The organism is Gordonia alkanivorans (genome assembly GCF_004011905.1).
Classification (GTDB): Bacteria; Actinomycetota; Actinomycetes; order Mycobacteriales; family Mycobacteriaceae; genus Gordonia; species Gordonia alkanivorans.
On sequence record NZ_CP027114.1, the window covers coordinates 2,581,139 to 3,042,511 of the forward strand.

Here is a 461,373-nt window from a genome sequence, read left to right on the forward strand (position 1 = left end):
GGCACGCTGACGCCGTACGGCGCGAGGCGGAAGTGGCCGGCGCTCCGATCGAGCACCGCCCCGAACACGCTCGGCGAATCGGGACGCGGCACGCACATCCACTCGACGGAGCCGTTGCGGGCGATGAGGCAGTTGGTCTCGGTGTCGGACAGGAACGCGTAGTCGCCGATGGGGGGAAAGGCGCTCCGGTGCGCCGGGTTGGTCGGCGGCATCGGTGCCGGTCCCGGGACGCTGACTCGTGCGGCGTCGGTGCCGGCGCCCTGTGTGGGGGTCGCGGTCGGCAGGGACGTTACGGTGGAGTCATCTGCAACAGACATGGGATCTATCATTGCGACGGGCGCTGTCCGACGCCAGTCGGCCCGAACGGGGCCGGGCAGACAGATGAACCGAATCGGACGGACGAGGTGATGAGGTGACGGCGTTCTTCGCCTGGTGGGACGGCGTGGAGGAGTGGCTGACCGGCCTGTCCTTCGTTCCGCAGCTCTTGGTCACCGTCGCCGTGGTGATTCCGGTCGCGATCCTGCTCGCCTATGTTCTCAATCTCCTGGTCGACCTGGCGGCAACGCTGTTCGACCGCCGACGCTTCGCCGACGACGATGGGACCGGACTGTGAAACTGATGCGCTCGCCGGTCACCCTCGCGCTGCTGGCGTTGCTGGTCCTCGTCGTGATCGCCTGGCTCGTCACGATGTGAGAAGGCCGTCGGACCCCATCGGGGAACGACCTGACGGCGGTCAGCGCCCGGCGATCACCGTGCGACGCTGTGCGGCCGTGCGATAGAGGCCGCAGATCCCCTCGACGACGTCGGGGTGCGCGCCGAGCGGTCCGGCCACGAGCGTTTCGTCGGCCAGCGCGTCCAGAGCCGACTCGACCCGCTCGATCAGCAGACCGGCCGACAAGAAGTACGGACTGAGTGCGATGCGCTCGGCACCGACGGCACGGAGTCGACGGACTGCCGTGGCGACGGCGCGGTTGCCCGAACCGAGTTTGGTCGCGAAGACCACCTCGACCGGCCGATGCAGGGACGTGGAGAGTTCGATGGCCCGGCGCCGGACGTGACGGTCGGCGGATTCGTCGGAGGAACCGACCGCCGACAGGATCACGCCGTCGCGCTCGTGAAGCCCGGCTTCGAGCAGACGGTCGGCGAGTGCTGCGGTGAACGACCGGGTGCCGATGACGTCGGTCTGCTGCGCGAACGGCCGGTGCTCGGCGATGATCGCCGGCAGATCGATCTTGTGGTGATACCCGGCGGACAGCAGCAGCGGGACGACGACCGGATCGTCACCGGTCTCGCTCCCGGTCGCCAGGACTTCGCCGACGAGCGGCTCGTCGAGATCGAGGTAGGACAGGACCACCTCGACGCCCGGAAGCCTGACGGCGACGGCGTCGCGCACACGGCGCGCGGTCGCGCCGAAGCGCGGATCGCGACTGCCGTGTGCGACGAGGACGAGAACCGGACTCACACCAACTCTTTGAGGTGCAGCGGCGCGAGTGCGTCGCCCACCAGGCCGGCGGCGAGGGTGTTGCCACCCTGCGGGTCGATCAGCAGGAAGCTGCCCGACTCGCGGTTCACCTGGTAGTCGTCGGCCGGGATGGGCTCGGCGGTCTGTACCGAGATCCGCACGATCTGGTTGAGCTCCACCGATTCCGGGGCCTCCACGAGCGCCAGGTTCTGCTCGTCGAAGAGAGCGTCGAGCCCACCGACGATGGCCTGCGTCGTCTTGGTGCCGTGCTTGAGGAGCAGACGCGCACCGGGGCGCAGCTGCTTCTCGGCGAGCCAGCAGACGGTCGCGGTGAACTGCTGCACCGGCTCCGGGGCGTCGACCGCGGCGGCGATCAGGTCGCCGCGCGAGATGTCGACGTTGTCGGCGAGCAGGATCGTGACGCTGCGCCCGGTGTGCGCGGACTCCAGCGGACCGTCGGCGGTGTCGATCTGGCTGACGGTGGTTCGCTGACCCGACGGCAGGACGACGACCTCGTCACCCACCGATACCCGTCCGGCGGCGATCTGACCCGCGTAACCGCGGTAGTCGGGGTACTCCGCGGTGCGGGGGCGGATCACGTACTGCACCGGGAAGCGCAGGCCCACCGGGGCACGCTCGGTGAGGTTGGGGACCGTCTCGAGGTGCTCGATGAGGGTCGGGCCGTTGTAGAACGGGGTGTTCTCCGAGCGGTTCGCGATGTTGTCGCCGTGCAGCGCGGACACCGGGATGGCGGTGACCTGGTCGTCGGACCAGCCGAGCGAGCGGGTCAGTTCGGCGAACTCGGCGGAGATCTCGGCGAACACCGATGCCTGATCGTCGACGAGGTCGATCTTGTTGACCGCCAGCACCAGCTGCGGCACACCGAGAAGGGCCATCACCGCGGCGTGGCGGCGGGTCTGCGAGACGACGCCGTTGCGGGCGTCGACGAGCAGGATCACCAGCTGGGCGGTGGAGGCGCCGGACACGGTGTTACGCGTGTACTGCACGTGGCCCGGGGTGTCGGCGAGCACGAAAGAGCGTGCGGGCGTCGCGAAGTAGCGGTACGCCACGTCGATGGTGATGCCCTGCTCGCGCTCGGCGCGCAGGCCGTCGACGAGCAGCGACAGGTCGGGCCCTTCGAGCCCGCGGTCCACCGATGCTTTGGTCACTGCGTCGATCTGGTCGGCCAGAACGGATTTCGTGTCGTACAACAGGCGGCCGACGAGCGTCGACTTGCCGTCGTCCACACTGCCCGCAGTGGCGATGCGGAGAAGGTCGGGTGCATGTCTCATGTCAGAAATATCCTTCGCGCTTGCGGTCTTCCATGGCGGCCTCGGAGACCCGGTCGTCGCCACGGGTGGCGCCGCGCTCGGTCAGCCGCGACGCGGCCACCTCGTCGAGCACGGCCTCGTTGTCGGCGGCTTCGGAGAGCACCGCGCCGGTCGACGAGCCGTCGCCGACGGTGCGGTAGCGCACCGAGAGACGCTGCAGCTCTTCACCTTCGCGCGGTCCGCCCCAGACGCCGGGGGTCATCCACATGCCGTCCCGCAGGAAGACGTCACGTTCGTGGGCGTAGTAGATCGAGGGGAGCAGAACCTGCTCGCGGGCGATGTAGCGCCAGATGTCGAGCTCGGTCCAGTTCGACAGCGGGAACACACGCACGTGCTCACCCGGGGCGTGACGGCCGTTGTAGAGGTTCCACAGCTCGGGACGCTGACGCTTCGGGTCCCACTGGCCGAAGGCGTTGCGCAGCGAGAAGATCCGCTCCTTGGCGCGCGAGCGCTCCTCGTCGCGGCGACCGCCGCCGAAGACCGCGTCGAAGCGGTTCTCGGTGATGGCATCGAGCAGCGGGATGGTCTGCAGCGGGTTGCGGACGCCGTCGGGGCGCTCGGTGAGCCGGCCGTCGGCGAGGTAATCCTCGACCTTGGCGACGTGCAGGCGCAGGTTGTGACGGTCGACGACGTCGTCGCGGAACTCGAGGACCTCGGGCAGGTTGTGCCCGGTGTCGACGTGCAGCAGCGAGAACGGCAGCGGCGCAGGCCAGAACGCTTTCAGTGCGACGTGGAGGAGGACGGTCGAATCCTTGCCGCCGGAGAAGAGGATCACGGGGCGCTCGAATTCGCCTGCCACCTCACGGAAGACGTGGATGGCCTCGGATTCGAGGGCGTCGAGGGTGGTGAAGTCGTCGGCCTCGGCGGAGACGGTGGTATCGCGGATTGGTTCGGTGACGGTCATGCGTGGAGCCCACATTCTGTCTTGGCGCGACCGGCCCAGCGGCCACTGCGCGGATCGGATCCGGGTTCGGGTTTGGCGGTGCACGGTGCACAGCCGATGGAGGGGTAGCCTTCGTCGACCAACGGGTTGACGAGCACGCCGTTGGAGTCGATGTAGTCCTGCATCGTCTCGTCGGACCACGCTGCGATCGGGTTGATCTTGACCAGCCCGAAGCCCTCGTCGAACGAGATGAGCGGCGCGTTGGCCCGGGTCGGCGCCTCCACGCGGCGGATGCCGGTGATCCAGGCGTCGTAACCGGCAAGGCCCGCCTTGAGCGGCACCACCTTGCGCATCCGGCAGCATTCGCCGGGATCGCGCGCGAAGAGGTTGCGGCCCAACAGTTCATCCTGTTCGGCGACGGTGTGCTCGGGGTTGAGGTTGACCATCCGAACCCCATACACCTGTTCGACGGCGTCACGGGTGCCGATGGTCTCGGCGAAGTGATATCCCGTGTCGAGGAACAAGACCTTGACCGGCTCCCCGTCGAGCAGGTCGCGGTCGATGTTCTTCACCGCGAGATCGACGAGGGCGGCGTCCTGCATGTTCGACGCGACGACGAAGTTGGTGCCGAAGGTCTCCGCGGTCCACCGGATCAGTTCCTCCGGGGTGGCGTCGGGACCGAGGTCGGCCGCGCCCTTCGCCGCGATCGCCCGGAGTTCGTCTTCGCTGTGGCGGCGGCCGGTGGCCGGTGCCGGGGTGCTGATGGTCATCGGAGAGCCTCCTCGTCGGCGCGAACGGCCCACTGCGCGAACCGTTCACCCTCTTCGCGCTGGTCCACGAAGTTGCGGACCACGCGCTCGATGTAGTCGCCGAGCTCGGTGCCGAGCACCTTGTGCTGGCGCAGCTTGCGACCGAAACCGGAGTCCAGGCCGAGGCTGCCGCCCAGGTGGACCTGGAAGCCGTCGGTCTGGTTGCCGTCGGCGTCCTCGACGAGCTGTCCCTTGAACCCGATGTCGGCGATCTGCGACCGTCCGCAGGAGTTGGGGCAGCCGTTGATGTTCACGGTGATCGGCACGTCGAGCTTCGAGTTGATGTCGGCGAGCCGCTCGTCGAGTTCCGGCGCGAGAACCTGTGAACGCTTGCGGGTCTCGGTGAACGAGAGCTTGCAGAACTCGATACCGCTGCACGCCAGCAGGTTCCGGCGCCACTGCGTCGGCCGGCCGTGCAGGCCGAGCGGCTTGAGCTCGTCGATGAGCCACTCGACCTTGTCGTCGGGGACGTCGAGGACGATCAGCTTCTGGTACGGGGTGAAGCGCACGCGGTCGGAACCGACGGCGGCGACGGCCTCGGCGGTCTTGGTCAGGATCGTGCCCGACACGCGACCGGCGATGGGGGAGAAGCCGATCGCGTTGAGTCCGTTGCGCAGCTTCTGCACACCGATGTGGTCGATCGGGCGTTCGGGCTGCACCGGAGCCGGGCCGTCGATCAGCTTGCGGCCGAGGTACTCGTCCTCGAGGACCTGACGGAACTTCTCGATGCCCCAGTCCTTGATGAGGAACTTCAGGCGTGCCTTGGCGCGGAGGCGGCGATATCCGTAGTCGCGGAAGATCGAGACCACGGCCTCCCACACGTCGGGCACCTCGTCGAGCGGGACCCAGGCGCCGACGCGCTGGGCGAGCATCGGGTTGGTGGACAGGCCTCCGCCGACCCAGAGATCGAGGCCCGGGCCGTGTTCGGGGTGGACGACGCCGACGAAGGCGACATCGTTGATCTCGTGGACCACGTCCTGCTGGCCGGAGATCGCGGTCTTGAACTTGCGCGGCAGGTTCGAGTACTTCGGGTCGCCGATGTAGCGGCGGACGATCTCGTCGATGGCCGGGGTGGGGTCGAGGACCTCGTCGAAGGATTCACCGGCGAGCGGCGAACCCAGCACGACGCGGGGGCAGTCGCCGCAGGCCTCGGTGGTCTTGAGGCCGACGCCTTCGAGGCGCTCCCAGATCGTCGGGACGTCCTCGATGCGGATCCAGTGGTACTGGACGTTCTCGCGGTCGGAGAGGTCGGCGGTGTCGCGGGCGAACTCGGTGGAGAGTTCGCCGAGCGTGCGCAGCTGCGCGACGTTGAGTGCGCCGGCGTCGCAACGCACGCGCATCATGAAGTGCTTGTCTTCGAGGATGTCGATGTTCTCGTCGCCGGTCCAGGTGCCGTCGTAACCCTCGGCGCGCTGGGTGTAGAGGCCCCACCAGCGCATCCGACCGCGCAGGTCCTGCTTGTCGATCGAGTCGAAGCCCTGCTTGGAGTAGATGTTCTCGATGCGGGCGCGGACGTTGAGGGGGTTGTCGTCCTTCTTGACCTGCTCGTTGGGGTTCAGCGGCTCGCGGTAGCCGAGCTTCCACTGACCTTCGGCGCGGCGCTTGGCCGGGCGTGCCTTGCGTGCGGGACGAGCGCGCTTCTCGGTGCCGGCCTCTCCTGCAGCAGCGGGGTTGACGGCATCAGGCTGTGAGTCCGTGCTGGGGACAGCAGCAGGGGCGTCGGTTGTGGACGTCATGAAATCTCCTGTGCCGGCGCACAGGGCCGGCGTTCATTGCACGAAAAGTGGGCTGAAACGTGCCGGCATCCCTGGGATGCAGGGATCAATCGGGGCCGAGACGTCGCTAGATGCGACAGAAAGCGCTGTTGACGCGCTTGAGATCAATGTGGCGGCGCGCTGCGAGCCACACCCCTGGGAAAATCACGAGGTCCATAGTGCCACGATCTCCATCGCCTCGTCTACTTGGGGTTATTTTCCATCATGATGATGGAAACGCCTCTGCGCCGGCGCGACCGAAGGTCTCACCTCGAGTCGGTCGAGGAAACGCGTCGTGGTTGTTCCCGGCCTGAGCCGCGGCGTTGTCCGCCCCGGTCGATCCGGCGATTTCGGTGCTGACGTCGAGGTCGTCATGATGGAACGGTGAAGGTCGACATCGAAGCAGCCACCCCCGGGCTCACCGCGCAGCTCATCGACGGGGCGTGCCGAGACGTCGACCCCGACGTGCCGTTCGGCCTGTACCTGCACGTCCCGTTCTGCGCGACCCGCTGTGGCTACTGCGACTTCAACACCTACACCGCGGGGGAGCTCGGCTCGACGTCGTCGCCGGAGTCCTGGCAGGAGGCGGTCGCCGCGGAACTGGAGTCGGCGGCACGGCTGCTGGCGCCGACCCGGAAGGTGTCGACGATCTTCGTCGGCGGCGGTACGCCGTCTCTCCTCGGCGCCGACGGACTCACCCGGCTGCTCGACGCGGTGCGCGCCAACTTCGACCTCGCCCCCGACGCCGAGGTCACCACCGAGTCGAACCCGGAGTCGACGTCGCCGGCGTTCTTCGAGCAGCTGCGCGGGGCCGGGTTCACCCGCATCTCGCTCGGCATGCAGTCCGCCGCCCAGCACGTGCTCAAGGTCCTCGACCGGGTGCACACGCCGGGACGCGCGGTCGCCGCGGCGCAGGAGGCCCGGGCGGCCGGCTTCGACCACGTCAACCTCGACCTCATCTACGGCACCCCCGGCGAGACGGACGCCGACCTGCACACCACCCTCGACGCCGTGCTGTCCGCGGGCGTCGACCACGTGTCGGCGTACGCGCTGATCGTCGAGGACGGCACCGCGCTGGCGCGTCGAATCCGGCGCGGCGAGATGCCCGCACCCGACGACGACGTGCTCGCCGACCGCTACAAGATCCTCGATGATCGGTTGGGTGCCAACGGTTTCGGCTGGTACGAGGTGTCGAACTGGGCGCTCGACGACGCTGGTGCGTGCCGCCACAATCTCGCCTACTGGAACAGCTCGGACTGGTGGGGGATCGGCCCGGGCGCGCACTCGCACGTCAACGGGGTGCGCTGGTGGAACGTGAAGCATCCGGCGCGCTATGCGCAGACGCTCGGAGAAGGCGTGTTGCCCGCGGCGTCGTCGGAACAGCTCACCGCCGAGGACCGCCACATGGAGGCGGTCATGCTCACCACCCGACTCCGGACCGGACTGCCGAACGACCTTCTCGACGACGCCGAACGTGCGAACGCCGAAAAGCTCTGCGCCGACGGCCTGCTCGGCTCGACGGGTGATGCCTACGTCCTCACCGACGCCGGCCGGCTTCTCGCCGACGGTGTGATCCGCCGCGTGCTCTGGGGCTGAGCCGCGGTTTACCAGGGCCGCTCGGGGCGCGACGGGCTCGTCCAGCCGGTCGACCGGGCGCCTCGACGATGAGCCCCACCACCGCCAGGGGTTTCGGGCGCGCCACGCGGCGGACGGACCGGTTCGGGCGGGACGTCGACGATGCGGGGACGGGCCGGGATCTCGGCGGTGTCGTCGAGCTGCTCCTCGAGGGGGCGCGCACCCTCGGAGAGGTCGAGGGCGTCGAGATCGAGGGTGCGGGCGTGGATGATGTTGCGGTTCCGCAGCGCCGAGCGCACCGCGCGGTGGAGTCCGTCCTCCAGGTAGAGGTCGCCCTCCCAGCGGACGACGTGCGCGAAGAGGTCGCCGTAGAACGTCGAGTCCTCGCTGAGCAGCTTGTCCAGGGCCAGCACCTTGGTGAGCGTGATCAGCTGGTCGAGTCGCAGCTGTCGCGGTGGGATCTTGGCCCAGCCCCGCGTCGACAGCTTGTGGTCGGGATAGGGCCTGCCCTCCCGCACCCCCTTGAAGATCATGTGACTCCGCGCCGGTTTCGTAGTATGGACGTACCCAAGTATGGGACGTACCCAACTCTATGGCCCAACCCCATGGACCGGGACTCGGATCAGGAGGTGTACCGCGTGTCCACAACGGATGACCGTCGATTCGAGATCCTCCGCGCGATCGTGACCGACTACGTCGAATCGCAGGAGCCCATCGGATCGAAGGCACTCGTCGAACGGCATCAGCTCGGGGTGTCGAGTGCGACCGTCCGCAACGACATGGCGGTACTCGAGGCCGAGGGGTACATCACCCAGCCGCACACCAGCTCGGGTCGAGTCCCCACGGACAAGGGCTACCGGATGTTCGTGGACCGCATCAGCGAGATCAAGCCGCTCTCGTCGGCGGAACGTCGCGCCATCCTGTCGGTGCTCGACTCCGGCGTCGACCTCGACGACGTGCTGCGACGCTCGGTGAAGCTGCTGGCCCAGCTGACCCGCCAGGTGGCCGTCATCCAGTACCCGGTGCTGTCGGCGGCCCGTGTCCGGCATCTCGAGGTCGTCTCGCTCTCCCGGTCGCGGTTGCTGCTCGTCGTGATCGTCGACAACGGCCGTGTCGAACAGCGGATGGTCGCGCTGAACGAGGACCACGACGAAGAGGACATCAGTCGTCTGCGTGACATGTTCTCCGCGGCGCTGCACGGCAAACGGCTCGCCGAGGCGTCGGCGGCGGTGGCCGAGCTCGCCAACTCGGCACCCGACGACATCCGGGGTGCGGTCCTCAGCATCGCCACCGTTCTCGTCGAGACCCTCGTCGAACGCGGCGACGACCGGTTGGTGCTCGGCGGCACCTCCAACCTGGCGCGGTCGGCGAGCGACTTCACGCCGGTCGTCGGCGGCATGGACACCGTCCTCGAAGCGCTCGAGGAGCAGGTCGTCGTGCTCAAGATCCTCGCCACGACACAGGACATGGGCCAGGTCACAGTGCAGATCGGAGAGGAGACGCAGACCGAGAACCTGCGTGGGACCTCGGTGGTGTCCACAGGGTACGGTGCATCGGGAACCGTGTTCGGCGGCGTCGGTGTGCTCGGCCCCACACGGATGGACTATCCGGGAACCATCGCGTCGGTCGCAGCCGTTGCCAAATACATCGGTGAGGTGCTCGCCGAACGATGACCGCCGCCCCGGCGACGGACGTCAGGTGAGGGCCCCAACCGGTCGACGGCAGAATCGAGTGGTTCCACTGCGTACCGCGCGGACGTGCGTCCACACCGATGGCGCGCACCGCGTGGGCACCAACTGAGACCGAAGGATCACTACAACCGTGGCACGTGACTATTACGCAATCCTGGGTGTGGCGAAGGGTGCCAGTGACCAGGAGCTCAAGCGCGCCTACCGCAAGAAGGCACGCGAACTGCATCCCGACGTCAACCCGGGCATGGAGGACGAGTTCAAGGAGGTCAGCACCGCGTACGAGGTGCTGACCGATCCGGAGAAGCGCCGCATCGTCGACGCCGGTGGCGACCCCCTCGCGGGTGCGGGTGCCGGCGGGTTCGGCGGATTCGGCGGCGGGGGCGGCGGATTCGGCGACGTCTTCGAGGCCTTCTTCGGCAACGGCGGCGCCTTCGGCGGTGGCGGCGGTTTCGGGTCGGGACGCGGTCCCCGCTCGCGCGTCCAGCCGGGTGAGCCCGCGCTCGTCAACCTCAAGCTCGATCTCGCCGAGTGCGCCCAGGGCGTCAACAAGGAGATCACCGTCGACACCGCGATCCTGTGCGACGCGTGCACCGGGTCGGGAACCAACGGCGACAGCAAGCCGGTCGCCTGCGACACCTGCCACGGTGCCGGCGAGATCCAGTCGGTGCAGCGCTCGTTCCTCGGTCAGGTCATGACCGTCCGCGAGTGCCCGACCTGTCACGGCGTCGGCGAGGTCATTCCCGATCCCTGCCACAAGTGCGGCGGCGACGGTCGCGTGCGTTCGCGTCGCACCATGACCGTCCGCATCCCGGCCGGCATCGAGAGCGGCATGCGCGTCCGGCTCAGCGGCCAGGGCGAGGTCGGCCCCGGCGGCGGTCCGGCCGGCGACCTCTACGTCGAGGTCACCGAGCGGCCGCACGAGGTCTTCCTGCGCGACAAGGACGACCTGCACTGCACCCTGAAGGTCCCGATGGTCGACGCCGCGCTCGGTGCCGAGTTCGACGTCGAGACCATTCTCGGCGACCCCGTCACCGTGACGATCGCGCCGGGGACGCAGCCCGGCCAGGTGGTCAAGCTGCGCGGTCAGGGTATGCCGCACGTCAGCTCGGGTGTCCGCGGAAATCTGCACGTGCACCTCGACGTGGTCGTCCCGACCAAGCTCGACAGCGCCCAGACCGACGCGCTCAAGAAGCTCAAGAAGGTGGCGCAGGACGAGATCGAGGTGGTCAACACGTCGGCCGCGGCCGCCCCGGGCGGGCTCTTCTCACGACTGCGCAACGCGTTCGCAGGCAAGTGAGCCCACCGCTTTTCTGGGCGGGCTCCGTCCCTGCCCCGGGTGCCGACCTCATCCTCAGCGGGCCGGAGGGCCGGCATGCGGTGACGGTCGCGCGCCTCGGGGTGGGGGAGCGCATCCTCGTCGGCGACGGCGCGGGATCGGTGGCCGGATGCGAGATCCGGGAGATCACCGGCAAGGACACCCTCGTCGCGTCGGTGCGTGAGTTCTCCTTCCAGGCGCGTCCCGCCCCGCAGGTGACCCTTGTGCAGGCCTTGCCGAAGTCCGAACGGTCTGAGCTGGCCGTCGATCTCGCGACCGAGGCCGGCATCGACGTGATCGTGCCCTGGCAGGCGATGCGCTGTGTCGCACGGTGGACGGGCAAGGCGGACAAGGGCGTTGCCAAGTGGCGGGCCGCGGCGTCGGCTGCCGCCAAGCAGAGCCGCCGACCCTGGATTCCCGAGGTCACCGACCTCGCCACCACCATCGACGTCCGCGCGCGGTGCGCCGACGCGGTCGCCGCCGGCGGTGTGGTCGCCGTGCTGCATGAGGAGGCCGCGCGGCCCCTCGCCGAACTGCCGCTCGCCGATGCGAGCGAGATCGTGCTCGTCGTCGGTCCCGAAGGCGGACTCGACGACGCCGAGGTCGCCGACCTGACCGCGCTCGGTGCCCATTCGGTGGTGCTCGGCCCGGAGGTGCTGCGTACCTCGACGGCGGCCGCGGTCGCGCTGGGTGCGATCGGTGTGCTGACCGGACGGTGGTCGCGATGAGTACCGTCCGACGCTGCGCCGTACGACGCACCAAGATCGAATACGGCACCGAGCCTTCACAATTCGGCCACCTATACCTCCCGCGTGACGGCCTCGACCCCGCGACGCCGGCCCGGGTGGTCGTGCTCGTCCACGGCGGCTCGTGGTCGGTGGAGTACGGTTCGACGATCCAGACCGCGGTCGCCCGCACGATGGCCGAACGCGGTGCGGTCGTGTGGAACATCGAGTACCGCCGCGTCGGGGAACCGGGCGGCGGCTGGCCGAACACCGGGCGCGACGTGGTCGAGGCGATCCGGGCCCTCGACGGCTCGGTGCGCGATGCGCTGCAAGAACAGGACGTCGACCTCCGCGCGATCGATTTCTCCTCGGTCGGCGTCGTCGGGCACTCGGCCGGCGGACAGCTCGCGGTGTGGGCCGTCGGCAAGCTCGGCGCGCGTACCGCATCGACCACCGTCACCACCGTCGTCGCCCAGGCAGCGGTCCTCGACACCGTGTCCGCGGCGGACAAGCAGTCCGTGCGTGACCTGATGGGCCGGCCGTACAGTGAGTCACCTCGTCGCTACGAAGAAGCGTCGCCCATGCTTGCGCCGGTCTTCGACGCGCACGTGGTCGCGATCACCGGTGACGAGGACGACCTCGTCCCCGACGTCGTCAGCCGCCGCTACGTCGACGATGCGATCTCCCGCGGACAGTCGGCCGAACTGATCGTAGTACCCGGTGAAGGTCATGAGGCGTTCGTCGACCCGCGCACCGGTTGTGCGCGGCAGACGATCCGGGTGCTGGGGATCTAGGGATATGGCTTGCCGTCGGAGCGGGCATGGTCACTTGGCATGACCGACCAGTCCACACCGGTACCCGAATGGGCGAGGAATCGCGTCCACACCCGGCGGACGTATGTGGCCTTGGCCCTCTTCGGAGCCCTCGGACTGTTCTGGCTGTGGCACCTGGCGCGATCGCTGGCTGACAGTCGCTTTGTGGACGGGGCGTTCTATATGTGCGCGTCGGCGACTTGCGCTGCGGTGCTCTGGGCGTCTGTGCTCGTCTTGAAGAACCGTGCCCGGTCCATCGCGGCGCCAGGGACGGCTGATTCGGTTCCGGGTGGGGTTCGGTTCTCGACATCGCGTGGACTTCGCGTGGCCTACCGCATGGCTATGACTTTCATCGCCATCTCGTCCGGCTTGTTCGCCGTCGGTACCTGGCTTGGACAGTTCGACTTCTCGATGAGCTCTGGGCAGAAGTTGATCTTGCCCCTGGCCGCTGCCGCGGTTGCCAGCTACGCGGTTGGTGCGCTGACTTGGTTCGCGGCGGGGTTTCTGCGGTATCCCGGCGTTGAGGTTTCCCCAGATGGTCTGTCAACCAACGGGTTTCGGCTGAAACAGACGGTCACGTGGGATGATGTCGCGGACATCATTCCTCTTGCAGACGGGAAGAACCCGGAGATCGATGTTGTCCTGAAGGATCGTGCACGGGCCGGCGTCGACATTTTCTACCGGGGTCCATTTGCGCCGGCGTATCTGCAGGCTCAACGTTCTGTGCGCATCACCGCCGATCTCTTCGCCAGTGGAGCCCTACCCCTGCTGGACTTCCTGGACTACTACGCCTCCAGTCCCGACGATCGTGCCGAGCTGGCCGACGGTCGGGCTCTGCGTCGGTTGGCGTCGATGGGGCAACCGGCAGCGGACCGCTGAGACGGTCCCGAAATATTGCCTGCTGATCGGCTGTTGCATAGCGATACACTGACCACACAACTGCACGTTTCCTTCAGTGAATCCCCACTGTGGGGTGACGGACCCGTGCAGTCCACAACCGCAGACCCCAGGAGTGATTTCATACGTGAGTGACGACAACCCCGACCCGAGCGGGCAATCCAGCCGTACGCAGCCGCGCCGGTCTGGGGTCACATCCAACGTCGAAGTCTCTCCCGGAGTGGTGTTCGGGCTGCTCGGCGCCAGTGACGTCAACCTTCGGACGCTAGAGCAGCTGCTGCCCGCCGACATCCACGTGCGCGGCAACCAGGTGACGCTGACCGGCGAGCCCGCCGATGTCGCCGCCTCCGAGCGCGTCATCGCCGAACTCACCGACCTCGTCGGACGTGGCACCCCGCTCACCCCGGACCTCGTCCGGCACAGCGTGTCGATGCTCTCCGAAGGCAGCCAGGAGTCGCCCGCCGAGGTGCTGTCGCTGGACATCCTGTCGCGCCGCGGCAAGACGATCCGGCCCAAGACGCTGAACCAGAAGCACTACGTCGACGCCATCGACAACCACACCATCGTGTTCGGTCTGGGCCCGGCCGGCACCGGCAAGACCTACCTCGCGATGGCCAAGGCCGTGCAGGCGCTGCAGTCGAAGTCGGTCAACCGCATCATCCTCACGCGTCCCGCCGTCGAGGCCGGTGAACGTCTCGGCTTCCTGCCGGGCACCCTGAGCGAGAAGATCGACCCGTATCTGCGACCGCTCTACGACGCCTTGCACGACATGATGGACCCCGAGGCGATCCCGAAGCTCATGGCTGCCGGGGTCATCGAGGTCGCTCCGCTGGCCTACATGCGAGGCCGCACCCTCAACGACGCCTTCATCATCCTCGACGAGGCGCAGAACACGACGAGCGAGCAGATGAAGATGTTCCTGACGCGCCTGGGCTTCGGCTCCAAGGTGGTCGTCACCGGTGACGTGACCCAGGTGGACCTGCCGGGCGGCGCGAAGAGTGGCCTGATGGCGGCGACCGCGATCCTCGAGGGCATCGACGACATCCATTTCTCCCGTCTCACCAGCCAGGACGTGGTCCGGCACCGTCTGGTCGCCGATATCGTCGACGCCTACGGGCGCGCGGAGGAATCCCAGCGGGCCGGTGAACGCATCGACACCGCGATCGGCGGCAACCGCGCGGCGCGTCGTGCGGCTTCTCAAGGGCGTCGCTCATGAGCATCGAACTGGCCAACGAGTCCGGGGTCGAGGTCCCGGCCGAGCTGATCATCGACGCCGCGCGGTTCGCGGTGAACGCGATGGACGTGAACCCCGGCGCGCTGCTGTCGGTCCTCTGCGTCGACGAGGACACCATGGCCGACATGCACGTGCAGTGGATGGATCTGCCCGGACCCACCGATGTGATGAGCTTCCCGATGGACGAGCTCGTCCCGGGCGGCCGTCCCGACGCCACCGATCTCGGTCCGGCGATCCTCGGCGACATCGTGCTGTGTCCCGAGTTCGCCCGGAAGCAGGCTCGCGAAGCGCGGCGCTCCTTCGAGCACGAACTCGCAATGCTCACCATCCACGGCGTGCTCCATCTCCTCGGCTACGACCACGCCGAGCCCGAGGAAGAGCGCGAGATGTTCGGGCTGCAGAACGAGATCCTCGACGCCTTCTACGCCGACCGGCATCGTCGCGCGCAGGATCAGCGCCAGACCGACCGTGATTCGCGGCTGTTGTCCAACATCGGATTCACCGGAACCGAAGCGGGGTCCGGGGACGCGGCGACGACCGGACGGTCCGAGGAGGACTGAGCGTGCCCTCCGACTATTGGTTCATCGTGGCCGCAGTCGTACTGATCGGGCTCGGCGGTTTGTTCGCCGCTGTCGACACCGCGGTCTCGACTGTCTCCAACGCCCGCGTCGACGACATGGTCCGGGAAGGCCGGGCCGGCGCACGCCGCCTCGCGATCATCCTCGACTCCCGCGCCACCTACCTCGGGCTCGTGGTCCTGCTGCGCGTGGCCTGCGAGGCCGCGGCCGCCGCACTGATCGCCGTGTCGGCGACCCGATGGCTCGGCGTCGGTTGGGGTCTCGTCGTGGCGATCACCGCCATGACGGTCATCTCCTATGTCGCCATGGGCGTCGGGCCGCGCACCCTCGGCCGCCAGCACGCGTACACGATCGCGCTGTCGACGTCGTACCTGTTGTCGGCGCTGGGCATCCTGCTCAAGCCGGTGACCCGCCTGCTGATCCTCATCGGTAACGCCCTGACCCCGGGCCGCGGCTTCCGAAACGGCCCGTTCGCCACCGAGATCGAGCTGCGCGAGGTCGTCGACCTCGCCGAGGCGCGGGGTGTGGTGGCCGCCGACGAGCGCCGGATGATCCACTCGGTCTTCGATCTCGGCGACACCAGCGCACGCGAGGTCATGGTGCCGCGGCCGGAGATGGTCTGGATCGAGGCCGACAAGAACGTCCTGCAGGCCACCAATCTCGCGACACGGTCGGGGCATTCGCGTATCCCGGTCATCGGCGAGAACACCGACGACGTGCTGGGCATCGTCTACCTCAAGGACATGGTCCAGCGGACGGTCGCCACGCGGACCGACCCGACCACGCTGCGCGTCTCCGACATCATGCGCGACGCGGAGTTCATCCCGGATTCCAAGCCGCTCGACAAGGTTCTTGCCGACATGCAGCTCACGCGCAACCACATGGCGATCCTCGTCGACGAGTACGGCGGCATCGCCGGGCTGGTGACGATCGAGGACGTCCTCGAGGAGATCGTCGGCGAGATCACCGACGAATACGACACCGACGAACTCGCACCCGTCGAGGATCTCGGCGACGGATCGTACCGTGTGTCGGCGCGCCTTCCTGTCGAGGATCTCGGCGAGCTGTTCGACGTCGAGATCGAGGAGGAAGAGGTCGAGACGGTCGGCGGACTCGTCGCGCTCGAACTCGGCCGGGTCCCGCTGCCCGGGGCCCGGGTCAAGTCGCACGGCCTGCAGCTCGTGGCCGAGGGCGGTCCCAATCGCAAGGGACGCCAACGCATCATCACGGTCCTCGTCACGCGCGTCCCCGGGTCCGGTGCCGACGGCCAGGATTCGCAGCGCCACGAATCCTCCGGTGGTCGAGGGCATTCCGGCCGGCAGGGTCGCCATGACCGCACCGCGGCCCGCGAACACGAGGACGAGGCCCACCGCAACAACCACGAGCAACCGACAGCAAGGATGAATCAGTGACCGAGACCCTCGCCGACGAGGATCAGAAGCTCGTGGTGCTCGCACGCGGAGCACTCGCGCGTGCCGAGGCGCGTTCCGGAGCAGCCGTTCGTGACGGCGACGGCCGCACCTATGCGGGCGCCGAGGTCCGCACCAAGACCCTCACGCTCAGCGGCCTGCAGGTCGCGGTCGCCTCGGCGATCTCGAGTGGGGCCACCGCCTTCGAAGCGGCGGTGCTCGTCAACGGCGACGCCGACGATCCCGGTCTCGCGACCCTGCACGAACTGAGCCCGCAGGCCTACACGTACGTCACCGATGCCGCCGGCCGGCCGCAGCAGCGACTCGGCGGCGCCGATGTCTGAGTCCGCCCCCGAGTTCCGTTCCGGCTTCGTCTGTTTCGTCGGCCGCCCCAACACCGGCAAGTCGACGCTCACCAACGCGTTGGTGGGGGAGAAGATCGCGATCACCTCCAACCGGCCGCAGACCACACGCCACACCATCCGCGGCATCGTCAACCGGCCCGACGCGCAGCTCATCCTAGTCGACACCCCGGGACTGCACCGGCCGCGCACCCTGCTCGGCAAGCGGCTCAACGAGCTGGTCCGCGACACGTACTCCGAGGTCGACGTGATCGGCGTCTGCATCCCGGCCGACGAGGCGATCGGCCCCGGCGACCGCTGGATCATCTCGCAGGTCCGCGAGATGGCTCCGCGCACCACGCTTCTCGGCGTCGTCACCAAGATCGACCGGGTCGGCCCCGAACAGGTCGCCAAACAGCTCATGGCGCTCTCCGAACTCCTCGGCCCCGACGCCGAGGTGGTGCCCGTGTCGGCCAAGTCGGGCAAGCAACTCGACGTCCTGAGCGACCTGCTCGTCAGCCTCATGGAAGAGGGCCCGGCGTTCTATCCCGACGGTGAGCTCACCGACGAACCCGAGCAGGTCCTCATGGCCGAGTTCATCCGCGAGGCCGCGCTCGAGGGCGTCCACGACGAGCTGCCGCATTCGCTCGCCGTGGTGATCGAGGAGGTCATCGACCGCGAGGACCGGCGACCGGACCAGCCACCGATGGTCGACGTCCACGCGGTGCTCTTCGTCGAGCGGGACAGCCAGAAGGGCATCATCATCGGGCGCAAGGGAGCGCGCCTGAAAGAGGTCGGTACAGTTGCGCGCGCACAGATCGAGCGGTTGCTGGGGACCAAGGTCTACCTGGATCTGCACGTGAAGGTCGCGAAGGACTGGCAACGCGACCCCAAGCAGCTCCGCCGACTGGGCTTCTAGACGAGAAGATTGACGGCACCGTCCTCGCGGACAAGGGCCGCGGGGGAGGTACGTCGATGGGAACGCACGAGTCGCAGGAGACCGCCGACACAGTTCGCGGAGCGCACGAGGCGCCGGAGGTCGAGGAACCGACCGGACGGACCATCGCCGGGGTGCTCGGATCGCCCCGGTTCTGGCTCGCTCCGCTGATCCTCGTCGCGGTGCTGTTCTCGCTCATGGCCGCGTTGTACATGTCGGCCGTCGTCGACCCGCAGCGCCACCTCCACGACTTCCCGATCGCCCTCGTCAACGAGGACTCCGGCGGCGAGGTGACCGGCGCCGACGGCAAGGCCACCGAGCAGAACATCGGCGATCAGGTCGCCGACGGCATCATCTCCTCGGCCGCCGACAACGGTATCGTCGTCCGGCGCACCGATCGGTCGACCGCTCTCGGCGAACTGAACAGCGGCAAGGTGTACGGCGTCGTCATCATCGGTTCGAACTTCACCAATCGTGCAGTCGCGCTGGGACGTTCGACGGTGCTCCCGGCGCAGCCGACGCGCCCCGCCATCGACATCTTCATCAACCGCGGGTCCGGCGCCTTCGCGTCGTCGATCACCACGACCTTCGCCGAGCAGGTGACCACGCGGGTCAACGCCGAGGTCGGGCAGCAGCTGACCGCGCAGGTGCGCGATCAGCTCGACCGCAACGACGTCACGTTCACCGGTGCCGCTCAGCTCGCGCTGGCGAGTCCGGTCGCGGTCTCGGTGTCGGAGCCGACGCCGCTGCCGCAGGGCGCCGGAAACGGATTGTCGGCGTTCTACCTCACGCTGCTCCTGGTGCTGGCCGGCTTCACCGGCGCGATGATGGTGAGCATCGTCGTCGACGGCATGCTCGGTCAGACGCCCATCGAGTACGGCCCGTTCTACCAACTCCGCGAACGTCTCGCGATCAGCCGCTGGGCGACGCTCGCCGCCAAGTGGACCATCATGTTCCTCGTCTCGGTGGTGCTCTCGACCCTGTTCATCGCGGTGGGCTCGTGGGTGGGCACGTCACTGCCGAACGCCTTCGTGCTGTGGCTGATCTCGATCCTCGCGATCTTCGCGGTCGGGGTGAGCGCGAGCGCGATGATGGCCGTGTTCGGCAACGCCGGTCTGCTGTTCAACCTCGTCTTCTTCGTCGTGTTCGGCCTCCCGTCATCGGGCGGGACCCTGCCGCTGGAGGCGAGCCCGCGGTTCTTCGAGTGGATCGCCGCGATCGAGCCGATGCACGTCATCTACCTCGGTGTGCGCTCGGTGCTGTACTTCGACGCCGACCTGTCCGCCGGGCTCGCGCGGTCGGTCGTCCAGTGCTTCATCGGCCTGCTCCTCGGCGTGCTGCTGGGTCTGCTCGGCACCAAGTACTACGACCGCAAGGGTTGGTACCGCTACCCGGGTGGCATGACGCTCCCGCCGAAGCTCGACAAGATCGTCAACGCGGGCTGACCGGGTTCTCCGCCCCGCCCCCTTGCGCGGAAACCTGGCACGGTGGATGCATGGGTACGTCGGTGGAGATGTCGATCGCGGAGATGTCGGTCGCTTTGCACGACCTGCGGGACGAGCTCGACCGTGCGGAGGAGCTCGCGGGGCCGCTGATCTCCGCGGTGGCCGAACAGCATCGGCAGAGCGCGCGCAACCTCGTGCACTACGTCACGGTGCGACGGCGGGATCTGCGTCCGCTGCAGTCGTCGATGGCCGCCCACGGGTTGTCGAGTCTCGGCCGGATGGAATCGATCGTCTACTCCTGGATCGAGACGGTCATCGAGACCGTCGACGCCCTCGCCGCAGGCAGACGCAGACACCCGATCTGGGGTGATCTCTCCGACGGGGTACGGGTTCTCGGCGCCAACCGCGACCAGTTGTTGGGCAGCGTGCACCCGGGTGGGGCCGACGACGTGACCGCCGACCGGCCCGGCGACGAGCACGGTAGACGAGCCAGCCGGGTGATGGTCACGATGCCGACCCAGGCCGCCGACGACCCGGGTCTGGTGCGACGCATGGGCGAGGCCGGGATGGATGTGGCACGGGTGAACTGCGCCCACGACGGACCCGCCGAATGGGCGCGGATGATCGAGTCGGTGCGCGGACTCCCCGGGCGCGTGCGTGTCGCGATGGATCTGGCCGGGCCCAAACTCCGCACCGGTCCGCTCGAGCCGGGACCGAAGGTCGTGAAGGTGAAACCCGTCCGAGCCGACGACGGGACCGTCGAACGCCGATCACGGGTGCGGATGAGTACGACCCCGCCCGATCCCGATCACGCCCTGCCCGACGGCATCGACGCGATCATCCCGGTCGACGACCTCGGCGCGGTGTGCCAGGGCAACCGACTCCGGCTTCGCGACGCACGCGGTCGCCGTCGACGCCTGGACGTCGTCGCGGTGTCCGAGGCCGGGATCGACGCCGAATGCGATCGCACCGTCTACTACCGGACCGGGGCGTCGATCACGGGAAAACGGCTCCGCGGAAAGGCTCTCGTCGTCGGGGATTTGCCGGAGAAGCGCCAGCATCTGTTGATCCGCACCGGCGACGAGATCCGACTCCAGCGTGACCTCGCGCCCTCACCCGCGACCAGGGTCGGACCACATCGGATCGGATGCGAACTCGGGAACGCCTTCGACGATGTCGAACCGGGGCACCGGGTGCTGTTCGACGACGGGAAGATCGCCGGACGCGTACGCGAGAGGTTCGACGACGAGATCGTCGTCGACATCGAACGCGCCGGCCCGAAGGGCACCAAACTGCGAGCCGAGAAGGGCGTCAACCTCCCGGACACCACTCTCCACATCCCCGCGCTGACACCGGAGGACCGCGCTGCTCTCGAGTTCGTGGCGACGCACGCGGACATGGTCAACTTCTCGTTCGTCCGGTCGCCGGAGGATGTCGCCGACCTTATCGCCGAACTCGAGCGCCTCGACGCCCGGAACGTCGGGATCGTGCTCAAGGTCGAGACCCGCGCCGCTTTCGAATCGCTGCCGCAGATGCTCTTCGAGGCGATGCGATGGGATGCGGTCGGCGTGATGATCGCGCGAGGGGACCTCGCCGTGGAGGTCGGGTTCGGCCGGCTGGCCGAGGTGCAGGAGGAGATCCTGTGGCTCTGCGAGGCCGCGCACATTCCGGTCATCTGGGCCACGCAGGTTCTCGACGGCCTGGCGAAGAAGGGTGTTCCGTCTCGTGCTGAGGTCACCGACGCCGCGATGAGCCGCCGTGCTGAGGGGGTCATGTTGAACAAAGGTCCGTACATCGTCGAGGCCATCGAGGCGCTCACCTCGATCCTCGACCGGATGGGCGGCCACGTCGAGAAGAAACGGTCGCTGCTGCGTCCGCTCACCTCGTTCGACATCAGCCCGCGCTGACCCACTGCTGCTCGAGTAGACCCGAGCTTGCGAAGGGCGTATCGGAAGGGCATGTCGGGGTCGGCGGTGTCGGTGGACGGTGGGACAATCGGCGGGTGAGGTTCTACCGGGATGAGGCCGTCGTGCTCCGCCAGCACAAGCTGGGCGAAGCCGACCGCATCATCACCCTGCTGACCGCGGAGCACGGGCTCGTGCGCGCGGTCGCCAAGGGGGTGCGCCGGACACGGTCGAAGTTCGGCGCCCGTCTCGAACCCTTCGCCCACATCGACGTGCATCTGTACCCGGGGCGCAGCCTCGACGTCGTCACCCAGGTGCACAGCCTGCACGCCCTCACCGACGCGATCGTCGCCGACTACGGGCGCTACACGACGGCCTGCGCGGTCCTCGAGACCGCCGAGCGGCTGGCGGGTGAGGAACGCGCACCCACCCGCCAGCTGCACCGCCTCACGGTGGGTGCGTTGCAGGCGCTGGCCGAGGACCGTCGGCCGCGGGAACTGATCCTCGACGCCTACCTGCTGCGCGCCATGTACAGCGCCGGCTGGATGCCCGCGCTGGAGGAATGTGCGCGCTGCGCCAACCCCGGTCCGCACCGGGCCTTCCACGTCGCCGCCGGCGGGGCGGTGTGCCTACACTGCCGGCCACCCGGCTCGGCCACCCCGTCGCCCGGCGTGCTCGACCTCATGGACGCGCTGTTCCGCGGTCAGTGGGAACACGTGGAGGAGTCGTCGAACTCCCTGCGCCGCCAGGCCAGCGGCCTCACCGCCGCGCATCTGCAATGGCATCTCGAACGTCAGCTCCGAACCCTGCCGCTCATCGAACGCACGGCGCCTCATAGGCTGATGGAACCGGGTGTCGAACCAGTGGTGGACGACGGGGTGAGGAGAGTCGACGATGGCGTTGCGGCCGGGTAGTTCGTCGAAGGGACGCAAGCCGACGAGCCCACGTACGGAGGTTCGTGCCCCGGATCCCCATCCCAGCGGTGCTCGGCCCCCGGCCATTCCCGCCCAGTTCGTGCCCAAACACGTGGCTCTGGTGATGGACGGCAACGGGCGCTGGGCCACCGACCGCGGACTGCCGCGAACCGAAGGACACAAGCGCGGTGAGGCCGTCCTGATGGACACCGTCTGCGGCTGCATCGAATTGGGCGTCGGATGGCTGTCGGCCTACGCCTTCTCGACCGAGAACTGGTCGCGCAGCCCCGAAGAGGTGCGTTTTCTGATGGGCTTCAACCGCGACGTCATCCGCCGGCGCCGCGACGAGATGCACGAGATGGGCGTTCGTGTCCGCTGGGCGGGTCGCCGACCCCGACTGTGGCGCAGCGTCATCCGCGAACTCGAGATCGCCGAGGAACTGACCAAGGACAACACCGTGATGACGCTGACGATGTGCGTCAACTACGGTGGCCGCGCCGAGATCGCCGACGCCGCCCGTGAGATCGCCCGTCGCGCCGCACGTGGCGAGATCGATCCCGAGCGCATCACCGAGTCGACCTTCGCGCGTTACCTCGACGAGCCCGACATGCCCGACGTCGACCTGTTCCTGCGTCCGTCGGGTGAACAGCGCATCTCGAACTTCCTGCTGTGGCAGTCGGCCTACGCCGAGATGGTCTACCAGGAGAAGCTGTTCCCCGACTTCGACCGCCGCGACCTGTGGGACGCGTGCCTCGAGTACGCCTCCCGCGACCGTCGCTTCGGTGGGGTGAACCCGTCGTGACCGATGCCGCCGCACTGCTCGAACGTACCGCCGTCATCGTGGCCGAGCTCGGTCCCGTCGACCGACCCGACGCGGAATCGGTTGTGGTGCAGGTCGGTCCGACGCGTGCATCGATCCGGGTGCTGACGCTGTCGGACGGCCTCGACGTCCTCGCCGTGACCCAGATGGTGGCCATGGACCTGCCCAACACCCCGACCCTGCGCGACGACGTGGAGGCCTTCGGCGCTCAGTTGAGCTTCGGGAGTCTGCGTCGGTCCGATCCGGCCGGTGTCACGACAGACGTGTTGCAGTACTACACATTTCCAGCGGGCCGACTCGACGACCTGCCGCTGCTGACGGTCCTGCACATCGTACTCGCCGCCGGGGTCGACGCCGCCGAGCGACTGGTGGCGACGTAGCACTTCCGGACTGAGGTCGCTCCACGCTGCGTCAGTTGCGCTGGCACCCTTGGCAGTTCGCGCACAGGCCGAAGACCTCGACCGTGTGATTGATGTCGGTGAAGCCGTGTTCGGCGGCGATGGTCGCGGCCCACTTCTCGACCGGGTCGGCCTGCACCTCGACGGTGGTTCCGCAGTTGCGGCACACCAGGTGATGGTGGTGTCCCGACGAGCAGTGGCGGTACCGGGTTTCGCCGGACCCGTCCCACAGGACGTCGATCTGACCGGCCTGGCTCAGGGCCTGCAGGTTGCGATACACGGTGGTCAGGCCGATGGACTCGCCTCGGCCCTTGAGGATCTCGTGGAGTTCCTGGGCCGAGCAGAAGTCGTCGGTGCCGGCGAGGGCGTCGGCGATGGCCGCGCGCTGGCGCGTCGAACGGACTCCGGTGACCGGCTGCGGGCCGGATGCCTCGACGCCGGTCATTCGGACACCACCGACGGGCCGCGGTTGGTCTCGTTCGCGTGGACCAGTGCGTCGACGACGATGTGGGCGACGTGGTCGTCGAGCAGTTCGTAGGTGATCTCGCGACCGTTGCGATGGCCGCGGACGACGCCGGCGTCCTTGAGGACGCGAAGGTGCTGGCTGACGAGCGGCTGGCTCAGACCGAGGTGGCCGACGAGCTCGTGCACACATTGGACGCGCTCACGCAGAGAGAGCACGATCGCGACGCGGGTGGGGGAAGCGAGAGCCCGCAACAGGTCGGCGGCGGCTTCCCGTGCGGCGGCGTCGGAGTCGTCGGCCGGTCCGGACGCGCCGAACTGACCGGATCCCTTGATGGGTTCAGCCGACATGTCACTCCTCCCGGAACGCTCGCGTGACAACACTGCCGCCATTCTAACGGAAATGGTTTTCAATCAGTGACGGCGGAGTCAGCCTTCGGTCCGTTGCCGCCGTTCGACCGACGGAACGCCGTCGGGACCGTTCGTCGCGAGCGCGTAGGCGGCCACCGCGTGGGCGACTGCGGCGGCGTTGACGGCCAGCAGGTCAGTGTTGATGTTGTCGATCGTGTCGCGGGGGCTGTGATAGTTCGGATCGAAGGCCACCCCGGCCTCTCCGCCCCACATCTCGGCTTCCTTCTCGCTCTTCTTCCGCTCGGCCCCGGTTGCCACGCCGCCGGCCGGTATACCGACCGCGATGAACGGACCGTAGTCGGATCGACCGTCGAAATCGGCCGCGCCCAGCTGTATTCCCCGGTCGGCATAGAACTTCGCGAAGACGCGTTCGATGCCGTCGGAGCCGGCGGGACCCGCCGCGGCGCCGTTGCGTTCGGAGTCGTCGCCGTCGTAGGTGAAGTACCCGCCGTTGGGGGAGGCGAGCATGTCGAAGTTCAGATACAGCGCGAGGGCGCGTCGTCCGGCGGCGTCGAGACCGCCGACGTACTCGCTGGAGCCGACCAGACCGTCCTCCTCGCCGCCCCAGAACGCGAAGCGCATCCGGTGGGGGACCCGGGGTGACGACCCGAGGCGCAACGCCGTCTCGAGGACCGCCGAACTTCCGCTCGCGTTGTCGTTCATGCCTGGTCCTTCGACGACGCTGTCGAGGTGGGCGCCCGCCATCACGACGTCGTCGGGCGTCCCGGTGCGGGTCTCGGCGATGATGTTGCGGGTCGTGATCGGGGTGGTCTCCGCGTCGACCTCCAGCCGCAGTTGCTCGGCCTCGCGCACCTGGTCGGCGTCGTCGCGTGACACTGCGAGAACGGGTATGTCCGGCACGTCTTCGGTGCCGAGGGTCAACCCGAACGGCGGCCCGTCCTCGTTGTTCACGATGACGACTCCGACCGCTCCCGCCGACTGAGCGTGGCGGGCCTTGTCCGTGAAGGTGCAGTCACCACGGGTGATCACCGCGAAGGCCCCGCGCACGTCGGCCGGGAAGTCGGCGGGTGCGCACCCCGCAGCGGCGACGGTCACCGGTTTCGCGGTGACCGGCTCGCGGGTCCCGACCGAGTACTCGAGCACGTGTCCCTTCACGTCGCGGCCGTCGGCGGAGAACTTCACCGACTCGAGGTCGTAGCGCTTGTAGCTGAACTCCGGCGTCGTGACCTCGAACCCGGCGCCGCGCAGTAGTCCGGCTACGTAGTCGACCGAGGCGTCGTAGCCGGGGGTACCCGACGCGCGGGTACCGCCGTGGTTGTCCGCGATCTGCTGGAAGGCTCGGACGTGCCCCATGACGCGGTCGAGGGTGACCGCGTCGGCCAGACCGGCCGGGGTGACCTCGCCGATCGGCGGTTGGACGGCCGGCGTCGAGACGGGCGCCGAGGTGGCGCTGCGCACCGGGCTCTCGGTTCGGGCGTCGGTACAGCCGGCGAGAAGGGCCACCGTGGCCGCAGTCGCGACGACGGGCAGCAATCGAGCTCGAGGGATCACCCTGCCACTGTGACAGTTCCGGTGGGGCGGCATCGCCGGTGGAGGTGGACGGCCTACCGAACCGACTGGTTTCGTCGAACGCAGGTCCCGCTCGGTAGTCTGTAGGGGTTGCCGTGCGCACGCTGACCCCACCCGGTCGCACCGCGCACGAGCAGGACAGTACAAAAGCCGAATACCTCAACCCGTGGAGAGCAGTTAACCGTGGCCGCCCAGTCCAAAGTGGAATCCGTCGTCAACCTCGCCAAGCGCAGGGGTCTGGTCTACCAGTGCGGTGAGATCTACGGCGGCACCAAGTCGGCCTGGGATTACGGCCCGCTCGGCGTCGAACTCAAGGACAACATCAAGCGGCAGTGGTGGCGGAGCATGGTCATCAGCCGTGAGGACGTCGTCGGTCTCGACTCGTCGGTCATCCTGCCGCGCCAGGTCTGGGAGGCGTCGGGCCACGTCGAGGTGTTCACCGATCCGCTCGTCGAGTCGCTGCACACCCACAAGCGCTACCGCGCCGATCACCTGATCGAGGCCTACGAGGCCAAGCACGGCCACCCGCCGGAGAACGGCCTGGCCGACATCAACGACCCGGAGACCGGCCAGCCCGGCAACTGGACCGAGCCCAAGGCGTTCAGCGGTCTGATGAAGACCTTCCTCGGCCCCGTCGACGACGAAGAGGGGCTGCATTACCTCCGTCCGGAGACCGCGCAGGGCATCTTCGTGAACTTCAAGAACGTGATGACCACCGCGCGCAAGAAGCCGCCGTTCGGCATCGCGCAGATCGGCAAGAGTTTCCGCAACGAGATCACGCCGGGCAACTTCATCTTCCGCACGCGCGAGTTCGAGCAGATGGAGATGGAGTTCTTCGTCAAGCCGGGCGAAGACGAAGAGTGGCACCAGTACTGGATCGATCAGCGCTTCAACTGGTACACGAACCTGGGTATCGATCCGGAGAACCTGCGACTCTACGACCACCCCAAGGAGAAGCTGTCGCACTACTCCAAGCGGACCGTCGACGTCGAGTACAAGTTCGGTTTCGCCGGCAACCCGTGGGGCGAGCTCGAAGGCGTCGCGAACCGCACCGACTACGACCTCTCGACCCACAGCAAGCACTCCGGTGAGGACCTGTCGTTCTTCGACCAGGCCACCGGCGAGCGCTACACGCCGTACGTCATCGAGCCGGCAGCCGGTCTGACCCGTTCGCTGATGGCGTTCCTGTGCGACGCCTACACCGAGGAGGAGGTGCCGAACGCCAAGGGCGGCACCGACACCCGAACGGTGCTGCGCCTCGACCGTCGCCTCGCCCCGATCAAGGTCGCGGTCCTGCCGCTGTCGCGCAACGAGAAGCTGTCGCCGAAGGCGCGCGATCTCGCCGCCGAACTGCGCAAGCACTGGAACGTCGAGTTCGACGACGCGCAGGGAATCGGCAAGCGTTACCGCCGTCAGGACGAGATCGGCACGCCGTTCTGCGTGACCGTCGACTTCGACACCCTCGACGACCAGGCCGTGACCGTGCGTGAGCGCGACACCATGAGCCAGGAGCGCGTCGCCCTCGACAAGGTCGCCGAATATCTCGGCGGCAAGCTGCTCGGCGCCTGATCGCCCGCCGCCACACCCGGGTACCGGGTGTGGCGGAGCGGTCACGATTCCGCCTGACCTGCTGATGTCTGTCACACTTGATGGCGAGTTGTCGCGCGGAGGAGGGCATGGGGCCGTCATGTGCGCGACGAGAGAGTGAGTGGAGTCGTGTCTGTCAGCGGGAAAGTCGTTCATTACGACGCAAATCGGGGATTCGGGTTCTTGGCGCCGGAGTCGGGCGGTGCCGATGTGTTCCTCCACATCAACGACATCGACATCGACGAGAGCTCGCTGAAGCCGGGTGCCAAGGTGTCGTTCGACATCGAGGAGACCGATCGCGGTTCCAAGGCGATCAACGTCGCCGTGACCGAGGCGGCTCCGGCCGACGATTCGGCAGGTGCGCGTGCGCATCGTCGCGACGAGCACCACGGTCGTGGGGATCGCGGCGATCGGGGCCACCGTCGTGACGATCGTGACGACCGCGGCAGCCGACGCCCGCGCGGCGGCAGCGGTTCGCTCGATGCAGGCGCCTTCACCGAGGAGCTGACCGAGTTGCTCCTCGACGCCGACGACGACCTCACCGCACGCCAGATCGTGGCCATCCGCCAGCGGGTCACCGATTTCGCGGTCGGCCGGGGCTGGGTGCTTGACTAGCACCCAATCCGGTTCCGGCGCCGCCGGCCATGTCCTCCCGGCCGTGGCCCCCTACGGCGACGAGGCCGTCGAACGTTATGTCCCTGAGGGTGCCAAGGTCGCGAGTCTTCCGGGCACCCGAACGGATCATCGCAGCGATTTCGCGCGCGACCGTGCGCGCGTGCTGCACTCTGCCGCGTTGCGTCGGCTGGCCGACAAGACACAGGTCGTCGGACCACGCGAAGGCGACACCCCGCGTACCCGGCTGACCCATTCTCTCGAGGTGGGTCAGATCGGGCGGGGCATCGCCATCGGCCTGGGTGCCGAACCCGACCTCGTCGAACTCGCCGGCCTCGCCCACGACATCGGGCATCCGCCGTACGGGCACAACGGGGAACGGGCGCTCGACGAGGTGGCCGTCGACTGTGGCGGCTTCGAAGGCAACGCGCAGAACCTCCGCATCCTCACGCGGCTGGAACCGAAGCTGCTCGACGCCGACGGCGTCAGTGCGGGCCTCAATCTGACGCGCGCGTCGCTCGACGCGACGCTGAAATACCCGTGGACGCGGCGCAGTCCCGGAGGCAAGTTCGGCGCCTACGACGACGATGCCGCGACGCTCGCCTGGGTTCGCCGGGACGCCCCGGGGGCCCGTAAGTGCATCGAGGCGCAGATCATGGACTGGTCCGACGACGTCGCGTACTCCGTGCACGACCTCGAGGACGGAGTCATCGGCGGTCGTATCGACCTCCGAAGCCTCGGCGACCCGCAGGATCGTCGGGAGATGGCCGAGATCGGCGCCAAGGAATTCCCGGGCCTCGACCCGGAGGCACTCGTCGACGCGGCCCAGCGACTCTACGAGATGGACATCGTGCGGGCGGTCGGCGTCTTCGACGGCACGCTCGACTCCTACGTCGCCCTCAAGCGACTGACCAGCGAGCTGATCGGGCGTTTCGCATCGGCGGCCATCACCGGCACCCGGGCGGTGGTCGGAGACCGACCGGTCTCCCGCTACGACGCCGATCTCGAGGTGCCGCCGCTCATCGCCGCCGAGGTCCCGATGCTCAAGACCATGGCGTTGCGATTCATCTTCTCCAACGAACGCCACAAGGCGACCCAGCAACGGCAGCGGGAACGCATCCACCGTGTCGCCAATTGGTTCGTCGAGGCCGCTCCCGGAGGGCTCGACCCGATCTTCGTGCCCTGGTGGAACGCGGCGACCGACGACGCCGCCCGGATGCGGGTCATCGTCGACCAGATCGCGTCGATGACCGAGGGCCGCCTGGAACGCACCGACAAGCAGAACTCCGGAGCGCAAGCGCACCTGGGGTGAGGTCGGTCGCCGGGTGGTGTCGGCGTGTGTGAAGCGCCCGGTCATCCCCGCGTCGGGAGGTCACTACACTGGACGCGTGGCAGGCCGAATCCCCGATCGTGACATCACGGCGATCCGTGAGCAGACGAGGATCGAGGACATCGTCGGCGACTACGTCGCACTGCGCCGCGCCGGTGCCGACAGCCTCAAGGGACTGTGCCCGTTCCACGACGAGAAGTCGCCGTCGTTCCACGTCCGCCCCAACCACGGCCACTTCCACTGCTTCGGCTGCGGTGAGGGAGGCGATGTCTACAGCTTCTTGCAGAAGCAGGAGCACATCAGTTTCGTCGAGGCGGTCGAGCAACTCGCCGACCGGCTCGGCTACCAGATCAACTACGAGGGTGGCGGCACCGCGATCAAACGGGACCGTGGCACCCGCGCCCGGCTGGTCGCCGCCAATGCCGCCGCCGCGAAGTTCTACCAGGAGAAGCTACAGACCCCGGAGGCGCAGGCGGCGCGGGACTACTTGTCGGAGCGCGACTTCGACGCCGCGGCTGCGATCCGGTTCGGCTGCGGATACGCGCCCGCCGGCTGGGACACGATGACCAAGGCACTGCTGTCGCAGGGATTCGAGTTCAGCGAACTCGAGGCGGCCGGGCTGTCCAAGCAGGGACGCAAGGGTCCCATCGACCGATTCCATCGCCGACTGCTCTGGCCCATCCGCAATCTCGGCGGCGACATCATCGGCTTCGGTGCCCGCAAGCTCTACGACGACGACAACCTCGGCAAGTACATGAACACGCCGGAGACCATGCTGTACAAGAAGTCTCAGGTGTTGTTCGGTCTCGACCACGCGAAGAAGAGCATCGCCAAGGGGCATCAGGTCGTCGTGGTCGAGGGTTACACCGACGTCATGGCCATGCATCTCGCCGGTGTCACCACCGCCGTCGCCTCGTGTGGCACCGCCTTCGGTGAGGACCACCTCGCGCTGATCCGCCGTCTGATGATGGACGACTCGTACTTCCGCGGCGAGGTCATCTACACCTTCGACGGAGACGACGCCGGAAAGGCCGCCGCGCTCAAGGCTTTCGAGGGGGAACAGTCCATCTCGGGTCAGACCTTCGTGGCCATCGCGCCGGAGGGTATGGACCCGTGCGAGCTCCGGCAGGCCCGGGGTGACGCCGCGGTCCGCGACCTCATCGCGCGCCGGGTTCCGATGTTCGAGTTCGCCATCAAGACGCTGCTGACCGAACACGACCTGGACACCGCCGAGGGGCGCGTGCACGCCCTGCGTGACACGGTCCCGGTGGTCGCCCGCATCAAGGACATCGCGCTGCGCGACGAGTACGCCCGTCAGCTCGCCGGCTGGGTCGGCTGGGAGGAAGTGAGTCAGGTCCTCGGGCGGGTGCGGGAAGAGGGTGCGAGGATTCGGAAGGCGAAGGGCGGCGGTGATTCCGGGCGCGGTGGGCGGCGCGGTGGGCCCGCACGCAACCGGCCGGAGGCGGAGGCCGCGCCGACGTCCGCCCGTCCCCAGCCCAACGACCCGCGGCTGTGGCCCCAGCGCGAAGCTCTCAAGGCCGCGCTGCAATACCCGGCGATCGCCGGCACCGTCTTCGACTCGCTGCCCGTCGAATGCTTCGACGAACCCGCGTATGCCATTGTGCGACAGGCGATGATCAGTATCGGCGGTACGTCGTCGGGCCTGGGCGGGGCCGCCTGGGTCGACTCTGTGCGCAACGCCGTCGACGACCCGGTCATCGACCCGCTGGTCACCGAGCTCGCCGTCGAGTCGATGCCCGTCGACGAGGACAACATCGCCCGCTACATCACCAGCGTCCTCGCCCGGCTACAGGAGGTGTGGGTCGGTTCGCAGATCGCCGACATCAAGTCGCGTCTGCGCCGGATGGCCCCGAGTGACGACCCGGACGGTTACAACGCGGTCTTCGGTGATCTCGTGGCCCTGGAGGCCTACCGTCGTAGCCTTCTCGAACAGGCTCTCGACCCGACGGTCGACGTCGGCTGAGCCACTCGTCGCGATGAGTTCTCGTCGTTCACCCGGTCTGCACATCGACCACATCTGAACGGAGAACACCACATGGCGACGACGATCTACTCGGCAGCGGCATCGCTCGACGGCTTCATCGCCGGTCCCGGCGGCGACATGTCCTGGCTGACGCGATTCTTCGGCGAGGACGCCGGGGAGGGTGGTGACAGCACCGCGGCTCTGCGTCTCCGGGAGAGCACCGGCTCCCTGCTGGTGGGCAATCGGAGCTTCCGCGGCGACGACCCCAACAAGGGGACGGACCGCGAGGGTGCGTTCGAGGGTGAATTCTCGGGACCCACAGTGGTTCTCACGCACAACCCACCCGCGGAGCCGGAGGAGGGCGTCACCTTCGTCTCCGACCTGAACCGCGCCGTCGAGGAGGCCAAGCGCCTGGCGGGAGACGGGTACGTCACCGTCATCGGTGCCGACGTCGCGCGTCAGATGATCGACGCCGGACTGCTCGACGAGGTCCTGCTCTTCCACGTCCCGGTCTTCCTGGGCGACGGGGTCCGGGTCTTCGATCGACCCGGCGGCGGGGAGGTGCGCCTGACGCGTGTCCCCGGCGAGACCGAGTTCTGGTGCCGCGTCGAGAGGTGAGCGGGATCGGGTGACGGGCGGTGTGAGAGCCTGGATTCATGACGACGGTGTCGATCGGCGATCTCACGGTGAACTATGCGGAACAGGGGAGCGACGAAAGCTCTTCAACGCCAACTGTTCTGGTGCACGGACTGGGTGAGGACAGTCGAAGCTGGGCGCACACGCAGCGCGAGCTCGCCGATCTGCACACCTACGCCTATGACCTCCGCGGCTTCGGCTCGACGACGGTCGGCGAGGCTGACGGGACCCTGGACCAGCTCGGTCGGGATCTCGTCGGGTTCCTCGAGACGGTGACCGGACCCGCGATCGTGGTCGGGTTCTCCGCCGGCGGGACGATCGTGCTCTGGGCCGCTGCCGAGCGGCCGGACCTGGTGAGCCGGGCCATCGTCCTCGGTACGTCCTCGGTGGTGGGACGAGCCGCGGCCGAGTTCTACAAGCAGCGCGCCGATCAGGCCGCCGACACCTCGAGTGACGAGTTCCGCACCGCGATGCGCGACGACACCGTCGCCGGCCTGGTGTCCGCTCACGATCGCGTCGACGAGATCACGGCCGGGAGGCTCGAGGCGGTCGGGGACGGTGCCGGCTACGCGAACGCGGCCCGCGCGATGGCGGGAGTGCGCGAGCAGCCCCTGACGCCGAGGCTGTCCGAGATCCGGCAGCATGTCGACGTCATCGCCGCAGACCGAGACGCGCTGTGTCCGGAGAAAGCGGCGAAGATGATCGTCGACGGCCTGTCGGACGTGACCTATCGGGTGATCCCGGATTCCGGGCACCTGATGAACGTCGACAACCCGGACACCGTGACCGCGGCGCTGCGCGAGGCGATCGCCGGCGACTGATCGTCGTCTGGTGGTGGGGAGTGCGGGACTTGAACCCGCGACCAATCGATTATGAGTCGACGGCTCTAACCAACTGAGCTAACTCCCCGTGCGGGCACCCGGCCCGCGGGAGGAGATTACCGCACCGGGGATCGGGGACTGCAGCCAACTGCGGCGGAAAACGGTCGACAGTCGACGGCGCTACACTGGCCGGAATCGGACACGGCGCGACGGGAGAGTGTGCGGATGACGGTCGGGGAGGAGTCCCACGGTGGCGGCGAGCTGCCGGAGAGCCTTGTCGACGTGGCCGGCCGCCGCATCCGGGACGCCATCCTCAGTGGCGACCTGGCGCCGGGACAGAAGATCGTCGAGGAGACGCTGTGCGCCGACCTCGGGATCAGCCGGGCCCCTGTGCGTGAGGCGTTGAGGCTGCTCGCGCAGCAGGGGCTCGTCGAGCATCAGCCGCGTCGTGGGGTCCGGGTCGCGGAGTGGTCGCCTCGGGACATCCTGCAGCTGTTCGAGCTGCGTCAGGTGCTCGAGCGGTACGCCGTCGAGGCCGCCCTGCCGTTGACCGATCCGGAGTCGCAGCTCGCACCTCTTCGTGCGGCGATCGACGCGATGCGCCGTGCCACAGACGATCTCGCGCGCGACGACGCCCACCGTCGTTTTCACGCCGCGGTCGTCGGACTCGCCGGGAACCGGCAGCTCGACATCACCCTCGAGCCGATCCTGCTGAAGCTCCAGCTGCCGATGGCGGTCAACCTCCGGACCGAGACCGCCGACCACCACGGACCCGACGACGGGTTCAACCGGCACCAGGCGATCCTCGACGCGCTCGAACGCAACGACGCCACGGCGGCGATCAGCGCCCTGCATGATCACGGCCACCTCCACTATCTGGATTTGGTGTCGGCGACCGCAGAGCACAAACACCCTCACTGACCTGCTAACACAATCGGCACACGCACGTTCCGCAGATGTCATCATTCTGTCGACAATCGACGGTTTGACTCTTTCGAGCGGGCCCACCACAGGTCCCACGGTTGCCGAGATCCTCGACTCGCACCTGCACGGCAGCGGGTCTCCGTCCCGCACCGCGCGCGTTGTCCTCGACGCCATCGAGGCGCGGGGTGACGACGGAATCTGGCTGTCGACGGTGCCGCGCGACGAGGTTCTCGCCGCGGCCGCGGAACTCGAGAACCGACCCGGCGCGCGCGATCTACCGCTGTACGGGGTCCCGTTCGGCGTCAAGGACTCCATCGACGTGGCCGGCGTTCCGACGACGCTCTCGTGCCCCGGTTACGCCTACGTCCCTGACACCACCGCGCCCGTTGTGCAGCGTCTGCTCGACGCCGGAGCCCTCTGCATCGGCAAGACCAACCTCGATCAGTTCGCCACCGGCCTCAACGGCACACGAACCCCGTACACGATGCCGCGCGGGGTATACGGCAACGAGATGATCTCCGGCGGCTCGAGTTCCGGCTCGGCGCTCGCGGTAGCACTCGGCGAGGTGCCCTTCGCGGTCGCCACCGACACGGCCGGCTCGGGGCGCGTGCCCGCTGCACTCAACGGCATCATCGGATACAAGCCGTCGCGCGGACTGATCAGCACCGTGGGGCTGGTTCCGGCGTGCAAATCCCTGGACTGCATCACGGCGATGACCGCGACCGTCGACGACATGGACCGCGTCATCAGGGTGATGATGGGCCGCGACGACGCCGATCCGTGGTCGCGCGACCGGGGGCCCGGATTCGACGGGCCGACGATCACGATCGGTCTCCCGCCGGTGGAGGAGTTGGAGTTCTTCGGCGACGACGCCATGCGGGAGGCGCATCTGGCGTTCCGAAACCGGCTGGCGCATCTGGCGTTACCGGGCGGTGTCGAGATCGTCGACGTCTCCCTGGCGCCGTTCCTGGCAGCAGGGGAGCTCCTGTACTCGGGTCCGTGGGTCGCCGAGCGGCTCGTCGTGTTCGGGGACTTCCTCGCCGCGAAGCCCGACGAGATCCACCCGGTGGTCGGCGACATCCTCCGCAGCGGTGAGAAGTACACCGCCGTCGACGCTTTCGCCGCGCTGCAGAGGTTGCAGGAGCTGAAGGCCGAGGTCGGACGCATCTGGTTGGGGATCGACGTCCTCGTGGTGCCGACGATCGGGCGGACCTTCACCGTCGACGAGGTTCTGGCGCAGCCGATCGCGACCAACACCATGCTCGGCCACTACACGCATTTCGGAAACCTCCTCGACCTCACCGGGATCGCGGTTCCCCAGGGCGTGACCTCCGATGGGCGGCCGCACAGCGCGATGCTCCTCGGGGCCGCGCTCACCGACGACACCGTGCTCCACCTGGCGGCCGCACTGCTCGACGAGCCGCGTGACCGGTCCATGTCATCCAGCGCTGCCCGTACCCCGACCACGCTGCCAGCGTCCTGAAACCCGACAACCACCCGCCCGGGAGGCCACCCGATGTCCGAGACCGTCACCCTCGAGGCACTACCCGGTCCGATCGAACTCGATCTGGACCACACCGCACTGATCATCATCGACATGCAGCGAGACTTCCTGTTGCCGGGCGGTTTCGGTGAAGCACTCGGCAACGACGTCGCGCAGTTGCAGCGCGTCGTCGAACCCCTTGCGGCGCTGCTCGATGCGGCGCGGGCAGCCGGGATGCTCGTCGTCCACACCAGGGAAGGGCATCTGCCGGACCTGTCGGATTGTCCACCGGCCAAGCTCCACCGCGGTGCGCCGTCGAAGCGGATCGGCGACCCGGGTGCGTTCGGGCGCATCCTGATCCGCGGCGAGTACGGGCACGACATCGTCGACGAACTCGCGCCGCTCGACACCGAGGTTGTCATCGACAAGCCCGGCAAGGGTGCGTTCTATGCGACGGAACTGTCGAAGGTGCTGGCCGACAACCAGATCACCCAGTTGCTCGTGACCGGCGTGACCACCGAGGTGTGCGTCCACACCACCACGCGTGAGGCCAACGACCGCGGCTTCGAATGCGTCGTCGTATCCGATTGCGTCGGTTCGTATTTCCCCGAGTTCCAGCGTGTGGGTCTGGAGATGATCGCCGCGCAGGGCGGCATCTTCGGCTGGACCGCTCCCGGCGCCGCGATCATCCCGCTGCTGAAAGAGCGGGCGCCCGCGGAACCCGCCGTCTGACATCGACCACTCATCCAGTCGAGACATCGGCGTCTCGTTTTCCCCACCAACCCCCAGTAGTCCGGAGGAATTCATGAGCGCCACCACCGATCCAGCTCCGACCACCGACCCGCCGTCACCGACTCCGACGACGAAGGTCGCCTGGTGGACGCGCGGAGACACCAACGCCTTCTTCGGTCTCGGCTTCAACATCCTGGTCAACGTCCTCACGTTGACCGGCTTGATGATCGGCGTGATCGGCCTCAGTCCCGACAACGTCCTCGGCACGGTTCTGCCCGCGCTGGGCGTCGCCCTGATCCTCGGCAACCTGTACTACACGTTCCTGGCACGACGCCTCGTCGCGCGGGAGGGACGCGACGATGTGACGGCCCTGCCGTACGGGCCGAGCGTGCCGCACATGTTCATCGTGGTGTTCGTCGTGATGCTGCCGGTGTATCTGAACACCAAGGACGCCATCCAGGCCTGGCAGGCCGGTCTGGCGTGGGCGTTCATGATCGGCGTCATCGTGATGATCGGCGCGTTCGTCGGACCCTATGTACGCAAGCTGACGCCGCGTGCAGCGATGCTCGGCACCCTGGCCGGTATCTCGATCACCTTCATCTCGATGCGTCCGGCAGGGCAGATCTGGGAGGCCGCGTGGATCGGTCTGCCGGTGCTCGCGATCATCCTCATCGGCTTCTTCACCGATGTGAAGCTGCCGGGCAACGTGCCCGTCGGACTTGCCGCGCTGCTCGTCGGTACGGCGATCGGGTGGGCCGGCGGATTCATGTCGGTGCCGGACCTCACCGCGGCAGTCGAGGACATCGCGGTCGGCATCCCGGATCAGCGCTTCGACCTGCTGTTCAACGGTCTCGGTGATCTCGCGCCACTTCTTGGCACCGCGATCCCGCTGGGCGTCTACAACTTCACGGAGGCGATGAGCAACGTGGAGTCCGCTGCGGCGGCGGGGGACAACTACAACCTGCGCAGCGTGCTGCTCGCCGACGGTGCCGGGGCGTGCATCGGTGCGGCGTTCGGTTCGCCGTTCCCGCCGGCCGTGTACATCGGCCATCCCGGCTGGAAGGACGCCGGCGGCCGCGCGAGCTACTCGCTGGCCAGTGGCGTCGCGATCGGTGTGCTGTGTTTCCTCGGTCTGTTCGGGGTGCTGAACTACCTGCTGCCTGTGCCCGCGATCGTGCCGATCCTGCTCTTCATCGGTCTGCTGATCGGCGCGCAGGCGTTCCAGGCCGTGCCGCGTCTGCACGCGGTCGCGGTGGTCGCGGCGCTGCTGCCGAACCTCGCCGAGTGGGGGCGGGGACTCATCGACAACGCGTTGTCGGCAGCGGGTACGACCGTCGACGAGGTGGGCATGGAGGCGCTCAACGGTGCAGGCGTGATCTACGAGGGACTCAAGACGCTGGGCGAGGGCGCGGTCCTCGTCGGCCTCATCCTCGGCACGATCGTCACCTTCATCCTGGAGAAGAAGTTCCACTTCGCGGCCATCGCCGCGGCGGTGGGGGCGGTGCTGTCCTTCACCGGGCTCATCCACGCACCCGAGGTGTCGTGGGCGGCCGCGCCGGAGGTGTCGCTCGGCTACCTGTTCTTCGGCGTCGTGTGCCTGGCCTACTGGTTACTGCCCGGAGCGCGGACTCCGGTGGAGGTCGACGAATCCGACGTCGTGGCCGGTCACTGAGCTCGTAGGATCTGCGGCAGTTGGTTCCGGATATCGGAACCAACTGCCGCAGCTGTCTCCTCGTTGACCTGCCGTTTTGTTGTCCGGCGGCGGCATGCGCTAGAGTCTGTCCTCGGTTCAAGTGATGCGCTCACGGCGCTGAACGAGGACCAGAGCAATCCCCCATAGCTCAATTGGCAGAGCATTCGACTGTTAATCGAACGGTTACTGGTTCGAGTCCAGTTGGGGGAGCAGAGAAGTAGCAGGTCAGGCCCGGTTTCCGCCGGGCCTTTTCTGTTTCGTGCGGAATACGTGCGGAATCCGAGCGGGTCGCCGACATACAAGTCGGCCCCGCTCGGTGTTCGTAGCACCGTCGGGGCCTCGGACACACCGGAGGCAATTCCGATGCACCGTTCCCGCACTCTATCCCTCGTCGCCGGTGTGGCGACATTCCTCCTCGGGATCTACTTCGTCCCGATCGCTCTCATGGCCGCGTGCATCGAGCTGGGGTGGCACGCATGACCCCCATAACGCCCGAACCCGTCGAAACACTGATCCGTCACGCCTGGGACCTCTACGAGCAGGACTCCGAGTGCGACCACGCCGCCCACCTGCGTCAAGCTGTCTGGCAGCTCGAGGAAGCCGTCGACTACGGCCACGACGACGTCGAAGCACGTGCTCGCCGTGTCATCCAGGCGCTCTCCGTTGCGACCGGCGAAGAGGTCGGTGACATCCTGTCACCAACTCCATCCGTTGCCGCATGGTTGGAGTCAGACCAGTGAGCGCGTACAACGCCGGGGTGCGTGCCGCCCGCGAGGAACTCGCAGAACGCGCAGCCACGTCAGGCGATGACGAGCAGCACGTCGCCGAGCAGATGCTGGCGACAATGACGCTGCGAGACGACGACGATTTCGAACAGGGCTACCGCGACAAGCTCGCGGACGTCCTAAACCGGTGGTGCAAGCACTGTCGGCGGGTGTTCGACGTCCCCAACTATTGGCGGACGTGCCCCGAGTGTCTGCCCATCGAATACGCCGATGGGGAGGGATACACGATTCTTGACGACCACCGCATATTCGAGATGGTCGACGGCTACTTCATTCACACGCTCATCGGGTCCGAGGGCGGCGAACTGCTCTACGTCGTTGATGGCGATGACAAGAATGCACCCTGCAAAGGCCTTCCAGTCCCGGACCACGAACGCCTCGGCAAACTCCCCGCCAAGTACACGATCAAGGTGTTGCGCGCGAAGTGTGGCCGTATGACCCGCTCGGGCAAGCCATGCCGCAACGGACCGTGGTGCCGGGTCCACCGATCACCTTCTCAGGGGCATCCCTGACACCAGTTCCCGACTCCGGGAAGTGGCACCTCCCATCCAGCTCTGACGGTCAACCGCGGTGCTCATCACCGCGGTTGCCGGGTTCAACTCCCGGCAGGGCACCAAGTAGGAGCGGATTCCAAATCCGAACCCCGTCGTCCTTGCAGAGCCCGACGCAAACCAGCCTGCTCCCTGTAGCCCAGTCGTACGCCGGGGACGTACGCCACCGCTCGCGTCGTCGCGAAACACGAGCCGGTGCCATGACGACAACACCTGTCCATCGGACACGGTGCTAGCAGTCGTGGCCTGACGCGATAGGTAGGCAAGGCTCGTGGGTCGAACGGGATGGGGTACAGCTTCTGCCACCCTTGGGGTGTCCGTTGGCTGTGAACGAACTCCGCTCTCGAAGACACGGTTAAACGATGAACTCAAGTGGGGACCTGGACTGGCGTGACGCTAGTGGTTGCTACGCACCCGACTTGCGGAACCGGCCAGCGTCGAACGAGACCACCGTGTCGTCACCCTCCGACGCCGGCGCCGCCTTCTTCTTCGCGGAAGCCTCAGCCGCCCGCAACCGCAGAATCTCGGCCTTCACACGCTCCAGCTGACCGTTCATGTTCCCGCGCAGCTGGGGCATGTCCGTGAACGTCTCGGCCAGCAGCCGGTACCGAATCTCAGCCTCAGCCAGCTCATCACCCGCAGCCATCGCGTCGTTCAGCGTCTTGTACTTGGCCATCGCGGCCACCTTTCCGGATTAGTCCAGCAGGGGGGAGGGGTGGGCGACACACACAGAGGCCTATGGCCACGAGGGGCCGGTTTGTGCTGGTCAGGGGTCCCTGTCCCCTGGGGTTTGTGGGTGCGCAGCCGGGGCGCAGGTGCATCCTCGAGGCCCGAAATAGCCTCGTCGTGGGATGTCCTTGCCGTGTCTCATGTGTCGCGGTTTGACGCCTGCGGCTGCGCGGTTTGTGCGGGCTATTCGGGTGCGGTGACGGTGAATTTGCCGATGCGGTTGGGTTTGACGATGTTTGCTCCGAAGCGCCAGATGCAGCGGACGGCGATGCTGTCGGCGGCGAAATATGCGTGCTCACTGATGGACACTTCGACGTTGCCGACTGCGGAGACGACGGCGGTCTTGTCGATGACGAGGCCGCTTCCGCTTGGTGCTGCGGGGGTGACGAGGACGGGAAGGTCGAGGAGGAACTTCTGGGCGTCGGTCGCGCCGGTGCCGAGCAGGCTGGTGTTGTAGTCCGCGGCGGTCTTGAACTTGCGGAGTGATGCCCACGCGGTGGGTGACAGGACGATGTGCGAGGGCTCGGCGCCGTTGCTTGCGAGGTCCGCGAGGAGGTCGACGAGGCCGTCGAGGTCGTTGGCTACTGCTCCACCGTTGACGATGCCGGAGATGTTGAGCAGCCCGGCGGGTGGTGTGACGGCGGGGCTGGTCGGCGCGGCCTGTGCGATGTAGGCGGTGTTGCCGGCCTTGGTGACGGCTCGGGCGACGGACGCCGACAGCAGCTCGGATGCGTTGGGCTGGGCGAACTGTTCCCGGCTGAGCCGGATGATCTGTGCGACCTTGCCGGTGTGCACCAGGGCTTCACTCAGGCCGGGGTTGGCCTCGTCGATGGTGACACCTTCTGCGGTGAACGTGGCGGTGGCGTCGTCGACGTACTGGACGCGGACGGCGGGGGCGTCGCCTTCGATGGTGCCTGAGACGGTGGAGGTCTCGAGGATGAGCGCGTCGGGGACGGCGTCGGCCGGGGGAACGGCGGTGAGGTCGGGGCTCCAGGCTTTGGCGCTGGTGATTGTGGTTTCGACAGCCATTGTTGTTCCTTACGGGGTGTGGGAACGCGGCGAGCCGCGCACCTGTGAGTGGTTCTCGGTGCGCGGCTCGCGTCGATCCGTTGCCCGCGTGGGCGGTATGTCGTCGAACCTGGTGTCTCACCGCGGTTCTGGTGGTGATTGTACTACTTGTTGAAGGCGTCTTTCCACGCGTTGTGTGTTGATCGGTCTGCGCCGGTGCCTTCGCGGGGTACGACGGGTCCGCGCTTTTTGCGTTCTCCCGCACCGAGTTCGAGGCCGAGCTTCTCCTTGGCGGCGTGGGCGGCGGCTTTCACTTTGTCGGGGCTGACGAGTCCGGTGTCGTCGAGGAGGTCGGTGAGGTTGATGTCGGCTGCCCAGAGCGCGTCAGGCTTGTGGATCACGTCGGCGGCGAGGCGTTCGGCTTCGGTGCGTTGCAGTGTTTCGAGGAGGCCGGCGAGGCTGTCGCGTTCGGCTTCGGTCTCGCGTAGCTGGACCCGGTAGCGGGCTTCCCGCTTGCTCTGAGGCTCAGGTGATTCGACTTCCGGCTCAGTACCTTCAGTGGTCGGGGTGTCCGTCTCGGTGGCGGTGGAGTCCTCGGGTGCGACGGCGGGCTGTTCGGGTTCGCTTGTGTTGTCGTGCATTTCGGTACTCATGTGGGTCTCCTTCGTTTGATTCGATGGGTGTTGATTCGTAGGGGACGGCGGTGGCGGCGTACCAGAGCGGCGCCCGCCAGGCGGACACTCGGGGCCGCCGGGGCTAGCGATTCAGCATCCACTCGGGCGTGCAGTTCTCTGAGTAGTTGCCGATCCACTGGGGCGGGGCCGCGAGGTCGCCGTCGCGGCGGGATTGGTCCCGGCAGGTTCGTGTGTTCCAGGGCAATCCCGCCCGCTCCACCCGCTCCTTGCAGTCGCTGAGCCAGTCGACGTGGGCGTTGAGGATGTCGACGATTTCGGCGGCCATGTCGGCTGCGGCGGTGGCGTGTTCCACGGTTCCGTCCCACGGCCGGCCTGTGTACTTCTCGCAATGCTGGATCAGGTTGTCGAGGTGTTCGGGGTTCATTGTGGGTGTCCCTTTCCGAGGATTTCGAGGACGCGTGGGGTGAGTCCGGGGGTGTTTTCGGTGACGTCACCGGGAACTGTTTCCCCTGGTGGCCCTTCGCGGTTGGGTACACCCTGTACCTTGGGTACACCCGCGTTGACCTGCGGATATAGACCCTGTACCGGGGGTACACCCTGTACCTCGGCTAGTCGGAAACGCGAGCCGCGTTCGACCGGCGTTTCGAGGACCTGGCCGGACTCGACCAGCTCTGCGAGGGCAGCGCCTAGGTAATCGCGAAGGTCTGCCTTCAACCTCGATCGGATCTGATTCGCGGGGAGTTCGCCGTGACGTTCTAGCCATCGGATGACGGCGTCCTTGGTTCGTGTCAGCTTGCGTTCGGACACCACCTCGTCGCGCTCGGCGACAGCATGTGCTTTCGCTCGGTTCGATCGGCGAGCGGAGTCCTGGAGGGTGGCAGCGATACGTTCACGGGTGCGGTCGGACTCTCGCATGAGGACGCCAGCCAACTGCCAGTCCTCGTCGGTGACCGTGTGCATCCGCCCGTCGAGAACCATCAGTCCCGCCGCGACCTTGGCGCGTGTCAGTAGAGCGTGCCCATCGAGAGGATCGACGTCGGGATCGCCGTGCAACTTGGCGAGTTGGGTCGACTCCATTGCCTCGATGGCGGCGGCTGGCAGCTCAAGTACAGTGCGCCGATCGGAGGGCACCAGAGTTCGAGGCACAGTCCATCGTTCGGGTTCCGGAGGCCGAATCCGGGGTGCGTCTGGGTCGGCCGTTGGCACCCACAGAATCCGTTGCGCCGTACCCGCCGTATCTCCCAGGAGAGAGCCAGCACGTTCCGGCTGCACTCCGATGGTGAATACGGCTCGGTACCCGTGCGCGGGGACGATCACCCGCGTGTGTTTCTGCGCGTTCGCTGACCCGATTGACTCGCCGGAGATAGCTTGTCGGAAGACGGCCATGACCGTAGCGCCTGTACGGGCACCGAGTGCGGCCAAGCCGTCGACCTCAGATGCGGTGAAGATCGCCGCGCGAATATCCTGTGCGCCTTCGTCGTTGGCGGCGAAGGTGCGAGCCATGCCTTCGCCTGATCCGAGGGGCAGCTCGGGAATCAGGGGGAGGTTGGTCGCCTCGCGAGCCGCGGCCTCGGTGGCGCCCTTGCCGAATCCCGACGGACCAACTAGCGCAACGGCCAGATTCAGCGATGAGTGCCCGCCAATGACAGCAGGACCAACCACATTCGGATCGAGTGAGCCGACGGCCCGCGCAATGAGGCTCGACAGCATCGCGAGCGGTGGGACTCGTCGAGCACGGGCGAAGTCACGCACGTGAACCAGTACCGGACGCGCCTCCCAGAACTCTGTGGTGCTCATGCGTTCAGCCGCCCGATGTAGGCGCCGGATCGCAGTGCTTGGTCGCGGGCCCGGACTCGGCGGGCAACGTCTGACCAGTTCGCGGCCTGGGCCACCTCGATAGCGGTTTTTTTGGCGGCGCATCGGCGGTCGTCGAGGGCAGCGAGTTCGTCCTCGAGGACGGCGCGTGTTCCTGCGGTGAGGACGGCGATGAGTTTCGCCTGGTCGCCGTCTGCGAGCGCGCACCATGCGGGTGAGCCTGCGTCGGGGGTTGGCCCGCCGGCAGTTCCGACGAGCCGTTGCACGTACTCGCGGACTTCGGTGTAACGGTCACGCATCAGCGACCACCCGCTTACGGCAGTCGGGGCCAACGCCCAGGACGCGGGATCGCTTGGCAGTCAGAGGCTTTCCGCACACACGGCACACCACGGCGAGGACATAGTGGCCATCGCGCAACGCCGCCAACATGAGTCGGTCGGCAGGCTCCAAGTACGGATCGAGGCTGATAGAATCGACGTTGAGATTCCGCCCGCCTGCTGAACTCTCACGCTCGCCCTCGGTTGCCCGGCCGGGGGCGGCGGCATTTCCGGGGCTCATTCGATGTCACCGCCGATCTCATCGGCCTGGTGATCGGTGACGCCGAGATCTTCGAGTTCGGCGAACTGCGTGTAGTCGGGATTGCTCATGCTGCACCCCCGAACGGGGTCATGGAAGCGTCGATCTCGTTGAGATCGAGGCGGATCATTCTGGGGCCGTTACGGTAGCCGCGTAACCTGCCGTCGGCGATCATCTGCCGAACGGTGCGCGTGCTTACTCCGAGGTACTCGGCGGCTTCGTTCGGATTTGCCCATCGGCGCTGAGCCGAAGTCGATACAGAGGGTTTGGGTTTGGACACGTGGTACTCCAAAGGCAACGATATTTTCGGGGGACCCGTCATTACCGTTGACGTACACGTATCCGGAGAATGTGACTCTCCGAGCCGTCACTTACCGCTGACGTTCACGTAACTCCGACTGTAGCAAACTATTTCCGCGTGATGCCGCACAACAGCTATTGCGTGTCGCCGCCGACGAGTTTCGACAGCGCCTCGGCAATCTTCTTGTCGCGACCCTTCGCCGCGTGCTGGTACTTCATTGCCGCCGATACCGTCGAATGACCAAGGCGCTGTTGCAGTTCAGCGAGAGTGGCGCCCGTGAGGGCGGCCAGGACCGCGCCGGTATGTCGGAGGTCGTGGAACCGAAGGTCGTCGCGGCCAGCGGCCCGACGGGCTGGGTAGTACCAGCGGTACAGCGAGGTTGGGGTGAGGTAGCCGCCGTTGCCAGCCTCGAATAGCAGTGCGTCGCGGCCCCGGCCGACGTGTTGCTCGAGGTGCTCGGTCGCGAGGGGGATGAGGTGGGGTGGCATGTGCACGACACGGATACCGGCCTCGGACTTAGGGGTGGTCACGACGTACTGCCCATCGGCGCGACGGATGGCTGCTCTCGTGATCGAGACCGTGCCGTTTGCGAGGTCGATATCCTTGCGGCGCAACTCGATCAGTTCGCCGTAGCGGAGCGCGCACCAGGCGGCGAGCTGCACCATTAGCCGCAACCTCTCGGGCATGTTCTGGACGATCGTCATGAGTTCTTCGATGGTGGCCGGCGTGGTGCGTGACTTGCGTTGGGCTGACCCGGCGCCCTCGACGCGGCAGGGGTTCGCGTCGATGTATTCGGCACTGACAGCCGAACTCATGATCGTGCGCATCAGGCTGTAGGCGTGGGCTCGCATCGTGGCCTTGGTGGGCAGGAGGTGAGCGTGCCACTGGCGGACCATCGCCGGGGTGATGCCGTCGAGGGGGGAGTCCCCGAACTCGGGGATGAGGTGTCTGTCGAGTAGTTCGCGGTAGTGGTCGCGGGTGCGGGTCTTGAGCGGGCGGCCACGCACGGTGCGGGTCTCGAGCCATTCGTCGGCGTAGTCACCGAACATCGGGACGACGGGACGATCTGCTTCGAGTGGGTTCCAGAGGTCACGGTCGATCTCGCGGCGACGGTCGGCGAGCCACGCCTCGGCGTCGAGCTTGGTCTCGAATGTTGAGGGTGCTTTGTGGAGCGCGCCGTCGGGGCCGGTGTAGTTGGCTTGCCACCGTCCGCTTGGGAGCTTGCGGAGGCCGCCGAACGCGCGCCGAGAACGTTTACTGGCCATGCGGAACCCTCTCGGCGTGCAGAATACGTGCAGAATCAGCTTACAGAAACTTCCCCTTGCTTCCGCGAAGCTCACAAGTTACTGTCAGGCGTGTTGGCAGGTCACAGACGTGAAACCGCTGACCAACGGCCCGATCGAAACTTCGCTCCGTACACTGGTTCGAGTCCAGTTGGGGGAGCAGAACAAGAAGCCCGCCCCTGCGAAAGCAGGCGGCGGGCTTTTTCTGTGGGCTCTCTTGTAGTTTCATGCCGTCGGGTTCCGCACCGCGGTGCAGGTTGCAGGTTGGGTAACTGGTTCGGCTCGCAGTCCAGGTACCCAGTGCGCGATCAGACTAGTCTCAACGGTGTGGCAACGCGTGGGTTCTGGATTGGCGAGATCCGCGCTTCAGATGGTGTCGCTAGAAAGCTACGAACAAAGCACAACCTGTCAGTTGAGGAAGTCCGGGCGGCGTGTGTCCCGAACCAATACGACCGTGCGGGCTGGGAAGTTGACGAGGTGCACGGGGAGAGGCTGCTGGTGGAGACTCATGATGCGGTGGGGTGGATCAGGGTCATACTCCAGCCAATCGATGTCGAAGATGGGATCTGGCAACTACGGACTGCCTGGAGGAGGATGTGAACATGGAGCAGGTAGGCGACGAGTACGACGATGACTTCGAGATGACGGACGAGGAGTTCGACCGTCGGATGGAGGCTGCGGAACCTGTCCGGTTGGTGCCGGGTCCTCGTGAAGTCCGCATCGAGGCTAAATTCCTTGCATCAGGTTGGGGCGGAACGCCGTACCCGCACGCTACCCAAATTGCGGTGCATGAACCTCAATTGGAAGTGACACTGATTCCACAACGATGACGTACTGGCCGGGAACCTTCGCCTCGAAGCCGATCTTGTGAAAGAAGAAACCGGCTCTGGTTCCTGCGGTTGCCACTTCGGGGACGGGGAGCCTGCTAGAGCCGCTCTTTCCGTCAGGTGTGGTGATGGAGACTTCGACGAACTGCGGATTGTGAAGGTCTCCCTCCTCTGCCTGGATAAGCACAATCAGAAGGGTCTCGATTAGATAGCCCCCTGGCGGTTGCCAAAAATCTGTAAGGACGCCCCCGAGTACATATAGCTTGCCGTCAGCGACAGTAGCGGCCTCCGCCAACATCGCACCGGTAACGATCATTCCTCGAGCCTATGGCATATCGGTTGTCCCGGGGTCCATCGCTAGGCATTGTGCCGATAGAACTGCTGCTGCTGCTGCCGGCTCGTTCGCGCTGACCGCCTCAGGCACTCGTCCCGCGCCGCCCGTCGTACTCCGCCTGCGCGTCACGCACCGTCGGCATGTGGCCCTGCAGCAGATCGATCAACCCCTGCAGTTGGTCGGCGACCTGCCTGCCGAGGGGAGTCAGGTCGTATTCGACCTTCGGCGGGATCGCCTCCAGGACCGTCCGCACGATCATGCCGTCGCGTTCGAGGTTCTGAAGCGTCTGCGACAGCATTCGCTCGCTCACACCGTCAACGCGGCGTCGAAGGGCGCTGAATCGATAGTTGCTCTCGCGCAACGCGATCAGGACCAGCGTGCCCCAGCGGCCGGTGACCGTCTGCAGCGTCGACCTCGACGAGCAGTCGCGTGCGAAGACGTCGGCTTCGAGGGTCGGGTCGTGGTCGGACATGACCTCAGGTTAGCGAAGGTCACAGCGACCCGCTAACTGTTCGTATTGCACTTACGAAAAGTAAGTGCGTACAGTCGAGCCCAGTCACGACGAGAGGAAAGACAACATGACCACAGCAGTGACAGGCGCCACCGGACAGCTCGGCGGGCTGGCGATCGGCGAGCTGCTCGCGCGGGGAGTCCCGGCCGCGGACATCGTGGCGATCGTTCGGGACGAGTCGAAGGCTGCCGATCTGGCGTCGAAGGGCGTTCAGATCCGGGTTGCCTCCTATGACGATCCGGAGGCGCTGCGGCGCGCACTCGACGGTGTCGACAAGCTGCTCCTGATCTCGGGTTCGGAGGTCGGACGTCGAGTTCCGCAGCACACCAACGTGATCGAGGCGGCGGAAGCGGCCGGTGTCGGATTGATCGCGTACACGAGCCTCCTCAACGCCGCTACGAGCGGACTCGGGTTGGCGCCCGAACACGTGGCCACCGAGAAGCGACTCGGCGAGTCGTCGATCCCCGCGGTCTTCCTCCGCAACGGCTGGTACTGGGAGAACTACCTGCAGGCCATCAGCCAGGCGGTCTCGTCCGGCGCTTTGTTCGGTGCAGCGGGCGAGGGCAAGGTCGCCGGTGCCGCCCGCGCCGACTACGCGGCTGCGGCTGCCGCAGTCCTCACCTCCGATGCCGATCAGGGTGGCAAGGTCTACGAACTCGGCGGCGATGAGCGACTCACCTACGCCGACCTCGCGAAGGTCATCGGCGAGGTGGCCGGCAAGACCGTTGAGTATCGTGACCTGCCGGAGGCCGACTACGCGAAGGTGCTCGCCGACAACGGCATCCCGGAGCAGTTCGCCGCCGTGCTGGCGGGTTCCGATGCCGGCATCGCCCGCGGCGAACTCGACACCACCTCAGGCGACCTCCAGACGCTGATCGGCCGGTCGTCGACGCCGTTCGCCCAGATCGTGAAGGCCGCCATCGCCTGACGCTGCGCTGCACCGATGAGTCTCGCTGCGGTTTCGAGTCTGTCCTGGTTGGATTGCCCGACGACAACAGGAATGGATGCCATGGCTCAGCTACTCAGGGTGCAGAACTTCGCGGTCTCGCAGGACGGGATCGGTGCCGGTGAAAATCAGACCTTCGAGCGGCCGTTCGGCGACACCGTCGAACCCTGGGAGATGATGTCCTGGGCAGGGGCCACCGCGAGCTGGCCCAACCGCACCGATCCCGGTGGCACCCGCGGACTCGACGACTACTTCACGCGCGACTTCACACACAACATCGGTGCGGAGATCATGGGCCGCAACAAATTCGGGCACCAGCGAGGTCCGTGGGTCGACCATGAATGGCAGGGGTGGTGGGGCGACGAGCCGCCGTTCCACACCCCGGTCTTCGTCCTCACCCACCACCTCCGCCCGTCGTTCACGCTGGGTGAGACCACGTTCCACTTCCTCGACGCCACGCCGGCCGAGGCCGCGGAGAAGGCGAAGGCCGCGGCCGACGGCAAAGACGTTCGGATCGGCGGCGGCGTGAGCACCGTGCGGGAGTTCCTCGACGCCGATCTCATCGACACGCTGCACATCGCGGTCGCACCCGTCACCTACGGAAACGGACTGCGTCTGTGGAACTCGCCCGCCGAGTTGGAGGACCGTTTCGGGCACGAAGTGGTCCCGAGTCCGAGCGGGGTCACCCACCATTTGTTCTGGCGGAAGTAGTTTTTCGCCAACCCCCGGAATGTGCGCGTCGACCGGCGTAGTTGTAGGGGTCATGACGGAACTCGCCGACAAGGCCAAGGCACTGCTCGAACTCCACCGGCCCGGAGACCCGGTGATCCTGCCGACGGTATGGGACGCATGGTCGGCGAATCTGGCGGTGTCCGCGGGATTCACCGCACTCACCGTCGGTAGTCACCCGGTGTCGGACTCGATCGGCAAACCCGACAACGAGGGCATCACCTTCGGGGAACTCACGACGCGGATCAAACAGATCACCGCAGCGGTCGACGTCCCGATCTCCGTCGACATCGAATCCGGCTACGGCGAAGATCCCAAGACGCTGATCGACGGCCTCATCGACGCCGGTGCTGTCGGCCTCAACATCGAGGACACCGTCCACAGTGAGGGCGGGCGACTCCGCGAGGCGCAGGAGCACGCCGACTTCGTGGGCGCCCTGCGTGCGGCGTCGGACGCCACCGATGTCCACGTCGTCGTCAACGCCCGCACCGATCTGTTTCTCAAGCAGGTCGGCGACGAATCCGACCGCGTCGACCGCGCCATCGCGCGGATGAAGCTCTGCGCGGAGGCCGGTGCCGACGTGCTCTATCCCGTCGGTTTCCACGACGACGCCACCCAGAAGCGGCTCGCCGACGAACTTCCGCTGCCGGTCAACGCCATCGGGCACCCGACCAAGAACAACAAGGCGGCACTCGCCGCGCTCGGCGTCGGACGCGTGAGCTTCGGTCCGCTGTTCCAGATGGTGCTCGCCGAACGCGCCGCCGAGGTTCTCGCTCCCTGGAAGTAGGCACGACCGGCGCGAATCGGGCACGAACTGTCGGAGGCCCGGTTTACCGTCGGAATATGGCACTCACCAAGAGCGAACGAGAAGCGTTTCTGGCAGAACCACACGTCGCGGCCCTGTCCGTGGAAGCCGAACCCGAGAGGGCTCCGCTGACGGTGCCGATCTGGTACCACTACGAACCCGGCGGACGACCATGGCTGCTCACCGGCACCGAGTCGCGGAAGCTGAACCTCATCCGGGCGGCGGGGCGGTTCACCCTCATGGTCGACGAGGTGTCGCCGCGCCTCATGTACGTCTCGGTGTCCGGGAATGCCATCGACATGGTCGCCGGAACCCGGGACGACCTGCGCGAGATGGCATCTCGTTACCTTCCGCCGCAGGCCGTCGAACCGTACATCGAGATGGCCGAGAAGGAACACGGTCCGCAGACCAAGGTGTACCTCGACCCTCAGCAGTGGGTGTCGCTGGACCTCGGCAGCCTCGGCGATCTGCCGGCGGTATGACGCCGGACACAGCGCCCACAGCGGCATCGCTACATTGAACCCATGCCGAAGCCCCGTCAGACCTCCGACGCCCCCGACGCCACCACGGTGACGCCCGACGTCGAAGACGGCGTGACCCCGCTCGACGGCGACCACTTCCTGCAGGCCAACCGCACGAACCGGGAGAAGTACCGAGCCGAGGCGGAGGCCAAGGCGGCGAAAGCGGCCCGCAGGGCGGCCCGTCGCGGGGAGGCGAACGAGGCCGACGCCGCCGAGGGTGACGCCGGGGCCGAGGACAAGTCAGAGTCCGAGGAGACGGTCGCGGAGGAGTCCGCCGCGGACCGCACGCCCCGCAAGCTCGACCCGACCGCGGCGTCGGGGAACGGCAACCGCTTGACCGGCTGGGCGACCAGCCTGGGCAAGAGGGCCTGGGCGGTCGTCGCGCTGGTGGCGGTCGCCGTCGTCCTTGCGGCGTCGACCGCGGTGCTGGCTGTCGCCTACGTCGACGCCGATCGTCGGGCCGACCTTGCCGCGGGTGCGATCGACACGACGATCCTCGACACCGCACGCACGTACGCCGCCGAGATCACCACCTACAACTCGAGCGATTACCCCGACCTCGACCGTCGCATCCGTGAGATCTCGACTCCCGCGTTCACCCAGACCTACATCGAGTCCTCGCAGGACGCCCGAAAAGGCTCCACCGAAGCGGAGGCCGTGTCGACCGCGAAGGCCGACAACGCCGGAATCATGTCGCTCGACGACGGGAGGGCCGTCGTGCTCGTGACACTCGACCAGACCGTCAAGTCGCCGCAGACCGCGCAGGAGTTTCCCGAGGGATTCCCGTACCAGACGCGGGTCAAGGTGACCCTGGTGCAGCAGAACGGCCGCTGGCTGATGGACGACTTCGCGGTGTTGTAGGACCCTGTCCAGGTCAGGCGTTCGCGCCCAACAGGATTCGGGCCGACAGTGCCTCGATGCGTTCGGGGGAGGGTTTCGGCCGCAATCGCGACAGGTCGGTGACGACGTTGAGTGCGGCGTGCACCAGGAACCGTGCGTGGGTGATCGGCAGGTCTGCTCGTTCTCGGCTCATCCAGGTCGCCCACTCCTCGACGGTGATGCGTTGCTGATTGCGCAGCGCATTCCGGGCCTCGGGCGTCGCGTGTCCGATCTCGGTTTCGTAGACGCTGATCAGATCGGTTGAGCTGCAGGTCAATCGGACGTACCGGCGCACCATGCCGACGAGCGCCTCGTGGGGCGTCGTCGCGCCGGCCAGGGCGTCGGAGATGGCGGTCGTGACGCGGTCGGTCGCCCGCCAGAACGCGGCCTCGAGGATCGCCACCTTGCTCGGGAAGTGGCGGTACACCCCGGACGCCGGAAGGTTCGCGGCGTGGGCGATGTCCTCGATGGTGACGTCACGGAAGCCGCGGGCGGCGAACAGATTGATCGCCTCGGTCAGGATGACCTCGCGCTTTGCCGCCGGGGCGAGGCCGTGGCAGGTGGGGGCAGGAGGCTCCACCGGATCGGGGAGGTCGACCTCGAGCAGGTCGATCGCCGCATCGGCGATCAGGGGGGTGACCTCGCGGGCCGGCAGCGAGGAGCGGTGGGTCGTCGGGCTGGCCGCGACGCTGGTCATCGCGGCGACGATCAGATTGGCGTCGGCATCGCCGAGGTCTGGGCGCAGGCGTCGCGCAGCCGCGCGGACGCGCCGGTGCTGGTGCACCACGACGTCGCGGACGATGTCCAGGTCGGCCGGCTCGAGGTACCGGGACTCCCACCGGTACAGGCCACCGGTGCGGCGGTTCTCGAACGAGGCTGCGGTGATCGCCACGAGCAGGTCGCGCAGTTCGTCGTCGCCGTCGGCTTCTGCCGCATCCAGCGCCGACCGCAGCGACTGAGCCAGCACGGCGGTGGTCTCGGCGAACAACGCGTACTTGTTGGGGAAGTGCCGGTAGAGAGCGGGCGCGGAGATCCCGACCGCGTCGGCGATGTCGTCGAGCCGAACCGCGTGATAGCCGCCGTCGCTGAAGGCCTTCGCTGCCGCGTCGACGATGAGTCGCCTGCGGTCGGCCGGACGGCGTCGTCGGGCGCCCGGTGCACCTGGCTGGGACGTGTCGGAGGTCGACGTCCCCGGGCGCACGGTCATGGCGTCACACTTTAGCCGGATACGACGTTCACGAGCGATTTTCGAGCCTATAGGTCGAAAAGTCCAGAAAGGGGCGTTGATAGGCGCGTATAAGTTAACCAAGATTCTCGTGATCTGCGTCGCACTGTGGTAGTACTCTAGGCGTTGGCACAGATCCGATGATCTGTGTCTATCTGTCCGGTCACCAGTGGGGAGAACAGTGAGCGACGAGACCAGCCAGGCAATCGTGACCTCGGTCGACGACCGAGGAGTCGCGCGGCTGACGATTTCCCGCCCGGAGAAGATGAATGCTCTCGACACCGAGGCGAATTACGGCATCAAGGCTGCGATGGAGGAGTGGTCGAAGCGCGACGACGTCCGCGTCATCGTCATCGACGGTGCCGGCGGGAGCTTCAGCGCCGGAGCCGACGTGGTCTCCATCATCTCGCAGTCGACCGCGAACGGGTCGTCGGGGCTGGATCCCAACCAGGCCCGCGGGATCATCTCGGCCGGGTCGGAACTTGCACGCGCGGTGCGCTCGGCCCAGGTTCCGGTCATCGCCTCCGTCGACGGACCGGCAGCGGGCATCGGTGCCTCGCTGGCCCTCGCCGCCGACCTCATCTACACGACGAAGCGGTCGTACTTCCTGCTCGCCTTCATCAACATCGGCCTGATGCCCGACGGTGGCGCGTCGATGCTGTTCACCTCCGCGGTGGGTCGGGTTCGGGCCAACGAACTCGCACTCCTCGGCGAGAAGCTCCGCGCCCCTGAGGCTTTCGCGGCGGGACTGGTCAATGGCGTCTACGAAGACCGGCCCGGGCTCGACGAAGCGGTCGACAAGGTCGCCGCGAAACTGGCAGGCAAGAGCCGGTCCGCGCTGCGCCTGACGAAGTCGGCGCTCGACGCCCACACCATGTCCGGCTTCGAAGCCGCCATCGAGCGGGAACTCGAGGGGCAGACCGAACTGCTGCAGTCGCCGGAGTTCCAGGCGGCCATCGCCGCCTTCGCCGGCAAGAAGTGAGCTTCGGCCGACGCCGAACACCCACCACCAGAGACATTTTCACCACCACGTTCGACACGACGACAGACAACAAGGAGACCGATCGTATGACCGCGACCGTTGACACCGTCACCGACCTCGCCACCGAGCCGCTGCGTTCGCGCCGCAACCACTGGAACAACCAGATCAAGCGCCACGCCTTCATGAACCCCGAGGGCCCTGCCCTGAAATTCCAGGGCGAGGTCACCACCTGGAAGGAACTCGACGAGCGGACCCGTGCCTTCGCCGCCGCCCTGACCCGTCGCGGCGTCGAGTTCGGCGACCGCATCCTGGTGGTCCTGCTGAACCGCAGCGAATACGTCGAAGCGGTGTTGGGCGCCAACCTCATCGGCGCCATCCCGGTGCCGGTGAACATCCGCATGAGCCCTGCCGAGATCGCCTTCCTGGTCAACGACAGCGGCGCCAAGGTCATCGTCACCGAGACCCTGCTCGCGCCGCTGGCCGATGCCGTTGCTGCGTCGACCAACGCGATCGACCACATCATCGTCGTGGGTGGGTCGGACAAGGAGACTCACCTCGACTACGACGCCCTGGTCGCCGAGGACTCCTCCGATCTGCCGGAGATCGACGTTCCCGAAGAGACCGTGGCGCTGATCATGTACACCTCGGGCACCACTGGGAAGCCCAAGGGCGCCATGCTCACCCACACCAACATGCAGGCGCAGGCCGCCACCTGCATGCAGGCGCTGCAAACCAGATCCGACGACATCGGCTCGTGCGTCGCCCCGATGTTCCACATCGCCGGCCTCGGCGCGATGGCGCCGCTGTTCTACATGGGGGCGCTGTCGGTCATCCATCCGCTCGGAGCCTTCGACCCGAACGACATGCTCGACACCATCGAGAAGGAGGGCACCACCTCGATCTTCCTGGTGCCCGCGCAGTGGCAGGCCGTCTGCGCCGCGCAGCAGGCCAAGCCGCGGAACCTGAAGTTGCGCGTCATCAGCTGGGGCGCCGCCCCCGCGTCGGACACCGTGCTGCGCGCGATGAACGAGACCTTCCCCGACGCGCTGAACGTCGCCGTTTTCGGCCAGACCGAGATGTCGCCGATCACCTGCGTGCTCGAGGGCAAGGACGCGCTGAACAAGATCGGCTCCATCGGCAAGGTCGTGCCCGCGGTGACAGCGCGCATCATCGACCCGGAGGGTAACGACGTCAAGCAGGGCGAGGTCGGCGAGATCGTCTACCGCGGACCCAACATGATGAAGGGCTACTGGCAGAACGAGCAGGGCACCGCCGATGCGTTCGCCGGCGGCTGGTTCCACTCGGGCGACCTCGTGCGCGAGGACGAGGACGGCTTCCTCTACGTCGTCGACCGTGCCAAGGACATGATCATCTCGGGCGGCGAGAACATCTACTGCGCCGAGGTCGAGAACGCGCTGTTCGGTCACCCGAGCATCAGCGAGGCCGCGATCATCGGTCGTGCACACGAGAAGTGGGGCGAGGTTCCGGTCGCTGTCGTCGTCCTCGCCGAGGGTGTCACCGACCTGGCGCTGGCCGATCTCGAGCCGTACCTGAACGAGAACCTGGCCCGCTTCAAGCACCCCAAGGACCTCGTCATCGTCGACGAGTTGCCGCGCAACGCCGGCGGCAAGGTCGTCAAGCCGACCCTGCGGGCGAGCTACGGCTCCAAGGACGCCGGCCTGGCCGACTGAGTCTGTCGCGGTGTCCCGGCGCCGGATTCGGCGATCGGGCGGGTGCCGGTGGCGATGGAACACGGACTAGAACACGTTTCAATTTTGTGATTGAGTGACTACAGTCACAAGCGACGGCAACGTCGCTCGATGGACTTCCCGGGGCGAGATTGTTGCCGGGTTCGAACGGAGGAGACCAGTGAAGACAAAGGGCGCGCTGCTGCGCGAGCACAACAAGCCGTGGGCGATCGAGGAGATCGAGATCGGCGATCCCAAGGCGCACGAGATCAAGATCAAGATGGAAGCGGCGGGCATGTGCCACTCCGACCATCACCTGATGACCGGCGGCATCCCGATGGCCGGGTTCCCGATCCTGGGCGGCCACGAGGGTGCGGGCGTCGTCGCCGAGGTCGGCGAGGGCGTCACCGATTTCGAGGTCGGCGACCACGTTGTGCTGTCGTTCATCCCGTCGTGCGGCAAGTGTCCGTCGTGTCAGTCGGGCATGGCAAACCTGTGCGACTTCGGCGCCATGCTGCTGCAGGGTGAAGCGGTGTCGGACAACACCTTCCGTATCCAGACCGCCGCCGGCGAGAATGTCTACCCGATGACCCTGCTGGGCACCTTCGCCCCCTACATGGTGGTCCACGAGGCGTCGGCGGTGAAGATCGACAAGGACATCCCGTTCGAGGTCGCCGCACTGTGTGGCTGTGGCATCCCCACCGGCTACGGCTCGTCTACCCGCAGCGGTGACGTCCGTCCCGGCGAGGACGTGGCGATCGTCGGTGTCGGTGGCGTCGGCACGGCAGCCCTCCAGGGTGCCGTCATCTCGGGTGCCCGCAACGTGTTCGCCATCGATCCGGTGGAGTGGAAGCGTGAGCAGGCGCTGAAGTTCGGTGCCACCGCGGCATTCGCGTCGGTCGAAGAGGCCGCCATGGCCATCGCGGAGACCACCCACGGCAGCATGTGCCAGAAGGTGATCGTCACCGTCGGTGAGGTCCACGGCAAGGATGTCGACCTGTGGATGGGCATCACCGCCAAGGGCGGCACCTGTGTGCTGACCGGCATGGGCAACATGCTCGAGAGCGACGTGACGCTGAACCTGGCGATGCTCACCCTCCTGCAGAAGAACCTGCAGGGCTCCATCTTCGGTGGCGCCAACCCGAAGCTCGACATTCCGCAGCTGCTGTCGATGTACAAGATCGGCAAGCTCAACATCGCCGACATGATCACCCGCCAGTACCGCCTGGACCAGATCAACGAGGGCTACCAGGACATGCTGGACGGCCGCAACATCCGCGGTGTCATCCGCTACACCGAAGAGGATTGGTGAGCCCTGTGCCCACCGGCCGGCACGCGGGCACGGGTAACGTGACCGGATGTGTCGGTCCTTGAATCTCTGACGGAATGGCCCGTCGACCATGTGTCGGCGGCGATCATCACCCGCGACGGGGTCGCCGAGGAATTCGGCGACCCCGTTCGCGTCTACGAACTCGCCTCGGTCACCAAACTCCTGGTCGCCGAGGCGATTCTGGTGGCCGTCGAAGAGGGGGCCGTCGAACTCGACGATCCGGCCGGCCCGCCCGGGGCGACCATCCGGCATCTCCTGGCTCACGCATCCGGTCTCGCCTTCGACTCGCGGGACGTCGAGGCCGGGGTGGGGGAGAAGCGCATCTATTCGAGCGCGGGTTTCGAGATCCTGGCCGAGACGGTGGAACAGGCCGCGGGCATCGGCTTCTCGGACTACCTGGCCGACGCCGTCTGCGCACCGCTCGGCATGGAGTCCACGGAGCTGTACGGGCCCGCCGGGCACGGGGCGCGATCCAGCACCGCCGATCTGGCGCGTTTCGCCCAGGAGATGCTCGAGCCCCGGCTGCTGGCTCCCGAGACTCTCGCCGACGCGACGTCGGTGCAGTTCCCGGGACTCGACGGCTTCGTGCCGGGCTACGGCCGGCACCGCCCCAACGACTGGGGCCTCGGGTTCGAGATCCGATCTCAGAAGTCCCCGCACTGGACCGGGACGGGCAACTCCCCGCGGACCTTCGGACATTTCGGCCAGGCCGGCACCTTCCTCTGGGTCGACCCCGAGCTGCAGGCAGCGTGCGTCGTCCTCACCGACCGTGCCTTCGGGTCGTGGGCGAAACCGTTGTGGAGCGAGTTCAACGACCGGGTCGTCAGTGAACTTTCGTCACATAAATGAACCTTTCTCGCACGAGAAACTAGCGCAACACGCGCATCATGGGGCACAATGAATCCCACGAGTGTGATATCCGTCGGTCGCGAGGTGTGTTGGGGAAGACGTTCCTCGTCGACAACGGAGGTGAAAAGGTGCGCAATCTGAACCAGTTTGCGGACATGACAACAGGAGTGGTCTACATCCACTCGGCGCCGGTGGCGCTGTGCCCGCATGTGGAGTGGGCTCTGTCGTCGACCCTGAATGCGCGCGCGAACCTGAAATGGTCGGCACAGGACGCCGAACCGGGTATGCAGCGTGCAACTGTCGACTGGGCAGGGCCCGTCGGGACAGCGGCGCGTCTGGTGACCGCTCTGCGCGAGTGGTCGGCGCTGCGGTTCGAGGTCACCGAGAACCCGAGCGAGGGCGTGGACGGCGAGCGCTACAGCTATGTCCCGGGTCTGGGACTCTGGCGCGGATCGACCAGTGCCAACGGCGATGTCATCATCGGCGAGAACCAGCTGCGCTCGATGATCGAATCACAGCCCGACAGTGCCGGTCTGGCCGGCGAACTCGAAGCCGCTCTCGGCACGGCCTGGGACGACGCCCTCGAGCAGTACCGCCTGGGCGGTGCCGGGGCCGAGGTCACCTGGCTGCAGCAGCGGGTCGGCTAGTTCTCGGGTTCTGCTCGGGGAGTGAGGAGCGACACGCCCGGCAGGCGCGAGACGGGGTTTCGTCGTCGCGAGAAGTGGGAAACCTGGCGGGGCTGCGAGGGATACAGACTTCCCGGGGAGCGCGGTGATTCTGCCCCGCGAGCTCAGGGACACACGAGAAACGCCACCGGTGAGAACCGGTGGCGTTCTTCGTATGTCGGACCGCTGATCAGAGCGGGATGTTCTTGTGGCGGCCGCGTCGGGCGGGTGCCGTCGCGAGTGCCTCGGCGATGATGCTGCGCGTGCGCGCCGGGTCGATGATCTCGTCCACGACACCGATCGACTGGGCGCGACCCACACCGCCGGCGATGGCCTCGTGTTCGGCGGCCAGCCTGTCGTGGAGGGCCTCACGCTCGTCGTCGGGTGCGGCGGCCAGAGCCTTCTTGTGCAGGATGCCGACGGCGGCCTTGGCGCCCATGACGGCGACTTCGGAACCGGGCCAGGCGAATACCGCGGTGGCGCCGAGTGCGCGCGAGTTCATGGCGATGTAGGCGCCGCCGTAGATCTTCCGGGTCACCAGGGTGACGCGGGGGACCGAGCACTCGGCGAAGGCGTGAAGGAGTTTGGCGCCGCGTCGGACGACGCCGTTCCATTCCTGTCCGACGCCCGGCAGGTAGCCGGGGACATCGGTGAGGACGATGAGGGGGATGCCGAAGGCGTCGCAGAGACGGACGAACCGGGAGGCTTTCTCAGCGCTCTCCGAGTTCAGGCAACCGCCCATGCGCAGCGGGTTGTTGGCGATCACGCCGACACTGCGGCCGGACAACCGACCGAACCCGATGACGATGTTCGGGGCCCATTTGGCCTGCAGCTCTTCGAAACTGGAGATCTCGGTCTCGCCGTCGGCGGCGAGTGCCGTGTCGAGCAGCTTCTCGACGACCGGGTGGACGTCGTAGGCGCGGCGGGCGGATTCGGGCAGCAGGGCCTTGAGGTCGGTGTCGCCGGCGGCGGCCAGCTCACGGTTGAAGTGGCCCTGCCGGCTGAAGGTCGAGACGAGACGGCGTGCGCGCCAGAGGGCGTCGGGCTCGGAGTCGGCCACGATGTGGCAGACGCCGGACTTCTTGCCGTGGGTGGTGGGGCCGCCGAGCGACTCCATGTCGACGTCCTCACCGGTGACGCTGCGGACCACATCGGGTCCGGTGACGAAGACGCGACCGGCCGGAGCCATGATCACGATGTCGGTGAGTGCGGGCCCGTAGGCCGCGCCGCCGGCCGCGAAGCCGACGACCACGGAGATCTGCGGGATGTACCCGGAGGCGCGGACCATCGCCTCGAAGACCTGACCCACGGCGTGCAACGCCTCGACACCCTCGGCGAGGCGGGCGCCACCCGAGTGCCAGATGCCGATGACCGGCGCCTGCTCGGAGATGGCGGTGTCGATGGCGTTGACGATGTGAGCACACCCGACGACACCCATGGCACCACCCATGACGGTGCCATCGGTGCAGTAGGAGACCGTGCGAACTCCGTTGACCAGGCCGACGGCGGCCTGGACCCCGGACTTGTCGCGAGAATGCAGCAACGACATGGTGCCTTCGTCGAAGAAGTTCGTCAGCCGCAACAGCGGGTCGCGGGGATCGGCGGCTTCTTCGCGGCCGGCCATGGGAGCCAAGGTCGTCATCGCAGTCTCCTCCAAGGGTGTCGGGGCGTGGTTCGTCTCAGGCACTACCGAGATCGGCGGGAAGCCGACGCTCAGTAGCGACCGAAGGCGAGCGCCACGTTGTGCCCACCGAAACCGAACGAGTTGTTGATGGCGTAGTCGATCTGTCCGTAACGGGGTTCACCGTGGACGACGTCGATGTCGCACTCCGGATCCTGGTTCTCGAGGTTGAGGGTCGGCGGGATGACGCCTTCCTCGACGCTCTTGATGGTCAGGACCGACTCGAGCGCACCCACCGCACCGATCGAGTGTCCGAGAGCGGACTTCGGAGCGTAGATCGCGGCGTGCTGACCGATGGCGGCGGTGATGCCCGCGGCCTCGGCGGTGTCGCCGATCGGGGTCGACGTCGCATGCGCGTTGATATGGGTGATGTCGGACTTCTGGAGACCGGCGGTCTGCAGGGCCCGCGTCATCGCGCGGGCGTTGCCCTGACCGCTGGGGTCCGGGGCAACCAGGTGGAAGCCGTCGGAGGTGATGCCCGAACCGAGCAGACGTGCGTGGATGTGCGCACCGCGGGCCCGAGCGTGCTCCTCGCGTTCGAGGATGAGCATCGCGGCGCCTTCGCCGAAGACGAAGCCGTCGCGGTCCTTGTCGAACGGACGAGACGCGGCAGCGGGGTCCTCGTTGCGGGTGCTCATGGCACGCATCATCGAGAATGCCGCGATCGGCACCGCGTCGATGTGTCCCTCGACGCCACCGGTGACCACCATGTCGGCGTCACCCATGACGATGTGGCGCCATGCGTGTGCGATCGCCTCGGCACCCGACGAGCACGCCGAGACCGGGGTGATGACGCCTGCGCGCGCGCCGATGTTCAGGCCGACGACGGCGGCCGGACCGTTGGGCATGGCCATCGAGACGGCCAGCGGGGACACCTTGCGATAGTTGCCGGTGCTTTCCATGGCCTTGACGGCGTCGATCATGGCGTCGCCGCCACCCTGGCCGGTACCGATGACCACGGCGAGACGGTCGGGGTCGACCTCGGGTTCGCCGGCCTGGGTCCAGAGACGCTTGCTCAGCACGTGGGCGATGCGCTCGACGTAGGCCATCCGGCGAGATTCGACTCGCGTGACCTCTTCGGACGGATCCTTCAGCAGACGACCGCCGATGCGCACCGGCAGGTTGTACTTGGTGATGAATTCGTCGGTCAGCTCGCGGATGCCCGACTCACCCGCCAGCAGGTTTTTCCACGTCGAGTCGAGATCCTCGCCGAGCGAGGTGGTCGCCACCATGGAGGTGACGACCACGCTCGGGAAGTTCCCACCCAGCGTCGAGTAGTCGCGGAGGGAGGGGGAGCTCATCAGTTCTGGTCTGCCTCGACCTGGGCCTTGATGGCAGCCGCAGCCTCGGGGTTCTCGCTCTCGAGCTTCTGGATGTACGAGACGGCGTCGCCGACGGTGCGCAGACCGGCGAGGTCCTCATCGGGGATCTTCACGCCGTACTTGTCCTCGGTCTGGACAGCGATCTCGACCATGGACAGCGAATCGATGTCGAGGTCGTCGACGAACGACTTCTCGAGGGTCACCTCGGACGGCTCGATGCCGGTGACTTCCTCGATGATCTCGGCGATGCCGGCAATGAGTTGTTCCTGGGTGGCAGCCACTGTGTGGTTCCCTTTCGTGTTCGGGTGAATTGATTTCCGGGGCGCATGACGGACCGCATGGTCCGCGCGCTTGGACACGTCGGCGTCGGGCGCCGATCTTCCGGGGGTCGCGGACCAGCCGCGACCGCTATCCAAGTTCTGCGATCTTCGCGATGTCGCCGGGCTCCTTGAGAGCCAGCGATGGGGTGCCCTTCAGCTCACGCTTGGCGATCCCCACGAGCGTGCCCGCCGGCGGCAGTTCCACGACGGCGGTGGCCGAGTTGTCCCGCAGGTACGCCGAGCAGAGATCCCAGCGGACCGGCCTGGTGACCTGGCCTACCAGTTTTGTCAGTGCGTCGGCGCCATTCGTTACAGGCCGGCCGTCCGAGTTGGACAGCAGCGTGCGATTCGGATCGGCCGGGGTGATCTTCGCGGCCGCGGCGGCGACTGCGTCCTGCGCCGGGGCCATGAAGTGGGTGTGGAAGGCGCCGGCGACCGCGAGCTTGCGTATACGGGCCTTCTCCGGCGGGGAGGCGATGAGCTCGTCGATCTTCTCGACGGCACCGGCCGCCACGACCTGGCCGACCGCGTTGCGGTTGGCGGGGACGAGTTCGAGTTCCGCGAGGCGGGCGAGCACGGCGGCTTCGTCGCCACCGAGGACCGCGGCCATGGTGGTCGGCACCAGCGCGCAGGCCTTGGCCATCTCGGCGCCGCGGATCGCGGCGAGGGTGACGGCCTCGTCGGCGGAGATGACGCCGGTGATGGCAGCGGCGGCGAGCTCACCGACCGAGTGGCCGGCGACGACCGCGTCCGCGGGCAGTTCACCGTTCTTGCGGACCTCGTCGAAGGCGAGGAGGGCGGCAACGACGACGAGCGGCTGGGTCACCGCGGTGTCGGTGATCTCCTCCGCGGTGGCAGTGGTGCCGAGTCTTTCCAAGTCCAGTTGAGTGAGCTTGGACCACGTGGCGATCTGATCACGGGTGCCGGGCAGGTCGAGCCACGGCGTGAGCATGCCGGGTGTCTGGGATCCCTGGCCGGGAGCAAGCATCGATAGCACGTGACCAGAGAACACCCTTTCCTTGCTCGATGTGGGTGTGGAGAAGCATGAACCTTGTCGACGGGTTTTGTAGGGTTCCCACAAACTTGATCTCAGTGCCACCTGCTTCGTCATCAGGCTGAGATTCGTTACCTAAACGTGCTCTTAAGGCTCCTATCAGCATAGACCCCGAATCGGACATGTTACCGGTGTGACTCATGGGGTAGGAGAGTCCGATTTGTGCCTTAAGTGTGTCAGACGACCGACAGTCGTCGCGATCCGTAGTACATACGCGTCGCGTGGGTTCGTCGGATCGCGTCGTGTGATTTCCGCAATTTTCTTCAGTCTGTACCGGACGGTATTTGGATGTATGTACAGAACGCGCGCGCAGGATTCGACCGATCCGCCAGAGTCGAGGTAGGCCTCGAGTGTCGTGGTCAACGTGGAGCCCCCTGCGGTGAGCGGACGGACCACAGATTCGACCAGAGCGGCGACCGCCGACTCGTCACCGTTGAGGGCTCGTTCGGGGAGCAGTTCGAGGCTGTGGACCGGGCGCGGTGCGCTCGGCCAGCCCACCACCGCCGCGATCGCCGCCATGGCCTCCGCGGCGCTGGCGTGAGCGCTCCCGAGGTTCGGCATGGTCGGTCCGATCACCACCGGGCCGTCGGCGAAGTGGGAGAGAAGGGCCGAGACGAACTTCTCCGTCGGCCGGGCGGGGCCGCTGACGATGGCGACAAGCACCGAACCCTGGACCACCGAGAGTGCCGACCGGTCGAACTGCCGAGCCGTGTTGTGGATGGCCAGCGGCACCGACACGTTCTGTTCCGGCGGTGGCGTGCCGACGATGACCGTCGCCGGGGCGTCGGAATCCCAGTTCAGGGCGGCTGCGCGCGAGAGCAGCTGGGGGCCGGTGTCGCCGCGGACCACGGCATCGACGACCAGTGCCTCGAGCCGGGAGTCCCAGGCGCCGCGCGATTCCGCGGCCGATGCGTAGATCGCGGCCGCGGCGAAGCCGATCTCTCGGCCATAGCGCAGGACCGACTCGGTGAGCGCGCGGAGCTGGGCGTCGTTGCGGGCCAGCAGCGGCAGCCACTTCTCGAAGAACTCCATGGCCACACGGACCATCTCGACGGTCTGCAGCAACGTGATGCGCCGGGCGAGGTCCTGCGGCACCACCTGGAACGCCTGGACCGTGAACTTCACGTTGCCCTCGGGATCCTGGATCCACTCGACGAAGTTCACGACGGCGGTCTGCACGACCAGCTGCACACTCGCGCGCTGCGCGGCGTCGAGGTCGCCGAAGTAGGGCAGCTGGTCCTGCATGGAGTGGACCGCCTCGGTGGCGAGGCGGCCGCTGTACTGCTTGACCCGGCGGAGGAGCGTGTCGGGCAGCGCGTCGTGCACGGTGGCGGGGGCCGGCACATGGGCGCCCCGCTCACCGAACACGTCAGCCGGAGGTGTTGTGGGCTGATTCACTCGCGCGTCGGACACGATCTCAATCTAGTCCCCGGAAACCGCCGCGCCGGGATCGCTGGTCTCCCCGGGTGCGGCGGTCCGGTGCCGCACTACGCCACGCCGGGATCGCTGGTCTGCTCCGGAGCGGCCGCGACGTCGTCGATCTTGTACTTGTCCGCGGCCTGCTTGGCCACCGACATGTCGAGGTGGCCGTCGCGGGCGAGTGCGACCAGCACCGCGACCACGATCGACTCCGCGTCGACGTTGAAGAACCGTCGTGCCGCCGGCCGGGTGTCGGAGAAGCCGAACCCGTCGGTGCCCAGCGTCAGGTAGGTACCGGGCAGGTATGCACGGATCTGCTCCTGGACGCCGCGCATGTAGTCGCTGACGCCGACGAACGGTCCGGCCGCGTCGGCCATCAGTTCGGTCAGGTAGGCGGGCGCCGGCTCGGTGCCCGGATCGCGCAGCGCCGCGCGGTCGGCGCGGATGCCGTCGCGGGCCAGCTCGCTCCACGACGTCACCGAGTACACGTTGGCGCTGACGTTCCACTCCTCGGCGAGCAACTCGGAGGCACGCAGCGCGTCGGGCATGGTGATACCGGAGACCAGGATGTTGGCCGGGTACTCCTTGTTCTCCGGGGCCTTCCGGAACAGGTATCCGCCCTTGACGATGCCCTCGTGGTCGACGCTCTCGGGCTTCGCCGGCTGGCTGATCGGCTCGTTGTAGACGGTGATGTAGTAGAAGACGTTCTCCGGGTCCTCGCCGTACATGCGCGTGAGACCGTCGTCGACGATGTGGCCGAGTTCGTAGGCGAACGCCGGGTCGTAGGCGACGACCGCCGGGTTGGTCGCGGCGAGCAGCGGCGAGTGGCCGTCGGCATGCTGCAGACCCTCACCGGTGAGCGTCGTGCGGCCGGCGGTCGCGCCGATGACGAAACCGCGCGCCATCTGGTCGGCGGCCGCCCAGAAGCTGTCGCCGGTGCGCTGGAAGCCGAACATCGAATAGAAGATGTACAGCGGGATCATCGGCTCGTCGTGCGTCGCATACGACGTGCCGACGGCGGCGAAGCTGGCCGCCGAACCGGCCTCGTTGATGCCCTCGTGCAGGATCTGGCCCTCGGAGCTCTCCTTGTAGGCGAGCATCAGCTCGGCGTCGACCGAGGTGTAGAGCTGTCCGTTGCGGTTGTAGATCTTCAGGGTCGGGAACCACGAGTCCATACCGAAGGTACGGGCCTCGTCGGGGATGATCGGCACGATGCGCTTACCGATCTCCTTGTCGCGCAACAGATCCTTGAAGACGCGGACCAGTGCCATGGTGGTCGCGACCTGCTGCTTGCCGGAGCCCTTCGCGGTGGCCTTGAGCGCCGACGACGTGTCGGCCTTGAGGACCTTCGCGCCGGTCCGGCGGCTCGGCAGGAAGCCGCCGAGGGTCTTGCGGCGATCCAGCATGTACTGGAGCTCCGGAGAGTCCTTGCCGGGGTGGTAGTACGGCGGCAGGTACGGATCCTTCTCGAGCTGCTCGTCGCTGATCGGGATGCGCGTGCTGTCGCGGAAGGCCTTGAGGTCGTCGAGCGTCAGCTTCTTCATCTGGTGGGTCGCGTTGCGTCCCTCGAAGTGCTTGCCGAGCGTGTAGCCCTTGATCGTGTGCGCCAGGATGACAGTCGGCTGACCCTTGTGGGTCATCGCGGCGGCGTAGGCCGCGTGGATCTTGCGGTAGTCGTGACCGCCGCGCTTGAGGTTCCAGATCTCGGCGTCGGAGAGGTCCTTGACCAGTTCCTTGGTCCGCGGGTCGCGGTTGAAGAAGTGTTCGCGGACGAACGCGCCGTCGTTGGCCTTGTAGGTCTGGAAGTCGCCGTCGGGCGTCGTGTTCATCAGGTTGACCAGGGCGCCGTCGCGGTCGGCGTGGAGCAGCGCATCCCACTCGCGGCCCCAGACGACCTTGATGACGTTCCAGCCGGCGCCGCGGAAGAACGACTCCAGCTCCTGGATGATCTTGCCGTTGCCGCGCACCGGACCGTCGAGGCGCTGCAGGTTGCAGTTGATGACGAAGGTCAGGTTGTCGAGGCCCTCGGTGGCCGCGAAACTCGCGAACCCGCGCGATTCCGGTTCGTCCATCTCGCCGTCGCCGAGGAACGCCCACACGTGCTGGTCGGAGGTGTCCTTGATGCCGCGGTCGTGCAGGTAGTGGTTGAAGCGCGCCTGGTAGACCGCGTTCATCGGGCCGAGGCCCATGGAGACGGTCGGGAACTCCCAGAAGTCGGGCATCAGTCGCGGGTGCGGATACGACGGCAGACCGCCGCCCTCGCCGGCGTGGCTGTGCTCCTGACGGAAGCCGTCCATGCGGGCCTCGTCGATGCGGCCCTCGAGGTAGGCGCGGGCGTAGATGCCGGGGGAGGCGTGGCCCTGGATGAAGATCTGGTCGCCGCCACCGGAGTGGTTCTTGCCGCGGAAGAAGTGGTTGAAGCCGACCTCGTACAGCGACGCCGACGATGCGTACGTCGAGATGTGGCCGCCCACACCGACTCCCGGACGCTGGGCGCGATGCACCATGATCGCGGCGTTCCAGCGGATCATCTGGCGGAAGCGACGCTCGACCTCCTCGTCACCGGGGAACCACGGTTCGGCCTCGGTGGGGATGGTGTTCACGTAGTCGGTGGAGGTGAGCGCGGGGATCGACACCCGCTTCTCGCCGGCGCGCTCGAGCAGCCGCAGCATCAGGTAGCGGGCGCGGCCGGGGCCGGCGGCGTCGAGCAGGGCGTCGAACGAGTCGAGCCACTCGGTGGTCTCGTCGGGGTCGATGTCGGGCAGGTACGACGCGACTCCTTCGCGGATGACGCGAACCCGGTGTCCGCTTCGTCCGGCAGCGCGTCCGTTGGAGCCCGGGCCGGCGTGCTCGCTCGGAATCGTGTCCTGCGTCGCCTGGTCCATCTGGTCGGTCACGGTGATGCCTACTCCCTCTGACAGGCCGGACTCGGGGTGGTGGTCCGGCTGCATGGCGTATGACACCGCAACCCTTTGTTGTGCGGTGTCACCCCTCATCGTGCCCCATGTGAGGTGGCTTGGCACCGGGTGGATCTGTGTAGGCTGTCGCGATCGCGAAGGTGCTGTAGCGTCCTTGCAGCGTTACTGATGAGTAGGGGGAAAGCGATACTGGGCACAGGGGAGGCCAGGCCCGGCCGCACCGGACATCGGGGTGTCCGGGCGAGCGTGATCGTCGGCATGACATTCGGGGGAATCATGTTGTCGGCGTGTACGTCCACGGTCGGAGGTACGGGTGTTGCGGCACCCGGTGAGGTGGCGATCTACCGGTCGGAGGTGTCGGCGTCGGCGGCCGCGCAGGTGCGGACCGAGGGCGTCGAGCTCTGCCGGGAGTCGATGTCGTCGATGGTCGTGATGGTGCGCGGCTACAACACCTTCATCAAGCGGCTCAACACGACGCACTCGTATCCGGAGGTCGGGGACCTCGCCGACAAGGCGCGGGCGAGCCTGATCGCCGGTGCCGATCAGATCCGGCCGAAGATCACCGACACGTCGCCGCCGGAGATCGCGACCCCGGCGCGAACGTTCCTCGACACGACGGCGCGTCTAGAGAACGCGATCCGCAAGGAGCAGCGCACCGAACTCAACCCGGTGTCGGGACAATGGACACGCGACAAGGCGCGCCTCCTCGAGGTGTGCGGCCAGTACACGCCGGTGCCGGCGGCCTCGTCGGCGACGCCCCGTTCATCGGTCACCACCACTCCGGCGCCGACGAGCCCCGGTCGCTGAGCGGGCACGGGTGGTGTGGTCGGCGAAAAAGAAACGCCCGAAATCGAGTGACGTCGGTCGGCTTGCAATGTGAGGCTCTAGGCTGTTGCCTATGCTGACAAGCGAGTTGGCGTACACAGATGTCCATACCGGCGACGGAAAGAACGTCCCATCACCCTCAGGAGGTCACGCGCGGTGGTAGCCGCCACAGACGGTACGGGCAGCAACGCCCAAAAACTGGGCTTGAAGGCCGGCTTGGTCGTGCAGGAAGTCGGTTGGGACGAGGACACGGACGACGAGCTCCGGGCCGACATCGAGGACGCGATCGATGCCGAGATGGTCGATGAGGACGCCGACGACGTCGTCGACGTCGTCGTCCTCTGGTGGCGCGAAGGCGACGGAGACCTCGTCGACGCGCTGATGGACGCCATCGGACCGCTTGCCGAAGACGGATACGTGTGGGTGTTCTCGCCCAAGACCGGTAAACCGGGATACGTGGATCCGAGCGAGATCGCCGAGGCGGCCCCCACCGCGGGCCTGACCCAGACATCGGCGATCAGCCTGGGGGATTGGTCGGCAGCCCGACTCGTTCAGCCCAAGGCCCGCTCGGGCAAGAAAGCATGAGCGATGCTCTGCCCACCGCGCCGCTGAGCGTCGGTGACCAGGCACCTGATTTCGAACTCCGGGATCAGAACAACCAGCTCGTGTCCCTGAGCACGTTGCGCGCCGAGCGCAACGTGCTCGTGGTCTTCTTCCCGCTCGCGTTCACCGGCACCTGCCAGGGCGAACTGGGTTACATCCGCGACCAGCAGCCGCGCTTCGAGAACGACGACGTGACCACCGTGACCATCTCGGTGGGTCCGTCCCCGACGCACAAGGTCTGGTCGGCGGCGCAGGGCTTCCTGTTCCCACTGCTGTCGGACTTCTGGCCGCACGGTGACGTGGCGAAGGCCTACGGCGTGTTCAACTCCGACCGTGGCTACGCGAACCGCGGCACGTTCCTCGTCAACCGCGAGGGCGTCATCGTCTACGCCGACATGGTCGGACCGGGCGAGGTGCGGGAAAACGACGTCTGGGATCAAGCCCTCGGCGCTGCCGGCTGACTTATGGCTCCAAGTCGCGCGGGCGCGGGTTGAAGCCATGGATTGTGGTGCGCGCAAAGGGATTCGAACCCCTGACCGCTGGTGTGTAAGACCAGAGCTCTACCGCTGAGCTATACGCGCGTGGAGTGCCGAGAGCGTCACTCGCGACAATGAATCTAGCCGGTCGGGACCGATCGCCCAAACCGCGGGTTCGTGACCGGCGAACCTCACTTCGACTTGCAGACTTCGATCGACGTCTGCAGGTCGAGCCGAGGTTCGCCGGTCAGCGGCTCACGCGAAGATCGGCGGGAGCGCGAGGACCATGATCGCGCCCCAGATGACATGCGTGATCGCCGGCGCGAGGACACCGGCGGTGCTGCGACGCAGGATCGCGCAGACGGTACCGAGGACGGCGCCGGCGAAGCCGAGCATCACGTTGCCGCTGGCCATGGTGACCAGCACGTAGATGACCGTCGACACCAGGACCGGGTTGTGGGGGCGGGCCGCAGAGTAGACCGAGCCGCGGAAGAACAGCTCTTCCGCGAGGCCGTTGACCACGGTGATCAAGGTGACGATGGCGAGGCTGCCGTAGTCGGCGAAGGCGAGCACCTTGTTCGCGAGGTCGCTGACCCCGGGGATCATCCGGACGAGCAGGCCGCCGACGACGAAGGCCGCACCGACCGCGAGGCCGACGACGACGCCCAACCCCACCGCCCCGAGACGATCCGGCGGACGGGACGCCGTCGGGCTGTAGGCGCCGAGCCGCAGCTTGCCCGAGGTGAGCGCCCCGACGGTCCACACCGCCGCCAAGGCGACCGTCAGCGGATAGAACGCGGTGTCGCCCGGCTCCACGCGCAACGAGACGCCGAGCACGATGGCCCCGATGACGAGGAAGACACCGACGAGCCAGCGGCGTCGGACGTAGTGGGAACCGGGATCGGGATCACGATCCGCGGCTATGGAGTTGTAGAGGTCGCGCGCCAGTGCAGTCACCAGCAGTCGTCACCACCTAGGTCGGTCGTCATCGGACACGGGTCATTCACGGACGGGTCGGCAGAAGAGCTCCGGCGATCTTCGCCGACACCCGCAGCGTGCCACCGATCGTCCCACCGATGCTGCGTTTGACGCGCAGCCAGTCGCCGCCGGCCCACGCGGGGTCGGTGTCGGCGAGGTGGTGCAGGTCGTGCAGATCGCAGACCGACCGGGGATACGGCGATTCGACGGACGCGCGCACGGCGTCGCGCATCGGTGTCAGACCGCCCTCGGGCGGCGGCACCAGTTCGCGGATGCTGTGCTCCGATGCCGTCATCGAATGGTCCAGCGACGTCACCAGTTCCTCGGTGAGCGACGCCGGGACCGGCACGAACATGCCGCCGAGTCGTCCGGCGAGGCGGGTGCTGACCCCGAATACCGGGAGCCGCAACCGCGGGAAGCGGACCGCGGAGATGTACTCGTGCAGGATCGAGATGTAGCGGGCGTGGTCGGGTCCCGAGATGTCGTATTCACCTGGAGGGAGCGAGGATTCGCAGGCTGCGACCAGGTAGTGGATGGCGTCGCGGATCGAGATCGGGTCCATCTCGTTGGTGATCCAGGCAGGTTCGGGGATCACCGGTAAGCGGTCGGCCATGTAGCGGATGATCTCGAACGACGTCGAGCCGGCGCCGATGATGACCGCCGCACGAAGCCAGACCAGTTCCGGGCCGTCCTCGATGACGAGCCCCTCGGCGACGTCGGCGCGGCTCTGCAGGTGCGACGACAGCTTGGCGTCGCCCGGGACGAAGCCGCCGAGATAGATGATCCGGCCGACGCCGGCATCGCGTGCGGCCTCGGCGACGTTGCGTGCCGCGTCGCGATCACCGCTGGCGAAGTCCGCCTGCCCGATCGCGTGGACCAGGTAGTAGATCGCGTCGACGCGCCCGGCGTCGGTCATCGCCTTTTTGACCGAGATCGGGTCGTCGGCGTCCATGGCCACCTTGGTGACGTCCGACGACCAACCGAATCGGTCCAGCTTGCGGGTGTCCCTGGACGTGACCACGACCTCGTGACCCTGCCTCAGCAATGCGCATACGAGCCGGGATCCCACGTACCCGGTCGCCCCCGTGATGAGTAACCTCATGCCTCCGACCGTAGAGAAGAATCGACGATCCGGTCGGAACAGCAGGTCAGCGCGGTCAGGGCCGGGCGGACATCGCGCGTCGATAACGGTCGGCGACCTGGTCGTGATACTCCGCGACGGCGCCCAGCTCGACGCGCAGTTCGTCGGGTTCGATGACCGTGAAGTCAGCTCCGAAGGCGTGCATCCAGCGTGCGATCGACGTCAGTGAGGTGCTGTAGACGGTCACCTCACAACTGTTCTCGCCGCCGGATTCCAGGGCACCCCAATAGTGGTGGATCATCGGCGCGACCTCGTCGAGCGGCAGGTGGACGCGGACCCGCGCGGTCGCCTGCTGCTGCACGGCACCGAGTCCACGGGCGACGAAGGCTGCCGCGCCGCCCTCCGGCGGCTCGCGCGGGGTGAAGCGGGGACCGGTGGGGATCTTCGGGTCCATGCGGTCGACGCGGAAGGAACGCCAGGCGTCGCGGGCGAGATCGAAGCCGACGAGGTACCAGCGATTGCCGTTGCGCACCAGACGAAACGGCTCGACCTCGCGTCGGCTCTCCTCGCCGTCGTTGCGCCGGTAATCGAATCGCAGGCGCTCGTTGCGGTGGCAGGCCGTGGCGATGTCGGTGAGGCGCTCGGCGGGGACCGCGCTCGACGGCGCTTCCCGCGGGATGGCCTCGATCCGCAGTGCATCGAGGCGGTGCTGGAGCCGTGACGGCATGACCTGGCGCAGTTTCGCGAGCGCCCCGGCCGAGGCCTCGGCCATGTCGGCGACCGCGCCCGTCGTCACCGCGTCGAGTCCCAGCGCGACGGCGAGAACCTCTTGATCGTCGAGGAGCAGGGGCGGCATCTCCGCGCCGGCCCCGAGCCGATACCCGCCGCGCGCACCGACATTCGCGTCGACGGGGTAACCGAGCTCGCGGAGCTTGTCGATGTCGCGTCGCACCGTGCGGGTCGTGATGTCGAGGCGTTCCGCGAGCTCCTTGCCCGACCATTCCCGCCGCGTCTGCAGCAGCGACAGCAGGGCGAGCAACCGGGCCGAGGTTTCCAACATGAAGACATCCTGCCGCACGATGCGGACAGATTCGGTCCTCGTTTGGCAGAACGGGGGCGGCTTGTCGCGGTGCGTCAATGCGGCTGCCCCGCTCACCGACCCCGATAAGGTTGGTGCGGTCCGGATCCCGCCGGGCGCACGACCGCAAGGAGCATCCATGCCGACGACCATTCTGCCGCTCGCCGAGGTCACCGAAGGCCTGATCGCCCAGTGGGCCGCGATCGCCGACGTCGCCGCCGCACTCACCGACGAGCAGTGGTCGGCGGCATCGGTGCTGCCCGGATGGACCAACGCCGACATCGTCGCGCACATCATCGGCACCGAGAGCATGCTCGACGGCCGCGACGTGGAAGCCACCCGCACGGTGAGTGCACTCGACCACGTGCGCAACCCGATCGGCGAGCTCAACGAGAAGTGGGTCGACCACTACCGGCCGAAGCCGCGCGCCGAGGTGCTCGCCGCGCTCGACGAGATCATCACGGTTCGCACCGCGGCACTGCGGGCGATGACACAGGAGCAGTTCGACGCCCCGTCGATGACGCCGGCCGGCGCCGACACCTACGGACGCTTCATGCGCATCCGCATCTTCGACTGCTGGACGCACGAGATCGACCTGCGTGACGGCACCGACGGTTCCGCCGTCACCGACCCCGTCCCCGCGTCGTTGGCGCTGGACGAGATCGGCGCGTCACTGCCGTTCGTCGTCGGCAAGCGCGCCGACGCGCCCAAGGGCAGCAAGGTGCTCTTCGACATCACCGGGCTGACCGCGCGAACGGTTCGGATCGACGTCGGTGACCGCGCGTCTCTGGTGGAGGAGTTCGACGGCGGCGACGCGTCGGCCGATGTCCGTCTGCGCATCGACGCCGCGAACCTCGCCCGCTGCGCCGGTGGGCGTCGGGACGCCAGCCCGGACGCGGTGGAGATCGATGGCGACGCCGCGCTGGGGAACGCGATCCTGAACCGGATGAACTACGTGATCTGACCCTCAGCAAGGGGAGTGCGGGCTGAGTGTCGGGAAACGGTACTCAGGACGCACTCTGCGATTCGGCTACTCGCCGACCGTCGCCTTCTGGATCAGCAGGTTCTGGTTCGGCGGTCCTGACTGGGCGCCGGGTTTGGTCGGTGTGAAGCCGCCCGCGACGATCTTGTCCAGGACCGCCAGCCCGGACGCGTCCATGGTGCCGACGATCGAGTAGGTGAGCGGGAGGTCGGTGTCGTCGGCGAGCATGAAGAACGTCGTCGATCCGGTGGCGCCCTCGTCGTCGGGGAGATCGAGGATGCCGACGGTGCCGCGCGGGTAGGTGACCTGCGGGATGCCGTTGGTGTCCGTGCCGGCCGACGGTAGGCCCTCGGGGAGTTCGTCGGGGCTGGTCCAACCGGGGTTGGTGCCCTCCTTGCCGCCCGAAGACCCGCAGATCAGGTACTTCGCCGATGCGCGATGGCACTTGCTGCCGTCGTAGAACCCGGACTTGATCAGCGCGACCATCGCGCCGACGTTGCACGGTGCCTCGGCCCGGTTGAGGGTCATGGTGATGGTGCCCTGCGCGGCGATCGGGATCTGTGCGTCCACGGTGCCGGTGTTCGGCTGGGTCGACGCCGGTGCAGGTTGGGTGATGCCGCCGACGACCGTGCGCGTCGGGTAGTCGCACGCGACGGTGCCCGCGGGCATCGCCTGCGACGAGGTGCCCGGTTCCGGCGGATCGTCGCCACCGCCCGACAGCGCGACGAACATGCCGGTGACCGCGAGGGCGATCACCACCACGCCGACCCCGATGGCAATGGCGATGTTGCGGCCGGTCTTCGACTTGCGGGGAGGTGGGGTCGGGGTGCCGCCCCACTGGTTGGGTCCGGACAGCGACTGGGGTCCCGAGAACGACTGGGGTCCCGAGAACGACTGGGGACCGGAGTGCGACTGCGGCCCGGAGAACGACTGTGGCCCCGAAGGGGAAGGCCCCGAATGGAATTGGGGACCTGAGAATCCTTGCGGCCCGAAAGGTCCAGGGGGAGGACCATATCCACCGGCCGAACCTGGAGAGTGCTGCGGCCCGTGGACGTTGGGGCCCGAATTCAGACCGCGGACCATCGTCGGGTCGGATGCCATGGAGCCGCCCGGCGTCGGGTGGGCAGCCGGCGGTTGTGACTGCGGCGGACGCGGGGTGTGGGGCCGCGGGGTCGGGCCCGCGGGTGGAATGGGCTGGGGCACGACCGTCGGCGGGGCCTGCTCGGCCGGAGGTGTCTGCGGTCGGGTTGCCGACGCCGACGGACTGCCCGACAGCGCGTCGGAGGCCGCTTGGATGAGTTCGCGCGCGCTCGGAAAACGCTGCGCGGGGTCTTTGGCGAGACCGCGTGCGATCACCGGGTCGAGTGGGCCGCCTGTCTGAGGGGGTGGCTTGGTGATGTGCGCGGTCATGAGTCCCTGGTCGGTTTTCGCCGGGAACGGGGTCTGGCCGGTGACGCACTCGTAGAGCACGCAGGCGAGGGCGTAGTTGTCCGAACCCGGGCCTGCGGGTTCGTCGCCGAACCGCTCCGGCGCCATGTAGGCCAGCGTGCCGAGTGCGGTCCCCACCTGTGTCAGGCGACTGTCGGTGGCGCCCTGCGCGATACCGAAGTCCACGAGGTAGGCGAAGTCGTCGGCGTCGACGAGGATGTTGTCGGGTTTGATGTCGCGGTGGACGAGGCCGTCGCGGTGCGCGGCGTCGAGCGCTGCCGCGACCTGGCCCAGGATGCGAACCGCCCGGTCCGGCGCGAGGGGACCGGAGTCGAGCACCTTGCGGAGATCCTGACCGTCGACGAGGCGCATGTCGATGAACAGGACGCCGTCCTTCTCGCCCCAGTCGTGGATCGGGATGACGTGCGGATCGGACAGTTTCGCCGCGGTCTTCGACTCGCGCTCGAACCGTTCGCGGAAATCGTTGTCGTGGACCAGATGTGGCGGGAGAACCTTCAGGGCGACGCGTCGTTCCTTGCCGGTGTCGTAGGCCTCGTAGACCTCACCCATGCCGCCGCGACCGAGGAGTCTGTCGATGCGGTACGGGCCCAGCGTGGTGCCCGCTCTCGACGATGGATCGGTCACGTCATCCTCGGTTCTGCGATCGTCAGATCTCGGCCGGCGGTCGAAACCACCCTAACGACTGCCGGGCGTGTTCGTACATCGACCGGACGCGGGACCGGCGACGATCACGGCCGGTCCGCCGCGAGGTCGGAGTCGGCCAGGCCCGGGCCGCGCGCGAAGTCGCGGGCCTTGGCGCCGGAGAGGATCTGCGCAGGTAGCGGATCGCTGAGCAGAGTGCGCACCAGCGTCGCCGACGCGTCGAGCGGGGCGTCGCTGCCGACGATCACGATGTTGCCGGTGCGCCGACCTTTGAACATCGCGGCGTCGGCGATGAGCAGCAGATGGTCGAAGACCGATGCGACGGTGGCGGCCTCGGCGCGCGCGCCCGCCAGATCCCGGCTGTCGCCGCAGTTCGCGAGGTACAGCCCGCCCGGCACGAGCACGTCGTGGACGGCGGAGGTGAACTCACGGGTCGTCAGATGCGCGGGCGTACGGTCGCCGGCGAAGGCGTCGCGCACGATCACCTCGCGCGTGCCCGGCTGCAGTGAGGTGACGACCTCCCGTGCGTCGCCGACCCGGATCCGCAGCTTGGGGGCGCGGGGGAGATCGAACCACTCACGCACCAGGCGGGCCAGCTCGCCGTCGACCTCGACCGCCACCTGTCGGGCATCGGGGTACTGATGGTCGAGGTAACGGGCGAGCGCGCAGGCCGCTCCGCCGAGATGGAGGACGCGCAACCGGTCCGAGGCGGGATGGCGTTCGGCGATGACGGCCGCCATCTGGCGCAGGTACTCGAAGTCGAGCACGGTCGGGTCGTCGGGATCGATGTGCGAACTGTGCGCCCCGTTGACGGTCAGCAGCCAACCGCCGGCGATGGTGTCGCGCGCGAGTTCGGCGACACCGGTGTCGATGACGTGCCGACCCGGGGTCGGTTCCGCGGATGACCTGGCCACGGGTCGAGTCTGGCACGAGCGCAGTCGATACCATCGCGCGGTGCCCCTGACCCGTGAGCAGCGAAACCGACCCGCACGACGAGCCCTGTCGAACACAGCCGGACTCGTCGTCGGCTTCCTCCTCGACGAGGCCCTGGGGGACCCGTCGACGGGGCACCCGGTCGCGGGTTTCGGACGGCTCACATCTGTGCTCGAACACCGCATGTACCGCGATTCGCGGGCTGCCGGTGCCGGTCTGGTCGCGGTGGCCGCGGGCGGCGTCGTGGGCGCGGCAGTCGCGGCATCGGCCGGGCGTCGTGCGCCGGTATCGGTGGCGCTGACGGCTGCGTCGACCTGGATCGCGCTGGGCGGGACCTCGTTGTGCCGGGTGGGCGATGCGGTCGCCGACGCCCTCGAGTCCGACGACATCGACGCGGCGCGGGCCCTGATCCCGAGTCTGTGCGGCCGTGATCCGATGTCACTCGACGAGGCCGGGATCTGTCGGGCGGCGTTCGAATCGATCGCGGAGAACACCTCCGACGCGACCGTCGGGCCGTTGTTCTGGGGTGCGGTCGCGGGCGTTCCCGGAATCCTCGGGTACCGCGCGGTCAACACCCTCGACGCGATGGTCGGGTACCGCAACGAGCGCTATCGCGACTTCGGCTGGGCGGCCGCGCGACTCGACGACGTCGCCAACATCCTCCCGGCACGACTCGCAGGCGTATTGATCGTCCTGGTCTCCGGGGCACCCAGGCGTGCCGCCGAAGCGTGGCGTCGTGACAGCCATGCGCATCCCAGTCCGAACGCCGGGGTCGTCGAAGCTGCGTTCGCGGGAGCCCTGGGGGTGCAGCTCGGGGGTCGGACGGTGTACCCGCACGGCGTCGAACAACGGCCGACGCTGGGTTCCGGGCCGGCACCGAAGCCGGCCGATCTACGGGCCGCGGTCACGGTGTCGCGGCGGGTCCAACGGGCGACGGTGGCCGCGTGCGTGGCGGGTTGTCTGCTCCGGGTCGCGGTCAGCCGCCGTAGCGCCGGCTGAGCTTGTCCCGCACGTCGCCGTCCTGACTGCGGGGGTCGGGCGTCGCATCGCGGACGTCGCCGACCGTGTCTTCGGCAACGGGACCGTGACCGATGCGTCCGACGTTGTGGACCACCGTGGTGCCGCTCGCGGCGCGCAGTTCCTCGCGCATCTGCCGACGACGTTCGGCGCGGGAGGCAGCCGTACTCGGCTGTCCATCGGGTGCGGTGCCCGCGGGACGAGAAGCGGTCTCCGCGTCGGCGACGTCACCGGTCTCGGCGGTGGCCTCCGCCGCGGGAGCTGCCTTCGCGGCGGCGGCGCGTCGGCGTGACCGGATCTCGGCGATCAGGAAGTACAGCACGCCGAGCGGCGCCATGATCCCGAACGCGAGCCACTGCAACCCGTACGAGAGGTAGGGGCCGGTGTCGAGCTGGGGCAGCGGGATCTCACCCAGGGAGCCCGGCTGGTCCGGGGACAGCTGCAGGTAGAAGTCGTCCATCGGAGTGCCGGTCGCGGTCCCGACGAGACCCGGATTGATCGACGGGACCGTCAGCACACCGTTGTCGGCGCGGGAGCCACGGTCGGCGCTGACGCTCTCCGCCGCGCGGATTCTTCCTTCGATGGTCTGTTCACCGGCAGGCGGCGCCGGGATGTCGGGCACACCGCCCTCCACCGGGCGGACGAAACCGCGGTTGATCAGGAGCACGCGATCCGAACCGTCCACCGCGAACGGCGTCAGGACCACCACGGCCGGCCGTTCCTGGATGTTGCGCAGCCGCACCAGGGCCTGCTGGTCCTCCAGGTAGCGTCCGGTCACCTCGACGCCGCGCCACTCGGCCGACGGGTCGAGGGTCGACGAGGGCGCCACCTCGGCCAGCGGCACGGTCTCGAGAGAGGTCGCGGTACGGATCAGATCGTTGCGGCGTTCGGTGTCGGAGTTCTTCCCCAGCTGCCACGGCGCGAGCATGGTGAAGCAGGCCACGGCGAACGCCACGACGACGACGCCGAGGGCAATCCACCCGGGACGCAGGATCGTTCGCAGCACATGCACGATGCCCAGGTTACTCAGCACCTGTAGCGTGATCTAATGCGTGACTTCATCTGTCTGAACTGCGGCCAGCGGCTTTCCTTCGAGAACAGCCTGTGCCTGAACTGCCAGAGCCCACTCGGGTTCTGGCTCGAGTCCCGCTCCATTCAAGTCCTCGACGACAAGGGACGCGCCGAGGTCGACGGCGCCCTCCTCGAGCGATGCGTGAACACCAAGGTCGCGCAATGCAACTGGCTGGTGAAGTGGACCGGCAACCCGGAGCTCTGCCAATCGTGCGAGCTGACGCGCACACGTCCCGGCGACGACGATCCCGAGGCGCTGGTGGTGTTCGGCCAGGCCGAGACCGCGAAGCGGCGTCTCGTCCTCGAACTCACCGAGCTCGGGCTGCCGATCGAGAATCGTGACGAGAATCCCACCACGGGTCTTGCCTTCGACCTGCTCTCCAGCGCGCAACGGAACGTCATCACCGGACACGCCAGCGGCGTCATCACCCTCGACCTCGCCGAGGGCGACGATGTGCACCGCGAGCAGATGCGCGTCGAACTCGACGAGCCGTATCGGACGGTCCTCGGACACTTCCGGCACGAGATCGGTCACTACTACCAGCTGGTCCTGATCACCGACAACCGTCGTCCGCAGTTCGAGGAGCTGTTCGGCAACCCCGACGACGACTATCAGGCCGCGCTCGACCGGCACTACAAGGAGGGTGCGCCCGAGGGGTGGCGGAAGAACTACGTCTCCTCCTACGCCACGATGCACCCCGCCGAGGACTTCGCCGAGACCTTCGCGCACTACCTGCACATCCGGGACACCCTCGACACCGCCGCCGCGTTCGCGATGGCGCCGTCGGGTACGACGCTGGACAGCGTTCCGCCCGGCGACGTGGGATTCGACCGCATCATCGACGAGTGGCTCCCACTGACGTGGGCGCTCAACCAGATCAACCGGTCGATGGGCCACCCGGACCTCTACCCGTTCGTGCTCCCGGCGCCGGTGCTCGAGAAGATCCGCTTCGTGCACAACCTGGTGGCACCGGTCGGCTGAGGCCGGTCCGGTGGGCTGGGCGTGGTCGTCAGGCCACGCCCAGCTCAATACGCACCCAGTCGACCAGGCCGGGGACGGCGCTCTCGATCTGTTCGCGGGTGGCGACGAAGTCGTCGTTGCCGCCGTAGTAGGGGTCGAGTAGGGCGAGGTCGTCGGCGGGTGCCGACGGATCGAACGACCGCAGCAGTCGTGTCCGGTCGCCGAGCCGCTTGCGCTCGAGTTCCCGCACGTGACCGTCGTCCATCGCCAGGAAGAGATCCGCGTCGAAGTGTTCGGGACCGAGCAGCGCCGCCACGTGGGCGTCGGAGTAACCGTGGGCCAGCAACTCGGTGCGGGCACGGTTGTCGGCCGGTTCGCCGACGTGGAAGCCCGCGATCCCGCAACTGGTGACGCGCACCTTGCCGCCCAGTCCCGCGTCGTCCAGGGCGGTCCGGAAGATGTTCTGCGCCATCGGCGACCGGCAGATGTTGCCCGTGCACACGAAACAGATGTGTAGTTCTTCTGCCACTGGTGTCTACCTCAGCTCGACGTGCCGAACGCTCGGTGGTCCAGGGCGTCGGTCACATACCCAGGACGCCGCGCAATTCGGCTGTGGACTCAACCGCCCAGGCCGCGTCCTGTTCCTCCCCGTGCAGAGAATAACCCCATCTGACCAGGACCGCAGAGATCCCGAAGGCCGCGGCGCCGTGCACATCGTGGCTCCGATCGCCGATCATCACGACCGGCGCGGTGACGTGGCCGGTGTCGGCGTCGACGGGAAGTCCCAGTTCGGCGACCGCATGTGCGACGACGTCGGCCTTGTGGCGACGCGTGCCGTCATCGCTGGCACCGGCGATGTACTCGAAGTGGTCGGTGAGACCGAAGTGTTCGAGGATCCTGCGCGCGGTGGTCTGGTTCTTCGACGTCGCGACCGCCATCGTGCGCCCCGACGCGGAGAGATCGGCCAGGACGTCGGGCATCCCGTCGTAGACCGCGTTCTCCCGCCAGCCGATCTCGGTGTAGCGCTCGCGGTAGGCGCGCATGGCCTCTTCGGCGACCTCGGGAGCGAGTCCCAGTTGGTTGAGGGTGTCGATCATCGGCGGCCCGACGATGCCCGCGACGACCTGCGGATCGGGCTCGGGCGCGTCGACGGCGGCGAGGGCGTGCCGGAAGCTGTTGGCGATACCCGCGAAGCTGTCGGTGATCGTGCCGTCGAGGTCGAAGAGCAGCACGGTGTCGGGATGGCGGGGATCTGGCGGCGTCAACACGCGTCCATCGTGCACGTAAGGTCAACAGACATGACAGCTGGGTATGGCGTCGCATCTTCATCCGACCTGTCCGATCCGGATCGGCACGGCGACCGGGATGCGGCACCCGGGCTCGTGGACTTCGCCGTCAATGTCCGTGGCACGCCACCGCCTTTCGTCCTCGACGCCATCACGCGCGGTCTCGGTGACCTGGCCCGGTATCCCGGCCTCGACGACGAGCGGCGCGCGGTCGACGCCATCGCGGCCACCCACGGTCGCTCGCCCGGCGATGTGCTGCTGCTGTCCGGCGCGGCCGACGGCTTCGAGATGCTGCCGCGACTCGACGTGCGTCATGCCGCGCTCATCCAGCCGTCGTTCACCGAACCGGAGATCGCACTGCGTGCCGCGGGGGTGCCCATCACGCAGGTGACGCTCGACGAGCCGTGGCGGTTGTCCGGGGCGGAGGTGCCCGACACCGCCGACCTGGTGATCCTGGGCAACCCCACCAACCCGACGTCGGTGCTGCACCCGCGGGAGTCGATCGCGGCGTTGCGGCGTCCGGGACGCATCATCGTCGTCGACGAGGCCTTCGCCGATCTCACCCTCGGCGCGGACGGGGAACTCGAACCACAGTCGCTGGCATCGGCCGACTGGCCGGACCTCATCGTGATCCGCAGCGTGACAAAGACTTTCGGCCTGGCAGGGCTGCGCGCCGGATACCTGCTCGCCGCGCCGGAGATCCTCGCGCGGCTGCGGGCGGGGCGGCGGCCCTGGGCGCTGTCCACACCCGCGCTGACCGCGCTGACCGCGTGCCTCGGCGAGGCGGGCTTCCTTCACTGCGCGGAGCAGGCCCGCCGGGTCGCGGCCGAGCGCGCCGAGATGGTCGACGAACTGACCCGGATCGGGCTCGTCGTCGTGGCGGAACCGGCCGCACCATTCGTGCTCGTCGAGGTGCCGCGGGCCACGGAGGTCAAACGGCGTCTCGTCGACCACGGGTTCGCGGTGCGCAGTTGCGCCAACTTCGTCGGACTCGGCGACGACCATCTGCGGCTCGCGGTACGTCCGGTCGAGCAGGTCCGCGCGCTGACCGCGGCGATCGAGCAGGTACGAGAGGAGATGAGGGATGGGAACCGTGTCGACGTCTGAGGGGATCACCGTCGGAGACGTGGTCGACGCCGTCGAACGTGCGTATCCGCCGGCACTCGCCGAGTCCTGGGACGCCGTGGGGCTGGTGTGCGGCGACCGTGCCGAACCGGTGCGTCGGGTCCTGGCGTGCGTCGACGTGACCGACGCCGTCGTCGACGCGGCCGTCGCCGAGAAGGCGGACCTGGTGATCGCCCATCACCCGCTGCTGATGCGCGGGGTCACGTCGGTGGCCGCCGACACCCCCAAGGGCCGCATCGTGCACCGCCTGATCCGCAACGGCATCGCGCTGCTGTCGGCCCACACCAACGCCGACAGTGCACGACCGGGTGTCTCCGACGCACTCGCCGACCTGCTCGGCCTCGTCGACACCGTGCCCATCGAACCGAAATCCGCGGCGCCGCTCGACAAATGGGTGGTGATGGTGCCCGAGGGCAACGTCGAACAGGTCAGTGAGGCGATGTTCGCCGTCGGCGCCGGTGCGATCGGCGACTACCGAGACTGCTCGTGGACGGTCGTGGGCACCGGCCAGTTCGAGGCCCAGGAGGACGCGACGCCGACGATCGGCGAGATCGGCACCCGCACCCACGTCGACGAGGCGCGGGTGGAGATGGTCGCCGACCGGTCCATCCGCGGGTCGGTGCTCCGGGCGCTGCGCAACGCCCACCCGTACGAGGAACCGGCGTTCGACGTCTTCGAGCTCGCCGACCTCGGCAGCGGCCTGGGTCTGGGTCGGGTCGGTTCGCTGCCCGAGCCGATGACGCTGCGTGACTTCACCGCGGTCGTCGCCCGCGCACTGGGTGCGCCGTCGGGAATCCGGGCGGCCGGCGATCCGGATGCACCGGTGCGCACGGTCGCGGTCTGCGGTGGGGCGGGGGATTCGCTGCTCGGGCGCGTGCGCGGGCTCGGCGTCGACGTCTATGTGACCGGCGACCTCCGACACCATCCTGCCGACGAGAGTCTGCGCGACGGTGGGCCGGCCCTCGTCGACGCCGGACACTGGGCCACCGAGTTCCCCTGGTGCGCGCAGGTTGCGGAGCTGGTCCGCACGGACTGCGACGTGCCCGTGGTGGTGTACGACACGCCGACCGACCCGTTCGGATTGCACAGCTTCGGGTGACGCCCGGAGGGCCGCCTGACCAAAGGCCATCCGCCCGCCGGGACGCCGGGACCAGCCGCGTACGGTAGGGGGACTTCAGAACTTCAGAGAGAGGAGGCCGCAATGAAAGTCGACGCCGGAGTGCAGCGACTGTTGCTCGATCTCGCGGACTCCGATGCCGAGATCAACCGACTCGAGCATCGCCGCAAGAACTTGCCCGAGAACGCCGAGATCGCCGAGCAGGAGAAGGCGATCGACGCTGCCCGTGACGATCTGGTGCGCGCGGAGATCTCCGCCGAGGACCTGAGCCGCGAATACCGCCGCATCGAGTCCGAGGTGACCGGGATGGCCAACCGTGAGGCCAAGGACTCCAAGCAGCTCGCCGCCGGTGGGCTCGCGCCCAAGGCGCTGTCGGAGCTGCAGCACGAACTCGCGGGACTCGGACGCCGTCGTGCGGTCTTCGAGGACGAACTGCTGACGCTCATGGAGCAGCAGGAGGCCGTCGAGGCCGAGCGCGACCGCGCCGCCGCGACGATCTCGCATCTCGAGGAGAAGGTCGCCGACGCTCGGGTTCGCCGCGATGAGTCGCTCGCGACCATCGAAGAGGACATGACGCGCGCCCGCGAGAAGCGGGACACGCTCGCCGGGGAGATCGACGCCGACCTGCTGGCCGTCTACGACAAGCAGCGCGCCAACGGCCGTATCGGCGCGGGACTCCTGCGAGCACGACGCTGCGGTGCCTGCCGGATGGAGCTCGACCGGGGCACGATCGCGTCGATCAGCGCGGCGCTGTCCGACGAGGTCATCCGCTGCGAGGAATGCGGCGCGATCCTCGTGCGGACCGCCGAATCGGGGATCTGACAGCTGTGGGCGAGAGGTCGCCGTCCTGGCAGGGGCAGCGGAGTTCGCCGACCCGGTTCATCCTGCTGCGCCACGGCCAGACGGCGTTGTCGGTGGATCGTCGGTACTCCGGACGCGGTAACCCCGAGCTGACCGCGGAAGGTCTGCGCCAGGCCCGCGCGGCAGCCCAGCGGGTCGTCCGCGAGAAGCACATCTCCGCGATCGTGACCTCGCCGCTGAGCCGCGCCCGCGCCACCGCCGACGAGGTCGCCGCGGTGACCGGCGTCGACGTCGTCGAACATCCCGGACTCATCGAGAACGACTTCGGCGAGTGGGAGGGCCTGACGTTCGTCGAAGCTTCGGAACGGCATCCGGAGATCCACCGGGAATGGCTGTCGGACATCACCGTGCCCGCACCCGGTGGCGAGAGCTTCGCGCAGGTCGCCGAGCGGGTCGCGGAGACGAAAGACGATCTGCTGCAGCAGTATCCGGGGCAGACGGTCGTGCTCGTCTCGCACGTCACCCCGATCAAGCTGATGCTGCGTGAAGCGCTGGGCGTCGGGCCGGAGCTGTTGTTCCGCCTCCACCTCGACCTGGCGTCGGTCTCGATCGCCGAGTTCTTCCCCGACGGTGGTTCCGTCGTGCGTCTGGTCAACGACGCCGCGCACTGGCACTGACGGCCCTTGACGCCGTCGGATGATCGGCGGTCGCACGGCCTGCCGTACCCTGGGTTCCGCGAACGAGTCGGCCGGGCGGCCGCGGTGAGCGGAACGGGCGGAAGACCGTCACGCCGCGCACCGAGGAAAGTCCGGACTCCACAGAGCAGGGTGGTTGCTAACGGCAACCCGGGGTGACCCGCGGGACAGTGCCACAGAGAACAGACCGCCGGCCGCAAGGTCGGTAAGGGTGAAACGGTGCGGTAAGAGCGCACCAGCGGCGCGGGTGACCGCGTCGGCTCGGTAAACCCCACCCGGAGCAAGGCCGAAGCACGCACCTCACGGTGCGTGTGCGCGGGCGTTACGAGGGCTGCTCGCCCCAGCCCGCGGGTGGGCCGCTCGAGGTACCCGGCGACGGTGTGCCCAGATGGATGGTCGCCGCCCGCGACGGTCGAGAGACCTCGCGGGCACAGGATCCGGCTTACGCGCCGACTCGTTCGCCTCCGGGTATCGCGCTCCCGGATAGGTCGCGTTCACGCGCGCTAGGGTTCGAGACGTGACGCGCTTCCTCTTCGCCCCTGACATCGACTTCGCCGGTATCCGCGATCAGCTCGGGGTGGACGAGTCCTACGGCGACGACGCGCTCGCCGAGGCGCGCGACTCCGTCGACCGCTTCGCGGATGCGCGCGAGGACCACACCGGCGTCCCGTTCGTCACCATCGACCCGCCGACGTCGCGCGATCTCGACCAGGCCGTCCATCTCGCCGCCGACGGTGACGGGTTCATCGTCGACTACGCCATCGCCGACGTCGCGGCCCTGGTGATCCCCGAAGGCGCACTCGATCAGGAGAGCCGACGCCGCGGGTCCACCGTGTACTTCCCGGACGGCTCGGTACCGCTGCATCCGCGCGAACTGTCGGAGGGCAGCGGATCACTTCTGCCCGAACAAGTTCGGCCCTGCGTGCTCTGGACGATCCGGGTCTCGGGGGACGGGACGGTCGCCGATGTCCAGGTGCGGCGCTCGCGGATTCGGTCCGTCGCCCGCTTCGACTACGCGGGGGTCAGCGCCGACGCCGCGGCCGGCCGACTGCATCCGTCGATCGCGGCGTTGCCGGCGTTCGGTGAGCTGCGGCAGAGCGTCGCGATGGATCGCGGGGCCGTCGAACTCGATCTGCCGGACCAGCAGGTGTCCCGCACCGAGGCGGGCTGGCGGCTGGACCTCGAACCCCATACCCCGGCCGACATGTGGAACTCCCAGCTCTCGCTGCTCGCCGGGATGTGCGCGGGCACGATCATGGCCGAGGCGGGCATCGGACTGCTGCGGACGCTGCCGCCCGCCGATCCCGAAGCGGTCGAGGATCTGCGCGCCGCCGCGAAAGCGCTCGGCGTCGAATGGCCGGACGGCTTGGCGGTGGGTCGATTCCTGGCGGGCCTGCCCGGCGACCGGCCGAGCACGCTCGCCATCCAGTCGGCCGCGAGCGGTCTGATGCGGGGCGCCAACTATCTCGCGCTCGACGGTTCCGACGAGGCGCGTGCCATCCCGGATGACAAGAAGCAGCACGCCGCCATCGCCGGTCTCTACGCCCACGTCACCGCGCCGCTGCGCCGCCTCGGCGACCGGTTCGCGACCGAGGTGTGCCTCGCGGTCACCGCGGGCCGGGAGGTACCCGACTGGGTGATGCGCGCCCTGCCGACCCTGCCCAAGATCCTGCGCTCCGCCGACACCCTCGGCGCGACCGCCGACCGGGCCGGCATCGATCTCGCCGAGGCCGTCATCCTCGCCGACCGCGTCGGCGAACGCTTCGACGCAGTGGTGATGTCGGCGGCCACCGAACGCAAACCCGCACAGGTGTTCATCGCCGACCCGCCGGTCGTCGCGGGCTGCGAGGGTGACCTGCGTCCGGGGACCCGGCTCGAGGTCGAACTGGCGGCCGCGGACGAGGTCACGCGGACGGTGGGGTTCCGGCCCGCGTAGGGCGCTTTTCCCGCGGGAGCGTTTACCGCGCGCGTGACCGTTTCCCTCCCGCGGGTGCTAGCCAATAAGCGGGAAGTAATCAGCCCCGCGGGAGAAAAATGCTTGCGCGGGAGGTGATCTCACCAGGCCTTCGTGGCTCGTCGCTTGCGCTCCTCGCACCTCAGGCAGCGGGGGCGGGGCGGGTCAGAGGTCCTTGGCGGCCTTGCGGTACTCGGCGACGGCGCGGTAGGCATCGGCTTCGAGGCGGGCGTCGAGCCGACCGACGATGAACATGTCGGCGGCACCGAGCTTCCCGTCGGCGACGATGGTCGCGAGGTGGTCGCGGTTGATGCGGATGTCGTTGAAGTCGCCGAGGGCGGACTGGATCTTCTTGGCGACCGCGCCGACCTCGCGGTACTTCTTCTTGTTGAGCGGCTCCGTCGCATCGATGCTGTAGCGCAACCGCTTTGCGCGTTTGCGGATCTTGTGCAGTTGCTCCTGCCACTCGGCCGAGCCCTCGGTGAGGTCGGCGAGATCGGCCTGTGCCTTGCGGATGTGCTTGCGGCTCTTGGCGACCGCCTTGTCGACGACGACGGTCGCGGGGAGTTCGGCGTCGGGTCCGGGCGGGGGAGAGGCGATGAGGGCGTCGACGGAGTCGAGGAGGGCGAAGTAGCGCTTCGACGACATCGCGGCGTGCGCGGCGCGGATCGCCCGATCATGGGTCTGGGTCTCGGCGCCGGCGAGCGCGGCGAGCAGTTCCGCGGAGGCGTTCTCGCCGCGGAGCAGGGACTTGTCGAGTTCGAGCTGCACCTCGGAATCCCGTGCGTCACCGAGAATCCGGGCGAGGAGCTTGAGTTCGGCGCCGACGTGGGCGGTGCGCTCGGCGTCGAGCACCGTGGGGTAGCCGGACAGCACGCTGCGGAGTCGGCGGCAGGACACCCGCATCTGATGCACCGCGTCGTCGGCGTCCTCCCGCACGAGCGGGTCGTAGGCGATCAGGCTGTTGCGGTGCAGGGCGATGTCGGTGATGACGAGCTCGAGCGCGGTGGGGCGCTTCGACAGTCGGGGTTTGTGGACGGTCGGCGTCGAACCGATGGCACGAGCCAACTTCGAAGCACTCGACGCCGGTCGGGCGCCCCCGGCGCGCAGGACCTTGTCGGCGGCCTTGAGCAGCTTGGTGGTGCCGCCGGAGAGGAGTTCGAACTCCCACTCCGCCCACTGCTGGGAATGCCCGCCCGGCAGCAACGACTGCGCGGTCACCAGGTCCTCGGCGAGTTCGGCGAGCGGCTCGTCGTCGACGCCGAGCAGGCGCGTCACCGTGCGCGTGGTGGAGATGACGGCGACGGGGGTGAGCCTGCGGCAGCGGGTCAGTGCGAGGACCGGCGTCACCAGGGCCTCGGGGACGTCACCGTCGGCGGGCGCCTCGTCGAAGCCGATCTGGAGTTCGCGACGCGCGCCGGGGATGTCGGTGGGGCGCTTGAGATGCCAGCCCTGATCGGTGCCGCCGGTGCGGCGTCGCATGGTGATCCTGTTGCCGGCGAGATCGAGGTTCTCGGTGTCGAAATAGGTGGCGTCGAGCGAGAACGTCTCGGGTTCGGTCGCGGACACGACTCCGGGGAGCGCCCGCAGGTCCGGGGCCATGTGGCCGGGGTCCACGTCGAACTTGAGTTCCACCTCGACCTGCTCGGATGCGGCCACCTGATCCTCCTGACGCCGACGACACGGTGCAGCTGACTCGAGTCTAGTGACCCCGGGTCCGGCGACGCCTCATTCGGCGAAGCGGTCGGTCGCCTCCAGCAGGTGGTGCCGGATGCCGGTCTCGAAGGAGGCGTGCCCGGCGTCGTCGACGATGCGCAGATCGGCGGCCGGCCAGGCCCGATGGAGGTCCCAGGCGCTGCGCATCGGGCAGACGACGTCGTAGCGTCCCTGGACGATGACGCCGGGGATGTGCGCGATGGCGTCGATGTTGTCGAGCAGCTGGCCGTCGTCGAGGAAGCCGTGGTTGACGAAGTAGTGGTTCTCGATCGACGCGAAGGCGAGATCGAAGCGGTGCGCTTCGTCAGGATTCTGTCCCGACTCCTCCTCGGGACGGGGGAGCAGGTAGCTGGTGGCTTGTTCCCAGCCGGTCCACGCGCGGGCCGCGGCACGGGCGACGTCGCGGTCGTCGGAGGTCAGCAGCCGGTGGTAGGCGGCGACCAGGTCGCCGTCGCGCTCGTTCGCCGGGATCGGCTCGAGGTAGGTCTCCCACACGTCGGGGAAGATGTGCGACGCGCCGCCGTTGTAGTACCAGTCGATCTCGCAGCGACGCAGCAGGAAGATCCCGCGCAGCACCAGTTCGGTGACCCGGTCGGGATGCGCCTGCGCATAGGCGAGACCCAGCGTCGAACCCCAGGAGCCGCCGAAGACCTGCCAGCGGTCGATGCCGAGATGGGTTCGGAGCTTCTCCATGTCGGCGATGAGATGCGGCGTGGTGTTGACACTCAGGTCCGCGCCGTCGGCGATGTGCGGCCGGGACTGTCCGCAACCGCGCTGATCGAACAGCACGATCCGGTACTTCGCGGGATCGAAAAAGCGTCGCTGGGCCGGTGACGTGCCACCGCCGGGGCCGCCGTGGACGAAGACCACGGGCTTCCCGTCGGGATTTCCCGACGTCTCCCAGTAGATCTGCTGGCCGTCACCCACATCGAGGTGACCGGAATCGTAGGGCTCGATCTCCGGGTAGAAGTCACGCATGGTCACCGAGCCTAGGCGCAACCGGGATTCCGTAGAAGTTGTGGGGATATGGCGTCCACAACTTCTACGGATCGTCGGTCAGTAGCTGTGCTCGGGGCCGGGGAAGACGCCGCGACGGACCTGGTCGGCGTACTGCTCGGCGGCCGAACGCAATTCGGAGCCCACGTCGGCGAACCGCTTGACGAACTTCGCCGTCTTGCCGTGGGTGAGGCCGGCCATGTCCTGCCAGACGAGCACCTGGGCGTCGGTCTCGTTGCCGGCACCGATGCCGACGGTCGGGATCGTCAGCTTGCGGGTGATCTGACCGGCCAGCTCGGCGGGGACCATCTCCATGACGACCGAGAAGGCGCCGGCCTCCTGGACCGCGATGGCGTCGGCGATGAGCTGGTCGGCGCCGTCTCCACGACCCTGGACGCGGAAGCCGCCGAGGCCGTTGACGCTCTGCGGGGTGAACCCGATGTGCGCCATGACGGGGATACCGGCGGCGGTGAGAGCCGCGATCTGCGGGGCGACGCGCTCGCCACCCTCGAGCTTGACCGCGTGCGCGCCGGTCTCCTTGAAGATCCGGATGGCGTTCTCGAGGGCGTGCTGCGGCCCGATCTCGTAGCTGCCGAAGGGCATGTCGGCGACGACGAGGGCGTGCGGGGCGCCGCGCACGACGGCGCGGATCAGCGGGATCATCTCGTCGACGCTCACCGGGATGGTGGTGTCGTACCCGAGGACGACGTTGGCCGCCGAGTCACCGACGAGCAGCACCGGGATTCCGGCGGCGTCGAAGATGCGTGCGGTCGAGTAGTCGTAGGCGGTGAGCATCGACCACCTTTCGCCCTCGGACTTCATCTGGGCGAGGTGATGGACGCGGGTCACACGGCGCTTGGGAGCGTCGGTGGTGGAGGTGGATGCACCATAGACCGAGGATTCGGACATCGTTGTCTCTTTTCTGCCTCGAGTCCCGGCTGGCCCGGAGGGGCGCGGCGGGTACCCGGGTTGAACACGGACAAGCGCCATTGTGTCACCGCAGATATGTGATGTAACCGTCGCAGGATATGCAATTGATCACATCGAACTGGAGGTGGAGTCTGCCCGATGTGCGGAGGTTGTCGCGGTTCGGAAGCATCCTGGCTGTTCGGAGGCATCCCATCCCGGCTGTCTTGCGTCTCATATGATGGGATGGCCTCGGCAAACGCGCAGGACAGCGAGTTGGTGTTATGCGTGTAACACGGATTTAACAGCCGACTTCTAATGTCGGCGACCATGGATCGCCAAAAGGAATTCGTGCTGCGGACCCTCGAAGAGCGCGACATCCGTTTCGTCCGACTGTGGTTCACCGACGTACTCGGTTATCTGAAGTCCGTGGCGATCGCGCCGGCTGAACTCGAGGGTGCCTTCTCCGAGGGCATCGGCTTCGACGGCTCGGCCATCGAGGGCTTCTCCCGTGTGTCGGAGGCGGACACCGTCGCCAAGCCCGACCCGTCGACCTTCCAGATCCTGCCGTGGACCACCTCGGCCGGCCGTCACCACTCGGCCCGCATGTTCTGCGACATCGCGATGCCCGACGGCACCCCGAGCTGGGCCGACTCGCGCCACGTACTGCGTCGCCAGCTGAACAAGGCAGCCGACCTCGGCTTCAGCTGCTACGTGCACCCCGAGATCGAGTTCTTCCTCCTCAAGGACGCACCGCTCGACGGTTCGGTGCCGACACCGGCCGACTCCGGCGGCTACTTCGACCAGGCCGTCCACGACGCCGCACCCAACTTCCGCCGCCACGCCATCGAGGCCCTCGAGTCGATGGGCATCTCGGTCGAGTTCTCCCACCACGAGGGCGCCCCGGGCCAGCAGGAGATCGACCTCCGCTACGCCGACGCGCTGTCGATGGCCGACAACGTGATGACCTTCCGCTACCTCATCAAGGAGGTGGCCATCAACGAGGGCGTGTGGGCCACCTTCATGCCGAAGCCGTTCAGCGAGCATCCCGGTTCGGCGATGCACACGCACATGAGCCTGTTCGAGGGCGACATCAACGCGTTCCACAATCCCGACGACCCGATGCAGTTGTCGGCCACCGGTAAGAAGTTCATCGCCGGCATCCTGCACCACGCGTCGGAGATCAGTGCCGTCACCAACCAGTGGGTCAACAGCTACAAACGCCTCATCCACGGTGGCGAGGCCCCGACCGCCGCGACCTGGGGCGGTGCCAACCGGTCCGCACTCATCCGGTTGCCGCTGTACACGCCGAACAAGGCGTCGTCGCGACGCATCGAGGTGCGCAGCCCGGACTCGGCCTGCAACCCGTACCTGACCTTCGCGGTCCTGCTGGCCGCCGGCCTGAAGGGCATCGAGGAGGGTTACGAACTCCCCGACGAGGCCGAGGACGACGTCTGGGCCCTCACGCCGGCCGAGCGCCGCGCGATGGGGTACCAGGAACTGCCCGGCAGCCTGGCCGAAGCGCTCACCAAGATGGAGAACTCGGAGCTGGTCGCGGAAGCCCTCGGCGAGCACGTCTTCGACTACTTCCTGCGCAACAAGTGGGCCGAGTGGACGGGCTACCGCAGCATGGTCACCCCCTACGAGCTGAAGAACTACCTGCCGCTGTAAGGGCCCGGGCCCTGTCGTTCGGGACCGCGATGTCGTCTTCGGTGGTGAAGCCGCTATTTTTGTGAAGTGACACGACGACCGGGACGCAGCGCGGTACCCAGTGCAGGACGGTTGGGTCTGCTCGACACCACCGCGCCGCAGAATCTCGCCGAACTCGGCTGGAACACGCCCGAGTCCGTCGACGTGCTGTGGGCGTTGTCGCGGGCACCCGACGCCGACCTCGCGCTCCGCACGCTCGTCCGCCTGCGCGGGGTGGTCGAGGACGAGTGGTCGGAGATCGACGCGGCGCTGCGGACCAACCGATCGTTCCGAGGTCGCCTCTTCGGTGTCATCGGGTCTTCCGACGCCCTCGCCGATCATCTCATCGCCGAACCGGCGAGCTGGCGTCTGCTGGTCGCCGACGAGCTACCCGACCGTGCCGAGGTCGACCGCCGGATGCTCGAGTCCGTCGGCGCCGAGGCCGAGCCGGGCGAGGTCGAGAAGGGCAATCGTCTCTACCGCGCGAAGCTCACCGGACCCAAGTCCGTCGTCGCGCTCCGGCTCGCATACCGCAACCTGATCCTGCAGCTCGCCGCGCACGACGTCGCCTCCACGGTCGAGGACGAGCCGGTGATGTGGCTGCCGGAGGTCGGTGCCCAGCTGTCCGATCTCGCCGACGCCGCGCTCACCGCGGCACTGGCCGTGGCCATCGCCGAGGTGTGCGGCGACGATCCGATCCCGGTGCGGATCGCCGTCATCGCGATGGGCAAATGCGGTGCGCGCGAGCTGAACTACGTGAGCGACGTGGACGTCATCTTCGTCAGCGACCCCGCCGACGGCATCTCCTCGCGCATCGCCGGCGAGATGATGCGGGTCGGTTCGCTGGCGTTCTTCGAGGTCGACGCCGCGCTGCGCCCGGAGGGCAAGTCGGGCACGCTGACCCGCACGCTGGAATCCCATGTCGCGTACTACGAGCGGTGGGCCAAGACCTGGGAGTTCCAGGCGCTGCTGAAGTCTCGCGCGATGACCGGCGACATGGAACTGGCGAACGAGTACATCGCGGCGGTCAAGCCGATGGTGTGGAAGGCCGCCGAGCGTCCCGACTTCGTGCCCGAGGTACAGAAGATGCGACGCCGCGTCGAATCGCTGGTCCCGGAGGGGGAGCGCGAGCGCAATCTCAAACTCGGACAGGGAAGTTTGCGCGACGTCGAGTTCGCGGTGCAGCTGCTGCAGATGGTCCACGGCCGCGTCGACGAGGAACTCCGGGTGATGCCGACGGTCGACGCGCTCGCGGCACTGACCGCGGGCGGTTACGTCGGGCGCGACGACGGCGCCAATCTCAGTGCCTCGTACCAGTTCCTGCGACTGCTCGAACATAGGTTGCAGCTGCAGAAGTTGAAGCGGACCCACCTGCTCCCGAAGCCCGACGACACCGAGGGGCTGCGCTGGCTGGCACGGGCGGCCCACATCCGTCGCGAGGGTGAGCTCGACGCGACCGGCGTGCTGCGCGAACAGATCAAGCACCAGACCCTCCGCGTCCGACGGTTGCACCAGAAGTTGTTCTACCGTCCGCTGCTGGAGGCGGTCACCCGTTTCCGGCCCGACGAGTTGACCCTGAGCGACGAGTCTGCCGAGAGGCGTCTGGCCGCATTGGGTTACGCCATGCCCGACCGCGCGCTCAGTCACATCCGGGCGCTGTCGAACGCACCCGGGCGTCGCGGCCAGATCCAGCTGCTCATCCTGCCGCAGCTGCTCGAACACATCGGTGACACACCGGATCCCGACGCCGGTCTGCTCAACTACCGGCGGCTGTGCGAGGCGCTCGAGGACAAGGACTGGTTCCTGCGTCTGCTCCGCGACGACGGGGTGGTCGCCGAACGGCTGATGAAGGTGCTCGGCACCTCCGAGTTCATCGCGAACATGCTGATGCGCTCGCCCGAGGTGATCCACCAGTATTCCGACGGTCCCGACGGGCCGAAACTGTGCGCCATCCGGCCCGAGGACGTGGCCAAGGGGCTCATCGCCTCGACCGTGCGCCAAGAGGACATGAAACGTGCGGTCGCCGTGGCGCGTTCGCACCGTCGTGCCGAACTCGTCCGGGTCGCGTCGGCCGACGTGCTCGGTCTGATGGACGTGCCGACGGTGTGCAAGGCGCTGTCGAGCGTGTGGTCCGCGGTCCTCAATGCTGCACTCACCGTGGCGATCGACATCTCCGAACGCGATCGCGGGAAGCCCGCACCCGCACGTATCGCCGTGATCGGCATGGGCCGGCTCGGTGGCGGCGAACTCGGGTACGGCTCGGACGCCGACGTGCTGTTCGTGTGCCAGCCCAACCGCGACGCCGACGAATCCGAGGCCGTCCGGTGGTCGCAGACCATTGCCGAAACCGTCCGTTCGGCCCTCGGCAGCCCGAGCGCCGACCCGCCGCTCGAGGTCGACACCGGACTGCGTCCCGAGGGGCGCAACGGCCCGGTCGTGCGAACCCTGGCCGCCTACTCCGCGTACTACGCCCAGTGGGCGCAGCCGTGGGAGGTGCAGGCGCTGCTGCGCGCGCACCAGGTCGCCGGCGACGAGGCGCTGGGCATCGACTTCCTGCACATGATCGATCACGTGCGGTATCCGGCCGGGGGTGTCAGCAACGAGGCCGTCAAGGAGATCCGGCGCATCAAGGCCCGCGTCGACGCCGAACGACTGCCGCGTGGAGCCGATCCGGCGACCCACACGAAGCTGGGCCGTGGCGGTCTCGCCGACATCGAGTGGACCGTGCAGTTGCTGCAGCTGCGCTACGCCCACCGCTACCGCAGTCTCCACAACACCTCGACCCTCGAGTCGCTCGATGCGATCGGTGCCGCGGAGTTGTTGTCGGAGAACGATGTGGCGCTGCTCAAGAATGCGTGGATCACCGCGACCAAGGCGCGCAACGCCCTCGTGCTGGTGCGGGGCAAGCCCGTCGATCAGTTGCCGGGTCCGGGCAAACAGCTGCGTCAGATCGCGTTTGCGGCCGGCTGGCCCCAGGACCAGGCGTCGGAGTTCCTGGAGAATTACCTGCGGGTGACGCGCCGGGCGAAGGCCGTGGTGCTCAAGGTCTTCGGCGCGTAGTCGCGCTTCTGTTGTACGGGGGGACAGGTGAAGAGATTCCTGTGGGTGCCGGCGTACATCGTCGGCTGGGCGATGCTGGCCGGGGTGGTGCTGGCGGTGTGGCTGCACTTCTATCCCTCGCGCGGGAACGTTGCGCTGTATCTGACGAGCGGGGTGGCCTTCGCGCTCGTCCCGGCGCTGGTCGCCATCGCGATCTTCGCGGCGTTGCGCCGCTGGTTCATGCTGGCGATCGCGATCGTCGTATCCGGCGTGCTGGCCTACACCCAGATCCCGCTGGTCGTCCCGGCGAGCGCCCCGCAGGGCGAGGAGTTCACCGTCGTGTCCGCCAATCTGCTCTTCGGCGGCGGTGACATCGGTGCGCTGGAAAAGATCGTGGCCGAGGCCGATCCCGACATGCTTTCGCTGCAGGAGGTGACTCCCGAAGCGCTGCAACGGATTCGCGGCGGCAAGATCGCGCGTCTCCTGCCCAACGAGTTCGCCATCCCGTACTCGTACGCGGCGGGCACCGCGTTGTTCACCAGGGCGACCCTGTCGGATCGGTTCAACATCCCCGACACCATCCTCCACAACCTGCAGGTGCGCACCGACCTGCCCGGCGCACCCGGTACGCACGTGCTGGCCATTCACCCGGCCGCACCGCTGTGGGGGGAGAAGGACGGCTGGTTCCACGACATGGGCATCCTGGCCGACCACTTCGCGAAACTGCCCGCGGGGCGGGTGGTCGCCATCGGCGACTTCAACTCCACCTGGAACCACGCGACCTACCGCAAGCTGCTGACCAACGGGCTCGTCGACGGGACGGACGTGGCAGGCGCGGGCTTCCTGCCGACGTATCCGACGGACACGAGGCTCGGCAACCGTCCGCTCGTCGCCATCGATCGGGTCATCCTGCGCGGATTCGTGGCCACGTCGATGGACAGTCACTACCTGCCAGGTTCCGATCACCGGGCGCTGGTGGTATCACTGATTGCATCATGAGCGCCAGCATCTCCGGTCCCGACACCGCGGGCCCCAGCATTTCCCAACGGCTCCGCGAGGCGACCGCCGTCGCGCACCAGCAGGCCGAGACGGCTCCCTTCATCGACGACCTGATGTCGGGCCGCCTCGACAGCGGCGAGTACCAAAAACTGGCTGTGCAGCTGTACTTCGTCTACGAGGCCCTCGAAGCCGTCGGCGACGACCTGGCCGACGATCCGATCGCCGGAGCCGTGATCGACGACAAGCTGCGTCGGCTCCCGAGGCTCGGTGCCGATCTGGCGTCGTTCGGCGTCGACCCGAGTTCGTTCACCCCGCTGCCGGCCGTCGCCCGGTACGTCGAGGCCATCGAGGCCACGCGAGATGACCCGGCTCGCTATGTGGCACACCACTACACGCGATACCTGGGCGACCTGAGCGGGGGACTGGTCGTGGCCCATCGAATGCGCGAGCACTACGGTGTCGACGCTTCGGCGCTGAGTTTCTACACCTTCGACGAGATCGAGAAACTCAAGCGCTACAAGGATTCCTATCGCGCTCGGCTCGACGCCCTGCCGCTCGACGCCGCTGCCGTGGAACGGCTCGTCGACGAAGCGGTTGCCGCGTTCGGCCACAATCAGGCCGTCTTCGGCGACCTCGACTCGGCCAGCGCCGCCTGACAGCGGAAGTACCTGTTGGGGTTCAGTTCACCTGGAGCTTGACGGTGCGGTCCAGCACGACCTCGTGGAGGTCGTCGTTGCCCTTGACCAATTCGATGCGCAACTGATTGTTGTCGAGTCGGCTGGTGGTGCGAACCACGCGCGGGGTGCCCTCGAGGCTGATGCGGTCACCGGGGACAAGGTCTTCGACATACACATCTCTGGTCATGCGACCAAACTAAGGCCCTACCCTGTGGTACGGCAGAGCAAGAAGTCACATTTGTGCGACACATCACAAAACCCCTTGTTCAGACCCGCGCAATGAGACGTTCGATTCCGTCGAGTGTCACCGTGAGTTCGAGATCCGGTTCCGCGGAGAAGAAGTCGTCGGAGTTCTGCATCGCGGCGTCGTTCTGCATCGCGGCGTCGGCGAACGCCGCGGCGAGCAAATACGCAGACGCCATCGCAGACGACGAACGCCCCGTCCGCGAGAACGCGGACGGGGCGTCGTAACAGAGTGCTTGGATCAGCAGTCGTAGTACAGCGAGAACTCGTACGGGTGCGGACGGATCTGCACCGGCTCGATCTCGTTCTCACGCTTCAGCGCGATCCAGGTCTCGATGAGGTCCTCGGTGAACACGCCACCGGCGGTGAGGTACTCGTGATCCTCTTCGAGGCGGTCGATGACAGCGGCGAGCGAGGTCGGCGCCTGCGGGATCGACTTGGCCTCCTCCGGCGGGAGCTCGTAGAGGTCCTTGTCGACCGGCTCGTGCGGCTCGATCTTGTTCTTGATGCCGTCCAGGCCGGCCATCATCATCGCGGCGAACGCCAGGTACGGGTTGCCCGAGCTGTCCGGGCAACGGAACTCGAGGCGCTTGGCCTTCGGGTTGTTGCCGGTGATCGGGATACGCACACAGGCCGAACGGTTGCGCTGGCTGTAGACCAGGTTGATCGGGGCCTCGTAGCCCGGGACCAGACGCTTGTAGGAGTTGACCGTCGGGTTGGTGAACGCCAGCAGCGACGGGGCGTGGTGCAGGATGCCGCCGATGTAGTAGCGAGCCAGATCCGACAGGCCTGCGTAGCCGGCCTCGTCGTGGAACAGGGGCTTGCCGTCCTTCCACAGCGACTGGTGGGCGTGCATGCCCGAGCCGTTGTCACCGAAGAGCGGCTTCGGCATGAAGGTGACCGACTTGCCGTTCTGCCATGCGGTGTTCTTGATGATGTACTTGAACAGCTGCACGTCATCGGCCGCGTGGAGCAGCGTGTTGAACTTGTAGTTGATCTCCGCCTGACCTGCAGTGCCGACCTCGTGGTGGCCGCGCTCGAGCTCGAAGCCCGAGTTCTGCAGGTTGGTCGACATCTCGTCGCGCAGGTCGACGTAGTGGTCGTATGGAGCAACCGGGAAGTAGCCACCCTTGGGGCGGACCTTGTAGCCCAGGTTGGGGCTGCCGTCGGGATCGCTCGGCGAGGCGGTGTTCCACCAGCCCGACTCCGACTCGATCTCGTAGAAGGTGCCGTTCATCTCCGAGCCGAAGGACACCGAGTCGAAGATGTAGAACTCGGCCTCGGCGCCGAAGAAGCAGGTGTCGGCGATGCCGGTCGAGGCCAGGTAGTCCTCGGCCTTGCGCGCGACGTTACGCGGGTCGCGGCTGTAGGCCTCACGGGTGAACGGGTCGTGGACGAAGAAGCTGATGTTCATCGTCTTCGCCTTGCGGAAAGGATCGATCCGCGCGGTGGCCGGGTCGGGCAGCAGCATCATGTCCGACTCGTTGATCGACTGGAAGCCGCGCACCGACGAACCGTCGAATGCCAGACCGTCCTCGAACACGCTCTCGTCGAACGCCGAAGCGGGGATCGAGAAGTGCTGCATGACACCGGGCAGGTCGCAGAATCGGATGTCGACGTACTCGACACCTTCCTTCTTGATGCCCTCGAGTAGTTCTTCTTTACTGCTGTACACCGTGCGGTGACTCCTTCGTGATCGGGTGGTCAGTGGTACTGACACGCCACACACATCCGCCGCCGAGAAACAGCAGCGGATCTCAGCGGCAACCGTATGGAGGCGAAGTTGCCCAGGCGTCAAGTCCGTGTTTCCCCCGTGTTACACACCGGTGTTCTTGGCAACACACGGCTCATACCTCGGTGAACGCACTCGGCGGATCCCACCCTAGCCCGCTGCGGGCACCGGGGCGGGCGGTAGGGGTAACGGCCCCGACTACGATGGACCCAACGAACGCCGTGGTCGTCGACGGCGAGCCACGGTCGCGAGAGGAGTCATCACGATGGGACGAGTAACCGGTTCCTGGCTGTCGGGACCGCAGATCGGTCCCGGCGACGGCGTCGACAACGATTTCCGCGGTCAGGACCTCGGTCTGCCCGCGTCCGGACCCGGCTCGCTGGCCACCGGGTGGCCGCGCGTGGCAGGCCTGCTCGTCGACTGGCTGATCGCCGGTGGGCTCGCGATCCTGTTCGTCGGATTCGAGTCGTCGGTCCTGGGCACCACCCAGCTCGGCATCTGGTTCGTGATGGGAATCTTCGCGGTCTCGCTGTTCGGCTTCACCCCCGGCCAGTTCGTCGTCGGGATGCGCGTGGCCCGTGTCGACTTCGGGCCCGAGCGCAACGCCGCCGAAGCCGCCGGCAAGGAGAGCCCCGCGTCCGTCGGCATCGTGCGGGCCTTCTTCCGCCAGTTGCTGATGGTGTTCCTGGTGCCGGCCCTGATCAACGACTACAACGGCCGCGCCCTGCACGACCGCGCGACGGGCACGGCGATCGTCCGGACGCGCTGAGCGTTCGGTAAACCCACCACGAATCCGTAAAGCCACCGCCCGTGCGGGCGGTGGCTTTACGGAACAAGGGTGGGTTTGCGAATCAGCCGCGACGACGCGCGGTGCGCTGCATGCTCTTCATCTTCGCGTTGCCGGGCAGCGGGCCCTTGGGCATACCGGGACCGGGAGCCTTGCTGCTGAGCGCGGCGAGACGGCCCTCGAGGGTTTCCATGCGCTTGCGGTCGATGTTGCTGGGCAGCTTGTTGATGTGACGCTCGAGCTTGGACAGCGGGACCTGGCCGTCGTCGTTGCCGACCATGATCTCGTAGATCGGGGTGTCGCCGACGACGCGGGCGGCCTTCTTCTTCTCCTGGTTCAGCAGGGACTTCACGCGGGTCGGGGAGCCCTCACCGACGAGGATCACGCCCGGCTTGCCGATGACCCGGTGCACGGCGTCGAGGTGCGAGGTGCCCGAGACGGCCTGCGCGACGCGCCACTGGCCGCGCATGTTGCCCAGCGCCCATCCGGCGGCACCGGGCTGGCCCTCGGCCTTGGTGTAGACGTTCTTCTGCACACGACGGCCGAACAGGATGAACGCACCGAGCACACCCAGCACGAGGCCGAGCGGGATCAGCAGCCATGGCGAGCCCAGCAGGAAGCCGAGCGCGGTGAACACGGCGATGGACAGCACGATCACACCCACCATGTAGGGGATGAGTCGCTTGTCTTCCTTGCGCTGCATCTGGAACGCCTGCCACAACTGCTGGCGCCGTTCCTTCGATGCAGCCTTGCGGGCCTGCTTCTTAGCGGCCTTTGCTTCCTTGCTCACGGACTGCGCCTTTGCCATACGGCCAGTTTACGTCCGGTCGTCAGGTGACCTGCCGCATGGTCGGCAGGCGGGGTGCGGATGCGGTCAGCGCGCGAGGCGAGCCATCAGGCTGGACGCCTCCTGGCTGGCGGAACCCTCGGCAGCGAGGTGTGCCAGGGCGGGCGAGATCTCGCGGCCGTGATGGGCCATGGCCTGCGCGTACAGGCGGCCGGCGCGATAGGACGACCGCACCAGCGGTCCGGCCATGACTCCGGCGAAGCCGATCTCCTGGGCGAACTCGGAGTGGTCGACGAACTCCTCCGGCTTGACCCACCGCTCGACGGGATGGTGCCGCGGCGAGGGACGCAGGTACTGGGTGATCGTCAAGATGTCGCAACCGGCCTCGTGCAGGTCGATGATGGCCGACTGCACCTCTTCGGGGGTCTCGCCCATGCCGAGGATCAGGTTCGACTTCGTCACCAGGCCGAAATCGCGAGCGGCGGTGATGACCTCGAGGGAGCGCTCGTACCGGAACGCCGGACGGATGCGCTTGAAGATGCGGGGCACCGTCTCGAGGTTGTGGGCGAGCACCTCCGGCCGGGCATCGAAGACCTCGGCCAGCAGGTCGGGCTTGGCGTGGAAATCCGGGATCAGGTTCTCGACGCCGGTACCGGGGTTGAGGCGGTGGATGGCGCGGACGGTCTCGGCGTAGAGCCACGCACCCTCGTCGGGCAGGTCGTCGCGGGCGACTCCGGTGATCGTCGAGTAGCGCAGACCCATGGCCTGGACGCTCTCGGCGACGCGCCGCGGCTCGTCACGGTCGAGTGCGGCGGGCTTGCCGGTGTCGATCTGGCAGAAGTCGCAGCGTCGGGTGCACTGCTCGCCGCCGATGAGGAAGGTGGCCTCGCGGTCTTCCCAGCATTCGTAGATGTTGGGGCAGCCCGCCTCCTCGCAGACGGTGTGTAGGCCCTCGCGCTTGACGAGTCCCTTGAGTTCGGTGAACTCCGGGCCCATCGTCGCGCGGGTCTTGATCCAGCTGGGCTTGCGCTCGATCGGGGTCTGCGCGTTACGCACCTCCAGGCGCAGCAGTTTGCGGCCCTCGGGAGCGGGCGAAGCGGGAGCGGTGGTCTTCGGTGCGGTAGCCGAGGCCGGGGGTGTGGCGTCGGGGGCACCGGGTCCGGGGGTGAGGGGGGACGCGGTCACCGAACCGATCCTACGCTCGCCGTCGTGGGCCTCTCGGAGGCCGTCGGAGCGGCCTCCCGCGGGGTGTCCAGGGCGTCGAGCACGGCGGCCGCGACGGTGTCGAGCAGGGAGGCCACCGAGATCGGTTGTGCCAGTTCACGGGACAGCGAGGTGACGCCGGCGTCGGCGATCCCGCACGGCACGATGGCCTCGAAGGCCGACATGTCGGGGTCGATGTTGAGGGCGAACCCGTGCAGCGCGACGCCGCGCGCGACGCGGATGCCGATCTGGCCGAGCTTTCGTTCACCCGCGTCGTCGTCGATCCACACGCCCGAGCGTCCCTCGACGCGACCGGTGGTGACGCCGAGGTCCGCGCACACGGAGATGAGAGCACTTTCGAGGCGTCGCACGTACTCGACGACGTCGAGCGGTTCGGCGAGCTTCACGATCGGGTAGCCGACGAGCTGTCCCGGTCCGTGCCAGGTGATGCGGCCGCCGCGGTCGACGTCGATGACGGGTGCGCCGTTGGTGGGGCGATCGGCGTCCTCGGTGCGTTTGCCCGCGGTGTAGGTCGACGGGTGTTCGAGCAGGAGTAGGACGTCGTGGTCGAGCGTGCCGTCGGCGCGCTCGGTCGCGAGCCGGTGCTGCATGTCGTAGGCGTCGCGGTAGTCGACGGTGCCCAGGCGCCGGACCTCGACAGGTGCCGAGTCGGCGCGGACGGAACGATGGGTCATGATGCCGGCTTCGTCGCGTAGGTCAGGGCCTCGCGGATTTCGGGGTGGTTGAACGTGAATCCGTGGTCGGTGAGCACGCGGGGTTCAACGCGTTGACTGAACAGAATCATTTCCTCGGCCATCTCGCCGCCGACGCGGCGTGCCACGAACTCGGGCACCTGCATCACGGCGGGGCGGTGCACGGCCTTGCCGAGTGCCTTGCAGAACTCGCCGAAGGGCAGCGATCCGGGAGCACTCAGGTTGACCGGGCCGGCGATGTCGGGGGAGTCGAGGAGGAACTCGATCGCCCGCACCTCGTCGATGAGGCTGATCCAGGAGAAGTACTGCTTGCCGTTGCCGATCGGACCGCCGAGCCCGAGCTTGAACAGCGGGCGGAGCTTGCCGAGCAGACCGCCCTGCGAGCTGAGGACCGGCGCGGTCCGGAGCAGGACGACGCGGGTGTCGGGGCCGGCGTTGGTGGTCGCGGCCTTCTCCCAGTCGACGACCAGCTCGGCGAGGAAACCCTTACCGGGACCGTCGGTTTCGACCGCGGCCCGGGTTCCGGTGTCGCCGTAGAAGCCGGTGGCGCTGGCGCTGATGAAGGTCGGGATGCCGAGATCGCGCACGGCCTCGGCGAGCACCTCGGTCGGAGTGATGCGGGAGTCGCGCAGCTCCTGCTTGAATCGGCCGGTCCACCGGCCGTTACCGACGCCGACCCCGCCGAGCGAGACCACCGCATCGACGCCCTCGAGGCTCTCCGGCGGCATCCCGATGGTCTCGGGATCCCAGCTGAACTCGTCGTCGGCGAGCGCCTCGCGGCGGACCAGACGGATGACCGTGTGGCCCGCCGCGCGCAGCGAGTTGACCAGGGCGTTCCCGATGAGGCCCTGTGATCCTGCGACGGCTATACGCATCGAACGCCTCGACGTCGTCGGGTGCCTAGAGGCCCAGGTCCGCGGCGAACGAGGCCTCTTCGAGGCGCTTCTTCACGGTGGTGAGGAAGCGGCCCGCGTCGGCGCCGTCGATGAGGCGGTGATCGTAGGTCAGCGGCAGGTACGACATCGACCGCACCGCGATCGACTCCGAACCGTCCTCGTCGGTGATGACGACCGGACGCTTGACGATCGCACCGGTACCCAGCATCGCCGCCTGCGGCGGGACCAGGATCGGGGTGTCGAACAGGGCGCCCTGGCTACCGATGTTGGTGATGGTGAAGGTGCCGCCGGCGAGCTCGTCGGGCTTGAGGCCGTTGGAGCGTGCACGCGCGGCGATGTCGGCGATGGCGCGGGCGAGGCCGGCCACCGACAGGTCGTCGGCGTTGTGGATGACCGGCGACAGCAGACCCTGTGGGGTGTCGACGGCGATGCCGAGGTGCACCTTGTCGTAGTAGGTGATCTCCTTGGCGTCCTCGTCGATCGACGCGTTGACGTTCGGGTGCGCCTTCAGAGCCTCGACGACCGCCTTGGCGATGAACGGCAGGAAGGTCAGGTTGACACCCTCGGACGCCTTGAAGTTTTCCTTGGCCGCCTTGCGCAGGCTGACGATCTTGCTCATGTCGACCTCGAACACCTGCGTGAGCTGAGCGGACTGCTGCAGCGACTCGCGGGTCTTCTTGGCGGTGATCTGGCGGATCCGGTTGATCTTCTGGGTGGTCCCGCGCAACTCGGCGAGCTCCGGACGGATCTCCGGCGATGCCGACGACGACGAAGAAGATGCGGCGGCGGCCGGCTCTGCCTTCTGCTCCGGGGCGGCGGCCGGCTTCTCGGCGGCCTCGGCCGCGGCCAGCACGTCCTGCTTGCGGATGCGGCCACCGACGCCGGTGCCCTTGATCGAGTTCAGGTCGATGTTGTTCTCCGCGGCCAGCTTGCGCACCAGCGGGGTCACGTACGGCGTCGACTCGACGGTCGGCGGGTTCGACTTCGCCGGGGCCTCGGCCTTCGGCTCTTCCTTGGGCTCGGGCTCGGGCTCCGGTTCCGGCTCGGGCTCTTCCTTCGGTTCTTCCTTGGCCTCCGGCTCGGGCTCGGGCTCCGGCTCGGGCTCCGACTCCTTCTCGGCCGGCGCGGCCGAGGCGTCACCGATGACGGCCAGCTTGCCGCCGACCTCGACGACGTCGTCCTCCTGGGCGAGGATCTCGAGCAGGGTGCCGGCAACCGGCGAGGGGATCTCGGTGTCGACCTTGTCGGTGGAGACCTCGAGCAGCGGTTCGTCCGCGGCGACCTCGTCACCGACGGCCTTGAGCCAGTTGGTCACCGTGCCCTCGGTGACGGACTCGCCGAGCTCCGGCATGAGGACGTCGGTGCCCTCGGCCGAACCGGAACCGGTATCGGCGGTGGGCTTCTCGGCGGGTGCCTCTTCTTCGGTGGACGGCTCCTCGGCCGCCTCCTCGGGCTCGGGCTCCGGAGCGGCCTCGGTGGGCTCGTCGCCCCCGGCCGAATCGTCCGAGCCGGAATCGTCGGAACCGGAATCGTCGGCGTCGCCGATCAGTGCGAGTTCGCCACCGACCTCGACGACGTCGTCCTCCTGGGCGATGATCTTCGTCAGCACGCCCGACGTCGGGGCCGGGATCTCCGTGTCGACCTTGTCGGTCGACACCTCGAGCAAGGGCTCGTCGGCCTCAACGGTGTCGCCCTCCTCCTTCAGCCACCGGGTGACTGTCCCCTCGGTGACACTTTCACCAAGGGCGGGCATCTGGACGGAGAAGGCCATCGTTGTGAACTCCTGAACTCGACGTGGTGGTCTGTAGGGGGTGGCCCGTCGGTGTGTGCTCCGTGGGCACGGGGGTGGGAAGCGGTCAGGGGACCGCCGAGATGGGTGGCGGGTCAGCCACTCATCCCCGCGGATCACCCTACCCGTACGCCGCTCCGCCGACCGGATTCGGCTCGTACTCGCGGGTAACGATTCTCAACCGGCGACGGCATGACATCTCAGCCGTTGGTTGCGATGTCCTCGAGGACTGCCGCGATGGTGCGGACGGGTACGCCCGTGCCGCCCTTGGTGGTGTAGCCCCACGGTCCGCCGGTGTTGAACGCCGGTCCGGCGATGTCGATGTGGGCCCACTGCACGTCCTCCGGGACGAACTCCTTGAGGAAGATGCCCGCGGCGAGCATGCCGCCCCAGCGGTGCGGGGTGACGTTGGCGAGATCTGCGACCCGGGACTTGAGGTCCGCGCGCAGCTCGGCGGGCAGCGGCATCGCCCATGCGTTCTCGCCGACGTCGGCCGACCGGGCGGCGACGCGGTCGCGGAACTCGTCGGTGCCCATGACACCCGGGGTGCGGGTGCCGAGCGCGACCATCTGCGCGCCGGTCAGGGTCGCGGTGTCGATGAGGTAGTCGGGGTCGTCCTCGGCCGCGCGCACGATCGCGTCGGCGAGGATCAGCCGGCCCTCGGCGTCGGTGTTGAGGACCTCGACCGTCCGTCCGCCGTACTGGGTCAGCACGTCGCCGGGACGCTGGGCCGTCGACGACGGCATGTTCTCGGCCATCGGCACGGTCGCGGTGACCGAGACGTCGAGGTCGAGCCGGGCGGCCAGGATGGTCGCGGCGATGACCGCGGCTGCACCGCCCATGTCCGAGGTCATCTGGTCCATGTTCGCGGCCGGCTTGATGGAGATGCCGCCGGTGTCGAAGGTGATGCCCTTGCCGACGAGGGCGACCTTCTTGGTCGCCTTCTTGCCCGTGTGGGTCAGGCGCACCAGGCGGGGGAGACGTGAGGAGCCCTTGCCGACGCCGATGATGCCGCCGTAACCCTGGGCCTCGAGTTCCTTGTCGTCGAGGATCTCGACCTTCAGGCCGGCCTTCGAGCCGAGCGTGCGGGCGCGGGCCGCGAACTCCTCGGGGAACAGGTGGCTCGGCGGGGTGTTGACGAAGTCGCGGGCGATGGCGACGGAGTCCGCGACCGCGATCGCGCGGTCGAGGTCAGCCTTGGCCTCCTTGGACTTCGACTCCACCAGCAGTGTGATGTGTTGCGGCGGTGTCTTCTTCGGCTTCGACGACTCGGAGCGGAACTCGTCGAACCGGTACGCGCCGAGGAACAGGCCCTCGGCGGCGGCGGCGAGGTCGACCGACGAGAGGGTGGTCGCCACCGACTCGAGGCCGTCGAGTTCGCGGGCGACGATGCCGGCAGCCTGACGAACCTGGTCGGCGTCGTCGAGGTTGTCGGCGTCGCCGAGACCGACCGCGACGACGAGGTCGACGGGCAGCGCCTCGGGTGCCGCGAGGCGGGTGACCTCGCCGTGCTTACCAGTGGCGCCGAGGGCCGTCAGTGCGGCGGTGATCGTCGCGGCCTGGGCGTCGTCGAGCACGCCGTCGCCGATGGCGAGCGTCGGTTCGGCGGTGGATTCACCCTTGCCGTCGGCCTTCTCGTCGCCGTCCGGCGCACTGATCAGGCCGATGACCAGGGCGGTGTCGCCCTTGCCGATCGAGGTGGACAGGTCGAATTCGGGGCCGCGTACGCGGTCGACGGTGTCGTTCTTGCTCATCCGCTCAACTCTGCCACAGCGCGCCGGATGTCGACGGTGACCGCGGGACCGGCCCGCCCGGCGGGTGCGGCCCGATACCGTATGGGCCATGAGTGAACTCCTCGCCGGGCCCATCGCCGACCGTCACGCAGCACTCGGTGCGAGTTTCGCCGAGTTCGGCGGCTGGAACATGCCGGTTGCTTATGCGGGCACCGTCGCCGAGCACACCGCGGTCCGTGAGTCGGTGGCGATCTTCGACGTCAGCCACCTCGGCAAGGCGCTGGTGTCGGGTCCCGGCGCCGCCGCGTTCGTGAACTCGACCCTCACCAACGATCTCGGCAAGATCGGTCCCGGGAAGGCGCAGTACACGCTGTGCTGCAACGAATCCGGTGGTGTCGTCGACGACCTCATCACCTATCTGGTGAGCGATGACGAGGTGTTCCTGGTCCCCAACGCGGCGAACACCGCGGCCGTCGTCGCGCAGATGACGGCCGTGGCGCCGGAGGGGATCTCGATCACCGACCAGCACCGCGACTTCGCGGTCCTCGCCGTGCAGGGGCCGCGCTCGCCGGAGGTCCTCACCGGACTCGGCCTGCCCGCCGACATGGAGTACATGGCATTCGCCGATGCCGAGCTGTCCACCGCCGACGGCGACAAGCCGGTCCGCGTGTGCCGCACCGGATACACCGGCGAACGCGGTTACGAGATCCTGCCCCGCTGGGACGACGCCGGCGCCGTCTTCGACGTGCTGCTCGAGGCGATCACCGCGGCGGGTGGGAAGGCCGCCGGCCTGGGTGCCCGCGACACCCTGCGCACCGAGATGGGTTACGCCCTGCACGGTCACGAACTCAACTCGGAGATCACCCCGGTGGAGGCGCGGTCGAGCTGGGCGGTCGGCTGGGACAAGCCGTCGTTCTTCGGCCGCGACGCCCTGCTCGCCGAGAAGGAGGCGGGCCCGGCGCGTCGTCTCTACGGACTGAAGGCGACCGGCCGTGGTGTGCCGCGCGCCGACTGCGCGGTCAAGCTCGGGGACACCCGGATCGGGGTGTGCACCTCCGGGACGTTCTCGCCGACCCTCAAGCAGGGAATCGCGCTCGCGCTGCTGGATACCGCCTCGGGCGTCAAGAAGGGCGATCAGGTGGTCGTCGACGTGCGCGGACGGGATCTCGCCTGCGAGGTCGTCATCCCGCCGTTCGTGCCCTCGCACGTGTGACCGCGGTGTGCCGCAGGTCCATGGGCCCGCCTCGCACGCATCGGACGGGCGCGGAAATGCTTTTGCGGCCAGCGGTACCATGGGCCGCATGACCTTGGAGTTCAACCGTACCGAGCATCCCCATCCGGTGTCGGAGAACCGTCGGGCGGAGATTCTCACCGCCCCGGGATTCGGCCGCTACTTCACCGACAACATGGTGATGGTGGACTACGACGCGGACAAGGGTTGGCACAACGCGCAGGTACGGCCGTACGGACCGATCGCCCTCGATCCCTCGGCGATGGTGCTGCACTACGGTCAAGAGGTCTTCGAAGGTCTCAAGGCCTACCGTCAGCCCAACGGGTCGATCGCCGCCTTCCGCCCGGAGGCCAACGCGGAGCGGATGCAGCGCAGCGCCGAGCGTCTCGCCATGCCGGCGCTCCCGGTCGAGGACTTCATCGAGTCGCTCAAGGCGCTGCTCGACGCCGACAACGCGTGGGTTCCGCCGTCAGGCGGTGAGGAGGCGCTGTACCTGCGGCCCTTCATGTTCGCCTCGCAGGCGGGCCTCGGCGTCAATGCGCCGTCGTCGCAGTACATCTACTCCGTCATCGCCTCGCCGGCCGGCGCCTACTTCTCGGGCGGCATCAAGCCCGTCAGCGTGTGGCTGTCCACCGAGTACGTGCGCGCCGCGCCCGGTGGCACCGGCTTCGCCAAGTGCGGCGGCAACTACGCCGCGGCCTTCCTGGCGCAGCGTCAGGCCACCGAGCAGGGTTGCGACCAGGTCGTGTGGCTCGACGCCATCGAACGCCGCTACATCGAGGAGATGGGCGGCATGAACCTGTTCTTCGTGTTCGGCTCCGGCGCCGACGCCCGCCTCGTGACCCCGGAACTCTCGGGTTCGCTTCTCCCCGGCATCACCCGCTCGTCGCTGCTGACGCTGGCCACCGACGCCGGTTTCGCGGTCGAGGAGCGCAAGATCACCACCGAGGAGCTCCGCAAGGGTGTCGCCTCGGGAGACATCACCGAGGTCTTCGCCTGTGGCACCGCCGCGGTGATCACCCCGGTCGGTCACGTCAAGGGTGTGGGCGAGGACTACACGATCAACAACGGTCAGACCGGTGAGGTCACCCAGGCCCTCCGCGACACCCTCACGGGCATCCAGCGCGGCACCTTCGCCGATACCCACGGGTGGATGACGGAGCTGTACCGGGCCTGAGTCCGACCGCAGCACAGACGTTTCTGGCGCCACGATCCGCTGATCGTGGCGCCAGAACCATTCTGGGCGGCGATTCAGATGAGCAGGCCGACGAGGGCGAGGGCGACACCGAGTTCGATGGTCGCCCCCAGCACGTCGCCGTTGAGACCGCCCATGCGTCGCGCGCAGTGCCGCGTGAAGACCCACGCGAACACCACGACCGCGAGAACGACGACGAGCGCCTGTACCACCGCGGCGGCGTCGAATCCATTGTCGCGCAATCCGATCGGGACCGTGGCTACGGCGGCGAGAAGACCCCACACCGAGATCGACAACCGCTGCGTGCCGGCGACGAGGGCGCCGAAGCCGTTCGGATGAGCCGGGGAGATCGATCGCCGGGTACCGACCACAGCTCCCAGCCGTCCCAGGGCAATGGCGAAAGCGAGCTCGTACCAACGGGATTCGCTGACGAGGCCGGTCGACCCGGCGGCCTGTACGCCCAGTGTGAGCACCAGGGTCGCGACGCCGAACGGACCGACCGTGCCGCTGCGCATGACCTCGGCGATCCGCTCCGGCGGTCCGTAACAACCGAGTCCGTCGGCGGTGTCGGCCAGGCCGTCGAGATGCATTCCCCGCGTGAGCGCCGCGGTCAGGACGACGACGAGAGCGCCGATGAGTGCGGTGGGGAGGTCGGTGAACGACACCCCGAACGCGAGGGCCGCCGCTGCGGCACCCACCACGATGCCGACGACGGGGAGTGCGGACATCACCGCACCGCCCACCGCGCGATCCGGTGTCTCCTCCGCATCGGCCCCCGTACCGACGGGGAGGACGGTCATCCAGCTCAACGCGGTCCGGACCGCCCGCAGCGGCGACGTCATCGCGCGACCGGACATGTCGTGGGTGTCAGGACGACTCGGCGGCTTCGGGAACGGCCGCGTCGTCGCGGTCGGTCACCCCGGCCTCGGCGAAGGTCGCCATCGAGATGAGGATGTCGGCGGCCGACTGCACGACCGGCAGCGCCAGGACCGCGCCACTGCCCTCGCCGAGGCGCATCGACAGGTCGAGGACCGGTTCGAGATCGAGGTGATCGAGCGCGATCTGATGCGCGGGCTCCACCGAGCGGTGCCCGGCGATCCACCAGCGCATGGCGCCGGGTGCGAGTTCGTTGGCGACCATCGCGGCCGCGGTGATCACGACGCCGTCGAGGATGACGGGCGTGCGCCGGAGCGCGGCCTGCGCGAGGAAACCCGCGGTGGCCGTCAGGTCGGCGCCACCGACGGCGGCGAGGAGGGCGAGCGGGTCGTGCACGACCTTGCGGGCCCGGCGCATGCCGTCGCGGATCGCGGCGGTCTTCCGCATCCAGCCGTGGTCGTCGACACCTGTTCCGCGCCCGACGATCTCGACCGGCTCGCGTCGCGTGAGCGCACCGATCAGGACGGTTGCCGGGGTGGTGTTGCCGATGCCCATCTCGCCGGCGATCAGCAGGTCGCTGCCGGAGTCGATGAGCCGATCGGCGATCGCCCGGCCGGCGGCCAGCGCCGCGCGGGCCTCGGCGAGGGTGATCGAGTCGGTGGTGCGTAGATCCTCGCTGCTGCGGCGGACTTTGAACGTCGAGAGATGGGGAGATGTGTCGGCGTCGACGGACATGTCCACGACCATCACCGTGGCTCCGACACGAGCGGCCATCACGTTGACCGCGGCGCCACCCGAGGAGATGTTGGCGACCATCTGCGCGGTGACCTCGGGCGGGAACGCCGACACACCGCCGCGCGCGACGCCGTGATCGCCGGCGAAGACGGCGACGCTCGGCGAGGTGATCGGCGCGGGCGGGCACTGCCCCTGGCACGCGGAGATCCAGACCCCGATCTCCTCGAGGCGTCCCAGCGAACCCGGCGGCTTGGTCAGCGTCTTCTGGCGCTCGCGGGCCTCGAAGGCGACCGCCTCGCTCGGGGGCGTGATCGGTCCGAAGACCTCGGCGTCGGTGGGATCGGGGAGCTCGGCGGCGGTCGTGACGGGTGTGGGCTCGTCGACAGGTCCGGGCGTGACCGGGGCGGGAGTCGCCACCGGTGCCGTCGGGACCGGCGCGACGGCGGGTGCGGGTGCCGCGGAAACCGTTGCACCGGTGTGGTCTTCGGCAGACGGGTCGGCGGGCAGGTCGAGTACGCGGCCGGCGACCACGAGAGACACCCGGTCGCACGCCTGTGCCACCGCCGAGTTCAGAGTGCCCAGCAGGTCCTGGAACAACCGGCCCGCCGGCGTCGGGGGAACCAGCGAGAGCCCGACCTCGGAACTGATCAGCACCACGTCGGCGTTCATCGCCCGCAGCGAGTCGCAGAGTTCGGTGATGTCGGCGTCGAGGTCGATCCCCGAACCCGATTCCCAGCCGTCGACGGCGTCGATCCGCGCGGTGAGCCAGCTGCCGAGGTCGTCGACCAGGGCCGGGATGTCGGGTGCCGCGCGGAGGGCCTCGGCGAGGTCGGTGGTCTCGATTGTCGTGTAGCGGGCGTCCCGACGCTGCCTGTGCGTGTTGACCCGCGCCGTCCACTCGGCGTCGGACGTGGTCACCGGACCGGTGGCCAGGTACCGGATCTGCTGATGCGCGCGGAGCAGCGACTCGCCGTGGGCGGATTTACCCGAACGCACACCGCCCAGGACGAGTGTGCGCGTAGCGCGATCGGCCATCGATCAGACTTCGTCGCCGCGCGACACCGAGGGCTTGGGCGCACGCATCTTCCGGAGCTGCATCGCACGGGTGAACGCGTACCAGCCGAGCTTGAAACCGCCGTCCTGCGAGTCGGGATAGCGTTCGGCCACACGGCGATTCACCAGACGGCCCAGGATGAAGCCGTCGACGGCCATCAGGACGACGAAGGCGACGAGGATCAGGTTGGTGAGCGCGGCTGCCTGCGGAACCATGAACATCAGCACGATCAGCAGGATCGCGAACGGCATGAACAGGCCTGCGAAGTTGCGGCGCGCGTCGACGATGTCGCGGGTGTAACGACGGACCGGGCCCTTGTCGCGAGGCATGAGGTAGGCCTCGTCGCCCTCCATCATCCGCTCGCGCTGCTCGAGGCGCTTGGCGCGGCGCTCCGCGGCGAGCTGCTTCTTCTCGTCCTTGGAGAGCGTGTTCTTCAGTTCCTTCTTGCGCGCGCGGGCCTCGGACCGGGTGGTCGGCGGCGGCGCGACGGGCCCACGGCGCTTCTCGGCCTCACGACGCTTGGGGGTCGGGCGGCCCTTTCCGGGGGTGGTCTTGCTGCCCTTGGCCGGCGCGGAGTCCTCGGTGGCCGCGTCGTCGGCGGCGTACGTGGTCACCGTGCTCTCGCCGGATTCCTCCGACGTCTCGTCCTTCTTCCATGGCAGCTTCACGCCTACGAGGGTAGGTGATCGTGGTCGCGGTCGAAACGCGTGGTCGTCGCTTTTCGGTGGACCCTCGCGGGCGCCCGAATCGGTCACCCTGCCGGGTGGCCACGGCGCTCCTATACTTCGTGCTCATGACCCGGGACGGAAGTCGGCGTTTGCGCATCCTGATCGCGCCGGACTCCTTCGGCGACACCATGTCCGCCGTCGTGGCCGCGAACGCCATCTCCCGCGGCTGGGCGGCCGCCCGGCCCGACGACTCCCTCGTCCGCGCACCGCAATCCGACGGCGGTCCGGGGTTCGTCGACGTCCTGGCCTCGCGATTCGGCACCCTCGTCACCGAGGACGTGCACGGTCCGCTCGGCGCGGGCGTCACCGCGCGCTGGCTCTTCGACGCCGCGTCGTCGACCGCATACGTCGAATGCGCCCAGGCCTGCGGTCTTCATCAACTGGGCGGCCGGCCGACCCCGCGGACCGCGGTCGCCGCCACCACACACGGTGTCGGCGAACTCGTCGCGGCGGCCCTGGCGCGCGGCGCACGACGCCTCGTCGTCGGACTCGGCGGCAGCTCCACCACCGACGGCGGCGCGGGACTCGTCGACGCCCTCGGCGGCCCGGAAGCGGCGCGCGAGCGACTCACCGGGGTCGAGATCGTCGTGGCCTCGGATGTGGAGAATCCGCTGCTCGGTGCGCTGGGTGCGGCCACGGTGTTCGGGCCGCAGAAGGGCGCCGACCCCGAGACCGTCGAACTCCTCGAGAAGCGGCTCACCGAGTGGTCGGTCACACTGAACGAGCTCGCCGGACGGGACATCACCGCCGACGCCGGTGCGGGTGCCGCGGGCGGGCTCGGCGCCGCGCTTCTCGCCCTGGGCGGTGGTCGCGTGTCCGGGGCGACCGTCGTCGCCGACGCCACCGACCTGACCGACGACGTCGCGGCCGCCGACCTCGTCATCACCGGCGAGGGCAAGTTCGACGCCCAGACACTCCGCGGGAAGGTCGTATCGGCCCTGCACCACGCCGCGTCGACATCGGGCGCAGGGGGTGCCGGCGCGCGGACCCTGGTACTCGCGGGACAGGTCGCGCTGTCCCCGGCCGAGGTCGAGGAGGCCGGGATCGCGGGTGCGCACGCCATCGTCGACGTCGCCGGTTCGGTCGAGGTCGCGATGAGCGACGCCGAGAACCAGCTCGTGAAGCTTGCGGAGGCGGTTGCCGGCTCTTTCGCAAGGTGATTTTCTCCTGCCGGTCGGGCAGGCGACGAGCGTGCGACGAGCCGCATGGAAACCAGGTCCGAATAGGCGGGAATAGTCCTGGAAGGAGTACGGTTGTACGCACGGGCACAACCGGTCGACCTCCCGGCGAGCGGGGTGTTTCCCGATCATGCGCGGGCAGAGGGCTCCGCGACGTGATCGGACCACGTCACACCGGGACCACACCACTACAGGAGCATCAATGACCGTGCAGAACGAAACGAGCACTGCCACCGGCATCATCCTGAGCGACGCAGCCGCCGCCAAGGCCAAGGCACTGCTCGAGCAGGAAGGTCGCGACGACCTCGCGCTGCGCATCGCCGTGCAGCCGGGTGGATGCGCTGGTCTGCGCTACCAGCTCTTCTTCGACGATCGCACCCTCGACGGCGACATCACCTCGGACTTCGGCGGCGTCACGCTGGCCGTCGACCGCATGAGTGCTCCCTACGTCCAGGGCGCCACCATCGACTTCGTCGACACCATCGAGAAGCAGGGCTTCACCATCGACAACCCGAACGCCACCGGCAGCTGCGCCTGCGGTGACTCGTTCAACTGAGTCGAACACGTCTTCCGACACCGGCCGTATCCCGATTCGGGATGCGGCCGGTGTCGTGTGTCGGGGGAGTGGGTAGCGTGGACAGCTGTCCGACCAACCAACCGAAGGGCTGAGAACGCCAGTGGCAATCGTTGTATGCGGCTCCATCGCAACCGACCATCTGATGAAGTTCCCCGGAAAGTTCTCCGAGCAGCTGCTCGGCGATCACCTCGAGCACATCTCTCTCAGCTTCCTCGTGGAGGACCTCGTCGTCCGGCGCGGCGGCGTCGGGGGCAACATCTGCTACGCCATGGGCCAGCTCGGCGGTAACCCCGTGCTCGTCGGCGCGGTCGGCTCGGACTTCCACGACTACCGCAAGTGGCTCGAGTCCAACGGCGTCGACTGCCGTGGCGTCCGGGTCTCCGAGACCCATCACACCGCTCGCTTCATGTGCACCACCGACGAGACGATGGCGCAGCTCGCCACGTTCTACGCGGGCGCCATGAGTGAGAGTCGCGACATCTCGCTGGCCGACGTCATCGCCGAGACCGGGACGCCGGAACTCGTGCTGATCGGCGCCGACGACCCGGCGGGCATGCTCAGCCACACCGAGGCCTGCCGTGCCGCCGGTATCCCGTTCGCCGCCGATCCCAGCCAGCAGCTCGCCCGCCTCGACGGCGAACAGGCCCGGACGCTCATCGAAGGTGCCGACTACCTGTTCACCAACGAGTACGAGTGGGGCCTGCTGCGCCAGAAGACCGGCCTGTCCGAGACGCAGGTCGCCGAGATGGTCGGCGTGCGCGTCACCACCCTCGGCAAGGACGGCGTCGAGATCGTCGAGCGCGACGGTACGAGCATCCACGTCGGGGTGGTCCCGGAGACCGAGAAGGTCGACCCGACGGGCGTCGGCGACGGGTTCCGCGCCGGCTTCCTGTCCGCGCTGTCCAAGGGGCTCGGCTTCGAGCGCGCCGCTCAGGTCGGCTCGATGGTCGCCGTGCTGGTGCTCGAGACGGTGTCGACGCAGGACTGGTCCTGGGACATCGAGTCCGCACTCGCCCGTATCGAGGGTGCATACGGTGCCGAGGCCGCGGCGGAGATCAAAGCCGCCTTCTGAGAACCTCTTTCGGAACGGGTGGCGCGGGCTTCGGCCTGTGCCACCCGTTTTCGTCGTTTCCGCCGGCGGTGACCGGTCTGACATTGCCGTCGTGATCGACGGTGTGCCAACGTGGAGGCAGAGTCCGTTCTACTGGACTCCCGGACGAGGGGTGCTGTACCCGGTGTGCGACAAGACGGCCCGCAGGGAGGCTGTCATGTCATGGTTGATCCTGGTGCTGTCCGGTGTCTTCGAGGCCGTCTGGGCCACCGCGCTCGGCAAGTCCGAGGGATTCACCAAGCTCGCGCCGTCCGTGGTCTTCTTCGTGGCACTCGCCATCAGCATGGCCGGTCTGGCATACGCGATGCGCGACCTGCCGGTGGGTACCGCCTACGCGGTCTGGGTCGGCATCGGCGCGGTGCTGACCGTCGTCTACGCGATGTTGACCGGTGAGCAACCCGTTTCGCTGATTCAGGCGCTGTGCCTGGTGATGATCGTCGGTGGCGTGGTCGGCCTCAAACTGGCCCACTGACGCGTTCTCCGGGGCGCTTTTCGGCGAGGCGCGGTACTAGAGGCGGACCGGGTACGTGTGGTCGACGATGTCCGGCACGATCGTGCCCTCGACGAAGATCCCGTGCCAGATCATGAAGATCAGCACCGTCCACAGACGACGGCTGTTGTCCACCACGCCTTCCCGGTGCTCGTTGAGCATCGCGATGACCGCGTTCTTGTCGAAGATGTGGTCGGTCTGGCTCTTGACGATCGTGTCGTGGGCCCAGTCGTACATCTCGGTGCCGGCGAGCCAATGGCGGATCGGGACCGGGAAGCCGAGCTTCTTGCGGTGCAAGACGTGCGCCGGGACGATCTGCTCGAGCGCCTTGCGCAGGGCGTACTTGGTGGTGCCGTGCGCGATCTTCTCGTCGTGGGGGAGGCGCTCGGCGACCGCGAAGACCTCGGGGTCGAGGAACGGAACGCGGAGCTCGAGGGAGTTGGCCATCGTGATCTTGTCGGCCTTCACCAGGATGTCGCCGCGCAGCCACGTGAAGAGATCGAGGTGCTGCATGCGGGCCACCGGGTCCCAGCCCTCGCTCATCGCGTAGATCGGGGCGGTGACGTCGGTGTGGGTCCAATCGGGGCGGTAGTCGCGCAGCACCGCGCGGAGCCGCGCATCGTCGAAGCTGCGGGCGTTGCCGTAGTAGCGCTCCTCGAGGGTGAGCGAACCGCGGTGCAGCAGGCTCTTGCCGCGGGTGCCCTCCGGGATGCGGTCGGAGATCTTGCCGGCCGCCCGGCGCAGCGGGCGGGGGAGACGGTCGAACGCCGCGAGGGAGAGCGGTTCCTTGTAGATGGTGTAGCCGCCGAACAGTTCGTCGGCGCCCTCACCCGACAGCACGACCTTGACGTGCTTGCGTGCCTCGGCCGCGACGAAGTAGAGCGGGACCAGGGCGGGGTCGGCGACCGGGTCGTCGAGGTACCACACGATCGAGGGCAGCGCCTCGATGAACTCCGACGGTCCGACGACCTTCACCACGTGCTTCGCGCCGATCGCCTCCGCCGACTCGGCGGCGACGTCGACCTCCGAATAGCCCTCGCGCTCGAAGCCGGTGGTGAAGGTGATCAGGTCGGGGTTGTGGCGGATCGCCAGCGCGGCGATGGCCGTCGAGTCGATGCCGCCAGACAGGAACGAGCCGACGGTCACATCGGCACGCATGTGCTTGGCGACCGAGTCCGCCAGGACGTCGGCGATCTCGTCGTAGCGCTTCTGACGTGTGGCGTCGGTGAACGGCTTCACGCCGAACTGCGGCGTGAAGTAGCGGCGGATCGACAGCGGGCCGCCGGGGGAGGCGGTCGCGTGGCAACCCGACTCGAGCCGGCGGATCGACGCGTGAATGGTCTCGGGTTCGGGGACGTACTGCAGCACGGTGTAGTGCTCGACGGCCCGCGGGTCCAGGTCCTTCGACAGGCCCACGCGTTCGATGAGCTCGAGGAGTGACTTCTTCTCGCTGCCGAAGACGAGTCCGCCCGGACCCGACGCGACGAACAGCGGCTTGATGCCGAACGGATCACGCGCGAGGAACAGCGAGCGATTCTCGGTATCCCAGATGGCGAACGCGAACATGCCGCGGAGACGGCGCACGGCGTCGGGACCCCAGTGGTGAAAAGCTGCGACGATGGCTTCGCCGTCGCCCTCGGTGCGGAAGATCGCACCCTCGTCCTTGGTGAGCTCGGCGCGGATCTCCAGGTAGTTGTAGATCTCGCCGTTGAAGACCAGGGCGTACCGGTTCGGGTTCTCCGGCGGGCCCCAGCGCAGCGGCTGGTGGGAGTGCTCGATGTCGATGATCGACAGGCGGTTGAAGCCGAAGACGATGTTCTCGTCGTGCCAGGTGCCGGGCTCGTCGGGGCCGCGATGCCGCATGCAGTGCGAGGCCACCGCCACCGCGTCGACGACCTCGGCGGCCGTCCGGTCGGAAGTCAGAAGGCCGAGCAGACCACACACGTTGGCTTCTCCCCAATCTCGTCGCGAGCACAGGTCCCGACGGGCGTCGGGTCGCGTCCGAGTATGCCTGAGCCACCAGCGGGATTCCGACCTGGAGGGCTCGGACACGACCGGATCAAACCCCAATCACGAAAGCTTCTCCCGGTTGGTCTACGCTGCGTAGTACTAGGTGCAAGGCTCTCGTCGTGTGTCCACGGCGGGTACTTGCCCTTGCAGGTCATGTGGCATGCACTCACTGCGGCGCGAGGGCGCCGGTGAGCGAGCAGGAAGGCGTGAAATTGGCACACGGTGGACGGCCCCGAGCGCGGCGTGTCTCATCCGCGTCGCAGACGATGAAGCGACTGGGAATCGTCGTCGCTCTCGGACTCGGCGCACTGCTGATGTCGGGATGTGACGCCAATGAGGCGATGCGTTTCGGTTGGCCCGAGGGCGTCACGCCCCAGGGTAAGAAGATGGTCGATCTCTGGACCTGGTCCGTCATCGCCGCACTCGTGATGGGCATTCTGGTCTGGGCCCTGATCTTCTGGACGATCACGTTCCATCGTGCGAACGACGCCAAGAAGGGCGTCTTCCCGCGTCAGACGGCGTACAACGTCCCGTTGGAGCTCACCTATACGGCCATCCCGTTCGTCATCATCGCGGTGCTGTTCTACTTCACCGTGATCGTGCAGAACGACGTCGAGGGCAAGAACGACGACTCCAAGGTCGTGGTCGATGTCACGGCGTTCCAGTGGAACTGGAAGTTCGGTTACAACAAGGTCATCTTCAGCGACGGATCGACCTACGACGGCTTCGAGGCCGCGGGTAACCCGTTCCAGGTCCAGGAGCAGGCCGGCAAGGCCGTCGCCGAGCCCGAGGTCGAGGGTGAGCACGGTGGCGAGCTGCCCGGCCCCGCCGGCGGCCGTGACGACGACATCCGCGACTACCTGAAGTTCGACAAGATCGAGACCCTCGGATCGTCGACGGAGATCCCCGTCCTGGTGCTTCCGACCGGCAAGCGCATCGAGTTCAACATCGCCTCGGCCGACGTCGTCCACTCGTTCTGGGTACCGGAGTTCCTGTACAAGCGCGACGTGATGCCGTTCCCGAAGGAGAACTCGACCGACCCGATCTTCCAGATCGGCTCGATCGACCGGACCGGAGCATTCGTCGGTCGCTGCGCCGAGATGTGCGGCACCTACCACTCGATGATGAACTTCGAGGTCCGCGCGGTCTCTCCCGAGGACTTCGACAGCTACATCCGTTTCCGTCAGTCGAACCCCGAGGCCACCAACGCCGAGGCGCTCGCGTCGATCTGCCAGGCTCCGGAAGCCGTCACCACGGTTCCCTTCGACAGCCGCCGCAAGTCCGACGGTTCGGTGACCGCATCCGGCAACCCGGATGACCCGACCCTCGCCAACTGCACCAAGAAGGAGAGCTGACGATGAAGATCGAAGCCCGACTCTTCGAGATGTTGACAGCCTTCTTCGCGCTGACCGGTGTCGCGTACACCCTCTTCACCGCGTTCACCAGCAAGGGCATCGAGTGGGTCGGCGTCGTCGGCCTGTTCTTCGCAGCGGGCCTGACGCTCATCGCCGGCACGTTCTTCCGGTTCGTGTCGCGGCGCGTCGAGATCCGCCCCGAGGACTACGAAGATGCCGAGATCGAGGACGGCGCCGGCGAGCTGGGCTTCTTCAGCCCGCATTCCTGGTGGCCCATCCTGATCGCCCTCGGCGCCTCCACCTTCGCCGTCGGCTTCGCCTCCGGCAACTGGTGGCTCGCGATCTTCGCGGCCGTGGCGATCATGGGTGCTGCCGCCGGTCTCGTCTTCGAGTACCACGTCGGTCCCGAGAAGCACTGAGCGCTCGCAAGAACCAGTACAGACGACGCCCCACCTCCAGGGTGGGGCGTCGTCTTTTTGTCTGTGTCAGCGGCTTTGGGGGACCGTCGGATCATCGGCGCACGGGACGTACACCTTGAGTCTGCGGTAGTCCACACGAAAGTGGGCGTCGGTGAAGCTGTCCTCGACCTCACCGTCGTGGGACACGGCCACCGGGCCGCCGACGGCGGTGAACCGGAATTCGGGGACCTGCATCTCGTGGTACAGCCGGGAGCGCTCGAGACGGCCGGCAGCGAGAGATCCCAAGAGCCGCAGAGTCGCCCAGCGGTGACCGGTCTCCAGGATCCGGACGTCGAGCAGGCCGTCGTCGAGCCGTAGGCGCCGCGTGGGGAGGAATCCCGTGGGCTGGTAGATCGAGTTGCCGATCAGGAACAGGGAGACGTCGAGGATCCGTCCGTCGACCTCGATGCAGACGTGGGCGTCCTGGCGGATCACCCGGAAGATCGCGGTGGCGGTGGCGAGCGGACGGCTGATGCGATGCCGGAGACGCTCCCTGATTCGCACGAAATGCGGGTACGCGCCGATGCTCGCCGTGTTCAGGATCAGCCGGGAGTCGTTGAGCCACACCGCGTCGACCCGGGACACCGAACCGGTGGCGATGGCACCGACGGTGTCCTCGACCGTGCCACAACCGATGTCGCGCGCGAAGTGGTTGAAGGTACCGGCCGGGAACACCGCGAGCGGCAGGTCCGCGTCGATGGCCGCGCGCGCCGCACAGGCGGCCGTGCCGTCTCCGCCGGCGACGCCGAGGATCGACGCGTGCGCCGCGGCTTCGGCGAATACCGTTGCGACGTCGTCATCTTCGCCGAGCTCGACGATCTCGACCGCGGGAAGGGCGTCCCGGATGTCATCCAGAACCCGACGACCCCGTCCGTCCGACGAGGCAGGGTTCACGACCACGACGAGACCGGCGCCGTCCGGGCGCGGCTCCGCCTCGACGACCGTCGGGTCGGCGAGAGATATCGACGGGCGGGTGATCGGGGGTACGACCCGGGTTCCCAGTGTCGCGACCGTGGCACCGATTCCGAGCCCGACCACGACATCACCGGGGTAGTGGGCGCCGGTCGCGACGCGGGAGAGTCCGACGAGGCCGGCCAGCGCCGACAGCAGCAGACCTGCGGGCGGACTCTCGACAGCCACCCCCACCGCGAAGGCTGCGGCGCTGGCGGAGTGTCCGGAGGGAAACGAGCTCGACGTCGGTTGCCGACGTCCGCGACGAGGGACCGGAATGAGCCCCGGAGAAGGACGTGCACGGCGTCGAATCCGCTTGGCGCCCTGATTGGTCACGAGACTGGTGACGGCCAGCGAGGCCACTCCTCGGGCGGCTCCCCGCTGGAGTGACGGCCGGCCGGAGACGGCCAGACCGGCTGCGATCGCCATCCAGAGTTTCGAGTGGTCGGCAGCATGGGTCAGCACCGGCATCGTCTTGTCCAGCAGCGGGCTCGGCGACCGGGCGATCGTGTCGTAGATCTCGGCGTCGAGAGTGCCCATCCCGCGGGTGATCTGGGACAGGCCGGAACCACGATGTCGTAACCGGCGCATGGTGTCCACCGTGCCACATCCGCGCCGTGTCCGTCGGAGCCGACGGGCCCGGCATGGTGGGGGAGGGGAGCGGGACAAAACAGCGGGCCGCCGTGCACCTGATGGTGCGCGACGGCCCGCTGTCTCGTGTGGTTACTACTCGTCGAAGGGATTGCCACCCTTGGCCTGGAGATCGCGAAGAGCCTTGCGCTCCGCAGCCTCGAGCTCGTGCTCGACCTCGACGTGGCGCAACTGCTCCTCCGGCGGGTCGGCGGTCAGGATCGAACCCGTACCCGGGGCACCCGCGGAGCCGAGCTTGTTCATCCGCTTCGGCAGTGCGGCACCCTCGTAGGGGAGCGGGATCGGGTGACCGTGGCTGTCGACCGGGCCGAGCGGCTGGTGCAGCTCGATGTACTCACCCTGCGGCAGGCGCTTGATGATGCCGGTCTCGATGCCGTGTGCCAGGACCTCGCGGTCGCTGCGCTGCAGCGAGATCGCCCAGCGGTATGCGATGAAGTACACCAGCGGCGGCAGGATGATCAGACCGATTCGACCGATCCACGTCGTCGCGTTGAGCGAGATGTGGAACTTGAACGCGATGATGTCGTTCATGCACGCCAGCGTCAGCAGGATGTAGAACGAGAACGCCATCGCACCGATCGCGGTACGCACCGGGGTGTCACGCGGACGCTGCAGCAGGTTGTGGTGAGCGTCGTCGCCGGTGAGCCTCTTCTCGATCCACGGGTAGGCGAACATCAGACCGAACATGATGGTCATGATCAGGACGACCCAGTTCGACATCACCACGGTGTAGTTGCCGAGGTACAGCTCCCATGCCGGGAACAGACGGATCAAACCGTCGGTCCATTGCATGTAGATGTCCGGCTGCGAGCCTGCTGACACCTGTGCCGGGTTGTACGGGCCGATGTTCCAGACCGGGTTGATCTGGAATATGCCGGCCATGATGGCCAGCACACCGGTGACGAAGGCGAACATCGCGCCGGCCTTGGCCGCGAACACCGGCATGATCCGGACACCGACGACGTTCTTCTCGGTGCGGCCGGGGCCGGGGAACTGCGTGTGCTTCTGGTACCAGACGAGCGCCAGGTGAGCGCCGATCAGAGCCAGGATGATGCCCGGGAAGAGCAGGATGTGCAGCACGTACAGGCGCGGGATGATGATGTCGCCGGGGAAGTCCCCGCCGAACAGCGCCCAGTGAATCCAGGTACCGACGACCGGGATGCCGAGGACGATGCCGCTCATCGCGGCGCGGACGCCGGTGCCCGAGAGCAGGTCGTCGGGGAGCGAGTAGCCGAAGAAGCCCTCGAACATGGCCAGGATCAGCAGCAGGCAGCCGATGATCCAGTTGGCCTCACGCGGCCGGCGGAACGCACCGGTGAAGAAGATGCGCGCCATGTGGATGATGATCGACGCGGCGAACAGCAGTGCTGCCCAGTGGTGGATCTGGCGGACGAACAGGCCACCGCGAACCTCGAAGGAGAGGTCCAGGGTGGTCTCGTACGCCTTGGTCATCATGACGCCGTTGAGCGGCTGGTACGCGCCGTCGTAGACGACCTGCGTCATCGACGGATCGAAGAACAGCGAGAGATAGACACCCGAGATCAGCAGGATGATGAAGCTGTAGAGCGCGATCTCACCCAGCATGAACGACCAATGGGTGGGGAACACCTTGTTGATCTGGCGACGCATACCCGCGGCGAGGTGATACCGCGAGTCCACTTCCTCGGCTTGTGTGCCGAGACGGTCTGCGATGGTCATGACTTACGCTCCCAGAATGCCGGTCCGACGGGCTCGATGAAGTCGCCTGCCGCAACGAGGTAACCCTCGTTGTTCACCGTGATCGGCAGCTGTGCGAGAGCGCGGGCAGCCGGTCCGAAGATCGGCTTGGCGTACTCGAGCGCGTCGAACTGCGACTGGTGGCAGGGACACAGGATGCGATTGCTCCGCTGCTCGTACAGCGAGGCGGGGCAACCGAGGTGGCTGCAGACCTTGGTGAAGGCGAAGTAGTCACCGTAGTTGAAGCTCTCCTGACCCTGGCGCTTGATGGCGCGGGCCGCGTCCTCGGGACGCAGGCGGATGAGCATGACGGGGTTGCGGACCTCGTGCAGGCTCTCCATCAGCGCGTGACGGGAGTGCTCGGTCTCGCCGAACCCGTTGGAACGACGCCACGGGAAGACGGTCTCCATGCCGCCGGCGTCGAGATCCTCGGGACGGACCAGGGCGACCTGGTACGGATTGCCCGTGTCGCGACGCAGGTAGATCGTCTCGTTGGGGTCGGCCTTCGAGTTGTAGATCGGCGACCAGCCCGAGTGCCACAGGGGAGAGTTCTCCCGCTCGGCCCACGGGTTCTTGATGAAGCCACCGAGGAAGGCGACGAGACCGGTCAGCGCGAAGGCGCCCAGACCGAAACCGGCCGAACCGATGAGCATCTTGCGACGACCCAGGGTCGAGGTGGTGCCGGTGTCCTGCAGGAGTCCGACGATCGTCTTCTTGTCGATCTCGGCCGAACCGCCGTCGTGGCGGTCCTGGACGGAGATCTCCGACGGGATGAACTTCTTGGTGATCAGGATCATCGCGATGCCGATGGCGAGCACCGAGAGACCGAACGTCGCGCCGAGAAGCGGCGTGTTGAACGTGTACCACCAGTAGTTCGGGTCGTCCGGAAGGGCGAATTCCCAATGGTTGAACAGGAAGATGCCCAGGCAGGCGAGGGCGGAGATGCCGGCGATCGTGAACCAGATCGCGACCTGGCGCTCGGCGCGCTTCTCGACCTTCGTACCCGGCTCGGGGTACCGCTCGGCCCGATGGATGATCTCGACACCGTCGAGATTGGTACCGAGTTTGACGAGCTCCTCGGTGCTCATCTGCTCCAGTTCGTCCCTCGACGGGACGTCCTTGTCACTGCCGCTCATGCTCGAGATCCCATCCACATGGCGCCTGCGACGATGGCGATGACGCCGACAAACCACATCACCATGCCCTCGCTGACCGGCCCGAAGCCGCCCAGTCCGAGTCCGCCGCTGGGCTGGGCCTCGGTCACGTACTTGACGTAGGCGATGATGTCTTTCTTTTCCTCCGGATTCAGCTGCCGGTTCGAGAACTTGGGCATGTTCTGCGGGCCGGTCAGCATCGCGGTGTAGATCTGCGCCTCGTCGACTCCGTCGAGCACGGGTGCGTACTTACCCGAGGACAGGGCGCCGCCACGACCGGTGAAGTTGTGGCAGGACGCGCAGTTGAGGCGGAACAGCTCACTGCCTCGACCGATGCTGTCGCCGCGGAGTGAACTCGAGGCGACCTCGCCGTTGGCGTCACGCGGGACCTGCGGTCCGCCGCCCTCGGCCTGGATGAAGGCGCCGAGCTGGTCGATCTGTTCGGTGGTGAACTTGGCGGGCTTGCGCTGCGCCTGTGCCTCACCACGCGCGGCCGGCATACGGCCGGTCGACACCTGGAAGTACACGGCGGCATCGCCGACGCCGAGCAGTGCGGGACCACGATCGACGACACCTTGGAGGTTGGCGCCGTGACAGGTGATGCACGAGGTCTCGTAGAGCTTGCGGCCGTCGTTGATCATCGCGGCGTTGCTCTCGTCGGCCACCGCGACCTGGGGGTCGGGGGTGAGAACCGAGGCGAGCACACCGGCCATGACCAGACCGGCCAGCAGCACGATGGTACCGCTTGCGCGGCGACGGAGCTTGCGTCGGGCCTTGGCGCGGCGGGTGTCGGTGCCGCTGTCCGACGGTCGCGGTGGAGATGAACTCATCTGTGACTCTCTACTAAGCGGGACGGAGTGGAGATCTAGAGCGAGCTGCGCTCTGAGGTGGCGGATCGCGCGTCGCGCGGGGTCGACGGGGTCATCGGATGAAGTAGATCGTGACGAACAGTCCGATCCAGACGATGTCGACGAAGTGCCAGTAGTAGGAGACAACGATTGCGGCGGTTGCCTGCGCCGGGGTGAACTTCGAGAGCTTGGTGCGGATGAGCAGGTAGACGAAGGCGATCAGTCCGCCAATGACGTGGAGGCCGTGGAAGCCTGTCGTCATGTAGAAGACCGAGCCGTACGCATCCGAGGCCAGGGTCGTGCCGTGGCCGACGAGCACGGTGTACTCGTACGCCTGACCGAGGACGAAGATCGTGCCCATGATGAGGGTGATCACGTACCAGCGGCGGAGGCCGAAGACGTCACCGCGCTCAGCGGCGAAGACGCCCATCTGGCAGGTCACCGACGAGAGGATCAGCACCGTCGTCACCGGGATGGCGAGGGCGAGATTCAACTCGGTCGGTGGCGGCGGCCACCCGACGGCGGAGTTGGCCCGGGCGACGAAGTACATCGCGAAGAGGCCAGCGAAGAACATGAGCTCACTGGACAGCCAGACGATCGTGCCGACGCTGACCATGTTGGGCCGGTTCAGCGAGTGCACGCGCGAGGTTATCGCAGTCCCTGAGGTACCTACAGCGCTTGTCACATGTGAAGTATGACGGTTCGTAGTAAGCGGTGGCCACCCGGGTCGGATATTGGGTTCGCCTTTTTATTCCGCTGCAGGTCGGGGGCCATGTCATGTCGTCTCCGGCGTGTCCGCACACCCTCTCCGACGCTCTGTTCCCGTCCATGACGCGGTGGCTACGGTGAGTTCATGTCGAGTTCGGATTCCTCCGGTCCCCGCGACCTCAACGGGCGGGTCGTCGCCCGGGGTCGCCTGGCGCGCCTGCGATCCCGGCTGCGGGGCGGTGGCGGCACCGGCCCGCTCGGGCTCGCCGACGACGTGGTGGTCGTCGCCGGCTCGGACGACGACGCGATCGCCTCGTCGACGGCCCTCGACGCGTCGTCGTGGCGGGCCGAGGAAGAGGTCATCCTCCGCCACGATCTGGAGGTGCCCGCGGATCGGCTCGCCGACGCCGCCGCGGTGGCCGCTCTCGACGGGTACGAGGTGGTCGACGACGAGCGTTGGGGGCCGCGGCCGCAGACCGTCGACGATCGGCTCGAGGTTCTCGTCTTGGCGCGGGTCCAGTTGCTCGACGCCATGCATCTGTCCCAGGAACGGTCCCGGATGGCGAGTCTGGGCTCCCGCCACGGCGGAATCGCACGACGATGGTCCGTACTGCAGCGTCCGCCGGGCGGGGCGGGGCACTAGGCTCTCTGCCTGTGAGTACCGCACAGTCTGCCTTCACCTGGCCGCAGATCCTCGGCAAGATCACCGATCGCATCGACCTGTCCGCCGAAGAGGCGGGGTGGGCGATGAACGAGATCATGACCGACAGCGCCAGCGGCGCCCAGATCGCCGCCTTCGGTGTCGGCGTGAAGATGAAGGGCGCGGCGCCCGGCGAACTCGTCGGGCTGGCGCAGGCGATGCTCGACCATGCGACGCTCGTCGAGGTGAGCCGTCCGGCGGTCGACGTGGTCGGCACCGGCGGCGACCGGTCGCACACCGTCAACATCTCCACGATGACCTCGATCGTGATCGCGGCCGCCGGAGTCCCGGTCGTGAAGCACGGGAACCGCGCGGCGTCGTCGAAGAGCGGCGGTGCCGACGTACTCGAGGCGCTCGGGGTGGACATCACCCTGTCGGCCGACGCGGTCGCGCAGTGTGTGGAGGAACTGGGCATCGGGTTCTGCTTCGCGCCGGTGTTCCACCCGGCCTTCCGGTTCACGGGGCCGCCGCGCAAGGAGATCGGCATCCCGACCGTGTTCAACGTGCTCGGACCGCTGACGAATCCGGCCCGGCCCACCTCCGGCCTCATCGGCTGCGCCTTCGCCGACCTCGCCCCGGTTCTCGCCAGCGCGTTCGCCGATCGCGGCGGCTCGGCTCTGGTGGTGCGCGGCGACGACGGCCTCGACGAACTCACCACGACCACCACCTCGACGGTGTGGCAGGTCGTCGGCGGCCAGGTGTCCCAGCTCAGCATCGACCCGGCCGATCTCGGCATCGCTCGCGTGGAGCTGTCCGCGCTGCAGGGCGGCGATGCGGTCGCGAACGCTGCTATCGCGCGCGAATTGTTCTCGGGGACAACAGGTCCCGTACGCGACGCGGTGTTGCTGAACTCCGCCGGCGCGATCGTGGCGTTCGAACAGCAGGGCCCGATGACCTCGGTCGAGCTGACCGAGGCGCTCGGCGCCGCCAAGGATCGCGCCGCCGACGCCATCGACTCGGGTGCGGCGGCGGCGCTGCTCGACCGATGGGCCGCGCTCAGCACTCAGCTGGGGGCGGCCGCCCGCGGTTAGTTCTCGCCGATCGAGAAGCCACCCTCCACGTCCGAGCTGGAGTAGCTGCGGAACGCGATGTGGGTGGCGGACTTGAGCACTCCGGGCAGTCGGTTGATCTGCCCGGTCACCACGGATGCGATGTGCTCGTGATCGCGGACGCGGATCTTCGCGATGAGGTCGACGTCGCCCGCGCAGGAGTACACCTCTTCGACGCCGGCGATGTCGGCCACGGCCTGAGCGGTCTCCGGGATCTGGTGGATGTCGGCCTGGATGAGGACGATGGCAGTGATCATGGCGCAAGCCTAGTGGCCACGAGCTCGCGGATCGGCGAGTGCTGCGCCGCCCGTGGTGTCCGGTGCACAACGGCGCGGGCTACGGAGCGGGCGTCTCGCGCGGATTGTGACCAGCCGCGCCGGCGTTCGGCGCAACCCGCCGGGAGTGCCACGGGATCAGTGGTGGACACGATGCGGGCCCCGGGTTCGGTCATCCACCGATAGATCAGTGCGACCTCCTCGGCCGGGGCTCCGCGCAGCGGCCCGGGCTCGGGGATGACCGTCTCGGCGGCGGCGACGAGAGCGTCGACGACCGGCATGGGGGAGACGCCCCGCCGTGCACGCCCGGCCGCCGCGAGCCGTCCGTGACGGACGACGGCGAAATGCCAGCCGCGCTCCTCATCGGGACGGGCGACGACGATTTCGGCGATCGCGCACAGTGCGGCCAGCCGCTGACACCGCGCCAGGGCGTCGATGGTCAGCGCGAGCCGGTCGCGATGGCGGGCGGCGGTCTCGAACATCTGCGCCTCGGAGAGTTCGGCGAGGCGCGCGGTCAGCTCGTCGAGGAGGTCGTCGGTCTCCCCGCGCATCAGCCGGCGGGCCGCGGTCACGCGCGGCAGGTAATCCGGGACGGTCTGGGGTTGCGCCGCGGCGGCATGGCATCCCCCGGGCTGACGGACGCCATCGGGAGTGGGGCACCAGTGGTACCCGGTGGCGCCGAGGCGCTTGGTGCACGTGCGCAGTCCGGCGGCCGCGGCGATCACGTCGGCCACCGTCGCCGCGTTGTTGCGGTTGCCCACCGGACCGATGGATTCGTCGGTGGGCGTGCGGCTCACCTTGAGGCGCGGGAAGCGCTCCTCGGTGAGCGTCACCCACCATCCCTTGTGGGGCTGCGTCGAACGCCGGTTGTAGGCCGGCGCGTGGGCAGCGAGCAATCGCAGCTCGCGGACGGCCGCCTCGAGCGCGTGAGAACACTCGACGACGTCGACGCGCTCGGCCAGCAGGACCATCTCGGTGATGCGGCGTCGGGGATCGCTGCCGGAGAAATAGGAACGGACGCGGCGTCGGAGGTCCACCGCGGTGCCGACATAGAGGACCTCGTTCGACGGTCCGCGGAAGAGATAGACGCCCGGCCGCGCGGGCACACGGTCGGCCATCTGACGTTTGGCCCGCAGGCGCGGATCGGTGCGCGGCAGATAGGAGGTGAGTTCCCCGACCGTCGAGATGCCCTGATTCCCGACGCGCTCGAGGAGACGGTGGAAGACCTCGACGGTGGCGCGGGCGTCGTCCAGGGCCCGGTGGGTCGGACGGACCGAGACGTCGAAGAGTTCGGCGAGTGCGCTCAGCTTGACCGTGGGCGCCTCGTCGCGGGGCAGGATGCGACGGGCCATCGTCACGGTGCAGAGGCTGAGGCTGAACGGCCAGTCCAGGTGGAGCCGGAGGGCGTTCTGCCGCAGGAACCCCATGTCGAAGCGCGCGTTGTGGGCGACCAGGATCGCGCCGCGGGCGAACTCGAGGAACGAGGGCAGCACAGATTCGATCCGGGGGGCGTCGGTGACCATCGCCGTCGTGATCCCCGTGAGCGTGACGATCTGCGGAGGGATGGGCCGGCCGGGATCGACGAGGGTGGCGAACTCGCCGATCACCTCGCCGCCGCGGATCTTCACCGCGCCGATCTCGGTGATGCGGTCGCCTGCGGGATTCGAGCCGGTGGTCTCGAGGTCGACGACGACGAGCGTGGTGTCGAACAGAGCGCGATCGCTGAACTCGCTCGACATGGCGTCGCCGCCGGTGGCCTGGTCGGCGGCCTCGAGATCCGCGAAGGTCAGCTGTCCCGAGATCACCTGTCCTGCGGCTGCACCGCCACCATCCCTGCGCGTCACGAGGCGAACATTAGTTCGACGCACCGACACGGCGGATGTGACACCCCGATCGTTCGTTCCGTTTCGGTCCCGGGGCCGCGGCGCGGACGTACGCCGACGTCACCTGTTACTCGTGTGACGCATGTGTCGAACACTGTGCGAGCGAGTTTGTCGGTGGTGGTCCCTAGTCTCCATCTCGAAGTGAGAGATCGACGCCGACGGCGCCGAAATCGCCCGCCGTGACCCGCCCGATCCGGAGTTCAAACGCCTCCGGCGGCCAGATGAGATGGAGATCACACGATGCATGTCGACTGCGCAACCTGCCCGGCCCGCCCCGTCGCCTGTGACGGGTGCATGATGACCGTGCTTTTCGGTGGCCCGAACTGGGACGATGCACCCGTTGAAGGTGGAGCTTCGGTAACGGTGCAGGCCCTCGACGACGATGCGGAACTGGACCTCGCGATCGATGTGTTGCAGTCGGCTGCAATGGTCACCAGTGCCGCTGCACGATCTGCAAGAACCGATAAAACTGCACGTCAGAAGCCATTTCGCGTCATCTCGTCGACCGAACTCCGGGCGGGCTGAGAAGCGGTGGCGAACTGCGTGTCCGGTGCCTAGTGGACACAGCGCCGACGATTTCGTAACCTTTCTGAGACCTTTGCGGAGCGTCCCGCTTCAACAGAAGTGGTCCGCACAAGTCACCGCTCAATCGCCCTCACGGGCGAACCGGGGAACCACTTACTTCGGGCAGCGCGGCCAGGGATGTCGGTACTGACACGACCAGCTGAGACTGTCCCGATCGGGGTGAATCGCGTCAACGCGCAAACGTGTCCTTCTGGGATACGGCTGTGCCGAAAACGCGTAGGGCCACTCTTCCGGCCCGAACCCGACAGCTAACTCGGTCGGCGGTACAGGGAGAAACTGAAGGAGAACTCGCTTCGTGGCCAAACATCGTTTGGAACAGCCCAATCGTGGGAGCACGGTTGCCAAGAAGGCGGTGATCGCTGGATCGATCACGCTCGGTTCGCTCGCTGCCGCGGCCGGCCCTGCTCTTGCAGCCCCGGTCCACACCCCGCTCGGTACCTTCGAGATCCCGGCACTGCCCGGTGAGCAGAAGGCCCCGGAAGCGGCCCCGGCACCCAAGCCCGTCGCGAAGTCGCCGGCTGCCACGGTCGAGATCCCCAACGTCGGCCAGTTCACCATCCCGGGTATCGGTCAGAACCAGATCCCGCAGCAGTTCCGTCCGCATGGTGGCGCCCCCCTCGGGCAGCCTCAGCTGACCGCCGGCCAGAAGGCCGTCAAGGCTGCGGAGAGCAAGATCGGCTCGCCGTACTCGTACGGTTCGGCCGGCCCCAACGCCTTCGACTGTTCGGGTCTCGTCTACTGGTCCTACAAGCAGGCCGGCAAGAACATCCCCCGTGACAGCTACGGCCAGCTCGGTGGCGGGCGCGCGGTCTCCTACAGCGAGGCCAAGCCGGGCGACGTGATGATCTTCAACGGTGGCGGCCATGCCGGCATCTACGTCGGAAACGGACAGTTCGTCCACTCCTCGACCTACGGCACGCCCGTGAAGCGTGACGCGGTCAAGGAATGGCAGCTCACCGGTATCCGGCGGTACTGAGACCAACTGAACAAGAGCATCAGGAGAGGGCGGGTCGCGAGCTTTGTGCGATCCGCCCGATCCAGTCTCGGGGGCCATCGGGGGAACTTAGGGTGGTCCGCGGGGGAGGAACGAAGCGGTAGAGGAGTGACTGGACCGTGCTTTCCGGGGAGGGACTAGTGAACGCGATGCGTCTGCGCGCTCGATCGGGCCCGATGATGCTCGCCTTGTGTCTGCTGGCGGCGATCGTGACCGTCGTCCCGCTGACGACCGGCGGCGTCGGGCAGGCCCAGGCCGCGCCCGCGCGATCGGCGGATCAGCTTCTCGATCGATACAAACAGCTCGGCACCGAGGCCGAGAAGACCACCGAGGCGATGCACAACGCCAAGATCGAGTACGACAAGCAGCGCTCGATCGTTGCGCAGGCCAAGCGGGCCGCGGCCGACGCCCAGCGCAAACTCGACATCAGCCGTGAGCAGCTCGCCTCCTACCAGGCCAGGGTCGACGCCATCGTGCGCGCCAGCTACCAGGGCGCCCGCGTCAGCGGTCTCTACGCGGTGATGGTCAGCGACTCGCCCCAGGCGCTGCTCGACCAGATGTCGGGACTCGACATGATCTCGCGGCAGGCCGCTTCCGACCTGACCGCCATCAAGAAGGTCCGCGCCCGCACCGCGGCCGCCAAGAAGGACGCCGACCAGACCGCACTCGCGGCGTCGGAGGCCGTCTCGCGCGCCGAACGGGTCCGCGGAGACCTCCAGACCAAGCAGGCCGACCTGCAGATGCAGGCGATCCAGATCCGCGCGATCTACCAGTCGATGACCGGCAAGCAGCTCGCCGCCCTCCTCGGTCCGAAGTTCGACTTCGACCCGCGGATCGTCCCCAAGGGCACCGCCGCCGCACTCGTCGCGGTCCAAGCCGCGCTGACGCGCATCGGCGATCCCTACGTGTGGGGCGCGACCGGCCCGAGCTCGTTCGACTGCTCGGGTCTGATGGTGTGGGCCTACAAGCAGGCCGGCAAGACCCTCCCGCGGTCGAGTGAGGCGCAGTTGGCCGGCGGTCAGCCGGTGTCCCGCGAGGACCTCAAGGCCGGCGACCTGGTCATCTACTACCCGGACGCCCACCACGTCGGGATGTACGTCGGTGACGGATACGTCATCCACGCCTCGACCTTCGGTGTCCCGGTCAAGGTCGTCCCGCTCGACGAGGCCGGTCCGTTCAACTCCGGCCGTCGGTTCTAGACTCCACTGGTGGTTTCACTCCGCGGGCGTTGGCGCCCGACGCTCGCGTCCGCGGTCGTGCTGCTCATCGGTGTGACCACCGGATGCGGCGGCCAGGAGCCGTCCGCGGCCGACGGGTCGATCTCCCGTGGCAGCCCCTCGACGACGTCGACCCCGGCCAATCCCTACGAACAACAGCGTGCCGAGGGCGTGACGCGCCTGCTGGACGACCTCACCGCGACGATCACCTCCGGGGAGGTGCAGAAGATCGGGTCGCTGCTCGACGAGGCGGCGACCCCGGCGTTCGAGAATCGCTGGGTCACCGCGGCGGAGAACTTCCGTCCCCGGCAGTTTGTCCGCGGAGACTCCGACGGTCGGTTGCAGTTCGCCCGTTTCCGCTACCAGCTGGCCCCCACGGAGGAGGCCGAGGCACTGGTACCCGCCGAAGTCCAAGGCCTTCTCGACGCGAACGGTAGTTCGGACGCCTGGGTGGCGCCGGTGGAGCTGCGCTACGCCCTCGGTGGTGAACGCGCACCCGGTGTCGACGAACCCGAGGTCGTCGTGACGACCCAGTTCGTGGTCGCCCGCTACGGCGACGAGTGGAAGCTCGTCGGCGACACGGGGGCACTCGGCGGGGAGCCGACCCCGCCCCAGCTGTGGGAACTGCCCGGACTGTCTGTCTCCGACGCCGCCACCGCCGGCGGGACGTCGGTGATCGCCCGCTATCTCCGCACCAGCCCGGCTTCGGCGAACCTGCGCAAGCTGCTGCCCGACGCCGTCGACGCGGTGACCGCTTTCTGGGGAGAGTCCTGGGATCGGCGCGCCGTGCTCGTGACCACCTCCGACCAGGACGAGTTCGCCGCCCTGGTCGGGCAAGGCGGCGCGATAGGTGCGGCGGCCGCGGCGACCGTCTACAGCCGGGTGGATTTCCCTCGGCGCACCGCCATCGGCCAGCGCGTGGTCTTCACCCCGGCCGCCGATGATCTGGCCCCGCCGACGCTCGCCGTCGTGTTGCGTCACGAACTCACGCATGTTGCGGCCCGCGCGCAAACGGCTCTCGACGCCCCCCTCTGGATCACCGAGGGAGTGGCCGAATATGTCGGCCGCAAGGGCACATATCGCCGCCTCGCGGACGCTGCGCCCGACCTGACCGAGACGGTCCGGGCGGGAAACACTCCCACCGCGCTGCCGGACGATGCTGCCTTCGCGATGGACGGCCCGACCTCGCAGCTCGCCTACCAGAGCGCATGGTCGATGGCCGCGTACGTCGCCGATCGTTACGGGGAGGAGCGCCTGAAGCGGTTCTATCTCGGGGTCGCGGCGACCGCCGACCCGGCTCGCCAGGATGCGGCCATCCGGGCCGCGCTCGGTGTCAGCCGCTACGAGCTCATCACCGGATGGGGTAAATGGCTCGACGGGCAGGTCGGCTGATGGCGCGAACCCTGTTGATCACCAATGACTTTCCGCCCCGACCGGGCGGTATCCAGTCGTACCTGCAGAACCTGGTCGATCTCCTCCCGCCGGAGGACATCGTCGTCTATGCGCCGCGGTGGCGCGGCCGATCGCACATCGACTTCGACGCCGAGGCGCCCTACCGGGTGTACCGCCATCGCACGACGCTGATGTTGCCGACCCCGTTTGTCGCCCGGCGTGCAGCGGAGATCGTTCGGCGCGAGCAGATCTCGACGGTCTGGTTCGGGGCGGCCGCGCCGCTGGCCGTCCTCGCGCCCGCGATGCGGCGCGCTGGTGCACAGCGCATCCTCGCGAGCACCCATGGTCACGAAGTCGGCTGGTCGATGCTCCCCGTTGCGCGTCAGGTCCTGGGCCACATCGGTCGCCACACCGACGTCATCACCTTCGTCAGCCGGTACACCCGAGGTCGATTCGCGTCGGCCTTCGGTGCGCACGCGGCACTGGAATACCTGCCGCCCGGCGTCGACGTCGCGCGGTTCTCGCCCGATCCTGTTCTGCGGCAGAAGTTCCGGGACCGCCACGAACTGGGGGACCGGCCGACGATCCTGTGCCTGTCGCGCCTCGTGCCGCGCAAGGGACAGGACGTGCTGATCCGGGCGCTGCCGCTCATCCGTCGAACGATGCCCGACGCCGTCCTGGTGATCGTCGGCGGAGGGCCGTACGCGGAGAAGCTGCATGCACTGGCGACGCGGACCGGTGTCGAGGACCAGGTGATCTTCACGGGATCGGTTCCGGCCGAGGAACTCTCGGCGTACCACAACATCGCCGACGTCTTCGCGATGCCGTCCCGCACGCGCGGGGGAGGACTCGACGTCGAAGGACTCGGGATCGTCTACCTCGAGGCGTCGGCCACAGGCGTGCCGGTGGTCGCCGGCCTGTCCGGCGGCGCGCCGGAGACGGTCGTCGAGGGTGTCACCGGCACGACGGTCGACGGCACCGACGTCGACGCCGTCGCGATGGCGATCCTGTCGATCCTGGGCGACCGGGCCACTGCCGCCGAGATGGGTGCCGCGGGACGACGTTTCGTCGTCGACAACTGGCAGTGGAGTCAGATGGCCGCCCGGTTGCGCCAATTGCTCTGAGGCACTGAGCCCCTGGGCCTCTTGGCTGCTGAAATGCACCCCTGAAAAGCGCCCCCGGTTTCCGCCCCGCGTCGAGAACCGCCCCCGAAAAGCGCCCCCGGTTTCCGCGCGGCGTCGAGAACCGCCCCCGAAAAGTGCCCTCCACAGCACTGCCGGCATATCACTCGCGGTGCGGCGCTGGAGGGCGGAGATCAGGGGCGCTTCTCGGGCCGGGGCGGATTCGAGGGGCGGAAATCGGGGGCGCTTCTCGGGCCGGGGCGGATTCGAGGGGCGGAAATCGGGGGCGCTTCTCGGGCCGGGGCGGATTCGAGGGGCGCTTTTCAGCGGGCCGACGCCTGGCCAGGCCGGTCCGTCGCCGAATTACGCCTCGGTCGACACCTGTACGACGATCTTCCCGCGCACGTGCCCGGACTGGCTGCGCTCGTGGGCGGCGGAAGCGTCGGCCAGGTCGAAGACCTCGGCGATCTCCGGCTCGAGCTCGCCCGCGTCGCCGAGCCGGGCCAGAGCGGCGAGATCCGCGGAGTCGGGGCGGACCCAGACGTACTCGCCCCCGAACTCGTCACGCGCCCGAGCATCGGTGATGGAGGCGACGGTACCGCCGTCGCGCAGCACGCCCGGCACCGAGTCGAGTGCGTCACCACCGACATAGTCGAGGACGACGTCGACGCCGTCGGGAGCGAGCTCACGTACGCGTTCGGCCAGGCCATCGCCGTACGTGGTGGGCTCGGCGCCGAGGGCTCGGAGGTAGTCGTGATTGGCTCCCGAGGCGGTGCCGATCACCCGTGCGCCCAGAGACCGCGCGATCTGGACCGCGAACGATCCGACGCCGCCCGCGGCGGCATGAACCAGCACGGTGTGGCCCGACTGCACGCCGGCCCGTCGAATGGTCTGATACGCCGTCAGTCCGGCGAGCGGAACGGCCGCGGCCTCCTCGAACGTCCAGGCGGCCGGCTTGTGTGCGAGTGTCCGGACCGGTGCGGAGACGAGATCGGCGAACGCACCGCCGGCGACCTCGCCGCCGACGAGGTCCTTACGGACGTAACCGAACACCTCGTCGCCGACCTGGAACTCCGGTGTGTCCAGCCCGACCTGTTCGACGACGCCCGCCACATCCCAACCCGGAACCACCGGGAACACGGTGTCCAGGACCTCGGCGAGGTGCCCCTCCCGGATCTTCCAATCCACCGGGTTGACACTCGATGCGCGCACTCGGACCAGTACGGAGTCGGGACCGACCTTGGGGGTGGGGAGATCGGTGATCTCCAGGACATCAGGGCCGCCGAATCGGCTGTAGGTGATCGCTCGCATGGTGGCACCAACGGGTGCCCGGACGTATTGATTCCATGACCCGCCCGCGAGTGCCGGGAACCGATCGCGCCGACACCCGGCCCAGACGGCGGCGCCGGGACGCGACGCCGCGGCTCACCGCTGGTAGATCGCCTCGATGTCGACCGAGAACTTCTCGACGACCACGTTGCGCTTCACCTTCAGGGTCGGCGTCATCTCGCCGGTCTCCTCGGTGAAGTCCGACGGCAGGATGCGGAACTTCTTGATCCCCTCAGCGCTCGAGACGGTCTTGTTGGCCGAGTCGACGGCCGCCTGGACCTCGGCGAGGAGTTCGGCATCGTCGATGAGATCGGCGACGGTGGCGTCGGCGGGCTTGCCGTTGCGCTCCCTCCACGCCGGGAAGGCCTCCGGGTCGATGGTGATGAGCGCGGCCACGAACGGTTTCGCATCCCCGACGACCATCGCCTGCGAGATGAGGGCGTTGGCGCGGATGACGTCCTCGAGCCCGGCGGGGGAGACGTTCTTGCCGCCCGCGGTCACGATGAGTTCCTTCTTACGGCCGGTGATGGTGATGAAACCCTCGGCGTCGACGGTGCCGAGATCGCCGGTGTGGAACCAGCCGTCGACGATCGCGGAGGCCGTCGCCTCCGGGTTCTGCCAGTACTCGGAGAACACGACCCCGCCCTTGAGGAGGATCTCGCCGTCCTCGCCGACGCGGACGGCGTTGCCCGACAACGGCTTTCCGACGGTGCCGATCTTCCACGCCGACGGGGTGTTCACGCTGAACGCGGCCGTCGTCTCGGTGAGGCCGTAGCCCTCGAACACCGGGATGCCGACGCCGGAGAAGAAATGGCCCAAGCGCGCGCCGAGCGGGCCGCCGCCGGAGATCGCCATGCCGCACTCGCCGCCAAGGGCGGTGCGCAGCTTCTTGTAGACCAGTGCATCGAACACGGCGTGCTTGAGTTTGAGTGCCAGACCGATCTGGCCCTGTTCGCGCGCCTCGGAGTAGGAGATCGCGGTCTCCGCGGCGGCGTCGAAGATCTTGCCCTTGCCCCCATCGTGGGCCTTCTGACGCGCAGAGTTGTAGACCTTCTCGAACACTCGCGGCACGGAGAGGATCAGAGACGGTTTGAAAACCGCGAACTCGTCCACGAGGGTCTTGATGTCACTGGTGTGCCCGACCTCGAAGCCGGCCTCGATCGCGACGAGGGTTATCGCGCGGGCGAGCACGTGCGCGAGCGGCAGGAACATCAGCAGGCGCTTCTGGTCGAGCTTGATGAGGTCGTCGAGGAGGTCGCCGGCGAGGACGGCACGCACCTCGGAGAGCATGTTCGCGTGGGTCAGCTCGCATCCCTTGGGGCGGCCGGTGGTGCCCGAGGTGTAGATCAGGGTGGCCGGGTCGCCGGAGCCGAGGGTCGAACGGCGCTTGATGACCTCGTCGTCGTGGACCTCGGCACCGGCGGCGACGAGTTCGTCGAGCGCGCCGGGCGCGTCGGAGCGGTCGATTTGGAAGACCGTGACCGGCTCGGTGAGCGAGTCGATGGATTCGAAGGCGGCACGGTGGCCGTCGTCCTCGAGGATGATCGCGACGGCGCCGGAATCGCGCACGATCCACTCGATCTGGCTCGCCGAGGACGAGTCGTAGATCGGCACGGTGATCGCGCCGGCCGACCAGATGGCGAAGTCGAAGAGATTCCACTCGAGGCGGGTGCGGGAGAGGAGGGCGACGCGGTCGCCCGGGTTGACGCCGGAGGCGATCAGACCCTTGGCGATCGACGAGATGCGTGCTGCGGCATCGGCAGCGGTGATGGGCGTCCACTCGCCGCCCTGCTTCTGGCGGAACACGACGTGCTGAGGTGATCGCTGTGCCAGGTCGAAAATGATGTTCGTGCAGTTCTCGTCATCGGCGATCGAGAACTTCGCAGGCACGCTGTACTCACTCATCGCGGTTTCCCTCCAGTAGATGCCGTTGTGCCGATCGTATCCCTGCCGGGAAACGCGACGTCCACCCCACCGCCGTTCGGGTGCACTACCCTGCGCCCACACGAGTATGTGAAGCTAGTGGGCGTGACGAGCATCCAGGTGGCCGACGAGGTCTTCGTCGCCGCGGCACCACGCCTGGCCGCAGCCGTGGTCGGCGACCCCGCCAACTGGCGGCGATGGTGGCCAGACCTGCGTCTGGCGGTCACCGAAGACCGTGCGGAGCAAGGGGTCCGGTGGCGGGTCGACGGGCCGGTGGCCGGGACGATGGAGATCTGGAACGAAGCGGTCCTCGACGGCTTCATCCTCCATTACTTCCTCCACGCCGAACCGGCAGGCCCTCTGCCCGGTGAACGGGGAGACGACCCTCGCGCCCGCGCCGACGCGCTGGCGGAGGAGAACAAGCGCCGCCGCGTGGCGGGCAAGGACATGTCCTTCGACGTGAAGCGACTCCTCGAGGACGGTCGCCACGTCGGCGGGCCCGCGGTCGCGGCGCCGGCGGAGGCCGTGTGATGGCCGATCACACCGAACGCGACATCGTCATCGGCGCCGACGCCGAGGACATTCTCGCCGTCATCTCTGATTTCGAGCACTACCCGGACTGGGTCACCGCGGCGCGCGAGGTCGAGGTGCTGCGCACCGACGACGCCGGGCGTGCGCTCGAGGTGCGCTTCGTGCTCGACGCCGGTGTCCTGCAGGACACGTATGTGCTTGCCTACGAGTGGGATTCGGACGGGACCTCGGTCTCGTGGCGGCTGGTCTCCAGCGATCTGCAGAAGGACCAGCGCGGTCGCTACAGTCTGACCCAGCAGGTTCCGGGTTCGACCAAGGTCACCTATGAGCTCATGGTCGATCTGCAGGTACCGATGATCGGACAGCTGAAACGCCGTGCGGAGAAGGCGATCACCGAGGCCGCGCTGCACGACCTGAAGAAGAGGGTCGAAGGCTGATCGATCTCACCCCCATACATGTGGTGCTCGGTCCGGGAGGCTCCGGCGTCTCCGCTGTCGCCGCCGCGGCGGCCTCCCAGCGGCCCAGCGCTCCTCGGGATTCCCGTCATGCCGTCACCCGGCCGGAGCAGCACACGCTGCTCATCACCATCGACCGCTGGTCGCCGGTACACGACTGGGCCCGGGTCTACCGGCAGCCCGGTGAGCCGGTGGCGGTGTCGAAGTTCCTGCACCTGCTGACCCTCGACCGACTGGATCTGACCGAGCGCACCTGGTCGGCGTTCGTCGACCTCCTCGAGCACACCGCGGGCCGCAGCAAGGCCGTCCTGCCCGGGGTGGGGACCCTCGCCGGCATCGACGCCGCGGAGCTCACCTCGCTTCCGGGTATCGACGACTTCCTGCTGCTGCGGCGCATCCGCGACGAGGCGACGAGCGGTCGGTGGCAACGGATCATCGTCGACTGTTCGGGGTGTGGCGACCCGCTGCAGTTCCTGCGCGGGGGATCTGTCCTGAGTCAGGCGCTCAACCGTTTCTGGCCGCGGCACCGCCGCCTCGCGACGGCGTCCGAGCGGCCGGTGATGGCCCAGCTGACCGCCGCTGTCGACGCCATCGACCGCGACTGTGCCGATGTCGCAGAGCTGTTCGCCGACGCGCATGCGGTTGCCGTCCATCTGGTGCTCGGCTCCGACGACCGTGCCCGCCGCCTCGCGGATCACTATGTCGCCGGGGCCGACGTCATGGGACTGCCGCTGACGTCGGTCCAGGTGAACCGTGGCGTGGGTGCGGAGTCCCCCGAGGACCTCGCCGCACACGTCGAGGCGTTGCTCGACGGCCCCGACGGTTGCCGCGGCGTAAGGGTGGCCCTGGTGGACCGGTCCGCCGAGACGATCGATCGCATGGCCCGGCTGCGCAAGCTCGCGGTCCGGCTGCCCGATCCGCACGGCATCGCGCGCGGCTCGGCCGCGTCGGTCGTGGAGACCGTCGCCGGGACCGAGACCGCCTTCCGGTTGTCGTGGCCGCAACGCCTGCCCGAACCGGATTCGCTGGCCCTCGGGCGCAGCGGCGACGACCTGCTCGTGACGATCTCCGGCTTCCGCCATCCGGTGCGTCTGCCGTCGGTGTTGCGCCGGTGCACCGTCGTCGACGCGGCGTGGGAGGACGGGCGGTTGACCGTCGGCTTCGTCCCCGACCCCGCGGTCTGGCCGCGCCGGTAGTCGGCGTCGCACGGCCGCCGGGTAGGTTCGAAGACCGCCCGGCTTGTGGAGAACACAGACTCGTGGAGATCACACGGTCGGCGGCCACACGGTACGGTGCTGGGACGCCCGTCCACCCAGGGTGGCGGGAGCCAGCGGCATGAGGCCTCCGGGTACCAGCGGCGAGGGGAGAGAACGCGAATGGGCACGGACGAGGGGACGTCACGGGGTGACGGGCCCGGTCGTGACGACCGCGGTGCTGCGCAGGGCGATCCGGTCCGGGACCTCTTACTCGGGTTGGCCGGTCAGATCGACGCGCTGGCAGCTCTCTTCGCAGGTGGTCGGCAGGAAGCGACCGCCGCGGCCTCCGGGTATGCCGCCGCGTTCGGCACCGACGGACCCGTCGGTCATGCGCTGGCCGGTGCGTCGGGGGAGATCAGCACGCTGCTGAGTGAGATCGGTGACCTCGTCGCCCGGCTCCTCGCGGCGGTCATCACCGTCCTCGAGGCCATCGCCGAAGCATTGCGGTCAGCCCCCAGCATGGTCTCCGAACCCCGGCACTACGAGCCGATCGCGGTCCGGATCGGCACCTCCCGACGCTCCGACGCACACAGCGGACCCGACGAGGAGCAGTGATGGGTGAGCTGACGATCGGGATCGACATCGGCGGCACCAGCGTGCGGGCGTCGGTGGTCGACGACCGCGGCACGATGCTCGACACCCTGCGCGCCCAGACCCCGTCGACGGTCGAGGCCCTCGAACACTGTCTGGACCGTCTCGTCGGCGAGCTGACCTCGCGCTGGGACGCGAAGGCCGTCGGGCTCGCGATCGCCGGCTTCCTCACCACCGACCGCAGCATCGTCCGGTTCGCACCCCACCTGCCGTGGCGTGAGGCCCCCGTGGCCGAGGACATGACCCGACGCGTCGGCATCCCGGTGTTCGCCGAACACGACGCCAACGCGGCGGCCGTCGCGGAGGTGCGGTTCGGTGCCGCCGCCCGCGGGCACAACACCGTGGTGCTGGCCATCGGTACCGGTATCGGCGCCGGGTTCGTGATCGACGGCGAGATCTACCGCGGGAGCTACGGCGTCGCACCGGAACTCGGACATCTCACGATCGTCCCCGACGGGCGCGCCTGCGCCTGCGGCAAACGCGGTTGCTGGGAACGGTATTGCAGCGGAACGGCTCTGGTCGACACGGTGGTCGAACTGCTGGCCGACGGTGCGCCCGTGAACGGCGACTGGGGACGCAGCCAACTCGCCGCCGACGTGGCCGCCGACCCCGGTTCACTGACCGGACGCCGGGTCGCGGGTGCGGCCGCCGACGGCGACGCGGTGGCCCTGGCGGCCTTCGCCCGCTTCGCGACCTCCCTGGGGCAGGGGCTGGCGATGATCGCCGACATCTTCGACCCCGACCTGATCGTGCTGGCCGGTGGCGTCGGCGCGGCGTCGGGTCTGTTCCTCGACGAGGCCCGCGAACACTACGCGCGTCAGGTCACCGGTGCCGGCCACCGTCAGCTCGCCCGCATCCGCGGCACCCAGCTCGGCGAGACGGCCGGCGTCGTCGGCGCGGCCGAGGTTGCGCGCCAAGGACTTCGGGCTGCGACGAGTCAGTCTGCGCCGCCGTCGGCCGCCCGCTGACCAAACCGGAGAGGTCGGTACGGTCCGACGCAGGTATGGTCTTGATGTCGGGACCAAGGGGTGAGGGGTTCGGGCAGTGGGGGTCCGATGTCGACAGCGACGTCGGGTCGAGTTCGTGGCGCGGCGAGGAGAGTCTCATGTGGTACTGGGCGTTCAAGTACATCTTCCTGGGACCGATCCTCCGTGTCCTCGGTCGCCCGACCATCGAAGGGCATGAGAACATCCCGACCGACGGGCCCGCGATCCTCGCGAGCAACCACCTGGCGGTGATGGACAGCTTCTTCCTGCCGCTGATGGTCGACCGCCGCATCTACTTCCTCGCCAAGAGCGAATACTTCACCGGCACCGGACTCAAGGGTGCATTCCAGCGGTGGTTCTTCACCGCGGTCGGACAGATCCCCATCGACCGGTCGGGCGCTGCCGCCGCCGAGGGCGCCCTCACCGCAGCCCGCCGCCAGCTCGACAGCGGCAAGCTGATGGGCATGTACCCGGAGGGCACCCGCTCACCCGACGGCCGCCTGTACAAGGGCAAGACCGGGCTCGCACGTCTGGCCATGGACACCGGCGTGCCGGTCATCCCGGTCGCCATGATCGACACCCACAAGTTCAACCCGCCCGGGTCCGTCCTCCCGCGCCCCACCAAGGTGACCGTGCGCATCGGCAAGCCCCTCGACTTCTCCCGCTTCGAGGGCATGGAGGGCAACCGCTACATCGAGCGCGCCGTCACCGACGAGATCATGTACGAGCTCATGCAGCTCTCCGGCCAGCAGTACGTCGACGTCTACGCCGCGAGCCTCAAGAACAAGGCGCCGGCGGTCGAGTCGCCGGCCGCCGACGCTGCCTGAGCAGGGATACGGTTCGGCCCTGCGAGGCTCGCTGCGCTCGCACCTCAGGGAGCGAGGGGGGCGCTGCGCTCGCACCTCAGGGAGCGAGGGGCGCTCGCGCTGAGGGAACAACAGAGCGAGCCGGCTATCCCGCTTCGCCCACGCGCGCCTCGTCGAGGACGACGCACAGCTCGGGAATCCAGTCGCGATCGGCGGGGACGACGTCGTCGAGGTCGAGCCGGCGCAGTTCGTCGGCCGTGAACCACTGCATGTCAAGGTGTTCCAGCGCGACCGGGGTGCCGCCGCGGAGGTGTGCCCGGTAGGCGTGGAGGACGAGGCCGTTGGGCAGGGTCACCGGCTTCCCGACACCGTCGCCCGCCTCGACCTCGGCGCCGAGCTCTTCACGAATCTCCCGGGCGAGGGCGGCCGCGTGGGTCTCGCCCGATTCGACTCGGCCGCCGGGCAGTTCCCACTTGCCGGCGAGGTCGGCCGGATGGGCGCGCTGGGCGAGCAGCACCCGACCGCCGTCGACGATGGCCGCGGCCACCACGTCCTTCGGACGGTCGTCGGTCTCCGCGGCGCCGCGCGCGGAGCGGGTCGCGATCAACCAACCCATCGTGACGAACGTGGCGATCGTCCAGGCCGCGCCGAACACGGCCTCGACGGCGGCAGGCGGCACGGGGCCGTATTCGATGAGGACGCGCAGGATCCACGGGATGCCGAGGCCGGCGACCACGAGCCACAGACCGAGGATCGCGCGGGCACCGGGGCGTCGAGCGCCTGCACCGTGCACCAGCCAGATGCCCAGCGGAACGACCCAGACCCAGTGGTGGACCCAGGAGATGGGCGAGATCAGCAGTCCGAAGAACTGCACGACGAGCAGGACGCCGAGCGCGTCGGACACCGCGCGCCAGGTGAACACGACCACCACGGTGGCGACCAGGACGCCGAGGAACCAGATCCAGCCGGTACCGACGTCGAAGCCGACGAACCGCGACAGCGTCCCGCGCAGACTCTGGTTGATGACCGCCTCGACGGGGCCGATCCGTTCGGCGTCCCCGAAGAGGGTGCCGTAGTAGGTCCGGGTGACCTCCGGGAAGAGCAGCAGACAGCCGAGGACGGTGAAGACGAAGGCGAACGCCGCCGACAGCGCGCCCCACGGCTTGCGGACGACGAGGTACCAGAGGCCGCTGATCGCCGGGGTGAGCTTGATGCCGGCCATCAGACCGATCAGCGCTCCACCCGCGAGCACACCGCGTTCGCTCGGGGTCCCGTCGGCGCGGCGTGCCCAGGAGATCGCCAGCAGGGTGCCGAGCATGAGGAAGACGTTGATCTGGCCGTAGTCCAGGGTCACCCGGACCGGTTCGCACCAGATGGCCGGTGCGGTCCACAGCGCGGCGAGCGCGTGGACGTCGGTGGTGCGGCCGCAGAGTCGGAGCGAGAGGACCACGCACGCGTAGAGGGCCGCGAAGGTCGCGAGCTGCCAGCCGATCGCCACGACGTCCCACGGGATCAGCGACAGGGGATAGAGGACCACCGCGGCGAACGGCGGATAGGTGAAGGGGAGCGCGAAGTCCGTCTCACCGGAATAGGTGAACAAATAGAGCGACCCGTCGGCGAGACCCGCCGAACCGTCGCGGTAAACGTGCAGGTCCACGAAGTTCCTGCCGTTCACGGTCAGCGTGTCCCAGACGAGCCGCGCGATGATCGACGCCGCCAGGAGAGCGGTCGCCAGCACAGACCTGGAGCGCACGAATTACCAGGGTAGCCAGCAAAGGACGGCAATGGCGAAACGTGACTCGTCCGGGCGCGTATCCGCGCCCCATCTCGCCGCGCGTCGAGGCCGTCCGGGGCGGGTGTGAATACTGTCCCCATGCGGTTCTTCTACGACTCGGAGTTCATCGAGGACGGAAACACCATCGAGCTGGTCTCGATCGGGGTCGTCGGCGAGGACGGCCGTGAGTTCTACGCGGTGTCCACCGAGTTCGACCCCGGCCGCGCCGGTGACTGGGTCCGGGCCAACGTGCTGCCCAAGCTTCCTTCGCCGTCGTCGCCGGTCTGGAAGGACCGTCGCCGGATTCGCGAGGACCTCCTCGAGTTCCTCACCGCGGACGGGACCGACATCGAACTGTGGGCGTGGATCGGCGCCTACGACCACGTCGTCCTGTGCCAGATGTGGGGTCCGATGACCGCGCTGCCCCGTCCCATCCCGCGTTTCACCCGCGAACTCCGCCAGCACTGGGAGGCCGCCGGACGTCCCGCACTCCCGCCGGCACCGTCCGACGCCCACGACGCACTGAGCGACGCGCGGCACAACCTGCGCCGGTGGCAGGCGATCGAGAAGGCCCGTCTCGACTCGCGTGGCTGACCCGGCGTAAATCGCCGGGGAGTCTGCTTTACGCTGGACCAGTGGTGAACTGGACCGTAGACGTTCCTATCGACGAACTCCCCGAACTGCCGCCGCTGCCCGGTGGGCTCCAGGAGCGTTTCGACGACGCGATGAGCCGCCCCGCGCTGCAACAGCCGAGCTGGCCCGCCGAGGAAGCACGCAAGATCCGCACCGTCCTGGAGTCGGTGCCGCCGATCTGCATGCCCGCCGAGGTGCAGTCGCTGTCGGCGCAGCTGGCCGACGTGGCCGAGGGCCGCGCCTTCCTGCTGCAGGGCGGTGACTGCGCGGAGACCTTCGCCGACAACACCGAACCCCACATCAAGGCCAACATCCGCACGCTGCTGCAGATGGCCGTCGTCCTCACCTACGGCGCGAGTATGCCGGTGGTCAAGGTCGCGCGTATCGCCGGCCAGTACGCCAAGCCGCGGTCGTCGAACGTCGACGCCCTGGGCCTGCCGTCCTACCGCGGCGACATGGTCAACGGGTTCCCGGCCGACGAGGCCGTGCGCCAGCACGATCCGTCGCGTCTGGTGCGCGCCTATGCGAATGCGGCCGCGGCCATGAACCTGGTCCGGGCACTCACCCAGGCCGAGGCCGACCTGCACCGCGTCCACGACTGGAACCGCGAGTTCGTGCGGACCTCGCCCGCCGGCGCCCGCTACGAGGCACTGGCCTCGGAGATCGACCGCGGCCTGCGGTTCATGGACGCCTGTGGCGTCACCGACTCGAGCCTCCACTCCGCGTCGATCTTCGCCTCGCACGAGGCGCTCGTCCTCGACTACGAGCGCGCCATGCTGCGCCTCGCCGACGCCCCGAACAAGGACGCGCAGGAAAAGGTCCTCTACGACCTGTCCGCACACTTCCTGTGGATCGGTGAACGCACCCGCCAGCTCGACGGCGCGCACATCGCCTTCGCCGAACTGATCAACAACCCGATCGGTGTGAAGATCGGTCCGACGACGACGCCCGAGCAGGCCGTCGAATACGTCGAGCGTCTCGATCCGCACAACGTCCCCGGCCGCCTGACCCTCGTGGCCCGCATGGGCAACGGCAAGGTGCGCGAGGTGCTCCCGGCGATCGTCGCCGCCGTCGAGGCGACCGGACACAAGGTCATCTGGCAGTGCGACCCCATGCACGGCAACACCCACGAAGCGTCGACCGGCTTCAAGACGCGTCACTTCGACCGCATCGTCGACGAGGTGCAGGGCTTCTTCGAGGTCCACCGCGCGCTCGGCAGCCACCCCGGTGGCGTGCACGTCGAGCTGACCGGTGAGGACGTCACCGAATGTCTCGGTGGCGCACAGGAGATCTCGGATCTCGACCTCGCCGGCCGCTACGAGACCGCCTGCGACCCGCGCCTCAACACCCAGCAGTCGCTGGAGCTGGCATTCCTCGTCGCGGAGATGCTGCGCGGCTGAGGTTCAGCCGATCGTGAGATAGGTGCTGCCGACCCAGAACCCGGCAGCACCGAGGCCCACGGCGAGCAACAGCACCAGGAGAATCCACAGGAACGCGCCCAGTCGCCCGCCTCCGCTCAGGTCGGGTTCGAGCGGGTCCTGGTCGCGCGCGGCGACGACGCCTCGGCCCCGTGAATCCGCCCGGTTCTCGCGCCCACGCGCGGGCGCGGGCCGATCATCCGCGTCGCCGACCCCGGCGACCGGGCGGACCGGTGCCGCGGGGGAATCCGGCGACGACGATCCGGGCTCGTAGGGCCCCGGAGCCGACTGGACCCGGGTGTCGTGGCCGACCGCACCGGCTGCGTGGTAGCGCGACTTCATCTCTCGCTCACGGGACCGCTTCGGCGCGGGCACCGTGAAGGGCGGCAGGTCGAGGTCGTCGGCGACCGCGAGCAGCGCATGCTGCATCTCGAAACCGTCGGCGAAGCGGTCGGCCGGATTGCGTTCCGTCGCGCGCAGCACGATCTCGTCGAACTCCGCGGGGACGCCGGCGATCACGTCACCCGGGGCGGGGACGTCGTAGGTGAGTCGCTGGTAGGCCAGTGACAGCGGCGAGTCCCCGTGGAAAGGGGTTCGGCCGGTGAGCAATTCGAACATCATCACGCCCATGGAGTAGACGTCGCTACGGGCGTCGGCGTGGGTGGACTCGACCTGTTCGGGGGACAGGTAGGCGGCGGTGCCGAGGATGACGCTGGCCGAGGTGACCCCTGCCTCGGCGACGGCGCGTACGAGACCGAAGTCGGCGACCTTGACCTCGCCGGCGTCGGAGATCAGCACGTTCTCCGGCTTGACGTCGCGGTGAACGAGGCCCGCGGCATGCGCCGTCCCGAGGCCGCCGAGCACGGGTTCGGCGACGGCGACCACCGCATGCGGCGGCATCGGACCTCGTTCGCGGAGGAGCTCACGAAGGCTGCCGCCGTCGACGAGTTCCATGACCAGGAAGGCGATGCCGTTGTCGATGCCCTGGTCGTAGACCGCGACGAGACCCGGGTGTTTGAGGCCGGCGACCGCACGCGCCTCGAACTCGAAGCGGCGCAGGAACTGCGGGTCGCCCGAGTACCGGGAGTCCATCACCTTGACCGCGACCTCGCGTCCGAGCCGGAGGTCGACACCGAGGTAGACCGCCGACATTCCGCCCCGCGCGATGGGGGCGTCGATGCGATACCGGTCCTCGAGGACGGTCCCGAGCATCGGGTCGACGGAGGAGTTCACCCCGCTGAATCTACCTGCAGGACCAGACCGTCGGCGTCATCACCGCGTGTGACCCACCCCCGGGTGTCGGCGGTCGCGACACCGCGCGCGGAGATCGACGGTTTCATCGTGCCCGGATGTACCGCTACGCTTCTCCCCGTGGGTTCCATTCCGTTGTCGCCTGACACCCTGTCCGCTGATGTCGAGATGCTGTCGGTCGACGAGGTCGCCGACCGGCTCGCGGTGTCAACCAACCGGGTGCGCACACTCATCCGCGACCACAACCTGCTCGCCGTCTCCCGCGGTGGGCATCCGGTCATTCCGGCGGTGTTCTTCGACGACGAGGGCGTCGTCAAACACTTCTACGGTCTCGTCGGGGTCCTGCTCGACGGCGGTTTCACCCGCGACGAGGCGATGAACTGGTTGTTCACCGTGCACGAAGACCTCGACCTGTATCCGGCCGCGGCGCTGCACACCGACTCCGCCCGCGAGGTCATCCGCCGGGCGCAGGCTCAGGCTTTCTGACCTCGCCGGCCGCTGGTTCCTCCGGTGCGCCGGTCCGGTCCGCGCCCCACGCCCATCGGCCGAACCGGCCGAGCCGCAAGGGGTCCGGACGCAGCAGCGACCAGGCGGCGAGTCCCGCGAGCAGGAACGCCAGCGTGAGTTCGAAGGGCTTGTAGAAGACGATCGCGTCGTCCGGCTGGAACACGATGAGCATGAACGTCGACGCTCCGACCACGGTCGCGCGCGCCCACGGCGGGAGGGTGAACGCCACCGCGATCGCCAGCGCCCACGTGTAATACCAGGGGAGCGTGGACGGCTCGAGCAGGAGCACGGCCAGCATCGCCCACGCCATCCCGGCGACCGCATCCCTCTCGTTGCGCCGGTGACGCCACCACAGGGCGACGAGGGTGATCGCGAGGACCACGGACCCGATCGCGCGCGTGATCTCCAGCACCGGTTGCAGATTGAGTGCGACGAACGGTGCGGCGACCAGCGTGACGAGATGCGCGACGAAGGTCGGGATGGTGAACCAGTTGATGATCACGTCGGCCCAGCCCAGTCCTGTCAGCCAGCCCAATCCCAGGCCCACCAGCAGGGTCCAGAGTCCGAACACCGCAACCGAGATGCCGACGATCGCGGCGAAGACGCCGACGACGTCGCGGGCGGTCACCTGCCGGCGGGAGCGTATGTGGGACAGCCAGATCCAGAGCACGAACGGCACCGCGATCCCGGCGGTGATCTTGATCGACACGGCGAGCGCGAGGACCGCGGTGCCGGCGACGTGCCGTCCGCTGACGACCAGGACGACACCGGTGGTCAGCACGCCGGCCATCAGGAGTTCGACGTGGGGTCCCGCGACGAGATGGATGAGGACCATCGGATTGAACAGCGCCAGCCACAGTCCCGCCTGCGGCGAGGCGCCGAAATGGCGTGCGAGTCGCGGGATCGCCCACAGCGACAAGAACAGTCCGGGTAGGAGGACGAGTCGCACCGCGAGGATGCCCGCGACGACGTGGTCGCCGGTCACCTCGGTGACGACGCGCAGCAGACCCATGGTGAACGGCCCGTACGGCGCCGTGGTGGTGGCCCAGACCGTGGCCATGCTGTCGACGAGCGGGCCCGGATGGTGGGCCGGACCGTCGGCGTAGGGGTTGAACCCGGCACCGAACACCGCCCCCTGCGCGAGGTAGGCGTAGACGTCGCGGCTGTAGACCGGCACGGCCACGAGCAGCGGCGCCGCCCAGACGAGCAGCCATCGCTGCAGGGTCCGGACGGACGGGGAGTCCGCGGCCCCCCGGGCGGTCCGACGGCCGAGCCGGACCCAGGCGAACACCATGAGGAAGACGCCGAGCCAGAAGAAGGTACCGAAGAGGTTCTTGCCGTGACCGTAGGTGATCCAGCTGAGTCCCAGGTCGGCGAGTGTCGTCGTGTTGCGGGGCGGGTCGCCGACGCCGAAACTGCCCACGCACACCAGAATCGCGCCGATTGCGCCGGTGATCAGATCGCCGCGTGCGGTCCGGTCAGCGAGGTCCGGGCGAGTGGGCGTCGGAGTCGATGCCTTCACGCGGGAGTTCACGCCTCGCGATGCGCGGTCCGGTGGGCGACCGCGGTGAGTTCGCTGCGGATGTCGTCGCCGATGTCGGCGGTGTCCAGTGCGCCGAGGGCGGCGCCGAGGAGGTCGTCGATCTGGCCCTCCATCTCGGCGACCGCGCCGACGTCGACGAGAAGCGCTCGCGCGGAGCCGAGTTCGTCCTCGTCGAGCGGGCGACCGATGAAGTCCCGCAAGCGGTTCCCGAGGGCGGGGTCGGAGTCGTCGGCGCGTCGTAGGGCGGTGGCCAGGAGAGCCGTGCGCTTGCCCGAGACCAGGTCGTCACCCGACGGCTTGCCGGTCCGCTCGGGGTTGCCGAAGACGCCGAGCTGATCGTCGCGCAACTGGAAGGCGATACCGAGGTCGTGCCCGATCTTCCGCAGCGTCGCGACCAGAATCTCCGACGCCCCGGCGAGACGTGCCCCGAGCTCGAGCGGGCGGGCCACCGTATAGGCGGCGGTCTTGAACTCCATCACGCGATACGCGGCGGCTGCCGAGTCGTCGCCGCTGGCCTCGTTCACGATGTCGAGGAACTGGCCGCCGAGCACCTCGGTGCGCATCGCCGCCCAGGTGGCGCCGACGGCCGGCGGGAGAGCGCGGTACCGGGAGGTGTCCGAAACCCCCGGCCGATGATCGTGCACGAGGTCGTCGGCCCACGCGAGCGCGAGGTCTCCGGCCAGGATCGCCGCGGCCACCCCGTGGCCGGCGGCGTCGCCGGCCCAGGAGGCGGCGGCATGCCGCGACTGGAAGACACGGTGCAGCGTCGGGTGCCCGCGCCGGGTGTCGGACTGATCGATGATGTCGTCGTGGATCAGGGCGCACGCCTGCACGAGTTCGAGGGCCGCACCCACCCGCAGGGCGTCGCTGGCCTCACGGCCGACGCTCGACGCCGCGTCGGAGTCGGCGCGACCCGATTCGGTCATACCGCACCGCCATCCGGCGAAGGCGAAGACCGGCCGGATGCGCTTGCCGCCCTGCAGGACGAAGTCGCGGACCAGTTCGGCCGCGGTGCCGACCACCGGGGCGATCTCGGCCGCGGCGGGGACCGCGACGTCGAAGAAACTGCGCAATTCGGTCTCGACGGCCGCCGGGACCGCATCGAGCGAGGTCGGCGTGGGGGAGGCGGAGGTCACCCTGCCAGGCTATGCGAATCGCTATCTACACTGTTCGGGTGACCCCAACCGCTCCGGCACCCTCGATCGTCGAACGCCTGTCCGCCCCGCACCGTGGACCGGTGCCGTTCTCCGTCGAGTTCATGCCCCCGCGCGACGCCGAAGGCGAAGCCCGGCTGTGGCGCGCGGTGCGGATCTTCGAGCGGTTGTCCCCGGCCTTCGTGTCGATGACCTACGGTGCCGGCGGTTCGACGCGCGACCGCACGGTCCGCATCACCGGCGAGCTCGCCGCCCAGACCACCCTGCTGCCGGTGGCGCACCTGACCGCGGTCAACCACAGTATCGCCGAACTGCGCGCACTCGTCGGCGCGTACGCCGATCAGGGCATCGCGAACATCCTCGCGTTGCGCGGCGACCCGCCGGGCGATCCGCTCGGCGAGTGGATCGCCCATCCCGAGGGCGTCGAATACGCCGAGGAGCTGGTCCATCTCATCGACACCCTCGGCGACTTCCACGTCGGGGTGGCGTCGTTCCCGGAGGGCCATCACCGTGCCCCCGACCTCGAGCACGACACCCGCAACCTGGTGAACAAGCTCCGCGCGGGTGCCGAGTACTCGATCACCCAGATGTTCTTCGACGTCGAGGACTACCTGCGTCTGCGCGACCGGGTGCAGGCCGCCGACCCCGAGCAGGGTGCCAAGCCGATCATCCCGGGCATCATGCCGGTGACGTCGCTGGCCAGCATCAAGCGCATGGCCGAGCTGTCCGGTTCGGTGATCCCGCCGAAGGTGGTGGAGCGATTCACCAAGGCCGCGGGCGATGGTCCCGAGGAGGATCGTGCGACGGTTCGCGCCGTCGGCATCGACTTCGCCACCGAGACCGCGGAACGGCTCATCGCCGAGGGCGCACCGTGCCTGCACTTCTGCAGCCTCAACTTCGCCAAGGCGACTTCAGAGGTACTCGGCCGCCTCGGCGTGGACGTCGACGCCGCGCTCCACGTCCCCGCCTGACCCTGGAACCTGGCTGTTCGGGTCCTAACTCTTCTCGGGCGCTGTCGAGGCCTTCGGGTCAGCGGCCGCCGAGAGTCCCTCACCCGACAGGGTCGACGGTGCGGTGTTGGTGGCGACCGGTCGTCCCGGGCGCGGGCCGCGGTACCGCTTCGCATAGGCGAGCCGCGCGATGATCAGCACCGCGATGAGACACACGATGGCGACGAACCAGGACCAGCTGCTGACCGCGGCGGTCGCGGGATCCGGGTAGGTGGCATCGGCGGTGAAGTCCGACGGCTCGCCCGGAGCCGGGGTCCAGGTGACCGTCGACTCGCCGACCTGGTCGCCGTTGGTCGCCGTCACCGGCCCGCCGAAGGTGACCGTCAGCTGGACGAAGTCGCGACCCGGGATGAGTTCGGACAGGTCGGTGTCACCGCGGAAACGAACCACCTCGCCGCTGCGCTTGGCGGTGAGGTCCATCGTCAGCGAGGTGTCGCCGTAGGCGTCGGCGATGATGTCGCCGAGCTGGCCGAACTGGCCGGCGGTGAGATCGGAGAAACTCGCGCGGCTGCCCACGCGGGTGACCGCCTCCTCGCCGTTCCCGGCGTCCCCGCTGCGGTCATCGCGGTCGGCGGACCCCGATGGGGCAGCCGACTCCTCGGGTGTCTCCTTGTACTCGGTCACCGAGACCTGCCCCATCATCGACTCGGGGAGATCCAGCTGCGGAGCGCCACGGGGATTGTCCGGTGACGTCGCGACGATGACACTGCCCGAATACCGATCGCCCACCGTCGTCGAACGCTCCAGGCAGCCGGCCATCAGCGGCGACAGAAGGAGAGTCACGACCGCCACCGCCAGCGGCATCAGCCGGCGGGGTCGGGACTGACCGCGGGAGGACTTCGGTGCACCCTGCTCGGGAATCGACAATCGCACGCTGCTCATCGTGCCAGACACTCAGCTGAACAAACGTCTCCTACGCAGTGCGGCGTGCCCGGCGATGTAACCGCTCGCGCCCGTCACCCCGCCGCCCGGGTGGGTCGACGCCCCGGCCAGGAACAGTCCGTCGGCGCCGGGGACGCGATGGCCCGCCAGGTCGGGGGTCGGTCGCCACATGAACATCTGGTCGATCGACATCTCGACATGCATGATGTTGCCGCCGATCAGGCCCAGCTCGGACTCGAGATCCTCGGGGGTCTGGATGTACCGGTGTGCGATGGACTCCGCGAAACCCGGTGCATGACGGTCGACTTCGTCGCAGACCGCGGCCGCCGCCTGTGCCCCCAGCGTCGACCAGTCGCCCCCGGCGTCGCTTGCGCCCGCCGTTGATCGAGCACCGGCGAGCCGATAGGGGTGCCACTGTGCCCACAGGTTGATCGCGTGCCTGCCCTCCGGGGCGAGGGTGGGGTCGATCGCCGAGAAGCTCATCGCCACCACCGCGGGCCGCGGCGGTAGTGCACCGACCGCCGCAGCGGCGTGCGCACGGATCAGGTGCGCACGGTCGGTGACCAGCAGGCCGAGTGCCGAGTGGACGCCGTGGACGGGCAGGTCGTCGGGGAGGTCGCGGTAGACGGGCAGCGCGGTCGTGCCGAGACGCACCGCCATCCCGATCCCGCTGCCGACGACGATGTCGCGTCGCCAGCGGTCGATGGTCCCGGCGTCGAAACCGCCCGCCGCCAGCAGGTCCAGGGTCGCCAGCACGTGGCAGGCGTTGATCACGGTCGGTGTGCACCGACGCTCGCCGGATTCGGTCTGCACCCGCCAGTGGTCACCGCACCGGGTGATCGAGACGGCCGGGTCCCCGCACACGATCCGGCCGCCGTCGGCGCCGATGCGGTGGACGAGCGCATCGGTCAGCGCACCGCTGCCGCCGATCGCGCGGCCGGGCGGGATGAGATGCATCAGGGCGGCGAACCCGACCATCGGCGCGGTGCCGGGTGCGTTCATCGGCGGTCCCGACTGCGCACCGAACCAGGCGAGCCCGGCCTTGAGCTGTTCGGAGTCGAAGTATCGGTCGAGGAGCGAGTCGCCGGACGCCATGAGTTCGGCGGTGAGATTCAGCATCGCGCCGCTGCGGCGTCCGATCAGGCCGGTGCGTTCGGTGGTGGCCGTCGAACCGAGACCGGCGAACGCCCGCCCGAACTGTCCCATCGACGCGGGTCGGTAGAAGACGTCCATGACGGCCCGCGCGCGCGGCGTCCAGGTCTCGACGAACTGCCGGTATGCCGCGGCATCCTTTGCGCCGCAAGATCGTTCGATGGAGACGCACGTGGCGTCGAGATCGGTGCGGAAAACGATCGCCGGGGCCGTGTCGGTCGCCGGCACGAAGGCCCAGGGGTCGCAGTCGACGTACCGGAGTCCGTGCGAGGCGAGGTCGAGGTCGTCGAGAACGGGGGAGTGCCGGATCATCAGGTGCGCCGAGGAACCGCGATCGATGCGGTGCCCCGGGAAACGTTCGACGGTCGACACCGCCCCGCCGGGGATGTCGTCGCGTTCGAAGACCTCGACGTCGCGACCGGCCTTCGCGAGGTAGGCCGCGGCGATCAGGCCGTTGTGGCCGCCGCCGACGACCACCGCGTCGCGCCGCTCCCCGTGCCCGCTCATGCGTGTTCCGTGCCGTGCGCTGTCGTCTTTGTCTGTGCCATGCCCTCTATCTTCCGGATGGTGGGGGACCGGGGGGCGGCGGTTGCAGATTCAGCGGCAACGGACGGCCGAGGAACGCGAACGGACGGGGGTCGCCGGTGAAGGTGAAATGCCGGAGCACGTCCGTGAAGCCCATCCGCCGGTACAGCGACCACGCCCGGTTCTGTTCGGCGGGGATCTCCGGCGTAGACAGGAGGACATGACGTTCGGGCCGCTCGGCGAGGAGCCGTGCCAGCAGCAACTGTCCGATGCCGCGTCCCTGTGCGGTGGGATGAACGTGGAGCTCGGTCAGCTCGAAGTAGTCCCGGGCGATCATCTCGATGTCCGCGGGCGAGCGTCCGGTCTGCCGCAGCCCGAGCCGGAGCTGCTGATTCCACCACTGTCCGGTCGCGCCGGTGTAGCCGTACGCGATGCCGACCAGGACGTCGTCGGGACCCGTACCCACCGGCGGTCCGACCCGGCGACGGGACGTCGGCATCGACTGCGCCTCGTGCGGGGGCAGGGTGGCGACCGCGCCGATCGCGCGCCAGCCCGGCCGGGCGATGTGCTCGCGCCACAGGGACGCTCGATGCATCTCGGTCCCGCGGGGATATCCCATCGCGGTCACGTAGACGTCGAGAGCGGGCTCCAGCCACACGCGGGAGTCCTGACCACTGAGGTTCACCAGCCGGAGCGTCAACGTCGGGTCGCTTCCGGGTTCACCGAGCGGGCCCGCACCGCCCCGGCCATGCGTTCTCCGACCATCTGGCGTGACTGTCCTCTCGGTACGGCGGACTCCGCGGAATCGGGTCGCGGGACCCGGTGTTGAAGAAGGATGCGGGCGCGGACCCACGCCTTGAAGAGACGCGCGCCGCTAGCTATATTGAACGTGTCGAACGGGTGTTCGATGAATGTGCCTCCGCAAGCTGTTCGCGTTCATCCCGACGACATGACGGTCCGGTGGCGGACGAGGGAAGCGTCTGCCACCGGACACCGTCGCCAGCGAGTGAGGAGGATGCCATGCCCGGACGGCCCACATCCCGCCGGTCCGCCCCCGTCGACCCGGTGATGGTCGGACGTGCGCGCGACCTCCTCCAGCGCGCCCATCTCCTCCTCGACAACGCCGACGGCGTCTCCGACGACGCCGAGCGATTTCGGCAGTTCTATCTCGTCGCCCTCCGTGCGGCAGGCGCCGCGCTCGCGATCGGCGAGCCGGCCGGCCCCGCCCGTCGCAAGACGTCGAACGCCTGGACCCGCATCGGAGTTGTCGCTCCCGACCTCGCCCCGCTGGCCGCGCGCTTCGCCACGCTGTCGCCCGTCCGGATGAAGATCGAGTCGGGGATCATCCGAACACTCGACCCCGACAGTGTCGCCGGCATGCGACTCCTCGTCCTTGATTTCCTCCGCCGGGTCGAGACCTTGGTCATTGCTTACGAGCAAGGCAAATTCGGGACAGAGGAGCCCCAAATCGGGCGAACTGCGTGAGGCCGGACACACATTCGGCGTTCCGTTGTCGTTCCGGTATGTGCATCCGGACCAACAACAGCGAGTAATGGTGGTCGCGGCTGATTTCACCTCGTATCATGGGAGAATAAGGCGCAGACGCCTCACCGGTCGCGGTTGACCGTCGTCGGCGTCGCGGATCAGGGAGAAGGAGGGTCGGTGCCACTTTCGGAGCACGAGCAACGCATGCTCGAACAGATCGAGAGCGCTCTGTACGCGGAAGACCCCAAGTTTGCGTCCAGTGTCAAGCGTCGTCGGCTGGGTAAGTCGAGTGGCCGTCGTCGCCTACAGGCGGTGGCCATCTTCGTCGTCGGCCTCGTGATGCTCGTCGGCGGTCTCATCGTCAAGATCGACATCGGGGGATTCCCGATCGTCAGCCTCCTCGGCTTCCTGGTGATGTTCGGCGCCGGTCTCTTCGCCCTCTGGGGTGACGACCTCGCCGACTCCGCGACGTCCGCGCCGCGTGCCGGAGGCAAGAAGCAGTCCGGGTCGTCCGGCTCCAAGCGCAAGCTGTCGGAGCGGATGGAAGAACGATTCAACCGTCGGTTCGAGCAGGAGTAGATCCCCGGCCGGCCTGAAGGCCACGACTCATCCGGAGCCGCGCACCCAGTGGGTGCGCGGCTCTTTCGTATGTGCGATCCAGCGCGCTCCCGGCCGTGCGCCCCAGTCGCCCCACCGTCACCCACTCCCGGGCCCCACCTTCCCCCACCGGGGGTCCCCACTTTGCTCCACTTATGACGGAACTGCTGGTCGCACGGGTATCTGGCACCTCAGGAAACACGTCTGCCACACGCTCCGGGAGGTGTAGACGCGCGTTTGCGCACGGGACACGCACGAAGTTCCACACATTCTGCCCGCTTGAACTGGGGATTTGCTGAACGTGGGAGATCGTGTGGGCCTCTGGGGTGGAAAGTGGAGGAAAGTGGGGTACTGTGGCAGCACTGGGTGAGGCGATCCGGAGCGCGGAACCCAGGGGCAGGAGGTGTCGACATGTCTGTGCGATTCGTCGGCACCTACACGCCCAAATTGGACGACAAAGGGCGACTCACGTTGCCCGCGAAGTTCCGCGATGCACTGGCAGGAGGGGTAGTGGTCACCAAAGGCCAAGACCACAGCTTGTCGGTGTATCGGACCGAAGAGTTCGATGCGATCGCGGCGAGGATCGTCGAGGCGTCACGCAACGACCCTGACCTGCGTGCGTTTCAGAGGACCTTCTTCGCCGGTTCGGAAGAACAGCGACCGGACGGCCAGGGCAGGATCAGCCTGTCCTCCGACCATCGCATCTATGCGGGACTGTCCAAGGAGTGCGTGGTGTTCGGCAGCTTCGATCACCTCGAGATCTGGGATTCGGCCGCATGGGACGAGTACCAGACGCAGCACGAGGAGAACTTCTCGGCAGCCAACTCGGCCGCGTTGAACGCGGTCTTGTAGCCGAGAGGGGACGGGGCTGAGCGGTACTCGGGCTTCGGGTGGCACGAGGCCCCGATCCGGTCCGACCCTGGCGTACTTCCCCAACGCCAGGTACGGAATCGGATCGGGACCTCGCTCCATCCGGGGCGCGGCCCGACGGTGATCCGCCGTCCCGCCCGCGACATGACACTCCTCCGACAAGTCCTTCGCACCGAAACGCCGACTCTGCCGACCGACATGGCCGACACGCCGATGGGGGCCCTCCGTGGATGACACTGGTGACGACACTCGCCGCTCGGGCGAGTTCGGCCACATCCCGGTCATGGGCCGGCGGATCGTCGAATTGCTCACCCCGGCACTGGAATCAGAAGACCGGCGGGTGTTCCTGGATGCGACGCTCGGCGCCGGTGGGCACAGCGAACTCATCCTGAACACATTCCCCAACGTGCACCTCGTCGGCATCGACCGCGACGCCTCCGCCCTGGACATCGCGCGACGCAGGCTCGCGCCGCACGCGGACCGGATATCCCTGCACCAGGCCACCTTCCACGAGATCGCCGACGTCCTCGACGACGCCGGTGAGGAATCCATCGACGCCGCGCTGTTCGACCTCGGCGTCTCGTCGATGCAGCTCGACCAGGCCGGCCGGGGATTCGCCTACTCGGTCGACGCGCCCCTGGACATGCGGATGAACTCCGACGACCCCGTCACCGCGGCGGACGTCCTCAACACCTACGGTCACGGCGAGTTGGCCCGTGTGCTCTCCGAATACGGGGAGGAGCGCTTCGCCGGCAAGATCGCCTCGGCGGTCCTGCGTGAGCGCGAGAAAGAACCCTTCACGACGAGTGCGCGCCTCGTCGAACTGCTCTACGCCACCATCCCGGCGGCGACACGGCGTACCGGCGGCCACCCGGCCAAGCGAACATTCCAGGCCCTGCGTATCGAGGTCAACCACGAACTCGACGTCCTCCGTGAGGCGTTGCCGACCGCGCTGTCGGTGCTCACGGTCGGCGGTCGTGTCGCGGTGATGAGCTACCAGTCGCTCGAGGACCGGATCGTCAAGCGGGAGTTCGCAGCTCGTACGACCTCGACCTCCCCGCCCGGCCTGCCCGTCGAGTTGCCGGGCACCGCCGCGGAGTTCCGCCTCGTGACCCGTGGCGCCGAGCGTCCCGACGACGAGGAACTGTCCATCAATCCGCGATCGGCACCGGTGCGAGTCCGGGCGGTCGAACGAGTCGAGAAGAAGGGCTGATCATGACGATCCTGCACGACGCCCCTCGTCGTCCCGGCTCCGGCCGTTCCGACGACAAGCGTTCCGGCACAGCCCGTTCCGGAGCAACCCGCTCCGACGCCGGGCGGTCGGATGCCGAGCGTGACAGTCGGCGGTCGCGGCGTGCACGCATCGAATCCGAGCGCGCGACCCGTTCGCGGGCTGCCCAACGCGCGCTGGACCGGCGCCACAAGCGCATGGCCACCGGTGCGAGCGCACCGCGCGCGGCCCGCGGCGGGCTGTCGATGTCCGGTGTCTCGCTCCGGGAACGGTTGCAGCACACACCTTTCGTGGTCCCGGTCATCGCGCTGCTCGTCCTGGGCCTCGGTCTGAGCCTGTGGCTGTCGACCAAGTCGGCCCAGGACTCCTACAAGCTCGGCATCGAGCGGACGGAGAACCAGTCGCTCATCGACCAGCGCGACGCGCTCAAGCGGACCTACGAATCCGGCAACTCGGCGCCGGAACTGTCCCGTGAGGCAACCCGTCTGGGCATGATCCCGTCGGACAATCCGGCACGGATGATCGTCGACGACCCGCGCCGGCCCCGAATCGTCGGGAAACCCGCACCGGCATCGGGGAAGCCGATGGCCGACCTCAACCCCGAACTGAAACCCGACCCCACCGAGACCATCGACCCGCGCAAGGTGGACGATTCGATCGGCCTGGGCGGTGGCGCCGTCGGCGCCCCCAACCCGCCGGCCGAGCAGACCCCGGGCCAACAGGCCCCGGCCCCCTCGGCCCCGGGACAGTCCGCGCCGTCTCCGCAACCCGTTCCGGCTCAACCCGATCCGGCCCCCGGGCAGGGGGAGGGTTCGTCGGCGCCGACCGAGTCGGGGTCCACACCCCAGCCCTCGACCCCGGTCCCGGCGCCGAATGTCGTGCCCCGGACGTGAGGTGCCCGCGGGTCGTGGGGACTGTCACAGTGCGCCCACCGATCTGCAACCCGCCGACGCCAAATCCCTGTCACGACCTTGAAGCGGTGAACAATTGACGACCATGACACGTGCGACCTTCGAGCGACTCGGCCACGCGCCGTCTCGCCCGGGACGTCGCCCGGGCCAGGGATCCCGCGCGACCGCAGGCGGCCCGGGTGGCCGCGGACCGGGTAAGGGCGGCCCGCGGAACAGCGGGGGACTGCACAGCTTCGGTTTCCGGACCAAGGTGTTCGGTGTCGTCGTGCTGCTCGTGGTCCTCGCGGTCGCGGGGAGGATGATCGTCGTCCACACCATCCAGGCCGGGTCCATCTCGGCCGAGGCCGCCCAGCAGCGCGAGTACACCCAGGTCCTGACGGCCAAGCGTGGTTCCATCCTCGACCGCAACGGTCGCCCGCTGGCCTACACCGACGAAGCCCGGTCACTGACGTTCCTGCCCAAGGCGGTTCGCAAGTCGATCGACGAGGAGCACCGCAAGAACGACGAACTGCCCGGCGTCGACGAGCGGCTCAAGGAGATCGCCAAGGGTGTGTCGGTCGCACTCGGCGGCTCGATCAGCGAAGAAGACCTCCTCGAGAAGATCACCGGTGACGAACCCTTCGTGTACCTCGCCCGGGCGGTCAGCCCCGACGTCGCCAAACGCATCACCGAGGAGTTCCCCGAGGTCGGCGCCGACCCGGAGAGCATCCGGCTCTATCCCGGTGGTTCGCTGGCGGCCAACGTCATCGGCGACGTCAACTACGACGGCAACGGTCTCATCGGTCTGGAGGCCTCGCTCGACGCGATCCTGTCCGGTACCGACGGTTCCCGTACCTACGACCGCGGATCGGACGGCGCGATCATCCCGGGCAGCACCCGCAACGTGCACCCGGCGATCAACGGTTCCACCGTCCGCCTGACCCTCGACTCCGACACCCAGTGGTTCGTCCAGAGCCAGGTCATGAAGGCCAAACAGGCATCCGGCGCGCGGGGCGCCTCGGCCGTGGTACTCGACGCCAGGACCGGCGAGGTACTGGCGATGGCGAACGACGGCACCTTCAACGCCTCGCTCCCACTGTCGGATCAGCCGAAGGCCGAGCTCGGCAATCCGTCGGTCACCTCACCGTTCGAGCCCGGCTCGGTCAACAAGCTCGTCGCGGCGTCCGCCGCCATCGAATACGGCCTCACCCGGCCGGACACGGTCCACCGGGTGCCCGGCAGCATCCAGATGTCCGGCGTCACCGTCCGCGACGCCTGGGAGCACGGCGTCGAGCCGTACACGACCACCGGCATCTTCGGTAAGTCGTCGAACGTGGGCACGCTGATGCTCGCCAAGCGCATCGGCGAGGAACGCTTCGCCGACATGCTCAAGCGTTTCGGGCTCGGCCAGCGCACCGGCGTCGGACTCCCGGCCGAGAGTGCCGGCGAGGTGCCGGCACTGAGCCAGTGGTCGGGCGGTTCATTCGCCAACCTGCCCATCGGACAGGGTCTTTCGATGACGCTGCTGCAGATGACCGCGATGTACCAGGCGATCGCCAACGACGGTCTGCGTATCCCGCCGCGCATCCTCGCCGGCGAGGAGCGCGACGGCAGCACCCCGGAGGGACGCGCTCGTCCCGAACCGGTCCGCGTCGTCAGCGAGGAGACCGCCCGGACGGTCCGCGACATGTTCCGGTCGGTGGTGCAGGACGATCCGATGGGCGTGCAGATGGGTACCGGCACCAAGGCCGCCGTCAGCGGCTACCAGGTCTCCGGAAAGACGGGTACCGCCCAGCAGGTCGACCCGTCGTGTGGCTGCTACTCGAACTCGCGCTACAACATCACCTTCGCCGGGATCGCCCCGGCCGACGCGCCGCGCTACGTCATCGGGATCATGCTCGACAACCCACGTCGCAGCTCCGACGGCACCGGAGGCCAGTCCGCCGGACCGCTCTTCTCGACCATCGCGTCGTGGATGCTGCAGCGCGCCCAGGTCCCGCTGTCCCCGCCGACGCCGAGGTTGACCCTCACCGCGAACTGATCACGACCGGAGGGGTCGGCGCACCGCATCCCGGACGCCGATCCCGGGGTCGGTATCGTGAGTGCAATTCTGCGCCGAACACGAACCCAGGCCCCGGTAACCAGACCGCAGGTATCCAGACCACCAGCACCACCAGCACACCGACCGAGAACACCCGAGGAGGCGAACACATGACGTCTCGTGGTTCCTCGCACAAGGGATCGGCCGGCAGGCGCAAGGGGAGGAAGGTCGCCGGTCGTCCGCGCGAGATCGCGCCGACGTCCGTGACGGTCCTGTCGACGGCCACCGGCGCCCGGCTCGACCTCGTCGGCGGCGCCGATCGCGACACCAGCGTCCAGGGCGTGACCCTGCGTGCCCAGGACGTTCAGCCCGGCGATCTGTTCGCGGCCCTGCCCGGTGCGGCCACCCACGGTGCGCGGTTCGCCGACCAGGCGGTCGCCGCCGGGGCGACCGCGATCCTGACCGATCCGGCCGGCCGCGCCGAACTCAGCCGCGTCCTGCCGCCCGAGACCGCCGTCGCGGTCCTCATCCACCCCGCCCCGCGGACCGTGCTGGGCAGCGTCAGTGCCCGTGTCTACGGCAACCCTTCGCAGCGGCTGAAGCTGATCGGGATCACCGGCACGTCGGGCAAGACCACCACGTCGTATCTCGTCGAGGCCGCCCTGCTCGCCGCCGGGCACTCGGTGGGGCTCATCGGAACCGTCGAGACCCGCGTCAACGGCGTCGCGCAGCCGAGCTCGCTGACGACACCGGAGGCCCCGACCCTGCAGGCGCTGCTGGCGTCGATGCTCGAGGACGGCGTCGACGTCGTCGTCATGGAGGTGTCCAGCCACGCGCTGTCGCTGGGGCGCGTCGACGGCGCGCACGTCGCTATCGGTGCCTTCACGAACCTCTCGCAGGACCATCTGGACTTCCACCAGACGATGCGCGCCTACTTCGACGCCAAAGCGCAGCTGTTCGTGCCGTCGTCGCCGAACCACGCGGTACGCGCCGTGGTGTGCGTCGACGACGAGTGGGGGCAGCGGATGGCCGATCTCGCCCGCCGGCCCGGCGAGGCGGCGCACCTGCAGCCGGTGACGGTGTCGACCGGTCCGACGCCCGCACACTGGCACGCGGGACCGTCGGATCTCACCGGCGACGGCACCTCCCACACGCCGATCACCGAACCCGACGGCGACCACGTCCTCGTCATGCCTCTCCCGGGCCGCTACAACGTGGCCAACGGCCTGCTGGCGGTCGCCGTGGCCCATGCCGCGGGTGTGCCGATCTCCACCGCACTCGACGCGGTCGCGTCGGTGAGCGTGCCGGGACGTCTGCAGCGGGTCGATCGCGGACAGCCGTTCCTCGCGCTGGTCGACTACGCCCACAAACCCGGTGCCGTCGAGGCCGTGCTCGCGACCCTGCGCGGGCAGCTCGGTGAGGGACCCGGCCGCGTGGCCATCGTGGTCGGTGCCGGCGGCGACCGTGATGCCGGCAAGCGTCCGCTGATGGGGGAGGCCGCCGCACGCGGTGCCGAACTCGTCATCGTCACCGACGACAACCCGAGGTCGGAGGAACCGGCCGCCATCCGGTCCGAGGTTCTCGCCGGCGCCCGCGGCGTCGACGCCGCCGAACGCCCGGCAGGTGCCGAGCCGGTGCGCGAGGTCGGGGACCGCGCGGCCGCGATCGCCGAGGCCGTCGCGTGGGCACGGCCCGGCGACATCGTGCTGGTCGCGGGCAAGGGACATGAGGCCGGGCAGGAGATCAACGGCGTGAAGAATCCGTTCGACGACCGTGACGTCGTCGCACAAGCGCTGGAGTCGTCGACCCCACAGAGCGCATCCACCGATTCGGTGGCCGCGGAGGGTGATCGATGACCGGACCGTTCGTCACGGTGATCCGCGGGGATGCGCCGGTGACGGTCGACGACGCACGTCTGCTCATCCGCCGACTCGCCGAGCACGCCGGAGCGATGCGTGGCAGCGCCGCGGTGGATCGGCCGCGGACCTGGGCCATCATCGCCGAGGTCGCCACCCCCGAGGGGACGCCGGAGAACCAGCGTGTCGTCGAACACGATCTCCTCGGACGTCTGGCCGTCCGGTTGGCCGTCGACAAGACTCTCTGCGTGGGCGACTCCAGATCTGTCCACGCCCTGCACCAGGGCGCCGTCATGGAGGGGTCGTGGGGCGACGAGGCGCGCATCGTCGACTCGGTCGAAGCCGCCGCGGCACTCGTCGACACCGACCCGGACTGGCGGCCCGCCGCCGGCGATGTCATCCTCCTCGCGGCCGCGAGCGCCGAACTCGACTCGGTGGTCACGGCGTGGGGTGCGGGCTGCGGCTGGCAGATCCGCGAGGAGACGGACGCCGGTCCCGGCGACGAGGGGACCGAATCATGAGGGCGCGCGACGAGGCGCGTCGGCCGAGAACACCGAACAGAGTCGGAGACAAGAGCGTGGCGGGGAACGGACGAGCGAACACGAGGACAGCACGATGACCCAGATCCTCCTCGCGGGTGCGATCGCGATCGCGGTGTCGATCCTGCTGACCCCCGTGCTCATCAAGGTGTTCTCCCGTCAGGGATTCGGCCAGGAGATCCGGGTCGAGGGCCCCGAGAGCCACCAGACCAAGCGCGGCACACCGTCGATGGGCGGCGTCGCGATCCTCGCCGCACTGTGGGCGGGGTACTTCGGTTCGCACCTGGTCGGCCTGTTCACCGACGGCGGCAACGGACCCACCGCGTCGGGTCTGCTCGTGTTGGGCCTCGCGACGGCGCTCGGCATCGTCGGCTTCCTCGACGACATCATCAAGATCCGCAAGCACCGCAACCTGGGACTGAACAAGACCGCGAAGTCGATCGGGCAGTTCATCGCCGCGATCCTGTTCGGCATCCTGGTGCTGCAGTTCCGCAACGACTACGGCCTCACCCCGGCCAGCACCCACCTCAGCTATGTGCGCGACATCGACGCCATCGGCCTGGGCGCGGTGGTCTTCGTGGTGTTCTGCTGGCTGGTGGTCGCCGCCTGGTCCAACGCGGTGAACTTCACCGACGGACTCGACGGTCTGGCCGCCGGCTCGATGGCGATGGTCCTCGGGTCCTACGTCCTCGTGACGTTCTTCCAGTTCGTCAACGCCTGCGCCGGCGGTGCCAAGCCGCCCAGCGACATCCCGACCGGGTGCTACCAGGTCCGCGATCCCCTCGACCTCGCGATCATCGCGGTGGCCGGCGGCGGTGCCTGCCTCGGCTTCCTGTGGTGGAACGCCGCACCGGCGAAGATCTTCATGGGTGACACCGGCTCGCTGGCGCTCGGCGGCATGCTCGCCGGCCTGTCCATCACGACCCGTACCGAACTCCTCGCGGTCGTCATCGGCGCGTTGTTCGTCGCCGAGATCATGTCGGTGGTCATCCAGATCGCCTTCTTCCGGACCACCGGCCGCCGTGTGTTCCGGATGGCGCCCTTCCACCACCACTTCGAACTGGGCGGGTGGGCCGAGACGACGGTGATCATCAGGTTCTGGCTGCTCACGGCCATCGCCTGTGCGCTGGGACTGTCGCTCTTCTACGGCGAGTTCCTGGCCACCAATGGCTGATCCGCTCGCCGAGAGCCCCGCGTCTGCCGGCGATTCGCTGGGGTTGACCGGGGAGACCGTGGTGATCGGCGGTGCGGGCACCGCCGGGATGTCGGCGGCGCGGTATCTCATCACCCGCGACGTCCGCATCCTGCTCGCCGACGACCGGTTCGCTGCACGCGATGCCGACGCCGCCGGCCGGGAGGCGGCGATCGCCGCCGTCCCCGGGGTCGCGGACCTGATCGCGCAGGGCGCGGAGGCGGTCGCGATCTCCGATCTGCTCGCCGACCCGTCGTGGACCGGCGACACCGCGGTCGTGATCGTCTCGCCCGGATTCGCACCCACCCACGACCTCGTCGCGCAGGCCGCGGCGGGCGGTGTGCCGGTGTGGGGTGAGGTCGAGTTGGCCTGGCGGGTCGACGCCGCTGGTCTGCTCGGTGAGCCGCGCACCTGGCTGGTCGTCACCGGCACCAACGGCAAGACCACGACCACCTCGATGCTCGCCGACATCGTCGAGCGCTCCGGCCGTGCCGGCGCGGCCTGCGGCAACATCGGTCTGCCGGTCCTCGACGCCATGCGCGCGACGCCCCGCGTCGACGTGCTGTGCGCCGAGTTGTCGTCGTTCCAGCTGCACTGGGCGCCGTCGGTCACCCCGGCGGCCGGGGTGGTGCTCAACGTCGCCGAGGACCATCTCGACTGGCACGGCACCTTCGACGCCTATGCGCTGGCCAAGGCGGGTGCGCTGCGCGGCGACATCGCGGTCGTCGGCCTCGACGACGCGGTCGCGTCGGGTCTGCCGGGCGCGGGACGCCGGGTCGGCTTCACGCTGAACCCGCCGCAGGACGGTCAGCTCGGCGTCGAGAACGGGCAACTCGTCGACCGCGCCTTCGGTGCGGGTCGTCTGCTGTCCGCCGGCGTCGTGCATCCGGCCGGTCCGTCGGGTGTCTCCGACGCTCTCGCCGCCGCCGCACTCGCACTGTCGATCGGAGTCGAGCGCGACGCCGTCGAGGCCGCGCTCACCGATTTCCGGCCCGCCGCCCACCGCGGCGAGGTCGTGGCGACGCGCGACGGCATCCGCTTCGTCGATGACTCCAAGGCCACCAACCCGCATGCCGCCCAGGCCGCGGTCGCCGCGTACGACCGTGTGGTGCTGATAGCGGGCGGCCTGCTCAAGGGTGCGTCGATGGACGGGATGCTCACCGCGGTCGGCCATCGGCTCGCCGGAGTGGTCGCCATCGGCCGGGATCGGGAACTGGTCGTCGAAGCGATCGCGCGACACGCCCCAGAAGTCCCAACAGTCACAGTATTCACAGGGGACGATGGCACGGTGAACGTGCAACGCCAGGGTCAGACCGCACCCGTCCTCTCGTCGATCCCGAACTCGTCGACTCGAGCCTCGGGATCAGACCCCGCCGTCGCCGTGATGGACCGGGCGGTCGCCGAGGCGTGGGAGCTCGCCGCGGCGAGCGACCCGAAGCCCGACGCGGTGCTCCTCGCACCCGCCGCGGCGTCGCTGGACATGTTCGCCGGTTACGGCCGGCGCGGTGACGCGTTCGCGCACGCCGCACAGGACATCGCCGGCACCTCCACCTCGCGGTGAGTCGCGTGAGCAGCGACAAGACCGCGGCTGACGAGAGCGCGGTCGACGACGAGAACACGTTCGACGACTCGTTGGATGACGTGACGGACGAGCACTCGGACGAGAGCAGGGCGGCCACCGTACGGCGGAAGGCGTCGGAAGGTGCGGCCGCGCTGTCGAAGCCGGCCGCCGAGGTCTCCGCGGCGGCCTCGACCGCCGCGTCGGTGACGGCCTCGCTGCCGGCCCTGCTCGTCGAGGCCGTGCGCAACCTCCTGGCGCGGCCGCTGGCCTCTTACCAGCTGGTCCTCACGATGGCGTTCATGCTGACGGCCTTCGGTCTGGTCATGGTGCTGTCGGCGTCGTCGGTCGAGGGGTACTCGCAAGAGGGATCGGCGTACGGACTGTTCACGACCCAGGTCATCTTCGCCGGACTCGGCCTCATCGTCTTCTACCTGATGCTGCGGGTCCCCATCCGCCTGCTCCGGCGCTTCGCCGCGCCGTCGATGGCCATCGCCATCCTCCTGCTCGGACTGGTGCTCATCCCCGGCATCGGCACGCTCAGCCAGGGCGCGCGACGCTGGTTCGTCATCTCCGGTGTGTCGGTGCAACCCTCGGAGCTGGTCAAGGTGGCGCTCTGTATCTGGGGTGCGCACCTGCTGGCCTCGCGGCGTCGGGACAACGCCTCGATCAAAGAGCTCCTGATCCCGCTGGTCCCGGTCGCGATGCTGGTCTGCGTGCTGATCATCCTCGAGCCCAATCTCTCGACGACGATCACCATCGCGATCATCGTCGGCGCGATGCTCTGGTTCGCCGGGCTGCCGATCAAGGTGTTCTCGGCGTTCGCCGTCTCCGGTGTGGCCCTCGCGGTGATCCTCGCGCTCGCCGAGGGCTACCGCTCACAGCGCGTGATGAGCTTCCTCGGCGGCATCGACGACCCGCAGGGCGCCGGCTACCAGGCGCGCCAGGCGACCTACGCACTGGCCAACGGCGGCGTCTTCGGTGTGGGTCTCGGCCAGTCGAGCGCCAAGTGGAACTATCTGCCCAACGCGCACAACGACTTCATCTTCGCCATCATCGGCGAGGAACTCGGCCTCCTCGGCGGTCTGCTGGTGGTGTTCCTGTTCGTGCTGCTGGGCTACATCGGCTTCCGCATCGCGCACCGTTCCACCGACCCGTTCCTGCGCCTGATGACCGCGACCATCACCGTGCTGATCCTCGCGCAGGCGTTCATCAACATCGGCTACGTCATCGGCCTGCTACCGGTCACCGGTATCCAGCTGCCACTCATCTCGGCGGGCGGTACGTCGACGCTGACCGTGCTCGCGATGCTCGGGCTCCTCGCCAACGCCGCACGACACGAACCCGAGGCCGTCGCGGCCCTCACCACCGGGTCGCAGGGCCGACTGGCCCGGATCCTGCGGCTCCCGACGCCGGTGGCCTACCGGCAAACGCGGGCGGAGACCCTGCGCGATCGGCTCGACCGGCGTCGCTCGGCGGGCGAACGGTCCGGCGGCCGTACGGCCGTACGTGCCGGTGCTTCGGGACGGGCGGGAGCGTCCGGTCGGACAGGACCGTCGGGTCGTCGCGGACGACCGGCCGAGCCTGCGCCGAGCCGGGGCCGGTTCACCATGCCGTGGAAACGGGCGAAGGCCGCCGAACCTGCACCTGCGCGTGGTGCGTCCGCACGGCGTCCGGCAACGGCAGGTCGCACCCGACCTGCGCCGTCGACACGAGCAGGCGTCGACTACCGTGGCGGGTATCCCGGCGCCGGCAGTGCACGTCGCTCGGCGTCACCGGGATGGCGGGCGGGCGCGCATCAGCCGCGTACGCCGAGGTCCGCCGAGCCCGGGCGCGATCGGCCGACACACGGCCGCGCGGGACGCCGCTGACGGCTCCCGCGGCAGGCGATGCCCCGCGTGGGACAGACGTGCGGAGTGGCTGGAGATGGAGTGACAGAGCCGGTGAGTTCGGGTGCAGCACAATCTGATACGACCGGAGGCCCGGGCGGGCGGCCGTTGTCGGTGGTGGTCGCGGGCGGTGGTACCGCCGGACACATCGAACCCGCGCTCGCCGTGGCCGACGCGATCACCCGCATCGACCCGACGGCCCGCGTCACCGCACTCGGGACCAGCCGCGGCCTGGAGGTCGACCTGGTGCCCGAACGCGGATACGACCTTCGGCTGATCCCGCCGGTCCCGTTGCCGCGGAAACCCGGGATGGACCTCGCCAAGACTCCCGGCCGCCTGGTGTCCTCGGTCGCCGCGACCCGCAAGGTGCTCGCCGACGTGGATGCCGACGTCGTCATCGGCTTCGGCGGGTACGTGTCCGTGCCGGCCTACCTCGCCGCGCAGATGCACCTGCGCGGACGCAACCGCATCCCGATCGTCATCCACGAGGCGAATGCCTCGGCGGGCATCGCCAACAAGGTGGGCGCCCGCTTCGCCGACCGAATCCTGGCCGCCGTCGACGGTTCCGGCCTCGACGCGACCGTCGTCGGCATGCCGGTCCGCGGTGTCCTCACCGAGCTGGACCGGCCTGCTCTGCGGGCCAAGGCGCGACACTACTTCGGTCTCGACGAGGACGCCCCGACCCTGCTCGTCTTCGGTGGATCCCAAGGCGCGCAACGCATCAACGCCGCGGTTTCGGGTGCGGCCGAAGCCCTCGCAAAGGCGGGCATCGGTGTCCTGCACGCCTACGGGCCCAAGAACTCGATCGATCCGGTGATCGTCGAGGGCGCCCCGCCGTACCGCGGCGTCGGCTACCTCAAGCGGATGGATCTCGCCTACGCCGCGGCCGACCTGGTGATGTGCCGGTCCGGTGCGATGACCGTCGCCGAGGTGTCGGCCACCGGTCTGCCCGCCGTCTACGTCCCGCTGCCACACGGCAACGGCGAACAACGCCTCAACGCGCTACCGGTCGTCGAGGCCGGTGGCGGACTCATCGTCGAGGACTCGGCGGTCAGCGCGGAGTGGGTGGCACGCGAGGTGCCGGCCCTCCTGCAGGACGCGGAGCGACTGCAGAAGATGTCCGCGGCGGCCGCGGGCACGGGCCATCGTGACGCCGCGGCGGCCGTCGCCGACGCCGCTCTCGAACTCGCTCGCGGATTCCGCGCGGGCCGGGGCCCGGTCCGCAAGGCGTTTCGTTCCCGCCGATCGGCCGGCGAGCAGTGACAATTGGACGGGACCGGGTCGGACGGGACACGGCCGGCGAGACGACCGGAGAAGGCGTGGGAGGTGACGACATGAGCGAGGGGACGACCGTGGGAACCGGAGGACTGCCGCCGCAGCTGGCCCGCGTGCACATGGTCGGCATCGGCGGCGCCGGCATGTCCGGACTGGCGCGCATCCTGCTCGCCCGCGGCGGCCAGGTGTCCGGATCGGACGCGAAGAACAGCCGCGGCATCCTCGAACTCCGCACGCGTGGCGCCCGTGTCCAGGTGGGACACGATCCGTCGGCGCTCGACCAGATCCCGGGCGGCCCGTCGGTGGTGGTCACCACCCACGCCGCCATCCCCAAGACCAACCCCGAGCTGGTGGCCGCCCGCTCGCGGGGCATCCCGATCCTGCTGCGCCCGCGCGTGCTCGCCCAGCTCATGGAGGGCGACCGGACGATGCTGCTCGCCGGGACCCATGGCAAGACCTCGACCACCTCGATGGCCGTCGTCGCCCTTCAGCACGCCGGCAGCGATCCGTCGTTCGCGATCGGCGGCGAGCTCAACGAATCCGGCACCAACGCCCATCACGGCGGCGACCCGGTCTTCGTGGCCGAGGCCGACGAGAGCGACGGTTCGCTGCTCGAGTACACGCCCGACGTCGTCGCCGTCACCAACATCGACGCCGACCATCTCGACTTCTTCGGCTCGATCGAGGCCTACGTCGACGTGTTCGACAAGTTCACCGAACGCATCCGGACCGGCGGCACCCTCGTGGTCTGCCTCGACGATCCCGGATCGGCCGCACTCGCCGGACGCGTCCGCGGCGATCTCGCCGAGCGCGGGGTCGCGGTCCTCGGCTACGGCCGCGGCACCCATGCGGGCCTCGCGCCCGGCGTGCCCAACGTGGCGACCCTGCTGTCGTGGGAGCCGCGGGCCGCCGGGGGAGCGGCACGGGTCCGCTTCACCGCGCCGGTGACCGGTCCCGCCGACGAGACCGGCACGGTCGTCGAACGTGAACTCATCCTCCCGCTCCCGGGAGAGCACATGGCGCTCAACGCGATCGCCGCGGTGATCGGCGCCGTCCGCGTCAACGCCGCGCAGACCGCCGACGCCGCGGGTGCCCTCGACGGAATCCTCGCGGGCATCGGTGCGTTCGGCGGGGTCCATCGTCGCTTCGAGTTCCGCGGCCGCCGGGGCGGCGTCGAGGTCATCGACGACTACGCCCACCATCCGACCGAGGTGCGCTCGGTGCTGTCCGCGGCGCAGGCCATGATGGCCGCGCGGGCCGGCCCCGACGCGCCGCGCGGTCGCGTCATCGCGGTCTTCCAGCCCCACCTGTACTCGCGCACGGTCGAGTTCGCCGACGAGTTCGCCACCGCCCTCGACCTCGCCGACACCGTGGTCGTCGCCGACGTCTACGGCGCCCGCGAGGCACCGATACCGGGTGTCAGCGGCCGGACGATCGCCGACAAGCTGACCCGCCCGTCGGTGTTCGCGCCGGACCTGTCGCGGCTGGCCGGTCAGGTCGCCGGCCTGGCGCGACCCGGTGACCTCGTGTTGACCCTGGGTGCGGGCGACATCACCATGCAGGGTCCCGAGATCCTCGCCGCGCTCGGTGCGGACACCGGGACCGAGCGCACGACGCACGCGAACGGTGAGGGCCCCGGCGACGGGGGCCTCACGGGACGGGTCTCGTGATCCGCTGGCCGACCCGCCGCCGGTCCCGCCTGATCCTCGGCACCCTGATGGTCGTCGCCGCGGGGGTCGGGCTGGTCCTGATCGCCTATCTGACCCCGCTGATGTCGGTACGCAGCACCGACATCTTGGACAACGGCTCGGTCCCGGCCGACGAGATCCTCCGCGTCGCAGCCGTCCCCCAGGGGACACCGCTTCTCCAGGTGGACACCCGCGCCGTCGCGCAGCGGGTCGCCACCATCCCGTCCGTCGAATCCGTCCGCGTCCAGCGGTCCTACCCCTCGTCGCTGACCATCACCGTCGTCGAGCGGGTGCCGGTGGTGATCGTGACGAGCGGGGACGAGGTCCACGTCCTCGACCGGTCGGGGGTGTCCTTCCTGCACTACGTCCGCGCCCAGGGCGTGCCGCCGGAGGTGCTCAAGCTCCCGGTTCTCGAGACCCCGAACCCGGGCCCGGCCGACCCCACCACCCGGGAGGCGATCACCGCGGTCGCCGGACTGCCGGAATCGCTGGCGCGACAGGTCATCCGGGTGTCGGCGAACTCTCCGGTCGACATCGAGTTCCTCCTCACCGAGGACCGCCGGGTCATCTGGGGCGACAGCGATCGGGGAGCGGAGAAGGCGCGAACCCTCACGTATCTGCTGAGCCGGGACGCCAAGATGTACAACGTCTCGAGCCCTGAGTTCCCGGCCTACAAGTGATGGTGTCGGCCCGCGGCCGCCGGCACGGGCCGGGAACGACGCCAGATTCGTTGAAGATCTGAGAAATTCACCGAATTTCGGCGCGACTTCCCGACACGCCGGGCGCTGTTGTGGATACCGGGGCCCGGGATGCCTAGCGTCATCTCCACAACGAACTACTTGACATAACTCTAAATCTATGGTTCAGGTTTAGGGTTTTGTCAGCACTTAGCCGCTGACACATCAGCACCGGAACGCGCTGAGAGATCAGCAACGGAACATCGAGCACGACCCATTACGAGGAAGGCGAGCGCATGACGCCACCGCACAACTACCTGGCCGTCATCAAGGTCGTCGGCATCGGCGGCGGCGGCGTGAATGCCGTCAACCGCATGATCGAGCAGGGACTCAAGGGAGTCGAGTTCATCGCGATCAACACCGACGCGCAGGCCCTGCTGATGAGCGACGCCGACGTCAAGCTCGATGTCGGTCGCGACTCCACCCGTGGCCTGGGTGCCGGCGCCGACCCCGAGGTCGGCCGCCGTGCCGCCGAGGACGCCCGCGACGAGATCGAGGAGCTCCTCAAGGGTGCCGACATGGTCTTCGTGACCGCGGGCGAGGGTGGCGGCACCGGCACCGGTGGTGCACCGGTCGTCGCGCAGATCGCCCGGAAGCTCGGTGCTCTCACCGTCGGCGTGGTCACCCGCCCGTTCTCCTTCGAGGGCAAGCGTCGCGGCGGACAGGCCGAAGCGGGCATCACCGCGCTGCGGGAGTCCTGCGACACCCTCATCGTGATCCCGAACGACCGCCTGCTCCAGCTCGGCGACGCGCAGGTGAGCCTCATGGACGCGTTCCGCAGCGCCGACGAGGTCCTCCTCAACGGTGTCCAGGGGATCACCGACCTCATCACCACCCCTGGTCTGATCAACGTCGACTTCGCCGACGTCAAGGGCGTCATGAGCGACGCGGGCAGCGCACTCATGGGCATCGGCTCGTCCCGAGGTGAGGACCGTGCCAAGAAGGCGGCCGAGTCGGCGATCAACTCGCCGCTGCTCGAGGCGTCGATGGAAGGCGCTCGGGGCGTGCTGATCTCGATCGCCGGCGGCAGCGACCTCGGTCTCTTCGAGATCCACAACGCGGCCACCCAGGTCCAGGAGGCGGCCCACGAGGACGCCAACATCATCTTCGGCACCGTGATCGACGACAACCTCGGCGACGAGGTCCGAGTGACCGTCATCGCCGCCGGTTTCGACGGCGGCACCCCGAAGAAGCGGTCCGACGTGCCCGCTGCGGCCGCCGGCCGTTCGGCTGTCGGACAGGGACAAGCCGGCGCGGTCTCGGCGCCGCCGAAGAGCGATCCGCTCTTCGGTGACATCCCCAAGGGGTCGGGTGATCCCTTCGGTGGTGAGCGTGAGCCGGAGCCCCCGCGTCGCAACACCGTGCATCTCGACGACGACGACGTCGACGTGCCGTCCTTCATGAAGCGCTGACCCGCATGCGGGTGCGTCGTGTGGTCACCACGCGTGCCGGCGGCGTCTCGGTGGCACCGTATGACTCGTTCAATCTCGGTGACCATGTCGGAGACGACCCGGAAGCGGTGTCCGCCAACAGGAATCGTCTGGCCGAGCAGATCGGGTTGCCCGCGTCCTCGGTCGTCTGGATGGAACAGATCCACAGCCGCAACGTGACGGTCGTCGACGGTCCGGTCCCCGAACCGGTTCCGGCGACCGATGCTCTGGTGACGACCACACCGGGCCTCGCGCTCGCCGTGCTGTCGGCCGACTGCGTGCCGGTGCTCCTCAGCGACGACGAGGCCGGCGTGATCGCCGGTGTCCATGCCGGGCGCGTCGGGGCACGCATCGGCATCGTGCGCGAGACCCTGAAGGTGATGGTCGAACTCGGTGCGCGCATCGAGTCGATCGGAGCGTTTCTCGGCCCGGCGGCGTCCGGTGAGCAGTACGAGGTGCCCCCGGCGATGCAGGCCGACGTCGAGAAGCATCTGCCCGGGAGTGCGAGTCGCACGAAGAAGGGCACGACGGGCCTCGACCTCCGTTCCGGTCTGCGCCGCCAGCTCCTCGAGGCCGGGGTCGCCGGGGTCGCCGTCGACCCGCGCTGCACGATCTCGGACCTGAGTCTCTTCAGCCACCGGCGCGGCGCACCGACCGGCCGCCTGGCATCGGTGATCTGGATGGACGACGAGAGTGCGCCGGACGGCGAGTAGACCCCCGGTGCTCCACGCGGAGAATGATGGGGGACATGAGCGATTCTCTCGATGACGCACGCACCGCCGAGCTGTCCGAGCGACTCGAAGCCGTACGCGGGCGGCTCGACGCGGCCGTCGCGGCCGCGGGCCGACCCACCGGGGCGTGTGCGCTCCTGGTGGTGACGAAATACTTCCCGGCCGACGACGTCCGCCGGTTGCTGAACCTGGGCGTCCGATCGTTCGGCGAGTCCCGTGAGCCGGAGGCCGGACGCAAGGTCGCCGAGGTCCTCGCCGATTGGACACCCGAGGATTCCACCGACGTCCCGGTGTTCGACATGATCGGGACCGTCCAGTCGAAGAAGGCCCGTTCCATCGCGCGTTGGGCGCGTGCGGTGCACTCGGTGGATCGTCCGAAGGTGGTCGAGGCCCTGGGCCGGGCCGCGCGAGCCGCGCTCGACGAGGGGGAGCGGACCGCGCGTCTCGGGGTGCTGCTGCAGGTGAGTCTCGACGGGGACCCGCAGCGAGGCGGCGTCGTCGAGGCGGATCTTCCCGCACTCGCCGAGCAGGTGTCGAGCGAGGACTCTCTGCAGTTGCGCGGACTGATGGTCATCGCCCCACTCACCGGTGAGCGGAAGTACTGGATGGCCGAATCCGCTCGTATCCACAACGCTTTTCGCGATCGGTACGCCGACGCCGTCGAACTGTCGGCGGGTATGTCCGGTGACATGGAAGAGGCGGTTGCAGCCGGCTCGACATGTGTGCGTGTCGGAACCGCGATCATGGGCGATCGGCCGCTACTCTCTCAGTAATCACATTGGTAACAACAGAACCAAGTGGCACAACAAGCGCAAATATCTCAACAAGCACAGTGACATCAGATGCACCATCCGGCACGGCTGCACACCGGCGTCGCACGACAGAGAGGCCGACAATGACCACGATGCAGAAGTTCAAGGCTTATTTCGGCATGGTGCCGCCCAGCGAGTACGAGGACGACTACCTCGAGGACGGCTCCGCGCTGCGTGTCCCGTCGCGTGAGCGTGCCTACCGTGACGACTACTACGGTGACGGCTCCTACGACCCCGGTTACGAGCCCTCCCTGCGCGACCCCGGCTTCCGCGAGGCCGGCTACCGCGACGAGATGGCCTACGACGACCGTCATTTCGACGGCGGATACGAACTCGCCGGCGACTTCGCCCCCGAGTTCGCCTACGCCGGACCGCGTCCGACGCCCGAGGCCCCGATGCGTTCCGCTGCGCGCCTCGAACCGCTGCAGCGTTCGTCGAGTGCCGCCCTGCGTGCCGCCTCGTCGCGCCCGGCCGGCCCCGAGCACCGCGAGCTCGAGCGCGTCTTCGCCGACGGTCCGCTGCAGAAGATCACCACCTTGCGTCCCTCGGACTACAGCGAGGCCCGCACCATCGGTGAGCGTTTCCGCGACGGCAACCCGGTCATCATGGACCTCGTCGACATGACCAACGACGACGCCAAGCGCCTCGTCGACTTCGCCGCGGGCCTGGCCTTCGCTCTGCGCGGCTCCTTCGACAAGGTGGCCACCAAGGTCTTCCTGCTGTCGCCGGCCGACGTCGACGTGTCGCCCGAGGACCGCCGCAAGATCGCCGAGACCGGCTTCTACAACCACTCCTGATGCAGGTGGGCACCCTCGGTTCGCACCGGCCGGTGCTCTTCAGGCAATCTTGACGCGTGGCTGCGATTTTGTTGGGTGTCCTGTACTACATCCTGTTGGTCTTCTGGTTGCTTCTCCTCGGCCGGCTCGTCGTCGAGCTGGTGCGGACGTTCGCCCGCGAGTGGCGACCCACCGGGGTGGCGGTCGTGATCATCGAGACGGTATTCACTCTGACCGATCCGCCGATCAAGGCGCTGCGGCGGGTCCTGCCGCCGATCCCGCTCGGTCCGATCCGCCTGGATCTGTCGCTGATGATCGTCATGCTCGTCGTCATCATCGCCATGAACGTCGTGAACGGTCTCCGCGCCGACGCGGTCGCCGATTCGCTGGCCACCGCTCTGGTTCTCACCCGCTCCTGATCCGCCGACGCGTTGCGCACCGGGACCCCTGTGACCCGGGTACCTTGAGGTACGCAGATGGACTACCGTTGGTTGTCGTCTTCGGATGCCCTGCCCGTTCGGAGGAGTTTCGATCGGGCTGAGCATCCAACAGTGCGACCTACGGTTCGCATGTGACAGGATTGGACGCCAGTTACAGTTTTTGACTGGTATGAATAGTTAGTGACAACCTGTATTGGTCGAACGACTCACGTCGCGCGATCGGGGTTGGACGGCACGCCAACTGAACACAAGCTTCACCACAGACACGAGGGGAACCGACATGCGGCTGACTCCAGCTGATGTGCACAACGTCGCGTTCAGCAAACCGCCTATCGGTAAGCGCGGCTACAACGAGGATGAGGTCGATCAGTTCCTCGATTTCGTCGAGGCCGAGCTCGCCCGGCTGATCGAAGAGAACACCGACCTGAAGCAGCGCGTCGAGGAGCTCGAGGGTGAGCTCGCCGACGCCCGCTCGGGTGCCGGCGCCGCCCCCGCAGAGGAGCGGACCCAGATGTTCGCCAAGCCGCCGGTCCAGGAGCAGCCCGCTCCCGTCCAGCAGCCCGCCGCGCCTGTGGTCAACGACGACGCCAACGTCCGTGCCGCCCGCGTCCTCGCGCTCGCGCAGGACACCGCGGACCGCCTCACCGGCAGTGCCCGCGCCGACGCCGACGCGATGCTGGCCGACGCGCAGACCCGCGCCGACACGCTGGTCTCGGAGGCGCAGAGCAAGTCCGACGCCATGCTCGCCGACGCGCGCCAGCGTTCGGAGGCCATCCTGGCCGACGCCCAGACTCGCTCCGAGGCGCAGCTGCGCCAGGCACAGGAGCGCGCGGACGCGCTCCAGAGCGACGCCGAGCGCAAGCACAGCGAGATCATGGGCACGATCAACCAGCAGCGCGGCGTGCTCGAGGGACGGATCGAACAGCTCAAGACCTTCGAGCGTGAGTACCGCACCCGCCTGAAGACCTACCTCGAGTCGCAGCTCGAAGAGCTGCAGCAGCGCGGCAGCGCGGCACCGGTCGAGGGTGGTCGTCCCGACCAGTCGTTCTCGAACGATCCGGGCAGCGGCGGTTTCAGCAGCTACTCGCCGAGCTGACCTCCGCGCCGGACATGCACCCTAGGCTGGTGATGTGCTGACCTTGGCCCTGGGCGCGACCCTCGTCGGGTTCGTGCTGCTCATCCTCGGTCTCATCACCGGGACCGTGTGGCTCGCCGTCGCCTGCATCGTCATCTGTCTCCTCGGCCTGGCCTTCCTGCTCGTCGATGTGTTCTCGGGGCGCAACCGGGATTCCGGCCGATCGCTGGAAGACATGGTCCCCGGAGCCGGACGCGATGAGGACGACGACGATCGCGATGCCGACGAGCCCCGAACACGCCGGTACCCGACGGCGATGCCGTCTGCGCAGGTTTCCGATGCCGACGAAGAGACGGCCGCCTACGAGCGGCCCTCCTTTGAACCCGGTATGGCCGCACCGTCGGGACCGACGCCGTCTCGGCCGACGGTGCCCGAGAGCCGCCCGGCACCAGCGCGTCGCGAGGGCAACCTCGAGGACTACCTGCGGTCGGTCGGCGAGCCGGTCGGCCCGCCGAACGCCGGTCCGACACCCGCACCCGGTCAGGCGCCCCCAGGTCAGACACCGCCCGGTCGGGGTGCGCCGGGCAGACCGCCTCGCGAGCCGTACCAGGCGCCGGGTCCGCAGCAGACCGGCGGTCAGCCACCGCGGCCGAACCCGCCGAGGTCGCCGCAGTCCGGACCGTTCCAATCAGGTCAGTCCCAGCCGGGTCCGCGTCCTCCGCAGTACGGGAACCCGCCGTCGGATCCCCAGCCGCAGGGGGAGCAGTCCGAGTCCCCGGAACCGAGGCCGGGTCGGCGTCGTGCGCCGGATTTCGATCCGCTCGACCCGAACTGGCGTCCACCGCTCGACTGATCTCCCGTTCTCGACCCCGCACCGCCCGGACAGGCGATACCGATTCGCCTGTCCGGGCGGTGCGTCGTTACACTGGTTGACGCGTTGATCCGGCCATCACCGGGGAGCACCCGGAAGAACAGAGCACGACGCTCCCAGTAGAACCGGGCGGGCGTGGCCCGTCACAGCCACGGGACCGTACGGGGAGACCCGCGCGATCCGATGAGTGGCGCCGGAGTGCCGGCGCAAGCGGGGTGGTACCGCGCAGACCTGACGGTGTGCGTCCCCGTGCCGAGGAGAGACATCACCAGGCACGAGGAGACGAGCCGTGACCGACACGAACGAGACGGGCGCGAACGCGACCGGCCGTGTGTACCCCAAAGTCGACATGACGGGTGGGACGGGCCGCAGCGCCCCCGATTTCCCGTCCGTGGAGCAGCACGTCCTGGAGTACTGGGATGCCGACTCGACCTTCGCCGCGTCCATCGAGAACCGTGCCGATGCCGAGGAGTTCGTCTTCTACGACGGCCCGCCCTTCGCCAACGGCCTCCCGCACTACGGCCATCTCCTGACCGGCTACGTCAAGGATGTGGTCCCCCGGTACCAGACCATGCGTGGCAAGAAGGTCGATCGTCGATTCGGCTGGGACACACACGGTCTGCCCGCCGAACTCGAGGCCGAACGCCAGCTCGGGATCACCGACAAGTCGGAGATCGAGAAGATGGGCATGGAGAAGTTCAACGAGTACTGCCGTGACTCGGTTCTCCGTTACACCGGTGAGTGGCGCGACTACGTGACCCGCCAGGCGCGCTGGGTGGACTTCGACAACGACTACAAGACGCTCGACCTCGACTTCATGGAGTCGGTCATGTGGGCGTTCAAGGCCCTCTACGACAAGGGTCTGATCTACCAGGGCTACCGCGTGCTGCCCTACAGCTGGTACGAGCAGACGCCGCTGAGCAACCAGGAGTCCAAGCTCGACGACGCCTATCGCATGCGCCAGGACCCGGCGGTCACCGTGCGGATGCCGCTGTCGGTGACCGAGGGTCCGCTGGCCGCACTCGACGGTGTCAACGCGCTGATCTGGACCACCACGCCCTGGACCCTGCCGTCGAACCTCGCGATCGCGGTCAACCCCGAGGTCACCTACGTGCACGTCAAGGCCGCCGACGGGCAGCAGTACCTGCTGGCCGAGGCGCTGCTGGGTGCGTACGCCAAGGAGATCGCCGAACCCGAGGTGATCGGTACCCATCTGGGCAAGGACCTCGAGAACCTCTCCTACACACCGCCGTTCGACTTCTTCGTCGGACACCCGAACGCACACCGAGTGCTGCTCGGCGACTACGTCACCACCGAGAGCGGTACCGGCGTCGTCCACCTCGCACCGGCCTTCGGTGAAGAGGACATGGACCTCGCGACCGCCAACGGCATCGAGGTCGTCCAGCCGCTCGATCCGGGCGGCCGCTTCACCTCGCAGGTCCCGCCGTACGAGGGCCAGATGGTCTTCGACGCCAACCCGGTCATCATCAAGGACCTCAAGGCGGCGGGCCGCATCCTGCGCCACGAGACCATCGAGCACTCCTACCCGCATTCGTGGCGGTCGGGACAGCCGCTGATCTACATGGCGGTGCCGTCGTGGTTCGTCGCCGTCACCCAGTTCCGCGACCGCATGGTGGAGCTGAACAAGCAGATCACCTGGGTGCCCGAGCACATCCGCGACGGCCAGTTCGGCAAGTGGCTCGAGGGTGCGCGCGACTGGAACATCAGCCGCAACCGCTACTGGGGCGCGCCGATCCCGGTGTGGATCTCGGACAACCCGGAGTACCCGCGCATCGACGTCTACGGTTCGCTCGACGAGCTCGAGCGCGACTTCGGCGTGCGCCCGGACAACCTGCACCGGCCCCACATCGACGAGCTGACCCGCCCGAACCCGGACGACCCGACCGGGCAGTCGACCATGCGTCGTGTGCCCGAGGTCCTCGACTGCTGGTTCGAGTCCGGGTCGATGCCGTATGCCCAGGTGCACTACCCGTTCGAGAACCGCGACTGGTTCGACGGCGGCGACTCCGCGTCGGCGCCCGCGCACAACCCGGGCGATTTCATCGTCGAGTACAACGGTCAGACGCGCGGCTGGTTCTACACCATGCACGTGCTGGCGACCGCGCTCTTCGACCGTCCGGCGTTCAAAACCGTTGCTGCACACGGCATCGTGCTGGGTGACGACGGGCAGAAGATGTCCAAGTCCAAGCGCAACTACCCGGATGTCAACGAGGTCTTCGACCGCGACGGCTCCGATGCGATGCGCTGGTTCCTGATGGCCTCGCCGATCCTGCGCGGCGGCAACCTCGTCGTCACCGAGCGCGGCATCCGCGAGGGTGTCCGCCAGGCACTGCTGCCACTGTGGAACGCCTACAGCTTCCTGCAGTTGTACGCAGATCGTCCGGCGACGTGGCGGACCGACTCGCAGAACGTCCTGGATCGCTACATCCTGGCGAAGCTCGCGACCACCCGCGACACGATGACCGAGGCGCTCGACACCTACGACATCGCCGGTGCGTGCGACGCGTTCCGCGAGTTCGTCGAGTCGCTGACCAACTGGTACGTGCGCCGGTCGCGTGCACGGTTCTGGGCCGGTCAGGAAGAGGACACCGACGCCTTCGACACCCTGTACACGGTGCTCGAGGTGGCATCGCGGCTCGCGTCACCGCTGCTGCCGCTGGCGACCGAGGCCATCTGGCGCGGTCTCACCGGTGGCCGTTCGGTGCACCTGACCGACTGGCCGACCGCCGACGAGCTGCCGGCCGACGCCGACCTGGTCGCGGCCATGGACGAGGTGCAGGCGGTCTGCTCGGTCGCGTCGAGCGTGCGCAAGGCCAACAAGCTGCGCGTCCGCCTGCCGCTGCCCGGTCTGACCGTGGCCTCGCCGACCGCGGCCGCACTCGAGCCGTACGTCGACCTGGTCAAGGACGAGATGAACGTCAAGTCCGTCTCGCTGGCCACCGACGCCAGCGAGTACGGCCGCTACGAGATCGCGGTCAACGCACGCGCGGCGGGTCCGCGCCTGGGCAAGGACGTCCAGCGCGCGATCAAGGCCGTGAAGTCCGGCAATTGGTCGGTGGGTACCGGTGCCGACGGCGCCGAGGTCGTCATCGCCGACGGCATCGAGCTCCACGACGGCGAGTACAGCCGCAAGCTGGTGGCGGTCGAACCGGACTCCACCGCCGAGCTGCCCGGGGGCAAGGGCCTCGTCGTGCTCGACACCACGGTGACCCCCGAGCTCGAGGCCGAGGGCTGGGCCAAGGACCGCGTGCGCGAACTGCAGGATGCGCGCCGCAACCTCGACCTGGACGTCTCCGACCGCATCACGGTGCGCCTCGTCGTGCCGGCCGAGCGTCTCGAGTGGGCGCAGACGCACGCGGGCCTCGTCGCCGGTGAGGTCCTCGCCGTGGAGTTCGACGTCACGGCCGACGGTGCGCCGGGCGCCATCGAGCTCGGCGACGGCGTCACCGCCGACGTCGCGAAGGTCGGCTGACCAGCTACTTCGTAGTAGCTGTCACATTTCTGCCGCCGTCGGTGTCTCGAGGATGACCACCTCGAACACCGACGGAAGGCAGAACGATGAGCACCACCGACATCACGCAGGAAATCCAGACGGTCGCACGGACGCATGTGGTCGTGCTCGGCGCCGGCTACGCGGGGGCCATGGCGGCCAACCGGCTGCGGCGCAACCCCGCCGTGGACGTCACGGTCGTGAACCCGCAGCCGTTCTTCGTGCAGCGCATCCGGTTGCACCAGTTCATCGCACGGACCGGTGAGCCGCAGGTCGGATTCGACGACGTGCTCGGTGACGGCCTCGACGTCGTGGTCGACACCGCCACCCGGATCGACGCCGGCGCACGACGCGTACACCTCGCGTCGGGGACCCACCTCGACTACGACTACGTGATCTACGCGATCGGGAGCCGGCTCCACCTGCCGCCGATCCCGGGCGCCGCGGAACATGCGCTGTCGGCCTCGGATTGGGCTGCAGCACAACAACTCCGGGAACGCGTCGATGCCCTGGACGCCGGCGCGCCGGTGGTTGTCGTCGGCGGCGGCCTCACCGGGGTGGAGCTCGCCGGCGAACTCGCCGAACGCGGCTTCGCGGTGACGCTCGCCGGTGGCGGTGTCATCGCCCCGTCGGTGGGTGAGCGTGGCCACCGGGCCACCCTCCGGCAACTCGAACGACTCGGCGTCGACGTCCTGGAGGATGCGCAGGTCACCGGGGTCCACGCGTCGCGGGTGATCGTCGAGACCGGCGGGCGTGAGCTGGTGTTGCCCAGTGCGGCAACGGTGTTCGCCACCGGTTTCCAGGCCCCGGAGCTGGCTGCGGACAGTGGCCTGACCACTGACGGAATCGGCCGTCTGCAGACGGATGAGAGCCTGACGAGCGTCGACGACGCCCGGATCGTGGGCGCGGGAGATGCGGTCGCGGTCGAGGGCGTCAGACTCCGGATGAGCTGCCAGGCGGCTCAGCCGCTGGGTGCGCAGGCCGCCGAGTCCGTCCTCGCCCGGATCGCCGGTGACCGGCCGATCCCGGTCGACCAGGCTTTCGTCGCACAGTGCACGAGCATCGGTCGCCACGCGGCCACCCTCCAGTTCACCCGGCGGGACGACTCGCCCGCGCGAGCGGTGGTGACAGGTCGTCTCGCAGCTCTGGCCAAGGAGCTGGTGTGCCGCGGTACCGTGTGGAACATTCGACGCGAGGCCGCGCATCCCGGCGCATTCGGCTGGCTGCGCGGTCGCGAGGTGACCGCCGAGCGTGAACCGGTTCTGCAGTGACCGGCTCGCCGACGAGAGGCAGGGCCCCGGTGAGCAGCAGCGACTCCCAGACAAGCGAGAGCGACCGGCGGGCAGCGCGTTTCGCCGAGTTGCGGCCGCTGCTGTTCACCGTCGCCTACGAGATCGTCGGGACGGCGGCCGACGCCGACGACGTACTGCAGGACAGTTACCTGCGGTGGGCGGAGGTCGACGACACCGACATCGCGGACGCCAAGGCGTATCTCGCGAAGATCGTCACGCGCCAGGCACTCAACGTGCTGAGGTCACGGTCGCGGCGACGCGAGGAGTACGTCGGACCGTGGCTGCCCGAGCCGATCCTGACCGACGAACGCGACCTCGCCGACGACGTGGTGCTCGCGGAGTCGGTGTCCACGGCGATGCTGATCGTGCTGGAGTCGCTGAGCCCGGATGAGCGCGCGGTGTTCGTCCTCCGCGAGGTGTTCGGCTTCTCCTACAACGAGGTCGGCGACATGCTCGCCAAGCCGGCCGCCACGGTGCGCCAGATCGGGCACCGAGCCCGGAACCACGTCGAGGCGCGTCGCCCCCGGTTCGACCCGGTGGATTCCGAACGTGCGGTCGCGGTGGTGGACGCGTTCCTCTCGGCCGCGCAGTCCGGTGACGTCGAGAGGTTGCTGACGATGCTGGCACCCGAGGTCGAGTTCACCGCGGACAGCGACGGAAAGGTGACCGCGGTGCGTCACCCGATCCACGGCGCGCCGGCCGTGGCGCGTCTGCTGACCGGCTTCGCCCGGCTCGGGAAGGGCATGGACTACCGCCTTGAACCGGCGGTCTTCAACAACCAGTCGGGAGTGGCGATCTACATCGAGGGCGAGTTGGCGGGCACGTTCACCCTGCACATCGTCGACGGCGTCATCGAGCAGATCTACGCCATGCGCAACCCGGACAAGCTGGCCGGCGTGGAGGAGCGGCGGACTGTCGCGCGCTGAGCGCTCAGGCGAACAGGCTCGACAGCGTCAGCTCGATCTGCGACCGGAACAACTCGGCGGGGTGCGCGAAGGTGTCCTTGCCGTACTGGCCGAAGGCCTCCAGGCTGATCGCGCCGACGAGGGCTGCCCAGAGGGTCGTCGACGCGGCCAGCACGGCGTCGGGGGCGTCGATGCCGAACTCGTCGCGGATGGCGGCCATGTCGCCGGCGACCCCGGTTGTGGGTGTGGGCAGGTCGTCGCGGATCAGGCCCTCGGCGTGTGCGGCCGCGCACTCGCGCAGGAGCAGGGCCGGGATGCGCGTGCCCGGCACCATCGTCTCCTCGCCCGGTGCGGCATAACCGGGGACGGGGCTGCCGTAGAGGAGTGCCCAGCGGGCGGGGTCGTCGAGTGCCCAGTCCCGGGCGGCCTCCGCGGCGGCGAGCACGCGTTCGCGACGGCGGCTGGGCTCGATGGCCGAGACCGCCGCGTCGATCGCGTCGCCGACGTCGTTGTAGGCCTCCACGAGCAGCATGGTGAGCAGGTCGTCGCGACTGGGGACGTACCGGTAGACGGCCGATGACACGACGCCCATCTCTCGGGCGATCGCGCGCAGCGATAGTCCGGCTGCGCCGTGGGTGGCCAGGTGCTCGCGCCCGAGTCGGCGGATCTCGTCGGTCATCATCGCGCGGTTCTCCGCGCGGCTTCGTCCGGTCGCCATGGATCGATCCTTCCACATTTCGAGAGCAGTGCTCTTGATTTCTTGCGCTTCCGGGTGCACACTCAAAACCGAGAGCGGTGCTCTCGATAATTTTCCATCCGCCACGAAAGGGTCACGACCATGACCGGTACCACCCACTACCGCGCTCCCGAGGGGTTCGACAACGTCTTCAACCGCACCGTTCGCTGGCTCGCCGACCACGGCGTCAACCTCGCCGGCGCGCAGAACCTCACCGTTCCCGGCCGCCGGACCGGCAAGCTGCAGACCGTCCCCGTCAACGTCCTGCGATTCGACGGCGGGGACTACCTCGTCTCGCCGCGCGGCAACACCCAGTGGGCCCGGAACGCACGCGCCGCCGAGACCGTCGAACTCCGGCGCGGTCGTAGTCGGACCGTGGTGGCCCTCACCGAGGTCGACGCCGACCGGCGCCCGCCGATCATCGGCGAATACCTGCGCAAGTGGGGCTGGGAGGTCGGCCGCTTCCTGCCGGAAGGGCTCGACGCCAAGCCGTCCGACGCCGACCTCGCCGCACACGCCGGATCGATCCCGGTCTTCGCGATCACATCCGCCGACTAGCGGGTTTCGCCGGCACGTCTGCTCACTAGACTCGGACGGGTGGTGCGCCCCGATTCCGACTCGACGATCGCGGACGGATCATCCGTACCCGAACGGTGGGTGACCGGCGGAGGGTCGGGCGGGGCGCCGGCCGGTGCCGATTCCGAACGCGGCGCACGCTGGGTGATGCATCTCGACATGGACGCCTTCTTCGCCTCGGTCGAACAACTCACCCGTCCGACGCTGCGTGGTCGCCCGGTGCTCGTGGGCGGTTCCGGAGGTCGGGGAGTGGTGGCCGGAGCGAGCTACGAGGCCCGGGTGTTCGGTGCCAGGTCGGCGATGCCGATGCATCAGGCCCGACGCCTCATCGGCCCGACCGGCGTCGTGGTGCCCCCTCGCGGCGCGGTCTACGGCAAGGTCAGCAAGCGGGTGTTCCGGCTTGTGCGCGAAGCGGTTCCGGTGATCGAGACGCTCTCCTTCGACGAGGCGTTCGCAGAACCGGCCGAACTCGCCGGGGCCACCGTGGCGCAGGCGCGCGAGTTCGCCGAGCAGGTGCGCGCCCGCATCCGCACCGAGTGCGGGCTCGCCGCGTCGGTCGGCTTCGGCAGCGGCAAGCAGCTCGCCAAGATCGCCTCGGGAATGGCGAAACCCGATGGCGTGATGGTGATCCCGCCGTCGGGCGAGATCGAGTTCCTGCACGGACTGCCGGTGCGCAAGCTGTGGGGGATCGGCCCGGTCTCGGGTGATCGCCTCGCACGCCTGGGAATCGACACCATCGGAGACCTCGCGCGGATGTCGACCGTCGAGGTCGCCTCGGTGCTCGGCGCCACCGTCGGACCTGCACTGCACCGGCTCGCCCAGGGCGTCGACGACCGGCCGGTCGCCGAACGCGCCTCGGCCAAACAGATCAGCGCCGAGTCGACGTTCGCCGAGGACATCGTCGACCTCGACGAACTACGCAAGGCGATCCGCAAGGCCGCCACCGACGCACATCGTCGGCTGCTCAAGGACGGACGCGGCGCGCGCACGGTGGTGCTGAAGCTCAAACGCTCCGACATGTCGATCCTCACCCGGTCGGCGACCACCGCCGCGGCCACCACCGACTTCGACGACCTCGAGCGAACGGCCCAGCGTCTGGCCCTCGACCCGCGCACCGTCGGAGCGATACGTCTTGTGGGCGTGGGGTTCTCCGGTCTCAGTGCGGTGCAGCAGTACGCGCTGTTCGACGACCTGGACGCCTCGCCGGACGAGACGACCCACCACGACACCGCTTCCGCGGGTGGCGCATCGGGATCGTCATCGGAATCCGGCGGCATCGTGGAGGTGTCGGAGACCGTCCACGATCCCACCGCCGACACCGAGTCGCCCGAAGCCGTGCGCTTCGCCCCGGGCGGCAACCCGCTGAGCCGCGCGCCGTTCGCCCCGGGCGCCGACGTGACCCACCCCGAGTTCGGTCACGGCTGGGTGCAGGGGAGTGGGCACGGCGTCGTCACCGTCCGCTTCGAGACCCGCACCACCGGCCCCGGGCGCACCCGCACCTTCGGCGTCGACGATCCCGATCTACGGCCCGCCGACCCGCTCGACAGCCTCGAGTGGGACCTTGGCGCCGACGACGAGTGAACGTCGCGGGAGCGCCAGTGCCACATCACTTCCCGGATGCGGAGAAGAACTCGGCGATCGTCTCGGGACTCGCCTTGGCGGTGAGCAGTGCGATCAGTGCCATGCGGGCCTGCGGCGCACGCAGCCACGGCGACACGATCGCGCCGGCGCGATGCAGATCGACGGCGCCCCCGCCGCCGCCGTAGGTCGCCGACACCTCGCCGTAGGGCACCCGGCTCGTCACCACGACGGTCACGCCGTGGGTGACGGCGAGCGCGACCTCGGCGGTGATGTCCGGGTGGGTGTTCCCCGAGCCCGTCGCGGCGAGCACGATGCCCGCGGCGTTCTGCGCGACCGCCGCCGCTATCAGACCGGGGGACACCCCGGGATACAGCGCGAAGAGGTCGACCCGGGCGGTCCGGCCGAGCGGGATCTCGTCGGTCAGCACCGGACGCGGCAGATCGGTGCGCACCGAGTCGAAGGCGACAGCGTCGGACGTCGACACCTTGAACAGCCCGCGCGCCGGCAGGATGCGACCGCCGGCCGCCACCAGGACGCCGCGGCCCCGATTCTCGGGATCGCCGACCGCGGCCAGTGCGGCGGCCAGGTTGCGCGGACCGTCCGCATCGGGGCGGTCGGCCGGCAACTGGGCGCCGGTGAACACGACCGGCCGCGAGTCGACACAGTAGAGATCGGCGAGGAACGCCGTCTCCTCCATCGTGTCGGTGCCGTGGGTGACCACGACTCCGGCGACCTCCGGGTCGGCGAGGGCGTCGGCGATCCCCCGCACCACCGCGAGTTGGTCGGCCACGGTCATCGCCGAACTGTCCACCGACATCAGATCGACGGTGCGGACGGCTTCCATCCCGGCGTTCCCGGCCCCGGTGTTCGAGGCTGCTGACAGCAGGTCGTCGGCGCCGAGCGCGGGCACGGCACCGTCGGTCGTGGTCTGCGCGGCGATGGTGCCGCCGGTGGTGATCAGCACGGTCGTCGACGGACCGGGCGGGGGAGAAGCGGACATGGTCGTCAAGCCTCACGGCAGGCCGCCGAACCGTCAAGCCTCGAGCGGCGCGGCGTGGAACCGGGATCATCCGCCTGCGTTTGGCATAGTGGTGTGGGTTGTCGCCGGGCCCGACCCGGCAGACCCCATCGGCGAGTCATGGGAGAGCGCCACGGCGCGCCCACGTCCACAGACATAGTGAGGGAGATCGTTGAAGTATCGGAAGTTTCTTGGCGCGACCATGATCGCGGCCGCATTGATGACCGGTGTCGCAGCCTGCGGTGGCGACGACAGCGACGCACCGCCCGCCCCGACCCTGACCAGCACCGCGGATGCCGGTGCCGGTGCCGCCGGTGGTGACACCGAGTCCGAGATCACCAACGACAGCAAGCCGCCGTCGATCGCGGCTCTCAACGAGCTCGTGGACACCGCCGTCGACCCGAAGATCCCGAGCAAGGACAAGATCGTCCTCGTCGAGGGTTCGGAGAAGGACCCGGCCATCTTCGAGGAGCTGGTCAACGCCCGCGCGGAGAACTCCGACGTCGACTGGGTCCTGGTGAACCCGGTCATCAGCGCCGGCCCGAACAAGGCCCGCGTCAAGGTTCGCATCGAGACCGCCGGCAACCCGCCGACCAACGCCGAGTCGACCATCGTCTTCGACGACGGCCGCTGGAAGCTCTCCAACCAGACCGTGTGCAACCTGCTCGGCCTCTACCAGGTCAAGAGCGCGATGTGCACCCCGGCGAGCTAGCCGGACCGTTCGGCTGACCCCGGAGAACCGGGTTGTCCTCACCGCCAGGTGACGGACAACCCGGTTTTCTGTACCAGGGGACGCGACGGGTCGGCCCCGACGAGTTCCCGCGCACCGGTGTAGGTCAGCTGACCGCCGACCGGCAGGCCGCGTGACAGGTCGATCTCGACCGTCCCGCCGCCCTCGGAACTGAAGCGGCTGATGGTGAGGGTGTCGCTGCCGCCCGGGATGGCGAAGACGGAGTTCACCGGGGTCTCCTCGGCGGAGAACTGGATGGTGAGACGGTTGCCGTCCCACGCCGACAGACGCGCGTCGATCGTCTGCGTGACCGTCGCGGCGGCTGAGATGACACGTTCGGTGCGCCATCGCGCACCCACCGCGATCGGTTCGGTCGGCAGTGCGATGGAGGTGTTCAACGCCGTCACCAGGGACTGCTCGACTGCCAGGCGCGCTTCCTGGCCCGCCTGCTCGGGCGGGGCGAGACGCAACGCGACCGGCGCGAGTCCGGGCCCGGTGGTCAGGCCGGCCTTCGTGCCCGCCATCGCCGGCAGTTGTCCGTTGAGGGACGCGTCCGGAGACGTCACGGTGCCCAGTTCGAGTTCCAGCTCCGATTTCTCGGCGCACGAGAACCGGGCGGTCATCGGGGTCTCGACGGTCTCGGCGTCCGTCGACCCCGGTGAGGCGACGTCGGAGGTCGTCACGAGCGTCACCGTCTGAGCCGACGTGGTGTCGGGAGCGGGAGCGGCCACGCGACGCTCGCCCTCACCCGGGTCGACCAGGGTGACCGTGGCCCCCGCGATCGGCACCGGCGCCGCTCCGGCCGCACGGGAGGGCGATTCGTTCGCGCAACCGGCAGCCGTCGCCGAACTGGCGCCCGGGGCGTCGTCGGACTCCGACGAGCACCCCGCGACCAGCACGGATACCGCCGCGATGACGGCGCACGAGGACACAACGGACCGGAGGAGACGACGATGCGAGGACACGGGTAGCCAGCGTATTCGACCGGTCGTGGACAATGAGGCTGTGGATGACCAACCCCTGACGGATTCCGGCAACGCGGATCCGCACGGCGCCGATTCTCCGGACGCCGACCGCGATCGAGTCCGATCGGACGACGCAACCCCCGCACGACGCTTCTCCCAGATGACCGCAGCCGTTCTCGGCGTCGCGCTCGTCGTCATCGGGCTGGACCTGCTGACCAAGGTGATCGCCGTCGCGACGCTCGACCCGCAGCGCCCGATCAAGATCATCGGCGACGTCGTCACCCTCCGACTCGTGCGCAACAGCGGCGCCGCCTTCTCACTGGCCTCGGGATACACCTGGGTGCTGACGATCATCGCGCTGGTCGTCGTGGCCGTCATCGTCCGCTACAGCAGCAGGCTGAAGTCCTGGGGCTGGGCGATCGGTCTGGCTCTCGTGCTCGGCGGGGCGATCGGTAACCTGATCGACCGCATCTTCCGCGCCCCGGCACCGCTCCAGGGTCACGTCGTCGACTTCGTCTCGGTCGGCTGGTGGCCGGTGTTCAACGTGGCGGATTCCGCCGTGGTCTGCGGGGCGATCCTGCTGGTGGCTCTGTCGGCGCTGGGTTTCGACTATGACGGCAGCCGCACCGGGTGGGCGGCCCGCCGGAACAGGCACGACGACGACGGCGAAGACGGGGGCAGTACCCATGCGTGAATCACGTGTCGTGCCTGTACCCGACGGACTCGACGGCATGCGCGTCGACGCCGGGGTCTCCCGCATGCTGGGTCTGTCGCGGACGGTCGTGGCGACCCTCGCCGAGGAAGGCGACGTCATGGTCGACGGGGTCGTCGTCGGCAAGTCGCACAAGCTCGCCGCGGGGACCCTCCTGCACGTCACCTTGCCCGAGCCCGACGAGCCGCTGCGGGTCGAACCGACGCCGGTCGAGGACCTCGAGGTCATCTACCACGACTCCGACATCGTGGTCGTCGACAAGCCGGTCGGTGTGGCCGCGCACCCCTCGCTCGGTTGGAGCGGGCCCACCGTCATCGGCGCGCTGGCCGCCGCCGGCTTCCGGATCTCGACCTCCGGCGCCCATGAGCGCCAGGGGATCGTCCACCGGCTCGACGTCGGGACGTCCGGCGTCATGGTCGTCGCCGTGTCCGAACGCGCCTACACGTTGCTGAAGCGGGCATTCAAACAGCGGACCGTCCACAAGGGCTACCACGCCCTCGTCCAGGGGCACCTCGATCCGCCGTCGGGCACGATCGACGCGCCGATCGGCCGTCACCGCGGCAACGACTGGAAGTTCGCGGTGACCGCGAACGGCAAGCCGAGCATCACCCACTACGACACCCTCGAGATGTTCGCCGCGGCGTCGCTGATCGACGTCCACCTCGAAACCGGTCGGACACATCAGATCCGCGTCCACTTCTCGGCGCTGCACCATCCGTGCTGCGGTGACCCGACCTACGGTGCCGACCCGGTCCTGGCCAAGAAACTCGGTCTCGAACGGCAGTGGCTGCACGCTCGGACACTGCGCTTCGCCCACCCCGCGGACGGGCGCATGGTCGAGTTCAGCTCGGAGTATCCCGACGATCTCCAGCACGCGCTCGACGTGCTGCGCGACACCTGACCGACTTGCCGGATCCGTGCCGGTGGTGGCGGCATTCGTTCGGTCGTCAACCGGCGACATCACCGGGCAACTCGCCTAGATTGAGAGGGTGTTCGAGCCTGGAACGGTGATCGCCGGGTACCGCGTCGAGCGACTCCTCGGCAGCGGTGGAATGGGCGCTGTCTTCCTCGCGCGGCACCCCGAGCTCCCCAGGTACGACGCCCTGAAAGTCCTGAAGGACTCGGCGGGCCTGACCGACAACAACTTCCGTCGCCGGTTCCTCCGGGAAGCGGAGGTGGCGGCGACGCTGGACCACCCCAACATCGTCACCGTCTTCAACCGTGGCCGGGCGACGGTCCCCGTCGCGTCGAAATCCGGTCAGTCCGACCTGCTCTGGATCGCGATGCAGTACGTGCCGGGCACCGACTGTGCCCGCGAACTGCACAGCATCGGACGGTTCGCGCCGCCGCGGGTCGCCCACATCGTCTCGCAGGTCGCCCGCGGCATCGACCATGCCAACCGCCGTGGCCTCACCCATCGCGACGTCAAACCCGGCAACATCCTGCTCGCCGAGGTCGACGAGGACTCGCCGGTCGATGAGCAGCGGGTGCTGCTGACCGACTTCGGCGTCGCCAAGATCTCCGACGAGACCGAGGCGCTCACGTCGGTCGGCACCGTCCTCGCGACCCTGTCCTACGCCTCACCCGAACAGCTCATGGGGCGGACGCTCGACGGCCGCAGCGATCAGTACTCCCTGGCGGCCTCCACCTTCCATCTGCTCACCGGCTGGGTGCCGTTCGACGACCGCGACACCGGGGCGGTCATCGGCGCACACCTCAAGGAGCCGGTGCCGCGGGCGTCCGAGCTCGTACCCGGACTGCCGTCGGGGGTCGACGCGGTGATCTCGAGGGCCATGGCGAAGACGCCCGAGGAGCGGTTCGCGAACTGCCGCGAGTTCGCCGAGGCGCTGACGGCGAGTGTCCGGCCGGTGCAACCGTCGCCGGTACCCGACGCCGGAGCCGTCACCGTACGCGGACCCTCACCCCGGCCGGTCCTCCGGAACCATCCCGCCTCGACGCCGGCGGCCCGTCGACCGGGTCCGCCCACATCTCCGCCCCCGGGACGTCCGGTGTACCGCGGACCGTCACCGACCCCGCCCGGCGGGGAGGCAACTCGGCGGGCCGCACCGCGCCAGACCCCGGGACGCCCCGTCCCGGACAGGCGGCAAGAACGGCAGGCACCATCGCGTCCGGCGACCGGCGCGGACCCCGCCGTCTGGCAACACCCGCCGTCCGGCCCGCACCGCCAGACCAACGACCACCTCCGCGCCGCGGGGTCGGGTCCGATGGGCCGCCCCCCGAGCGGCCCACCGTTCCCGGGCGGGACCGTGTCCTCCGGTGGTCCCACTCGGTCGGGTTCGAACCGCCTGCCCCTGGTGCTGGCCGGGGTGGCAGCCGTGCTGCTGATCCTGATCGTCCTCGTGTTCGTCGTGGCCCTGTAGTTCGTCTGATGCTGCAGCCCGCGAGGTGGGCGTGCGCGAGGCGCACATGGTGTCACAGCCGCCCCATTCGTCACGGCCCGGAGTGCCTTCCGGTGGGTGTCGGTGCGCGCGCCTAAAGTAGACCCGGACTCGGCGACCGGCGTGCGCACGATCAGCGCGCGAAACGACCACGGACACAGCAACCAGCGAGCACAGCAACCAGCGAGCACAGAAGAGGCACAGTGACGGACTCGTTTGTTCACCTGCACAACCACACCGAGTACTCGATGCTCGACGGTGCGGCCAAGGTGTCACCGTTGTTCGCCGAGGCCAAACGGCTGGGCATGACCGCGATCGGCATGACCGACCACGGGAACATGTTCGGTGCCAGCGAGTTCTACAACACCGCGATCAAGAACGACATCAAGCCGATCATCGGTATCGAGGCCTACATCGCACCCGGTTCGCGGTTCGACACCAAACGTGTCCAGTGGGGTTCGCGCGAACAGAAGAGCGACGACGTCTCGGGTTCGGGTGCCTACACGCACATGACGATGGTCGCCGAGAACGCGACCGGTCTGCGGAACCTGTTCAAGCTGTCCTCGCTCGCCTCCATCGAGGGGCAGCTCGGCAAGTGGTCCCGTATGGACGCCGACCTGATCGCCGAATACGCCGAGGGCATCATCGCGACCACCGGCTGCCCGTCGGGTGAGGTGCAGACCCGTCTGCGCCTGGGTCACGACCGCGAAGCCCTCGAGGCCGCGGCGAAGTGGCAGGAGATCTTCGGCAAGGAGAACTTCTACCTCGAGCTGATGGAGCACGGCCTCGAGATCGAGCGCCGCGTGCGCGACGGTCTCCTCGACATCGGCCGCAAGCTCGGCATCAAGCCGATCGTCACCAACGACTGCCACTACGTCACCAAGGAGCATGCCGCCGCCCACGAGGCGCTGCTGTGCGTGCAGACCGGCAAGACTCTGTCCGACCCCACCCGCTTCAAGTTCGACGGCGACGGCTACTACCTGAAGTCGGCCGCGGAAATGCGCGAGCAGTGGGACTCGGTGGTCCCGGGCGCATGTGACAACACGCTCGAGATCGGCGAGCGCGTCCAGTCCTACAAAGAAGTCTTCACCCACCGCGACCGCATGCCGGTCTTCCCGGTGCCCGACGGCGAGACCCAGCAGACCTTCCTGCGCAAGGAGGTCGCGAAGGGTCTCCGGGAGCGTCGTTTCGCCGGTACCGAGGTGCCGCAGGAGTACCTCGATCGCGCCAACTACGAGCTCGACGTCATCATCCAGATGGGTTTCCCGGCCTACTTCCTGGTGGTCGGCGACCTGATCCGCCACGCCCTCGAGGTCGGCATCCGCGTCGGCCCGGGCCGTGGTTCGGCGGCCGGTTCGCTCGTCGCCTGGGCGCTGGGCATCACCAACATCGACCCCATCCCGCACGGACTGCTGTTCGAGCGATTCCTCAACCCCGAGCGTGTGTCGATGCCCGATATCGACATCGACTTCGACGACCGCCGTCGTGGCGAGATGGTCCGCTACGCGACCGAGCGGTGGGGCAGCGACAAGGTCGCCCAGGTCATCACCTTCGGAACCATCAAGACCAAGGCCGCCATCAAGGACTCCGCCCGAGTCCAGTTCGGCCAGCCGGGTTTCGCGATCGCCGACCGCATCACCAAGGCGTTGCCGCCGCCCATCATGGCCAAGGACATCCCGGTCTGGGGCATCACCAACCCCGAGCACGAGCGCTATGGCGAGGCCACCGAGGTCCGCACGCTCATCGAGACCGACCCGGATGTCAAGAAGATCTACGACACGGCACTCGGCCTCGAGGGCCTGATCCGCAACGCCGGTGTCCACGCCTGTGCCGTGATCATGTCGTCGGAGCCGCTGACCGACGCGATCCCGGTGTGGAAACGTGCGCAGGACGGCGCGATCATCACCGGCTGGGACTACCCGTCGTGCGAGGCCATCGGCCTGCTGAAGATGGACTTCCTGGGTCTGCGCAACCTCACCGTCATCGGTGACGCCCTGGAGAACATCAAGCTCAACCGCGGGATCGACCTGGACCTCGACTCGCTGCCGCTGGAGGACGAGAAGACCTACGAGCTGCTCGCCCGCGGCGACACGCTCGGCGTGTTCCAGCTCGACGGCGCGGCCATGCGCGAACTCCTGAAGATGATGCAGCCCACCGGGTTCGAGGACATCGTCGCCGTCCTGGCGCTGTACCGACCCGGTCCGATGGGTGTGAACGCCCACACCGACTACGCCAAGCGCAAGAACGGTCTCCAGGAGATCCGGCCGATCCACCCGGAGCTCGAGGAGCCGCTGAAGGAGATCCTCTCCGAGACCTACGGTCTGATCGTCTACCAAGAGCAGATCATGCAGATCGCGCAGAAGGTCGCCGGGTACTCGCTCGGACAAGCAGACCTGCTCCGTCGCGCGATGGGCAAGAAGAAGAAGGAGATCCTCGACGAGGCCTACGACGGCTTCGCGGAGGGTATGCGCAACAACGGCTTCTCGCAGGCGGCGATCACCGCCCTGTGGGACACGGTGTTGCCGTTCGCCGGCTACGCGTTCAACAAATCGCACGCCGCGGGCTACGGTCTCGTCTCCTTCTGGACCGCCTACCTGAAGGCGAACTATCCCGCCGAGTACATGGCCGGTCTGCTCACCTCGGTCGGCGACGACAAGGACAAGGCGGCGATCTACCTCGCCGACTGCCGCAAGCTCGGTATCACCGTCCTCCCGCCGGACGTCAACGAGTCGCAGCGCAACTTCGCGGCCGTCGGTGCCGACATCCGCTTCGGTCTCGCCGCCATCCGCAACGTCGGGTCGGGCGTCGTCGGGTCGATCATCAACGCGCGCGAGGAGAAGGGGAAGTTCACCAGCTTCTCCGACTACCTCGGCAAGATCGATGTCACCGCCTGCAACAAGAAGGTGACGGAATCGCTGATCAAGGCGGGCGCCTTCGACTCTCTCGGCCATCCGCGCAAGGGCTTGTTCCTCGTGCACGCCGAAGCCGTCGAATCGGTGATCGGCACCAAGAAGGCCGAGGCGATCGGACAGTTCGACCTCTTCGGCGATGCCGGCGGAGCCGACGACTCGATGGCCGAGGTCTTCGCCGTCAAGGTCCCCGAGGAGGAGTGGGACACCAAGCACAAGCTCGCGATCGAGCGGGAGATGCTGGGCCTCTACGTCTCCGGGCATCCGCTGGCCGGCGTCGAACACGCCATCGCCGCGCACACCGACACCTCGATCACGTCGCTGCTGGAAGGCAACATCTCCGACGGTGCGCAGATCACGATCGGCGGCATCATCTCGTCGGTGACGCGCCGGGTGAACAAGAAGGGCGAGCCGTGGGCCGCGGTCACCCTCGAAGACATGGTCGGTGGTGTCGAGGTCTACTTCTTCCCGCGCGCCTACGTCGCGTACGGGATGGACATCGTGGCCGACAACATCGTGCTGATCAAGGCCCGCGTGAACCTGCGCGAAGACAGCATGATGATCTCCGCCAACGACCTCGCCGTCCCCGACCTGGAGACCGCCGGCGCGACCAAGCCGGTCGCACTCACGCTGTCCGCCCGACTCTGCACCCCGGATCGGGTGCAGGCGCTCAAGCAGGTGCTGACCCGACATCCGGGTATGGCCGACGTGCACGTCACGCTGGTCAGCGACAAGCGGCAGACGCAGCTCAAGCTGACCGAGTCCCTGCGGGTCGCGCCGAGTTCCGCGCTGATGGGCGACCTGAAAGCACTGCTCGGACCCAGTTGTCTGGGCTGATTCCTGGGCGACCATCACCATGGTTTCGCCCCGCCGAACATTTCTCTTCGACAGGCGCTATACTCGACGGCACGTCCAGTCACGCCCAGCCGTCGAGGGGAGTGTTCGCAGATGACCACGATGATCGGCATCAACGCGCACCGTCCGGTTCGGCGTGCGCAGCGCACGGTCGAGGTCTTCGGCGTCGAGTGGCCGGCCCACAAGGCCCACGCGGTCCTCGCAGGTGTCGCCACCGCCGTCGTGACCCTGCTGATCTTCGGATCGTTGCAGGCCACTGCGTGGGTGACGGCGGTGGCGGTCCTCGCGGTGTGGTGGGGTGAGCGCTACCTGCCCGGGAACGCGGCGGTCGCGCCCCGATCGAACCCGCCCGGGATCTCGTAGATCCGTCCGTCGAATCCGGCCCGGTACAGACGTCCGGCCGCGAACCCGCGGTCGCCGCGACCGTAGGAGAGCACGCTCGACGTCGGCAGTCCGCTCGCCAGCACGCAGTAGCGTCCGGGCGAGGTGATCCGGACGATCTCACCGGTCGCGTTGAACGGCACAACGGGCCGGTCACGTGAATCGAGCGTCAGCCCATCGGGGGTCGACGGTGCACCCACGCCGAGCAGGCTCTGCACCACGCGCGGATTCGTCGTCGAGATCCGGCTGACACCCGTGTTCACGAAGGTGCGCGAGACGTAGAGCCAGCGGTCGTCGCGGCTCAGGACCGCGCCGTTGGCACTCGGCAGCGCGCCCCACGCGGCGCTCACCGCCCCGCCCGGTGAGACCCGTCCGATGAGATTGCCGAAGTCGTTGGTGGCGTACACGTTTCCGCTCGCGGCCACATCCATCCCGTTCGCGGCCGACAGCCCGGTCACCCACGGCCGAAACGCGCGGGTGTTGACATCCAGGCGCCCGATGGACGCGTGGCGTAGCGCGTCACCGACGAAGACGCGGGGATCGGCTCCGTAACCGACCAGCAGGGTTCCACCCGGAGTCCAGGCGAGCGCGCCCGCACCGCTACCGCCGGGAACTCGCGCGATCGGGACCGCAGGTGCACCAGGGCCGTTCAGCCGATACACGCGACCCGAGATGAGGTCGGTGGTGTAGAGGCGTCCGCCGGCGTCGACGGTGAGGCCTTCGAGCGCGGCGCCCGGAACGACGCCGACGAGTCGGGCGGGGGCGGCACCCGGACACGACGGCGCAGCCGAGGCGGGCGCCGGACCGATGGCGGTGGCCAGACCCAGCGCCATGGCCGCGGACGCCGCGCCGGCGGCGATCCGGGTGAGGCGAGAGGTACGCCGGGACCGGCGCGGAGATGGATGGCGAGATGTCATGACTGCTCCCTGTTCAGGTGGCGGGTCGTACGTGCCTTCTCCTCGCGCGGCCCTGCATACCGTCCGCGTGCGACGAGCGACGTCGCGAACATACCCACCTGCGGGGTGGGGCAACCCCGGAATGAGGCCGACCGCAGCGGCCGAGCACACCGACCTTGCCGAAATCGATGTACCCGGGCGCCTCGAACGATCTCGCGCAGTGAGACCATGGCAGTCGTGAGTACGCACCACGTCCCCGTTCACCAGCACGGTCCGGCACTGAGTCTCGACGCCATCGAGGCGGCGTCGGAGCGAATCGCCGACGCCGTGGCGCGTACCCCGCTCGAGGCCTGCCCGCGACTGTCGGGGTCGGGTGCCCAGATCTACCTCAAGCGCGAGGATCTGCAGACCGTACGCTCCTACAAGATCCGCGGCGCGTACAACGTGATGGCCCAACTCTCGGCCGAGGAGCTGTCCCGCGGTGTGGTGGCGGCCAGTGCCGGAAACCACGCCCAGGGCGTCGCTTTCGCGTGCAAGAGCATGAAGGTGCCCGGACGGATCTACGTCCCGACCACCACCCCGAAGCAGAAGCGCGACCGGATCGCATGGCACGGCGGCGATTTCGTTGAGCTGAAGGCGATCGGGGAGACCTACGACGCCGCGGCGGCGGCCGCGCAGGCCGATGTGATGAGCACCGGCTCCGCATGGATTCACGCCTTCGACGACCCGCGGACCGCGGCTGGGCAGGGAACCATCGCGCGCGAGATCGTCGAACAGCTGGGCCGCGTGCCCGACGTCGTCGTCGCGCCCGTCGGTGGCGGCGGTTGTCTGGCCGGCATGGCCACCTATCTGCGCGGACTCTCCGACGAGGTGACGATCATCGGCATCGAACCGACCGGCGCCGTGTCGTTGAGTGCGGCGCTGGTCAACGGCGGGCCGATCACCCTCGACGAGATCGACCCCTTCGTCGACGGCGCGGCCGTGAAGCGGATCGGCACCATCGGCCACCGGGTGATGTCCGAACTCGGCGCGAGCGTCAGTGATCACCCGATGCTCGCCGGCATCTCCGCGACCCCCGCTGCGCAGATCATCGACGACGGTCCGGTGTCTCCGACCCCCGGGACGGCGCACATCACGCACGTCGACGAGGGCGCCATCTGCTCGGCGATGCTGGAGCTGTACCAGAACGAGGGCATCATCGCCGAACCGGCCGGAGCACTGGCGGTCGCCGCATTGGACAAGCTGCGACTGCCCGACGACACGGTCGTCGTGTGTCTGGTGTCCGGCGGCAACAACGATGTCTCCCGCTACGGCGAGATCATCGAACGCTCACTGGTGCATCGGGGCCTGAAGCACTACTTCCTGGTCGACTTCCCGCAGGAGCCCGGCGCGCTGCGTCGCTTCCTCGACGAGGTCTTGGGACCCGACGACGACATCACCCTCTTCGAATACGTCAAGCGCAACAACCGCGAGACCGGTGCCGCACTGGTGGGTGTCGAGCTCGGCAGCCCCGACGGCCTCGGTGCCCTGATGGACCGGATGGCGCGCTCGCGCCTGCACTGTGAGCGCCTCGAGCCCGGTTCGCCGGCCTACGAGTATCTGACCTGATCTACCGCAGCCCGACGATCACGTTATGGCCGGGCGACACACCGTCGGCCGGTTGCTCCCAAGCCAGCCGGATGTCGAGCGGCCAGGGGAGTGACACGGGCGCGTCGCCGGGGACGCACACCACCGACCACTCGCCGCGGTGCATCGCGAACCAGCCTGCCGCCTCGTCGAATTCGGCGTCGACGGAGGAGAACGCCGGATCATGCAGGGCTGCTTCGGTTTTCCGGAGCGCGATCAGTGACCGGTAGAAGTCGAGCACGCGGGCGTGGTCGGGCCGGGCCGGCTCCGACCAGTCCAGCTTCGACCGCTCGAAGGTCTCCGGGTCCTGCGGGTCGGGCACATCGCCACTGTCCCAACCGTGCTCGGCGAACTCCGCCTTCCGGCCCTCCGCGGTCGCCCGGCCCAGTTCCGGTTCGGGGTGGGAGGTGAAGAACTGGAACGGCGTTGCGGCGGCCCACTCCTCGCCCATGAACAGCATCGGGGTGAACGGGGACAACAGGATCAGGGCGGCCTTGATCGCGAGCTGTCCGCCGTCCAGGTTGGCGCTCGGCCGGTCGCCGATCGCGCGATTGCCCACCTGATCGTGGGTGCACGTGTAGGCCAGCAGCGACGACGCGGGCACCCGATCGGTCGGGATCGGCCGGCCGTGGCAGCGCCGCCGGAACGACGAGTAGGTGCCGTCGTGGAAGAACCCGCCCGTCAGGACCTTTGCGAGACACTCGAAACTGCCGAAGTCGGCGTAGTAGCCCTGTCGTTCACCCGAGACGAGGGTGTGGACGGCGTGATGGATGTCGTCGTCCCACTGGGCGGCCAGCCCGAGACCGCCGGCCGACCGCGGCAGGAACAACCGCGGGTCGTTCAGATCGCTCTCCGCGATCAGCGACAGCGGACGCCCGAGTTCGGCCGACAGTGCATCCGTCGCGGCGGCCAGTTCCTCGAGGATGTGGACCGCACGATGGTCGGCGAGGGCGTGGACGGCGTCGAGTCGTAGTCCGTCGACGTGGAACTCGGTGAACCAGCGCAGTGCGGTGCCGGCGATGAACGCCCGTACCTCGTCGGAGTCGGGTCCGGACAGGTTGACCGACGATCCCCACGACGTCGTGCCTTCGCTGAGATAGGGCCCGAAGTCAGGCAGATAGTTGCCCGACGGGCCCAGATGGTTGTAGACGACGTCGAGGACGACGCCGAGCCCCTTGGCGTGGCACGCGTCCACGAACCGGGCGAGTGCCGCCGGGCCGCCGTAGGTTTCCTGCACGGCGTACCATCCGACTCCGTCGTAACCCCAGTTATGGGTGCCGTTGAAAGCGTTGACCGGCATCAGTTCGACGAGATCGACGCCGAGATCGACCAGGTGGTCGAGCCTTTCGATCGCGGAGTCGAGAGTGCCTGCCGGGGTGAAGGTCCCGAGGTGGAGTTCGTAGATCACCGCGCCGTGCACATCGCGGCCCGTCCAGCCGGCGTCGCTCCACGACGAGTCGTCGACGGTGAACAGCGCCGACATCTCGTGGACGCCTTCGGGTTGACGGACCGAGCGCGGATCGGGACGCACCGGTCCACCGTCGATCGAGAACCCGTAGCGGAGGTCCGGACCGGTTTCGATCGCGGAGTCCGCGGGGACCCGCCACCACCCTCCCGCGTCGGCGGACAACGGTACCGACCGTGAACGGGAGTCCGAACCTCCGGATCGTACGACGAGGTCCACCCTGTCCGCCTCTGGGGCCCACACTCGTATCTCGTTCACCGAGGTCGGCGGTTGAAACGGAGCTGCATTGGAACGAAGTGGGGGGTTCTGTTCCCGTTGGTCGGCCGACCAAGTTGTGGTGCTCTGGTCGGTCGCGGACATCGTCGGGGAGTTGCTCACATCATGCAAGGTATGTCGGGGTCACCGAAGTCGCACCGCGCGATACTGTGAGGCCGCACACACTCGAAGATGAGAGTGGGGTATATTACGGCGACGCTCATGCCCATGGGGGCACCTCGAGCAGATCAGCCTAGCGGTTCGGGAGTTTGAGACAACACCGACGCACGGCGACCTGACGGCCGGTGAACGGGTAAGCCGAGACGCAAGGGTAGGGATTGAGCACAGACGCAGTCACCTCGGATGACGAGGAGGTCGGTCGGAAGAGACCGGGTGCGGTTCGGTCGTGGTTCGACAAACATGTCGTCGCGTCCTTCGACACCTTCGGACGCCAGCTGGGCATGTTCGTCGAGGTGTTCCGTACGCTCTTCGTCGACCTCTTCAAGCGGCGTTTCCCATTCGGTGAGTTCATCCGACAGTGCGCCTTCATGGCGAGCACCTCGGTGTTCCCGACCCTGCTCGTCGCCATCCCGATCGGCGTCATCGTGTCGATCCAGGTGTCCAACATCGCCGGCCAGGTCGGCGCGACGTCGTTCTCCGGCGCGGCCACCGGCCTCGGCGTCATCCGTCAGGGTGCGCCCCTGGTCACCTCGCTGCTCCTCGCGGGCGCGGTCGGTTCGGCCATCGCGGCCGACCTCGGTTCCCGCACCATCCGCGACGAGATCGACGCCATGAAGGTGATGGGCGTCAACCCCATCGAGCGTCTGATCTCGCCGCGTCTGCTCGCCACGATGGTGGTCAGTTTCCTGCTCTGCGGCTTCGTCTGCTTCGTCGGCTTCATCACCGGTTACGTCTTCAACGTGTACTTCCAGGGCGGTACGCCAGGCAGTTACACGGGCACCTTTGCGTCCTTTGCGACGACCGCGGACCTGATGTTCGCGTTGGCCAAGGCCGTCATATTCGGCGCGATCGTGGCGATCGTCGCCTGCGATCGCGGCCTCTCGACAAAGGGTGGTCCCGCCGGCGTCGCCAACTCGGTGAACGCCGCGGTGGTCAACTCCGTCCTGCTCCTGTTCACCGTGAACGTGATCCTCACGCAGCTGTTCGCGATCCTCTTCCCGGCGAAGATGGTGTGAGATGACCGCGTCACGGTATGTGCCACCCGCGCTGAAACCCCTGGAGGCCGCCAAGGCCGTCTATCGCGGTCCGCGCGACGCCCTCGCGGCGATGGGGCATCTCATCACCTTCCTCGTCCGCTCGATCGGCGCGGTCCCGCTGGCCTTCCGGCACTACAGCAAAGAAGTCTGGCGCCTGCTCGCCGACGTCGCGTGGGGCAACGGCGCGATCGTCGTGGGCGGCGGCACGGTCGGCGTCATGGTGATCCTCGGGATCATGGGCGGTGCGACCGTCGGCATCGAGGGTTACACCGCGCTGAACCTGCTCGGCATGTCGCCGGTGACCGGTGGTCTGTCGGCGTTCGCGACGACGCGTGAGATCGCCCCGCTGCTCGCGGCGACGGCGTTCACCGCGCAATCGGGTTGCCGCTTCACGGCCCAGCTCGGTTCGATGCGCATCGCCGAGGAGATCGACGCCCTCGAGGCGATCGCCATCCGGCCGCTGCCGTACCTGGTCACCACCCGCATGCTGGCCGCGGTCATCGCGATCGTCCCGCTGTACTCGGTGTCGCTGGCCGCCAACTACCTTGCGTGCCAGTTCATGTTCATGCTCCAGAGCGGCCAGGGCGAGGGCACCTACCTCTACTACTTCAACCAGTTCATCGTGTCCTGGGACATGGTGTTCTCGTTCATCAAGGTGATCGTCTTCGTGCTGCTGACGACGTTCATCCAGTGCTACTACGGATACTTCGCCGCTGGGGGACCCGAAGGTGTGGGAATTGCTGCCGGACATGCCATCCGGCTCGCGATCATCGTGATCGTGTTCGCGAACCTGGTCATGACACTCGTGTTCTGGGGCACCTCGCCCGGAATCAAGATCTCGGGATGAGGGAGCGCCGGTGAACATCGCAACCGACGGGCGTAACCCCTCGCTGATGCAATTCGTGCTGCGCGGCATCGCCTTCCTGCTGGTGCTGCTGGTGATCTTCGTGCTGCTGTTCATGCGGTACCAGGGAACCTTCAGCAAAACGGTGGGTGTGACCGCCGACCTCGTCGACATCGGTGACGGTCTGACGTCGGGCGCCGACGTCCGGTACAACGGCCTCATCGTCGGCTCGGTGAAGTCCATCTCGGTCGGCGATTCCGGCGACCGGGTCGACGCCGCGAAGGTGATCAAGAAGGTCGAGATCGACATCGTGCCCGCGCAGGCCGAGGGCATCCCGGCGTCGGTGACCGCACGGACCGTGCCGTCGAACCTGTTCGGCGTCAACTCCGTCGAACTCGTCCGACCCGCCGAGCCGGGTACCGAACGACTGTCGTCGGGTGACTCCATCCCCGCCGACACGTCGCTCGAGACGATCAAGCTGCAGGACGCGCAGAACGAGTTGAATGCCATCCTCGACGCGGTGCCGCCGGAGGAACTCGCCCAGGTACTCGGCGTCGTCGCCGACGCCCTCAAGGGCGGCGGATCGGTGTTCGGCTCGTTCGTCGGCGTGCTGCGGACCTACTTCGACGCGATCAACGCACAGTTCCCGCCGGGTGCACCCCCGGGATTCGACAACTTCGACGCCGCGATCAGCGGTCTCGCGGAGTCCTCGCCGGAACTGCTCGACGCCCTGGGGCGCAGCGTGATCCCGGCGGTGACCATCGCCGAGAAGCAGCGTGACCTCGCGGCGCTGCTGTCCGGCAACCAGGGACTGCTCGACCAGCTACAGCTGATGTTCGCCCGCAACGGCAACGGCGGTCAGCGACTCGTCACCGACCTGAACCGCATGCTCGGCGCCACCGTGCTCGAACCGAACTCGTTGCCGCAGGCGGTCATCGCGCTGAACAACCTGGCGGCTCGGGTGCTCACGGTCTTCACCGGGACGAACGGACACGTCCAGCTCAACATCGGCGTCAGCTTCGGTGCCTTCGTCCGCTACACGCGTCAGAACTGTCCGGTGTACAACGGCGGCCCGTACGGCACGCTGCGCGGGCCGGGTTGCGTGGGGCCGGGAACCGGTACCGGACCGACGATGTCGGGTCCGCTGCGGATCTATCCGTCCGACGGCATGCGCAAGAACCGTCCGGTGGGCATGGTGACCACCGACGCCGACAACAAGACCCTCGGCGCAGTGCTGCGCCGGGCGCCGTCGGCCGCCGACACGATCATGCTCGGACCGCTGGTCCAGTCCATCGACGCACGTGACGCTGCCACTGATCAGGGAGGGGGACGATGAGCGCGGCCTCGGATTCGATCCGCAAACCGTTGATCGGCTTCACGATCTTCGGTCTCGTCGCGTTGCTCGTGACGTATGTGATCTTCTCGACCCTAGAACGATCGGTGTCGGGATCGACCAACAACTACACGACGTTCTTCACCGACGCCTCGGGACTCGCCGCCGGCGACGACGTCCGCATGGCGGGCGTCCGCGTCGGGCGCGTCGACAAGATCGAACTCGACAACGGGCGCGCCCGAGTCGAATTCGAGGTGCAGAACGACCAACAGGTCTACACCAACACGCGCGGTGCGATCCGCTATCAGAACCTCATCGGTCAGCGGTATCTCAATCTGACCCTGGTCGAGGGCCGCGACAGCAAGCCGCTGGCGCCCGGGTCGACGCTGGAGTTGCCGTCCGAGGACTCCTTCGACGTCACCAAGCTCCTCGCCGGATTCCAGCCGGTGTTCGAGACCCTCGACGCCGAGCAGGTCAACGCATTGTCGCAGGGTCTCCTCGAGGCTTTCCAGGGCAATTCGGTCTCGTTGAGCTACACCGTCGCCGAGGTGGGCCGGCTGGCCGAGGACACCGCCAACCGCGACATCGTGATCGGCGCGATCATCAACAACCTGAGCACCGTCATGCGTGACCTGTCCCGTCAGGGCGGTCAGCTCGGCACCGTGATCGAGTCGATGTCCGATCTGATCGCGAACCTCAACTCGAACTCGGCGGCGTTCGGCAGCGCGGTCTCCGACATCGGCCGCACGGCAGACGGTTTCGCCGACGTCCTGAGCCGCAGCCGGGGCAGCCTCGCCGCCGCCGCGACCAACGGGCGGATTGCCACCAGGACGCTCATCGAGAACGGCTCCAAGCTCGACCGGATGGCCGTCGACGCGCCGATCTTCCTCGGCCACTTCCCGCTGGTACTCGGAGAGGGTGCATACCTGAACATCTATGCCTGCGACCTCGACGTCGCGATCGGTGATGTCCTGCTGCCGCCGGGGATCTTCAACAAGATCGGTGGCACTAATCATTCGGTGGTGTGCCGATGAGCTGGTTCCGCAAGAAGTTCCGCAGCAACACCCGCGTCTGGTACGGCGTGATCGGGGCGGTCGTCATCGTCGCACTTCTGCTGGGCGTGACGGCGCTGGCCGGTGCGCATCTCGGGAAGAAGACGCTCACCGCCGACTTCGCCCAGGCCGGCGGAATCCGGCCGGGGGACAAGGTGCGCGTCGCCGGCATCGACGTCGGGGAGGTCACCGAAACCGAACTCGCCGGCCAGCACGTCGCGCTCACCATGAAGGTCGACACCGACGTCAAGGTGACGAAGAACGGCATGGCCGAGATCAAGATGTCGACGCTGCTCGGTCAGCGCTACGTCGATGTGTCGCTGGGCGATTCGCCCGAGGAAGCACCCGACGGCCACATCGAGCGGACCGCGGTGCCCTACGACCTGAACCGCACCATCGAAGCGGGTGCACCGATCCTGACCGGTATCGACGACCAGACCCTCTCGCAGAGCATCCGCACACTCAATCGTCAGCTCGCCGGTGTCCCCGCGATCACCGAGCCGACGTTCGAGGCCCTGACGCAGATGTCGGAGGTCATCACCAACCGCAAGGACCAGATCAATCAATTGATCGCCGACACCAAGACGATCACGAACATCGTCAACGACAACCAGGCGCAACTGGCGGTGATCGTCGGCCAGGGACGCGACCTGACCCAGAAGATCGTGGCCCGTGAGGAACTGGTGACACGCCTGCTCGACGGCATCGCCGAACTCACCGAACAGGCCAGTGCGGTGGCAGGGGAGAACGCCAACCAGTTCGCCCCGATCATGGCGAACCTCAACACCATCACGCAGGGGCTGGAGAAGAACCGCAACAACCTGCGCAAGCTACTGGAAATCCTCCCCGTGACGGCTCGTCTGACCAACAACGTCATCGGCGACGGCCCCTACGCGAACAGTTACCTGCCCTGGGGCATCTTCCCCGACAACTGGCTGTGCCTCGCCCGGGTGGTGGACGGATGCTGAATCCGCAGAAGCTGCGTCGTTCGACGCTCCTCGTGTGCATCTCCCTGCTCGGCATCGTGGGACTCTCGGGGTGTTCGATGATCCCGGGCAGCTGGAAGGCCGCCTTCGGGCAGGCGATCGAGGTCACCGCCTACTTCGACAACGTCGCCGGCCTCTACGTCAGCAACGACGTCGCGGTCCTCGGCATGCCGGTCGGTCAGGTGACCGCCGTTGAGCCGCAGGGCGACCGGGTCAAGGTCACCATGACCATCGACAACGATGTGCCGGTGCCTGCCGACGCGACGGCGGCCATCGTCAACACCTCCATCGTGACCACGCGCCACGTCGAGCTGACCCCGGCCTACGAGGGCGGACCCAAGCTCGAGGACGGCTCGGTGCTGAAGGAGACGAAGGCCCCGGTCTCGGTCGGTGAACTGTTCGACGCCATCGACGGTCTCGTCGTGGGCCTGAAGGGGGAGGGCCCGGGTCCGGGACCTCTCGCGGACATGATCGACATCACCTCGGGCATCGCCACGGGCAACGGCGAGGAAATCCGTGCCGCCCTTGATCAGCTCGGCCAGGCGTCGAACGTGATCTCGGGCAACAGTGACGCGCTCGTCGACATCATCGAGACCATCGAGGGACTCACCACCACGCTGGTGAAGAACTACCCGAAGATGACGGCCTTCTCGAAGTCGGTCAACGAGGTGTCCCAGCTGCTCGGCGCGCAGTCGCCCGGTCTCGTGGCGACCATGCGCAACCTGAACCAGAGCCTGCAGAACACGACGGCGTTCCTGCAGAACAACACCAACACGATCTCGGTCTCCTTCGACCGCCTCGCCGCGCTGACCGCCAACCTGAGCGACTACTCGCGGCAGGTTGTGGAGACCATCGACGTCGGTCCGCTGCTGTTCCAGAACCTGAGCAATTCGATCTCCGCCGAGCAGGGCGCCTGGCGTGCACAGGTGCTGCTCGACAAGTCGCTCCTCGACAACGAGTTGCTCGCCAAGTTCTGCGACGCGATCAACCTGCAGAAGGACGGCTGTCGCACCGGCAAGCTGAAGGACTTCGGTCCGGACATGGGCATCTACTCCGCGATGCTGGAGCTGACGAAATGAGAGCGGTGACAAGCGCTTCCCTTGGTCGCACGGTCGCTGAACCGACACGTGGCCGTTCCCGCATGCGACGCGGCGCGGTGACGGCGGTGCTGCTCAGCGCTCTGATGGGGCTCACCGGCTGTGGCCTGTTGCCCGGCCTCACCGTCGAGCAGATCCCGCTGCCGGCCCCCGGTGGCATCGGTGACTCCATCCGGCTGACGGCGAATTTCGACAACGCCCTGAATCTGCCGACACGCGCCAAGGTGAAGCTCAACGGCACCGACGTGGGGCAGGTCGACACCATTGTCGCCAAGGACTACTCGGCGATCGTCACCATGGACGTCAGCAAGAAGACCGAACTGCCCGTGGGCACGGGTGCCGAACTCCGGCAGGCGACTCCGCTGGGCGACGTGTTCGTGGCGTTGCTGCCGCCGCCCACTGCCACGAAGGGCTTCATGGTCGATGGAGACACCCTGACCGGTCCCACCTCCGCGGCGTCGACCGTCGAGGATCTGCTCATCAGCATGAGCGGCGTGGTCGACAGCGGATCGCTGAACTCGCTCACGGTCATCCTCACCGAACTGAGCGCGGCCGTCGCGACCAATCCGACGGACCTCAACGGTGCGATCCGCGGTCTGACGACCGGCATCCGCAAACTCAATCAGAGTTCGGCGCAGGTCGACAGGTCGCTGGAGAACACCCGAATCCTGACCGGTCAGCTGGCGGACGGCCGAGCACAGATCATGGCCTCGATCAACAAACTGGGCCCCGCGCTTCAGTCGCTGAACGGCCAGATCGGCTCCATCCTGACCTCGCTGGACAAGGCCCAGCAGGTGACCGCGGCAACCAACGACTTCCTGCGCACCGATCAGGACAACCTCGTGGAGATGCTCGGGCATCTGTCGACGGTGCTGGCCGGTCTGCGGCAGGCCGCCGGCCCGCTTGGGTCGCTGGCCGACAACCTGCACACGTTGACCCCCAAGTGGATCAAGTCCACGCCGGGTAGCGCGGCTGCGGTGTCGGCAAAGGTGTACTGGCTGAACCCGGGCGTCGGGTTCGACTCGGCGAGCAGGCTTCCCGAGCTCGAGGACGTCGATTCGGGCTCGGCAGCGCTCCAGCAGACGCTCACGCGGCTGCTCGCCCGACTCACCGGAACCAAGGGGTGCTGCGGATGAGCGGCGTATTCGGTTTCCTCCGCAAGCATTCCGTACTCGCCGGCAACATCGGGCTCGTCCTGGTCATGGTCGTCGGGCTCGGCTACCTGTCGCTCGGCACGTTGCGGTGGGAGCCGTTGGCGGGCAAGTACAAGCTGACCATCGAGTTCCCGATCTCCGGCGGCCTGCAGGAGACCTCGGGGGTCACCCTTCGCGGGGCGCGTATCGGCGAGGTCGACACCATTCGCGTGGAGCCGGATTCGGTGACGGTGAAGGTCTCGGTCGACGACCGGTACAAGATCAACCGCAACACCCAGGTCTCCGCGCTGGGGTTGTCGGCGGCCGGCGAGCAGTACGTCGACTTCCAACCGACCACCACCGACGGCCCGTACCTCGAAGACGGCGACGTGATCGAGGCCGGGCAGACCAAGGTCACCGTGCCGTTCTCCGATCTCCTCGAGTCCTCGCTGGAACTCATCCAGCAGATCGATCCGGCGCAACTGCGCTCGGCCGTGGACAACCTGAAGATCGCGCTGTACTCCGAGGACGGCTCCAACGATCTCGAGGTGCTGTTCGACTCGGGCGGAACGATCTTCGCCCGGCTCTACACCGCATTGCCCGAGACGACGAAGCTGATCCAGAATGCGGGCACCATCTTCAAGACGACCGCCGACATCCAGCCCGACTTCGGGACCACGGTGTCGGGGCTGAGCGACCTGATCAACGCCGCCGCGGCCTCCGACAAGGAGCTGCGCACGCTGCTCGACCGCGGCCCGTCGCAGATGACCAGCCTCGCCGGTTCGATCAACCAGCTGACCGACCCGGTGACCGACGTGATGAAGCAGTTCCTCGACATCGCCGAGCAGGGCGCGCTGCGTGCACCGGCCCTCGCGACGCTGATGCCATCGATCCGGGATGCGAGCATCAAGAGCCTCACCATGTTCCACGACGGCGCGTGGTGGACGTTCGGTTCGGTGTATCCGCGACCGAGCTGCAACTACCCGGTCACCCCGCGTCGGCCGACCCAAGTCCTCGAGCTGACCATCCCGACCAATCTGTACTGTGTGACCGAGGATCCGAACCAGCAGATCCGTGGTTCGGCCAACGCACCACGACCGCCGGGCGACGACACCGCAGGGCCCCCACCGGGTTACGACCCGAACGCCCGCACGGTGCCGCTCGACAAATGACGACCAGACAAGTTGCGTGACCTGTAGATGACAGACCCTGAGAAGCCAGATCACGAGAAGCACGTGTCCGACGAGGAGACCAGCACCGAGAAGGTCGGCACCGAGAAACCCGTTGCGGATGCCACTGCCACTCCGCGCGGAAAGTCGGCGCGTCGCAGCGGTTCCGGTCCTGTGGGGCCCGAGCCTGCGACCGCGCCCGAGCCGCAGCCCGCGACCGGTAAGGAGTTCTCGCTGACGGTCACCGCGAGCGGGATCAAGCGCGCACTCGGTGCGTTCCTGGTCATCGCCCTGATCGCGGCTGTCGGGTTCCTCGGCTGGCGGACGTACACCTTGCAGAGCGAGGCGACCGCCTTCGCCGACGCCAAGACCGCCTCGGCGGATTTCGTCACCAAGCTGGTGACGACCCTCAACGCCGACAATGCGGGCAACTCCAAGGAACTGCTCGGTCCGCTGTCGACCGGGGAGCTGCGCAAGCGTCTCGAGCAGGAGCGCGCCGACACCGAGCAGAATGTCGAGGCCCTCAAGATCGAGGTGTCCTCGAAGATCAGTGTCGTCGCGGTCGAGACGGTGGAGACCGACTCCGCCAAGACGGTCGTGATGGCCGAGGTGACCGGCCGAAGCGTCAAACTACCCACCGGCGGAACCAGTCTCATGGTGTTCCGGCTCGACCTGGACAAGGAGGACGGCAAGTGGCTGGTCTCCAAGGTCGACGGCCCGCCCGGTAGCCCCAGCGGTCAGATCGACCCGTCGCAGTCGTTGCCGGGTGCCGGCGGTGCTCCCGCGCCGCAGCCGAGTCCCGCGCCGGCCCCCAACCCGGGCGGCTAGCCCGAGAGCTCAGTCGCGGACGAGGATCGCCACCGGGTGGTCGGTCCTCGCCGCGGCGAGATCGACGGTGTCGGAATGGGTGACGCCGGTGCGGACATCACGCCAGCGAGTGCCGCGCGGCAACTCGATGACGGTGTCGGCCGCCGATTCGGGTTTGAGGCTGTGGGTGAACCGCGCGGCGATCACGACGATCTCGGGTGCGTCGTCGGAGCCGCGGCCGAAGGCGATGGCGTGATCGGAGGCCGGACCGTCGACCGGCAGGCGGTGGTACGTGCTCGATGCACCGAATGCCTCCGGGTGCCCGGCGCGGACACCGAGCGCGGTACGCACGAGTTCGGCCTTCGGATGTTCCAGGGACCGAGCGAAATCCACCGGCCGTCGGTTGTCCGGGTCGACGAGTGAGTCGTCCCACCATTCGGTGCCCTGATAGATGTCGGGGACGCCGGGTCCGAGGAGTGCGATCGCCTTGCGGGCGAGGGTCTCCTGCCGCCAGGCGGAGGAGGTCCGGGCGACCAGATCGCTGACCGCGGTCGCGATCGGATCGGTGGTCACCTGGTGGATCCAGCGCTCGATCGCCGTTTCGAAGTCCTCGTCGATCTCGGTCCACGTGGTGCGGAGTCCGGCCTCACGCGAGGCCTTGCGGGCGTACTCGACGAGGCGCGCACGCAACTCATCCGTGACCTCGCCATCGGCCGGCCAGACACCGAAGATGTTCTGCAGCAGGAAGTAGCACGTCAGGTTGTCCGGGATCTCGGTCCCCAGCCAGACGCGTTCGATGACCAGCGACCATCGTTCGGGCACCTGCGAGAGGAGTGCGATCCGGGCGCGGACGTCCTCGCCCCGCTTGGTGTCGTGCGTCGACGTCGCGGTCATCGCCAGCGGCCAGCGACGGGCGCGTTGGGCGTTGTGATCGTGGAATTCGTTGAGCGACACCGCCGGATTCGCCGGATCGCCGCCCACCTCCTGAGCCGACACCAACCGCGCGGTGCGGTAGAAGAGGCTGTCCTCGACGCTCTTCGCCGTCACCGCGCCACAGGTCTGCGCCAGGCGTGAGGTCGCGGCACCGGGACTCCGGGTGGCGCGCATGATGGCATCGAGTGCTCGTGTCAGCGAGGGGTTCGCGGCGGCGATCCGTACGGCGGTCGTTTCCAGGCGCGGCCGCAGGGACGGATAGTCGGCGCGGTACACCCCGAGGGCGGCGATGAGTTCGGCGCAGGCGTCGGCGATGGATTCGGAGTCGGCGGCCGGGTCGGAATGGGTGATCGTCCGGACGAGTCGTCGCAGTTCGGTGGGGAAGGACTCGCGCAGCGTCGTCAGCTTGCGCTGGTGCTCCACCGACGCGAACCACTGCGCGTCGCCGGTGTCGCCGGTGAGGTGCTCGTTGAGTTCGGTGAGTTGCACGACGCCAGACGGTGCGACGAACAGCCCGTCGATGATCCGCATCTGGTCGTAGCCGGTGGTGCCCTCGACGGGCAGCGTCGGTTCGAGGGGCTCGTCCGGGGCGAGGATCTTCTCGATGTAGATCAGCCGGTCGTCGCCGACGTCGTGGCGGAGATTGCGGAGGTACTGCTGGGGGTCCCAGAGTCCGTCCGGATGATCGACGCGCACGCCGTCGATGAGGTCCTCGGCGATGAGCTCCCGCAGCCACCCGTGGGTGGCGTCGTAGACCGCGGGGTCCTCCTGCCGGAGGCCGGCGAGTTCGTTGACGGTGAAGAACCGGCGGTACCCGATCAGCCCGCTGTTCCACGGCACGAGCTTGTAGTGCTGGCGCGCATGGACTTCCGCGGCGGTCCCGTCCGCGGTCCCGGGGGCGATCGGGAAGGCGTGGTCGTAGTACCGCAGGTTGCCCTGCTCGTCGATCTCGAGCGGACTCAGGTCGCCGTCGGCGGCGACGACCGGCAGCGCGATCTTCCCGTCGGCGCCGTTGTCGTCGCTGAGGTCGACGTCGAAGTACGAGGCGTATTGCGACCGGTGGCCGTGACGGAGCAGGTCGGCGAACCACGGGTTGGCGAGCGCATCCGCCACACCGGTGTGGTTGGGGACGATGTCGATGATGATGCCGAGCCCGCGATCGGTTGCCGCGCGGCGGAGTTCACGCAGACCGTCGATGCCCCCGAGGACATCGGACACGGCGGGCGGCGGAAGCCAGTCGTAGCCGTGGGTGGACCCGGCCGCGGCCGTGCCGATGGGGGACAGGTAGACGTGACTGACCCCCAGGTCGACGAGGTGATCCAGCGTCGCGGTGACATCGGCGAACCCGAAGTCGCCGTTGAGTTGGAACCTGTAGGTGGCCCGCGGTGTCGGTCGTGTGCTCATCGAGGCGGTGCCCAAGGTCAGGACGTCTTCCGCAGGACGAGCACGGACCGGCCGCCGACCGTCACCGAATCTCGGCAGGCGGCGGTCAGATCCGAGTCGCCGGTCGGATGGGTGGTGTCGAGTTCACCGACCCACTCGAGGCCGTATTGTTCCGGCGGTAGATGGAAGTCGATGGGTTCGTAGTGGGCGTTGAAGCAGATGAAGAACGAGTCGTCGACGACCCATTCACCCCGTTCGTCCTTCTCGCCGAGCCCCTTTCCGTTCAGGAACACCGCGAGACTCTTGCCGAAGCCGCTGTCCCAGTCCGCGGACGTCATCTCCACACCGGCGGGTGTGAGCCACGCGATGTCGAGGGACTGATCGCCCCACCGGATCGGCTTGCCGCCGAAGAAGCGTCGACGGCGGAACACCGGATGCGCGGTCCGCAGCGCGATGGCCTTGCGGGTGAACTCCAGCAGATCGGCGTTCTCCTCGGCGAGAGACCAGTCCACCCAGGACAATTCGGAGTCCTGGCAGTACACGTTGTTGTTGCCCTGCTGGGTGCGGCCGATCTCGTCACCGTGGGCCAGCATCGGCGTGCCCTGCGACAGGAAGAGCGTCGCCAGGATGTTGCGCTGTTGCCGGGCACGCAGGGCGTTGATCTCGGGATCGTCCGTCGGGCCCTCGACGCCACAGTTCCAGGATCGGTTGTGGCTCTCGCCGTCGCGGTTGTCCTCACCGTTGGCCATGTTGTGTTTCTCGTTGTACGACACCAGGTCGCGCAGCGTGAAGCCGTCGTGGGCGATGACGAAGTTGATGCTCGCGAGTGGCCGCCGGCCGGTCGCCGCGTAGAGGTCCGACGACCCGGTGAGCCGGGAGGCGAACTCGCCCAGCGTCGACGGCTCGCCGCGCCAGTAGTCGCGCACCGTGTCGCGGTACTTCCCGTTCCACTCGGTCCACAACGGCGGGAAGTTGCCGACCTGATAACCGCCCTCGCCGATGTCCCACGGCTCGGCGATCAGCTTGACCTGGCTCACGACCGGATCCTGTTGCACCAGATCGAAGAACGCCGAGAGGCGGTCGACGTCGTGGAGTTCGCGGGCCAGCGTGGAGGCGAGGTCGAAGCGGAATCCGTCGACGTGCATCTCCAGGATCCAGTAGCGCAGCGAGTCCATGATCAGCTGCAGCGTGTGCGGATGCCGGCCGTTGAGGCTGTTGCCGGTACCCGTGTAGTCCATGTACATCTCGGGCTCGCCGTCGACGAGGCGGTAGTAGGCCGCGTTGTCGATGCCGCGGAAGCAGACCGTCGGACCCAGGTGGTTGCCCTCGGCGGTGTGGTTGTAGACCACGTCGAGGATGACCTCGATGCCCGCGTTGTGGAATTCGCGGACCATCGCCTTGAACTCGGTGACCGCGCTGGCGGGTTGATCCGGGGTCGACGAGTACTCGATGTGCGGCGCGAGGAATCCGAAGGTGTTGTATCCCCAGTAGTTTCGCAACCCCTGGTCGCGGAGGGTGAAATCCTGCATGAACTGGTGGACCGGCATCAGTTCGATCGCGGTGACACCCAGCGACTTCAGGTGATCGATGATCACCGGATGGCAGAGGCCCGCGTAGGTGCCGCGTAGGTTCTCGGGCACGCCGGGATGGGTGGCGGTCATGCCCTTGACGTGGGCCTCGTAGATGACCGTCTGGTGGTAGGGGCGATTGGGCGAGCGGTCGTTCTGCCAGTCGAAATACGGGTTGATGACCACCGAGACCATCGTGTGCCCGAGCGAGTCGAGCCCGGGCATCGGGTGCTCGGGAGCGGGCGGGTTCTCCGGAAGAGGTTCGAGTTCAACCGTTTCCGCATCGTCGGTGGCCTCGGCGACCTCGCCGTCGGTGGCCTCGGGTGCGGCCTCGTCCTCTGCCGCGTCGACCTCCGAAGCGTCGGCGTCCGCCACAGGTTCCTCGGTGGGGTCCTCGGGCGGGCCCTCCGCGTCGTCGGGCGTCGGCAGGGGGTAGGAGAACAGTGAGGCGTCACCGTCGAAGTCGCCGTGGAAAGCCTTGCCGTACGGGTCGAGAAGCAGCTTGCTCGGGTCGCATCGCAGTCCGCGGGAGGGGTCGTAGGGGCCGTGCACGCGGAAGCCGTAGAACTGTCCCGGCACCACGTTCGGCAGGTAGCAGTGCCAGCAGTAGCCGTCGACCTCTTCGAGACGGATGCGACGTTCCTTGCCGTCCCGGTCGATGAGGCACAGCTCGACGGCTTCGGCGACCTCGGAGAACAGCGAGAAGTTGGTTCCCGCACCGTCGTAGGTCGCCCCGAGCGGGTACGGGGTGCCCGGCCACACCGGGATCGGTGCGGGTTCGGGTTCGACGAGTGCGTCGGCCTGGACCGGGTCGTCCGGCATGGGGAGCGGCGGGGTGTCGCTCGTACCCGGATCCGGTTGTTCACCCGCGGTTGGCGAAGCGGTACTGCCCACCTTCGGAGACGACGTCATGGGTTGACCCTAGTCGTGTTGTGTCAGGTGGTCATCTCGGAGAGCGAAACGTCCGCCCGGAGCGGCCGGTCCGCCCGGCGGCTTATACGCGACACCGGAAGGAATGTGAAAGACGCAGGTCACGGCACCTGCGGGCCGGTCCAGGGCAGTTGGGCCTCCATCTGCCGGCCGAGCTCGTCGGTGAGACTCCGGACAAACGTGGCCGAGAGGTGATGGGGGTCCTTGTAGACGGTGATGTTGCCGATGATCGCCGGGCAGAAGTCGTCGGTGCAGATGCCGTTCGACATGTCCAGCGGGTGGAAGTCGGGGCGGGTGGCGGCGAGCTCGAGCGCCGGGTCCTCGGGTGCGAGGACGGCGGCACGTCGCGAACCGCAGCTCTCCGCGTCGCCGCCGTCGGCGAGGCAGATGGGCGTGTCGATGGTGCCCTTGCCGTTCTTCGGCCACGGCGTGTCCCGCATGCCGAACACCGGGACGCCGGCACCGAGGAAGCGATCGAAGATCGGGGTGTAGTCCGGCGGCACCCAGTCGCCGGGTTGGTAGTCGCGCGGTCGCGTCGAGTTGGTGAACACCGCGTCGGGTTTGTCGGCGATGACCTGTTCGATGACACGCTGGCCCCAGTCGTAACACTCGGGGTAGGGGACGCCGCGCTGTTTGGGGACCTCGTTGGTCGACAGCGGACAACCCATCTTCAGGTAGGTCTTGACCTTGAACCCGTTGCGCTTGCCGAGGGTGTCGAGCGCGGAGATCCACATCTCCGCGTGCGAGCCGCCGGCCAGTGCGATCGTGCGGGTGGCGTTCGGGTCGCCGTACACACCGACATGGATCTCGTTGTCGGTGAAGTCGCTCATGTATCCGTCGGTGGAGGTCTCCGGGTAGTCCTGGATGACTTCCAGCGCCGACGGTTGGGGATCGAGGGCGGGGACCGGCCACCCGTCGAGCAGGGCACGCGCACCCGGGTACGACCGCGGGTCGAGGTTCTTGGTGTCGACGACGATGTTGTCGACGTGGTTCTCCCACACCTTGATGGCGACGCCGGCCACCACGCTGCCGAGCAGCAGGATCGCCGTCACCACCGACGTGTAGGACAGCCACCGCGACCGTCCCGCGCGGTTGCCCCGGGGGAGGGCCGCCCGGTCACCGCCGCGGAGCGGGTCCTCGATGTAGCGCTTGGTGAGCCAGGCGAGACCGATCGACACCCCGAGGATGCCGACTCCCTCGAGGAAGTTCGCGTGGTTCTTGTCCCGCCAGGTGAGGTAGAAGATCAGCAGGGGCCAGTGCCACAGGTACAGCGAGTAGGCGATGGTGCCCAGCCACACCGGCCAGGTACTCGCCAGCATGCGGTTGGCGGCCGGCATCCCGTCCGGGGCGGCATGCGAACCGCGCGGCGCCTTCTGCAATGCGGTCGCGCCCGCCCAGATGATGATCAGCGTCGCCCCGACCGGAACGAGTGCCATCGGGCCCGGGTACTCGGCGACGCCGTCGATCCAGAACCCGCAGCTGACGATCAGCGCGAGGGCCGCGACGGTGGCGACGTTGCGCAGCCAGTTGGGGACGCGGAGGCTCGGCAGCCAGATCGCCAGCAGCCCACCGGCCAGCGGCTCCCACAGCCGCGAGAGCGTGGAGTAGTAGTTGTACGGCTGGTTGATGGCCATGCCGCGATGTGCCCACCAGAACGATCCCAGCGCGACCACGAAGACCGCGGCGCCGACCAGGAATCTGATGACCCGCGGGTCGGCGAACGGGCGCGCGAAGTGTGCGAGCAGCTTGAGGACGCCGGCGAACGCCAGGGCGACGAGCAGGGTCAGCAGGAAGAACTGTCCCTGCATCGACATCGACCAGATGTGCTGCAGGGGACTGTTGGCCGAACTCGCGGCCAGGTAGTCCTGGGAGTTCAGAGCCAGGTACCAGTTCTGGTAGTAGAGGGCGCTGGCCACGACCTCGTTGCCGATGTTGGCCCAGCGGGTCTGCGGCAGGACCACGACGGTGAGCACCGTGACCGCGAGGAGCACGGTGATCAGTGCGGGCAGCAGTCGCTTCAGTAGTCGCTTCAGTCGCGGCCACGGATCGAGGGTGTCGCGGAAGGTGACGTTCGGCTTCTGCGCGTAGATCGCATGCCGGAGGAGCGAACCGAGGAAGAAGTATCCCGACAGGGTGAGGAAGACGTCGACGCCGCCGGAGACCTTCCCGAACCACACGTGGAAACAGGCCACGAGGGTGATCGCGATGCCGCGCAGTCCGTCGAGGTCGGTGCGGTAGGCAGGGGTCGTCGGCGTCGAGGGGGCCGACTCCGGCGCCACTACTCGAGTCGTCGATGCCACAGAGAAGTCTTTCGGGTCGGGAACGGTTTCGGCCGGGTAGCAATGTACCCGCAGAAGCTGTGAATTCCTGAGTCGTGACGGTCGCGACACCCGGTGGAGTTGGTCACGGGGCGCAGGAATGTCAGCGACGCGCTCGGGTGCGGGCCCCGTCGAGGATGATCGTCAGTCCGTCGACGAACTCGCCGGTGAAGTCGCGGCCCGACGGTTCGATGACGCCGAGGCGTTCCATCTGTGCGCGGGTCTGTTCCTCGATGGTCAGGCCGATGACGAGCTGACAGATCGCGACGCCGGCGGCCTCCGCGTCACGCAGCGAGAGCCCGCCGGAATGTCCGGCCGCGACGATGTCTGCGGCGATGGCCTTGGTGGACAGGCCGCTGGCCCAGCTCGACGACACGACCTCGGCGCTGTCGGGCACCTCCAGCAGGGCCGCGCGCATCCCGGTGGCGAGCAGCCGCAGCCGCTCGTCCCACCGCAGATCGGCGGCGGGGATCGTCACCGCGCCCAGGATGTCGTCGGCCAGAGCGGCCAGCAGGGTCTGTTTGTTGGGGAAATGCCAGTACAGGGCGTTGGGGCGAACCCCGAGCTCCGTGGCGAGCCGGCGCATCGACAGGTCGGCCAGGCTGTGCTCGCGCAGGATGTCGCGGGCGGCGCGGAGGACGTCGGTGCGGCTGTTGCTCACGCGGTCAGCGTAGTGACCCCGATCGGGCCGCCCGACGCGAGCCACCTGTACACCGTCCAGGCTCTCCCTGTACGGTGTTCAGGAATCCTGGACGGTGTCCAGGCGATCCGGGGAGAGCAGGAGGAGTGCGTCGTGGACCAGGCCGAGGTCAGCCGCGTCGACGCCGAGCACATCTGGCATCCCTACGGGGCACTGCCCGCAACGACCGAACCCCTGGTGGTCGCGTCGGCGTCGGGGGTTCACCTGGAGCTGGCCGACGGACGATCGGTGGTCGACGGCATGAGTTCGTGGTGGGCCGCGATCCACGGTTACCGGCACCCGCGCCTCGACGCCGCGGCCGCCGTCCAGATGGGGCGCATGTCGCATGTCATGTTCGGTGGCCTCACCCACGAACCCGCCGCGCGGCTCGCGCAACTCCTCGTCGAACTCACCCCCGAACCGTTGCAGAAGGTGTTCTTCTGCGATTCGGGATCGGTCTCGGTCGAGGTCGCGGCGAAGATGGCATTGCAGTACTGGCGGAGCCGCGGGGAGACGCAGCGCACCCGTCTGCTGACCTGGCGCGGTGGCTACCACGGGGACACCTTCACCCCGATGAGCGTCTGCGACCCCGACGGCGGCATGCACGCGATGTGGTCGGCGGTGCTCGCACGGCAGGTCTTCGTCGACGCACCTCCGGCCGACTTCCGACCGGAGTACGTGGCCACCCTGGAGGACGCGGTCCGCGAGCACCGCGACGAGCTCGCCGCCGTCATCGTCGAACCGGTCGTCCAGGGCGCCGGCGGTATGCGCTTCCACGACCCTGCATATCTGTCCGCCCTGCGCGACATCTGCGACCGTCACGGCGTCCTGCTGATCTTCGACGAGATCGCCACCGGCTTCGGCCGGACCGGAACCCTCTTCGCCGCCGACGCCGCGCGGGTCGCCCCCGACATCATGTGTGTCGGCAAGGCGCTCACCGGCGGATACATGACGCTCGCGGCGACACTCTGCACGTCCCATCTCGCCGAGGTCATCAGCGCGGGGGAGGCCGGCGGACTCGCCCACGGCCCGACGTTCATGGCCAACCCGCTCGCCTGCGCGGTGGCCGTCGCCGCGATCGAGCTGCTGCTGGAGACGCCCTGGGCCGAGCGCGTGGCGGAGATCGGTGCGGGCCTCGCCGAGGGGCTGGCGCCGTTGCGGGACCTCGACGGCATTGTCGACGTCCGCGTACACGGTGCGATCGGCGTCGTCGAACTCGACCGTCCCGTCGACATGCCGGCGGCCACCGCGGCCGCGATCGACGCCGGCGCGTGGCTGCGGCCCTTCCGCAACCTCGTCTACACGATGCCGCCGTTCATCTGCACGCCCGAGGACGTCGCGACGATCGTCCGCGGAATCTCCGCAGCCGTGCGTGCCACGCTCGGCGAAACATCCTCTGCATCTTCCGAACTCGTGGGGGCGCGATCATGACGATCACCTCGGGACAGCCGGTGGCCGGCCAGGATGTCACCTCGGGTGAGGTCGGACTCGCCTGGCTCGCCCGTGCCGCACGTGATCGTGCCGAGGCCGGCCTGCATCGCGAGCCGCATGTCCGACGAGCCGGTGCCGACGCCGTCAATCTCGGCTCGAACGACTACCTCGGACTGTCGACGCACCCCGACGTCATCGCCGGTGCGCAGGCCGCGGCCGCGCAGTGGGGTGGCGGGTCGACGGCGTCGAGGCTCGTCGTCGGCACCACCGCGGCCCATGTCGACCTCGAGAACGAACTGGCCGATTTCCTTGGTTTTCCTGCAGCACTAACCTTTTCGTCTGGCTATCTCGCCAACGTCGGTGCGGTGACCGCACTCGCCGGACGCGGCGATTTGATTGTCAGTGACACCGGGTCGCATGCGTCGCTGATCGACGGGTGCCGCCTGTCTCGGGCACGCGTGGTGGTCGTCGACCGCGGCGATCACGAGGCAGTACGGGCCGCGCTTGCCGCGCGCACCGAGGAACGTGCTCTCGTGGTCACCGACTCGGTGTACAGCATCGACGGTGAGCCGGCCCCGGTCGCCGACCTGTACGCCGCGGCCCGCGCGCACGGTGCGGTGCTGCTCGTCGATGAGGCCCACGCCGTCGGCGTTCGCGGTCCCGGTGGACGCGGGCTCGTTGCCGAACAGGGACTTTCCGGTGCGCCGGATCTGGTGGTCACCACGGTCTTGTCCAAGTCCTTCGGGGCGCAGGGTGGGGTGGTCCTCGGACCGGAGATCCTCCGGTCGCACCTGATCGACTGCGCGCGCCCGTTCATCTTCGACACCGGACTGAATCCGGCGGCGGTCGGCGCGGCTCGTGCCGCACTACGAGTACTGCGGGCCTACCCCGCGCTGCCGGACCGGTTGCGGGACAACGCTCGCCACCTGGCGCGCGCTTGCGGCGTCGACGAGCCTGCCGCCGCCGTCATCTCGATCATCGTCGGCGATCCGCAGCGAGCCGTCGACGCGGCCGCGGCCTGCCGTGATCGCGGAGTCCTAGTCGGGTGCTTCCGCCCGCCGTCGGTCCCGCCGGGCACATCCCGCCTGCGGATCACCGTCCGCGCCGACCTCGACGCCGCGACTCTCGACCACGTCGCCGAGGTCGTCGACGCCGCGCTACGTGAGGTGGGTGCCCGATGAACGCACAGCCATCTCCGGCCCGAGGTCGCGTCCTTGCCGTCACCGGTACCTCGACCGACGTCGGCAAGACGGTCGTCACCGCCGCCCTCGCCGCTGCGGGACGCATGGACACCGTCGCCATCTGCAAACCCGTCCAAACCGGCGTCGCCCCAACCGAACCCGGCGACCTCGCCGAAGTCGTGCGCCTGGCGGGGGACGTGAGTGCGGTCGAGTCCTATCGCTACCCCGAGCCGCTCGCACCGGACACCGCGGCGCGGCGTGCGGGTATGCCGCTCGCCGATCCGTCGGTGATCGTGCGCGCGGTCGACGACCTCGCGGCCACCCACGACCTCACCCTCGTCGAAGGGGCCGGTGGGGTCCTGGTGCGGCTGGGGGAGTCCGCGACGATCCTCGACATCGCCGCCGAGACCCTCGTGCCCGACACAGGCGACGGCGTCGTCATCGTCGTGGCTCCCGGCCTCGGTGCCCTCAACCACGCCGAGCTGACCGTGAATGCGGTGCGCGCACGGGGACTCCGGCCGGCGGGGCTCGTGATCGGCTGGTGGCCGGAGGAGCCCGACCTCGCCATGCGCTGCAACCGATCCGACCTGCCGCGGATCACCGGTGTCCCGGTGGTGGGTGTGCTGCCCGCCGGGGCTGCCTCCCTCGATCCCGCGGAGTTCCGTCGAACCGCCCCGACGTGGTTCGACCCCGACTGGCTGGCCGGATCACTCACCAGTCGTCGGGCCTCGTTCGCCCACACCCCGTAGCTCGATCCAGCCCGCCCGAACCGATTCCAGTACAAGGAGTTCAGCCCCGTGACACAGGCAACCGTCGACACCGCCCACGACGCACAGACGTCCGATGACATCCTCGCCATCGCCCGCGAACAGGTACTCGAGCGTGGTGAACCGCTCGACCGTGAGCAGGTCCTGGCCGTGCTGCGCCTGGACGACGATCGCCTGACCGAGCTGCTTCAGCTCGCCCACGACGTGCGCATGAAGTGGTGCGGTCCGGAGGTCGAGGTCGAGGGCATCATCTCGTTGAAGACCGGTGGCTGCCCGGAGGACTGTCACTTCTGCTCGCAGTCGGGACTTTTCGCCTCGCCGGTGCGCAGCGCCTGGATCGACATCCCGTCGCTGGTGGAGGCCGCCAAGCAGACCGCCAAGACCGGTGCGACCGAGTTCTGCATCGTCGCCGCCGTCCGTGGCCCCGACGAGCGTCTGCTGAGCCAGGTCGCCGCCGGCATCGAGGCGATCCGCAACGAGGTCGACATCCAGATCGCCTGCAGCCTCGGGATGCTCACCCAGGAGCAGGTCGACCAGCTCCGCGACATGGGTGTGCACCGCTACAACCACAACCTCGAGACCGCGCGCAGTCACTTCCCGAACGTCGTCACGACGCATACGTGGGAGGAGCGTTGGGACACGCTGCGCATGGTGCGCGAAGCGGGCATGGAGGTGTGCTGCGGCGGCATCCTCGGCATGGGGGAGAGCCTCGAGCAGCGCGCCGAGTTCGCCGCCGACCTGGCCGCACTCGAGCCCGACGAGGTGCCGCTGAACTTTCTCAACCCCCGCCCGGGTACGCCCTTCGGTGACCTCGAGGTGCTCCCGGCGTCCGAGGCACTGAAGTCGGTGGCCGCCTTCCGCCTCGCCCTGCCGCGCACCATCCTGCGCTTCGCCGGCGGTCGCGAGATCACCCTGGGCGACCTCGGGGCCAAGCAGGGCATCCTCGGCGGCATCAATGCCGTCATCGTCGGCAACTACCTGACGACGCTCGGCCGGCCTGCGGAGGACGACCTCGACCTCCTCAGCGATCTGTCGATGCCGATCAAGTCGCTCAACGACACGATCTGACCTCTCCGCCACTCCCGACCTTCCCAGACGATCGGTAGCGTGTTCTCTCATGATCGACACCGTCCCGGGGCCGCTCGCCGAACCGTGCAGGTTCGGCGTGTACACCGGCCTCGAACTGGAACTGCAGGCACCCGACGCCATCCCGCCGGCCGCGCGACTGGGGCTTGAACCGCCGCGTTTCTGCGGACAGTGCGGACGTCGCATGGTCGTGCAGGTCCGTCCCGACGGCTGGAGCGCACGATGCTCCCGCCACGGGACGGTCGACTCGGCCGAACTGGGTCGTCGGTGAGCGGTCCGGTGTCCGGACGGCGTCCCGCCCGGCCGGTCACGACCCTGCTCACCGTGACCGCGGTGGTGATCGTGCTCGGCGGGGTCGCCGGCGGGATCTGGGCGCTGGTTACGCCGCCGACCACCGGCGTCGTCCTGAAGGGTCTGACTCGCGACGGCATCTCGACCGATTTCGACGGTGTCGGTGCCTTCGCGCTGATCATGTTCACCTACGGCGGCATCGCCGCACTGGTCGCGTGGGCTGCGGCGCGGCCGTGGCGAGGCGTCACCGGTTTCCTGGTGCCGGCCGCCGGCACGGTGGCCGGCTCCGCGCTCGGCGCGCAGGTCGGAATGTGGCTGGCGGGCTTCCGGTTCGACGATGACCTCGCCGGACTTCCGCTGGAGTCGGTCTACCGCGTGGTGCCCGAACTCTGGCTCGACGGCGGTACACGCGCCGGACACAGCGCGCCCTGGACGCTGCTCATCTGCGCGCCGTTCGCGTGTGCGCTCGTCTACCTGGTCTGCGTCTTGTCCTCACGCACAGCAGATCTCGGCGTCGGGGATCTCGACGACGAGCACCCCGCCGACGATCCTCCCGGGTCGGCGGTGACATCGGCGGTCACATCGGCGGACGCAGCGTCGCGAACTCATCTGTGACGCGTAACTCGTTGTCGGCGAAGGCATAGAGCGCCGGCGGCCGCCCGCCGGACCGGCCCGTCTTGCCGACGGTACCGGTGGACACCACCACGGCGCGTCGGCTCAGGATGCGCAGCAGGTTGGTCGTATCCACCGGGTAACCGAGTGCGGCGCAATAGATCTCCGACAGCTCCGACATCGGGAACTGCTTCGGTGCCAGCGCGAAAGCGATGTTGGTGTAGGAGAGTTTGGCCGCCAGTCGATGCCGGGCGGTGTCGATGATCTCGGCGTGGTCGAAGGCCACCGGCGGCAACGCGTCGACGGCGAACCAGGCCGCCCCCTCGGGCAGGGTCACCGGGCTGTCCGAGCGGACGAGACCCATGTAGGTCGACGCGATCGTGCGGACTCCGGGAACGCGTGCCGGATCGGAGAAGACCGACAGTTGCTCGAGGTGAGCGATGTCGCGGACGTCCATCGTGTCGGCGACGAGGCGTCGCGCGACGACCGACAACGTCTCGTCGCCGGCGACATCGCCGCCCGGCAGTGACCAGCGGCCGGGTTCGGTGGCGGTGCGGGAGAGCAGGACGCAGAGCGCGGCGTGGACGTCGCAGCCGTCCGCGGAAGGCGGGGTGCGGACCTGGAAGACGACGCTGAGGACCTCGACCCGTAGACCGGTCGCGTTGTCCGACGCTTGTGAGCCGTCGGAACTGGAGGGATCGGACCCGGCGGCTGGCATGGCGTCGATTGTATGGCCCCCGACGCCGCGTGATCAGCGAACCTTCGACGTCAACACGCGTGCCGCGCCGTCGGTGACCGCGATGGTGTGTTCGCTGTGCGCACCGCGAGAGCCGTCGAACGATCGGATCGTCCAGCCGTCGGCGTCGAACTTGATGCGGTCGGTGCCGAGCGTGAACCAGGGTTCGAGCGCCAGTGTCAGCCCGGGCCGCAGTTTCATTCCGCGACCGGCCTTGCCGATGTTCGCCACATGCGGGTCCTCGTGCATGGTGCGCCCGAGGCCGTGGCCGCCGAACTCCGTGTTGACGCGGTATCCGTAGGACTTGGCGACGGTTCCGATCGCGGCGGAGATGTCGCCGAGCCGGGCGTCGGGGCGGGCGGCGTCGATGGCCGCCGCCAGGGCCTCCTCGGTCGCCCGGACGAGACGCTGATCCTCCGGGCGGGGTGTGCCGACGATGACGCTGCGGGCGGAATCGGCGACCCAGCCGTCGATCGAGACCGCGATGTCCATGGACAGCAGGTCGCCGTCGGCCAGGACGTAGTCGTGGGGGAGGCCGTGCAGGACCGCATCGTTCACCGACAGGCAGATGACGTTGCGGAAGGGGCCGTGGCCGAACGAGGGCGAGTAGTCCCAGTAGCAGGATTTCGCGCCGCGATCGGCGATGAGGTCGCGGGCGCGCTGCTCGAGGTCGAGGAGATTGACCCCGACGTCGGCCCGTTCCGCGAGGTCGGCGAGCAGGTCCGCGATGAACGCGCCGGTCACCGCCATGGCGTCGGCCTCGGACGGTGACTTCAGCTCGACCATTCCCATTTCCCCTTCGCTGACGATGGCGGTATAGAAATACCGGACTCTCGGTATATGTATACCGCATCGGCTAGGATCGTGGGCATGGTCCGCAACCCGTTGACGCCGGAACAGATCGACGCCGGCCGCCGTCTGGGCGCCCGGCTGCGCGAACTCCGTGGCGCCCGTCCTCTCGGTGAGGTGGCCGTCAGCGCGGGGATCTCCCCGGAGACGCTGCGCAAGATCGAGACGGGCCGCATGCCGACGCCCGCGTTCGCCACCATCGCCGCGCTCGCTCGGTCGCTGAACACCTCGCTCGACGACCTGGCGGCGGTGCATGACGACACCGTCCTCGACGCCGAGGTGGCGCGCGCCGGGTGACGCCGCGTCCGTCGGGCCTCACCTACGCGGAGGTCGGTGCGACGGCCGGAGAGCTGCCGGCGGGTTATCACCATCTGCGGCGATCGCGCGTGATCGGTGCGGGCGAGGGATGTTTCACCACCGCCGCAGACCGAATCCTGAACTGGGACATGCACCGTCGCGCCGGGATCGGCGTCGACGCCTCCACTCCTGCTGCCGAAGTCGGTGCCACGGTGTCGATGCGTCTGGGCGTGGGCCCCGTGCGGATCTCTGCCGCGTGTCGGGTCATCGAGGTGATCGATTCGGGGTCGATCGATTCGGGGGCTGAGCGCGGCTTCGCCTACGGGACCCTGCCCGGTCACCCGGAGATCGGGGAGGAGCGGTTCTGGGTTCAGCGACTCCCGGACGACTCCGTGGTCGCGCACATCGTCGCGTTCTCGAGACCGGGCCGCTGGTTCACGCGACTCGGTGGCCCGATCGGGCGGGTGGCGCAGTCGCGGATCGCCGAGCGGTACCTCGACGCCCTGATGTGCTCCTGACCGGTCGGCCTGCTCTGGCGCGAGGGACGACGGGAATGAACCGGGTGTGGTGAATGTTACGATGCATAGCGTTTTCGACCATGAGTCGAAAACCCTGCCTCGGACACACGGCCCGTGCTCCGGGGACACCGATGACCCGGTGGTCGTAGACGTCCGCCGGGACAGCCAGAGGAGTGGCAATGAGCATCACCAGTGATCGCCCGGCGGCCGTGACCGCGCCAGCTGTTTCGGGTTCAGCGCTCATGGATGCCGAATGGTTCGACGCACCGGGCGGCTACACCGGTGTCGAACCGACTCAGGAGTGGGCGGACGAGGTCCGACGCCTCGCGCGTGCCCGCAACGCGACCCTGCTCGCACACAACTACCAACTTCCCGCCATCCAGGACGTCGCCGACCACGTCGGTGACTCGCTGGCCCTGTCGCGAATCGCGGCGGAGGTCGACTCCGACGAGATCATCTTCTGCGGTGTCCACTTCATGGCGGAGACCGCCAAGATCCTCAGCCCCGAGAAGCGTGTCCTCATCCCGGACGAGCGCGCCGGCTGCTCGCTGGCCGACTCGATCACCGCCGACGAGTTGCGCGCCTGGAAGGCCGAGTTCCCCGATGCGCTCGTGGTGTCGTATGTGAACACCACGGCAGAGGTGAAGGGCCTGACCGACATCTGCTGCACCTCGTCGAACGCCGTCGACGTCGTCGCCTCGATCGATCCCGATCGCGATGTGCTGTTCCTCCCGGACCAGTTCCTCGGTGCGCACGTCAAGCGCGAGACCGGCCGCGACAACATCCACATCTGGGCGGGCGAGTGCCACGTGCACGCCGGCATCAACGGTGACGAACTGGCCGACCAGGCCGCGTCGCACCCCGATGCCGACCTGTTCATCCACCCCGAATGCGGTTGCGCCACTTCGGCTCTCTATCTGGCGGGCGAGGGTGCGGTGCCCGAGGATCGCGTGAAGATCCTCTCGACCGGCGGCATGCTCGACGCTGCCCGTGAGACCGGCGCCAAGCAGGTTCTCGTCGCCACCGAGATCGGCATGCTGCACCAGCTGCGCAAGGCCGCACCGGGCGTCGACTTCCAGGCCGTGAACGACCGCGCGTCGTGCCCCTACATGAAGATGATCACCCCGGCTGCGCTGCTGCGCTGCCTGCGTGAGGGTCGCGACGAGGTGTTCGTCGACACCGACGTCGCGGAGAAGGCTCGCAAGAGCGTCGAGCGGATGATCGCGATCGGTAACCCGGGGTCGGGCGAGTGACCGGAAGCTCTGCGGTGAGTGAGGGTTTCATCGGTCAGGCTTCGGTCGGCGGTGCACTGGATCTGGTCGTCGACGATGAGATCCGTGCGCTGATCCGAACCGCACTCGACGAGGATCTGCGGTACGGCCCCGACGTCACCACCACGTCGACGGTCCCCGCCGGCGCTGTCGTCGACGCCGCGATCGTCAGCCGTGCACATGGCGTGATCGCCGGTGTGCCGGTGGTGGTCGCGGTGTTCGACGAGGTCATCGGTCCGGGCAACTTCGAGGTGACCGACGCCGTCGCAGACGGCAGCGTCGTCGAACCCGGCGATGTCGTCCTGCGCGTCCACGCTCCGACGGCCGCACTCCTGACGGCCGAACGCACCGCGCTGAACCTGATCTGCCATCTGTCGGGGATCGCCACCGCGACCCGTGCATGGGTCGATGCGGTGGCCGGTACCCCCGCCCAGATCCGCGACTCCCGAAAGACGCTTCCCGGGTTGCGATTGCTGCAGAAGTATGCGGTGCGTGCAGGTGGGGGAGTCAACCACCGCATGGGCCTCGGCGACGCCGGCCTGATCAAGGACAACCACGTCGTGGCGGCCGGTTCGGTCGCGGCTGCGTTGGAGGCTGTCCGCGCGGCGGCGCCGGGTCTGCCCGTCGAGGTCGAGGTCGACTCGCTTGCCCAGCTCGACGAGGTGCTTCCCCTCGAGCCGCAGCTGGTACTGCTCGACAACTTCGAGCCGTGGGAAACCCAGATGGCCGTGCAGCGACGCAACACCCACTCGCCGCAGACCAAGCTGGAGAGCTCCGGTGGTCTGACGCTCGACGTTGCCGAGGACTACGCCCGCACGGGCGTCGACTACCTGGCCGTCGGTGCACTCACCCATTCGGTCACGGTGCTCGACCTCGGGCTGGACATCCCCGCGCCGTAGTCTGACGACGTCAGTCCGCGGCGTCATAGGCCTCACTGAGCCACCGGCGGACCTCCTCGTCCACCTCCGCGGCCCCACGCACCTCCAGGTGGTGCATCCACACGCGCGGTGAGGGGTGCGCGACTTCCTTGAAGCGGGCAGAGTCGATGCGGTGCGGAAGGGCGATCGACAACACCGCTGGTACTTCGGATCGCAGGTACAGGCCGGGACGCCACACGAAGGCGAAACCGGTCCGACGTCGAAAGTTGACTTGGCTCTTCGTAACTCGGACGGTGATGTCGTCTCCCAGTTCATGAATGGCGTCCTCGACCGCACGGTGGATCGACAGGCCCACCGGCGAGCCTGCAAAGAAGTCCTCGACCTTGTGCGGGGTGTCCATGGTCATTCTGGCTCCAGAATCGCACGGAATCCTCGACGACGGTCCACCACCTTCTTCACGACCGCGATTCTCACCGGTGCGGGTAGGCGGCGGCGAGGAGTATCGAGGCGAGGGTGGCTTCGGCGTCGGAGGCGTTGCGGAGGTCGATGATCTGGCGCAGGTGAAGGCGCGTTTCAGCGCCGGACTCCGGTTCGGGTCCGTGGATCTCGTTGCGTACCTGTTTGAGTTGTTCGGCGAATCGGCGGGGTATGTCGGGTCGGCGGTTGATGCGTTCGGGGTTGGGTGGTGCGCCGGGTTCGGCGTTCAACCGCCAGGCGCAGCGGCCTTCGTCGGGACCTTCACGGACCATGCGGGTGGTGTAGCCGCCGGGTTCATTGCTGACCATCCGATTGTGTTTCGGGCACGCCGGTGCGAGGTCGGTGATGTCGGTGAGTCCACCGAGACCCCAATCCAGTTGCGCGTGGTGCATTTCCACGTGCGCGGCGGATACGCCGCAGTCGGGGGTGGAACAGACCTCGCCGTCGGGTCGGGCGAAGGACACGAGGCGCTGTTCGCGGGTGGCCAACCTCTTGCCGCGTCCGAAGTAGAGCGGGATTGCGGTGGCGTCTTTGAACACCGCCAGCCAGGGTTGGGTGTCGGCGGCCAGGTTGACGAGGTCGGTGATCGGGATCAGGGTGCCGGTCGCGGTGGTGGCGAACCCGGCTTCGCGTCGTAGGTCGTTGACGTCGGCTTTGATGATCAGCTGGATGGGTAACCCGCGGTGGCTCTTACCCAGGAGTCCGTCGTCGAACACGGCTTTCAGGAGTGCGTTGAGGGCGTCGTGGTTGAGCTGGGCGGGGGTGCGGTCGTCGCGTGCGGCTGCGGCTTCGACCGCCTCGGGGTCGGCGTCCTCGATGGAACCGTGGGGGGAGTCGGGGTCGTCGGGGTTGTTCATGCCGGGTTTGGCCCAGACGGCGAGCAGCATGGTGATGCGGGCGAGGAGTTCGGGGGTGAGGTTGGCGGTCATCTTGGCGGTGCCGTCGGCGCGTTGCCGGTTGACCGACAGATTGCGGCGACGTTTGCGGTCGGTGTCGTCGGTCAGTGTGCCGTCTGGGTCGAGGTGGGCCAGTAGTCGTGCACCGAGGGCGGTGATGTCGGCGGGGGTGTGGTCGACGGCGATCTCGGCCATCTGTCGTTCGGCGGCGACTTTCACGTCGTGGTCGACGGCGTGTGGGATCTGGTCGAGGACGTCGAGTACTGCCCGGACGTGGGAGGTGCTGACCTTGCCGTCGGCCAATGCCTCTGCCAGAGCGGGGCGTTCGGGTTCGAGTGGTTCGCCGGTCGGGCTGAGGTGGGTGGCGGTCGCGTGGCGTTGTTTGGTGCGGCGCATGGGGTCGGCCATGCGTAGGCGGTGGGTCATGAACTGGGTGATGCTGCGGTGGCCGGTCTGGTGGGGTAGGTCGCGGTCGGCGATCTCGATGATCTGTCGGTCGCCGGCGAAAGTGAGTCGGGCGATGGCCTGTTCGGTTCCGGCGGCGACGTCGATGAGTTCGGCATCGGAGCACTGCGTCAGATCGACGGCCTGGAGTTCGGTGGTGATCCGGTGCAGTTCCTGCACGAGTTCGGAGGGGCGGGCCGACGGAGTGCCGTCGGTGGTCGAGATTTCGGTCAAGACGGTCACCCCCGATGCCGTGTTCGAATATACATTCGACTGTACCCGGAATCACGCTGCGGTGCAACGCTTGTCGAAATCAGGTAGGTGGCCGACGTTTGTCGGAGGTGTGTGCTATCGGGTCTCCCTCGGCGGGCCGGGTGTCGTCGAACCTCGCAACGAAAATCGGCTCTTACTATATACCGGTAGGGGGTATATAGTCGGTCGCATGAGTGCTACAGCGATCCATCCCGGGCACGACACGGGTACGCACGAAGGTCACCAGCACGCTGGTGGCGAACACGGCGGTCATGCCGACCACGTCGGCCGGTTCCGCCGACTGTTCTGGATCATGGTGGTACTGGCCATCCCGACGGTGGCGTTCAACGAGATGTTCGCCCACCTGATCGGATACTCGCTGCCTCACCCCGGGTGGGTCATGTGGATCTCGCCGGTACTGGGCACGGTCATCTACTTCTGGGGCGGCCGGCCGTTCCTCGCCGGTGCCGTCGGGGAGATCCGGTCCCGCCGGCCGGGGATGATGCTGCTCATCGGGCTGGCCATCACTGTCGCATTCGTGGCGTCGTGGGGCGCGAGTCTGGGGTTGTTGTCCGGTGAGCTGAACTTCTGGTGGGAGCTGGCGCTCCTTGTCGCGATCATGCTCCTGGGACATTGGGTCGAGATGCGTGCGCTGGCCCAGACGACATCGGCCATCGACTCGCTGGCGGCCTTGCTGCCCGATGAGGCGGAGAAGGTCGACGGCGCCGGAACGGTCACCGTCGCCGTCTCCGAGCTGGAGGTGGGCGACGTAGTACTGGTTCGGCCGGGTGCATCGATCCCGGCCGACGGTGACGTCGTCGACGGTACGGCGGATGTGGACGAGTCGATGATCACCGGTGAGTCGCGCCCGGTACGACGATCGGTCGGGGATCGCGTGATCGCCGGGACCGTCGCTACCGATTCCGCGGTTCGTGTCCGGGTCACCGCGATCGGTGATGACACCGCGCTGGCCGGGATCGAACGGCTCGTCGCCCGAGCGCAGGCGTCGACGTCGCGTGCCCAACGTCTTGCCGACCGCGCCGCCGGGTGGCTCTTCTGGTTTGCCCTCGCCGCGGCAGCTGTCACGGCAGTCGTCTGGACCTCGGTGGGAATGCCTGACTCCGCGGTGGTCCGGGTGATCACTGTCCTCGTCATCGCCTGCCCGCACGCTCTCGGTCTTGCCATCCCGTTGGTGGTTTCGATCGCGACGGAGCGCGCGGCGCGAGGGGGAGTGCTGATCTCCGACCGGCTCGCCCTCGAGACCATGCGGTCGGTCGACGCCGTCCTCTTCGACAAGACCGGGACGCTGACCCGTGGAGCTCCGACGGTCCGTTCCGTCGAACCAGCGGGCGGCCGCACGGCGGACGAGGTCCTGGTGCTGGCCGCGTCGGCCGAGGCGGACAGCGAGCATCCACTCGCCGTCGCAATAGTCGAGGCCGCCCGGGGGCGGGGACTGGAGGTGCCGGCGGCGCAGGACTTCACCTCCTCACCGGCGGTGGGTGTCTCGGCGAGAGTGGACGGAGTGCACATTGCGGTGGGCGGGCCGAGGTTGCTCGACAGCCAGGGTGTTGCAGAGCTGTCGATCGCGGGCACCTGGCGCGATGAGGGCGCGATCATCCTGCACGTCGTCGCCGACGGTGAGGTCGTCGGAGCGCTGGCGTTGACCGATGAGGTGCGACCGGAGTCGCGCGAAGCGATCGACGGCCTTCGGCGCCGTGGGGTCGAAGCGGTGATGGTCACCGGAGACGCGCGAGCGGTGGCCGAGGATGTGGCTCGCGAGCTGCGGATCGACCGCGTCTACGCAGGTGTCCGGCCAGAGGACAAGGCCGACAAGGTGGCCGAGCTGCAGCGCGAGGGTAAGCGGGTCGCGATGGTCGGTGACGGGGTGAATGATGCGCCGGCGCTCGCGCAGGCGGACGTCGGGATCGCCATCGGCGCCGGTACCGACGTCGCCATCGCCTCCGCGGGCGTGATCCTGGCGTCCTCGGACCCGCGGTCGGTGCTCTCGGTGATCGAGTTGTCGCGGGCGAGCTACCGGAAGATGGTGCAGAACCTGTGGTGGGCGGCCGGGTACAACCTGATCTCCGTTCCACTCGCGGCCGGTGTGTTGGCGCCGATCGGATTCGTGTTGCCGATGAGCGTCGGCGCGATCCTGATGTCGGTGTCGACGGTGGTCGTCGCGCTCAACGCCCAGTTACTCCGTCGGCTCGATCTGTCCCCCGATCGGCAAGCGTCACGGTGACTGCGATCGGGTGACCTGACGCCTGGTCTGCCCGAGGGCTCGGACCCGCTGTCTCCCGGCGGTTCCGGGCCGTCGCCGTGTCTGCGGAGGGCCTCTCAAGGTTCGTGATCGAGAACGGCTACGTCACGCTGGTGATCTCACTCACACAGGATCATTTGTCCAACATGGCCCTACCTGCGATGTTATCTGAAATACACTGCACCACAACATGTTTCAGTTTCCTATATGAAACAGGGTTCTACGGGTCTTGAAAGTATTCTCTGGGATTCTTTGAAATCGTCCCGTAATAGTGGAAGTTTCATATCTACTGCTAAGTAACAACAATGTGGAAAGGGGGGTCGAAAGACCCTCTCCGTCCGCACCTGTTGTTCCGTCTCCCCAACGATGTGAAGATTTGTGACATCCCCTCATGAAATACTCTTCCTCTGCGCGTAAGCGGCTCTTCAGGATTGACGGTGCGTGAAACAGGTTCTATCGACCACAAGATGTAGGTCGGATTTGCGGGTGTGAGCCGCGTGATGTGGGTGGGTCCTGTGGTGTGAAGATGAAAGCTCCTACACACTCATCCGAACACTCACAGGACCCATGACGCAGCGTAGCGCTATTGCCGACACGATTTGCCGCACCATCGAGTTGGGGGTGACGATCACCGATGCCGCCGTCGACGGCCAGGACCGTACCCACCTGTTCTGCCAGCTCCTGGACCCGAAGAACATGTGCCCGTCCTGCGGGCAGGCCGGGCAGTTGCGTGATCATGTCGACCGTGAGGTCGCCGATCTGCCGATCGTCGGGCATCCGACCCGGCTGCACCTGACGGTGCCCCGCTACACGTGCGGCAACGACGCCTGCGCGACGTCGGTGTTCCGGGCCGACCTGGGCGCGATCGTGGCCCCGCGTGCGCAGGTCACCCGCCGCACCACGACCTGGATCATGCGGTCGATGATCTGCGACAAGATGTCGGTCACCGCGGCGGCGGCCGCGGTGGGGTTGAGCTGGAACACCGTCAACACCCTGGCGTGTGAGGCGGCGAAGACGCTGGCCGCCGCACCCGCACGCCTGGCCGGCGTCCGCATATTAGGCGTGGATGAACACAAGTGGAAACATGTTCGCGGCCAGGGTGATCCGAGTTTCGTGACGGTACTGGTCGACCTGACCCCAATCGTGGACGGTACCGGTCCGGCCCGGTTGTTGGATATGGTCGCCGGGCGCTCCAAAGCCGCGTTGAAGGACTGGCTCGACGCGCGTGATCCGGCGTTCCGCGACCGTATCCGGGTGGTCACGATGGACGGGTTCACCGGCTACCGCACCGCCACCGCCGAATCCCTCGACAAGGCACGGGCAGTGATGGACCCCTTCCACGTCGTACACCTCGCCGCAGAGAAACTCACCCTGTGTCGTCAACGCGTGCAACAGGATACGTGCGGACATCGAGGCCGCAGCGGGGATCCGCTCTACGGCATCCGCCGCACCCTGCTGACCCGGATCGGGCTGCTCACCGACACACAGAAAACCCGCCTACGCACGGGCCTGGACGCCCGGGAGGAGCACGTGGCGGTGGCCATCACCTACGCGATCTATCAGGACCTGATCGACGCTTACGACAAGTCCAACAAGCGGGACGGGAAGATCGCGATGTACAAGCTGCTCAAACGTATCCATACCGGCCTACCCGCAGGTCTCGCCGAGGTGGCGCAACTCGGACGGTCGTTGTGGGTCCGACGTGCCGAGATCCTGGCCTACTTCGACACCGGCGCCTCCAACGGCCCGGTCGAAGCCATCAACGGGCGCCTCGAGCACCTCCGGGGTATCGCACTCGGGTTCCGCAACCTCAAGCACTACATCTTGCGGTCACTCATCCACTCCGGCCAACTCGCAGAAAGCCTGAATGCACTCTGAATTAGGAAGAGCCGCGTAAGCCCCGACACGCGTGCGACAGAACCGGCAAAGCGTCTCAGTTCGTCGGTTTTCGATCTGCTCGTCAATGGGCAATTGGTCTGGGTGGAATAGCGCTCACTGCGAGTGTCGCGGCAACCGCATTCGGAGGGGCTGGTGCCGGCGTCGCCGCTCCGCCTCCGACGGTTTCGACCTTCAATCTCTTCATTCCCGGGACCTGGGAAACGGATGCGGCCGCTGACCCGACCCACGCCACCGGAGCGCTGGCGGGGGTGGCCGACTCGATCTCGCGGACGCATGGCGACTCGGCGACCATCTACTTCCTGCCTTACATGGCGCGGGCCTTCGACAACGGGCGGACGTACGGGGACAGCAAGGCCACCGCGATCGCGAACGCGTCGAAGGTCCTCGCCGACCGGGCGGAAGCCGATCCCGATCTGAAGTTCACGATCAGTGGCTACAGCCAGGGTGCGGACGCGGCGGGAGATCTCGCCGCGGCGATCGGCAACGGCGACGGCCCGATCCCGGCGGACAAGGTGCTGGCAGTCGGCCTACTCGCCGACCCCGGTAACGGAACGGCTGGTCAGAAGACCGTCGGCCCGAAGCCGCGCGGCATCGGGATCGCCGACCCGCGACCCGAGGGGATGGGGAAGCTGTCCGGGAAGGTCACGAGCATCTGTGCACCCTCCGACCTCTACTGCTCCATCGACAAGCGGCGCCATCCCGTCCTGGGCAAGATCGGCACCGTCCTCAGTGAGGGGGCGGAGGAGGTGGCGGAAGCCGTCGAGACCGCCATCGACGTCGTCGGCGCGATCGCCAGGATCGACTATGCCGGTCTGGGTGCAGATATCGGTAACTACGCGAAGCTCGTCGTGGATGAAGTGGGTCGGAGTGCGATCGCATGGCTGGGCGTCTGGCTGGCGGACACCATCAACAAGGCCGGCTCGAAGGTGGAAGGTGACTCGGACTAGGCCGCTGCCGACGTGTGCCAATAGCTGTTGTCGAAATACCAATGACCATTGTCGTAAATTTCGGGACATTAACGATCTTGGTCGAATGTCCATTTGGATCTGTAGTTCAAACGGCCGACAGATACGACACGGATGTAATCAGAATTCTGGAACAAATGACCTAGAGGTGGTGAGTCACTTCACACGGCTAATCTCGAAAAACAGGTAACAAAAAATCCGAAACAATCTAAATTACTCGTGAGTAGCAATGAGCTACGCCCCCGCAGAATGATGGACGGAAGATGACCAACAACCAGACCCCCACCAGCGCCCCCCTGACCGACGAAGAGCGCAACCGCAAGAGCCGCAAGCGCAAGGCCATCCTCGCCTCCGGTGCAGTCCTCGGCGTTGGCGCTGTGGTCACCCTCGCCGCGTGGAACGACACCGTGTTCGGTTCCGGAACATTCGGTATCGGCGAGAGCGCTTGGAACGTGCAGGCCAGTACCGTGTCGGATACGGAGGGGTTCGCGGAGTATGCGGACAGCGCCGCCCCCGGCGTCATCTCGTTCCCAGTGGTCGCGGGTGTGAACCCGGTCAACCTGATGCCCGGGCAGACCACCAAGGGCAGCTTCTGGCTCAAAGAGACCAAGGGCAAGATGGACGCCGACATCACCATCCAGGCTCCTGCGAACGCGACCAACACTCTTGCCCAGGCGCTCTACGTGACCATCAAGGACGGGTCCACCACCCTGGTGAACAACCAGCAGCTGAGTAGCAGCGGCGTCGCAACGACATTCCGGGTCACCAAGAACACGGCCAAGAAGATCGACTTCGAGGTGACGTTGCCGGCCAGCGCCAATCCCAACAACATCCTCGACACGAGTGTCACCCCGCGCTGGGAGATGAGGGCACAGAGCGTCGACAACCCGTGAGTCGTCCTCGATCCGGCGGCAAAGCCTCCTTCCCATCCCCGGGCGCCGCCGGATCGAGGGTTCACGCGACCCGCAGAGTTGTGCTGCCTGCCAACCGAATCCGCACCCCTAGACCTCAGAGAGACGGCGCGATGACGACGACCTCGAGTCCCTGCACCGACCGACCCGACGCGAATGGGTCCGGCATTCGGGATTCGTGGACGGTGACCGCACCGATGAGGGTCGTGGCACCTGCCCCGCGGGTGGTCTGGACGTCGGCTCCGGCGGGCCACGTTCCGGCGTCGGAGGCCCCGACCCTGCCGATTCCGATCGTGCCGTCACCGCCGGTTGTGGACGCGGCCACTGCCGAACCGGCGCCCGTCGAATCGCACGTGGCGACGCCGGCGACGCGGTCGCTGGGCAGTCGGCTCGTCGACTGGGGGCTGAACATCCTCGCAGTGTTCGGCGTGTTGTGTATTGCGCTGACAGTCCTCGCCTTCGTGGGCAACTACACGATCATCATGTTCAAGACAGGTTCGATGGATCCCACCATCCCGCAAGGATCCATCGCTGTCGTGCACGAGATCCCTGCGACCGAGGTGAAGGTCGGAGATGTCATCACCGTCGACCGTGGGATCGGTCTGAAGCCGATCACTCATCGGGCGATCGCGGTGAAGCGACTCGGCGGCGGCGAGGCCCTCATCGAGATGCAGGGCGATGCCAATCCGAACCCCGACCCGGAGCCCTACCGCGTGAGCCAGGTGCGCAAAGTCGTCTGGCATGCACCGGGTCTCGCAAAGCAGATCGTCTGGTTGTCGAATCCCTACGTTCTGGGGGCCATCACCCTCGGTGCGGCACTCCTCGTCCTCTGGGCGTTCTGGCCGAAGTCGACGACCGGTCGCCGCCGGGACGAGCACAACGAACCCTCTCGTTCTTGAACCCAGTTCCTCCGCAACTCATAGAGATACACGGCAAGCATGAACCTCACCAAGCGCAGCAAGATCCTGATCGCCGTCATCGGCATGATTGCGGTACTCGGCGTGGTCGCGCAGGCGACCGGCGTGCTCGCGGCGTGGAATGACAAGGTCTGGGGGAGTTCCACATTCCGTCTCGCTCCGGCCACTGACGGGTACGCCCGGTCGATCACCGCGCACACAAAGAACCAGCGGTTGATCAGCGGTGACACATGGGACGCCACGACTGCCACGCATACGTTTGCCAACCCGGGGACCACGGTGACCCCCGGTGCAACCACCTTCACCTCCAGGTACAGCGGGAGTGGCTTCTTCGGTGTGGGCATGGTCGCTGCGCGAGGGCGGTCGGAGGCGACGCTGACCCGCACCGCCGGCAACATTTCGGCATCCGCGACCTCAACGGCGCGGGACCTGAGGGCGTCCCCCACGCCGAACTGGTTGAATCCGTTCAGCTCGACCGTGTCGGTCCTGGACACGAAGGAGAACATCTACACGGCTGCGGTCAACTGCACTTCATCGAACTACGGCGAAACGGTCACACCCACGGCCACAGCTCCGACCGGCGGTGACATCTATATCGGCATCGGCTCAAACAACAATTACGCAATGCCCCCGCCGAACGGGTCGAGGTCCTTCACCGACAACGCGGTGGGGTACCGGGTAGAGGGGACGTTCCGCAGCATCGTTGCCACTACCGCGAAGACCGCTCTGTCGACGCTGATCCTGGACCTCGATATCCAGAACCTCTTGTGGCCGCACTCGACCGTCTGGACCGTCAGTATCCAGTTCGTCCGCGCCGAATGTGGTATCGGGGTTGCGCTTCCGGATGCAGGATCTTCTGTCCAGGCTGCGGGCGCGGCACGGATGGCGGCACGCCTCGCGCCGTCCTCGGAGAGCGCCACGCCGTCGGAGTCCGCGGAGAGTTCGGCCGCCGAGAGCTCCGAGAGTTCGGAATCGGAGTCCTCGAGCTCCGAGAGTTCCGAGAACTCCGAGAGTTCCGAGTCCGAGAGCTCCTCGTCGGCAAGCTCTTCCGAGAGCGAAGCCGCCGAAACCCCGGCGCTGAAGCAAGGTCCGACGACCCCGACCGACGTCGACGTCGGGGAGCAGTTCCCGGTGATCGCCACCGATGGCACCGACCTCGGTACGGCGACGATCCAGAAGGTCGGGTCCACCGCTCCCTCGGACGGTGCACGGGCGACAGTTGCGGTGAAGATGGCGGTGACCACGTCGGACACCGGGGGTGACGGCCGGTTGTCATCGATCGCCTGGGATGACTTCGCCCCGATGGTCGGGGGAGTGCAACAGGCATCAGGGCAGGCGACAACCGAGGGAGCGCAATTGCCGGATCAGCTGGTACCGGGGCAGACCTACACCGGTTGGGTGGCGTTCACCGCGCCGAGCGCCGCCGGTAAGGCGATGTGGAAGCCCGCGGGCACAGCCGGATTCACGTTCGTCCTGCCGGACCCGGAGGTGCCGGTGACCTCGACGACGACGTCCGCACCCGCACCCGTCGCGAACGCGCCGGAGACCAGTGAACCGGAAGCGGCCCCGACCGACGACGCGCCCGCGGCCGAGGCGCCTGCAGTCGAGGCCGAGGACTCCGACCCGGTGCCCACTCCCGAGAAGAAGAGCCGGTCGCGATCGAGTTCGGACGAGTCCTCGGCGGACTCCTCCGCGGACGACGAGTAACCGGTCTCTCGTCGTCAGGAGTCCTGCGTCAACCCGGCGAGAATGCTTGCGAGATAGTCGTCTTCGGCCTCGTTGCCGGGCAGCTCGAGCGCGCGACGGTAGGCGGCCGCTGCGCCGTCGTGATCGTCGAGTTCCGCGAGTGTCAGTGCCCGCGCCACATGGAACGGGCGATACCGGTCGAGCGAGGGGTTCGACGCCAACCGGTTGAGCATCTCGATCCCGCGTGACGGTCCGAACGCCCGTCCGACGGAGACGGCCCGGCCGATCCGCACGACCGGGCCGGGATCGTGCGCTTCCAACAGGCGGTAGAGAACCGCGATCTGCGCCCAGTCGGTGTCATCGGCGGTCCGCGCCTCCGCATGAACCGCGGCGATCGCTGCCTGGATCGTGTAGGCACCCGCGTCACGTTGTGCAGCAGCGGATTCGGCGAGTGCGGTGCCCTCTCTCACCATTGCCGTGACCCAGAGGGTCCGGTCCTGGTCGGACAGTGGGATCGGCCGGCCGTCGGGGTCCACCCGTGCGGGCCGCCGAGATTCGGTGAGCAACAGCAGAGCGAGGAGCCCGGCGGTCTCGGCGCAGGGGAGCAGGACATACAGAGTCCGCGCCAGCGCGATGGCCTCGGCGGTGATGTCGTCGCGGATGTGTGAGCTACCCGTCGACCGTGCGTAACCCTCCGAATACACCAGGTACACAACACGTAGGACGCCCCCGAGGCGGTCCGGTAGGTCGTCGGCACGCGGCGGATGGAACGGCACGCCGAGTGCCTTGATCCGCTTCTTCGCGCGCACGAGTCGCTGCTGTGCGGTCGGAACCGGGATCAGGAGTGCGTGCGCGACCTCGGGTGTGGTCAGCCCGGCGACGAACCGCAACATGAGCGCGATCCGGTCCTCGATCCGCAGAACCGGGTGGGTACACGCGAAGTACATGCCGAGGCGTTCGTCGGGCAATGCCGGATGCGTGATGTCGGCGGGGTCGCCGAAGTCCGCCGGAACGGGCGCGCGGTCCGAATCGGTCTGCAGCTGCCCGAGTTTCCCGGCGAGGACGTTCTCCCGCCGCAGTTCGTCGAGCACCCGACGTTTCGCGGTCGTCGTGAGCCACGCCTCTGGTGACTCGGGGACACCTGTCTGCGGCCAGGTGACCAGGGCCTGCGCCAGAGCGTCCTGCAGGGCGTCCTCGGCGCGATCGAGATCACCGAATCGTCTGGTGAGGGTGGCGATGACACGAGTGCGGATGCCGCGATCGATCGTGGCAACCGCTCGACGGGCCACGAGAGGCGCGCCCGCCGAGCGGTCCGGTGTTCCGGTCACGGCTCAGTACGGCGCGAGCGGCCGGATCTCCACGTGCCCACCCGGTGCCGAACCGGGACTACGGCGAGCCCACTCGATCGCCTCGTCGATGTCGGCGACGTCGATGACGTAGACGCCGCCGACGAACTCGCGAACCTCCGCGAACGGACCCGACGACGCCACGACGCGCTCGCCCGTGCCATTCGTGTGCACGACGGCGCGTTCGTCCTCGAGAGCGAAAGAGCTGACCACGACGCCGGCTTCGGTGATCTCCTGGTCGAACGCGAAGAACTCCTCGGGCGTCGCTCCGCCTTCTTCGCCGCATGCCGGGTCGTCGACGTGTCCCATGAGCAGCAGTGCGTATTTCATCGTTCCTCCAGTCATCTGCCGCCGGACCGGAGTGGTCCGACACCATGGTGACGTACGGGCGGACGCGATATCGACAGCCGCCGGAACTTCTCGTCGGAAACGAAAAATGGGAGGCCCGAAATTCGGACCTCCCACTCATCGGGGTGGATGACGGGACTCGAACCCGCGACAGCCAGGATCACAACCTGGTGCTCTACCAACTGAACTACATCCACCATCGGCATCCGACACCCGGGCTTTCGCGCCTGGTCTCAGAGCCAAGAACACTCTAGCGGGTAGATGCCGCAGAACTCCAATCGATTATCTGACCTGCGTTTTCAGGCGGGCCCGAGATCCTTGACGATGTTCGCGAGCGCATCGACGTCGGGGCCGGGAGCCGGCACGAAGGCGGCTGCACGGTAATAACGGAGCTCGCGGATCGATTCACGGATGTCGGCGAGGGCACGATGGGCGAGGCCCTTGTCGGGCTGGCCGAAGTACACCTTCGGGAACCAGCGGCGGCACAGTTCCTTGATCGAACTGACGTCGACCATCCGATAGTGCAGGTAGGCGTCGAGTTCGGGCATGTCGCGGGCGATGAAGCCGCGGTCGGTGGCGATCGAGTTGCCGGCCAGCGGGACGGCACCGGGCGACGTCACGTGCTTGCGGATGTAGTCGAGCACCATCTTCTCGGCCTCGGCGAGGGTGACGGTGGACGCGCGTACCTCTTCGGTGAGACCGGAATCGGCATGCATCTTGGTCACGACGTCGGGCATCGACGCGAGAGCCGCGTCGTCGGCGTGGATGACGACGTCGACGCCGTCACCCAGGATGTTGAGGTCACCGTCGGTGACCAGGGCCGCGATCTCGATCAACTTGTCCGACTCGAGTCGGAGGCCGGTCATCTCGCAATCGATCCACACCAGTTTGTCCTGCACCCGACAACCTTAGCCAACCGTCACGACGAGCCCGCGTCAGACGGAGAACAGGGGCACCTCGCGGGCTATTGTGTCCCTCGTGACCGAAGCCCTCAGCCCTGCTCAGACCATCGCCGCCGGCTACGCCTTCACCTCCACCTCGCTCGAACTGGGGACGGTGTCGGTGGACGGTCAGGTCGACGCGACCGCCTCGGTGCGCATCCCGCTCGCGATGATGAATCGGCACGGCCTCGTCGCCGGTGCCACGGGCACCGGCAAGACCAAGACCCTGCAATTGCTGGCCGAACAGCTCTCCGCCAATGGTGTGCCGGTGGTGATGGCCGACATCAAGGGAGACCTGTCGGGGCTGAGCCGCGAGGGCGTCAGCAACGACAAGATCGTCGAACGCGCACAGCAGACCGGCGATTCCTGGCAGCCCGCCTCTCATCCTGTCGAGTTCGTCTCGCTCGGTGACACCGGCATCGGCGTGCCCATCCGCGCGACCATCACGTCCTTCGGCCCGATCCTTCTCTCCAAGGTGTTGGGCCTCAACGACACCCAGGAATCGACCCTCGGATTGATCTTCCACTGGGCGGACAAGAAGGGTCTGCCGCTGCTCGACCTGAAGGACCTACGGTCGGTGATCGCCTTCCTCACCGGCGACGAGGGCAAGGAAGAGCTCAAGAACATCGGCGGGGTCTCGCGCCAGACCGCGGGCGTGATCCTGCGTTCCCTGACCAATCTCGAGGCCGACGGCGGCGACACGTTCTTCGGTGAGCCCGAGGTCGAGCCCGCCGACCTCATCCGCCTCGCCGCCGACGGTCGCGGCATCATCACGCTCTTCGAGCTCGGCGCCCAGGCCGCCCGGCCTGCTCTGTTCTCCACTTTCCTGATGTGGATTCTGGCCGACCTCTTCGAGTTCCTGCCCGAGGTCGGCGATGTCGACAAGCCGAAGCTGGTCTTCATCTTCGACGAGTCGCATCTGCTGTTCGACGACGCGTCGAAGGCGTTCATCGACCAGGTCGTGCAGACGGTCAAGCTGATCCGCTCGAAGGGTGTGGGCGTCTTCTTCTGCTCGCAGCTGCCCACCGACATCCCCAACGAGGTGCTGTCGCAGCTCGGCGCCCGCATCCAGCATGCGTTGCGTGCCTTCACACCTGACGATCAGAAGGCGCTGAAGAAGACGGTCAAGACGTACCCGGTGTCGGAGATCTACGAGCTCGAGCAGGTCCTCACCTCGCTGGGCACCGGTGAGGCCGTGGTGACGGTGCTGTCGGAGAAGGGTGCGCCGACCCCGGTCGCCTGGACGGTCGTGCGTCCGCCGCGTTCGTCGATGGATGCCATCGGGGCGGAGGCGATCACCGCCGCCGCCGAGGCGAGTCCGCTGTATGCGAAGTACGGGCAGTCGATCGACCGCGAGTCGGCCTACGAGATGCTCGCCGCCAACATGCTGTCGCCCGGCGAATCCGCCGACGCGCCCGCACCGGCTCCGGTTCCCGTCCCGGCTCCGAAACGTAGTCCGGCACCGAAGCCCGTCCCCGAGGAGCCGGGCATCATCACCGAGGTGCTGACCAGCAAGCCGGTGCAGAGCTTCCTGCGGTCGGCGGCCAGCGCCGCGGGACGCGAGTTCAGTCGCGCGATCTTCGGTACGGGGCGGCGTCGGAAGCGGTGAGAAGTGTTCGGCGCCGGGCTACTCGGCGCTGAACTTTCGGTAGAACCCGCCGACGATCGGCGCGACGACGGCGCGCGGGGTGTACCCGCCGGCCACCGACATGGCCTTGGACAGGGTTCCGGGGACGACACGCATCTTGTTGTGCGCCAGGGCATCCAGACTCATCTCGGCGACCTTCGCGGATGAATGCCAGAGAAAGTCGGGGACGACCTTGTCCACGATCGACGCCTCGTCGGGCGACGGTGTGTGCGTGCGGACCGGGCCGGGAGCCAGAAGCGTGACGTGGACGCCCTGTGCCGAGACCTCACCGCGCAGCGATTCGCTGAACGTGTTGACGAAGGCCTTCGACGCGGCATAGGTGGCGTTGTTCGGGATCGGCATGTTGCCGGCTGCCGACCCCACCATGAGGATGCCGCCGGAACCGCGCTTCACCATCTGGGGGAGGACAGCGAGGGTGAGATCGTGAACGGCGTTGACGTTCAGCAGGACCTGGGACTTCTCGTAGTCGGCGTCGAGTTCGGCGACGGGGCCGAAGGTGGCGATGCCGGCGTTGTTACAGAGGATCGAGATCTCGCGTCCGGCGAACTCGGCGGCAAGGACCTCGACCTTGGTCGGGTCGGACAGGTCGACCGCGCGAACCTCGACCGCGACCCGATGGGCGGTCCGCAGTTCGCCGGCGAGCTCTTCGAGGAGCTCACCGCGACGGGCGACGAGGACGACCGAGTGGCCACGGGCGGCCAGCGCCCGGGCGAGCTCGCGACCGATACCGGAGGAGGCCCCGGTGACGACGGCGCGGGCGTTTTCTGAAGGCGGCGGTACCGGCATGGGAGCAATCGTAGCGGCCGCTGCGCCCCGGCCCGAGAAGAGCCGGAGCGCAGCGACAGTTGGGTCGAGAGGTCAGTCGATACCGGCGGCGACCTCGGTGCCCTGCCGGATCGCGCGCTTGGCGTCGAGTTCGCCCGCGTAGTCGGCGCCGCCGATCACGTGGGTGGTGACACCGGCGAGGGTCAGCGGATCGATGAGATCGCGCACCGATTCCTGGCCCGCGCAGATGACCACGTTGTCGACCTCGAGGACCCGGGTCTCCGTCACGTTGCCCTCGTCGTCGCGGAAGCTGAGGTGCAGACCCTGATCGTCGATCTTGTCGTAGGTCGCGCCACTGATCTGCTCGACGCCCTTCATCTTCATCGTGGCGCGGTGCACCCAGCCGGTCGTCTTGCCGAGCGACTTGCCCTGCTTACCGGACTTGCGCTGCACCATGTAGACCTGACGCACCGGCGGCAGGGGGCGGGGCTTGGTGACGAAACCGGGCTTCTCCGGATCGTCGGTGACGCCCCATTCCTGTTCCCATTCCTTCAGATTCAGCGTCGGCGACTCGTCGGTGGTGAGGAACTCGCTGATGTCGAAGCCGATACCTCCGGCACCGATGACGGCGACCCGCTTGCCGATCTCGCGATGACCGAGGACGGCGTCGGCGTACGACATCGCCATCGGGTGGTCGACGCCGGGGAAGCTCGGGATGCGCGGCACCACGCCGGTGGCGACGATGACGTCGTCGAACTTCTCGGCGATGAGCGTGTCGGCGTCGACCCGGGTGTTGAGTCGGACGTCGACGCCGAGGACCTCGAGCTTGCGGGTGAAGTAGCGGATCGTCTCGTTGAACTCCTCCTTGCCCGGGATGCGGGCGGCGATGGAGAACTGGCCGCCGATGGACTTGCCACCTTCGAACAGCGTCACCTTGTGGCCGCGTTCGGCGCTCGAGACGGCAGCCGACAGGCCGGCCGGCCCGGCACCGACGACGGCGACCCGCTTGGCCTTGCGCGTCGGGCTGAGGATCAGCGTGGTCTCACGTCCCGCACGCGGGTTCACCAGGCACGACACCTTCTTACCGACGAAGGCGTGGTCGAGGCAGGCCTGGTTGCAGCCGATGCAGGTGTTGATCTCGTCGGCGCGACCCTCGCGGGCCTTGTTGGCCAGGTGGGGATCGGCGAGGAACGGACGGGCCATCTGGATGGCGTCGACGCGGCCGTTGGTGAGGATCTCCTCGGCGAACTCCGCGGTGTTGATGCGGTTGGCGGCGATCAGCGGGATCGACACCTCGTCGCGGAGACGCTCGGTGAACTTCACGAAGGCGCCGCGGGGGACCGAGGTCACGATCGTGGGGACCTGGGCCTCATGCCAGCCGATGTCGGTGTTGATCGCATCGACGCCGTGCTCCTCGGCCTTGCGTGCCATCAGGGCGATCTCGTCCCAGGTCTGGCCCTTGCGGATCAGGTCGGCGACGGACTGACGCAGGATGATCGGGAAGTCGCGGGGAACCTGACGGCGGATCTCCTTGATGACCTCGACGAGGAAGCGCTGCCGGTTCTCGGTGTTGCCGCCCCACTTGTCGGTGCGGTCGTTGGTGTGCGGGCACAGGAACTGGTTGATCAGATACCCCTCGCCGCCCATGATCTCGATGGCGTCGTACCCGGCCTTGCGTGCCAGCTTCGCCGACTGGCCGAAGGTCTTGATGACGTGCCAGATGATCGGCTCGGTCATCCGCAGGTGCTTGAACGGATGGATCGGCGACGGATCCTTACCCGGCGCGACCTTGAACGGGGTGTACCCGTAACGGCCGGCGTGGATGAGCTGCATGGCGATCTTGCCGCCCTCGTCGTGCACGGCCTTGGTGACGCGCTGATGACGCTTCCAGTCGAGGGCGTTGGTCATCTTGCCGCCGGCGAAGGCGAGCAGGCCGGTGCGGCTGGTGCCGAAACCGCCCGTGATAATCAGTCCCGCACCGCCTTTCGCGCGCTCGGCGAAGTACGCGGCGAGCTTGTCGGTGTCCCAGAGGCGATCCTCGAGACCCGTGTGCATCGACCCCATCACCAGACGGTTCTCGATGGTCATGCCGCCGATCTGCAGCGGCGTGAACAGGTGCGGGTAATGCGGGTTGGGTTGTGCCGTGTGGGCTGACATGGCGCGACCTTTCATCTCGGTGTCGTGGTGACGCTGTGTGCGTGCAATGCTCTGTCTGGGTGGTGGTTCCGTGCCGTCACGGGTGTCGCTGGTTCATCCCGGCGAGTTCGCGTTCGAGTGCGGGAATGACCTCGTCGCACCACTCGATGTAGCCCTCCTCCTGCCGGATGCCGCCGCGCAGCACGAGGTACTGGTGGAGCTTGCGGCCGGTCAGGGTGTCGGGCTCGGGGTAGTAGTCCGCCTGGAATCCCTTGAACAACGTCAGTTGTGCGACGTGCTCGTCGCGGTGGGCCTTGAGCTCGCCGATGATGGCGGCGAGGTCGCCGAACTCGGCGGCGCGGAGTTTGACGCCGATGTCGCTGCGGAGTGACTGCCGTGGTGTGGGGCTCATCGCCCACTGCGCCAGCGCATCTCGGCCTGAGTCGGAGATGGTGTAGACCTTCTTGTCCGGGCGGCCGTCCTGGCTGATCGACTCGACACTCACCAGGCCGTCGTCGAGGAGCTTCTTGAGCGTCCGATAGATCTGCTGGTGGGTGGCCGACCAGAAGTAACCGATCGACCGGTCGAATTGCTGACCGATCTCGTAACCCGTGCCGGGTCGCTCCGCCAGCGACACCAGAATCGCATGTTCGAGCGCCATGTGAGCACGCTAACACCGCAACAGTGCACTATGCAACAAGGTGCTTATGAGTCTTGTTGCATATGCGCCGTGCAAGCACCGGGGTAAGGGGAGCGGGCAAGCCGTGAGTGCCGCAAACTGTTGCGCATGACTGAACCGGGGACGAGATCCCAGAACCTGCTGTCGTGGAAACTCACGACGAACACCGTGGTGGCACCGGAGGAACGGCTGACCTGGCCGCGGACTGTGAGCATCGGTTTGCAGCATGTGGTCGCGATGTTCGGCGCGACCTTCCTGGTGCCGGTCCTCACCGGGTTCCCGCCGTCGACGACCCTGCTGTTCTCGGGTATCGGCACCATCCTGTTCCTGCTGATCACCCGTAACCGTCTCCCCAGCTATCTGGGCTCGAGTTTCGCGATCATCGCGCCGGTGACGGCGGCGGTCGCCTCCGACGGGGCATCGTCGGCGCTCGGTGGCCTGGTCGCGGTCGGTGCGCTGCTCGTCATCATCGGTCTGATCAGTCATTTCGCCGGCGTGAAGTGGATCGAGACGCTGATGCCGCCGGTCGTGACCGGTGCGATCGTGGCACTGATCGGCCTGAACCTGGCCCCGGCCGCGAAGAACAACTTCGTCGCGGACCCCGTCCTCGCGACCATCGTTCTGGTCCTGCTCGTCGCCTCGGCGGTGCTGTTCCGCGGGCTGCTCGGTCGTCTGGCGATCTTCCTCAGCGTCGCGTTCGGCTATGTGCTGGCGCTCGTCCTCGACTGGATCGACTCCGACAACGACTACATCGACACCTCCGGTATCGCCGACGCCGCGTGGGTCGGCCTGCCCGACTTCCAGACCCCGACCTTCGATCTCGGTGTCCTGCCGCTGTTCCTTCCCGTCGTCCTGGTCCTCGTCGTCGAGAACATCGGTCACGTGAAGTCGGTCGCGATGATGACCGGCAGGGACTACGACGACACGATGGGCCGCGCGCTCGCCGCGGACGGTCTGGCGACGATGCTCGCCGGCAGCGGTGGCGGTTCGGCGACGACCACGTACGCCGAGAACATCGGCGTGATGTCGGCGACCAAGGTCTACTCGACCGCGGCCTACTGGGTGGCCGGTGCGGCCGCGATCCTGCTCGGCCTGTCGCCGAAGATCGGTGCGGTGATCGCCGCCATCCCGCCGGGCGTCCTCGGCGGTGTCACGACAGCCCTCTACGGCCTCGTCGGCATCATCGGCGTGCAGATCTGGGTCAGCAACAAGGTCGACTTCTCCAAGCCGATCAACCAGTTCACCGCCGCGATCCCGCTCATCATCGGCATCGCCGACTACACCTGGCAGATCGGCGATCTCGTGTTCGCCGGTATCTCGCTGGGCTCGGTTGCCGCCCTGGTCATCTACCACTCGATGCGGATCATCGGTGGCTGGCGCGGGACGGTGGTTCCCGACAAGTCCTGAACGGGTTGGTCGTCACCACGGGAGTTTCAGCGGGATGTCCGGGATCGGCCCCGGTAGGTCGATGTCTCCGTCGGCGCGGTCGTTGAACAGATACAGCCACCACAGCGGTGCGGGTGCGCCGAGCGGTGGTGGCGGGAGTTCGGGGACGTCGGGTTTGCGCGCGACGTACAGGTCGGGTTGCTGACCGGTGATGACCTTCACCATGTTCCGGAAGGCCGTCGAGTGCGGGTCGTTCCAGTAGCCGCCGTGGGTCTTGATCCCGCTGTCGTATGTGCGTTCGTCGATCTGGACCGTACCGGTGTCGAGACGCGTCACCCCGGGTGCGGAGTCGGGGTCGGAGCCATGCGGGTTCCCGGGTAGGGACTGCGCGTAGTGGATCGGGTCGCCGGGAAATGTCAGTGAATACCGTTCGACGCCGCCGGGGTGCGGTAGATCGTGCACCCCGGTGCCGGCCGACGACGCGTAGATGACGCGGTCCGGCGTCAGGCCCAGCTGCTCGGCGGTGCCGACCACCACCCCGCCATAGGAGTGGCCGATGTAGGTGGTGCTCGCGCCGGGTGCGTGGCGGGCGATCTCGGCGTCGAGTTCGGTTCCGAACAGCTCGAGCCGATGTGCCATGGCGTCGGCGAAGGACGGACTGGTGGCCGCGCGGAGATCCAAAGGCAGATCGCCGTCGAGGTAGAGGAACACCGGGCCGTTGGTCTGGTCGGCGAGCTGGGCTGCGGCGCGGCGGTTGTCGCCGCCGGCGGTGTCGAGGGTGGTCCCGGTGCCAGGGACGTACGTGGTGGCGTTCCGGGTGTCAGGACGCAGCGATCCGATCATCTCGACGACACGTCCCTGCCGTGTGTTCACGAAGGTGATGAACTGCCGTTCGCGCCCGGCATGCGGCGCCAACATGTCCCGCAACGTCCGGGCACGACGACCCTCGCTTCGGCCGGCCTGGATCTCGTCGACCAGGGCGTTGCGGATGTTGATCTCGTTGGCCTGGATGCGAAGGTCGAAGGGAACGCCCGGAAGGTTGCCCAGCACATGCGGATTCGCCTGGATGAGGCGTCGTGTGTCGTCGGGTGCCATCTGTTCGAGGATGTCGCGGACCTGGTCGGGAGTGAGTGACTCGAGCACTCGGACGGCAGCGTCGGCGTCCACGACCTGATCTCCGGGAAGCGTCACATCGGATTGTCCGTCGACCAGTGACGCGAGGTCGGTCGCGAGCCCGTCGAGTCGGGAGCCGTAGCGTTCGTCGAGACCGTCGACGGCGGCCAGACCGGACTCGATCGAGCCGCTGAACTCGGCGGCCGCCGTGACCCGGCCGGGATCGGGATGGGTGACCGTGCCGTCGTCGGCGACGCGAAAACCTGCGCCGGTTGCGGCGTCGACGAGACGCAACACGTGCTCGCGCGCATATGCGAGATCGGTCCCGGCGTCGGATGCTTCGTCGGCGACCATCTGCAGGGCGTTGCGGACCTCGCCGGCGTGGTCGTGCTCCTGCCGGATACGGTCGTGTGCGGCGGCACGGGTGCGTCCACGCCACGAGTCGGATGACTCGAATGCCGTCCGGGCGCGGTCGATTCCGGTGTCGAGAGATTCGGCCGCGGTCGATGCGGCCGATCCCGCGTCGGCGAAGGACTGCGGATTCCAGGCGCGCAGCGCCGAGATCGTGGGGCGCATCAGCGGCCCCGCAGTGCTTCGAACGTCGCGGCAGCTCGGGCGTCCGTCGAGGTCGTCGTCGCTTCGAAGGTGGCCAGGATCTCGCTCATCGCGATGAGGCGGTCGCCGATCGACTGGACGGCGCGACGGGCAGGTCCGGCGGTGTCGCGGAGTGCACGGGCCACCCGACTCGATGAGCCCCGGGCGTCGCCGAGGGTCGCGGTATCGATCGCGTGGATGGCGATGCCGTTGGCGCGCCACGATCTGACGACCGCCTCGATCTCGTCCGGCGAAATCCCGAAAACATCCTTCTCCGAGTCGTTTCTGCGATCAGATCGGGGAAACCACTGGGGGACGAGCGGAACGGGTGAGGGAATGGGGAACGGGAATGGCATGATCCTCCGTCACTCTTCGAGGACTGCGACCACCCGGAGAGGTGGTGCGATTCTTGGACGCGCCGCGCGCCTCGCCGGTTCCGAAAACCGCTTCTCCGCGACCACGCGCGGGGGCTACGTTGGGGGCACTCGACACAGGACATGGGAGCCGCCGATGCCGCAGCAGGCTTGGCGTACGAGGGCGGAACGGCCCGACGACGTCGCGTGTGTCCACGAGATCAATGCGGACGCCTTTCCCACGTCGGAGGAAGCCGAGCTGGTCGACGCGCTCCGCGCCGACCCGGCCTGGCTCGACGGGCTCTCCATCGTTTCCGTCGATGCCGACGATCGTCCGGTTGGTTTCGCGCTGCTGACACGCTGTCACGTCGACGATGCCCCCGCGTTGTGCCTCGCACCGTGTGCCGTGGCCACCTCATACCAGCGGACCGGGGCGGGTTCGGCCGCGATCATCGCCGCCCTCGACGCGGCGCGCGACATGGGGGAGAGCACCGTCGTCGTGCTGGGCCACCCCGACTACTACCCGCGCTTCGGTTTCCGACGAGCCGTCGACCATGGCATCCGGCTCAGCATCGAGGTGCCCGAAGAGGCGTTGATGGTACTCAGCCTCGACGGCACCGACGTCCCGTCCGGGACGGTGCGCTACGCGGCGCCGTTCGGCATCTGATGCTGACGGTGCGCCCTCCGGGATCTCACTCGAACTCAGTGGGCGCACACCGACCGGAGGTCGGCAGGGATGTGACGGTGCCCCCGGCAGGACTCGAACCTGCGACCTAGGGATTAGAAGGCCCTTGCTCTATCCACCTGAGCTACGGAGGCGTGCTCGGCGCAGTCGTGGCACGAGGACACGGGGCGTCGGGCACATGGAGTTTACGACATGCCCTCGAGCTCGCCGCGGATGTGCCCCAGACCACGGCGGTACCAGGTCGGAGGGTGTGGCGTCGGCCCCCGGACCTACAGTTGAGGAATGACCCGCTCGACGACGTCCGCCACGCCGGATCAGAATCGCGACGCGATGGCCGAACCGCGCGGCGTCGTCACCGCGGTCCTCTGGGCGTCGGGATGGCTCGCCGCGATCGTCGCCATCGCCGTCACCGCCATCTCCGCGTCCACCGCGCTCAAGCTGACCGGCGTCCCCGATCCCGGGCCGCTCACCACCTACGGCCTGCCGACCCTGACCGCGATCGGTGAGTTCGCGGCCGCGATCGCGCTGGGCTGCGCGGTGTTCGCCGCCTTCTTCGTGCCGCCGCAGTCCGACAACGTGCTCGACGTCGGCGGCTATCGCGCCATCCGGATCGCGGCGTCGTCGGCGCTGGTGTGGTCGGTGTGCGCGCTTCTGCTGATGCCGCTGTCGGCGTCGGAGGTCAGCGGATCACCGCTGTCGGAGGCGATCAAACCGGCCAACCTGATCAACGCATACGGTCAGGTCGCCGAGGTGCGCACCTGGTTCTGGACGGCGGTGTTCGCGCTGGTCGCCGCGATCATCGCGCGGACGATCCTCAAGTGGGGGCCGACCGTCGCGGTCATCGCGTTCACGATCTTCAGCCTGATGCCGTCGGCACTGGCCGGGCATTCGTCGTCGGGCGGCAACCACGACATCGCCACCAACAGCCTCATCCTGCACCTGATCGGCGCGACACTGTGGCTCGGCGGGCTCGCCGCGGTGGTCGTCTACGCGCTCGCGTCCGGGCGGTGGCGGGGACTGGCGGTCCGACGCTTCTCGCGCGTCGCGTTCTGGTGCATCATCGTCGTCGGCTTCAGCGGCGTGATCAACGCCGCCGTGCGCGTGCCCCTCGATCAGCTCTTCTCCGACACCTACGGGCGTCTCGTGATGGCGAAGGTGGCGGCACTCGTCGTCCTCGGCGCGCTCGGTGCGTGGCACCGGCGAGTGACCATCGCCCAGCTCGAGTCGGAGGAGCGGCCGTCGCTGTTCGTGCGATTCGGTCTTGTCGAGCTGGCCGTGTTCGCGGCGACCTTCGGTCTGGCGGTCGGCCTGAGCCGGACCCCGCCGCCGGCCCTCGACACCGCGAACGTCTCACCGGTCGAGAACGCCATCGGCTACGACATCGACGGTCCGCCGACCTTCGTCCGGTTCTTCACCGAGTGGCGATTCGACCTGATCTTCGGTCTCGCCGCCATCGTCCTGGCAGTGGTGTACATCCGCGGCGTCGTGCGACTGAAGCGACGCGGCGACGACTGGCCGATCGGCCGCACCTTCGCGTGGCTTCTCGGATGTCTGCTGCTGCTCCTGGCGACCTCGTCGGGTCTCGGCCGGTATGCACCGGCGATGTTCAGCGTCCACATGATCGCCCACATGCTGATGTCGATGATGATCCCGGTCCTGCTGGTCCTGGGTGGTCCGGTGACGCTGGCGCTGCGCGCCCTCCCGCCGGCGGGTCGCGGCAACCCTCCCGGACCCCGCGAGTGGATTCAGGCGGGTGTGCACTCGGGGCCGTCGCGCTTCCTGACGCACCCGCTGATCGCGGCCATCATGTTCGTCGGCAGCTTCTACATCCTCTACCTCGGCGGGCTGTACGAGTCGGTGGTCGAGTACCACGCGGCTCACCTGCTGATGAACCTGCACTTCCTGCTCAGCGGATACCTGTTCTACTGGCTCGTCATCGGCATCGACCCCGCACCGCGACAGGTCAAACCGGTCGCCAAACTCGGCATCGTCCTCGGGTCGCTGCCGTTCCACGCCTTCTTCGGCGTGGCACTGATGATGACCACGGCCGTCATCGCCGAGAACTACTACCGCGGACTCAATCTGCCGTGGACCTACAACCTGTTCGACGACCAGCGCGCCGGAGGCGGAATCGCCTGGGCGGCAGGCGAGATCCCGCTCGTCGTCATCATGCTGGCCCTGCTGGTCCAATGGCAGCGCAGCGACACCCGGCAGGCGAAGCGCTACGACCGCAACGCGGCCCGCGACCATGACGCCGAGCTCGAGAACTACAACGACATGCTCAAGGAGCTCAACAAACGCGGCTGAGCTCCAACAGGATTCAGCTCGATCCCGTCGAGACCGCGCAGACGGACTCACCGGCCTGGGCCAGGGCGGCGACGTGCAGCGGGTCGAAACCGGCGCCGGCGGCGGATCGAGCACTCGACACGGCCAGTTCCGGCGGGCAGCGCAGGGTCGTCACGACGTCGCGTGAGGCCGCGAGTTCGTCGACGATCGCCACGTTGAACTCGTTGATCGCCGCGCGGACCGGACCGAGATCCGGTGTCGCGGGCGGAGCTGTCGGCCCGGGCAACTCCCACAGGGCGAACAACCCTCGTTGGACCGTCTTGCTCGCCTCGATCTGATCCCGGAACACGTTGCGTACGTAGGCGGGGTCGAGGTCCCGGTCGAGAGCGAGCTGAGACACGGTGTCGAGGACGACCTGTTCACGCGCGGGATCGTCGATGGCGGCGCCCGATGCCCACTTCGACGCGGCCACCGCGTCGGCCAGCGCGAGGCGCCCGGCGACCGCGTCGGTCAAGCCCGACAAAGCAGGGGACGGCGCCGCCGCAGACAGAGGTGGCGTGGACAAGGGTGGCGCGACCAACGTCGAGGCCGCCATCAGACCCACCAGGAACCCTCGCAGTCGCATATCGCGATCCTATGGGCGGAACGCCAGAGGTACCGGCGATCTGTGGGTAAACCTCGGAGAGTTCTCCACAGCCCGATCAGGTCCCCGTCTCGGACGCACGCCGGGGGAGATGCTGATGCGGCCACACTTCCCGTGGCCGACACCAGTAGGAGACGACCATGTTTGAGACGTACACGACCGTCATCGGAACCGTTGTGTCCGAGCCCCGCCGACGCCAGACCACCACCGGCGAGGACGTGATCTCGTTCCGCGTGGCCTGCACCTCGCGCCGCATCGACAAGCGCAGCGGCGAATGGGTGGACGGACCGACGCTGTATCTGACGGTGAGCTGCTGGCGCCGACTCCTCGCCGGCGTCGGCCTCGCCATCGCGAAGGGGAGGCCCGTCATGGCGCACGGTCAGATCAAGACCAACGAGTACCCGACGGCCGACGGGTCGCGCCGCTCCGACCTCGAGATGACCGCCGTCGCCGTGGGACTCGACCTGAGTCGCTGCATCGTCACCTACCGCGGCACGCCGTCGTCGGAGCGAGACGTCGCGGCCGCACTTCCGGTCGCCGCCGCAGACAAGGCGGAAACCCAGACGGCCGCGTGAGGGTCACGCGGTCCGGTTGCGGACCAGCCGCCAAAGGTTGTGTCCGTCGGAGCGGCGGTAGGACAACTCGTCGAGGACCTTGACGGCGATGGCGAGTCCGCGTCCTCGTTCGGCGACATCGTCGGGCAGGCTCACGGTGTCGAGGTCGACGCGAGCCGGGTGGCCGTCATCGCGGTAGCGTGCCTCGATTCGGTCAGCGGTCACCTCGACCTCGAGTCGGAGCCGCACGGTGCTCCCGTCACGGGCGTGCTCGATGATGTTTGCGCCGATCTCGGCCAGGGCGAGTTCGAACTGGAGGGCGTCCATGTCGTCGACAGAGCAGTCGCGCAACAGATCCGCGAGCAACCCGTGGATGTGTTCGAGGGTGCCGTCGGACGTGACCTCCTCGAGAACACGCGTTCCCGTCCGCTCGGTCATGACGGTGACCCGGCGAATCTCATCCGACGGTCTCCGCGGCCGGGCCGAACGCGGAGTCCGCGGACTCGTGCACGCGCAGAACCCGATTGAGGTTGGTCAACTCCAGGACGGTGACGACCTGTTCGGTGGGAGCCGCGATCCGCAGATCTCCACCGGCCTGCCGCGCCACCTTCAGCCCGGAGACGAGCGCTCCGAGACCGGACGAGTCGATGAAGTCGGTCCCGGACAGGTCGACGACGATCCGGGGCGATCCGGCGCCGACGAGCTCGTGCAACTGATCGCGCAGCTTGGGGGCCGCGACCATGTTGAGCCGGCCGGCGGGGGTGATCGCCACGGCATCACCGTTCACGGCGCGGGTTGCGAAGGTCGTCATCATGGCCTTTCGTCTGTGGAGCTGTCGGCGGCGGAGTCGTTCGCGGTGGTACCGGCCGCAGTGGTCTCGTCGTGACCGCGGTAGCGGACCGCCATGATGACGACGCTGAGGATCACCAGATCGAACAGTACCCAGAACAGGTTGACGCCCACGCCCAGAACGGAGATCGCGCCCCGCCACAACTGCACGATGCCGATCACCGACGCCACGACGAGGAGGGCCATCGCGGCGAGTTGTGGACGGACGAGGTGCCACGGCAACGCGTCCTGGGACTGCTTCGTCTTCGGCGTGACCGCGAAGCCCAAGGGCCGGTTCAGGTAGACGTTGCGGAACGCCGTGGTGCAGGCCCGGATCTAGACCGGGAACAGCGCGAGACTGTACTGCTGCCCGCGCCAGGTCGGGGTGCCTCTGGCCACCACGAGGAACAGCACCTGGTTGATCACCAGGAACGGGATGAGGCGGAGGAAGAAGTCCCAGCTGTAGGCCTGGACGGGGAGAACTCCCAGTACGAGGTACACCACCGGGGCGGCGATGTAGGCGATCGCCGCGAAGCCGGCCAGGTAGCTCCACATCGTCGCCCAGTACATGAGTCGCTGGGCGACGGTCAGCCCCTTCTGGACCAGCGGGTTCTCTCGCAGCATCACCTGGATGGTGCCCTGAGCCCACCGAAGGCGTTGGGTGAGCATCGTTTTCAGGTCCTCGGGAGCCAGTCCGTAGGCGAGGTTCTCATGATGGTAGGCGGAGTTCCATCCCAGGGCATGCAGCCGCATACAGGTGGCCATGTCCTCGGTGACCGAGATCGTCGCGAGGGGCAACATCGGTTGCGCCTCATCGGATCTGCCGACGTCGACCGCCGCGACCAGCGCACGGATCGACTCGATGGCGCCGAGCGGGGACCACTCGCGATCGGCCAGAACCGCCAGTGCGTCGAAGTCGAGTGCCCCGGCGCCGGCTTCCCGCTCGCCGAACTCGGTGAGGGCCTCGATCGCCTCCAGATCAGCGCGCATCGCCTCGACATCGGCGTCGACCAGTCCGCGGGCGGCCTCGTCGACCCGCGCCTGGAATCGGTACGTGATGTCGGCCAGCGGTTCCCGGTTCTTCAGCTGCGTCCGCGCCTCCTTGACCGCGGCATCCACCCGGTCGAGTGCGGCGAGTGCCGGGGCGTTGTCGCGGACGCGACGCCTGGTTTTGCGGAGCACGGTCCGCGCGGTGCGCAGGGCACGGTCGACGCCATCCTCGACGGCGGTGACGTATTGCGTGATCCCGAGCTGCATCAACGCTTCCCGTCGCAGCACGGCGTTGGAGCCGCAGAAGAAGGCCGCGTTCCAACCGTCCTTTCCCTGCTGGATCGGCCCGTAGAAGAGGGGTGCCTGCGATCCGAGCGGGTCCGAGGGCGGCACATTGACGAAGTACTGCGGGGTCTGGACCAGGGCCATCTTCTCGTCGTGGAAGTAGCCGAGCGTGCGGTCGAGGATCTGAGGTTCGGGAACCTGGTCGGCGTCGAGGATCAGGATGAACTCGCCCTCGGTCTGCATCAGCGCGTTGTTGAGGTTGCCCGCCTTCGCATGTCGCGGTTTGTCCAGCCAGTTCGACGACCGGGTCAGGTAACCGACGCGGGCCGCGTGCGCGGCCTCGGCGAGTTCGGCGCGGTCACCGTCGTCGAGAATCCAGGTGGTGTGCGGGTAGGTGATGGCCCTGGCGGCGAGCGCGGTCTTCATCACGAGGTCGATCGGTTCGTTGTAGGTGGTGATGAAGACGTCGACCGTCGCGTCCGCGGGTGGCGGTGGAGGGTCGGGACGGTGCTGCAGTTTCCACATGGTGAGCCCGAACAGCAGCGAGTCGATGAGGCTGTAGGTCTCGGCGACGACCAGCGGTACGGCAATCCACCATGCCTCCCAGTTCACCGAGGCCAGCCAGCGCCACACGATGTAGTTGAGTCCGAGCACGGCGGCCACGACGATGAGCAGCCGCAACCACGGTGACGGGGCGGTCCGCGCGAGGGTGGACTCCTCGAGGCTCTCGCTCATCCGGCATCGTCCCGCCGGATCGCGACGAGCGTGACATCGTCGACCGGAGGAAGACTGGCCACCAGTTCCTCGACCTTCCTCCGCACCGCGGCGGGAGTGCTTGTGCCGGAGAGTATTCGGAGCAGTTCGAACGCGTCGCCGCCGGCAACGAGGTCGAGGAGACCGTCCGAGGCGATCACGAGCATGTCGCCGGGGCCGAGATCGACTGCGGCCGACCGCCAGGTGTCCTCCGGCAGGATGCCGATGGGGAGTCCGCCGCCGTGCAGGACGGTGCAGTGGCCGTCGGAGCGGCGTACGGTCGCCAGGCCGTGCCCACCGTCGACGTAGTCGATGTGACCGTCTCGGGTCCGCAGCCGCGCGTGGAAGAGCGTCGCGAAGGTCTCGGTGCCCGCGAAGTCCTCGGCGAGCTGCCCCGCCACCGTCTCGACCACCTCGCCGAGATCGTGTTCTGGGGTATCCACGCAGACAGCATCGAAAGCGCGTGAGGCAGCGCGCATCGCCGACCGCACGGTCGCGGTGAGGATCGCCGCTCCCAGACCTTTGCCCATGACGTCGGCGACGGTGAACACGAGTCCGTCGTTGCAGGGGTAGTGGTCGTAGAAGTCGCCGCCCACGGCGAACGCGGGGAGGCACATCGTCTCGATGGAGTAGCCGGGCACGATACCGAGCGGTGGGGGGAGCAACTGACGTTGCACCTTCGCGGCGCGTTCGAGATCGTCGGAGTTCTCGATCTCGCGTTGCGCCCAGGCCGCCAGCTCGCGGAACGCGGCCAACTGGTCGGCGGTCAGCTGCCGGGGCCGGGTGTCGTAGACGCAGAAGGTGCCCACCGGGTGACCGCCCGGACCGTACAACGGATACCCGGCGTAGAAACGGATTCCGCCCTCCCCGCTGATCTGGGGTATCTCGGCGAAGAACGGGATCGTCGAGACGTCCTCGATGACGAGCGCCGGGTCGGCAGGGCGCGTGTAGGCCCGCGCGACCGTCACCTGGCACACGGTCTGCTCGCGTGGCTGGTTCTGCAGTTCGATGCCGTCGACCGCCTTGAACCATTGCCGATCCCGATCGAGGAGAGACACCGTCGACATCGGTACACCGAACACCGCCTTGGCCATGCGGGTGATCTGCGCAAACCGGTCCTCGGGCTCGGAGTCGAGCAGGTTGAGCTGCTGCACCGACCGCAGACGCGCTTCTTCGACGTCGGGATCGATCCGCGCGTGTGTCTCGTCCACCGCGACCTGACCCGGACTGTCCGCCTCGACCCCCGTCACCGCTCGATTCCCTTCACCGCAATCCCACTTCCTCTAGTGCGCGTGCCATTGCCTGGCCCGCCTCCGGCGAGCTGGTCAGACCCCAGTCCGCTTCCTTGTCGTGGTCGAACCAGACGAAACCCGTGACCCCGTCGGCTTCGTCGAGGTAGTCGACGAGATCTGCGATCCAGTCGGCCTTCGAACCGCCGGCCTCGGCGCAACCGACCTCGGTGACGAGGATCGGTTTGTCGGGCGCGAGTTCGCGCAGCTGGTCGAGAGAGGGCCCGAAGAGGTCGTTCGGCGACGTCCATCGGTGGCCGGGTACCGAGCCCCAGTTGTAGCCGTCGACGCCGAGGACATCGACGTAGTCGGCGCCGGGGTACCAGCGGGACAGGGGAGCGTCGGAGATGGGCACATTCGGCGCCCACACCCACTTCACGTTCACCGCGTTCTTCGACGCGAAAAGGTCGTGGACGTGGCGCCACGCCGCGACGTACAGCTCGGGTGGCGTCCCACCCGCGGGACTCCACGGGTACCAGTCGCCGTTGGGTTCGTGGGCGAACCTCAGATAGACGGTCGAACCCCAGGCGACGAGCTCGTCGGCCCAGCGGTACAGGTAGTCGTCGTGCGTTCCGGCAACGATCGAGGACATCGAGAACGCGGCACGATCGTAGGTGCCGTCGCCGACATGCCGCCAGGGCTCCCAGGTGACGATCGGCTCGGCCCCTGCGCCGATCACCGCGTTCAGCGCCGCGATCGGTGGGATGGCGGTGAAGTCCTCGAAGAACATGTTGATGGTCGGAGAGACCCCGGTCAGCGCGGTGACGCCGGCGACCTCCGCGGGCTCGAGCGGGCCGCTCGGCGTCGTGATGCCGAACCGCAGACATGAGCCTGCCGGACCGTACAGCGGCGAGATGGTCGGAGGACACTGCCGGGGCTCGGCCGCACAGGCGCCGACGGCACCCATCGACGTGACGATCACGCCCACGACCACCGTCAGCACCGTCCACCTACCAACCGAGCGCATGACACTCCCATCGCTCACCCCGGCGCCGCACTTGTGCTCGCCCGGCGCCACAACTCACACACCCGTCGTCGGCCCACGCCGACGCGAACCATTCTCGCGACAAACCGTGCGTCGCGCCCGGCATCCGGCCAAATGCGCGGCCCGGTCCGGGCGGAGCGGGTCACCGGGCGACGGGCCCGCCGGGGCCGACCACTAGGCTGGGGCCTATGTATGCGCACCGACCGTGCGTGCGCCAGAGCATCTCCAATTGCTGACATCTACCCGCATCGAGCAGGTCCGAAGGAGTTTTCACGTGGCTGAGTTCATCTACACCATGAAGAAGGTGCGCAAGGCGCACGGCGACAAGGTCATCCTCGACGACGTCACCATGTCCTTCTACCCGGGCGCCAAGATCGGCGTCGTCGGTCCCAACGGTGCAGGTAAGTCGTCGATCCTGAAGATCATGGCGGGCCTCGATCAGCCGTCGAACGGTGAGGCCTTTCTCGACCCGGACGCCACCGTCGGCATCCTCCTCCAGGAGCCCCCGCTCAACGAGGAGAAGACGGTCAAGGAGAACGTCGAAGAGGGCATGGGCGAGATCAAGGTCAAGCTCGACCGCTTCAACGAGATCGCCGAACAGCTCGCCACCGACTACTCCGACGAGCTGATGGAAGAGATGGGCAAACTCCAGGAGGACCTGGACAACGCCGACGCCTGGGACCTCGACTCGCAGCTCGAGCAGGCCATGGACGCCCTGCGCTGCCCGCCCGCCGACTCGCCGGTCACCCACCTGTCCGGTGGTGAGCGACGCCGCGTCGCACTGTGCAAGTTGCTGTTGCAGAAGCCCGACCTGCTGCTCCTCGACGAGCCCACCAACCACCTCGACGCCGAGTCGGTGCTGTGGCTCGAGCAGTTCCTCGCCTCCTACCCGGGCGCCGTCCTTGCCGTGACCCACGACCGGTACTTCCTCGACCACGTCGCCGGCTGGATCTGTGAGGTCGACCGCGGCAAGCTGCACCCCTACGAGGGCAACTACTCCACCTACCTCGAGAAGAAGGCCGAGCGTCTCGAGGTCCAGGGCAAGAAGGACCAGAAGCTGCAGAAGCGCCTCAAGGAAGAGCTCGCCTGGGTCCGTTCGGGTTCCAAGGCCCGCCAGACCAAGAACAAGGCCCGCCTGGCCCGCTACGAGGAGATGGCCGCGGAGGCCGAGAAGACGCGGAAGCTCGACTTCGAGGAGATCCAGATCCCGACGCCGCCCCGTCTCGGCGATGTGGTGGTCGAGGTCTCCCACCTCGACAAGGGCTTCGAGGGCCGCGTCCTCATCAAGGACCTGTCCTTCACGCTGCCGCGCAACGGCATCGTCGGCGTCATCGGCCCCAACGGTGTCGGTAAGACCACGCTGTTCAAGACCATCGTCGGTCTCGAGGAGCCCGACTCGGGCACCGTCAAGGTCGGCGAGACGGTCAAGTTGAGCTACGTCGACCAGACGCGCGCCAACATCGACCCCAAGAAGAACGTGTGGGAGGTCGTCTCCGACGGACTCGACTTCATCGAGGTCGGGCAGAACGAGATGCCGTCGCGCGCCTACGTCAGCGCCTTCGGTTTCAAGGGCCCGGATCAGCAGAAGAAGGCCGAGGTGCTCTCCGGTGGTGAGCGCAACCGCCTGAACCTCGCACTGACCCTGAAAGAGGGCGGCAACCTGATCCTGCTCGACGAGCCGACCAACGACCTCGACGTCGAGACCCTGGGATCGCTGGAGAACGCGCTCGAGAACTTCCCCGGCTGTGCCGTGGTCATCAGCCACGACCGCTGGTTCCTGGACCGCACCTGTACCCACATCCTGGCGTGGGAGGGCAACGTCGAAGAAGGAAAGTGGTTCTGGTTCGAGGGCAACTTCGAGGCATATGAAGCGAACAAGATCGAGCGACTCGGCGCCGACGCGGCACGCCCGCACCGGGTGACCCACCGCAAACTCACCCGCGATTAATACCGGCCCGTCCGGCACGGGTGACTAGCATCGGCGATGTGACCTCACTCGTGCCGGACGCGGTGAACCACTACTTCAAGTCCCGGGCCGAAGGCTCCGGGGCGGACGGCGCCGCCGAGCAGGTGGTGCGTCACCTTGACGTCGCGACCCGGCGCGATCCCGGCCAGGCACTGGTCGACGTCGCCGTCGACGAGGGCGGCGCGGTCGAGATCGTCGTCGTCAACGACGACATGCCGATGCTCGTGGAGGCGGTGCTGGCGACCGTCGAGGCACACGACCTCTCCATCGACCGCATGGACCATCCGGTCATGCCGGTGCAACGCGACACCGACGGCCGGCTCGAGGCGATCGATGACGGGCCCGGCGCCGTCTGGGAGTCCTGGATCTTCGTCGGCGGGCTCGCCGGACATCCCGGCGTCGACCCGGATGTGCTCCGATCGGACCTCCTCGAGGTCGTGTTCCGGGTGGGCGACGTCGACCACGACGCCGCCCGGATGCGGTCGCGGATGACATCCTGTGCCGCCGACCTGTCGGTGGCACCGGTGCGCGAGTCCACCGGCATCCGCAACACCGACCGCTACGAGTACGCCAAACTCCTCGAATGGTTCGCCGGGAACCATTTCCACCCCCTCGGCTACACCCGGGTGGGCACCGACGGCGCCGGGGACGGCGACGAGCGGCTCGGTGTCTGGCGCACCGACTCCATCAACCGGGACTTCCCGTCGGTGACCACGCGGCCACTGCTCCCACGAGCGAGTCGGATCTTCGTCGCCACCGGCATCCAACGGTCGAATTTCCCTGTGCTGCTGCAGGTCCCGGCCTTCGATTCGCACGGCAACTACGACGGTGAGCACCGGTTCCTCGGCACGCTGACCTCTTCCGGTCTGCACCAGACAGTGCTCGACGTCCCGGTGTTGCGCACCAAGGTGCACGACGTGCTCGCGCGCGCCGGCGTCGACGAGGACTCCTTCGCCGGACAGTCCATGATCGAGCTGCTGCAGAACTATCCGGTGGTGGAGATGTTCGCCTCCACCACCGACGAGCTCGCCCGTCGTGTCACCGAGATGCTCGACGCGGTCGCGACCCGGTCGTTGCGCCTGTTCGTGCGTACCAGTCTCGACGGCAAGACCGCGGTCGCCCTCATCTACCTGCCCCGGGACCGCTACAACACCCAGAATCGACTCGCCCTCGAACGTGCCTTGATAGATGAATTGCAGGGCAGCGCACTGGAATACACGGCCCGTGTGAGTGAGATGCCGCTCGCGCTCCTGCAGGTGCTGGTGCGTATCGAGCCGGGCGCCGCATCCGAACTCGGATCGGTGGACACCGGATCGCCCGCGCACGCACGGATGCAGGCGGCGCTCGCGGCGGCGATCCGAGGATGGGACGAGCGTGTCCGGGAACTCGCCGCGAACCTCGGCGACCGCTCCGGATCGGTCTCGGGTGGACCGGAACTCCTTCTGCGGCAACTGCCCTCACTCTCCGACGACTACAAGGAACTCCGCGAACCCCAGGACGCCCTCGCGGATCTGATCCACGTCGTCTCCCTCGAGCCGGGCGCGTTGGCGGTGACACTCGACGCCACCGAGGAGCGCGGGCCGGGCGACCACCACCGCTGGCGGTTCACCCTCTACCTGTGCGGGGAGTCGGCGACCCTCACCGATGTCCTGCCGGTGCTGCACAGTCTCGGCCTCGATGTTCTCGAAGAACATCCGTACGAGATCCGGCGGTCCGACGACACCGTCTGCTGGGCCTACGAGTTCATCGTGCAGCTCGCCGCCGGGATGTCGGTGGACCTCGACAATGCCGACGACCTCGAAGAGCGCTTCACCGAGGCGTTCCGTCAGATCTGGCTCGCCGCAGCGGAAGTCGACGACTACAACGAGCTGATCATCCGTTGCGGACTGGACTGGCGGTCGGCGGCGATGCTGCGCGCGTACGGGCAGTACCTGAGGCAGTGCGGATTCTCCTACAGCACCGCCCATGTCGCGAATGTGCTGGGCCGTCATCTGCAGATCACGCGCGGGCTCGTCGAATTGTTCGTGACCTCCTTCGACCCGGCCGCCGCCGACCCCGAACGGCGCGAGCGGGTGAGTGGACAACTCCGCGCCGACATCGGCACGGTGCTGAGTCTCGACGCCGATCGCATCGTGTCGGCCTTCGCCGCGGTCATGGCCGCGACGTCTCGGACCAATTACTTCGTCACGACCGGTGAACGGGATCTCGAGCACCGTCCGGTCATCTCGTTCAAGCTCCGGCCTCGCGATATCCCGCAGACCCCCGAACCCCGTCCGTTGCACGAGATCTTCGTCTACTCGCCCCGTGTGGAGGGCGTCCATCTGAGGTTCGGCGCAGTGGCACGCGGCGGGCTGCGCTGGTCGGACCGCAAGGAGGATTTCCGCACCGAGATCCTCGGTCTGGTGAAGGCACAGGCCGTCAAGAACGCCGTCATCGTCCCCCTCGGCGCGAAGGGCGGCTTCGTCGTCAAGCGTCCGCCGGCGCCGACCGGGGACGCCGCAGCCGACCGGGATGCGCAGCGCGAGGAGGGTATCGCCTGCTACCGGCAGTTCATCTCCGGTCTGCTGGACATCACCGACAACATCGATCGCTCGACCGGGGAGGTCATCCCGGCGCGGGGTGTGGTCCGGCTCGACGAGGACGACACCTATCTGGTCGTGGCGGCCGACAAGGGCACCGCGGCGTTCTCCGACATCGCCAACGAGGTGTCACAGTCCTACGGCTTCTGGCTCGGTGACGCGTTCGCCTCGGGCGGCTCGGCCGGATACGACCACAAGGCCATGGGCATCACCGCGCGCGGTGCCTGGGAGTCGGTCAAACGGCATTTCCGGGAGATGGGCGTCGACACCCAGTCGCAGGACTTCACCGTCGTCGGGATCGGTGACATGAGCGGGGACGTGTTCGGCAACGGGATGCTGCTCAGCGAGCACATCCGGCTCGTCGCCGCCTTCGACCACCGGCACATCTTCGTCGACCCGGACCCCGTCGCCGACCGGTCCTACCTCGAACGCCGACGCCTGTTCGAGCTGCCGCGATCGTCGTGGGCCGACTACGACACCGATCTGATCGGCGAGGGCGGAGGGGTGTGGTCGCGGGACCGCAAGTCGATCCCCGTCAGCGCGGAGATGGCGGCAGCGCTCGGTATCGCGGAGGGCGTCGACGAACTCTCGCCGCCCGAACTGATCCGAGCTATCTTGCTCGCGCCCGTCGACCTGCTCTGGAACGGCGGCATCGGCACATACATCAAGGCGTCGACGGAGAACCACGGGGACGTCGGCGACAAGTCGAACGACGCGATCCGCGTCGACGGTGATCAGGTGCGTGCCAAGGTGATCGGGGAGGGCGGCAACCTCGGCGTCACCGAACGGGGACGGATCGAGTTCGATCTCGCGGGTGGCCGGATCAACACCGACGCACTCGACAACTCGGCCGGAGTCGACTGTTCCGACCACGAGGTCAACATCAAGATCCTGCTCGACTCCGCGGTGTCGGGCGGTGCGCTGGAGACCGACGACCGGGACCCGCTGCTCGAGTCGATGACCGATGACGTAGCCGATCTCGTTCTCGCCGACAACATCTCACAGAACTCCGAGTTGGGTTTCTGCCGCACCTTCGAACTCACGCGCGTGGAGGTCCACGCCCGGATGCTCGACCAGCTGTCACGCGAACGCGGCGTCGACCTCAAACTGGAAGCCCTCCCGCAGGCCCGCGAACTCCGCAAGCGGTTCGACGGTGAGCTGCAGCGCGGGCTGACCTCACCGGAGTTCGCGACCCTGATGGCGCACGTCAAACTCGAGGCGAAGTCGGACCTGCTGGCCAGTGACCTCCCCGACAACGACGTGTTCGCCGCACGCGTGGCCCGCTACTTCCCGGAGGCCCTGCGCGAGACGTACCGCGAACAGATCAACTCCCACCGGCTACGCCGCCAGATCGTCACGACGACCCTCGTCAACGACGTCATCGGTCACGCCGGGATGACGCATCTGTTCCGGTTGAGCGAGGGCACCGGGTGCACCACCGAAGAAGGTGTCCGCGCCTACGTCGTGTCCAACGAGATCTTCGGCATGAGCGACGTCTTCGAGAGCATCCGGCACGCACCGGCACCGGCCGAGGTCGTCGACGGAATGATGCTCTACGCCCGACGGCTGCTGTTCCGGGCGTCGCGGTGGCTGCTCGCGTTCCGTCCCCAGCCGCTCGCCATGGCCGCCGAGATCACCCGCTACTCCGATCGGGTCACCCGGCTGTCCGCGGCCGTCGACGGCTGGCTGGGGGAGAGCTCCGCGAAAGACATCTCCGACCGGGTACACGCGTACGTCGACGAGGGGGTCCCCGACGACCTCGCCCGGACGGTGGCCGTCAGCCTCCACCGGTTCTGCCTGCTCGACATCATCGACGCCGCCGAGATCTCCGATCGCGATCCCGAGGAGGTCGGCGACCTCTACTTCGCGGTGATGGAGCACTTCGGACTCGAGGAACTGCTGACGGCGGTGTCGAACCTGGACTACGGCGACCGCTGGCACGCGCTCGCCCGGCTGGCGCTGCGCGACGACATGCACGGCGCGCTACGGGCGCTCACCCTCAAGATCCTCGAGGTCAGCGAACCCGACGAGTCGAGCGACGAGAAGATCGCCGAATGGGAGTCCTCCCAGTCGAACCGGCTCAGCCGCGTGCGCAGCGTCCTCGGAGAGATCGAGGAGACCGGGACCCTCGACCTCGCGACGCTGTCGGTCGCCGCGCGACAGCTCCGCAGTGTCATCCGCTGAATCCCTTTCGGCCCCTGATCCGTTTCGGCCCCTGATCCGTTTCGGCCACGCCGACCCGATGCCCGGGCCTAGCCTGGGCACATGACGCGCACGGCACCGCGAATCTGCCCACTCTGCGAGGCAACCTGCGGGTTGTCCCTCGTCGTCGACACCCACGGCGGCCCGATCGAGGAACACGCCGAGGCGGACGGGCATTTGCGTGAACACGTGACCGGTGCCCGCGGCGACGCCGACGACGTGTTCAGCCACGGCTACATCTGTCCGAAGGGGGCGAGCTTCCCTCAGCTCGACAACGATCCCGACCGTCTCGAACGTCCACTGGTCACACGGGACGGACGGTTCGTCGAGGTCGGCTGGGACGAGGCGCTCGACGAAGCCGTCACCCGTCTGCGCGCGGTCATCGACACCCACGGCGGATCGTCGGTCGGTTTCTATCTCGGCAACCCGTCGGCGCACACCATCGCGGGCACCATGTACGCGCCGCTGCTCGCGCGTGCGATCGGAACCCGCAACGTGTTCAGCGCCGGCACCCTCGACCAGATGCCCAAGCAGGCGGCGTCGGGATACCTCTTCGGTCACGCCGGGACCTTTGCCGTCCCCGACCTCGACCGCACCGATCACCTGGTGATCGTCGGCGCGAATCCCGTTGTCTCCAACGGGAGCATGGCCACCGCCGCTAACTTCCCCGGCAAGCTGAACGCCCTCCGGCATCGCGGCGGGCGGCTCACGGTCATCGACCCGGCGCGTACCCGCACCGCCCGGCTCGCCGACACCCACCTCGCGCCACGGCCGGGAACCGATGCCGCGTTGCTGGCCGCCATCGTCACCTGCCTGTTCGACGAGGGACTGGTCGCCGACGACCTCGGCGGTATCGCGACCCACGTGCAGGGCGTCGACGAATTGCGCAGGGAGATAGGTGATCTCACGCCCGAGCGGGTGGCGCCGTACTGCGATGTCCCGGCCGAGGACATCCGCGGGCTCGCCCGTGCGATCGCGTCGGCACCGTCGGCGGCGGTCTACGGCCGTCTGGGTACCACCGTCGTCGAGTTCGGCACCCTCGGTAGCTGGCTCATCGACGTCGTGAACGTCCTCACCGGCAACCTCGATCGGCCGGGCGGAGTGATGTTCCCGACGGCGCCGACCGCCCCCGCACCGCGTCCGGCACGCCCGGGCCGGGGTTTCCGGACCGGCCGCTGGCGCAGCCGGGTGTCGGGACATCCGGAGGTCGCGGGGGAGTTGCCCGCCGTCGCGATGGCCGAAGAGTTCGAGACACCCGGCGAGGGGCAGTTGCGGGCACTGGTCACGGTCGCGGGCAACCCCGTCCTGTCGGCACCCAACGGCGGCCGCCTGGCCGCCGCACTCGACGCCGCCGACGTCGTCGTGTGCGTCGACCCGTATCTGAACGAGACCACCCGGCACGCCGATGTCATCCTGCCGCCCCCACGTCCGTCCCAGAGTCCGCACTTCGACGCGATCCTCAACAACCTCGCCGTGCGGGCGAACGCCCGCTATTCGCCGCGGGTGCTGCCGCTTCCCGACGGTCGGCCCGACGAGATCGACATCGTGTGTCGCCTGATCCTCGGTCTGTCCGGGGCGGGCATCGACGCCGATACGGGCCTGGTCGACGAGCAGGTCATCGCCGCGACCTTGTCCAAGGAGGTGACCGACCCGCATTCGTCTGTCGCCGGCCGGGACGTCGAGACGCTGGTGGCGATGCTGCCCGATGCGCCGGGCCATCAGCGCCGCCTGGACATGATGCTGCGTCTCGGCGCCTACGGTGACGGTTTCGGTGCGCGGGAGGGCCTCACGTTCGCCGATGTCCTGGCAGCCCCGCACGGCATCGACCTGGGTCCGATGTGCCCGCGTCTGCCCGGCGTGCTCCGTACCGCGTCGGGGAAGGTCGAGTTGGCGCCGGATCCGCTGATCGGGGACCTCGCCCGGCTGCGCGCCGCGGTCCACGCCGAACATGCGACAGGCGATCCGTCGCTCCTCCTCGTGGGGCGCCGGCACCTGCGGTCCAACAACAGCTGGATGCACAACCTGCCCGCACTCACCGGCGGCACCAATCGGTGCACCCTGCAGATGCACCCGGACGACGCCGCGCGGCTCGGCATCGACGGCGTCGCGACGATCCGCGGAGCGGGCGGGTCACTGACCGTCCCCGTGGAGATCACCTCCGACATCAAGCCGGGCGTCGCGTCGATGCCGCACGGCTGGGGTCACGACGACGCGGAGACCCGACTCTCCGTGGCGGCCGCCGAACCCGGGGTCAACGTGAACTTCCTCAACGACGGGACACGGATCGACCCGCTCTCGGGGACAGTCGTCCTCAACGGCCTGCGGGTCGTGGTCGGCCCCGCCTGAGCCCGTGCGGTCGTCGCCCGTCCGGAGCGCCGGGGCCCGTCGTGCGTAGGGTTGACTCCGCGACGCCCGGCGTCGTACCAGCAGATCCGGATCGACAGGGGATGGAACGCACGTGCTCAACGAGGACTCGGGGACCGCGACGGCCGACGGCTACGTGGTGAAGGTCCCGGTGCGATGGTCGGACATGGACGTCTATCAGCACATCAACCACGCCCGGATGGTCACGCTGCTCGAAGAGGCGCGCATCCCGTGGCTGTTCCTCGACGGCCGGCCCACCGCGCCGCTGCGGGACGGCTGCCTGGTGGCCGACCTGCACGTGAAATACCAGGCCCAGCTGCGGCACTCGGAGGGCCCGATCGAGGTCACCATGTACGTCCAGCGGCTGCGTGCCGTCGACTTCACCGTCGGGTACGAGGTCCGCGCGGCCGGGACGGATCCCGCGGCGAAACCGGCGGTCGTCGCCAGCACCCAGCTCGTCGCCTTCGACGTCGCCGGGCAGCGCATCGCACGACTCACCCCGGAGCAGAAGGACTACCTGAACTCCTTCCGCCGCGGCGACGAGACGTCGACGAAGCAGCGCTGATGGAACGATTCATCCAGATCGCGGAGTCCGATCGCTCCAACGCGTCGGCGTTTCTCGCCCATGCCCAGCGGCTCGACGACGCCGCGGTCGTGCGCGTCGTGGCGCGTCCCGACGGACTCGTCGCGCTCTGGACCCACACAGGGTTCGAGGTGCTCGCGACCCGCGCGGTCTCCGGACGGGTGGCGCCTGCCGACATCGTCTGCGACGCCGCGTCGCTGCACTCCGCGCTGGCCGCGTCTTCCGCAGGCGCACAGATCGATCCCGGGTTCTCCCTCGACTCTGCCTGGCGCGGTGCACTTCCCGCATCCGCCGGTTATCGCCACGTCGACGACGTGCCCGCGCGCAGCATCGTCGGCCTGGCGCGCAACGGTGCCCGCGTGGCGCGCGAGGAGGGAAGTGCTCACGGACCGGCCACCGGCGTGCTCGACCAGGACGTGCTGGAGGTCTCGACCGAGGACGGCGCGCTGCGCGCGGCCGTCACCATGCGGTCGCTCTTCGCCCTCACCGGAATGGGTTTCATCCGCGACCGCGACGGGCGCGCGGTCACCGAGAGCTCACCGGTCGAGGACATCGACGCTGCCGAACCCGTCCGGATCCGCTTGTCGGCGGCCTGGATTCGGGTCGACGCCCGGTACGGCTCGGTGTACCAGCGGCGTCACCGCGATCTGTCGGTGACGGTTCTCTAGACCAGCCAGGCGGCGGCGTCGGGCGGCAGCATGCCGTCGGCCAGCGGCGAGCTGATCAGCAGGAGTTCGCCCGGCGGCAGCGGAACCGGGACCTCGCCCGCGTTCAGCGCGCAGATCAAGAAGCCCTCCGACCGCCGGAATGCCAGGCAGCCCTCGGGTGCTTCGTACCAGTCGATCGAGTCACCGGCGAATTCCGGGCGGTCGTAACGCAATTCGATGGCCGCCCGGTACAGCGACAGCATCGAGCCCACGTCCTCGAGTTGCGCCTCGGCGGTCAGCGATCGCCACGACTCCGGCATCGGCAACCAGGTGTCGGCCGACGTGCTGAAACCGAACGGCGGCTCGGTGCCCTGCCAGGGCAGCGGAACCCGGCATCCGTCGCGGCCGCGTTCGGTGTGACCCGACCGCTCCCACACCGGATCCTGGAGGACCTCCTCGGGCAGGTCGTCGACGTTGGGCAGGCCGAGTTCGGAACCGTTGTAGAGAAAGATCGAACCAGGCAGGGCCATTTCGACGACGAGCATCGCCCGCGCACGGCGCGTCCCGCGTGCGAGGTCGAGATCACCGGTCGCGGGGTCGACGGGGGCGTACCGCGTCACCTCTCGTTCGACGTCATGGTTAGACAGCGTCCACGTGGGCGTCCCGGACACCGACAGGACCGCGTCGAGAGAGTTCTCGATGGCCTCCCGGATCGCCTCGGGTTCGAAGGGAGCCTTGGCGAGTCGGAAGTTGAAACCCAGATGCAGTTCGTCGGGGCGCAGGTACTCGGCGAACCTCTCGTTGTCGTTCACCCAGATCTCGCCGACGTTCGCGGCGCCCGGGTACTCGTCGAGGACCTTGCGGATCTTGCGGTGGATGTCGTGCACCGCATAGTTGTTGAACCGCGGATCGTCGTCGTCGTTGGAGAGCAGCGCGGTGTTGGTCAGGTCCATGTCGGGCAGGTCGGCGGGCTTGGCCATCCCGTGCGCGACGTCGATCCGGAAACCGTCGACGCCGCGATCCAGCCAGAACCGCAGTGTCTTCTCGAGATCGTCGAAGACCTCGGGGTTCTCCCAGTTCAGGTCGGGCTGCTCGGCGGCGAAGATGTGGAGGTACCACTGGCCGGGGCTGCCGTCGGCCTCGGTGACACGGGTCCACGACGGTCCGCCGAAGATGCTGTGCCAGTTGTTCGGTGGCTCGTCGCCGTTCTCGCCGCGCCCGTCCCGGAAGATGTACCGTTCGCGCTCCGGACTACCCGGGCCCGCGGCGAGAGCGGCCCGGAACCACTCGTGCTGATCGCTGGTGTGATTGGGGACGAGGTCCATCGTCACCCGGATGTCGCGTGCGTGGGCCTCGGCGATGAGGGCGTCGAAGGTGGCGAGATCGCCGAAGAGCGGGTCGATGTCGCGCGGATCGGCGACGTCGTAACCGTGGTCGGCCATCGGGGAGGTCATGATCGGGCTGAGCCAGATCGCGTCGATGCCCAGCAGTTCGAGATATCCGAGCTTGCCGATGACACCGGCGAGATCGCCGACGCCGTCGCCGTTCGCGTCGCAGAACGACCGCGGGTAGATCTGGTAGAAGACCGCGGACTTCCACCAGGTGGTGTCGGTCGGGTCCAGCTGCGGCACCACGACGGACGCCGGTTCGTCTCGTGCGGCGGCGGTTTCGGCGCCCGGATCGTATTCGGCGCCCGGATCGAGTTCGGCATCTGCCTCGGCCTCGATGGCCTCGTCGTCGAGGGCATCCGGATCGGTTGCCGCGGATTCGATCTCGGGGGTGTCTCCCGACAAGTCACTCACGTTGCCCTCGGTACCCGTGGTCTCCGGTACGTCGGTGTGTGCGCCGTCGGTCTGACCCCCGTCAGATGGCTCGGCGGGGACAACACCTGGTGTCTCATCGCTCACCGTGGTCATTCTGCCCTACCTGAGTTTTCGGCGAGAAATACTGGTCAATCGGCGAGTCGTGGGCGTGTCGAAACTGCGGGTGGCGAAAGGCGGAAGGTTTGCGCGGCTCTCAGATCGGCGAGTTCATCATCGACTGCGCGGCCATCTCCATGTAGTCGACGAGTGCCTGGCGGTGTGGCGGGTCCAGGGTCTCGTCGTCGATCGAGGCGATCGCGGTGTGCATGCAGCGCAGCCAGGCGTCGCGCTCGATCGGGCCGACGCGGTAGGGGTTGTGGCGCATGCGCAGTCTCGGATGGCCGCGCTCGTCGGAGTAGGTCCGCGGACCGCCCCAGTACTGCTCGAGGAACATCCGCAGCCGTCGCTCGGCGGGGCCGAGATCCTCCTCGGGGTACAGCGGGCGGAGCACCTCGTCCTTCGCCACCTCGGTGTAGAAGACCTCGGTGAGCCGTCGGAACGTCTCCGCGCCGCCGATCTCCTCGTAGAAGCTCCGCGGGGCCGGGTCGGGGGAGTTGCCGGATTCGCCAGTCACAGCCGCCATTGTCCCTACGACCGAGGGGCGCCTCAACGTCGCGTGCCGCCGGCGGGGCCCTGCCGAGGTGCCGTGCAGCGGGTTTTCCCTGCACGAGGTCGGCGTCCGTGGTGAACTTGTGCAGGTCAACCAGTTCGAGCAGGGCCGGCGGGAGGTCGAATGACGCACCGGTCACACCACCAGACGGGCGAGGTGACGAGACTGCACGGCGGTGCGGCCTCGCCGGCGGCCGGGTCGCGGTCGTGGACACGCCGCCGGGTGCTGCTGCTCAATGCCACCTACGAGCCGCTGAGCGCGGTCACCATCCGCCGCGCCGTCGTCCTGATCCTGCGTGGACGCGCCGACATGGTCCACGCCGACGAGTCCGGGGGAGCGTTCCACTCGGCCGCGACGGCGGTGCCGGTGCCGACGGTGATCCGGCTGCGGAACTACGTGCGGGTTCCGTACCGCGCGTCCGTGCCGATGACCCGGGCGGCGCTGATGCACCGCGACCGGTTCCGCTGCGGGTACTGCCGCAAGCCCGCCACCACCATCGACCACGTCGTGCCGCGCAGCCGGGGCGGGGCCCACAACTGGGAGAACTGCGTCGCCTGCTGCGCGTCGTGCAATCACCGCAAGGCCGACCGGCTGATCACCGAGTTGGGTTGGACGCTGCGGAACCGGCCGGTCGCCCCGAAAGGCCGGCACTGGGGGCTCATCGCCGCCGTCAAGGACATCGATCCGGCCTGGATGCAGTACATCGACGCGGGCGCCGCGTGAGGCGCCGGAAGGCGCCGCGAAATGTCCTTCGGAAGGCCGCTCGGCGACCGTCTACGACGCGCTGTAGGGGTCGCTGCACCGGTCGGTGTGATGTGGGCTAGATTGATCAACGATGACCTGTGCCGACAACCGGCCTGGTCCGGCGCGACCATCGAAAGGGTGACATGGACAGCCTGATCGTCCCCATCGGAGTGCCAGTCACGATCGTGACGGTGCTCTTTGTCGTGCTCTGCGTTGTCGCGATGGTGTTCTCCGGCGGGGTCAAGTACCCGGAGGTCAAGGAGTACACCCTCGATCAGCAATGGGAGCATGCTCCGCTTCTCTTCAGTGCCACCGACATCGAACCGATGGCACTTCCGCGGCACGCGGAACCCGGCGACGTTGATGGGAGCTCGGCAAGTGGCAAGTGGTGAGGTTTCGCACGCGAACGTGAGTGCAGAGGTCGCGGCCCGCTCGGCCGCCGAACTTCCGCTGGGCACCGTGATCACCAACAGCGGACGCATCTCGGCGGCCCGCTACCCTGGTGACGCCCCGACGACGCCGCCCTTCAGCAAGAAGGATCTGATCGCTCTCGACGACACCCTGAAGGCCGCGAGCGAGAAGGCTCTCGTGCGTTTCTCGGTCTACATCGGCGATCTCGACGGTGACCTCGACGCGAGCGCCCGTGCCGTCCTGGCGAAGGCTCCCGAGCCTGCCCACGGCACCCTGATCGCGGTGTCGCCGAACACGCGCGACGTCGTCATCGTCTCCGGCAGCGAGGTGTCGAGTCGTGTCAACGACCGTGTCGCCGCACTCGGTGTGACCGCTGCGGTCACCGGTTTCCGTCAGGGCAACCTGATCGACGGCCTCATCGCGTCGCTGCGCGTGATGGCGACCGCTGCCGCCGCAGGTTAGTCCCGCAGACCACGAAGAAGGCCGCCCCACCTGCCGGTGGGGCGGCCTCTTTCGTGTTCGCGGAAGGCCGGGCCTGCTCAGGACCGCGGGGCAGAGCCCTCGAGCACCTTCTCGTGTGCCCCGGTCCCGGCCGACTCGAGCTCGTCGTCGACCATGTTGGACTCGTCGAACGGAATGCGACCCGCCAGCACCTCGTCGACCTGGTGCTTGTCCACCGTCTTGGTCCAGGAACCGACCAGCAGCGTCGCCACCGCATTGCCGGAGAAGTTGGTGACCGCACGCGCCTCGGACATGAACCGGTCGATACCGACGATCACTCCCACACCCTCGAGCATGTCCGGCCGGTGCGCCTGGAGACCGGCGGCGAGGGTCGCCAGTCCGGCGCCGCTGACGCCGGCGGCGCCCTTCGACGCGATGATCATGAACGCGAGCAGACCGATCTGCTCGCCGACCGAGAGCGGGTCGCCCATCGCATCGGCGATGAAGATCGACGCCATCGTCAGGTAGATGGCGGTGCCGTCGAGGTTGAACGAGTACCCGGTCGGCACCACGACACCGACGGTCGTCTTCTCGACGCCGAGGTGTTCCATCTTGGCGATGAGCCGCGGCAGGGCCGACTCCGACGACGACGTCGCGAAGATCAGCAGGTACTCGCGGGCCAGATACCGCACGAGCCGGAATATCGAGACCCCGGCGATCGTCCGGAGCAGGACCCCGAGCACTCCGAACACGAAGACCAGGCAGGTGAGGTAGAAGGCGAGCATCAGGGTCAGAAGCTGTTGCACGGCAGCCCAACCGGTCTGGCCCACGACGTTCGCGATGGCGCCGAACGCGCCGATCGGCGCGACCCACAGGACCATGGTCAGCACCTTGAAGACCAGCTTCTGGAAGTAGGAGACCGCGGTCAGGATCGGCTCGCCGGTGCGTCCCATCGCCTGGATCGCGAAGCCGACCAGGAGTGCGACGAACAACGCCTGCAGCACACTGCCGTCGGTGAGGGCCGAGAGCATCGACTCCGGGATGATCCCCTGGATGAAGTCCATGGTTCCGCCCGACTCGTGCGCCTCCTTCGCGAGTTCCTCACCCTTGCCCGACATCGACGAGATGTTCAGCCCCTCGCCGGGCTGGATGAGGTTGCCGACGACCAGACCGATTGCCAGCGCGACCGTCGACATGATGAGGAAGTAGACGAACGCGAGACCGCCGACCTTGCCGACCGTCGCGGCCTTGCGGACCGATCCGATGCCCAGCACGATCGTGCAGAAGATGACCGGGGCGATCATCATCTTGATGAGGCTGACGAACATGGTGCCCAGGACACCGAGTTCCTTGCCGACCTCGGGTGCCACGAGACCGACGACCACGCCGGCGACCACCGCGATGATGACCGCGATGTACAGCCAGTGCGTGCGGTCGCGCTTGGCCCGTGGGGCCTCGACCGCCTCGTCACCGGCCTTGGGATCTGCGTTCATCGGCGGTTCTCTCCTCGTGTACCGGGAACATGGGTGGTCAGGATTGTGAACCGACGTGGTGATGACCGTCACGATTCTGTTCATTACGTTCACCGAGGCCGGGGGAATAGCCCGATATGGGGCTTTGCCGAGAACGAACGTCGGAAGACGAGGCTCGAAAGACAGATGAAAGGCCGAGCATGCGGTGGTATCCGCGGACGCTGGCCGGCCAGGTGGCGGCGCTCGCGCTGACCGTGGTGACGGTGGTGGTCGTGGCGGGCAGTGTGCTCGCGGCGATCGACGCCCGGGTCGACGGGGACCGGGCCGCCCGCGACGAGGTCACCGCGGTGGCGGTCAGCCTCGCGCAGGCGCCCTCGACGGTGTCCGCACTCACCTCGCCGGACCCGAGCGCGATTCTTCAGCCGGTCACCGACCGGATCCGGCGGGAGACGGGCATCGCCTTCATCACCGTGCTGGGTCCCGACCGGACGCGCTATACCCACACCGACCCGTACCTGATCGGGGCGCTCTATATCGGCAGCATCGATGCTGCGCTCCGTGGCGAGACGATCACCGAGACCTACACGGGCACCCTCGGTCCGTCCATCCGGACGATCACGCCGGTCCGGGGCCCCGACGGCCGGATCATCGGCATGGTGGCAGCCGGTATCACCCAGCGGTCCCTGACGTCGACCTGGCGCGGGGAGCTCCCTCGGATCGCCGTCACCGCCGTTGCGGCCCTGCTGACCGCGGCCGCCGGGGTCTGGTGGATCCGGCGACGACTGTTGCGGCAGACCGGCGGCCTGGCCCCGGGCGACCTGCGACTGATGTACGACCACCACGACGCGGTGCTCCACGCGATCCGCGAGGGACTGATCGTCGTCGAGGCCGGCCGGCCGGCCGGCGCTGGTCAATGCCGAGGCGCAACGTCTGCTGGGCATCGGAACAGACACGCCCGCAGGCGATCTGCCGGACTTCCTGACCCGCGGCGACGGGGTGTCCGACGAGTTGCACGCCGAGGGCGGACGGGTGCTGCTGGTCAGTCGGTCGCCGGTGTCCGGACGACGCGGCTCGTCGGTCGTCACGATCCGCGACCGGACCGAACTGGCCGAGGCGATGGGAGAGTTGGATTCGATGACCCGATTCGCCGAGGCGCTCCGCTCCCAGGCGCACGAGTCGGCGAACCGGCTCCACACCCTGGTCGCACTGGTGGAGATGGGGCGGTCGGAAGAGGCGGTCCGACTGGCGACCACCGAACTCGAACTGTCCCAACACCTCATCGACCGGATGACCCAGGCGGTCGCCGAACCGGCGCTGGTCGCGTTGCTCCTGGGTAAGAGTGCGCAGGCGGCCGAACGGGGAATCGCATTCTCGCTCACCGAGGATTCGCAGTTGAGTGACGACGCCACCCAGATCCTGTCACCGCGCGAGCTGATCACCGTCGTGGGGAACCTCGTCGACAACGCCCTCGATGCCTGCGATCCGGGCGACCCGTGGGTGGAGGTCGGGGTCGTCGGGGACCACGAGGCGCTCGAGATCGTCGTCGCCGACAGCGGACCCGGGATGGACGACGAACTGTTCGGCCGCGCGACTGCGCGCGGTTACTCCACCAAATCCGGTGGCGACGACGCCGGACGCGGACTGGGTCTGGCCCTCGTCGCGCAAGTGGTCTCCCGGCACCACGGGTCGTTGATCGCCCAGAACACCTACGGTTCGGTGGTCACTGTGCGCATCCGGGCGGTGTCGTCAGAGGCGGGGAGACCCGATGATCCGCGTACTGATCGTCGAGGACGAACCGGTGATCGCCGAGGCGCACCGCGACTACCTCGCGCGCATCGGCGGATTCGAGATCGTGGGCGCGGTCACCACCGCGCAGGAGGCGTTACGCGCCGCGCGGGCACACGGCGTCGACCTGGTGCTGCTCGACCTCGGTCTGCCCGACGCCCGCGGCACCGACCTCGCCTCCGCGCTCTCCGGGGTGCGCCCGGCCCCTGACGTCATCGCCATCACCGCGCAACGCGACCTGCCGACCGTGCGCGACGCGATGTCGCGCGGGGTGCTGCTCTACTTGCTCAAACCGTTCACGTTCGCGGCCTTCCGCGAGAAGATCGAGCAGTACCTGCGGTACCGGGAGGCGTTGACCGGCGAGGCGGAGGCGGTCAGCCAGCGCGACGTCGACCGAGCACTGGCCGAGTTGCGTTCCGGCGACTTCCGGCGGTCGGCGAAGAAGGGTTCCGCACCGCAGACCGAGGATGCGGTGTGCCGGGCCGTGCGGGACAGCGCCGACGGGCTCACCGCGTCGGAAGTCGCTCGCGCACTGGGATCTTCGCGGGTCACCGCATGGCGCTACCTGGAACGACTCGCCGACGACGGCGTCCTCGACCGCGACACCCAGTACGGTTCGGCGGGACGGCCACAGGTGCGGTATCGGTGGAGGCGGGCCCGTCGGTGACCGCCATCGGTACGCGGAGATGGCGCTGGTACTGGACAGACGGCGTAGACTGAAACTCATCGGGCTGCACGCCGAGGGAATCACCGTTGGCGGCCCCGGTCACTTCGGCCGCATCCAGACGGCGACCGAGTCAGGCGAATGCCATGATCACCACCACTCGAATTCTCGACTCGCTTCCGCGCAGCCGCCTCTTCGGGCACATACGCGACTATCACCGCGCCCGACCGGGTCACTCATCGAGGCCTCAGACCATCGTGAGCGGAATCCAAGAGCAGGATTCGCGCGATGTGCCGGGCGACCTCCTCGCCGAATGGGATGTCCAGTTCCATCCCGCGACCAGCGCCGAAACGAACGAAGCGAACGAAGTCGTCGGTGACGTCCTCGCTTGCCGGACCCTCCGGCGGGCCCGCCATTCACGGACCGAGGTTCTCGATGCCGACTCGCACCCGGTGATTCTGCTCGCCACAGATGTTCTCAAGGTCCGTGCCGGGGACGTCTGGGAAAAGGTGACGAGCACTGTCGAGGGTGGCGGAACCCTGTCAGATGTCCTGTTCGAAAACCAGAGACGGGAACCCTGATGTCCACACGCCTCGATCTGCCTCCCATTGCCCGCCGGCTCAACGAGCGACTTCTCGCGCGCTCCCGGGCCGGCCGAACCGATGACGACACCGCGGCCATGGTCGGTGACCTGCGTTCTCTGATCGTCGACGCGGTGACCGAGCTGGAGAATGACATGATCATCAGCAATAGCCGATCTCGCAGTGCCGCAACGCAATCGACTGATTCTGCGGTCCCCTCCGACTCGTCGGGAGCCGGAACAACCCGGCGGTCCCGGAACCGAGAAGAGAGCTGATGTCGTGACAGTCATCATCGGAGTCATCATCCTGGTCGCCGCGGTGATCGCGACGGCGGCCGGATTTCTCGCCAACAACGGCAGCGCGAACGGCCTCGCACCTGACAGCTTCGCCGTCTTCGGCTACCACGTGAGTAGCAGGGCATGAACGCGCCGACCACGCACCCGCCTCGTCAGTTGCGGTTGCGGCTCAAGCCGGCCGATTCGGTCCGGGGGTCGGTCGATGGCGCGTGGTGGCCGCGATCCCGGGACCTGGCAACGGAACTCCCGGATATCGCGCAAGCACTCGACACCCGGTTGCCGCGGCTCGAACGGGTGGGCTACCGGATCGCCGACTGGGATGCCGCGCCGGACCGGAAGATTGCGGTCGACGGCCGGTCGGTGCACTTGGAGGGCTTCACCACGTGGCCGCCCGGGGTCGTTCGATTCTCTTGTCCGAGTGGGACACTCACGCTTGCCGTACTCGGTCCTGACACTGACTCGGATGCAGCGCACGAGACGATGATGCGTGCCGCCGAGCGGACCAACACCCAGTCGGCGGAGACTCTCATCGCGTCGGCGGCCGCTGTCGACGGACACCGGACCGGTCACGCCCCACCGGCGTGGGACACCCACGAGAAGCCTGCACCGATCGGCTGATCGGGCGCAGACTCGAGGTGAGCCGATGGGGCGGAGCCGGTCGCTAGATCTCAGCCCTGCGCGTCGAACTCGCGTGCCCGCAGCGAACGTGCCACGCCGTCACGGCCTTCGGAGATCAGCCGCTTGAGGGCAGGCGGATGATCACCCGCGACGAACTCCTCGGCGAGGTCGAGGGCCTGTTGCGTCATCGCCCAGCTCGGGTAGAGGCCGATGACGACGGTCTGGGCGACCTCGCTCGAACGGCGTGCCCACACCTCGGGGATCGCCTCGAAGTACTTCTCGACGTAGGGCTCGAGCAGCTCGCCCTGGCCGGGACGCGCAAAGCCCTCGATCATGGTGCGGGTGTAGATGTTCGACAGCGAATCGTCGTCGATCGCCTGCGACCACGTGTCGGCCTTGGCCTCGGGGAGCGGTCGCGACGAACGTGCCGCGGCGGCCTGCCGGGTGCCGGTGGCGGTGTTGTCGCGCTGGGCCTCGGCGTCGATGGTCGGGGTCGAACCCGCGTCGGCATCTATCGCACCGGCGGTCGCCAACGCGCGCACCAGCTTCCAGCGCAGGTCGGTGTCGACGGCCAGGCCGCCCAGACCCTGCTCGGCCGGGTCCCCTCCATCGAGAAGTGCCCGTGCCACGTCGATCTGGTCGTCGTTGAGCTTGCCGGCCAGCCAGGTGTTGACGAAGGCGAGCTGGTGGTCGGAGCCCGCATCGGCGCCCCGGGCGAGTTCCAGCAGGCGCGCGCTGAACGCGGGCCGGCCGGTCGAGGACACCCAGGTGGGGTCGGCGTAGGACTCGATCGCGGTGGTCGCCTGCATCAGAACACGCTGCACCACACCGATCTCGGTCTCCGACGCGATCCCGCGCTGCACGAGTTCGACGAAGTCGCGGGCACGCATCTCGGCCTGACGGGTCATCTCCCAGGCCGCCGACCACACGAGGGTGCGCGGCATGGAGTCGGTGATGTCGCCGATGCGGGCGGTCGCGGTCGCCAGCGACTCGGGGTCGATGCGGATCGACGCGTAGGTGAGGTCACCGTCGTTGAGCAGCACCAGGTCTCCGCGGTGCACGCCGACGAGTCCGGGCACGTCGGTGCGCTCACCCTCGACGTCGAGTTCCACGCTGTGGGTCTGTTCGATGGCACCGGAACCGTTGTCGGCGTAGATGCCGACGCGGAGCCGGTGCACGCGGGTCTCGCCGGCGCCCGGCGCGGCGCCGTCCTGGACGATGGTGAACCGGGTGAACGCCCCGGACTCGTCGACCTCGAAGTCGGGTCGCATGACGTTGATGCCGGTGGTGCGCAGCCACTGGTCGCCCCAGTCCGACAGATCACGACCGGACGACTTCTCCAGTGCGCCCAGCAGATCGGAGAACGTCGCGTTGCCGAACTTGTGGGCGGCGAAGTAGTCGCGCAGACCCGCGAGGAAATCGTCCACACCGACATAGGCGACGAGTTGTTTGAGCACCGAGGCGCCCTTGGCGTAGGTGATGCCGTCGAAGTTGACCTCGACGGCGGCGATGTCGGGGATGTCCGCGGCGACCGGGTGGGTCGAGGGCAGCTGATCCTGCCGGTACGCCCAGGACTTCTCGACGTTGGCGAACGTCGTCCAGGCGTTGGTGTACTCGGTGGCCTCGGACTGGCAGAGAACCGAGGCGAAGGTGGCGAAGGACTCGTTGAGCCACAGGTCATCCCACCACTGCATGGTGACGAGGTCGCCGAACCACATGTGCGCCATCTCGTGCAGCACGGTCTCGGCGCGACGCTCATAGAGGTACTTGGTGACGCGCGACCGGAAGACATAGTCCTCCAGGAAGGTCACCGCGCCGGCGTTCTCCATCGCGCCCGCGTTGAACTCGGGCACGAACAGCTGGTCGTACTTACCGAAGGCGTAGGGGATGCCGAAGTTCTTGTGGTAGAAGGCAAATCCCTGCTTGGTCTCGGTGAAGAGCCGATCGGCGTCCATGTGCTCGGCCAGCGAGGCGCGGCAGTAGATGCCCAGGGGGATGTCGCCGTGGTCGTCGGAGTAGACGTCGGTCCACTCGGCGTACGGCCCGGCGATCAGCGCGACGAGGTAGGTGCTCATCGGCGCGGTCTCGCGGAAGCGATGGACACCCGGCTCGGCGGCGGCGGTCTCGACGTGTGCCGCGTTGGAGATGACCTTCCAGTCCTCCGGCGCCGTGACCGTGAGCGTGTAGGTGGCCTTGAGGTCGGGCTGGTCGAAGCAGGCGAACATGCGCTTGGCGTCGGCGGTTTCGAACTGCGAGTACAGGTACACCGATTCGTCGGACTGGTCGACGAAACGGTGCAGTCCCTCACCGGTGTTCGAATAGGCGCAGTCGGCCACCACGGTGAGGGTGTTCTCCGCTGCCAGCCCGGGCAGGGTGATGCCGACGGATTCGTCGAAGCCGGAGACGTCGAGGTCGACGCCGTTGAGCGTCGCCGAGTGCAGCGTCGGCGCGACGAGGTCGATGAAGGTCTCGGCGCCCTCGGTCGCGGTGAACGTGACCGTCGTGGTGGATCGGAACGTCTCGGTGCCTGAGGCGCCCTTCCCGGCGGTGCCGGGCGCACCGTTCCCGTCGGTGAGGTCGAGTTCGATCTGGTAGTTCGACACGTCGACGATCGCGGCGCGTTCGCGGGCCTGGTCTCTGGTGAGGTTCGGGGCAGTCACGCAGGCCAGCTTATCGAGAAGGGCGGTGCTCAGCCGTCCGACAGCAGATCGGCGGGCTGCAGGATCGCTGTCGCGAGGGCGGCGAGCGCTGCGGAGATCCCCGGTCGTGCGCGCAGTTCCGGCACTTGCACGATGTCGCCGGACACCCCGATGAACGCGCGGGTGAGACCTGCGGCGTCGCTCTCGGACAGCTCGGGCGACCGGGCGCGGATGGCGACGGCCCATTCGGCGATGTACGCGCGCTGGGCGGCACGCAGCGCATTCTGGTCGGCCTCGGGCAGGTAGACGAGGTCGCGGGTGAAGATGGGGATGATCCGTCCGTGCACACCGAGCGATTGCCGCACGTGCAGTGAGATGAGCACGTCGAGGGCGTCGCGGGGCTCGACGCCGTCGAGGGCGTGGGTCGTGAGGAAGAGAACGCCTTCGAGGGCGCGGACCAGGATCGCTCGCAAGACCTCGGTCTTGCCCGGGATCTGTTGGTAGAAGGTGGCGACCGAGATGTCGGCCGCCCGCGCGATGTCGTCGATCCGGACGTCGTGGAATCCCCGCTCGGCGAACAGGGCGGTGGCCGCGTCGAGGATGCGCTCGTGCCGATCGGCGGGGCGTCGGGTGGCCGGCGTCGGGGGTGAGGCATCGGGTCCGGGCGCGGGCAGCTGGCAGCCGACGATCGACCGGGCGACGGCCCGCTGGATCTGCATCACGTGCGCCGGCGGCATCGTCCCGCGGATCACCGAGGTGTTGGAGTACAGGCTCAGGACGGCGAATCCGAGCAGACGGGCGTCGACGGCCGGTAGGTCGGGTCTCACAGCGGCGACCTTGTCGGCGATGTAGTCGCCGAACTTCGTGAAATAGACCCGCATGTCGGCGAGCTGGGCGGGGTGCAGGTGCCGTTGCTCGCGGCGCCAGAGGATCGACACGTCGTGGTTGGTGGTCTGGTCGCCGAGACGATCGAGAAACCGCCACAGCTGGGCCTGCGGCGTCTCGCCGTATGCGTCGGCCTCGCGGACCAGATCGTCCACCAGATCGACCTGGGTCAGCAGCGCCTGTACGAGGATGTCGTGCTTTCCGGGGAAGTGGCGGTACACCGCGGGCCCGGTGAGACCTACCGCGGCACCGATCTGTTCGATGCTGACGTTGCGGTACCCGGCATCCTGGAAGAGGGTCGTCGCCGCCCGGACGATCTGCTCGGCCCGGAGGCCCCTGGGGTTCGCCCGCCCGCCCGCCGGACCGGGACCGGAGTCCGGATCGTGAGGCGTCGACGACATGGACGTTTCCTTCCCGAGAACGGTGGCGGATCCGCGCGGTGACCCTCTCAACGAACGGTAACCGGATCCGGCGCAGAATTTCGCCGCTCACATCACAAACCGGGAACAGCCAGGCCCGTGCCGATGTTGAGCACGGTTGACGGTGCCGCCGGTACGGTCGAGATCGATCACCACTTCTGAGAGGACGTCGACGATGTCAGATCAGGGCCAGTCCACCACCGATCGGGTCGACTTCTGGTTCGATCCGCTCTGCCCGTGGTGCTGGATCACCTCCCGGTGGATCCTCGAGGCCGAGAAGGTCCGGCCGATCGACGTGAACTTCCACATCATGAGCCTGGCCGTCCTCAACGAGGGCAAGGACATCCCCGACGAGTACCGCGAGGCACTGAAGAACGCGTGGCGGCCGGTCCGGGTGATCGCCGCCGCGGCCGCGGGGAAGGGCGACGAGATCCTCGCATCGCTCTACGCCGCGATGGGCACCCGCATCCACAACGAGGGGATCGAGGACTTCGACGAGGTCATCGCGGGCGCGCTCGCCGAACTCGGGCTCGACGCCTCGCTGGCGGAGGCTGCGGACTCCGAGGAGTTCGACGAGGCCATCCGCACGAGTCATCACGAGGGCATGGACAAGGTCGGCGACGACGTCGGTACCCCGACGATCCATGTGAACGGCGTCGCCTTCTTCGGCCCGGTGCTGTCGCGCATCCCGCGCGGCGAGGACGCCGGCAAGGTCTGGGACGGCGCGCTCGCACTCGCGTCCTACCCGCACTTCTACGAGCTCAAGCGCAGCCGCACCGAGGAACCCCAGTTCGACTGAACCACAGTCTGATTCGCCTCCCGCGAAGCCGCTGCGTCGAACCTCCGCTCAGAACCTGGGCGGGGGTTCGATGCCGTTCGGGAGCGAACCGGGCGGGACCGTCGCCGGGTGCGCCGGTGGTGGCACGGCCACGACGTTGCCGCTGCCGATGTCGCGCACGATCTGGCGCGGCCGCAGCAGCATCGCGCCGGCCCGGGTCCGGTTGCGGAGCGCGGCCGCGCGCCAGGTGAGGACCGGATGGGTCGAGACCGCGTTGACCAGATGCACGAAGAATCCGCGTTCGTGGGTGGCGCGGTCGGCGAACTGGTCGAAATCGACCGCGGACAGCATGTACTTCCCGGCGGCCAGGACACCGATCGCCCCCGGTGCGCCCACCGGTTTCGCGTAGTAGCCGTAGTTGTCGGCGCTGTACTCCTGTGCTCGCGAGAGGGCGCCGCCGAGCAGCGGGATGCTCGTCCCGAGGACCGTCGCCAACTGACGCCAGTACGACGTGTGACCGGCTGCGATGTGTCCGACCTCGTGGCCGATGATGAACTCCAGCGCCTCCGGGCTGCGGGCGGCACCGCCGACCTCGAACAGGTCGGAGTAGACCACGACGAATCGCCGGAACCCGTGGCCGGAGGCGAAGGCATTGATCTGCCCGTTGCCGAGTACGACGTAGGCGTCCGGCACGTACTCCAGACCGAAGCGCGCGGCGGCCGCGACCACCATCCGATGGCCCTCCGGGAACTGGGTGGGCGTCATCTGCACACCGTTCACCCGCGGCGTCGCATAGGTGAGACCGCGGATCACGAACAGCACCAACGGAAAGGCCAACGCGCCCAACAGAAGCTGGTTCACCATGCCGAGTGCGACGAGGATGATGATCGCCGCGTAGAGCACCGTCGTGGTCAGGATGACGAGGATCAGGACGGGGATCTCCCAGGGATGCAGTTGCGGACGCACGGCGAAGCGGGCCGCTCGCAGCCAGTGTCGTGACGGATCGGGAGCTGTTTCTGGGAGGGGATCGACGACCCCGGGCACGTTCGGGATCGGGTTCATCGACGCTCGGGGGATGGGCGCAGGCGTGTCCACGCCCTCAATCTATAGTGGCGCCATGCGTGTCTATCTCGGTGCCGACCATGCCGGATTCGAACTCAAGAACCAGATCGCCGACCATCTGAAGGCGAACGGCCACGAGGTGGTGGACTGCGGCGCCCACGTCTACGACGCCCTCGACGACTACCCGGCCTTCTGCATCGACGCCGCGGCTCGGACCGTGGCCGATCCCGGCAGCCTGGGCATCGTGCTCGGCGGTAGCGGCAACGGCGAGCAGATCGCGGCCAACAAGGTGCCCGGTGCCCGCTGCGCACTGGCCTGGAGCGTGGAGACCGCGCAGCTCGCCCGCCAGCACAACAACGCCCAGCTGATCGGCATCGGAGGGCGCATGCACTCGACCGAGGAAGCCCTCGCCATTGTCGACGCCTTCCTGGCCACTTCGTGGTCGGAGGAGCCGCGTCACCAGCGCCGCATCGACATCCTCGCCGAGTACGAGCGCACCGGCGTGGCTCCCGAGGTCCCGCAGCCGCCGGCCTGACCGGTGCCCGAGGGCCACACCCTGCACCGGCTCGCCCGCCGGCAGCAGCGACTCTTCGGAGGTCGCCGGGTCCGGGTGAGCAGCCCTCAGGGGCGATTCGCCGACGGCGCGGCCGCCGTGGACGGGATGACCTTCCACGCTGCGGAGGCGTGGGGCAAACACCTGCTGCACCGCTATCGCGACGGTCGGACCGAGCGGATGGTGCACATCCACCTCGGCCTCTACGGTGCCTTCACCGAGCTGACCGCACCGTTGCCCGAACCGGTCGGACAGGTTCGGCTGCGCATCGAGAGCGAGGAGACCGGTACCGATCTGCGCGGGCCGACGGCGTGTGAGCTCTACCACCCCGTCGACCTCGACGCGCTGATCGCCCGTCTGGGTCCCGACCCCCTCCGCCGCGACGCCGACCCGGAGCGCGCCTGGGCGGCGATCTCCCGGTCCTCGCGTCCGATCGGCGCGCTGCTGATGGACCAGAAGGTCATCGCGGGCATCGGGAACGTGTATCGCGCCGAGGTCCTCTTCCGTGCCGGAATCGACCCCATGCGGCCCGGAAAACGCCTTCTCCGAACCGAATTCGACGAGATGTGGCTCGACCTGGTGGCACTGATGAAGGTCGGTGTGCGCCACGGACGGATCCATGTGATCCGTCCCGAGGACGACCACGGGGCGCCGGCGTATGCCGCGAACCGTCCGCGGACCTATGTCTACCGCCGGGCGGGAGAACCGTGTCGGATCTGTGGCACCCCGGTCCTGCTCGCCGAACTCGAGGCCCGGAAGCTCTACTGGTGTCCGGTTTGCCAGGAGTGACGATCCCCTCAGTTGATGTATGGATAGGCGAACCTCAGTAACATCGCGGTAGTTCTGGATGCATGGCATCCGCGTCGCAATCTGTGGGGGTAAGCGTGTCGATCGCCGAGGAAGCCCGTGTCCATGCCGGTCTGATCTCGCGCGGGGAGGTGTCGCCGCTGAAGGACGTGCCGTTCCACGGTGCATCCGACGCGCCGATCACCCGACGCGTCCTCACCGGCGGTGATCTGTTCCCCGAGGCCGAGAAGCGCGTCGTCGCCCACGAGATGCGAGCCGTCTCGGCCGCGACCCGGGACTACTGCGAACCCCACGTGCACGACTGCCCCGAGATCAACATCCTGCTCTCGCTCGACCACCTGGTCTATGAGATCACCCTGGGCGACGAGTCGTACGTGGTGGAGGCGCCGGCGAGCATCTACATCCCGGCCGGCCTGACCCACAGCGCGAACGTGATCGAGGGGAGCGGGTTCTTCATCGCGATCATCGAAACCGCGGACTACGTCGCCAAGCCGCCGCCCGGCGCCACCTTCTGACGTCCGTTCGTCGCGAGCTCCCGCCGCCGATCTCAGCGAACCCACAGCGTCGTCTGACGTCCGCTCACATGTGCGGTCGTCACGATGGATGAGGTGTACAGCGACGAGCAGACCCTGCACGACGTCCTCGGCGACGCCGACCAGCCGGAGATCACTGTCCTCGTGGTCGGCGGAACCGGTGAGTCGTACCCGGGTGATGTCCGCACCGAGGTGACCGGACTCCTCGCGGGGGTGACCGACGAACTCGACGATCGATTCTCCAGTCGCTGGGTCGCCTATCCGGCCAGTTACGGCCCGGCGCCCCGTCCCGGTGGCATGAGCTTCGCCGACAGTGTGGCGATCGGCGCCCGGCGGTTGTCCGAACTGCTCGAGCGGACCACGGGGCCGGTGGCGCTGCTGGGATACTCGCAAGGGGCCGTGGTGATCCGGGCGGCGCTCGCCGAGCTGGGGACACGCCGTCATCACGTCGTCGGGCGAGTGATGGGCGTCGGACTCGTCGCGGACCCGCACCAGCCGCCGGGCGTCGTACCCGGTTGTGACGGATGGGGTGTCGCGGGTCCCGGTGAACAGCTACCGACGGGCCTGCCCGTGGTGTGGGTGGGCGCCCCCGACGACATGATCTGCAACGCGCGTGCCGATTCCCTCGTCCGCGACATCGCCGACCTGACACGGGCGATGACCTTCGCCGCGCTGGGGCGTTGGGGACGCAGCGCATTCGAGGTGCTGCGCCGCAACGCCTTCCAGAACGCCCGCCGCACCGCGGTGCGCCCGTCGCAGTGGCGGCGAGACGTCCACCGACTCGCATCGGCGTGGTGGGAGATCCGCTGCTACCTGCCGTCGATGATGCGGTTCCTCGGTGTCGCGTGGACGAATTCGCCGGGCGGACGCCACACCTCGTACCGGCACGAGCCGTACCGGCGCGGTTCCGTGACCGATCCCGCATCGACCGCATGCCAGGTGATCGCGGGCTGGTTGCAGGTGCAGGCGACGTTCACAACAGCCGCTGCTGATCCCGCGGACGACATCCGCGCTGCGTGACGAGTCACCGCTTCGACGACGAAGGCCGGTCACCGTGACGGTGACCGGCCTTCGAGGTCGGATGTCGCGGAGGTCAGTCGCCCTGGAACTGGCCGCCGATGGTGTTACGGACCACGATCGGGGTTCCGCGCGGGACGTTGTCGTAGACCCACTTGCCGAACTCGGTGGTGACGTTGATGCAGCCGTGGCTCACATTGCTGTTGCCCTGCTGCGCGACGGACCACGGTGCCGCATGGATGAAGATGCCGTCCCACGACATGCGGGTCGCGTACTCGACGTAGGTGCGGTAACCCTCGGCGGAGTCGACTGGCACACCGTACGTGGACGAGTCCATGTACATGTCGCGGTACTTCTCCTTGGTGTAGTAGACACCGTTCGGGGTCGGGTGCTTGTCCGAACCCATCGAGATCGGCATGGTCTTGACGACCTCGCCGTTCTTCCACCAGGTGATGGTGTGGGTGTTGTCGTCGGCCAGGGCGATGTACCCGGTCGGGGTCTTCACGTTCGGGATGGCCGGACCCGCGGGCTTCTCCGGGGTGGTGCTGCTCGACGGCGGCTCCGGGGCCTTCGGGGTGCTCGGTGCCGGCGGCGTCGGCAGGCCGGGGATCACGGGGATCTCGACCGGCGGCAGGCCCGGGATCACGGTGACGGGTGCAGCGTTCGCAACGCCGGGGAGGGCGAGAGCCATGGCCAGGACGCCGACGACGATCCCGCTGAGGCGTCGAGTGGAGCGTCGACGAGACCGCGAGGTCGGCACTTTGTTGGTCTGCACTAGTCGTACCTTCGGTTCGATGAATATCTCGCGCATTACATCTGAAAGCGCTAATCCATCGTTACACAACCGTTGTCTAGCGGCCAAGGAGTGCGGACGTCTCATCGGCGCCACGATCGCGAACGGTGGGTGCGAGCTGGCAAAAGCCGTGGTGAACGCATCGACCATAGCTCGTGTGACGGTAGTCACACTCGGATGACATACTGCGCCGATCATCTCATTGGCGTACATCATCGCCCCAGTTGTGGCGATGTCAACAGGATCGGTTGTCCCACTGGGGCGTCGGGGATCAGGCAGGTTGCGGGTGCTCCGTGCGCACGTGTCGCACGGGCTGCGCACATGCCTCGTCGCGACAGACGAGCATGACGTCGACGCGTTCGAGTCCCGTCTCGGATTCGGTGACGTCCCTGCGTATATAGAGCGGCGCGCCGCAGGTCTGACACTTTCGCTGGGTTTTCGTGTGTGAAGAGGGCATGCACCCACCCTACGCGAGTGTGTCGTGGGTCACAGCTGGGTTTCGGCTTCGCGAACTGCTCAAACATGGCTGCCGGGCGGAGGAACGTATATGTCGGCACCCGGGAAGGAGAGGGCGCGTGCACGAGAGTGCACGCAGGTCGGGAGACATTTCCGCGCGGAGGGGGGTGCTGACGTCTGCGAATGGAAGACCGAGAGCAATGAACCGACCCTTGACCACCTTGACGTTCGCTGTCGCCACCGCCACCGCCGGGCTTTTCGGTGGCGCGGCACTTGCGAGCGCCGACGCACCATGCACGATGCCCATCGCCAACGGGCAGACAGCTCCGTGTCCGCCACCCGTGATCAGTACTGGTCCTGGGGATGATATTCCCGCGCCCTATAGTGACGAACCCTCCGGTCTAGCGCCAGCGCCCCAGCCTCCGGTGGTTTACGTACCTCCGGAGTTGTACGGCGAGTTCGTTTATTGAGTGGTTCGGAGTGACGTTGCGGCCAGGCGCAAACGGTCGCCTGGCCATGGCCCATACTGGAAACCTGGGGCCTACATAGCGGTCAATGTTGCCCGTTTGGTGGCGATTGTCAGTAGAAACGGCCGAGCCCGTGTCTCCGTAATCTGAGGACGTGGGCTCGGCCGTTTTCGGTGGAGCGGGTGACGGGAATCGAACCCGCGTAGCTAGTTTGGAAGACTAGGGCTCTACCATTGAGCTACACCCGCGTGCGATGAGTGACTGTACATGGCGGCGCGCCGGATTTCGAAATCGGGATGGGTGGCGGTGCGTCCGGCACCCGTTGGTCGCGTCGCAACAGGCGCCACGTACTATCTTCTGTTGGCCCTGATGCGCGGTCGGCCGTGAGGCCTCCACCGCGTGCGCAGGACCGCGGGATGTGGCGCAGCTTGGTAGCGCATCCGCTTTGGGAGCGGAGGGTCGCAGGTTCAAATCCTGTCATCCCGACTTGTCGATGTGACCGTGTGGGTCACGGGGGCACACCACCCGAAACCGAACTTTCATCACCACCGCAGATATAAGGAGCAGTAGGCGTGAAGAGCACTGTCGAGCAACTCACCCCGACCCGAGTGAAGCTCAATGTCGAGGTCCCGTTCGAGGAGCTGTCCGCAGACTTCGACCGGGCATACCGGTCGTTGGCCCAGCAGATCCGGATCCCCGGCTTCCGTCCGGGCAAGGCGCCCGCCAAGCTGATCGAGGCCCGCGTCGGTCGCGACTCGGTCCTGGCGCAGGTCGTCAACGACGCCATCCCCGCCAAGTACTCGGAGGCCGTCGCCGAAACCGAGACCAAGGCCATCGGCCAGCCGGAGATCGATCTGTCGGAGCTGAAGTACGGCGAATCCGTCACCTTCACCGCCGAGGTCGACGTCCGCCCGGAGATCACCCTGCCCGACTACTCGACCCTCTCGGTCGAGGTCGACGCCATCGAGATCGACGAGGCCGCGGTCGACGAGCAGCTCGAGGGCCTGCGCGCCCGCTTCGGCACCCTCAAGGGTGTCGAGCGCGGCATCGAGAACGGCGACTTCGTGTCCATCGACCTCGAGGCCACCGTCGACGGCGAGCCCGTCGAGGAGGCCACCACTGAGGGCCTGTCCCACGAGGTCGGCTCCGGCCAGCTCATCGACGGACTCGACGATGCCCTCATCGGCCTGAAGGCCGGCGAGAGCAAGGAGTTCACCACCAAGCTCGTCGCCGGCGACCACGCCGGTGAAGAGGCACTGGTCAAGGTCACCGTGCAGTCGGTCAAGGAGCGCGAGCTCCCCGAGGTCGACGACGAGTTCGCCCAGATGGCCAGCGAGTTCGACACCGTCGAGGAGCTGCGTGCGAGCCTGGCCGAGCGCGTCGAGCAGTCGGCGAAGCTAGAGCAGGCCAACAAGATCCGCGACGCCGTGCTCGAGAAGCTGATCGAGACCGTCGAGGTCCCGTTGCCGGAGAAGGTCGTCGCCGAGGAGATCGAGGGTCAGCAGCACCAGATCATCCACGCTCTCGGTCACGACGACGAGCAGGTCGCGAAGTTCCTCGAGGTGCAGGGCAAGACCCGCGAGGAGTGGGACGCCGAGGCGCGCGAGGAGGCCGAGAAGTCGGTCAAGCAGCAGCTGCTCCTCGACGCGATCGCCGATCAGCAGGAGACCGAGGTCAGCCAGGACGAGCTGACCCAGCAGATCATCTTCACCGCGCAGCGCTACGGCATGCAGCCTCAGGAGTTCATCCAGCAGCTGACACAGGCCAATCAGGTGGGCGCGGTCTACGCCGACGTCCGTCGCGGCAAGTCGCTGGCCGGCATCGTCGGCGAGTTCACCGTCACCGACACCAAGGGCGCGACCGTCGACACCGCCGAGTTCTTCGGCGGCAACGACGAGGACGCCGAGTCGGACGAGGCGGCCGACGCCGACAACTGAGTCGACCCGGAACCTCACCACGCATCACCGATCGCCGGTCCCCGTTCGCGGGGGCCGGCGATCGGCGTCGGGTGCACCGTTCTGCATTCGCCGTTCACTGTGACGACCCGTTCTGCTCTCAGCGAATAGACGTGTCCTCGGGAGTGCCGGTGGGTGTGGATTGGTTAGTGTCGGTGAGGACGCCATCAGAGAAGAGAACATGTGCGACGCCCGAGACGGCGCGCACAGGTCATGACAACAAGGCAAAGGTAGGAACCCGTGAGTGAGCCGACCATCCACACACCCTCGATGAGTTCGGGTGTGGCTGGGTTGAACCTGACCGATTCGGTGTTCGAGCGTCTGCTGCGCGAACGCATCATCTTCCTGGGCACCCAGGTCGACGATGACATCGCCAACCGGCTGTGCGCACAGATCCTGCTGCTCGCCGCCGAGGACCCCACCAAGGACATCCACCTCTACATCAACTCGCCTGGTGGCTCGGTCACCGCGGGCATGGCCATCTTCGACACCATGCAACTCGCCGAGTGCGACGTCGCCACCTACGCGATGGGCATGGCGGCATCCATGGGCCAGTTCCTCCTCGCGGCCGGCACCAAGGGCAAGCGCCATGCCCTGCCGCACGCGCGGATCATGATGCACCAGCCGTCGGCGGGTATCGGCGGCACCGCGGCCGACATCGCCATCCAGGCCGAGCAGTTCGCGCTCACCAAGAAAGAGATGAACAAGCTCAACGCCGAGTTCAGCGGTCAGCCGCTCGAGAAGATCGAGGCCGATGCCGACCGCGACAAGTGGTTCACCGCAGAAGAGGCCAAGGAGTACGGCTTCGTCGACAAGGTGATCTCGCGTCCGGGTCAGTGACCCGGTCGATCGCGCGATCCAGCCACCCTCGAGCCACACCTACTCATTTGGAGCAACAGATGACCAACTCCCTTTCCCTGGACGGCATGCCCGCCGAGGTCGCCGCCGGTATCCCCGCGTCGGCGTTGGCGCTCAAGAACATCGAGGCGCGCTACATCCTGCCGTCGTTCATCGAGCACACCCCCAACGGTCAGCGCCAGTACGATCCGTACGCCAAGCTGTTCGAGGAGCGCATCGTCTTCGTCGGTACGCCGATCGACCAGGTCGTGTCCAACGATGTGATGGCGCAGCTGCTCGTCCTCGAATCGCAGGACCCGGATCGCGACATCACCATGTACATCAACTCGCCCGGCGGCAGCGTGCCCGACATGCTCGCCATCTACGACACGATGCAGTACGTCCACTGCGACATCGTGACCGTGTGCCTCGGCGAGGCGGCCTCGGCCGCGGCGATCCTGCTCGCCGGTGGAACCCCGGGTAAGCGTGCGGCCCTGCCGAACGCGACCGTGCTGATCCACCAGCCGCGCACCGGCGGTGCCTACCAGGGTCAGGTCTCCGACCTCGAGATCCAGGCCGCCGAGATCGAGCGCATCCGCGACCGGCTCGACGAGATCCTGTCCAATCACACCGGCCAGGACAAGGCGAAGATCCGCAAGGACACCGATCGCGACAACATCCTGACCGCTCACGCGGCCAAGGAATACGGAATCATCGACGAGGTCTTCGAATACCGCAAGAAGTCGATGAAGAAGTCCTAGCGACAACCCACAACCAGCACAGAAGTCGCGGGGATTTTCTGTCGCGACATTTGGCCTTATCGGTCGAAGTTCGAGCGGTGCGCGGGTACCGTCGGGTTACTGGGCATTCGGAGGTCGTCAGATCATCCGTGCCCGACTGCGCGCGACGCGACGGACCACGACGACAGTCCGGCAACGAGGAAGTAGGTACTACGCGAGATGGCACGAATCGGAGACGGTGGCGACCTGCTCAAGTGCTCTTTCTGCGGGAAGAGTCAGAAGCAGGTGAAGAAGCTCATCGCCGGCCCAGGCGTGTACATCTGCGATGAGTGCATCGACCTGTGCAACGAGATCATCGAGGAGGAGCTCGCCGAGAACGGCGACGTGAAACTCGACGAACTCCCGAAGCCCGCGGAGATCCGCGACTTCCTCGAGAAGTACGTCATCGGTCAGGACACGGCCAAGCGCACGCTCGCGGTGGCCGTCTACAACCACTACAAGCGCATCCAGGCGGGGGAGAAGAAGGACTCCCGCACGGGTGAGACCGTCGAACTGATGAAGTCGAACATCCTCATGCTCGGCCCGACCGGTTGTGGCAAGACGTACCTCGCGCAGACGCTGGCCAAGATGCTGAACGTGCCGTTCGCCATCGCCGACGCCACCGCCCTCACCGAGGCCGGCTACGTGGGTGAGGATGTCGAGAACATCCTGCTGAAGCTGATCCAGGCCGCCGACTACGACGTCAAGCGCGCCGAGACCGGCATCATCTACATCGACGAGGTCGACAAGATCGCCCGCAAGAGCGAGAACCCGTCGATCACTCGGGACGTGTCCGGTGAGGGCGTGCAGCAGGCGCTGCTGAAGATCCTCGAGGGCACTCAGGCATCGGTGCCGCCGCAGGGTGGTCGCAAGCACCCGCATCAGGAATTCATCCAGATCGACACCACCAACGTGCTGTTCATCGTGGCGGGTGCGTTCGCGGGTCTCGAGAAGATCGTGTCCGAGCGAATCGGCAAGCGCGGCTTGGGGTTCGGCAACGATGTGGCGAGCAAGGACGAGGTCGACACCACCGATCAGTTTGCCGACGTCATGCCGGAGGACCTGATCAAGTTCGGGCTGATCCCCGAGTTCATCGGCCGTCTGCCGGTCGTCGCCTCGGTCACCAACCTCGACAAGGACTCGCTGGTGAGCATCCTGTCGGAGCCGAAGAACGCACTGGTGAAGCAGTACACCCGCCTGTTCGATATGGACAACGTCGAACTCGAGTTCACCCAGGACGCCCTCGAGGCGGTCGCCGACCAGGCGATTCATCGCGGCACCGGTGCTCGTGGTCTGCGCGCCATCATGGAAGAGGTACTGCTGCCGGTCATGTACGACATCCCGAGCCGCGACGACGTCGAGAAGGTCGTCGTCACCGGTGAGACGGTGCGCGACAACGTGTTGCCGACCATCGTGCCGCGCAAGGCCTCCAACGACGAGCGCCGCGACAAGACCGCCTGACGCGATCTCTTCGTAGACGACGAGAATCCCCGCCCGGATCGCCGGGCGGGGATTCTGTTCTCTCGCCTGAGGTCCGGCGGGTCAGGCCGGTTCGAGCCGGATGACCACGGCCTTGGACACCGGGGTGTTGGATTCCTTCGCCACCGAGCCCAGCGGCACCAGCGGGTTGGTCTCCGGGTAATAGGCGGCCGCGTTGCCCTGCGGGGTGTCGTACGCGACGATCTCGAAGCCGCGCACGCGACGCACTTCGAGGCCGTTCTCGCCCTCGAACTCCGACACGATGTCCACGCGCTGGCCGTCGTGCAGTCCGAGTGCGGAGAGGTCCGCGGGACTGACCATGACCACATGCCGGTTGCCCTTGATCCCGCGGTAGCGGTCGTCGTGGCCGTAGACGGTGGTGTTGTACTGATCGTGGCTGCGCAGCGTCTGCAGGATGAGACGCCCCTCCGGGATGTGCACCCATTCGAGCGGATACGTCGCGAAGTTGGCCTTGCCGTTCGGGGTGTCGAAGGTCCGGTCGTCGCGGGGTGGATGCGGCAGGACGAAACCGTCGCTGCGCCGGACACGGATGTTGAAGTCCTCGAACCCCGGGATCACCCGTTCGATGCGATCGCGGATCGCGTCGTAGTTCCCCTTGAGTTCCTGCCACGGAACCGGATGATCGGCGCCGAGGGCGGCGGTGGCCAGGTCGCAGACGATGGCGACCTCGCTGCGCAGGTCGGCCGACACCGGCGGCAGCGAGCCCCGGGACAGGTGCACCACCGACATCGAGTCCTCGACCGAGACACGTTGGGCCACACCGTTGATGACGTCCCGGTCGGTCCGTCCGAGCGTCGGCAGGATGAGCGCCGCGCGACCGGTGACGGTATGCGATTCGTTGAGCTTGGTCGACACCTGCACGGTCAGGGCGCAGCGACGCAGCGCGTCTGCGGTGGCCTCGGTGTCGGGGGTGGCGGAGACGAAGTTGCCGCCCATCCCCATGAAGACCCGCACCTTGCCCGCGGCCATCGCGTTGATCGCCGCGACGGTGTCGTACCCGTGCTCGCGCGGGCTGACGATCCCGAACTCGGCATCCTGTGCGGCGAGGAAGGATTCGGGCATCTTCTCGAAGATGCCCATCGTGCGGTCGCCCTGGACGTTGGAATGGCCTCGCACCGGGCACAGTCCGGCCCCGACCTTGCCGATCATGCCGCGCAGCAACAGCACATTGGTGCCCTCGGCGATCGTCGCGACCGCGTGACGGTGCTGGGTGAGTCCCATCGCCCAGCACAGCACGATGCGCTGCGAGGTACGTACGGCGTCGGCGAGGTCGACGATCTGGGCTCTCGTCAGTCCCGTGATGGCGGCGACCTCGTCGATGTCGACGTCGTCGAGCAGGGCGAGGTAGTCCTCGGTGCCGGCGCACGACCCGGTGAGGAACTCGTGGTCGAAGACGGTGCCGGGGTTCGCCTGCTCGGCGTCGCGTAGCAGTCGGGCGACGCCCCGGAACAGGGCCATGTCCGAGCCGAGCCGGACCTGGAGGAAGTCGTCGGCGAGTTTGGTGCCCTCACCGATGACGCCGCCGATCTTCTGCGGGTCCTTGAACCGCATCAGGCCCGCCTCGGGCAGCGGGTTGATCGCGACGATCCGCGCCCCGTTGTTCTTGGCCTTCTCGAGGGTGGCCAGCATCCGTGGATGGTTGGTGCCGGGATTCTGGCCGGCGATGAGGATGAGGTCGGCGGCCTCGAGGTCGGGAACGGTCACCGACCCCTTGCCGATGCCGATGGACGTACCGAGCGCGGCGCCCGACGATTCGTGGCACATGTTCGAGCAGTCGGGGAGGTTGTTGGTCCCGAGGCTGCGTGCGAGCAGCTGGTAGACGAAGGCGGCCTCGTTGCTGGTCCGCCCGGAGGTGTAGAAGACGGCCTCGTCGGGGGAGGCCATCGCGGCGAACTCGTCGGCGATGATGCGGTTGGCGTCGTCCCAGCTCACCGGGCGGTAGTGGGTGTCGCCGGGGGCGAGATACATCGGATGCGCCAGCCGGCCCTGCTGCGAGAGCCAGTAGCCGCTGCGGGTGGCGAGGTCCTCGACGCTGTGGGCGGCGAAGAACTCGGGGGTCACCGAGCGCTTGGTGGCCTCCTCGGCGACGGCCTTCGCGCCGTTCTCGCAGAACTCGGCGTGTTTGCGGTGGCCGGGGGTCTCCGGCCAGGCGCAGCCGGGACAGTCGAATCCGTCGCGCTGGTTGAGTTTGACGAGCGTCTGCGCGGTCCGCACCGGGCCCATCTGCTCGAGTCCGCGCTTGAGCGCCACGGCCACCGCGGGTACGCCGGCGGCCCAGGTCTTCACATGCTTGCGGTGGACATCGGTGGGCTCGTCGACGCGGGGGCCACCATCGGGGGTATGGCTCATGATGTCCATCTTGCCTCGTCGAGGTGATGGATCACGCACACTGGGTGTTGTGACTCAAGACACGGGATCAGACGGTTCGAAACTGGCGGCGATCGTTCTGGCCGGCGGGCGTTCGCGGCGGATGGGCAGCGACAAGGCGGCACTGGACTGGGAGGGTGAGCCGATGCTCGCCCGCGTGGTGCGGGTCGTCGCGCAACGGTGCGATCCGGTGCTCGTCGTGGCCGGTGCGACGTCGGCGGCGTTCCGCGGCATCGACGACATCCGGGACCGCGCGGCACCCGGCATCGACCGGTCCAGGGTGCACTGGGTGACCGATGAGCAGGAAGGGGCCGGCCCGCTGGGCGGGCTGGTGGCAGGCCTGGCCAAGGCCGCGGCCGACGGCGCCGACCTCGCTTTCGTGTGCGCCACCGACATGCCGCTGATCGCGCCCGAGCTCATCGACGAACTCCGACTGGGGCTCACCGACTCCACTCAGGCGGTGATCGCGCGCGACGCGCAGCGCGACCACCCGATGGCCGGGATCTACCGGACCGACGCGGGACCGGTGATCGCCGATCTGGTGGCCGGTGGTGAGCGCCGGATGCTCGGTGCGGTCGAGGCACTCAACACTCACCGCGTGGGCGTGTCCGACCCCGAGTGGCTCGTGAACGTGAACGCGCCCGAGGACCTGCATCGTCTGCGTGTGACGACGGGCTGAGCGCAGTTGAACGCCGGCCGAGGAGTTCAGTCGCCGGTGGGCGTCCGCGGCGTTGCCGTGGCGTATCGGCTCGGCGAGCCGGTCGACGTGACCCGGCTCCTGCTGTTCCTCACGTCGCCGGAGGCGTCGTTCATCACGGGGGCGGAGTACGTCATCGACGGCGGACTCCTCCTCGGTCCGGCACTTCAGGCCGAGACCGCATGAACCCGTCCGCGAGTGAGGACCGGGGCGAGGTCACACCCGGCGGAAACATAGAATGGCGGCCGTGACATCACTCGACCCGACATCCGCGCCGCCCGAGAACGAGTTGCCGAAATCCTGGGACCCCGCCCAGCAAGAGGCGACGCTCTACCAGGGCTGGGTCGATGCCGGCTACTTCACCGCCGACGCGAAGAGTGACAAGCCCCCGTTCTCGATCGTGATCCCGCCGCCCAATGTCAACGGGTCGCTGCACATGGGTCACGCCTACGAGCACGTCCTCATGGACGCGTTGTCGCGTCGTCGCCGGATGCAGGGCTACGAGGTGCTGTGGCTGCCCGGCATGGACCATGCCGCGATCGCCATGCAGACGATGGTCGAGCGCAAGCTGGCCGCCGAGGGCAAGACCCGCGACGACCTCGGCCGCGAGGCCTTCATCGAGCGCGTCTGGGCCGAGAAGGCCGAGATCGGCGGCAACATCGGTGAACAGATGCGCCGGCTCGGCGACAGCGTCGACTGGTCGCGCGAGCGCTTCACGATGGACGAGGGTCTGTCGCGTGCGGTGCACACGGTCTTCAAGAAGATGTTCGACGACGGGTTGATCTATCAGGCGGAGCGCCTGGTCAACTGGTCGCCGGTCCTCAAGACGGCGGTCAGCGACATCGAGGTCAGCTACGCCGACGTCGAGGGCGAACTCGTCAGCTTCCGTTACGGCTCGCTCGACGACTCCGAACCCCACATCGTGGTCGCCACGACGCGTCTGGAGACCATGCTCGGCGACACCGCGATCGCCGTGCACCCCGACGACGAGCGGTACAGGCACCTGATCGGCACCGAACTGCCGCACCCGTTCCTCGACCGGAACATCCCGATCGTCGCCGACGACTACGTCGACCCCGAATTCGGCAGCGGCGCAGTCAAGATCACCCCGGCGCACGACCCCAACGACTTCGCGCTCGGCCAGCGGCACAACCTGCCGATGCCGACGATCATGGACGAATCGGCCCGGATCGCCGACACCGGAACGCAATTCGACGGAATGGACCGTTTCGAGGCGCGCGTCAAGGTCCGCGAGGCGCTCGCCGAGCAGGGCCGCATCGTCAAGGAGGTGCGCCCGTATCTGCACAGCGTCGGACACTCCGAGCGCACCGGTGAGCCGATCGAACCGCGCCTGTCGATGCAGTGGTGGGTCGACGTCTCGTCGCTGGCGAAGTCCGCCGGCGACGCCGTCCGAGACGGCTCGACCGTGATCCATCCGAAGTCGATGGAGCCGCGCTGGTTCGGTTGGGTCGACGACATGCACGACTGGTGCATCTCGCGGCAGCTGTGGTGGGGCCATCGCATCCCGATCTGGTACGGCCCCGACGGCGAGGTCGTCTGCGTCGGACCCGACGAGAAGGCGCCGGAGGGTTACGTCCAGGAGACCGACGTCCTCGACACCTGGTTCTCCTCGGGCCTGTGGCCGTTCTCCACGATGGGCTGGCCGGATGAGACCGACGATCTCGAGAAGTTCTATCCCACTTCGGTTCTCGTCACCGGATACGACATCCTGTTCTTCTGGGTGGCGCGGATGATGATGTTCGGCACCTACGTCGGCAAGGACCTGGGCCCGGGCCGCGAGATCCCGTTCCACAACCTGTTCCTCCACGGCTTGGTCCGCGACGAGCACGGCCGCAAGATGTCGAAGTCGAAGGGCAACGGCATCGACCCACTCGACTGGGTGGAGCGCTTCGGCGCGGACGCACTGCGCTTCACGCTGGCGCGCGGCGCCAACCCGGGTGCCGACATCTCGGTGGGCGAGGACCATGCCCAGTCGTCGCGGAACTTCGCGACCAAGCTGTACAACGCGACGAAGTTCGCGCTGATGAACGGCGCCAAGGTTGCCGAGCTGCCCGCCGCGGAGGCACTGACCGACGCCGACCGCTGGATTCTCCGGCGCCTCGGCGAGGTGCTCGCCGAGGTCGACGCCGGTTTCGAGTCCTACGAGTTCTCCAAGGCGTGCGAGTCGCTCTACCACTTCGCCTGGGACGAGGTGTGCGACTGGTACCTCGAGCTGGCCAAGGTCCAGTTCGCCGAGAACGACGAGAAGCGTTCGGAGACGACCTCCATCGTGCTCGGCGCGGTCCTCGAGCCGCTGCTGCGGGCGCTGTCGCCGGTGATGCCGTTCGTCACCGAGGTGCTCTGGAAGACGCTCACCGGGGGCGAGTCGCTGGTGATCGCCGAGTGGCCGACGCCGTCCGGGCAGGACTGGTCCGCCGATTCGGCGGCCCGTGTCGCCGACCTGCAGCGACTCATCACCGAGGTCCGCCGCTTCCGCAGCGACCAGGGACTCCGCCCCGGTCAGCGGGTGGCCGCACAGTTCGACGGACTGGGGGAGTCGGGCATCGAGCCGCTGCTGCCCTATGTGCAGTCGCTGGCACGTCTCGATCCCGCCGGGCCCGGCTTCGGGGCCACCGCGACCATCGAGGTCCGGCTGTCCGTCGCGACCGTCACCGTCGCGATCGACACGTCGGGAACCGTGGACGTCGAGGCCGAGCGGAAGCGTCTCACCAAGGACCTGGCGGTCGCCGAGAAGGAGCTGGCGACCACCTCGGCCAAGCTCGGCAACGAGCAGTTCCTGTCCAAGGCCCCCGACCACGTGGTCAGCAAGATCCGTGATCGCCAGCGGATCGCGACCGAAGAGGTCGGGCGTCTGAACGCGAAACTGGCGAGTCTGGCCGGCGGCGCGTGAGCGACGAGACCGGCTTCCCCGAAGAGGATCCCGCCGTCGTCGGCGAGGATCCGCTGGGATTGTCGGAACTGCTCGACTCGGAGGAGCGGGCGGCGGACGCCGAGACCGACCGCCCACCGCTGACCGTCCACGACAGCGCCGACGATCTCGCCGAACTCGCCGAGGTCGAGGCCGAACTCGACACCCGCTGGCCCGAGACCAGGATCGAACCGTCGCTGACACGTATCGCGGCGCTCATGGATCTGCTCGGCTCGCCGCAGCACAGTTATCCGGCGATCCACGTCGCGGGCACCAACGGCAAGACGTCGGTGACGCGGATGATCGATGCGCTGATGACCGCGCTGCACCGGCGGACCGGACGCATCACCAGCCCGCACCTCCAGCGCGTCACCGAGCGGATCTCGGTGGACGGCAAGCCGATTCGTGCCCGGACCTACATCGACACCTACCGCGAGCTCGAGCCGTACATCACGATGGTCGACGACAGCTCGACCGCGGCCGGCGGGCCGCGCATGAGCAAGTTCGAGGTGCTGACCGCGATGGCCTATGCGGTGTTCGCCGAGGCGCCGGTCGACGTCGCGGTGGTCGAGACCGGCATGGGCGGACGCTGGGACGCCACCAACGTCATCGACGGCATCGTCTCGGTCATCACGCCGATCGCCATGGACCACGCCGACTATCTCGGTGACACGCTCTCCGCCATCGCGGGGGAGAAGGCCGGCATCATCAAGCCCGGTGAGCCGGATGCCGTCGGTGCCGTCGACCCGGTCACGATCATCGCCGAGCAGAACCCCGAGGTCATGGAGGTGCTGCTGCGCGCGGCGGTCGATGCGGGCACGGTCGTGGCCCGTCAGGGTTCGGAGTTCGCGGTCCTCGGATCGGCCACCGCCGTCGGTGGCCAGATGCTCACGATTCAGGGGTTGGGCGGCGTCTACGACGAGGTGTTCCTCCCGCTGCACGGTGCGCATCAGGCCGCCAACGCGTCGCTGGCGCTCGCCGCGGTCGAGGCGTTCTTCGGTGCCGGTCAGGACCGTCAGCTCGACATCGACGCGATCCGGAGCGGATTCGCCACGGTCGGTAATCCCGGCCGCCTCGAGCGGCTCCGCAGCGCGCCGACGGTCTTCGCCGACGCCGCGCACAATCCGCACGGCGCGAACGCACTGGCCCAGGCGCTGGCCGAGGAGTTCGACTTCCGGCGCCTCATCGGCGTGGTCGGCGTGCTCGGTGACAAGGACGCACGGGGACTGCTCGAGGCGCTCGAGCCGGTGCTCGACACCGTCGTCGTCACCAACAACGGTTCGCCGCGTGCCCTCGACGCCGAGACGCTCGCGGAGTACGCGACCGAGGTGTTCGGCGAGGAACGGGTCGTCGTCCAGCCGTTCCTGCCCGACGCCGTCGAAGAAGCCATCGCCCTCGCGGAGGAAGCCGAGGGCCAACGAGTCTCGGGTGCGGGCGTCGTCATCACCGGCTCGGTCGTGACCGCCGGTGCCGCGCGCACCCTGTTCGGTAAGGAACCCTCATGACCCGGTACACCCCACCCGCCAACGACCCGTGGAAGGGCCTGCGCGGGGTGATGGCCGGGACGATGATCCTCGAGGTCATCGTCGTCATCCTGGCGTTCCCCATCGTCTGGCGTCTCGGCGGCGGTCTGACCTGGGTGTCCGGCGGATACCTGATCCTCCTCGTGCTCGCGATGATCGTGGCCGCCGGGATGCAGGGCCGCCCGTATGCGCTCAAACTCGACCTCGCCCTACAGGTGGCGGTGATCGCCGGTGGTGTCTTCCATTGGTCCATCGCCGCGGTCGGCGTGGTCTTCGGGTCGGTTTGGCTCTACATCGTCTACATCAAGCGGGATGTGGAGAAGCGCGTCGAAATGGGCATGCTCCCCGGTCAGGAACCGATCGACTGACCGGCCCCCACCTGGGTGGTCAACGCTGTCGGAGACCACGGTTTGGTGGTCGCAAGACCTGTGGCCGGACCGTTATCGGCGAAGCGGAGCGGACTGCGGGAGTTGCTGCAACAATGGCGCAAGCCGAGGGGGAGCGGACCGGTTCCCGCCCGGCTTCCTTTTCATCGCGACCCGCAATCGCAGCGCCATCCAACGTGAGGACGTACGTGCAGTTCCTGTTTTCCCGGACACCCGCCGGTATCGATCGCCCCCGCACCTCCGCCCGTCTCGGCCGCACGGCCGGAACGGCGCTGCTCGGGGCGGCCGCCTTCGCGCTGAGCGCTCCCGCCGTCGCGTCGGCGGAACCCGCGCCCCAGCAGACGCCCCCGGCGCTCGAGGCGTTCGCGGTGCCCGAGGCAGGCGCGCCGGTCCCCGTCTCGCAGGGTGAGTTCAGCTACGTCGCGACCCATGCCATCACCAAGCGCGCAGCGGGGATGAAGGCGCCTGAGGCCATCGCGACCATGCCGGTGCCCGCCCAGTACCGTCCGGCGAATCTCGCTCTGGCGCAACAGTTCGACCTCGCTCTCGCCGGTGCGCTCGCGTCACCCGGTGGGTGTCTGCAGATCGTCGTCGACCCGCAGGCGCGCTCCGGCAGCCTGTTCAACTACGGGTTCTTCCCGGTCGCCGGTGAGTACTGCTCCTGACCGTCGGAATCCTCCGGCCGGTCGATAAGGTGTCAGTCGTGACTGAACGCACTCTCGTACTCATCAAGCCGGACGGCGTCGAACGCTCGCTCGTCGGCGACATCATCAGCCGTATCGAGCGCAAGGGGCTCACCCTCGTCGCTCTCGAGCTCAAGACCGCAAGCGACGAGGTCGCCCGCGGCCACTACGCCGAACACGCGGACAAGCCCTTCTTCCCCTCGCTGCTGGAGTTCATCACCTCCGGTCCGCTGGTCGCCGCCGTCCTGGAGGGTCCGCGCGCCATCGCGGCCTTCCGCCAGATCGCCGGCGGCACCGATCCCGTGGAGAAGGCAGTGCCCGGCACCATCCGCGGCGACCTCGCCCTGAACACGCAGTACAACCTGGTCCACGGCTCGGACTCCCCGGAATCGGCCGAGCGTGAGATCGCCATCTGGTTCCCCGAACTCGCTGGCTGACCGGGGTCACCTCGGTTCGACTCGGTTCGACGCGCGTGTCAAACGCGCATACTTTGCGGTCATCCGACCCCCGTGTGGGATACTTGCAGGGTTATCGCCGACACACTTTGTCGACGATGGCCGGATGACGCGCCTTGGTTCGGCGCGTCGCGGTGCGGCAGTCTCGCACCGCGACGCCCACAACCACAGCTGACCCCGCCGAGGTTCGTACTGCTGCCAGCAGCCGAACACTCAGGCTTCGCCCTGTGCCCGGTGTCGTGGAAGGCGCCCGGGATGCGGTCATCGACACAGCAAGAGCGTTCTCTGCTGAACCGACACTCGGCTCAGCGTGATGACGCGCAGACCACACAACACCGGCCATACGTGGACCGGGACACAGAGCAGACCCTCGCGTGGCCGCGTCAGCCCGACGCGCCCGGGGGTTCGAGGAGACTGAGTGACCGACAACGGGTCACCGGCTGACGCGAACGCAGCGCCAGAACCGGTGGAAGAATTTCCCAGCAAACTTCGTGTGCACGCACTGGCCCGCTTCCTGGGGCTGACGAGTCGGCAGGTGCTTGCGCACCTGGCCAATCTCGGGGTGCAGACACGCAGCCCCCAATCGAGCGTCGACCGTGAGTTGGCGCAGGCCGTGGCCGAACGGGTGCGGGCGAACGTCGATGCGGACGAGCCTGGCGTGACGCCGGCCGCCGCCGAGGAGGTCGCCCCCGAGGCGGCAGCCGACGTAGCCGCGACGACGGCAGAACCGGTCGCCGAGGAACCGGCCGCCCAGGAGCCCGCCCCCGAGGCGGAGGCCCCGAAGGCCGACGAACCGCCGAGCCTGTTCTCGGCCGCCTCGACGCGATACGACGAGCCGGTTGCCACGCCCGCCGCCGAGTCCGACGCGTCCTACGGCACCCAGCCGTTGTTCCTGCAGCCGCAGGCCCCGGCCGACAAGCCGAAGGCAACCCGCGCGGCCAAGCAGGCGGAGAAGACCGAGCAGGTCGACAAGCCCGCGAAGGCCGACGACTCGGACAAGCCGGAGGTAGCGTCGTCCACCGACGCCGATTCCGGCGCGACGACTCAGGAAGCCAAGGCACCCGAGACGAAGGTTGCCGAGACGAAGATTGCCGAGACGAAGGCTCCCGAAGCGGAGACCGTCGACTCGGATGTCTCCGACGAGACCGGCGCGGAGAACACCGACAGCTCCGACTCCGAGAGCGGTGACAACTCCGACACCGACGACTCGGGATCGGGTCGTAGCCGTCGTCGGCGTCGCGGACGTCGTGGTCGCGGCCGCGGTCGCGGTGACCAGGGCGGTGACGGCGAGTCGGGCGATGCCTCGGACGACGACGACACCGACGACACCGACGACAAGGCCGAGGACACGACCCCCGACGTCGACTCCTCGACCGAGTCCGGCGAGACGACGACGGACGAGGCTGCAGACGATTCGAAGTCGGACGAGCCGACTTCTCGCCGCCGACGCCGTCGTCGGTCGGGGTCGGACACCTCGGAGGAGGCCGACCGCAAGGACTCTGCCTCCGACGACTCGTCGAAGGGCGAGTCGAAGGACGACGATTCCGATGACGACTCGGACGACAACGACGACGAGTCCGGTGACGATTCGGGTGAGGCGTCCTCGACCCGCCGCCGGCGTCGGCGTCGCCGCCGCAAGGGCGGGGGAGAGCCCGACGAGGGTTCGCCGGACGATCCGCCGAACACCGTCGTCCACGAGCGTGAACCCCGCAGCAAGCGGGCGCGCGACGAGGTGCAGGGCATCTCCGGTTCGACGCGACTCGAGGCCAAGCGTCAGCGCCGCCGCGACGGCCGCGACGCCGGTCGCCGGCGTCCGCCGATCCTGACCGAGTCGGAGTTCCTGGCCCGTCGTGAGGCCGTGGACCGCGTGATGGTGGTGCGCGAGCGCAGCGCCAACAGCAGCATCACCGACAGCGACGGCCACGACCATGCCGCGGTGGAGGACTACACCCAGGTCGCGGTCCTCGAGGACGGTGTCCTCGTCGAACACTTCGTCACCACGGCGACGTCGTCGTCGATGGTCGGCAACATCTACCTCGGCCGCGTCCAGAACGTGCTGCCCGGCATGGAGGCGGCCTTCGTCGACATCGGTCGCGGTCGCAACGGCGTGTTGTACGCCGGCGAGGTCAACTGGGACGCCGCCGGACTCGACGGCGGCTCGCGGAAGATCGAGCAGGCGCTCAAGCCCGGCGACCACGTGCTTGTACAGGTCAGCAAGGACCCGGTGGGACACAAGGGTGCCCGCCTGACCACGCAGATCTCGCTGGCCGGCCGGTACCTCGTCTACGTGCCCGGCGGGTCGTCGACCGGTATCAGCCGCAAGCTGCCCGACGTCGAGCGCAAGCGTCTCAAGCAGATCCTGTCGAAGCTGGTCCCCGAGGACGCCGGCGTGATCATCCGCACCGCCTCCGAGGGAGTGAGCGCCGAGGAGCTCGGTGCCGACATCGCCCGCCTCGAGGCGAAGTGGAAGTCGATCGAGGAGTCGGTCGAGAGCGTCAAGAAGTCCGGCTCCGGCGCGCCGAAGGCCCTCTACGAGGAGCCCGACCTGCTGGTCCGCGTGGTTCGCGACCTGTTCAACGAGGATTTCAAGAAGCTCGTCGTCGAGGGCGACAAGGCGTGGAACCTCGTCGAGGGCTACGTCAGCTCGGTTGCGCCCGACCTCATGGAGCGGGTGGAGAAGTTCAGCAAGCCGCATGCGGATGCCCCGGACTCGTTTGTGGTCCACCGCATCGACGAGCAGCTCGCGAAGGCGCTCGACCGCAAGGTGTGGCTGCCCTCGGGCGGCACGCTGATCATCGAGCACACCGAGGCGATGACGGTCGTTGACGTCAACACCGGCAAGTTCACCGGTTCGGGCGGAAACCTCGAGGAGACGGTCACCCGTAACAACCTCGAGGCGGCCGAGGAGATCGTGCGGCAGATGCGTCTGCGCGACATCGGCGGCATGATCATCGTCGACTTCATCGACATGGTCCTCGAGTCGAACCGGGACCTGGTGCTGCGTCGACTCACCGAGGCGCTGGCGCGGGACCGCACCCGTCACCAGGTGTCCGAGGTGACCTCGCTCGGCCTGGTCCAGATGACCCGCAAGCGTCTCGGAACCGGTCTGCTCGAAGCATTCTCGACCCCGTGCACCTCGTGTGGCGGGCGTGGACTCATCGTGCACGCGAATCCGGTCGAGGTGCGCGGCGACGATTCGGCGAAGTCGGACGGCGCGGGCTCCAAGCGTTCGCGCCGCGGCAAGAAGAAGTCGGAGGCCCCCGCCGAGGTGGCGGCGCCCAAGGCGGCTCCTCCGGCGATCCCGCCGCACAAGCCCGCCGCCGAGCACCCGTTGTTCCGGGCGATGGCCGCGAATCACCACGACGACGAACATCCCGAGGGCGAGCACCACGAGGGTGAGCACGTCGAGGTCGAGCAGGCTGTCGCGACTGCCGCCGAGACCCCGCCGGAGACGGAGCCAGCGCAGGCCCAGGAACCCACCAGGGCTGACGAACCCACCAAGGCCGACGAACCCACCAAGGTGGAAGAACCCGCCGAGGCTGCGGAACCGGCCGCGTCGACCGACGGCCAGGCGCCTGCGGCGAAGCGTCGCCGACGGGTGGTCCGGCGTCCGGCGCAGACGACGACCGCACCGGAGAACGTGGTGATGACGGCCGTGGACGCGGCTCCGGAAGCGCCCAAGACCACCTTCGGTCCCGTCTCCACGGGAGAGCCGGTGGTTGCGGTGCGTCGACGCCCACGGAAGCGGACGGCGGGCAGGCCCGCCGGACCGCCGCCGGCAGAAAGCTGAGGTCCGAGGTGAGGGACCGGCGGGGCGAGTTTGACCCGGCCGCCGCCGTTCCCGTAACCTTGGAAAGTCGCCTCCCGCGGAGGGTCTGCGCTGTTCTGCGTGCCACGTGCACCGGCAGCGGCGCGAATCCCGTGGCAGGCCCTCTGGTGTGATCTACAGCCACTCCCGGTCAGCTGACTGGGTCGACTGCGGCCCGCACCGGCATGCACACAACGAACGCCTTCGAGAGCGCCTCGGCGCTGGCGAAGGGCCCGACCAGACGAGTAAGAGGAAGAACTTCGATGGCAACGTACGCGATCGTCAAGACCGGCGGTAAGCAGTACAAGGTCGCTGAGGGCGACATTGTCAAGGTCGAGAAGATCGACGGAGAGATCGGCGCCACGGTGAGCCTGCCGGTCGCGCTTGTCGTCGACGGATCGAACCTGACCACCGACGCCGACAAGCTGGCCAAGATCTCGGTCACCGGCGAGGTCGTGGAGCACGTCAAGGGCCCCAAGATCCGCATTCACAAGTTCAAGAACAAGACCGGCTACCACAAGCGCCAGGGTCACCGTCAGAAGCTGACGGTCCTGAAGGTCACCGGCATCAAGTAGTTCGACAAGCTTCGCGAAGACCTCAGGAGGACTGACACATGGCACATAAGAAGGGCGCATCCAGCTCCCGCAACGGTCGCGATTCCAATGCCCAGCGACTCGGCGTGAAGCGCTTCGGTGGCCAGCAGGTGAGCGCAGGAGAGATCCTCGTTCGTCAGCGTGGCACCAAGTTCCACCCCGGCGTGAACGTCGGTCGCGGTGGCGACGACACCCTGTTCGCGCTCGCCGCGGGCGCGGTGGAGTTCGGCAGCAAGCGTGGCCGCAAGACGGTCAACATCGTCCCGGAAACCGCTCAGGTCTGACCCGAGCACTCCGGCACGACAAGCCTTTTCGCAGGGCGGGCAGGGTCATCACGTACCCGGCCCGCTCTGTTCTTTTTTGACGGAAGAAGGATTCGATGTCACGGTTCGTCGACCGCGTGACCATTCACGTCGCGGCGGGCAACGGTGGCCACGGTTGCGCCTCGGTTCACCGGGAGAAGTTCAAACCTCTCGGCGGCCCGGACGGCGGCAACGGCGGTAACGGCGGGTCGGTGCGACTCGTCGTCGACCCGCAGGTGCACACCCTGCTCGATTTCCACTTCCGTCCGCATGCCAAGGCGGGCAACGGCAAGCCCGGCGCCGGTGACAACCGCGACGGTGCCATGGGTGAGGACCTGGTCCTCAACGTGCCCGACGGTACGGTCGTCCTCGACGAGAACGGCACGATCCTCGCCGACCTCGTCGGCACCGGTACGACCTTCGAAGCCGCTCAGGGTGGCCGCGGTGGTCTCGGCAACGCCTCGCTCGCGTCGAAAGCCCGTAAGGCTCCCGGGTTCGCACTCCTGGGTGAGGAGGGCCAGCAGCGTTCGCTCGTCCTCGAGCTGAAGTCGGTGGCCGACGTCGGCCTCGTCGGCTTCCCGTCGGCGGGCAAGTCGTCGCTGGTGTCGGTGCTGTCGGCGGCCAAGCCGAAGATCGCCGACTACCCGTTCACCACGCTCGTGCCGAACCTCGGTGTGGTCCAGACCGCCGGTGACGTGTTCACCATCGCCGATGTGCCGGGTCTGATCCCGGGCGCCTCGACCGGTCGTGGTCTCGGCCTGGAGTTCCTGCGCCATCTCGAGCGGTGTGCTGTCCTCGCGCACGTCGTCGACTGCGCGACCCTCGAGCCCGGACGCGACCCGGTGTCCGACATCGACGCCCTCGAAGCCGAACTCGCCGCCTACAAGCCGGCACTCGACGCCGATCACGGTCTCGGTGACCTGGCCGAGCGGCCGCGTGTGGTGATCCTCAACAAGGTGGACGTCCCCGACGCCGCCGAACTCGCCGATCTCGTGGAACCCGAACTCGCCGAACGCGGTTGGCCCGTGTTCCGGATCTCGGCAGTGGCCCACGAGGGTCTGCGGGAACTGACCTTCGCGCTGGCGAAGATGGTCCGCGAGTACCGGGAAGCCCAGCCCGCCAAGACACCTCGCCGGGCGATCATCCGTCCGAAGGCCGTCGACGACACCGGTTTCACCATCGTCCGCGACCCCGAGATCGAGGGCGGCTTCATCGTCTACGGCACGCGGCCGGAGCGCTGGATCGCCCAGACGCAGTTCGACAACGACGAGGCCGTCGGTTACCTGGCCGATCGTCTCAACCGCCTCGGCGTCGAGGACGAACTGGTGAAGATGGGTGCCGAACCCGGCGCCCCGGTCACCATAGGTGCGGTCACCTTCGACTGGGAGCCGAGCACGCCGATGGGCGACGACGTCCCGGTCACCGGGCGTGGCACCGACATCCGACTCGACCGCAACGACCGTGTGGGTGCCGCCGAACGCAAGCAGGCCCGCCGGTTGCGGCGCGGACTGCCCGTCGAGGACGGAGAGCAGGACCAGTCGTGACCGCGAAGGTCGGCATCGAGGTGCGCGGCGTGCGGGAACAGATCGCGCACGCGCGCAGCGTGGTGGTGAAGATCGGCTCGTCGGCGCTGACCGACCTGGCCGAGGGACTCGACCGGGACCGGCTCGACGCCCTGGCGGACGCGCTCGAGGCGCGGATGCGCGCCGGCTCCGACGTCATCGTCGTGTCGTCGGGTGCGATCGGCGCGGGCATCGCCCCGCTCGGTCTCAAGAAGCGTCCGACCGACCTCGCCACCAAGCAGGCCGCGGCCAGCGTCGGACAGCTCGCCCTGGCGCACGCATGGGGTACTTCCTTCGCTCGGTACGGTCGCACCGTCGGGCAGGTCCTGCTGACCGCCGACGACATCTCGAACCGCTCGCATCACGCCAATGCCCAACGCACACTTGACCGTCTGCGGTCGCTCGGTGCGGTTGCCGTGGTCAACGAGAACGACACGGTCGCGACCAACGAGATCCGGTTCGGCGACAACGACCGGCTCGCCGCGCTCGTCGCCCACCTCAGCGGGGCGGACGCCCTGGTGCTCCTCTCCGACGTCGACGGCCTGTACGACGGCGACCCGCGCAAGGTCGGCGTGGACGGTCGGCGGGCGCGTCTGATCCCTGAGGTGAACGGGCCCGAGGACCTCGACGGCGTCATCGCCGGATCCGGGGGAACGCTCGGCACCGGCGGGATGGCCTCGAAGCTCGCCGCGGCCCGTCTGTCCGCGGACGCCGGTGTCCCGGTTCTGCTCGCCGCCGCGTCGTCCGCCGCGCAGGCGCTGGCCGATGCCTCGGTGGGCACGGTGTTCGCTGCCCGCGAGGAGCGGTTGTCCGCACGTCGCTTCTGGGTGCGTCACGCCGCCGACGCGCGGGGGAGGATCGTCCTCGACGACGGTGCGGTGGCAGCCGTATCCCGCAGGCGCCGTTCGCTTCTCGCAGCCGGCGTGGTCGGCGTCGAGGGCCGGTTCTTCGACGGCGACGTCGTCGAGCTGGTGGACCAGCGGGGCGTCGTGAAGGCGCGCGGGGTGGCATCCTATGACTTCGACGACATCACGTCGATGATCGGCCGTCAGACCGACGAACTCCCGCCCGAACTGCAGCGTCCCGTGGTGCACGCCGACGACCTCGTCGTCGTCTCGCGCTGAGCGTTGCCCGCTCGCGGACCTAGCGGTTCGCGAGCGCCGGTAGCACCACCCCGGCCCGGTGGTCGATCTTGAGCGATGCCAGCTCGTCGGCGCGGGTGTGGCCGCGATTGACGATGATCAACGGTTTGCCGGCGCGATGCGCCCTCCGAGCGAACCGAAGGCCCGACATGACCGTCAGCGACGATCCGACCACGAGTAGGGCATCCGCCTCGTCAACCGCCGAGAATGATTGCTCGACAAGAGGTTTGGGAACCGTCTCGCCGAAGTAGACGATGTCGGGTTTGAGGATGCCGCCGCAGTGCGGGCAGTCGATCATCCGGAAGTCCGTGGTGTCGGCGAGCATCGCGTCGGCGTCTGGCGCCACCTCGATGGCCCCACGCCCAGCCACGCGTTCGGCGAATCCGGTGTTGATCTCCTCGAGCTGTTGCGCGAGACGGTGCCGGGAGATCCGCCAGTCACACCGCAGGCAGCGCACGCGGCCGTAGCAGCCGTGCAGCTCCAGCACGCCCCTCGTCCCGGCCTTGGTGTGCAGCATGTCGACGTTCTGGGTGATCACCGCGGACACCCGGCCCTGGTCCTGCAGGCCGGTGAGTGCGAGGTGTGCCGGGTTGGGGAGGGCGGCGTCCATGTGGCGCCAGCCGACGTGGTTGCGTGCCCAGTAGTGCCGCCGGAACTCGGGGGAGGACAGGAACATCTCCAGGGTCATCGGCGTGCGCGGCGGCGACCCCGGGCTGCGGTAGTCGGGAATGCCCGAGTCGGTGGAGATGCCGGCGCCGGTCAGGACCGCGGTTCGGCGTCCGGCCAGGATGTCCGACGCGAGATCGATACGCTCGGCGACGTCGTCGTCGAGCGGTGTGTGGTCGGCCGGGGCGTGGCCGAGCTGAAGACGAGTGCGCACCCTGCCCAGGATAGGCGCGACTCAGACCGCGTCGACCTGGTCCAGCGCCGCGGTGGTCTGCGCGACAAACCATCGTTCCCACCGGTCGGGGGTCCACCCCCGATCTCCGACGAGGCGGAGCCAGGCGGTGCGCGAGGCGAGCATCCACATCGAGTCCACGTGCTCGTCGGCCGGCTCTTCTCCGAGGATCAGCGTGAGCGCCCAGCGCACCTCGGCCCAGCGGGTCTGTTCACGCTGGTCCCGCAGGATCGCCGCGTCGTCGTCGGTGACCGCGGCCTGGTCGAGAACGTGCTGGATGGCGGCCGACCGGAGGTGCGCGGCACTGAGCCAGCTCGCGGCAGCCCGGATGCGTGTGGCTCGATCGCCGTGTCCCATCGCCTGGTATTCAGTGGTCTCGCGGACCGGAACGGTCTCGTCGCGGCGCAGTGCCGAGACGATGCACGCGTCGAGCAGGTCGAGTTTGTCGGCGAACTGCCGGTAGACGGTGGGCCGTGTCAGCCCGGCGCGGGCCGCGACGGCGGCCATCGTCGTCGTCACCCAGCCTTCCTGGCAGAACATGGTGGTGGCGGTGTCGATGACCAGGGCGCGATTCTCGCGGGCGCGTGTCATTCGTAAAGCCGACGAGTAGGACCTGACCACGGGGATCAGTCTAGACATAATTCGAAATACACGGTGTAATGCCAATTATGGGTGACCCGCTCCGGGTGACCACCACGGGCGGGAGCGGCCATGACCGAATTCGATGTACCGACGCGTTTGGGGCGCATACGCGTTCGCGACGTCGGCGAGGGGCCGCCGGCGGTCCTGTGGCACAGCATGTTCGTCGATTCGGGTAGCTGGGATCGGATCGTTCCCGGGCTCGCGGGCCGACGACGGCTGTTCATCGTCGACGCCCCGTGGTGCGGTGCGAGCGAGAAGTCAGCCGCCGCCGCCGACATCGAGGCGTGTGCGGATGCCGCGCGGGAGATCATCGCGACGGTGGGGGATGTGTGCGGTGCCGAGGCCGTCGACTGGGTGGGCAACGCGTGGGGCGGTCACGTCGGCATGCATCTGGCCGCCGTCGAGCCGGAGCGGATCAACACACTGGTCGCGATGAGTGCGCCGACCCGTCCGATCGACCGGGCACTGCGGCGCCGGATCGGACTCCTGTTGCCGATGTACCGCGTCATCGGTGCGCGAGGCCCGGTGTGGTCGGCGATCTCGACCACGCTGTTCACCGACCGGACACGCAGCGACGATCCGGAGGCGATCGCGGTGTTGCGGCGCGGACTCCGGGCTTCCGGGCGGTCGATGATCCCGGCCATCCGCACAGCCATTCTGAACCGCGCGGACCTCACGTGGGCGGCTGCGCGGATCACCTGTCCGGTGCTGTTCGTGACGACCGACGACCGCGGCGAGTGGACACCCGAGGAGGCCCGCGAGGTCGCGGCCACCATGCTCGATGCCCGTGAGGTCACCATCCGGGAGGCCCGGGTGATCCCGGCTCTCGAGCAGCCGGGCCAGACCGTTGACGCGGTGCTGGACTTCTGGGCGCAGAAGGCAGAAGAATCGCCACTCCCGGCGACAACCGCTGATAGCTAGCGATTGTCACCGGAAGTGGCGATCCTGGTGGGTCTTCTCAGGGGGCCGATCAGGAGGCCGCGGTCTCCTCGATGGCATCCTCGGCATGCTTGCCGGTCGGCTGCGGGACGGCGACCAGGGGGTACACGCCGTTCTCGTCGTGGACCTCGGTGCCGACCACCGGGGGATTGAACACGCACAGCATGCGCATCTGCGTGTCGGCGGTGACCGTGTGGCGTTCGTGGCCGTCCAGCAGATACATCGTGCCGGGGGCCAGGGGATGGGTCTCACCGGTCTCCCGGTTGAGCAGGGTGCCGGTGCCCTCGACGAGCCAGACGGCCTCGATGTGGTTGGCGTAGTGGAACTCGTTGACGCTGCCGGCTTCGATGGTGGTCTCGTGGAACGAGAACCCCACACCGTCGCCGCCGAGGACGATTCGCTTGGAGCGCCAGTGGCCGTCGGCCACGTCACGCTCGGTTCCGGTGATCTCTTCGGTGGTTCGGACGATCATCCGATCACCTCCTTGACTGCGTCGGAAAGGATGGACAGGCCGCGGTCGAGGTCCTCGCGCGAGATGGTCAGCGGCGGGAGCAGCTTGACGACCTCGTCGGACGGACCCGACGTCTCGGCCAGCAAACCTGCGCCGAAGGCCAGCGCGCAGACCTTGCCTGCTGCCGTGTGGTCCTCGAACGCCAGGCCGCGGACCATGCCGCGACCGCGCGTCGAGATTCCCTCGTAGCGGTTGCAGAGGTCGGAGAAGACCTCGTGGATGCGCTCACCCTTTGCGTGGATGTCACGGCTCAGGGTGTCGTCGGACCAGTAGGCCTCGATGGCCTTGGCGGCGGTGACGAACGCGGGGTTGTTGCCGCGGAAGGTTCCGTTGTGCTCCCCGGGGGTCCAGACGTCGAGCTCCGGCTTGAACAGCGTCAGGGCGAACGGCAGACCGTAGCCGCTGATCGACTTCGACAGGGTGACGATGTCGGGCTTGATGCCGGCTTCCTCGAAGGAGAAGAACTCGCCGGTGCGGCCGCAACCCATCTGGACGTCGTCGACGATGAGCAGGATGTCGCGGCGCTCACACAGGTCGGCCAGGGCGCGCAGCCATTCGGCGCGTGCGACGTTGACGCCGCCCTCGCCCTGCACGGTCTCGACGATGACTGCGGCGGGGCGGTTGAGGCCACTGCCCGAGTCGTCGAGGACGCGCTCGAACCAGGCGAAGTCTTCCATGACGCCGCCGAAGTAGTTGTCGAACGGCATCGGGGTCGCATGGACCAGGGGGATGCCGGCGCCGGCACGCTTCATCGAGTTGCCGGTCACCGACAGCGAGCCCAGCGTCATGCCGTGGAAGGCGTTGGTGAAGCTGATGATCGACTCGCGCCCGGTCACCTTGCGGGCCAGCTTGAGTGCCGACTCGACGGCATTGGTGCCCGTCGGTCCGGGGAACTGGATCTTGTAGTCGAGTCCGCGGGGCTCGAGAATGTGCTTGGTGAACTTCTCGATGAAGTTGCCCTTGGCGACGGTGGCCATGTCCAGTCCATGGGTGATGCCGTCGGACTGGATGTACTCGATCAGAGCTTTCTTGAGCACGTCGTTGTTGTGGCCGTAGTTCAGCGAACCTGCGCCGGCGAAGAAGTCCAGGTACTCCCGACCGTTCTGGTCGGTGATGTAGGAGCCCTTGGCGGTGGTGAAGACCGCCGGCCAGTTGCGGCAGTAGCTGCGGACCTCGGACTCGTGCGTGGTGAACACAGAGTCGTCGAAAGTCTTGTCGAGAACAGGGGTGGTGTCGAGAAGTTGCATGACCTGCTTCCTTCTTCCTGGTATAACCGCGCTACAGCTATGTGAGCGCAGGAGTTCCGGTGCGGTTCGACGACCGCTTGTACCCAGAACTCGGAAATTTATGCCGGTTGTCGGCAACTTTTTCTGACTAGTGCCAACGACGTTGGGGCACTGCGTATTTCGATGGTGATCGGACTTACAACCCTCGACACGGGTGTGCCGGGATCACGCGCGAGCGCTCAGGGCTCGGGGATCTCCGGTTCGAGCATGTAGAGATCCTCGGGCTCGTGCGAGTCCGGAAAAGTGTTGGCGGCGAACAGGTCACGGCGCTCGAAACGGAGACCGCGGGCCTTCGCGACCGACTCGAACAGTCGCTGCGACGGGATGTTGTCGGGACTGATCGTGGTGTGCATCGCCACCATTCCGTGGCGGTTCGCACGATCGAACAGGTGATGCAGCATGGACGCGGCGACGCCGTGTCCACGCATCGAATCGTCCACGGCGACCTGCCACACCATGAGTGTGGAGGGGTCGCTCTGGCGGCGATATCCGGTGACGAAACCGACCGGACGGCCGTCTACTTCGGCGACGATCGAGGTGTCGGCGAAGTCGTGGCACCACAAGACGTAGGAGTACGAAGAGTTGACGTCGAGAACCTTTGAGTCCGAGGCGATTTCCCAGAGGCGGGTACCGTCGGCGACAGTCGGCATCCGATAGTCGACGGTGAGGACAGTTGTTGGGGCCGTTCCTGCTTGTGAAGGGCTCATAACGCTCTCGACGTTAACAACGGGTATCCGGGAAGTCACCCACCAGCGGAAATTGCCCCAACGAACCCCTACCTTCTACCTGATCAGACATGCAATGTGAAGTGAGTCACAAGAGTGTCACCCACGCGTCGATTCGGGGGTTCCCGGGGGAGCAGAATGGCCCCATGACGAGGATCATCGCCGGCGAGCTACGGGGTCGACGGCTCCGCGTTCCGGACGAGGGAACTCGTCCCACTTCCGACCGCGTGCGGGAGTCGGTCTTCAACATGCTCGACGCCCGATTCGATCTCGGCGGGCTCTGGGTCCTCGATCTGTACGCCGGGTCCGGGGCCCTCGGCATCGAGGCGGTCTCGCGTGGTGCGGCCGGCGCGACGTTCGTCGATTCCGCACGGAAGGCCGCCACCGTCATCGGCGCGAATGTGAAGGCCTGCGGGATCGCCTCGTCGGCCACCGTACTGACACGACCGGTGTCCGCCTACCTGTCCTCGCCGCCCGAGCGGAGATACGACCTCGTGTTCTCCGACCCGCCGTACGCGGTCGATGCGGCCGCACTGTCCGAGGATCTGACCAAGCTGGCCGCGTCCCGGCTCGCCGACGGCGCGCTGGTGGTGGTGGAGCGCTCGGCGCGCTCGACCGGTGACATCTGGCCCCGCGACTTCGAGGTCGTCGTCGACAAGAACTACGGCGACACCCGCGTCGAGGTCGGGGAGTTCATCGGCTCCTGACGCGCCTGATGTGTGGGGCCGGACGGTAAGTTCAGGCCATGACGACGGCAGTGTGTCCCGGTTCCTTCGATCCCTTCACCCTCGGCCACCGCTATGTGGTCGAACGCGCCGCGGCGTGTTTCGACGAGGTGGTCATCACCGTGGTGGTCAATCCGAACAAGCGAGGCATGTTCGGTGTCGACGAGCGGATCGCGCTCATCGAGGAGGACTGCGCGGATCTGCCCGGCGTGCGGGTCGATCGCTGGGAAGGCCTTCTCGTCGACTATCTGAAGCAGGAGTCGATCCACACCATCGTCAAGGGCCTGCGTTCGGCGGTCGACTTCGACTACGAGGTCCCGATGGCCCAGATGAACCGCGCACTCGCCGACGTCGAGACGGTCTTTCTGCTCACCGACCCCCGGTTCGCGCATGTGTCCAGCTCGCTCGTCAAAGAGGTGGCCAAGCTCGGCGGTGACGTCACGCCCTTCCTGTCGCCGCACATCCACAAGAACCTGACCGCGAAGCTCACCGGGGAGCGTTCCGTCTAGGACCCACCTGCGGGAATTGCGACACACCCCACGCGCTTCACTAATCACAGGCGCAACATTCGGCACAATAGTCACAGATTCACCAACTGTTGCAAACAGGCAAGCGCCGGATTGGGGTGGCTGTGTACCGGGTATTTGAGGCTCTCGACGAACTCGTGGCGATTGTCGAGGAGGCGCGGAGTGTGCCGATGACCGCGGGCTGTGTCGTGCCGCGCGGTGACGTGCTCGAACTCCTCGACGACATCAAGGACTCCATCCCGGGCGAACTCGACGACGCGCAGGACGTCCTCGATCAGCGCGACACCCTCATCGGCGATGCGCGCGAGCACGCCGAGACGACGGTGGCCAAGGCCGACTCCGAGTCCGAGGCCGTGCTGGCGCACGCCCGCGCCGAGGCCGACCGCATCCTGTCCGAGGCCAAGGCGCAGGCCGACCGCATGGTCGACGAGGCGAGCTCGCACTCGCACTCGCTCGTCGAGGACGCCACCGAGGAGGCGCGCCGGCTGCAGACCAGTGCCGCCCGCGAGTTCGAGGCCGTCACCGGTCGCGCCCGCGCCGAGGCGCAGCGCACCGTCGATGCGGCGAACAACACCTACGACAAGTCGGTGGCGGACGGCATCGCCGAGCAGCAGCGCCTGGTGTCGGAGACCGAGGTCGTCGGTGCGGCCAAGTCCGAGGCCGAACGCATCATCGACGCGGCCCACGCGGAGGCGGATCGCCTGCGCGGCGACTGCGACGTGTACGTGGACGAGAAGCTGGCCCAGTTCGAGGAGATCCTCACCGGCACACTGCGTTCGGTGAACCGTGGACGTCACCAGCTGCGCACCGGTGCGGGCATGCACGACTACGTCGAATACCCCCGCAGCGTCGACGAAGCGACCCGCAACTCCTACGACCGCGACCAGGGATCCCCGCTGGCGGTGTGACCTGCCCGACGGCCGATCCGGCGCATACCGTGGCGTCAGTCGATGATTCGCGATCGCGAGCGTATGGTGCAGTTTGTGTCTGATCATGCTGTGACATCAGAAGCGTCGCACGGTCCCGATTCGGCGTCGCGTCGCGATCCCTTCGTCCTCGACGTCCGGCCGCTGGGTCGGCGCCCGGGCACCATGTCCGAGGTGCACCGGACGGTCACGACCCCCGACAAGCTCGGGGTCGAGATGATCGGCATTCCCGCCGGCTCGGACGTCGACCTCGATCTCCGGCTCGAATCGGTGAGCGAGGGAATCCTGGTGACCGGCACCGCGTGCGGTGAGACGGAGGGGCAGTGCTCGCGCTGCCTCGAGCCGATCGACGGCACGGTGACGGTGTTCCTCACCGAACTGTTCGCCTACCCGGACAGTGTGACGGAGCAGACCACCGAGGAAGACGACGTGCACCGCATCGTCGACGACCGCATCGATCTCGAGCAGTCGATCATCGACGCCGTCGCTCTGGAACTGCCGATGTCGCCGCTGTGTTCGGAGGACTGCCCCGGGCTCTGCCAGGTGTGCGGCATCCGGCTGGCGGTGACCGAGCCGGGGCACGCGCACGAGCTGATCGATCCCCGCTGGGCCGGTCTCGCGAACAAGTTCTCCGAACTCGCAGAAGACGGGAACCCGGACGACCAGGAAAGTCGTGACTGAAAGCACACGTGAGGAGGGTCGGCGGGCGCTGCTCGCCGCACTCGACACCGACATCCCCGAAGACCTTCTGACGCTGGCGCTCACGCACCGCTCGTACGCCTACGAGCACGGCGGTCTGCCGACCAACGAGCGCCTCGAGTTCCTCGGTGACTCCGTCCTGGGCGTGGTGATCACCGAGCGCCTGTACCTGCATTTCCCCGACCGTCCCGAGGGTGAACTCGCGAAGATCCGTGCGAGCGTGGTCAACATGCACGCGCTCGCCGACGTGGCACGCGGTCTCGGCGACGAGGGTGGCCTGGGCAAGTACCTGTATCTCGGCCGTGGCGAGGAGATGACGGGCGGTCGAGACAAGGACTCGATCCTCGCCGACGGTCTCGAATCCCTGTTCGGCGCGGTGTTTCTCAGCCACGGCCTGGAGACCTCGCAGCGGATCATCCTGCGCCTCTTCGACGAACGCATCGAGAAGGCCGGACAGCTCGGCGCCGGTCTGGACTGGAAGACCTCGCTGCAGGAGCTGAGCTCCGAACGCGGCTATGGCCCACCGCAGTACCAGATCTCGTCCACCGGCCCGGATCACAACAAAGAGTTCACCGCGATCGCGATGATCGCGGGGGAGAACCTCGGCGAGGGCGTCGGACGCACCAAGAAAGAGGCCGAGCAGCAGGCGGCGGCCCACGCGTGGAAGGCGCTCACCGAACGCGCCGAAGCGTCGTCGTGACAACAGCGTCGTGACAACAACTCTTCATGCCTGAACTACCCGAGGTCGAGACCGTCCGCATGGGTCTCGAGAAGCATCTGACCGGACGGACCGTGACCGCGGTCGAGGTGCTGCATCCGCGTGCCGCCCGCCGCCACGTCGGCGGCGAGCCCGACCTGATCGGTCGCCTCGCGGGCAAACACGTTACCGGAGTGCGGCGTCGCGGCAAGTACATGTGGATCGACGTCGCCGACGACACCGACCGTGCCGCCCTCGTCGTGCATCTCGGCATGAGCGGGCAGATGCTCATCGCCCGCGACGGGGCGCCCGACCACACCCATCTCCGCATCCGCGCACACCTCGACGACGACAACGAACTGCGGTTCGTCGATCAGCGGACCTTCGGAGGTTGGCATCTCGACGACTATGCGGTCTCCGATGACGCGGCCGACATTCCGGTGTCGGTGGCGCACATCGCTCCCGACCCGTTCGATCCGGCCTTCGACGCGGCGGCCGTCGTGAACCGTATGCGCGCCAAGCACTCCGAGATCAAGCGCGTCCTGCTCGACCAGACCGTCATCTCCGGCGTCGGCAACATCTACGCCGACGAGGCACTGTGGCGGGCCCGACTTCACGGTGCGCGTGTCGCCGAGACGATCTCGCGCAAAAAGCTGCTCGAACTGATCGAGGCGGCCACTGCGGTGATGACCGAGGCGGTGGAGGTCGGGGGCACCTCCTTCGACGCGCTGTACGTCAACGTCAACGGCCAGTCGGGGTACTTCGAACGCTCCCTCAACGCCTACGGGCGTGAGGGGCAGCCGTGCCGGCGATGCGGGGCGATCATGCGCCGGGAATCTTTCATGAACCGCAGCTCTTACTTTTGCCCGAAGTGCCAGACTGCTCCACGGCGTCGCACACGTTGAGTCCGTAGTGCTCCCTGCGCTTACGTGCGGAGCGTGACCGCGGCGAAGCCGCTGTGCAGGCATCGACGAGTCCGGTGAAGGCTTCGAGCGTTCCGCGGAACGCTCGAAGAGCCTTGGCCAGCTGTTTTGTCGGTGGGCGCCGCTAAGTTGTTCGTATATCCGTTCGAACAGCTGGGGGCTTGGGGTGTCTGTTTCGGTGCTGCACGGTGAGAATGTGTCGTCGATGTTCGATGGCGCGGATCCGGCGTCCTTGTCCGATGACGTGTTGGAAAGCAGAGTGCTGGGTTATGCCGCGCAGATCACCGCGCTCACGGCCGAGTTCTTGTCTCTGGTGGCGGAATTGGATGAGCGGGAGTCGTGGCCGGGTGTGCATTCGCTCGCGCACTGGCTCTCGTGGAAGGCGGGTGTCTCTAAACGCACAGCGCAGGAGCAGGTACGGGTGGCGAAGGCTCTGACGGAGTTGCCGTTGATTCGGCAGGCGTTCGGTGCGGGGCGGTTGTCGTATTCGAAGGTGCGGGCGTTGACGCGGGTCGCGACCGCGTTGCGGGAGAAGGAACTGGTGAATCTGGCGTTGTCGTGTACGGCGTCGCAACTGGAGCGGGCGGTCCGTGCGATAGGACAGATCGACCGGGATCGTGGCATCGAGTCGGAGAATCGCCCACCGGTGGAGTCGACAGGCCGGTGGAAGTGGAATGCGGATGGCTCCTTGTCTGTGTCGCTGACGCTGTCTCCGCTAGACGGTGCCCGGCTTCTTGCCGGTGCGGTCCGGGCAGAGTACGAACGCACCCGGACCTGCGACGATGCGGATCTGTCCGCGGTGTCGAGCGTTCCGCGGAACGCTGCAAGCGAGTTGGAAACCGTGGATGGGGAACCGGACTCCGAGGTCAAACCGGCGAATCGTCGGGACCTGTGGCGAAATGTGCCGTCGAATCTGGCGCCGGCGTTGGTGGCCATGGCAGACATGGTGCACGAGGGGATCGCGATGCCTGATCTCGCACCGGGAGCCGAGATCCTGATACATACCGACGAGGGTGGGCAGCAGGCACACCTTGATGACGGGCCGGCACTGTCGGAGGCTGAGTTGGACGAGGCGCACTGCGGTGCTGCGGTTCGGAAGGCGTTGTCCAGCAGGGTTTCCGGAGCGCCGGGGAAGTTGGCGTTGCTGGGGTTGGGGCGTAAGTCGCGGACGCCGAACAAGGCACTCGTCAGGGCGTTGTTCGTGAGAGACCGGTGCTGTCAGATGCCCGGCTGTGAACGCACACGGCATCTGCACGCCCATCACGTGGTGTTCTGGTCGGCCGGTGGGGAGACCGAGTTGGACAATCTGATCTTGTTGTGTGGAAGCTGTCACCGTGCGTTGCATCGGGGTGAGTTCAGTATCACCGGGCATGGGTCGCAACGGTTTTCGTTCCACCGGCCGGGCGGTTCAGTGATCGACGTGAGTCCCGCGACACACGTGCCGGGGCAATGGTCGCCTGATGCGCGGGTGGCCGCGGATTCGACGGTGCCCGTGGGCGGCGGCAAGCTCGACCTCGGGTATGCGACCGAGGTGATCCACGCGGTGCGGGAATGGAAAGAACGCAACGCAAGCCGAGAGGCGGGAGCTGCCTGACGACGTCGGGCACGACCGGTTCGGGAATTCGTCCTGATCCACGGCTCTTACTATGGTCAGCGGTGCCAGCGCCGCCCCGCCGCCTGAGAGGACTCATCCCAGCATGACGATCGAACAGAACACAGCCACTCCGGCCCAGCCCGCGGAGCCCGCGCACACCGACCTCTGGGTCGAGCGCACCGGGACCCGGCTCTATACCGGCCGCAGCTCGCGCGGTGCCGAGGTGCTGATCGGCTCGCAGGATGTCGAGGGTGTCTTCACGCCGGGCGAGCTGCTGAAGATCGCGCTGGCGGCCTGCACGGGCATGTCGTCGGACCGTCCGCTGTCGCGCCGCCTCGGCGACGACTACGACGCCACGATCCGGGTCAGCGGTGACGCCGACCGTGAGAACGAGGTGTACCCGCGGATCTCCGAGATCCTCGAGGTCGACCTCTCCGAACTCGACCCCGACGCCGCGCAGCGCCTGCTCGTCGTCGTCGAGCGCGCCATCGACGCGGTGTGCACGGTCGGCCGCACCATCAAGGCCGGCGCCGAGGTCGACCTGAAGATCGAGACGGACTGACACCATGACCACCGACCGGGTCCGACTGTCGGCGTTCGTGCACGGCCACGTCCAGGGTGTGGGCTTCCGATGGTGGACGCGGTCGCGGGCCCTGGAGCTCGGTCTGGTCGGCTACGCGTCCAATCAGGCCGACGGACGGGTGCACGTCGTGGCCGAGGGGCCCCGCGACACAGTGGCGGCGTTGCTCGACGCGCTCCGGTCCGGAGAGACCCCGGGCCGGGTGGATCTGGTCGTCGACAGTCTCGAGTCGGCACGCGGAGACCTGACCGGCTTCCTCGAACGGTGAGCGCTGAACGGTGAGCGTTGCCCGAAACGCATCGCGATGGTGAGTACTCTGTACCGTCGTGCACCTCAAAAGCCTGACCCTGAAGGGCTTCAAGTCGTTCGCCTCGGCGACGACCCTGCGCTTCGAGCCGGGTATCACGTGCGTCGTCGGTCCCAACGGCTCGGGTAAGTCCAACGTCGTCGACGCCCTGACCTGGGTCATGGGCGAACAGGGCGCCAAGGCGCTGCGCGGCGGGAAGATGCAGGACGTGATCTTCGCCGGCACCTCCGGACGTCCGCCGCTGGGGCGTGCGGAGGTCACGCTGACCATCGACAACGCCGACGGTGCGCTGCCCATCGAATACTCCGAGGTCTCGATCACCCGCCGCATGTTCCGTGACGGCGCCGGCGAGTACGAGATCAACGGCAGCACCTGCCGCCTCATGGACGTGCAGGAACTGCTCTCCGACTCCGGTATCGGCCGCGAGATGCACGTCATCGTCGGCCAGGGCCGCCTGTCGGCGATCCTGGAGTCGCGTCCCGAGGACCGTCGCGCGTTCATCGAGGAGGCCGCCGGCGTCCTCAAACACCGCAAACGCAAGGAAAAAGCGGTCCGCAAGCTCGACGCGATGCAGGCCAACCTGGCGCGCCTCACCGACCTCACCGCCGAGCTACGGCGTCAGCTCAAGCCGCTCGGCCGACAGGCCGAGGTCGCCCGCCGGGCGCAGACCGTGCAGGCCGATCTCCGCGACGCCCGGCTGCGCCTCGCCGCCGACGACCTGGTGATCCGCCGAGCCGAGATGGCCGAACACGCCGCCGTCGAGGACGAGGTCCGGCGCCGCCAGGACGAGGTGGCCGAGCAACTCGACGAGGCCAACGCGCAGGTCGCCGAACACGAACAGCATCTCGCCGAGGTCACCCCGGCCGCCGCGGCGGCGAGCCGCGCCTGGTTCCGGCTGTCGGCGCTGGCCGAACGCGTCGACGCGACCCGCCGGGTCGCCGCCGAACGCAGCCGCTACCTCAGCGAGACCGCCACCGAGGCCACCGGACCCGATCCCGAGGAACTCGAGGAACAGGCCCTCGAAGCCGCCGAACTCGAGGCCGAACTGACCGAGGGCGTCGAGATCGCCGCCGAACAGCTCGAGACGGCACGCGAGGTGCTCCGCGAGCGCGAATCGATCGCCGAGGCCGCGGAAGCGGCACACCTGGCCGCCGTCCAGGCCATCGCCGACCGTCGGGAGGGTCTGGCCCGTCTGGAGGGCCAGGTCGACAACCTGCGGACGCGGTCGGAATCGGTCGACGCCGAGGCCGACCGCTTGACCGCTGCCATCGCCCACGCCACCGAGCGTGCGGAAAATGCTGCCTCACAACAAGATTCGGCGGCGAGCGAACTCGCGCAGCTGGAATCCTCCGAGCAGGCCCTCGACGAACACCACGAACGGTGCGTCGCCGCGCTGAACCTGTCCAACGAACGCGCCGCGACCCTGCAGGCCGAGCACCGCGAAGCCGAGCAGTCCATCGCCTCGCTGTCGGCGCGCGTGGAAGCCCTCGCCATGGGTCTCGAGCGCAACGACGGCGGTGCCTGGCTGCTCGACAACGCGCCCGACGGGTTACTCGGACCGATGTCGGAACTGCTCACCGTCGAGCCCGGTTTCGAGACCGCGATCGCCGGCGCCCTCGGCCCCGCGGTCGACGGCATCGTCACCGTTGACGGCATGGCGGCCATCCGTGCGCTCGAGGCACTCAAATCCGGCGACGGGGGACGGGCCGCGCTGATCTGCGGCGGCCTCACCGAATCCGTCCGATCACGAGACCTCGACCTTCCCGACGGTGCCCGGTGGGCGGCTTCGGCGGTGACCTGCGGGCCGGAGATCCGCAACGCGATCGACACCGTCCTCGCCGACACCGTCGTCGTCGACGATCCGGCCCAGGGACTCGAGATCGCCCGTCGCCACGGCGTGCGCGTGGTCACCCACGCCGGCGACCGCATCGGCCCCGCGTCGATCGAGGGTGGCTCGTCGCGTCGCCCGTCGACGCTCGAGGTGCAGTCGGCCATCGACGCCGCGACCGAGGAACTCGCCGCCACCCGCCGCCGCGTCGAAGAGCTGGAGGCGGCACTCGACGGTGCTCTCACCGAACAGCGCGAACGCCGCGAAGCGGCGGAGGAAGCGCTCGCCGCGCTGCACGAATCGGATTCCAGTGTCGGCGCCGCCTACGAGCAGATGGCCCGGCTCGGCCACGAGATCCGCACCGCCCGTGCGGAGGCCGATCGCTTCACGCGTCAACGCAACCTCTTGGAAAAGGGGCGCGCCGAGACCCTGGAATCCCTGCACGAACTCGAGGAACGGTTGCGGCTGGCCCGCGACGAGTCGGATTCCGGACCGGAGATGGCGGCCGACGACTCCGAGCGGTCCACGGCCGCGGCAGCGGTCGGGATCGCCCGCGGCACCGAGATGGAGGCCCGTCTGGCACTGCGCACCGCCGAGGAACGTCTCGCCTCGGTGCGTGGGAAGGCCGACTCGTTGCGTCGAGCCGCCCAGCGTGAGCGGGAAGCACGGGAACGGGCGCGTCGTCAGGACGAGATCCGCCGGCAGGCCGCGGGTGTCGCGGCGGCGGTCGAGCGGGCCGGTGCCCGGGTCGCCGAACGTCTCGCGGCGGCGGTCGCGTCGGCGCAGGCGGGTCGCGACGAACTCGAGGAGATCCGGATCGCGCGGTCGGCGACTCTCGACGAGCTGCGCGTGCGGGCCGGTGAACTGACCACCACGCTGAACTCGTTGCGCGACACCGTGCATCGCGACGAGGTGGCCCGCGCCCAGGTGGCACTGCGCATCGAGCAGCTCGAGGAGCAGATCCTCGAGACGTTCGCGATGTCACCCGACGACCTGATCGCCGAATACGGTCCCGACGTACCGATGCCGCCCTCGGCACTGGAGATGCAGGAGTACGAGGAGGCCAAGGCGCGTGGCGACCAGGTGGTGGCCCCGGCGCCGATGCCGTACGACCGCGCCACCCAGGAGGCGCGCGCGAAGAAGGCGCAGAAGGACCTCAACACCCTCGGCCGGGTCAACCCGCTCGCGCTCGAGGAGTTCGCGGCGCTGGAGGAGCGCTACAACTTCCTGTCCTCGCAGCTCGAGGACATCAAGGCCGCCCGCAAGGACCTGCTCGACGTCATCGAGGAGGTGGACGCCCGCATCCTGCAGGTGTTCACCGAGGCCTACGCCGATGTCGAGCGAGAGTTCGGCCAGGTCTTCCAGACGCTGTTCCCCGGCGGTGAGGGCCGCCTGGTGCTGACCGAGCCCAACGACATGCTCACCACCGGCATCGAGGTGGAGGCCCGGCCGCCGGGTAAGAAGGTGAAGAGGCTGTCGCTGCTGTCGGGCGGGGAGAAGTCCCTGACCGCGGTCGCGATGCTCGTGGCGATCTTCCGCGCCCGCCCGTCGCCGTTCTACGTCATGGACGAGGTCGAGGCGGCGCTCGACGACACCAACCTGCGCCGACTCATCAAGCTGTTCGAGCAGTTGCGGGAGAAATCGCAGCTGATCGTCATCACACATCAGAAGCCCACGATGCAGATCGCCGACGCCCTCTACGGCGTCAGCATGCGCGGGGACGGCATCACGACCGTCATCTCGCAGCGCATGCGCGGCGTGAACATGCCCGTGGCTCAACAGGAGGACACCAGCCAGTGAACACCGGAATCATCATCGGGATCGTCATCGCGGTGGTCGTCATCGCCGCGCTGATCGTGCTCGGACTGGTGCTGGCGCGTCGTCGTCGCATCTCGCTGTCCGACACCACGACGCAGCCGGAGATCGTCGACGGCACCACGCGTCAGGTCGACCGGTCCGGGGGATACCAGGCGGGGTCGGGCTTCAGTTTCAGTCGCGGCGACACAGCCCTGGCCGAACCGCCGGCGCGCAAGCCGGAACCGCAGCCCAAGACGGAGCCCCAGCCCAAGCCCGAGCCGCCCGTCCAGCCGGCCGGCGAGCGTACCGACGTCGACGGCCAGCCCACGGTCGGGGACGACGCCGCGGTCCCGCGTGACTCCCACCGCCGCGGGATCACCGAGGTGCCCCTCCCGGATGTGATCGAACCGGCCGAGGCGGAGCCGGAGACTGTCGAGCCGGAGACGACCGAGCCGGAGGCGAAGGTCGCAGAACCGGAAACCACCGAGCCGGAGGCGCCGGAGGCAGCCCAGGCCCCGGCGGTCGAGACTCCGGCGGTCGAGGAGCCGGTGGTCGAACCTCCAGTGACCACAGCGCCCGACGATGCGTCGGGTGCGGTGGCGGCACCGCCGCGCGAGGAGATCGCGCCGACTGCGGGGCGTCTGGGCAAGCTGCGCGGACGGCTGTCGCGGTCGCAGGGTGCGATCGGCAAGAGCGTGCTCGGTCTGCTCGGCGCGGGTGACCTCGACGAGGACAGCTGGGAGGAGATCGAGGACACCCTGCTGATGGCCGACCTCGGTACGGCCACCACCATGACCGTCGTCGAGAACCTCCGTACGGAACTGGCCGCCAACCCGGTGAAGAACGCGGGGGAGGCGCGGGCTCTCCTGAAACGGGTGCTCGTCGAGCAGCTCGATCCGACCCTGGACCGGTCGATCCGCGCGCTGCCGCATGCGGGGCGTCCGGCCGTCGTGCTGGTGGTCGGGGTCAACGGCACCGGAAAGACCACGACCACCGGCAAGCTGGCCCGTGTTCTCGTCGCCGACGGGCGTCGCGTACTGCTGGGGGCCGCCGACACCTTCCGTGCGGCCGCCGCCGATCAGCTGCAGACCTGGGGTGAGCGGGTCGGAGCGGAGATCGTGCGCGGCAAGGAGCAGGCCGATCCGGCCGCCGTGGCGTTCGACGCGGTCGACCGCGGGATCGCCACGGGTGTCGACGTCGTCATGATCGACACCGCGGGCCGACTGCACACCAAGACCGGCCTGATGGACGAGCTGGGCAAGGTCAAGCGAGTGGTGGAGAAGAAGGCGCCCGTCGACGAGGTGCTGCTCGTGCTCGACGCCACCGTCGGCCAGAACGGTCTGATGCAGGCGCGGGTGTTCGCCGAGGTCGTCGACATCACCGGCGTGGTGCTGACCAAGCTCGACGGCACGGCCAAGGGCGGCATCGTCTTCCATGTCCAGAAGGAGCTCGGGGTGCCGGTGAAACTGGTGGGTCTGGGCGAGGGCGCGGACGATCTGGCACCGTTCGAGCCGGAGGCGTTCGTCGACGCACTGCTGTGAAGTCGATTCACGATCGGCAAACCGGGGCGCAGTAGTGCCGGGATGAAACTGAGACAGGCCTCAGAGGCAACCTCGTATTTTACCTGAGCGAAATATAAATCGTTCATCGGGTTACGTGCCCGAAACGTCAAGGCACCACTGCCGAAACCGAGTGCCGACAAAGTCTTGGGAGGCGCCGAGCCGTCGGCGCATCCTGAGGAGGTTTTCACAGTGGTTTTGGCTCAGTTGCCAAACGAATCGTTTGGTCCGATCGACACGGGCAACACGGCATTCATGCTTGTGTCGGCCGCGCTTGTGTTGCTGATGACCCCAGGTCTCGCGTTCTTCTACGGGGGGTTGGCGCGCGGCAAGTCCGTCCTGAACATGATGATGATGTCGTTCGGTGCGTTGGCGTCGATCAGCGTCGTCTACGTCCTGTGGGGCTTCTCGATGTCGTTCAGCGACGGCATCACCGGTAAGAGCGATATTCTCGGTCTCTTCGCCAACCCGTTCGCGCTGTTCGGCTCAGATCAGCTCATGAGCACGATCGGCGAGGGAGACACCGAGCAGTACGTCACTGCCGGACTGTCGGTGCCCGCCGTCATCTTCATGGGATTCCAGCTGACCTTCGCGGTCATCACCGTCGCCCTCATCTCCGGTGCGCTCGCCGAGCGCGTCAAGTTCTCGACCTGGATGGTCTTCACCGTCATCTGGTCGACGATCGTCTACTTCCCGCTGTCCCACATGGTGTGGGGCGGACTCGTCGGTGGTGGCGGACTCCTCGGCGCCGGCGAGGACAGCATCGCGGCGAAACTGTTCGGAACCACCGACGGTGAGGCGAATGTCGCACCGATCGACTTCGCGGGTGGCACCGTCGTGCACATCAACGCCGGTATCGCGGCGCTGGTGCTGGTCCTCATCATCGGCAAGCGAGTCGGCTTCGGTCGCACCGCCTACCGCCCGCACAACATCCCGTTCGTGATGCTCGGCGCGGCACTCCTGTGGTTCGGCTGGTTCGGTTTCAACGTCGGGTCCGAGCTGGGTGCCGACCTTCTCGCCGGCCAGGTGTGGGTCAACACGACCGCAGCGACCGCCGCCGCGATCATCGGCTGGCTCGCAGTCGAACTCATCCGCGACAAGCACGCCACCAGCGTCGGCGCCGCGTCGGGCATCGTGGCCGGCCTGGTCGCGATCACCCCGGCCTGTGGTGCGCTGACCCCGGTCGGCTCGCTGATCCTGGGTGTCATCGCCGGTGCTCTGGCTGCCCTCGCCATCGGCATGAAGAACAAGTTCGGCTACGACGACTCGCTCGACGTCGTCGGCGTCCACCTGGTCGCCGGCCTGTGGGGCACCCTCGCCATCGGTCTCCTGGGCAAGGACGTCGGTCTCCTCTGGGGTGGCGATTACAAGCAGCTCGTGGTGCAGGCGGTCATCGCCTTCTTCGCGCTGGCCTTCACCGCTGTGCTCACCGCGATCATCGCCTTCGCCCTCAAGCCGCTCGGCTGGCGTGTCAGCGATGAGGACGAGAAGAGCGGCATCGACGAGGCAGAACACGCCGAGACTGCCTACGAGCTGGCATGACGCTCACGCCAAATCGCTACTACGCTGACACCCGTGGAGAGGGATAACAAATGAAGCTGATCACTGCAATCGTCAAGCCGTTCACGCTCGAGGACGTCAAAGCCGGCCTGGAGCAGGCGGGAATCCTGGGTATGACCGTCAGCGAGGTCCAGGGTTACGGACGCCAGAAGGGCCACACCGAGGTCTACCGCGGCGCCGAGTACTCGGTCGACTTCGTGCCGAAGGTCCGCGTCGAGGTCGTCGTCGACGACTCGGCCGTGGACAAGGTCGTCGACGTGATCGTCGAGGCCGCCCGTACCGGCAAGATCGGTGACGGCAAGGTGTGGGTCTCGCCGGTCGAGTCGGTGGTGCGCGTCCGCACCGGCGAGCGCGGCGGCGACGCTCTGTAAGTGAGCTCGTGCCCTTTCTGAACCCCAGCGCGGCCCCGCGTCCGACGACGAGTCGGGCGCGGGGCCGCACCGTTCAACCCCCGAGACCGAGGAGCCTCCCGTAGCCGCCACCGACCTGGCCAAGACCCGCCGGCAGCTCACCGAGTCGAGCCGGAACGGGAAACTCGACGCACCGGCGCTCCGCCAGGTGCTCGTCGACCTGCACGAGTTCTGGCTCACCAGCAAGGGCGCCGAGCTCGGCATCAAGTCCCACAGCGGATTCGCGATCGTCGCGGTCGGCGGTCTGGGACGCGGCGAACTGCTGCCGTACTCCGACCTCGACCTGATCCTGCTGCACGACGACATGCCCGTCGAGCGGGTGTCCGAGGTCGCCGACGGGCTCTGGTATCCGTTGTGGGACGCCAACATTCCCCTTGACCACAGCGTCCGGACCGTGCCGCAGGCGCTGCAGGTCGCAGGCGAGGACGTGACCGCCGCCCTCGGCCTGCTCGAGGCCCGCCACATCGCAGGCGACGAGGACCTGTCGAGCCTGCTGATCGGTGGCGTACGCCAGCAGTGGCGCAACGACATCCGTAATCGTTTCCCCGACGTGGTCGCCCATGCGCAGGATCGCTGGCGTCGTGCCGGCGACATCGCGCACCGCGCGGAACCCGACCTGAAGAACGGTCGAGGAGGGCTGCGCGACGTCCAGCTCCTCGGTGCCCTGGCGATCGCCCAGCTCACCGACGGAATGGCGAATCTGCGGCCGGATTCCCCCGGCGCCGGACCGCAGGTCGCGTACGAGCGTCTCCTCGACATCCGGACCGAGCTGCACCGCATAGCTGGTCGCCCGCGCGAGCAGGTCCGCGCCCAGGACGCCGACGAGATCGGTGCCGCGCTGCGGATCGGGGACCGGTTCGACCTGGCGCGCGTCATCAGCGACTCCGCCCGAACCATCAGCTATTCCATCGACGTCGGTCTGCGGACCGCGGGGAATGCTCTCCCGCGTCGCGGGCTGGCCAAGCTGCGCCGTTCACCGCTGCGTCGGCCGCTCGACGAGGGCGTGGTCGAGCACAACGGTGAGATCGTGTTGGCGCGCAACGCGATTCCGAGCAAGGACCCCGGACTCATCCTCCGGGTGGCCGCCGCGTCGGCGCGGACGGGTCTGCCGATCAGCGCATCGACCCTGAGCCGACTGGCCGACTACGCACCGGAACTGCGGGAGCCGTGGCCGGCCGAGGCGTTGAGCGACCTGCTGGTCCTGCTCAGCTCGGGTCACCACATGGTCGACCCGATCGAGGCGCTCGACCGCACCGGACTGTGGGGCAGACTGCTCCCGGAATGGGGTGCGGTTCGCGACCTCCCGCCGCGCGACGCGATCCACACCTGGACAGTCGACCGTCACCTCGTGGAGACGGCGGCATATGCGAGTTCGATGACGACGCGGGTCTCGCGGCCCGATCTCCTCGTTCTCGGCGCGCTCATCCACGACCTCGGGAAGGGGCGCGGCGCCGACCACAGCATCGTCGGCGCCGAGCTCGCCGTCCAGATCGGCAATCGCTTCGGCCTGTGGCCGCAGGATGTGACGATCCTGTCCGACATGGTGCGGCACCACCTGCTGCTGCCGCAGGTCGCGACGCGCCGCGACCTCGACGACCCGGCCACCGCCGAATTCGTCGCCACCACCCTGGGTCACAACCGGGTGCTGCTGGAACTCCTTGCGGCACTGGCCGAAGCGGATTCGCTGGCAACGGGTCCCGGCGTGTGGGGAGAATGGAAGGCCTCACTCATCGGCGAGCTCGTCCGGCGGTCCATGCGCCACATCGACGGCATCCCGCCCGCGGTGCCCGAGCCGCTCACCCCCGAGCAGTTGGCGATCGCCGCCGAGGGGGACTACGCGGTCCGGCTCGTCCGCGCCGACGGTCAGCACACCTACGACGTCACGATGGTGGCACCGGACCAGCCCGGTCTGCTGTCGAAGATGGCCGGGGTGCTCGCGCTCGGCGGTCTGCGCTCGCACAAGGCCTGCGCCCAGAGCGTCGACGGCAAGGCGATCAACTCCTTCATCGTCGTGCCGATGTTCGGCAGTCCGCCCGACGCGGGTCTGCTCCGCCAGCAGCTCATCGCCGCGGTGAACGGCAAGCTCGACGTCCTCGCGCGTCTCGACGCGCGCGAGCGGGATTCGCCGATACCCACGATCGCCACGGTCAGCACTCTCCCTGGGACGATGGTGAGCCTCGGGGCGAGTGCCGGCAGCACCGACCCCGACGTCGACGGCGCAGGTCATCCGAAGAACGCCGTGCCTGCGCTGTTCGCGGTCGCGCCGCCCCGGGTGACCTGGCTCGATGCCCCGGAGCCCGACGCCGCCGAGGGGGCGGTGGTGCTCGAGGTCCGGTCCGACGACCGGATCGGGTTGCTGAGCCGAGTGAGTTCGGTGCTGGAGACGTTCGGTGCCGACATCCGGTGGGCGAAGGTCTCGACCCTGGGTGCGACCGTCGTCGACATCTTCAGCCTGCGGTTGGCCCCGAATGCCGAAACCGCCGACACCGAGCAGTTGCGTGCGACGATCACCGACGCGATCATCGCGGTGTGCCCGCCGCCGCAGCCCAAGCGTGACGAGGAGGACGGCCCGCAGACGCCCGGCGGGACGGGACGGTCCGGAGTGCCGATCTCCTAAATGGAATGACCGGGGAACCACATGGAAGGATGGGACCCATGTTCGATTCCCTCTCCGACCGGTTGACCGGTGCCCTGAAGGACCTCCGCGGCAAGGGGCGGCTCTCCGATGCCGACATCGACCGCACCTGCCGCGAGATCCGGCTCGCCCTGCTCGAGGCCGACGTCTCGCTGCCGGTGGTGCGCGCCTTCATCGCGCGGATCAAGGAACGGGCGAAGGGTGCGGAGGTCTCCGCGGCGCTGAACCCGGCCCAGACGGTCGTCAAGATCGTCAACGAGGAACTCATCGGCATCCTCGGCGGCGAGACCCGCCGGGTGCGGTTCGCGAAGAACCCGCCCACGGTCATCATGTTGGCCGGTCTGCAGGGCGCCGGTAAGACGACCCTCGCCGGCAAGCTGGGCAACTGGCTCAAGCAGCAGGGACACACGCCGCTGCTGGTGGCCTGTGACCTCCAGCGTCCGGGCGCGGTCTCGCAGCTGCAGATCGTCGGCGAGCGTGCGGGCGTGCCGGTCTTCGCGCCGCACCCCGGCACGGGCGTCGGCGGCGAGGGAACACTCGGCGTCACCTCCGGCGACCCGGTCTCGGTCGCCCGAGCCGGTGTCGAGGAGGCGAAGGCCAAGCACTACGACGTCGTCGTCATCGACACCGCGGGCCGCCTCGGTATCGACGCCGAGCTTATGAAGCAGGCCTCCGACATCCGCGACGCCACCACGCCCGACGAAGTGCTGTTCGTCGTCGACGCGATGATCGGTCAGGACGCGGTCACCACCGCCGAGGCCTTCGCCGACGGCGTCGGTTTCACCGGTGTCGTGCTGACCAAACTCGACGGCGACGCCCGCGGCGGTGCCGCCCTGTCGGTACGCGAGGTCACCGGTCAGCCGATCATGTTCGCGTCCTCCGGCGAGAAGCTCGAGGACTTCGACGTTTTCCACCCCGACCGCATGGCCAGCCGGATCCTCGGCATGGGCGACGTGCTCAGCCTCATCGAGCAGGCCGAGCAGCACTGGGACGCCGAGCAGGCCGAGGCCGCCGCGGCCAAGATCACGCAGGGTGAGCTGACCCTCGAGGACTTCCTCGAACAGATGCTGATGATCCGCAAGATGGGGCCCATCGGCAACATCCTGGGCATGCTCCCCGGCGCGGGCCAGATGAAGGACGCGCTGTCGCAGGTCGACGACAAGCAGCTCGACCGGGTCCAGGCGATCATCCGCGGCATGACCCCCGCCGAGCGGGACAACCCGAAGATCATCAACGCCTCGCGCCGCCTGCGTATCGCCAACGGTTCGGGCGTGACCGTCAGTGAGGTCAACCAGCTCGTCGACCGCTTTTTCGAGGCCCGCAAGATGATGGCCCAGATGTCGGGGCGCATGGGCATGGGCGGGATGAACCGGAAGTCCAACCGCAAGGGCAAGAAGGGGAAGAAGGGCAAGGGACGCGGTCCCACGCCGCCGAAGGTGCGCGGTGGCTTCCCGGGGATGCCGGGTGGTATGCCCGCCGGCTTCCCGGACCTGTCCAACATGCCCGCCGGACTCGACCAGCTGCCGCCGGGCCTCGAGGGCATCGACGTCTCCCAGTTCCAGCCCAAGAAGAAGAAGTAGCCGATGGGTGGCACGGCGGTGGGTGACACGGCCCGCCACTACCGCGGCACCGATCCGCTCACCGGCGAACCGATCGAGTTCTGGGTGTCCGGTGAGACCATCAGCCACACGGCCATCGCCGATGCCGAGACCGCTGTCGACGGCGGCTGGATTCTGCCCGGTCTCGTCGACGCCCACAATCACGTCGGCATCGCACCCGGCCTCGGCGTCGACATCGAGCAGGCCCGCGGTTTCGCGTACGCCGACGCCCGGGCCGGGACGCTCCTGATCCGCGAGGTCGGCTCACCGCTCGACACCCACCCGCTCGACGATGATCCGGCGTGTCCGCGGTTCATCCGCTCCGGCAAGCACATCGCCCGGCCCAAGCGCTATCTGCGCGACTACGGAGTCGACCTCGACGACCCAGACGAGCTGGCCGCCGAGGTGGCACGCCAGGCGCGGGCCGGCGATGGCTGGGTGAAGATCGTGGGGGACTGGATCGACCGCGACGCCGGCGACCTCGCGCCGCTGTGGACGCGGGACCAGATCGAGGCCGCCGTCGCCGTCGCACACGAACACGGCGCCCGGATCACCGCGCACGTCTTCGGCACCGACGCCCTCGTCGACCTCATCGGAGCCGGTGTCGACTGCATCGAACACGGCACCGGGCTCACCGCCGATCTGATCGATCAGCTCGTCGAACGCTCGATCGCGTTGGTGCCCACCATGATCCAGGTGGAGAACTTCCCGGGCATCGCCGACGGCGCCGAGCGGTTCCCGACCTACGCCGCCCACATGCGCCGGTTGCACGCCGACGCGCCGAAGGTGTTCGAATCCGCCCGCGAGGCCGGGGTCGCGATCTTCGCCGGGACCGACGCCGGCGGGTTCGTCGAGCACGGGCGCATCGTCGACGAGATCGAGGCGCTCTCGAAGGTCGGTCTGGGCAACGCCGGGGCGATCGCAGCAGCGTCCGTGCAACCTCGACAGTGGCTCGGCGCCGACCTCCTGGCCGACGGCGACCGCGCCGATTTCGTGGTCTACGGCGAGAACCCTTGCGATGACCTGGGGGTCCTGCGTCATCCGCAGGCAGTGGTGTCGTCGGGCCGAAACATTCTGTGAGCAACGCCACAAGGTGACTGCTGGTTGCGTTTACCTACTGCCGCGTAAGGTAGCAACCGCGTTGCACAGGTTCGTAAGGGGCGAACCGATCAGCTCAGTGCAGACCCCGCCGAAACCGGGGGTGAAAACGGGGTTTCGGTGAGGGTCGCGCAAGCCTGGGGGCCGAATTCATCGGTAGGCAAGTGGCGTTGGCGACGTACGGCATGTGGTTGTTCTCGCGGGGTGGACAACCACATGCCGGATTTCTTTCCGGAGCCTCTGGTCTGGCAGAATGGCTCGACGGTTCGTCGGATGCGGTCACGGCCGCCCGACGGTCACACCGAAACAGACGCAAAACCGGGTCCACCATTCCGGGTGGGTCGCAGAATTGCGCAGTGACCACACGAAAGTAGAAGAAGACATGGCTGTCAAGATCAAGCTCACGCGGCTCGGCAAGATCCGCAACCCGCAGTACCGCATCGTCGTCGCCGACGCTCGGACCCGCCGCAACGGCCGGGTGATCGAGACCATCGGCAAGTACCACCCGAAGGAAGAGCCCTCGCTGATCGAGGTCGACTCCGAGCGCGCCCAGTACTGGCTGGGTGTCGGCGCACAGCCGACCGAGCCTGTGGCCGCGATCCTCAAGGTCACCGGTGACTGGCAGAAGTTCAAGGGCCTGCCGGGCGCCGAGGGCACCCTGAAGACCGCCGAGGCGAAGCCGTCCAAGCTCGACGTGTTCAACGCTGCGCTCGCCGCCGCCGAGAACGAGCCGGTCGCCGCGGCCACCACCCCGAAGAAGAAGGCCGCCAAGAAGGACGAGGCCCCGGCAGAGGAAGCTGCCGCCGAGGCTCCTGCCGCCGAGGGTGACGCGTGAGCGCTGTGGTCGCCGACGCGGTCGAGCATCTCGTCCGCGGAATCGTCTCGAACCCTGACGACGTCCGGGTCGACCTCGTCACCGGTCGTCGCGGCCGGCTCGTCGAGGTCCACGTGAGCCCCGACGATCTGGGTAAGGTCATCGGCCGCAACGGTCGGACGGCCACCGCCCTGCGCACCCTCGTCTCCGGTATCGGCGGACGCGGCATGCGCGTCGACATCGTCGACACCGACCGCTGACGGCCGACTCGCAGGACGAACGCATCGTGGATCTCGTCGTCGGACGCGTCGTGAAGTCGCACGGCATTCGTGGCGAACTCGTCGTCGACGTCCGTACCGACGAACCCGAACTGCGTTTCGCTCGCGGCTCGGTGCTGCGCGGCCGACTGCCGCGCGGTGGCGGAGAACGTGGATTCACCGTGACAGCCGCCCGGGAACACTCCGGGCGGCTGTTGGTGTCTCTCGAGGGCGTCGCCGGACGCGATGCGGCCGACGCCCTGCGCGGCACCCTGTTTCTCATCGACTCCTCGGAGGTCGAACCGTCCGACGATCCGGACGAGTTCTACGACCATGAACTCGAAGGCGTCCCCGTGCAGCTCACCGACGGAACCGAGGTGGGCGTCGTCGAATCGGTGCTGCACATGCCGGGCGGCGAACTGTTGTCGGTGCGCACCCCCGACAGACGTGAGGTCCTCATCCCGTTCGTGCGGCAGATCGTCCCGACGGTGACCCGCGAACTCATCGTGATCGACCCGCCCGAGGGTCTCCTCGATCCGGACTCGGCCGACGGCGCGCAGTGATGCGCCTCGACATCGTCTCGATCTTCCCCGAATATCTCGATCCGCTCCGGGTTGCATTGCTGGGCAAGGCAATCGACGCCGGCCGCATCAGCGTCGACGTCCACGACCTGCGCGACTGGACACACGATGTGCACCGCAGCGTCGACGACTCGCCGTACGGCGGCGGACCCGGCATGGTCATGAAGCCCGAGGTGTGGGGGCCGTGTCTCGACGACGTGTGCCCCGACGGCGCGCTTCTCGTCGTCCCGACCCCGGCCGGTGTGCCGTTCACCCAGGCGACCGCTCAGCGGTGGAGCGCCGAGAGACATCTCGTCTTCGCCTGCGGCCGCTATGAGGGCATCGACCAGCGTGTCTTCGACGACGCGGCGCGCCGGGTGCGTGTCGAAGAGGTGTCTCTCGGCGACTTCGTCCTCATCGGCGGCGAGGTCGCGGTCATGGCGATGATCGAGGCGACGGTCCGGCTGATCGACGGTGTCCTCGGGAATCCTCGCTCGCACCAAGAGGATTCGTTCTCCGACGGGCTCCTCGAAGGGCCAAGCTACACGCGCCCGGTGAGCTGGCGCGGGCTCGACGTCCCGCCGGTGCTGCTCAGCGGCGATCATGCGAAGGTCGCGCGGTGGCGGCACGAGCAGGCTCTCGAACGGACCCGTGCCCGCCGGCCGGATCTTCTCGCCGAGCCTGTGAATCCCCACGATGGCCCCGAGTCCGATCCCCGCTAGGATTCGGCACAACTCGAGCGCACGGGGGAGGGCAGATGCAGGGCTATGAGGCCATGGTCGCCGAACTCGACCGTCAACGTGCCGAACTCGCGCAGACCCGTGCCGCGCTGTCGGCGTTGACCTCCCGTGCGATCAGTCGCGACCGGCTCGTCGCCGTCACCGTCAATGCACGCGGCCTCGCCGTCGACATCTCGATCGATCCCACCGCGTTGCGTCGCTACCGTGCGGATCAGCTCTCCGAACTCCTCACCACCCTCATCGCCGAAGCCGATCATGCGCTGAGTACCCGGCGCAGTGAACTTCTCGCTGCCGCAACGGGTTCCGGAGTGGACTACGCCGACGCCCGTCTCGACACCGCCCGGACCACCCGATGACGGCCGGAGGGCGCCGGAACCGGATCGCCGCGGACGTGGGCACCGCGGCGGATCTGTCCGCGCGCCTGGCCAACGCCGAGGCGCGGCTGGGTACGGTGCACTCCGAACTCGTCGAACTGCTCGCCGACATCGACACCGCGGTCGGGGTCGGGGAGGGGGCGATGGCCTTCCGCCGGGGTTTCGGTCCCGCGAGCATCGAGTCGAGTGACCTGCTGCGGACCGCGGTCGCGCGCCTCGCCGAACATCGGCGGGCGCTGACCTCCGGCGTCGAGTCACTCGCCGCCGCCGATGCCGACGCCGCAGCCGCCTTCGAACCCGGTGACCCGCGGTGAACTCTGCGCCCCGACAGATCGCGGACGAACTCGCACCGGGTGTGTGGCCGGGCGCGGACCCGATGTCGCTCCGTGAGGCCGCACGACGGGCACGCGCCCTCGCCGAATCCGTGGAACGGGTGACCGACGTGGTCGTCTCGGCCACCGCCGCGTACTCATCGCCGGCCGCCGGCGGCGCGGCCGTCGAGGGGGAGTTCGGCGACGCCGTCGTCGACGGGCTGGCCGAGGTCACCGGCGCCGGACCACAGTCCCTGCCCCACGTCGCCGAACGGCTTCGCGCCATGGCCGCGTCATTGGACACCTATGCCGATGTCGTCGTGGAGACCGAGCAGCAGCTGACGACGATCGCCCTCGTCGCCGACCGTGACCGGCATCGTGCGGAGGTCTTCGCCGAGGTCGGGGACGATTCGTGGCGGGTGAGTGCGGCAAGCGCCGGACGTCTGGCCCTGACGGCTGCCGGCGACGACTACACCCAACGGTCCGAGGAGGCCGGACAATCCGCCGGCGGAACCCCGCCCGCGGCGACCAGCGGGATGATGCCGTTCGCCCCGATGGGTGCGATGGGCGGTGCCGGAGCGATGGCCGCGGGCCTGGGTGCCGCAGTGGGCGCCGCCGCGTCGGGCGCCGACCGGGACACCGCCGGGGGAGACCTCACCTGGTTGCGCCGCCGCGCCGACGCCCTGCAGTCGACGGTGCCGCCGACCATCGCGGGCTGGTTCCGGACCGCGGTCGGCGTCGGCGTCGGAGCCCGTGGGCGCCGCGTGGTCGTCGTCGGGACCAACGATCCGCAGCCATACCAACGCGCGGGGCTCGAACTAGCCGACGACGAGGCGCTGACCGCGAACGGGCGCGCACCCGAACTCGCGATCGTCGAACACATGACGAGCTCGGGGATCACGTGCACGGCGATCGCCGCAGCCACCCCGATGGACTCGGCCACCGTGTCGGCGCTGCGGGCCGCCGACGTGGTCGCGATGGCGCCCGGTTCACAGCGCTGACCGGCGATTTCGTCCGACCGGGGTGTCTCTGGCACAATAGTCGGGTTGCCTGTCCCGTGTGACGGGCACCGACGACTCGGAGTATGAACCGGTCCGAAGCCGCAAGGCCCGCCAGGTTCCTCTGCTCAACGTTCACGCCAGAATAGGACCCAACCAATGAACACGCTCGACTTCCTCGACAAGCAGTCCCTTCGCGACGATGTCCCGGAGTTCGGCCCCGGCGACACCCTCGACGTCCACGTCAAGGTCATCGAGGGCAGCAAGGAACGCGTCCAGGTGTTCAAGGGTGTCGTGATCCGTCGCCAGGGTGGCGGCGTCCGCGAGACCTTCACCGTCCGCAAGGTGTCCTTCGGCGTCGGCGTTGAGCGCACCTTCCCGGTGCACAGCCCGAACATCGCCAAGATCGACGTCCTCACCCGCGGTGACGTCCGTCGCGCCAAGCTCTACTACCTGCGTGATCTGCGCGGCAAGGCCGCAAAGATCAAGGAAAAGCGCTGACGCGTCTACCCTGACGAGGTGGCCGACACACAGCGACCCAGCGACGATCGCGACCTTGACACCGAAGGCAACGACGGTGAGAAGCGTCCCTGGCGGTTGAAGTCCGATCCGGACGAGGCCGAGGACGGCAATCGCAAGTCGGGTTCCGGCTCGTTCTTGCGCGAGGTCGCGATCATCGTGGGGTGCGTCCTGCTCCTCACCTGGCTGCTGCAGACCTTCATCGGCCGGCAGTACGTCATCCCGTCGGAGTCGATGGAGTCGACTCTGATCGGTTGCGACGGGTGCACCAATGATCGCATCGTCATCGACAAGTTGGTCTACCGCTTCGGTGACCCCGAGCCCGGTGACGTCGTCGTCTTCAAGGGACCGTCGGAATCATGGAACGGTGCCTGGGTGTCCCCGCGCTCGACCAACCCGGTCATGCACAAGATGCAGGATGCGCTGTCGTGGTTCGGTTTCGCACCGCCCGACGAGAACAATCTGGTCAAGCGCGTGATCGCGACCGGCGGGCAGACCATCGAGTGCCGCAACGACGAGGGTGTCGGCGTGAAGGTCGACGGCAAGCCGTTGCGCGAGCCGTACATCAACATGGAGCTGCAGCGCGAGACCCTGGCGGCCTTCGGGCCCGCTTCCGGGGTCAGCGACGAGCTGCCGCCGTGCCTCGGCCCCGACTTCGGTCCGATCAAGGTGCCCGAGGGCAACGTGTGGGTGATGGGCGACAACCGCCTCAACTCGCAGGACTCGCGGTACCACGTCGACGACCAGTACCAGGGCACCGTTCCGGTCAGCGACATTCGCGGCAAGGTCCGGACCATCATCTATCCCTTCTCGCGGATCGGTGGTGTCGGGTCGATCAATCCTCAGCAATGACCGTGTGGGGATTGCAGACACCATGAGCCGCTGGCCACCGCGTTCGCCCGTCCGTCGGGCAGCCGGACTGCGGACCTTCGAGTTCGCGCTCCACCGGCAGGGCCTCGGCCCGGTCGCGGGGGTCGACGAGGCCGGTCGCGGTGCGTGCGCCGGGCCGCTGGTGGTCGCGGCATGCGTGCTGAAACCGACGCAGCTGGCCTCCCTCGCCGACCTCGACGACTCCAAGCGGCTCACCGAGAAGACCCGTGAGACGCTGTACCAGTCGGTGACCCGGTACGCGCACGCCTGGAGCGCGGTGATCATCGACGCCGCCGAGATCGACCGGATCGGCATCCATGTCGCGAACATCGAGGGGATGCGCCGAGCGGTCGCCGCACTCGACGTGACTCCCGGATACGTGCTGTCCGACGGATTCGTGGTCCCCGGTCTGACCGCGCCGTCACTCCCCGTGATCGGCGGTGACGGGGCCGCGGCCTGCATCGCGGCCGCGAGCATCATCGCGAAGGTGACGCGGGATCGGATCATGGTCGCGATGGACGCCGACCTGCCCGGCTATGATTTCGCGATCCACAAGGGATACAGCACTGCTCTTCACATGTCCCGCATCGATGCGGCGGGACCGTCACCACAACACCGCATGTCGTACCGGAACGTCGCGGCACGAGTGGTCTCCAGCGCAAACGACGACAGAGATAGGCTTACAGGATGAGTGCTGAGGATCTCGAGAAGTACGAAACCGAGATGGAACTCTCTCTGTACCGCGAGTACAAGGACATTGTCGGCCAGTTCACCTATGTGGTGGAGACCGAGCGGCGCTTCTACCTTGCCAACGCGGTCGAGATGATTCCCCGCAACACCGACGGCGAGGTGTACTTCGAGCTTCGGATGAGTGACGCCTGGGTCTGGGACATGTACCGGCCGGCGCGTTTCGTCAAGCAGGTTCGGGTGATCACCTTCAAGGACGTCAACATCGAAGAGCTCGAGAAGCCGGAGCTGCGGCTTCCCGACGAGCCCTGAACTCTCATGGGGTGATCCGGCCACCCTGTGCGTGGTGGGGTGGTTCTCCACAGATTCGGCCGCGGCGGGTGTGTTCCCGCCGCGGCCGAGTCGTGTTCGGGGAACCTTCAGCGCATGAGCAATCGCCGCGCGCACGTGGGCAAGCTGGGGGAGGACATCGCCGCCGAGTTCGTCGGCTCACTCGGTTGGGTTGTGCTGGAGCGCAACTGGCGCAACCGGTATGGCGAGCTCGACCTGATCGCCGTCGACCCGCAAGACCGGGCCGGTCCCACGCTGGTGGTCGTCGAGGTGAAGACGCGTGCCAGCCGCACCTTCGACGACGCCGTGATGGCCGTGACCCCGGACAAGCTCGCCCGGATGCGCCGGCTCGCCCGGACCTGGCTCACGGGGCAGGAACGACGATGGCATCAGATCCGGTTCGACGTCATCAGCGTGCAATTGGATGGCTTCACTCCCGACGACGCCGCGGCGGTGCGTGTGAGGCACCACCGCGGAGTCCACGAGTGAGTCTTCGAAGCGTGGGCTACAACTTGCCGAGGTCGGAGCGGATCAGCATGACGTTGTAGTCGCTCCAGCGGGAGGCGTTGAAGTACAACTCTTTTCCCGTGCCCGTCAGTGCCGGCGAGCTCGGCAACATCATCGGTCCGTAGACCACCGGGTTGCCGGGGGCCACGATGTTGCGCGGCGAGCTCCATGGGCCTTCCGGATGGTCCGCGGTGCGGAGCCGGATCCCGTTGTCCCCGTCGAGCATGAGGTATTTGTTCAGGGAGGGGCTCCACGCCACGGACAGTTCGCTGACCGGCTGGCGGACGACGACCCCTTCGGTGTCATGGATCTTGCTGATGTCGTCAACCCATCCGATCCGCTCGCCCGACCAATACTCGTAGTTGTCCAGGTTGCGGATGTCGCCGGGTTCGAACCGCGCCAGGAATGCGGCGCCGAAACGGCCGTTGGGCGTACCGAACTGGTAGACGTACTTCGCTTCGTTGGCGGTGTCGGGGCGTCCGCGCATGTACGCGTTCTGCTGGAACTTTCCGTTGTTGACGTCGATCGCGCGGAGGTTGCCGGGGAGGGCGAGGTCGATCGGCGCGTTGATGAGGATGGTGTCAGGGTCGCTGTTCCACGTCTGACCGTTGTCGTCGGAGTAGGCGATACCCGAGTAGTTGGTGATCCAGTTGCCTGCCGAGCCCCAGGACCGCACCGACATGTAGTTGATGTACTGCCGGAATCCGTTGCCGTGGGGGAGCGAGATGGCCGCGGTGGGGATCGTGGTGACCTCGATGTTCGCGATGCCCAGCGAGGGGATGAGTTCCTCGGCGTAGTTCGCTCGACCCCTGATCACGGTGCCCGAGTTCACGTCGCCGGCGACGCCGTCGGGGATGGTGATCTTCCCGTCGGTGAAGTCGTCGTCGTTCGTGCGCAGCAGGACGTTGTGCCGCCATTCCTGACCGGCGACACTGCAATTGCCGAAGGTGTCGCCGAACGCCATCAACGTCTGCCCCCGGCCGTTGTCCCAGGCGATGCCGAGGTCGGTGCCGCTGATGCCGAAGCGGTCGTAGGTGTCGTTGTTGCTGCGCGGCCCGGTGACCCAGCTGAGAACCTTCGAGATGTTCCCGTTGTAGACGGGGAGCGGGCCCTGCGGCCCACGCTCGGGGCTGGTGGAACTTCCGGACGAACCCGAGGAACCGAACAAGCCGGACCCCGCACCGGGGTTGCCGCACGGTGCGGCCTCGGCGACGCCGGTACCGGCGGTCAGGACGATCGCGGAGGTACCGAGTGCGAAAGCTCCCGCCAGCGCCAGTCGGACACCCTTGGTGAAACGGCTGGGCACTAAGACCTCCGTGTGACAGGTGTTGCTGAAGTTGTGGACGTGACTATTGTTACTAGAGTTGTGTCACAGAAGGCCCCGAGATGGGTCACGATCCGGTGTCAGCGGATGAGGTGCCGCTTCTCCGACTCGGTGCGCGACTGCCAGCCGACGCGTTCGAGTTCTGGAATGTCGTTCTTCTGTTCGGGATATCCGACGCAGAGGTAGGCCACGAGCTTCCAGGTGGACGGGACCGCGAGGGCGGCGGCCACCTCGTCGGGCTCGAGGATGGACACCCACCCGATGCCGACGCCACGGGCCCGAGCCGCCAGCCACATCGTGGTGATTGCTGTGACGACGGAGTACTCGAGTGTCTCCGGCACGGTCTGGCGACCCAAGCCGTGGCCCTGGTCGGCATCGGGCTCGCAGAACACGGCCAGGTGGACCGGAGCGTCGTCGAGGCCGGCGAGTTTGAGTGACGAGTACAGCTGTCCGCGTTCGCCGGTGTACCCGTCGAGCGCTTCGGCGTTGCAGCGGACGAAGCTGTCGCGCACGGCCTCCCGCGCCGACCTGGTCTGCACCTCGACCCACCGCCAGGGCTGACTGTTGCCGACGGACGGTGAGAGCTCTGCCGCTTCGAGGATCTCGGGGAGGAGATGCGGTTCGAGCCGTTCGCGACTGAACCGGCGGACGTCGCGTCGCCAGCGGAAGAGTCGGTCGAGGTCGTCGACGAACGCGTCGTCGAAAGTTCCGTCACTCATCGGTTGTCGAGCCTAGCGAGGGCGATCGATCAGAACGGCGCCGGTCCGTCGATTTGCTCGCGGCGTTCGCGTTCGCGCCGGTTACGGGCACGTTCGGCTCGCCGCCGGGCGTGCTTCGCGGCGGTTCGGTTGTTCGGTGGCGGGGTGTCGTCACCGGTGATGACCCGCGGGGTGGGTGGGGCCTGGGCGGGTTGCTCGAAGCGGATGCGGCGCAGGTTGGGGAAGAGGTCTTCCAGGGTTTCGGCGTCACCGCGGATGCGGTATCCCTCGGGGGTGATGAACTCGGTGACCAGGCGGCCGTCTTCGTCGCGGTACTGGACGTCGATCCAGTCGCCGAAGGTCTTGTGCAGGTGCCCGTACCGGCATTTGGCGTTCAGGTTCTCACTGGAAGTCAGTCCGCCGCGCGTCGGGCATTGACGGTCGAACTCGGCGACGTGGTCGAGGTCGCAGTCGAAGGACGACCGCTCACAACCCGGTTCGGTGCAGTAACCGTCGCGGATGCGGACGAAGTCGGCGCAGGCGATGGTAGGACGATAGGGATCAGACGGTTGGGAGCCCGGGTATACGACGATCTCCGCCGAGGCCGTGCGCTTCCCGGCGGGGTCTGTCGCAGTATCGGTGACTGGTGAATCGACTCGTGGGCGTTCGTGTTCGGTGGCGACACGTGTCGGTGCGGTACGGACCGGAGTCACCGATTTGATCGTCGCGTCGGGCCGGTTGGCGAGATCACGGACGTGTTCGTCGGAGATGACGCCGTGGCCGTCGATCCAGCCGATCCCGGGTGCGCCGTTCAGGGTCGCAGGATCGGTGACGGCATGGATGACGATCTCGCTGCGCACCGACGCGACAGCCGCCCCGGGTTCGGGCACCTCGGCCGCGCAGTCCTCACGATCGCAGCAGCACTCGAACGGTGTGCTGGTCAGGAGGGCGAACGTCGCGTCGGAGGTGCGTTGCCCGACGGTGCGGCCGTCGTGTTCGCACACCGAGTCCGCGAGTGCGCGGACGGCTTTGGCGGCGATGCGGGTGTTTTCCGCGGACATGACCGCGGAGAACACGCCGGTGCCGTCGTCGAGGATGTCGATCCACATGCCCCGGTTGTCGAGGGCTTCTTTGCGGCGTTCGCGTACCAGGTCGGGGTCGTGGCGGAACACCAGGCGGTCGACCATGTCTCGCAGGCGTGCGCGGCTCCACGCGCCCTTCTTGGTGCGGAGGTTGGCGGCGATGTCGGCGTCGAGGATCGGGATGATCGACGAGTCGGCGGGGATGAGTGCGGTGCGGGATGCGATCACCTGCAGCTGCCAACGGGTCGTGATGCCATCGCGCAGGGTGTCGAGTACCTCGGGCAGGTTCTCGTGCAGGGTGATGGTTTCGTCGATGAGGATCTCGGCTTGGCGTCGTGTCAAAGACAACTGGCGCGACACCCGCTGGACGCACTCGGCCTCACCGGTGACGACGATCCCGCCGTCGAAGGTGTTGCCGGTGGTTATGCAGCGTTCGGCGATCGCGTGGACCGTCCGATAGCGGATCCAGTGTTCGTGTGATTCGCGGCATTGGGACGCTTTGAGTTCGTCCATGAGGGAGTACATGTCGGCGTCGTAGGGGTGGGCAGGGTCGATCCCGGCGAAAACCTCGCCAGTTGGATCGTTACGTTGCCCCGACACTCTGCCCCCAGAAGTGTTGCAGTGCCGGCCCGGTCGGGCGGCTCACCTGCTGATAACCAATGTAAACCCGGCCACCGACAAGATTCGATTCTGATCCACAGCCGTCGGTCAAGTCCCAGGTAGTGGTGTAACTCGTTTCTGATCCTTCGTCGGGCTTTCAGGCAGGCAGTTCGATCAGCGGGTCGGTAGTGGCCTCCGGTGTTGTGGTGGTGTCGGTGGTCAGGGTCAGTCGACATCGGGTGAGGACCTCGAGGCCGAGGTATCGGCGGCCTTCGGCCCACTCGTCGGTCTGCTCGGCCAGGACCGCGCCGATGAGTCGGATGATGGCGTCACGGTTGGGGAAGATACCCACAACGTCAGTGCGGCGGCGGATCTCGCGGTTGAGTCGTTCGGTGGGGTTGTTAGACCAGATCTGTCGCCACACGTCATCGGGGAAGCCTGTGAAGGCCAACAGGTCCTCTCGAGCGTCACCGAGATGGTCAGCAACCTTGGGGAGTCTGCCTTCGGTGTATTCCAGGAGTCGGTCGAACTGCTCGTGCACCGCGGTGGCGGTGGGCTGGTCATACACGCTGTGCAGCATCGCTTTGACCGCCGGCCACATGGACTTGGGGCACACCGCCATCAGGTTGGCCGCGTAGTGGGTACGGCACCGTTGCCACACGGCGCCGGGCAGGTTCGCCGCGATCGCCTCGACCAGTCCGGCATGGGCATCAGAGGTCACCAGACGCACCCCGCCCAGCCCGCGGGCGACCAGATCGGCGAAGAAGGTGTTCCAGGAGGCTTTGGTTTCGCTGGTCGCTACTTGCATGCCCAACACCTCGCGGTGGCCATCGCCGTTGACACCGGTGGCCAGCAGGACAACGGCTTTGACGACCTGCTTGTTCTCGCGGACTTTGATCGTCAGGGCATCTGCGGTGACGAAGGTGAACGGCCCGACCTCGTCGAGGCGACGATGGCGGAATGCTGTGACCTGTTCGTCGAGGTCGGTGGCCATGCGTGAGACCTGTGACTTCGACAGTGAGTCGATGCCGAGTGTCTTGACCAGTTTGTCCATCCGGCGGGTCGAGACTCCGGCCAGGTAGCAGTCGGCCACGACGGTGATCAGTGCTGACTCAGCCCGCTTGCGGCGTTCGAGGAGCCACTCGGGAAAGTAGCTGCCCGAACGTAGCTTCGGAATGGCGACGTCGACGGTGCCGACGCGGGTATCCAGTGGCCGGTGGCGGTAGCCGTTGCGGCGGTTGGTGCGCTCTGATGTGTGTTGGTTCCATTCGGCTCCGCAGACCGCGTCGGCATCGGCCGATAGCAGCGCGTTGATCATGGTTTGCAGCAGCTCACGCATCAGATCTGGTGACGCGTCTGCGAGGGCTTGGCCAAGAAGGCCTGCAGGGTCGACAATGTGGGGTGCGGTCATCGCGATGACTCCTCGAGGATTCTGTGGAAGGTTGACTCGAAGGACACGCGGTGGCCGCTCTGCATCCGTTAACGACACGACGTCGATAACGAACTCGGCCACCGAGTTACACCACTCTATGGGGCACTACTCAGCCGTCTCCTCGTTACGGAGTTGTGCATCAACGGTATTCACCGAGCCGGAGTCGGAGAAAACCGCTCGACTCGGAGGTATGCAGGCGCGACAATTGCCCGATGTCCGAGTACGAGAAGGTCACACGCTTCGAGGTCATCGATCACACGACCGGTGGTCGCGGTCGCGTCTACAGCAGGCATGACGTCTCGATCGAACTGAGCTATCAGGACGACGGCCGGACGCTCAAGGTCTTCGTCGACGATCCCAAGTCATAGTCCGGGGCGATGGACAACCCGTCTTCCTTCCACAGATAGCGCGTCGGGGAGTCGCTACGCCGTTTCAATCCGCGATTCCCGAAGAGACTGACTCGCATGTTGGGGCAAACACAGTCGGTGGGGCTCAATGCCTTTGCGGCGCGGGTCGTTGACGTGCAGGCGAGCGTCGGGTCGGGGTTACCGGGTTTCGCGGTGACCGGTAACCCGGACCCGTCGGTGCGTGAGGCGCGCGACCGGGTGCGGGCGGCGGTCAAGAACTCGGGGTTCAAATTCCCCGACCTGAAGGTGACGGTGGCGTTGTCGCCGGCGGACATGCCGAAGGTCGGTTCGGGTTTCGATCTGTCCATGGCAGTCGCGATTCTTGCTGCGACAGAACAGGTGTCGTCGGAGAAGCTGACGTCGACGATCTTCCTCGGTGAGCTCGGGCTCGACGGGAACGTCCGGCCGATCCGGGGAGTACTGCCCGCGGTGATCGCCGCCCGTCAGGCGGGTTATCGACGTGCGGTGGTGCCGATCGAGACCGTGGCCGAGGCGACGCTGGTCGAGGGGGTGGACGTCGGGGGAGCGTCGAGTCTCAAGGAGGTGGCCGCCTGGCTCGCCGGTGACCTCGTACTGGACAACTTTCAGCGGACGCCGCCCACGAAGCCGCCGCCGATACCGGACATGGCCGACGTGGTGGGTCAGCACGAGGCGCGGCATGCACTCGAGATCGCAGCGGCAGGAGCACATCACGTTCTCATGACCGGGTCGCCCGGCATCGGGAAGACCATGCTCGCACGTCGGCTCCCGGGCATACTGCCACCGCTGGGCATCGAGGACTCGCTAGAAGTGACGGCGATCCACTCGCTGGTCGGGGAGTTGTCGCCGGGACGCCCGCTGATCACCGAGCCGCCGTTCGTCGCGCCGCACCACAGTTCCTCGACGACGGCGCTGCTCGGCGGCGGAACCGGATTCGCCCGGCCGGGCGCGGTCTCCAAGGCACACCGGGGCGTCTTGTTCCTCGACGAATGCGCCGAGATGAGCGCGAAAGTCCTCGAATCCCTGCGGGAACCCCTGGAAGACGGCGAGGTGCGGGTGCCGCGGCGGGACGGCGTCGCGTCGTACCCGGCGCGGTTCCAGCTCATCCTCGCCGCGAATCCGTGCCCATGCGCACCCGCGCACGATGTCGACTGTGTATGCACCGCAGTCGTGCGACGCCGGTACCTCGGCAAGCTGTCGGGGCCGCTGCTCGACCGTGTCGACATCCGCGTCCGCATGGATCCGCCGGGCAACGCCGCGCTGATGAGCGGGACGGGGGAGTCGAGTGCCGAGGTCCGTGCCCGGGTCACCGCGGCGCGTGCGGCAGCGGTCGAGCGATGGTCCGAGTTCGGCTGGCGAACCAACGCCGAGGTGCCGGGAGCCGCACTCCGGCAGAAGTTCCGGCTCCCGCCCGATGTTCTCCGGCCCATCGAATTGTTTCTCCGCGACGGGCGCGTGACGGCCCGTGGCGCCGACCGCGCGCTGCGACTGGCCTGGACCCTGAGCGATCTACGCGGCACTGATCAACCCGTCGAAGATGATGTCGCGCAAGCACTTCTGTACCGAGACCGAGGAGCAACGTGGTGAGTGGCAAGTACCCGGCGGAGATGACGGCATGGGCGTACCTGGCGCGCGTGGCCGAGCCGCCGTGTGCGGACGTGATCGCGCTGGTGGATCAGGTCGGTCCGGTGGACGCAGCATCGGCGATCCGCAACCGGGCTGTCCCGGACGGTCACGAACCGGTCCTGGCCGCGACGGCAGCCCGACACGAATCCGACCGTGCGACCGAGGATCTCGACGCGGCCGCCGCGATCGGTGCACGGCTGGTCACCAGATCCGATCCGGAGTGGCCGGCCTGGGCGCTCCTCGCCCTCGGCCAGGCCGACACCGCCGCACGCGGCGGCGAGCCACTGGCGCTCTGGGTGCGTGGCCCCGCCCGGCTCGACGACCTCGCCACCGCATCGGTCGCGCTCATCGGGTCCCGCGCGGCGTCGCCGTACGGCGGGCACGTCACGCAGATGTTGGCATCGGGGCTCTCGGGCGAGGGCTTCGCGGTGATCTCCGGTGGCGCCTTCGGCATAGACGGGGTGGCGCACCGCGCCGTCGTCGCGGCCGGTGGGGTGACCGCGGCCGTGATGGCCTGTGGTATCGACCGCGACTATCCGGCTGCGCACTCCGCGCTGTTGGCGGAGATCGCCCGGACCGGCGCGATCATCAGCGAGTACCCGCCGGGCACGACCGCCGCCAAACATCGCTTTCTCACCCGTAACCGGCTGGTCGCGTCACTGTCGGGTGCGACCGTCGTCGTAGAGGCCGGCAGACGTTCGGGCGCGGCGAACACGGCCGCCTGGGCGCGGAAACTCGGCCGACCGCTGGGTGCGGTGCCCGGGCCGGTGACGTCGGCGACGTCGGTCGGGTGTCATCGGATGATCGCCGACGGACTGGCGGTGCTGGTCTCCGACGTCGCGTCGGCGGTGAACCTCGTCCGGCCCGACGGCGGGGGAGACATCGGTCGGGGGAGGGCGAAACCGACCGACGGGCTCAGCGCCGAGCAGTTGCGCGTGCACGACGCGATTCCGGGTAGGGGTGGCGTGGGTATTCAGGAGATCGCCTTCGCGGCGGGGCTCGAGGTGCCGGCCGTCCGGGCGGCGTTGGCACGGCTGGACATCGACGGGCTGGTGGAAAACGTCGGCGGTCAGTGGCGACTGGCCACCGGGTGACTCACTTGCGCGTCAGGATGTCGAGGAAGATACGCAGATCGTCGGCCGTTGCCTCGCCGAGCCGTCCGTGAGCGTGCACGAAGCCGATACCTGCGTAGAGCAGCGTGGTGGCGCGGGCGTGGGCCTCGGCCTCGTCGAAGCCGAGTTCCCGCATCGCCTGATGGGAGATCTGGAAGATCTGTCCGTCGAGCTCGGCGATCGAGTCGGCGATCGACCCGTCGGTCTCTGCCCACCGGCGCATCGCGGCTTCCATCCGCCAGCGCCGGGGATCGGAGATGAGCCCTGCCATACCCTCTATCCGCTCGACCGGAGGGAGCTCCTCGAGGTTCGCGAGCCGGGTGACGGCCGCGGCCTGGACCTTCCGGCAGTGGTCGGCGAGCTCGGACTTCATCGTCGCGATGTCGGTGAAGTGCCAGTAGAAGCTGCCCTTGGTGACCCCGAGCCGGGAGCTGAGCCGCGAGATCTTCAGCCCGCCGATGCCGTCCTCGAGCAGGACCTCCACGGCCGCGTCGAGCCAGTCGTCGGCCCCGAGACGCGATCCGCGGACGGGAGCGCTGTCTTCTACGGGCTGGGGTTCCACTGGTTGGTCCGGCATGGAATCGCCTCTGGTCGGGGTCTCGCGACGTCTGATCTCAAGAATTGCGAACTCTCGGATCACATCGCTTGATCGTGAGAAAACCTTACAAAGGGCCACCAGTGCCTTCCCCGGACGAGCCCGCAGCGGCTCTTAGGCTCACCTAAGTTGAAGGCGTAAGGTGAACGCGACAAGGAGGTCCCATGGCCAAGCGTGTGAACACGATGACGGTGCTCCGTCGCGAGCAGATCAGCCCGCACTTCGTCCGCCTGTACCTCGGTGGCGAGGGTTTCGACGACTTCCAGGCGGCGGTCGGTACATCCGGTGACCCCGACACGGACATGTACGTGAAGTTCATCTTCGCGCCGGAGGGCGTGACCTACCCGGAGCCGTTCGACCTCCAGGAAGTCCGGACGACACTCCCGCCCGAACAGCAACCGGTCCTGCGCACCTACACGGTTCGCCGCGTCGACCCGCAGGCTCGTGAGATCCTCGTCGACTTCGTCGTCCACGGCGACGAGGGCATCGCCGGCCCGTGGGCAGCATCGGTGGAGCCGGGCGAGACCGTTCGGTTCATCGGCCCGGGCAGCGGATACCGGCCCAAGTCCGACGCCGCGTGGCATCTCCTCGCGGCCGACGAGGCCGGACTGCCCGCCGTGGCCGCGGCACTCGAGGCGCTGCCCGCCGACGCGATCGCCAAGGTGTTCATCGAGGTCGCCGGACCCGAGGACGAACTCGACCTCATCGCACCCCCGGGTGCGGAGATCGTCTGGGTCCACCGCGGTGGAGCGGCCGGCGAGGTCGACGACTCGGTCGCCGGCGACAACGCGCCCCTCATCGCCGCCGTCCGCAACGCGGAATGGCTCGACGGCGAACCCCACGTCTTCATCCACGGTGAGGCGCAGGCCGTCATGCACAACCTGCGCAGCTACATTCGCAAGGAACGCAAGGTCAGTCCGGCCAACGCCTCGATCTCCGGGTACTGGCGCCGCGGCCGCACGGAAGAGGGCTTCCGGACATGGAAGGCCGAACTGCGCGCCGCCGAGGAAGGAGCGCCGGCCGGCCGGCAGCCGAGTACGTAGGCATCGATCCGGCCACGGCACCGCGTGTGGGGTTGCACCCGCTCCAGTCGCGCGCTGTGCTGACGGGCATGCTCGACGACTTCGCCGATCACCTGCGCCTGGAGAAGGGTCGCAGTGAACACACCATCCGCGCCTATGTCGGTGGTGCACGTGCGCTGCTGTCGTTCGCGGGTGCCCGGGGAATCGCTGCGGCCGACATCGACCTCGCCCTCCTGCGTGCCTGGCTGGCCGAACTGACGCGGCGCGGCGCCGCCCGCACGACGATCGCGCGGCAGGTCTCCGCGGCGAAGACCTTCTGCGCGTGGGCGGTTCGCGAGGGCATCATGGCCGCCGACCCCTCACAGCGACTCAAGGCCCCGAAGGCCCATCGCACACTGCCGGCCGTCCTCGCGCCCGGCCAGGCCGACGCCGCGATCGGTGCGACCGCACAGGATCGTGACCCCGACGACCCGATCTCACTCCGGGACAGGTTGATCCTGGAGTTGTTGTACGCCAGCGGGATTCGCGTCGGCGAACTGTGCGGGCTGGACATCGACGACATCGACACGGGGCGTCGAATCCTGCGCGTGATCGGCAAGGGCGACAAGGAACGGTCCGTGCCCTACGGCGAACCCGCGGCCAAGGCCATCGACGACTGGTTGCGACAGGGGCGTCCCGCACTGGCCACCGACACCTCGGGAGCTGCACTGCTACTGGGAGCACGTGGCGGCCGGCTCGACCAGCGGATGGCACGGTCGGTGGTGTCCGGCGCGGTCCAGGCCGCCGGAGGCCCGGCGATGGGGCCGCACGGCCTCCGGCACAGCGCCGCGACCCATCTCCTCGAAGGTGGCGCCGACCTACGGGTCGTACAGGAACTGCTCGGACACTCCTCGCTGGCGACGACGCAGATCTACACCCATGTGAGCGTCGAACGCCTCCGCGCAGTGCACCGTCAGGCGCATCCCCGGGCCTGATCAGGGTTCTCCGGCGTTCAGCGGTTTGAGCCGCACCCGCACGGCCCCGAGCAGACCCAGGGGATTCAGGTACTCGGCGTCGCGCCCCACCCCGCGTCGAGCGCCCCAGTGCAGGCACGTGAGCGTCGGACATCCGGGATGCCCAGCGACGAGTGTGCCGATCGTGTCGCCCCGGGACACGGGGTCGCCCTCGCCGACGGTGGCCTCGACGGGCTCATAGGTGGTGATCAGCCCGTCCGGATGCTGCACCGAGACCACCGGCCGACCCGCCACCCGGCCGGCGAACCGCACACGACCGGCACCCGCCGTGGATACCGCGACACCGGGTACGGCCGCCAGGTCGACGCCCCGGTGCCCCGGCTGCCACCGTTTCTCCGGCGCATCGAAGCCGGTCACGACGGTGGGACGGGGCGGCAGCGGCGCTGAATAGGGACGAGGCGCGGCGGTAACCTGGGGCGGCGTCGAGTACAGCACGACCAGGAACAAGGACGCCGCCAACGCGGTGCGGGAACCCGAGGTCTGCATTCCTGTTGGACGCACCGGAACGCGATCCGGATCCGTCGCCGGGCAGGGGACCGGAGCGTTTTGGTTTTCGCTGGTCGACGCGCGTAAACTCTGGTCCGCACCTCATCGGTTGTTGATGGGGTGACTTCGCGCGCCTGCGACAACACGCCGAATGTGCAGTCCCGACCCGGTCATCGACCGAAATCGGGTGACATCCGCCGGCAGGCGCCAGGGTCGACACCAACCCGGTGCCGACAGACAACTGCGACAAAAGGAAATCTCATGGCTGTCGTGACCATGAAGCAGCTGCTTGACAGCGGCGCACACTTCGGGCACCAGACCCGCCGTTGGAACCCGAAGATGAAGCGATTCATCTTCACCGACCGCAACGGCATCTACATCATCGATCTGCAGCAGACGCTGACCTACATCGACAAGGCCTACGAGTTCGTCAAGGAGACCGTCGCCCACGGCGGCACCATCCTCTTCGTCGGCACCAAGAAGCAGGCTCAGGAGTCCATCGCCGCTGAGGCCACCCGCGTCGGGATGCCTTACGTCAACCAGCGTTGGCTCGGCGGCATGCTCACCAACTTCAACACCGTGCACAAGCGTCTCCAGCGCATGAAGGAGCTGGAGACCATGGAGCAGACCGGTGGCTTCGAGGGTCGCACCAAGAAGGAGATCTTGATGCTGACCCGCGAGAAGAACAAGCTCGAGCGCACGCTCGGCGGTATCCGCGACATGGCCAAGGTTCCCTCGGCCGTGTGGGTCGTCGACACCAACAAGGAGCACATCGCCGTCGGTGAGGCTCGCAAGCTGAACATCCCGGTCATCGCGATCCTGGACACCAACTGCGACCCCGACCTCGTCGACTACCCGATCCCGGGCAACGACGACGCCATCCGTTCGGCTGCTCTGCTGACCCGCGTCGTGGCCTCGGCCGTCGCCGAGGGCCTGCAGGCCCGCGCCGGTGCTGCCGGTGGCGACGCCAAGCCGGAGGCAGCCGCAGGCGAGCCGCTCGCCGAGTGGGAGCAGGAACTGCTGACCCAGGCCGCCGCTCCGGCCGGTGGCGAAGCAGCCACCGACGCGCCGGCTGCCCAGTAACACCTGCCGCAGCAATTCGGTCCCACCACACTCTTTCGAAGGAGGCTCGCCAACGATGGCGAACTACACCGCAGCCGACGTGAAGCGACTTCGCGACCTCACCGGTTCTGGAATGCTGGACTGCAAGAACGCGCTGGCCAACAACGACGGTGATTTCGACAAGGCCGTCGAGGAGCTGCGCATCAAGGGCGCCAAGGACGTGGGCAAGCGCGCTGAGCGCTCCACCGCCGAGGGCCTGGTCGCCGCCAAGGGCGGTGCGCTGATCGAGATCAACTCCGAGACCGACTTCGTCGCCAAGAACGACGAGTTCCAGAAGCTCGCCGATGACATCGTCACCGCCGCCGCCGAGGCCAAGACCAACGATGTCGAGGAGCTGAAGAAGGCTGCTCTCGGCAGCGGCACGGTCGACGAGGCCATCGCCGCGCTCTCGGCCAAGATCGGCGAGAAGCTCGAGCTCCGTCGCGTCGTCTTCTACGACGGCCCGGTCGCCGTGTACCTGCACAAGCGTGCTTCGGACCTCCCGCCCGCCGTCGGCGTGCTGGTGTCCTACACCGGTGAGGGCGAGGGTGCCGAAGAGGCCGCTCGCGGCGCCGCCATGCAGGTCGCAGCTCTCAAGGCCAAGTACGCCACTCGCGAAGAGGTCCCCGCGGACGTCGTCGAGAACGAGCGTCGTATCGCCGAGCAGACCGCCAAGGAGGAGGGCAAGCCGGAGCAGGCTCTGCCCAAGATCGTGGAGGGTCGGGTCAACGGCTTCTACAAGGACGTCGTGCTGCTCGACCAGCCGTCGGTCCAGGATTCGAAGAAGACCGTCAAGGCGCTGCTCGACGAGGCCGGTGTGACCGTCAACGGCTTCACCCGCTTCGAGGTCGGACAGGCCTGATCGCCTCCGGGGTCTCCCCGGACGACGACTCGACCGCCCCGTCTCCCATCGTGGAGGCGGGGCGGTTGTCGTTGCGCCGCAACACGAATGTCAGACCGCCGACGCCGATGGCGAGTGCGGCCAGCACCCACAGCGTCGTGCGGAACGCGTCCAGGAAGGTGCGCGCGGTGACGGCCCGCGCCGCCTCCTGCGTGTAAGGCTGCGCGTCGGCGGCGATCGCCGCGACGGCGCTGTTCGCCGGGGTGTCCGCGCATCCCGGGACCGGTCGCTCCGGATGCGGTGAGGTGAGCTGTTGCGACGCACACCAGGCGAACCGGTCGGCGACGGTCGGCCGGAACATCGGGTCGACCGGCGAATCCTCCAGGGCGACGGCGAGTTCGGCGCGTACCGCGGGCACACTGGTGTCGGTCTGCCCGGCCACCTGGCCGAAGAAGAACATCGTCACCAGCGCCAGGCCGATCGACGCCCCTATCTGCTGCACGGTGGGGATCGTGCCGCTGGCCGACCCGACCGTTTCCGGCGAGGTGTCGGAGAGGATGACCGCCTGAAGGGGTGCGACGAACAATCCCGTGCCCACCCCGCCGAGTACCAGGGGAGCCAGGATCGCGCCCACCGGAAGGATTTCCGACGCCGGGTCGAGGGTCATCGCGATCCATGCGAACGCCACCCCGACGGTGACCACACCGCCGAGCAGCACCCGGGGCGCGCCCATCCGGGCGACGGCCCACGGCGACGCGACCGACCCCACGGCTGCCCCGCCGGCGAACGGCAATGCGAGAAGTCCGGTGTCCAGTGCCGAGTACCCGAGACCGAACTGCGCGGAAATCGACACGGTGAAGAAGAATCCCGCGAAGACACTGAAGAACAACAGCGACATGGCGAGCCCGGCCGTGAACCGGCGCGAGGAGAAGAGCGTCATGCGTAGCAACGGCGTCCCGCCCTGTGCGGTAAGGCGTTTCTGCTGCCAGACGAAGGCCGCCGACAGGACGACGGCGGCGCCGAGCATGATCCACAGCGGTGCCGGCCACTGTTGTTCCCGGCCCACGGCCAGCGGGTACAGCAGCAGGAACAGCGCGGAGGCCGAGAGCATCATCCCGACGATGTCCGGCCGGTCCGGATCAGGGTCGAGGGCAGCGGGGAGTCGACGCCACGCCAGCACGCAGGCGAGTATGCCGAGCGGGAGGTTGACGAAGAAGATGGTGCGCCAACCCCATCCGGCGACGTCGGCGTGCACCAGCAGTCCGCCGACGACGGGACCGAGGATCGCGGCGAGTCCGGCGACCGCGCCGTAGATCCCGAAGACCAGGCCGTCGCGCTCCCTGGAGAACAGGGCGGCGATCAGGGCCAGCGTCTGGGCCGACATCAGCGCAGCACTGACTCCCTGCGCACCGCGGAACACGATGAGCATCACCGGATCCGTTGCGAGACCGCACAACATCGAGGTGGCGGTGAACGCGACCATCGCGATCACGAACAGACGTCGACGCCCATACCGGCCGCCGAGAGTGGCCGCGGTGAGCAGGGTGCACGCGAACGACAAGGTGTACACCGTCAGCACGAGGAGCTGCTGTGAGGTCGATGCACCGAGGTCGACAGTGAGATCGGGCAGCGCGATGTTGACGATGGTCGTGTCCAGCATCTGCATGAACACGCCCAGCAGGCACCCGGCGAGGGCGAGCCACGCCGGGCCCACCGTCACGATGTGAGTGCGGGCAACGACGGTCGGTAGTCACCCTGGTCGGCCACCGCGCTGATGACCTCGACGAAGCGTTCGACGTAGCGCTGCACCGACTCCCGGGCGATGTCGGTGTTCGGGTAGAGGAACGTGATCGAGGTGGTGGTGGGGAACCGGTTGACCCACATGTAGACCTCCTCGCTGCTCCCGCGGTTGCCGAAGAGGCAACCGTTCCCGGCCTCGAAGATCTCCACGCCCGGCAACTTGCGCACGTCGACGTAGGAGATCATCGGCACCGACCAGCCCGGCTTGACGCTGATCCCGTCCGCGGGTTCGGCGAGTTCCAGTACCCGGTGGAAAGAGATGTCGGTCAGCTCTTTTCCGGCGGCGTAGCTCTGCGCGGCCAGCGGTGCGAGGCTGCGGAACGTCGTCGTGTCGTCGACCGTCAACGAAACCGGGATGAGGCTGGTGAACCAGCCCACCGAGTTCATCTCCTCGGCACCGGACCGGGTGCTCTTCGGCGTCATGCCGAAATAGTCGTTCTTGCCGGTGAATTCGGCGTAGACCAGTGCGGCGGTGGCCATGATCCCGGCGATCACGTTGGAACCGAGTTCACGGCAGACGTCCTCGAAGCGCTGGGCGGCGGCCTCGTCGAACACCGTCGCGTTCATGAGCGCACTCCTCGTGTACCCCTCGGTGTCCGTGCCGAGGGGGAGCGGGAAGCTCGGCAGTCGGCCCTCGTTGGCCCGGACCAGGTCGATCCACCGTTCGACGTGGGGTGAGTGACGGGTGAGCTGCCGCGAGATGGCGCGCTCACGTGCGCAGTAGTCGATATAGCTTCCGACGGGCGGTAGTTCGGCGCCGGCGTCGAAGGCGGCGTTCATGTAGAGCGTCATGAGCTCCAGGCAGGTGGATGCCTGGGAGATGCCGTCGGTGTTGAGGTGGTCGACGGCCGCATAGATCGTGAAGCCGCCCTCCCATTCGATCGCACCGAAGGTGAAGCAGTCCCAGTTGAACGGTCCCGAGGTCTCTTCCTGTACGAGCGTACAAAGACGCTCGGCGTCGAGATCGCCGTGATCGACAGGCACCATCTCGATGTCCTCGGTCGGCACGAGGTGACGAAGCACCGAACCGTCGTCCTCCATGGAGAACCACGAACGGAAGCTGTCGTGACGCCGGACGAACTGGTTGACCGCAGTGGTCATCGCATCGACGTCCAGCGGGGCGTTGACGTCGAACGCCATGAGGCACAACCGGGCGAACCGGAACCCCGCAGATTCGTTGCGCCACGCAACCTTCAGGTATTCCTCTTGCTGATGCGAGGCGGGGACGGGGTGGACGGGCGCGTGGCCGGCAGCGGTAACCGAGGCGAGCGAGGCCACCCAACTCGTCAGGTGACCGGGGCGAGGCTCCCACTCCTCGATCAGTCCGAACTTAATCATGGTGTGACCACCTCTTTGCTGAAGGGGATTTTCTTACGGGCGAACCAATTTGGTTACGCGCGTTGTCATTCGGTTGACTTACATGTTTGGACGATCGCACGGACGGTACCCGAGATTGGGGTCGCCGGAACAGGCTTCCGGCGAAAGTGTCGCTTATGCGTGAGAATGCCCGGATTCCTGGACATTTGACCACAGTGGACACCGTTGAGATTGTCCGGCAGACTGCCTCCGCATCGATGTGATGCGGCTCGCATCGGCGGTTGTGCTGCAGGAAAGCGGAGTGGATGAAGAAACAGGGTCTCACGGTGGGTCTCGTCGCGCTGTCGGTGCTGGCGATGGTGGTCGGTTTGTCGGGTCATGCTGCGGCGGAACCGAATCCGGCGTCGATCGTCGCCGAACGCGTGCAGCCTGCGGGCGAGATCGACCTGGCGGTGCGATCGACGGCCATGCGAACGACGATGACAGTGAAAGTGCTTCCTGCCAAGGGGGATCGACCCGCTCCCACCCTGTACCTGCTGAACGGCGCCGCCGGTGGTGACGGCGGTAGCAGCTGGTTCGACCGCACCGACATCCGGACGTACTTCGCCGATCAGCACGTCAACGTGGTCGTCCCCATGGGCGGCGCCGCGAGCTACTTCACCGATTGGCAACGGCCGGATCCCGTCCTCGGGGTGCAAAAATGGGCCACGTTTCTCACCAAAGAGCTGCCCGCCGTGATCGACCGTCGTCTCGACGCCAACGGCCGCAACGCGGTCGCCGGGATCTCGATGGCCGGCACCTCGGTGTTCCAGCTCTCGCTGCACGCGCCCGAACTGTACGAGGCGCTCGGTTCGTTCAGCGGGTGCGCGCAGACGAGCGATCCGCTGGGTCAGGCCGTGGTGCGCATGGTCGTGGAGGGGCGCGGCCACGGCAACACCCTCAACATGTGGGGGCCGCCGACGAGTCCGGCGTGGCGCGCCAACGATCCCTTCGTGCATGCGGAGTCGTTCCGCGGCAAGTCGATCTACGTGTCCAACGGTTCCGGTGCGCCGGGGCGTTACGACACGATCGACGGGCCGGGCATCGACGGCAACGGTTCCAAGCTCTTCGACCAGCTCGCCGTGGGCGCGGTGATCGAGACCGCCACGGCGGAGTGCACCCGCAATCTGCAGCGCCGGATGCGGGAGCTCGGGGTGCCGGCGACCTTCCATCTGTACGAGGGCGGCACCCACTCATGGCCGTACTGGCAGGACGAACTGCACCGCGCCTGGCCCCAGTTCCGCGCGGCACTCGCCGGGTGACCCCCGACGACCTCGTCGTCTTCGTCGATGCCGACGTCGTCGACCCTGAACCGGAGGATGTCTCCCGGATGCTCGGCCCGCTGCTCACCACCCCGGGCCTGCAGCTGGTCAAGGGGTACCGCCGGGATCCGGCCGGTGGCGGTCGTGTCACGGAGTTGCTGGTGCGGCCCCTGGTCGCGTCGCTGTGTCCCGAGCTGGCGGGGATCATCCAACCGATCGGCGGTGACCTCGCCGGGACACGCGACCTGCTGACGTCGATCCCGTTCGCGCCCGGCCACGGCGTCGACATCGGCATCCTCCTCGACACCGTCGCGGAGTTCGGGACAGATGCCGTCGGTCAGGTCGATCTGGGCGTCCGGGAATCGCGGAGTCGCCCGCTGGTGGAGCTCGGCCCGGTGGCGCGCCAGATCGTCGCCACCCTGCTCGAACGGCTCGGGATCGAGGACTCGCAGGCCCCCCTGGCACAGTTTCTGCCCGACGGCGACGGGTATCGGTGTGTGCGGACGTTTCCGATGCCGGCCCGGGCCGAGGAGTACGCGTGTCGCGAGTCGCATTCGGTGAGGACGTAACATAGTCCACCGAACCGACGAGTGAGGAAGCGAATGAGCGAAGCGCCCGATCCCACCCCATCCGATCTCAAGAAGGCCGAGCGTTCCGGATTCAAACGAGTCCTGTTGAAGCTGGGCGGTGAGATGTTCGGCGGGGGAGAGGTCGGTCTGGACCCGGACGTCGTGGCGACCGTGGCCGATCAGATCGCCGACGTCGTGAACTCCGGCGTCCAGGTGGCCGTCGTCATCGGCGGCGGCAACTTCTTCCGCGGGGCCGAACTGCAGCAGCGCGGCCTCGACCGCAGCCGCTCGGATTACATGGGCATGCTCGGCACCGTGATGAATTGCCTTGCTCTGCAAGACTTCCTGGAGAAGCGCGGCATCAGCACCCGCGTGCAGACCGCCATCACCATGGGCCAGGTCGCCGAGCCGTACCTGCCGCTGCGCGCCCAGCGCCACCTCGAGAAGGGGCGCGTGGTCATCTTCGGCGCCGGCATGGGCATGCCGTACTTCTCCACCGACACCACCGCGGCCCAGCGTGCGCTGGAGATCAAGGCGGAGGTGGTCCTCATGGCCAAGGCCGTCGACGGTGTCTACGACGCCGACCCGCGGACCGATCCGAACGCCAGGCTATTCACCGAGATCACCCACCGCGAGGTCCTCGACAAGGAACTCAAGGTCGCCGACGCGACCGCCTTCAGTCTGTGTATGGACAACAAGATGCCGATCTTGGTGTTCAATTTGCTCCAACAGGGCAACATCGCCAGGGCGGTGGCCGGTGACCGGATCGGCACGCTGGTCAGCACCTAGCAGCCCGCGACCCCACGAGAACACGGCCCGCACGAGAACCGGCCTGCCAGGCCCTACGGAACGGAACAAGGACGAAGATGATCGACGACGCGCTGCTCGACGCCGAGGAGAAGATGGAGAAGGCGGTCAACGTCGCCAAGGAGGACATGGGCTCCATCCGCACCGGACGTGCGAACCCGGCCATGTTCAACAGGATCAACATCGAGTACTACGGCTCCATGACCCCGGTGACGCAGGTCGCGTCGATCAACACGCCCGAGCCGCGCCTGGTCGTCATCAAGCCGTACGAGGCGTCGACGCTCCGTGACATCGAGACCGCGATCCGCAACTCCGATCTCGGCGTGAACCCGACCAACGACGGCACGATCATCCGCGTCGCCATCCCGCAGCTCACCGAGGAGCGTCGCCGCGACCTGGTGAAGCAGGCCAAGGGCAAGGGTGAGGACGCGAAGGTCGCCATCCGCAACGTGCGCCGCAAGGCCGCCGACGAGCTCAAGCGCATCCAGAAGGACGGCGAGGCGGGCGAGGACGAGGTCACCCGTGCCGAGAAGGAACTCGACAAGACCACGGCCACGTATGTGCATCAGATCGACGAATTGGTGAAGCACAAAGAAGACGAATTGCTCGAGGTGTGAGCGAGAAGGCATCCGACCCCGAGAACAAGATCGGCCCCGAGAAGAAGTCACGGGCAGGTCGTGACCTGCCGGCCGCCATCGCGGTCGGAGGCACTCTCGGCGTCAGCATCATCCTGATCCTGCTGTTCGCGCCGATGCTCTGGTACGTCCTCGTCGCGGTCGCCTTCGCGATCGCGACCTGGGAGGTCACCAAGCGGCTGCAGACCGCGGGGTACAACGTCGCGTTCTGGCCGCTGCTCATCGGCGGTCAGGCCATCATCTGGGTCAGCTGGCCGTACGGGCCCACCGGCGTGCTGGTCGCGTTCGTCGCGACCGTGCTGGTGTCGATGGTGTGGAAACTGCTCGCCCAGGGCATCTCGAACGCACCGGAGAACTACCTCAAGGACCTCGCCCTCACGGTGTTCGTGCTGGCCTGGCTACCGCTCCTGGCGTCTTTCGGCGTCCACCTCGTCACGCAGGAGGACGGCGCCGCCCGGGTCGCGACCCTCATGGTGGTCGTCGTCTGCTCCGACGTCGGCGGATACGCCGCCGGTGTCATGTTCGGCAGACACCCGATGGCACCGGCGATCAGCCCCAAGAAGTCCTGGGAGGGTCTCGTCGGTTCGCTGCTCGTCGGCACGATCGGCGCGGTCGGCTGCATCACGTTCCTGATCGGCAGCCACTGGTGGATCGGTCTGATCCTCGGACCCGTGCTGGTCGTGTGCGCAACGCTCGGTGACCTGGTGGAGTCGCAGGTCAAGCGTGATCTCGGCATCAAGGACATGGGCACGCTGCTGCCGGGCCACGGCGGCATCATGGATCGCCTCGACAGCCTGCTGCCCTCGGCGTTCGTGGTGTGGGCGGTGCTGACGGCTCTGCTGTAGGGAGCCCGACCTACCCGGCGGCCCTCTTCAGCGCCCGACGCAGCTGCAACATGCGCAGACCGCCGATGATGGCGACGATCAACGCACCCGCGATCGCGGCGATCAGCAGGCTCACCCCGAGCGGGAGGTTGACCTCCCAAAAGATCAGCTCGATCCGCTGACTCTCCAGGTTCTGCACGATGAACACCAGCAGCAGGACCAGGATGATCGCGCCGATGACGACGCCGAACCAGGTCGCGCGGGTGCGGGTGTGCTCGACGTCGGCGACGGTCTGGCGCAGACGGTCGCGCTCGGCCAGCACGGCGTCGTGATCATCCGCGGCCGGTACCGGGGTCACGGGTGCGGGCTCGGGGACGGGCACGGCGTCATGAGCGGGGTGGGGCTCGCCCTGCGAACCCCACTGGGGGACCGGATTCCCGGTTCGTCGGCGATCGGGTGTGGTCATGGGTTCATCATGACATGCGACAATGGCCCGATGACCTCATTACCGCTGGTGTTCGACGCGCCCAAACGTGGGCTGCCGCCGACACACTTCGCCGACCTCGACGCCGCCGGCCGCGTCGCGGCGCTGGCCGAATTGGGTCTCCCGAAGTTCCGGGCCGATCAGCTGGCCCGGCAGTACTACGCGCGCCTCAACGGCGACGTCGAGGAGATGACCGATCTGCCCGCGGCCTCCCGCGACGCCGTGCGAGAAAAGCTCTTCCCGCAGCTCCTCACGCCGGTGCGGCACATCTCGTGCGACGACGACTCGACCCGCAAAACCCTGTGGCGCCTGCACGACGGCACTCTCCTCGAGAGCGTGCTGATGCGCTACACCGAGCGCAACACGCTGTGCATCTCCAGTCAGGCCGGCTGCGGCATGGCCTGCCCGTTCTGCGCCACCGGACAGGGTGGCCTCGACCGCAACCTGTCGACCGCCGAGATCGTCGACCAGGTGCGGGCCGCGGCGCGTGCCCTGCGCGACGGAGAACTCGGCGAGCCGGGACGCCTGTCGAACGTCGTGTTCATGGGCATGGGCGAGCCGCTCGCGAACTACAAGCGCGTCGTCAGTGCCGTCCGCCAGATCACCTCGCCGGCACCCGACGGGCTCGGGATCTCGGCGCGATCGGTGACCGTCTCGACCGTCGGTCTCGCCCCGTCGATCCGGCGTCTCGCCGATGAGGGCCTCGCGGTCACGCTCGCGGTGTCCCTGCACACCCCCGACGACGAACTGCGCGACACCCTCGTGCCGGTCAACAACCGTTGGTCGGTGGCCGAGGTGCTGGAGGCCGCGCGCTACTACGCCGACACCACCGGACGCCGCGTCTCCATCGAGTACGCGCTGATCCGCGACGTCAACGACCAGCCCTGGCGGGCCGACATGCTGGGACAGAAGCTGCACAAGGCGCTCGGCTCCCTCGTGCACGTGAACCTCATCCCGCTCAACCCCACACCGGGCTCGGAGTGGGATGCCAGTCCCAAGCCGGTGGAACGGGAGTTCGTGCGCCGCGTCCGCGAACAGGGCGTGTCCTGCACGGTGCGCGACACCCGCGGGCAGGAGATCGCCGCGGCCTGCGGCCAGCTCGCCGCCGAAGAGCGCTAGCCCGCAGGAGGCTGTAAACACGAAAAACGCTGAACGGCAAAGCCGTTCAGCGTTTTTCGAATGTCTGGGTCAGGGGTGCGTCAGGACCACTTGCCGCGGTTCATCCACCAGCCGCGCACCACGAAGTACAGGACTCCGACCGCGAAGGCGATGAGCCAGAGGTCCTCGACGTGGCCGGTGTGGTTGCCGATCATCATGAGCAGCAGGAAGGCCGCGAAGAAGATGGCGGCACCGTAGAAGGTCTTCGTCGCCGATCCGAACCAGCCGAAACGAGCCGACGGTGCATCGGCGGGCTCACGACGCCAGCCGGTGTCGATGACGTCGGCGTGTCCGCCAGTGTGCTCCACATCGGTGCTTGCCACAGCCACTCCTCACAGCGCGGGTCGTCAGAGGTCTGACGAACGGTAGTAGTTCTCGATCAGCATAGCGGCACGGTGATCTCGCCGACCGAGCCCGGTGGGTGATTCGGTGACAGAATGCGGCACATGTCTTCGTCCGAGTTCCGCGCCGGCCCGGGTGCGGGCCGTTCCCTGGCCGACTACCGCGCCGAGGCCTATCCCCGCGACATGGTCGGATACGGTGCCACGCCACCGAATCCGCAGTGGCCCGGCGACGCGAAGATCGCCGTCCAGTTCGTTCTCAACTACGAGGAGGGCGGCGAGAACAACGTGCTCGAGAACGACCGCGGCAGTGAGACCTTCCTGTCGGAGATGGTCGGCGCCCAGCCTTTCCCGAACCGGCACATGAGCATGGAGAGCATGTACGAGTACGGCTCGCGGGCCGGGGTGTGGCGGGTCCTGCGCGCCTTCGACCGCCGCGGGTTGCCGCTGACGATCTTCGCGGTCTCCCAGGCGATGGCCCGTAACCCCGAGGTGGCGGCGGCCTTCGTCGATCGCGGCCACGAGATCGCGTGCCACGGCTACCGGTGGCTCAACTATCAGCTGATCGACCCCGAGGTCGAACGTGATCACATGCGCGCAGGCATCGAACTGCTCACCGAGATCACCGGTGAACGCCCACGCGGCTGGTACACCGGCCGGGACTCACCCAACACGCGGCGCCTCGTCGTCGAACAGGGCGGATTCACCTACGACTCCGACAGTTACGCCGACGATCTGCCGTATTGGGTGAAGGTCCCGCGCGGCGACGAACTCGTCGATCACCTGGTCGTGCCCTACACCCTCGACACCAACGACATGCGGTTCTCCTCGCCCGGCGGCTTTCCGTCGGGGGAGCAGTTCTTCGCGCATCTGCGCGATGCCTTCGACGTGCTCTACCGCGAGGGCGTCGAGGGTGCGCCGAAGATGCTGTCCGTCGGACTGCACTGCCGGCTCGTGGGCCGGCCGGCACGGCTGGCGGCTCTCGAGCGGTTCCTCGACCACATCCAGTCCCACGACGACGTGTGGATCACCCGCCGGATCGACATCGCCGAACACTGGCGGAAGGTGCACCCGGCCGGCTGACACAATGGACAACGTGCCCACACGTGTCTTGATCCTCGGTTCGACCGGCTCCATCGGCGTTCAGGCGCTCGAGGTGATCGCCGAACATCCCGACCGCTTCGAGGTCGCCGGTCTCGGCGCGGGTGGCGGGAACCTCGACCGGCTGGCCGATCAGGCCGCGGCCTTCGGGGTCCCCGCATCTCGGCTGGCCGTCGCCGACGAGGCTCGCGCCGCCGAGCTCGCCGAACGACTCGGAGCGCCGGTTCTCGGTGGCACCGAAGCCATGTGCGACCTGATCGATGCGGTCGCCGCCGACGGCGGAACCGATGTGGTGCTGAACGCCGTGGTCGGTTCGATCGGCCTGGCGCCCTCGCTCGCCGCGCTGCGGACGGGTGCGCGTCTCGCGCTCGCGAACAAGGAGTCCCTCGTCGCCGGCGGGTCGCTCGTCCTCGATGCGGCGGCTCCCGACCAGATCGTCCCCGTCGACTCCGAGCATTCGGCCATTGCCCAGTGTCTGCGCGCCGGAACCGCCGCCGAGGTGGACCGCTTGGTCCTCACCGCGTCGGGCGGACCGTTCCGCGGCTGGTCGGCCGAACAGCTCCACAACGTCACCCCCGAGCAGGCCGGGCGCCATCCCACCTGGTCGATGGGCCCGATGATCACCCTCAACTCGGCGACCCTGGTCAACAAGGCCCTCGAGGTCATCGAGGCGCACCTGCTCTTCGACGTCGACTACGACCACATCGACGTCACCGTCCATCCGCAGTCGATCGTGCACTCGATGGTGACCTTCGTCGACGGCGCGACCGTCGCCAAGGCGTCGCCGCCGTCGATGAAGCTGCCCATCGCGCTGGCACTGGGCTGGCCGGATCGTGTCCCCGGATCGTCGACCGCGTGCGACTTCTCCACCGCCTCGGCGTGGACGTTCGAGCCCGTCGACGACAAGGTCTTCCCGGCGATCGAGCTCGCCCGGGAGGCGGGACGGGGTGGCGGGAGTCTCACCGCGGTGTACAACGCCGCGAACGAGGCGGCCGCCGCGGGCTTCTTCGCAGGTACGATCCGTTTTCCGCGGATCGTCGAGATCATCGGTGAGGTGCTCGGCGAGGCGGATCAGTGGCGAGTCGAGCCAGGTACTGTGGAGGAGGTCTTCGCCGCCGATCGGTGGGCCCGGGAGCGCGCCGCACAGCTGGTCGCCGCCTCGTCGTGATCGGTGCGCATCGTGATCTGGATGGAGTGAGTACGTGAGTTTCGCGATCGGTGTCACGCTCTTCGCGGTGGCGCTGTTGCTGTCGGTCGCCTGGCATGAGTGCGGTCACATGTGGGCCGCACAGGCAACCGGCATGAAGGTCCGTCGCTACTTCGTTGGCTTCGGGCCGACGATCTGGTCGACGCGCCGCGGCGAGACCGAGTACGGACTCAAGGCGATCCCGCTCGGCGGCTTCTGCGACATCGCGGGCATGACCCCGCACGAGGAGCTCACCGCCGACGAGCAGGACCGGGCGATGTACAAGCAGAAGGCCTGGAAACGCCTCGTCGTGCTGTTCGCCGGTCCCGCGCAGAACTTCATCCTCGGCTTCGTCCTGATCATCATCGTCGGCCTCACCTTCGGGCTGCCCGATCTCAGCCCGCCGCCGACCCCGGCGAAGGTCGCCGAGACCCAGTGCGTGTCGTCGACGATCACCATCGCCGACGGCGAGCAGACCAACTCGCCCTGCACCGGCGGCGGACCTGCGGCCGCCGCGGGTCTGCGCCCGGGCGACGAGATCGTGGCCATCAACGGGACACCCGTCGGCAAGGCCGCGGACCTGACCCCGGTCATCCGTGAGTCCACGGGCCCGGTGGTCCTCACCGTCGACCGCGCCGGTGAACGCCTCGACCTGACGATGACGCCCGAGCCGGTCACCGTCACCGCCAAGCGCGCCGACGGCACCACCGAGAGCGTGTCCTACAACATGGTCGGCATCGCCTACGACGCCCCGCCGGCGATCAAGGACTTCAGCGGCCTCGACGTGATCCCGGGTGCTTTCGTCTTCACCGGCGACCTGATCAAGGAGACCTGGAACGCGCTCCTGTCGCTGCCCACCAAGATCGGTGCACTGTGGACCGCGGTGACCGGTGGCGAGCGCGCGCTCGACACCCCGGTCAGCGTCTACGGTGCCTCGGTGCTCGGCGGCCAGGCGGTCGAACGCGGCCTGTGGGACATGTTCTGGATGCTGCTGATCAGCATCAACTTCTTCCTCGGCCTGTTCAACCTGGTCCCGCTGCTGCCGCTGGACGGCGGACACATGGCGATCGTCGGCTATGAGAAGGGCCGCGACACCGTCCGTCGCTGGTTCGGCCGGGCCCCCGGCGCGGCAGTCGACTACTACAAGCTGCTCCCGATCACCTACGCCGCGGTGGTGGTGATGGCCGGCTTCATGGTGCTCACCCTCACCGCCGACATCGTCAACCCGATCAATCCGTGGTGACCTCCCACAACGAATTCCCACCAGACACCCGACACACCCACACCCGAATCCCAGAGGTGAATGCGATGAACGCCCCGACTCCTGCCAACGCCGTGCCGATCGGGCTCGGCATGCCGGCCGGACCCCCGCCGGTGCTGGCCCCGCGCCGCAAGACCCGGCAGCTGTTCGTCGGCTCGGTCGGCGTCGGCAGTGACCACCCCATCTCGGTGCAGTCGATGACGACCACCAAGACCCACGACATCAACGCGACCCTGCAGCAGATCGCGGAACTCACCGCGTCGGGCTGCGACATCGTGCGCGTGGCCTGCCCGCGACCCGAGGACGCCGAGGCGCTGCCGATCATCGCGAAGAAGTCCAAGATCCCGGTCATCGCCGACATCCACTTCCAGCCGAAGTACATCTTCGCCGCGATCGACGCGGGGTGTGCGGCGGTGCGCGTGAACCCGGGCAACATCAAGGAATTCGACGGCCGCGTGAAAGAGGTCGCGAAAGCCGCCGGGGACGCGGGCATCCCGATCCGCATCGGCGTGAACGCGGGCTCCCTGGACAAGCGCATCCTGCAGAAGTACGGCAAGGCGACGCCCGAGGCGCTCGTCGAGTCGGCGCTGTGGGAGGCGGGTCTGTTCGAGGAGCACGGCTTCGGGGACATCAAGATCTCGGTCAAGCACAACGACCCGGTGATCATGGTCGAGGCCTACCGCCAGCTGGCCGCCCAGTGCGACTACCCGCTGCATCTCGGCGTCACCGAGGCCGGTCCGGCGTTCCAGGGCACCATCAAGTCGGCCGTGGCCTTCGGTGCACTGCTGAGCGAGGGCATCGGCGACACCATCCGCGTGTCGCTGTCGGCGCCGCCGGCCGAGGAGATCAAGGTCGGCGACCAGATCCTGCAGTCGCTCAACCTGCGTCCCCGCAAGCTCGAGATCGTGTCGTGCCCGTCGTGTGGCCGTGCCCAGGTCGACGTCTACAAGCTGGCCGACGAGGTGACCGCCGGCCTCGAGGGCATGGAGGTCCCGCTGCGTGTCGCCGTCATGGGCTGCGTGGTCAACGGACCGGGTGAGGCCCGCGAGGCCGACCTCGGCGTCGCCTCCGGAAACGGCAAGGGTCAGATCTTCGTCAAGGGCGAGGTCATCAAGACCGTGCCGGAGGCGCAGATCGTGGAGACATTGATCGAAGAAGCGCTGCGGATTGCCGAGGAATCAGGGGAAACTGGAGACGGCACGCACGTCGGCCCGCCGGTGGTCACCGTCTCCTAGGGTCCGCGACCCGAACCGAACGGGCGCTGTCGCGAGTCCCCATGGGGAAGTGAGGAGCGGTGGTGCTGAAGCTACTGGGCGACAAACCGCTCGGCGCGCGTGACTCGGCGGCCGTCGAACGCGTCCTCATGTCCGACCCGGTGGCGATGTGCATGGTCGCCGCGAGGTTCGAAACCCACGGCATCAACCCGCGCCTGCTCGGCGGTGAACTCTGGACCGCGCACGATCCGTCGACGTCGCTGTGCTTCTCCGGCGCCAACCTGATCCCGCTGATCGGGTCCGCCGACGACCTCGACTACTTCTCCGATCGCGCGGTCGCCGCACCCCGCGCCTGCTCGTCGATCGTCGGCCGCGCCGACCTGGTGTTGCCGATGTGGCAGCAGATCGAGCCCGTTTGGGGTCCGGCGCGAGAGGTGCGTCCGGTCCAGCCGCTGCTGGTCCTGTCCGGGAATCCGGCGGTCCCGTCGGATCCGGCCGTGCGGCTGGTGACCCTCGACGATCTCGACGCCTACATGCCGGCCGCGGTCGACATGTTCATCGGTGAGGTCGGCGTCGACCCGACGGCCGGCGACGGCGGACGTTCGTATCGCAGACGGCTGGCGTCGCTGATCTCGGCGCAACGTGTCTTCGCGCGTTTCGACGGTCCCGATGTCGTGTTCAAGGCGGAGATCGGGTCGCTGTCCCGGCGCGTCGGCCAGATCCAGGGTGTGTGGGTGTCGCCGGACCGACGCGGTGAGGGTCTGGGCCTGGGTGGCACCGCGGCCGTCGCCGAGGCGGTCGCCGCCCACGGACGACTTCCGAGCCTGTACGTCAACAGCTTCAACGAGACCGCCCGTGCGGTGTACGACCGTATCGGGTTCACCGAGGTCGGTACCTTCGCGACCGTCCTCGTCGACTGAACGGATCTCCGGGCGACGTCACACCGTGGCCTCCCGCGTGGCTTCCCGGGATCGGCCCGTCGCGGCCCTAGACTCGACCGCGATGTGGCGCACGCGAACTCGATGGACCCCGGCGGTGATCGTCGCGGTCTGTGCTGTCGTGATCACCGCGACCGCCGCCTGCTCGTCCGCGGAGGACGACGGCCCGCGCCGGGCCGCAGAACGATTCCTCGAGGCGTACTCGCAACAGGAACTCGACGCCGCGGCCGCCCTCACCGACGTGCCGCAGACCTCCCGCTCGGCGATGGAGTCGGCGTGGTCGGGACTCGCCGCGGAAGAGCTCGAGGCGAAAGCCGGCCGGGTCCGCGTCACCGGTGACACCGCCGAGGTGCAGGTCGACTACACCTGGGCGCTGCCGCGCGGTCGTGACTGGTCGTACGACGCGACGCTGCGCCTGGGCCGATCCGACTCCGGCTGGGCGGTGCGCTGGGCGTCGACCGCGGTCCATCCGAAACTCGGCGCCGACCAACGACTCTCGCTGCAGATCATCGAGGCGCCCCGGGCGACGGTGAACGAGGCCGACGGTTCGGAGGTCATGGTCAACGGCACTGTCGTCGGCGTGAACTTCGACCCGGAGAAGGCCACCGAACTGGGGGCCTCGGTCGCGTCCTCGGTCACGAGCGCGGTCGCCGTGCTGCGTCGGTTCAACCGCGACCTCGACGAGCAGCTGATCACCGAACAGGTCACCTCGAACGGTCAGCAGTATCCACTGGCCCGCCTCACCCACGCCCAGTTCGACCGGCTGCGCGACCAGCTCGCGATCCCCGGCGTCGTCACCAACGAACAGGCCGAGCTGGTCCCCAAGGACCCGAAGTTCGCGCCGGCGCTGCTGACCGAGGTCAAGAAGGTCGTCGACGGCGAGGTCGCCGGACGTGCCGGCTGGCGGGTGGTCTCGGTGAACCCCAACGGACTCGACGCCGACGTGCTGGCCGACCACGACGCCGACCCGTCGCCCGCCGTGTCGCTCAGCCTGTCGCGGACCGTGCAGAACGCCGCTCAGCGAGCGGTCAACGCCGCCAACAGGTTCCAGGTCGCGATGGTCGTCGTGCAGCCGTCCACCGGCCGAATCCTCGCCGTCGCACAGAACCCCAACGCCGACCGGCAGGGTCCGATCGCGACGACCGGCCTGTACCCGCCCGGTTCGACCTTCAAGATGGTCACCGCGGCTGCCGCCATCAACCGCAAGATGGCCGGACCCGACACCACCGTCGGCTGCCCGGGGGAGATCCAGATCGGTCCGCGCCTGATCCCGAACTACAACGGCTTCTCGCTCGGCACGGTGTCGATGCTGCAGGCGTTCGCCGCGTCCTGCAACACCACGTTCGCCAAGCTCGCCAGCCAGATGGGTCCGTCGGACCTCGCCCACGCCGCCGCGGCGATGGGGATCGGTCAGCGGTACTCGATCGCCGGCGTCGACGCGGTGTCCGGGTCGGTGCCCATCGAGAACGAACTGGTCGCACGCAGCGAGGACGGCTTCGGCCAGGGCAAGGTGCTGGTGTCACCCCTCGGCCTGGCGCTCGTCGCCGCAACCGTCGCCAACGGTTCCAAAGCCCCGGTGCCGCAACTGATCCTGGACAAGCCCACCGAAATCGAGGGGCCGACCCCGACGATGCCGCCGGAGGTCTACCAGCAACTGCGGCCGATGATGCGCGCGGTCATCACCAGCGGTACCGCGTCGGTCATCGACGGTCGTGGAGCGGTGTTCGGCAAGACCGGTGAGGCCGAATTCGCCGGCGGATCACACGCCTGGTTCGCCGGCTACCGCGGCGACATCGCCTTCGCGACGCTCGTCGTCCGCGGTGGCGACTCGAACAACGCGGTCGCCGTCACCCGCGACTTCTTCGACGGGCTGGGCCCGGGGTACGCGATCCGTACGCCCTAGCTGCGTTCGGGCAGGATCACCCGGCGCCCGCCGTGGTCGATGACCTCGACCGGATGGTCGTAGGTGCGGCTCAGCAGTTCGGCCGTCATCACCTCGTCGGTGGAACCGATGGCGAGCAGCTCACCGTGTTTCATCACCGCGATGCGGTCGGCGTAAGCCGCGGCGAGGGTCAGGTCGTGCACGACGAGCAGCACGGCGTTTCCGGCATCGCGGTGGATGCGCAGGATCTCGAGGACCTGTTCCTGGTGGTGGATGTCGAGGGCGGCGGTCGGCTCGTCGAGCATCATCACGGGGGTGTCCTGGGCCAGCGCCCGCGCCAGCGACACCCGCGCCTGCTGTCCGCCGGACAGCTGGGCGAAGGGGCGGTCGACGATGTCGGAGAGTTCGCACAGGTCGACGGCGTCGGCGATGACCGCGGGGGAGTCGGCGGCCCGCGGGGTCCGCAACCAGGGATAGCGGCCCATGGCGACGACCTCGGCAACGGTGAACGGGGTGTCCACGCGGTTCTGCTGGGTGACCACGCTGCGGTGTCGTGCGAGCTCGCGGAGCGAGGTGGTCGACACGTCCCGTCCGTCGATGGTCACGCGACCGCTCTTCGGGGGACGCGTGCCCGACAACACCGACAGCAGCGTCGATTTGCCGCATCCGTTTGGGCCGACCAGCGCGACGAGTTCGCCGGCATGGACCTCCAGGGACACACCGCGGACGACCTCACGGCCGCCGAGCTCGACCCGGACGCTCTCGGCGGCGATGCCCGGCGTACCCGGGGGTTGCACGACGGCGGTCACCAGCCCGCTCCCGCACGACGGCTGCGGCGCAGCAGAATGAAGAAGACCGGCCCGCCGATCAGTGCGGTGAACATGCCGAGGGGGAGGTCGGCGTCGCCGAGTATCGTGCGGGCCGCGAGGTCGGCGCCGGTGATGACCAGCGCCCCACCGATCACGCTGGTGGGCAGCAGGATCGAGTGTTTGGGGCCGACGATGAGTCGCATCACGTGCGGGACCACGAGGCCGACGAAGGCGATGATCCCGGCGAAGGCGACGGCCGCGGCGGTGAGGATCGCGGTCAGCACGATCGCCTGACGTCGAACCGATTCCACGTTGACGCCGAGCGACGCCGCCTGGATCTCACCGAGGGCGAGCAAGTCGAGTTTGTGGACCAGCAGTACGCAGGCGGCGACGCCCACGACCACGAGTGGCGCCACCACCCAGATCTCGCTCCAGGTGCGTCCGGCCAGCGAACCGAGCTGCCAGAAGATGATCTGCTCGCGGGCGGCGGTGGAGGCGACGAAGGTCAGGAAGGCGATGACGCCCGCGGCGAACGCGTTCACCGCGATACCGGTCAGCACCAGCATGATCGCCGACGACGATCCGTCGCGCAGCGAGAGCAGGTAGACCGCGGCGGCGGTGACGAGTCCGAAGAGGAAGGCCGCGCCGGCCAGCGCCCAGTTCCCGGCGGCCCCACCGGCTCCCGCCGATCCACCCGCGAGGACGATCACCAGGCAGGCGCCGATGGCCGACCCGGAGGACACCCCGATGATGCTCGGCTCGGCGAGCGGATTGGCGAGGACGCCCTGCAGCAGGCACCCCGCGGCGCCGAGTGCGGCACCGACGAACAGTCCGAGCACGATGCGCGGGAACCGGACGTTCCAGAGCGCCCCTTCGCCGTTGGGATGTGAGGGCAGCGGCCCGATCTCGAGGTGGAAGTGGTGCGCGATGCTGCCGAGCACCTCCAACGGTGGGATCTCCACCTGACCGATCCCGGCGGAGACGATCGCGAGCGTCGCGGTCGCGAGAAGCATCACGGCGACGACGACGGTGTTGCGCATCCGGTGCGAGCGGGCGGCGACTGGTGCCGCGGCGTCGGTCCTGGTCTCGGCGGTCGGGATGCTCACGTGTAGATCGCCTTCGCCAGCGCCGAGAGGACGAGTCCGACATCGGGGCCGAAGGCCAGGATCTTGCTCTCGTCCATCTGCACGACGCGGCGGTTGCGGCCCGCCTCGGTGTCGGCGATCCCGGGAAGCGTCAGCACCCCGTCGGGTCCGCCGACGGTGTCGGCGCCCTGGGTCATGACGATGAGGACGTCGGGGTCGGCGGTGATCATCGACTCGGCGGTGACGGCGGTGAACGCACCGGTGAGCCGGGCCGCCTCACCGGCGTCCCGGCCGCCGAGTTCGGCGATCAGATCGTCGGCGCCCGAACCGGGACCGGCGAGGAGCAGGAGATTGCGGCCGCGGATGTAGAGGAAGGCCATCGTCGGGTCGCCGGAGGGGTCGGGGACGAGATCGCGGGCCGCCTCGATCTGCGCATCGGTGCGGTCGACGAGCTTCTCACCCGCCTCGGGAACGCCGAGTGCCTTGGCGACCGACCGCATCAACGTGTCGTTGGACGCGAGGTCGCGAGTGGCGGGGAACACCACGACGGTGACCCCGGAGTCGCGGATCTGGTCCACCGCGGTCACCGGTACCGTCGACTCGCTGACCAGCAGGACCGTCGGTGCAAGGGCCAGAACGGATTCGGCGTTGAGGATGTGCCCGCGGTTCGTCACCACCGGGAGTCCGATCGCGGACGGGAAGGCCGTCGAGGTGTCGCGGCCGACGACCCGCGAGCCCATGCCGAGAGCGAAGACGATGCTGCCGAGGGTGCCGCTGACGTCGACGGCGATGATCCGGCTGGTGTCGGTCACCGTCACCGGTCCGTAGCGAACGGAATCGACGGTGACCGGCAGTGCCGATCTCGGATCGTCGGCGACGGGTGTCACGTCGTTTCCGTCGAGGGCGGCCGTCTGCGGCCCGTTGCGAAGGTGCGCACCGGGGGAGTGCCGGTCCTGTTCGATCGGGGTGACGAAGCACGCCGAGACGGTCACCATGGTGAGGACCACCACCAGCAAGGCCCGCACCGATCTGATCGACGCGCCCACCGTCACCACCTTCGAATCGGTTTCCGACGCCCAGTTGCGTGGAAGTCTTAGGGCGAGCTTAGTTGTCGCGAGCTTGCCGTCCGCGCGCCGGTCCTCCTCGGACGGGCGGATAAAGTGGTTCGCATGCCAGTTCGCAGTGTCCTGACCCCCGGTACCCCGACGCCGATCCGGACCGTGCCCGACTCCATCGAGCGGCCGGAATACGTGTGGAAACCCACCGTGAACGAGGGCCACGAACCCTGGGTGCAGACGCCGGAGACCATCGAGAAGATGCGCCTCGCCGGCAAGATCGCCGCGAATGCGCTCGCCGAGGCCGGCAAGGCCGTCGCACCCGGCGTGACGACCGATGAACTGGACCGGATCGCGCACGAGTACATGGTCGACCACGGCGCCTACCCGTCGACGCTGGGCTACAAGGACTTCCCCAAGTCCTGCTGCACCTCGCTCAACGAGGTGATCTGTCACGGCATCCCGGACTCGACCGTCATCGCCGACGGCGACATCGTCAACATCGATGTCACCGCCTACATCGACGGCGTGCACGGCGACACCAACGCGACCTTCCTCGCCGGGGACGTCGAGCAGGAGGTCGTGGATCTCGTCGAGCGCACCCGTACCGCCACCGAGCGGGCGATCAAGGCGGTCAAGCCGGGACGCGAACTCAACGTCGTCGGTCGCGTCATCGAGGCGTACGCGAATCGCTTCGGCTACAGCGTCGTCCGCGACTTCACCGGGCACGGCATCGGCGAGACCTTCCACAACGGGCTCGTGGTGCTGCACTACGACGAGCCCAACGTCGACACCGTCCTCGAACCCGGCATGGTGTTCACCATCGAGCCGATGATCAACCTCGGCGGCCTCGCCTGGGAGATGTGGGACGACGGCTGGACCGTGGTGACCGCCGACCGGAAGTGGACCGCGCAGTTCGAACACACCCTCGTGGTCACCGAGGACGGCGCAGAGATCCTGACCCTGCCGGACGCCTGATCGGCATTCCCCTGACTAGGCCGGGAAGCGCACGGGCTGCGGCTCGTTGCTGGTCGTCGTGGTCCCGTTGCCGAGCTGTCCCTTGCCGTTGAGTCCCCAGCAGTACATCTCGGCGCCCGCGACCGCGCACACGTTGGCCGAGCCGGTGGTCACCTGGGTGACGCCCGACAGCCCGTTGATCCGGCTCGGTGCGTGGTCGGGGAGCGTGCTCCGCGAACCCCAGCAGTAGGCGGAACCACTCGCCGCGGCGCAGGCGGCGTAACCCGCGGTGGAGACCTGTGTCGCGCCCCGCACATCGATCGGGGTCGGTCGCTGTCGGCTGACCTCGGTGCCGTCGCCGAGTTGACCGGAACCGTTCTCGCCCCAGCAGAACACGGTCCCCGAGCCGCCGGAACCGTTCGCCACCGCGCACGTCGAATAGAGGCTCGTGCTGATCGAGGAGGGGGAGTCCAGGTCGAGCCTGGTCGGGGTGGGCCGGTTGGTGGTGGTGCCATCGCCGACCTGCCCGTCGGCGTTGTTGCCCCAGCAGTAGGCGGAGCCCGCGGCGATGGCACAGGTCGTCGTGTGCGAGGTCGAGACCGCTGTGACATCGGACAGACCCGAGACCCGCGTCGGTGTGGGGATGGTGGGGTCGGTGCCCGCACCGGTCTGCCCGTTGAGATTGTTACCCCAGCAGTAGAGGTCGCCGGAGCTGACCGCGCAGGTGGTGAGGCCGACGGCCACCGCGCTCACGTCGGTCAGGCCGGACACCTTGGTCGGCAGCGTGACGTTCTGGCCGGTCGGCCCGGCACCCTGGCCCCAGCAGTAGAGGTCGCCCGAGGCGATCGCGCAGGTTCTACCGAGGCCGCCCATGCCGACCGCCGACACGTCCTCGAGACCGGACACCTTCTCCGGGCGCGCCCGGTCCGTCGTCGAACCGTCGCCGAGGGTGCCGTACAGGTTTCCGCCCCAGCAGAACAGCTCGCCGCCACGCACCGCGCAGGTGCTGTCGCCGCTCGAGGCGATGGACTCGAAGTCGCCCGAACCCGTTGTGGCACTGGTCGATCCGGCGGACGAACGCGAAGGCGTCGAGGTCCCTGAGGTCGTGGTCGCCGGGGCGTCGTCGGAGCCGACCAGGACGATCGCGGTGATCACGAGCGCCAGGACGAGGACGAAGACACCGGCGCCGACGCCGACGAGGAGTCCGGTGCGCTTCTCGGACGGTGCCGGGGTGAAGCCGCCGGCGAAGACCGGGGCCGGGGTGTGTGGCCGGTGCGGGTGGTAGCCCGGTGGCGGGAGCGGGGGGCGCTGCCGGGTAGGCGGGTGTTGCCGAGCCGGAGGGTGATGGCCGACGCGTGGCGGAAACGCCGGGGCCGGCGTGGTAGGCGCCGCACGACGCGGGCCCGCGGCCGCCGCCTGCTCGAGTGCCCGCGCGAAGTCCGTGCACGAGGCGAACCGGTCGCCGGGCTGCTTGGCCAGCGCCCGGGCGAAGACCGGATCGAGATGCGCCAGAGCCGGATCGTGGTCCGACGGCCGGGGCACGGGGGAGTTCACGTGACCCGAGATGAGTGCCATCGGCGTCGTGCCCGGGAACGGCTGACGGCCGGTGAGCAGCTGGAAGACGGTGCAGGCCAGGGCGTACTGGTCCGAGGCGGGGATCGCGGCCTCGCCGGTGAGCAGCTCGGGGGCGGCGTAGGCCAGGGTGCCGACGAACAGGTTGGTCGCGGTCATCTTGTTGCCGTCGACCAGTCGGGCGATACCGAAGTCGAGAACCGTGACGCGGGTGATGCGGCCGTCCGGTCCGCGGGCGACGACGATGTTCGCCGGCTTGATGTCGCGGTGGATGACCCGCTGACCATGCGCGTAGTCGAGAGCGTCGGCGACGCGACCGGCGATGGTGACGACCTCGTCGACGGGCATCGGGCCGGCGCCGGTGAGGTCTTTGCCGTCGAGGTAGGTCATCGAGAACCACGGGCTGCCGTGCTCGACGCCGTGGGTGAAGACGGTGACGATGCCCGGGTGATCGAGGGCCGCCGCTGTCCGGGCCTCGTTGCGGAACCGCTCGTGGAAGCTGGGGTCCGCAGGATTCGGCGAGATGATCTTCAGGGCCTCGCGACGGCCCAGTGTCGGGTGTTCGACGAGCCAGACCTGGCCCATCCCGCCGCGCCCGAGCAGGGAGACCACGCGATACCCGGCGAACACCGATCCGGGTTCCACGATCTCCACGCCCGACGACCCCCCTGTCCCGACCTGCTCGCACAGGCCCTCCCGACCACGCCCTCGCAGGCGTTGCCGTCACTGTAACCAGCCGGAGCGGCCGGCGAGGCAAGTGGTGCGTCGTGTGAACGACCCCACCACTACGCTGTCGTGGTGGCCGATCTCGGTGGTGCGTTGCTCGTGGGCGGGACCAGTAGTGACGCCGGTAAGAGTCTCCTCGTCGCAGGTCTCTGTCGTGCTCTCGCGCGCGACGGCGTCCGGGTCGCGCCGTTCAAGGCGCAGAACATGTCCAACAACTCGGTGGTGACGCTCGACGGCGGTGAGATCGGCCGCGCCCAGGCCCTGCAGGCCTTCGCCTGCGGGCTCGAACCCTCGACGCGGTTCAATCCTGTTCTGCTGAAACCCGGCAGCGACCGGCGCTCCCATGTCGTGCTGCGAGGGCGCCCGGCCGGGGACGTCGGTGCCCGGGACTACATGGCCTGGCGGTCCCGGCTGAGGGAGGTCGTCACCGAGGAGCTCGCCGCGCTCCGCCGCGACTTCGACGTCGTGCTCTGTGAGGGAGCGGGTTCGGTCGCCGAGATCAACCTCCGCCGCAACGACATCGCCAACATGGGGCTCGCGCAGGCCGCACGGCTCCCGGTGCTGCTGGTCACCGACATCGACCGCGGTGGCTCGTTGGCCTCGCTGTTCGGCACCACCGCGATCCTCGAACCCGCAGACCAGGCGCTGATCGCGGGCTACGTCGTCAACAAGTTCCGGGGCGACCCGAGCATCCTCGAACCCGGGCTCCGGCAGGTCGAGGAGATCACCGGCCGCCCGACCCTCGGTGTCCTGCCGTTCGCCGACGACCTGTGGCTCGACGCCGAGGACTCCCTGGCGGCGCCCGTCGGCCGGCGGGTCGGACCGCCGCTGAACCCGGCCGGTCCGGGCGCGCGGCTCCGCGTCGCCGCGATCCGGTTGCCCCGCATCTCCAACTCCACCGACGTCGAGGCGCTCGCCTGCGAACCGGGCGTCGACGTGACCTGGGTCGACGACCCGGGCAGTGTCGCCGCCGCCGACCTGGTGGTGATCCCGGGAACCCGTGCCACGGTCTCCGACCTCGCCTGGATGCGCGACCGCGGGATCGCCGACGCGGTCACCGCCCGCGCGGCCCGGGGCGCCCCGGTCGTCGCCATCTGCGGGGGTTTCCAGATGCTGGCCCGCACCATCGACGACGCGATCGAATCCGGTCGTGGCCGCGTCGACGGCCTCGGTGTGTTCGATCTCGACATCTCCTTCGCCACCGACAAGACGTTGCGTCAGGTCAGCGGCACCAGCCGCGGTGGAGAGGTGATCAGCGGTTACGAGATCCACCACGGGCGGGTCGTCGGGTCGCGGGAGGACACCTGGATCGTGGACGACGCCGCGGGTCCCGAAGGTGCGGTGCGAGGCGCGATCCGTGGGACGCACTGGCACGGACTGCTGGCCAACGACGCCTTTCGGCGTCGGCTGCTCACCGAGGTGGCCGCCGAGGCCGGTGTGCCGGACTTCCGGGTCGCGGGCGACACCGAGGTGGAGGCGATCCGGCGGCGACAGGTCGACACGATGGCCGACCTGGTCAGCGAGCATCTCGACATGGACGCGGTGATGCATCTCATCGAGGACGGTCCGCCCGTGTCGGCGCCCGTCATCCGCCATCACCTGGACCCCGACACCGGTTCGGCGCAGACGCTATCGTGGCCCAATGACTGAAGATCAGCGTCAGGTGACCGTCAACGGCCTCACCTTCGACGTCCGGATCGGGGGACCGGAACGGGGCCCGTGGGTCCTGCTGCTTCACGGATTCCCGGTGGACGGATCCTGCTACGACGCGGTGCTCCCGCGACTCCACGAATCGGGCCTGCGGACGTTGGTCCTGAACCAGCGCGGCTACAGCCCCGGCGCACGACCCGAGGCCGTCGAGGACTATCACCTCAGCCACCTGGTGTCGGATGTGATCGCCGTGCTCGACGAACTGAAGGTCGGGTACGCGATCCTCGTCGGGCACGACTGGGGCGGCATCGTCGCGTGGCATCTCGCGGGCAAGTACCCCGACCGGTTCACCGGTCTGGTGGTCGCCAGCACCGGCCACCCGTCGGCGATGCGGGATGCACTCGCGGCGAGCGATCAGCGCGAACGATCGTCCTACATCCTCGATTTCGTCGCCGACGGCGCCGAGGAGACACTCCTCGCCGACGACGGCGCCAAGCTGCGCGCGGCCGGGGTCACCGCCGAGGAGCTCGCCCCGCTGCGCGAACCGGGCGCCCTGCGGGCTGCAGTGAACTGGTACCGGGCCAACTTCGTCGGCGACATCAAGGGCACCATGGCGTGCCCGCCGGTGGAGATCCCGACGACGCTCGTCTGGAGCGACGCCGACGCCGCGCTCGGCCGTGAGCAGGCGCAGGGCAGCGGCCGGTACGCCTACTCCGACTTCCGGTTCTGCGAACTGGCCGGCGTCGACCACTGGATTCCGCAGAACGCTCCCGCCGAACTGGCCAGCGAGATCGCCCTGCGGTCGACGGTGTTCTAGATCGCCACTAGATCTCCAGACCCAACAGCGCGTTCTCGAGCACCTCGGGCATCGCCGGGTGGATCCAGTACTGCCCCTTGGCGACCTCGAGGGCGGTCTGGCCGAACGACATCGCCTGGATGACCGGCTGGATGACGGTCGGGGCCTGCGGGCCGATGATGTGCGTGCCGAGGATCTTGCCGGTGCCGCGTTCGGCGATCACCTTGCAGAAACCGGTGGTGTCCTCCATCGCCCAGCCGTAGGCGACGTCACCGTAGGCCTGGACCTTGACCGTGATGTCGTATCCGGCGTCGCGGGCCTCGTCTTCGGTCAGCCCCACCGAGGCGATCTGCGGGTGTGTGAAGACGGCCGCCGGGACGAACCGGTGGTCGAACTCGACGAGATCGTCTGCATCCCAGCCCTTCAGCAGGTTGGCCTGCACCACCCGCTCCTCGTGGTTGGCGACGTGCTTGAGCTGGTACGGCGAGCTGACGTCACCGAGCGCCCACACCCCGCGCGCGTCGGTCCGGCCGTGGATGTCGCAGCGCACCCGGCCCTCCTCGTCGAGTTCGATGCCGACCGAGGAGAGGTTGAGGCGGTCGCCGTTGGGCTTCCGGCCGGTGGCGACGAGCAGGACGTCGGCCTCCAGGTGCGTCCCGTCGTCGAACTGCAGGCGGACACCGCCGTCGGGCAGGTCCTCCGCACCGGTGATGCCGGTGTCGAGGTGGACGTCCCACTTCTCCTTGGCCACCTCGGTGAAACGGTTCGAGATGTCGGCATCCTGCTTGCGTAACAGCGCGGGGCCGCGGGCGATGATCGACACCCGGGAGCCGAGAGCGCCGAAGACGTGCGCGAATTCAGCTGCGATGTAACCGCTTCCGACGATGACGAGTCGCTCGGGCAGTTCCGGCAGACGCATCACGTCGTTGTTGGTGTAGTACGTCACGCCGGAATCGGCGATGACCGGTGGGATGACCGCGCGCGAGCCGGCGGCCAGGACGACCTCACGGGCGAGAACCGTTTCGCCGTCGGCGGTGACGAGACGGTAGAGGCTGTCCTCGTCCCGGCCGTCGAACTCGACATGGGAGCTGTAGACGGTGATGTTCTCGCACCGGTCGACGCGATACTCCTTGCCGCCCTCGGAGATCGGGTCGATCCGCCCGAAGACGCGCTCGACGATGCCGGGCCAGTCCACCGAGTCGACCTTGGCGTGGACCCCGAGACGCGCGCCCTGCGTGGCGATCTCGGCGACCTCCGCCGCGTAGACGAACATCTTGGTCGGGATGCAGCCGACGTTGAGGCAGGTGCCGCCGTACACGCCTTCCTCGAAGATGGCGATCGTCGTGTCGGCATAGCGCTCGTCGGGGATGGAGTTGCCGCTGCCGGAGCCGATGATGGCCAGGTCGACGACCTGCGTGGCGGTCATAGGGTGCTCTCTTTTCTGCTGGTTTCCGAGGATTCGGTCGCGGGCCGGATGGTGCGTGCGAGCCAGTCGTCGACCTCGCGATACGCGTGCTCACGGGCATGCGGCACGGAGAGGAACACGTCGTGGCGGGCGTCGGGGATGGGGACGGTCGACACGCGCCCGCCGAGACACCCGCTCCAGCGGGCGATCTGGCGGACGTCGAGGACGGCGTCGGCGCGATCGGTCGACGCCGAGTAGGTCTTCGCGAAATGGGTCTTGTCCGAACGCAACACGAGCGCCGGCGTGCCGACGTCGATGCCGCGGTGCAGACGTCGTTGCGCGCTCCGGACCGCGTTCAGGAACCCGAAGGTGACCGGGAAACCGCCCATCGGTTTGAGGGCGAGGTCGTAACTCCACTCGCCGTGCGCACTCTCGTGAAGACTCTCGCCGTAGGCCGAGGAGAGTTCCTGCGGGATCACGCGGGTGGGTTGCACCGCGGCCACCGCCTTGATCAGCATCGTCACCGGCAGCGTCCGCAGGACGGCGTCGCCCTGGAGATCCAGCCACGGCGAGTTGAGCAGCAGGCCGTCGACGAGCCCGTGCCGGGCCGGGTCCTGCTCGCGCAGCCGGTCGAGCCACAGCGCGGTGATCAGGCCACCCGTCGAATGCCCGGCGATGATCGTGCGGGTGTCCGCACCCACCTCCTCGGCGATCAGCTCGAGCGCGAGGCCGAGTTCCTCGTCGTATCGAGCGAGGTCCGTCGTGAAGTGGGCGGTGTGGTGGCTCTCCCGCGACCGTCCGCACTTACGCAGGTCGATCGCGTAGAACGCGTAGCCGCGGGCGGTGAAGAAATCGGCCAGCGGCTCGTGGAAGAAGTAGTCGGTGAAGCCGTGGACATAGAGCACCGCGCCGGCCACGGGCCGCGGACCGGCGATCCGCGCACCCGCCTCGGCGCGGCGGATCAGGGTCGCGGTGACGGGTGATTCCCCGTCCGGATCGTCGCCCAGCGGGATGGTGCGGAGTTGGTAGTGGTCCAGGAAGCGGTCGGGTTGCCAGCCGGTGCCTGCGGATACGCTCACAGCAGCCAGCTTAGTGACCCGTCTGCTCGGGCAGGGGACGCCGCGGAAGTGTCACGGATGCCACAGTTGAGCAGGTCGATTCTGTGACAGGACGTGCCATGCTGGACAATGGCCGATGTAGAGATCGTTGATCAGGTTGAAGTGGAGTCCAGGTGTCGAAAACGGTGATCAAGACCGACGTGGCGTTGGTGGGTGCAGGCATCATGAGTGCCACCCTGGGAGCGCTGCTCCGTCAGCTGCAGCCCGATTGGTCGATCAGCCTGTTCGAACGGCTCGACGCCGCTGCGGCGGAGAGCAGCGACCCGTGGAACAACGCGGGCACCGGGCACTCGGCGCTGTGTGAGCTCAACTACACGCCCAAGACCGCCGACGGCGACGTCGACATCACCAAGGCGCTCAACATCAACGAGCAGTTCCAGGTGTCGCGTCAGTTCTGGGCACATGCGGTCGACAAGGGCATCCTCGGCGATCCCTCGGAGTTCATCAACCCGATCCCGCACGTCGCCTTCACCCACGGCGACGCCGGCGTGAAGTACCTGCGCAAGCGCTACGACAACCTCGCAGGACAGACCCTGTTCGAGGGCATGGAGTTCATCGACGATCCCGCCGAGTTCACCAAGCGTCTCCCGCTGATGTCGGCCGGTCGCGACTTCTCCGACCCGGTCGCGCTGAACTGGTTCGACCAGGGCACCGACGTAGACTTCGGCGCGCTGACCCAGCAGCTGCTCAACTATGTCGCGCAGGGCGCCGACATCTACTTCGGTCACTCGGTGACCAACCTGTCCAAGCAGTCCGACGGCAGCTGGATCGTCAAGGTCCGCAACGGCCGCACCGGCGACGTCCTGAAAGTCCATGCGAAGTTCGTCTTCGTCGGCGCCGGCGGCGGTGCGCTGCACCTGCTGCAGAAGTCGGGCATCAAGGAGGCCAAGGGCTTCGGTGGCTTCCCGGTCTCGGGCGAGTTCTTCCGCTGCACCAACCCCGACCTCATCGGTGAGCACCAGGCCAAGGTCTACGGCCAGGCCGCCGTCGGCGCACCGCCGATGTCGGTGCCGCACCTCGACACCCGTGTGATCAACCACAAGCCGGGCCTGCTGTTCGGCCCGTACGCCGGCTGGTCGCCCAAGTTCCTCAAGTCGGGAAAGATCACCGACCTGCCCGCCTCGATCAAGCCCGGCAACCTGCTGCCGATGGTCTCGATCGCGCCGCAGGAGTTCGGCCTGCTCAAGTACCTCATCAGCGAGCTCGCCGCGAACAAGGCCGACCGCGTCAACACGCTGTCGGAGTTCGTGCCGCGTGCGCTCGGAGCCGACTGGGAGCTCATCACCGCAGGTCAGCGCGTCCAGGTCATCCGCAAGACCGGCGTCGGCGGCAAGCTCGAGTTCGGTACGGCCGTGGTGACCTCCGAGGACGGCACCATGTCCGGCCTGCTCGGTGCGTCCCCGGGTGCCTCGACCGCGGTTCCGGCGATGCTCTCGGTGCTCGAGAAGTGCTTCCCGGCCGAATACGCCGGCTGGTCGCCGAAGCTCACCGAGATCATCCCGTCGTTCGGTCAGACGCTCAACGACAACCGTGACCTGTACCGACAGGTGTGGGATTGGACCAACAAGTCCCTGCGGCTGACCGGTCGCGATGCGAGCACCGTCCAGACCGGCGCGCTCGCCCCCGCCACCGCAGGGTGATCCCGGGCGGTCATCTGTGCTAACCACGACACATGAGTCCTGAACCGCAGCACGACCGGCGCCCGCAGGTACACCGCAGTACGTCTGCCGAGATCGACGCGGCCACGCTGTACCGGCTCCTGCGGCTCCGGGTCGATGTGTTCGTCGTGGAGCAGGCCTGTCCGTACCCGGAGATCGACGGCCGTGACCTCGAGCCGACGACGCGTCAGTTCTGGATCACCGAGAGCGGCGAACCCGACGACGACGCCGTGCTGGCGACCCTGCGACTCCTCGAAGAGCCGCCGGGGCCGGACGGTGGGACCGTCTACCGGATCGGGCGTGCCTGCACGGCACGGGCGCATCGCGGCCATGGGCTGGTCGCCCGGCTCCTGACGGTTGCGCTCGACGAGGTCGGGGACCGACCCTGCCGGATCGAGGCGCAGGCCTACCTCACCGAGATGTACGGCAAGTTCGGTTTCGTCGCCGAGGGCGACGAGTACCTCGAAGATGGGATCCCGCACGTGTCGATGCTCCGATCCGGTCCGCGATGACCGACGTCCCGGAACCGGCCCCGGTCCGCTATCCGTTCAGCGCGGTCGTCGGACAGGAACAGCTCAAGCTGGCCCTGGTTCTCTCCGCCATCTCGCCGAGCATCGGCGGCGTCCTGATCCGCGGTGAGAAGGGCACGGCGAAGTCCACCATCGTGCGCGGGCTCGGTCCGTTGATCGGCGGCGACGATGGCTCCGGGCGTGTCGTCGAACTGCCGATCGGTGCGACCGAGGACCGCGTGATCGGTTCCCTCGACCTCACCTCCGTACTGCGCGACGGTCGTGCGGAGTTCACCCCCGGGCTGCTCGCCCGCGCCCATCGGGGCGTCCTCTACATCGACGAGGTCAACCTGCTCGCCGACCATCTCGTCGACGTCCTGCTCGATGCCGCCGCGAGTGGACGCGTCACCATCGAGCGTGACGGTGTATCCCACACGCAGGCAGCGAATTTCGTGCTCGTCGGCACCATGAATCCGGAGGAGGGGGAGCTGCGCCCGCAGCTGCTCGACCGCTTCGGGCTGGCGGTCGACGTCGCCGCGGGCAAGGATCTCGACGAACGTGTCGAGGTCATCCGGCGGCGGATGGCGTTCGACGCCGACCCGGACGGGTTCGCGGCCGAGTACCTCGAAACCGAACATGAACTGGCACAACGGATTCATGCGGCCCGGGAAGCGGTGAGCGGAGTCGAGATCCCGACGCGCGAACTGCGCCGCATCGCCGGCATCTGCGCCCACCTCGACGTCGACGGACTCCGCGGCGACATCGTCGTCGCGCGCACCGCCGCCGCACACGCGGCTTGGCGCGGGGCTCCGACGGTGGACGAGGAGGACGTGCGGGCCGCCGTCGAACTCGCCCTGCCGCACCGCAGGCGCCGCAACCCCTTCGACGAGTCCGGTCTCTCGAACGACCAGCTCGACGACGCCATGTCGGCCGGCCAGGACGCCGCCGGCCCCGGCTCTCCCGACTCCCCGGACGACGATCCGACACCGCCGGAGGGTGGACCGGGCGGCGGTGCCCCGGAGCCGGGGGAGTCCTCGGATTCCGCTGCGGCGCCGGAAAACGCCGACGCACCGGAAGATTCGCAGTCTGGGTCGCAGTCGGCCCCCGGACCGGCGTTCGGTGCGGCCCCGACGCCGACCGGACATCGGGTTCGCGCGCTCCGCGTGACCGGGGTCGGGGACGGAGACCCCGGCCGCCGGTCGAAAGCGCGGAGCCGGCGCGGGCACACGACCCACGCCGTCGACTTCGCCGACGGCCGGCCGGTGCACCTGTTCGCCACCGTCCTCGCCGCGGCGGGCCGGGCACCGCAGTCGTCGGTCCGGATCGCCGCGCCCGACCTTCGCGCCGCCGAGCGCATCGGCCAGGAATCCAATCTCGTCGTCTTCGTGGTGGATCTGAGCGGATCGATGACCGCCCGCCGTCGGCTCACCGCGGTCGCGGAACTGTGCGTCGAGATGCTGCGGGATTCCTACACGCGTCGTGATCGGGTCGCGGTGGTCGTCGCACGCGGCGGTACCGCCACGCTGGCAGTGCCGCCCACCAAGTCGGTGGACATCGCGGTGCGCCGCCTCGCCGAGATCCGTACCGGTGGCCGGACGCCACTGGCCGAGGGGCTGACCCTGGCCGGCGACGTCGTCGAACGCTGTCGCCGCACCGAACCGAATCGTCGGCCGCTCGTCGTCGTCCTCACCGACGGTCGCGCCACCTCCGGCCGGGATGCCCCGGCACGGGCGCGGCTCGCGGCGTCGGCGATCCGGCGCCGGGGGATCGAGTCGGTGGTCGTCGACTGCGAGCAGGGGATGGTGCGGCTCGGCCTCGCCGCCGACCTCGCCTCCCACCTCGGCGCCGAGTTGCTGACCATGGACGAGCTGTCCGCGACCGCGCTGACCCGCGGTGCGGCCTGATACCGGTTACTGAAGGAGACATCCAGTGCCCCAAGGGGTTCCCGCCTCGGTTCCCGACGACGGCCTGACCACCCGCCAGCGCCGGAACCAGCCCGTGCTGGCCGTCCACACCGGCGACGGCAAGGGGAAATCCACCGCTGCCTTCGGCATGGCCATGCGCGCGTGGAACGCCGGTCTGCGGGTCGCGGTCTTCCAGTTCGTGAAGAGCGCCAAGTGGAAGGTCGGGGAGGAGTCGGCGTTGCTGGCTCTCGGCCAGTGCCACATCGACACCGGCGCCGGCGGTCCGGTGGAGTGGCACAAGATGGGCCAGGGATGGTCGTGGTTGCGGGCCAACACCGAGCACGCCGACGACCATGCCGCCGCGGCGCGCGCCGGCTGGGCCGAGATCGCTCGTCGGCTCGACGCCGGCGAACACGACTTCTACGTGCTCGACGAGTTCACCTACCCGCTCGACTGGGGCTGGGTCGAGACCGACGAGGTCATCGAGACGCTCGCCCGGCGCCCCGGACGTCAGCACGTCGTCATCACCGGCCGTCGCGCACCGCAGGCGCTCGTCGACGCCGCCGATCTCGTGACCGAGATGCGCAAGATCGCTCATCCGATGGATGCCGGCCGCAAGGGCCAGAAGGGCATCGAGTGGTGACCATGTCCCGTGCGACACCGGCGGTCGTGATCGCTGCCCCGTCCTCGGGCAGCGGTAAGACGACGGTGACGACAGGACTCATCGGCGCGTTGCGCGCGGCCGGTCACCGGGTCGCCCCGTTCAAGGTCGGTCCCGACTACATCGACCCTGGCTACCACGCCGTCGCCGCCGGGCGCCCGGGCCGCAACCTGGACCCGAACCTGGTGGGCGAGGACCTGATCGCACCACTGTTCGCCCACGGTTCGGCCGGCGCCGACATCGCCGTCGTCGAGGGTGTGATGGGGCTGTTCGACGGCCGCATCACCAGCGACGACCCCGACGCCGCCGGCACCGACGCGCTCGGTATCGGTTCGACCGCACACGTCGCGTCGATCATCGGTGCACCCGTGGTGCTGGTCGTCGACGCAGGTGGGCACAGTCAGTCACTCGCCGCGGTGCTGCACGGGTTCCTGTCCTACGACTCGTCGGTCCACATCGCCGGCGTCATCCTCAACCGGGTCGGCTCGCCGCGGCACGAGATGGTGCTGCGCCAGGCGTGCGCCCGCGTCGGCGTCCCGGTCTTCGGCGTGCTGCGTCGCGACCCGTCGCTGACCGTGCCGTCCCGACACCTCGGACTCATCCCCGCTGCCGAGCGCAGCGCCGACGCGGTCGCTGCCGTCGCGTCGATGACCGCTCACCTCCGCGACGCACTCGACCTGCCGGCGATCGTGGCCGCGGCTCGGCAGCGTCGGATCCCCGACGTCGCGCAATGGTCGCCGGCCGAGGCCCTCGCTCCCTTTCTCGACGGCACACCCGCCTCGGCTACGCGGCCCGTCGTCGCGGTCGCCGGCGGAGCGGCGTTCACCTTCGGCTACGCCGAACACGCCGAGATGCTGCAGGCCGCGGGCGCCGAGGTCGTCGCGTTCGACCCGCTGTGCGACCGGCTTCCGCCGGACACCGCCTGCGTCGTGATCGGCGGCGGCTTCCCGGAGGAACACGCCGAGGAACTCGGCGCCAACCACGAACTGCGGGCCGACCTGCGTGCACACGCGGCCGCGGGCCTGCCGATCCACGCCGAATGCGCCGGTCTGGTCTACCTGGCCGACCGCCTCGACGACCGCCCGATGAGCGGAGTCCTCGACATCACCGGCAGCTTCGGACCGAAGCTGACTCTCGGCTACCGCGACGCCGTCGCCGTCGGCGACTCGGTGCTGTTCCGCGCCGGCGAGCGCGTCACCGGGCACGAATTCCACCGCAGCACCGTGCAAGTCGGGGACACGACGTCGCCCGCGTGGGCGTGGCGCGACGTCGAGGGGCGGCCAGCCATCGACGGCGTCGTCACCGATGCGGTCCACGCGTCGTATCTGCACCTGCACCCGGCGGCCATCCCGGAGGCGCTGTACCGCTTCGTGTCCCGAGTAGGCTCCTCGTCGTGGACGATGCCGACAAACTCCTCGACGCGGGCTCGCCCATGACGGCACGCCGACTCCGCGAGACCCTCGACGCCCTGGCGACCCACGGCGCGGACGACCCCGAACTGTTGCGCCAGCTGCTCGAGGCCGTGCTCGTGGTCGGTCAGGGCGTCGAACTCGACCGTGCCCTGCAGCGCATCGTCGAGGTGGCCGCCGGTCTGGTGGACGCGCAGTACGGCGCGCTGGGGGTCCGCGGTCCCGACGGCGGACTGAGCGAGTTCGTCCACATCGGGATCACCGAGGCGCAGCGGTCGACGATGGGTCACCTGCCGGTCGGCCGTGGCGTGCTGGGGCTGCTGATCGACGACCCGCGGCTGCACCGCATCCACGACCTCGGGTCGCATCCGACCTCGGTCGGGTTCCCGCCCAACCACCCGCCGATGCGTACCTTCCTCGGTGCTCCGATCCTGGTGCGCGGGGAGGTCTTCGGCAGTATCTACCTCACCGAGAAGCGTTCGGCCGACGACTTCTCCGAGGTCGACGAGACGGTGGTCGCGGTGCTCGCGGTGGCCGCCGGTATCGCCATCGACAACGCCGGACTCTTCGAACGGGCCCGCACCCGACACCAGTGGATGCAGGTGCTGGCGCGGCGCGGGTCGGAGCCGCTCGCCGGTATCGCCCTGTCGGACACCATGTCCCGGATGTGTGTCGACGTCGCCGACCTGGTGGGTGCGGTCGACGTCTTCCTCCTCACCGAACTCGACGGCAAGGTGGAGCTGCGCGGTCACACGGGAGAGCCGATCGACATCGACAGCTTCACCGCACCGCATGCGAACGCGATCACCGTCCTGCGCGCCGGAACCATCGCGCCGTCGCTGGTGCGTCGGGGCGCCCGCTGGACGACCGTGCAGCCGCTGCAGCGGGCCTCGGGCGCCTTCGGCTGGATGATCATCACCCACCGCAACCGCCCGTACTGGGATTCCGAGGAGATCGCCGGACTGGCCGGCGTCGCCGAAATCGCCTCATTGGCCGTCGTCTACGCCGAGCAGCAGCAGATCGCCCGCGACCTCGAGGTGCTCGAGGACCGCCACCGCATCGCGCGCGACCTGCACGACCACGTGATCCAGCGACTGTTCGCCGTGGGCATGTCGGTGCAGACGCTTCTGGCCGGGTCGACCGATCCCGCCGCCGCCAGCGCGCGGCTCGAACAGATCATGACCGACCTCGATCGCACGATCGCGCAGATCCGGACGTCGATCTTCGACCTGCAGACGGTCACCGCCGGTGCCGACGGGTCGACCCTGCGGCGCCGCGTCCTCGACATCGTTTCCGAACTGTCCGGGCACGCGTCGATCTCGCCGAGCGTCCAGTTCGACGGCCCCGTGGACACCGTGGTGCCGGACACGCTGGGACCCCATATCGACGCGGTGCTGCGCGAAGGGCTGAGCAACGCGCTGCGGCACGCGCAGGCCGAACACATCGCCGTCGCGGTCCGTGCCGACGACGTGCTGACGGTCGAGATCACCGACGACGGGGTCGGTATCGGCACCGACGTCACCTATCGCGGGCTGGAGAACCTGACCCGCCGCGCCGAGGAATGCGACGGGACGTTCAGTGTCGTGACCCGCCCGCGCGGCAACCGCGAGGAGGGCGGGACGACGCTGACCTGGTCGGTACCCCTGACCGGCTAGTTCCTGCCGTCACGCAGCTTGGTCGCCATCACCGCGACCTGGGTGCGGCGCTGCATGTCCAGCTTGCCGAGGATGCGGGACACGTAGTTCTTGATCGTCTTCTCCGCCAAGAACATCCGCTCGGCGATCTGGCGGTTCGTCAGACCCTCGCCGATGAGGTTGAACACCTCGCGTTCCTGATGGGTCAGCTCGGCCAGCGGGTCCTTCTCCTCCTGCCTGCCGTCGCGCAGCTTCGCCAGCAGGGCGGCGGTCGACCGGTCGTCGAGCAGCGAACCACCCTGTCCGACGGTGCGGACCGCGGCCACGAGGTTGTGGCCGAGGATCTGCTTGAGCACGAAGCCCGACGCTCCGGCGAGCACCGCGGCGAGCAGGGCGTCGTCGTCGGCGTAACTCGTCAGCATCAGGCACTTCACGTCCGGCTCGGCGGCACGGACATCGCGGCAGAGTTCGACACCGTTGCCGTCGGGCAACCGGACGTCGAGCACGGCGACGTCGGGCTTGGTCGCGAGGATGCCGACGAGGGCCTCACCGACCGATGCCGCCTCACCGACGACCTCGATGTCGTCTGCGGTGCCGAGGAGGTCGCGGAGTCCGCGTCGGACGAGTTCGTGGTCGTCGACGAGGTAGACGCGAACCGGTGTGGGGGTCGAATCGTCAGCCATGATCTGAACGTACCGGACCTTCTCAGCTGCGAGAACTCACAACCGGGCGTTGTGTCGGCCGCGACCGGGTCCCGGCCATATTCGCGACGTCTGCCCCCATCGAAGCGGGACTTTCTCCCCACGAGCAACACCCGCCCCGACGCGCACAGTGGTTGTCGACGGATTCTCGATCCGCCTGTCCCACCCGACCTTCGGACCAGGAGAGCACGTGACCACCCTCATCGGACCCCCGGTACTGACCAACAGCGGGATGACCGGATCGGACCTGCTGCGCGAACTGCTACCCGTGTGCGAGACCGAGGTGGAGCGTCACATGCGGATGACCAAGGACTGGCATCCGCACGATTACGTGCCGTGGGACTCCGGCCGCAACTTCGCGATGCTCGGCGGCGTCGACTGGGACCCGGAACAGTCGCAGCTGTCGGAGACCGCCAAGGCCGCGATGATCACCAACCTGCTCACCGAGGACAACCTGCCGTCGTACCACCGGGTCATCGCCCAGAACTTCAGTCTCGACGACGCGTGGGGCTGGTGGGTCGGCCGGTGGACCGCCGAGGAGAACCGCCACTCGGTGGTCATGCGCGACTACCTCGTCGTCACCCGCGGTGTAGACCCGGTCGAGCTCGAAGAGATCCGCATGGCCCACATGACGTCGGGCTTCAACCCGCTGCCCGAGGACGACGGACAGCGCGACCACAGCTTCGACATGCTCTATGCCGTCGCCTATGTCAGCTTCCAGGAACTCGCCACCCGCGTCTCGCACCGCAACACCGGAAAGGCCTGCGGCGACCCGATCGCCGACCGCATGCTGCAGCGCGTGGCGGCCGACGAGAACCTGCACATGCTCTTCTACCGCAACATCGTCGCCGGCGCCCTCGACCTGGTGCCCGACCAGACGATGGCCGCGATCTACGCGATCGTCTCCAACTTCCAGATGCCCGGCGCCACCATGCCGAACTTCCGGCGCAACGCGGTGCTCATCGCCAAGGGAGGCATCTACGACCTGCCGCAGCACATGTCCGAGGTGGTCATGCCGGTGCTGCGTAAGTGGCGCATCTTCGAACGCGAGGACTTCGGTCCGCTCGGTGAGCACTACCGCGAACAGCTCGCCGCCTTCCTCGAGGACATGAACGTCAAGGTCGAGAAGTTCGAGGCCTCGCGCGAGCGTGCCCTGCAGCGCGAGCGGGCCCGGGGTCGCGCATGACGATCACACAGCCGGCGCGGGTGGACTGCGATCGCGGTTTCGCCACGGCGATCTCGATGGCCGAGGCGGCCGCCGACCGGAACCCGGCGTGGTGGAACGAGATCCGCATGAGCGCCGACGACGCGCTCGACGCCTCCTACTGCAGTTCCAAGCTGCTCGGGGCGCTGTTGCAGTCGGCCGCGCACCGGCTCGGTGTGCCGGCCGCCGACGTCTGGGCCCACATCCGCCGTACCGGGGAACTGCCGCTCTAGACCGGGCCGGCGGGCAGCTGTAGATCACACCGGCGGGCGCCGGGGACGTGGCGGCCACCCGGTAGTGTTCCGTCACATGTCTGGTCACTACCTCGTGGGCCTCGATCTCGCGGGCCGCAGGGTGGTCGTCGTCGGCGGCGGTTCCGTCGCACAGCGGCGGCTGCCGAACCTCATCGCGGCCGGAGCCGACGTCCACGTCATCGCCATCGACCCGACGCCGGCCGTCGAATCGTTCCAGGGCATCACCGTGACCCGCCGCGCGTACGCCGACGGCGACCTCGAAGGTGCCTGGTACGTCATGGCCTGCACCGACGATCCGACGGTCAACGCGGCGGTCGTCGCCGAGGCCGAGCGCCGCCACACCTTCTGCGTGCGCGCCGACGACGCACAGTACGGAACCGCGGTCACCCCGGCGTCCGCCCGGCACCGCGACGTCCAGTTCGGCGTCCTCGCCGGTGGCGACCACAAGCTGTCGGCCGCGTTGCGCGCCGCGATCAGCCGCGCCTTGGCCGAGGGCTCGCTGACCGTCGACGACGTCGAGCCGCACGCCCCGGGTGTCGCGCTGGTCGGCGGCGGTCCCGGAGATCCCGACCTCATCACCGTGCGGGGTCAGCGACTGCTCGCCGAGGCCGACGTCGTCGTCGCCGACCGTCTCGCGCCGGCCGAACTGCTCGAATCACTCGGCCCGCAGGTCGAGATCATCGACGCCGCCAAGGTTCCCTACGGCCGCGCGATGAAGCAGGAGGCCATCAACGACGTCCTCGTGGCGCGCGCCAAGGAGGGCAAGTTCGTCGTCCGGCTCAAGGGCGGCGACCCCTATGTCTACGGTCGCGGCTTCGAGGAGCTGCAGGCCTGCGTCGCCGCCGGTGTACCGGTCACCGTGGTGCCGGGCATCAGCAGCTCGATCGCCGCACCCGCGTCGGCCGGCATCCCGGTGACCCACCGCGGCGTCACCCACGAGGTGGTCATCGCCTCCGGTCACGTCCCGCCAGGGCACCCCGACTCGCTGATCGACTGGTCGGCGATGGGCAAGCTGCGCGGCACGCTCGTGCTGATGATGGCCGTCGAACGCGTCGACGTCTTCGCCGATGCCCTCCTCGAGGGCGGCCGGCCCGCCGACACCCCGGTCGCCATGATCGAGAACGGATCGCTGCCGACACAGCGACTGCTGCGGACCGATCTCGCGCATGCCGCCGAGGTCGCCGAGGCCGAGGGGTTGCGACCGCCGGCCATCGTCGTCATCGGCCAGGTGGCCGCGTTCACCGAAGGCGCCTGAGCCGCACGATCCGGGACACCGAACCAACAGGGATTGGCACATCGGCGCGCTCGGCCGGTACCGTCGTGCCTTATGTCGAATCCCGGATCCGTGCACGCTGGAACTGTGGACACCTCCCAGTTCCGTCCGGTCTTCGGACTGCCGATCCTGGTGCTGTCCGGAATGCAGCTGCTCATGGTGCTCGACGGCACCGTCGCGGCGCTGGCCCTCCCACGGATTCGCGACGCCCTCAGCCTCTCCGAGTCGAGCGCCAACTGGGTCATCTCAAGCTACGTCCTGGCCTTCGGCGGACTGATGCTGCTCGGTGGCCGCCTCGGCGACACCTTCGGCCGCAAGCGGATGTTCATCGTCGGCGTCGTGGCCTTCACCTTGACCTCACTCCTGTGCGGTCTCGCGTGGAACGAGGGGAGCCTGATCGTCGGCCGAGCGCTGCAGGGGGCGTCGGCCGCGATCGCCGCCCCGACCGCGATGGCCCTGGTCGCGACCACGTTCGCGCCGGGCAAACCCCGCAGCCAGGCCTTCGCCATCTATGCGGCGATGACCGGCGTCGGCTCGGTCGCCGGCCTGATCCTGGGCGGCGTGCTGACCGAGGTGTCGTGGCGACTCGTATTCCTCATCAACGTGCCCATCGGCCTGGTCGTCGTGATCGGGGCGATCATCGCGCTGCGCGAATCGCAGGGTGAGCGTCTGCCGCTCGACGTCCCCGGCGCGGTGCTCGGCACCCTCGGCTGCACCCTGCTGGTGCTCGGCGTCAACGAGGGTCCCAACGGTTGGGGTTCGCCCGTCGTCATCGGCTCGTTCGTGCTCGGCGTGCTGGCGCTCATCGCCTTCGTGGTGGTCGAGCGCCGCGCCGCCAACCCGATCCTGCCGTTCTCGCTGTTCGACAACACCTCCCGCGTCGCGGCGCTCGGGGCGATCCTGTTCGCCAGCATGATCATGATGTGCATGGCGGTCTTCATCTCGCTGTACCTGCAGGGAATCCTGAAGTACTCGCCGATCCAGAGCGGTCTCGCCGTCGTGCCCTTCGCCTTCGGACTCGGCATCGCCGCGGCGATCGCGTCGAAGCTCGCGCTGATGATCCAGCCGCGCTGGCTGGTCTTGGTCGGCGGCGCGGTCATCCTCGCCGGCTGCTTCTACGCCTCGTCGATCGCCACTGACGCCCCCGATTACTTCCCGGGGATCTTCCTGCCGGTCATCGTGATCGGCTTCGGCGTGGGCCTCGCCGTCATCCCGCTGACCCTGTCGGTGGTGGCCGGAGTCGGACCCAACGAGATCGGTCCGCTGACCGCGCTCGCGCAGGTCGCGCAGAACCTCGGCGGTGCGGTCGGCCTCGTCGTCGTCGGTGCGATGGTGACGTCGCGGGCGCTGTCCAAGGGCGGTACCACCGCACCCGTCGAGACGATGAACCCGGCACAGCTGGCCGCGCAGGCAGAGGGCTACGGCCTCGCGTTCGCGGCCTGCGCCGGCATCGCGGTCATCGCTGCGATCGTCGTGCTGTTCATGCGGTTCACCCCGGAACAGGTCGCCGAGGGGCAGGCCGCCCAGGAAGCAGCCGACGCGGGCGTCGAGTGATCAGTCGGTGATGACGACGATCTGGTCGGGTGCGGCGATCTCGACGCGCTGACCGGCGTCGGACAGGACCGCGGCCAGACCGTCGATGTCGCGCACGTTGCGTCGTGTGCGCACCAGTTCGCGCGCCATCAGGCCCTTGTAGTGCTTGTTGAAGTGACTCACGACCTTGCGTGAGCCGTCGGGCTGTTCGGTCATCACCGTCGCGGTGACCGCACCCTTGACCGGACCGAGATGCTGGTACACCCCCGAGCGCAGGTCCACCACGAAGTCCTCCACCGCGTCGAGCGCGGGGGACAGCTCCGGCTTCCAGATCGACGCCAGCGTCGGCATGCCGGGCAGCTTCGATCCACCCGACAGCCGGTAGGCGGGAATCGCGTCGGCGGCACGCACCACACCGAACAGGGCCGAGCCGATGGCCAGTCGTTCGGCGGCCTTGGTCTTGCCAGCCTTGGTGAGCGAGGCGTGGTCGAGGGCGTCGTAGAGGACGCCGGTGTAGCGCTCGATGGCCGGCCGGGTGGGGGAGAGCCACAGGTCGGCGTTGCGGTCCACCTCGGAGAGTTGGGTGGCGCCCAGGCCGAGTGCCTTGCGGCTGGCGTCGAGGTCGCCTGCGAGGTCGACGATGGCCTCGCCGATCCGTTTGCGGACAGGATTCAGCTCGGGAAACGACAGGCTGTCGAGATCGAGGGGAGCCCCGTGCCCACCGTCGGATTTGGTCTCGGAGGGAGGGAGGATGACGAGCACCGGAACACCATAACTAAGCTGGTTTGTCGTGATCACACGCATGTCGACCCTGTTCCTGCGGACCCTGCGCGACGACCCGGCCGATGCCGAGGTGCCCAGCCACAAGTTGCTGGTGAGAGCGGGCTACGTCCGCCGCGTCGCGCCCGGCGTCTACTCCTGGCTCCCGCTGGGTCTGCGCGTGCTCAAGGCCATCGAGAAGGTGGTGCGCGAGGAGATGAACGCGATCGGCGGCCAGGAGATCCTGCTGCCGGCGCTGCTGCCGCGCGAACCGTACGAGGCCACCAACCGCTGGACCGAGTACGGCGACGCCCTGTTCCGCCTCAAGGACCGCAAGGGTGCCGACATGCTCCTCGGACCCACGCACGAGGAGCTCTTCGCCACCCTGGTCAAGGGCGAGTACTCGTCCTACAAGGACATGCCGGTCATCCTGTACCAGATCCAGACCAAGTACCGCGACGAGGAGCGTCCGCGCGCGGGCATCCTCCGCGGCCGCGAGTTCGTGATGAAGGACGCCTACTCCTTCGACCTCGACGACGACGGCCTCAAGAAGGCCTACAACCTGCACCGCGAGGCCTACCAGAAGATCTTCGAGCGCCTGCAGATCAAGTACGTCATCGTCTCCGCCACCTCGGGCGCGATGGGTGGCAGCGCCTCCGAGGAGTTCTTGGCCGAGTCCGAGGTCGGCGAGGACACCTTCGTGCGATGCCTGGAGTCGGGTTACGCGGCCAACGTCGAGGCGGTCGTCACGCATGCGCCCGACCCGAAGCCGATCGACGGCCTGCCCGAGGCGGTCGTGCGCGACACCCCGGGTACCGAGACCATCGCGAGCCTGGTCGAGTGGGCCAATGCGAACCTCGACGGCGAGTACACCGCCGCCGACACCCTCAAGAACGTGATGGTGAAACTTCATGCGCCGGGCAAGGATCCCGAGATCGTCGGCGTCGGTGTGCCCGGCGACCGCGAGGTGGACCTCAAGCGTCTCGAGGCCTCCGTCTCGCCGGCCGAGGTCGAACTGCTCACCGACGCGGACTTCGCCGCCAACCCGTTCCTGGTGAAGGGGTACATCGGTCCGAAGGCCTTGCAGGCCAACGGTGTCCGCTACCTCGTCGACCCCCGCGTGGTCGACGGGACCTCGTGGATCACCGGAGCCGACGAACCCGGCCGCCACACATTCGGGCTGGTCGCCGGCCGTGACTTCACCCCGGACGGCACGATCGAGGCCGCCGAGGTGCGCGACGGCGACCCGTCGCCGGACGGTGCGGGAAAGCTGGTGAGCGCCAAGGGGATCGAGATCGGACACATCTTCCAGCTCGGGCAGAAGTACACCGACGCCTTCGAGGTCGACGTGCTCGGTGAGAACGGCAAGCCGGTCCGGTTGACCCAGGGCTCCTACGGAGTCGGTGTGTCACGTCTGGTGGCGGTCATCGCCGAACAGTCGCACGACGACAAGGGGCTGCGCTGGCCGAAGACCGTGGCGCCGTTCGCGGTTCACCTGGTCATCGCCAACAAGGACGAGGCCGCGATCGCCGGTGCCGAGCAGCTCGCCGCTGACCTCGACGCCGCCGGACTCGAGGTGCTCCTCGACGACCGCAAGGCCTCGCCCGGCGTGAAGTTCAAGGACGCCGAGCTCCTCGGCATGCCGACGGTCGTGGTCGTCGGACGCGGTTATGCCAACGGCACCATCGAGATCCGCGACCGGTTCACCGGGGAGGCCGCCGAGGTGGCCGTCGACGGCGCAGTGGACGCGGTCGTCGCCGCGGCGCGCGGCTGAGACTCAGCCCCTGCTCTTGATCAACCCGAGACAGGAGACCCCGGGAACGCGACCGTGACCGGGGTTTCCTGTAGCAGTGCACGCCACGTGGCGGCGCGGACCGCAGAATCCGACAGACCGTCGACGCCGATCCGGCGACCCGGCTCGTCGTCGGCCTGCTCGAGCAACGCCCGGTATGCGGTGGTGCAGTCGACCTCTGCCGCGAGGGCTGCCCGAGCGGCGGTCTCGGGGTCGGTGACCTCCACCGGAAGCGTGTAACCGGCCGCGGCCAGCGGCGGTGTGCCACCGGCGGCGGTGATGGCCCGGTCGATCTCGTCCCGGCGGGCGCGGTGCTCGGCGGCGTAGTCGCCGACCATGCGTCGGCGCGCGGCCGCGACGAATGCGGTGATCACCCCGTAGGTGAAGATCGCGGCGTTCTCGGCGTCGGCGGCGACGACGAGCGGATCGCCGGTGTCGGCCGCCGGGGAGGGGACGGGGCTGGTCATGCCAGTTGCACCTCTCGCATCGAGGTCACGGCGGCCGCGACCGATCCGGCCAGACCGGCCGGGTATCCGGACAGGGAGATCGCCACATCGCGCGCCTCGCCGGAGGACTGCTCGAGTCCGGCGCGCAGGCCCACCAGGGTCGGCGGTCCGCCCGGTGCGGGTGCCGCTGAGGGGGCCGGTTCGTCGATGGTGGCCGCGACGCCCTGGTCCAGCCGGATGATCTCCTCACGCAGCGCCCGTGCGTGCTCGGCGCGTTGGTCTGCGACAACGGCGAGGGCAGCGGCATATCGCGGCTCGGCGCCGGCGAGTGATCGGGCACTCTTCTCGTCGCCGAGAGCACTGCGCACGAGCGGTACCAGCCGCTCGGCGGTCCTGGCCTCCTCCGACGGTCCGGTGCTGCAGCCCGACACGCCGACGGCACCCAGGCCGGCCACCGCGACCCCTGCCACGAGTCCTCCGCGCAGCACGGTGCGCCGATCCAATGTGGTCACGCGACACATGATGCCAGCCGCGAAACGAAGGTGGTCGGGGCATGCCTCCGGATCCACTAGGATGTGTCGGAGCAACTTCGTGCGAGACCCTGCACGGCCCGACAACTGAAGACGAGGGGAGTGGCATGCCGATCAGCCCGCCGCAGGTGAGTGAACTCGTCGAAAAGCTTGTCGTAGAGCAAGGTTTCGACCTCGAAGACGTCATCGTCCACCGACGCGACGGCCAGGACGAACTGACGATCGTCGTCGATCGCGACGGCGGCAGCGATCTCGACGTTCTCGCCGATCTGTCCAACCGGATCTCCGAGGTCCTCGACGCGGCACCGGAACTCGCCGACGAGGACCCCTATGTCCTCGAGGTGACCTCGCCCGGCGTCGATCGTCCCCTGACCCTCCCGCGGCACTGGCGTCGCAACACCGGACGCCGCGTCGCCGTCGACGTCGCCCCGGTCGAGGGGAGCGAGGAGCGGACCCTCACCGGCCGCATCGGCAAGCTCGACGAGACCAGCGTCGAGATCGTGATGAACCACCGCGGACGGATCGCGGTCGAGACGATCCCGCTCGAGGCCGTGACGAGAGCGGTCGTGCAGGTCGACTTCTCGCAGCCGAGCATCGCCGAACTCGAACTCTGCGGCCTCGACGCCGACGAGATCGAGCGCCGCCGGACGCGCGACCGCACGCAACTGAACAACTGAACAGCAGTGACAAGTGAACAGCGGCGACAAGTGAATAGGAGCAAGACCCCATGAACATCGACATCGGCGCACTGCGCATGATTGAGGCCGACAAGGGCATCTCGATCGAGACGGTCATCACCGCCATCGAGACCGCCCTGCTGACCGCCTACCGTCACACCGACGGCTTCGCGCCGCATGCGCGTGTCGACATCAACCGCAAGTCCGGTGCAGTCCGCGTGATGGCACAGGAACTCGACCAGAACGGTGACGTCGTCCACGAGTGGGACGACACCCCCGAGGGCTTCGGCCGGATCGCGGCCACCACCGCACGCCAGGTCATCCTGCAGCGCCTCCGCGACGCCGAGAACGAGAAGAACTTCGGCGACCTGGTGGCACACGAGGGCGAGATCGTCGGCGGCGTGGTGCAGCAGGACTCCCGCGCCAACGCCCGCGGCATGGTCGTGGTGCAGATCGGCAGCGATGCCAACAGCACCGAGGGCGTCATCCCGCCCGCCGAGCAGGTACCCGGCGAGGTCTACACCCACGGCGACCGCATCAAGTGCTACGTCGTCGGCGTCAGCCGCGGCCCCCGCGGACCGCAGATCACGCTGTCGCGTACCCACCCGAACCTGGTCCGCAAGCTGTTCTCGCTCGAGGTGCCCGAGATCGAGGACGGTTCGGTGGAGATCGTCGCGGTCGCCCGCGAGGCCGGCCACCGGTCCAAGATCGCCGTGCACACCGGTGTCGCCGGGCTCAACGCCAAGGGCGCGTGCATCGGCCCGATGGGTCAGCGTGTGCGCAACGTCATGAGCGAACTGGCCGGCGAGAAGATCGACATCATCGACTTCGATTCCGATCCCGGTGTGTTCGTCGGGAATGCTCTGTCCCCGGCGAAGGTTGTATCGGTCACCGTGGTCGACGAGGCCGCGAAGGCGGCGCGGGTCGTCGTGCCGGACTATCAGCTCTCCCTCGCCATCGGCAAGGAAGGGCAGAACGCCCGTCTGGCCGCCCGGCTGACCGGTTGGCGGATCGACATCCGCTCCGACGCAGCCCCCGCGGTCGAGGGGGGACCCGAGTGACATGAGTGGCAGCCGATTGTTCGCAACCCGCCCGGTCGCGCTAGACTGATCGATGGTTCAGCGATCCGCCCCCCGCACGTCAACCAATCACAGGCCGGTACGGATGTGTATCGGTTGCCGGCAACGGGCAGAGGCCACCGAGTTGGTTCGTGTCGTCGCGCAGCAGCGTGACGACGCCCCAGTGCTCGTGGCCGATCCCGCGAAGACCATGCCGGGACGTGGCGCTTGGTTGCATGCGAGGGCGGAGTGCATCTCCGTCGCGACGCGACGCAGGGCCTTCGCCGCGGCACTCCGGACCCCCGGTCTGACCGCGGACCCGGACGATCTCGCCGAACAGCTCGGCGTGATCACCCACTAAAGATGGCTCCTCGGAGCCGGAACAGGTTGCAGAAGACATGAGCACACCGTGAAGTCCCCACGATGAGCATGTACCGGACATAAATCGAGGCCGTAGCGGGTTAGCCGCTTGGCCTCCAGCAAAGGAGAGCAGTGGCAGGCAAAGCCCGCGTGCACGAACTGGCCAAAGAGCTCGGTGTGACGAGCAAGCAGGTGCTCGAGCGCCTGAAGGAACAGGGCGAGTTCGTCAAATCGGCGTCGTCGACGGTAGAGGCCCCAGTGGCCCGTCGACTGCGTGAATCATTCCCCGGCAAGGACGGGGGAGCCAAGGACGGCGGATCGTCGTCGGCACCCGCTCCTCGCCAGTCGGCCAAGCCCGGACCCAAGCCGTCCGGCGCGCCGAAGCCCGGTGCCGCCCCGGCAGCGCCGGCCGAGCGTCCCGCCCCGGGACCCCAGACCAGCGCACCCAAGCCGGGCGGCCCCAAGCCGGGTGGCCCGAAGCCGGGTCCCGCCCCGGTCGAGACACCCGCACCGGCGGCGGCCGAGCGTCCGAGCACGGCCCCGACCCCCGGCGCACCCAAGCCCGCGGCACCGGCACCTGCGGCAGCTCAGGCGCCCGCCGCCTCGGCAGCACCCACGCCGCCGACCAAGGCGCCGGGTCCTCGTCCCGGCCCCAAGCCCGGCCCGCGTGCTCCGCGTGTCGGCAACAACCCGTACTCGTCGGCCCCGGCTCCCGCGCCGCGCCCGGCGGCTCGTCCCGGCCCCGGCCAGGGCGGTCCGCGTCCCGGTGGCGGCCGTCCCGGACCTGCCGGTCAGGGTGGCCCCCGCCCCGGTGGCGGTCGGCCCGCTCCCGGTCAGGGCGGTCCGCGTCCCAACCCGGGCAACATGCCCCCTCGTCCCAGCCCCGGCGCGATGCCCTCGCGTGCGGCACGTCCTGACGCCCGACCGGGTGGTCGCGGCGGCGGTGCCGGTGGTGGCCGTGGCGGAGGCGGCGGCGGTTACCGCGGCGGACCCGGCGGTGGCGGCGGCGCTCCCGGCGCACCCGCCGGTGGTGGCTTCCGCGGTCGTCCCGGTGGCGGCGGCGGTCGTGGCCGCGGCGGTGCAGCCGGTGCGTTCGGTCGTCCCGGTGGCGCTCCCCGCAAGGGTCGCAAGTCGAAGCGGGCAAAACGCGCCGAGTACGAGAGCATGCAAGCTCCGTCCGTCGGTGGCGTCCGTCTGCCGCGCGGCAACGGCGAGACAATCCGTCTCGCCCGTGGTGCCTCGCTGTCCGACTTCGCCGACAAGATCGACGCCAACCCGGCATCGCTGGTCCAGGCGCTGTTCAACCTCGGCGAGATGGTGACGGCGACCGAGTCGGTCAACGACGAGACGCTCGAGCTGCTCGGCTCGGAGATGAACTACCGTGTCCAGGTCGTCAGCCCGGAGGACGAGGACCGCGAGCTGCTCGACAGCTTCGACCTCACCTACGGCGAGGACGAGGGCGGCGAGGACGACCTCGCACAGCGTCCGCCGGTGGTCACCGTCATGGGCCACGTCGATCACGGTAAGACCCGATTGCTCGACACGATCCGTAAGGCCAACGTCCGCGAGGGCGAGGCCGGCGGCATCACGCAGCACATCGGTGCCTACCAGGTGAACACCCACCTCAACGGTGAGGATCGCCTGATCACCTTCATCGACACCCCGGGTCACGAGGCGTTCACCGCCATGCGTGCCCGCGGTGCGAAGGCCACCGACATCGCGATCCTCGTGGTCGCGGCCGACGACGGTGTCATGCCGCAGACGGTGGAGGCGGTCAACCACGCCCAGGCGGCAGATGTGCCGATCGTGGTCGCGGTGAACAAGATCGACAAGGAAGGCGCCGATCCGCAGAAGATCCGCGGACAGCTGACCGAATACGGTCTGGTGCCCGAGGAGTACGGCGGCGACGCCATGTTCGTCGACATCTCGGCCAAGCAGGGCGAGAACATCGACGCACTGCTCGAAGCCGTGCTGCTCACCGCGGACGCATCGCTCGACCTGCGTGCCAACCCGGACATGGACGCCCAGGGTGTCGCCATCGAGGCGCACCTCGACCGCGGCCGTGGCCCGGTGGCGACCGTGCTGGTACAGCGCGGCACGCTCCGCGTCGGCGACTCGATCGTCGCCGGTGACGCCTACGGTCGTGTCCGTCGCATGGTCGACGAGCACGGCGAGGACGTCCCCGAGGCGCTGCCGTCGCGACCGGTCCAGGTCATCGGTTTCACCTCGGTCCCCGGCGCAGGCGACAACCTGCTCGTGGTCGAGGAGGACCGCATCGCCCGGCAGATCGCCGACCGCCGCAATGCGCGCAAGCGCAACGCGCTGGCCGCGCGCAGCCGCAAGCGGATCAGCCTGGAAGACCTGGATTCGGCTCTCAAGGAGACCAGCCAGCTCAACCTCATCCTCAAGGGTGACAACTCGGGCACGGTCGAAGCCCTCGAAGAGGCCCTGCTGGGCATCGAGATGGGCGACGAGGTGTCGCTGCGCATCATCGACCGCGGTGTCGGTGGCGTCACCGAGACCAACGTCAACCTGGCGGCGGCCTCGGATGCGATCATCATCGGCTTCAACGTCCGTGCGGAGGGCAAGGCCACCGAGCTGGCCAACCGCGAGGGCGTCGACATCCGGTACTACTCGGTGATCTACCAGGCCATCGACGAGATCGAGAGCGCGCTCAAGGGCATGCTCAAGCCGATCTACGAAGAGGTGGAGCTCGGCCGCGCCGAGATCCGCGCCATCTTCAAGTCGTCGAAGATCGGCAACATCGCCGGTTGCCTCGTCCAGTCGGGCATCATGCGCCGCAACGCCAAGGCGCGCCTGCTGCGTGACAACGTCGTGGTCGCCGAGAACCTCACCGTGTCGTCGCTCAAGCGCGAGAAGGACGATGCCACCGAGGTTCGCGAAGGCTACGAATGTGGTCTCACGCTGACCTACTCGGACATCAAGGTGGACGACGTGATCGAGACCTACGAGCTGCGGGAGAAGCCGCGCGACTGATGCGCGTCAGCTTCTGAGCTCTCTCGACCCACGTCCGTGCGCGTCGGCCCGACACCGGGCCGGCGCGCACGGCACCGCTCACGGAAGGACTCCCGATGGCTGATCCAGCACGGGCACAACGTCTGGCCAAGCGGATCTCGACGATCGTCGCGTCGGCGATCGCCACCGAGATCAAGGACCCGCGCCTGGCCTACGTGACGGTCACCGACACCCGCGTGACCAACGATCTGCACGACGCGACCGTCTACTACACGGTGATGGGCGAATCCATCGACGCCGACCCCGACTACGAGGCGGCGGCCGCGGGACTGGCCAAGGCGACCGGCGTGCTCCGGTCCAAGGTCGGCGCCGGCACCGGCGTCCGCTTCACCCCGACCCTGCGCTTCATGCTCGACACGGTTCCAGACGCGGCCCGTCAGATGGAGGAGCTCGTCGCGCGCGCCCGCGCCAACGACGAGCTCGTCGCGCGGCGGGCGGCCGAGGCATCACCGGCCGGTGACGCCGATCCCTACCGCTCGGCAGACGACGCCGGCGACGACGAGTGAACGCTTCGGCGAGTGCGGCGATCGCCGCAGAGCTGGCGTCCGCGTCGGCGGTGACCATCTGCTGTCACATCCGACCGGATGCGGACACCATCGGCAGCGGTCTCGCACTGGGACTGGCCCTCGACCGGCGCGGCGTCGACGTCGAGGTGTCCTATCCCGGTTCCGAGCAGCTGCCGGCCTCCCTCGGCGGGTTGCCCGGCAGCAAACTCCTGTGTTCCCCGAACCAGGTGGTCGGGCACCCACTGGTGGTGTCGGTCGACGCCGCGAACCTCGAGCGCCTCGACTCGCTGGGCGAGGTCTTCACCGCGGCCGACACGTCGATCACCATCGACCATCATGCGTCGAATCCCGGTTTCGGTGACCTCGACCTGATCGATCCCGCTGCCGACTGCACGTCGGTCCTGGTGCTCGACGTACTCGACGAGCTCGGGGTCGAACTCGACGCCGACATCGCCACCTGCATCTACGCCGGGCTGACCACCGACACCGGTTCCTTCCGCTGGGCCCGGCCGCAGTCCTTCCGGATCGCGGCGCGCCTGCTGGAGACCGGCGTCGACGCACGCCGGTGGAGCCGCATCCTCTTCGACTCCCACCCGTTCGAGTGGTTCGCCATGATGTCCGGCGTCCTCGCCTCGGCGAAGCTGGTCCCGTCGGCGTGCAACGGCGAGGGACTCGTCTACGCGATCGTCGACCAGAAGGCCCTCGCCGGCATGAGCTGGGAGGAGTCCGAGAGCGTCGTCGACACCATCCGGACCGCCCGCGACGCCGAGGTGGCGGCGGTGTTCAAGGAGAGCGAACCGCAGGTGTGGACGGTGTCGCTGCGGTCCAAGGAGGTCGTCGACCTCGTCCCGATCGCCCGCGCCCATGGAGGCGGCGGGCATCGTCAGGCCTCCGGCTACAGCGACACCGGCACCGCCGATGAGGTGGTCGCGAGGTTGCTGGAGTCGCTCTGAGCGACACCCGCGACGAGGCCGCGACATCTGACGAGACAGGTGTCGCCCGTATCGCGACGCTGACCGTCTCGGCGCTCGCGGTCCTCATCGCTCCACCCCTCTACCTGCTCCTCGACCTCGCGGTCGTCGGCCGCCTCGGTGGCGAGCAGCTCGCCGCGCTCGGTGTCGGCACGCTGGTGCTCTCGATCGTCAGCACCCAGCTCACCTTCCTGTCGTACGGCACGACGGCCCGCTCGGCGCGCAGGTTCGGTGCGGGTGACCGTGCCGGCGCGGTGCGCGAGGGCGTGCAGGCCAGCTGGATCGCGGTCGCCGTCGGCGTGGTGATCGTGGCGGTCTCCTATCCGCTCGCGCCGATGGTCATGCGGCTCCTCGTCGGGGCGTCGTCGCCGGAGTCGGCCGCGGTGGCCGCCGATGCCGCGCACTGGATGCGCATCGCGATGTTCGGGGTGCCGCTGATCCTGCTGTCGATGGCCGGCAACGGCTGGATGCGCGGTGTGCAGGAGACGCGCCGGCCCGTGGTCTACGTGGTGATCGGGCTGTCCCTCGCGGCCGTTCTCGTGGTCGGCCTCGTGCACGGCATCGGGCCATTTCCGCGGCTCGGCCTCCCGGGCAGCGCCGTCGCGAACGTGATCGGCCAAGGCGTCACGGGCGTGCTGTTCGCGGTGCGGGTGATCCGCGAGGCGGGCTCGTCACCGGAATCGAAGGGGTTCCGCCCCGACCGGACGATCATCGTCGCGCAGCTGGCGATGGCACGCGATCTCATCGTGCGCAGCCTGTCGTTCCAGATCTGCTTCGTCTCGGCCGCCGCGGTGGCCGCCCGATTCGGCGTCGCGCAGGTCGCGGCGCATCAGCTCGTACTGCAGCTCTGGGAGTTCATGGCGCTGTTCCTCGACTCGGTGGCGATCGCCGCGCAGGCGCTCGTCGGCGCCGCGCTCGGGGGCGGCCGCCTCAAGGTCGCCGACACCGTGGCGCGCCGCGTGACCGGGGTGTCGGTGGTCGCCGCGACCGCGATGGCCGCGGTCTTCGCGGCCGGCGCGACGCTCATCCCGCGCGTCTTCACCTCCGACGACGCCGTGCTCGACGCCATCGGTGTGCCGTGGTGGTTCTTCGTCGGCATGCTGCCGATCGCCGGCGTGGTCTTCGCCCTCGACGGCGTGCTGCTCGGCAGCGGCGATGCCGCCTTCCTCCGCACTGCGACCCTGACCGGCGCGCTCGTCGGGTTCCTGCCGCTGATCTGGCTGTCGCTGATCTTCGACTGGGGACTGGCCGGGGTGTGGTCGGGCCTGGTGGTCTTCATGGTCGTCCGCCTCGCGACCGTCGTGTGGCGCATCCGCTCCGGCCGCTGGCGGCAGACGGGAGCCGTACCCGCCTGACCCTCAGCGCTCGTCCCGGTTGTCGCCGGGGGTTCCGTCGCCGCGGGGCCGTCGGATCTGCGTCGTCCGGAAGCTCGGGTCGTCGGGTCGCCGTTGCGGCTGGGCGAGCGGGGGCGGCGGTGGCCGGTACCGCTCGGTCTCCCGCAGATCCGTCTGGCCGGCCTGCGTCCGGTAGAGCTGGGTGGTCCGGAAGCTCTCCACGTTCGGCGTGGTCGACGGCGTGCTCGTCGCGGGCGATCGGCGGGTGGCGAGGCCGATCGCGTCGCACGCCCACAGGACGAGGACGGCCGCGACGCCGAACATGGTCTCGAACGCGATCACGCCGATCCAGTAATGCAGGGGCAGGGCGACCTCGGTGGCCGTGAGGTCGACGCCGAAATCCGGTTGGTGATAGTAGGTGGCCCAGGTCCCCAGGGCGACCAGCCCGGCGGCCGGGAGCAGACCCACCCAGGTCATGGCCGTCTGTCGCCGGGCGATCGACCACACGAGGATCAGGCCGGTGAGCAGCATCGCGGTCGCGGCCATCGAGGCGAGCCGGAACACCTCCGACGACCAGTCCTGGGTGACCGAGAGATCGAGGTAGAACGGGAGCAGCGCGAGTCGCTCCAACCCGACGAACAGCAACCCGAGCAGTACTGCAACGGTGACCCGCCATCCCGACCGCGCCCACGCCGCGGTGATCACCACGAAGATCACCAGGACGCCCGCGCTCAGGCCGTACTGCGTCCACCGCTCGGTGGTGTCGCCGACGGCGAATGCCGTCACCTGCGCGACGAGGTAGGCGAGCAGGATCAGGGAGCTCACGACGACCTGGACCCACCAGGGTCCGCGACTGCCCGGGAGGCGTGATCCGCTCGGGGCGACGGGTGCGCCGTACACCGCTCGATCGTCCCACGCCGACCCGCCCCGGGCACGGTGGAATCACGACCTCTGGCACGATGGATCCTCGTGGCAACTTTGTGGGCGATCAGCGATCTGCACGTCGCCCATCGGGGCAACGAGCACATCATCGACGAGATCCGGCCGACGTCGTCGGCGGACTGGCTCATCGTGGCCGGTGACGTCGCCGAACGCACCGACGACATCGTCGACACCCTGCGCCGCCTCCGGACCCGTTTCCACACGGTTATCTGGGTCCCGGGCAACCACGAGTTGTACACCACGGCCAAGGACCCGCTGCAGGTGTTCGGTGTGGCCCGCTACGACTATCTCGTGCAGGCGTGCCGCGACATCGGCGTGGTGACCCCCGAGGACATCTACCCGCTGTTCGACCCGGGCGACGGCAGCGATCCGGTCCGCGTCGTCCCGATGTTCCTGCTGTACGACTACACGTTCCGGCCGGAGGGCACCGCCAATAAACTCACCGCGCTGGCGCTCGCGCGCGAGCGCAACGTGGTGGCCACGGATGAGTTCCTGCTCTCGCCCGAGCCGTTCCCGACCCGCGACGCCTGGGGTCGTGCGCGGATCGAGATCACGCGTCGCCGGCTGCAGGCCCTCGACCCGTCGGAGAAGACGGTCCTGATCAACCACTGGCCGTTGCGCCGCGAACCGTGTGATGCGCTCATCTACCCGGAGTTCGCACTGTGGTGCGGCAGCGAGCTGACCGCGCACTGGCACACCGAGTTCAACGCCGCGTGCTGTGTCTACGGGCACCTGCACATCCCGCGCACCACCTGGTACGACGGCATCCGGTTCGAGGAGGTGTCGGTCGGCTATCCCCGCGAGTGGAAGCGGCGCGGCCTGCCGAACCCGTTGATGCGCAACATCGTGCCGGGTGACGGCCTCGGCGAGTCCGACCTCCCCGAGCACGGGGTGCGGTTCGACCTGCCGCCCGACTACGCCGAGCGTGCCGCGGAATTCCGGGCACGGGTGGAGCAGAGGCAGGCAGAGCGCCGGACGCGACAGGCGGAACGGCAAGAACGAAAGGGCGAGCAGTGATCGAACAACTCCTCCCATCCGGGGTCGCCTCGGCGGAGGCGTTCGACGATCCGCCCGGACTGATCGCGATGCCCGCCGAGCAGGCGCTCATCGGCAAGGCCGTGGAGAAGCGTCGCCGCGAGTTCACCACCGTCCGGCACTGTGCCCGGCAGGCGCTGGGTCAGCTGGGTTACGACCCGGTGCCGATCCTCAAGGGCGACAAGGGCGCCCCCATCTGGCCCGCGGGCATCGTCGGCAGCCTGACCCACTGCGACGGATACCGCGCCGCGATCGTCGCCCACGCGATGGGGGTTCGATCCCTCGGCATGGACGCCGAACCGCACGACGCGCTGCCCGACGGCGTCCTCGAGCACACCAGCCTGCCCGCCGAGCGAGAGGTCCTCGCGACCCGGCCGGCCGGACTGCACTGGGACCGCCTGCTGTTCTGCGCCAAGGAGGCCACCTACAAGGCCTGGTTCCCGATCACCAAGCGGTGGCTGGGATTCGAGGACGCCCTCATCACCTTCGAACAGACCGCGGATACGTCCGGGACGTTCGTCTCGCGCATCCTGATCGACCCGGCCGCCTCCGACGGCGGTGCTCCGGTGATCGAGTTCCACGGCCGCTGGCTCGTCGAACGGGGCATCATCACCACGACGATCGCGATGGTCTGACATGGCCGACGCAACCATCGAGAAGGCCGGCCTGCTCATCGTCGACAAGCAGGCCGGGATCACCAGCCACGACGTCGTGTCGCGGTGCCGCAAGATCTTCGACACCCGCCGGGTCGGCCACGCCGGCACCCTGGACCCGATGGCCACCGGCGTTCTGGTCGTCGGGATCGAGAGGGCGACAAAGCTTCTCGGCCTGCTGTCGTTGACCACCAAGTCCTACACGGCGACCATCCGGCTGGGCGCCTCGACCACCACCGACGACCGCGAGGGGGAGATCCTCACCACCGCGGACGCCTCCGGTGTGACCGACGACGAGATCGCCTCGGGCGTCGCCGATCTCACCGGCGACATCCAGCAGGTCCCGGCGAAGGTGTCGGCGATCAAGGTCGACGGCCGGCGAGCGCACGCCCTGGTCCGCACCGCCGCCGACTTCGACCTCGAAGCCCGCCCGGTCACCGTGTCGCGATTCGACGTGCTCGCCACCCGACGCGACGGTGACACCGACAACGGCACCCCGGGCGTGGTGGATCTCGATGTCGCGGTGGACTGTTCGTCGGGTACCTACATCCGGTCCCTGGCCCGTGACCTCGGCGCCGCACTGGGGGTCGGGGGACACCTCACCGCACTCCGACGCACCGCGGTCGGACCCTTCACCCTTGAACACGCCCGCACGCTCGACGAGGTCCGCGAGGACGGCCGCGTCAGCCTCGACATCGACGAGGCCGTGAAGCTGTCCTTCCCGCGCCGCGACATCAGCGACGACGAGGCCGAATCCATCAGCCAGGGACGGTGGCTCGAGCCGATCGGCATGAAGGGCGTCTACGTGGTCGTCGACCCGCACGAGCAGGCCATCGCGCTGATCCAGGAGAAGGGCAAGCGGGCGAGTTCGGTGATGGTGGTACGACCCGCGACCCTGCGTTAGCGCGGGACGACGAAGATCGCGCGGGCGGCGATGTCGCCCAGGTCGATCGGCGCCGCGTCGTCGAGGGACACCGAGATGGTGCCGGCGAACGGCCGCTTCTCGGCGACGGTCACCACGCGGTCGAGGGCCACGCCCACCTCGTCGAAGTAGCGCAGCATCTCCGGATCGGTGTCGGAGATGCGTGCGATGCATCCCGACGCCCCGACCTCGAGGTCGGCGAGCAGCGCCGCGGCGGGAGTGGGGATCGAACCGTCGAGTGCGGGGATCGGGTCGCCGTGCGGATCCCGGTCGGGGAAGCCGAGTTTGGCGTCGAGCCGGGCCATCAGGCGGTCGGACACCGCGTGCTCGAGGATCTCGGCCTCGTCGTGCACCTCGTCCCAGCGGTAGCCGAGTTCACGGACGAGGAAGGTCTCGATGAGACGGTGGCGCCGCACCATGAGGATCGCGGCCTCGCGGCCGTGATCGGTGAGTGTCACCGCGCCGTAGGGCTCGTGGGAGACCAGACCCTGGTCGGCGAGCTTGCGGATGGCCTCCGACGCGGTGGACGGGGACACTCCGAGGGACTGGGCCAGCAGCTTGGTGGTGACCTTGACGTCCTCCCACTCCTGGCTGGTCCAGATGACCTTCAGATAGTCCTGGGTGACCTGTGACAGCTCGGTCACCGGACGGTCTGATCGCCATGGCATGGATCGAGCTTAGCGTCCCCTTGTCGCCTCGCCGACACCTCGTCGTCGGCATCGTGTCCGCTCGTAGGCGTGTGGCGGTGGTGGTTTGGAACTGGTGCTCCCCGTAGGCTGGTCGCGTGTTGCGATGGCGAGGTCTTGATGACATCCCCGCGGACTGGGGACGGTGCGTGGTCACCATCGGTGTCTTCGACGGTGTGCACCGTGGGCATGCCGAACTGATCCATGCCGCCACGAAGGCGGCGAAGGAACACGGGGTGCCCTCCGTGCTGATGACCTTCGACCCGCATCCGTCGGAGGTCGTGCGGCCGGGATCCCATCCGCCGCAACTGACCACGCTGACGCGACGGGCAGAACTGGCCGAGGAGCTCGGGATCGACGTCTTCTGCGTCATGCCGTTCACCCCGGAGCTCGCGGCCCGCTCGCCCAAGGACTTCGCCCACGACATCCTCGTGGAGACACTGCATGCCGCCGACGTGGTGGTGGGGGACAACTTCACCTTCGGACGCAAGGCCGCCGGCGATGTCGCGAAACTGACCGAGCTCGGCGCCAAGTTCGGCTTCGAGGTGCAGGCCATCTCGCTGTTCGGCGAACACGCGGTGACCTACTCGTCGACCTACATCCGGTCCTGCGTCGCCGCCGGCGACATGGACCGCGCCGCCGAGGCCCTGGGCCGCCCGCATCGGGTGGAGGGCGTCGTCGTCCGCGGTGACGGTCGCGGACGCGATCTCGGCTATCCGACCGCCAACGTCGCGCCGCCGATGTACGCCGCGATCCCGGCCGACGGCGTGTACGCGGCCTGGTTCACGATCCTCGGCGTCGGCCCGGCCGTCGGTGAGGTCGTCCCGGGGGAGCGCTATCAGGCCGCGGTGTCGGTGGGCACCAACCCGACCTTCTCCGGACGCACCCGCACGGTCGAGGCCTTCGTCCTCGACAAGAACGCCGACCTCTACGGCCAGCACGTCGCCGTCGACTTCGTCCACCGCATCCGCGGCATGGTCCAGTTCGACGGGATCGACGCCCTCATCGACGAGATGGGGAACGACGTCGCCAAGACCAGGGAGATCCTGGCGGCGGCCGAGACATCGTGAGCGCTCTCGGCAGGAGTCCCGCTCAGACGTCGGCGATCGCCGCGGCCCTCGCGTCGGTCGTGCTCGGCCTGGTGGTCGTGGCCGCGACGTTCATGCAATGGGTGGACCTCGCCGCGGTGGGACTCGCACCGCTCAACCCGAACGGTTTCGGCGTCCACGACGGGCGCTACGCGCAGACGCTCGGAACCCAGCTGACGCTCGGGTGGTTCACCGTCACCCTCGGTCTGCTGATCATCGTCGGTGGTCTCGCCGCCCTCTACGGCCTCGTGCGCCGGGTGGGTGCACCCCACCCGGGTTTCGCCACGGTCGCCGGGGCAGGTGTCGGCGTCGTCGTCATGGCCGGGGCGGTACCCGTGCGGCCCCTCGGGCTGACGCTGCCGCTGGGGCAGATCGGGGCGACATCGGCGGCCGCCGACGTCGGTGAACCGACCGTCGGCTTGTTCCTGATGCTCGCCGCGGCCCTGACCTCCGTTGTTCTCGGACTGATCGGCGTCTCGCTGACCGGGCGAGGCGCCGAGCGTCAACCGGCCCGACGCCTGCTCGCCATCGCGATCGTCGTCGGTGCGGTCATCGGCGTGGTCGCCGTCGCCCTGGTGTGGTGGTGGCTCGGCCGTGACGCGGCCATCAGCATCCATGGACTCGGGCCGGTCCCGCACGGATTTGGGGCGGGACCACTCCGGCAGGTAGCCTGATCAGTCGGTGTTGCTGCAGTCCGCGGTGGCGCACCAGATGTATCTGAGACGCGGCACTGAGAAACAGGAGTATCTCCATGGCTTTGACTGTCGAGCAGAAGAAGGAAATCCTCAGCGAGTACGGTCTGCACGAGACCGACACCGGTTCGCCCGAGGCCCAGGTCGCTCTGCTGACCAAGCGCATCGTCGACCTCACCGAGCACCTCAAGCAGCACAAGCACGACCACCACAGCCGCCGCGGTCTGCTGCTGCTCGTCGGCCGTCGTCGTCGCCTGCTGAAGTACGTCGCCAAGGTCGACATCAACCGCTACCGTTCGCTCATCGAGCGCCTCGGCCTGCGTCGCTGATCGCGGACCGCGACAACAGACTCACCACCGGCCATCTCCCGAACGGGAGGTGGCCGGTTTGTCATATTGAGGTATTGACAGGGCGCGGTGATAGGCTGACAACGGATCGTTGCCGTGAACTGATGGCAGTGCGTGACGACGAGCCAGATCGGTCCTCGGTAGTGGCCGCCGGAACAATGGTTCCGGCCGCTTCGATCGAAGGCCGTCTGAGCACTCAACCGGGCGCGAAACGTCGCGCCATTCACCCGCTGCCGTATTTTCTCGGCGCGTTCTGGGTCGGTCCGATCCGCGCGTGCGACGAGCTCCACAGCACGACTGCACCGGCATTCGGTGCACGCTGCGCACCTCGCGATGACCACCCTCAACCGCACAAGCGGCCATCTCTGCGTGGCCGCGCATCACGACGGCCGCTAACGGCAGCCGCTACGAAGGGATTCCACCCCACATGACAGATGTGAACACCACCGAAGAATTCACCGACGAGTACGACGACGCCATCACCGAGGCCACCGCGATCATCGACAACGGGAGCTTCGGCACCCGCACGATCCGCTTCGAGACCGGACGCCTCGCCCTGCAGGCCGCCGGCTCGGTGACCGCGTACCTCGACGACGAGAACATGCTGCTCTCGACCACCACCGCGTCGAAGCACCCGAAGGAGCACTTCGACTTCTTCCCGCTGACCGTGGACGTCGAGGAGCGGATGTACGCCGCCGGCCGCATCCCCGGATCGTTCTTCCGTCGTGAGGGCCGTCCGTCGACCGACGCGATCCTCACCTGCCGTCTGATCGACCGCCCGCTGCGCCCGTCCTTCGTCGACGGCCTCCGCAACGAGATCCAGGTCGTCGTGACCGTGCTGTCGCTCGACCCGAACGACCTCTACGACGTCGTGGCCATCAACGCCGCGTCGGCGTCGACCCAGCTCGCGGGTCTGCCGTTCTCCGGCCCGGTGGGCGGCGTGCGTGTCGCGCTCATCCCGACCGAGGAGAACAAGGCCGGCCAGTGGGTGGCGTTCCCGACCGTCGAACAGCTCGAGGGCGCCGTGTTCGACATGGTCGTCGCGGGCCGTATCGTCAGCGGTGAAGGCGATTCCGCCGACGTCGCGATCATGATGGTCGAGGCCGAGGCCACCGACAACGTCATCGACCTGATCGCCGGCGGTGCCCAGGCGCCGACCGAGGCGATCGTCGCCGAGGGCCTCGAAGCCGCCAAGCCGTTCATCGCCCGCCTCTGCGAGGCACAGAAGTCGCTGGCCGCAGCCGCTGCCAAGGACACCGGGGAGTTCCCGCTGTACCCGCCGTACCAGGACGACGTCTACGAGGCCGTCGCCGCCGCCGCGACCGAGCGCCTCTCGGAGATCCTCACGATCCCCGGCAAGCAGGAGCGCGACGACAAGACCGACGAGCTCAAGGCCGACATCCTCGCCCAGCTCGGCGAGCAGTTCGAGGGTCGTGAGAAGGAGATCGGCGGCGCCTACCGTTCGCTGACCAAGAAGCTGGTGCGCCAGCGCATCCTGACCGACCACTTCCGCATCGACGGTCGTGGCATCACCGACATCCGCGCACTCTCCGCCGAGGTCGGCGTGATCCCGCGCGCCCACGGCAGTGCGCTGTTCGAGCGTGGCGAGACCCAGATCATGGGCATCACCACACTCGACATGGTGAAGATGGCGCAGCAGATCGACTCGCTCGGACCCGAGACGTCCAAGCGGTACATGCACCACTACAACTTCCCGCCGTACTCGACCGGTGAGACCGGCCGCGTCGGTTCGCCCAAGCGTCGCGAAATCGGGCACGGAGCGCTCGCCGAGCGTGCCCTCATGCCGGTGCTCCCGAGCGTCGAGGACTTCCCGTACGCGATCCGTCAGGTCTCGGAGGCCCTGGGCTCCAACGGTTCCACCTCGATGGGTTCGGTCTGCGCCTCGACCATGTCGCTGCTCAACGCCGGTGTGCCGCTGCGCGCCCCGGTCGCCGGCATCGCCATGGGCCTGGTCTCCGACACCGTCGACGGCGAGACCCGCTATGTCGCACTGACCGACATCCTCGGCGCCGAGGATGCCTTCGGCGACATGGACTTCAAGGTCGCGGGCACGAAGGACTTCGTGACCGCTCTGCAGCTCGACACCAAGCTCGACGGCATCCCGTCGCCGGTGCTCGCGGGTGCGCTCAGCCAGGCCAAGGACGCCCGGCTGACCATCCTCGACGTCATGGCCGAGGCCATCGACGAGCCCGACGAGATGAGCCCGTTCGCACCGCGGATCACCACCATCAAGATCCCGATGGACAAGATCGGCGAGCTGATCGGCCCCAAGGGCAAGACGATCAACGGCATCACCGAGGAGACCGGCGCCAACATCTCCATCGAGGACGACGGCACCGTGTTCGTCGGCGCCTCCGATGGCGTGAAGGCACAGGCTGCGATCGACCGCATCAACGCGATCGCCAACCCGCAGCTGCCCAAGGTCGGCGAGCGCTTCCTCGGCACCGTCGTCAAGACCACCGCGTTCGGTGCGTTCGTGTCGCTGCTGCCGGGTCGCGACGGCCTGGTGCACATCTCGAAGCTCGGTAAGGGCAAGCGCGTCAACAAGGTCGAGGACGTCGTGAACGTGGGCTCCAAGCTCCGCGTGGAGATCGCCGACATCGACGAGCGCGGCAAGATCAGCCTCGTCCCGGTCGACGAAGAGGCCGACAAGGCAGAGGCCGCAGCCGCCGAAGCGGCCACCGCCGACGCCTGAGCCGTTCTGAACTGAGGTACCCCATCGGGCCCGCCGTCCATCCGGACGACGGGCCCGATGTTCGTCCTCTTCGGCCTAAGATCTTCAGAGATGAACGGTCCGCCTGACCAGCTGACGGTCGCGCACCGCCGCGACGCCGCGCGCACACCCGCGTCGCGCACCGTGGCCGACCTGCTGCGAACCGCGCCGGTGATCGGACGGGCCGACATGACCGTGCGTCAGGCCGCGACGCTGATGACCGAGCGCGACCAGGACTACGTCGTGATCCCGCAGCCCGGCCACGGTCTCGGGCTGCTCACCGACGCCGACATCCGGGCGCGCGTCGTCGCCGCCGGACGAAGCCTCGACACCCCGGTGGGGGAGGTCGTCGACGGTCCGGCGTTCGTCGTCGACGCCCGGACGTCGGCGATCGACGCCCTCACCGAGCTCGTCGACCGCGACCTCACGGTGATCCCGGTACGCGACGCCGACGGCACCGTCCTCGGCGTTGTCGGCGCGAATGATTTCGTCGCCGACCCGGCCGGTTCGAGCATGCCGCTGCGCGAACAGATCTCACGGTCGCAGACGGTGGAGGAACTACAGGGACACGCGCAACGCATCCCGCAACTGGTCGCCGATCTCGTGCGGCGCGATCGACCGGCACACGAGATCACCCAGGTCGCCTCCCTCATCGTCGACGCCGTCGTGCTGCGGGGGCTGCGGCTGGTCGTCGACTCCCGTCCCGACGTCGATCCCGCCGCGTACACCTGGTTGTCGCTCGGCAGCAATGCGCGTCGGGAGCCGGTGCTGAGTTCGGATGTCGACTCCGCGGTCGTGTTCGACGACTCGCTGGGAGGGTCCGAGCTCGACGGCTACCGTGGGGCTTTCGCGGAGCTCGACGACCTGTTGCGCGGTGCCGGCCTGACCGTGGACACCAAGGGCGCCGTCGCGTCGAAGCCGTTGTTCTCGCGGACCCGCAGCCAGTGGCAGACGGCGGCACGCGGGTGGATCGACACGCCGCTGGAAGACAAGGGGATGATCTTCACGTCGCTGATCCTCGACGGCCGGCCGCTGGCCGGGCCGCGTCGTGGTTCGGCGGCACCGACGCCGGGAGTCGAGATGATCGGCGCCCTGCGCGCCGACCCGCGCACCATGCGGTTGCTGCTCGAGGAGTCGTTGTCGACCAAGGCGCGACTGCGCTCGATGCGCGACGTCCTGACCCGGCGCCCGGGGGCGTTCGACGTCAAGGCCAATGCGCTGACGCCGCTGATCAACATCGCCCGCTGGGTGGCGTTGAGCGTCGAATCCACCGAGGTGAACACACGCGCGCGTCTCCAGGCGGCGTCGGGCAGCGCCTTGCTCACCGACGACGATGCGACGACGCTGACGGAGGTGTTCGACGTCCTGCAACGGGTGCGGTTGCGGTATCAGGTCGCGCAGTTCGATCGCGGCGAGACACCGACGGACGTGCTGGAGATGGGGCGGCTGTCGCCGCTGGACCGGAGCCTGGTGGCGCAGGCGGTGCGAGAGATCGCCGGTGTCCAGCGCAGAATGGCGGGTATGAGCCACTACCAGGTGAACTGAGATGCCATGTGCCTGATCCTCTTCGCGTGGAACGCACATCCCGAGCATCGGCTGATCGTCGCGGCCAACCGCGACGAGTACCACCGGCGGCGCACGTATGCGCTGTCCCGGTGGGATGACCTGCCGATCATCGCCGGACGCGACGCCCTCGCCGGCGGCACCTGGATGGGTGTGTCCGCCGACGTCCCCGGCCGGGTCGCGATGGTGACGAATGTGCGGGTCGGTCCGCCCGAACGCGCCGGGGTCCGCTCGCGCGGGCAGTTGCCGGTGGACTTCCTTGACGGCGACGAGGACCCGAAGGTGTTCGCCGATCGCGTCGTGGAACAGGCCGCCGACTACGACCCGGTGAACCTGCTCATCGGTGATGCCACGGATCTGTGGTGGGTGACGAATCGACCGGCTCCGCACGCCGAGCGGGTGGCCGACGGCGTGCACGGCGTGTCCAACGGTGCGCTCGACAACGACTGGCCGAAGGTCGCCGACGGCACTGCTGCACTCCGTGACCTGATCTCCGCCGGCGCCTCCGACGACGACTACTTCGCGATGCTGGCCGACCAGGACCGCCCCGACCCGGTGCGGCTGCCCGACACCGGCGTCGGAGCCGAGTTCGAGGCGGCCCTGTCGTCGAAGTTCATCAACATCCCGGGATACGGGACGCGGGCGTCGACCCTGCTGCGCATCGGTCACGACGGCCACGGCGCGATCGTCGAACGCCGCTACGGGTACCGCGGGAAGCGGCGGGGAACCACCCGCATCGCCTTCTGAACGCGGGTGGCCGCGCTGATCAGTTGTGTGCGAACGGCATCGCCGCGACGGGGAGACCGAGCGCCTCGCCGACCTCGGCGGTGAACAGCTCGCCGCGATGGGTGCTCAGACCCGATGCCAGTGCCGGATCGGTGTCGCAGGCCTTCTTCCAGCCCTGATCCGCCAGGCGCAGCACGTAGGGGAGGGTCGCCCCGGTGAGCGCGTGCGTGGATGTGCGGGCGACGGTGCCGGGCATGTTGGCCACGCAGTAGAAGGTGGTGTCGTGCACGGTGAAGGTGGGGTCGGCGTGGGTCGTGGGATGCGAATCCTCGAAGCAACCGCCCTGGTCGATCGCGATGTCGACGAGAACCGCACCCGACTTCATCTGCGCGACAAGGCTGTTGGGCACCAGGACCGGCGCCTTGGCGCCCGGGACGAGGACGGCGCCGATGACCAGGTCGGCCTTCTTGACCGCGTCGTCGAGCGCGAGCTTGGTGCTGTAGCGGGTGTGGACGCGGCCGGCGAACCGGGCGTCGATCGCGCGGAGCTTGGCGATGTCGAGGTCGAAGACGGTGACCTGGGCGCCCATGCCGACGGCGATCGTTGCCGCGTTGATGCCGCTGACCCCGCCGCCGATGACGACGACCTCGGCCGGCTCGGTGCCGGGGACGCCGCCCATGAGGACGCCGCGGCCACCCTCGGACTTCATCAGGTGATAGGCGCCGACCTGAGGTGCGAGCCGTCCGGCGACCTCACTCATCGGCGCGAGAAGGGGGAGCGCGCCGTCTGCGGTGCGGACCATCTCGTAGGCGATGGACGTGGTGCCGGAGGCGAGTAGCGCATCGGTGCACTCCTTGCCGGCGGCCAGGTGGAGGTAGGTGAAGATCGTCTGGCCCGCGCGCATGAGGTCGAACTCGGCGGCGATCGGTTCCTTGACCTTGAGCAGCAGATCGGCCTGGTCCCAGACCTCGGCGGCGGTGCCGAGGATCTGCGCGCCGGCGGCCTTGTAGTCGTTGTCGGTGATGGCCGACCCCTCACCGGCTCCCGCCTGGACGATGACGTCGTGGCCGCGGTGGTGCAGCTCGGCGACGCCCGCCGGGGTGACGGCGACGCGGTACTCGTGGTTCTTGATCTCGGTGGGGACGCCGACGCGCATCATGCTCCCTCTCTTGTCGAAGTTTGTGCAGAGAACCTGTCCTCAGGGTGAAGGAACTTCAGAAGTGACACAATGTGCGTGAAGAAGATTCTTGGCCAGCCGAATCTGACGAAGATGTTTCTATCGAGGAGGGTTCGATGCCTGCCGCACCGAAGGATGTTCAGCCCGGAGAGCTCGACGCGACGGACCGTGAACTGCTGAAGCTCCTGCAGTCCGACGCGCGCATGCCCAACAGTGAGCTGGCACAACGCGTGGGGATCGCTGCGTCGACGTGTCACGGCCGCATGCGCAGGCTCGTCGAACTCGGTGTCATCCGTGGTTTCTTCGCCGACGTCGATCCCGCCGCCGTCGGTCGCCCGCTGCGCGCGATGGTGGCGGTCAGTCTCCAGTCCGATGCGCGTGGGCAGATCCGGCGCTTCGTCGGCGAGATCGCCGCCTACGACGAGGTGATCGACGTGTTCTTCCTCGCCGGCGCCGACGACTACATGCTCCACGTGGCCACGGCCGACACCGAGACGCTGCGCCAGTTCGTCGAGCGGCTCAACAGCCGTCGCGAGGTCGCGGGCACCACCACGTCGCTGGTCTTCGAGCATCGCCGCGGCGATGCGCCGATCTATTGAGAATGTCCTCGCCACTAGACTGAGACCCGTTGGCACGTCGAGATCGAAGAGGGTGGACATGAGCGGTATCACGGTGGGCGTCCTGGGCAGTCAGGGCAAGGTCGGGCAGGCGATCGTCACGGCGGTCGAGAAGGCCGACGACCTCACCTACACCGTGGGCGTGGACAAGGGAGACTCGCTGGAGTTCTTCTCCGACACCGACACCCAGGTCGTCGTCGACTTCACCCACCCCGACGTCGTGATGGACAACCTCAAGTACCTCATCGCCAACGGGATTCACGCCGTCGTCGGTACCACCGGTTTCACCGAGGAACGCCTCGAGACCGTCCGCGGCTGGCTCGCCGAGAACCCGAAGGTCGGCGTGCTGATCGCCCCGAACTTCGCGATCGGCGCCGTCCTGTCGATGCGTTTCGCCGCGCAGGCCGCCAAGTACTACGACTCGGTCGAGGTCGTCGAACTGCACCACCCGCAGAAGGCCGACGCCCCGTCGGGCACCGCTTACCGAACCGCCGAACTGATCGGCCGCGCACGTGCTGAGGCGGGCGTCGGACCGAGCCCCGATGCGACCACCTCCGAACTCGACGGTGCACGAGGGGCCGTGGTCGACGGTGTGCACGTCCATTCGGTGCGCCTGGCCGGCCTCGTCGCCCACCAGGAAGTGCTACTGGGGACCGAGGGCGAGACGCTCACCATCCGCCACGACTCGCTCGACCGGTCGTCGTTCGCGCCCGGTGTGCTCCTCGGGGTGCGCAGCATCGCGGACCGTCCGGGTCTGACCATCGGACTCGAAGAACTGATGGACCTCTGATCACCATGGTCGATGACGGCACTCACGACGACGGCACCCACACCGGCGACACCGAGGGCGGCGCGCCGCAGCTGGGGCCGAAGAAGAAGGACGCGCGACCGATCATCTGGATGATCGGGTTCCTCGTCGTCGCGCTGATCGTCTACTTCGTGCTGCTCGGCTGGCGCGGGTTCCAGCTGATCGCCGCGGGGACCGCAGCGGGAATCGGTCTGGGGCTCGGCGTCATCGCCCTGCCGCTGATCGGCGCCTGGCTCATCTACGCGACACTCCGCGCGGGCCTGGAACACCAGAAACTCGCCGCGATCATGGCCGAGGAGGGTCGCGAGCTCGACATCTCGAACCTTCCGCACCGCGCCTCCGGCCGCATGGAACGCGGCGCCGCCGACGAGCTGTTCGCCCAGGTCAAGGCCGAGTGGGAGGCCGATCCGAACGACTGGCGGAACACATACCGCATCGCCCGCGCCTACGACTACGCCGGCGACCGCCCCCGAGCCCGCGCGATGATGAAACGCGCGGTCGCGCAGTTTCACGGCCGCGAGCAGTAGGGACCCGGGAGGGCCAGATGGTTCTGCTCGAGGGTGCGAACGCGGCTGATAGGTTGCTGGCGTTCGCGGGGAGGTCGTGATGTCCGACGATGCCAAGCGACTCCTGATCGTTCACCACACGCCGTCGCCCCACTGCCAGGAGATGTTCGAGGCCGTCATCTCCGGTGCGACGGACCCGGAGATAGAAGGCGTCGAGGTGGTCCGTCGAGCCGCGCTGGCGGTGACCGCGAGCGACTTCCTGGAGGCCGACGGTTACATCCTCGGCACCCCCGCCAACCTCGGATACATCAGTGGCGCACTGAAACACGCCTTCGACGTCAGCTACTACCAGATCCTCGACTCGACGCAGGGTCGCCCGTTCGGTGCGTACTTCCACGGCAACCAGGGAACCGAGGGCGCGGAGAAGGCCCTCACCTCCATCACCACCGGCCTCGGCTGGGTGAAATCCGCTGAGTACGTGGTGGTTTCGGAGAAGCCGACCAAAGTCGACCGCGAAGCGTGCTGGGAGTTGGGCGCGACGGTTGCGGCGCAGCTCATGGGCTAGTGTCCTCGGCCGCGTCCCCTGGGCCGGCGGCTTCGTTCCTTTTCGCCTCGATCAACCCCCGTCGTCCATTGGCGCCGTGTGTTCCGCGGAACACTTGCGAGTCTGTGACCTGCAGAATTGTCGGTGCCCGGCGATAGCTTGTTCGTATACCTGTTCGAACTGGCTGGGGGGTCGGGATGTCTGTTACCGCGTTACGTGCCGAGGGTGTGTCGTCGATGTTCGATGGCGCGGATCCGAAGTCGTTGTCGGACGAGGTGCTCGAGGTTCGGGTGCTCGGTTACGCCGCACAGATCACAGCGTTGACGGCAGATTTTCTTGATTTGGTGGCGGAGTTGGATGAGCGGGAGTCGTGGCGGGGGCCGGGGATTCACTCACTGGCGCACTGGCTTTCCTGGAAGGCGGGGATTGCGCCGCGGACGGCGCACGAACAGGTGCGGGTCGCGAAGGCATTGCGCGAGCTCCCGCTGATCCGGCAGCACTTCAGCGAAGGTCGGCTGACGTATTCCAAGGTGCGAGCGTTGACGCGGGTGGCCACGCCGATGCGGGAGCCGGAGTTGGTGAATCTGGCGTTGTCGTGCACGGCGTCGCAGCTGGAGAAGGCGGTGCGGGCGATGCGGCAGATCGACCGGGGCTACAGCGATGGTGGGGAGTTGACGCCGCCGGCGGAGTCGTCGGCTCGGTGGAAGTGGAATGCGGATGGATCGTTGTCGGTGTCGATGACACTGACGCCTCTTGATGGGGCGCGGTTTCTGGCGGGGACGGTGCGGGCGGAGTATGAACGCACCCGCACGATGGGCGATCCGGACCTGCCGAGTGTTCCGCGGAACACTCCCGGCGAACTGGAAACCGAATCCGGGGAGACGGATTCGGAGGTGAAGCCGGCGAATCGTCGGGATCTGTGGCGAAACGTACCGTCAAATATTGCTGCGGCGGTGGTGGCGATGGCCGATGCGGTGCATGAGGGAATCGCGATGCCCGACCTCGCTCCCGGGGCCGAGATCTTGATCCATGTCGGAGATGGGGCGGAGCATGCGCACCTGGATGACGGTCCGGCGCTCTCGGAGGCCGAGGTCGAGGAAGCGACGTGTGGTGCGTCGTTGCGGGAAGCGTTGTCCCGCCGGGTGGCGGGGAGTCCGGGGAAGCGGGCGTTGTTGGGGTTGGGGCGCAAGCAGCGGGCTCCGTCCAAGGCGATGATTCGGGCGTTGTTCCTGCGGGATCGGTGTTGTCAGACGCCGGGATGTGGGCGGACGCGGCATCTGCATGCGCATCATGTGGTGTTCTGGTCGGCCGGTGGGGAGACCGAGTTGGACAACCTGATTCTGTTGTGCGGCTCGTGTCATCGAGCATTGCATCGGGGCGAGTTTGCGATCAAGGGACTTGGGCAGCAACGGTTTTCGTTCCATATGTCCGATGGTTCGGTGATTCGGGCGAGTCCACCGACAGGCGCGTCCGGACAATGGCGACCGGACGGACGGATTGCCGCGGGTGCGACGGTGCCGATCGGTGGCGGGAAGCTCGATCTCGGGTACGCCACCGAGGTGATCTACGCGGTGTGGGAATGGAAGGAGCGCCAGGCGACGGCCAATCCTGCGGCTGCTTGATTCCGGCCGGCCCGCCCAGGGTGCAGAGCGTTCCGCGGAACGCTCGTGACGCCGATTGTCCGGTGCGCTGTTAAGCTCTCTCCCGGAGTGCCGGGAAGTCTGGTCGGCTGCGTGTTTGTCGTTGGTCGTGATCCGCGGTCGGCGGCGACGCGTACGTTGCCGCACCACTGAGGACGACCATGCACTCACTTCAGCACCCTGAACCGAAACCACGCCTGTTCGCGCGAGGCTCCTGGCCGGAGACCTCCCGCATCACCGACATCCTCCGCAAGGAAACCGTCGGCGGGATGCTCCTCCTCGTTGCCACCGTGGCGGCGTTGGCGTGGGCGAACTCCCCATGGTCGGCGGCGTACTTCGATCTCGCCGATGTTCGAGTCGGTACCGACGCCCTCGGCCTGCACCTCGACCTCACCCTCGCCACCTGGGCGGCCGACGGCCTCCTCGCGATCTTCTTCTTCATCGTCGGCCTGGAGTTGAAGCGAGAATTCGTCGCCGGCGACCTGCGTGACCCCGCCCGGGCCGCGCTGCCGGTGGTCGCCGCCATCGGGGGCATGGCGGTACCGGCCGTCATCTTCGTCGCATTCACCGCACGAGCCGGCGACGGCGCAGTACAGGGGTGGGCCATCCCGACGGCCACCGACATCGCCTTCGCGGTCGCGGTGCTGGCGGTGATCTCCACACATCTGCCCGCGGCGCTGCGTACCTTCCTCCTGACCCTGGCAGTGGTCGACGACCTGCTCGCGATCACCGTCATCGCGGTGTTCTACAGCGACACGATCAACGGCTCGGCTCTGGCGCTCGCGCTCCTGCCACTCGCGGCGTTCGCGATCTGTGTACAGCGGGGGATACGCGCCTGGTGGATCCTGCTTCCGCTCGCGGTGCTGACATGGGCGTTCGTCCACGAGTCAGGAGTGCACGCAACCGTCGCGGGGGTGTTGCTCGGGTTCACCGTCCCGGTCCTGCACCGGATATCCGACGACTCGGCCAAGCCAGGTCTCGCCGAACAGTTCGAGCACCGGATCAGGCCCCTCTCAGCAGGTTTCGCGGTCCCGGTGTTCGCCTTCTTCGCCGCAGGCGTCGCCATCGGCGGGCTCGACGGTCTCCGCGACGCCCTCGGCGATCCCATCGCGCTCGGCATCGTCTTCGGGCTCGTCATCGGCAAGGTGGTGGGGATCGTCGGCACCAGCGCCCTGCTGGCCACCTTCACCCGCGCATCGCTCGACGCCGACGTGCGGTGGATCGACGTGGTCGGCGTCGCGATGCTGGCCGGAATCGGATTCACGGTGTCGCTACTCATCGGTGACCTCGCCTACGAATCGGGCACCGAACGCGACGAGCTGGTGAAGATCGGGGTCCTGGCCGGCTCCCTCATCTCCGCGTCGGCGGCCGCGGTTCTCCTTCGCCTACGAAATCGTCACTACCGCGCAGTCGCTCGCGAAGAGTCGCGTGACGACGACCACGACGGAATACCCGACGTCTACCAGCGAGAGCAGTGACATGCAGCAGACCGGACTCGGCGTGATCAACGTTCCCGAACGCGCACAGAATCCAGTACGTGCGATCGGTATACGCGTCGCCATCGCCGTCGGCGTCATCTCGATCGCGACGGCGGTGGTCTACGTCGACCGGGATGCCTACAGCCACGCACTGGATGCTCCACTCACACTCCTGGACTGTCTGTACTACGTCACCGTGTCGCTCTCGACCACAGGTTACGGCGACATCGCTCCCATGACCCCGGGAGCTCGAGTCGTCAACGTTCTCGTGGTCACGCCGCTGCGCGTCCTGTTCCTGGTGGTGCTGATCGGGACGACTCTCGAGGTGCTGACCGAACGGTCTCGTCGGGCGTGGCGGATTCAACGGTGGCGGCACAACCTGCGCGACCATCACGTGATCGTCGGCTTCGGCACCAAAGGTCGAAGTGCGGCCCGCGCGCTCATCGACGCCGGCGTGGACACCGCGAGTCTCGTGGTGGTCGACAGCGACCCGAATGCGCTCGACGCCGCGGAATCGCTCAACCTGGTGGCTGTTCGTGGAGACGCCACACGGAGTGAGGTCCTCAAGCTGGCCGAGGCCGGCGCGGCCCGTGCCATCCTCATCGCTGTTCACAGCGACGCGACAGCCGTCCTGATCACCCTTACCGCCCGCCAGCTCAGTCCCGGGGCCAACATCGCGGGTGTGGTCCGCGACGCGCAGAACGTGTCGCTGCTGCGCCGATCGGGTGCCGACACCGTCGTCGTCTCCGCGGCGACCGCGGGGCGCCTCATGGGAATCGCGACTCGGACACCACATGTCGTCGAGGTGGTGGATGACCTGTTGACTCCGGGAACACGGCTGTCGATGGTCGACAGGCCCGAGGACCGTTGACCGCGGCAATGTTCCGCGGAACACCTACCTGGGGGTCAGCTTGATGATCGGCAGTTCTCGATCGGTCTTCTCCTGATACCCGGCGAACCGCTCGTTCTTGCTGATCTGATTCCAGGCCTGGGCGCGTTCGTCGCCGTGGAGCTGCTGGGCGCGGACCTCGACGGTCTTGCCGCCCACCTCGATCCGGGCCTTCTCGGGGTTCGCTTTCAAATTGTGGTACCAACCGGGGTTGTTCACGGCTCCGTTCGCCGACGCCACGATCAGCCAGCTGCCGTCGGGGCCCGGGAACCAGGCGAGCGGGGTGGCCCGCTCCTGACCGCTCTTGCGGCCGACGGTCGTCAGCACGAGCGCATTCATCCCGCCGAACTGTCCCTTGCGGCGGATCATCGGCGCGACGACCTTGTTCACGATGCGCATGAAGGGGCCCTTCGGCACCCGGCCGCCGCGCGTACCCGCCGAGGTCTCGAAACTCATCGTCGAACTCTCCTTCGCCAGATGGTCTCAGTGTGCGCCTCCCGAGTGTTCCGCGGAACACTTCGGACCTGCCAGATCGGGCTCCGCACTACTCGACGTCGGCGAGGAGCCTGCTCACCTCGTACTGCCGCACCAGGAACGCCTTCTCGTCGAGCTTCTTGCGGCGCATCCAGGAGGTGACCTCGGAATTGCACTTGCTGGCATTGCACGAACCGCAGCACGGGACGACGTTGGTCACGGTGTAGCGGCCGCCCCGCGAGATCGCCAGCATGCAGTCGCGCTGGAGGGCGACGCCGTCCGCGCCGCAGTACGCGCACCCACCCCAGGCCTCCTGGAGTGCGAGCCACTGGGTGTCGGTGAGGTCGTTGTCGCGGGAGGCGACGCGCTTGCGACGCCGCTTGGCATAGCGGTTGGCGCGGGTGGTGCTGCGAGTGGCCACGGGAGGAGGATACCCCCGACGCCACATGCGTCACTGCAGTCACAGCAGGTGGTTGCCGCGTGTCGTGCGGGCGGCGACGTGTCGGGGGCTTTGCCTAGACTGACACCCGTGAGTACGGCCATCCGCGACATCTCATCGACCGGGACGATCCCCACTCCTTACGAGGACCTGCTGCGCCTCGTGCTCGAGACGGGCACCCCGAAGGCGGACCGCACCGGCACGGGCACAAGAAGTCTCTTCGGGCATCAGCTGCGCTACGACCTCGCCGAGGGCTTTCCGCTGATCACCACCAAGAAGGTGCACCTCAAGTCGATCATCTACGAGCTCCTCTGGTTTCTGCGCGGCGACTCCAACGTCCGCTGGCTCCAGGAGCGCGGCGTGACGATCTGGGACGAGTGGGCCGACACGAACGGTGAGCTCGGACCGGTGTACGGCGTCCAGTGGCGCAGCTGGCCGACTCCGTCAGGGGAGCAGATCGACCAGATCTCCGCAGCTCTCGAGATGCTCAAGACCAATCCGGATTCACGACGCAACATCGTGTCGGCGTGGAACGTGGGGGAGATCCCGCAGATGGCGCTGCCGCCCTGCCACGCGTTCTTCCAGTTCTACGTCGCCGACGGCAAGCTCTCCTGCCAGCTCTACCAGCGCTCGGCCGACCTGTTCCTCGGCGTGCCGTTCAACATCGCGTCGTACGCGCTGCTGACCCACATGATGGCGCAGCAGGCGGGCCTCGAGGTCGGCGAGTTCGTGTGGACCGGCGGCGACTGCCACATCTACGACAACCACCTCGACCAGGTGAACCTGCAGCTCTCGCGCGAATCCTACCCGTATCCGAAACTCGAGCTACGCAAGCGGGATTCGATCTTCGACTACGAGTACGACGACATCGAGATCGTCGGCTACCAGTCGCATCCCGGGATCAAGGCGCCGGTGGCGGTGTGACCCGCCGAGTCCGGCTCGTCTGGGCGCAGGGCCGCGAGGTCACCGGTGAAGGGGCCGCGATCGGACGGGACAACACCATCCCCTGGCGCGTCCCCGAGGACATGGCCCGGTTCAAGGAGAAGACCCTCGGCAACCCGGTCGTCATGGGCCGCAAGACGTGGGATTCCCTGCCACCGAAGTTCCGGCCGTTGCCGGGCCGCACCAACATCGTGGTGACACGCAATCCGGACTGGTCCGCCGACGGTGCGGTGGTGGCCCGATCCGTCGAGGAGGCGTTGGCTCTCGCCGACGGCGACACCGTCGGTGTCATCGGCGGTGGCGAGATCTATCGGGCGGCAATGCAGTTCGCGACCGAACTCTGCCTCACCGAGATCGACGTCGACGTCCCCGGAGCCGACGCGTTCGCGCCGGAGATCGGGCCGGAATGGACGGTGGCCGACAAGGGGGAGTGGCGGACCTCGACCACCGGTACGCCCTACCGCTTCATCGACTACACCCGCTGATGGCGCCGGAACGGCTGTCTCCGGCTCAGGCGCGTCGAACCGCGCTGGCGGCACAGGGTTTCGCCGATCGCGCACCGTCGGGCACCCCGACCATGGCTCACCTCAAGCGCGTCGTCGGCCGGACGGGTCTGCTCCAGATGGACTCGGTCAACATCGTCGCGCGGGCGCACTTCATGCCGCTGTACAGCCGGCTCGGTCCCTATGACCCCGACCTCCTCCATCGCGCCGCGTGGCAGCCGACGAGGGGCCGACGGCTCCTCGTCGAGTACTGGGCTCACGAGGCCGCACTCATCCCGGTCGAGGACTGGCCGCTGTTCCGTTGGCGCATGGACGAATTCGCCGACGGGCGGTACCGACACACGCGTGAGGTCATGCGCCGCAACAAAAGTCTCGCCGCGGACGTCCGCAGCGTGATCGAGGAGACCGGTGCCGCGATGCCGCGGACCATCGAGGAGAAGCTCGGCATCGAACGCGAGCCGGGCACGGCGGGGAGCTGGTGGCAGCGCGGCGAGGTCAAGCACCTGTGCGAGGCGATGTTTGCCGCAGGCGACCTGTCGGCGGTGCGGAACGGCAACTTCATGCGCCACTACGACCTCACCGAACGGGTCGTGGGCGCCGACATCGCCGCGCAGCGTCCGGATCGCGCGCAGGCACACCGGGATCTTCTCGCCCGGGCCGCGCGTTCACTCGGCGTCGCGACCGTCGCCGACCTCGCCGACTACTACCGCATCAAACCTGCCGACGCCCGGCCGGCCGTTGCCGGCCTGGTGGATTCGGGTGTGCTGCACGAGGTCTCGGTGGACGGATGGCGCGACCCCGCCTATCTCGCCGACGGTGCGCCGATGCCGCGACGCATCGACACCTCGGCGATCCTCTCGCCGTTCGACCCGCTCGTGTTCTTCCGGCCGCGAGCCGAGCGCCTCTTCGACTTCCACTACCGCATCGAGATCTACGTCCCCGAGCACAAACGCATCCACGGTTATTACGTGCTGCCCTATCTGCTGGGCACCGACATCGCCGCACGCGTCGACCTCAAGGCCGACCGCAGGTCCCGAACCCTGTTGGTACTCGGTGCCTTCTGTGAGTCCGGGCACGATCGCGGCACCGTCGCCGAACGATTGGCCGCCGACCTGCGGACTTTCGCGCGGTGGCTCGACCTCGACGACGTGTCGGTCGGCACGAAGGGTGACCTCGCGCGCGATCTCCGAGTCGTGATGGGATGCTGAGCACCGGGAGAACGCGAACCAGCGGAACAAACATCCGGGGACCAGAAGGAGAGTAGCGACGATGACCGTGTCGTATGAAGGCAACGACTACCGCTTGGTGATGTTCGACCTCGACGACACACTTGCCCCCTCGAAGAGCCCGCTCGATGACCAGATGGTGGACCTGCTCCATCGGATGCTCGACGTGAGCCTCGGGTGCATCATCTCCGGCGGCAACTTCACCCAGTTCGAGAAGCAGGTCCTCGCGCGCCTCGGCACCTTCGACTCCGTCGGCAACCTCCATCTGATGCCCACCTGCGGCACCCAGTACGTCCGTTGGGCGGGCAGCGAGTGGGAGACCGTCTACGCCGAGTACCTGACCGACGATGAGAAGAAGCGCACGCTCGACGTCCTCGAGACCGGTGCCAAGGCGCTCGGCATCTGGGAGAGCGAGACCTGGGGCGAGATCCTGGAGGACCGCGGCAGCCAGATCACCTTCAGTGCGCTCGGGCAGAAGGCCCCGGTCGACGCCAAGGCCGCCTGGGACCCGGATGGCGCGAAGAAGGAGTCGCTGCGCGCCTACGCTGCCGAACGTCTGCCCGACCTCGAGGTCCGCAGTGGCGGTTCGACGTCGGTCGACGTCACCAAGAAGGGCATCGACAAGGCGTACGGCGCGCTCAAGCTGATGGACATCCTCGGCCTGACCACTTCCGACATCCTGTTCTTCGGCGACCGCCTCGACGAGGGTGGCAACGACTACCCGGTCAAGGCACTCGGCATCACCTCGATCGCCGTGCACGGCTGGCCCGACACCCACGCCAAGCTGTCGGCGATCCTGGATCAGAGCTAGACCGCGGGTCGCCCGACCGGCTGGACCCGCTGCGTTCCGCTGCGCACCCGGAAGGACTTGGCGTAATACTGCCCCGAACGCGGGTTGGTCTTGTCGTTGAGGAAATACCAGTCCATCTGGGTGGCGGACGGCGTGACGGTCAGCACCGAGTATCCATGCGAGTCCAACTCGCAGTAGCGGATGTGGTGATTGGCGGCCCCGAACGCGGCCGCGATCGTCGGACCGGCGGTGTTCTCCGGCACGTTGAACATCTCGTCGATGTTGGTCGACGTCACCGATGTCCCGACCAGTTCTGTCGCGATGGTTCCGGCGCCGGGATAGTTCGCGACGTCGACGGGGATGTCACAGGCCCACGACGAGTGGATGTCGCCGGTGATGAACACGACGTTGTCGACGCCGTTGCTCGTGATCGAGTCGAGCAGACGCCGGCGGTCGGCGGCGTAGCCGTCCCACTGATCGGCGTTGTAGGGGATGCCTTCCCGCGGAACGCCGAGCAGCTCGGTGACCGCGCCGGTGGTCTGCGGGTCGAGCGGCGGGATCAGCACCGGCGTGATCATCACCGGGTTGCCGACGATCCGCCACCGGGTCTCCGACGACGCGAGTCCGTTGGTCAGCCACGACATCTGGGCGCGGCCCATCATCGTGCGGGCGGGATCGTCGATGCGTGACGACACCGCGTCGACCTGGAGGTCGCGGTAGGAACGCAGATCCAGCATCGACAGCTCGAGCAGCTTTCCGAACCTGAGTCGGCGGTACAGATGTCGGCCCTGCGGGTCGACGCCCGGTCGGATCGGCATCCACTCGGAGTAGGCGCGCAGGGCCGCGCTGCGGCGCACGATCCACGAGCCCTCGCCGGGCTGATGGTTCTCCGCGCCGTCCCGCCAGCTGTCGTTCGACGACTCGTGGTCGTCCCAGATGCAGATGAACGGCGTCGACCGGTGCAGTGCGGTGAGGTCGGGATCGGTCTTGTACTGCCCGTGGCGGGTTCGGTAGTCGCGCAGTGTGCGGATCTCGTGGCGCGGGTCGTGGATGCGGACCGCGCCGGTCTTCCCGGTGTACCGGCCGGTTTGGTACTCGTAGTAGTAATCGCCCAGGTGCACCACGGCGTCGAGGTCCGGCTGGTTGTTCAGATGCCGGTAGGCCGAGAAGTACCCGGCCTCCCAGTTGGCGCAGGACACGACGCCGAAGCGGACCCGCGCGACGTCGGCCCCGGTCGCGGGAGCGGTGCGGGTGTGGCCGACCGGCGAGGCGGCCCCGGCGGCCGGTCCGGACGTCACGGTGAACCGGTAGTGGTAGGTCGTCCGCGGACTCAGCCCGGTGGCGTCGACCTTGACGGTGAAGTCCTTCTCGGCCGACGTCTGCTCGACCCCGGAACCGACGATCGCACCGAAACCCGCGTCCCGAGCGATCTCCCAGCGGACCGAACATGGTTGTCCCACACCGGAACCCGGTGTCGATGCGGGGGACTGGGTGATGCGGGTCCACAGGATGACCGCGTCGGGCAGCGGGTCGCCGGAGGCCACGCCGTGAGCGAAGACGTTTCGCGGGGCGGCTTGCGCCGAGCCGGATTCGGCGACGGCGGGCAAGGTGAGGGCGGCGCCGGTGACGACCGCACCGGTTCGCAGGAAAGTCCGTCGGGTGGACTCATGCCGAGTGGACACATAGGGACCTTACCCACCGTGGACCGCGACTTCAGGCCGAATCCACGCCCCGTGGAGCGGTGGGGGACAATCGGGGCACACAAACGTCGAACGGAGGGGACTGCGTGTCCGAGTTGGTGCCACTGAAGGTGCAGATGGTCGCCATGACCCAGTTCACCCCGCCCGAGGACGTGCCGTGGAGCACGGATGCCGAGGGCGGCGAGGCGCTCGTCGAGTTCGCGGGCCGCGCCTGCTACCAGAGCTGGGACAAGCCCAACCCGCGTACCGCCACCAACGCCGGCTACCTCCGACACATCCTCGAGGTCGGGCACCTGTCGCTGCTCGAGCACGCCTCGGTGACCTTCTACATCTCCGGCATCTCGCGCTCGTGCACCCACGAGCTGATCCGCCACCGGCACTTCTCCTATTCGCAGCTGTCGCAGCGGTTCGTGCCCGAACACGACTCCAACGTCGTGGCGCCGCCGGCGATCGTCGGCGACGAGCACCTCGAGGAGCTCTTCACCGCCGCCACCGACGCGAGTCGCGAGGCCTACACCGAACTCCTCGATGCGCTGGAGGCGAAGTTCGCCGACGTGCCGAACGCGATCCTGCGCCGCAAGCAGGCACGTCAGGCGGCACGATCGGTGCTGCCGAACGCCACCGAGACCAAGATCGTCGTGACCGGCAACTACCGGGCGTGGCGGCACTTCGTCGGCATGCGCGCCACCGAGCACGCCGACGTCGAGATCCGGCAGCTCGCCGTCGAATGTTTGAGGCAGTTGATGCAGGTGGCGCCCACGGTTTTCGGCGATTTCGAGATCGGCACGCTCGCCGACGGCACCGAGGTCGCGACCTCACCGTTCGTGCTGGAAGGGTGAGACCCGTCACGGATACGGAGGCGGTAGCCTTTAGCACCATGAACGCAGTCCAGGAACCGCTGCACGAGCATCCCTTCGGGACGAACGTGGTGGCGATGGTGACCCCCTTCCGTCCCGACGGAAGTCTCGATCTGGACAAGGCCGCCGTCCTGGCCGACCACCTCGTGTCGAAGGGTTGCGACGGGCTTGTCGTGTCGGGCACCACCGGCGAATCGCCGACCACCACCGTGCCCGAGAAGCTCGACCTGCTGCGCGTCGTGCTGGACGCCGTGGGCGACCGCGCCCGGATCACCCAGGGTGCCGGTAGCTACGACACCGCCGAGAGCGTGCGGTTCGCCATCGAATCGGAGAAGATCGGCGCCCACGGTCTGCTCGTGGTGACCCCGTACTACTCCAAGCCTCCCCAGGCCGGCCTCCTCGCGCACTTCCGGACCGTCGCCGACGCCACCGCACTTCCCGTGCTGCTCTACGACATCCCGCCGCGCTCGGTCGTGCCCATCGCCAACGAGACGATGCTGGCGCTGGCCGAACACCCGAACATCCGCGGCGTCAAGGACGCCAAGGGCGACCTGCACTCGGCCGCCGGCCTCATCGCCACCACCAAGCTCGAATACCTGTCGGGCGAGGACGCACTCAACCTGCCGTGGCTGTCGATCGGTGCCACCGGTTTCGTCAGCGTGATCGGGCACCTCGTTCCGGATCGCCTGCGCGAGATGCAGATCGCGGTGGAGAAGGGGGATCTCGCCACGGCGCGGACCCTCAACACGTCGATGCTTCCGCTCGTCAACGCCATGGGACGCCTCGGAGGTGTCACGATGGTGAAGGCGGCGCTGCGCATTCTCGGACTCGAGGTGGGCGATCCGCGCCTGCCCCAGGTGCCGGCCTCCGGGCCTCAGATCGAGGAGCTGATCGTGGATCTACGTGCGGCAGGTGTTCTCGCCTGATGTCCGACAACACCGGCACTGACACCAACGGTCCCGAAGCACGGACCACGCGCCCCCGACGCCGTGCCGCCTCCCGTAAGGCCGGACCGCCGAGTACGCCGCCGGTGGAAGCGGTCCCGGTCGACACGGTTCCGGCCACCACCGCGCCCGACGCGGGCCCGGCTCGCCAGGCCCCCGCGAAGGCCGAGACCGCACCCAGGCATTCCGCCAAGCAGAAGTCCGGTTCGTCGTCCGGTGGCCGGCGCGGCCGGCACGAACGCGGCGGCGACTCTCGCGGTCGCCGCAACGAGCAGGCGACCCCGGCGCCGGTCGATCGCCTCGGCACCCCGCGCCGCCTGCCCAAGGGTGGACTGCGGATCGTCGCGCTCGGCGGTATCGGCGAGATCGGCCGCAACATGACCGTCTTCGAGTACGACGGACGTCTGCTGATCGTCGACTGCGGTGTGCTGTTCCCCGAGGACCAGCAGCCCGGCGTCGACCTGATCCTGCCGGACTTCCGCTACATCGAAGACCGCATGGACGACGTCGACGCGGTGATCCTCACCCACGGCCACGAGGACCACATCGGCGCGATCCCGTTCCTGCTGCGGCTGCGCAGCGACATCCCCGTCGTCGGCTCGAAATTCACGCTCGCCCTCGTCGAGGCCAAGTGCCGGGAACACCGCCTGCGGCCCCAGCTCGTCGAGGTCACCGAGGGGGAGCGGACCGACCACGGCCCGTTCGAGTGCGAGTACTTCGCCGTCAACCACTCGATCCCAGACGCCCTCGCGGTCGCGATCCGCACCCCCGCGGGTCTCGCGCTGCACACCGGAGACATCAAGCTCGACCAGCTGCCCCTCGACGGTCGGCTCACCGACCTCGCCGGCTTCAGCCGCCTCGGCGACGAGGGCGTGGACCTGTTCCTCGTCGACTCGACCAATGCCGAGGTCCCCGGCTTCGTCACCCCCGAACGCGAGATCGGCGGCGTGCTCGACCAGGTCATCGGCAAGGCCAGGCAGCGTGTCATCGTCGCGTCCTTCGCCAGCCACGTGCACCGCATCCAGCAGATCATCGACGTCGCGCACACCCACAATCGGCGCGTCTGCTTCGTCGGCCGGTCGATGGTGCGCAACATGCAGATCGCGCAGGACCTGAACTACCTGTCGGTGCCGGACGGTGTCGTCGTCGACCTCGACACCGCCGCGACGCTTCCCGACCACCGCATCGTGCTGATCTCCACCGGTTCGCAGGGCGAGCCGTTGTCGGCGCTGTCGCGGATGGCGCGCGGCGAGCACCGCCAGATCAACATCCGCGCCGACGACCTCGTCGTGCTGGCGTCGTCGCTGATCCCGGGCAACGAGAACTCGGTCTTCGCCGTGGTCAACGGTCTGGCCAAGCGCGGTGCCACCGTGATCACGCAGCAGAGCGCGAAGGTGCACGTGTCCGGCCACGCCTCGGCCGGCGAGTTGCTCTACCTGTACAACGCGGTGCGCCCGTCGAACGTGATGCCGGTGCACGGCGAATGGCGTCATCTGCGCGCGAACGCCGCACTCGCGGTCGCGACCGGCGTGCCGGAGGACCGCGTCGTGCTGGCCGAGGACGGTGTGGTGGTCGACCTCGTCGACGGCCGCGCCGACATCGTCGGCCGCGTCCCGGTCGGACACGTCTACGTCGACGGACTGTCCGTCGGCGACGTCGGCGAGTCGACCCTGTCCGAGCGTCTCGTGCTCGGCGAGGGCGGCTTCATCGCGATCACCGTCGCCATCGATGCCACGACGGGTCGCGCGGTCAGCTCGCCGGAGGTCTCCGGCAGAGGCTTCTCCGACGACCCGGACGCGCTCAAGTCGGCCGCCGACCTGGTCAACCAGGTCCTCGACTCGCTGGCTGCCGAGGGCGTCAACGACGCGCATCGCATCGCGCAGGGAATCCGGCGCGCCGTGGGCCGCTGGGTCTCCGACGTCTACCGTCGCCGGCCGATGATCGTGCCGACGGTGCTCGCCGTGGGCGCCGACTAGTTCTCGCTACTGTGGGCTGGGTGACCGGTGCACAGGAGGAACGAGCGGCTCTCGTCGAGACCATGAAGAAAGTGGGCCCGGACGCGCCCACCCTCTGTGAAGGTTGGACCACCCGCGATCTGTTGGCTCATCTCGTCGTCCGCGAACGACGCCCCGACACCGGGCCGGGCATCCTGATCCCGGCCTTCGCCGGCTACACCGAGAAGGTGAGGACCAAGGCCGCCCGGCGGGACTTCGACGAACTACTCGACGAACTCGCATCCGGGCCGCCGGTCTACTCACCGTTCAAACTCGTCGACCGGTTCGCCAATCTCGCCGAGATGTTCGTCCACCACGAGGACGTGCTGCGTGGGGGAGCGGACCCGGCGGGGCGCTGGACGCCGCGAATGCTGTCGCCCGAACTCGAGGCCGAGCTGCGCGGTCCGGCCACGTCGATGGCGAAGATGACCCTCAAGAAGATCCCCGCGCGCGTCACCCTGCGCACGACCGCCGGCGAGGACCTCGTCACCGTCGGCTCCGGGAAAGAAGTCGTGGTCACGGGATCGATCGGCGAACTCGTCCTGTTCGCGTTCGGACGCGCCCCCGTCGCAGTCACCTTCGACGGCGATCCGAGCGCGATCGCCGCGGTTCGTGACAGTTCTCACGGCCTGTAGGGCGTGTCCCGATGCGGGCGGGTAACAACTTCGACACGTCGCCGTTATCAGTGTTGCCCGTGTGACTGAAGTGAACAGAGCCGACTAGTCTGTCGGTATGGCTTCGAAGGCAAGCACGGGTACGCGCACGTCCGCGTCGAAGGCATCCGGCACACGGTCGGGTGGCACGAGCACCGGACGGTCGACCGGGTCGGCGGCACGTTCCGGCGCGAGCCGGTCAGGCAAGAGCACTGCGAACAGCCGCGGGGCGAGCAAGTCGTCGACCCGTGCCGGTTCCGCACGGTCCGGTGCGGGCAAGTCCGGGTCCTCGCGCACGTCGAGCCGATCCACGAGCACCGGGTCCCGCAGCCGGCAGTCCGCCACCGCGACACCGCGTCGCCGGAACACCTCCGCGTCGGCCGAATCGGTCGATCTGCACCGCCGTTCGGTGGCCGCCGCCGGCGCCTCCGCGGTCGGGAAGGGGATCGGCGCAGGCTGGTCGCTGTTCGCCCGCGGTGTCGGCAGCGCGGCTCGCGTGGGTTCGGGCGTCGGCCGTGGGCCGCGGACCGAGTCGCGACCGTTCGACGACGATGATCTCGAGCTGAATGCCGTCGACGCCGACTACGACGACGAGATCGACGCCGATGGTGCGCCCGGTCCGCGTGGACCGGCTCCGCGCGGTCAGGGACACAGTCATCGCCGCGACGGTGTTGCTCTGGGACTGCTCGCGCTGGGTCTGTTGTTCGCGGCCAGTGTCTGGTTCGGGGCCGCCGGACCCGTCGGCGCATTCATCGAGGCGCTGATCCGCGCGATCGTCGGCTCGGCGGCGGTCGTGGTGCCGGTGGCGCTCGTCGTGGTCGCGATCATGCTGATGCGACGCCCCGCGGCACCCGAACGACGTGGCCGCTATCTCGGCGGCGGGTCCCTCGTCGTGCTGCCGCTGCTGGGCATCATGCATCTCATCGCCGGTGCACCGCTGGATCTGCCGGGCCGATCGTCGGCGGCGGGTTTCGTCGGTTTCGCCATCGGCACGCCGCTCACCACGGGCGTCACCGCCTGGGTGTCCGTCCCGATCCTGTTGCTGTGCATGGCCTTCGGCGTCCTGATCCTCAGTGGACGCACGGTGCGTGAGGTCGTCGACGCCGCCGCCGGATATCTCGGACTGGGTGTGCCCGGTGCCGACGACGCGCCGTGGGAGAGCGACCTCGACTGGGACGAGGACGCGGAGAACTACGAGGAGCCCGACTTCGGCGATCCCGCGGCGGACGACGCCGACGATGACGCCTTCGGCTCCCGCGCGACATGTCGCTCGTACTCGTCGAACCCGTACGACAACTACCCGCCCGACGAGACCCCGTCGCGGCCGGTGAGCCGATCGCGCCGCAAGCCGGCCAAGGTCGCCGAGGAGCCGATCGAGGAAGCGGTCACCGAGAACTTCGCCGACGCCTACACCGAGCCGTTCGGCGACAACGCCGCCGACGAGCAGATGACCGAGGTCATCGAGCCACCGGCCCGCCCGGCCACTGCGCGTCGTACGACGCCGGCCGCGCGTCCGGCGCCCAAGCCGGCACCCGCACCGGAGCCGGAACCAGAGCTCGACGACGAGGCGTTCGCACCCTCGGAACCGGCAGCCGAGGGTGACTACATCCTGCCGCCCCCGCACCTGCTGCTCGAGGGCGATCCGCCGAAGGCCGGCACCAGCGCCAACGACGAGATGATCGACCGGATGACCGGCGTGCTCGAACAGTTCAAGATCGACGCGGCCGTCACCGGCTACACCCGCGGACCGACGGTCACCCGTTACGAGGTCGAGCTCGGACCGGGCGTGAAGGTCGAGAAGATCACCGCGCTCCAGCGCAACATCGCCTACGCCGCGGCGACCGACAACGTCCGTCTGCTCGCGCCGATCCCGGGCAAGTCCGCGGTCGGTATCGAGGTGCCCAACGCCGACCGCGAGATGGTTCGCCTGGCCGACGTCCTCAGCGCGCCGTCGACCCGCAAGGACAAGCATCCGCTCGTCATCGGTCTCGGCAAGGACATCGAGGGTGACTTCGTCAGCGCGAACCTGGCGAAGATGCCGCACCTGCTCGTCGCCGGTTCGACCGGCTCGGGTAAGTCGAGCTTCGTCAACTCGATGCTGGTGTCGCTGCTCAGCCGTGCCACCCCCGAGCAGGTCCGGATGATCCTCATCGACCCGAAGATGGTGGAGCTCACCCCGTACGAGGGCATCCCACACCTGATCACCCCCATCATCACGCAGCCCAAGAAGGCTGCCGCCGCCCTCGCGTGGCTGGTGGAGGAGATGGAACAGCGCTACCAGGACATGAAGGCCTCGCGGGTTCGCCACATCGACGACTTCAACACGAAGGTGCGTTCCGGCGAGATCACCACCCCGCTCGGCAGCGAGCGGGTGTACAAGCCGTACCCGTACATCCTCGCGATCGTCGACGAGCTGGCCGACCTGATGATGACCGCACCGCGCGACGTCGAAGAGGCGATCGTGCGCATCACCCAGAAGGCGCGCGCGGCCGGCATCCACCTGGTGCTCGCGACCCAGCGTCCGTCGGTCGACGTGGTCACCGGTCTGATCAAGACCAACGTGCCGTCTCGCCTCGCCTTCGCCACGTCGTCGCTGACCGACTCGCGAGTCATCCTCGACCAGCCCGGCGCCGAGAAACTCATCGGCATGGGCGACGGACTGTTCCTGCCGATGGGCGCCAACAAGCCCATCCGCATGCAGGGCGCCTACATCTCCGACGAGGAGATCGCGGCCGTCGTCGACTTCGCCAAGGAGCAGGCCGAGCCCGAGTACACCGAGGGCGTCACCGCGGCCAAGGCCGGCGAGAAGAAGGACATCGACAGCGACATCGGCAACGACCTCGACGACCTGCTGCAGGCGATCGAACTCGTCGTCTCCAGCCAGTTCGGTTCGACGTCGATGCTGCAGCGCAAGCTACGCGTCGGCTTCGCCAAGGCCGGCCGTCTGATGGATCTCATGGAAACCCGCGGCGTCGTCGGACCGAGTGAGGGCTCCAAGGCGCGCGAGGTGCTCGTGAAGCCCGACGACCTCGCCGGGGTCATCGCCTCCATCACCGGCGGCGGGGACGACGAGTCGGCCGAGGGCTGAGGAGCGTCTGAACAGGGATTTCCGCGGCCGCCTACCGGTATCCGGTAGGCTGGCCGCCAGATCCATGAGGGGAGTATCCCCGACGCGGCGTCTCCGTCAGTACGGTGCCGATCCGCGGTGATGCCGATCATCACCGCCTCGGTGACCCGGAGCGTCGGCCCCCGATTCCCGGGTGGGAGAGACCTCTGGCTCGTCAGCTGATGCTGCCTGCTGGAGGACTACAGTGGACGTTTCCTTATCCCTATGGCTGATCACCGTTGCGGTGATCCTCGGATTGTTCGTGTTCGACTTCTTCTCACACGTGCGCGTGCCCCATGCGCCGTCACTCAAGGAGTCGGGAACCTGGTCGGCGGTCTACATCTCGCTCGCCATTGCCTTCGGTGCCTTCGTCTGGTGGAAATGGGGCGGAACGTTCGGCGGCGAGTACTTCGCCGGGTACGTCACCGAGAAGGCGCTCTCGGTGGACAACCTGTTCGTCTTCGTCATCATCATGGCGAAGTTCGCGGTGCCGCCGGAGTACCAACAGAAGGTGCTGCTGCTCGGCATCGTGATGGCGCTCGGCATGCGCGCCGTCTTCATCGCCGTCGGTGCGGCCGCCATCAACGCCTACAGCTGGGTGTTCTACCTGTTCGGGGCCTTCCTGATCTTCACCGCGGTCAAGCTGCTCCGCGAGAGCGACGACCCCGTCGAACACGAGGAGCAGCGGGAGACCCGGCTCGAACGCTTCGTCAAGCGGTTCCTGCGCACGCATGACTCCTACGACCGCGACAAGCTCTTCACCCGCGTCAACGGCAAGCGGCTCGCGACGCCGATGCTGATGGTGCTCATCGTCATCGGCTTCACCGACTTGCTGTTCGCCCTCGACTCGATCCCGGCGATCTACGGCCTGACCTCCGAGCCGTACCTGGTGTTCACCGCCAACGCCTTCGCGCTGATGGGCCTGCGCCAGCTGTACTTCCTGCTCGGCGGACTGCTCGACCGGCTCGTGTACCTCTCGATCGGCCTGTCGATCATCCTGGCGTTCATCGGCACCAAACTGGTCCTGCACGCCCTGCACGAGAACACGCTGTCCTTCGTCAACGGTGGCGAGCACGTGAGCGTCCCGGAGATCTCGACGCCGCTGTCGCTGTCGGTGATCCTGGGTGTCCTCGTCGTCACCACCGTCGCGAGTCTGGTGAAGAGCAGGTCAGGGGCTGACAAGGATCAGGCGGAGACCTGACGCGACTCGTCAGAACGGTCCGAAGACCTGGTTCCACTCGTCGATCCGCACGGCGTCGACGGCCTCGTGAGCCTGGAACGGGTCGTTGGCGAGGAAGGCCTCGGCGGCCTCGAGGTCGGCCGCGCTGATGATGATCAGCGCGCCCGACCCGTCCGGGTACGGCCCGGCGAGGAGCACGTTGCCCGCCTTGTTCTCCTCGCCGAGCCACTCCCGATGCAGCGGACGGTGCTGGTCGCGGAGTGCGGCCTTGGCCGGACGGTAGGTGTACTGGACGGCGAAAAAGGGCATCTGCTCACTCCTGGGAGATGGTGGCCAGCATCCTGGTGTTCCCCAGGGTGTTGGGTTTGACGTAACTCAGGTCCAGGAACTCGGCGACACCGGTGTCGTAGGAGCGGCACATCTCCTCGAACACCTCACGCGTGACCGGGGTGCCCTGGATCTCGCTGAACCCGTGCTTGGCGAAGAAGCTCGTCTCGAAGGTCAGCACGAAGACGCGGGACAGTTCGAGTTCGCGGGCGATCTCCATCAACCGGCCGACGATCTTGTGACCGATCCCGCGACCGGAGAACGTGGGGTCGACCGCGACCGTGCGGACCTCACCGAGATCGGCCCACAGCACGTGAAGGGCCCCGCAGCCCACGACCTCCCCGTCGAGTTCGCCGACCCAGAACTCCTGCACCGACTCGTACAGGGTGACGAGGTTCTTCTCCAGGAGGATCTTGCCCGCGTACTCGTCGATCAGTTCCTTGATGCGCGGCACGTCCGAGGCACGCGCGCGTCGCACCACGACATCGCCAGTAGTCGATTCGGGCGCAACGGGATCCGCCGTGGATTCGGGTTCGGCGGGCTCCGGGGAGACGGGGGACATGGGACATCACCTTAGTCCTGTACGGACATGCGCATCGGCCCGGTTTACCTTCTGCGCGGCGTGGGCCGATACCCTGTGAGCGTGCGTATGAGAATTCCCGTGTATCGCGGAACCCGTCCGCGCCCGGGGGTGTGCTCATGACCGATCGCATTCGGCGGGCCGTCGACGAAAAAGGTATCGCGAATGTGGGCCGCGGGCCGGATCACATCACCGATCCGGTCGACCCGGTCCCGGTGGTCAACATCGCGAACGCACTCACCGTCTTCCGGATCCTCCTGGTCCCGGTGTTCCTGACGGCCCTGTTCATGGAGTCCGGTGAATCCACGCTGTGGCGCACGGTGGCCACGGTCGTCTTTGCGGTCGCGGCCCTCACCGATCGGTACGACGGGCGCATCGCCCGGCAGCGCGGCCTGATCACCGACTTCGGCAAGATGGCCGACCCGATCGCCGACAAGGCCCTCATCGGCGGTGCGCTCGTCGGGCTCTCGATCCTCGGCATCCTGCCCTGGTGGGTCACCGCGGTCATCATCGCGCGCGAACTGTGGGTCACGGCGCTGCGCTTCTGGGTGCTGCGCCACAAGGTGATCCCCGCCAGCCGCGGCGGGAAACTCAAAACCCTGCTGCAGGCGGTCGCGATCGGTCTGTACCTCGCGCCGCTCGGCGGGGGATGGCAGATCGCCGCCGGGATCCTGATGGGTCTCGCGGTGGTCGTGACCATCTACACCGGGCTCGACTACACCTGGCAGGCGATCAAGGTCCGCTCCGGCGGGTCCGGCACCGGCACCCCCGATCCGGGGTCGGCGCCGCAGGCGCGACGGGCCGTCGGAGGAACCGGCGCGGGCCGCTGAGTTCGACTACTGTCGGGGGAACCGCGGCCGGGGAACGATCCGGCCGCGTGAGGCGTTGGCTGAGGAGTGAACAGGGAGAGGAGACTCGATGGCGATGCTCTTACGTGAGGCGCTCGGCGACAGCCTTCGTCGGGTCCGCACGCAGCAAGGTCGGACCCTTCGTGAGGTGTCCACCGGTGCACGCGTGAGTCTCGGTTACCTCTCCGAGGTCGAGCGCGGTCAGAAGGAGGCCTCGAGCGAACTGCTCGCGGCCATCTGCGACGCACTCGACGTGGAGATCGCCGACCTCCTCCTCGACGTCGGGCACGCGATGCGTCCCGCCGAGACGGTGGCCCCCGAGGTCGCCGAGGCCGGTCTCACCGCGACCAAGGTGGTCATCCCCGCGCCTGCCGGACGCCGCGACGCGACCGCGCTGGCCGCGGCCTGAACGCGCAGCCACTAGATTGGTCTGCACAGTCCTCAAACCCTTGAATGGAGTGACGTAGAGCATGGCGAACCCGTTCGTGAAGTTGTGGCGCTACCTGACGGCACTCGGTAACGCGAAGATCGACGAACACGCCGACCCGAAGGTCCAGATCCAGCAGGCGATCGAAGATGCTCAGCGTCAGCATCAGGCGTTGTCGCAGCAGGCCGCCTCGGTCATCGGCAACCAGCGACAGCTCGAGATGAAGCTGAACCGGCAGCTCGAGGACATCGAACGCCTGCAGGCCAACACCCGTCAGGCGCTGACGCTCGCCGATCAGGCCGCGGCCGCCGGGGACACCCACAAGGCCACCGAGTACACGAACGCCGCCGAGGCGTTCGCGGCCCAGCTGGTGACCGCTGAGCAGAGCGTCGAGGACCTCAAGTCGCTGCACGATCAGTCGCTTCAGGCTGCCGACCAGGCCAAGAAGGCCGTCGAGCGCAATGCGATGATCCTCCAGCAGAAGCTCGCCGAGCGCTCCAAGCTGCTCAGCCAGCTCGAGCAGGCGAAGATGCAGGAGCAGGTCAGCGCGTCGCTCAACCAGATGAGCGAGCTGTCGGTGCCCGGCAACACCCCGAGCCTCGACCAGGTGCGAGACAAGATCGAGCGCCGCTACGCCAATGCCCTCGGCTCGGCCGAACTGGCGAAGAACTCGGTCCAGGGCCGGATGCAGGAGGTCGAGCAGGCCGGCATCCAGATGGCCGGTCACTCCCGCCTCGAGCAGATCCGCGCCAGCATGCGCGGCGACGCCCTGCCGTCCGCCGGAGCGACCGCACCGCCGCTGCAGAAGGGGCAGCCGGCGACGCAGGCCACCCCGCCGACCACCGAGCCGCCCGCGCAGAACTGATCCGCGGCGCGTGCATGTCGCACTTGTCGCGGGTTCTGATGCAGGACATGCCTTTCCGGCCTTCGCCCTCGCCGAGCGGTTCGTCGAGGCGGGGCACCGGGCGACGGTCTACACCGGACTGAACTGGGCGGATGCCGCGCGTCGTCGTGGCATCGACATCGCCGAACTCCCGGGTCTCGCGGCCACGGATGTCGACGACGACGCCGACGCCGGGGACAAACTCGGCGCCCGTGCGGCGCGGATGGCGCAGCTGCTGGCACCCGTGCTGTCCGAGTCCGGCGCCGAACTCGTCGTCTCCGATGTCATCACCGTGTGCGGGGGATGGGCGGCGCAGCTGAACGGCCTGCCATGGATCGAGCTCTCGCCACATCCGCTGTACCTGCCGTCCCGCGGACTACCGCCGATCGGTTCGGGTCTCGCCCCGGGAACCGGGTTTCGTGGTCGCGTCCGGGATGCGCTGATGCGTGCCGCGACCGCGACCTCCATCCGCAAGGGCGAACGGCAGCGTGCCGCTGCGCGGGCGTCGATCGGTCTGCCCGCCGCCGACGAAGGCCCGAGTGCGCGATTCGTGGCCACCCTGCCCGGCCTCGAGGTGGCACGGCCCGACTGGCCCGCCGACACCCATCTGATCGGCCCACTACTGTGGGAACCCACCGACGACCTCTTCGACCGCCCCGCCGGTGACGAGCCGCTGGTGGTACTCGCGCCGTCCACGGCCGAGACCGGCGCCGCCGACATGGTCGGTGTGGTGCTCGAGGCGCTGTCCGAGCCGGTTCTCGGACGGCGTGTCCGGGTGGTGGTCTCCGGGCTGCATCGGCCGACGGCCGAGGACCTGGCCCGCTTCGGCGGCGGCGTACCCGCCCCGATCACCGCGGGACTGGGACGGCAGGACGAGGTGCTGGCCCATGCCCGGGTACTCATCTGCGGCTCCGGGCACGGCATCCTCGCCAAGGCGATGACCGCCGGGGTGCCGGTGGTCGCGGTACCGGGCGGCGGCGATCAGTGGGAGCTGGCGAACCGTCTCCAGCGCGCGGGTGCCGGCCGGTGGGTCCGCCCGCTCACCGTCGTCGCCGTCGCCGACGCCGTCCGCGCGGTCCTCGACGATCCCGCACACGCCCGCTGCGCCGAGCGGATCGGGGAGAGCGGCACCGACACCGTCGACCCGGTGGTGGTGGCCGAACGTAGGGTGGGGCTGTGCGCCTGACCGAGTTCAACGAACTGATGACCACCGAATTCGGTGTGACACGGGCGGATTCGATCCTCGTCGACCATGTGCTCACCGAGTTCGCCGGCCGCACCGGCGCCCAGGCGATCGACGACGGGATCGACCCCCGCGATGTCTGGGTGGCGATCTGCCGCGACTTCGACGTGCCGCGACAGCGGTGGTGACACGCCCCGCGTGTCGCACTTGCCATCGAACACCTGTTCGTTCATCCTGGTGATCAGACGGAACCGTACGGACCGCCGCCGCGTCTGAAGTATCGGGACCGAGGAGAAGAATGGGTCGCCGGGAGCGCCGCCAAGACTTGTCGGACCCACGCGATACCTTTCAGACATGAACGCCCGGACCGCACCGACCACCCGCCGGAAATCCGGCTCACAACCGAGGAGAACTCCGATGGCATCTGCGCCTCAAGACCGTGAGAAGGCCCTCGATCTGGCCCTCGCCCAGATCGACAAGAACTTCGGCAAGGGTTCGGTCATGCGTCTCGGTGAGGAGACTCGTCAGCCGATCGAGGTCATCCCGACCGGCTCGATCGCACTCGACGTCGCCCTCGGTATCGGTGGTCTGCCCCGCGGCCGCGTCGTCGAGATCTACGGTCCGGAATCCTCGGGTAAGACCACGGTGGCGCTGCACGCCGTCGCGAATGCCCAGGCCCAGGGCGGCATCGCCGCCTTCATCGACGCCGAGCACGCTCTCGACCCCGACTACGCCGCCAAGCTCGGTGTCGACACCGACGCGCTGCTGGTGTCCCAGCCCGACACCGGTGAGCAGGCTCTCGAGATCGCCGACATGCTGATCCGTTCGGGCGCTCTGGACATCCTGGTCATCGACTCGGTGGCCGCACTGGTGCCCAAGGCCGAGATCGAGGGCGAGATGGGCGACAGCCACGTCGGCCTGCAGGCCCGCCTGATGAGCCAGGCGCTGCGCAAGATGACCGGTGCGCTCAGCCAGTCCAAGACCACCGCGATCTTCATCAACCAGCTGCGTGAGAAGATCGGCGTCATGTTCGGTACGCCCGAGACCACCACGGGCGGTAAGGCTCTCAAGTTCTACTCGTCGGTGCGCCTCGACGTCCGGCGCATCGAGACCCTCAAGGACGGGACCGATGCCGTCGGTAACCGCACCCGCGTGAAGGTCGTCAAGAACAAGGTCGCGCCGCCGTTCAAGCAGGCCGAGTTCGACATCCTCTACGGTCACGGCATCAGCAAGGAGGGCTCGCTGATCGACATGGGTGTCGCCGAGGGCTTCATCCGCAAGTCCGGCTCGTGGTTCACCTACGAGGGCGATCAGCTCGGCCAGGGCAAGGAGAACGCCCGCAAGTTCCTGCTCGAGAACCTCGACATCCGCGACGAAATCGAGAAGAAGATCAAGGAGAAGCTCGGCGTCGGCGCCACCGTCGACGCCGACGACGTCGCCCCGGCGCCAGTCGAATTCTGATCGGTCCCGCCTGATCCGATATGAACGAGGCATCAAGCCCCGAACGGACGGACCCCGAGCGGACGCAGAAAAAGGGACCCAGTGCATGGGACTCCGCACTGCGGCTGCTCGGGGTCCGTGCGCGTTCACGGCACGAGATGCGGGAGAGGTTGACCCGCAAGGGATTCGACGCCGACACCGTCGACGAGGTGATGGCACGGCTCGACAAGCACCAGCTGCTCGACGACACCGATTTCGCCGCGGAGTGGGTGCGTTCCCGACACCTGAACTCGGGTAAGGGACGTGTGGCGCTCCGTCACGAACTGCGCACCAAGGGGATCTCGGAGTCGATCATCGCCGAGACCCTGGCCGACATCGATCCCGATGACGAACGCGGGGTCGCGGCGGGACTCGTCGAGCGAAAACTGACGCCGTCGGTCGTCGAACGCGTCGTCGCCGATCGTGCCGAGCGCGAGAAGACGCTGCGCCGGCTGGTCGCATTCCTTGTGCGGCGCGGTTATTCGCAGTCGCTGGCCTTCGACGTGGTGGGGGAGGCGCTCGGCGCGTTGGACGACGCCTGACGCCTCCCCGTCACGGGATCACTCGGATCAGAGCAGGTTCTCCGACGCGGCCTGCTCGGTCTTCTCCGGGTCCGCGGGCTCGGTCGCCCGACGCCCCTGACGCAGCCGTCGTTCGACGTAGGTCGCCAGGTTCGACAGCCCGAAGTTGATGAGGATCATGATGATCGCCACCACGATCAGCGCCGGGATGTAGTTGCCGTAGCGCGAGGCCGACAGCAGACCGCTGCGCACGACCTCCGAGTAGCCGATGATGTATCCGAGCGCGCTGTCCTTCAGGGCCACCACCATCTGCGAGATCAGTGCCGGCATCATCGCGGTGATCGCCTGGGGGAGCAGCACGATCCTCATCATCTGGCTCTTCCGCAGACCCAGCGCCATCGACGCCTCGGTCTGGCCCTTCGGCAGCGAGTTGATGCCCGAGCGCAGGATCTCGGCCATCACCGACCCGTTGTAGAGCGTGAGGCCGGTGACCACGGCGGCGAACGCCAGCATCGACGACGGGAAGATGCCGTAGATGGCGAACAAGAACCAGGTGAACACCATCAGGATCAGCACCGGGATCGCGCGGAACACCTCGACGAACACGCCTGAGATGGCACGCACCCAGAGATGATCCGACAGCCGGCCGATGCCGAGGACGGCACCGAGGATCAGCGACAGCACGATCGAGACGGCGGCCGCCGCGAGCGTGCGCCACAGGCCGGGCAGGATGTAGCCGGTCCAGGTGGACCAGGTGACGAACGGGCTCCACTTCTCGCCGGTGAACTGCTCGTTGGCAGCGAGCACGGTGATCACGTAGATCGCGATCGCCGCGAGGATCGCGATGAACAGGATCGCTGTCAGGCGGTTCCGGGTTCGTGCGCGTGGGCCGGGGGCGTCGTACAGGACAGTCGATTCGGCGCTCATCGTTTCACCGCCAGTCGCTTGGCGAGGTAGCCGAAGACGGCTCCCTCGGTGAGGGTGATGATCATGAAGCCCACGGCGATGACGCCGAAGATCACGAACAGCTGGTCGGAGAAGGTCTCGATCTCGGTCTTCATGAGGGCCGCGGCCTCGGCGACGCCGATGACCGAGGCGACCGTGGTGTTCTTCGTCAGCGCGATCAGCACGCTGCCCATCGGGCCGATGACCGCTCGGATGGCCTGCGGCAGCACGATGATCCCGAACACCTGGGTGAAGGGCATGCCCAGCGACCGCGCTGCCTCCGCCTGCCCGAGGGGCACGGTGTTGAAGCCGGAGCGCTGCGTCTCACAGACGAACGTCGACGTGTAGAGGACGAACGCGAGCACCGCGAGCCAGAAATTGTTGGACTTGATCGTCGGCGCGAAGGTCAGCCCCAGGTTCTGGTACAGGCCGATCGCGCAGAACAGCACGACGAGCGTCAACGGGGTGTTGCGGACGACGTTGACGTAGACCCCGGCGAAGGCGCGCATCACCGGGACGGGGGACACCCGCATCGCGGCGAGGATCGTGCCCCAGACCAGCGAGCCGATCGCCGAATAGAAGGTCAACTGGATGGTCACCCAGAAGGCGGGCCACAGCTGGGGGCCCATGCTCTCCCACAGAGAGGCGTCATTCATCGATTACTCCTCTCACTCGAGTCCGGGCGGGCACGGCGTGGACGGTGAATCGAGGAACTCGAGGTCACCGGGGTCCGGCAGGTAGGGGAACTTGGAACCGGGACGGTCCGCGCGGGCGATGATCTCGTCCACGTACTCGTTGCCGAGTGCTTCGCGGAGGTCGGCGTTCCAGGGCGACTCGATGCCCTCGGCCGGGGTCAGCATGGTGTCGAGGGCCTTGTTGATCGCCTCGACCGCGGCGGTGTCGCCGAGTGCGACACCCACGCCGTAGCGTTCGGTCGAGAACGGGCTGCCCGCCGTCTTCAGCGCGTCCTTGACGCACGCGTCCTTGAGGTACGTCATCTCGACGAGCTTGAACTCGTCCTTCCAGAAGTTGGAGTAGCCGGCGAGGATCGCCTCGTCGGTCGTCAGCGCGTCGACCTTGCCGCGGCGGAGCGCCTCGACGCAGGCCGAGTAGGAGTCGTACTCCTGCAGCTGCACGGTCGGCAGCTGCGCCTTCACGTTCTGCGCCGACGTCGAGCCGGTGACCGAACAGAGCTTCTTTCCGTTGTCGAGGTCGGCCAGCTCGGAGATCGAGTTGTCGTCGTCACGCACCATCAGGCCCTGGTAGGTCTGCAGGTAGGGGCCGCCGAACGACACCTTCTTGGAACGGCTGGCGTTGATCGAGTAGGTGGCGGCGATCAGGTCGACCTCGCCGTTGTCGATCATCGCCTCGCGGCGGGCCGACGGCGTCTCGCGCCAGGTGATCTCCGGGTGATCGACGCCGAGGTCGTCCGCGATGGAGTTGACCACGTAGGTGGCGACCGACGCGTCGAAGCCGGTGACGTTGCCGTCCGGCTCGTACAGGCCGAGGCCGGGCTGGTCGAACTTGACGCCCAGGACGACCGCTCCGTCACGGATCGAGCTGAGCAGGTTGCGGGGTTCGGTGCTGCCGCAGCCCGACAGGAGTCCGGCCAGCAGTGCCCCGATCACGACGACCAGTCCGGCGCCACGCCATCGGGACACCTGCGGGCGTACTCGGTGTGTTTCCTGACTCATCCGCATCTCAGTGCCCCAGGATCTTGCCGAGGAAATCGCGTGCTCGGTCGGTCTTGGGGTCGGTGAAGAAGGTGTCGGGTTCGGCGTCCTCGATGATCGCGCCGTCGGCCATGAAGATCACCCGGTCGGCGGCCTTGCGGGCGAAGCCCATCTCGTGGGTGACCACGAGCATCGTCATGCCCTCTTTGGCCAGGGCGACCATGACGTCGAGGACCTCGTTGACCATCTCGGGGTCGAGCGCCGAGGTCGGCTCGTCGAACAACATGACCTTCGGATCCATGGCGAGGGAGCGGGCGATGGCGACGCGCTGTTGCTGGCCGCCGGACAGCTGGGCGGGGTACTTGTCCTTCTGGCTGGCGATGCCGACCCGCTCGAGCAGTTCCAGCGCCCGCTTGCCGGCGTCGGCCTTGGACTTCTTGCGCACCTTCGTCGGTGCGAGGGTGACGTTCTCGAGGATCGTCTTGTGGGAGAACAGATTGAAGGACTGGAACACCATGCCGACGTCGGCGCGGAGTCGAGCGAGGTCCTTGCCCTCGGCGGGCAGGAGCTGACCCTCGACCCGGATCTCACCCTCGTCGATCGGTTCGAGGCGGTTGATCGTCCGGCAGAGAGTGGACTTGCCCGATCCGGACGGACCGAGGACCACGACCACCTGTCCGGCGGGAACCTCGAGGTCGATGTCCTTGAGGACGTGCAGCGAACCGAAGTGCTTCTGCACCCCGCGCATCGCGATCATCGGCTGGGACCCGGGGTCCGCGGACTTGCTCGGCGAAACGGTCATTGGAGAACCCTAACCAAATTCGTGCCGAGGAGCGGTACCGGTCACGCAACGTCGGCGATTTGCGTCGGCACCGTACCCTGGTAGGAGTGAGTATCGAGTTGTCGGATCGGCCTGACCAGGCTGCATCAGCCCCAGGCCCCCTCGGCGATCAAGCACCCCGCAGCTACCAGGTTCGAACCTACGGCTGCCAGATGAACGTCCACGACTCCGAACGCATCTCCGGGCTCCTCGAGGACGCGGGTTATGTGCGTGCCGGCGAGGACGACGACGCCGATCTGGTGGTGTTCAACACGTGTGCCATCCGCGAGAACGCCGACAACAAGCTCTACGGCAACCTGTCGCACCTGGCCCCGGTGAAATCCCAGCGGCCCGGCATGCAGATCGCCGTCGGCGGTTGCCTCGCGCAGAAGGACAAGGACACCGTCATCGCCAAGGCGCCGTGGGTCGACGTCGTGTTCGGCACCCACAACATCGGCTCGCTGCCGGCGCTGCTCGACCGTGCCCGTCACAACGAGGAGGCGCAGGTCGAGATCCTCGACTCCCTGGAGCGCTTCCCGTCGACGCTGCCCGCCAAGCGCGACTCGGCCTACTCCGGTTGGGTGTCGGTGTCGGTGGGCTGCAACAACACTTGCACCTTCTGCATCGTGCCGTCGCTGCGCGGCAAGGAGGTCGACCGCCGACCCGGTGACGTGCTCGCCGAGGTCCGGGCACTCGTCGACCAGGGTGTCGTCGAGGTGACGCTGCTCGGTCAGAACGTCAACGCCTATGGCATGTCCTTCGCCGATCCGGACCAGCCGCGCAACCGCGGCGCCTTCGCCGAACTGCTGCGTGCCTGCGGCGACATCGAAGGACTCGAACGGGTCCGGTTCACCTCGCCGCATCCCGCCGAGTTCACCGACGACGTCATCGAGGCAATGGCCGAGACCCCCAACGTGTGCCCGCAGCTGCACATGCCGCTGCAGTCCGGCTCCGACCGCATCCTGAAGGCGATGCGACGCAGCTACCGCCAGACCAGGTTCCTCGGCATCCTCGACAAGGTCCGCGCGGCGATGCCTCATGCGGCGATCACCACCGACATCATCGTCGGGTTCCCGGGGGAGACCGAGGAGGACTTCCAGGCGACCCTCGACGTCGTGGAACGCGCCCGGTTCTCCAGCGCCTTCACCTTCCAGTACTCGCCGCGCCCGGGAACCCCGGCCGCGACGATGCCCGACCAGGTGCCCGCCGACGTCGTCGGTGAGCGCTACCAGCGACTCATCGCGCTGCAGGAACGAATCTGCCTGTCCGAGAACGAATCCCTGACCGGCACCGAGGTGGAACTGCTCGTCGTCGCCGACGAGGGACGCAAGTCCGCCGAGACCCGGCGGATGACCGGTCGCGCGCGGGACGGACGCCTGGTGCACTTCGCGCCCGGCGACACCGCGGGCATCCGACCCGGCGACGTGATCCACACCGTGGTCACCGCGGCCGCGCCGCACCACCTGATCGCCGACGCCGGGGTGCTCTCGCACCGCCGCACGCGCGCCGGCGACGCCCACGAGCAGAGCCGCACGCCCACGACCGCCCCCGTCGGAGTCGGCCTCGGCCTGCCGACGATTGGTCCCCCCGTACCCACCCCCGCCACCGCCGCTGCACCCGCGTCCGCCGGATGCGGCTCCTGCGGCTAGAGCGCGCGCCACACCAGACCCACTCGTGAGAAGAGGCGATGACATGTCCGAGAACCCGGACCGCACACCCGGCGCTTCCGACCGGGACGCGTTGAAGGAATACGAACAGGACCTGAGGAAGGCCGAGCGCAAGGTCGCCGGTGAGATCGACCCCGGCGCACGCGCGGTGGTCGTGGCCATCGCCGTATTGCTGGCCATGGTGTCGCTGGTCCTGCCGCACACCGGCTCGGTCACCGGCCTCGAGGTGCTGTCCTTCGCGCCGGAGGCCGCAGCCGAACGAGTCACCATCGTGTCGAAGATCTTCGTCTACCTGGTGGCGATCTTCGGCATCGTGGTCTCGATGCTCGCGCTGCTGACCCGCCGGTGGATTCTGGCGTGGATCGCCTTGTGCGGCTGTGCGATCGCCTGCGTGGCCGGAATGCTCGCCTGGTGGTCGCGCAACACCCCCGGCGTCGGTGGCGTGGAGCCTCCGTCGGGTGTGGGCATCGGACTGGTCCTCGGCTGGATCTCGGTCTTCGTCCTGACCTTCCACTGGTCACGCGTGGTGTGGGCGCGCTCGTCCTACCAACTGGCGATGGAGGCCGAGCGTCGCCGCCAGGCTGCCGAGCAGGAAGCCTATGCCTCGGCGCTCTACCACAAGGACCCCGAACAGCCGAAGTAGTCGGCGGCCCGGGGTCCTCGGGTCGTTGTAGCGGGTTCGCTCAGCGGTCGGTGACGGCGCTGTGGGCGGCCTCGGCCCACTCGCGCCACTGCGCGGCCTGCTCGCGCAGCGACGCCGCCTCACGGTCCTTGCCCTTCTCCACAGCCTTGCGGGCCTGCTCCTCGAACTGCGCGGCGCGGTCGGCGAACTGGGCGGCACGCGCCTGGGCCTCCGGGTCGGTGCGCTGCCACTGGGCGTCCTCGGCGTCGCGGATGCGCTTCTCGATCGCTCGTGCGCGTCCCTCCAGCGAGTGCATCTGATCGCGCGGGACCTTGCCGATCTCGTCCCACTTGTCGCGGAACGCCCGGAACTCACGACGCGCCGCGTCGAGGTCGGCGGCCGGGTCGATGGCCTTCTCGGCGGCCTCGAGCAGCGCGATCTTGGCGGTCGCGTTGGCCGCGAACTCGGCGTCGCGTTCGGAGGTCGCGGCGTTGCGGGCGTTGAAGAAGACGTCCTGAGCGGCCTTGAACCGCTGCCAGAGTGCCTCGTCGGTGTCGCGGGGCGCGCGGCCGGCGGCCTTCCACTCACCCAGGAGTTCGCGGAACCTGGCCGAGGTGGGACCCCAGTCGGTCGACGAGGACAGTTCCTCGGCGCGGGCGATCAGCGCTTCCTTGCGTTCCTTGGCCCCGGCGCGCTCGCGGTCGAGCTCGGCGAAGTGGGCACCACGGCGGCGGTTGAAGGCATCGCGTGCCTTCGCGTAGCGCTTCCACAGGGCGTCATCGGTCTTGCGATCGATACCCTTGATGGTCTTCCACTCGTCGAGGATCTCGCGGAGTCGATCGCCGGCACCCTTCCAGTTGGTGGCCTCGGCGCCGATCTGTTCGGCCTCGGTGGCAAGGGTCTCCTTGCGGGCGATGGCGGTGGCGCGGGTCTTCTCACGCTCGGCGCGCAGCGACTCGGCGACCTCGTCGGCGGAACCGACGATGGCCTCCAGTCGACGCTGTAGCGCGGCGACATCGCCGATGACGTGGGCGTCGGGCAGGTCGTCGAGCAGGTGCTTGGCGGCTGCCTGGGCCTTGCGCGGGTCACCGGACCGTGCACTGAGACGTTCCTCGAGGATCTCGACCTCGGTGGCGAGGTCGTCGAAGCGGCGCGCGAAGTGGGCCAGACCCTCTTCGACGGTGCCGGCCTGCCACTGGCCGATCTCGCGCTCGCCGTCGGCGGTCTTGAGCCACACCACACCGGAGGAGTCGATGCGACCGTACCGGTGCGGGTCGCCGGCACTGATGTGCGTGATGACGGGTTCGTGCGGACCGGGTCGTGGGCCCGGCTTGGGACGCGGACCGGGTTTGGGGCCGGGCGTCGGGACCGGAGTGCTCGTCTGCGGCGCCTCGGTGGCCGTGGAGGGATCGGTCGGGTGGGTCATCTGCACATGTCCTGCCGCTCAGTGGTGCCGCGCGTCACGGCTGCCGGTCGCTGGGTCGGTTGTCGCGGGGCATCGTAACGCCCCGTCGACAGCCGACAGTACGGATCCATTCAAGCAGTTCAGGCGCGTGAATGTGGCGTGCGCGGCGAGTTGTCGGAATCCGTGTCGGGGTTCGGGCGTCGGTCGCGATGTCTGGTTCGACTAGCGTCGTGGTGTGCTTGCGGCCGTCGTCTTCGTACCGAGTGCCCCGTTGCTGGTACCCGAATTGGCCGGTCCGTCGGCGTTCGACACCGAACCCGTGCGATCGGCGGTGCGGGATGCCCTTGCCGACGCGGCGTCGACCGGGATCGATCGCTGGGTCGTGGTCGGCGCCTCCGACGACCCGGTGACCGGACCGGTGGAGGAGTCGGGGTCGGGCGGTTTCGCCCGGTACGGGGTCGACGTCCGGGTGAGCGTGAGCGATCGGACCGGTCGTCGGATGAGTCTGTCCGCCCTGATCGGAGCCTGGCTGCGTGAGTGGGCGGCGCTGGGACCGACGAGCATGTCGATCGTCGGCCGGGCGACGACGCCAGCCGAGTGCGCGGTCATCGGTGCGGATCTCGGCGCACGGCTGAGGAAGTCGCCGGAGCGGATCGGACTCCTGGTCGTCGGCGACGGCTCGACCGCGCTGACCCCCAAGGCGCCGGGCGGTGGCCGACGGGATTCCGCGGTTGCCCTCAACGACTCGATCGTCGCGGCGATCGCCGCCGCCGACACCGCTGCCCTCCTGGACCTCGACGACGCGCCCTGCGACACGGAGGGAGTCGGCGGCCGGGTCGCATGGCAGGTCGCCGCCGCCGCGGTCGACCACTCCGGTTCCGGCGTCGTCGCGAAGACGAGGTACGCCGAAGCCCCGTTCGGGGTCGGCTACGTCGTCGGCACGTGGACCGTCACCGGTGACCGTTCATGAGCGACCACCCGGCCCTGCGGCCGATCATGGTCGTCGGCCCGACCGCGTGCGGGAAGTCCGACCTCGCCCTCGACCTGGCCGAGCGGCTGGGCGGGGAGATCGTCAACATCGACGCGATGCAGCAGTACCGCGGCATGGACATCGGCACGGCCAAGGTCCCGGTCGCCGAACGCCGCGGCATCCCGCACCACCAGATCGACGTCCTCGACGTGACCGAGGTGGCCACCGTCGCCCGGTACCAGCAGGCCGCGGCCGCCGACGTGGAGCGACTCCTCGCCGCAGGTCGCGTCCCGGTCATCGTCGGCGGTTCGATGATGTACGTCCAGGGGCTGCTCGACAACTGGCAGTTCCCGGCGACCGACCCCGAGGTCCGCGGCCGGTACGAGGAGATGCTCGCCGAACGCGGCGTCGCCGAGATGCACCGGCTGCTGGCGTCGGTCGACCCCGCCGCGGCCGCAACGATTCTCGACACCGACGGCCGGCGCATCGTCCGCGCACTGGAGGTCGTAGAACTGACCGGGCAACCGTTCGCGGCGTCGCAGCCGACGATCGGCGAACCCCGGTGGGGGACCGTGATCCTCGCGCTCGACCGGGAGACCGCCGAACTCGACGACCGGATCGCGCGTCGTACCCGGCTGATGTTCGAGACCGGGCTGGCCGACGAGGTCGAGACCCTGTGCGCCGGCGGACTGCGGGAGGGGCGCACGGCCTCGCAGGCGATCGGCTACAAGCAGGTGCTCGCCGCCCTCGACGGTGAGTACGACATGGCCCAGGCCGAGGAACTCACCTTCATCGGCACCCGCCGGTACGTGCGCAGGCAGCGGTCGTGGTTCCGCCGCGATCACCGCGCCGTCTGGCTCGACGCCGCCGCCCCCGACCTCGCCGACCGCGCCCTCGCCGCCGCCGCTGTCTGAAGTCACCGGCGCCGGACGCTCTGCGCGAGAAGTAGTCTGGTGCGCGTGAGTTCTCATCAGACGGGTCTGCGCTTCGTCAAGGGCCACGGCACCCAGAACGACTTCGTCGTGCTCGCCGATCCGGCCGCCGAGCTGTCGCTCGACGCCGAGATGGTCGCGGCACTGTGCGACCGGCAGCGGGGCATCGGTGCCGACGGTCTGCTGCGCGTGGCGCGCACGGGTGCGCTCGTCGAACGCGGCGTCCTCGATGCACTGCCGGACGGCGTCGCGGCCGACGATTGGTTCATGGACTACCGCAACGGCGACGGCTCGATCGCCGAGATGTGCGGCAACGGCGTCCGGGTCTTCGCCCACTTCGTCCGCGCGACCGGACTCACCGACACCGACACCTTCACCGTGGGCTCGCGTGCCGGAGCCCGGCCCGTGACCATCCACTCCTTCGACGACGTGCACGCCGAGGTCACCGTGGAGACGGGTGTCGCCCGCCTCGACGGCACCTCGGTCGTGCGCATCGGCGACGACATCTATCCGGGTGTCAAGGTCGACGTCGGGAACCCGCACCTGGCGTGCGTGGTCGCCGACCTCACCGCCGACGGCCTCGCGGCTGTCGACTTCACCGCCGGCGTGGTCATCGAGGCCGACGGCTTCCCGAACGGGGCCAACGTCGAGCTGCTCACCCCGCCGGTCGAGGACGTCGACGGACGTCTGTACGCGCGGATGCGGGTCTTCGAACGCGGCGTCGGAGAGACGCGTAGCTGCGGAACGGGCCTGGTCGCGGCCACGCGCGCCGCCCTCGACGCGCGCGGCCAGGACACCGGCGAGCTGCGCATCGGCATCCCGGGCGGCGAGGTCACCGTGACGATCCGGACCGACGGCTCGACCCTGCGTGGCCCGTCGATGCTGGTCGCCGACGGCGTCCTGCGACCGGGCTGGGACCGCTGAGCCGATAATCACGTGCTCGGCGGGGGCGGGGCGTGAGACCATGGACCCCGTATGACCGAATCATCAGCACAGATCCTGTCCGACGCGGACCTCGACGATCGCCCCGGTGACCCCCACCGCGACGACGATCCGACCGTCGGCGAACTCCAACTCTCCGAGCGTGCGTCACTCCAGCGCGTCGCCGGGCTCTCCACCGAACTCACCGACGTCACCGAGGTCGAGTACCGGCAGCTCCGCCTCGAGAAGGTGGTCCTCGTCGGTGTCTGGACCGAGGGCAGCGCCGCGTCGGCCGAGGCCAACATGGCCGAGCTCGCCGCCCTGGCGGAGACCGCCGGTTCGCAGGTGCTCGACGCGTTGATACAGCGCCGTTCGAAGCCGGACTCGGCGACCTACATCGGTAGCGGCAAGGCCGAGGAACTCCGCGAGATCGTCCTGGCGACCGGGGCCGACACCGTCATCTGCGACGGTGAGCTCACGCCCGCCCAGCTGACCGCGCTGGAGAAGGTCGTCAAGGTCAAGGTCATCGACCGGACCGCCCTGATCCTCGACATCTTCGCCCAGCACGCCACGTCCCGAGAGGGCAAGGCGCAGGTCTCGCTGGCGCAGATGGAATACATGCTGCCGCGCCTGCGTGGTTGGGGTGAGTCGATGTCCCGGCAGGCCGGTGGCCGTGCCGGCAGCAACGGCGGTGTGGGTCTGCGTGGGCCCGGTGAGACCAAGATCGAGACCGACCGCCGGCGCATCCGTGAGCGGATGGCCAAGCTGCGCCGCGAGATCCGCGACATGAAGAAGGCGCGCACCACCAAGCGTGCGGCGCGCAACCGTTCGGCCATCCCGTCGATCACCGTCGCCGGCTACACCAACGCCGGCAAGTCGAGCCTGGTCAACGCGATGACCGGCGCCGGTGTGCTCGTCCAGGACGCGCTGTTCGCGACCCTCGACCCGACGACGCGCCGGGCCACCCTCGACGACGGGCGGGCCGTGGTCTTCACCGACACGGTCGGTTTCGTCCGCCACCTGCCGACCCAGCTCGTCGAGGCGTTCCGGTCGACGCTGGAGGAGGTCGTCGACGCCGATCTGCTCCTGCACGTGGTCGACGGATCGGATCCGTTCCCGATGGAACAGATCTCGGCGGTACGTCAGGTCATCAGCGAGGTCGTCGCCGAGGAGAAGGCGGAGGCGCCGCCGGAACTGCTGGTGATCAACAAGATCGACGCGATCGACGGTAACCGGCTCACCGAGCTGCGCGGCGCGGTCGGCGCCGACGCGGTGTTCGTCTCGGCACGCACCGGCGAGGGACTGCCCGAACTGTTCGACCGGGTCCGCGAGTTCGTGGGCCGCGAAGACGTCGAGCTCACCATCGAGGTGCCGTTCTCCCGCGGCGACATCGTCTCCCGGATCCACAGCGAGGGCGAGGTCCTCACCTCCGAGCACACCGAGTCGGGTACCACCATGAAGGTCCGCGTCCCGGCCGCTTTCGCGGGCGAGATCGCGGACCTCGAGGTCTAGCTGTCAGTCGGCATCCAGGTCGGTTTCGACGAGGGTGACGATCTTGTCGAGCGCCGCCTGGTCCTCGGCGGTCACCACGACCCGGGTGCCCTTCTCGGCGCCGAGCGTCATGATCATCAGCGCGGAACCGGCGTCGACCGGGTCGCCGCCCTCGAGTCCGAGGGTCACGGTGCTGCCGGTGTCGGCGACGGCCTCGGCGATGATCGTGGCCGGCCGGGCGTGCAGGCCGACGGCCGATCCGACGGTGACGGTGGTGCTGGGCATGGTGCCTCCTGTGTTGGCGATTGCTTGTCGGTTGGTGGTTGTGCGTGGCGATGTGGTCGCGCGTCGGGGTCTGGACTTCAGGCTGCCACGGCCTCGAGATCGGCCGCGGCGATCTCGCGGGTCCGGCCGAACTGCTTCGCCGCGATCACCACGACCGCGCTCAGGACGGTGCCGGCGAGCAGGGCCACGAGGAACAGCACCCAGCTGTTCATGGCGAAGAAGACGAAGATGCCGCCGTGCGGGGCGCGGAGCTCGACACCGAATGCCATGATCAGTGCGCCGGACAGGGCGCCGCCGGCCATCATCGACGGGATGACTCGGAACGGGTCGGCCGCGGCGAACGGGATGGCGCCCTCGGAGATGAACGACGCCCCGAGAAGCCATGCGGCCTTGCCGTTCTCGCGTTCGGGTTCGGTGAACAGGCCGGGACGCAACACCGTTGCGAGCGCCAGGGAGAGCGGCGGGACCATGCCGGCACACATGACGGCGGCCATGATCTGGAACTGTGCGGGACCGGCGGTCGCGGCATCGGCGATACCGGCGGTGGCGAACAGGTAGGCGGTCTTGTTGACCGGGCCGCCGAGGTCGAAGCACATCATCAGACCGAGCACGATGCCCAGGACGACGGCCGATCCGCCGGACATGCTCTCGAGTCCGGAGTTCATCTGCTCGGTCAGCCAGGCGAGCGGCTTGCCGAGAACCAGGTAGAGCAGACCGCCGACGATCAGGCTGCCGAACAACGGGATGACCACGACGGGCATCAGTCCACGGGCCCACTGCGGCACGGGGAGTCGCGAGATCCACAGGCACGCGGCACCGGCGATGAGGCCGCCGATGAGTGCGCCGATGAAGCTCGCGCCGACTGCGAGGGACACGATGCCCGCGACGAAACCGGGTGCGATGCCGGGACGATCGGCGATCGCAAAGGAGATGTACCCGGCCAGGACCGGGACGGCGAGTCCCATCACCCCCGACCCGATCGCGAAACTGACCGCGCCGAGGTACTGGAGGAGACCCCCGGAGGGGAGATCCCAGAGGCTGTTGTTCAGGGCGATGAAGGCGGCGTCGTTGAGGGAACCGCCGGCATCGAGCGTGCTGTTGGCGATCTCGTAGCCCGCGAGCAGGAAGCCCAGCGCGATGAGCAGACCGCCCGCCGCGACGAACGGGATCATGTAGCTGACACCGGTCATGAGTGCCTGACGGGTGCGCCCGGCCAGTCCGACGCCGGATGAACCCGCCTCGGCGGACTCGGTGCCGCCGTCGTCGGTCACGCGAGCCGCATCCGGATTCCGTCCGGCCGCAACGGCTTCGGCGATCATCGTGTCGGGTTCGTTGATGGCGCGCTTGACGCCCGAGGCGATCACCGGCTTGCCGTGGAAGCGGCCCTTGCCCTTGACCCCGATGTCGGTGGCGAAGATGACGGCGTCGGCGGACGCGATGACCTCGGGATCGAACGGTGTGGTGGCCGAGGAGCCCTGCGTCTCCACCGCGAAGTCGACCCCGGCCCGTTCGGCAGCGTACTTCAGTGCGTCCGCGGCCATGTAGGTGTGCGCGATCCCGGTGGGGCAGGCGGTGATCGCGAGGATGCGCGGCCGGTTCTCGGAGACCGTCTCGCTGCGCTTCTCGGTGGCGGCCGGGGTCTCCCTCGCCGCCGGGGCTGCCGGGGGAGTGGCGGCCTTCCCGGCGTCGGGATCGATGGCCGCGGTGACCAGTTCGATGACGCGGTCGTCGGTCTCGGCCTCGCGGAGGCTCGCCACGAAGTCGGGGCGGACGAGCGAGCGCGCCAGGGAACTCAGCAGTTTCATGTGCGCGGCCGCACCGCCCTCGGGGGCGGCGATGAGGAAGACGAGATCCGCCGGACCGTCGGCTGCGCCGAAGTCGACCTTGCGGGACAGGCGCGCCATGGCGAGGCTCGCCGACGTCACCGATGCGGTGCGGGCGTGCGGGATCGCGATGCCACCGGGTAGTCCGGTGGCGGACTTGGCCTCTCGCTCGAGTGCCGCCCGGGCCAGGTCGGCGGGATCGGTGGTCCGTCCGGCCGCGGCCAGAGCATCGGCGAGAGTGGTGATGACGGCGGCGGGGTCGGCGCCGGCGTCGACGTCGAGACTCACCGTCTGCGCGGTGATGATCTGCTCGGTCATGGGATGTCCTTCGGCAATGTGGGTCGGGGGTTTGTGGGGGTCCTGTGGGCGCGGGATCGGCTTCATCTCATCGGCCGGCCCCGGAGAGTTCCGTGATCGTGACCCCGGACAGGTCGAGATGATCGGGAGTGGGGGAGGCAGTGCCGGC

At 68.1% G+C, this 461,373-nt stretch carries 430 protein-coding genes, 7 tRNA genes, 1 other RNA gene, 2 pseudogenes and 2 riboswitches (2 of these 442 only partly in view); of the genes and pseudogenes, 289 read left to right on the forward strand and 151 right to left on the reverse strand.

All coding sequences use genetic code 11. The annotated features are described in order from the left end of the window. Positions 1 to 317, reverse strand: partial view of a glycoside hydrolase family 15 protein gene (locus C5O27_RS11645; protein WP_035751304.1) — the 5' portion only. The gene continues 1,711 nt to the left of window position 1, outside the view; only the first 317 of its 2,028 coding nucleotides appear in the window; it begins with the start codon at positions 315 to 317; its stop codon lies off the left edge, out of view. Between the two features lie 95 nt (positions 318 to 412). On the opposite strand from C5O27_RS11645, the gene C5O27_RS11650 reads away from it, so the two are divergent. Beyond that, positions 413 to 613 (forward strand): hypothetical protein, encoded by a 201-nt coding sequence (locus C5O27_RS11650; RefSeq protein ID WP_035751305.1) that lies wholly within the window; start codon positions 413 to 415, stop codon positions 611 to 613. A gap of 120 nt (positions 614 to 733) precedes the next feature. Here C5O27_RS11650 and C5O27_RS11655 read toward each other — a convergent pair whose 3' ends face one another. From C5O27_RS11655 to C5O27_RS11675, 5 genes are read right to left on the reverse strand one after another with little or no spacing between them, the layout of a single operon-like run. Further along, positions 734 to 1,462 carry a sirohydrochlorin chelatase gene (locus C5O27_RS11655; protein ID WP_035751306.1) on the reverse strand — a complete coding sequence of 243 codons (729 nt, stop codon included), beginning with the start codon at positions 1,460 to 1,462 and terminating at the stop codon, positions 734 to 736. Then, a complete protein-coding gene (locus C5O27_RS11660) occupies positions 1,459 to 2,754 on the reverse strand; it encodes a sulfate adenylyltransferase subunit 1 (protein WP_006359320.1) in 1,296 nt (431 codons plus the stop codon). Before C5O27_RS11660 ends, C5O27_RS11655 begins: the two co-directional genes overlap by 4 nt. Before the next feature lies 1 nt (position 2,755). After that, the gene (gene cysD / locus C5O27_RS11665) at positions 2,756 to 3,712 is read right to left on the reverse strand and encodes a sulfate adenylyltransferase subunit CysD (protein WP_372512896.1); all 957 of its coding nucleotides are present in this window, start codon (positions 3,710 to 3,712) and stop codon (positions 2,756 to 2,758) included. Further along, entirely contained in the window at positions 3,694 to 4,446 is a 753-nt protein-coding gene (locus C5O27_RS11670) for a phosphoadenylyl-sulfate reductase (RefSeq protein WP_035751308.1), read from the reverse strand. The genes cysD and C5O27_RS11670 overlap by 19 nt, the downstream gene beginning before the upstream one ends. After that, a complete protein-coding gene (locus C5O27_RS11675; RefSeq protein ID WP_127962762.1) occupies positions 4,443 to 6,221 on the reverse strand; it encodes a nitrite/sulfite reductase in 1,779 nt (592 codons plus the stop codon). The genes C5O27_RS11670 and C5O27_RS11675 overlap by 4 nt, the downstream gene beginning before the upstream one ends. A gap of 402 nt (positions 6,222 to 6,623) precedes the next feature. Between C5O27_RS11675 and hemW the strand changes: the two genes are divergently transcribed. Then, complete coding sequence (gene hemW / locus C5O27_RS11680; RefSeq protein ID WP_127962763.1) at positions 6,624 to 7,835, forward strand: radical SAM family heme chaperone HemW; 1,212 nt, start codon at positions 6,624 to 6,626, stop codon at positions 7,833 to 7,835. Positions 7,836 to 7,843: 8 nt separating this feature from the next. Here the strand turns inward: hemW and C5O27_RS11685 are convergent, their stop codons facing one another. Further along, complete coding sequence (locus C5O27_RS11685; protein ID WP_006359136.1) at positions 7,844 to 8,347, reverse strand: type II toxin-antitoxin system VapB family antitoxin; 504 nt, start codon at positions 8,345 to 8,347, stop codon at positions 7,844 to 7,846. Between the two features lie 105 nt (positions 8,348 to 8,452). Between C5O27_RS11685 and hrcA the strand changes: the two genes are divergently transcribed. From hrcA to C5O27_RS11760, 15 genes are all read left to right on the forward strand, one after another. Beyond that, on the forward strand, positions 8,453 to 9,487 hold the full coding sequence (gene hrcA / locus C5O27_RS11690; protein WP_006359135.1) for a heat-inducible transcriptional repressor HrcA: 1,035 nt from the start codon (positions 8,453 to 8,455) through the stop codon (positions 9,485 to 9,487). Between the two features lie 148 nt (positions 9,488 to 9,635). Continuing rightward, the gene (gene dnaJ, locus C5O27_RS11695) at positions 9,636 to 10,802 is read left to right on the forward strand and encodes a molecular chaperone DnaJ (RefSeq protein WP_127962764.1); all 1,167 of its coding nucleotides are present in this window, start codon (positions 9,636 to 9,638) and stop codon (positions 10,800 to 10,802) included. Then, positions 10,799 to 11,548 (forward strand): 16S rRNA (uracil(1498)-N(3))-methyltransferase, encoded by a 750-nt coding sequence (locus tag C5O27_RS11700; RefSeq protein ID WP_127962765.1) that lies wholly within the window; start codon positions 10,799 to 10,801, stop codon positions 11,546 to 11,548. The genes dnaJ and C5O27_RS11700 overlap by 4 nt, the downstream gene beginning before the upstream one ends. Further along, positions 11,545 to 12,339 (forward strand): alpha/beta hydrolase family protein, encoded by a 795-nt coding sequence (locus C5O27_RS11705; protein WP_127962766.1) that lies wholly within the window; start codon positions 11,545 to 11,547, stop codon positions 12,337 to 12,339. The genes C5O27_RS11700 and C5O27_RS11705 overlap by 4 nt, the downstream gene beginning before the upstream one ends. Before the next feature lie 39 nt (positions 12,340 to 12,378). Beyond that, complete coding sequence (locus tag C5O27_RS22985; RefSeq protein ID WP_244216502.1) at positions 12,379 to 13,236, forward strand: hypothetical protein; 858 nt, start codon at positions 12,379 to 12,381, stop codon at positions 13,234 to 13,236. Between the two features lie 145 nt (positions 13,237 to 13,381). Continuing rightward, the gene (locus C5O27_RS11715) at positions 13,382 to 14,470 is read left to right on the forward strand and encodes a PhoH family protein (protein WP_164905315.1); all 1,089 of its coding nucleotides are present in this window, start codon (positions 13,382 to 13,384) and stop codon (positions 14,468 to 14,470) included. Further along, positions 14,467 to 15,048: an rRNA maturation RNase YbeY gene (gene ybeY / locus C5O27_RS11720; protein ID WP_127962767.1), complete on the forward strand. Its 582-nt coding sequence runs from the start codon at positions 14,467 to 14,469 to the stop codon at positions 15,046 to 15,048. Before C5O27_RS11715 ends, ybeY begins: the two co-directional genes overlap by 4 nt. A 2-nt stretch (positions 15,049 to 15,050) precedes the next feature. Further along, positions 15,051 to 16,478 carry a hemolysin family protein gene (locus tag C5O27_RS11725; RefSeq protein WP_127962768.1) on the forward strand — a complete coding sequence of 476 codons (1,428 nt, stop codon included), beginning with the start codon at positions 15,051 to 15,053 and terminating at the stop codon, positions 16,476 to 16,478. Then, positions 16,475 to 16,819 (forward strand): cytidine/deoxycytidylate deaminase family protein, encoded by a 345-nt coding sequence (locus tag C5O27_RS11730; protein ID WP_035751312.1) that lies wholly within the window; start codon positions 16,475 to 16,477, stop codon positions 16,817 to 16,819. Before C5O27_RS11725 ends, C5O27_RS11730 begins: the two co-directional genes overlap by 4 nt. Then, positions 16,812 to 17,735, forward strand: coding sequence for a GTPase Era (gene era, locus C5O27_RS11735; protein ID WP_006356725.1), 924 nt, complete (start codon positions 16,812 to 16,814; stop codon positions 17,733 to 17,735). Before C5O27_RS11730 ends, era begins: the two co-directional genes overlap by 8 nt. Before the next feature lie 56 nt (positions 17,736 to 17,791). Further along, positions 17,792 to 19,198, forward strand: a complete 1,407-nt coding sequence (locus C5O27_RS11740) for a YhgE/Pip domain-containing protein (protein WP_127962769.1) — start codon at positions 17,792 to 17,794, stop codon at positions 19,196 to 19,198. 50 nt (positions 19,199 to 19,248) lie between these two features. Beyond that, on the forward strand, positions 19,249 to 21,105 hold the full coding sequence (locus tag C5O27_RS11745; RefSeq protein ID WP_127962770.1) for a pyruvate kinase: 1,857 nt from the start codon (positions 19,249 to 19,251) through the stop codon (positions 21,103 to 21,105). Positions 21,106 to 21,200: 95 nt separating this feature from the next. Continuing rightward, positions 21,201 to 22,016: a DNA repair protein RecO gene (recO, locus tag C5O27_RS11750; RefSeq protein ID WP_127962771.1), complete on the forward strand. Its 816-nt coding sequence runs from the start codon at positions 21,201 to 21,203 to the stop codon at positions 22,014 to 22,016. Further along, positions 21,997 to 22,818, forward strand: coding sequence for an isoprenyl transferase (locus tag C5O27_RS11755; protein ID WP_006356729.1), 822 nt, complete (start codon positions 21,997 to 21,999; stop codon positions 22,816 to 22,818). Before recO ends, C5O27_RS11755 begins: the two co-directional genes overlap by 20 nt. Further along, positions 22,815 to 23,216: a hypothetical protein gene (locus tag C5O27_RS11760; protein ID WP_006356730.1), complete on the forward strand. Its 402-nt coding sequence runs from the start codon at positions 22,815 to 22,817 to the stop codon at positions 23,214 to 23,216. Before C5O27_RS11755 ends, C5O27_RS11760 begins: the two co-directional genes overlap by 4 nt. A 31-nt stretch (positions 23,217 to 23,247) precedes the next feature. Here C5O27_RS11760 and C5O27_RS11765 read toward each other — a convergent pair whose 3' ends face one another. The 3 genes from C5O27_RS11765 to C5O27_RS11775 all read right to left on the reverse strand — a co-directional run bounded on the left by C5O27_RS11765 (position 23,248) and on the right by C5O27_RS11775 (position 25,619). Beyond that, the gene (locus C5O27_RS11765) at positions 23,248 to 23,679 is read right to left on the reverse strand and encodes a Fur family transcriptional regulator (RefSeq protein ID WP_005199285.1); all 432 of its coding nucleotides are present in this window, start codon (positions 23,677 to 23,679) and stop codon (positions 23,248 to 23,250) included. Then, positions 23,676 to 24,047, reverse strand: a complete 372-nt coding sequence (locus tag C5O27_RS11770) for an ArsR/SmtB family transcription factor (RefSeq protein WP_006356731.1) — start codon at positions 24,045 to 24,047, stop codon at positions 23,676 to 23,678. The genes C5O27_RS11765 and C5O27_RS11770 overlap by 4 nt, the downstream gene beginning before the upstream one ends. Before the next feature lie 78 nt (positions 24,048 to 24,125). Beyond that, a complete protein-coding gene (locus C5O27_RS11775) occupies positions 24,126 to 25,619 on the reverse strand; it encodes a M28 family peptidase (RefSeq protein ID WP_244216503.1) in 1,494 nt (497 codons plus the stop codon). A 201-nt stretch (positions 25,620 to 25,820) separates the two neighbouring features. On the opposite strand from C5O27_RS11775, the gene C5O27_RS11780 reads away from it, so the two are divergent. The 6 genes from C5O27_RS11780 (at position 25,821) to C5O27_RS11805 (ending at position 32,607) form a co-directional block, all read left to right on the forward strand. Beyond that, a complete protein-coding gene (locus tag C5O27_RS11780) occupies positions 25,821 to 27,206 on the forward strand; it encodes a glycine--tRNA ligase (RefSeq protein ID WP_127962772.1) in 1,386 nt (461 codons plus the stop codon). 147 nt (positions 27,207 to 27,353) lie between these two features. Continuing rightward, positions 27,354 to 27,839: a cold-shock protein gene (locus C5O27_RS11785; RefSeq protein ID WP_042376324.1), complete on the forward strand. Its 486-nt coding sequence runs from the start codon at positions 27,354 to 27,356 to the stop codon at positions 27,837 to 27,839. After that, the gene (locus tag C5O27_RS11790; protein WP_127962773.1) at positions 27,832 to 29,148 is read left to right on the forward strand and encodes a deoxyguanosinetriphosphate triphosphohydrolase; all 1,317 of its coding nucleotides are present in this window, start codon (positions 27,832 to 27,834) and stop codon (positions 29,146 to 29,148) included. Before C5O27_RS11785 ends, C5O27_RS11790 begins: the two co-directional genes overlap by 8 nt. Before the next feature lie 76 nt (positions 29,149 to 29,224). Then, positions 29,225 to 31,150, forward strand: coding sequence for a DNA primase (gene dnaG / locus C5O27_RS11795; protein ID WP_127962774.1), 1,926 nt, complete (start codon positions 29,225 to 29,227; stop codon positions 31,148 to 31,150). 72 nt (positions 31,151 to 31,222) lie between these two features. Beyond that, on the forward strand, positions 31,223 to 31,768 hold the full coding sequence (locus C5O27_RS11800) for a dihydrofolate reductase family protein (protein WP_127962775.1): 546 nt from the start codon (positions 31,223 to 31,225) through the stop codon (positions 31,766 to 31,768). A gap of 38 nt (positions 31,769 to 31,806) precedes the next feature. Then, the gene (locus C5O27_RS11805; protein WP_006356761.1) at positions 31,807 to 32,607 is read left to right on the forward strand and encodes an alpha/beta fold hydrolase; all 801 of its coding nucleotides are present in this window, start codon (positions 31,807 to 31,809) and stop codon (positions 32,605 to 32,607) included. A gap of 11 nt (positions 32,608 to 32,618) precedes the next feature. Here the strand turns inward: C5O27_RS11805 and C5O27_RS11810 are convergent. After that, positions 32,619 to 32,695: transfer RNA gene (locus C5O27_RS11810), tRNA-Ile, on the reverse strand. Positions 32,696 to 32,832: 137 nt separating this feature from the next. Between C5O27_RS11810 and C5O27_RS11815 the strand changes: the two genes are divergently transcribed. From C5O27_RS11815 to C5O27_RS11845, 7 genes are all read left to right on the forward strand, one after another. Further along, positions 32,833 to 33,528, forward strand: a complete 696-nt coding sequence (locus tag C5O27_RS11815) for a GntR family transcriptional regulator (protein ID WP_006356762.1) — start codon at positions 32,833 to 32,835, stop codon at positions 33,526 to 33,528. 64 nt (positions 33,529 to 33,592) lie between these two features. Continuing rightward, complete coding sequence (locus C5O27_RS11820; protein WP_127962776.1) at positions 33,593 to 35,014, forward strand: allophanate hydrolase; 1,422 nt, start codon at positions 33,593 to 33,595, stop codon at positions 35,012 to 35,014. Between the two features lie 33 nt (positions 35,015 to 35,047). Beyond that, positions 35,048 to 35,746 carry a cysteine hydrolase family protein gene (locus C5O27_RS11825; RefSeq protein WP_127962777.1) on the forward strand — a complete coding sequence of 233 codons (699 nt, stop codon included), beginning with the start codon at positions 35,048 to 35,050 and terminating at the stop codon, positions 35,744 to 35,746. Positions 35,747 to 35,819: 73 nt separating this feature from the next. After that, positions 35,820 to 37,418 carry a SulP family inorganic anion transporter gene (locus C5O27_RS11830; protein ID WP_127962778.1) on the forward strand — a complete coding sequence of 533 codons (1,599 nt, stop codon included), beginning with the start codon at positions 35,820 to 35,822 and terminating at the stop codon, positions 37,416 to 37,418. Between the two features lie 158 nt (positions 37,419 to 37,576). Next, a tRNA-Asn gene (locus tag C5O27_RS11835) sits at positions 37,577 to 37,649 on the forward strand. A 266-nt stretch (positions 37,650 to 37,915) separates the two neighbouring features. Then, entirely contained in the window at positions 37,916 to 38,179 is a 264-nt protein-coding gene (locus C5O27_RS11840) for a hypothetical protein (RefSeq protein ID WP_127962779.1), read from the forward strand. Positions 38,180 to 38,196: 17 nt separating this feature from the next. Next, entirely contained in the window at positions 38,197 to 38,736 is a 540-nt protein-coding gene (locus C5O27_RS11845) for a hypothetical protein (RefSeq protein ID WP_127962780.1), read from the forward strand. Positions 38,737 to 39,181: 445 nt separating this feature from the next. On the opposite strand, the gene C5O27_RS11850 is transcribed toward C5O27_RS11845, so the two are convergent. From C5O27_RS11850 to C5O27_RS11885, 9 genes are all read right to left on the reverse strand, one after another. Continuing rightward, complete coding sequence (locus C5O27_RS11850; RefSeq protein WP_127962781.1) at positions 39,182 to 39,451, reverse strand: hypothetical protein; 270 nt, start codon at positions 39,449 to 39,451, stop codon at positions 39,182 to 39,184. A 236-nt stretch (positions 39,452 to 39,687) separates the two neighbouring features. Beyond that, entirely contained in the window at positions 39,688 to 40,533 is an 846-nt protein-coding gene (locus C5O27_RS11855; RefSeq protein WP_127962782.1) for a phage major capsid protein, read from the reverse strand. A 143-nt stretch (positions 40,534 to 40,676) separates the two neighbouring features. Continuing rightward, the gene (locus C5O27_RS11860; protein WP_127962783.1) at positions 40,677 to 41,165 is read right to left on the reverse strand and encodes a hypothetical protein; all 489 of its coding nucleotides are present in this window, start codon (positions 41,163 to 41,165) and stop codon (positions 40,677 to 40,679) included. Positions 41,166 to 41,268: 103 nt separating this feature from the next. Next, entirely contained in the window at positions 41,269 to 41,571 is a 303-nt protein-coding gene (locus C5O27_RS11865; protein ID WP_127962784.1) for a hypothetical protein, read from the reverse strand. Further along, entirely contained in the window at positions 41,568 to 42,944 is a 1,377-nt protein-coding gene (locus C5O27_RS11870; protein WP_208651353.1) for a hypothetical protein, read from the reverse strand. Before C5O27_RS11870 ends, C5O27_RS11865 begins: the two co-directional genes overlap by 4 nt. Beyond that, positions 42,941 to 43,261, reverse strand: a complete 321-nt coding sequence (locus C5O27_RS11875) for a DUF2742 domain-containing protein (protein WP_127962785.1) — start codon at positions 43,259 to 43,261, stop codon at positions 42,941 to 42,943. The genes C5O27_RS11870 and C5O27_RS11875 overlap by 4 nt, the downstream gene beginning before the upstream one ends. After that, positions 43,254 to 43,520, reverse strand: a complete 267-nt coding sequence (locus tag C5O27_RS23215; protein ID WP_425269559.1) for a DUF6011 domain-containing protein — start codon at positions 43,518 to 43,520, stop codon at positions 43,254 to 43,256. The genes C5O27_RS11875 and C5O27_RS23215 overlap by 8 nt, the downstream gene beginning before the upstream one ends. 85 nt (positions 43,521 to 43,605) lie before the next feature. Next, positions 43,606 to 43,818: an excisionase family DNA-binding protein gene (locus C5O27_RS11880; protein ID WP_244216504.1), complete on the reverse strand. Its 213-nt coding sequence runs from the start codon at positions 43,816 to 43,818 to the stop codon at positions 43,606 to 43,608. 155 nt (positions 43,819 to 43,973) lie between these two features. Next, a complete protein-coding gene (locus tag C5O27_RS11885) occupies positions 43,974 to 45,104 on the reverse strand; it encodes a tyrosine-type recombinase/integrase (protein WP_127962787.1) in 1,131 nt (376 codons plus the stop codon). Positions 45,105 to 45,449: 345 nt separating this feature from the next. Between C5O27_RS11885 and C5O27_RS11890 the strand changes: the two genes are divergently transcribed. Then, positions 45,450 to 45,722 carry a hypothetical protein gene (locus C5O27_RS11890; RefSeq protein WP_127962788.1) on the forward strand — a complete coding sequence of 91 codons (273 nt, stop codon included), beginning with the start codon at positions 45,450 to 45,452 and terminating at the stop codon, positions 45,720 to 45,722. A 171-nt stretch (positions 45,723 to 45,893) separates the two neighbouring features. On the opposite strand, the gene C5O27_RS11895 is transcribed toward C5O27_RS11890, so the two are convergent. Both C5O27_RS11895 and C5O27_RS11900 read right to left on the reverse strand, forming a co-directional pair. Then, positions 45,894 to 46,265, reverse strand: coding sequence for a hypothetical protein (locus C5O27_RS11895; protein WP_006356768.1), 372 nt, complete (start codon positions 46,263 to 46,265; stop codon positions 45,894 to 45,896). A gap of 100 nt (positions 46,266 to 46,365) precedes the next feature. Beyond that, entirely contained in the window at positions 46,366 to 46,755 is a 390-nt protein-coding gene (locus C5O27_RS11900; RefSeq protein WP_006356769.1) for a winged helix-turn-helix transcriptional regulator, read from the reverse strand. Positions 46,756 to 46,861: 106 nt separating this feature from the next. On the opposite strand from C5O27_RS11900, the gene C5O27_RS11905 reads away from it, so the two are divergent. From C5O27_RS11905 to C5O27_RS11925, 5 genes are all read left to right on the forward strand, one after another. After that, a complete protein-coding gene (locus C5O27_RS11905) occupies positions 46,862 to 47,722 on the forward strand; it encodes an SDR family oxidoreductase (protein WP_127962789.1) in 861 nt (286 codons plus the stop codon). An 81-nt stretch (positions 47,723 to 47,803) separates the two neighbouring features. Then, positions 47,804 to 48,451, forward strand: coding sequence for a dihydrofolate reductase family protein (locus C5O27_RS11910; protein WP_127962790.1), 648 nt, complete (start codon positions 47,804 to 47,806; stop codon positions 48,449 to 48,451). A gap of 52 nt (positions 48,452 to 48,503) precedes the next feature. Then, entirely contained in the window at positions 48,504 to 49,256 is a 753-nt protein-coding gene (locus C5O27_RS11915) for an isocitrate lyase/PEP mutase family protein (protein WP_127962791.1), read from the forward strand. 56 nt (positions 49,257 to 49,312) lie between these two features. Then, positions 49,313 to 49,756: a pyridoxamine 5'-phosphate oxidase family protein gene (locus tag C5O27_RS11920; protein WP_006356773.1), complete on the forward strand. Its 444-nt coding sequence runs from the start codon at positions 49,313 to 49,315 to the stop codon at positions 49,754 to 49,756. Between the two features lie 42 nt (positions 49,757 to 49,798). Beyond that, positions 49,799 to 50,656 (forward strand): YqhG/Tai3 family protein, encoded by an 858-nt coding sequence (locus tag C5O27_RS11925; protein WP_127962792.1) that lies wholly within the window; start codon positions 49,799 to 49,801, stop codon positions 50,654 to 50,656. A gap of 13 nt (positions 50,657 to 50,669) precedes the next feature. On the opposite strand, the gene C5O27_RS11930 is transcribed toward C5O27_RS11925, so the two are convergent. After that, a complete protein-coding gene (locus C5O27_RS11930; RefSeq protein ID WP_127962793.1) occupies positions 50,670 to 51,881 on the reverse strand; it encodes a TetR/AcrR family transcriptional regulator in 1,212 nt (403 codons plus the stop codon). 199 nt (positions 51,882 to 52,080) lie between these two features. Here C5O27_RS11930 and C5O27_RS11935 point away from each other — a divergent pair, with 199 nt between their 5' ends. The 5 genes from C5O27_RS11935 to C5O27_RS11955 all read left to right on the forward strand — a co-directional run bounded on the left by C5O27_RS11935 (position 52,081) and on the right by C5O27_RS11955 (position 57,395). Continuing rightward, positions 52,081 to 52,881, forward strand: a complete 801-nt coding sequence (locus C5O27_RS11935) for an enoyl-CoA hydratase-related protein (RefSeq protein WP_127962794.1) — start codon at positions 52,081 to 52,083, stop codon at positions 52,879 to 52,881. An 86-nt stretch (positions 52,882 to 52,967) separates the two neighbouring features. Beyond that, positions 52,968 to 54,572, forward strand: a complete 1,605-nt coding sequence (gene fadD5 / locus C5O27_RS11940; protein ID WP_127962795.1) for a fatty-acid--CoA ligase FadD5 — start codon at positions 52,968 to 52,970, stop codon at positions 54,570 to 54,572. Between the two features lie 178 nt (positions 54,573 to 54,750). Beyond that, a complete protein-coding gene (locus C5O27_RS11945) occupies positions 54,751 to 55,881 on the forward strand; it encodes an NDMA-dependent alcohol dehydrogenase (RefSeq protein WP_127962796.1) in 1,131 nt (376 codons plus the stop codon). 48 nt (positions 55,882 to 55,929) lie between these two features. After that, entirely contained in the window at positions 55,930 to 56,748 is an 819-nt protein-coding gene (locus tag C5O27_RS11950; protein ID WP_127962797.1) for a serine hydrolase domain-containing protein, read from the forward strand. 128 nt (positions 56,749 to 56,876) lie between these two features. Continuing rightward, complete coding sequence (locus C5O27_RS11955; RefSeq protein ID WP_127962798.1) at positions 56,877 to 57,395, forward strand: DUF3145 domain-containing protein; 519 nt, start codon at positions 56,877 to 56,879, stop codon at positions 57,393 to 57,395. 208 nt (positions 57,396 to 57,603) lie between these two features. Here the strand turns inward: C5O27_RS11955 and C5O27_RS11960 are convergent, their stop codons facing one another. The 6 genes from C5O27_RS11960 to aceE form a co-directional block, all read right to left on the reverse strand. Then, positions 57,604 to 59,055 carry an acyl-CoA carboxylase subunit beta gene (locus tag C5O27_RS11960; protein WP_127962799.1) on the reverse strand — a complete coding sequence of 484 codons (1,452 nt, stop codon included), beginning with the start codon at positions 59,053 to 59,055 and terminating at the stop codon, positions 57,604 to 57,606. Positions 59,056 to 59,126: 71 nt separating this feature from the next. Beyond that, a complete protein-coding gene (locus C5O27_RS11965) occupies positions 59,127 to 60,395 on the reverse strand; it encodes a KasA/KasB family beta-ketoacyl-ACP synthase (protein WP_127962800.1) in 1,269 nt (422 codons plus the stop codon). Further along, entirely contained in the window at positions 60,395 to 60,697 is a 303-nt protein-coding gene (acpM, locus tag C5O27_RS11970) for a meromycolate extension acyl carrier protein AcpM (protein ID WP_006434904.1), read from the reverse strand. Before acpM ends, C5O27_RS11965 begins: the two co-directional genes overlap by 1 nt. 127 nt (positions 60,698 to 60,824) lie before the next feature. Continuing rightward, positions 60,825 to 61,733, reverse strand: coding sequence for an ACP S-malonyltransferase (locus C5O27_RS11975; RefSeq protein ID WP_127962801.1), 909 nt, complete (start codon positions 61,731 to 61,733; stop codon positions 60,825 to 60,827). A 195-nt stretch (positions 61,734 to 61,928) separates the two neighbouring features. Beyond that, positions 61,929 to 63,203 (reverse strand): PucR family transcriptional regulator, encoded by a 1,275-nt coding sequence (locus C5O27_RS11980; protein WP_127962802.1) that lies wholly within the window; start codon positions 63,201 to 63,203, stop codon positions 61,929 to 61,931. Positions 63,204 to 63,277: 74 nt separating this feature from the next. After that, complete coding sequence (gene aceE / locus C5O27_RS11985) at positions 63,278 to 66,172, reverse strand: pyruvate dehydrogenase (acetyl-transferring), homodimeric type (RefSeq protein ID WP_127962803.1); 2,895 nt, start codon at positions 66,170 to 66,172, stop codon at positions 63,278 to 63,280. A 141-nt stretch (positions 66,173 to 66,313) separates the two neighbouring features. On the opposite strand from aceE, the gene C5O27_RS11990 reads away from it, so the two are divergent. From C5O27_RS11990 to C5O27_RS12000, 3 genes are all read left to right on the forward strand, one after another. Beyond that, positions 66,314 to 66,934, forward strand: coding sequence for a hypothetical protein (locus C5O27_RS11990; protein ID WP_127963830.1), 621 nt, complete (start codon positions 66,314 to 66,316; stop codon positions 66,932 to 66,934). A gap of 174 nt (positions 66,935 to 67,108) precedes the next feature. After that, the gene (locus C5O27_RS11995) at positions 67,109 to 67,537 is read left to right on the forward strand and encodes a DUF3052 domain-containing protein (protein WP_005200172.1); all 429 of its coding nucleotides are present in this window, start codon (positions 67,109 to 67,111) and stop codon (positions 67,535 to 67,537) included. Next, the gene (locus C5O27_RS12000; RefSeq protein WP_127962804.1) at positions 67,534 to 68,016 is read left to right on the forward strand and encodes a peroxiredoxin; all 483 of its coding nucleotides are present in this window, start codon (positions 67,534 to 67,536) and stop codon (positions 68,014 to 68,016) included. The genes C5O27_RS11995 and C5O27_RS12000 overlap by 4 nt, the downstream gene beginning before the upstream one ends. Positions 68,017 to 68,061: 45 nt before the next feature. Here C5O27_RS12000 and C5O27_RS12005 read toward each other — a convergent pair. From C5O27_RS12005 to C5O27_RS12020, 4 genes are all read right to left on the reverse strand, one after another. Next, positions 68,062 to 68,136: transfer RNA gene (locus tag C5O27_RS12005), tRNA-Val, on the reverse strand. Between the two features lie 150 nt (positions 68,137 to 68,286). Continuing rightward, positions 68,287 to 68,994 carry a CPBP family intramembrane glutamic endopeptidase gene (locus tag C5O27_RS12010; RefSeq protein ID WP_042377151.1) on the reverse strand — a complete coding sequence of 236 codons (708 nt, stop codon included), beginning with the start codon at positions 68,992 to 68,994 and terminating at the stop codon, positions 68,287 to 68,289. A 40-nt stretch (positions 68,995 to 69,034) separates the two neighbouring features. Next, the gene (locus C5O27_RS12015; RefSeq protein WP_127962805.1) at positions 69,035 to 70,111 is read right to left on the reverse strand and encodes an NAD(P)H-binding protein; all 1,077 of its coding nucleotides are present in this window, start codon (positions 70,109 to 70,111) and stop codon (positions 69,035 to 69,037) included. Positions 70,112 to 70,166: 55 nt separating this feature from the next. After that, a complete protein-coding gene (locus C5O27_RS12020; RefSeq protein ID WP_127962806.1) occupies positions 70,167 to 71,150 on the reverse strand; it encodes a helix-turn-helix transcriptional regulator in 984 nt (327 codons plus the stop codon). 157 nt (positions 71,151 to 71,307) lie between these two features. On the opposite strand from C5O27_RS12020, the gene C5O27_RS12025 reads away from it, so the two are divergent. After that, positions 71,308 to 72,132 (forward strand): maleylpyruvate isomerase family mycothiol-dependent enzyme, encoded by an 825-nt coding sequence (locus tag C5O27_RS12025; protein ID WP_006356791.1) that lies wholly within the window; start codon positions 71,308 to 71,310, stop codon positions 72,130 to 72,132. Between the two features lie 66 nt (positions 72,133 to 72,198). On the opposite strand, the gene C5O27_RS12030 is transcribed toward C5O27_RS12025, so the two are convergent. Together C5O27_RS12030 and C5O27_RS12035 are read right to left on the reverse strand one after the other, a co-directional pair. Continuing rightward, positions 72,199 to 74,223: a protein kinase domain-containing protein gene (locus tag C5O27_RS12030; RefSeq protein WP_127962807.1), complete on the reverse strand. Its 2,025-nt coding sequence runs from the start codon at positions 74,221 to 74,223 to the stop codon at positions 72,199 to 72,201. 104 nt (positions 74,224 to 74,327) lie between these two features. Continuing rightward, positions 74,328 to 75,155 (reverse strand): spermidine synthase, encoded by an 828-nt coding sequence (locus tag C5O27_RS12035; protein ID WP_127962808.1) that lies wholly within the window; start codon positions 75,153 to 75,155, stop codon positions 74,328 to 74,330. 40 nt (positions 75,156 to 75,195) lie between these two features. Between C5O27_RS12035 and C5O27_RS12040 the strand changes: the two genes are divergently transcribed. After that, the gene (locus C5O27_RS12040; protein ID WP_127962809.1) at positions 75,196 to 76,173 is read left to right on the forward strand and encodes a cobalamin biosynthesis protein; all 978 of its coding nucleotides are present in this window, start codon (positions 75,196 to 75,198) and stop codon (positions 76,171 to 76,173) included. Here the strand turns inward: C5O27_RS12040 and C5O27_RS12045 are convergent. Next, positions 76,151 to 77,203 (reverse strand): SURF1 family cytochrome oxidase biogenesis protein, encoded by a 1,053-nt coding sequence (locus C5O27_RS12045; protein WP_230461809.1) that lies wholly within the window; start codon positions 77,201 to 77,203, stop codon positions 76,151 to 76,153. The genes C5O27_RS12040 and C5O27_RS12045 overlap by 23 nt on opposite strands. A gap of 36 nt (positions 77,204 to 77,239) precedes the next feature. On the opposite strand from C5O27_RS12045, the gene C5O27_RS12050 reads away from it, so the two are divergent. Beyond that, on the forward strand, positions 77,240 to 78,244 hold the full coding sequence (locus tag C5O27_RS12050) for a zinc-binding metallopeptidase family protein (RefSeq protein WP_127962810.1): 1,005 nt from the start codon (positions 77,240 to 77,242) through the stop codon (positions 78,242 to 78,244). Positions 78,245 to 78,272: 28 nt separating this feature from the next. Here C5O27_RS12050 and C5O27_RS12055 read toward each other — a convergent pair whose 3' ends face one another. Together C5O27_RS12055 and C5O27_RS12060 are read right to left on the reverse strand one after the other, a co-directional pair. Further along, a complete protein-coding gene (locus C5O27_RS12055; RefSeq protein WP_127962811.1) occupies positions 78,273 to 78,752 on the reverse strand; it encodes a low molecular weight protein-tyrosine-phosphatase in 480 nt (159 codons plus the stop codon). A 52-nt stretch (positions 78,753 to 78,804) separates the two neighbouring features. Continuing rightward, on the reverse strand, positions 78,805 to 79,491 hold the full coding sequence (locus tag C5O27_RS12060) for an HAD-IA family hydrolase (protein ID WP_208651354.1): 687 nt from the start codon (positions 79,489 to 79,491) through the stop codon (positions 78,805 to 78,807). Positions 79,492 to 79,521: 30 nt separating this feature from the next. Here C5O27_RS12060 and cobC point away from each other — a divergent pair, with 30 nt between their 5' ends. The 6 genes from cobC to C5O27_RS12090 all read left to right on the forward strand — a co-directional run bounded on the left by cobC (position 79,522) and on the right by C5O27_RS12090 (position 85,183). Next, the gene (cobC, locus tag C5O27_RS12065; protein WP_035752728.1) at positions 79,522 to 80,616 is read left to right on the forward strand and encodes an Rv2231c family histidinol phosphate aminotransferase CobC; all 1,095 of its coding nucleotides are present in this window, start codon (positions 79,522 to 79,524) and stop codon (positions 80,614 to 80,616) included. Further along, entirely contained in the window at positions 80,594 to 81,733 is a 1,140-nt protein-coding gene (locus C5O27_RS12070) for a Nif3-like dinuclear metal center hexameric protein (protein WP_127962813.1), read from the forward strand. The genes cobC and C5O27_RS12070 overlap by 23 nt, the downstream gene beginning before the upstream one ends. Before the next feature lie 102 nt (positions 81,734 to 81,835). Next, positions 81,836 to 82,573, forward strand: a complete 738-nt coding sequence (locus C5O27_RS12075) for a zinc ribbon domain-containing protein (RefSeq protein WP_035752722.1) — start codon at positions 81,836 to 81,838, stop codon at positions 82,571 to 82,573. Between the two features lie 5 nt (positions 82,574 to 82,578). Then, complete coding sequence (locus C5O27_RS12080) at positions 82,579 to 83,229, forward strand: histidine phosphatase family protein (protein WP_127962814.1); 651 nt, start codon at positions 82,579 to 82,581, stop codon at positions 83,227 to 83,229. A gap of 63 nt (positions 83,230 to 83,292) precedes the next feature. After that, positions 83,293 to 83,708: RNase P RNA component class A (gene rnpB, locus C5O27_RS12085), an RNA gene on the forward strand. A gap of 56 nt (positions 83,709 to 83,764) precedes the next feature. Then, positions 83,765 to 85,183, forward strand: coding sequence for an RNB domain-containing ribonuclease (locus tag C5O27_RS12090; RefSeq protein WP_075864046.1), 1,419 nt, complete (start codon positions 83,765 to 83,767; stop codon positions 85,181 to 85,183). Positions 85,184 to 85,366: 183 nt separating this feature from the next. On the opposite strand, the gene C5O27_RS12095 is transcribed toward C5O27_RS12090, so the two are convergent. The 3 genes from C5O27_RS12095 to panB form a co-directional block, all read right to left on the reverse strand. Then, complete coding sequence (locus C5O27_RS12095) at positions 85,367 to 86,860, reverse strand: CYTH and CHAD domain-containing protein (RefSeq protein ID WP_006356804.1); 1,494 nt, start codon at positions 86,858 to 86,860, stop codon at positions 85,367 to 85,369. A gap of 69 nt (positions 86,861 to 86,929) precedes the next feature. Further along, positions 86,930 to 87,895 carry a prolyl aminopeptidase gene (pip, locus tag C5O27_RS12100; protein ID WP_035752715.1) on the reverse strand — a complete coding sequence of 322 codons (966 nt, stop codon included), beginning with the start codon at positions 87,893 to 87,895 and terminating at the stop codon, positions 86,930 to 86,932. 78 nt (positions 87,896 to 87,973) lie between these two features. After that, entirely contained in the window at positions 87,974 to 88,822 is an 849-nt protein-coding gene (gene panB / locus C5O27_RS12105; protein WP_127962815.1) for a 3-methyl-2-oxobutanoate hydroxymethyltransferase, read from the reverse strand. A gap of 327 nt (positions 88,823 to 89,149) precedes the next feature. On the opposite strand from panB, the gene glnA (C5O27_RS12110) reads away from it, so the two are divergent. From glnA (C5O27_RS12110) to C5O27_RS12125, 4 genes are all read left to right on the forward strand, one after another. Further along, a complete protein-coding gene (gene glnA, locus C5O27_RS12110; RefSeq protein ID WP_040003901.1) occupies positions 89,150 to 90,490 on the forward strand; it encodes a type I glutamate--ammonia ligase in 1,341 nt (446 codons plus the stop codon). A 66-nt stretch (positions 90,491 to 90,556) separates the two neighbouring features. Further along, positions 90,557 to 93,568, forward strand: a complete 3,012-nt coding sequence (locus C5O27_RS12115) for a bifunctional [glutamine synthetase] adenylyltransferase/[glutamine synthetase]-adenylyl-L-tyrosine phosphorylase (RefSeq protein WP_127962816.1) — start codon at positions 90,557 to 90,559, stop codon at positions 93,566 to 93,568. A gap of 27 nt (positions 93,569 to 93,595) precedes the next feature. Then, complete coding sequence (locus C5O27_RS12120; RefSeq protein WP_035752711.1) at positions 93,596 to 94,546, forward strand: endonuclease/exonuclease/phosphatase family protein; 951 nt, start codon at positions 93,596 to 93,598, stop codon at positions 94,544 to 94,546. Continuing rightward, positions 94,543 to 95,202: a biliverdin-producing heme oxygenase gene (locus C5O27_RS12125; RefSeq protein WP_127962817.1), complete on the forward strand. Its 660-nt coding sequence runs from the start codon at positions 94,543 to 94,545 to the stop codon at positions 95,200 to 95,202. The genes C5O27_RS12120 and C5O27_RS12125 overlap by 4 nt, the downstream gene beginning before the upstream one ends. Before the next feature lie 22 nt (positions 95,203 to 95,224). Here C5O27_RS12125 and C5O27_RS12130 read toward each other — a convergent pair whose 3' ends face one another. From C5O27_RS12130 to glnA (C5O27_RS12135), 3 genes are all read right to left on the reverse strand, one after another. Further along, positions 95,225 to 95,410, reverse strand: a complete 186-nt coding sequence (locus tag C5O27_RS12130) for a hypothetical protein (RefSeq protein ID WP_006356812.1) — start codon at positions 95,408 to 95,410, stop codon at positions 95,225 to 95,227. 79 nt (positions 95,411 to 95,489) lie between these two features. Next, positions 95,490 to 95,645 carry a hypothetical protein gene (locus C5O27_RS22745; RefSeq protein WP_006356813.1) on the reverse strand — a complete coding sequence of 52 codons (156 nt, stop codon included), beginning with the start codon at positions 95,643 to 95,645 and terminating at the stop codon, positions 95,490 to 95,492. 62 nt (positions 95,646 to 95,707) lie between these two features. Next, entirely contained in the window at positions 95,708 to 97,141 is a 1,434-nt protein-coding gene (glnA, locus tag C5O27_RS12135) for a type I glutamate--ammonia ligase (RefSeq protein ID WP_006867852.1), read from the reverse strand. 322 nt (positions 97,142 to 97,463) lie between these two features. Between glnA (C5O27_RS12135) and C5O27_RS12140 the strand changes: the two genes are divergently transcribed. Then, positions 97,464 to 97,967 (forward strand): RDD family protein, encoded by a 504-nt coding sequence (locus C5O27_RS12140; protein ID WP_006356815.1) that lies wholly within the window; start codon positions 97,464 to 97,466, stop codon positions 97,965 to 97,967. A gap of 82 nt (positions 97,968 to 98,049) precedes the next feature. On the opposite strand, the gene C5O27_RS12145 is transcribed toward C5O27_RS12140, so the two are convergent. The 6 genes from C5O27_RS12145 to C5O27_RS12170 form a co-directional block, all read right to left on the reverse strand. Further along, positions 98,050 to 98,793 carry a DUF4191 domain-containing protein gene (locus C5O27_RS12145; RefSeq protein WP_006356816.1) on the reverse strand — a complete coding sequence of 248 codons (744 nt, stop codon included), beginning with the start codon at positions 98,791 to 98,793 and terminating at the stop codon, positions 98,050 to 98,052. Between the two features lie 66 nt (positions 98,794 to 98,859). Next, positions 98,860 to 99,957 carry a lipoyl synthase gene (gene lipA / locus C5O27_RS12150; protein ID WP_006356817.1) on the reverse strand — a complete coding sequence of 366 codons (1,098 nt, stop codon included), beginning with the start codon at positions 99,955 to 99,957 and terminating at the stop codon, positions 98,860 to 98,862. Further along, complete coding sequence (gene lipB, locus C5O27_RS12155) at positions 99,954 to 100,670, reverse strand: lipoyl(octanoyl) transferase LipB (RefSeq protein ID WP_006356818.1); 717 nt, start codon at positions 100,668 to 100,670, stop codon at positions 99,954 to 99,956. Before lipB ends, lipA begins: the two co-directional genes overlap by 4 nt. Next, positions 100,667 to 101,563, reverse strand: a complete 897-nt coding sequence (locus C5O27_RS12160) for a TIGR01777 family oxidoreductase (protein WP_006356819.1) — start codon at positions 101,561 to 101,563, stop codon at positions 100,667 to 100,669. Before C5O27_RS12160 ends, lipB begins: the two co-directional genes overlap by 4 nt. A 25-nt stretch (positions 101,564 to 101,588) precedes the next feature. Further along, positions 101,589 to 103,355: a 2-oxoglutarate dehydrogenase, E2 component, dihydrolipoamide succinyltransferase gene (gene sucB, locus C5O27_RS12165; RefSeq protein ID WP_127962818.1), complete on the reverse strand. Its 1,767-nt coding sequence runs from the start codon at positions 103,353 to 103,355 to the stop codon at positions 101,589 to 101,591. Positions 103,356 to 103,573: 218 nt separating this feature from the next. Next, positions 103,574 to 105,127 carry a leucyl aminopeptidase gene (locus tag C5O27_RS12170; RefSeq protein WP_127962819.1) on the reverse strand — a complete coding sequence of 518 codons (1,554 nt, stop codon included), beginning with the start codon at positions 105,125 to 105,127 and terminating at the stop codon, positions 103,574 to 103,576. Positions 105,128 to 105,215: 88 nt separating this feature from the next. Here C5O27_RS12170 and gcvT point away from each other — a divergent pair, with 88 nt between their 5' ends. Next, the gene (gene gcvT / locus C5O27_RS12175) at positions 105,216 to 106,319 is read left to right on the forward strand and encodes a glycine cleavage system aminomethyltransferase GcvT (RefSeq protein ID WP_127962820.1); all 1,104 of its coding nucleotides are present in this window, start codon (positions 105,216 to 105,218) and stop codon (positions 106,317 to 106,319) included. Between the two features lie 88 nt (positions 106,320 to 106,407). Further along, positions 106,408 to 107,514, forward strand: coding sequence for a branched-chain amino acid aminotransferase (locus C5O27_RS12180; protein WP_035752784.1), 1,107 nt, complete (start codon positions 106,408 to 106,410; stop codon positions 107,512 to 107,514). Between the two features lie 74 nt (positions 107,515 to 107,588). Here C5O27_RS12180 and C5O27_RS12185 read toward each other — a convergent pair whose 3' ends face one another. From C5O27_RS12185 to C5O27_RS12195, 3 genes are read right to left on the reverse strand one after another with little or no spacing between them, the layout of a single operon-like run. Then, a complete protein-coding gene (locus tag C5O27_RS12185; RefSeq protein ID WP_040003902.1) occupies positions 107,589 to 108,374 on the reverse strand; it encodes an adenosylcobinamide-GDP ribazoletransferase in 786 nt (261 codons plus the stop codon). Between the two features lie 25 nt (positions 108,375 to 108,399). Next, a complete protein-coding gene (gene cobT / locus C5O27_RS12190; RefSeq protein ID WP_006356825.1) occupies positions 108,400 to 110,178 on the reverse strand; it encodes a nicotinate-nucleotide--dimethylbenzimidazole phosphoribosyltransferase in 1,779 nt (592 codons plus the stop codon). A gap of 3 nt (positions 110,179 to 110,181) precedes the next feature. Then, positions 110,182 to 110,865, reverse strand: coding sequence for a DUF3043 domain-containing protein (locus C5O27_RS12195; RefSeq protein WP_006356826.1), 684 nt, complete (start codon positions 110,863 to 110,865; stop codon positions 110,182 to 110,184). Positions 110,866 to 111,014: 149 nt separating this feature from the next. On the opposite strand from C5O27_RS12195, the gene C5O27_RS12200 reads away from it, so the two are divergent. From C5O27_RS12200 to C5O27_RS12215, 4 genes are all read left to right on the forward strand, one after another. Next, positions 111,015 to 112,085, forward strand: a complete 1,071-nt coding sequence (locus tag C5O27_RS12200) for a glycerate kinase family protein (RefSeq protein ID WP_006356827.1) — start codon at positions 111,015 to 111,017, stop codon at positions 112,083 to 112,085. 220 nt (positions 112,086 to 112,305) lie between these two features. Further along, complete coding sequence (locus tag C5O27_RS12205; protein WP_006356828.1) at positions 112,306 to 112,659, forward strand: HesB/IscA family protein; 354 nt, start codon at positions 112,306 to 112,308, stop codon at positions 112,657 to 112,659. Positions 112,660 to 112,780: 121 nt separating this feature from the next. Continuing rightward, positions 112,781 to 113,752 (forward strand): carbohydrate kinase family protein, encoded by a 972-nt coding sequence (locus C5O27_RS12210; protein WP_187346541.1) that lies wholly within the window; start codon positions 112,781 to 112,783, stop codon positions 113,750 to 113,752. 117 nt (positions 113,753 to 113,869) lie between these two features. Beyond that, positions 113,870 to 113,937: riboswitch (guanidine-III (ykkC-III) riboswitch) on the forward strand. 11 nt (positions 113,938 to 113,948) lie between these two features. After that, entirely contained in the window at positions 113,949 to 114,263 is a 315-nt protein-coding gene (locus C5O27_RS12215; RefSeq protein WP_035752779.1) for a DMT family transporter, read from the forward strand. Positions 114,264 to 114,299: 36 nt separating this feature from the next. On the opposite strand, the gene asnB is transcribed toward C5O27_RS12215, so the two are convergent. After that, positions 114,300 to 116,225: an asparagine synthase (glutamine-hydrolyzing) gene (asnB, locus tag C5O27_RS12220; protein WP_006356831.1), complete on the reverse strand. Its 1,926-nt coding sequence runs from the start codon at positions 116,223 to 116,225 to the stop codon at positions 114,300 to 114,302. A gap of 332 nt (positions 116,226 to 116,557) precedes the next feature. Between asnB and ctaC the strand changes: the two genes are divergently transcribed. Together ctaC and C5O27_RS12230 are read left to right on the forward strand one after the other, a co-directional pair. Further along, positions 116,558 to 117,646, forward strand: coding sequence for an aa3-type cytochrome oxidase subunit II (gene ctaC, locus C5O27_RS12225; protein ID WP_006356832.1), 1,089 nt, complete (start codon positions 116,558 to 116,560; stop codon positions 117,644 to 117,646). A 2-nt stretch (positions 117,647 to 117,648) separates the two neighbouring features. After that, the gene (locus C5O27_RS12230) at positions 117,649 to 118,065 is read left to right on the forward strand and encodes a cytochrome c oxidase subunit 4 (protein WP_005200127.1); all 417 of its coding nucleotides are present in this window, start codon (positions 117,649 to 117,651) and stop codon (positions 118,063 to 118,065) included. A 66-nt stretch (positions 118,066 to 118,131) separates the two neighbouring features. Here C5O27_RS12230 and C5O27_RS12235 read toward each other — a convergent pair whose 3' ends face one another. From C5O27_RS12235 to ctaE, 5 genes are all read right to left on the reverse strand, one after another. Beyond that, positions 118,132 to 119,646: a bifunctional phosphatase PAP2/diacylglycerol kinase family protein gene (locus tag C5O27_RS12235; protein WP_081474294.1), complete on the reverse strand. Its 1,515-nt coding sequence runs from the start codon at positions 119,644 to 119,646 to the stop codon at positions 118,132 to 118,134. Between the two features lie 135 nt (positions 119,647 to 119,781). Beyond that, complete coding sequence (gene qcrB, locus C5O27_RS12240; RefSeq protein ID WP_006356834.1) at positions 119,782 to 121,404, reverse strand: cytochrome bc1 complex cytochrome b subunit; 1,623 nt, start codon at positions 121,402 to 121,404, stop codon at positions 119,782 to 119,784. After that, positions 121,401 to 122,558: a cytochrome bc1 complex Rieske iron-sulfur subunit gene (qcrA, locus tag C5O27_RS12245; RefSeq protein ID WP_006356835.1), complete on the reverse strand. Its 1,158-nt coding sequence runs from the start codon at positions 122,556 to 122,558 to the stop codon at positions 121,401 to 121,403. The genes qcrB and qcrA overlap by 4 nt, the downstream gene beginning before the upstream one ends. Continuing rightward, positions 122,555 to 123,406, reverse strand: coding sequence for a cytochrome bc1 complex diheme cytochrome c subunit (gene qcrC, locus C5O27_RS12250; protein WP_006356836.1), 852 nt, complete (start codon positions 123,404 to 123,406; stop codon positions 122,555 to 122,557). Before qcrC ends, qcrA begins: the two co-directional genes overlap by 4 nt. Before the next feature lie 91 nt (positions 123,407 to 123,497). Next, entirely contained in the window at positions 123,498 to 124,109 is a 612-nt protein-coding gene (ctaE, locus tag C5O27_RS12255; RefSeq protein ID WP_075864057.1) for an aa3-type cytochrome oxidase subunit III, read from the reverse strand. A gap of 168 nt (positions 124,110 to 124,277) precedes the next feature. Here ctaE and C5O27_RS12260 point away from each other — a divergent pair, with 168 nt between their 5' ends. Together C5O27_RS12260 and trpD are read left to right on the forward strand one after the other, a co-directional pair. Next, on the forward strand, positions 124,278 to 124,775 hold the full coding sequence (locus C5O27_RS12260; RefSeq protein WP_006356838.1) for a hypothetical protein: 498 nt from the start codon (positions 124,278 to 124,280) through the stop codon (positions 124,773 to 124,775). A gap of 11 nt (positions 124,776 to 124,786) precedes the next feature. Then, positions 124,787 to 125,863: an anthranilate phosphoribosyltransferase gene (trpD, locus tag C5O27_RS12265; protein ID WP_006356839.1), complete on the forward strand. Its 1,077-nt coding sequence runs from the start codon at positions 124,787 to 124,789 to the stop codon at positions 125,861 to 125,863. Here trpD and C5O27_RS12270 read toward each other — a convergent pair. Both C5O27_RS12270 and C5O27_RS12275 read right to left on the reverse strand, forming a co-directional pair. Next, positions 125,860 to 126,138, reverse strand: coding sequence for an Lrp/AsnC family transcriptional regulator (locus tag C5O27_RS12270; RefSeq protein ID WP_005200119.1), 279 nt, complete (start codon positions 126,136 to 126,138; stop codon positions 125,860 to 125,862). The genes trpD and C5O27_RS12270 overlap by 4 nt on opposite strands. After that, complete coding sequence (locus C5O27_RS12275) at positions 126,135 to 128,000, reverse strand: DEDD exonuclease domain-containing protein (RefSeq protein WP_006356840.1); 1,866 nt, start codon at positions 127,998 to 128,000, stop codon at positions 126,135 to 126,137. The genes C5O27_RS12270 and C5O27_RS12275 overlap by 4 nt, the downstream gene beginning before the upstream one ends. Before the next feature lie 333 nt (positions 128,001 to 128,333). Here C5O27_RS12275 and C5O27_RS12280 point away from each other — a divergent pair, with 333 nt between their 5' ends. From C5O27_RS12280 to C5O27_RS12300, 5 genes are all read left to right on the forward strand, one after another. Next, positions 128,334 to 128,564, forward strand: coding sequence for a hypothetical protein (locus C5O27_RS12280; RefSeq protein ID WP_230461808.1), 231 nt, complete (start codon positions 128,334 to 128,336; stop codon positions 128,562 to 128,564). 107 nt (positions 128,565 to 128,671) lie between these two features. After that, positions 128,672 to 128,902, forward strand: a riboswitch (cyclic di-AMP (ydaO/yuaA leader). Between the two features lie 17 nt (positions 128,903 to 128,919). Then, complete coding sequence (locus C5O27_RS12285) at positions 128,920 to 129,600, forward strand: C40 family peptidase (protein WP_006356842.1); 681 nt, start codon at positions 128,920 to 128,922, stop codon at positions 129,598 to 129,600. 167 nt (positions 129,601 to 129,767) lie between these two features. Then, complete coding sequence (locus C5O27_RS12290) at positions 129,768 to 130,817, forward strand: C40 family peptidase (RefSeq protein WP_040003903.1); 1,050 nt, start codon at positions 129,768 to 129,770, stop codon at positions 130,815 to 130,817. A 9-nt stretch (positions 130,818 to 130,826) separates the two neighbouring features. Beyond that, positions 130,827 to 132,227 carry a gluzincin family metallopeptidase gene (locus C5O27_RS12295; protein ID WP_127962821.1) on the forward strand — a complete coding sequence of 467 codons (1,401 nt, stop codon included), beginning with the start codon at positions 130,827 to 130,829 and terminating at the stop codon, positions 132,225 to 132,227. Next, entirely contained in the window at positions 132,227 to 133,351 is a 1,125-nt protein-coding gene (locus C5O27_RS12300) for a glycosyltransferase family 4 protein (RefSeq protein WP_127962822.1), read from the forward strand. The genes C5O27_RS12295 and C5O27_RS12300 overlap by 1 nt, the downstream gene beginning before the upstream one ends. Positions 133,352 to 133,711: 360 nt before the next feature. On the opposite strand, the gene C5O27_RS12305 is transcribed toward C5O27_RS12300, so the two are convergent. Then, positions 133,712 to 134,659, reverse strand: coding sequence for an NADP-dependent oxidoreductase (locus C5O27_RS12305; protein WP_127962823.1), 948 nt, complete (start codon positions 134,657 to 134,659; stop codon positions 133,712 to 133,714). 114 nt (positions 134,660 to 134,773) lie between these two features. Next, entirely contained in the window at positions 134,774 to 136,582 is a 1,809-nt protein-coding gene (locus C5O27_RS12310) for an AMP-dependent synthetase/ligase (RefSeq protein WP_127962824.1), read from the reverse strand. Between the two features lie 108 nt (positions 136,583 to 136,690). Here C5O27_RS12310 and C5O27_RS12315 point away from each other — a divergent pair, with 108 nt between their 5' ends. The 6 genes from C5O27_RS12315 (at position 136,691) to C5O27_RS12340 (ending at position 141,246) form a co-directional block, all read left to right on the forward strand. Next, positions 136,691 to 137,131, forward strand: a complete 441-nt coding sequence (locus C5O27_RS12315) for a hypothetical protein (protein WP_127962825.1) — start codon at positions 136,691 to 136,693, stop codon at positions 137,129 to 137,131. Further along, complete coding sequence (locus C5O27_RS12320; protein WP_127962826.1) at positions 137,131 to 137,568, forward strand: SRPBCC family protein; 438 nt, start codon at positions 137,131 to 137,133, stop codon at positions 137,566 to 137,568. Before C5O27_RS12315 ends, C5O27_RS12320 begins: the two co-directional genes overlap by 1 nt. Positions 137,569 to 137,588: 20 nt before the next feature. Then, the gene (locus C5O27_RS12325; RefSeq protein ID WP_127962827.1) at positions 137,589 to 138,782 is read left to right on the forward strand and encodes an ArsA family ATPase; all 1,194 of its coding nucleotides are present in this window, start codon (positions 137,589 to 137,591) and stop codon (positions 138,780 to 138,782) included. A gap of 180 nt (positions 138,783 to 138,962) precedes the next feature. Continuing rightward, the gene (locus C5O27_RS12330) at positions 138,963 to 139,397 is read left to right on the forward strand and encodes a hypothetical protein (RefSeq protein ID WP_006356852.1); all 435 of its coding nucleotides are present in this window, start codon (positions 138,963 to 138,965) and stop codon (positions 139,395 to 139,397) included. Continuing rightward, the gene (locus C5O27_RS12335) at positions 139,397 to 140,401 is read left to right on the forward strand and encodes an ROK family protein (protein WP_006356853.1); all 1,005 of its coding nucleotides are present in this window, start codon (positions 139,397 to 139,399) and stop codon (positions 140,399 to 140,401) included. The genes C5O27_RS12330 and C5O27_RS12335 overlap by 1 nt, the downstream gene beginning before the upstream one ends. Positions 140,402 to 140,538: 137 nt before the next feature. Next, positions 140,539 to 141,246, forward strand: coding sequence for a lysophospholipid acyltransferase family protein (locus tag C5O27_RS12340; RefSeq protein WP_006356854.1), 708 nt, complete (start codon positions 140,539 to 140,541; stop codon positions 141,244 to 141,246). A 124-nt stretch (positions 141,247 to 141,370) separates the two neighbouring features. On the opposite strand, the gene C5O27_RS12345 is transcribed toward C5O27_RS12340, so the two are convergent. After that, positions 141,371 to 142,963 (reverse strand): glycosyltransferase 87 family protein, encoded by a 1,593-nt coding sequence (locus C5O27_RS12345; protein WP_006356855.1) that lies wholly within the window; start codon positions 142,961 to 142,963, stop codon positions 141,371 to 141,373. Positions 142,964 to 143,098: 135 nt separating this feature from the next. Here C5O27_RS12345 and C5O27_RS12350 point away from each other — a divergent pair, with 135 nt between their 5' ends. Next, positions 143,099 to 143,593, forward strand: coding sequence for a polyadenylate-specific 3'-exoribonuclease AS (locus C5O27_RS12350; RefSeq protein ID WP_127962828.1), 495 nt, complete (start codon positions 143,099 to 143,101; stop codon positions 143,591 to 143,593). A 41-nt stretch (positions 143,594 to 143,634) separates the two neighbouring features. After that, a complete protein-coding gene (locus C5O27_RS12355) occupies positions 143,635 to 145,032 on the forward strand; it encodes a class II 3-deoxy-7-phosphoheptulonate synthase (RefSeq protein WP_127962829.1) in 1,398 nt (465 codons plus the stop codon). Between the two features lie 3 nt (positions 145,033 to 145,035). Here the strand turns inward: C5O27_RS12355 and C5O27_RS12360 are convergent, their stop codons facing one another. After that, positions 145,036 to 146,283: a protein kinase domain-containing protein gene (locus C5O27_RS12360; RefSeq protein WP_127962830.1), complete on the reverse strand. Its 1,248-nt coding sequence runs from the start codon at positions 146,281 to 146,283 to the stop codon at positions 145,036 to 145,038. 138 nt (positions 146,284 to 146,421) lie between these two features. Between C5O27_RS12360 and C5O27_RS12365 the strand changes: the two genes are divergently transcribed. Next, positions 146,422 to 146,787 (forward strand): Rv2175c family DNA-binding protein, encoded by a 366-nt coding sequence (locus C5O27_RS12365; RefSeq protein ID WP_035752774.1) that lies wholly within the window; start codon positions 146,422 to 146,424, stop codon positions 146,785 to 146,787. On the opposite strand, the gene C5O27_RS12370 is transcribed toward C5O27_RS12365, so the two are convergent. Together C5O27_RS12370 and C5O27_RS12375 are read right to left on the reverse strand one after the other, a co-directional pair. Further along, positions 146,756 to 148,342: an alpha-(1->6)-mannopyranosyltransferase A gene (locus tag C5O27_RS12370; RefSeq protein ID WP_425269561.1), complete on the reverse strand. Its 1,587-nt coding sequence runs from the start codon at positions 148,340 to 148,342 to the stop codon at positions 146,756 to 146,758. The genes C5O27_RS12365 and C5O27_RS12370 overlap by 32 nt on opposite strands. Next, a complete protein-coding gene (locus tag C5O27_RS12375; protein WP_006356861.1) occupies positions 148,339 to 149,487 on the reverse strand; it encodes a polyprenyl synthetase family protein in 1,149 nt (382 codons plus the stop codon). Before C5O27_RS12375 ends, C5O27_RS12370 begins: the two co-directional genes overlap by 4 nt. Positions 149,488 to 149,498: 11 nt before the next feature. Here C5O27_RS12375 and C5O27_RS12380 point away from each other — a divergent pair, with 11 nt between their 5' ends. Then, on the forward strand, positions 149,499 to 150,476 hold the full coding sequence (locus C5O27_RS12380; RefSeq protein ID WP_035752683.1) for a methylenetetrahydrofolate reductase: 978 nt from the start codon (positions 149,499 to 149,501) through the stop codon (positions 150,474 to 150,476). Between the two features lie 24 nt (positions 150,477 to 150,500). On the opposite strand, the gene C5O27_RS12385 is transcribed toward C5O27_RS12380, so the two are convergent. Genes C5O27_RS12385 through C5O27_RS12395 form a run of 3 tightly spaced genes read right to left on the reverse strand, consistent with a single transcriptional unit; the run spans position 150,501 to position 153,774 of the window. Continuing rightward, positions 150,501 to 151,397, reverse strand: a complete 897-nt coding sequence (locus C5O27_RS12385) for an LppM family (lipo)protein (protein WP_035752681.1) — start codon at positions 151,395 to 151,397, stop codon at positions 150,501 to 150,503. Positions 151,398 to 151,409: 12 nt separating this feature from the next. Then, complete coding sequence (locus C5O27_RS12390; protein WP_127962832.1) at positions 151,410 to 153,056, reverse strand: phytoene desaturase family protein; 1,647 nt, start codon at positions 153,054 to 153,056, stop codon at positions 151,410 to 151,412. A 46-nt stretch (positions 153,057 to 153,102) separates the two neighbouring features. Beyond that, a complete protein-coding gene (locus tag C5O27_RS12395) occupies positions 153,103 to 153,774 on the reverse strand; it encodes a GNAT family N-acetyltransferase (protein WP_035752678.1) in 672 nt (223 codons plus the stop codon). 320 nt (positions 153,775 to 154,094) lie between these two features. Between C5O27_RS12395 and C5O27_RS12400 the strand changes: the two genes are divergently transcribed. The 24 genes from C5O27_RS12400 (at position 154,095) to sigJ (ending at position 182,786) form a co-directional block, all read left to right on the forward strand. Further along, complete coding sequence (locus tag C5O27_RS12400; protein ID WP_006356866.1) at positions 154,095 to 154,559, forward strand: SAV_6107 family HEPN domain-containing protein; 465 nt, start codon at positions 154,095 to 154,097, stop codon at positions 154,557 to 154,559. A gap of 177 nt (positions 154,560 to 154,736) precedes the next feature. Next, complete coding sequence (locus C5O27_RS12405) at positions 154,737 to 155,138, forward strand: DUF3040 domain-containing protein (RefSeq protein WP_035752676.1); 402 nt, start codon at positions 154,737 to 154,739, stop codon at positions 155,136 to 155,138. A 429-nt stretch (positions 155,139 to 155,567) separates the two neighbouring features. Further along, on the forward strand, positions 155,568 to 156,008 hold the full coding sequence (mraZ, locus tag C5O27_RS12410; protein ID WP_006356868.1) for a division/cell wall cluster transcriptional repressor MraZ: 441 nt from the start codon (positions 155,568 to 155,570) through the stop codon (positions 156,006 to 156,008). A 244-nt stretch (positions 156,009 to 156,252) separates the two neighbouring features. Continuing rightward, positions 156,253 to 157,239 (forward strand): 16S rRNA (cytosine(1402)-N(4))-methyltransferase RsmH, encoded by a 987-nt coding sequence (gene rsmH / locus C5O27_RS12415; RefSeq protein WP_127962833.1) that lies wholly within the window; start codon positions 156,253 to 156,255, stop codon positions 157,237 to 157,239. A 2-nt stretch (positions 157,240 to 157,241) separates the two neighbouring features. After that, positions 157,242 to 158,150 carry a cell division protein FtsL gene (gene ftsL, locus C5O27_RS12420; protein WP_127962834.1) on the forward strand — a complete coding sequence of 303 codons (909 nt, stop codon included), beginning with the start codon at positions 157,242 to 157,244 and terminating at the stop codon, positions 158,148 to 158,150. Between the two features lie 103 nt (positions 158,151 to 158,253). Further along, positions 158,254 to 160,188 carry a peptidoglycan D,D-transpeptidase FtsI family protein gene (locus C5O27_RS12425; RefSeq protein WP_006356871.1) on the forward strand — a complete coding sequence of 645 codons (1,935 nt, stop codon included), beginning with the start codon at positions 158,254 to 158,256 and terminating at the stop codon, positions 160,186 to 160,188. A 170-nt stretch (positions 160,189 to 160,358) separates the two neighbouring features. After that, entirely contained in the window at positions 160,359 to 162,044 is a 1,686-nt protein-coding gene (locus C5O27_RS12430) for a UDP-N-acetylmuramoyl-L-alanyl-D-glutamate--2,6-diaminopimelate ligase (protein ID WP_127962835.1), read from the forward strand. Continuing rightward, the gene (locus C5O27_RS12435; protein ID WP_127962836.1) at positions 162,041 to 162,565 is read left to right on the forward strand and encodes a UDP-N-acetylmuramoyl-tripeptide--D-alanyl-D-alanine ligase; all 525 of its coding nucleotides are present in this window, start codon (positions 162,041 to 162,043) and stop codon (positions 162,563 to 162,565) included. The genes C5O27_RS12430 and C5O27_RS12435 overlap by 4 nt, the downstream gene beginning before the upstream one ends. 94 nt (positions 162,566 to 162,659) lie before the next feature. Beyond that, entirely contained in the window at positions 162,660 to 163,757 is a 1,098-nt protein-coding gene (gene mraY, locus C5O27_RS12440; protein ID WP_006356874.1) for a phospho-N-acetylmuramoyl-pentapeptide-transferase, read from the forward strand. Further along, positions 163,750 to 165,336 (forward strand): UDP-N-acetylmuramoyl-L-alanine--D-glutamate ligase, encoded by a 1,587-nt coding sequence (gene murD, locus C5O27_RS12445; protein ID WP_127962837.1) that lies wholly within the window; start codon positions 163,750 to 163,752, stop codon positions 165,334 to 165,336. The genes mraY and murD overlap by 8 nt, the downstream gene beginning before the upstream one ends. 5 nt (positions 165,337 to 165,341) lie before the next feature. Further along, positions 165,342 to 167,204: a putative lipid II flippase FtsW gene (gene ftsW / locus C5O27_RS12450; protein ID WP_127962838.1), complete on the forward strand. Its 1,863-nt coding sequence runs from the start codon at positions 165,342 to 165,344 to the stop codon at positions 167,202 to 167,204. A gap of 18 nt (positions 167,205 to 167,222) precedes the next feature. Then, a complete protein-coding gene (gene murG, locus C5O27_RS12455; RefSeq protein WP_425269562.1) occupies positions 167,223 to 168,485 on the forward strand; it encodes an undecaprenyldiphospho-muramoylpentapeptide beta-N-acetylglucosaminyltransferase in 1,263 nt (420 codons plus the stop codon). Between the two features lie 71 nt (positions 168,486 to 168,556). Next, positions 168,557 to 170,167 (forward strand): UDP-N-acetylmuramate--L-alanine ligase, encoded by a 1,611-nt coding sequence (gene murC / locus C5O27_RS12460; RefSeq protein ID WP_006356878.1) that lies wholly within the window; start codon positions 168,557 to 168,559, stop codon positions 170,165 to 170,167. Further along, complete coding sequence (locus C5O27_RS12465) at positions 170,164 to 170,865, forward strand: cell division protein FtsQ/DivIB (protein WP_006356879.1); 702 nt, start codon at positions 170,164 to 170,166, stop codon at positions 170,863 to 170,865. The genes murC and C5O27_RS12465 overlap by 4 nt, the downstream gene beginning before the upstream one ends. A 293-nt stretch (positions 170,866 to 171,158) precedes the next feature. Next, entirely contained in the window at positions 171,159 to 172,334 is a 1,176-nt protein-coding gene (gene ftsZ, locus C5O27_RS12470; protein WP_006356880.1) for a cell division protein FtsZ, read from the forward strand. A 5-nt stretch (positions 172,335 to 172,339) separates the two neighbouring features. Further along, the gene (pgeF, locus tag C5O27_RS12475) at positions 172,340 to 173,065 is read left to right on the forward strand and encodes a peptidoglycan editing factor PgeF (RefSeq protein ID WP_006356881.1); all 726 of its coding nucleotides are present in this window, start codon (positions 172,340 to 172,342) and stop codon (positions 173,063 to 173,065) included. Between the two features lie 26 nt (positions 173,066 to 173,091). Further along, positions 173,092 to 173,856 (forward strand): YggS family pyridoxal phosphate-dependent enzyme, encoded by a 765-nt coding sequence (locus C5O27_RS12480; RefSeq protein ID WP_040003905.1) that lies wholly within the window; start codon positions 173,092 to 173,094, stop codon positions 173,854 to 173,856. Positions 173,857 to 173,978: 122 nt separating this feature from the next. Continuing rightward, positions 173,979 to 174,692 carry a cell division protein SepF gene (locus C5O27_RS12485; RefSeq protein WP_127962839.1) on the forward strand — a complete coding sequence of 238 codons (714 nt, stop codon included), beginning with the start codon at positions 173,979 to 173,981 and terminating at the stop codon, positions 174,690 to 174,692. A 56-nt stretch (positions 174,693 to 174,748) separates the two neighbouring features. After that, on the forward strand, positions 174,749 to 175,090 hold the full coding sequence (locus C5O27_RS12490) for a YggT family protein (protein ID WP_005198826.1): 342 nt from the start codon (positions 174,749 to 174,751) through the stop codon (positions 175,088 to 175,090). 301 nt (positions 175,091 to 175,391) lie between these two features. Continuing rightward, on the forward strand, positions 175,392 to 176,207 hold the full coding sequence (wag31, locus tag C5O27_RS12495; protein WP_035752654.1) for a DivIVA-like cell division protein Wag31: 816 nt from the start codon (positions 175,392 to 175,394) through the stop codon (positions 176,205 to 176,207). A gap of 34 nt (positions 176,208 to 176,241) precedes the next feature. After that, positions 176,242 to 177,039 carry a hypothetical protein gene (locus C5O27_RS12500; RefSeq protein WP_127962840.1) on the forward strand — a complete coding sequence of 266 codons (798 nt, stop codon included), beginning with the start codon at positions 176,242 to 176,244 and terminating at the stop codon, positions 177,037 to 177,039. A gap of 307 nt (positions 177,040 to 177,346) precedes the next feature. After that, positions 177,347 to 180,550 carry an isoleucine--tRNA ligase gene (ileS, locus tag C5O27_RS12505; RefSeq protein WP_127962841.1) on the forward strand — a complete coding sequence of 1,068 codons (3,204 nt, stop codon included), beginning with the start codon at positions 177,347 to 177,349 and terminating at the stop codon, positions 180,548 to 180,550. Between the two features lie 86 nt (positions 180,551 to 180,636). Then, positions 180,637 to 181,839, forward strand: a complete 1,203-nt coding sequence (locus C5O27_RS12510; RefSeq protein WP_127962842.1) for an NAD(P)/FAD-dependent oxidoreductase — start codon at positions 180,637 to 180,639, stop codon at positions 181,837 to 181,839. Between the two features lie 29 nt (positions 181,840 to 181,868). Further along, the gene (sigJ, locus tag C5O27_RS12515; RefSeq protein WP_127962843.1) at positions 181,869 to 182,786 is read left to right on the forward strand and encodes an RNA polymerase sigma factor SigJ; all 918 of its coding nucleotides are present in this window, start codon (positions 181,869 to 181,871) and stop codon (positions 182,784 to 182,786) included. 4 nt (positions 182,787 to 182,790) lie between these two features. Here the strand turns inward: sigJ and C5O27_RS12520 are convergent, their stop codons facing one another. Continuing rightward, complete coding sequence (locus tag C5O27_RS12520; protein WP_006356890.1) at positions 182,791 to 183,483, reverse strand: TetR/AcrR family transcriptional regulator; 693 nt, start codon at positions 183,481 to 183,483, stop codon at positions 182,791 to 182,793. A gap of 120 nt (positions 183,484 to 183,603) precedes the next feature. Between C5O27_RS12520 and C5O27_RS12525 the strand changes: the two genes are divergently transcribed. Further along, entirely contained in the window at positions 183,604 to 184,059 is a 456-nt protein-coding gene (locus C5O27_RS12525; protein WP_006356891.1) for a nitroreductase/quinone reductase family protein, read from the forward strand. A gap of 39 nt (positions 184,060 to 184,098) precedes the next feature. Continuing rightward, on the forward strand, positions 184,099 to 185,658 hold the full coding sequence (locus C5O27_RS12530) for a DNA polymerase IV (RefSeq protein ID WP_042377403.1): 1,560 nt from the start codon (positions 184,099 to 184,101) through the stop codon (positions 185,656 to 185,658). A 25-nt stretch (positions 185,659 to 185,683) separates the two neighbouring features. Here the strand turns inward: C5O27_RS12530 and C5O27_RS12535 are convergent, their stop codons facing one another. Next, a complete protein-coding gene (locus C5O27_RS12535) occupies positions 185,684 to 186,658 on the reverse strand; it encodes an asparaginase (RefSeq protein ID WP_006356893.1) in 975 nt (324 codons plus the stop codon). A gap of 190 nt (positions 186,659 to 186,848) precedes the next feature. Between C5O27_RS12535 and C5O27_RS12540 the strand changes: the two genes are divergently transcribed. After that, complete coding sequence (locus C5O27_RS12540; RefSeq protein ID WP_462433824.1) at positions 186,849 to 187,388, forward strand: WKL family lipoprotein; 540 nt, start codon at positions 186,849 to 186,851, stop codon at positions 187,386 to 187,388. Between the two features lie 38 nt (positions 187,389 to 187,426). Here the strand turns inward: C5O27_RS12540 and C5O27_RS12545 are convergent, their stop codons facing one another. Beyond that, complete coding sequence (locus C5O27_RS12545) at positions 187,427 to 188,371, reverse strand: hypothetical protein (RefSeq protein ID WP_187346543.1); 945 nt, start codon at positions 188,369 to 188,371, stop codon at positions 187,427 to 187,429. A 40-nt stretch (positions 188,372 to 188,411) separates the two neighbouring features. On the opposite strand from C5O27_RS12545, the gene lspA reads away from it, so the two are divergent. From lspA to C5O27_RS12570, 5 genes are all read left to right on the forward strand, one after another. Next, a complete protein-coding gene (gene lspA, locus C5O27_RS12550) occupies positions 188,412 to 189,065 on the forward strand; it encodes a signal peptidase II (protein ID WP_127962844.1) in 654 nt (217 codons plus the stop codon). After that, a complete protein-coding gene (locus tag C5O27_RS12555; protein ID WP_005198843.1) occupies positions 189,058 to 189,984 on the forward strand; it encodes an RluA family pseudouridine synthase in 927 nt (308 codons plus the stop codon). The genes lspA and C5O27_RS12555 overlap by 8 nt, the downstream gene beginning before the upstream one ends. Positions 189,985 to 190,072: 88 nt before the next feature. Beyond that, the gene (locus C5O27_RS12560) at positions 190,073 to 191,464 is read left to right on the forward strand and encodes a serine/threonine-protein kinase (protein WP_035752638.1); all 1,392 of its coding nucleotides are present in this window, start codon (positions 190,073 to 190,075) and stop codon (positions 191,462 to 191,464) included. Positions 191,465 to 191,685: 221 nt separating this feature from the next. Then, the gene (dnaE, locus tag C5O27_RS12565; RefSeq protein ID WP_035752637.1) at positions 191,686 to 195,228 is read left to right on the forward strand and encodes a DNA polymerase III subunit alpha; all 3,543 of its coding nucleotides are present in this window, start codon (positions 191,686 to 191,688) and stop codon (positions 195,226 to 195,228) included. A gap of 111 nt (positions 195,229 to 195,339) precedes the next feature. Beyond that, positions 195,340 to 195,609 (forward strand): hypothetical protein, encoded by a 270-nt coding sequence (locus C5O27_RS12570; RefSeq protein WP_005198846.1) that lies wholly within the window; start codon positions 195,340 to 195,342, stop codon positions 195,607 to 195,609. Here the strand turns inward: C5O27_RS12570 and C5O27_RS12575 are convergent. Next, positions 195,552 to 196,460: an SMP-30/gluconolactonase/LRE family protein gene (locus tag C5O27_RS12575; RefSeq protein WP_081724805.1), complete on the reverse strand. Its 909-nt coding sequence runs from the start codon at positions 196,458 to 196,460 to the stop codon at positions 195,552 to 195,554. The two genes, C5O27_RS12570 and C5O27_RS12575, sit on opposite strands and share 58 nt — an antisense overlap. Positions 196,461 to 196,751: 291 nt before the next feature. On the opposite strand from C5O27_RS12575, the gene ilvA reads away from it, so the two are divergent. Continuing rightward, a complete protein-coding gene (ilvA, locus tag C5O27_RS12580; protein WP_035752631.1) occupies positions 196,752 to 198,131 on the forward strand; it encodes a threonine ammonia-lyase IlvA in 1,380 nt (459 codons plus the stop codon). Between the two features lies 1 nt (position 198,132). Here ilvA and treZ read toward each other — a convergent pair whose 3' ends face one another. Continuing rightward, the gene (treZ, locus tag C5O27_RS12585) at positions 198,133 to 199,857 is read right to left on the reverse strand and encodes a malto-oligosyltrehalose trehalohydrolase (RefSeq protein WP_035752629.1); all 1,725 of its coding nucleotides are present in this window, start codon (positions 199,855 to 199,857) and stop codon (positions 198,133 to 198,135) included. Positions 199,858 to 200,207: 350 nt separating this feature from the next. On the opposite strand from treZ, the gene C5O27_RS12590 reads away from it, so the two are divergent. From C5O27_RS12590 to C5O27_RS12630, 9 genes are read left to right on the forward strand one after another with little or no spacing between them, the layout of a single operon-like run. Beyond that, positions 200,208 to 201,065: an MlaE family ABC transporter permease gene (locus tag C5O27_RS12590; protein ID WP_127962845.1), complete on the forward strand. Its 858-nt coding sequence runs from the start codon at positions 200,208 to 200,210 to the stop codon at positions 201,063 to 201,065. 1 nt (position 201,066) lies between these two features. Further along, complete coding sequence (locus C5O27_RS12595) at positions 201,067 to 201,933, forward strand: MlaE family ABC transporter permease (RefSeq protein ID WP_035752627.1); 867 nt, start codon at positions 201,067 to 201,069, stop codon at positions 201,931 to 201,933. A gap of 10 nt (positions 201,934 to 201,943) precedes the next feature. After that, entirely contained in the window at positions 201,944 to 203,266 is a 1,323-nt protein-coding gene (locus tag C5O27_RS12600; protein ID WP_035752626.1) for an MlaD family protein, read from the forward strand. Next, positions 203,263 to 204,297, forward strand: coding sequence for an MCE family protein (locus tag C5O27_RS12605; RefSeq protein WP_042377405.1), 1,035 nt, complete (start codon positions 203,263 to 203,265; stop codon positions 204,295 to 204,297). Before C5O27_RS12600 ends, C5O27_RS12605 begins: the two co-directional genes overlap by 4 nt. Continuing rightward, entirely contained in the window at positions 204,294 to 205,283 is a 990-nt protein-coding gene (locus tag C5O27_RS12610) for an MCE family protein (protein WP_075864074.1), read from the forward strand. Before C5O27_RS12605 ends, C5O27_RS12610 begins: the two co-directional genes overlap by 4 nt. Then, the gene (locus C5O27_RS12615) at positions 205,277 to 206,380 is read left to right on the forward strand and encodes an MCE family protein (RefSeq protein WP_119032610.1); all 1,104 of its coding nucleotides are present in this window, start codon (positions 205,277 to 205,279) and stop codon (positions 206,378 to 206,380) included. The genes C5O27_RS12610 and C5O27_RS12615 overlap by 7 nt, the downstream gene beginning before the upstream one ends. Further along, positions 206,377 to 207,534, forward strand: a complete 1,158-nt coding sequence (locus C5O27_RS12620) for an MlaD family protein (RefSeq protein WP_372512876.1) — start codon at positions 206,377 to 206,379, stop codon at positions 207,532 to 207,534. Before C5O27_RS12615 ends, C5O27_RS12620 begins: the two co-directional genes overlap by 4 nt. After that, positions 207,531 to 208,703: an MlaD family protein gene (locus tag C5O27_RS12625; protein ID WP_035752767.1), complete on the forward strand. Its 1,173-nt coding sequence runs from the start codon at positions 207,531 to 207,533 to the stop codon at positions 208,701 to 208,703. Before C5O27_RS12620 ends, C5O27_RS12625 begins: the two co-directional genes overlap by 4 nt. Before the next feature lie 27 nt (positions 208,704 to 208,730). Further along, positions 208,731 to 209,528, forward strand: coding sequence for a hypothetical protein (locus tag C5O27_RS12630; protein ID WP_006359652.1), 798 nt, complete (start codon positions 208,731 to 208,733; stop codon positions 209,526 to 209,528). Positions 209,529 to 209,537: 9 nt separating this feature from the next. Here C5O27_RS12630 and treY read toward each other — a convergent pair whose 3' ends face one another. The 4 genes from treY to C5O27_RS12650 all read right to left on the reverse strand — a co-directional run bounded on the left by treY (position 209,538) and on the right by C5O27_RS12650 (position 217,300). Then, positions 209,538 to 211,844 carry a malto-oligosyltrehalose synthase gene (gene treY, locus C5O27_RS12635; protein ID WP_127962846.1) on the reverse strand — a complete coding sequence of 769 codons (2,307 nt, stop codon included), beginning with the start codon at positions 211,842 to 211,844 and terminating at the stop codon, positions 209,538 to 209,540. Positions 211,845 to 211,861: 17 nt separating this feature from the next. After that, on the reverse strand, positions 211,862 to 214,303 hold the full coding sequence (gene glgX / locus C5O27_RS12640) for a glycogen debranching protein GlgX (RefSeq protein WP_035752618.1): 2,442 nt from the start codon (positions 214,301 to 214,303) through the stop codon (positions 211,862 to 211,864). Between the two features lie 119 nt (positions 214,304 to 214,422). Then, positions 214,423 to 216,600 (reverse strand): acyltransferase family protein, encoded by a 2,178-nt coding sequence (locus C5O27_RS12645; protein ID WP_006359649.1) that lies wholly within the window; start codon positions 216,598 to 216,600, stop codon positions 214,423 to 214,425. Positions 216,601 to 216,742: 142 nt separating this feature from the next. Further along, a complete protein-coding gene (locus tag C5O27_RS12650) occupies positions 216,743 to 217,300 on the reverse strand; it encodes a TetR family transcriptional regulator (protein WP_006359648.1) in 558 nt (185 codons plus the stop codon). Between the two features lie 132 nt (positions 217,301 to 217,432). Between C5O27_RS12650 and C5O27_RS12655 the strand changes: the two genes are divergently transcribed. From C5O27_RS12655 to C5O27_RS12680, 6 genes are read left to right on the forward strand one after another with little or no spacing between them, the layout of a single operon-like run. Beyond that, a complete protein-coding gene (locus C5O27_RS12655; protein WP_006359647.1) occupies positions 217,433 to 218,749 on the forward strand; it encodes an adenosylmethionine--8-amino-7-oxononanoate transaminase in 1,317 nt (438 codons plus the stop codon). After that, complete coding sequence (locus tag C5O27_RS12660; RefSeq protein ID WP_006359646.1) at positions 218,746 to 219,930, forward strand: 8-amino-7-oxononanoate synthase; 1,185 nt, start codon at positions 218,746 to 218,748, stop codon at positions 219,928 to 219,930. Before C5O27_RS12655 ends, C5O27_RS12660 begins: the two co-directional genes overlap by 4 nt. Next, entirely contained in the window at positions 219,927 to 220,679 is a 753-nt protein-coding gene (bioD, locus tag C5O27_RS12665; protein WP_006359645.1) for a dethiobiotin synthase, read from the forward strand. Before C5O27_RS12660 ends, bioD begins: the two co-directional genes overlap by 4 nt. Positions 220,680 to 220,727: 48 nt before the next feature. After that, positions 220,728 to 221,765 carry a biotin synthase BioB gene (gene bioB, locus C5O27_RS12670; RefSeq protein ID WP_035752615.1) on the forward strand — a complete coding sequence of 346 codons (1,038 nt, stop codon included), beginning with the start codon at positions 220,728 to 220,730 and terminating at the stop codon, positions 221,763 to 221,765. A gap of 49 nt (positions 221,766 to 221,814) precedes the next feature. Then, positions 221,815 to 222,054 (forward strand): biotin synthase auxiliary protein BsaP, encoded by a 240-nt coding sequence (gene bsaP / locus C5O27_RS12675; RefSeq protein ID WP_005198868.1) that lies wholly within the window; start codon positions 221,815 to 221,817, stop codon positions 222,052 to 222,054. Then, positions 222,051 to 222,689 (forward strand): DUF2567 domain-containing protein, encoded by a 639-nt coding sequence (locus C5O27_RS12680; protein ID WP_127962847.1) that lies wholly within the window; start codon positions 222,051 to 222,053, stop codon positions 222,687 to 222,689. Before bsaP ends, C5O27_RS12680 begins: the two co-directional genes overlap by 4 nt. On the opposite strand, the gene C5O27_RS12685 is transcribed toward C5O27_RS12680, so the two are convergent. After that, on the reverse strand, positions 222,652 to 223,404 hold the full coding sequence (locus C5O27_RS12685; protein ID WP_006359642.1) for an NUDIX hydrolase: 753 nt from the start codon (positions 223,402 to 223,404) through the stop codon (positions 222,652 to 222,654). The genes C5O27_RS12680 and C5O27_RS12685 overlap by 38 nt on opposite strands. A gap of 33 nt (positions 223,405 to 223,437) precedes the next feature. Next, positions 223,438 to 224,208, reverse strand: a complete 771-nt coding sequence (gene map, locus C5O27_RS12690; protein ID WP_127962848.1) for a type I methionyl aminopeptidase — start codon at positions 224,206 to 224,208, stop codon at positions 223,438 to 223,440. A gap of 84 nt (positions 224,209 to 224,292) precedes the next feature. Between map (C5O27_RS12690) and C5O27_RS12695 the strand changes: the two genes are divergently transcribed. The 4 genes from C5O27_RS12695 (at position 224,293) to nadC (ending at position 227,256) form a co-directional block, all read left to right on the forward strand. Continuing rightward, positions 224,293 to 224,568 carry a helix-turn-helix domain-containing protein gene (locus tag C5O27_RS12695; protein ID WP_040004234.1) on the forward strand — a complete coding sequence of 92 codons (276 nt, stop codon included), beginning with the start codon at positions 224,293 to 224,295 and terminating at the stop codon, positions 224,566 to 224,568. Beyond that, positions 224,565 to 225,086: a DUF1990 family protein gene (locus C5O27_RS12700; protein WP_127962849.1), complete on the forward strand. Its 522-nt coding sequence runs from the start codon at positions 224,565 to 224,567 to the stop codon at positions 225,084 to 225,086. The genes C5O27_RS12695 and C5O27_RS12700 overlap by 4 nt, the downstream gene beginning before the upstream one ends. Before the next feature lie 179 nt (positions 225,087 to 225,265). Further along, on the forward strand, positions 225,266 to 226,339 hold the full coding sequence (nadA, locus tag C5O27_RS12705) for a quinolinate synthase NadA (RefSeq protein WP_127962850.1): 1,074 nt from the start codon (positions 225,266 to 225,268) through the stop codon (positions 226,337 to 226,339). 14 nt (positions 226,340 to 226,353) lie between these two features. Beyond that, a complete protein-coding gene (gene nadC / locus C5O27_RS12710; protein WP_127963831.1) occupies positions 226,354 to 227,256 on the forward strand; it encodes a carboxylating nicotinate-nucleotide diphosphorylase in 903 nt (300 codons plus the stop codon). A gap of 10 nt (positions 227,257 to 227,266) precedes the next feature. Here the strand turns inward: nadC and C5O27_RS12715 are convergent, their stop codons facing one another. Continuing rightward, complete coding sequence (locus tag C5O27_RS12715; protein ID WP_127962851.1) at positions 227,267 to 227,641, reverse strand: DUF5655 domain-containing protein; 375 nt, start codon at positions 227,639 to 227,641, stop codon at positions 227,267 to 227,269. Positions 227,642 to 227,705: 64 nt separating this feature from the next. After that, a complete protein-coding gene (locus tag C5O27_RS12720; protein WP_164905316.1) occupies positions 227,706 to 229,286 on the reverse strand; it encodes a DUF222 domain-containing protein in 1,581 nt (526 codons plus the stop codon). Positions 229,287 to 229,494: 208 nt separating this feature from the next. Between C5O27_RS12720 and C5O27_RS12725 the strand changes: the two genes are divergently transcribed. From C5O27_RS12725 to C5O27_RS12740, 4 genes are all read left to right on the forward strand, one after another. Continuing rightward, on the forward strand, positions 229,495 to 231,546 hold the full coding sequence (locus tag C5O27_RS12725; protein ID WP_244216505.1) for a heavy metal translocating P-type ATPase: 2,052 nt from the start codon (positions 229,495 to 229,497) through the stop codon (positions 231,544 to 231,546). A 585-nt stretch (positions 231,547 to 232,131) separates the two neighbouring features. Continuing rightward, a complete protein-coding gene (locus C5O27_RS12730; protein WP_127962853.1) occupies positions 232,132 to 233,442 on the forward strand; it encodes an ISL3 family transposase in 1,311 nt (436 codons plus the stop codon). 269 nt (positions 233,443 to 233,711) lie between these two features. Beyond that, positions 233,712 to 234,410: a cutinase family protein gene (locus C5O27_RS12735; RefSeq protein ID WP_341867518.1), complete on the forward strand. Its 699-nt coding sequence runs from the start codon at positions 233,712 to 233,714 to the stop codon at positions 234,408 to 234,410. 281 nt (positions 234,411 to 234,691) lie between these two features. Beyond that, the gene (locus C5O27_RS12740) at positions 234,692 to 235,321 is read left to right on the forward strand and encodes a SipW-dependent-type signal peptide-containing protein (RefSeq protein ID WP_006360065.1); all 630 of its coding nucleotides are present in this window, start codon (positions 234,692 to 234,694) and stop codon (positions 235,319 to 235,321) included. 115 nt (positions 235,322 to 235,436) lie between these two features. On the opposite strand, the gene C5O27_RS22990 is transcribed toward C5O27_RS12740, so the two are convergent. Next, positions 235,437 to 235,751, reverse strand: a complete 315-nt coding sequence (locus C5O27_RS22990) for a hypothetical protein (RefSeq protein WP_231380936.1) — start codon at positions 235,749 to 235,751, stop codon at positions 235,437 to 235,439. Between the two features lie 7 nt (positions 235,752 to 235,758). On the opposite strand from C5O27_RS22990, the gene C5O27_RS12745 reads away from it, so the two are divergent. Together C5O27_RS12745 and C5O27_RS12750 are read left to right on the forward strand one after the other, a co-directional pair. Further along, positions 235,759 to 236,238, forward strand: coding sequence for a signal peptidase I (locus C5O27_RS12745; protein WP_244216506.1), 480 nt, complete (start codon positions 235,759 to 235,761; stop codon positions 236,236 to 236,238). 39 nt (positions 236,239 to 236,277) lie between these two features. Continuing rightward, the gene (locus C5O27_RS12750) at positions 236,278 to 237,963 is read left to right on the forward strand and encodes a hypothetical protein (RefSeq protein ID WP_127962856.1); all 1,686 of its coding nucleotides are present in this window, start codon (positions 236,278 to 236,280) and stop codon (positions 237,961 to 237,963) included. A 14-nt stretch (positions 237,964 to 237,977) separates the two neighbouring features. Here C5O27_RS12750 and C5O27_RS12755 read toward each other — a convergent pair whose 3' ends face one another. From C5O27_RS12755 to orn, 4 genes are all read right to left on the reverse strand, one after another. Next, the gene (locus C5O27_RS12755) at positions 237,978 to 239,270 is read right to left on the reverse strand and encodes an RNA polymerase sigma factor (RefSeq protein WP_006360062.1); all 1,293 of its coding nucleotides are present in this window, start codon (positions 239,268 to 239,270) and stop codon (positions 237,978 to 237,980) included. A 3-nt stretch (positions 239,271 to 239,273) separates the two neighbouring features. Then, a complete protein-coding gene (locus C5O27_RS12760) occupies positions 239,274 to 239,618 on the reverse strand; it encodes a YciI family protein (protein WP_006360061.1) in 345 nt (114 codons plus the stop codon). A gap of 142 nt (positions 239,619 to 239,760) precedes the next feature. Next, a tRNA-His gene (locus C5O27_RS12765) sits at positions 239,761 to 239,833 on the reverse strand. Positions 239,834 to 239,935: 102 nt separating this feature from the next. After that, complete coding sequence (gene orn, locus C5O27_RS12770) at positions 239,936 to 240,535, reverse strand: oligoribonuclease (protein WP_006360060.1); 600 nt, start codon at positions 240,533 to 240,535, stop codon at positions 239,936 to 239,938. 70 nt (positions 240,536 to 240,605) lie between these two features. Between orn and C5O27_RS12775 the strand changes: the two genes are divergently transcribed. Then, positions 240,606 to 242,186, forward strand: coding sequence for a helicase HerA-like domain-containing protein (locus C5O27_RS12775; RefSeq protein ID WP_208651355.1), 1,581 nt, complete (start codon positions 240,606 to 240,608; stop codon positions 242,184 to 242,186). A gap of 18 nt (positions 242,187 to 242,204) precedes the next feature. Here the strand turns inward: C5O27_RS12775 and cmrA are convergent, their stop codons facing one another. From cmrA to C5O27_RS12790, 3 genes are all read right to left on the reverse strand, one after another. Continuing rightward, positions 242,205 to 243,011, reverse strand: coding sequence for a mycolate reductase (cmrA, locus tag C5O27_RS12780; protein WP_127962858.1), 807 nt, complete (start codon positions 243,009 to 243,011; stop codon positions 242,205 to 242,207). 72 nt (positions 243,012 to 243,083) lie between these two features. Then, positions 243,084 to 245,147 carry an NADPH-dependent 2,4-dienoyl-CoA reductase gene (locus C5O27_RS12785; RefSeq protein WP_075862591.1) on the reverse strand — a complete coding sequence of 688 codons (2,064 nt, stop codon included), beginning with the start codon at positions 245,145 to 245,147 and terminating at the stop codon, positions 243,084 to 243,086. 76 nt (positions 245,148 to 245,223) lie between these two features. Further along, entirely contained in the window at positions 245,224 to 245,787 is a 564-nt protein-coding gene (locus C5O27_RS12790) for a PadR family transcriptional regulator (RefSeq protein WP_075862592.1), read from the reverse strand. 126 nt (positions 245,788 to 245,913) lie between these two features. Between C5O27_RS12790 and C5O27_RS12795 the strand changes: the two genes are divergently transcribed. After that, positions 245,914 to 247,212 (forward strand): uracil-xanthine permease family protein, encoded by a 1,299-nt coding sequence (locus C5O27_RS12795; RefSeq protein WP_035754064.1) that lies wholly within the window; start codon positions 245,914 to 245,916, stop codon positions 247,210 to 247,212. A 12-nt stretch (positions 247,213 to 247,224) separates the two neighbouring features. Here C5O27_RS12795 and C5O27_RS12800 read toward each other — a convergent pair whose 3' ends face one another. Together C5O27_RS12800 and C5O27_RS12805 are read right to left on the reverse strand one after the other, a co-directional pair. Further along, positions 247,225 to 248,880 carry an alpha/beta hydrolase gene (locus tag C5O27_RS12800; RefSeq protein ID WP_127962859.1) on the reverse strand — a complete coding sequence of 552 codons (1,656 nt, stop codon included), beginning with the start codon at positions 248,878 to 248,880 and terminating at the stop codon, positions 247,225 to 247,227. Beyond that, positions 248,880 to 249,254 carry a hypothetical protein gene (locus tag C5O27_RS12805; RefSeq protein WP_127962860.1) on the reverse strand — a complete coding sequence of 125 codons (375 nt, stop codon included), beginning with the start codon at positions 249,252 to 249,254 and terminating at the stop codon, positions 248,880 to 248,882. Before C5O27_RS12805 ends, C5O27_RS12800 begins: the two co-directional genes overlap by 1 nt. Positions 249,255 to 249,408: 154 nt before the next feature. Here C5O27_RS12805 and C5O27_RS12810 point away from each other — a divergent pair, with 154 nt between their 5' ends. Further along, complete coding sequence (locus C5O27_RS12810; RefSeq protein ID WP_075862596.1) at positions 249,409 to 249,918, forward strand: GNAT family N-acetyltransferase; 510 nt, start codon at positions 249,409 to 249,411, stop codon at positions 249,916 to 249,918. 78 nt (positions 249,919 to 249,996) lie between these two features. On the opposite strand, the gene C5O27_RS12815 is transcribed toward C5O27_RS12810, so the two are convergent. Next, positions 249,997 to 250,070, reverse strand: a tRNA-Arg gene (locus tag C5O27_RS12815). 148 nt (positions 250,071 to 250,218) lie between these two features. Here C5O27_RS12815 and C5O27_RS12820 point away from each other — a divergent pair. Then, positions 250,219 to 252,243 (forward strand): bifunctional copper resistance protein CopD/cytochrome c oxidase assembly protein, encoded by a 2,025-nt coding sequence (locus tag C5O27_RS12820; protein WP_127962861.1) that lies wholly within the window; start codon positions 250,219 to 250,221, stop codon positions 252,241 to 252,243. 13 nt (positions 252,244 to 252,256) lie between these two features. Here C5O27_RS12820 and C5O27_RS12825 read toward each other — a convergent pair whose 3' ends face one another. Then, complete coding sequence (locus C5O27_RS12825; RefSeq protein WP_127962862.1) at positions 252,257 to 252,847, reverse strand: chorismate mutase; 591 nt, start codon at positions 252,845 to 252,847, stop codon at positions 252,257 to 252,259. 158 nt (positions 252,848 to 253,005) lie between these two features. Here C5O27_RS12825 and C5O27_RS12830 point away from each other — a divergent pair, with 158 nt between their 5' ends. After that, positions 253,006 to 253,440, forward strand: coding sequence for a single-stranded DNA-binding protein (locus C5O27_RS12830; RefSeq protein WP_127962863.1), 435 nt, complete (start codon positions 253,006 to 253,008; stop codon positions 253,438 to 253,440). Between the two features lie 3 nt (positions 253,441 to 253,443). Here the strand turns inward: C5O27_RS12830 and C5O27_RS12835 are convergent, their stop codons facing one another. From C5O27_RS12835 to C5O27_RS12855, 5 genes and pseudogenes are all read right to left on the reverse strand, one after another. Beyond that, the gene (locus tag C5O27_RS12835; protein WP_127962864.1) at positions 253,444 to 253,857 is read right to left on the reverse strand and encodes an ATP-binding protein; all 414 of its coding nucleotides are present in this window, start codon (positions 253,855 to 253,857) and stop codon (positions 253,444 to 253,446) included. 19 nt (positions 253,858 to 253,876) lie between these two features. Then, positions 253,877 to 254,230, reverse strand: a complete 354-nt coding sequence (locus tag C5O27_RS12840; RefSeq protein ID WP_127963833.1) for an STAS domain-containing protein — start codon at positions 254,228 to 254,230, stop codon at positions 253,877 to 253,879. After that, positions 254,230 to 256,257, reverse strand: a pseudogene (locus C5O27_RS12845) (glycosyltransferase family 2 protein). Before C5O27_RS12845 ends, C5O27_RS12840 begins: the two are co-directional and overlap by 1 nt. Then, positions 256,254 to 257,525 (reverse strand): PP2C family protein-serine/threonine phosphatase, encoded by a 1,272-nt coding sequence (locus tag C5O27_RS12850; protein ID WP_208651356.1) that lies wholly within the window; start codon positions 257,523 to 257,525, stop codon positions 256,254 to 256,256. The pseudogene C5O27_RS12845 and the gene C5O27_RS12850 overlap by 4 nt, the downstream one beginning before the upstream one ends. A gap of 13 nt (positions 257,526 to 257,538) precedes the next feature. Then, positions 257,539 to 258,531, reverse strand: coding sequence for a glycoside hydrolase family 26 protein (locus C5O27_RS12855; RefSeq protein WP_039880558.1), 993 nt, complete (start codon positions 258,529 to 258,531; stop codon positions 257,539 to 257,541). A gap of 292 nt (positions 258,532 to 258,823) precedes the next feature. On the opposite strand from C5O27_RS12855, the gene ettA reads away from it, so the two are divergent. The 5 genes from ettA to C5O27_RS12880 all read left to right on the forward strand — a co-directional run bounded on the left by ettA (position 258,824) and on the right by C5O27_RS12880 (position 268,911). After that, positions 258,824 to 260,497, forward strand: a complete 1,674-nt coding sequence (gene ettA, locus C5O27_RS12860; RefSeq protein WP_127962865.1) for an energy-dependent translational throttle protein EttA — start codon at positions 258,824 to 258,826, stop codon at positions 260,495 to 260,497. A 38-nt stretch (positions 260,498 to 260,535) separates the two neighbouring features. Beyond that, positions 260,536 to 265,278, forward strand: coding sequence for an NAD-glutamate dehydrogenase (locus C5O27_RS12865; RefSeq protein WP_164905317.1), 4,743 nt, complete (start codon positions 260,536 to 260,538; stop codon positions 265,276 to 265,278). Between the two features lie 81 nt (positions 265,279 to 265,359). Then, positions 265,360 to 267,642 carry a molybdopterin-dependent oxidoreductase gene (locus C5O27_RS12870; RefSeq protein WP_127962866.1) on the forward strand — a complete coding sequence of 761 codons (2,283 nt, stop codon included), beginning with the start codon at positions 265,360 to 265,362 and terminating at the stop codon, positions 267,640 to 267,642. A 112-nt stretch (positions 267,643 to 267,754) separates the two neighbouring features. Continuing rightward, positions 267,755 to 268,225, forward strand: coding sequence for an acyl-CoA thioesterase (locus C5O27_RS12875; RefSeq protein WP_035754069.1), 471 nt, complete (start codon positions 267,755 to 267,757; stop codon positions 268,223 to 268,225). Continuing rightward, positions 268,225 to 268,911, forward strand: a complete 687-nt coding sequence (locus C5O27_RS12880; RefSeq protein ID WP_035754070.1) for a DUF8010 domain-containing protein — start codon at positions 268,225 to 268,227, stop codon at positions 268,909 to 268,911. Before C5O27_RS12875 ends, C5O27_RS12880 begins: the two co-directional genes overlap by 1 nt. On the opposite strand, the gene C5O27_RS12885 is transcribed toward C5O27_RS12880, so the two are convergent. Together C5O27_RS12885 and C5O27_RS12890 are read right to left on the reverse strand one after the other, a co-directional pair. Next, complete coding sequence (locus tag C5O27_RS12885) at positions 268,908 to 270,806, reverse strand: glycoside hydrolase family 13 protein (protein ID WP_127962867.1); 1,899 nt, start codon at positions 270,804 to 270,806, stop codon at positions 268,908 to 268,910. The two genes, C5O27_RS12880 and C5O27_RS12885, sit on opposite strands and share 4 nt — an antisense overlap. 100 nt (positions 270,807 to 270,906) lie before the next feature. Further along, positions 270,907 to 271,335, reverse strand: a complete 429-nt coding sequence (locus tag C5O27_RS12890; RefSeq protein WP_006360039.1) for a globin — start codon at positions 271,333 to 271,335, stop codon at positions 270,907 to 270,909. A 150-nt stretch (positions 271,336 to 271,485) separates the two neighbouring features. Between C5O27_RS12890 and C5O27_RS12895 the strand changes: the two genes are divergently transcribed. The 3 genes from C5O27_RS12895 to C5O27_RS12905 all read left to right on the forward strand — a co-directional run bounded on the left by C5O27_RS12895 (position 271,486) and on the right by C5O27_RS12905 (position 272,979). Continuing rightward, positions 271,486 to 272,085: an HNH endonuclease gene (locus C5O27_RS12895; RefSeq protein ID WP_035754071.1), complete on the forward strand. Its 600-nt coding sequence runs from the start codon at positions 271,486 to 271,488 to the stop codon at positions 272,083 to 272,085. A 164-nt stretch (positions 272,086 to 272,249) separates the two neighbouring features. Beyond that, entirely contained in the window at positions 272,250 to 272,498 is a 249-nt protein-coding gene (gene ctaJ / locus C5O27_RS12900) for an aa3-type cytochrome oxidase subunit CtaJ (protein WP_005198911.1), read from the forward strand. Next, positions 272,485 to 272,979: a DUF5130 domain-containing protein gene (locus C5O27_RS12905; RefSeq protein ID WP_006360037.1), complete on the forward strand. Its 495-nt coding sequence runs from the start codon at positions 272,485 to 272,487 to the stop codon at positions 272,977 to 272,979. The genes ctaJ and C5O27_RS12905 overlap by 14 nt, the downstream gene beginning before the upstream one ends. Before the next feature lie 77 nt (positions 272,980 to 273,056). On the opposite strand, the gene C5O27_RS12910 is transcribed toward C5O27_RS12905, so the two are convergent. Then, positions 273,057 to 274,451, reverse strand: a complete 1,395-nt coding sequence (locus C5O27_RS12910; protein ID WP_006360036.1) for a C4-dicarboxylate transporter DctA — start codon at positions 274,449 to 274,451, stop codon at positions 273,057 to 273,059. A 179-nt stretch (positions 274,452 to 274,630) separates the two neighbouring features. Here C5O27_RS12910 and C5O27_RS12915 point away from each other — a divergent pair. The 5 genes and pseudogenes from C5O27_RS12915 to C5O27_RS12935 form a co-directional block, all read left to right on the forward strand. After that, positions 274,631 to 276,188 (forward strand): annotated as a pseudogene (locus C5O27_RS12915) (sensor histidine kinase); the annotation flags it as partial. 7 nt (positions 276,189 to 276,195) lie between these two features. Beyond that, a complete protein-coding gene (locus C5O27_RS12920; RefSeq protein ID WP_035754074.1) occupies positions 276,196 to 276,882 on the forward strand; it encodes a response regulator in 687 nt (228 codons plus the stop codon). A gap of 143 nt (positions 276,883 to 277,025) precedes the next feature. Next, the gene (locus C5O27_RS12925; protein ID WP_006360033.1) at positions 277,026 to 277,460 is read left to right on the forward strand and encodes a hypothetical protein; all 435 of its coding nucleotides are present in this window, start codon (positions 277,026 to 277,028) and stop codon (positions 277,458 to 277,460) included. A gap of 279 nt (positions 277,461 to 277,739) precedes the next feature. Then, on the forward strand, positions 277,740 to 277,883 hold the full coding sequence (locus C5O27_RS22750) for a hypothetical protein (protein WP_006360031.1): 144 nt from the start codon (positions 277,740 to 277,742) through the stop codon (positions 277,881 to 277,883). Further along, entirely contained in the window at positions 277,880 to 278,374 is a 495-nt protein-coding gene (locus tag C5O27_RS12935; protein WP_006360030.1) for a DUF5994 family protein, read from the forward strand. Before C5O27_RS22750 ends, C5O27_RS12935 begins: the two co-directional genes overlap by 4 nt. A 50-nt stretch (positions 278,375 to 278,424) precedes the next feature. Here C5O27_RS12935 and pepN read toward each other — a convergent pair whose 3' ends face one another. Together pepN and C5O27_RS12945 are read right to left on the reverse strand one after the other, a co-directional pair. Continuing rightward, the gene (gene pepN / locus C5O27_RS12940; RefSeq protein WP_127962869.1) at positions 278,425 to 281,034 is read right to left on the reverse strand and encodes an aminopeptidase N; all 2,610 of its coding nucleotides are present in this window, start codon (positions 281,032 to 281,034) and stop codon (positions 278,425 to 278,427) included. 29 nt (positions 281,035 to 281,063) lie between these two features. Then, entirely contained in the window at positions 281,064 to 282,299 is a 1,236-nt protein-coding gene (locus tag C5O27_RS12945; protein ID WP_127962870.1) for a TetR/AcrR family transcriptional regulator, read from the reverse strand. A 193-nt stretch (positions 282,300 to 282,492) separates the two neighbouring features. Here C5O27_RS12945 and C5O27_RS12950 point away from each other — a divergent pair, with 193 nt between their 5' ends. Next, complete coding sequence (locus C5O27_RS12950) at positions 282,493 to 283,116, forward strand: DsbA family oxidoreductase (protein ID WP_127962871.1); 624 nt, start codon at positions 282,493 to 282,495, stop codon at positions 283,114 to 283,116. A 48-nt stretch (positions 283,117 to 283,164) separates the two neighbouring features. Here the strand turns inward: C5O27_RS12950 and C5O27_RS12955 are convergent, their stop codons facing one another. Further along, a complete protein-coding gene (locus C5O27_RS12955) occupies positions 283,165 to 284,190 on the reverse strand; it encodes a M48 family metallopeptidase (protein ID WP_127962872.1) in 1,026 nt (341 codons plus the stop codon). A gap of 22 nt (positions 284,191 to 284,212) precedes the next feature. Between C5O27_RS12955 and C5O27_RS12960 the strand changes: the two genes are divergently transcribed. The 4 genes from C5O27_RS12960 to C5O27_RS12975 all read left to right on the forward strand — a co-directional run bounded on the left by C5O27_RS12960 (position 284,213) and on the right by C5O27_RS12975 (position 287,070). Next, entirely contained in the window at positions 284,213 to 284,692 is a 480-nt protein-coding gene (locus C5O27_RS12960; protein ID WP_127962873.1) for a ribose-5-phosphate isomerase, read from the forward strand. 3 nt (positions 284,693 to 284,695) lie between these two features. Then, positions 284,696 to 285,499 carry an Fpg/Nei family DNA glycosylase gene (locus tag C5O27_RS12965; protein WP_127962874.1) on the forward strand — a complete coding sequence of 268 codons (804 nt, stop codon included), beginning with the start codon at positions 284,696 to 284,698 and terminating at the stop codon, positions 285,497 to 285,499. Positions 285,500 to 285,594: 95 nt separating this feature from the next. Then, positions 285,595 to 286,032: a cupin domain-containing protein gene (locus C5O27_RS12970; RefSeq protein ID WP_127962875.1), complete on the forward strand. Its 438-nt coding sequence runs from the start codon at positions 285,595 to 285,597 to the stop codon at positions 286,030 to 286,032. 84 nt (positions 286,033 to 286,116) lie between these two features. Further along, positions 286,117 to 287,070 (forward strand): PE-PPE domain-containing protein, encoded by a 954-nt coding sequence (locus C5O27_RS12975; RefSeq protein ID WP_084813140.1) that lies wholly within the window; start codon positions 286,117 to 286,119, stop codon positions 287,068 to 287,070. Positions 287,071 to 287,143: 73 nt separating this feature from the next. Here C5O27_RS12975 and C5O27_RS12980 read toward each other — a convergent pair whose 3' ends face one another. From C5O27_RS12980 to C5O27_RS12995, 3 genes are all read right to left on the reverse strand, one after another. Further along, positions 287,144 to 287,878: a L,D-transpeptidase gene (locus C5O27_RS12980; protein WP_281430766.1), complete on the reverse strand. Its 735-nt coding sequence runs from the start codon at positions 287,876 to 287,878 to the stop codon at positions 287,144 to 287,146. A gap of 253 nt (positions 287,879 to 288,131) precedes the next feature. Further along, positions 288,132 to 288,317 (reverse strand): hypothetical protein, encoded by a 186-nt coding sequence (locus tag C5O27_RS23220; protein WP_006360020.1) that lies wholly within the window; start codon positions 288,315 to 288,317, stop codon positions 288,132 to 288,134. 640 nt (positions 288,318 to 288,957) lie between these two features. Then, positions 288,958 to 289,031, reverse strand: a tRNA-Gly gene (locus C5O27_RS12995). A gap of 164 nt (positions 289,032 to 289,195) precedes the next feature. Between C5O27_RS12995 and C5O27_RS13000 the strand changes: the two genes are divergently transcribed. The 5 genes from C5O27_RS13000 to clpX all read left to right on the forward strand — a co-directional run bounded on the left by C5O27_RS13000 (position 289,196) and on the right by clpX (position 293,815). Further along, positions 289,196 to 289,269 (forward strand) — tRNA-Pro (locus tag C5O27_RS13000). A gap of 86 nt (positions 289,270 to 289,355) precedes the next feature. Then, a complete protein-coding gene (gene tig, locus C5O27_RS13005; protein WP_127962877.1) occupies positions 289,356 to 290,720 on the forward strand; it encodes a trigger factor in 1,365 nt (454 codons plus the stop codon). 258 nt (positions 290,721 to 290,978) lie between these two features. Further along, positions 290,979 to 291,578, forward strand: a complete 600-nt coding sequence (locus C5O27_RS13010; RefSeq protein ID WP_006360017.1) for an ATP-dependent Clp protease proteolytic subunit — start codon at positions 290,979 to 290,981, stop codon at positions 291,576 to 291,578. A 59-nt stretch (positions 291,579 to 291,637) separates the two neighbouring features. Continuing rightward, on the forward strand, positions 291,638 to 292,336 hold the full coding sequence (locus C5O27_RS13015) for an ATP-dependent Clp protease proteolytic subunit (protein WP_005198934.1): 699 nt from the start codon (positions 291,638 to 291,640) through the stop codon (positions 292,334 to 292,336). Between the two features lie 198 nt (positions 292,337 to 292,534). Beyond that, positions 292,535 to 293,815, forward strand: coding sequence for an ATP-dependent Clp protease ATP-binding subunit ClpX (clpX, locus tag C5O27_RS13020; RefSeq protein ID WP_006360016.1), 1,281 nt, complete (start codon positions 292,535 to 292,537; stop codon positions 293,813 to 293,815). Between the two features lie 81 nt (positions 293,816 to 293,896). On the opposite strand, the gene C5O27_RS13025 is transcribed toward clpX, so the two are convergent. Beyond that, a complete protein-coding gene (locus tag C5O27_RS13025) occupies positions 293,897 to 296,203 on the reverse strand; it encodes an FdhF/YdeP family oxidoreductase (protein ID WP_127962878.1) in 2,307 nt (768 codons plus the stop codon). Between the two features lie 49 nt (positions 296,204 to 296,252). Here C5O27_RS13025 and mobA point away from each other — a divergent pair, with 49 nt between their 5' ends. The 12 genes from mobA (at position 296,253) to proB (ending at position 310,283) form a co-directional block, all read left to right on the forward strand. Continuing rightward, positions 296,253 to 296,900 (forward strand): molybdenum cofactor guanylyltransferase, encoded by a 648-nt coding sequence (gene mobA / locus C5O27_RS13030; RefSeq protein WP_084813141.1) that lies wholly within the window; start codon positions 296,253 to 296,255, stop codon positions 296,898 to 296,900. Positions 296,901 to 296,936: 36 nt separating this feature from the next. After that, positions 296,937 to 297,104, forward strand: coding sequence for an SDR family oxidoreductase (locus C5O27_RS13035; protein ID WP_006357951.1), 168 nt, complete (start codon positions 296,937 to 296,939; stop codon positions 297,102 to 297,104). Between the two features lie 52 nt (positions 297,105 to 297,156). Beyond that, complete coding sequence (locus tag C5O27_RS13040) at positions 297,157 to 299,829, forward strand: valine--tRNA ligase (protein ID WP_127962879.1); 2,673 nt, start codon at positions 297,157 to 297,159, stop codon at positions 299,827 to 299,829. Next, positions 299,826 to 301,352 carry a bifunctional tetrahydrofolate synthase/dihydrofolate synthase gene (folC, locus tag C5O27_RS13045; RefSeq protein WP_127962880.1) on the forward strand — a complete coding sequence of 509 codons (1,527 nt, stop codon included), beginning with the start codon at positions 299,826 to 299,828 and terminating at the stop codon, positions 301,350 to 301,352. Before C5O27_RS13040 ends, folC begins: the two co-directional genes overlap by 4 nt. Continuing rightward, entirely contained in the window at positions 301,349 to 301,738 is a 390-nt protein-coding gene (locus tag C5O27_RS13050) for a DUF4233 domain-containing protein (protein WP_006357948.1), read from the forward strand. The genes folC and C5O27_RS13050 overlap by 4 nt, the downstream gene beginning before the upstream one ends. A 206-nt stretch (positions 301,739 to 301,944) precedes the next feature. Continuing rightward, positions 301,945 to 302,421: a hypothetical protein gene (locus C5O27_RS13055; protein WP_006357947.1), complete on the forward strand. Its 477-nt coding sequence runs from the start codon at positions 301,945 to 301,947 to the stop codon at positions 302,419 to 302,421. A 38-nt stretch (positions 302,422 to 302,459) separates the two neighbouring features. Next, positions 302,460 to 302,876 carry a nucleoside-diphosphate kinase gene (gene ndk, locus C5O27_RS13060; RefSeq protein WP_006357946.1) on the forward strand — a complete coding sequence of 139 codons (417 nt, stop codon included), beginning with the start codon at positions 302,460 to 302,462 and terminating at the stop codon, positions 302,874 to 302,876. A gap of 436 nt (positions 302,877 to 303,312) precedes the next feature. Next, positions 303,313 to 306,684 carry a translation initiation factor IF-2 N-terminal domain-containing protein gene (locus tag C5O27_RS13065; RefSeq protein WP_127962881.1) on the forward strand — a complete coding sequence of 1,124 codons (3,372 nt, stop codon included), beginning with the start codon at positions 303,313 to 303,315 and terminating at the stop codon, positions 306,682 to 306,684. A 281-nt stretch (positions 306,685 to 306,965) separates the two neighbouring features. Next, entirely contained in the window at positions 306,966 to 307,277 is a 312-nt protein-coding gene (gene rplU / locus C5O27_RS13070; protein WP_006357944.1) for a 50S ribosomal protein L21, read from the forward strand. A 38-nt stretch (positions 307,278 to 307,315) separates the two neighbouring features. Beyond that, a complete protein-coding gene (gene rpmA / locus C5O27_RS13075) occupies positions 307,316 to 307,579 on the forward strand; it encodes a 50S ribosomal protein L27 (RefSeq protein WP_005198946.1) in 264 nt (87 codons plus the stop codon). A gap of 95 nt (positions 307,580 to 307,674) precedes the next feature. Then, positions 307,675 to 309,141 (forward strand): GTPase ObgE, encoded by a 1,467-nt coding sequence (gene obgE, locus C5O27_RS13080; protein ID WP_035754083.1) that lies wholly within the window; start codon positions 307,675 to 307,677, stop codon positions 309,139 to 309,141. Continuing rightward, a complete protein-coding gene (proB, locus tag C5O27_RS13085; RefSeq protein ID WP_244216507.1) occupies positions 309,138 to 310,283 on the forward strand; it encodes a glutamate 5-kinase in 1,146 nt (381 codons plus the stop codon). Before obgE ends, proB begins: the two co-directional genes overlap by 4 nt. Positions 310,284 to 310,302: 19 nt before the next feature. Here the strand turns inward: proB and C5O27_RS13090 are convergent, their stop codons facing one another. Both C5O27_RS13090 and C5O27_RS13095 read right to left on the reverse strand, forming a co-directional pair. Further along, positions 310,303 to 311,181 (reverse strand): Sir2 family NAD-dependent protein deacetylase, encoded by an 879-nt coding sequence (locus tag C5O27_RS13090; protein ID WP_006357941.1) that lies wholly within the window; start codon positions 311,179 to 311,181, stop codon positions 310,303 to 310,305. 21 nt (positions 311,182 to 311,202) lie between these two features. Next, a complete protein-coding gene (locus C5O27_RS13095) occupies positions 311,203 to 311,790 on the reverse strand; it encodes a TetR/AcrR family transcriptional regulator (protein ID WP_006357940.1) in 588 nt (195 codons plus the stop codon). A gap of 120 nt (positions 311,791 to 311,910) precedes the next feature. On the opposite strand from C5O27_RS13095, the gene C5O27_RS13100 reads away from it, so the two are divergent. After that, the gene (locus tag C5O27_RS13100; RefSeq protein WP_127962882.1) at positions 311,911 to 312,762 is read left to right on the forward strand and encodes an alpha/beta fold hydrolase; all 852 of its coding nucleotides are present in this window, start codon (positions 311,911 to 311,913) and stop codon (positions 312,760 to 312,762) included. 49 nt (positions 312,763 to 312,811) lie between these two features. Here C5O27_RS13100 and C5O27_RS13105 read toward each other — a convergent pair whose 3' ends face one another. The 3 genes from C5O27_RS13105 to ectA form a co-directional block, all read right to left on the reverse strand. After that, positions 312,812 to 313,252, reverse strand: a complete 441-nt coding sequence (locus C5O27_RS13105; RefSeq protein WP_006357938.1) for an ectoine synthase — start codon at positions 313,250 to 313,252, stop codon at positions 312,812 to 312,814. Beyond that, positions 313,249 to 314,538: a diaminobutyrate--2-oxoglutarate transaminase gene (gene ectB / locus C5O27_RS13110; protein WP_127962883.1), complete on the reverse strand. Its 1,290-nt coding sequence runs from the start codon at positions 314,536 to 314,538 to the stop codon at positions 313,249 to 313,251. The genes C5O27_RS13105 and ectB overlap by 4 nt, the downstream gene beginning before the upstream one ends. A 218-nt stretch (positions 314,539 to 314,756) precedes the next feature. Next, on the reverse strand, positions 314,757 to 315,284 hold the full coding sequence (gene ectA / locus C5O27_RS13115) for a diaminobutyrate acetyltransferase (protein WP_035754088.1): 528 nt from the start codon (positions 315,282 to 315,284) through the stop codon (positions 314,757 to 314,759). A gap of 164 nt (positions 315,285 to 315,448) precedes the next feature. Here ectA and rsmD point away from each other — a divergent pair, with 164 nt between their 5' ends. The 28 genes from rsmD (at position 315,449) to C5O27_RS13255 (ending at position 341,714) form a co-directional block, all read left to right on the forward strand. Continuing rightward, positions 315,449 to 316,009 carry a 16S rRNA (guanine(966)-N(2))-methyltransferase RsmD gene (gene rsmD / locus C5O27_RS13120; protein ID WP_006357935.1) on the forward strand — a complete coding sequence of 187 codons (561 nt, stop codon included), beginning with the start codon at positions 315,449 to 315,451 and terminating at the stop codon, positions 316,007 to 316,009. 38 nt (positions 316,010 to 316,047) lie between these two features. Next, positions 316,048 to 316,536: a pantetheine-phosphate adenylyltransferase gene (gene coaD, locus C5O27_RS13125; RefSeq protein ID WP_006357934.1), complete on the forward strand. Its 489-nt coding sequence runs from the start codon at positions 316,048 to 316,050 to the stop codon at positions 316,534 to 316,536. A 122-nt stretch (positions 316,537 to 316,658) separates the two neighbouring features. Then, positions 316,659 to 317,462 (forward strand): DivIVA domain-containing protein, encoded by an 804-nt coding sequence (locus C5O27_RS13130; RefSeq protein WP_006357933.1) that lies wholly within the window; start codon positions 316,659 to 316,661, stop codon positions 317,460 to 317,462. Between the two features lie 42 nt (positions 317,463 to 317,504). Beyond that, positions 317,505 to 318,161 carry a YceD family protein gene (locus C5O27_RS13135; RefSeq protein ID WP_208651357.1) on the forward strand — a complete coding sequence of 219 codons (657 nt, stop codon included), beginning with the start codon at positions 317,505 to 317,507 and terminating at the stop codon, positions 318,159 to 318,161. Further along, a complete protein-coding gene (gene rnc / locus C5O27_RS13140; protein ID WP_006357931.1) occupies positions 318,154 to 318,879 on the forward strand; it encodes a ribonuclease III in 726 nt (241 codons plus the stop codon). Before C5O27_RS13135 ends, rnc begins: the two co-directional genes overlap by 8 nt. A 26-nt stretch (positions 318,880 to 318,905) precedes the next feature. Next, positions 318,906 to 319,781, forward strand: coding sequence for a bifunctional DNA-formamidopyrimidine glycosylase/DNA-(apurinic or apyrimidinic site) lyase (mutM, locus tag C5O27_RS13145; protein WP_127962885.1), 876 nt, complete (start codon positions 318,906 to 318,908; stop codon positions 319,779 to 319,781). Positions 319,782 to 320,004: 223 nt separating this feature from the next. Further along, positions 320,005 to 321,393 carry an HNH endonuclease signature motif containing protein gene (locus C5O27_RS13150; RefSeq protein ID WP_127963837.1) on the forward strand — a complete coding sequence of 463 codons (1,389 nt, stop codon included), beginning with the start codon at positions 320,005 to 320,007 and terminating at the stop codon, positions 321,391 to 321,393. A gap of 103 nt (positions 321,394 to 321,496) precedes the next feature. Beyond that, positions 321,497 to 321,955, forward strand: coding sequence for an OsmC family protein (locus tag C5O27_RS13155; RefSeq protein WP_042375863.1), 459 nt, complete (start codon positions 321,497 to 321,499; stop codon positions 321,953 to 321,955). Positions 321,956 to 321,959: 4 nt separating this feature from the next. Further along, complete coding sequence (locus tag C5O27_RS13160) at positions 321,960 to 322,241, forward strand: acylphosphatase (protein ID WP_006357925.1); 282 nt, start codon at positions 321,960 to 321,962, stop codon at positions 322,239 to 322,241. A gap of 58 nt (positions 322,242 to 322,299) precedes the next feature. Then, positions 322,300 to 325,908, forward strand: a complete 3,609-nt coding sequence (gene smc, locus C5O27_RS13165) for a chromosome segregation protein SMC (protein ID WP_127962886.1) — start codon at positions 322,300 to 322,302, stop codon at positions 325,906 to 325,908. Continuing rightward, entirely contained in the window at positions 325,905 to 327,446 is a 1,542-nt protein-coding gene (ftsY, locus tag C5O27_RS13170; protein ID WP_127962887.1) for a signal recognition particle-docking protein FtsY, read from the forward strand. Before smc ends, ftsY begins: the two co-directional genes overlap by 4 nt. A gap of 210 nt (positions 327,447 to 327,656) precedes the next feature. Next, the gene (locus C5O27_RS13175; protein WP_127962888.1) at positions 327,657 to 329,006 is read left to right on the forward strand and encodes an ammonium transporter; all 1,350 of its coding nucleotides are present in this window, start codon (positions 327,657 to 327,659) and stop codon (positions 329,004 to 329,006) included. A 50-nt stretch (positions 329,007 to 329,056) separates the two neighbouring features. Beyond that, positions 329,057 to 329,395, forward strand: a complete 339-nt coding sequence (locus C5O27_RS13180; protein WP_005198965.1) for a P-II family nitrogen regulator — start codon at positions 329,057 to 329,059, stop codon at positions 329,393 to 329,395. Positions 329,396 to 329,510: 115 nt separating this feature from the next. Then, a complete protein-coding gene (locus tag C5O27_RS13185; RefSeq protein ID WP_127962889.1) occupies positions 329,511 to 332,051 on the forward strand; it encodes a [protein-PII] uridylyltransferase in 2,541 nt (846 codons plus the stop codon). A 38-nt stretch (positions 332,052 to 332,089) separates the two neighbouring features. Continuing rightward, complete coding sequence (ffh, locus tag C5O27_RS13190; protein WP_006357920.1) at positions 332,090 to 333,649, forward strand: signal recognition particle protein; 1,560 nt, start codon at positions 332,090 to 332,092, stop codon at positions 333,647 to 333,649. A gap of 3 nt (positions 333,650 to 333,652) precedes the next feature. After that, complete coding sequence (locus tag C5O27_RS13195; RefSeq protein WP_127962890.1) at positions 333,653 to 334,747, forward strand: amidohydrolase family protein; 1,095 nt, start codon at positions 333,653 to 333,655, stop codon at positions 334,745 to 334,747. Between the two features lie 400 nt (positions 334,748 to 335,147). Next, positions 335,148 to 335,600, forward strand: coding sequence for a 30S ribosomal protein S16 (gene rpsP / locus C5O27_RS13200; RefSeq protein ID WP_006357918.1), 453 nt, complete (start codon positions 335,148 to 335,150; stop codon positions 335,598 to 335,600). Then, entirely contained in the window at positions 335,597 to 335,839 is a 243-nt protein-coding gene (locus C5O27_RS13205; RefSeq protein ID WP_006357917.1) for an RNA-binding protein, read from the forward strand. The genes rpsP and C5O27_RS13205 overlap by 4 nt, the downstream gene beginning before the upstream one ends. A 26-nt stretch (positions 335,840 to 335,865) precedes the next feature. Continuing rightward, positions 335,866 to 336,399, forward strand: a complete 534-nt coding sequence (rimM, locus tag C5O27_RS13210; RefSeq protein ID WP_006357916.1) for a ribosome maturation factor RimM — start codon at positions 335,866 to 335,868, stop codon at positions 336,397 to 336,399. Continuing rightward, positions 336,399 to 337,118 (forward strand): tRNA (guanosine(37)-N1)-methyltransferase TrmD, encoded by a 720-nt coding sequence (gene trmD / locus C5O27_RS13215; protein ID WP_127962891.1) that lies wholly within the window; start codon positions 336,399 to 336,401, stop codon positions 337,116 to 337,118. The genes rimM and trmD overlap by 1 nt, the downstream gene beginning before the upstream one ends. Positions 337,119 to 337,153: 35 nt before the next feature. Further along, entirely contained in the window at positions 337,154 to 337,492 is a 339-nt protein-coding gene (locus tag C5O27_RS13220; RefSeq protein WP_127962892.1) for a YbaB/EbfC family nucleoid-associated protein, read from the forward strand. Beyond that, entirely contained in the window at positions 337,489 to 337,824 is a 336-nt protein-coding gene (locus C5O27_RS13225; RefSeq protein ID WP_075862618.1) for a hypothetical protein, read from the forward strand. The genes C5O27_RS13220 and C5O27_RS13225 overlap by 4 nt, the downstream gene beginning before the upstream one ends. Further along, on the forward strand, positions 337,821 to 338,822 hold the full coding sequence (locus C5O27_RS13230) for a hypothetical protein (RefSeq protein WP_127962893.1): 1,002 nt from the start codon (positions 337,821 to 337,823) through the stop codon (positions 338,820 to 338,822). Before C5O27_RS13225 ends, C5O27_RS13230 begins: the two co-directional genes overlap by 4 nt. 156 nt (positions 338,823 to 338,978) lie before the next feature. Beyond that, positions 338,979 to 339,320, forward strand: coding sequence for a 50S ribosomal protein L19 (rplS, locus tag C5O27_RS13235; protein ID WP_005198975.1), 342 nt, complete (start codon positions 338,979 to 338,981; stop codon positions 339,318 to 339,320). Between the two features lie 18 nt (positions 339,321 to 339,338). Next, complete coding sequence (gene lepB / locus C5O27_RS13240; RefSeq protein WP_127962894.1) at positions 339,339 to 340,190, forward strand: signal peptidase I; 852 nt, start codon at positions 339,339 to 339,341, stop codon at positions 340,188 to 340,190. 22 nt (positions 340,191 to 340,212) lie between these two features. After that, positions 340,213 to 340,899, forward strand: a complete 687-nt coding sequence (locus tag C5O27_RS13245) for a ribonuclease HII (RefSeq protein ID WP_035754153.1) — start codon at positions 340,213 to 340,215, stop codon at positions 340,897 to 340,899. Beyond that, positions 340,896 to 341,207: a DUF2469 domain-containing protein gene (locus C5O27_RS13250; protein ID WP_005198978.1), complete on the forward strand. Its 312-nt coding sequence runs from the start codon at positions 340,896 to 340,898 to the stop codon at positions 341,205 to 341,207. The genes C5O27_RS13245 and C5O27_RS13250 overlap by 4 nt, the downstream gene beginning before the upstream one ends. 114 nt (positions 341,208 to 341,321) lie before the next feature. Beyond that, complete coding sequence (locus C5O27_RS13255) at positions 341,322 to 341,714, forward strand: YraN family protein (protein WP_006357909.1); 393 nt, start codon at positions 341,322 to 341,324, stop codon at positions 341,712 to 341,714. Between the two features lie 16 nt (positions 341,715 to 341,730). Here C5O27_RS13255 and C5O27_RS13260 read toward each other — a convergent pair whose 3' ends face one another. The 4 genes from C5O27_RS13260 to C5O27_RS13275 all read right to left on the reverse strand — a co-directional run bounded on the left by C5O27_RS13260 (position 341,731) and on the right by C5O27_RS13275 (position 346,847). Continuing rightward, on the reverse strand, positions 341,731 to 343,038 hold the full coding sequence (locus C5O27_RS13260; protein ID WP_127962895.1) for a DUF4185 domain-containing protein: 1,308 nt from the start codon (positions 343,036 to 343,038) through the stop codon (positions 341,731 to 341,733). A 98-nt stretch (positions 343,039 to 343,136) separates the two neighbouring features. Further along, positions 343,137 to 343,775, reverse strand: a complete 639-nt coding sequence (bluB, locus tag C5O27_RS13265; protein WP_127962896.1) for a 5,6-dimethylbenzimidazole synthase — start codon at positions 343,773 to 343,775, stop codon at positions 343,137 to 343,139. A 29-nt stretch (positions 343,776 to 343,804) separates the two neighbouring features. Beyond that, on the reverse strand, positions 343,805 to 345,436 hold the full coding sequence (locus tag C5O27_RS13270) for a DUF222 domain-containing protein (protein WP_425269566.1): 1,632 nt from the start codon (positions 345,434 to 345,436) through the stop codon (positions 343,805 to 343,807). A 157-nt stretch (positions 345,437 to 345,593) separates the two neighbouring features. Beyond that, on the reverse strand, positions 345,594 to 346,847 hold the full coding sequence (locus C5O27_RS13275; protein ID WP_127963839.1) for an IS256 family transposase: 1,254 nt from the start codon (positions 346,845 to 346,847) through the stop codon (positions 345,594 to 345,596). A gap of 233 nt (positions 346,848 to 347,080) precedes the next feature. On the opposite strand from C5O27_RS13275, the gene C5O27_RS22755 reads away from it, so the two are divergent. The 3 genes from C5O27_RS22755 (at position 347,081) to dprA (ending at position 349,974) form a co-directional block, all read left to right on the forward strand. Further along, the gene (locus C5O27_RS22755; RefSeq protein WP_164905318.1) at positions 347,081 to 347,236 is read left to right on the forward strand and encodes a hypothetical protein; all 156 of its coding nucleotides are present in this window, start codon (positions 347,081 to 347,083) and stop codon (positions 347,234 to 347,236) included. Between the two features lie 96 nt (positions 347,237 to 347,332). Continuing rightward, entirely contained in the window at positions 347,333 to 348,841 is a 1,509-nt protein-coding gene (locus tag C5O27_RS13280; RefSeq protein WP_127962897.1) for a YifB family Mg chelatase-like AAA ATPase, read from the forward strand. Between the two features lie 20 nt (positions 348,842 to 348,861). Beyond that, the gene (dprA, locus tag C5O27_RS13285) at positions 348,862 to 349,974 is read left to right on the forward strand and encodes a DNA-processing protein DprA (protein WP_196222050.1); all 1,113 of its coding nucleotides are present in this window, start codon (positions 348,862 to 348,864) and stop codon (positions 349,972 to 349,974) included. 1 nt (position 349,975) lies between these two features. Here the strand turns inward: dprA and C5O27_RS13290 are convergent, their stop codons facing one another. Further along, positions 349,976 to 350,569 carry a TetR/AcrR family transcriptional regulator gene (locus tag C5O27_RS13290; protein ID WP_035754097.1) on the reverse strand — a complete coding sequence of 198 codons (594 nt, stop codon included), beginning with the start codon at positions 350,567 to 350,569 and terminating at the stop codon, positions 349,976 to 349,978. Between the two features lie 182 nt (positions 350,570 to 350,751). On the opposite strand from C5O27_RS13290, the gene C5O27_RS13295 reads away from it, so the two are divergent. Continuing rightward, complete coding sequence (locus tag C5O27_RS13295) at positions 350,752 to 351,630, forward strand: siderophore-interacting protein (RefSeq protein WP_127962898.1); 879 nt, start codon at positions 350,752 to 350,754, stop codon at positions 351,628 to 351,630. Between the two features lie 68 nt (positions 351,631 to 351,698). Next, complete coding sequence (locus C5O27_RS13300; protein ID WP_040004204.1) at positions 351,699 to 352,583, forward strand: tyrosine recombinase XerC; 885 nt, start codon at positions 351,699 to 351,701, stop codon at positions 352,581 to 352,583. Here C5O27_RS13300 and C5O27_RS13305 read toward each other — a convergent pair whose 3' ends face one another. Next, complete coding sequence (locus C5O27_RS13305) at positions 352,584 to 353,108, reverse strand: M23 family metallopeptidase (protein WP_006359266.1); 525 nt, start codon at positions 353,106 to 353,108, stop codon at positions 352,584 to 352,586. 261 nt (positions 353,109 to 353,369) lie between these two features. Between C5O27_RS13305 and rpsB the strand changes: the two genes are divergently transcribed. Both rpsB and tsf read left to right on the forward strand, forming a co-directional pair. Then, positions 353,370 to 354,191, forward strand: a complete 822-nt coding sequence (gene rpsB / locus C5O27_RS13310) for a 30S ribosomal protein S2 (protein ID WP_005198990.1) — start codon at positions 353,370 to 353,372, stop codon at positions 354,189 to 354,191. Between the two features lie 55 nt (positions 354,192 to 354,246). After that, positions 354,247 to 355,071 carry a translation elongation factor Ts gene (tsf, locus tag C5O27_RS13315; RefSeq protein ID WP_127962899.1) on the forward strand — a complete coding sequence of 275 codons (825 nt, stop codon included), beginning with the start codon at positions 354,247 to 354,249 and terminating at the stop codon, positions 355,069 to 355,071. Here tsf and C5O27_RS13320 read toward each other — a convergent pair. Further along, positions 355,043 to 356,770 (reverse strand): MFS transporter, encoded by a 1,728-nt coding sequence (locus C5O27_RS13320; protein WP_127962900.1) that lies wholly within the window; start codon positions 356,768 to 356,770, stop codon positions 355,043 to 355,045. The genes tsf and C5O27_RS13320 overlap by 29 nt on opposite strands. Further along, positions 356,767 to 358,188: a condensation domain-containing protein gene (locus C5O27_RS13325; protein ID WP_042375882.1), complete on the reverse strand. Its 1,422-nt coding sequence runs from the start codon at positions 358,186 to 358,188 to the stop codon at positions 356,767 to 356,769. Before C5O27_RS13325 ends, C5O27_RS13320 begins: the two co-directional genes overlap by 4 nt. A 284-nt stretch (positions 358,189 to 358,472) precedes the next feature. Here C5O27_RS13325 and C5O27_RS13330 point away from each other — a divergent pair, with 284 nt between their 5' ends. From C5O27_RS13330 to C5O27_RS13350, 5 genes are all read left to right on the forward strand, one after another. Continuing rightward, positions 358,473 to 359,468, forward strand: coding sequence for an alpha/beta hydrolase (locus tag C5O27_RS13330; RefSeq protein WP_042375883.1), 996 nt, complete (start codon positions 358,473 to 358,475; stop codon positions 359,466 to 359,468). Further along, the gene (locus C5O27_RS13335; RefSeq protein WP_316042965.1) at positions 359,465 to 360,037 is read left to right on the forward strand and encodes a glycosyltransferase family protein; all 573 of its coding nucleotides are present in this window, start codon (positions 359,465 to 359,467) and stop codon (positions 360,035 to 360,037) included. The genes C5O27_RS13330 and C5O27_RS13335 overlap by 4 nt, the downstream gene beginning before the upstream one ends. 33 nt (positions 360,038 to 360,070) lie before the next feature. Beyond that, a complete protein-coding gene (gene pyrH / locus C5O27_RS13340) occupies positions 360,071 to 360,826 on the forward strand; it encodes a UMP kinase (protein ID WP_006359271.1) in 756 nt (251 codons plus the stop codon). A 77-nt stretch (positions 360,827 to 360,903) separates the two neighbouring features. Next, a complete protein-coding gene (frr, locus tag C5O27_RS13345; RefSeq protein ID WP_127962901.1) occupies positions 360,904 to 361,461 on the forward strand; it encodes a ribosome recycling factor in 558 nt (185 codons plus the stop codon). Continuing rightward, positions 361,458 to 362,324, forward strand: a complete 867-nt coding sequence (locus C5O27_RS13350; protein ID WP_127962902.1) for a phosphatidate cytidylyltransferase — start codon at positions 361,458 to 361,460, stop codon at positions 362,322 to 362,324. The genes frr and C5O27_RS13350 overlap by 4 nt, the downstream gene beginning before the upstream one ends. Before the next feature lie 10 nt (positions 362,325 to 362,334). Here the strand turns inward: C5O27_RS13350 and C5O27_RS13355 are convergent, their stop codons facing one another. Continuing rightward, on the reverse strand, positions 362,335 to 362,769 hold the full coding sequence (locus C5O27_RS13355; protein WP_040004198.1) for a LapA family protein: 435 nt from the start codon (positions 362,767 to 362,769) through the stop codon (positions 362,335 to 362,337). A 30-nt stretch (positions 362,770 to 362,799) separates the two neighbouring features. Between C5O27_RS13355 and rlmN the strand changes: the two genes are divergently transcribed. Then, entirely contained in the window at positions 362,800 to 363,906 is a 1,107-nt protein-coding gene (gene rlmN / locus C5O27_RS13360) for a dual-specificity RNA methyltransferase RlmN (protein ID WP_040004199.1), read from the forward strand. An 80-nt stretch (positions 363,907 to 363,986) separates the two neighbouring features. Here rlmN and C5O27_RS13365 read toward each other — a convergent pair whose 3' ends face one another. Continuing rightward, positions 363,987 to 364,268, reverse strand: coding sequence for a DUF2631 domain-containing protein (locus tag C5O27_RS13365; protein ID WP_006359276.1), 282 nt, complete (start codon positions 364,266 to 364,268; stop codon positions 363,987 to 363,989). Between the two features lie 114 nt (positions 364,269 to 364,382). On the opposite strand from C5O27_RS13365, the gene puuE reads away from it, so the two are divergent. The 6 genes from puuE to C5O27_RS13395 all read left to right on the forward strand — a co-directional run bounded on the left by puuE (position 364,383) and on the right by C5O27_RS13395 (position 371,889). Continuing rightward, the gene (gene puuE, locus C5O27_RS13370) at positions 364,383 to 365,369 is read left to right on the forward strand and encodes an allantoinase PuuE (protein ID WP_127962903.1); all 987 of its coding nucleotides are present in this window, start codon (positions 364,383 to 364,385) and stop codon (positions 365,367 to 365,369) included. Positions 365,370 to 365,382: 13 nt separating this feature from the next. Then, positions 365,383 to 366,555, forward strand: coding sequence for a 1-deoxy-D-xylulose-5-phosphate reductoisomerase (dxr, locus tag C5O27_RS13375; protein WP_035754162.1), 1,173 nt, complete (start codon positions 365,383 to 365,385; stop codon positions 366,553 to 366,555). Positions 366,556 to 366,589: 34 nt separating this feature from the next. Next, complete coding sequence (locus tag C5O27_RS13380) at positions 366,590 to 367,816, forward strand: M50 family metallopeptidase (protein ID WP_127962904.1); 1,227 nt, start codon at positions 366,590 to 366,592, stop codon at positions 367,814 to 367,816. Between the two features lie 65 nt (positions 367,817 to 367,881). Next, a complete protein-coding gene (gene ispG, locus C5O27_RS13385; protein WP_006359280.1) occupies positions 367,882 to 369,069 on the forward strand; it encodes a flavodoxin-dependent (E)-4-hydroxy-3-methylbut-2-enyl-diphosphate synthase in 1,188 nt (395 codons plus the stop codon). A gap of 62 nt (positions 369,070 to 369,131) precedes the next feature. After that, positions 369,132 to 369,968: a GNAT family N-acetyltransferase gene (locus C5O27_RS13390; protein WP_035754163.1), complete on the forward strand. Its 837-nt coding sequence runs from the start codon at positions 369,132 to 369,134 to the stop codon at positions 369,966 to 369,968. 82 nt (positions 369,969 to 370,050) lie between these two features. Beyond that, entirely contained in the window at positions 370,051 to 371,889 is a 1,839-nt protein-coding gene (locus C5O27_RS13395) for a penicillin-binding transpeptidase domain-containing protein (protein WP_127962905.1), read from the forward strand. Here C5O27_RS13395 and C5O27_RS13400 read toward each other — a convergent pair. The 3 genes from C5O27_RS13400 to C5O27_RS13410 are packed head-to-tail and all read right to left on the reverse strand — an operon-like array spanning position 371,886 to position 374,757. Continuing rightward, positions 371,886 to 372,677 (reverse strand): heme ABC transporter ATP-binding protein, encoded by a 792-nt coding sequence (locus tag C5O27_RS13400; protein WP_006359283.1) that lies wholly within the window; start codon positions 372,675 to 372,677, stop codon positions 371,886 to 371,888. The two genes, C5O27_RS13395 and C5O27_RS13400, sit on opposite strands and share 4 nt — an antisense overlap. Beyond that, on the reverse strand, positions 372,674 to 373,783 hold the full coding sequence (locus C5O27_RS13405) for a FecCD family ABC transporter permease (RefSeq protein WP_035754103.1): 1,110 nt from the start codon (positions 373,781 to 373,783) through the stop codon (positions 372,674 to 372,676). The genes C5O27_RS13400 and C5O27_RS13405 overlap by 4 nt, the downstream gene beginning before the upstream one ends. Then, positions 373,780 to 374,757: a heme/hemin ABC transporter substrate-binding protein gene (locus tag C5O27_RS13410; protein ID WP_127963840.1), complete on the reverse strand. Its 978-nt coding sequence runs from the start codon at positions 374,755 to 374,757 to the stop codon at positions 373,780 to 373,782. Before C5O27_RS13410 ends, C5O27_RS13405 begins: the two co-directional genes overlap by 4 nt. A 174-nt stretch (positions 374,758 to 374,931) precedes the next feature. On the opposite strand from C5O27_RS13410, the gene map (C5O27_RS13415) reads away from it, so the two are divergent. Further along, on the forward strand, positions 374,932 to 375,795 hold the full coding sequence (map, locus tag C5O27_RS13415; RefSeq protein WP_006359286.1) for a type I methionyl aminopeptidase: 864 nt from the start codon (positions 374,932 to 374,934) through the stop codon (positions 375,793 to 375,795). Positions 375,796 to 375,810: 15 nt separating this feature from the next. Here the strand turns inward: map (C5O27_RS13415) and C5O27_RS13420 are convergent, their stop codons facing one another. After that, entirely contained in the window at positions 375,811 to 378,000 is a 2,190-nt protein-coding gene (locus C5O27_RS13420; RefSeq protein WP_127962906.1) for a protein kinase domain-containing protein, read from the reverse strand. A gap of 144 nt (positions 378,001 to 378,144) precedes the next feature. Here C5O27_RS13420 and C5O27_RS13425 point away from each other — a divergent pair, with 144 nt between their 5' ends. Together C5O27_RS13425 and C5O27_RS13430 are read left to right on the forward strand one after the other, a co-directional pair. Beyond that, the gene (locus tag C5O27_RS13425) at positions 378,145 to 379,722 is read left to right on the forward strand and encodes a cobyric acid synthase (protein WP_208651358.1); all 1,578 of its coding nucleotides are present in this window, start codon (positions 378,145 to 378,147) and stop codon (positions 379,720 to 379,722) included. A gap of 13 nt (positions 379,723 to 379,735) precedes the next feature. Then, positions 379,736 to 380,539, forward strand: coding sequence for an alpha/beta fold hydrolase (locus tag C5O27_RS13430; RefSeq protein WP_127963841.1), 804 nt, complete (start codon positions 379,736 to 379,738; stop codon positions 380,537 to 380,539). A 7-nt stretch (positions 380,540 to 380,546) separates the two neighbouring features. On the opposite strand, the gene mtr is transcribed toward C5O27_RS13430, so the two are convergent. Both mtr and C5O27_RS13440 read right to left on the reverse strand, forming a co-directional pair. Continuing rightward, positions 380,547 to 381,944: a mycothione reductase gene (mtr, locus tag C5O27_RS13435; RefSeq protein WP_127962908.1), complete on the reverse strand. Its 1,398-nt coding sequence runs from the start codon at positions 381,942 to 381,944 to the stop codon at positions 380,547 to 380,549. Then, positions 381,941 to 383,002: an alpha/beta hydrolase gene (locus C5O27_RS13440; RefSeq protein ID WP_127962909.1), complete on the reverse strand. Its 1,062-nt coding sequence runs from the start codon at positions 383,000 to 383,002 to the stop codon at positions 381,941 to 381,943. Before C5O27_RS13440 ends, mtr begins: the two co-directional genes overlap by 4 nt. 152 nt (positions 383,003 to 383,154) lie before the next feature. On the opposite strand from C5O27_RS13440, the gene mqo reads away from it, so the two are divergent. The 6 genes from mqo to C5O27_RS13470 are packed head-to-tail and all read left to right on the forward strand — an operon-like array spanning position 383,155 to position 390,837. Next, entirely contained in the window at positions 383,155 to 384,681 is a 1,527-nt protein-coding gene (mqo, locus tag C5O27_RS13445; RefSeq protein ID WP_127962910.1) for a malate dehydrogenase (quinone), read from the forward strand. A 32-nt stretch (positions 384,682 to 384,713) separates the two neighbouring features. Then, positions 384,714 to 385,211, forward strand: a complete 498-nt coding sequence (locus C5O27_RS13450; protein ID WP_127962911.1) for a GNAT family N-acetyltransferase — start codon at positions 384,714 to 384,716, stop codon at positions 385,209 to 385,211. Further along, the gene (locus C5O27_RS13455) at positions 385,208 to 387,112 is read left to right on the forward strand and encodes a VWA domain-containing protein (protein ID WP_127962912.1); all 1,905 of its coding nucleotides are present in this window, start codon (positions 385,208 to 385,210) and stop codon (positions 387,110 to 387,112) included. Before C5O27_RS13450 ends, C5O27_RS13455 begins: the two co-directional genes overlap by 4 nt. 25 nt (positions 387,113 to 387,137) lie before the next feature. Beyond that, positions 387,138 to 387,755 carry a cob(I)yrinic acid a,c-diamide adenosyltransferase gene (gene cobO / locus C5O27_RS13460; RefSeq protein ID WP_127962913.1) on the forward strand — a complete coding sequence of 206 codons (618 nt, stop codon included), beginning with the start codon at positions 387,138 to 387,140 and terminating at the stop codon, positions 387,753 to 387,755. Between the two features lie 2 nt (positions 387,756 to 387,757). Beyond that, positions 387,758 to 389,209 (forward strand): cobyrinic acid a,c-diamide synthase CobB, encoded by a 1,452-nt coding sequence (locus tag C5O27_RS13465; RefSeq protein ID WP_127962914.1) that lies wholly within the window; start codon positions 387,758 to 387,760, stop codon positions 389,207 to 389,209. Further along, complete coding sequence (locus C5O27_RS13470; RefSeq protein WP_127963842.1) at positions 389,206 to 390,837, forward strand: GAF domain-containing sensor histidine kinase; 1,632 nt, start codon at positions 389,206 to 389,208, stop codon at positions 390,835 to 390,837. Before C5O27_RS13465 ends, C5O27_RS13470 begins: the two co-directional genes overlap by 4 nt. Here the strand turns inward: C5O27_RS13470 and C5O27_RS13475 are convergent. Continuing rightward, positions 390,834 to 391,499: a response regulator gene (locus C5O27_RS13475; RefSeq protein WP_006866875.1), complete on the reverse strand. Its 666-nt coding sequence runs from the start codon at positions 391,497 to 391,499 to the stop codon at positions 390,834 to 390,836. The genes C5O27_RS13470 and C5O27_RS13475 overlap by 4 nt on opposite strands. A 208-nt stretch (positions 391,500 to 391,707) precedes the next feature. Between C5O27_RS13475 and C5O27_RS13480 the strand changes: the two genes are divergently transcribed. The 4 genes from C5O27_RS13480 to C5O27_RS13495 all read left to right on the forward strand — a co-directional run bounded on the left by C5O27_RS13480 (position 391,708) and on the right by C5O27_RS13495 (position 395,802). Then, positions 391,708 to 392,703 (forward strand): acyl-ACP desaturase, encoded by a 996-nt coding sequence (locus C5O27_RS13480; RefSeq protein WP_127962915.1) that lies wholly within the window; start codon positions 391,708 to 391,710, stop codon positions 392,701 to 392,703. Further along, positions 392,700 to 392,954, forward strand: coding sequence for a hypothetical protein (locus tag C5O27_RS13485; RefSeq protein ID WP_127962916.1), 255 nt, complete (start codon positions 392,700 to 392,702; stop codon positions 392,952 to 392,954). The genes C5O27_RS13480 and C5O27_RS13485 overlap by 4 nt, the downstream gene beginning before the upstream one ends. Before the next feature lie 76 nt (positions 392,955 to 393,030). Next, positions 393,031 to 394,230 (forward strand): uroporphyrinogen-III C-methyltransferase, encoded by a 1,200-nt coding sequence (gene cobA, locus C5O27_RS13490; RefSeq protein ID WP_208651359.1) that lies wholly within the window; start codon positions 393,031 to 393,033, stop codon positions 394,228 to 394,230. A 72-nt stretch (positions 394,231 to 394,302) separates the two neighbouring features. After that, a complete protein-coding gene (locus C5O27_RS13495) occupies positions 394,303 to 395,802 on the forward strand; it encodes a DHA2 family efflux MFS transporter permease subunit (RefSeq protein WP_127962918.1) in 1,500 nt (499 codons plus the stop codon). Here C5O27_RS13495 and yaaA read toward each other — a convergent pair whose 3' ends face one another. Beyond that, a complete protein-coding gene (yaaA, locus tag C5O27_RS13500) occupies positions 395,803 to 396,585 on the reverse strand; it encodes a peroxide stress protein YaaA (protein WP_208651360.1) in 783 nt (260 codons plus the stop codon). Between yaaA and C5O27_RS13505 the strand changes: the two genes are divergently transcribed. Next, positions 396,584 to 398,314 carry a proline--tRNA ligase gene (locus C5O27_RS13505; RefSeq protein ID WP_127963843.1) on the forward strand — a complete coding sequence of 577 codons (1,731 nt, stop codon included), beginning with the start codon at positions 396,584 to 396,586 and terminating at the stop codon, positions 398,312 to 398,314. The genes yaaA and C5O27_RS13505 overlap by 2 nt on opposite strands. 20 nt (positions 398,315 to 398,334) lie before the next feature. Here the strand turns inward: C5O27_RS13505 and C5O27_RS13510 are convergent, their stop codons facing one another. Both C5O27_RS13510 and C5O27_RS13515 read right to left on the reverse strand, forming a co-directional pair. Further along, entirely contained in the window at positions 398,335 to 398,799 is a 465-nt protein-coding gene (locus tag C5O27_RS13510; RefSeq protein ID WP_127962920.1) for a ferritin-like domain-containing protein, read from the reverse strand. Next, positions 398,796 to 399,299: a hypothetical protein gene (locus C5O27_RS13515; protein WP_051992540.1), complete on the reverse strand. Its 504-nt coding sequence runs from the start codon at positions 399,297 to 399,299 to the stop codon at positions 398,796 to 398,798. Before C5O27_RS13515 ends, C5O27_RS13510 begins: the two co-directional genes overlap by 4 nt. Before the next feature lie 116 nt (positions 399,300 to 399,415). Between C5O27_RS13515 and rimP the strand changes: the two genes are divergently transcribed. The 7 genes from rimP (at position 399,416) to C5O27_RS13550 (ending at position 407,271) form a co-directional block, all read left to right on the forward strand. Continuing rightward, complete coding sequence (gene rimP, locus C5O27_RS13520) at positions 399,416 to 399,985, forward strand: ribosome maturation factor RimP (RefSeq protein WP_127962921.1); 570 nt, start codon at positions 399,416 to 399,418, stop codon at positions 399,983 to 399,985. Between the two features lie 50 nt (positions 399,986 to 400,035). Continuing rightward, complete coding sequence (gene nusA / locus C5O27_RS13525) at positions 400,036 to 401,046, forward strand: transcription termination factor NusA (RefSeq protein ID WP_127962922.1); 1,011 nt, start codon at positions 400,036 to 400,038, stop codon at positions 401,044 to 401,046. A gap of 103 nt (positions 401,047 to 401,149) precedes the next feature. Beyond that, positions 401,150 to 401,404, forward strand: a complete 255-nt coding sequence (locus C5O27_RS13530; RefSeq protein WP_127962923.1) for a YlxR family protein — start codon at positions 401,150 to 401,152, stop codon at positions 401,402 to 401,404. A gap of 131 nt (positions 401,405 to 401,535) precedes the next feature. After that, positions 401,536 to 404,400 (forward strand): translation initiation factor IF-2, encoded by a 2,865-nt coding sequence (infB, locus tag C5O27_RS13535; protein WP_127962924.1) that lies wholly within the window; start codon positions 401,536 to 401,538, stop codon positions 404,398 to 404,400. Between the two features lie 95 nt (positions 404,401 to 404,495). After that, complete coding sequence (gene rbfA / locus C5O27_RS13540) at positions 404,496 to 404,945, forward strand: 30S ribosome-binding factor RbfA (RefSeq protein WP_006359570.1); 450 nt, start codon at positions 404,496 to 404,498, stop codon at positions 404,943 to 404,945. Further along, positions 404,942 to 405,898 carry a DHH family phosphoesterase gene (locus tag C5O27_RS13545; protein WP_006359569.1) on the forward strand — a complete coding sequence of 319 codons (957 nt, stop codon included), beginning with the start codon at positions 404,942 to 404,944 and terminating at the stop codon, positions 405,896 to 405,898. The genes rbfA and C5O27_RS13545 overlap by 4 nt, the downstream gene beginning before the upstream one ends. 50 nt (positions 405,899 to 405,948) lie before the next feature. Continuing rightward, entirely contained in the window at positions 405,949 to 407,271 is a 1,323-nt protein-coding gene (locus tag C5O27_RS13550; RefSeq protein WP_164905357.1) for an MATE family efflux transporter, read from the forward strand. A 3-nt stretch (positions 407,272 to 407,274) separates the two neighbouring features. On the opposite strand, the gene C5O27_RS13555 is transcribed toward C5O27_RS13550, so the two are convergent. Then, positions 407,275 to 408,150 carry a hypothetical protein gene (locus C5O27_RS13555; RefSeq protein WP_127962925.1) on the reverse strand — a complete coding sequence of 292 codons (876 nt, stop codon included), beginning with the start codon at positions 408,148 to 408,150 and terminating at the stop codon, positions 407,275 to 407,277. 69 nt (positions 408,151 to 408,219) lie between these two features. On the opposite strand from C5O27_RS13555, the gene C5O27_RS13560 reads away from it, so the two are divergent. The 3 genes from C5O27_RS13560 to truB are packed head-to-tail and all read left to right on the forward strand — an operon-like array spanning position 408,220 to position 410,784. Further along, the gene (locus tag C5O27_RS13560) at positions 408,220 to 409,209 is read left to right on the forward strand and encodes a metallophosphoesterase family protein (protein ID WP_208651361.1); all 990 of its coding nucleotides are present in this window, start codon (positions 408,220 to 408,222) and stop codon (positions 409,207 to 409,209) included. Next, positions 409,206 to 409,862: a 4'-phosphopantetheinyl transferase family protein gene (locus C5O27_RS13565; protein ID WP_035754119.1), complete on the forward strand. Its 657-nt coding sequence runs from the start codon at positions 409,206 to 409,208 to the stop codon at positions 409,860 to 409,862. The genes C5O27_RS13560 and C5O27_RS13565 overlap by 4 nt, the downstream gene beginning before the upstream one ends. A gap of 1 nt (position 409,863) precedes the next feature. Further along, positions 409,864 to 410,784, forward strand: a complete 921-nt coding sequence (gene truB / locus C5O27_RS13570; RefSeq protein ID WP_127962926.1) for a tRNA pseudouridine(55) synthase TruB — start codon at positions 409,864 to 409,866, stop codon at positions 410,782 to 410,784. Here the strand turns inward: truB and C5O27_RS13575 are convergent. Further along, complete coding sequence (locus C5O27_RS13575) at positions 410,781 to 411,470, reverse strand: metal-dependent transcriptional regulator (RefSeq protein ID WP_164905319.1); 690 nt, start codon at positions 411,468 to 411,470, stop codon at positions 410,781 to 410,783. The two genes, truB and C5O27_RS13575, sit on opposite strands and share 4 nt — an antisense overlap. Positions 411,471 to 411,586: 116 nt before the next feature. Here C5O27_RS13575 and C5O27_RS13580 point away from each other — a divergent pair, with 116 nt between their 5' ends. From C5O27_RS13580 to C5O27_RS13605, 6 genes are all read left to right on the forward strand, one after another. After that, complete coding sequence (locus C5O27_RS13580) at positions 411,587 to 412,558, forward strand: bifunctional riboflavin kinase/FAD synthetase (protein ID WP_075863320.1); 972 nt, start codon at positions 411,587 to 411,589, stop codon at positions 412,556 to 412,558. Beyond that, complete coding sequence (locus C5O27_RS13585) at positions 412,555 to 413,250, forward strand: hypothetical protein (RefSeq protein WP_127962927.1); 696 nt, start codon at positions 412,555 to 412,557, stop codon at positions 413,248 to 413,250. Before C5O27_RS13580 ends, C5O27_RS13585 begins: the two co-directional genes overlap by 4 nt. 77 nt (positions 413,251 to 413,327) lie before the next feature. After that, a complete protein-coding gene (gene rpsO / locus C5O27_RS13590; protein ID WP_005199046.1) occupies positions 413,328 to 413,597 on the forward strand; it encodes a 30S ribosomal protein S15 in 270 nt (89 codons plus the stop codon). A 445-nt stretch (positions 413,598 to 414,042) separates the two neighbouring features. Beyond that, positions 414,043 to 416,331, forward strand: a complete 2,289-nt coding sequence (locus tag C5O27_RS13595; RefSeq protein WP_042375766.1) for a polyribonucleotide nucleotidyltransferase — start codon at positions 414,043 to 414,045, stop codon at positions 416,329 to 416,331. Positions 416,332 to 416,421: 90 nt separating this feature from the next. Further along, positions 416,422 to 417,894 (forward strand): putative nucleotidyltransferase substrate binding domain-containing protein, encoded by a 1,473-nt coding sequence (locus tag C5O27_RS13600; RefSeq protein WP_127962928.1) that lies wholly within the window; start codon positions 416,422 to 416,424, stop codon positions 417,892 to 417,894. A gap of 6 nt (positions 417,895 to 417,900) precedes the next feature. Then, a complete protein-coding gene (locus tag C5O27_RS13605) occupies positions 417,901 to 418,659 on the forward strand; it encodes an NRDE family protein (RefSeq protein WP_127962929.1) in 759 nt (252 codons plus the stop codon). Positions 418,660 to 418,678: 19 nt separating this feature from the next. Here C5O27_RS13605 and ald read toward each other — a convergent pair whose 3' ends face one another. Continuing rightward, positions 418,679 to 419,794, reverse strand: a complete 1,116-nt coding sequence (gene ald / locus C5O27_RS13610; RefSeq protein ID WP_127963845.1) for an alanine dehydrogenase — start codon at positions 419,792 to 419,794, stop codon at positions 418,679 to 418,681. Between the two features lie 137 nt (positions 419,795 to 419,931). Here ald and C5O27_RS13615 point away from each other — a divergent pair, with 137 nt between their 5' ends. The 7 genes from C5O27_RS13615 to C5O27_RS13645 all read left to right on the forward strand — a co-directional run bounded on the left by C5O27_RS13615 (position 419,932) and on the right by C5O27_RS13645 (position 426,279). Next, the gene (locus C5O27_RS13615; protein WP_006359556.1) at positions 419,932 to 420,414 is read left to right on the forward strand and encodes an Lrp/AsnC family transcriptional regulator; all 483 of its coding nucleotides are present in this window, start codon (positions 419,932 to 419,934) and stop codon (positions 420,412 to 420,414) included. Between the two features lie 58 nt (positions 420,415 to 420,472). Beyond that, entirely contained in the window at positions 420,473 to 421,222 is a 750-nt protein-coding gene (gene dapB, locus C5O27_RS13620; RefSeq protein WP_006359555.1) for a 4-hydroxy-tetrahydrodipicolinate reductase, read from the forward strand. Between the two features lie 5 nt (positions 421,223 to 421,227). Beyond that, positions 421,228 to 421,767 carry a hypothetical protein gene (locus C5O27_RS13625; protein WP_127962930.1) on the forward strand — a complete coding sequence of 180 codons (540 nt, stop codon included), beginning with the start codon at positions 421,228 to 421,230 and terminating at the stop codon, positions 421,765 to 421,767. A 79-nt stretch (positions 421,768 to 421,846) separates the two neighbouring features. Next, positions 421,847 to 422,311: a flavodoxin family protein gene (locus tag C5O27_RS13630; RefSeq protein ID WP_006359553.1), complete on the forward strand. Its 465-nt coding sequence runs from the start codon at positions 421,847 to 421,849 to the stop codon at positions 422,309 to 422,311. A gap of 176 nt (positions 422,312 to 422,487) precedes the next feature. Beyond that, on the forward strand, positions 422,488 to 423,912 hold the full coding sequence (locus tag C5O27_RS13635; protein WP_127962931.1) for an HNH endonuclease: 1,425 nt from the start codon (positions 422,488 to 422,490) through the stop codon (positions 423,910 to 423,912). A 179-nt stretch (positions 423,913 to 424,091) separates the two neighbouring features. Then, entirely contained in the window at positions 424,092 to 425,408 is a 1,317-nt protein-coding gene (gene nhaA / locus C5O27_RS13640) for a Na+/H+ antiporter NhaA (protein ID WP_006359551.1), read from the forward strand. A 1-nt stretch (position 425,409) separates the two neighbouring features. Further along, entirely contained in the window at positions 425,410 to 426,279 is an 870-nt protein-coding gene (locus tag C5O27_RS13645; RefSeq protein ID WP_006359550.1) for a potassium channel family protein, read from the forward strand. Positions 426,280 to 426,303: 24 nt separating this feature from the next. Here C5O27_RS13645 and C5O27_RS13650 read toward each other — a convergent pair whose 3' ends face one another. Both C5O27_RS13650 and C5O27_RS13655 read right to left on the reverse strand, forming a co-directional pair. After that, on the reverse strand, positions 426,304 to 426,753 hold the full coding sequence (locus tag C5O27_RS13650; RefSeq protein WP_006359549.1) for a nitroreductase family deazaflavin-dependent oxidoreductase: 450 nt from the start codon (positions 426,751 to 426,753) through the stop codon (positions 426,304 to 426,306). Between the two features lie 88 nt (positions 426,754 to 426,841). Further along, positions 426,842 to 427,219: an HNH endonuclease gene (locus tag C5O27_RS13655; protein WP_187346503.1), complete on the reverse strand. Its 378-nt coding sequence runs from the start codon at positions 427,217 to 427,219 to the stop codon at positions 426,842 to 426,844. Between the two features lie 81 nt (positions 427,220 to 427,300). On the opposite strand from C5O27_RS13655, the gene C5O27_RS13660 reads away from it, so the two are divergent. The 4 genes from C5O27_RS13660 (at position 427,301) to C5O27_RS13675 (ending at position 430,692) form a co-directional block, all read left to right on the forward strand. Continuing rightward, on the forward strand, positions 427,301 to 428,134 hold the full coding sequence (locus tag C5O27_RS13660; RefSeq protein ID WP_127962932.1) for a thymidylate synthase: 834 nt from the start codon (positions 427,301 to 427,303) through the stop codon (positions 428,132 to 428,134). Further along, complete coding sequence (locus tag C5O27_RS13665; protein ID WP_127962933.1) at positions 428,131 to 428,637, forward strand: dihydrofolate reductase; 507 nt, start codon at positions 428,131 to 428,133, stop codon at positions 428,635 to 428,637. Before C5O27_RS13660 ends, C5O27_RS13665 begins: the two co-directional genes overlap by 4 nt. After that, positions 428,637 to 429,863, forward strand: a complete 1,227-nt coding sequence (locus tag C5O27_RS13670; RefSeq protein WP_127962934.1) for a winged helix-turn-helix domain-containing protein — start codon at positions 428,637 to 428,639, stop codon at positions 429,861 to 429,863. The genes C5O27_RS13665 and C5O27_RS13670 overlap by 1 nt, the downstream gene beginning before the upstream one ends. A 61-nt stretch (positions 429,864 to 429,924) precedes the next feature. Next, entirely contained in the window at positions 429,925 to 430,692 is a 768-nt protein-coding gene (locus C5O27_RS13675) for an HAD-IIB family hydrolase (protein WP_127962935.1), read from the forward strand. Here the strand turns inward: C5O27_RS13675 and C5O27_RS13680 are convergent. Next, positions 430,689 to 432,353, reverse strand: coding sequence for an alkaline phosphatase D family protein (locus C5O27_RS13680; protein ID WP_127962936.1), 1,665 nt, complete (start codon positions 432,351 to 432,353; stop codon positions 430,689 to 430,691). The genes C5O27_RS13675 and C5O27_RS13680 overlap by 4 nt on opposite strands. A 104-nt stretch (positions 432,354 to 432,457) precedes the next feature. On the opposite strand from C5O27_RS13680, the gene thyX reads away from it, so the two are divergent. The 6 genes from thyX (at position 432,458) to C5O27_RS13715 (ending at position 441,126) form a co-directional block, all read left to right on the forward strand. Continuing rightward, complete coding sequence (thyX, locus tag C5O27_RS13685; protein ID WP_006359542.1) at positions 432,458 to 433,210, forward strand: FAD-dependent thymidylate synthase; 753 nt, start codon at positions 432,458 to 432,460, stop codon at positions 433,208 to 433,210. Positions 433,211 to 433,248: 38 nt separating this feature from the next. Then, positions 433,249 to 434,154 (forward strand): 4-hydroxy-tetrahydrodipicolinate synthase, encoded by a 906-nt coding sequence (dapA, locus tag C5O27_RS13690; RefSeq protein ID WP_005197420.1) that lies wholly within the window; start codon positions 433,249 to 433,251, stop codon positions 434,152 to 434,154. Further along, positions 434,154 to 436,148: a ribonuclease J gene (locus C5O27_RS13695; protein WP_127962937.1), complete on the forward strand. Its 1,995-nt coding sequence runs from the start codon at positions 434,154 to 434,156 to the stop codon at positions 436,146 to 436,148. The genes dapA and C5O27_RS13695 overlap by 1 nt, the downstream gene beginning before the upstream one ends. A gap of 20 nt (positions 436,149 to 436,168) precedes the next feature. After that, a complete protein-coding gene (locus C5O27_RS13700) occupies positions 436,169 to 436,801 on the forward strand; it encodes a TIGR03085 family metal-binding protein (RefSeq protein WP_035754172.1) in 633 nt (210 codons plus the stop codon). Positions 436,802 to 436,898: 97 nt separating this feature from the next. Beyond that, the gene (locus C5O27_RS13710; RefSeq protein WP_244216510.1) at positions 436,899 to 439,907 is read left to right on the forward strand and encodes a DNA translocase FtsK; all 3,009 of its coding nucleotides are present in this window, start codon (positions 436,899 to 436,901) and stop codon (positions 439,905 to 439,907) included. Between the two features lie 223 nt (positions 439,908 to 440,130). Continuing rightward, entirely contained in the window at positions 440,131 to 441,126 is a 996-nt protein-coding gene (locus tag C5O27_RS13715; protein ID WP_127962940.1) for a TerC family protein, read from the forward strand. A 9-nt stretch (positions 441,127 to 441,135) separates the two neighbouring features. Here C5O27_RS13715 and C5O27_RS13720 read toward each other — a convergent pair whose 3' ends face one another. Together C5O27_RS13720 and C5O27_RS13725 are read right to left on the reverse strand one after the other, a co-directional pair. After that, entirely contained in the window at positions 441,136 to 441,414 is a 279-nt protein-coding gene (locus tag C5O27_RS13720; RefSeq protein WP_006359536.1) for a YciI family protein, read from the reverse strand. Positions 441,415 to 441,418: 4 nt separating this feature from the next. Then, positions 441,419 to 441,994, reverse strand: coding sequence for an amino-acid N-acetyltransferase (locus C5O27_RS13725; RefSeq protein WP_208651362.1), 576 nt, complete (start codon positions 441,992 to 441,994; stop codon positions 441,419 to 441,421). A gap of 137 nt (positions 441,995 to 442,131) precedes the next feature. Between C5O27_RS13725 and pgsA the strand changes: the two genes are divergently transcribed. The 7 genes from pgsA to C5O27_RS13765 all read left to right on the forward strand — a co-directional run bounded on the left by pgsA (position 442,132) and on the right by C5O27_RS13765 (position 447,374). Beyond that, the gene (pgsA, locus tag C5O27_RS13735) at positions 442,132 to 442,842 is read left to right on the forward strand and encodes a CDP-diacylglycerol--glycerol-3-phosphate 3-phosphatidyltransferase (protein ID WP_127962941.1); all 711 of its coding nucleotides are present in this window, start codon (positions 442,132 to 442,134) and stop codon (positions 442,840 to 442,842) included. An 88-nt stretch (positions 442,843 to 442,930) separates the two neighbouring features. Then, positions 442,931 to 443,269, forward strand: a complete 339-nt coding sequence (locus C5O27_RS13740; protein ID WP_005197401.1) for a helix-turn-helix domain-containing protein — start codon at positions 442,931 to 442,933, stop codon at positions 443,267 to 443,269. Between the two features lie 61 nt (positions 443,270 to 443,330). After that, positions 443,331 to 444,152: a phage shock protein PspA gene (gene pspA / locus C5O27_RS13745; RefSeq protein ID WP_075863296.1), complete on the forward strand. Its 822-nt coding sequence runs from the start codon at positions 443,331 to 443,333 to the stop codon at positions 444,150 to 444,152. A 10-nt stretch (positions 444,153 to 444,162) separates the two neighbouring features. Then, positions 444,163 to 445,356, forward strand: coding sequence for a glycosyltransferase (locus C5O27_RS13750; protein WP_127962942.1), 1,194 nt, complete (start codon positions 444,163 to 444,165; stop codon positions 445,354 to 445,356). Further along, positions 445,347 to 445,541 carry a DUF3046 domain-containing protein gene (locus tag C5O27_RS13755; protein WP_075863294.1) on the forward strand — a complete coding sequence of 65 codons (195 nt, stop codon included), beginning with the start codon at positions 445,347 to 445,349 and terminating at the stop codon, positions 445,539 to 445,541. The genes C5O27_RS13750 and C5O27_RS13755 overlap by 10 nt, the downstream gene beginning before the upstream one ends. Positions 445,542 to 445,770: 229 nt before the next feature. After that, a complete protein-coding gene (gene recA, locus C5O27_RS13760; RefSeq protein WP_006359530.1) occupies positions 445,771 to 446,814 on the forward strand; it encodes a recombinase RecA in 1,044 nt (347 codons plus the stop codon). Between the two features lie 20 nt (positions 446,815 to 446,834). Beyond that, positions 446,835 to 447,374, forward strand: coding sequence for a regulatory protein RecX (locus tag C5O27_RS13765; RefSeq protein ID WP_006359529.1), 540 nt, complete (start codon positions 446,835 to 446,837; stop codon positions 447,372 to 447,374). Positions 447,375 to 447,401: 27 nt separating this feature from the next. On the opposite strand, the gene C5O27_RS13770 is transcribed toward C5O27_RS13765, so the two are convergent. The 4 genes from C5O27_RS13770 to C5O27_RS13785 are packed head-to-tail and all read right to left on the reverse strand — an operon-like array spanning position 447,402 to position 450,728. Continuing rightward, on the reverse strand, positions 447,402 to 448,280 hold the full coding sequence (locus C5O27_RS13770) for an amino acid ABC transporter permease (RefSeq protein WP_127962943.1): 879 nt from the start codon (positions 448,278 to 448,280) through the stop codon (positions 447,402 to 447,404). After that, on the reverse strand, positions 448,277 to 448,954 hold the full coding sequence (locus tag C5O27_RS13775) for an amino acid ABC transporter permease (RefSeq protein ID WP_127962944.1): 678 nt from the start codon (positions 448,952 to 448,954) through the stop codon (positions 448,277 to 448,279). Before C5O27_RS13775 ends, C5O27_RS13770 begins: the two co-directional genes overlap by 4 nt. A 12-nt stretch (positions 448,955 to 448,966) precedes the next feature. After that, a complete protein-coding gene (locus C5O27_RS13780; RefSeq protein ID WP_127962945.1) occupies positions 448,967 to 449,998 on the reverse strand; it encodes a glutamate ABC transporter substrate-binding protein in 1,032 nt (343 codons plus the stop codon). Position 449,999: 1 nt separating this feature from the next. Continuing rightward, entirely contained in the window at positions 450,000 to 450,728 is a 729-nt protein-coding gene (locus C5O27_RS13785; RefSeq protein ID WP_196222048.1) for an amino acid ABC transporter ATP-binding protein, read from the reverse strand. Positions 450,729 to 450,859: 131 nt separating this feature from the next. On the opposite strand from C5O27_RS13785, the gene miaB reads away from it, so the two are divergent. Both miaB and C5O27_RS13795 read left to right on the forward strand, forming a co-directional pair. Then, on the forward strand, positions 450,860 to 452,440 hold the full coding sequence (miaB, locus tag C5O27_RS13790) for a tRNA (N6-isopentenyl adenosine(37)-C2)-methylthiotransferase MiaB (RefSeq protein ID WP_372512871.1): 1,581 nt from the start codon (positions 450,860 to 450,862) through the stop codon (positions 452,438 to 452,440). Between the two features lie 43 nt (positions 452,441 to 452,483). Continuing rightward, on the forward strand, positions 452,484 to 453,101 hold the full coding sequence (locus C5O27_RS13795; protein WP_006359523.1) for an Rv2732c family membrane protein: 618 nt from the start codon (positions 452,484 to 452,486) through the stop codon (positions 453,099 to 453,101). Positions 453,102 to 453,141: 40 nt separating this feature from the next. On the opposite strand, the gene C5O27_RS13800 is transcribed toward C5O27_RS13795, so the two are convergent. Next, positions 453,142 to 454,506, reverse strand: coding sequence for a DUF349 domain-containing protein (locus C5O27_RS13800; protein ID WP_208651363.1), 1,365 nt, complete (start codon positions 454,504 to 454,506; stop codon positions 453,142 to 453,144). Between the two features lie 214 nt (positions 454,507 to 454,720). Between C5O27_RS13800 and C5O27_RS13805 the strand changes: the two genes are divergently transcribed. Genes C5O27_RS13805 through hflX form a run of 4 tightly spaced genes read left to right on the forward strand, consistent with a single transcriptional unit; the run spans position 454,721 to position 458,820 of the window. Further along, complete coding sequence (locus C5O27_RS13805; protein WP_006359521.1) at positions 454,721 to 455,455, forward strand: class III extradiol ring-cleavage dioxygenase family protein; 735 nt, start codon at positions 454,721 to 454,723, stop codon at positions 455,453 to 455,455. Beyond that, a complete protein-coding gene (gene miaA / locus C5O27_RS13810; protein ID WP_042375776.1) occupies positions 455,452 to 456,369 on the forward strand; it encodes a tRNA (adenosine(37)-N6)-dimethylallyltransferase MiaA in 918 nt (305 codons plus the stop codon). Before C5O27_RS13805 ends, miaA begins: the two co-directional genes overlap by 4 nt. A 39-nt stretch (positions 456,370 to 456,408) precedes the next feature. Next, positions 456,409 to 457,311 (forward strand): diaminopimelate epimerase, encoded by a 903-nt coding sequence (dapF, locus tag C5O27_RS13815; RefSeq protein ID WP_127962947.1) that lies wholly within the window; start codon positions 456,409 to 456,411, stop codon positions 457,309 to 457,311. A gap of 51 nt (positions 457,312 to 457,362) precedes the next feature. After that, positions 457,363 to 458,820 carry a GTPase HflX gene (hflX, locus tag C5O27_RS13820; protein WP_006359518.1) on the forward strand — a complete coding sequence of 486 codons (1,458 nt, stop codon included), beginning with the start codon at positions 457,363 to 457,365 and terminating at the stop codon, positions 458,818 to 458,820. Positions 458,821 to 458,823: 3 nt separating this feature from the next. Here the strand turns inward: hflX and C5O27_RS13825 are convergent, their stop codons facing one another. The 3 genes from C5O27_RS13825 to pfkB form a co-directional block, all read right to left on the reverse strand. Then, positions 458,824 to 459,084, reverse strand: a complete 261-nt coding sequence (locus C5O27_RS13825) for an HPr family phosphocarrier protein (protein ID WP_006359517.1) — start codon at positions 459,082 to 459,084, stop codon at positions 458,824 to 458,826. Between the two features lie 77 nt (positions 459,085 to 459,161). Continuing rightward, a complete protein-coding gene (locus tag C5O27_RS13830) occupies positions 459,162 to 461,225 on the reverse strand; it encodes a PTS fructose transporter subunit IIABC (RefSeq protein WP_127962948.1) in 2,064 nt (687 codons plus the stop codon). 67 nt (positions 461,226 to 461,292) lie between these two features. Beyond that, on the reverse strand, positions 461,293 to 461,373 hold the 3' end of the coding sequence (gene pfkB / locus C5O27_RS13835; RefSeq protein ID WP_127962949.1) for a 1-phosphofructokinase. It continues 879 nt past the right edge of the window; the window shows 81 of its 960 coding nt (coding positions 880-960); the start codon falls outside the window, past its right edge — the gene reads right to left on this strand; it ends in the stop codon at positions 461,293 to 461,295.

Coding starts and splice junctions, on each gene's coding strand:
- C5O27_RS11660 (WP_006359320.1), bottom strand. CDS start 2,754: ATGAGACATGCACCCGACCTTCTCCGCATCGCCACTGCGGGCAGTGTG.
- cysD (WP_372512896.1), bottom strand. CDS start 3,712: ATGTGGGCTCCACGCATGACCGTCACCGAACCAATCCGCGATACCACC.
- C5O27_RS11670 (WP_035751308.1), bottom strand. CDS start 4,446: ATGACCATCAGCACCCCGGCACCGGCCACCGGCCGCCGCCACAGCGAA.
- C5O27_RS11675 (WP_127962762.1), bottom strand. CDS start 6,221: ATGACGTCCACAACCGACGCCCCTGCTGCTGTCCCCAGCACGGACTCA.
- C5O27_RS11685 (WP_006359136.1), bottom strand. CDS start 8,347: ATGATCTTCAAGGGGGTGCGGGAGGGCAGGCCCTATCCCGACCACAAG.
- C5O27_RS11705 (WP_127962766.1), top strand. CDS start 11,545: ATGAGTACCGTCCGACGCTGCGCCGTACGACGCACCAAGATCGAATAC.
- C5O27_RS22985 (WP_244216502.1), top strand. CDS start 12,379: ATGACCGACCAGTCCACACCGGTACCCGAATGGGCGAGGAATCGCGTC.
- ybeY (WP_127962767.1), top strand. CDS start 14,467: ATGAGCATCGAACTGGCCAACGAGTCCGGGGTCGAGGTCCCGGCCGAG.
- era (WP_006356725.1), top strand. CDS start 16,812: ATGTCTGAGTCCGCCCCCGAGTTCCGTTCCGGCTTCGTCTGTTTCGTC.
- C5O27_RS11740 (WP_127962769.1), top strand. CDS start 17,792: ATGGGAACGCACGAGTCGCAGGAGACCGCCGACACAGTTCGCGGAGCG.
- C5O27_RS11745 (WP_127962770.1), top strand. CDS start 19,249: ATGGGTACGTCGGTGGAGATGTCGATCGCGGAGATGTCGGTCGCTTTG.
- C5O27_RS11755 (WP_006356729.1), top strand. CDS start 21,997: ATGGCGTTGCGGCCGGGTAGTTCGTCGAAGGGACGCAAGCCGACGAGC.
- C5O27_RS11765 (WP_005199285.1), bottom strand. CDS start 23,679: ATGACCGGCGTCGAGGCATCCGGCCCGCAGCCGGTCACCGGAGTCCGT.
- C5O27_RS11770 (WP_006356731.1), bottom strand. CDS start 24,047: ATGTCGGCTGAACCCATCAAGGGATCCGGTCAGTTCGGCGCGTCCGGA.
- C5O27_RS11800 (WP_127962775.1), top strand. CDS start 31,223: ATGGCGACGACGATCTACTCGGCAGCGGCATCGCTCGACGGCTTCATC.
- C5O27_RS11805 (WP_006356761.1), top strand. CDS start 31,807: ATGACGACGGTGTCGATCGGCGATCTCACGGTGAACTATGCGGAACAG.
- C5O27_RS11815 (WP_006356762.1), top strand. CDS start 32,833: ATGACGGTCGGGGAGGAGTCCCACGGTGGCGGCGAGCTGCCGGAGAGC.
- C5O27_RS11825 (WP_127962777.1), top strand. CDS start 35,048: ATGTCCGAGACCGTCACCCTCGAGGCACTACCCGGTCCGATCGAACTC.
- C5O27_RS11830 (WP_127962778.1), top strand. CDS start 35,820: ATGAGCGCCACCACCGATCCAGCTCCGACCACCGACCCGCCGTCACCG.
- C5O27_RS11840 (WP_127962779.1), top strand. CDS start 37,916: ATGACCCCCATAACGCCCGAACCCGTCGAAACACTGATCCGTCACGCC.
- C5O27_RS11850 (WP_127962781.1), bottom strand. CDS start 39,451: ATGGCCAAGTACAAGACGCTGAACGACGCGATGGCTGCGGGTGATGAG.
- C5O27_RS11855 (WP_127962782.1), bottom strand. CDS start 40,533: ATGGCTGTCGAAACCACAATCACCAGCGCCAAAGCCTGGAGCCCCGAC.
- C5O27_RS11860 (WP_127962783.1), bottom strand. CDS start 41,165: ATGAGTACCGAAATGCACGACAACACAAGCGAACCCGAACAGCCCGCC.
- C5O27_RS11865 (WP_127962784.1), bottom strand. CDS start 41,571: ATGAACCCCGAACACCTCGACAACCTGATCCAGCATTGCGAGAAGTAC.
- C5O27_RS11870 (WP_208651353.1), bottom strand. CDS start 42,944: ATGAGCACCACAGAGTTCTGGGAGGCGCGTCCGGTACTGGTTCACGTG.
- C5O27_RS11875 (WP_127962785.1), bottom strand. CDS start 43,261: ATGCGTGACCGTTACACCGAAGTCCGCGAGTACGTGCAACGGCTCGTC.
- C5O27_RS23215 (WP_425269559.1), bottom strand. CDS start 43,520: ATGAGCCCCGGAAATGCCGCCGCCCCCGGCCGGGCAACCGAGGGCGAG.
- C5O27_RS11885 (WP_127962787.1), bottom strand. CDS start 45,104: ATGGCCAGTAAACGTTCTCGGCGCGCGTTCGGCGGCCTCCGCAAGCTC.
- C5O27_RS11895 (WP_006356768.1), bottom strand. CDS start 46,265: ATGATCGTTACCGGTGCGATGTTGGCGGAGGCCGCTACTGTCGCTGAC.
- C5O27_RS11900 (WP_006356769.1), bottom strand. CDS start 46,755: ATGTCCGACCACGACCCGACCCTCGAAGCCGACGTCTTCGCACGCGAC.
- C5O27_RS11905 (WP_127962789.1), top strand. CDS start 46,862: ATGACCACAGCAGTGACAGGCGCCACCGGACAGCTCGGCGGGCTGGCG.
- C5O27_RS11910 (WP_127962790.1), top strand. CDS start 47,804: ATGGCTCAGCTACTCAGGGTGCAGAACTTCGCGGTCTCGCAGGACGGG.
- C5O27_RS11915 (WP_127962791.1), top strand. CDS start 48,504: ATGACGGAACTCGCCGACAAGGCCAAGGCACTGCTCGAACTCCACCGG.
- C5O27_RS11920 (WP_006356773.1), top strand. CDS start 49,313: ATGGCACTCACCAAGAGCGAACGAGAAGCGTTTCTGGCAGAACCACAC.
- C5O27_RS11925 (WP_127962792.1), top strand. CDS start 49,799: ATGCCGAAGCCCCGTCAGACCTCCGACGCCCCCGACGCCACCACGGTG.
- C5O27_RS11930 (WP_127962793.1), bottom strand. CDS start 51,881: ATGACCGTGCGCCCGGGGACGTCGACCTCCGACACGTCCCAGCCAGGT.
- fadD5 (WP_127962795.1), top strand. CDS start 52,968: ATGACCGCGACCGTTGACACCGTCACCGACCTCGCCACCGAGCCGCTG.
- C5O27_RS11960 (WP_127962799.1), bottom strand. CDS start 59,055: ATGACGACCTTGGCTCCCATGGCCGGCCGCGAAGAAGCCGCCGATCCC.
- C5O27_RS11965 (WP_127962800.1), bottom strand. CDS start 60,395: ATGAGCTCCCCCTCCCTCCGCGACTACTCGACGCTGGGTGGGAACTTC.
- C5O27_RS12000 (WP_127962804.1), top strand. CDS start 67,534: ATGAGCGATGCTCTGCCCACCGCGCCGCTGAGCGTCGGTGACCAGGCA.
- C5O27_RS12015 (WP_127962805.1), bottom strand. CDS start 70,111: ATGAGGTTACTCATCACGGGGGCGACCGGGTACGTGGGATCCCGGCTC.
- C5O27_RS12020 (WP_127962806.1), bottom strand. CDS start 71,150: ATGTTGGAAACCTCGGCCCGGTTGCTCGCCCTGCTGTCGCTGCTGCAG.
- C5O27_RS12025 (WP_006356791.1), top strand. CDS start 71,308: ATGCCGACGACCATTCTGCCGCTCGCCGAGGTCACCGAAGGCCTGATC.
- C5O27_RS12050 (WP_127962810.1), top strand. CDS start 77,240: ATGCGTGACTTCATCTGTCTGAACTGCGGCCAGCGGCTTTCCTTCGAG.
- cobC (WP_035752728.1), top strand. CDS start 79,522: ATGACAGCTGGGTATGGCGTCGCATCTTCATCCGACCTGTCCGATCCG.
- C5O27_RS12070 (WP_127962813.1), top strand. CDS start 80,594: ATGGGAACCGTGTCGACGTCTGAGGGGATCACCGTCGGAGACGTGGTC.
- C5O27_RS12075 (WP_035752722.1), top strand. CDS start 81,836: ATGAAAGTCGACGCCGGAGTGCAGCGACTGTTGCTCGATCTCGCGGAC.
- pip (WP_035752715.1), bottom strand. CDS start 87,895: ATGCGTGACTTCTACCCGGAGATCGAGCCCTACGATTCCGGTCACCTC.
- panB (WP_127962815.1), bottom strand. CDS start 88,822: ATGTCCGAATCCTCGGTCTATGGTGCATCCACCTCCACCACCGACGCT.
- glnA (WP_040003901.1), top strand. CDS start 89,150: ATGGATCGCCAAAAGGAATTCGTGCTGCGGACCCTCGAAGAGCGCGAC.
- C5O27_RS12125 (WP_127962817.1), top strand. CDS start 94,543: ATGAGCGCCAGCATCTCCGGTCCCGACACCGCGGGCCCCAGCATTTCC.
- C5O27_RS12130 (WP_006356812.1), bottom strand. CDS start 95,410: ATGACCAGAGATGTGTATGTCGAAGACCTTGTCCCCGGTGACCGCATC.
- C5O27_RS22745 (WP_006356813.1), bottom strand. CDS start 95,645: ATGGCGTCTGCGTATTTGCTCGCCGCGGCGTTCGCCGACGCCGCGATG.
- C5O27_RS12140 (WP_006356815.1), top strand. CDS start 97,464: ATGGGACGAGTAACCGGTTCCTGGCTGTCGGGACCGCAGATCGGTCCC.
- C5O27_RS12145 (WP_006356816.1), bottom strand. CDS start 98,793: ATGGCAAAGGCGCAGTCCGTGAGCAAGGAAGCAAAGGCCGCTAAGAAG.
- lipB (WP_006356818.1), bottom strand. CDS start 100,670: ATGACCCATCGTTCCGTCCGCGCCGACTCGGCACCTGTCGAGGTCCGG.
- C5O27_RS12160 (WP_006356819.1), bottom strand. CDS start 101,563: ATGCGTATAGCCGTCGCAGGATCACAGGGCCTCATCGGGAACGCCCTG.
- sucB (WP_127962818.1), bottom strand. CDS start 103,355: ATGGCCTTCTCCGTCCAGATGCCCGCCCTTGGTGAAAGTGTCACCGAG.
- C5O27_RS12170 (WP_127962819.1), bottom strand. CDS start 105,127: ATGAGCAAGAACGACACCGTCGACCGCGTACGCGGCCCCGAATTCGAC.
- gcvT (WP_127962820.1), top strand. CDS start 105,216: ATGAGTGAACTCCTCGCCGGGCCCATCGCCGACCGTCACGCAGCACTC.
- C5O27_RS12180 (WP_035752784.1), top strand. CDS start 106,408: ATGACCTTGGAGTTCAACCGTACCGAGCATCCCCATCCGGTGTCGGAG.
- C5O27_RS12185 (WP_040003902.1), bottom strand. CDS start 108,374: ATGACGTCGCCGCTGCGGGCGGTCCGGACCGCGTTGAGCTGGATGACC.
- cobT (WP_006356825.1), bottom strand. CDS start 110,178: ATGGCCGATCGCGCTACGCGCACACTCGTCCTGGGCGGTGTGCGTTCG.
- C5O27_RS12205 (WP_006356828.1), top strand. CDS start 112,306: ATGACCGTGCAGAACGAAACGAGCACTGCCACCGGCATCATCCTGAGC.
- C5O27_RS12215 (WP_035752779.1), top strand. CDS start 113,949: ATGTCATGGTTGATCCTGGTGCTGTCCGGTGTCTTCGAGGCCGTCTGG.
- ctaC (WP_006356832.1), top strand. CDS start 116,558: ATGAAGCGACTGGGAATCGTCGTCGCTCTCGGACTCGGCGCACTGCTG.
- C5O27_RS12230 (WP_005200127.1), top strand. CDS start 117,649: ATGAAGATCGAAGCCCGACTCTTCGAGATGTTGACAGCCTTCTTCGCG.
- C5O27_RS12235 (WP_081474294.1), bottom strand. CDS start 119,646: ATGCGCCGGTTACGACATCGTGGTTCCGGCCTGTCCCAGATCACCCGC.
- qcrB (WP_006356834.1), bottom strand. CDS start 121,404: ATGACCATCGCAGACCGTCTCGGCACACAAGCCGAGGAAGTGGACTCG.
- qcrA (WP_006356835.1), bottom strand. CDS start 122,558: ATGAGCGGCAGTGACAAGGACGTCCCGTCGAGGGACGAACTGGAGCAG.
- qcrC (WP_006356836.1), bottom strand. CDS start 123,406: ATGAGTTCATCTCCACCGCGACCGTCGGACAGCGGCACCGACACCCGC.
- C5O27_RS12260 (WP_006356838.1), top strand. CDS start 124,278: ATGTCGAGTTCGGATTCCTCCGGTCCCCGCGACCTCAACGGGCGGGTC.
- C5O27_RS12270 (WP_005200119.1), bottom strand. CDS start 126,138: ATGATCACTGCCATCGTCCTCATCCAGGCCGACATCCACCAGATCCCG.
- C5O27_RS12280 (WP_230461808.1), top strand. CDS start 128,334: ATGATGACCGTGCTTTTCGGTGGCCCGAACTGGGACGATGCACCCGTT.
- C5O27_RS12290 (WP_040003903.1), top strand. CDS start 129,768: ATGCGTCTGCGCGCTCGATCGGGCCCGATGATGCTCGCCTTGTGTCTG.
- C5O27_RS12300 (WP_127962822.1), top strand. CDS start 132,227: ATGGCGCGAACCCTGTTGATCACCAATGACTTTCCGCCCCGACCGGGC.
- C5O27_RS12305 (WP_127962823.1), bottom strand. CDS start 134,659: ATGCGAGCGATCACCTACAGCCGATTCGGCGGCCCTGATGTCCTGGAG.
- C5O27_RS12310 (WP_127962824.1), bottom strand. CDS start 136,582: ATGAGTGAGTACAGCGTGCCTGCGAAGTTCTCGATCGCCGATGACGAG.
- C5O27_RS12320 (WP_127962826.1), top strand. CDS start 137,131: ATGGCCGATCACACCGAACGCGACATCGTCATCGGCGCCGACGCCGAG.
- C5O27_RS12330 (WP_006356852.1), top strand. CDS start 138,963: ATGGGCACGGACGAGGGGACGTCACGGGGTGACGGGCCCGGTCGTGAC.
- C5O27_RS12335 (WP_006356853.1), top strand. CDS start 139,397: ATGGGTGAGCTGACGATCGGGATCGACATCGGCGGCACCAGCGTGCGG.
- C5O27_RS12340 (WP_006356854.1), top strand. CDS start 140,539: ATGTGGTACTGGGCGTTCAAGTACATCTTCCTGGGACCGATCCTCCGT.
- C5O27_RS12350 (WP_127962828.1), top strand. CDS start 143,099: ATGCGGTTCTTCTACGACTCGGAGTTCATCGAGGACGGAAACACCATC.
- C5O27_RS12380 (WP_035752683.1), top strand. CDS start 149,499: ATGCGAATCGCTATCTACACTGTTCGGGTGACCCCAACCGCTCCGGCA.
- C5O27_RS12385 (WP_035752681.1), bottom strand. CDS start 151,397: ATGAGCAGCGTGCGATTGTCGATTCCCGAGCAGGGTGCACCGAAGTCC.
- C5O27_RS12390 (WP_127962832.1), bottom strand. CDS start 153,056: ATGAGCGGGCACGGGGAGCGGCGCGACGCGGTGGTCGTCGGCGGCGGC.
- C5O27_RS12400 (WP_006356866.1), top strand. CDS start 154,095: ATGCCCGGACGGCCCACATCCCGCCGGTCCGCCCCCGTCGACCCGGTG.
- mraZ (WP_006356868.1), top strand. CDS start 155,568: ATGTCTGTGCGATTCGTCGGCACCTACACGCCCAAATTGGACGACAAA.
- ftsL (WP_127962834.1), top strand. CDS start 157,242: ATGACGATCCTGCACGACGCCCCTCGTCGTCCCGGCTCCGGCCGTTCC.
- C5O27_RS12425 (WP_006356871.1), top strand. CDS start 158,254: ATGACACGTGCGACCTTCGAGCGACTCGGCCACGCGCCGTCTCGCCCG.
- C5O27_RS12430 (WP_127962835.1), top strand. CDS start 160,359: ATGACGTCTCGTGGTTCCTCGCACAAGGGATCGGCCGGCAGGCGCAAG.
- C5O27_RS12435 (WP_127962836.1), top strand. CDS start 162,041: ATGACCGGACCGTTCGTCACGGTGATCCGCGGGGATGCGCCGGTGACG.
- mraY (WP_006356874.1), top strand. CDS start 162,660: ATGACCCAGATCCTCCTCGCGGGTGCGATCGCGATCGCGGTGTCGATC.
- murD (WP_127962837.1), top strand. CDS start 163,750: ATGGCTGATCCGCTCGCCGAGAGCCCCGCGTCTGCCGGCGATTCGCTG.
- murG (WP_425269562.1), top strand. CDS start 167,223: ATGCCCCGCGTGGGACAGACGTGCGGAGTGGCTGGAGATGGAGTGACA.
- murC (WP_006356878.1), top strand. CDS start 168,557: ATGAGCGAGGGGACGACCGTGGGAACCGGAGGACTGCCGCCGCAGCTG.
- ftsZ (WP_006356880.1), top strand. CDS start 171,159: ATGACGCCACCGCACAACTACCTGGCCGTCATCAAGGTCGTCGGCATC.
- pgeF (WP_006356881.1), top strand. CDS start 172,340: ATGCGGGTGCGTCGTGTGGTCACCACGCGTGCCGGCGGCGTCTCGGTG.
- C5O27_RS12480 (WP_040003905.1), top strand. CDS start 173,092: ATGGGGGACATGAGCGATTCTCTCGATGACGCACGCACCGCCGAGCTG.
- C5O27_RS12485 (WP_127962839.1), top strand. CDS start 173,979: ATGACCACGATGCAGAAGTTCAAGGCTTATTTCGGCATGGTGCCGCCC.
- wag31 (WP_035752654.1), top strand. CDS start 175,392: ATGCGGCTGACTCCAGCTGATGTGCACAACGTCGCGTTCAGCAAACCG.
- C5O27_RS12510 (WP_127962842.1), top strand. CDS start 180,637: ATGAGCACCACCGACATCACGCAGGAAATCCAGACGGTCGCACGGACG.
- C5O27_RS12520 (WP_006356890.1), bottom strand. CDS start 183,483: ATGGCGACCGGACGAAGCCGCGCGGAGAACCGCGCGATGATGACCGAC.
- C5O27_RS12525 (WP_006356891.1), top strand. CDS start 183,604: ATGACCGGTACCACCCACTACCGCGCTCCCGAGGGGTTCGACAACGTC.
- C5O27_RS12535 (WP_006356893.1), bottom strand. CDS start 186,658: ATGTCCGCTTCTCCCCCGCCCGGTCCGTCGACGACCGTGCTGATCACC.
- C5O27_RS12555 (WP_005198843.1), top strand. CDS start 189,058: ATGCGTGAATCACGTGTCGTGCCTGTACCCGACGGACTCGACGGCATG.
- C5O27_RS12570 (WP_005198846.1), top strand. CDS start 195,340: ATGACCACGATGATCGGCATCAACGCGCACCGTCCGGTTCGGCGTGCG.
- C5O27_RS12575 (WP_081724805.1), bottom strand. CDS start 196,460: ATGGCGCTGGGTCTGGCCACCGCCATCGGTCCGGCGCCCGCCTCGGCT.
- ilvA (WP_035752631.1), top strand. CDS start 196,752: ATGGCAGTCGTGAGTACGCACCACGTCCCCGTTCACCAGCACGGTCCG.
- C5O27_RS12595 (WP_035752627.1), top strand. CDS start 201,067: ATGACCGCGTCACGGTATGTGCCACCCGCGCTGAAACCCCTGGAGGCC.
- C5O27_RS12605 (WP_042377405.1), top strand. CDS start 203,263: ATGAGCGCGGCCTCGGATTCGATCCGCAAACCGTTGATCGGCTTCACG.
- C5O27_RS12610 (WP_075864074.1), top strand. CDS start 204,294: ATGAGCTGGTTCCGCAAGAAGTTCCGCAGCAACACCCGCGTCTGGTAC.
- C5O27_RS12615 (WP_119032610.1), top strand. CDS start 205,277: ATGCTGAATCCGCAGAAGCTGCGTCGTTCGACGCTCCTCGTGTGCATC.
- C5O27_RS12620 (WP_372512876.1), top strand. CDS start 206,377: ATGAGAGCGGTGACAAGCGCTTCCCTTGGTCGCACGGTCGCTGAACCG.
- C5O27_RS12625 (WP_035752767.1), top strand. CDS start 207,531: ATGAGCGGCGTATTCGGTTTCCTCCGCAAGCATTCCGTACTCGCCGGC.
- C5O27_RS12630 (WP_006359652.1), top strand. CDS start 208,731: ATGACAGACCCTGAGAAGCCAGATCACGAGAAGCACGTGTCCGACGAG.
- treY (WP_127962846.1), bottom strand. CDS start 211,844: ATGAGCACACGACCGACACCGCGGGCCACCTACAGGTTCCAACTCAAC.
- glgX (WP_035752618.1), bottom strand. CDS start 214,303: ATGACGTCGTCTCCGAAGGTGGGCAGTACCGCTTCGCCAACCGCGGGT.
- C5O27_RS12660 (WP_006359646.1), top strand. CDS start 218,746: ATGACGATCACCTCGGGACAGCCGGTGGCCGGCCAGGATGTCACCTCG.
- bioD (WP_006359645.1), top strand. CDS start 219,927: ATGAACGCACAGCCATCTCCGGCCCGAGGTCGCGTCCTTGCCGTCACC.
- bsaP (WP_005198868.1), top strand. CDS start 221,815: ATGATCGACACCGTCCCGGGGCCGCTCGCCGAACCGTGCAGGTTCGGC.
- C5O27_RS12685 (WP_006359642.1), bottom strand. CDS start 223,404: ATGCCAGCCGCCGGGTCCGATCCCTCCAGTTCCGACGGCTCACAAGCG.
- map (WP_127962848.1), bottom strand. CDS start 224,208: ATGGTCGAGCTGAAGTCACCGTCCGAGGCCGACGCCATGGCGGTGACC.
- C5O27_RS12695 (WP_040004234.1), top strand. CDS start 224,293: ATGGTCCGCAACCCGTTGACGCCGGAACAGATCGACGCCGGCCGCCGT.
- nadA (WP_127962850.1), top strand. CDS start 225,266: ATGAGCATCACCAGTGATCGCCCGGCGGCCGTGACCGCGCCAGCTGTT.
- C5O27_RS12715 (WP_127962851.1), bottom strand. CDS start 227,641: ATGACCATGGACACCCCGCACAAGGTCGAGGACTTCTTTGCAGGCTCG.
- C5O27_RS12725 (WP_244216505.1), top strand. CDS start 229,495: ATGAGTGCTACAGCGATCCATCCCGGGCACGACACGGGTACGCACGAA.
- C5O27_RS12730 (WP_127962853.1), top strand. CDS start 232,132: ATGACGCAGCGTAGCGCTATTGCCGACACGATTTGCCGCACCATCGAG.
- C5O27_RS12740 (WP_006360065.1), top strand. CDS start 234,692: ATGACCAACAACCAGACCCCCACCAGCGCCCCCCTGACCGACGAAGAG.
- C5O27_RS22990 (WP_231380936.1), bottom strand. CDS start 235,751: ATGTTCAGCCCCCAGTCGACGAGCCGACTGCCCAGCGACCGCGTCGCC.
- C5O27_RS12750 (WP_127962856.1), top strand. CDS start 236,278: ATGAACCTCACCAAGCGCAGCAAGATCCTGATCGCCGTCATCGGCATG.
- C5O27_RS12760 (WP_006360061.1), bottom strand. CDS start 239,618: ATGAAATACGCACTGCTGCTCATGGGACACGTCGACGACCCGGCATGC.
- cmrA (WP_127962858.1), bottom strand. CDS start 243,011: ATGCCGGTACCGCCGCCTTCAGAAAACGCCCGCGCCGTCGTCACCGGG.
- C5O27_RS12785 (WP_075862591.1), bottom strand. CDS start 245,147: ATGTCAGCCCACACGGCACAACCCAACCCGCATTACCCGCACCTGTTC.
- C5O27_RS12790 (WP_075862592.1), bottom strand. CDS start 245,787: ATGGCGCTCGAACATGCGATTCTGGTGTCGCTGGCGGAGCGACCCGGC.
- C5O27_RS12795 (WP_035754064.1), top strand. CDS start 245,914: ATGACTGAACCGGGGACGAGATCCCAGAACCTGCTGTCGTGGAAACTC.
- C5O27_RS12800 (WP_127962859.1), bottom strand. CDS start 248,880: ATGCGCCCCACGATCTCGGCGCTGCGCGCCTGGAATCCGCAGTCCTTC.
- C5O27_RS12805 (WP_127962860.1), bottom strand. CDS start 249,254: ATGCCATTCCCGTTCCCCATTCCCTCACCCGTTCCGCTCGTCCCCCAG.
- C5O27_RS12810 (WP_075862596.1), top strand. CDS start 249,409: ATGCCGCAGCAGGCTTGGCGTACGAGGGCGGAACGGCCCGACGACGTC.
- C5O27_RS12820 (WP_127962861.1), top strand. CDS start 250,219: ATGACCCGCTCGACGACGTCCGCCACGCCGGATCAGAATCGCGACGCG.
- C5O27_RS12825 (WP_127962862.1), bottom strand. CDS start 252,847: ATGCGACTGCGAGGGTTCCTGGTGGGTCTGATGGCGGCCTCGACGTTG.
- C5O27_RS12830 (WP_127962863.1), top strand. CDS start 253,006: ATGTTTGAGACGTACACGACCGTCATCGGAACCGTTGTGTCCGAGCCC.
- C5O27_RS12835 (WP_127962864.1), bottom strand. CDS start 253,857: ATGACCGAGCGGACGGGAACGCGTGTTCTCGAGGAGGTCACGTCCGAC.
- C5O27_RS12840 (WP_127963833.1), bottom strand. CDS start 254,230: ATGACGACCTTCGCAACCCGCGCCGTGAACGGTGATGCCGTGGCGATC.
- C5O27_RS12855 (WP_039880558.1), bottom strand. CDS start 258,531: ATGCGCTCGGTTGGTAGGTGGACGGTGCTGACGGTGGTCGTGGGCGTG.
- C5O27_RS12870 (WP_127962866.1), top strand. CDS start 265,360: ATGACGCGCACGGCACCGCGAATCTGCCCACTCTGCGAGGCAACCTGC.
- C5O27_RS12880 (WP_035754070.1), top strand. CDS start 268,225: ATGGAACGATTCATCCAGATCGCGGAGTCCGATCGCTCCAACGCGTCG.
- C5O27_RS12885 (WP_127962867.1), bottom strand. CDS start 270,806: ATGACCACGGTGAGCGATGAGACACCAGGTGTTGTCCCCGCCGAGCCA.
- C5O27_RS12890 (WP_006360039.1), bottom strand. CDS start 271,335: ATGGCGGCTGTGACTGGCGAATCCGGCAACTCCCCCGACCCGGCCCCG.
- C5O27_RS12895 (WP_035754071.1), top strand. CDS start 271,486: ATGACGCACCGGTCACACCACCAGACGGGCGAGGTGACGAGACTGCAC.
- ctaJ (WP_005198911.1), top strand. CDS start 272,250: ATGGACAGCCTGATCGTCCCCATCGGAGTGCCAGTCACGATCGTGACG.
- C5O27_RS12910 (WP_006360036.1), bottom strand. CDS start 274,451: ATGAACGCAGATCCCAAGGCCGGTGACGAGGCGGTCGAGGCCCCACGG.
- C5O27_RS12920 (WP_035754074.1), top strand. CDS start 276,196: ATGATCCGCGTACTGATCGTCGAGGACGAACCGGTGATCGCCGAGGCG.
- C5O27_RS12925 (WP_006360033.1), top strand. CDS start 277,026: ATGATCACCACCACTCGAATTCTCGACTCGCTTCCGCGCAGCCGCCTC.
- C5O27_RS12935 (WP_006360030.1), top strand. CDS start 277,880: ATGAACGCGCCGACCACGCACCCGCCTCGTCAGTTGCGGTTGCGGCTC.
- C5O27_RS12945 (WP_127962870.1), bottom strand. CDS start 282,299: ATGTCGTCGACGCCTCACGATCCGGACTCCGGTCCCGGTCCGGCGGGC.
- C5O27_RS12950 (WP_127962871.1), top strand. CDS start 282,493: ATGTCAGATCAGGGCCAGTCCACCACCGATCGGGTCGACTTCTGGTTC.
- C5O27_RS12960 (WP_127962873.1), top strand. CDS start 284,213: ATGCGTGTCTATCTCGGTGCCGACCATGCCGGATTCGAACTCAAGAAC.
- C5O27_RS12975 (WP_084813140.1), top strand. CDS start 286,117: ATGGATGAGGTGTACAGCGACGAGCAGACCCTGCACGACGTCCTCGGC.
- C5O27_RS12980 (WP_281430766.1), bottom strand. CDS start 287,878: ATGCGCGAGATATTCATCGAACCGAAGGTACGACTAGTGCAGACCAAC.
- C5O27_RS23220 (WP_006360020.1), bottom strand. CDS start 288,317: ATGCCCTCTTCACACACGAAAACCCAGCGAAAGTGTCAGACCTGCGGC.
- C5O27_RS13015 (WP_005198934.1), top strand. CDS start 291,638: ATGACCAACTCCCTTTCCCTGGACGGCATGCCCGCCGAGGTCGCCGCC.
- clpX (WP_006360016.1), top strand. CDS start 292,535: ATGGCACGAATCGGAGACGGTGGCGACCTGCTCAAGTGCTCTTTCTGC.
- C5O27_RS13025 (WP_127962878.1), bottom strand. CDS start 296,203: ATGAGCCATACCCCCGATGGTGGCCCCCGCGTCGACGAGCCCACCGAT.
- C5O27_RS13040 (WP_127962879.1), top strand. CDS start 297,157: ATGGCGGCCGTGACATCACTCGACCCGACATCCGCGCCGCCCGAGAAC.
- C5O27_RS13050 (WP_006357948.1), top strand. CDS start 301,349: ATGACCCGGTACACCCCACCCGCCAACGACCCGTGGAAGGGCCTGCGC.
- rplU (WP_006357944.1), top strand. CDS start 306,966: ATGGCAACGTACGCGATCGTCAAGACCGGCGGTAAGCAGTACAAGGTC.
- rpmA (WP_005198946.1), top strand. CDS start 307,316: ATGGCACATAAGAAGGGCGCATCCAGCTCCCGCAACGGTCGCGATTCC.
- obgE (WP_035754083.1), top strand. CDS start 307,675: ATGTCACGGTTCGTCGACCGCGTGACCATTCACGTCGCGGCGGGCAAC.
- C5O27_RS13095 (WP_006357940.1), bottom strand. CDS start 311,790: ATGACACGCGCCCGCGAGAATCGCGCCCTGGTCATCGACACCGCCACC.
- C5O27_RS13100 (WP_127962882.1), top strand. CDS start 311,911: ATGACCGAATTCGATGTACCGACGCGTTTGGGGCGCATACGCGTTCGC.
- C5O27_RS13105 (WP_006357938.1), bottom strand. CDS start 313,252: ATGATCGTCCGAACCACCGAAGAGATCACCGGAACCGAGCGTGACGTG.
- ectB (WP_127962883.1), bottom strand. CDS start 314,538: ATGCAACTTCTCGACACCACCCCTGTTCTCGACAAGACTTTCGACGAC.
- ectA (WP_035754088.1), bottom strand. CDS start 315,284: ATGAGCCCTTCACAAGCAGGAACGGCCCCAACAACTGTCCTCACCGTC.
- rsmD (WP_006357935.1), top strand. CDS start 315,449: ATGACGAGGATCATCGCCGGCGAGCTACGGGGTCGACGGCTCCGCGTT.
- coaD (WP_006357934.1), top strand. CDS start 316,048: ATGACGACGGCAGTGTGTCCCGGTTCCTTCGATCCCTTCACCCTCGGC.
- C5O27_RS13135 (WP_208651357.1), top strand. CDS start 317,505: ATGATTCGCGATCGCGAGCGTATGGTGCAGTTTGTGTCTGATCATGCT.
- mutM (WP_127962885.1), top strand. CDS start 318,906: ATGCCTGAACTACCCGAGGTCGAGACCGTCCGCATGGGTCTCGAGAAG.
- C5O27_RS13150 (WP_127963837.1), top strand. CDS start 320,005: ATGTTCGATGGCGCGGATCCGGCGTCCTTGTCCGATGACGTGTTGGAA.
- C5O27_RS13155 (WP_042375863.1), top strand. CDS start 321,497: ATGACGATCGAACAGAACACAGCCACTCCGGCCCAGCCCGCGGAGCCC.
- C5O27_RS13160 (WP_006357925.1), top strand. CDS start 321,960: ATGACCACCGACCGGGTCCGACTGTCGGCGTTCGTGCACGGCCACGTC.
- C5O27_RS13180 (WP_005198965.1), top strand. CDS start 329,057: ATGAAGCTGATCACTGCAATCGTCAAGCCGTTCACGCTCGAGGACGTC.
- ffh (WP_006357920.1), top strand. CDS start 332,090: ATGTTCGATTCCCTCTCCGACCGGTTGACCGGTGCCCTGAAGGACCTC.
- C5O27_RS13195 (WP_127962890.1), top strand. CDS start 333,653: ATGGGTGGCACGGCGGTGGGTGACACGGCCCGCCACTACCGCGGCACC.
- rpsP (WP_006357918.1), top strand. CDS start 335,148: ATGGCTGTCAAGATCAAGCTCACGCGGCTCGGCAAGATCCGCAACCCG.
- trmD (WP_127962891.1), top strand. CDS start 336,399: ATGCGCCTCGACATCGTCTCGATCTTCCCCGAATATCTCGATCCGCTC.
- C5O27_RS13220 (WP_127962892.1), top strand. CDS start 337,154: ATGCAGGGCTATGAGGCCATGGTCGCCGAACTCGACCGTCAACGTGCC.
- C5O27_RS13225 (WP_075862618.1), top strand. CDS start 337,489: ATGACGGCCGGAGGGCGCCGGAACCGGATCGCCGCGGACGTGGGCACC.
- rplS (WP_005198975.1), top strand. CDS start 338,979: ATGAACACGCTCGACTTCCTCGACAAGCAGTCCCTTCGCGACGATGTC.
- C5O27_RS13245 (WP_035754153.1), top strand. CDS start 340,213: ATGAGCCGCTGGCCACCGCGTTCGCCCGTCCGTCGGGCAGCCGGACTG.
- C5O27_RS13250 (WP_005198978.1), top strand. CDS start 340,896: ATGAGTGCTGAGGATCTCGAGAAGTACGAAACCGAGATGGAACTCTCT.
- C5O27_RS13255 (WP_006357909.1), top strand. CDS start 341,322: ATGAGCAATCGCCGCGCGCACGTGGGCAAGCTGGGGGAGGACATCGCC.
- bluB (WP_127962896.1), bottom strand. CDS start 343,775: ATGAGTGACGGAACTTTCGACGACGCGTTCGTCGACGACCTCGACCGA.
- C5O27_RS13275 (WP_127963839.1), bottom strand. CDS start 346,847: ATGACCGCACCCCACATTGTCGACCCTGCAGGCCTTCTTGGCCAAGCC.
- C5O27_RS22755 (WP_164905318.1), top strand. CDS start 347,081: ATGTCCGAGTACGAGAAGGTCACACGCTTCGAGGTCATCGATCACACG.
- C5O27_RS13280 (WP_127962897.1), top strand. CDS start 347,333: ATGTTGGGGCAAACACAGTCGGTGGGGCTCAATGCCTTTGCGGCGCGG.
- dprA (WP_196222050.1), top strand. CDS start 348,862: ATGACGGCATGGGCGTACCTGGCGCGCGTGGCCGAGCCGCCGTGTGCG.
- C5O27_RS13290 (WP_035754097.1), bottom strand. CDS start 350,569: ATGCCGGACCAACCAGTGGAACCCCAGCCCGTAGAAGACAGCGCTCCC.
- C5O27_RS13295 (WP_127962898.1), top strand. CDS start 350,752: ATGGCCAAGCGTGTGAACACGATGACGGTGCTCCGTCGCGAGCAGATC.
- C5O27_RS13300 (WP_040004204.1), top strand. CDS start 351,699: ATGCTCGACGACTTCGCCGATCACCTGCGCCTGGAGAAGGGTCGCAGT.
- C5O27_RS13305 (WP_006359266.1), bottom strand. CDS start 353,108: ATGCAGACCTCGGGTTCCCGCACCGCGTTGGCGGCGTCCTTGTTCCTG.
- rpsB (WP_005198990.1), top strand. CDS start 353,370: ATGGCTGTCGTGACCATGAAGCAGCTGCTTGACAGCGGCGCACACTTC.
- tsf (WP_127962899.1), top strand. CDS start 354,247: ATGGCGAACTACACCGCAGCCGACGTGAAGCGACTTCGCGACCTCACC.
- C5O27_RS13325 (WP_042375882.1), bottom strand. CDS start 358,188: ATGATTAAGTTCGGACTGATCGAGGAGTGGGAGCCTCGCCCCGGTCAC.
- C5O27_RS13330 (WP_042375883.1), top strand. CDS start 358,473: ATGAAGAAACAGGGTCTCACGGTGGGTCTCGTCGCGCTGTCGGTGCTG.
- pyrH (WP_006359271.1), top strand. CDS start 360,071: ATGAGCGAAGCGCCCGATCCCACCCCATCCGATCTCAAGAAGGCCGAG.
- frr (WP_127962901.1), top strand. CDS start 360,904: ATGATCGACGACGCGCTGCTCGACGCCGAGGAGAAGATGGAGAAGGCG.
- C5O27_RS13355 (WP_040004198.1), bottom strand. CDS start 362,769: ATGACCACACCCGATCGCCGACGAACCGGGAATCCGGTCCCCCAGTGG.
- rlmN (WP_040004199.1), top strand. CDS start 362,800: ATGACCTCATTACCGCTGGTGTTCGACGCGCCCAAACGTGGGCTGCCG.
- puuE (WP_127962903.1), top strand. CDS start 364,383: ATGCGGCACATGTCTTCGTCCGAGTTCCGCGCCGGCCCGGGTGCGGGC.
- ispG (WP_006359280.1), top strand. CDS start 367,882: ATGAACGCCCCGACTCCTGCCAACGCCGTGCCGATCGGGCTCGGCATG.
- C5O27_RS13395 (WP_127962905.1), top strand. CDS start 370,051: ATGTGGCGCACGCGAACTCGATGGACCCCGGCGGTGATCGTCGCGGTC.
- C5O27_RS13410 (WP_127963840.1), bottom strand. CDS start 374,757: ATGGTGACCGTCTCGGCGTGCTTCGTCACCCCGATCGAACAGGACCGG.
- map (WP_006359286.1), top strand. CDS start 374,932: ATGCCAGTTCGCAGTGTCCTGACCCCCGGTACCCCGACGCCGATCCGG.
- mtr (WP_127962908.1), bottom strand. CDS start 381,944: ATGACCGCCACGCAGGTCGTCGACCTGGCCATCATCGGCTCCGGCAGC.
- C5O27_RS13450 (WP_127962911.1), top strand. CDS start 384,714: ATGAGTCCTGAACCGCAGCACGACCGGCGCCCGCAGGTACACCGCAGT.
- C5O27_RS13455 (WP_127962912.1), top strand. CDS start 385,208: ATGACCGACGTCCCGGAACCGGCCCCGGTCCGCTATCCGTTCAGCGCG.
- C5O27_RS13465 (WP_127962914.1), top strand. CDS start 387,758: ATGTCCCGTGCGACACCGGCGGTCGTGATCGCTGCCCCGTCCTCGGGC.
- C5O27_RS13470 (WP_127963842.1), top strand. CDS start 389,206: ATGACGGCACGCCGACTCCGCGAGACCCTCGACGCCCTGGCGACCCAC.
- C5O27_RS13475 (WP_006866875.1), bottom strand. CDS start 391,499: ATGGCTGACGATTCGACCCCCACACCGGTTCGCGTCTACCTCGTCGAC.
- C5O27_RS13485 (WP_127962916.1), top strand. CDS start 392,700: ATGACGATCACACAGCCGGCGCGGGTGGACTGCGATCGCGGTTTCGCC.
- cobA (WP_208651359.1), top strand. CDS start 393,031: ATGTCTGGTCACTACCTCGTGGGCCTCGATCTCGCGGGCCGCAGGGTG.
- C5O27_RS13495 (WP_127962918.1), top strand. CDS start 394,303: ATGTCGAATCCCGGATCCGTGCACGCTGGAACTGTGGACACCTCCCAG.
- C5O27_RS13505 (WP_127963843.1), top strand. CDS start 396,584: ATGTCGACCCTGTTCCTGCGGACCCTGCGCGACGACCCGGCCGATGCC.
- yaaA (WP_208651360.1), bottom strand. CDS start 396,585: ATGCGTGTGATCACGACAAACCAGCTTAGTTATGGTGTTCCGGTGCTC.
- C5O27_RS13510 (WP_127962920.1), bottom strand. CDS start 398,799: ATGACCAGCCCCGTCCCCTCCCCGGCGGCCGACACCGGCGATCCGCTC.
- C5O27_RS13515 (WP_051992540.1), bottom strand. CDS start 399,299: ATGTGTCGCGTGACCACATTGGATCGGCGCACCGTGCTGCGCGGAGGA.
- rimP (WP_127962921.1), top strand. CDS start 399,416: ATGCCGATCAGCCCGCCGCAGGTGAGTGAACTCGTCGAAAAGCTTGTC.
- nusA (WP_127962922.1), top strand. CDS start 400,036: ATGAACATCGACATCGGCGCACTGCGCATGATTGAGGCCGACAAGGGC.
- C5O27_RS13530 (WP_127962923.1), top strand. CDS start 401,150: ATGTGTATCGGTTGCCGGCAACGGGCAGAGGCCACCGAGTTGGTTCGT.
- rbfA (WP_006359570.1), top strand. CDS start 404,496: ATGGCTGATCCAGCACGGGCACAACGTCTGGCCAAGCGGATCTCGACG.
- truB (WP_127962926.1), top strand. CDS start 409,864: ATGGCCGACGCAACCATCGAGAAGGCCGGCCTGCTCATCGTCGACAAG.
- C5O27_RS13575 (WP_164905319.1), bottom strand. CDS start 411,470: ATGCCATGGCGATCAGACCGTCCGGTGACCGAGCTGTCACAGGTCACC.
- rpsO (WP_005199046.1), top strand. CDS start 413,328: ATGGCTTTGACTGTCGAGCAGAAGAAGGAAATCCTCAGCGAGTACGGT.
- C5O27_RS13595 (WP_042375766.1), top strand. CDS start 414,043: ATGACAGATGTGAACACCACCGAAGAATTCACCGACGAGTACGACGAC.
- C5O27_RS13600 (WP_127962928.1), top strand. CDS start 416,422: ATGAACGGTCCGCCTGACCAGCTGACGGTCGCGCACCGCCGCGACGCC.
- C5O27_RS13605 (WP_127962929.1), top strand. CDS start 417,901: ATGTGCCTGATCCTCTTCGCGTGGAACGCACATCCCGAGCATCGGCTG.
- ald (WP_127963845.1), bottom strand. CDS start 419,794: ATGCGCGTCGGCGTCCCCACCGAGATCAAGAACCACGAGTACCGCGTC.
- C5O27_RS13615 (WP_006359556.1), top strand. CDS start 419,932: ATGCCTGCCGCACCGAAGGATGTTCAGCCCGGAGAGCTCGACGCGACG.
- dapB (WP_006359555.1), top strand. CDS start 420,473: ATGAGCGGTATCACGGTGGGCGTCCTGGGCAGTCAGGGCAAGGTCGGG.
- C5O27_RS13625 (WP_127962930.1), top strand. CDS start 421,228: ATGGTCGATGACGGCACTCACGACGACGGCACCCACACCGGCGACACC.
- C5O27_RS13630 (WP_006359553.1), top strand. CDS start 421,847: ATGTCCGACGATGCCAAGCGACTCCTGATCGTTCACCACACGCCGTCG.
- C5O27_RS13635 (WP_127962931.1), top strand. CDS start 422,488: ATGTCTGTTACCGCGTTACGTGCCGAGGGTGTGTCGTCGATGTTCGAT.
- nhaA (WP_006359551.1), top strand. CDS start 424,092: ATGCACTCACTTCAGCACCCTGAACCGAAACCACGCCTGTTCGCGCGA.
- C5O27_RS13645 (WP_006359550.1), top strand. CDS start 425,410: ATGCAGCAGACCGGACTCGGCGTGATCAACGTTCCCGAACGCGCACAG.
- C5O27_RS13650 (WP_006359549.1), bottom strand. CDS start 426,753: ATGAGTTTCGAGACCTCGGCGGGTACGCGCGGCGGCCGGGTGCCGAAG.
- C5O27_RS13655 (WP_187346503.1), bottom strand. CDS start 427,219: ATGTGGCGTCGGGGGTATCCTCCTCCCGTGGCCACTCGCAGCACCACC.
- C5O27_RS13670 (WP_127962934.1), top strand. CDS start 428,637: ATGGCGCCGGAACGGCTGTCTCCGGCTCAGGCGCGTCGAACCGCGCTG.
- C5O27_RS13675 (WP_127962935.1), top strand. CDS start 429,925: ATGACCGTGTCGTATGAAGGCAACGACTACCGCTTGGTGATGTTCGAC.
- dapA (WP_005197420.1), top strand. CDS start 433,249: ATGAACGCAGTCCAGGAACCGCTGCACGAGCATCCCTTCGGGACGAAC.
- C5O27_RS13695 (WP_127962937.1), top strand. CDS start 434,154: ATGTCCGACAACACCGGCACTGACACCAACGGTCCCGAAGCACGGACC.
- C5O27_RS13710 (WP_244216510.1), top strand. CDS start 436,899: ATGGCTTCGAAGGCAAGCACGGGTACGCGCACGTCCGCGTCGAAGGCA.
- C5O27_RS13720 (WP_006359536.1), bottom strand. CDS start 441,414: ATGCCCTTTTTCGCCGTCCAGTACACCTACCGTCCGGCCAAGGCCGCA.
- C5O27_RS13725 (WP_208651362.1), bottom strand. CDS start 441,994: ATGTCCCCCGTCTCCCCGGAGCCCGCCGAACCCGAATCCACGGCGGAT.
- pgsA (WP_127962941.1), top strand. CDS start 442,132: ATGACCGATCGCATTCGGCGGGCCGTCGACGAAAAAGGTATCGCGAAT.
- C5O27_RS13740 (WP_005197401.1), top strand. CDS start 442,931: ATGGCGATGCTCTTACGTGAGGCGCTCGGCGACAGCCTTCGTCGGGTC.
- pspA (WP_075863296.1), top strand. CDS start 443,331: ATGGCGAACCCGTTCGTGAAGTTGTGGCGCTACCTGACGGCACTCGGT.
- recA (WP_006359530.1), top strand. CDS start 445,771: ATGGCATCTGCGCCTCAAGACCGTGAGAAGGCCCTCGATCTGGCCCTC.
- C5O27_RS13765 (WP_006359529.1), top strand. CDS start 446,835: ATGAACGAGGCATCAAGCCCCGAACGGACGGACCCCGAGCGGACGCAG.
- C5O27_RS13770 (WP_127962943.1), bottom strand. CDS start 448,280: ATGAGCGCCGAATCGACTGTCCTGTACGACGCCCCCGGCCCACGCGCA.
- C5O27_RS13775 (WP_127962944.1), bottom strand. CDS start 448,954: ATGAATGACGCCTCTCTGTGGGAGAGCATGGGCCCCCAGCTGTGGCCC.
- C5O27_RS13780 (WP_127962945.1), bottom strand. CDS start 449,998: ATGCGGATGAGTCAGGAAACACACCGAGTACGCCCGCAGGTGTCCCGA.
- C5O27_RS13785 (WP_196222048.1), bottom strand. CDS start 450,728: ATGATCGCGATGCGCGGGGTGCAGAAGCACTTCGGTTCGCTGCACGTC.
- C5O27_RS13795 (WP_006359523.1), top strand. CDS start 452,484: ATGTCCGAGAACCCGGACCGCACACCCGGCGCTTCCGACCGGGACGCG.
- C5O27_RS13800 (WP_208651363.1), bottom strand. CDS start 454,506: ATGACCCACCCGACCGATCCCTCCACGGCCACCGAGGCGCCGCAGACG.
- miaA (WP_042375776.1), top strand. CDS start 455,452: ATGAGCGACCACCCGGCCCTGCGGCCGATCATGGTCGTCGGCCCGACC.
- hflX (WP_006359518.1), top strand. CDS start 457,363: ATGACCGAATCATCAGCACAGATCCTGTCCGACGCGGACCTCGACGAT.
- C5O27_RS13825 (WP_006359517.1), bottom strand. CDS start 459,084: ATGCCCAGCACCACCGTCACCGTCGGATCGGCCGTCGGCCTGCACGCC.
- C5O27_RS13830 (WP_127962948.1), bottom strand. CDS start 461,225: ATGACCGAGCAGATCATCACCGCGCAGACGGTGAGTCTCGACGTCGAC.